The 461,373-nt window shown below is 43.1% G+C and carries 385 protein-coding genes, 3 tRNA genes, 10 pseudogenes, 2 riboswitches and 1 other annotated feature (2 of these 401 running past the window's edge); of the genes and pseudogenes, 141 read left to right on the forward strand and 257 right to left on the reverse strand.

Annotated elements, in window-relative coordinates; genetic code table 11:
* The 6 genes from sapA to VTAP4600_RS04150 all read left to right on the forward strand — a co-directional run.
* On the forward strand, positions 1 to 894 hold the 3' portion of the coding sequence (sapA, locus tag VTAP4600_RS04125; protein WP_102523896.1) for an ABC transporter substrate-binding protein SapA. The gene continues 726 nt to the left of window position 1, outside the view; the window shows 894 of its 1,620 coding nt (coding positions 727–1,620); the start codon falls outside the window, past its left edge; its stop codon occupies positions 892 to 894.
* On the forward strand, positions 894 to 1,856 hold the full coding sequence (locus tag VTAP4600_RS04130) for an ABC transporter permease (protein ID WP_102521633.1): 963 nt from the start codon (positions 894 to 896) through the stop codon (positions 1,854 to 1,856). The genes sapA and VTAP4600_RS04130 overlap by 1 nt, the downstream gene beginning before the upstream one ends.
* The gene (locus tag VTAP4600_RS04135) at positions 1,843 to 2,730 is read left to right on the forward strand and encodes an ABC transporter permease subunit (RefSeq protein ID WP_102521634.1); all 888 of its coding nucleotides are present in this window, start codon (positions 1,843 to 1,845) and stop codon (positions 2,728 to 2,730) included. Before VTAP4600_RS04130 ends, VTAP4600_RS04135 begins: the two co-directional genes overlap by 14 nt.
* On the forward strand, positions 2,730 to 3,725 hold the full coding sequence (locus VTAP4600_RS04140; protein WP_102521635.1) for a peptide ABC transporter ATP-binding protein: 996 nt from the start codon (positions 2,730 to 2,732) through the stop codon (positions 3,723 to 3,725). Before VTAP4600_RS04135 ends, VTAP4600_RS04140 begins: the two co-directional genes overlap by 1 nt.
* Complete coding sequence (locus tag VTAP4600_RS04145) at positions 3,722 to 4,504, forward strand: peptide ABC transporter ATP-binding protein (protein ID WP_102521636.1); 783 nt, start codon at positions 3,722 to 3,724, stop codon at positions 4,502 to 4,504. The genes VTAP4600_RS04140 and VTAP4600_RS04145 overlap by 4 nt, the downstream gene beginning before the upstream one ends.
* Before the next feature lie 70 nt (positions 4,505 to 4,574).
* On the forward strand, positions 4,575 to 5,357 hold the full coding sequence (locus VTAP4600_RS04150; protein ID WP_197708655.1) for a DUF2927 domain-containing protein: 783 nt from the start codon (positions 4,575 to 4,577) through the stop codon (positions 5,355 to 5,357).
* Positions 5,358 to 5,435: 78 nt separating this feature from the next.
* On the opposite strand, the gene VTAP4600_RS04155 is transcribed toward VTAP4600_RS04150, so the two are convergent.
* The 7 genes and pseudogenes from VTAP4600_RS04155 to VTAP4600_RS04185 all read right to left on the reverse strand — a co-directional run bounded on the left by VTAP4600_RS04155 (position 5,436) and on the right by VTAP4600_RS04185 (position 16,067).
* A complete protein-coding gene (locus VTAP4600_RS04155; RefSeq protein ID WP_102521637.1) occupies positions 5,436 to 7,727 on the reverse strand; it encodes an acyl-CoA dehydrogenase in 2,292 nt (763 codons plus the stop codon).
* A 66-nt stretch (positions 7,728 to 7,793) separates the two neighbouring features.
* Positions 7,794 to 8,429, reverse strand: coding sequence for a TetR family transcriptional repressor PsrA (psrA, locus tag VTAP4600_RS04160; protein ID WP_102521638.1), 636 nt, complete (start codon positions 8,427 to 8,429; stop codon positions 7,794 to 7,796).
* A 508-nt stretch (positions 8,430 to 8,937) separates the two neighbouring features.
* Positions 8,938 to 10,098 carry a Na+/H+ antiporter NhaA gene (gene nhaA, locus VTAP4600_RS04165; RefSeq protein ID WP_102521639.1) on the reverse strand — a complete coding sequence of 387 codons (1,161 nt, stop codon included), beginning with the start codon at positions 10,096 to 10,098 and terminating at the stop codon, positions 8,938 to 8,940.
* Positions 10,099 to 10,364: 266 nt separating this feature from the next.
* A complete protein-coding gene (locus VTAP4600_RS04170) occupies positions 10,365 to 11,483 on the reverse strand; it encodes a lipocalin-like domain-containing protein (RefSeq protein ID WP_102521640.1) in 1,119 nt (372 codons plus the stop codon).
* On the reverse strand, positions 11,484 to 13,937 hold the full coding sequence (locus VTAP4600_RS04175; protein ID WP_102521641.1) for an ABC transporter permease: 2,454 nt from the start codon (positions 13,935 to 13,937) through the stop codon (positions 11,484 to 11,486).
* A complete protein-coding gene (locus VTAP4600_RS04180) occupies positions 13,918 to 14,589 on the reverse strand; it encodes an ABC transporter ATP-binding protein (RefSeq protein WP_102521642.1) in 672 nt (223 codons plus the stop codon). The genes VTAP4600_RS04175 and VTAP4600_RS04180 overlap by 20 nt, the downstream gene beginning before the upstream one ends.
* Before the next feature lie 129 nt (positions 14,590 to 14,718).
* Positions 14,719 to 16,067 (reverse strand): annotated as a pseudogene (locus tag VTAP4600_RS04185) (MATE family efflux transporter).
* 150 nt (positions 16,068 to 16,217) lie between these two features.
* Here VTAP4600_RS04185 and VTAP4600_RS04190 point away from each other — a divergent pair.
* Positions 16,218 to 17,648 carry a DUF2867 domain-containing protein gene (locus VTAP4600_RS04190; protein ID WP_172443148.1) on the forward strand — a complete coding sequence of 477 codons (1,431 nt, stop codon included), beginning with the start codon at positions 16,218 to 16,220 and terminating at the stop codon, positions 17,646 to 17,648.
* A 126-nt stretch (positions 17,649 to 17,774) separates the two neighbouring features.
* On the opposite strand, the gene VTAP4600_RS04195 is transcribed toward VTAP4600_RS04190, so the two are convergent.
* Genes VTAP4600_RS04195 through rsuA form a run of 3 tightly spaced genes read right to left on the reverse strand, consistent with a single transcriptional unit; the run spans position 17,775 to position 20,388 of the window.
* Entirely contained in the window at positions 17,775 to 18,443 is a 669-nt protein-coding gene (locus VTAP4600_RS04195) for a DUF2913 family protein (protein WP_102521644.1), read from the reverse strand.
* Positions 18,443 to 19,633: a Bcr/CflA family multidrug efflux MFS transporter gene (locus VTAP4600_RS04200; RefSeq protein WP_102521645.1), complete on the reverse strand. Its 1,191-nt coding sequence runs from the start codon at positions 19,631 to 19,633 to the stop codon at positions 18,443 to 18,445. Before VTAP4600_RS04200 ends, VTAP4600_RS04195 begins: the two co-directional genes overlap by 1 nt.
* A gap of 56 nt (positions 19,634 to 19,689) precedes the next feature.
* Entirely contained in the window at positions 19,690 to 20,388 is a 699-nt protein-coding gene (gene rsuA / locus VTAP4600_RS04205; protein ID WP_102521646.1) for a 16S rRNA pseudouridine(516) synthase RsuA, read from the reverse strand.
* 72 nt (positions 20,389 to 20,460) lie between these two features.
* Between rsuA and VTAP4600_RS04210 the strand changes: the two genes are divergently transcribed.
* The 5 genes from VTAP4600_RS04210 to rplY all read left to right on the forward strand — a co-directional run bounded on the left by VTAP4600_RS04210 (position 20,461) and on the right by rplY (position 25,233).
* A complete protein-coding gene (locus VTAP4600_RS04210; RefSeq protein WP_102521647.1) occupies positions 20,461 to 22,194 on the forward strand; it encodes a DNA repair helicase RadD in 1,734 nt (577 codons plus the stop codon).
* A gap of 71 nt (positions 22,195 to 22,265) precedes the next feature.
* Positions 22,266 to 22,655, forward strand: a complete 390-nt coding sequence (locus tag VTAP4600_RS04215) for a PepSY domain-containing protein (protein ID WP_172443064.1) — start codon at positions 22,266 to 22,268, stop codon at positions 22,653 to 22,655.
* Between the two features lie 12 nt (positions 22,656 to 22,667).
* Positions 22,668 to 23,327 (forward strand): response regulator transcription factor, encoded by a 660-nt coding sequence (locus tag VTAP4600_RS04220; RefSeq protein WP_102521648.1) that lies wholly within the window; start codon positions 22,668 to 22,670, stop codon positions 23,325 to 23,327.
* A complete protein-coding gene (locus tag VTAP4600_RS04225; protein ID WP_102521649.1) occupies positions 23,317 to 24,651 on the forward strand; it encodes an ATP-binding protein in 1,335 nt (444 codons plus the stop codon). Before VTAP4600_RS04220 ends, VTAP4600_RS04225 begins: the two co-directional genes overlap by 11 nt.
* A 303-nt stretch (positions 24,652 to 24,954) precedes the next feature.
* The gene (rplY, locus tag VTAP4600_RS04230; RefSeq protein WP_102523899.1) at positions 24,955 to 25,233 is read left to right on the forward strand and encodes a 50S ribosomal protein L25; all 279 of its coding nucleotides are present in this window, start codon (positions 24,955 to 24,957) and stop codon (positions 25,231 to 25,233) included.
* 241 nt (positions 25,234 to 25,474) lie between these two features.
* Here rplY and VTAP4600_RS04235 read toward each other — a convergent pair whose 3' ends face one another.
* Both VTAP4600_RS04235 and VTAP4600_RS04240 read right to left on the reverse strand, forming a co-directional pair.
* On the reverse strand, positions 25,475 to 28,126 hold the full coding sequence (locus VTAP4600_RS04235; RefSeq protein ID WP_231897862.1) for a glycoside hydrolase family 31 protein: 2,652 nt from the start codon (positions 28,124 to 28,126) through the stop codon (positions 25,475 to 25,477).
* Positions 28,127 to 28,258: 132 nt separating this feature from the next.
* Positions 28,259 to 29,611, reverse strand: a complete 1,353-nt coding sequence (locus tag VTAP4600_RS04240; RefSeq protein ID WP_102521651.1) for an MFS transporter — start codon at positions 29,609 to 29,611, stop codon at positions 28,259 to 28,261.
* Positions 29,612 to 30,096: 485 nt separating this feature from the next.
* On the opposite strand from VTAP4600_RS04240, the gene nosR reads away from it, so the two are divergent.
* The 6 genes from nosR to VTAP4600_RS04270 all read left to right on the forward strand — a co-directional run bounded on the left by nosR (position 30,097) and on the right by VTAP4600_RS04270 (position 37,836).
* Positions 30,097 to 32,244, forward strand: a complete 2,148-nt coding sequence (gene nosR / locus VTAP4600_RS04245) for a transcriptional regulator NosR (RefSeq protein ID WP_231897863.1) — start codon at positions 30,097 to 30,099, stop codon at positions 32,242 to 32,244.
* Between the two features lie 83 nt (positions 32,245 to 32,327).
* Positions 32,328 to 34,220 carry a TAT-dependent nitrous-oxide reductase gene (nosZ, locus tag VTAP4600_RS04250; RefSeq protein WP_102521652.1) on the forward strand — a complete coding sequence of 631 codons (1,893 nt, stop codon included), beginning with the start codon at positions 32,328 to 32,330 and terminating at the stop codon, positions 34,218 to 34,220.
* A gap of 71 nt (positions 34,221 to 34,291) precedes the next feature.
* Positions 34,292 to 35,596, forward strand: a complete 1,305-nt coding sequence (locus VTAP4600_RS04255; protein ID WP_231897864.1) for a nitrous oxide reductase family maturation protein NosD — start codon at positions 34,292 to 34,294, stop codon at positions 35,594 to 35,596.
* Positions 35,593 to 36,516, forward strand: a complete 924-nt coding sequence (locus tag VTAP4600_RS04260; protein ID WP_102521653.1) for an ABC transporter ATP-binding protein — start codon at positions 35,593 to 35,595, stop codon at positions 36,514 to 36,516. Before VTAP4600_RS04255 ends, VTAP4600_RS04260 begins: the two co-directional genes overlap by 4 nt.
* On the forward strand, positions 36,513 to 37,331 hold the full coding sequence (locus VTAP4600_RS04265; RefSeq protein ID WP_102521654.1) for an ABC transporter permease: 819 nt from the start codon (positions 36,513 to 36,515) through the stop codon (positions 37,329 to 37,331). Before VTAP4600_RS04260 ends, VTAP4600_RS04265 begins: the two co-directional genes overlap by 4 nt.
* Positions 37,332 to 37,341: 10 nt before the next feature.
* A complete protein-coding gene (locus VTAP4600_RS04270) occupies positions 37,342 to 37,836 on the forward strand; it encodes a nitrous oxide reductase accessory protein NosL (protein WP_102521655.1) in 495 nt (164 codons plus the stop codon).
* 90 nt (positions 37,837 to 37,926) lie between these two features.
* Here the strand turns inward: VTAP4600_RS04270 and VTAP4600_RS26075 are convergent, their stop codons facing one another.
* Positions 37,927 to 38,094 carry an entericidin EcnAB gene (locus tag VTAP4600_RS26075; RefSeq protein ID WP_102521656.1) on the reverse strand — a complete coding sequence of 56 codons (168 nt, stop codon included), beginning with the start codon at positions 38,092 to 38,094 and terminating at the stop codon, positions 37,927 to 37,929.
* A 162-nt stretch (positions 38,095 to 38,256) separates the two neighbouring features.
* Between VTAP4600_RS26075 and VTAP4600_RS04280 the strand changes: the two genes are divergently transcribed.
* Positions 38,257 to 40,443 carry an ATP-binding protein gene (locus VTAP4600_RS04280; protein WP_231897865.1) on the forward strand — a complete coding sequence of 729 codons (2,187 nt, stop codon included), beginning with the start codon at positions 38,257 to 38,259 and terminating at the stop codon, positions 40,441 to 40,443.
* A 141-nt stretch (positions 40,444 to 40,584) separates the two neighbouring features.
* On the forward strand, positions 40,585 to 41,544 hold the full coding sequence (locus VTAP4600_RS04285) for a transposase (RefSeq protein WP_172443065.1): 960 nt from the start codon (positions 40,585 to 40,587) through the stop codon (positions 41,542 to 41,544).
* 261 nt (positions 41,545 to 41,805) lie between these two features.
* Here VTAP4600_RS04285 and VTAP4600_RS04290 read toward each other — a convergent pair whose 3' ends face one another.
* Positions 41,806 to 42,678: a LysR family transcriptional regulator gene (locus tag VTAP4600_RS04290; protein WP_102523904.1), complete on the reverse strand. Its 873-nt coding sequence runs from the start codon at positions 42,676 to 42,678 to the stop codon at positions 41,806 to 41,808.
* Positions 42,679 to 42,819: 141 nt separating this feature from the next.
* Between VTAP4600_RS04290 and VTAP4600_RS04295 the strand changes: the two genes are divergently transcribed.
* A complete protein-coding gene (locus VTAP4600_RS04295) occupies positions 42,820 to 44,079 on the forward strand; it encodes an adenylosuccinate synthase (RefSeq protein WP_102521657.1) in 1,260 nt (419 codons plus the stop codon).
* Positions 44,080 to 44,266: 187 nt separating this feature from the next.
* On the opposite strand, the gene VTAP4600_RS04300 is transcribed toward VTAP4600_RS04295, so the two are convergent.
* Positions 44,267 to 44,629 (reverse strand): PilZ domain-containing protein, encoded by a 363-nt coding sequence (locus VTAP4600_RS04300; RefSeq protein ID WP_102521658.1) that lies wholly within the window; start codon positions 44,627 to 44,629, stop codon positions 44,267 to 44,269.
* Positions 44,630 to 44,736: 107 nt separating this feature from the next.
* On the reverse strand, positions 44,737 to 44,985 hold the full coding sequence (locus VTAP4600_RS04305; RefSeq protein WP_102521659.1) for a DUF1289 domain-containing protein: 249 nt from the start codon (positions 44,983 to 44,985) through the stop codon (positions 44,737 to 44,739).
* A gap of 174 nt (positions 44,986 to 45,159) precedes the next feature.
* On the opposite strand from VTAP4600_RS04305, the gene VTAP4600_RS04310 reads away from it, so the two are divergent.
* Entirely contained in the window at positions 45,160 to 45,591 is a 432-nt protein-coding gene (locus VTAP4600_RS04310; protein ID WP_102521660.1) for an META domain-containing protein, read from the forward strand.
* Positions 45,592 to 45,683: 92 nt separating this feature from the next.
* Here VTAP4600_RS04310 and metE read toward each other — a convergent pair whose 3' ends face one another.
* Positions 45,684 to 47,966, reverse strand: a complete 2,283-nt coding sequence (gene metE / locus VTAP4600_RS04315) for a 5-methyltetrahydropteroyltriglutamate--homocysteine S-methyltransferase (protein WP_102521661.1) — start codon at positions 47,964 to 47,966, stop codon at positions 45,684 to 45,686.
* A 212-nt stretch (positions 47,967 to 48,178) separates the two neighbouring features.
* Here metE and VTAP4600_RS04320 point away from each other — a divergent pair, with 212 nt between their 5' ends.
* Positions 48,179 to 49,090: a LysR substrate-binding domain-containing protein gene (locus VTAP4600_RS04320; protein ID WP_102521662.1), complete on the forward strand. Its 912-nt coding sequence runs from the start codon at positions 48,179 to 48,181 to the stop codon at positions 49,088 to 49,090.
* Positions 49,091 to 49,129: 39 nt separating this feature from the next.
* Here VTAP4600_RS04320 and VTAP4600_RS04325 read toward each other — a convergent pair whose 3' ends face one another.
* The gene (locus VTAP4600_RS04325; RefSeq protein ID WP_102521663.1) at positions 49,130 to 49,330 is read right to left on the reverse strand and encodes a DUF4250 domain-containing protein; all 201 of its coding nucleotides are present in this window, start codon (positions 49,328 to 49,330) and stop codon (positions 49,130 to 49,132) included.
* Between the two features lie 95 nt (positions 49,331 to 49,425).
* Entirely contained in the window at positions 49,426 to 50,100 is a 675-nt protein-coding gene (locus tag VTAP4600_RS04330) for an HI_1241 family integral membrane domain (RefSeq protein WP_145958551.1), read from the reverse strand.
* Positions 50,101 to 50,496: 396 nt separating this feature from the next.
* Here VTAP4600_RS04330 and dcuC point away from each other — a divergent pair, with 396 nt between their 5' ends.
* Positions 50,497 to 51,864 (forward strand): anaerobic C4-dicarboxylate transporter DcuC, encoded by a 1,368-nt coding sequence (gene dcuC / locus VTAP4600_RS04335; protein WP_102521665.1) that lies wholly within the window; start codon positions 50,497 to 50,499, stop codon positions 51,862 to 51,864.
* 113 nt (positions 51,865 to 51,977) lie between these two features.
* Here the strand turns inward: dcuC and VTAP4600_RS04340 are convergent, their stop codons facing one another.
* Entirely contained in the window at positions 51,978 to 54,452 is a 2,475-nt protein-coding gene (locus VTAP4600_RS04340; protein WP_172443066.1) for an EAL domain-containing protein, read from the reverse strand.
* Between the two features lie 373 nt (positions 54,453 to 54,825).
* Here VTAP4600_RS04340 and VTAP4600_RS04345 point away from each other — a divergent pair, with 373 nt between their 5' ends.
* Positions 54,826 to 57,210 (forward strand): YgiQ family radical SAM protein, encoded by a 2,385-nt coding sequence (locus tag VTAP4600_RS04345; protein ID WP_102521667.1) that lies wholly within the window; start codon positions 54,826 to 54,828, stop codon positions 57,208 to 57,210.
* A gap of 88 nt (positions 57,211 to 57,298) precedes the next feature.
* Here VTAP4600_RS04345 and VTAP4600_RS04350 read toward each other — a convergent pair whose 3' ends face one another.
* The 3 genes from VTAP4600_RS04350 to VTAP4600_RS04360 form a co-directional block, all read right to left on the reverse strand.
* On the reverse strand, positions 57,299 to 57,745 hold the full coding sequence (locus tag VTAP4600_RS04350; RefSeq protein ID WP_102521668.1) for a GtrA family protein: 447 nt from the start codon (positions 57,743 to 57,745) through the stop codon (positions 57,299 to 57,301).
* A gap of 5 nt (positions 57,746 to 57,750) precedes the next feature.
* Positions 57,751 to 59,142: an ArnT family glycosyltransferase gene (locus VTAP4600_RS04355; protein WP_231897866.1), complete on the reverse strand. Its 1,392-nt coding sequence runs from the start codon at positions 59,140 to 59,142 to the stop codon at positions 57,751 to 57,753.
* A gap of 440 nt (positions 59,143 to 59,582) precedes the next feature.
* On the reverse strand, positions 59,583 to 62,054 hold the full coding sequence (locus VTAP4600_RS04360; protein WP_102521669.1) for a bifunctional diguanylate cyclase/phosphodiesterase: 2,472 nt from the start codon (positions 62,052 to 62,054) through the stop codon (positions 59,583 to 59,585).
* Positions 62,055 to 62,266: 212 nt separating this feature from the next.
* Here VTAP4600_RS04360 and VTAP4600_RS04365 point away from each other — a divergent pair, with 212 nt between their 5' ends.
* Entirely contained in the window at positions 62,267 to 63,181 is a 915-nt protein-coding gene (locus VTAP4600_RS04365) for a 1-aminocyclopropane-1-carboxylate deaminase/D-cysteine desulfhydrase (RefSeq protein ID WP_102523906.1), read from the forward strand.
* A 48-nt stretch (positions 63,182 to 63,229) separates the two neighbouring features.
* Here VTAP4600_RS04365 and VTAP4600_RS04370 read toward each other — a convergent pair whose 3' ends face one another.
* Both VTAP4600_RS04370 and VTAP4600_RS04375 read right to left on the reverse strand, forming a co-directional pair.
* Positions 63,230 to 63,511, reverse strand: a complete 282-nt coding sequence (locus tag VTAP4600_RS04370) for a hypothetical protein (RefSeq protein WP_102521670.1) — start codon at positions 63,509 to 63,511, stop codon at positions 63,230 to 63,232.
* A gap of 114 nt (positions 63,512 to 63,625) precedes the next feature.
* Positions 63,626 to 64,255: a LysE family translocator gene (locus tag VTAP4600_RS04375; RefSeq protein ID WP_102521671.1), complete on the reverse strand. Its 630-nt coding sequence runs from the start codon at positions 64,253 to 64,255 to the stop codon at positions 63,626 to 63,628.
* A 220-nt stretch (positions 64,256 to 64,475) separates the two neighbouring features.
* Here VTAP4600_RS04375 and VTAP4600_RS04380 point away from each other — a divergent pair, with 220 nt between their 5' ends.
* Positions 64,476 to 65,213, forward strand: coding sequence for an RNA methyltransferase (locus tag VTAP4600_RS04380; protein ID WP_102521672.1), 738 nt, complete (start codon positions 64,476 to 64,478; stop codon positions 65,211 to 65,213).
* 103 nt (positions 65,214 to 65,316) lie between these two features.
* Here the strand turns inward: VTAP4600_RS04380 and fdxA are convergent, their stop codons facing one another.
* Positions 65,317 to 65,640 carry a ferredoxin FdxA gene (gene fdxA, locus VTAP4600_RS04385; RefSeq protein WP_102521673.1) on the reverse strand — a complete coding sequence of 108 codons (324 nt, stop codon included), beginning with the start codon at positions 65,638 to 65,640 and terminating at the stop codon, positions 65,317 to 65,319.
* Positions 65,641 to 65,857: 217 nt separating this feature from the next.
* Between fdxA and VTAP4600_RS04390 the strand changes: the two genes are divergently transcribed.
* Entirely contained in the window at positions 65,858 to 67,465 is a 1,608-nt protein-coding gene (locus VTAP4600_RS04390) for an NAD(P)/FAD-dependent oxidoreductase (RefSeq protein ID WP_102521674.1), read from the forward strand.
* A 126-nt stretch (positions 67,466 to 67,591) separates the two neighbouring features.
* Here VTAP4600_RS04390 and VTAP4600_RS04395 read toward each other — a convergent pair whose 3' ends face one another.
* Together VTAP4600_RS04395 and VTAP4600_RS04400 are read right to left on the reverse strand one after the other, a co-directional pair.
* A complete protein-coding gene (locus VTAP4600_RS04395) occupies positions 67,592 to 68,119 on the reverse strand; it encodes an NADPH-dependent FMN reductase (protein ID WP_102521675.1) in 528 nt (175 codons plus the stop codon).
* Between the two features lie 67 nt (positions 68,120 to 68,186).
* Positions 68,187 to 69,065, reverse strand: a complete 879-nt coding sequence (locus tag VTAP4600_RS04400; protein WP_102521676.1) for a pirin family protein — start codon at positions 69,063 to 69,065, stop codon at positions 68,187 to 68,189.
* 109 nt (positions 69,066 to 69,174) lie between these two features.
* Between VTAP4600_RS04400 and VTAP4600_RS04405 the strand changes: the two genes are divergently transcribed.
* Together VTAP4600_RS04405 and VTAP4600_RS04410 are read left to right on the forward strand one after the other, a co-directional pair.
* On the forward strand, positions 69,175 to 70,080 hold the full coding sequence (locus tag VTAP4600_RS04405) for a LysR substrate-binding domain-containing protein (RefSeq protein ID WP_102521677.1): 906 nt from the start codon (positions 69,175 to 69,177) through the stop codon (positions 70,078 to 70,080).
* Between the two features lie 100 nt (positions 70,081 to 70,180).
* A complete protein-coding gene (locus VTAP4600_RS04410) occupies positions 70,181 to 70,636 on the forward strand; it encodes a plastocyanin/azurin family copper-binding protein (RefSeq protein ID WP_102521678.1) in 456 nt (151 codons plus the stop codon).
* 74 nt (positions 70,637 to 70,710) lie between these two features.
* On the opposite strand, the gene VTAP4600_RS04415 is transcribed toward VTAP4600_RS04410, so the two are convergent.
* The 5 genes from VTAP4600_RS04415 to VTAP4600_RS04435 form a co-directional block, all read right to left on the reverse strand.
* The gene (locus VTAP4600_RS04415; protein ID WP_102521679.1) at positions 70,711 to 71,313 is read right to left on the reverse strand and encodes a class I SAM-dependent methyltransferase; all 603 of its coding nucleotides are present in this window, start codon (positions 71,311 to 71,313) and stop codon (positions 70,711 to 70,713) included.
* Between the two features lie 65 nt (positions 71,314 to 71,378).
* On the reverse strand, positions 71,379 to 74,060 hold the full coding sequence (locus VTAP4600_RS04420; RefSeq protein WP_102521680.1) for an arsenate reductase (azurin) large subunit: 2,682 nt from the start codon (positions 74,058 to 74,060) through the stop codon (positions 71,379 to 71,381).
* Positions 74,061 to 74,642 carry an arsenate reductase (azurin) small subunit gene (locus VTAP4600_RS04425; RefSeq protein WP_415239676.1) on the reverse strand — a complete coding sequence of 194 codons (582 nt, stop codon included), beginning with the start codon at positions 74,640 to 74,642 and terminating at the stop codon, positions 74,061 to 74,063.
* Entirely contained in the window at positions 74,642 to 75,787 is a 1,146-nt protein-coding gene (locus tag VTAP4600_RS04430; protein ID WP_102521682.1) for a cytochrome-c peroxidase, read from the reverse strand. The genes VTAP4600_RS04425 and VTAP4600_RS04430 overlap by 1 nt, the downstream gene beginning before the upstream one ends.
* Positions 75,774 to 76,847 (reverse strand): cytochrome-c peroxidase, encoded by a 1,074-nt coding sequence (locus VTAP4600_RS04435; RefSeq protein WP_197708656.1) that lies wholly within the window; start codon positions 76,845 to 76,847, stop codon positions 75,774 to 75,776. The genes VTAP4600_RS04430 and VTAP4600_RS04435 overlap by 14 nt, the downstream gene beginning before the upstream one ends.
* Before the next feature lie 171 nt (positions 76,848 to 77,018).
* Here VTAP4600_RS04435 and VTAP4600_RS04440 point away from each other — a divergent pair, with 171 nt between their 5' ends.
* On the forward strand, positions 77,019 to 77,471 hold the full coding sequence (locus VTAP4600_RS04440; RefSeq protein ID WP_102521683.1) for a hypothetical protein: 453 nt from the start codon (positions 77,019 to 77,021) through the stop codon (positions 77,469 to 77,471).
* Complete coding sequence (locus VTAP4600_RS04445) at positions 77,416 to 79,050, forward strand: hypothetical protein (RefSeq protein ID WP_145958552.1); 1,635 nt, start codon at positions 77,416 to 77,418, stop codon at positions 79,048 to 79,050. The genes VTAP4600_RS04440 and VTAP4600_RS04445 overlap by 56 nt, the downstream gene beginning before the upstream one ends.
* A gap of 134 nt (positions 79,051 to 79,184) precedes the next feature.
* On the opposite strand, the gene VTAP4600_RS04450 is transcribed toward VTAP4600_RS04445, so the two are convergent.
* The 10 genes and pseudogenes from VTAP4600_RS04450 to VTAP4600_RS04495 form a co-directional block, all read right to left on the reverse strand.
* Positions 79,185 to 79,634: a PTS sugar transporter subunit IIA gene (locus tag VTAP4600_RS04450; RefSeq protein WP_172443067.1), complete on the reverse strand. Its 450-nt coding sequence runs from the start codon at positions 79,632 to 79,634 to the stop codon at positions 79,185 to 79,187.
* Positions 79,631 to 80,887 carry a PTS ascorbate transporter subunit IIC gene (locus VTAP4600_RS04455; protein ID WP_102521686.1) on the reverse strand — a complete coding sequence of 419 codons (1,257 nt, stop codon included), beginning with the start codon at positions 80,885 to 80,887 and terminating at the stop codon, positions 79,631 to 79,633. The genes VTAP4600_RS04450 and VTAP4600_RS04455 overlap by 4 nt, the downstream gene beginning before the upstream one ends.
* 10 nt (positions 80,888 to 80,897) lie before the next feature.
* Entirely contained in the window at positions 80,898 to 81,167 is a 270-nt protein-coding gene (locus VTAP4600_RS04460; RefSeq protein WP_102521687.1) for a PTS sugar transporter subunit IIB, read from the reverse strand.
* A gap of 287 nt (positions 81,168 to 81,454) precedes the next feature.
* A complete protein-coding gene (locus VTAP4600_RS04465; protein ID WP_102521688.1) occupies positions 81,455 to 81,925 on the reverse strand; it encodes a hypothetical protein in 471 nt (156 codons plus the stop codon).
* Between the two features lie 178 nt (positions 81,926 to 82,103).
* Positions 82,104 to 82,276, reverse strand: a pseudogene (locus VTAP4600_RS04470) (YgjV family protein); the annotation flags it as partial.
* Between the two features lie 63 nt (positions 82,277 to 82,339).
* Positions 82,340 to 83,533, reverse strand: a pseudogene (locus VTAP4600_RS04475) (hypothetical protein).
* A gap of 151 nt (positions 83,534 to 83,684) precedes the next feature.
* Positions 83,685 to 83,873, reverse strand: a complete 189-nt coding sequence (locus tag VTAP4600_RS04480; RefSeq protein ID WP_102521690.1) for a DUF1289 domain-containing protein — start codon at positions 83,871 to 83,873, stop codon at positions 83,685 to 83,687.
* 73 nt (positions 83,874 to 83,946) lie between these two features.
* Positions 83,947 to 84,894, reverse strand: a complete 948-nt coding sequence (locus tag VTAP4600_RS04485) for a FecCD family ABC transporter permease (protein ID WP_102523908.1) — start codon at positions 84,892 to 84,894, stop codon at positions 83,947 to 83,949.
* 71 nt (positions 84,895 to 84,965) lie between these two features.
* Positions 84,966 to 85,946 carry an ABC transporter substrate-binding protein gene (locus VTAP4600_RS04490; RefSeq protein ID WP_102521691.1) on the reverse strand — a complete coding sequence of 327 codons (981 nt, stop codon included), beginning with the start codon at positions 85,944 to 85,946 and terminating at the stop codon, positions 84,966 to 84,968.
* Entirely contained in the window at positions 85,946 to 86,761 is an 816-nt protein-coding gene (locus VTAP4600_RS04495; RefSeq protein WP_172443068.1) for an ABC transporter ATP-binding protein, read from the reverse strand. The genes VTAP4600_RS04490 and VTAP4600_RS04495 overlap by 1 nt, the downstream gene beginning before the upstream one ends.
* 349 nt (positions 86,762 to 87,110) lie before the next feature.
* Here VTAP4600_RS04495 and VTAP4600_RS04500 point away from each other — a divergent pair, with 349 nt between their 5' ends.
* Positions 87,111 to 88,073, forward strand: a complete 963-nt coding sequence (locus VTAP4600_RS04500) for a DUF2860 domain-containing protein (RefSeq protein WP_102521692.1) — start codon at positions 87,111 to 87,113, stop codon at positions 88,071 to 88,073.
* A 40-nt stretch (positions 88,074 to 88,113) separates the two neighbouring features.
* On the opposite strand, the gene VTAP4600_RS26140 is transcribed toward VTAP4600_RS04500, so the two are convergent.
* The 6 genes from VTAP4600_RS26140 to VTAP4600_RS04525 form a co-directional block, all read right to left on the reverse strand.
* The gene (locus tag VTAP4600_RS26140; protein ID WP_231897868.1) at positions 88,114 to 88,839 is read right to left on the reverse strand and encodes a sensor histidine kinase; all 726 of its coding nucleotides are present in this window, start codon (positions 88,837 to 88,839) and stop codon (positions 88,114 to 88,116) included.
* Entirely contained in the window at positions 88,764 to 89,420 is a 657-nt protein-coding gene (locus VTAP4600_RS26145) for a hypothetical protein (protein WP_231897869.1), read from the reverse strand. Before VTAP4600_RS26145 ends, VTAP4600_RS26140 begins: the two co-directional genes overlap by 76 nt.
* Positions 89,417 to 90,103, reverse strand: coding sequence for a response regulator transcription factor (locus VTAP4600_RS04510; protein ID WP_102521693.1), 687 nt, complete (start codon positions 90,101 to 90,103; stop codon positions 89,417 to 89,419). Before VTAP4600_RS04510 ends, VTAP4600_RS26145 begins: the two co-directional genes overlap by 4 nt.
* Positions 90,104 to 90,215: 112 nt before the next feature.
* Positions 90,216 to 93,284, reverse strand: coding sequence for an efflux RND transporter permease subunit (locus VTAP4600_RS04515; protein WP_102521694.1), 3,069 nt, complete (start codon positions 93,282 to 93,284; stop codon positions 90,216 to 90,218).
* Positions 93,274 to 94,434, reverse strand: coding sequence for an efflux RND transporter periplasmic adaptor subunit (locus VTAP4600_RS04520; protein ID WP_102521695.1), 1,161 nt, complete (start codon positions 94,432 to 94,434; stop codon positions 93,274 to 93,276). Before VTAP4600_RS04520 ends, VTAP4600_RS04515 begins: the two co-directional genes overlap by 11 nt.
* Before the next feature lie 2 nt (positions 94,435 to 94,436).
* Positions 94,437 to 95,804, reverse strand: coding sequence for a TolC family protein (locus VTAP4600_RS04525; protein ID WP_102521696.1), 1,368 nt, complete (start codon positions 95,802 to 95,804; stop codon positions 94,437 to 94,439).
* Positions 95,805 to 96,184: 380 nt separating this feature from the next.
* On the opposite strand from VTAP4600_RS04525, the gene VTAP4600_RS04530 reads away from it, so the two are divergent.
* Positions 96,185 to 96,823, forward strand: a complete 639-nt coding sequence (locus VTAP4600_RS04530) for a transposase (RefSeq protein ID WP_102521697.1) — start codon at positions 96,185 to 96,187, stop codon at positions 96,821 to 96,823.
* Here the strand turns inward: VTAP4600_RS04530 and VTAP4600_RS04535 are convergent.
* The 11 genes from VTAP4600_RS04535 to VTAP4600_RS04585 all read right to left on the reverse strand — a co-directional run bounded on the left by VTAP4600_RS04535 (position 96,704) and on the right by VTAP4600_RS04585 (position 110,586).
* The gene (locus VTAP4600_RS04535; RefSeq protein ID WP_102521698.1) at positions 96,704 to 97,837 is read right to left on the reverse strand and encodes a siderophore-interacting protein; all 1,134 of its coding nucleotides are present in this window, start codon (positions 97,835 to 97,837) and stop codon (positions 96,704 to 96,706) included. The two genes, VTAP4600_RS04530 and VTAP4600_RS04535, sit on opposite strands and share 120 nt — an antisense overlap.
* An 87-nt stretch (positions 97,838 to 97,924) precedes the next feature.
* Entirely contained in the window at positions 97,925 to 99,964 is a 2,040-nt protein-coding gene (locus tag VTAP4600_RS04540) for a TonB-dependent receptor (RefSeq protein ID WP_102521699.1), read from the reverse strand.
* Positions 99,965 to 100,102: 138 nt separating this feature from the next.
* Complete coding sequence (locus VTAP4600_RS04545; protein ID WP_197708657.1) at positions 100,103 to 101,311, reverse strand: MFS transporter; 1,209 nt, start codon at positions 101,309 to 101,311, stop codon at positions 100,103 to 100,105.
* A gap of 191 nt (positions 101,312 to 101,502) precedes the next feature.
* A complete protein-coding gene (locus tag VTAP4600_RS04550; protein WP_102521701.1) occupies positions 101,503 to 102,384 on the reverse strand; it encodes a helix-turn-helix transcriptional regulator in 882 nt (293 codons plus the stop codon).
* Positions 102,385 to 102,752: 368 nt separating this feature from the next.
* Positions 102,753 to 105,569, reverse strand: coding sequence for a M16 family metallopeptidase (locus VTAP4600_RS04555; RefSeq protein ID WP_102521702.1), 2,817 nt, complete (start codon positions 105,567 to 105,569; stop codon positions 102,753 to 102,755).
* A gap of 192 nt (positions 105,570 to 105,761) precedes the next feature.
* Positions 105,762 to 106,964: a tetratricopeptide repeat protein gene (locus VTAP4600_RS04560; RefSeq protein ID WP_102521703.1), complete on the reverse strand. Its 1,203-nt coding sequence runs from the start codon at positions 106,962 to 106,964 to the stop codon at positions 105,762 to 105,764.
* A 3-nt stretch (positions 106,965 to 106,967) separates the two neighbouring features.
* Complete coding sequence (locus VTAP4600_RS04565; protein ID WP_102521704.1) at positions 106,968 to 107,627, reverse strand: energy transducer TonB; 660 nt, start codon at positions 107,625 to 107,627, stop codon at positions 106,968 to 106,970.
* Complete coding sequence (locus VTAP4600_RS04570; RefSeq protein WP_102521705.1) at positions 107,599 to 108,003, reverse strand: ExbD/TolR family protein; 405 nt, start codon at positions 108,001 to 108,003, stop codon at positions 107,599 to 107,601. The genes VTAP4600_RS04565 and VTAP4600_RS04570 overlap by 29 nt, the downstream gene beginning before the upstream one ends.
* Entirely contained in the window at positions 107,993 to 108,502 is a 510-nt protein-coding gene (locus VTAP4600_RS04575; protein WP_102521706.1) for a MotA/TolQ/ExbB proton channel family protein, read from the reverse strand. Before VTAP4600_RS04575 ends, VTAP4600_RS04570 begins: the two co-directional genes overlap by 11 nt.
* Complete coding sequence (locus VTAP4600_RS04580) at positions 108,490 to 109,629, reverse strand: MotA/TolQ/ExbB proton channel family protein (RefSeq protein WP_145958553.1); 1,140 nt, start codon at positions 109,627 to 109,629, stop codon at positions 108,490 to 108,492. The genes VTAP4600_RS04575 and VTAP4600_RS04580 overlap by 13 nt, the downstream gene beginning before the upstream one ends.
* A gap of 177 nt (positions 109,630 to 109,806) precedes the next feature.
* On the reverse strand, positions 109,807 to 110,586 hold the full coding sequence (locus VTAP4600_RS04585) for a DUF3450 domain-containing protein (protein ID WP_102521708.1): 780 nt from the start codon (positions 110,584 to 110,586) through the stop codon (positions 109,807 to 109,809).
* Positions 110,587 to 111,081: 495 nt separating this feature from the next.
* On the opposite strand from VTAP4600_RS04585, the gene VTAP4600_RS04590 reads away from it, so the two are divergent.
* The 4 genes from VTAP4600_RS04590 to VTAP4600_RS26155 all read left to right on the forward strand — a co-directional run bounded on the left by VTAP4600_RS04590 (position 111,082) and on the right by VTAP4600_RS26155 (position 118,050).
* Positions 111,082 to 113,433, forward strand: coding sequence for a TonB-dependent receptor plug domain-containing protein (locus VTAP4600_RS04590; protein WP_102521709.1), 2,352 nt, complete (start codon positions 111,082 to 111,084; stop codon positions 113,431 to 113,433).
* Positions 113,434 to 113,519: 86 nt separating this feature from the next.
* Positions 113,520 to 115,226 carry an ABC transporter ATP-binding protein/permease gene (locus tag VTAP4600_RS04595; RefSeq protein WP_102521710.1) on the forward strand — a complete coding sequence of 569 codons (1,707 nt, stop codon included), beginning with the start codon at positions 113,520 to 113,522 and terminating at the stop codon, positions 115,224 to 115,226.
* Complete coding sequence (locus VTAP4600_RS26150; protein ID WP_231897870.1) at positions 115,223 to 116,785, forward strand: M16 family metallopeptidase; 1,563 nt, start codon at positions 115,223 to 115,225, stop codon at positions 116,783 to 116,785. The genes VTAP4600_RS04595 and VTAP4600_RS26150 overlap by 4 nt, the downstream gene beginning before the upstream one ends.
* Positions 116,704 to 118,050, forward strand: a complete 1,347-nt coding sequence (locus VTAP4600_RS26155; protein WP_231897871.1) for a M16 family metallopeptidase — start codon at positions 116,704 to 116,706, stop codon at positions 118,048 to 118,050. Before VTAP4600_RS26150 ends, VTAP4600_RS26155 begins: the two co-directional genes overlap by 82 nt.
* A gap of 388 nt (positions 118,051 to 118,438) precedes the next feature.
* Here VTAP4600_RS26155 and VTAP4600_RS04605 read toward each other — a convergent pair whose 3' ends face one another.
* The 4 genes from VTAP4600_RS04605 to VTAP4600_RS04625 form a co-directional block, all read right to left on the reverse strand.
* Positions 118,439 to 119,134, reverse strand: a complete 696-nt coding sequence (locus VTAP4600_RS04605) for a DUF6710 family protein (RefSeq protein ID WP_102521711.1) — start codon at positions 119,132 to 119,134, stop codon at positions 118,439 to 118,441.
* 309 nt (positions 119,135 to 119,443) lie between these two features.
* Positions 119,444 to 119,671, reverse strand: a complete 228-nt coding sequence (locus VTAP4600_RS04615) for a hypothetical protein (RefSeq protein WP_102521713.1) — start codon at positions 119,669 to 119,671, stop codon at positions 119,444 to 119,446.
* A gap of 1,858 nt (positions 119,672 to 121,529) precedes the next feature.
* Entirely contained in the window at positions 121,530 to 121,916 is a 387-nt protein-coding gene (locus VTAP4600_RS04620; protein WP_102521714.1) for a hypothetical protein, read from the reverse strand.
* Positions 121,909 to 122,784: a hypothetical protein gene (locus tag VTAP4600_RS04625; RefSeq protein ID WP_102521715.1), complete on the reverse strand. Its 876-nt coding sequence runs from the start codon at positions 122,782 to 122,784 to the stop codon at positions 121,909 to 121,911. The genes VTAP4600_RS04620 and VTAP4600_RS04625 overlap by 8 nt, the downstream gene beginning before the upstream one ends.
* 194 nt (positions 122,785 to 122,978) lie before the next feature.
* Between VTAP4600_RS04625 and VTAP4600_RS04630 the strand changes: the two genes are divergently transcribed.
* On the forward strand, positions 122,979 to 124,478 hold the full coding sequence (locus VTAP4600_RS04630) for an SIR2 family protein (RefSeq protein WP_102521716.1): 1,500 nt from the start codon (positions 122,979 to 122,981) through the stop codon (positions 124,476 to 124,478).
* Between the two features lie 293 nt (positions 124,479 to 124,771).
* Here VTAP4600_RS04630 and VTAP4600_RS04635 read toward each other — a convergent pair whose 3' ends face one another.
* From VTAP4600_RS04635 to VTAP4600_RS26160, 6 genes are all read right to left on the reverse strand, one after another.
* A complete protein-coding gene (locus VTAP4600_RS04635) occupies positions 124,772 to 125,146 on the reverse strand; it encodes a glycoside hydrolase family protein (RefSeq protein WP_331813008.1) in 375 nt (124 codons plus the stop codon).
* 436 nt (positions 125,147 to 125,582) lie between these two features.
* Entirely contained in the window at positions 125,583 to 126,554 is a 972-nt protein-coding gene (locus tag VTAP4600_RS04645) for a hypothetical protein (RefSeq protein WP_145958554.1), read from the reverse strand.
* Between the two features lie 138 nt (positions 126,555 to 126,692).
* On the reverse strand, positions 126,693 to 129,647 hold the full coding sequence (locus tag VTAP4600_RS04650; RefSeq protein ID WP_102521718.1) for an AAA family ATPase: 2,955 nt from the start codon (positions 129,645 to 129,647) through the stop codon (positions 126,693 to 126,695).
* Between the two features lie 683 nt (positions 129,648 to 130,330).
* Entirely contained in the window at positions 130,331 to 131,092 is a 762-nt protein-coding gene (locus VTAP4600_RS04655) for a virulence-associated E family protein (protein WP_231897873.1), read from the reverse strand.
* Positions 131,093 to 131,269: 177 nt separating this feature from the next.
* Positions 131,270 to 132,616, reverse strand: a complete 1,347-nt coding sequence (locus VTAP4600_RS04660) for a coiled-coil domain-containing protein (RefSeq protein WP_231897874.1) — start codon at positions 132,614 to 132,616, stop codon at positions 131,270 to 131,272.
* On the reverse strand, positions 132,613 to 132,882 hold the full coding sequence (locus tag VTAP4600_RS26160; RefSeq protein ID WP_231897875.1) for a competence protein CoiA family protein: 270 nt from the start codon (positions 132,880 to 132,882) through the stop codon (positions 132,613 to 132,615). The genes VTAP4600_RS04660 and VTAP4600_RS26160 overlap by 4 nt, the downstream gene beginning before the upstream one ends.
* A 115-nt stretch (positions 132,883 to 132,997) precedes the next feature.
* On the opposite strand from VTAP4600_RS26160, the gene VTAP4600_RS04665 reads away from it, so the two are divergent.
* Positions 132,998 to 133,858: a helix-turn-helix transcriptional regulator gene (locus VTAP4600_RS04665; protein WP_102521720.1), complete on the forward strand. Its 861-nt coding sequence runs from the start codon at positions 132,998 to 133,000 to the stop codon at positions 133,856 to 133,858.
* 80 nt (positions 133,859 to 133,938) lie between these two features.
* Here the strand turns inward: VTAP4600_RS04665 and VTAP4600_RS04670 are convergent, their stop codons facing one another.
* The 5 genes from VTAP4600_RS04670 to VTAP4600_RS04690 form a co-directional block, all read right to left on the reverse strand.
* The gene (locus VTAP4600_RS04670) at positions 133,939 to 137,298 is read right to left on the reverse strand and encodes a DEAD/DEAH box helicase (RefSeq protein WP_102521721.1); all 3,360 of its coding nucleotides are present in this window, start codon (positions 137,296 to 137,298) and stop codon (positions 133,939 to 133,941) included.
* Between the two features lie 132 nt (positions 137,299 to 137,430).
* Entirely contained in the window at positions 137,431 to 137,607 is a 177-nt protein-coding gene (locus VTAP4600_RS04675; RefSeq protein WP_102521722.1) for an AlpA family phage regulatory protein, read from the reverse strand.
* A gap of 418 nt (positions 137,608 to 138,025) precedes the next feature.
* A tRNA-Ser gene (locus tag VTAP4600_RS04680) sits at positions 138,026 to 138,113 on the reverse strand.
* A gap of 155 nt (positions 138,114 to 138,268) precedes the next feature.
* A complete protein-coding gene (locus VTAP4600_RS04685) occupies positions 138,269 to 138,718 on the reverse strand; it encodes an L-alanine exporter AlaE (protein WP_102521723.1) in 450 nt (149 codons plus the stop codon).
* A 269-nt stretch (positions 138,719 to 138,987) separates the two neighbouring features.
* Positions 138,988 to 141,411 (reverse strand): hybrid sensor histidine kinase/response regulator, encoded by a 2,424-nt coding sequence (locus VTAP4600_RS04690; protein ID WP_102521724.1) that lies wholly within the window; start codon positions 141,409 to 141,411, stop codon positions 138,988 to 138,990.
* A gap of 119 nt (positions 141,412 to 141,530) precedes the next feature.
* Between VTAP4600_RS04690 and VTAP4600_RS04695 the strand changes: the two genes are divergently transcribed.
* Positions 141,531 to 142,100, forward strand: a complete 570-nt coding sequence (locus VTAP4600_RS04695; protein WP_172443070.1) for a UPF0149 family protein — start codon at positions 141,531 to 141,533, stop codon at positions 142,098 to 142,100.
* Between the two features lie 164 nt (positions 142,101 to 142,264).
* On the opposite strand, the gene nadA is transcribed toward VTAP4600_RS04695, so the two are convergent.
* The 16 genes from nadA to aspS all read right to left on the reverse strand — a co-directional run bounded on the left by nadA (position 142,265) and on the right by aspS (position 157,205).
* Positions 142,265 to 143,326: a quinolinate synthase NadA gene (gene nadA / locus VTAP4600_RS04700; protein ID WP_102521725.1), complete on the reverse strand. Its 1,062-nt coding sequence runs from the start codon at positions 143,324 to 143,326 to the stop codon at positions 142,265 to 142,267.
* A 181-nt stretch (positions 143,327 to 143,507) separates the two neighbouring features.
* Entirely contained in the window at positions 143,508 to 144,281 is a 774-nt protein-coding gene (gene ybgF / locus VTAP4600_RS04705; RefSeq protein ID WP_102521726.1) for a tol-pal system protein YbgF, read from the reverse strand.
* Positions 144,282 to 144,294: 13 nt separating this feature from the next.
* Positions 144,295 to 144,828, reverse strand: a complete 534-nt coding sequence (pal, locus tag VTAP4600_RS04710; protein ID WP_102521727.1) for a peptidoglycan-associated lipoprotein Pal — start codon at positions 144,826 to 144,828, stop codon at positions 144,295 to 144,297.
* Positions 144,829 to 144,882: 54 nt separating this feature from the next.
* Positions 144,883 to 146,235 carry a Tol-Pal system beta propeller repeat protein TolB gene (gene tolB, locus VTAP4600_RS04715; protein ID WP_102521728.1) on the reverse strand — a complete coding sequence of 451 codons (1,353 nt, stop codon included), beginning with the start codon at positions 146,233 to 146,235 and terminating at the stop codon, positions 144,883 to 144,885.
* Positions 146,236 to 146,248: 13 nt separating this feature from the next.
* Positions 146,249 to 147,304, reverse strand: a complete 1,056-nt coding sequence (gene tolA, locus VTAP4600_RS04720; protein WP_231897876.1) for a cell envelope integrity protein TolA — start codon at positions 147,302 to 147,304, stop codon at positions 146,249 to 146,251.
* Positions 147,305 to 147,324: 20 nt separating this feature from the next.
* Positions 147,325 to 147,765 carry a protein TolR gene (gene tolR, locus VTAP4600_RS04725; protein ID WP_102521730.1) on the reverse strand — a complete coding sequence of 147 codons (441 nt, stop codon included), beginning with the start codon at positions 147,763 to 147,765 and terminating at the stop codon, positions 147,325 to 147,327.
* Between the two features lie 2 nt (positions 147,766 to 147,767).
* Complete coding sequence (gene tolQ / locus VTAP4600_RS04730) at positions 147,768 to 148,451, reverse strand: protein TolQ (RefSeq protein ID WP_102521731.1); 684 nt, start codon at positions 148,449 to 148,451, stop codon at positions 147,768 to 147,770.
* On the reverse strand, positions 148,441 to 148,863 hold the full coding sequence (gene ybgC, locus VTAP4600_RS04735; protein ID WP_102521732.1) for a tol-pal system-associated acyl-CoA thioesterase: 423 nt from the start codon (positions 148,861 to 148,863) through the stop codon (positions 148,441 to 148,443). Before ybgC ends, tolQ begins: the two co-directional genes overlap by 11 nt.
* Positions 148,864 to 149,037: 174 nt before the next feature.
* Positions 149,038 to 149,340, reverse strand: a complete 303-nt coding sequence (ybgE, locus tag VTAP4600_RS04740) for a cyd operon protein YbgE (RefSeq protein ID WP_102521733.1) — start codon at positions 149,338 to 149,340, stop codon at positions 149,038 to 149,040.
* Positions 149,341 to 149,453: 113 nt separating this feature from the next.
* Positions 149,454 to 149,561: a cytochrome bd-I oxidase subunit CydX gene (gene cydX, locus VTAP4600_RS04745; protein ID WP_000270284.1), complete on the reverse strand. Its 108-nt coding sequence runs from the start codon at positions 149,559 to 149,561 to the stop codon at positions 149,454 to 149,456.
* Positions 149,562 to 149,573: 12 nt separating this feature from the next.
* Positions 149,574 to 150,710, reverse strand: coding sequence for a cytochrome d ubiquinol oxidase subunit II (cydB, locus tag VTAP4600_RS04750; RefSeq protein WP_102521734.1), 1,137 nt, complete (start codon positions 150,708 to 150,710; stop codon positions 149,574 to 149,576).
* A 16-nt stretch (positions 150,711 to 150,726) separates the two neighbouring features.
* Positions 150,727 to 152,313 carry a cytochrome ubiquinol oxidase subunit I gene (cydA, locus tag VTAP4600_RS04755; protein ID WP_102521735.1) on the reverse strand — a complete coding sequence of 529 codons (1,587 nt, stop codon included), beginning with the start codon at positions 152,311 to 152,313 and terminating at the stop codon, positions 150,727 to 150,729.
* 516 nt (positions 152,314 to 152,829) lie between these two features.
* A complete protein-coding gene (gene ruvB / locus VTAP4600_RS04760) occupies positions 152,830 to 153,840 on the reverse strand; it encodes a Holliday junction branch migration DNA helicase RuvB (protein ID WP_102521736.1) in 1,011 nt (336 codons plus the stop codon).
* Between the two features lie 119 nt (positions 153,841 to 153,959).
* Positions 153,960 to 154,577: a Holliday junction branch migration protein RuvA gene (gene ruvA / locus VTAP4600_RS04765; RefSeq protein ID WP_102521737.1), complete on the reverse strand. Its 618-nt coding sequence runs from the start codon at positions 154,575 to 154,577 to the stop codon at positions 153,960 to 153,962.
* A gap of 185 nt (positions 154,578 to 154,762) precedes the next feature.
* Complete coding sequence (gene ruvC, locus VTAP4600_RS04770; protein ID WP_102521738.1) at positions 154,763 to 155,284, reverse strand: crossover junction endodeoxyribonuclease RuvC; 522 nt, start codon at positions 155,282 to 155,284, stop codon at positions 154,763 to 154,765.
* Between the two features lie 142 nt (positions 155,285 to 155,426).
* Positions 155,427 to 157,205: an aspartate--tRNA ligase gene (gene aspS / locus VTAP4600_RS04775; RefSeq protein ID WP_102521739.1), complete on the reverse strand. Its 1,779-nt coding sequence runs from the start codon at positions 157,203 to 157,205 to the stop codon at positions 155,427 to 155,429.
* Positions 157,206 to 157,626: 421 nt separating this feature from the next.
* Between aspS and cmoA the strand changes: the two genes are divergently transcribed.
* From cmoA to VTAP4600_RS04805, 5 genes are all read left to right on the forward strand, one after another.
* A complete protein-coding gene (cmoA, locus tag VTAP4600_RS04785) occupies positions 157,627 to 158,355 on the forward strand; it encodes a carboxy-S-adenosyl-L-methionine synthase CmoA (protein ID WP_102521741.1) in 729 nt (242 codons plus the stop codon).
* 161 nt (positions 158,356 to 158,516) lie between these two features.
* Positions 158,517 to 159,488, forward strand: a complete 972-nt coding sequence (gene cmoB, locus VTAP4600_RS04790; protein WP_102521742.1) for a tRNA 5-methoxyuridine(34)/uridine 5-oxyacetic acid(34) synthase CmoB — start codon at positions 158,517 to 158,519, stop codon at positions 159,486 to 159,488.
* Between the two features lie 107 nt (positions 159,489 to 159,595).
* On the forward strand, positions 159,596 to 160,333 hold the full coding sequence (locus tag VTAP4600_RS04795) for an ATP-dependent zinc protease family protein (RefSeq protein ID WP_102521743.1): 738 nt from the start codon (positions 159,596 to 159,598) through the stop codon (positions 160,331 to 160,333).
* Between the two features lie 22 nt (positions 160,334 to 160,355).
* Positions 160,356 to 161,864, forward strand: coding sequence for an inactive transglutaminase family protein (locus VTAP4600_RS04800; protein WP_102521744.1), 1,509 nt, complete (start codon positions 160,356 to 160,358; stop codon positions 161,862 to 161,864).
* Positions 161,865 to 161,867: 3 nt separating this feature from the next.
* Positions 161,868 to 162,839, forward strand: a complete 972-nt coding sequence (locus tag VTAP4600_RS04805) for an alpha-L-glutamate ligase-like protein (protein WP_102521745.1) — start codon at positions 161,868 to 161,870, stop codon at positions 162,837 to 162,839.
* Between the two features lie 79 nt (positions 162,840 to 162,918).
* On the opposite strand, the gene VTAP4600_RS04810 is transcribed toward VTAP4600_RS04805, so the two are convergent.
* Positions 162,919 to 163,497 carry a thymidine kinase gene (locus VTAP4600_RS04810; protein WP_102521746.1) on the reverse strand — a complete coding sequence of 193 codons (579 nt, stop codon included), beginning with the start codon at positions 163,495 to 163,497 and terminating at the stop codon, positions 162,919 to 162,921.
* A 93-nt stretch (positions 163,498 to 163,590) separates the two neighbouring features.
* On the reverse strand, positions 163,591 to 164,982 hold the full coding sequence (cysS, locus tag VTAP4600_RS04815) for a cysteine--tRNA ligase (RefSeq protein ID WP_102521747.1): 1,392 nt from the start codon (positions 164,980 to 164,982) through the stop codon (positions 163,591 to 163,593).
* Between the two features lie 215 nt (positions 164,983 to 165,197).
* Between cysS and VTAP4600_RS04820 the strand changes: the two genes are divergently transcribed.
* The 4 genes from VTAP4600_RS04820 to VTAP4600_RS04835 all read left to right on the forward strand — a co-directional run bounded on the left by VTAP4600_RS04820 (position 165,198) and on the right by VTAP4600_RS04835 (position 168,380).
* A complete protein-coding gene (locus tag VTAP4600_RS04820; protein ID WP_102521748.1) occupies positions 165,198 to 165,692 on the forward strand; it encodes a peptidylprolyl isomerase in 495 nt (164 codons plus the stop codon).
* 39 nt (positions 165,693 to 165,731) lie between these two features.
* Positions 165,732 to 166,463 (forward strand): UDP-2,3-diacylglucosamine diphosphatase, encoded by a 732-nt coding sequence (lpxH, locus tag VTAP4600_RS04825; RefSeq protein WP_102521749.1) that lies wholly within the window; start codon positions 165,732 to 165,734, stop codon positions 166,461 to 166,463.
* Positions 166,464 to 166,580: 117 nt separating this feature from the next.
* Positions 166,581 to 167,789, forward strand: a complete 1,209-nt coding sequence (locus VTAP4600_RS04830) for an EAL and HDOD domain-containing protein (protein WP_102521750.1) — start codon at positions 166,581 to 166,583, stop codon at positions 167,787 to 167,789.
* 66 nt (positions 167,790 to 167,855) lie between these two features.
* A complete protein-coding gene (locus VTAP4600_RS04835; RefSeq protein ID WP_102521751.1) occupies positions 167,856 to 168,380 on the forward strand; it encodes a YchJ family protein in 525 nt (174 codons plus the stop codon).
* 151 nt (positions 168,381 to 168,531) lie between these two features.
* On the opposite strand, the gene hisIE is transcribed toward VTAP4600_RS04835, so the two are convergent.
* Together hisIE and hisF are read right to left on the reverse strand one after the other, a co-directional pair.
* Entirely contained in the window at positions 168,532 to 169,167 is a 636-nt protein-coding gene (hisIE, locus tag VTAP4600_RS04840; protein ID WP_102521752.1) for a bifunctional phosphoribosyl-AMP cyclohydrolase/phosphoribosyl-ATP diphosphatase HisIE, read from the reverse strand.
* Complete coding sequence (gene hisF, locus VTAP4600_RS04845) at positions 169,164 to 169,937, reverse strand: imidazole glycerol phosphate synthase subunit HisF (protein WP_102521753.1); 774 nt, start codon at positions 169,935 to 169,937, stop codon at positions 169,164 to 169,166. Before hisF ends, hisIE begins: the two co-directional genes overlap by 4 nt.
* A 749-nt stretch (positions 169,938 to 170,686) precedes the next feature.
* Here hisF and VTAP4600_RS04850 point away from each other — a divergent pair.
* Positions 170,687 to 171,097, forward strand: a complete 411-nt coding sequence (locus tag VTAP4600_RS04850; RefSeq protein WP_102521754.1) for a LexA family protein — start codon at positions 170,687 to 170,689, stop codon at positions 171,095 to 171,097.
* Positions 171,097 to 172,353 carry a Y-family DNA polymerase gene (locus VTAP4600_RS04855; RefSeq protein WP_102521755.1) on the forward strand — a complete coding sequence of 419 codons (1,257 nt, stop codon included), beginning with the start codon at positions 171,097 to 171,099 and terminating at the stop codon, positions 172,351 to 172,353. The genes VTAP4600_RS04850 and VTAP4600_RS04855 overlap by 1 nt, the downstream gene beginning before the upstream one ends.
* A gap of 235 nt (positions 172,354 to 172,588) precedes the next feature.
* Here the strand turns inward: VTAP4600_RS04855 and VTAP4600_RS26520 are convergent, their stop codons facing one another.
* The 5 genes from VTAP4600_RS26520 to VTAP4600_RS04875 form a co-directional block, all read right to left on the reverse strand.
* Positions 172,589 to 172,720, reverse strand: coding sequence for a hypothetical protein (locus VTAP4600_RS26520; RefSeq protein ID WP_269459946.1), 132 nt, complete (start codon positions 172,718 to 172,720; stop codon positions 172,589 to 172,591).
* A 345-nt stretch (positions 172,721 to 173,065) separates the two neighbouring features.
* Positions 173,066 to 175,372 carry a hypothetical protein gene (locus tag VTAP4600_RS04860; protein ID WP_197708658.1) on the reverse strand — a complete coding sequence of 769 codons (2,307 nt, stop codon included), beginning with the start codon at positions 175,370 to 175,372 and terminating at the stop codon, positions 173,066 to 173,068.
* A gap of 766 nt (positions 175,373 to 176,138) precedes the next feature.
* Complete coding sequence (locus tag VTAP4600_RS04865; protein WP_102521756.1) at positions 176,139 to 176,603, reverse strand: hypothetical protein; 465 nt, start codon at positions 176,601 to 176,603, stop codon at positions 176,139 to 176,141.
* A 57-nt stretch (positions 176,604 to 176,660) separates the two neighbouring features.
* The gene (locus VTAP4600_RS04870) at positions 176,661 to 176,876 is read right to left on the reverse strand and encodes an MbcA/ParS/Xre antitoxin family protein (RefSeq protein ID WP_102521757.1); all 216 of its coding nucleotides are present in this window, start codon (positions 176,874 to 176,876) and stop codon (positions 176,661 to 176,663) included.
* A 44-nt stretch (positions 176,877 to 176,920) separates the two neighbouring features.
* On the reverse strand, positions 176,921 to 177,514 hold the full coding sequence (locus VTAP4600_RS04875; protein WP_102521758.1) for a recombinase family protein: 594 nt from the start codon (positions 177,512 to 177,514) through the stop codon (positions 176,921 to 176,923).
* 666 nt (positions 177,515 to 178,180) lie between these two features.
* On the opposite strand from VTAP4600_RS04875, the gene VTAP4600_RS04880 reads away from it, so the two are divergent.
* The 3 genes from VTAP4600_RS04880 to VTAP4600_RS04890 are packed head-to-tail and all read left to right on the forward strand — an operon-like array spanning position 178,181 to position 181,002.
* Complete coding sequence (locus VTAP4600_RS04880) at positions 178,181 to 178,933, forward strand: hypothetical protein (protein WP_102521759.1); 753 nt, start codon at positions 178,181 to 178,183, stop codon at positions 178,931 to 178,933.
* A 31-nt stretch (positions 178,934 to 178,964) separates the two neighbouring features.
* Positions 178,965 to 180,236: a relaxase/mobilization nuclease domain-containing protein gene (locus tag VTAP4600_RS04885; protein WP_172443071.1), complete on the forward strand. Its 1,272-nt coding sequence runs from the start codon at positions 178,965 to 178,967 to the stop codon at positions 180,234 to 180,236.
* Positions 180,229 to 181,002 carry a hypothetical protein gene (locus VTAP4600_RS04890; RefSeq protein ID WP_102521761.1) on the forward strand — a complete coding sequence of 258 codons (774 nt, stop codon included), beginning with the start codon at positions 180,229 to 180,231 and terminating at the stop codon, positions 181,000 to 181,002. Before VTAP4600_RS04885 ends, VTAP4600_RS04890 begins: the two co-directional genes overlap by 8 nt.
* A 14-nt stretch (positions 181,003 to 181,016) precedes the next feature.
* Here the strand turns inward: VTAP4600_RS04890 and VTAP4600_RS04895 are convergent, their stop codons facing one another.
* From VTAP4600_RS04895 to VTAP4600_RS04905, 3 genes are all read right to left on the reverse strand, one after another.
* Positions 181,017 to 183,329, reverse strand: a complete 2,313-nt coding sequence (locus tag VTAP4600_RS04895; protein WP_231897901.1) for a DEAD/DEAH box helicase family protein — start codon at positions 183,327 to 183,329, stop codon at positions 181,017 to 181,019.
* A gap of 179 nt (positions 183,330 to 183,508) precedes the next feature.
* Positions 183,509 to 186,517, reverse strand: coding sequence for a UvrD-helicase domain-containing protein (locus VTAP4600_RS04900; protein ID WP_102521763.1), 3,009 nt, complete (start codon positions 186,515 to 186,517; stop codon positions 183,509 to 183,511).
* A 569-nt stretch (positions 186,518 to 187,086) separates the two neighbouring features.
* On the reverse strand, positions 187,087 to 187,605 hold the full coding sequence (locus VTAP4600_RS04905) for a hypothetical protein (RefSeq protein ID WP_102521764.1): 519 nt from the start codon (positions 187,603 to 187,605) through the stop codon (positions 187,087 to 187,089).
* A gap of 1,018 nt (positions 187,606 to 188,623) precedes the next feature.
* On the opposite strand from VTAP4600_RS04905, the gene VTAP4600_RS04920 reads away from it, so the two are divergent.
* Complete coding sequence (locus VTAP4600_RS04920; protein WP_102521767.1) at positions 188,624 to 191,500, forward strand: UvrD-helicase domain-containing protein; 2,877 nt, start codon at positions 188,624 to 188,626, stop codon at positions 191,498 to 191,500.
* A gap of 234 nt (positions 191,501 to 191,734) precedes the next feature.
* Here VTAP4600_RS04920 and VTAP4600_RS04925 read toward each other — a convergent pair whose 3' ends face one another.
* Positions 191,735 to 192,613: a hypothetical protein gene (locus VTAP4600_RS04925; protein ID WP_102521768.1), complete on the reverse strand. Its 879-nt coding sequence runs from the start codon at positions 192,611 to 192,613 to the stop codon at positions 191,735 to 191,737.
* A gap of 364 nt (positions 192,614 to 192,977) precedes the next feature.
* Here VTAP4600_RS04925 and VTAP4600_RS04930 point away from each other — a divergent pair, with 364 nt between their 5' ends.
* A complete protein-coding gene (locus tag VTAP4600_RS04930; protein ID WP_197708659.1) occupies positions 192,978 to 195,467 on the forward strand; it encodes a hypothetical protein in 2,490 nt (829 codons plus the stop codon).
* Positions 195,464 to 196,471, forward strand: a complete 1,008-nt coding sequence (locus VTAP4600_RS04935; RefSeq protein WP_102521769.1) for a hypothetical protein — start codon at positions 195,464 to 195,466, stop codon at positions 196,469 to 196,471. The genes VTAP4600_RS04930 and VTAP4600_RS04935 overlap by 4 nt, the downstream gene beginning before the upstream one ends.
* A gap of 146 nt (positions 196,472 to 196,617) precedes the next feature.
* Here the strand turns inward: VTAP4600_RS04935 and istB are convergent, their stop codons facing one another.
* The 15 genes from istB to VTAP4600_RS05010 form a co-directional block, all read right to left on the reverse strand.
* Positions 196,618 to 197,358 carry an IS21-like element helper ATPase IstB gene (gene istB / locus VTAP4600_RS04940; protein ID WP_012397030.1) on the reverse strand — a complete coding sequence of 247 codons (741 nt, stop codon included), beginning with the start codon at positions 197,356 to 197,358 and terminating at the stop codon, positions 196,618 to 196,620.
* 9 nt (positions 197,359 to 197,367) lie between these two features.
* Positions 197,368 to 198,900 (reverse strand): IS21 family transposase, encoded by a 1,533-nt coding sequence (istA, locus tag VTAP4600_RS04945; protein WP_102521770.1) that lies wholly within the window; start codon positions 198,898 to 198,900, stop codon positions 197,368 to 197,370.
* Positions 198,901 to 199,322: 422 nt separating this feature from the next.
* On the reverse strand, positions 199,323 to 200,216 hold the full coding sequence (locus tag VTAP4600_RS04950; protein ID WP_102521771.1) for a CBS domain-containing protein: 894 nt from the start codon (positions 200,214 to 200,216) through the stop codon (positions 199,323 to 199,325).
* 120 nt (positions 200,217 to 200,336) lie between these two features.
* Entirely contained in the window at positions 200,337 to 200,789 is a 453-nt protein-coding gene (locus VTAP4600_RS04955) for a hypothetical protein (protein WP_102521772.1), read from the reverse strand.
* Between the two features lie 922 nt (positions 200,790 to 201,711).
* Positions 201,712 to 201,927 (reverse strand): exodeoxyribonuclease VII small subunit, encoded by a 216-nt coding sequence (xseB, locus tag VTAP4600_RS04960; RefSeq protein ID WP_102521773.1) that lies wholly within the window; start codon positions 201,925 to 201,927, stop codon positions 201,712 to 201,714.
* Positions 201,911 to 203,584, reverse strand: a complete 1,674-nt coding sequence (locus VTAP4600_RS04965) for an exodeoxyribonuclease VII large subunit (protein ID WP_172443073.1) — start codon at positions 203,582 to 203,584, stop codon at positions 201,911 to 201,913. The genes xseB and VTAP4600_RS04965 overlap by 17 nt, the downstream gene beginning before the upstream one ends.
* A 77-nt stretch (positions 203,585 to 203,661) precedes the next feature.
* The gene (locus VTAP4600_RS04970; RefSeq protein WP_102521775.1) at positions 203,662 to 204,456 is read right to left on the reverse strand and encodes a hypothetical protein; all 795 of its coding nucleotides are present in this window, start codon (positions 204,454 to 204,456) and stop codon (positions 203,662 to 203,664) included.
* A 788-nt stretch (positions 204,457 to 205,244) separates the two neighbouring features.
* Positions 205,245 to 207,455: an Arm DNA-binding domain-containing protein gene (locus tag VTAP4600_RS04975; protein WP_102521776.1), complete on the reverse strand. Its 2,211-nt coding sequence runs from the start codon at positions 207,453 to 207,455 to the stop codon at positions 205,245 to 205,247.
* A gap of 236 nt (positions 207,456 to 207,691) precedes the next feature.
* On the reverse strand, positions 207,692 to 208,429 hold the full coding sequence (gene hisA / locus VTAP4600_RS04980; RefSeq protein ID WP_102521777.1) for a 1-(5-phosphoribosyl)-5-[(5-phosphoribosylamino)methylideneamino]imidazole-4-carboxamide isomerase: 738 nt from the start codon (positions 208,427 to 208,429) through the stop codon (positions 207,692 to 207,694).
* A gap of 128 nt (positions 208,430 to 208,557) precedes the next feature.
* The gene (gene hisH, locus VTAP4600_RS04985; RefSeq protein ID WP_102523912.1) at positions 208,558 to 209,172 is read right to left on the reverse strand and encodes an imidazole glycerol phosphate synthase subunit HisH; all 615 of its coding nucleotides are present in this window, start codon (positions 209,170 to 209,172) and stop codon (positions 208,558 to 208,560) included.
* Between the two features lie 5 nt (positions 209,173 to 209,177).
* Positions 209,178 to 210,251, reverse strand: a complete 1,074-nt coding sequence (gene hisB, locus VTAP4600_RS04990; RefSeq protein WP_102521778.1) for a bifunctional histidinol-phosphatase/imidazoleglycerol-phosphate dehydratase HisB — start codon at positions 210,249 to 210,251, stop codon at positions 209,178 to 209,180.
* 14 nt (positions 210,252 to 210,265) lie between these two features.
* On the reverse strand, positions 210,266 to 211,318 hold the full coding sequence (hisC, locus tag VTAP4600_RS04995) for a histidinol-phosphate transaminase (protein WP_102521779.1): 1,053 nt from the start codon (positions 211,316 to 211,318) through the stop codon (positions 210,266 to 210,268).
* A 14-nt stretch (positions 211,319 to 211,332) separates the two neighbouring features.
* Positions 211,333 to 212,631 (reverse strand): histidinol dehydrogenase, encoded by a 1,299-nt coding sequence (hisD, locus tag VTAP4600_RS05000; RefSeq protein ID WP_102521780.1) that lies wholly within the window; start codon positions 212,629 to 212,631, stop codon positions 211,333 to 211,335.
* A gap of 4 nt (positions 212,632 to 212,635) precedes the next feature.
* Positions 212,636 to 213,532, reverse strand: a complete 897-nt coding sequence (gene hisG / locus VTAP4600_RS05005) for an ATP phosphoribosyltransferase (protein WP_102521781.1) — start codon at positions 213,530 to 213,532, stop codon at positions 212,636 to 212,638.
* A 42-nt stretch (positions 213,533 to 213,574) separates the two neighbouring features.
* Positions 213,575 to 213,713 (reverse strand) — a sequence feature (His leader region).
* Positions 213,714 to 213,894: 181 nt separating this feature from the next.
* The gene (locus VTAP4600_RS05010; RefSeq protein ID WP_102521782.1) at positions 213,895 to 215,490 is read right to left on the reverse strand and encodes a Na+/H+ antiporter NhaC family protein; all 1,596 of its coding nucleotides are present in this window, start codon (positions 215,488 to 215,490) and stop codon (positions 213,895 to 213,897) included.
* Positions 215,491 to 215,590: 100 nt separating this feature from the next.
* A riboswitch (Lysine riboswitch) is annotated at positions 215,591 to 215,776 on the reverse strand.
* A 314-nt stretch (positions 215,777 to 216,090) separates the two neighbouring features.
* On the opposite strand from VTAP4600_RS05010, the gene VTAP4600_RS05015 reads away from it, so the two are divergent.
* A complete protein-coding gene (locus VTAP4600_RS05015; RefSeq protein WP_102521783.1) occupies positions 216,091 to 216,498 on the forward strand; it encodes an H-NS family histone-like protein in 408 nt (135 codons plus the stop codon).
* 104 nt (positions 216,499 to 216,602) lie between these two features.
* Here VTAP4600_RS05015 and VTAP4600_RS05020 read toward each other — a convergent pair whose 3' ends face one another.
* The 3 genes from VTAP4600_RS05020 to VTAP4600_RS05030 all read right to left on the reverse strand — a co-directional run bounded on the left by VTAP4600_RS05020 (position 216,603) and on the right by VTAP4600_RS05030 (position 219,944).
* A complete protein-coding gene (locus tag VTAP4600_RS05020; RefSeq protein ID WP_102521784.1) occupies positions 216,603 to 217,907 on the reverse strand; it encodes an inosine/guanosine kinase in 1,305 nt (434 codons plus the stop codon).
* A 265-nt stretch (positions 217,908 to 218,172) separates the two neighbouring features.
* On the reverse strand, positions 218,173 to 218,844 hold the full coding sequence (locus tag VTAP4600_RS05025) for a YccT family protein (protein ID WP_102521785.1): 672 nt from the start codon (positions 218,842 to 218,844) through the stop codon (positions 218,173 to 218,175).
* A 137-nt stretch (positions 218,845 to 218,981) separates the two neighbouring features.
* Positions 218,982 to 219,944 (reverse strand): porin, encoded by a 963-nt coding sequence (locus VTAP4600_RS05030; protein WP_102521786.1) that lies wholly within the window; start codon positions 219,942 to 219,944, stop codon positions 218,982 to 218,984.
* 510 nt (positions 219,945 to 220,454) lie between these two features.
* Here VTAP4600_RS05030 and dinG point away from each other — a divergent pair.
* Genes dinG through rsmS form a run of 4 tightly spaced genes read left to right on the forward strand, consistent with a single transcriptional unit; the run spans position 220,455 to position 224,055 of the window.
* A complete protein-coding gene (dinG, locus tag VTAP4600_RS05035) occupies positions 220,455 to 222,533 on the forward strand; it encodes an ATP-dependent DNA helicase DinG (protein WP_102521787.1) in 2,079 nt (692 codons plus the stop codon).
* Positions 222,534 to 222,544: 11 nt separating this feature from the next.
* Complete coding sequence (locus VTAP4600_RS05040; RefSeq protein WP_102521788.1) at positions 222,545 to 223,354, forward strand: sulfite exporter TauE/SafE family protein; 810 nt, start codon at positions 222,545 to 222,547, stop codon at positions 223,352 to 223,354.
* Positions 223,351 to 223,887, forward strand: coding sequence for a primosomal replication protein (locus VTAP4600_RS05045; RefSeq protein ID WP_102521789.1), 537 nt, complete (start codon positions 223,351 to 223,353; stop codon positions 223,885 to 223,887). The genes VTAP4600_RS05040 and VTAP4600_RS05045 overlap by 4 nt, the downstream gene beginning before the upstream one ends.
* A complete protein-coding gene (gene rsmS, locus VTAP4600_RS05050; protein WP_102521790.1) occupies positions 223,888 to 224,055 on the forward strand; it encodes a pleiotropic regulatory protein RsmS in 168 nt (55 codons plus the stop codon).
* Positions 224,056 to 224,064: 9 nt separating this feature from the next.
* Here rsmS and VTAP4600_RS05055 read toward each other — a convergent pair whose 3' ends face one another.
* Together VTAP4600_RS05055 and htpX are read right to left on the reverse strand one after the other, a co-directional pair.
* On the reverse strand, positions 224,065 to 224,607 hold the full coding sequence (locus tag VTAP4600_RS05055) for a chalcone isomerase family protein (protein WP_102521791.1): 543 nt from the start codon (positions 224,605 to 224,607) through the stop codon (positions 224,065 to 224,067).
* 152 nt (positions 224,608 to 224,759) lie between these two features.
* Positions 224,760 to 225,626, reverse strand: coding sequence for a protease HtpX (gene htpX, locus VTAP4600_RS05060; RefSeq protein WP_102521792.1), 867 nt, complete (start codon positions 225,624 to 225,626; stop codon positions 224,760 to 224,762).
* A gap of 321 nt (positions 225,627 to 225,947) precedes the next feature.
* On the opposite strand from htpX, the gene VTAP4600_RS25900 reads away from it, so the two are divergent.
* Complete coding sequence (locus VTAP4600_RS25900; protein WP_172443075.1) at positions 225,948 to 226,115, forward strand: hypothetical protein; 168 nt, start codon at positions 225,948 to 225,950, stop codon at positions 226,113 to 226,115.
* Positions 226,116 to 226,202: 87 nt separating this feature from the next.
* On the opposite strand, the gene bioD is transcribed toward VTAP4600_RS25900, so the two are convergent.
* From bioD to bioB, 4 genes are read right to left on the reverse strand one after another with little or no spacing between them, the layout of a single operon-like run.
* Positions 226,203 to 226,889 (reverse strand): dethiobiotin synthase, encoded by a 687-nt coding sequence (gene bioD, locus VTAP4600_RS05065; RefSeq protein WP_172443076.1) that lies wholly within the window; start codon positions 226,887 to 226,889, stop codon positions 226,203 to 226,205.
* A complete protein-coding gene (bioC, locus tag VTAP4600_RS05070; RefSeq protein WP_102521794.1) occupies positions 226,886 to 227,689 on the reverse strand; it encodes a malonyl-ACP O-methyltransferase BioC in 804 nt (267 codons plus the stop codon). The genes bioD and bioC overlap by 4 nt, the downstream gene beginning before the upstream one ends.
* A gap of 1 nt (position 227,690) precedes the next feature.
* Complete coding sequence (bioF, locus tag VTAP4600_RS05075; RefSeq protein ID WP_102521795.1) at positions 227,691 to 228,839, reverse strand: 8-amino-7-oxononanoate synthase; 1,149 nt, start codon at positions 228,837 to 228,839, stop codon at positions 227,691 to 227,693.
* Positions 228,826 to 229,878: a biotin synthase BioB gene (gene bioB, locus VTAP4600_RS05080; protein WP_102521796.1), complete on the reverse strand. Its 1,053-nt coding sequence runs from the start codon at positions 229,876 to 229,878 to the stop codon at positions 228,826 to 228,828. Before bioB ends, bioF begins: the two co-directional genes overlap by 14 nt.
* Positions 229,879 to 230,016: 138 nt before the next feature.
* Between bioB and bioA the strand changes: the two genes are divergently transcribed.
* Positions 230,017 to 231,297 (forward strand): adenosylmethionine--8-amino-7-oxononanoate transaminase, encoded by a 1,281-nt coding sequence (bioA, locus tag VTAP4600_RS05085; protein ID WP_102521797.1) that lies wholly within the window; start codon positions 230,017 to 230,019, stop codon positions 231,295 to 231,297.
* A 146-nt stretch (positions 231,298 to 231,443) separates the two neighbouring features.
* Here bioA and serS read toward each other — a convergent pair whose 3' ends face one another.
* The 5 genes from serS to lrp form a co-directional block, all read right to left on the reverse strand.
* Positions 231,444 to 232,751: a serine--tRNA ligase gene (gene serS, locus VTAP4600_RS05090; RefSeq protein WP_102523913.1), complete on the reverse strand. Its 1,308-nt coding sequence runs from the start codon at positions 232,749 to 232,751 to the stop codon at positions 231,444 to 231,446.
* Positions 232,752 to 232,841: 90 nt separating this feature from the next.
* On the reverse strand, positions 232,842 to 234,191 hold the full coding sequence (locus VTAP4600_RS05095; protein WP_102521798.1) for a replication-associated recombination protein A: 1,350 nt from the start codon (positions 234,189 to 234,191) through the stop codon (positions 232,842 to 232,844).
* A gap of 9 nt (positions 234,192 to 234,200) precedes the next feature.
* On the reverse strand, positions 234,201 to 234,800 hold the full coding sequence (gene lolA / locus VTAP4600_RS05100; protein ID WP_102521799.1) for an outer membrane lipoprotein periplasmic chaperone LolA: 600 nt from the start codon (positions 234,798 to 234,800) through the stop codon (positions 234,201 to 234,203).
* 69 nt (positions 234,801 to 234,869) lie between these two features.
* On the reverse strand, positions 234,870 to 237,827 hold the full coding sequence (locus tag VTAP4600_RS05105) for a DNA translocase FtsK (RefSeq protein WP_102521800.1): 2,958 nt from the start codon (positions 237,825 to 237,827) through the stop codon (positions 234,870 to 234,872).
* A 155-nt stretch (positions 237,828 to 237,982) separates the two neighbouring features.
* The gene (gene lrp / locus VTAP4600_RS05110) at positions 237,983 to 238,477 is read right to left on the reverse strand and encodes a leucine-responsive transcriptional regulator Lrp (protein ID WP_102521801.1); all 495 of its coding nucleotides are present in this window, start codon (positions 238,475 to 238,477) and stop codon (positions 237,983 to 237,985) included.
* 153 nt (positions 238,478 to 238,630) lie between these two features.
* On the opposite strand from lrp, the gene ald reads away from it, so the two are divergent.
* A complete protein-coding gene (ald, locus tag VTAP4600_RS05115; protein WP_102521802.1) occupies positions 238,631 to 239,755 on the forward strand; it encodes an alanine dehydrogenase in 1,125 nt (374 codons plus the stop codon).
* A 101-nt stretch (positions 239,756 to 239,856) separates the two neighbouring features.
* On the opposite strand, the gene VTAP4600_RS05120 is transcribed toward ald, so the two are convergent.
* Together VTAP4600_RS05120 and cysB are read right to left on the reverse strand one after the other, a co-directional pair.
* Positions 239,857 to 241,050 carry a methyltransferase gene (locus tag VTAP4600_RS05120; protein WP_102521803.1) on the reverse strand — a complete coding sequence of 398 codons (1,194 nt, stop codon included), beginning with the start codon at positions 241,048 to 241,050 and terminating at the stop codon, positions 239,857 to 239,859.
* A gap of 56 nt (positions 241,051 to 241,106) precedes the next feature.
* Positions 241,107 to 242,081, reverse strand: a complete 975-nt coding sequence (cysB, locus tag VTAP4600_RS05125; RefSeq protein ID WP_102521804.1) for an HTH-type transcriptional regulator CysB — start codon at positions 242,079 to 242,081, stop codon at positions 241,107 to 241,109.
* 347 nt (positions 242,082 to 242,428) lie between these two features.
* Between cysB and VTAP4600_RS05130 the strand changes: the two genes are divergently transcribed.
* Both VTAP4600_RS05130 and miaE read left to right on the forward strand, forming a co-directional pair.
* On the forward strand, positions 242,429 to 243,193 hold the full coding sequence (locus VTAP4600_RS05130; protein ID WP_102521805.1) for a DNA repair protein: 765 nt from the start codon (positions 242,429 to 242,431) through the stop codon (positions 243,191 to 243,193).
* Between the two features lie 84 nt (positions 243,194 to 243,277).
* Positions 243,278 to 244,048: a tRNA isopentenyl-2-thiomethyl-A-37 hydroxylase MiaE gene (miaE, locus tag VTAP4600_RS05135; protein ID WP_102521806.1), complete on the forward strand. Its 771-nt coding sequence runs from the start codon at positions 243,278 to 243,280 to the stop codon at positions 244,046 to 244,048.
* A 79-nt stretch (positions 244,049 to 244,127) separates the two neighbouring features.
* Here the strand turns inward: miaE and VTAP4600_RS05140 are convergent, their stop codons facing one another.
* From VTAP4600_RS05140 to sohB, 9 genes are all read right to left on the reverse strand, one after another.
* Complete coding sequence (locus VTAP4600_RS05140; RefSeq protein WP_102521807.1) at positions 244,128 to 247,793, reverse strand: zinc-dependent metalloprotease; 3,666 nt, start codon at positions 247,791 to 247,793, stop codon at positions 244,128 to 244,130.
* 30 nt (positions 247,794 to 247,823) lie between these two features.
* A complete protein-coding gene (locus VTAP4600_RS05145; protein WP_102521808.1) occupies positions 247,824 to 248,684 on the reverse strand; it encodes a hypothetical protein in 861 nt (286 codons plus the stop codon).
* Positions 248,685 to 249,231: 547 nt separating this feature from the next.
* A complete protein-coding gene (gene pyrF, locus VTAP4600_RS05150; protein ID WP_102521809.1) occupies positions 249,232 to 249,927 on the reverse strand; it encodes an orotidine-5'-phosphate decarboxylase in 696 nt (231 codons plus the stop codon).
* An 88-nt stretch (positions 249,928 to 250,015) separates the two neighbouring features.
* Positions 250,016 to 251,185 (reverse strand): lipopolysaccharide assembly protein LapB, encoded by a 1,170-nt coding sequence (gene lapB / locus VTAP4600_RS05155; RefSeq protein ID WP_102521810.1) that lies wholly within the window; start codon positions 251,183 to 251,185, stop codon positions 250,016 to 250,018.
* Between the two features lie 11 nt (positions 251,186 to 251,196).
* The gene (locus VTAP4600_RS05160; protein WP_102521811.1) at positions 251,197 to 251,472 is read right to left on the reverse strand and encodes a LapA family protein; all 276 of its coding nucleotides are present in this window, start codon (positions 251,470 to 251,472) and stop codon (positions 251,197 to 251,199) included.
* A 163-nt stretch (positions 251,473 to 251,635) separates the two neighbouring features.
* Positions 251,636 to 251,920 (reverse strand): integration host factor subunit beta, encoded by a 285-nt coding sequence (gene ihfB, locus VTAP4600_RS05165; protein ID WP_102521812.1) that lies wholly within the window; start codon positions 251,918 to 251,920, stop codon positions 251,636 to 251,638.
* Between the two features lie 79 nt (positions 251,921 to 251,999).
* A complete protein-coding gene (rpsA, locus tag VTAP4600_RS05170) occupies positions 252,000 to 253,670 on the reverse strand; it encodes a 30S ribosomal protein S1 (protein WP_102521813.1) in 1,671 nt (556 codons plus the stop codon).
* A 145-nt stretch (positions 253,671 to 253,815) separates the two neighbouring features.
* Positions 253,816 to 254,499, reverse strand: coding sequence for a (d)CMP kinase (cmk, locus tag VTAP4600_RS05175; protein WP_102521814.1), 684 nt, complete (start codon positions 254,497 to 254,499; stop codon positions 253,816 to 253,818).
* Positions 254,500 to 254,649: 150 nt separating this feature from the next.
* Entirely contained in the window at positions 254,650 to 255,711 is a 1,062-nt protein-coding gene (sohB, locus tag VTAP4600_RS05180) for a protease SohB (protein WP_102523914.1), read from the reverse strand.
* A 139-nt stretch (positions 255,712 to 255,850) separates the two neighbouring features.
* On the opposite strand from sohB, the gene VTAP4600_RS05185 reads away from it, so the two are divergent.
* Entirely contained in the window at positions 255,851 to 256,591 is a 741-nt protein-coding gene (locus VTAP4600_RS05185; RefSeq protein WP_102523915.1) for a YciK family oxidoreductase, read from the forward strand.
* Positions 256,592 to 256,855: 264 nt separating this feature from the next.
* On the opposite strand, the gene VTAP4600_RS05190 is transcribed toward VTAP4600_RS05185, so the two are convergent.
* Together VTAP4600_RS05190 and mlc are read right to left on the reverse strand one after the other, a co-directional pair.
* Positions 256,856 to 257,794: a chemotaxis protein CheV gene (locus VTAP4600_RS05190; protein ID WP_102521815.1), complete on the reverse strand. Its 939-nt coding sequence runs from the start codon at positions 257,792 to 257,794 to the stop codon at positions 256,856 to 256,858.
* 102 nt (positions 257,795 to 257,896) lie between these two features.
* Positions 257,897 to 259,111 carry a sugar metabolism global transcriptional regulator Mlc gene (gene mlc / locus VTAP4600_RS05195; protein WP_102521816.1) on the reverse strand — a complete coding sequence of 405 codons (1,215 nt, stop codon included), beginning with the start codon at positions 259,109 to 259,111 and terminating at the stop codon, positions 257,897 to 257,899.
* Positions 259,112 to 259,407: 296 nt separating this feature from the next.
* On the opposite strand from mlc, the gene pyk reads away from it, so the two are divergent.
* A complete protein-coding gene (pyk, locus tag VTAP4600_RS05200) occupies positions 259,408 to 260,853 on the forward strand; it encodes a pyruvate kinase (RefSeq protein ID WP_102521817.1) in 1,446 nt (481 codons plus the stop codon).
* Between the two features lie 65 nt (positions 260,854 to 260,918).
* Here the strand turns inward: pyk and VTAP4600_RS05205 are convergent, their stop codons facing one another.
* Entirely contained in the window at positions 260,919 to 262,082 is a 1,164-nt protein-coding gene (locus VTAP4600_RS05205) for a patatin-like phospholipase family protein (RefSeq protein ID WP_102523916.1), read from the reverse strand.
* A 17-nt stretch (positions 262,083 to 262,099) separates the two neighbouring features.
* The gene (gene cydH / locus VTAP4600_RS26665) at positions 262,100 to 262,192 is read right to left on the reverse strand and encodes a cytochrome bd-I oxidase subunit CydH (RefSeq protein WP_102521818.1); all 93 of its coding nucleotides are present in this window, start codon (positions 262,190 to 262,192) and stop codon (positions 262,100 to 262,102) included.
* Between the two features lie 620 nt (positions 262,193 to 262,812).
* On the opposite strand from cydH, the gene VTAP4600_RS05215 reads away from it, so the two are divergent.
* Together VTAP4600_RS05215 and VTAP4600_RS25765 are read left to right on the forward strand one after the other, a co-directional pair.
* Positions 262,813 to 264,276, forward strand: coding sequence for a sodium-dependent transporter (locus VTAP4600_RS05215; protein WP_102521819.1), 1,464 nt, complete (start codon positions 262,813 to 262,815; stop codon positions 264,274 to 264,276).
* 2 nt (positions 264,277 to 264,278) lie between these two features.
* Complete coding sequence (locus VTAP4600_RS25765) at positions 264,279 to 264,374, forward strand: methionine/alanine import family NSS transporter small subunit (protein ID WP_145958556.1); 96 nt, start codon at positions 264,279 to 264,281, stop codon at positions 264,372 to 264,374.
* A 106-nt stretch (positions 264,375 to 264,480) separates the two neighbouring features.
* On the opposite strand, the gene VTAP4600_RS05220 is transcribed toward VTAP4600_RS25765, so the two are convergent.
* The 4 genes and pseudogenes from VTAP4600_RS05220 to VTAP4600_RS05235 all read right to left on the reverse strand — a co-directional run.
* Positions 264,481 to 264,900, reverse strand: coding sequence for a hypothetical protein (locus VTAP4600_RS05220; protein WP_231897877.1), 420 nt, complete (start codon positions 264,898 to 264,900; stop codon positions 264,481 to 264,483).
* 278 nt (positions 264,901 to 265,178) lie between these two features.
* Positions 265,179 to 266,462: pseudogene (ltrA, locus tag VTAP4600_RS26590) on the reverse strand (group II intron reverse transcriptase/maturase).
* 783 nt (positions 266,463 to 267,245) lie between these two features.
* Positions 267,246 to 268,679 carry a PTS glucose transporter subunit IIBC gene (gene ptsG / locus VTAP4600_RS05230; RefSeq protein WP_102521821.1) on the reverse strand — a complete coding sequence of 478 codons (1,434 nt, stop codon included), beginning with the start codon at positions 268,677 to 268,679 and terminating at the stop codon, positions 267,246 to 267,248.
* A 479-nt stretch (positions 268,680 to 269,158) separates the two neighbouring features.
* Positions 269,159 to 269,611: pseudogene (locus VTAP4600_RS05235) on the reverse strand (TatD family hydrolase); the annotation flags it as partial.
* Positions 269,612 to 269,672: 61 nt separating this feature from the next.
* On the opposite strand from VTAP4600_RS05235, the gene VTAP4600_RS05240 reads away from it, so the two are divergent.
* A complete protein-coding gene (locus VTAP4600_RS05240; protein ID WP_102521342.1) occupies positions 269,673 to 271,202 on the forward strand; it encodes a transposase in 1,530 nt (509 codons plus the stop codon).
* Between the two features lie 174 nt (positions 271,203 to 271,376).
* Here the strand turns inward: VTAP4600_RS05240 and VTAP4600_RS05245 are convergent.
* From VTAP4600_RS05245 to yceD, 13 genes and pseudogenes are all read right to left on the reverse strand, one after another.
* Positions 271,377 to 271,754 (reverse strand): annotated as a pseudogene (locus VTAP4600_RS05245) (TatD family hydrolase); the annotation flags it as partial.
* A complete protein-coding gene (gene holB / locus VTAP4600_RS05250) occupies positions 271,744 to 272,703 on the reverse strand; it encodes a DNA polymerase III subunit delta' (RefSeq protein WP_102521823.1) in 960 nt (319 codons plus the stop codon). The gene holB and the pseudogene VTAP4600_RS05245, both read right to left, overlap by 11 nt.
* Positions 272,704 to 272,706: 3 nt before the next feature.
* Positions 272,707 to 273,342 (reverse strand): dTMP kinase, encoded by a 636-nt coding sequence (gene tmk, locus VTAP4600_RS05255; protein WP_102521824.1) that lies wholly within the window; start codon positions 273,340 to 273,342, stop codon positions 272,707 to 272,709.
* Positions 273,339 to 274,355, reverse strand: coding sequence for an endolytic transglycosylase MltG (gene mltG / locus VTAP4600_RS05260; RefSeq protein ID WP_102521825.1), 1,017 nt, complete (start codon positions 274,353 to 274,355; stop codon positions 273,339 to 273,341). The genes tmk and mltG overlap by 4 nt, the downstream gene beginning before the upstream one ends.
* A complete protein-coding gene (pabC, locus tag VTAP4600_RS05265; RefSeq protein ID WP_102521826.1) occupies positions 274,352 to 275,167 on the reverse strand; it encodes an aminodeoxychorismate lyase in 816 nt (271 codons plus the stop codon). Before pabC ends, mltG begins: the two co-directional genes overlap by 4 nt.
* 110 nt (positions 275,168 to 275,277) lie before the next feature.
* Positions 275,278 to 276,525 (reverse strand): beta-ketoacyl-ACP synthase II, encoded by a 1,248-nt coding sequence (gene fabF, locus VTAP4600_RS05270; protein WP_102521827.1) that lies wholly within the window; start codon positions 276,523 to 276,525, stop codon positions 275,278 to 275,280.
* Between the two features lie 96 nt (positions 276,526 to 276,621).
* Positions 276,622 to 276,855 carry an acyl carrier protein gene (gene acpP, locus VTAP4600_RS05275; protein WP_004737381.1) on the reverse strand — a complete coding sequence of 78 codons (234 nt, stop codon included), beginning with the start codon at positions 276,853 to 276,855 and terminating at the stop codon, positions 276,622 to 276,624.
* Between the two features lie 167 nt (positions 276,856 to 277,022).
* A complete protein-coding gene (gene fabG, locus VTAP4600_RS05280; protein ID WP_102521828.1) occupies positions 277,023 to 277,757 on the reverse strand; it encodes a 3-oxoacyl-ACP reductase FabG in 735 nt (244 codons plus the stop codon).
* A gap of 30 nt (positions 277,758 to 277,787) precedes the next feature.
* Entirely contained in the window at positions 277,788 to 278,711 is a 924-nt protein-coding gene (fabD, locus tag VTAP4600_RS05285; protein WP_102521829.1) for an ACP S-malonyltransferase, read from the reverse strand.
* A gap of 132 nt (positions 278,712 to 278,843) precedes the next feature.
* Positions 278,844 to 279,797 (reverse strand): beta-ketoacyl-ACP synthase III, encoded by a 954-nt coding sequence (locus VTAP4600_RS05290; protein ID WP_102521830.1) that lies wholly within the window; start codon positions 279,795 to 279,797, stop codon positions 278,844 to 278,846.
* Positions 279,798 to 279,802: 5 nt separating this feature from the next.
* Positions 279,803 to 280,828, reverse strand: a complete 1,026-nt coding sequence (gene plsX, locus VTAP4600_RS05295; RefSeq protein WP_102521831.1) for a phosphate acyltransferase PlsX — start codon at positions 280,826 to 280,828, stop codon at positions 279,803 to 279,805.
* A gap of 10 nt (positions 280,829 to 280,838) precedes the next feature.
* On the reverse strand, positions 280,839 to 281,009 hold the full coding sequence (gene rpmF / locus VTAP4600_RS05300; protein ID WP_102521832.1) for a 50S ribosomal protein L32: 171 nt from the start codon (positions 281,007 to 281,009) through the stop codon (positions 280,839 to 280,841).
* A gap of 37 nt (positions 281,010 to 281,046) precedes the next feature.
* On the reverse strand, positions 281,047 to 281,571 hold the full coding sequence (yceD, locus tag VTAP4600_RS05305; protein ID WP_102521833.1) for a 23S rRNA accumulation protein YceD: 525 nt from the start codon (positions 281,569 to 281,571) through the stop codon (positions 281,047 to 281,049).
* Between the two features lie 137 nt (positions 281,572 to 281,708).
* Here yceD and VTAP4600_RS05310 point away from each other — a divergent pair, with 137 nt between their 5' ends.
* The gene (locus VTAP4600_RS05310; protein ID WP_102521834.1) at positions 281,709 to 282,290 is read left to right on the forward strand and encodes a Maf family protein; all 582 of its coding nucleotides are present in this window, start codon (positions 281,709 to 281,711) and stop codon (positions 282,288 to 282,290) included.
* Between the two features lie 124 nt (positions 282,291 to 282,414).
* Here VTAP4600_RS05310 and rluC read toward each other — a convergent pair whose 3' ends face one another.
* A complete protein-coding gene (rluC, locus tag VTAP4600_RS05315) occupies positions 282,415 to 283,368 on the reverse strand; it encodes a 23S rRNA pseudouridine(955/2504/2580) synthase RluC (protein ID WP_102521835.1) in 954 nt (317 codons plus the stop codon).
* Positions 283,369 to 284,001: 633 nt separating this feature from the next.
* On the opposite strand from rluC, the gene rne reads away from it, so the two are divergent.
* The 3 genes from rne (at position 284,002) to cobO (ending at position 289,559) form a co-directional block, all read left to right on the forward strand.
* A complete protein-coding gene (gene rne, locus VTAP4600_RS05320) occupies positions 284,002 to 286,959 on the forward strand; it encodes a ribonuclease E (protein ID WP_102521836.1) in 2,958 nt (985 codons plus the stop codon).
* A 302-nt stretch (positions 286,960 to 287,261) separates the two neighbouring features.
* Positions 287,262 to 288,818, forward strand: coding sequence for a SulP family inorganic anion transporter (locus tag VTAP4600_RS05325; protein ID WP_102521837.1), 1,557 nt, complete (start codon positions 287,262 to 287,264; stop codon positions 288,816 to 288,818).
* A 135-nt stretch (positions 288,819 to 288,953) separates the two neighbouring features.
* The gene (cobO, locus tag VTAP4600_RS05330) at positions 288,954 to 289,559 is read left to right on the forward strand and encodes a cob(I)yrinic acid a,c-diamide adenosyltransferase (RefSeq protein WP_102521838.1); all 606 of its coding nucleotides are present in this window, start codon (positions 288,954 to 288,956) and stop codon (positions 289,557 to 289,559) included.
* Positions 289,560 to 289,563: 4 nt separating this feature from the next.
* Here cobO and VTAP4600_RS05335 read toward each other — a convergent pair whose 3' ends face one another.
* The 3 genes from VTAP4600_RS05335 to VTAP4600_RS05345 all read right to left on the reverse strand — a co-directional run bounded on the left by VTAP4600_RS05335 (position 289,564) and on the right by VTAP4600_RS05345 (position 292,169).
* Positions 289,564 to 290,517, reverse strand: a complete 954-nt coding sequence (locus tag VTAP4600_RS05335) for an endonuclease/exonuclease/phosphatase family protein (protein ID WP_102521839.1) — start codon at positions 290,515 to 290,517, stop codon at positions 289,564 to 289,566.
* Between the two features lie 106 nt (positions 290,518 to 290,623).
* Complete coding sequence (locus VTAP4600_RS05340; RefSeq protein ID WP_102521840.1) at positions 290,624 to 291,271, reverse strand: HAD family hydrolase; 648 nt, start codon at positions 291,269 to 291,271, stop codon at positions 290,624 to 290,626.
* Positions 291,272 to 291,377: 106 nt separating this feature from the next.
* Positions 291,378 to 292,169 (reverse strand): hypothetical protein, encoded by a 792-nt coding sequence (locus tag VTAP4600_RS05345; RefSeq protein WP_102521841.1) that lies wholly within the window; start codon positions 292,167 to 292,169, stop codon positions 291,378 to 291,380.
* A gap of 269 nt (positions 292,170 to 292,438) precedes the next feature.
* Between VTAP4600_RS05345 and VTAP4600_RS05350 the strand changes: the two genes are divergently transcribed.
* The 4 genes from VTAP4600_RS05350 (at position 292,439) to VTAP4600_RS05365 (ending at position 298,172) form a co-directional block, all read left to right on the forward strand.
* Positions 292,439 to 293,977: an AMP-binding protein gene (locus VTAP4600_RS05350; RefSeq protein ID WP_102521842.1), complete on the forward strand. Its 1,539-nt coding sequence runs from the start codon at positions 292,439 to 292,441 to the stop codon at positions 293,975 to 293,977.
* Positions 293,958 to 294,182 (forward strand): hypothetical protein, encoded by a 225-nt coding sequence (locus tag VTAP4600_RS05355; RefSeq protein ID WP_102521843.1) that lies wholly within the window; start codon positions 293,958 to 293,960, stop codon positions 294,180 to 294,182. Before VTAP4600_RS05350 ends, VTAP4600_RS05355 begins: the two co-directional genes overlap by 20 nt.
* Positions 294,179 to 294,970: an LpxL/LpxP family acyltransferase gene (locus VTAP4600_RS05360; protein ID WP_172443078.1), complete on the forward strand. Its 792-nt coding sequence runs from the start codon at positions 294,179 to 294,181 to the stop codon at positions 294,968 to 294,970. The genes VTAP4600_RS05355 and VTAP4600_RS05360 overlap by 4 nt, the downstream gene beginning before the upstream one ends.
* Before the next feature lie 235 nt (positions 294,971 to 295,205).
* On the forward strand, positions 295,206 to 298,172 hold the full coding sequence (locus VTAP4600_RS05365; RefSeq protein ID WP_102521845.1) for a S41 family peptidase: 2,967 nt from the start codon (positions 295,206 to 295,208) through the stop codon (positions 298,170 to 298,172).
* Between the two features lie 7 nt (positions 298,173 to 298,179).
* On the opposite strand, the pseudogene VTAP4600_RS05370 reads toward VTAP4600_RS05365, so the two are convergent.
* From VTAP4600_RS05370 to apbC, 4 genes and pseudogenes are all read right to left on the reverse strand, one after another.
* Positions 298,180 to 299,390: pseudogene (locus VTAP4600_RS05370) on the reverse strand (IS256 family transposase).
* A 92-nt stretch (positions 299,391 to 299,482) separates the two neighbouring features.
* Positions 299,483 to 301,594 carry an AsmA family protein gene (locus VTAP4600_RS05375; protein WP_102523917.1) on the reverse strand — a complete coding sequence of 704 codons (2,112 nt, stop codon included), beginning with the start codon at positions 301,592 to 301,594 and terminating at the stop codon, positions 299,483 to 299,485.
* A 155-nt stretch (positions 301,595 to 301,749) separates the two neighbouring features.
* Positions 301,750 to 302,391, reverse strand: coding sequence for a uridine kinase (gene udk / locus VTAP4600_RS05380; RefSeq protein WP_102521846.1), 642 nt, complete (start codon positions 302,389 to 302,391; stop codon positions 301,750 to 301,752).
* A gap of 179 nt (positions 302,392 to 302,570) precedes the next feature.
* On the reverse strand, positions 302,571 to 303,647 hold the full coding sequence (apbC, locus tag VTAP4600_RS05385) for an iron-sulfur cluster carrier protein ApbC (protein ID WP_102521847.1): 1,077 nt from the start codon (positions 303,645 to 303,647) through the stop codon (positions 302,571 to 302,573).
* A 165-nt stretch (positions 303,648 to 303,812) separates the two neighbouring features.
* On the opposite strand from apbC, the gene metG reads away from it, so the two are divergent.
* Positions 303,813 to 305,873: a methionine--tRNA ligase gene (gene metG / locus VTAP4600_RS05390; protein WP_102521848.1), complete on the forward strand. Its 2,061-nt coding sequence runs from the start codon at positions 303,813 to 303,815 to the stop codon at positions 305,871 to 305,873.
* 165 nt (positions 305,874 to 306,038) lie between these two features.
* Here the strand turns inward: metG and fadR are convergent, their stop codons facing one another.
* Positions 306,039 to 306,878, reverse strand: coding sequence for a fatty acid metabolism transcriptional regulator FadR (fadR, locus tag VTAP4600_RS05395; RefSeq protein ID WP_102521849.1), 840 nt, complete (start codon positions 306,876 to 306,878; stop codon positions 306,039 to 306,041).
* A 637-nt stretch (positions 306,879 to 307,515) separates the two neighbouring features.
* On the opposite strand from fadR, the gene nhaB reads away from it, so the two are divergent.
* Positions 307,516 to 309,105 carry a Na(+)/H(+) antiporter NhaB gene (gene nhaB / locus VTAP4600_RS05400; protein WP_102521850.1) on the forward strand — a complete coding sequence of 530 codons (1,590 nt, stop codon included), beginning with the start codon at positions 307,516 to 307,518 and terminating at the stop codon, positions 309,103 to 309,105.
* A 79-nt stretch (positions 309,106 to 309,184) separates the two neighbouring features.
* Positions 309,185 to 309,715, forward strand: coding sequence for a disulfide bond formation protein DsbB (dsbB, locus tag VTAP4600_RS05405; RefSeq protein ID WP_102521851.1), 531 nt, complete (start codon positions 309,185 to 309,187; stop codon positions 309,713 to 309,715).
* 84 nt (positions 309,716 to 309,799) lie between these two features.
* On the opposite strand, the gene VTAP4600_RS05410 is transcribed toward dsbB, so the two are convergent.
* Positions 309,800 to 310,411 carry an SEC-C metal-binding domain-containing protein gene (locus VTAP4600_RS05410; protein WP_102521852.1) on the reverse strand — a complete coding sequence of 204 codons (612 nt, stop codon included), beginning with the start codon at positions 310,409 to 310,411 and terminating at the stop codon, positions 309,800 to 309,802.
* Between the two features lie 135 nt (positions 310,412 to 310,546).
* On the opposite strand from VTAP4600_RS05410, the gene VTAP4600_RS05415 reads away from it, so the two are divergent.
* Both VTAP4600_RS05415 and dusC read left to right on the forward strand, forming a co-directional pair.
* Positions 310,547 to 311,092 carry a type II secretion system protein gene (locus VTAP4600_RS05415; RefSeq protein ID WP_102521853.1) on the forward strand — a complete coding sequence of 182 codons (546 nt, stop codon included), beginning with the start codon at positions 310,547 to 310,549 and terminating at the stop codon, positions 311,090 to 311,092.
* 57 nt (positions 311,093 to 311,149) lie between these two features.
* Positions 311,150 to 312,136 (forward strand): tRNA dihydrouridine(16) synthase DusC, encoded by a 987-nt coding sequence (gene dusC / locus VTAP4600_RS05420; RefSeq protein ID WP_102521854.1) that lies wholly within the window; start codon positions 311,150 to 311,152, stop codon positions 312,134 to 312,136.
* 101 nt (positions 312,137 to 312,237) lie between these two features.
* Here the strand turns inward: dusC and malZ are convergent, their stop codons facing one another.
* The 6 genes from malZ to yfbV all read right to left on the reverse strand — a co-directional run bounded on the left by malZ (position 312,238) and on the right by yfbV (position 319,727).
* Complete coding sequence (gene malZ, locus VTAP4600_RS05425) at positions 312,238 to 314,079, reverse strand: maltodextrin glucosidase (RefSeq protein ID WP_102521855.1); 1,842 nt, start codon at positions 314,077 to 314,079, stop codon at positions 312,238 to 312,240.
* A 154-nt stretch (positions 314,080 to 314,233) separates the two neighbouring features.
* On the reverse strand, positions 314,234 to 315,724 hold the full coding sequence (locus VTAP4600_RS05430) for a sensor domain-containing diguanylate cyclase (protein ID WP_102521856.1): 1,491 nt from the start codon (positions 315,722 to 315,724) through the stop codon (positions 314,234 to 314,236).
* 211 nt (positions 315,725 to 315,935) lie between these two features.
* The gene (locus VTAP4600_RS05435; protein WP_102521857.1) at positions 315,936 to 316,730 is read right to left on the reverse strand and encodes an ABC transporter ATP-binding protein; all 795 of its coding nucleotides are present in this window, start codon (positions 316,728 to 316,730) and stop codon (positions 315,936 to 315,938) included.
* A gap of 1 nt (position 316,731) precedes the next feature.
* Complete coding sequence (locus VTAP4600_RS05440; RefSeq protein WP_102521858.1) at positions 316,732 to 317,688, reverse strand: ABC transporter permease; 957 nt, start codon at positions 317,686 to 317,688, stop codon at positions 316,732 to 316,734.
* A gap of 74 nt (positions 317,689 to 317,762) precedes the next feature.
* On the reverse strand, positions 317,763 to 318,728 hold the full coding sequence (locus VTAP4600_RS05445) for an ABC transporter substrate-binding protein (protein WP_102521859.1): 966 nt from the start codon (positions 318,726 to 318,728) through the stop codon (positions 317,763 to 317,765).
* A 546-nt stretch (positions 318,729 to 319,274) separates the two neighbouring features.
* Complete coding sequence (yfbV, locus tag VTAP4600_RS05450; RefSeq protein WP_102521860.1) at positions 319,275 to 319,727, reverse strand: terminus macrodomain insulation protein YfbV; 453 nt, start codon at positions 319,725 to 319,727, stop codon at positions 319,275 to 319,277.
* Between the two features lie 342 nt (positions 319,728 to 320,069).
* Here yfbV and VTAP4600_RS05455 point away from each other — a divergent pair, with 342 nt between their 5' ends.
* Positions 320,070 to 321,266, forward strand: coding sequence for an acetate kinase (locus VTAP4600_RS05455; RefSeq protein WP_102521861.1), 1,197 nt, complete (start codon positions 320,070 to 320,072; stop codon positions 321,264 to 321,266).
* A gap of 105 nt (positions 321,267 to 321,371) precedes the next feature.
* Positions 321,372 to 323,522 carry a phosphate acetyltransferase gene (gene pta / locus VTAP4600_RS05460; RefSeq protein ID WP_102521862.1) on the forward strand — a complete coding sequence of 717 codons (2,151 nt, stop codon included), beginning with the start codon at positions 321,372 to 321,374 and terminating at the stop codon, positions 323,520 to 323,522.
* 41 nt (positions 323,523 to 323,563) lie between these two features.
* Here the strand turns inward: pta and VTAP4600_RS05465 are convergent, their stop codons facing one another.
* The 7 genes from VTAP4600_RS05465 to VTAP4600_RS05495 all read right to left on the reverse strand — a co-directional run bounded on the left by VTAP4600_RS05465 (position 323,564) and on the right by VTAP4600_RS05495 (position 330,768).
* A complete protein-coding gene (locus VTAP4600_RS05465; RefSeq protein WP_102521863.1) occupies positions 323,564 to 324,580 on the reverse strand; it encodes a substrate-binding domain-containing protein in 1,017 nt (338 codons plus the stop codon).
* 9 nt (positions 324,581 to 324,589) lie between these two features.
* Positions 324,590 to 325,510 carry a ribokinase gene (gene rbsK, locus VTAP4600_RS05470; RefSeq protein WP_102521864.1) on the reverse strand — a complete coding sequence of 307 codons (921 nt, stop codon included), beginning with the start codon at positions 325,508 to 325,510 and terminating at the stop codon, positions 324,590 to 324,592.
* 111 nt (positions 325,511 to 325,621) lie between these two features.
* A complete protein-coding gene (rbsB, locus tag VTAP4600_RS05475; protein ID WP_102521865.1) occupies positions 325,622 to 326,500 on the reverse strand; it encodes a ribose ABC transporter substrate-binding protein RbsB in 879 nt (292 codons plus the stop codon).
* 83 nt (positions 326,501 to 326,583) lie between these two features.
* Positions 326,584 to 327,582, reverse strand: a complete 999-nt coding sequence (rbsC, locus tag VTAP4600_RS05480; protein ID WP_102521866.1) for a ribose ABC transporter permease — start codon at positions 327,580 to 327,582, stop codon at positions 326,584 to 326,586.
* Positions 327,579 to 329,084 carry a ribose ABC transporter ATP-binding protein RbsA gene (gene rbsA / locus VTAP4600_RS05485; RefSeq protein ID WP_102521867.1) on the reverse strand — a complete coding sequence of 502 codons (1,506 nt, stop codon included), beginning with the start codon at positions 329,082 to 329,084 and terminating at the stop codon, positions 327,579 to 327,581. The genes rbsC and rbsA overlap by 4 nt, the downstream gene beginning before the upstream one ends.
* Positions 329,085 to 329,136: 52 nt before the next feature.
* Positions 329,137 to 329,556, reverse strand: a complete 420-nt coding sequence (gene rbsD, locus VTAP4600_RS05490; protein WP_102521868.1) for a D-ribose pyranase — start codon at positions 329,554 to 329,556, stop codon at positions 329,137 to 329,139.
* A gap of 336 nt (positions 329,557 to 329,892) precedes the next feature.
* Positions 329,893 to 330,768 carry a Tim44 domain-containing protein gene (locus tag VTAP4600_RS05495; RefSeq protein WP_102521869.1) on the reverse strand — a complete coding sequence of 292 codons (876 nt, stop codon included), beginning with the start codon at positions 330,766 to 330,768 and terminating at the stop codon, positions 329,893 to 329,895.
* A 185-nt stretch (positions 330,769 to 330,953) separates the two neighbouring features.
* On the opposite strand from VTAP4600_RS05495, the gene VTAP4600_RS05500 reads away from it, so the two are divergent.
* Together VTAP4600_RS05500 and VTAP4600_RS05505 are read left to right on the forward strand one after the other, a co-directional pair.
* Positions 330,954 to 331,550 (forward strand): TetR/AcrR family transcriptional regulator, encoded by a 597-nt coding sequence (locus tag VTAP4600_RS05500; protein WP_102521870.1) that lies wholly within the window; start codon positions 330,954 to 330,956, stop codon positions 331,548 to 331,550.
* A 9-nt stretch (positions 331,551 to 331,559) separates the two neighbouring features.
* Complete coding sequence (locus VTAP4600_RS05505; protein ID WP_102521871.1) at positions 331,560 to 333,440, forward strand: MFS transporter; 1,881 nt, start codon at positions 331,560 to 331,562, stop codon at positions 333,438 to 333,440.
* Between the two features lie 102 nt (positions 333,441 to 333,542).
* Here the strand turns inward: VTAP4600_RS05505 and VTAP4600_RS05510 are convergent, their stop codons facing one another.
* From VTAP4600_RS05510 to VTAP4600_RS05525, 4 genes are all read right to left on the reverse strand, one after another.
* Positions 333,543 to 334,241, reverse strand: coding sequence for a class I SAM-dependent DNA methyltransferase (locus tag VTAP4600_RS05510; RefSeq protein ID WP_102521872.1), 699 nt, complete (start codon positions 334,239 to 334,241; stop codon positions 333,543 to 333,545).
* 102 nt (positions 334,242 to 334,343) lie between these two features.
* Complete coding sequence (locus VTAP4600_RS05515) at positions 334,344 to 336,131, reverse strand: ABC-F family ATP-binding cassette domain-containing protein (protein WP_102521873.1); 1,788 nt, start codon at positions 336,129 to 336,131, stop codon at positions 334,344 to 334,346.
* A 295-nt stretch (positions 336,132 to 336,426) separates the two neighbouring features.
* Positions 336,427 to 337,176 (reverse strand): SDR family oxidoreductase, encoded by a 750-nt coding sequence (locus tag VTAP4600_RS05520; RefSeq protein WP_102521874.1) that lies wholly within the window; start codon positions 337,174 to 337,176, stop codon positions 336,427 to 336,429.
* Positions 337,177 to 337,209: 33 nt separating this feature from the next.
* Positions 337,210 to 337,548 (reverse strand): zinc ribbon domain-containing protein YjdM, encoded by a 339-nt coding sequence (locus VTAP4600_RS05525; protein WP_102521875.1) that lies wholly within the window; start codon positions 337,546 to 337,548, stop codon positions 337,210 to 337,212.
* A 221-nt stretch (positions 337,549 to 337,769) separates the two neighbouring features.
* On the opposite strand from VTAP4600_RS05525, the gene VTAP4600_RS25905 reads away from it, so the two are divergent.
* The gene (locus tag VTAP4600_RS25905; RefSeq protein ID WP_172443079.1) at positions 337,770 to 337,943 is read left to right on the forward strand and encodes a hypothetical protein; all 174 of its coding nucleotides are present in this window, start codon (positions 337,770 to 337,772) and stop codon (positions 337,941 to 337,943) included.
* 101 nt (positions 337,944 to 338,044) lie between these two features.
* Here VTAP4600_RS25905 and VTAP4600_RS05530 read toward each other — a convergent pair whose 3' ends face one another.
* The gene (locus VTAP4600_RS05530) at positions 338,045 to 338,581 is read right to left on the reverse strand and encodes a P-loop NTPase family protein (protein ID WP_102521876.1); all 537 of its coding nucleotides are present in this window, start codon (positions 338,579 to 338,581) and stop codon (positions 338,045 to 338,047) included.
* 331 nt (positions 338,582 to 338,912) lie between these two features.
* Between VTAP4600_RS05530 and VTAP4600_RS05535 the strand changes: the two genes are divergently transcribed.
* Positions 338,913 to 339,188, forward strand: coding sequence for a nitrogenase-stabilizing/protective protein NifW (locus tag VTAP4600_RS05535; protein ID WP_102521877.1), 276 nt, complete (start codon positions 338,913 to 338,915; stop codon positions 339,186 to 339,188).
* Between the two features lie 8 nt (positions 339,189 to 339,196).
* Here the strand turns inward: VTAP4600_RS05535 and VTAP4600_RS05540 are convergent.
* A pseudogene (locus VTAP4600_RS05540) lies at positions 339,197 to 340,083 on the reverse strand (LysR family transcriptional regulator).
* Positions 340,084 to 340,189: 106 nt separating this feature from the next.
* On the opposite strand from VTAP4600_RS05540, the pseudogene VTAP4600_RS05545 reads away from it, so the two are divergent.
* Positions 340,190 to 340,806, forward strand: a pseudogene (locus tag VTAP4600_RS05545) (LysE family translocator).
* Between the two features lie 112 nt (positions 340,807 to 340,918).
* Here VTAP4600_RS05545 and VTAP4600_RS05550 read toward each other — a convergent pair.
* Positions 340,919 to 341,404 carry a GNAT family N-acetyltransferase gene (locus VTAP4600_RS05550; protein WP_102521878.1) on the reverse strand — a complete coding sequence of 162 codons (486 nt, stop codon included), beginning with the start codon at positions 341,402 to 341,404 and terminating at the stop codon, positions 340,919 to 340,921.
* A 152-nt stretch (positions 341,405 to 341,556) separates the two neighbouring features.
* On the reverse strand, positions 341,557 to 341,967 hold the full coding sequence (locus VTAP4600_RS05555) for a hypothetical protein (RefSeq protein WP_102521879.1): 411 nt from the start codon (positions 341,965 to 341,967) through the stop codon (positions 341,557 to 341,559).
* Between the two features lie 367 nt (positions 341,968 to 342,334).
* On the opposite strand from VTAP4600_RS05555, the gene VTAP4600_RS05560 reads away from it, so the two are divergent.
* A complete protein-coding gene (locus VTAP4600_RS05560; RefSeq protein ID WP_102523918.1) occupies positions 342,335 to 343,276 on the forward strand; it encodes a YeiH family protein in 942 nt (313 codons plus the stop codon).
* 34 nt (positions 343,277 to 343,310) lie between these two features.
* On the opposite strand, the gene VTAP4600_RS05565 is transcribed toward VTAP4600_RS05560, so the two are convergent.
* The 5 genes from VTAP4600_RS05565 to VTAP4600_RS05585 form a co-directional block, all read right to left on the reverse strand.
* Positions 343,311 to 343,490: a hypothetical protein gene (locus tag VTAP4600_RS05565; RefSeq protein WP_102521880.1), complete on the reverse strand. Its 180-nt coding sequence runs from the start codon at positions 343,488 to 343,490 to the stop codon at positions 343,311 to 343,313.
* A 75-nt stretch (positions 343,491 to 343,565) separates the two neighbouring features.
* Entirely contained in the window at positions 343,566 to 344,225 is a 660-nt protein-coding gene (locus VTAP4600_RS05570) for a pilus assembly protein N-terminal domain-containing protein (protein ID WP_102521881.1), read from the reverse strand.
* 127 nt (positions 344,226 to 344,352) lie between these two features.
* Positions 344,353 to 345,147 carry a Flp pilus assembly protein CpaB gene (gene cpaB / locus VTAP4600_RS05575; RefSeq protein WP_102521882.1) on the reverse strand — a complete coding sequence of 265 codons (795 nt, stop codon included), beginning with the start codon at positions 345,145 to 345,147 and terminating at the stop codon, positions 344,353 to 344,355.
* Between the two features lie 81 nt (positions 345,148 to 345,228).
* Positions 345,229 to 345,651 carry an A24 family peptidase gene (locus tag VTAP4600_RS05580; protein WP_172443080.1) on the reverse strand — a complete coding sequence of 141 codons (423 nt, stop codon included), beginning with the start codon at positions 345,649 to 345,651 and terminating at the stop codon, positions 345,229 to 345,231.
* 1 nt (position 345,652) lies between these two features.
* Positions 345,653 to 345,790: a hypothetical protein gene (locus tag VTAP4600_RS05585; protein ID WP_231897878.1), complete on the reverse strand. Its 138-nt coding sequence runs from the start codon at positions 345,788 to 345,790 to the stop codon at positions 345,653 to 345,655.
* 303 nt (positions 345,791 to 346,093) lie between these two features.
* On the opposite strand from VTAP4600_RS05585, the gene VTAP4600_RS05590 reads away from it, so the two are divergent.
* The 3 genes from VTAP4600_RS05590 (at position 346,094) to VTAP4600_RS05600 (ending at position 351,743) form a co-directional block, all read left to right on the forward strand.
* The gene (locus VTAP4600_RS05590; RefSeq protein ID WP_102521885.1) at positions 346,094 to 349,546 is read left to right on the forward strand and encodes an RCC1 domain-containing protein; all 3,453 of its coding nucleotides are present in this window, start codon (positions 346,094 to 346,096) and stop codon (positions 349,544 to 349,546) included.
* A gap of 254 nt (positions 349,547 to 349,800) precedes the next feature.
* Positions 349,801 to 350,679, forward strand: a complete 879-nt coding sequence (locus VTAP4600_RS05595) for a LysR family transcriptional regulator (protein WP_102521886.1) — start codon at positions 349,801 to 349,803, stop codon at positions 350,677 to 350,679.
* Positions 350,680 to 350,849: 170 nt separating this feature from the next.
* Positions 350,850 to 351,743, forward strand: a complete 894-nt coding sequence (locus VTAP4600_RS05600) for a cation diffusion facilitator family transporter (protein WP_102521887.1) — start codon at positions 350,850 to 350,852, stop codon at positions 351,741 to 351,743.
* Positions 351,744 to 351,823: 80 nt separating this feature from the next.
* On the opposite strand, the gene VTAP4600_RS05605 is transcribed toward VTAP4600_RS05600, so the two are convergent.
* From VTAP4600_RS05605 to VTAP4600_RS05615, 3 genes are read right to left on the reverse strand one after another with little or no spacing between them, the layout of a single operon-like run.
* A complete protein-coding gene (locus VTAP4600_RS05605; RefSeq protein ID WP_102521888.1) occupies positions 351,824 to 352,141 on the reverse strand; it encodes a DUF1244 domain-containing protein in 318 nt (105 codons plus the stop codon).
* Positions 352,134 to 355,283: a vibriobactin export RND transporter permease subunit VexH gene (gene vexH / locus VTAP4600_RS05610; RefSeq protein ID WP_102521889.1), complete on the reverse strand. Its 3,150-nt coding sequence runs from the start codon at positions 355,281 to 355,283 to the stop codon at positions 352,134 to 352,136. Before vexH ends, VTAP4600_RS05605 begins: the two co-directional genes overlap by 8 nt.
* Before the next feature lie 5 nt (positions 355,284 to 355,288).
* Complete coding sequence (locus VTAP4600_RS05615) at positions 355,289 to 356,380, reverse strand: efflux RND transporter periplasmic adaptor subunit (RefSeq protein WP_102521890.1); 1,092 nt, start codon at positions 356,378 to 356,380, stop codon at positions 355,289 to 355,291.
* Between the two features lie 295 nt (positions 356,381 to 356,675).
* On the opposite strand from VTAP4600_RS05615, the gene VTAP4600_RS05625 reads away from it, so the two are divergent.
* Positions 356,676 to 356,760, forward strand: a tRNA-Tyr gene (locus VTAP4600_RS05625).
* A gap of 205 nt (positions 356,761 to 356,965) precedes the next feature.
* On the opposite strand, the gene VTAP4600_RS05630 is transcribed toward VTAP4600_RS05625, so the two are convergent.
* The 10 genes from VTAP4600_RS05630 to VTAP4600_RS05675 form a co-directional block, all read right to left on the reverse strand.
* Positions 356,966 to 357,901, reverse strand: a complete 936-nt coding sequence (locus tag VTAP4600_RS05630) for a glutathione S-transferase family protein (RefSeq protein WP_102521892.1) — start codon at positions 357,899 to 357,901, stop codon at positions 356,966 to 356,968.
* Positions 357,902 to 358,064: 163 nt separating this feature from the next.
* Positions 358,065 to 358,937, reverse strand: a complete 873-nt coding sequence (locus VTAP4600_RS05635; protein WP_102521893.1) for a GGDEF domain-containing response regulator — start codon at positions 358,935 to 358,937, stop codon at positions 358,065 to 358,067.
* 2 nt (positions 358,938 to 358,939) lie between these two features.
* The gene (locus VTAP4600_RS05640; RefSeq protein ID WP_102521894.1) at positions 358,940 to 360,979 is read right to left on the reverse strand and encodes a response regulator; all 2,040 of its coding nucleotides are present in this window, start codon (positions 360,977 to 360,979) and stop codon (positions 358,940 to 358,942) included.
* A 1-nt stretch (position 360,980) separates the two neighbouring features.
* Positions 360,981 to 361,637, reverse strand: a complete 657-nt coding sequence (locus VTAP4600_RS05645) for a PAS domain-containing protein (protein ID WP_172443081.1) — start codon at positions 361,635 to 361,637, stop codon at positions 360,981 to 360,983.
* Positions 361,638 to 361,641: 4 nt separating this feature from the next.
* Positions 361,642 to 363,660: a pepsin-like aspartic protease gene (locus VTAP4600_RS05650; RefSeq protein WP_102521896.1), complete on the reverse strand. Its 2,019-nt coding sequence runs from the start codon at positions 363,658 to 363,660 to the stop codon at positions 361,642 to 361,644.
* A gap of 328 nt (positions 363,661 to 363,988) precedes the next feature.
* The gene (gene oppF / locus VTAP4600_RS05655; RefSeq protein WP_269459947.1) at positions 363,989 to 364,978 is read right to left on the reverse strand and encodes a murein tripeptide/oligopeptide ABC transporter ATP binding protein OppF; all 990 of its coding nucleotides are present in this window, start codon (positions 364,976 to 364,978) and stop codon (positions 363,989 to 363,991) included.
* A complete protein-coding gene (gene oppD / locus VTAP4600_RS05660; protein ID WP_231897879.1) occupies positions 364,975 to 365,946 on the reverse strand; it encodes an ABC transporter ATP-binding protein in 972 nt (323 codons plus the stop codon). Before oppD ends, oppF begins: the two co-directional genes overlap by 4 nt.
* 22 nt (positions 365,947 to 365,968) lie before the next feature.
* On the reverse strand, positions 365,969 to 366,871 hold the full coding sequence (gene oppC, locus VTAP4600_RS05665) for an oligopeptide ABC transporter permease OppC (protein WP_102521899.1): 903 nt from the start codon (positions 366,869 to 366,871) through the stop codon (positions 365,969 to 365,971).
* A 12-nt stretch (positions 366,872 to 366,883) separates the two neighbouring features.
* Positions 366,884 to 367,804: an oligopeptide ABC transporter permease OppB gene (gene oppB / locus VTAP4600_RS05670; protein WP_102521900.1), complete on the reverse strand. Its 921-nt coding sequence runs from the start codon at positions 367,802 to 367,804 to the stop codon at positions 366,884 to 366,886.
* A 106-nt stretch (positions 367,805 to 367,910) separates the two neighbouring features.
* Positions 367,911 to 369,566 carry an ABC transporter substrate-binding protein gene (locus tag VTAP4600_RS05675; protein ID WP_102521901.1) on the reverse strand — a complete coding sequence of 552 codons (1,656 nt, stop codon included), beginning with the start codon at positions 369,564 to 369,566 and terminating at the stop codon, positions 367,911 to 367,913.
* 689 nt (positions 369,567 to 370,255) lie between these two features.
* On the opposite strand from VTAP4600_RS05675, the gene VTAP4600_RS05680 reads away from it, so the two are divergent.
* A complete protein-coding gene (locus VTAP4600_RS05680) occupies positions 370,256 to 372,793 on the forward strand; it encodes a glycosyl hydrolase family 18 protein (protein ID WP_102521902.1) in 2,538 nt (845 codons plus the stop codon).
* Positions 372,794 to 372,919: 126 nt separating this feature from the next.
* On the opposite strand, the gene moaE is transcribed toward VTAP4600_RS05680, so the two are convergent.
* From moaE to moaA, 5 genes are all read right to left on the reverse strand, one after another.
* Positions 372,920 to 373,372 (reverse strand): molybdopterin synthase catalytic subunit MoaE, encoded by a 453-nt coding sequence (gene moaE, locus VTAP4600_RS05685; protein ID WP_102521903.1) that lies wholly within the window; start codon positions 373,370 to 373,372, stop codon positions 372,920 to 372,922.
* Between the two features lies 1 nt (position 373,373).
* Positions 373,374 to 373,619 carry a molybdopterin synthase sulfur carrier subunit gene (gene moaD / locus VTAP4600_RS05690; RefSeq protein ID WP_102521904.1) on the reverse strand — a complete coding sequence of 82 codons (246 nt, stop codon included), beginning with the start codon at positions 373,617 to 373,619 and terminating at the stop codon, positions 373,374 to 373,376.
* A complete protein-coding gene (gene moaC, locus VTAP4600_RS05695) occupies positions 373,616 to 374,095 on the reverse strand; it encodes a cyclic pyranopterin monophosphate synthase MoaC (RefSeq protein ID WP_102521905.1) in 480 nt (159 codons plus the stop codon). The genes moaD and moaC overlap by 4 nt, the downstream gene beginning before the upstream one ends.
* A gap of 11 nt (positions 374,096 to 374,106) precedes the next feature.
* On the reverse strand, positions 374,107 to 374,619 hold the full coding sequence (gene moaB, locus VTAP4600_RS05700) for a molybdenum cofactor biosynthesis protein B (RefSeq protein WP_102521906.1): 513 nt from the start codon (positions 374,617 to 374,619) through the stop codon (positions 374,107 to 374,109).
* 60 nt (positions 374,620 to 374,679) lie between these two features.
* On the reverse strand, positions 374,680 to 375,669 hold the full coding sequence (moaA, locus tag VTAP4600_RS05705; RefSeq protein WP_102521907.1) for a GTP 3',8-cyclase MoaA: 990 nt from the start codon (positions 375,667 to 375,669) through the stop codon (positions 374,680 to 374,682).
* Positions 375,658 to 375,792, reverse strand: a riboswitch (molybdenum cofactor riboswitch). It overlaps the preceding gene by 12 nt.
* 200 nt (positions 375,793 to 375,992) lie before the next feature.
* Between moaA and VTAP4600_RS05710 the strand changes: the two genes are divergently transcribed.
* Complete coding sequence (locus tag VTAP4600_RS05710; RefSeq protein ID WP_102521908.1) at positions 375,993 to 376,880, forward strand: YvcK family protein; 888 nt, start codon at positions 375,993 to 375,995, stop codon at positions 376,878 to 376,880.
* A 142-nt stretch (positions 376,881 to 377,022) separates the two neighbouring features.
* Here VTAP4600_RS05710 and VTAP4600_RS05715 read toward each other — a convergent pair whose 3' ends face one another.
* From VTAP4600_RS05715 to uvrB, 3 genes are all read right to left on the reverse strand, one after another.
* Positions 377,023 to 377,373: an Hpt domain-containing protein gene (locus VTAP4600_RS05715; RefSeq protein WP_102521909.1), complete on the reverse strand. Its 351-nt coding sequence runs from the start codon at positions 377,371 to 377,373 to the stop codon at positions 377,023 to 377,025.
* Positions 377,374 to 377,377: 4 nt separating this feature from the next.
* Positions 377,378 to 378,778 (reverse strand): quorum-sensing sigma-54 dependent transcriptional regulator LuxO, encoded by a 1,401-nt coding sequence (luxO, locus tag VTAP4600_RS05720; RefSeq protein ID WP_102521910.1) that lies wholly within the window; start codon positions 378,776 to 378,778, stop codon positions 377,378 to 377,380.
* A 323-nt stretch (positions 378,779 to 379,101) separates the two neighbouring features.
* Positions 379,102 to 381,132: an excinuclease ABC subunit UvrB gene (gene uvrB / locus VTAP4600_RS05725; protein WP_102521911.1), complete on the reverse strand. Its 2,031-nt coding sequence runs from the start codon at positions 381,130 to 381,132 to the stop codon at positions 379,102 to 379,104.
* Positions 381,133 to 381,652: 520 nt separating this feature from the next.
* On the opposite strand from uvrB, the gene VTAP4600_RS05730 reads away from it, so the two are divergent.
* The 11 genes from VTAP4600_RS05730 to VTAP4600_RS05780 all read left to right on the forward strand — a co-directional run bounded on the left by VTAP4600_RS05730 (position 381,653) and on the right by VTAP4600_RS05780 (position 391,222).
* Positions 381,653 to 381,728 (forward strand) — tRNA-Asn (locus VTAP4600_RS05730).
* Positions 381,729 to 382,020: 292 nt separating this feature from the next.
* On the forward strand, positions 382,021 to 382,602 hold the full coding sequence (rsxA, locus tag VTAP4600_RS05735; RefSeq protein WP_102521912.1) for an electron transport complex subunit RsxA: 582 nt from the start codon (positions 382,021 to 382,023) through the stop codon (positions 382,600 to 382,602).
* Entirely contained in the window at positions 382,602 to 383,183 is a 582-nt protein-coding gene (gene rsxB / locus VTAP4600_RS05740; RefSeq protein WP_102521913.1) for an electron transport complex subunit RsxB, read from the forward strand. Before rsxA ends, rsxB begins: the two co-directional genes overlap by 1 nt.
* A 9-nt stretch (positions 383,184 to 383,192) precedes the next feature.
* Positions 383,193 to 385,883, forward strand: a complete 2,691-nt coding sequence (gene rsxC, locus VTAP4600_RS05745; RefSeq protein WP_102521914.1) for an electron transport complex subunit RsxC — start codon at positions 383,193 to 383,195, stop codon at positions 385,881 to 385,883.
* The gene (gene rsxD / locus VTAP4600_RS05750; RefSeq protein WP_102521915.1) at positions 385,883 to 386,932 is read left to right on the forward strand and encodes an electron transport complex subunit RsxD; all 1,050 of its coding nucleotides are present in this window, start codon (positions 385,883 to 385,885) and stop codon (positions 386,930 to 386,932) included. Before rsxC ends, rsxD begins: the two co-directional genes overlap by 1 nt.
* Positions 386,933 to 386,941: 9 nt before the next feature.
* Positions 386,942 to 387,619 (forward strand): electron transport complex subunit RsxG, encoded by a 678-nt coding sequence (gene rsxG, locus VTAP4600_RS05755; RefSeq protein ID WP_102521916.1) that lies wholly within the window; start codon positions 386,942 to 386,944, stop codon positions 387,617 to 387,619.
* Positions 387,612 to 388,301, forward strand: coding sequence for an electron transport complex subunit E (locus tag VTAP4600_RS05760; RefSeq protein ID WP_102521917.1), 690 nt, complete (start codon positions 387,612 to 387,614; stop codon positions 388,299 to 388,301). Before rsxG ends, VTAP4600_RS05760 begins: the two co-directional genes overlap by 8 nt.
* 67 nt (positions 388,302 to 388,368) lie before the next feature.
* On the forward strand, positions 388,369 to 389,010 hold the full coding sequence (nth, locus tag VTAP4600_RS05765; protein ID WP_102521918.1) for an endonuclease III: 642 nt from the start codon (positions 388,369 to 388,371) through the stop codon (positions 389,008 to 389,010).
* 9 nt (positions 389,011 to 389,019) lie between these two features.
* Entirely contained in the window at positions 389,020 to 389,436 is a 417-nt protein-coding gene (gene gloA, locus VTAP4600_RS05770) for a lactoylglutathione lyase (RefSeq protein ID WP_102521919.1), read from the forward strand.
* A 134-nt stretch (positions 389,437 to 389,570) separates the two neighbouring features.
* Positions 389,571 to 390,008 (forward strand): DUF2753 family protein, encoded by a 438-nt coding sequence (locus VTAP4600_RS05775; protein WP_102521920.1) that lies wholly within the window; start codon positions 389,571 to 389,573, stop codon positions 390,006 to 390,008.
* Between the two features lie 335 nt (positions 390,009 to 390,343).
* Positions 390,344 to 391,222, forward strand: coding sequence for a transglutaminase-like domain-containing protein (locus VTAP4600_RS05780; RefSeq protein WP_102521921.1), 879 nt, complete (start codon positions 390,344 to 390,346; stop codon positions 391,220 to 391,222).
* A gap of 150 nt (positions 391,223 to 391,372) precedes the next feature.
* Here the strand turns inward: VTAP4600_RS05780 and motY are convergent, their stop codons facing one another.
* Entirely contained in the window at positions 391,373 to 392,254 is an 882-nt protein-coding gene (gene motY / locus VTAP4600_RS05785; protein WP_102521922.1) for a flagellar protein MotY, read from the reverse strand.
* A gap of 217 nt (positions 392,255 to 392,471) precedes the next feature.
* Between motY and rnt the strand changes: the two genes are divergently transcribed.
* Both rnt and VTAP4600_RS05795 read left to right on the forward strand, forming a co-directional pair.
* The gene (rnt, locus tag VTAP4600_RS05790) at positions 392,472 to 393,125 is read left to right on the forward strand and encodes a ribonuclease T (protein ID WP_102521923.1); all 654 of its coding nucleotides are present in this window, start codon (positions 392,472 to 392,474) and stop codon (positions 393,123 to 393,125) included.
* Between the two features lie 37 nt (positions 393,126 to 393,162).
* Complete coding sequence (locus VTAP4600_RS05795) at positions 393,163 to 394,482, forward strand: Na+/H+ antiporter family protein (RefSeq protein WP_102521924.1); 1,320 nt, start codon at positions 393,163 to 393,165, stop codon at positions 394,480 to 394,482.
* A 184-nt stretch (positions 394,483 to 394,666) separates the two neighbouring features.
* Here the strand turns inward: VTAP4600_RS05795 and VTAP4600_RS05800 are convergent, their stop codons facing one another.
* Positions 394,667 to 395,002 (reverse strand): Grx4 family monothiol glutaredoxin, encoded by a 336-nt coding sequence (locus VTAP4600_RS05800; protein WP_102521925.1) that lies wholly within the window; start codon positions 395,000 to 395,002, stop codon positions 394,667 to 394,669.
* Positions 395,003 to 395,372: 370 nt separating this feature from the next.
* Between VTAP4600_RS05800 and sodB the strand changes: the two genes are divergently transcribed.
* From sodB to VTAP4600_RS05815, 3 genes are all read left to right on the forward strand, one after another.
* Positions 395,373 to 395,957: a superoxide dismutase [Fe] gene (sodB, locus tag VTAP4600_RS05805; RefSeq protein WP_102521926.1), complete on the forward strand. Its 585-nt coding sequence runs from the start codon at positions 395,373 to 395,375 to the stop codon at positions 395,955 to 395,957.
* Positions 395,958 to 396,166: 209 nt separating this feature from the next.
* The gene (locus tag VTAP4600_RS05810; protein ID WP_102521927.1) at positions 396,167 to 396,670 is read left to right on the forward strand and encodes a VC2046/SO_2500 family protein; all 504 of its coding nucleotides are present in this window, start codon (positions 396,167 to 396,169) and stop codon (positions 396,668 to 396,670) included.
* A 229-nt stretch (positions 396,671 to 396,899) separates the two neighbouring features.
* Entirely contained in the window at positions 396,900 to 397,583 is a 684-nt protein-coding gene (locus tag VTAP4600_RS05815; protein WP_102521928.1) for an SDR family oxidoreductase, read from the forward strand.
* 77 nt (positions 397,584 to 397,660) lie between these two features.
* On the opposite strand, the gene VTAP4600_RS05820 is transcribed toward VTAP4600_RS05815, so the two are convergent.
* Together VTAP4600_RS05820 and VTAP4600_RS05825 are read right to left on the reverse strand one after the other, a co-directional pair.
* On the reverse strand, positions 397,661 to 398,872 hold the full coding sequence (locus tag VTAP4600_RS05820; protein WP_102521929.1) for an IS256 family transposase: 1,212 nt from the start codon (positions 398,870 to 398,872) through the stop codon (positions 397,661 to 397,663).
* A 105-nt stretch (positions 398,873 to 398,977) separates the two neighbouring features.
* Positions 398,978 to 399,181, reverse strand: a complete 204-nt coding sequence (locus VTAP4600_RS05825; RefSeq protein WP_102521930.1) for a hypothetical protein — start codon at positions 399,179 to 399,181, stop codon at positions 398,978 to 398,980.
* 224 nt (positions 399,182 to 399,405) lie between these two features.
* Between VTAP4600_RS05825 and purU the strand changes: the two genes are divergently transcribed.
* Entirely contained in the window at positions 399,406 to 400,239 is an 834-nt protein-coding gene (gene purU, locus VTAP4600_RS05830; RefSeq protein ID WP_102521931.1) for a formyltetrahydrofolate deformylase, read from the forward strand.
* Positions 400,240 to 400,387: 148 nt separating this feature from the next.
* On the opposite strand, the gene VTAP4600_RS05835 is transcribed toward purU, so the two are convergent.
* The gene (locus VTAP4600_RS05835; protein ID WP_102521932.1) at positions 400,388 to 400,978 is read right to left on the reverse strand and encodes a VOC family protein; all 591 of its coding nucleotides are present in this window, start codon (positions 400,976 to 400,978) and stop codon (positions 400,388 to 400,390) included.
* 277 nt (positions 400,979 to 401,255) lie between these two features.
* Between VTAP4600_RS05835 and argS the strand changes: the two genes are divergently transcribed.
* A complete protein-coding gene (gene argS, locus VTAP4600_RS05840; RefSeq protein WP_102521933.1) occupies positions 401,256 to 402,989 on the forward strand; it encodes an arginine--tRNA ligase in 1,734 nt (577 codons plus the stop codon).
* Between the two features lie 87 nt (positions 402,990 to 403,076).
* Here argS and lpxM read toward each other — a convergent pair whose 3' ends face one another.
* Positions 403,077 to 404,018 (reverse strand): lauroyl-Kdo(2)-lipid IV(A) myristoyltransferase, encoded by a 942-nt coding sequence (gene lpxM, locus VTAP4600_RS05845; protein WP_102521934.1) that lies wholly within the window; start codon positions 404,016 to 404,018, stop codon positions 403,077 to 403,079.
* Positions 404,019 to 404,093: 75 nt separating this feature from the next.
* On the opposite strand from lpxM, the gene VTAP4600_RS05850 reads away from it, so the two are divergent.
* On the forward strand, positions 404,094 to 404,531 hold the full coding sequence (locus VTAP4600_RS05850) for an HIT domain-containing protein (RefSeq protein ID WP_102521935.1): 438 nt from the start codon (positions 404,094 to 404,096) through the stop codon (positions 404,529 to 404,531).
* 86 nt (positions 404,532 to 404,617) lie between these two features.
* Here the strand turns inward: VTAP4600_RS05850 and VTAP4600_RS05855 are convergent, their stop codons facing one another.
* The 6 genes from VTAP4600_RS05855 to znuA all read right to left on the reverse strand — a co-directional run bounded on the left by VTAP4600_RS05855 (position 404,618) and on the right by znuA (position 414,240).
* Complete coding sequence (locus VTAP4600_RS05855) at positions 404,618 to 404,836, reverse strand: FeoC-like transcriptional regulator (protein WP_102521936.1); 219 nt, start codon at positions 404,834 to 404,836, stop codon at positions 404,618 to 404,620.
* A complete protein-coding gene (gene feoB, locus VTAP4600_RS05860; RefSeq protein ID WP_102521937.1) occupies positions 404,833 to 407,103 on the reverse strand; it encodes a Fe(2+) transporter permease subunit FeoB in 2,271 nt (756 codons plus the stop codon). Before feoB ends, VTAP4600_RS05855 begins: the two co-directional genes overlap by 4 nt.
* A gap of 7 nt (positions 407,104 to 407,110) precedes the next feature.
* Positions 407,111 to 407,332: a FeoA family protein gene (locus tag VTAP4600_RS05865; protein WP_102521938.1), complete on the reverse strand. Its 222-nt coding sequence runs from the start codon at positions 407,330 to 407,332 to the stop codon at positions 407,111 to 407,113.
* Between the two features lie 873 nt (positions 407,333 to 408,205).
* Entirely contained in the window at positions 408,206 to 411,643 is a 3,438-nt protein-coding gene (locus tag VTAP4600_RS05870; protein ID WP_102521939.1) for an AraC family transcriptional regulator, read from the reverse strand.
* 129 nt (positions 411,644 to 411,772) lie between these two features.
* Positions 411,773 to 413,104: a murein DD-endopeptidase MepM gene (gene mepM, locus VTAP4600_RS05875; RefSeq protein ID WP_102521940.1), complete on the reverse strand. Its 1,332-nt coding sequence runs from the start codon at positions 413,102 to 413,104 to the stop codon at positions 411,773 to 411,775.
* Complete coding sequence (gene znuA, locus VTAP4600_RS05880) at positions 413,101 to 414,240, reverse strand: zinc ABC transporter substrate-binding protein ZnuA (RefSeq protein WP_102521941.1); 1,140 nt, start codon at positions 414,238 to 414,240, stop codon at positions 413,101 to 413,103. The genes mepM and znuA overlap by 4 nt, the downstream gene beginning before the upstream one ends.
* An 84-nt stretch (positions 414,241 to 414,324) precedes the next feature.
* Here znuA and znuC point away from each other — a divergent pair, with 84 nt between their 5' ends.
* Together znuC and znuB are read left to right on the forward strand one after the other, a co-directional pair.
* The gene (gene znuC, locus VTAP4600_RS05885) at positions 414,325 to 415,110 is read left to right on the forward strand and encodes a zinc ABC transporter ATP-binding protein ZnuC (RefSeq protein WP_102521942.1); all 786 of its coding nucleotides are present in this window, start codon (positions 414,325 to 414,327) and stop codon (positions 415,108 to 415,110) included.
* Complete coding sequence (gene znuB, locus VTAP4600_RS05890) at positions 415,103 to 415,888, forward strand: zinc ABC transporter permease subunit ZnuB (protein WP_102521943.1); 786 nt, start codon at positions 415,103 to 415,105, stop codon at positions 415,886 to 415,888. The genes znuC and znuB overlap by 8 nt, the downstream gene beginning before the upstream one ends.
* Before the next feature lie 76 nt (positions 415,889 to 415,964).
* Here the strand turns inward: znuB and sucD are convergent, their stop codons facing one another.
* The 8 genes from sucD to sdhC form a co-directional block, all read right to left on the reverse strand.
* Positions 415,965 to 416,837, reverse strand: coding sequence for a succinate--CoA ligase subunit alpha (sucD, locus tag VTAP4600_RS05895; protein WP_102521944.1), 873 nt, complete (start codon positions 416,835 to 416,837; stop codon positions 415,965 to 415,967).
* Positions 416,837 to 418,003 (reverse strand): ADP-forming succinate--CoA ligase subunit beta, encoded by a 1,167-nt coding sequence (gene sucC / locus VTAP4600_RS05900; RefSeq protein WP_102521945.1) that lies wholly within the window; start codon positions 418,001 to 418,003, stop codon positions 416,837 to 416,839. Before sucC ends, sucD begins: the two co-directional genes overlap by 1 nt.
* A 183-nt stretch (positions 418,004 to 418,186) precedes the next feature.
* The gene (gene odhB / locus VTAP4600_RS05905; protein ID WP_102521946.1) at positions 418,187 to 419,398 is read right to left on the reverse strand and encodes a 2-oxoglutarate dehydrogenase complex dihydrolipoyllysine-residue succinyltransferase; all 1,212 of its coding nucleotides are present in this window, start codon (positions 419,396 to 419,398) and stop codon (positions 418,187 to 418,189) included.
* A gap of 28 nt (positions 419,399 to 419,426) precedes the next feature.
* The gene (gene sucA / locus VTAP4600_RS05910; RefSeq protein WP_102521947.1) at positions 419,427 to 422,237 is read right to left on the reverse strand and encodes a 2-oxoglutarate dehydrogenase E1 component; all 2,811 of its coding nucleotides are present in this window, start codon (positions 422,235 to 422,237) and stop codon (positions 419,427 to 419,429) included.
* Positions 422,238 to 422,340: 103 nt separating this feature from the next.
* The gene (locus VTAP4600_RS05915; protein ID WP_102521948.1) at positions 422,341 to 423,054 is read right to left on the reverse strand and encodes a succinate dehydrogenase iron-sulfur subunit; all 714 of its coding nucleotides are present in this window, start codon (positions 423,052 to 423,054) and stop codon (positions 422,341 to 422,343) included.
* A gap of 12 nt (positions 423,055 to 423,066) precedes the next feature.
* Positions 423,067 to 424,833: a succinate dehydrogenase flavoprotein subunit gene (gene sdhA, locus VTAP4600_RS05920; protein ID WP_102521949.1), complete on the reverse strand. Its 1,767-nt coding sequence runs from the start codon at positions 424,831 to 424,833 to the stop codon at positions 423,067 to 423,069.
* Positions 424,834 to 425,178, reverse strand: coding sequence for a succinate dehydrogenase, hydrophobic membrane anchor protein (gene sdhD, locus VTAP4600_RS05925; protein ID WP_102521950.1), 345 nt, complete (start codon positions 425,176 to 425,178; stop codon positions 424,834 to 424,836).
* Positions 425,172 to 425,564 (reverse strand): succinate dehydrogenase cytochrome b556 subunit, encoded by a 393-nt coding sequence (gene sdhC / locus VTAP4600_RS05930; RefSeq protein WP_102521951.1) that lies wholly within the window; start codon positions 425,562 to 425,564, stop codon positions 425,172 to 425,174. Before sdhC ends, sdhD begins: the two co-directional genes overlap by 7 nt.
* 394 nt (positions 425,565 to 425,958) lie before the next feature.
* Between sdhC and VTAP4600_RS05935 the strand changes: the two genes are divergently transcribed.
* A complete protein-coding gene (locus tag VTAP4600_RS05935; protein ID WP_102521952.1) occupies positions 425,959 to 427,248 on the forward strand; it encodes a citrate synthase in 1,290 nt (429 codons plus the stop codon).
* Between the two features lie 136 nt (positions 427,249 to 427,384).
* On the opposite strand, the gene VTAP4600_RS05940 is transcribed toward VTAP4600_RS05935, so the two are convergent.
* Entirely contained in the window at positions 427,385 to 428,143 is a 759-nt protein-coding gene (locus VTAP4600_RS05940; protein ID WP_102521953.1) for a Nif3-like dinuclear metal center hexameric protein, read from the reverse strand.
* 79 nt (positions 428,144 to 428,222) lie between these two features.
* Between VTAP4600_RS05940 and VTAP4600_RS05945 the strand changes: the two genes are divergently transcribed.
* Complete coding sequence (locus VTAP4600_RS05945) at positions 428,223 to 428,984, forward strand: DUF1853 family protein (RefSeq protein WP_102521954.1); 762 nt, start codon at positions 428,223 to 428,225, stop codon at positions 428,982 to 428,984.
* Between the two features lie 78 nt (positions 428,985 to 429,062).
* On the opposite strand, the gene pgm is transcribed toward VTAP4600_RS05945, so the two are convergent.
* Both pgm and seqA read right to left on the reverse strand, forming a co-directional pair.
* On the reverse strand, positions 429,063 to 430,709 hold the full coding sequence (gene pgm / locus VTAP4600_RS05950) for a phosphoglucomutase (alpha-D-glucose-1,6-bisphosphate-dependent) (RefSeq protein WP_102521955.1): 1,647 nt from the start codon (positions 430,707 to 430,709) through the stop codon (positions 429,063 to 429,065).
* A 136-nt stretch (positions 430,710 to 430,845) separates the two neighbouring features.
* The gene (gene seqA / locus VTAP4600_RS05955) at positions 430,846 to 431,388 is read right to left on the reverse strand and encodes a replication initiation negative regulator SeqA (protein WP_102521956.1); all 543 of its coding nucleotides are present in this window, start codon (positions 431,386 to 431,388) and stop codon (positions 430,846 to 430,848) included.
* A 191-nt stretch (positions 431,389 to 431,579) separates the two neighbouring features.
* Here seqA and VTAP4600_RS05960 point away from each other — a divergent pair.
* From VTAP4600_RS05960 to fldA, 3 genes and pseudogenes are all read left to right on the forward strand, one after another.
* A pseudogene (locus VTAP4600_RS05960) lies at positions 431,580 to 432,348 on the forward strand (alpha/beta fold hydrolase).
* A gap of 128 nt (positions 432,349 to 432,476) precedes the next feature.
* On the forward strand, positions 432,477 to 432,698 hold the full coding sequence (locus VTAP4600_RS05965) for a DUF2788 domain-containing protein (protein ID WP_102521957.1): 222 nt from the start codon (positions 432,477 to 432,479) through the stop codon (positions 432,696 to 432,698).
* A gap of 90 nt (positions 432,699 to 432,788) precedes the next feature.
* Entirely contained in the window at positions 432,789 to 433,322 is a 534-nt protein-coding gene (gene fldA / locus VTAP4600_RS05970) for a flavodoxin FldA (RefSeq protein WP_102521958.1), read from the forward strand.
* Positions 433,323 to 433,448: 126 nt separating this feature from the next.
* Here fldA and VTAP4600_RS05975 read toward each other — a convergent pair whose 3' ends face one another.
* Complete coding sequence (locus tag VTAP4600_RS05975) at positions 433,449 to 433,931, reverse strand: DUF4442 domain-containing protein (RefSeq protein WP_102523919.1); 483 nt, start codon at positions 433,929 to 433,931, stop codon at positions 433,449 to 433,451.
* A gap of 177 nt (positions 433,932 to 434,108) precedes the next feature.
* On the opposite strand from VTAP4600_RS05975, the gene fcrX reads away from it, so the two are divergent.
* Complete coding sequence (gene fcrX / locus VTAP4600_RS05980; RefSeq protein ID WP_102521959.1) at positions 434,109 to 434,558, forward strand: ferric iron uptake transcriptional regulator FcrX; 450 nt, start codon at positions 434,109 to 434,111, stop codon at positions 434,556 to 434,558.
* A 93-nt stretch (positions 434,559 to 434,651) separates the two neighbouring features.
* On the opposite strand, the gene glnS is transcribed toward fcrX, so the two are convergent.
* Both glnS and nagE read right to left on the reverse strand, forming a co-directional pair.
* The gene (gene glnS / locus VTAP4600_RS05985) at positions 434,652 to 436,322 is read right to left on the reverse strand and encodes a glutamine--tRNA ligase (RefSeq protein ID WP_102521960.1); all 1,671 of its coding nucleotides are present in this window, start codon (positions 436,320 to 436,322) and stop codon (positions 434,652 to 434,654) included.
* A 172-nt stretch (positions 436,323 to 436,494) separates the two neighbouring features.
* Complete coding sequence (gene nagE / locus VTAP4600_RS05990) at positions 436,495 to 438,051, reverse strand: N-acetylglucosamine-specific PTS transporter subunit IIBC (protein ID WP_102521961.1); 1,557 nt, start codon at positions 438,049 to 438,051, stop codon at positions 436,495 to 436,497.
* Positions 438,052 to 438,807: 756 nt separating this feature from the next.
* Here nagE and nagA point away from each other — a divergent pair.
* The 4 genes from nagA (at position 438,808) to asnB (ending at position 444,774) form a co-directional block, all read left to right on the forward strand.
* Complete coding sequence (gene nagA, locus VTAP4600_RS05995) at positions 438,808 to 439,944, forward strand: N-acetylglucosamine-6-phosphate deacetylase (protein WP_102521962.1); 1,137 nt, start codon at positions 438,808 to 438,810, stop codon at positions 439,942 to 439,944.
* A 2-nt stretch (positions 439,945 to 439,946) separates the two neighbouring features.
* A complete protein-coding gene (gene nagC, locus VTAP4600_RS06000; protein ID WP_102521963.1) occupies positions 439,947 to 441,161 on the forward strand; it encodes a DNA-binding transcriptional regulator NagC in 1,215 nt (404 codons plus the stop codon).
* A gap of 78 nt (positions 441,162 to 441,239) precedes the next feature.
* The gene (locus tag VTAP4600_RS06005) at positions 441,240 to 442,823 is read left to right on the forward strand and encodes a cation:proton antiporter family protein (RefSeq protein WP_102521964.1); all 1,584 of its coding nucleotides are present in this window, start codon (positions 441,240 to 441,242) and stop codon (positions 442,821 to 442,823) included.
* Between the two features lie 286 nt (positions 442,824 to 443,109).
* A complete protein-coding gene (asnB, locus tag VTAP4600_RS06010; RefSeq protein ID WP_102521965.1) occupies positions 443,110 to 444,774 on the forward strand; it encodes an asparagine synthase B in 1,665 nt (554 codons plus the stop codon).
* A gap of 97 nt (positions 444,775 to 444,871) precedes the next feature.
* Here the strand turns inward: asnB and rfaH are convergent, their stop codons facing one another.
* Positions 444,872 to 445,393 carry a transcription/translation regulatory transformer protein RfaH gene (rfaH, locus tag VTAP4600_RS06015; protein WP_102521966.1) on the reverse strand — a complete coding sequence of 174 codons (522 nt, stop codon included), beginning with the start codon at positions 445,391 to 445,393 and terminating at the stop codon, positions 444,872 to 444,874.
* Between the two features lie 309 nt (positions 445,394 to 445,702).
* Here rfaH and VTAP4600_RS06020 point away from each other — a divergent pair, with 309 nt between their 5' ends.
* On the forward strand, positions 445,703 to 447,091 hold the full coding sequence (locus tag VTAP4600_RS06020; protein ID WP_102521967.1) for a peptide MFS transporter: 1,389 nt from the start codon (positions 445,703 to 445,705) through the stop codon (positions 447,089 to 447,091).
* A gap of 96 nt (positions 447,092 to 447,187) precedes the next feature.
* Here the strand turns inward: VTAP4600_RS06020 and hemH are convergent, their stop codons facing one another.
* The 3 genes from hemH to htpG form a co-directional block, all read right to left on the reverse strand.
* A complete protein-coding gene (hemH, locus tag VTAP4600_RS06025) occupies positions 447,188 to 448,156 on the reverse strand; it encodes a ferrochelatase (protein ID WP_102521968.1) in 969 nt (322 codons plus the stop codon).
* A 97-nt stretch (positions 448,157 to 448,253) separates the two neighbouring features.
* A complete protein-coding gene (gene adk, locus VTAP4600_RS06030; protein ID WP_102521969.1) occupies positions 448,254 to 448,898 on the reverse strand; it encodes an adenylate kinase in 645 nt (214 codons plus the stop codon).
* A 217-nt stretch (positions 448,899 to 449,115) separates the two neighbouring features.
* Entirely contained in the window at positions 449,116 to 451,029 is a 1,914-nt protein-coding gene (gene htpG, locus VTAP4600_RS06035) for a molecular chaperone HtpG (protein WP_102521970.1), read from the reverse strand.
* Between the two features lie 278 nt (positions 451,030 to 451,307).
* Here htpG and VTAP4600_RS06045 point away from each other — a divergent pair, with 278 nt between their 5' ends.
* From VTAP4600_RS06045 to VTAP4600_RS06060, 4 genes are read left to right on the forward strand one after another with little or no spacing between them, the layout of a single operon-like run.
* The gene (locus tag VTAP4600_RS06045) at positions 451,308 to 452,180 is read left to right on the forward strand and encodes a transcriptional regulator (protein WP_102521972.1); all 873 of its coding nucleotides are present in this window, start codon (positions 451,308 to 451,310) and stop codon (positions 452,178 to 452,180) included.
* Between the two features lie 11 nt (positions 452,181 to 452,191).
* Positions 452,192 to 452,737, forward strand: a complete 546-nt coding sequence (locus VTAP4600_RS06050) for a regulatory protein ToxS (protein ID WP_102521973.1) — start codon at positions 452,192 to 452,194, stop codon at positions 452,735 to 452,737.
* Positions 452,738 to 452,773: 36 nt separating this feature from the next.
* On the forward strand, positions 452,774 to 453,538 hold the full coding sequence (locus VTAP4600_RS06055; RefSeq protein ID WP_102521974.1) for a sulfite exporter TauE/SafE family protein: 765 nt from the start codon (positions 452,774 to 452,776) through the stop codon (positions 453,536 to 453,538).
* A 1-nt stretch (position 453,539) separates the two neighbouring features.
* Positions 453,540 to 453,815 (forward strand): Rdx family protein, encoded by a 276-nt coding sequence (locus VTAP4600_RS06060; RefSeq protein WP_102521975.1) that lies wholly within the window; start codon positions 453,540 to 453,542, stop codon positions 453,813 to 453,815.
* 120 nt (positions 453,816 to 453,935) lie between these two features.
* Here VTAP4600_RS06060 and yfcE read toward each other — a convergent pair whose 3' ends face one another.
* From yfcE to VTAP4600_RS06085, 5 genes are all read right to left on the reverse strand, one after another.
* Complete coding sequence (yfcE, locus tag VTAP4600_RS06065; RefSeq protein WP_102521976.1) at positions 453,936 to 454,484, reverse strand: phosphodiesterase; 549 nt, start codon at positions 454,482 to 454,484, stop codon at positions 453,936 to 453,938.
* Between the two features lie 83 nt (positions 454,485 to 454,567).
* Entirely contained in the window at positions 454,568 to 454,972 is a 405-nt protein-coding gene (locus tag VTAP4600_RS06070; protein ID WP_102521977.1) for a CBS domain-containing protein, read from the reverse strand.
* Positions 454,969 to 455,319 carry a P-II family nitrogen regulator gene (locus VTAP4600_RS06075; RefSeq protein ID WP_102521978.1) on the reverse strand — a complete coding sequence of 117 codons (351 nt, stop codon included), beginning with the start codon at positions 455,317 to 455,319 and terminating at the stop codon, positions 454,969 to 454,971. Before VTAP4600_RS06075 ends, VTAP4600_RS06070 begins: the two co-directional genes overlap by 4 nt.
* Positions 455,309 to 456,103 (reverse strand): DUF1538 domain-containing protein, encoded by a 795-nt coding sequence (locus tag VTAP4600_RS06080; protein WP_102521979.1) that lies wholly within the window; start codon positions 456,101 to 456,103, stop codon positions 455,309 to 455,311. The genes VTAP4600_RS06075 and VTAP4600_RS06080 overlap by 11 nt, the downstream gene beginning before the upstream one ends.
* Complete coding sequence (locus VTAP4600_RS06085; protein WP_102521980.1) at positions 456,100 to 456,834, reverse strand: DUF1538 domain-containing protein; 735 nt, start codon at positions 456,832 to 456,834, stop codon at positions 456,100 to 456,102. Before VTAP4600_RS06085 ends, VTAP4600_RS06080 begins: the two co-directional genes overlap by 4 nt.
* 175 nt (positions 456,835 to 457,009) lie before the next feature.
* On the opposite strand from VTAP4600_RS06085, the gene VTAP4600_RS06090 reads away from it, so the two are divergent.
* The 5 genes from VTAP4600_RS06090 to VTAP4600_RS06115 all read left to right on the forward strand — a co-directional run.
* A complete protein-coding gene (locus VTAP4600_RS06090; RefSeq protein ID WP_102521981.1) occupies positions 457,010 to 457,921 on the forward strand; it encodes a TIGR01777 family oxidoreductase in 912 nt (303 codons plus the stop codon).
* Between the two features lie 51 nt (positions 457,922 to 457,972).
* Complete coding sequence (locus tag VTAP4600_RS06095; protein WP_102521982.1) at positions 457,973 to 458,800, forward strand: SDR family oxidoreductase; 828 nt, start codon at positions 457,973 to 457,975, stop codon at positions 458,798 to 458,800.
* A 312-nt stretch (positions 458,801 to 459,112) separates the two neighbouring features.
* Entirely contained in the window at positions 459,113 to 459,967 is an 855-nt protein-coding gene (locus tag VTAP4600_RS06105) for a co-chaperone YbbN (protein WP_102521983.1), read from the forward strand.
* 202 nt (positions 459,968 to 460,169) lie between these two features.
* A complete protein-coding gene (locus VTAP4600_RS06110) occupies positions 460,170 to 461,087 on the forward strand; it encodes an SPFH domain-containing protein (protein ID WP_102521984.1) in 918 nt (305 codons plus the stop codon).
* Between the two features lie 3 nt (positions 461,088 to 461,090).
* Positions 461,091 to 461,373: the 5' portion of an NfeD family protein gene (locus VTAP4600_RS06115; protein ID WP_102521985.1), read on the forward strand. The gene runs 170 nt beyond the window's last position; the window shows 283 of its 453 coding nt (coding positions 1–283); its start codon is at positions 461,091 to 461,093; the stop codon falls past the right edge of the window.

Genomic DNA, 461,373 nt, shown 5'->3' on the forward strand with positions numbered 1-461,373 from the left:
GAACAAGTTGTCTTTGATATCTCCACCAGAGGCACTGGTACACTAGCCAAGTTATTACGCAACGAATGCGACGTTTTGTCTTCCCCTGTTTCGAGCCAGTTGCCGATCATTTTGGAAACACCGGAATTGGTTCTTAATGCTAAACCAGCAATGAACGTAGCATTTATTGCTTTGAACACCTCTCACCCTGCGCTCAATGATCAACGAGTGAGAAAAGCGCTCAACTTGGCTATCAATCGTCAGGTAATCTTAGATTCCGTCTATTATGGTACCGGTTCAATTGCCTATACTCTCTTGCCACCAACATCTTGGGCGTATCAAAAAGACAGCATTCAAATTCGCTATGATAAAAACTACGCATTGGCCTTGCTACGTGAAGCTGGGCTTACAGACGGGCTCGAACTCTCTATGTGGGTGCCATTAGAGCCACAAGCGTACAACCCTAGCCCTCGAAAAACAGCCGAACTCATACAATCTAGTTTTGCAGACATAGGCGTGAAGCTCAATCTGTTCACCGATGATAGATTTGCTCGTTCGGATCTGAGCACACTAGGTAATGTTGATATGGTTTTAACTGGTTGGAACGCTAATACCGGCGATCCAGATAACTTTTTACGCCCCTTACTTTCTTGCAGTGCAGAACGCGCCGGATTGAACGTTTCTATGTGGTGTAATTCTGACTTTGATTTCTTGCTCGATCTCTCGCGCGAGACCAATCAACCAAGGTATCGAAGCAATTTATACCGCCAAGCACAGAATCTCTTAAACGAAGAAATGCCTGTGATCCCGCTCGCTCATGGGGTGCAGTATCAAGCGAATCACAAATCGTTAATTGGATTTAATATGAATCCTTTTAACACCAGCTCATTTCACAATGTAGAAAGGGTGAAGTAATGCTCGTTTACATAATTCGACGACTCAATCTGTTCATCATTACTTTGCTTTTTCTGTCACTCATTGGATACAGCATTCTAAGGCTCGACCCAACATCGCCAGCAGCGCTAAGCGACTTTGGTCAAGGTTGGTTCTATTACCTAAGCGACATTAGCCAACTTAATTTTGGCTTAAACCAATATGGCGAACCGATTTGGGAAGACATCAAAGTTGTGTTCCCAGCGACTCTGGAATTGTGCTTTTTCGCTTTTCTCATCGCATTATTAATTGGCCTCCCACTCGGTACGCTTGCAGGAACAAGACAAGGCAAATGGGTTGATACGGTTATCTCCTTTATTTCAATGTCTGGCTATTCCGCGCCTCTTTTCTGGGTAGCCTTAATGTTAATCATGTTCTTTTCACTCGATCTTGGCTGGTTTCCCGTAGCGGGACGGTATGATTTACTCTATCAGATCGAACACGTAACAGGTTTTGCAATCATTGACGCGCTTATCTCGACAAAGCCTCTTAAGGCAGAAGCATTACAAAGTGTGTTAGAGCATTTAATTTTGCCGTGTATCGTTCTCGCACTAGCCCCGACCACGCAAATTATCGTACTGATGAGGGCTTCCGTTGCCGAAGTCATGCAACAAAACTACATTCGTGCCGCGAAAATTAATGGACTATCAAAGTATGAGATCATCATTGAGCACGCGATCAGAAACGCCTTGCCACCTATTATTCCTAAGTTCGGCGTTCAGCTCTCTAGCATGATTACTTTTGCGGTAATAACCGAATCCATTTTTAATTGGCCCGGCATAGGAAGATGGCTGCTAGATGCGCTGTCCAACCAGGACTATGTCGCCATTCAAGCGGGAGTCATGGTCGTTGCTGTATTTGTTTTGATGGCTAACATTTTGTCAGATCTGATAGGCGCTATCGCTAACCCGTTGATTAGGAAGGAATGGTATGCTGTCCGATAATATTTACCAAGAAGAACACATACCGACACAGTTCGAGCGATTTTGGCGTAGCTATCGTAATAATACGCTCGCAATGTTTGGGCTTTGGTGTTTGATTCTGCTATTGGTGATTACAATACTGTCACCGTGGTTAACGCCTCATGACCCGCAGCTGCAAACCAGTTTTCTATTGGTGCCTCCTTCATGGAACGTGAATGGCACCGTTGAGTACTTTTTAGGTACTGATGATCTCGGTAGAGATATTTTGTCTCGCCTTATCGAAGGTTCTCGCCTCACTTTAGGCGCTTCGATCATTATCACCATCATTGCGACTCTCGTTGGTGGTTTCATCGGTATTCTTGCGGGCATGACTCGAGGGTTAATCTCCAGCACGTTAAATCACCTGCTTGATACCGTGATGTCCATTCCGTCGCTTTTGCTCGCTATCATTTTTGTGGCGTTTTTGGGGTTTGGGGAGTTCAACGTTCTATTGGCGATCTGCCTTGCGTTGGTTCCTCGATTCATTCGTTCAATTTATGTGGCGGTTCACCATGAGATAGAACAAGACTACATCATTGCAGCAAGGCTTGATGGTGCGAATCGTTTTTACCTACTTTGGAACTCGATCTTTCCCAATATTCTACCCATATTTGCCGCCGAATTTACCATGGCACTGACCATTGCCATCTTAGACATTACGGCTCTTGGATTTTTAGGTCTTGGTGCACAAGCTCCAAGCACTGAATGGGGCGCTATTTTGGGCGATTCTGTTGAACTCATTTATCTCGCTCCTTGGACTGTTACGTTACCCGGCCTCGTTATTATGTTCACAATTGTTGTTATTAACCTTGTTGGTGAAGGTACTCGACAATCTCTTAACGCAGGGATTGAATAATGCCGCTACTAGATATTAGACACCTGACCATTGAAATCGATACTCCACAAGGTATGGTGAAAGCCGTAGACCGCATGAGCTTAACACTCAATGAGGGTGAAATTCGTGGTTTAGTTGGAGAGTCAGGCTCAGGTAAAAGCCTTGTCGCTAAGGCAATTGTCGGCATTACCAAAGACAATATGCGAGTCACCGCAGACAGGCTTCGCCTTGGCTCTATTGACCTTCTACAGCTAACGCCAAAGGAACGCCGTCGTGTTATCGCGCGCGATATCGCAATGATTTTCCAAGAGCCTTCCTCGTGTCTCGACCCATCCGAGTGGGTCGGACATCAGTTAGCAGAGTCTATTCCCGCAACGACCTTCAAGGGGTTCTGGTGGCAACGATGGAAATGGCGTAAAAAGCAAGCTATTGCCCTGCTTCACAAGGTTGGTATCAAAGATCATCGCCGCGTAATGCGCGCTTACCCGTACGAATTGACCGACGGCGAGTGCCAGAAAATCATGATCGCAATGGCCATCGCGACAAAACCCAAGGTACTGATCGCTGACGAGCCGACCAACGATTTAGATCCCATAACGCAATCTCAAATTCTACGTCTTCTTAGCCGTATGAATCAGCTTAACAACACGACTATTTTGCTCATTGGCCATGACCTTACGACCATTACCCAATGGGCAACTCGTATTACGGTTATGTATTGCGGCCAATCTGTTGAGTCTGGGGCGACAAAGCAGATCTTAGAAAAACCCAAACACCCATATACCGTCGCACTTCTGCATGCAATGCCCGACTTTAGTGAATGGATTCCACATAAATCAAAATTGGCATCACTGCCAGGCTCTATTCCTCCACTACAACATTTACCTATAGGATGCCGCTTGGGGCCAAGATGTCCGCACGCTCAAAGGCAATGTGTTGAAACACCCAATACCAGAAAAATAAAAAGTCATAAGTTTAGCTGCCACTTCCCGCTAAATATGGAGAAGAAATCATGAGTTCCTTGCTTGAAATTAATAATCTAAGCAAAGACTTTGTCAGCCGCTCAGGTTTGTTTCGTAAAACCGTTCAGCAAGCGGTAAAGCCGCTGAGCTTTACCCTTGAAGCCGGGCAAACCATTGGGTTTATCGGCCAAAATGGCTCAGGTAAATCGACCTTAGCGAAAATGTTGGCTGGGGTTGTTGAACCGACCTCCGGTGAGATCCGTGTCAACGGCGATTTACTTGAACACAAAGATTACTCAACACGCTGTAAAGTCATTAGAATGATCTTCCAAGATCCAAACACCTCTTTGAATCCGCGCATTCAAATCGGGCGTATTCTAGAAGGGCCACTAAAGCGAAATACGAATATGTCGCCAGAAGCACGACGTGCTCGAGTCAAAGCGACGCTTCAGCGAGTCGGCCTATTACCTGAACACGCTTACTTTTATCCACAAATGCTCGCTACCGGGCAGAAGCAACGTGTTTGTTTAGCAAGAGCCTTAATCCTTCAACCTTCCATTATTGTGGCAGATGAAGCGCTGAACGGCTTAGATATGGCCATGCGATCTCAAATTATTAATTTGTTCTTGGAACTGCAAGAAGAAATGGGGCTTTCTTTTGTCTATGTGTCTCAACATATTGGGATTATCAAACACATTACGGACAAAATCATTGTGATGCATGAAGGCTGTGTTGTTGAGGCTGGTGATACCCAAGAAGTCATTAATAATCCAAAACATCAAATCACCAAACGTTTAGTCGAAAGCCATTTTAATAAAGCACCGACGCACTAATGAACAACGATATCAGGACGTATCAAGGATGATAGACAAACCGACTCGTATAACGAAAGTAACAAGCATAATGAAAAAAGCAACATGGGCATTGTGCTTGGGGCTTTCGAGTCACTTGGTCAGCGCGATGGAGCCGCGCTGGAAAGATCCCGAAATCGTTGAACAAGTGTTTTATTTGGTTGCTCTCCATAACGAATATAGCCAAGAGCAACAAAAAATTAGGAAATGGACTCAACCTATTCATATTTTTCTTGATCACCAAGTACCCGACCAAGAACTTCACACCGACCTCGCGAGAATGCAGATCGAACACCTTTCAAAGCTAACCAACCATCCAATTGACTTTGTCGAGACGCCTGAGCAAGCAAACGTTATATGGCAATATACTCGTCAATCAAAGTGGGAAGAGTCAGTTAGAAGCATGATGGGGGAAAAGTCGGTACAGCACGTAAAAAGTGCATTGTGTATGGCAAACTTTGCGACAAATTCAAGAGATGAACTGGTTCGAGCCAATATTATCATCCCGGTAGATCAAGCCAGAGACCACGGGAAATTGCTCGCTTGCGTCGTCGAAGAAGTAACCCAAATAATGGGGCTTCCGAATGATAGCGATCAAGCCTACCCTTCTATTTTCAACGACCACTCACCCGAAGACTTATTGTCACCGCTTGACGGTTTGCTCCTAAAGTTACTTTATCACCCAAGTGTAAAAGCAGGAATGACACGAGAAGAAGTCGAGCCTGTTATCCAAGAACTGCTAATGCAGTTTGTGTTTGATGGCACTTTTGATCAGGTCATCGCCGAAGTAAACCAAGGCGAACTGCATAAAATGATGGGGTATGGATTCCACTAGTTACGGATTGGCTTATTGGCTTAGAATGAAAAAAGCGCTGCTTACGCAACGCTTTTTCTATTTTTGACAGTAACTCAGTTACGCCACGTTATTAAGCTTTGGCTTTCTGACTTCATTGGTCAGTGTTTGGCTCATGTCGTGGCTAAAGTGATCAACCTGAATCGCTTTGTAGCGCAATGCATCGGCTTCAAGTATTTGGTCGACTTCTTCTTGGTTAAGAACATTCTGTTCTAGTGCTTGTGATAGTTTGTCGATAAGCAACGCTTTCTTATCAATTTTGCCTTCCTTAATGGCTGCAAAGATTTTTCCTTCTAAGCCACGAACGCTGTACATTGCCAAAAATGCTTCTTCGATCAAACCGACAGGATCTTTATCAGCCTTACCGACATAACATAGGCTTGTTAATCGATCACGTTGAGCACCAGGAACCATCAAGCTTTTCGAAATATTAAGCGCTAGGTTATCAGAAGGCTTTTTGTAGTTATTGCCAAATGGGAACACCAACACTTTAAGTAATGTTCCAGCCGCTTTACTTGGGAAGTTTGTAAAAGTGTCTTGCAGCGCTTTCGCTGTATGATACAAACAATGTTGCATTGCATAGTGAACGTAGTCTAGGTCACTTTGCTGACGGCCATCATCTTCATATTTCTTCAATACCGCTGAGCCTAGGTACAAGTGGCTAAGTGCATCCCCCAAACGAGCTGAGATCATCTCTTTACGTTTCAATTCACCACCAAGCGTTGCCATCGCAATATCTGAACTCGTTGCCAACGCACGGCTCATCCGAGTTAGATCTTGATAATAGCCTTTAGTTGGGCCGCTCATAAACGAAGAAACCGATTTAGACCCTGTTAAAGCAGCACCAAAAGCACCGAAGGCATTCTTTGTCGCATAGCCTATGTGCTTAAACAGCAAGCTATCGAACTCTTTAGCACCTTGCTCTTGATCTGGGTTCGCAGCGGCTTCCATTTCTTTTAGAACATAAGGATGACAACGTGTCGCACCCTGACCAAAAATCATCAAATTACGAGTAAGAATATTCGCACCTTCAACCGTAATCGCCACTGGAATACCCGCATATGCATTCGCTAGGTAGTTCATTGGGCCCGTTTGAATGGCTCGGCCTGCATGAATATCCATGGAATCATTGAGTATCGTACGGCCGATTTCGGTCATGTGGTATTTTGCGATTGCGGTTACGATACCCGGCTTTTCTTTCAGATCTAGCGATGTCGTTGTTAAAGTACGTGCCGCTTCTAGAAGATAAGTCATCCCGCCAATACGGCCCATGCATTCAGCAACACCCTCAAACTTACCAATCGACATACCAAACTGCTTACGAACATACGCATAAGCGCCTGTGGTACGTGCCGTTAAGTGCCCAATAGAAGCTCCTAGTGCAGGTAGAGAAATACCACGTCCTGCAGACAGGCACTCTACCAACATACGCCAACCTTTACCTGCGAAATCTGGCCCACCAATAATCCAATCAATTGGAATAAAGACATCGTCACCGCGAGTTGGACCATTCATGAACGCCAGACCTAACGGATCGTGACGGTCTCCTAGATCAACCCCTTCATGATCAGAAGGAACGAGTGCACATGTAATACCAAGGTCTTCTGTATCACCGAGTAAACCTTCTGGATCTTTTAACTTGAATGCGAGGCCCAGTACCGTCGCTACTGGTGCTAGCGTAATATAACGCTTATTCCAGCTCAGACGAATACCAAGGACTTCTTCACCATTGTATTCCCCTTTACATACTGTTCCCATATCAGGGATACCACCCGCGTCAGAACCCGCCTCAGGGCCAGTCAATGCGAAACAGGGAACGTCTGTGCCATCAGCGAGTCTTGGCAACCAGTAATCTTTTTGCTCTTGAGTACCGTAGTGAGATAATAGCTCCCCAGGACCAAGCGAGTTTGGCACCATTACCGACACGGCAGCACTGACACTTTTGGTCGCAATACGAGATACAATGGTAGAGTTCGCTAACGATGAAAACGCGCGTCCACCATACTCTTTAGAAATGATTAGCGATAAAAAGCGCTCTTTACGTAAGAAGTTCCATACTTCAGGACTCAGATCTCGGTCTTCACGAACGATATGATCGTCATCTAGCATTTCCAGCAGCGTTTCTAGCTGGTTGTCCATGAAAGCTTGTTCTTCTTCCGTCAACTCTGGTTTTGGGTAGCTGTGCAATTTCTTCCAGTCTGGAGAGCCTGCAAATAATTCTCCGTCCCACCAAACACTTCCCGCTTCCATTGCTTCTTTTTCGGTATTTGATAGCGGCGGCAAAACTTTTTTAAACATCTTAAACGCCGGATCGCTTAGCAACTTCCTTCTTAAACCAGTTTGAGAGCTCATAGGTACAGTCCTTTTGTTCATTAATCGCGTTATTGTTATTAGTAAGTTGTAGGGTTTACTTTTCAACTATTTGGCCGCAACTCCTGCCGCCAAATAAGGTATGAGTTGATTGATGATGGCTTCAGAGTCCACCTTTTGATCAAAGTCGTTATAAGCTATGTCCGCTAAGGCTCGGCTTGATGCCGTCGTAAATACGCACGTGCCTAAAGTGAAGTGCAACCGCCAAAATAAAGTTTGCGGTGTGAGTTCAGGGTTTGCTTTGCTGACGGACTCAGTAAATAGCGTTAATACATCTGAGTAGCGAGTTGTGATAAACCAGCGTAAGTGCCCTTGTACGTCTGTGTAACCTCTTCCGAGCAGCGACATGAATCGACTTGCGCCTTCAGGTCTTACGCCGTTTAAATCAAGTAGCGGTTGTTTTAACGTTGTGAACACTTGCTCCATGCAATACGTGTCTTTTTCATTGAGTCGATTCAATTCATCTAACAATGCAGGCATAAACGCTTCTAGATAACGATCAATCACCGCACGTATCAAAGTCTTCTTATCACCAAAATGGTAATTAACCGACGCAAGGTTAACATTCGCTTTGCTTGTTATTGCTCGTAGTGAAGTATCGTTGAAGCCATGCTCAGCAAATAAACCTTCCGCAACATCGAGAATCTTGTCTTTCGTTCTCATTCGACTTGTCATTTGAATCATCCGTATTAAACAACTGTTTGAAATATACATCGACAACATATTATTAACAAGCAACTAACATCACAGTTTTTAACTTACGCTTGTATGCTCATTAAATTCAAAAGAAAAAATCTGAAATAAATTTGAAATTAATTGAACTGTATCGAATAGCCCGTGTCATAAAGTATGTAACAAGCAGAGAATTTAGAGTCTCACGGCCGTCAGACTGTATTCGTACTGGTTTGTTACACCACTGCTAATTCATATTTAACTCCTATATTTGTATCCGCCCAAACCTGATTAGTTTGGGCTTTTTTTTGTCCAAATTTTGGTTAGGCGCCGTTTCGTAATCGAGTGATTTTGTTTAATAACTACAGAAGGCGGAAGGCGGAAGGCGGAAGGCGGAAGGCGGAAGGCGGAAGGCGGAAGGCGGAAGGCGAAAATACAGAACACACTATGGTTGGCAAGAGCGTTGGGCATAAAAAAACCCGCCTAACTTAGGCGGGTTCATGATTTCTAAAACGAGAGATTACGATTCAATTTTCGCAGGCTCTTTTGGCAAGGATACATGAAGTAAGAAGTAACCTAACACCGCAGCGGTCGTCGACCCCATCAAAATACCTAGACGAGCTAGTGTATCAAACTCAGCGCTGGTTCCTGTAAAGGCCAATGAAGAGATGAAGATAGACATGGTAAACCCAATGCCACACAAAACAGAAACAGCAAATATGTGCTTGAAGTTCACCCCTTGCGGCAGTTTCGCAACGCCAAACTTAACGGGTAACCAACTGAAGCTGAAAATACCAAGCGGCTTACCAACTAACAACCCTAAAGCAATACCTAATGGCAACATGCTCGTCAGACTAGACATTGAAATGCCTTCTAAAGAGATGCCTGCATTGGCAAACGCAAAGATAGGTAAAATCAAGAATGCAACGTATGGATGAAGTGCATGCTCCATATGTTTCAACGGGGAGCGTTCACCCGCATTCCCCTTCAGTGGGATAGCAAAGCCGATAACAACACCTGCAAGTGTCGCATGTACTCCAGATTTAAGTACGCTGAACCACAAAATTGCACCAATGATCATAAACCAACGCAGTTTCGTTACGTGCTTCATGTTACAGAAGAACAGTGCCGCCGTTGCAACGAAGCCAGCCAGTAATGCCGTTGTTGAAAGATCACCGCTGTAAAACAGAGCAATAATAACCACAACGCCTAGATCATCGATAATTGCAAGTGCAAGTAAGAACACTTTCAGGCTAACTGGAACACGTTTACCAAGCAACGCCATGATACCAAGCGCAAAAGCGATGTCGGTTGCAGCAGGGATCGCCCAACCTTGCATAGCCTGTGGATCACCACTATTAAACGCGACGTAAACCAATGCAGGCGCTAACATACCGCCAACCGCTGCGATTGCAGGGAAAATTGCCGTTTCTTTTGACTTTAGCGCACCTTCAAGTAGTTCACGCTTAACTTCCAAACCAATCAGTAAGAAAAACACAGCCATAAGGCCATCGTTAATCCAGTGTGAGATAGACATACCTGCTACGTAAGTATGTAAAACCGACGTGTACAGTTCATTTAGCGGAGAGTTAGCTACCATCATTGCAATTGCTGCTGCAATAACTAACAGAATGCCACCCGCGGATTCTAATTTAAAAAAGTCTTTAATGACATCACTCATGATATCGCCCTTATATCTACCAATTCGGTATTGTTAATAAAATGCTAACAACTAATAGAGAAAAGTTTACACCTACTTCTCGGTAAGGAAAAATCGCTTGTTTGGAGTTAATACATCGGGATTTCCGAAGTAAATTAAATTTTGACGGAAAAATACCTTATAAATAAACGTTATCAATGATTGTAGTTGTCACTATTACGTTTATCACCACAAAAAAAACCAGATACGGCTCTGTATCTGGGTTTTTTTTGATTATTCGACCTTGATCAATATCCGGTCAATTGCATCAAGCCTTTAGCCTCGTGAGAACCGGAAGCATAAATTGGCCCTTCCCAATATGGAATCGCAAACGAAAGCCACTGCTCTTTTCTCATCACGGTAGTTTCAAGTGAAATACCGAACTTAGGCACATTTATTGTCCATTGCAATGGCACTTTACGATTGTTGCTAAGCCTTTTCGTTGCCTTAGGTAGCATTTGGATATCTTCTTCTTTAAGAATAAATACGTCGCCCTTTTTATTTGCGAGCGTTCCAAACGTATAAGCAGGCTGGCTAACATGACGATATTGATTGACCATTAGCGTTGAGCCATCTTCAAGGCGCAGTGAAAATAAGTCCCAGCCTTGCTGTCCTTCTGCAAGTAGGCCACTGCCCCACTCTTTACTTAACCACGCATTACCTTCTACCCGAAGTGACTTACCGTCGACTTCAAGCTGACCTTTAACTCGAACAAATGGCGCCCCTACACTGAACGAAGCGACAGGTAGTAAATCGTGCTTAGCTTGATAACCACGATCACCGTTTAACACATAAGGCCCTGCGGCATAGTTAGCTAACTGCACAGAGAATTCATCGGTTTCCACATCTAACCGCCCAGGAAAAGGGGTTCGTCCCAAAGATTGCCAGTGCCAGTTATCGATCCATATTTTGAACGGCTTTTGCAACATACCCGCTTGGCCAATTCCACCACGGGCAATTCTCTGCTGTTTCCAGATATTGTCCTTGGATGTAATCACAAGGTGAGCGATGTAAATTTGAGGACTTTGCCAACCATTTGTTTCACGCTCATCACTCGCGACTCGAAAAAAGCTCCATTGAATCCCGTACTCTTCGCCTTCATCTGAAACTACGTTGGCGAAATAGTGCCACCATTCGTGCTGATACTCTGGATGAAGCCTAAAGTCCTGCGGCAACATCACCGAGGTATTGGGCAGCACAGGTTCAAACACCGCATTATTTGTCCCTAGCAGTACGGCATTCACTTCATTGCGTTCTTCTACTTCTATTTCGCCAAAAAAGGATTCATAAAAGACGGTTGCTATGCCGAGCATGATCATGCCAACAACCAGAATTTGGACTATTTTTGAATTAATCAATGACGACATCTAAAGTGCATCCCTTAACGACTTCATTGGCGTTCTTCGCAACATGTTGAAGACAGGCCAAGCTCCCGCAATCATCAAGGCGCAAAACGACCACGCAAAGGTAGACGCATATTCCCACGGAATCACTTCCAATTGCATCGTCCAACCAAATGACTGTTTAAGCACAACATCGATCATTAAATCCGCGAGGAGCAGCCCTAGAGGAATCGCAATAAGTGCAGAACAAATGCCTAATACCAACAGTTGCAACCCGCCGGTGAATACCAACTCTTTGCCAGAAACACCAAAGCACCTCAATAAGGCAATATGCCGTTGCCTTGATAGCTCACCTGCCAATGTTGAGAAAAACAGCCCAATAACGGCAATCACTAACGTAATGTTTCCAAGTGTTCCCGCAATACTGAAGGTGCGATCAAATACCCGCATTGCTTGCTGATGGATATTATTGTTGTCATATATTCGTTCAGGTGACAGCTTAAATGCATGCTGGAAGCGACGAAGTAAACCACTTGAACTTGTATCATCATGCAAAATAACACCTAGCCCAACGTCCCCTCGACCTGAGAAACTATAAAGCCAGTTACGATGAGACAACATCACTTGGTTGTATGGATTACCATAATCGTAATATATCCCAACAACTTGCCAGTTGCCGGTAGCCGGCTCTGGAAGCGAAATATAATCACCCGCTCGTATGTTCAATTTCAACGCCATCGACTCACTGACCATCACGCCTTTAGAGTGATGCAAATGGAACCAATAGTCTGGAATCGCAACTTTAACCGTCAGCGCTCGTTGTTCTCCATCAGAGTCGCCGGTACTGACCAATTGCAGCGCCCCGACTTCGCTTGGTAATTCTTTCTCCCAGCGCCACCAAACATCTTTAACTTCTGGCTGTTCCATTAACCAGGTTCCGATCCGAGAGGATAAGTTATTTGGTGGGGTAACATAGACATCGGCAGCCAATCTTTGAGTTAACCATTTATCGGTTGTTTCTCTAAAACTGCCTACCATGGTTTCGACACCGATATTGGTTGCCAGAGCCAGCATGAACGCCATTGACGCCACGCCTCTGTAACTCATACTTGCCGCGCTATCAGAAAAGAACCAACGAGCTTTTACCCAAGGCAGTGAGAATGAGAGACCATTAAAAAGCTTCCAAATCAAGTATGGCATTAACAAACCAGCACTGACCAAAATTAAAGCAATAAGAACGAAGCCTGATTCTTGGCTTTGCTCCGTCTGCATCACGGCAACAGCCGCAACACAAAATACGCACGCCGCCATGGCTTGCCAAGTAAACTCTCGGCCAGCAAAACGCATAACTGATAACCTCGAGCTCAATCGGATAGGTTGAGTTCTGAGCAGCCTAATGAGAGGAAAACTACACGCAAGTAAAGTACCTAAAATTGCCACCAATAGGCTCTGCTTACTCCATTCCCAGTCCCAGGCTAAAGAAAGGCCAACATTCGCATTATATAAGTCTTCTAAGCTTGCAGACACCGCGGGCAAGAGTTGGTTTGCAAGAAAGTACCCTAATACGTTGCCACAGATCCAGGAGACAAATATCCAAATAACCAGCTCTAGCAATAAAGCCGCTGTCAATTGATACACCGACACACCCGTTTGACGCAAAATGCCAACCAATGGTTGTCTTTGGATGAATGACAATGACATCGCCTGATAGAAAATAAACAAACCGACAAAAAATGCCAGCATCCCCATAGCCGTTAAGTTGGTATGAAATGCCAACGTCAAAGAATCGAGCTCTGCGTGCGTATTTTGAGATAGCTTCATCCCTTTAGGCAGAAGAGATTTTAACCTCTCCAGTTTCTCTTCAGGCATCTCGCCACAGGCAATGACTTCAAACCCTGGCCTCTTATTGAGCATTCTCAACAAGCCAATATCCGCGATGACTCGAGTACCTCTCAATAACTGGTCGTTATCAACCAATAGTGGCCCAAATAATGAACCATCCTTTAAGTGGACGTAGTCGCCATTCTTCCAATTAAGGTACTCAGCTAAATCGGCGCTAATCATGATTGGATATGGCGGTTCTTTTAAGCTCAGCGTTTTAATGTCTTTGAGCGTCGATCCCGGTTGAATCGCCAGCATGGCAATTGGGTCGACACCTGTAATGGTGAGCTCAACGTCAGAGGCGGTTTCAATTCGATAACTATCAAATGGCATACACTGCTGAAAGCCTTCTCGGCGTAGTTGCACATAAAAACCTTGTGGGATCTTACTGGTGTTTTGAACCGGCCTAATTCGATAAGGGAGAGGATTGGTAAAAAGTTTTTCGCCGGCACTGTAACTTTGCTTGGCATGGTGATTAATGGCTAGAACACCAACAAGCAACGACACACCCAGCGTCAGACCAAGCCATACAAGCACGATCTGAACAGGGTGACGACGATAGTGGCCTAGTAGCGCTTTAACTACGGGCCATAACATGCAATTGCCCTCCTTGGAGTCGAATAGACCCTTGCATGTGTTCAGCCACTTTTTGGCTGTGTGTTACTAGCAACAATGTGCATTCTAATTGGCGAGAAAGGGTGGTGAGTAAGCGCATTACTGCTTCAGCGTTTCGCTCGTCCAAGCTGCCTGTCGGCTCGTCGGCCAATAATATTTTAGGTTCCATATACAATGCACGAGCAATAGCCGCTCTTTGTTGCTGCCCACCGGAGATTTCTTCCGGATAACGGCCTAGAAGAGGCATTAAATCGAGTGCCGACAAAATTTGACGCCACAACCCTCTGTCTTCTTGTAAGCCTTTCAATTGACGACAAAAACGAATATTGTCCGCAACGTTAAGCGTGGAAAGCAAGTTAAACTGTTGAAAAATATGACCAATATTATTACGTCGATATGCGGTACGTTTGGTTTCTGAGGCTTCGTTCATCGAAAAGTTGGAATACATGATTTGACCAGAATCGACCTGATCGATACCAGCAATCAAATTGAGCAACGTACTTTTCCCCGAGCCACTTTCACCCATTAACGCGAGTTGCTGACCTTGTTCTAATGTCAATTCAGCGCCCTGCAAGACGGGATGGAATTCTCCACCATCAACATAACCTTTACAGAGTTCTGACAGGCGTAACATGCATTTACTCACACTTACTTGATAATAATTTGATATGGGAATCTACACTAAAACCCTGTTACTAGGAAGTGATTTGGCATCTAGATCACATTATATGCACAAGGTTTCACCACCCCAATCGATCAACATCTAATTTTCGATAAGATTACGCATCCACTTCTTGCTTTTTGTACGGGAAATTGAGCCAAACCATTTGATGACTTCCTCTAGTAAAAATAAAACGTAAATAGTCTCTGGAGCGAAGTCCAAATAGATGGCCGCTATTGCCGCCAAAGGAATGCCAATAATCCATTGCGCGAAGACATCTTGATACAAACAGAACTTTACGTCACCACCCGCTCGCAACACACCGACAATGAGCGCCATCGGTAATGAACGAATCACCACACCAATGCACAGTATCAAAATAAATTTATTAGAGAGCTCACGAGTTTCTTCTGTTAGCGCAGAAAACGCATTAAGCACATAAGATTGGCTAAAATATAATAACAGCGCAACACAGATGCTTATCATGAAATTGATCGCGACTAACCCAATGGCTCGGTAATACACGGAGTCGTACTCTTTTGCACCGAGTTGATTACCAACCAACACAGCAGAAGCATTGGATAGCCCAATAAGCAAACTCAACGAAATGGACTCAACCAGTGTCATAACTGCTAATGCCGCTAACCCTTGCGTACCTGTTTGCCCCATGATGGCGTGATACGCAAATAGCCCTCCAGCCCACGCTAGAAAGTTAAGCGTCGTCGGTAGAGAAATTTTTATAAAGCGAATCACTTTAGTCCAATCGCCATTAAGTGATTTTTGTAATATAAATAGCCAAACAGACAGCCGACTTCAATTAACCCACTGGCTACCGTTGCAATTGCTGCACCTTTGATGCCCATGGCAGGTATGCCAAACTGCCCGAATATCAGTACCCAGTTTAAAAAAATGTTAGATAAGATCCCTATCCCACTAAAAAAAGTACTCAGGCCTGGCTGGTGCATGGCACGTAACCCTACAGCCATACTCGCAATGCAGGCTACGTTAAACATACCAACAGCAGTAATAACAATATATTCACTGCCCAGCTGGTTAATCACATCTGATTCGGTCGTAAGCCCCATAATTTGACTTGGAAATAGCAGAAAACCAATGACCGTAACCGCAGCTGCTAACATGGCTATCAGCCAAGTTAATGCCGTGCTTTCTCGTACTCCGTCTCGATCTCCTGCCCCCCAGTATTGCGCCGTCAATAATGACCCAGCAGTGGTGATCCCGACGAGCATAATGGTCGTCACAAACATAGCTCTGCTCGCTACGCCTACCGCCGAGATTTCCGCCTCACCTAGCTGACCAAGCATTAAGACATCTACCAAGCCTCGGCTTGAGAACATGATGCTTTGCAATGTAATCGGCAGCGCTATTGCAAAGAGGCGTTTAACGAAGTCACCTTTGGTATGATGAAAGACTTGTCGAATTACAGATGTCATATGAACTCCTTTCCATCCGTGGTGCTAACTTGATGCTCTGTAAACAAGTCTTACCGCAAATATCAAATGTAACTAGCATCATATCAATCAATGGATTAAGGTTCTATAAAGGCAGAAGAAATACTCGGCGAGAGGTAAGATAAAATGACAATAAAACGCGTACTGATTGTTGGAGCTTCAGGGTACGTTGGATCGCAGTTAATTCCACTGTTATTAGAACAAGGATTTCACGTTACCGCAGCCGCACGTCATATTGATTATCTTCACTTACGTACTTCGCCACATCCAAATTTAACTCTTAGGCACCTAGATCTCACTGATCCCGTTGAAACCGATCTGTGTGTGCAAAACATGGACTGTGCTTTCTTTTTAGTGCACGGGATGGCAAAGGGGCATGATTTTGTCGACTACGAATTATCTTTAGCCAAAAACTTTCGTGACGCCGTAACTAAAAGTAAAATCCAGCATCTTATTTACCTTAGCGCTATTCAGCCCACAGGTGAAAGCTCCGAACACATACAAGCACGAAAAATGACAGGAAAAGTCTTGAGGGAATCTCCAGTACCCGTCACGGAACTGCGAGCAGGCATAATTATTGGGCCAGGCTCCGCTGCTTTTGAAATCATGCGGGACTTTGTCTACAACTTGCCAATAATCATTGGCCCAAAGTCTATTGAATCGACAGCAAACCCTATCGCTTTAGAAAACTTAAATGCGTACCTGCTCTTGCTAGTCAGCGAAATACCGGTCGATGATCGAATTTTTGAAGTTGGTGGCCCCGACACCCTAACCTACCGCCAACAATTTGAGATTATTTGCCAAGCAACGGGACGGAACAAAAAAATTCTATCCACCTCTTTACTGACTCCTTACTGGGCATCCCAATGGTTGGGGATGATCACATCGGTTCCATCAAACATAGGACGAGCGCTACTTTCAGGCTTAGATCATGATTACGTCGCCGACATAAGCCCTATATCGATGCGCTACCCTCAAACCTTGATCTCCTATAAACAAGTCGTTGAACACACAGTCGCACACGATGGTGAATATATAAGAAGTAATGTATGGGGCTTCGATCCCGCCGCGCTCACTCGATGGCAGCCCGGTTTTGGTTATTACCCAAAACAGACCGGAGCTTCTATTGAAACGACGTTAACTAAAGAACAGCTATGGGCCGTGATTTCTCAGCTTGGCAGTAAAAAAGAAGGCTACTTTTTCGCGAATGGCTTATGGCGAACCAGAGAGTGGTTAGACATTTTCTTTGGCGGCGGTAAACCAATAAGACGCAGACCTGAAGCTTCGGAGCTGAAAACTGGCGATTTTATCGACTCATGGAAAGTCATCCATTGCCAAAAGCATAGGTTTATTTCACTTCTATTTGGCATGAAAGGCCCAGGATTAGGCCGATTAGAATTCACCATTACCGATCATGGTTCAACTCGAGAACTCAACGTAACCGCATGGTGGCATCCAAAAGGGTTTTCAGGGTTACTGTACTGGTTTGCAATGATGCCAGCGCACTTGTTTATCTTTAAGGGAATGGTCAAGGCTATCGTTAACAAAGCGACTAAGTGCTAAGTGCTAAGTGCTCAAACCTTGGTGGAATGCTTTGAAATGGCAATTCAACAGTGACTCAACCGAATAAAAAAAAGCTCGCGAGGTGCGAGCTTTTATGGAATTTACTGTATAACGAAAATCGTAAATCTACGCTTTTTTAGAGAAACCGATTGGAATTTCAGCTAATTGGTTCGCATGGTTATTTGGAAAAACAAGATACTCACCATGATATTTCACGATGGATTTGTAGTCTGTCACCTTGTGTACCAAATAGCCTTGCTCTACCGCTAAACGGACAAACTCAGCGTGATTACCACGGACATACCAACTCATTGGCTTAACGAGTTCTTCCCCACCATCAAAGCAGCTATCGCATTGCTCGGCGCAGAGTACTAAAGAGCTGTCTCCTTCAGTTAAGATCTGCACTTTGCCTTTACCGGTTAGCTCGTATTCTGTAGAAACAGACCAGTTTTGCTCATCCATAAAATCTAAGAAAGCATCAATTTCTTTATCGATAACCGGTTTCACTGGCTGATCAAGTGGTACTAACTGATGGTACAAAGCAGAAATATTTTCAAACGTAGTTTGCAGGCCAACTTGTGTGCCTTTGCTGCGTCCTGACTTCTGCCAACGCGTCAAATCAGGCACGACACAACGGTCAAAACGATGACTCTTAAGAGACTTAGTCACCCAGCGAACCAAAAAGTGCGTATTACTAGCCGCAGCATTAATCAAGCGGCCTTTTTCGTGCTCCGCTGCCATTTCTTCTAAGGCAGAGTTAACCACTTTCTGGATTTCAACGTAGTATGTCGACATTATGCTTTTCTTCCTAACAACCAATAAAACAGCGCTGATAGAAGCGCACATAAACTCATAACAAAAATCATCGGAGCTGCACTATCACTTGGCATTACCGCCACTACTGCTCCTATTATTGAACCGGTACCAAAACGCAACGTACCCGCTAACGACAATGCGGTACCGGCCATGGTCGGATAACCACTTAACAACAGTGCCATGCTGTTACTACCAATTGTAGAAATAGTCCCCACAAAAAGCATAACAAATGGAACAATGCCCCATAGCCCTAAATCAAGTATCCAACCGACGACTAACCCGACACCCGCGAGAAGTTGTAACAACAATCCGAAGCGCAGCATCCAGTGCGAGCCCATTTTTTTGACTATTCGCCCATTTAAACTGGTCATGCCAATTAAACAAACCACATTAAGACCAAACAAGTAACCAAACTCGTCAGGGCTTACGCCATACAAACCGATGTAGACAAACGCGCCAGCAGTCAAAAAGGCAAACATGCCAGCAAACGAGAACGAACTCGACAGTATCAAGCCCATCGCAACCGGGTTAGATAACAACTTAAAATAGTTTGAAAAGGTAGAGCGCACCCTAAGCGGTTGTCGGTTTTCTTCCGCTAAGGTCTCCGGAATTTTCCACATAACAGCCGCAATCACAACCGCCGAGAAAATAGCCAGAACCCAAAAGATTGAACGCCAACCAAACCAAATGGCTAAATGGCCACCGATCATCGGTACCACTAGCGGTGCAACCGTCATAACTAACGTCACGAACGACATAGCCCGGGCAAAATCTTCACGATCGAACATGTCTCTAACAACAGCTTGAATGACCACTGCCGCTGCAGCCCCTGCAAAACCTTGCGCAGCGCGGATCCAGGTTAATGAATCGATGCCTGTCGTCGTGGCGCTCACCATTGAGGCTATCGCAAATAACACCACGCCAATAATAAGTACAGGCCGACGTCCATAACTGTCTGCCAGTGGGCCATGTAATAACTGCCCAATGGCAAAACCTGCCGTATAAGCCGTTAAGGTTATTTGCACTTCACCAGCTGTCACACCTAGATCTTTTGCGATCGAGGGCATAGCTGGAAGGTACATGTCGATAGCGAGTGGCGTTAGGGCACCAATGGCACCCAATACAAAGAACAGTACCCAGCCTAACTGAGGGGATTGTCGAGTCGGCATAACACTCCTAACAAAAATGAGATGAAAAAAGTGCAGGGTTCAACAAAACAGGTCGGCTATTTTTTCCAAACCGAATCGATTTCTTCTTGAGTAAGGTATCGGTATTCGCCCGGTTCCAATGACTCATCAAGTTCAATGGCGCCTATGCGTTCACGATGAAGTTCTTCTACTTTGTTGCCAAGTGCAGCAAACATGCGTTTAACTTGATGGTACTTACCCTCATGGATGGTAAGTAAAACTTGGTGGTCGTCGATTACTTCGAGATGAGCAGGAAGTGTTGGTTCTTTTTCACTTCGCAGTTCAATACCCTGCAGGAACTGATCAACATACTCCGGTTTCACTGGATCAGCAAGCCAAACGCGATACGTTTTTTCGCACTTATGCTTAGGCGACGTAATGCGGTGAGACCACTTACCGTCATCTGTAATGAGTACCAAACCTGTCGTATCCACATCTAGACGACCTGCAAAATGTAAGTTCTCCATCTTCACTTCGTCTAATAACGTAAATGCCGTTGGGTTTGAACCGTCTTCATGAGAACAAACAAAGCCGTCAGGCTTAAATAACATGATGAATTTCGGGCCTTGCTTGGCAATAACACGATCTTGCCACTGCACTTCGCAATCATCAGTCACTTTAAATGAACCGGATTTTGTCTTGTCGCCATTTACTGTTACATCACCACTTTTGATGATTCGAGTTGCTTCTCGGCGTGTTGCTCCAAGGGAGTCACATAAAAATTTATCTAAACGCATGAATACCTCACAATGCTAAGTGCGCTATTATAGAGGGCTTCACCACATTAGTTGAGCCTTTTCACACTTTTTATGTTTACTCTTCGTCCGTACCAAGCCGATTCCGTAAAAGCGGTGATTCATTACTTCCGAAAAAACAGCACACCCGCCGTGATCGTTTTGCCTACGGGAGCGGGAAAAAGCCTTGTTATTGCAGAGCTTGCACGCCTAGCTAAAGGCCGTGTACTGGTCATGGCACACGTAAAGGAACTGGTAGAGCAAAACCATGCAAAATACGAAAGTTATGACTTGAAAGGGTCTGTTTTTTCAGCTGGGCTCGGGCGAAAAGAAACCGATCAGCAAGTGGTATTTGCATCCGTACAGTCTGTAGTACGAAATTTAGACTCTTTTGCCAATCAGTTTTCTTTGCTGGTTATCGATGAATGCCACCGAGTGCCGGACGATGAAAAAAGCAGTTATCGCAAAGTCATTAGCCATTTACAGTCCATCAATTCAGGCATCAAGGTACTGGGGTTAACAGCCACCCCCTACCGATTAGGGATGGGCTGGATCTATCAGTATCACACAAGAGGAATGGTCCGTAGCGAAGAAAAGCGCTTCTTCCGAGATTGTATTTTCGAACTGCCTATTCATTATCTTCTCGATGAAGGCTTTCTAACGCCAGCTAAGCTAATTGATGCTCCCGTACTGAGCTACGATTTCTCACAAATCAAACCAACCAACACCGGGCGCTATAAAGAGTCCGAAATGGACATGGTAATTGAACAGTCTAAAAGAGCGACACCACAAATTGTCGAGCAAATCCTCAATTACGCCAAAGCGTGCAAAGGCATTATGATCTTTGCCGCTACCGTTCGGCACGCTCAAGAAATATTAGGCTTACTACCAGAAAGTGAATCAGCGTTAGTGATTGGCGACACACATACTCTAGAGCGTGACCGCATCATCAATGCGTTTAAAAACCGCGAGATCAAATACCTGGTCAACGTTTCCGTATTAACCACGGGGTTTGACGCTCCACACGTCGATTTGATTGCCATTTTGCGCCCGACAGAGTCCGTTAGCTTATACCAACAGATAGTCGGCCGTGGCTTACGACTTTCAGACGGTAAGAAAGAGTGTTTAGTTCTGGATTACGCGGGTAACAGCTACGATCTATACCAACCTGAAGTGGGCAACCCAAAACCAGATAGTGACAGTGAAATCATCACCATCCCTTGCCCTGCGTGTGGCTACAATAATAACTTCTGGGGGAAACTCGACAGCAATGGTTTCCTAATCGAGCACTTTGGGCGTAAGTGCCAAGGCTATTTTGAAGATGAAGACGGCGTACGTGAACATTGTGATTACAGATTCAGGGCCAAATACTGTAATGAATGCGGCGCAGACAACGACATTGCCGCGCGAATATGCCACGAATGCGACGCAACCTTGGTAGACCCTGACAAAAAACTCAAAGAAGCCCTGAACCTAAAAGATGCCTTAGTCTTCGAATGCACTGATATGGTGTTGAGTGTCTATAAAGACGATAAAGGTAAATCCCAATTAAAAGTGACCTATAAAGGTGACAACGACGCACAAGTGCATCAGTTTTGGTCTTTAACCACTAAGAAGCAAAAACAGAACTTCTTAGATCAATTTGTTCGCCCTCACCTTGCAGACAAACACCGACCATTTGATGCTACTAGCCCAACTAAAGTCGTCAACAATCAACATCGATTTCGTCTGCCTCAATTCGTTATCGCCAGGAAAGTCGGCCGATTTTGGAAAATGCGCGACAAAATTTTTGACGATGAGCTAAATTAACCGCTGATTCACTTTATATTCATACAACCTTGATTATAATTTTTAAAATATTAGGCCTTGTAGGTAACCGTATGTTTCGCAAATTAATTATTACAGCACTATCAATGAGTGCTTTAGGGCTGGGGCTCGCTGGCCCGGTTTTAGCTCAATCTGATGCTGAGAAACTTGTGGTCGACGTCCCTGCTAATGGAACTCGCATTGAAATAGATGAAGATCAAGACGAAGTTTACGACGCAGTGCGAGAAGGGAAAATACAACCTTTTTCCGCACTGTATGCCGCGATTGGCGCACAACTCAATGGTCGAGTCATAAAAGTCGAACTCGAAGAAGACGACGATGAGTGGATTTACGAACTGAAACTCATGCATGAAAACAGCGTTATACGCGCAGAATACAACGCAGCCACATTAGAATTAATGGAATTGCGCGGTCGTAATCTAAATAGTGTCATTAAAAAATAACGGTAGATCCCAATGAAAGTACTGATCGTAGAAGACGACCAACGTCTAGGACAACAAATCATGGACACCCTTGAGCAAGCCGGCTGGGTGCCTGAACTTTCACAAGATGGTATTGATGCATTATACCGAGCCACGTCAGAAGTATGGGATGTCATTGTCTTGGATCTTGGTTTACCAAAAATCGATGGTTTGACCGTACTCAAGGGGATCCGCGATGAAAACATTAACACGCCAGTCATTATTTTAAGCGCGCGCGACACCTTATCCCAACGCGTAGAAGGCCTCAATGCAGGCGCAGATGACTACTTAACCAAGCCGTTTGAAACGGTTGAGCTAATAGCGCGTATTCGTGCCCAATTGAGACGAGCTTCAGGTAATGCTTCCCCGGTAATGCAGGTTGGCGATTTAAGCCTTGATACCCGTACCTCCAAAGTACTTTGGCAAGGACAAGCTGTAAGCCTAACCGCCTTAGAATATAAAGTGGTCGCCTACTTTATGCATAACGCAGATAAAGTCATCTCTAGAACAGAGTTGGTTGAGCACATTTATAAGCAAGATTTTGACCGTGATTCAAATACCATTGAAGTATTCATTGGCCGTATCCGTAAAAAAATTGCCCCTAAGATCATTGCCACCGTTCGTGGACTAGGATACCGACTCAATGCCGACTAGGCCCAAGTTTGCCAAGCACCTAAGCCTCCGTAATCGACTTCTGGCTGCCGCCGCTTTATGGCTAGGCGTCATGATTTTGATTGCGGGCTTACTCATTCCGAATTTAATCAAAACCTACTTAGAAGACGATATAAAAAGCCAGTTAAGCCTCTCGATGGATGAACTTACCGCTAACCTCGATGTTTCCGATACGGGGCAATTGGTGATGCCTTATAGACTGTCTGACCCGCGTTTTTCTCAGCCGTACAGTGGCCTCTATTGGATGGCAAGCTCTGAGCATCAAGTGTTACGCTCTCGCTCACTCTGGGATCAAGTCATCAAATTCAAACGTTTTCATAGTGCAATTGGTGCGAACGGTGAAAAGCTCATTTCTATCCAGCGCGATATTTACTTACCCGACTTTTCAAAGCCAATTACCATCACGATCGGCACAAACGATGACGCGCTAGAGCACACATTAGATGCACTAACAGGTCAACTCTGGCTAATACTCAGTCTATTATTTGCCGGTGTGCTTATTTTGATTGGGTTCCAAGTCACTTGGTCTTTAAGACCGCTTGGTAAAATGCAAAAAGAACTCAACTTGCTAAAAGACGGCAAACAAAATCAATTAGATGGTGATTATCCAAAAGAAATTCAGCCTCTTTTAACCGACCTTAATGCGCTGTTGTTTCATTACCAAGAACTCCTAGCCCGAGCAAGAAATCACGCTGGTAATCTTTCTCACGCCCTGAAAACACCAATCTCAGTACTAAAAAACGAAGTTGCTCAACTGCCACCAGAACAGCAGAGAAAAATGTGCCCTCCTCTGATGGAGTTACAACAACATATAGATTACCACTTAGGACGTGCTCGTATGGCAGGTTCTATGAACATTCTATCGGTAAGCAGTTTACCTAGTGAGCGAGTCGATGCCATCTCTCTGGCGTTCGATAAAGTTTATGCACAACGCGACATCATCCTGATTAATGAAATCGATACTGAACTGCAAGTCGCCGTCGAACAAGCCGACTTAGACGAAATGCTCGGTAACCTATTAGAAAATGGCTATAAGTGGGCACAAAGTCAGATAAGAGTTCACTCAAAAGAGAGCGACGGCAAGCAAGTTCAACTGATCATTGAAGATGATGGACCTGGCATTGATAAATCGAGTTACCAAGAAGTATTAAAACGTGGTGTTCGCTTAGATGAAAGTACACCAGGTACGGGACTGGGGCTTAATATCGTCTGTGAAATGGCACACAGTTACCGTGGATCATTAAACTTAGACTCTAGTGAGCGTGGAGGCTTGAAAACCATACTGACACTTCAAATTCATAAGTGAACAGCGTAATTTTTCTTGTTTCCCGCACAAAGATTGCTCTAACACCTTACAATCCTTAAACCCGAATAACTGTCTGGAATCTAACCACTTTACGCGTTCATTCAAACATATTGAGCAAGGGAATCGAAAAAAGCTAAATTTAGTCTGGATTAAGCCTGAAACTCTTGCTCTGGTTAGGATTGAGTGATAGTATCCGCGCTCGTTCCAATCATCACTACCAATGAAGATTGTGAACCACGCATTGCTAACTGGGTCGCTACGTTAGCAATGAAGTTTAATTTTACTATTTTGAGAGTAAATACAATGAAATTTGAAGCAGTAGTACGTACTGAACTAGGTAAGGGTGCGAGCCGCCGCCTACGTCACGCTGGCCAATTCCCAGCAGTTGTTTACGGTGGTGAAGCAGCACCTGTATCTATCGCGTTAACTCACTCTGAAGTTATCACGCAAATGGATAAGCCTGAGTTCTACGAAACAATCACTCTTGTGATTGATGGCGCAGAAGTTAAGGTTAAGCCACAAGACGTTCAACGTCACGCGTTCAAGCCAAAAGTTGAGCACATGGATTTCATCCGCGTATAATTCTTTTACCCAAAAGAATTTACAAAGATAGAAACCCTATCTTTTGCATATAAGACTATCGGCCTTACCATCCGAGAATCTAGAAAATTCGAAAGCCCGATGCTACCAACATCGGGCTTTCACCGTTTTTGAGCCCTCAAAAACAGCGTAACGGTCCCCTGAACACATTCAGACACAGAGCATAGAAAAAACGCCAACCATTGGTTAGCGCTTTTACAACTTAATATCTAATCCTACTCTGTCATTCAAATTCAACGATAATAGAATATGCGCTGCGAACATCGAGCGGATCAATCTCTACAAGTAAACGGCCATTATCTTGCGTCCACCCCTTAATCAATTTGCCATCTAATGATATTCGATGAACTTGTTGGCCAGAAAGATACCATTCAATTAGGAGTGGACGTTTCGTTGGCGCATTTAAGTACGACCCAGTTGTTACAAATGAAAGCTCTGCATTATTAGCGGTCGAATTAACTTGAATCTCAGTTTTCCTAAGTTCGCCATTCAAATAGTTCGTCGTTTCTCCGTCATCTTCATACAAGGTAAAATCGCTGTGAGTGGGCAAACCAAACACTTTAAGCGCAATGGTATTTGGTACTTCACTGGTTAATTCAGAGTTAGGGTTGAATGGTACAATTGCCCCTTCTTTCGCGAACAACGGCAATTGATAACGAGTCGCCCCTTCTTTACTCGTATAGAGAGATTGGTGTTTAAGCTCTGTGCCAGCTTTAGACTGATAACCTTGCCCAGTGCGGTAATCGAACCATTTGCCTGCGGGAAGATACACATTAGTTTCTCGTTGTCCTAGCTTAGCGACACCAACACTCAATAATGATTCTCCTAGCATCTTGTGATTATGCAGTGCTTGAGCATTCACATCATTTGGATACTGATAAGCAAGACTAGGAAAGACCGGCTTACCGTGTATATGAGCCTGATGCGCATTTGAATACAAGTATGGAATTAACTGATAACGAAGTTCTATATTTGCCTTGTTACTCGCCTTATCACCAATTCTATCTGGCGCGGTTTCTTTGCAGTTACAAAGATTTTCAGTATGAGGACGCACCGGGACATCAAACAATGAACTATAAGCAAACCGTTGCGTATATGTTTCTTTAAGGACGGCAGGCTTTTCTTGCTTACTCACACCTAAGCCCTTTCGGTGAAAACCGCCAATATCCGAGCCATAATAGTCGATACCAGACAGCATCATGTTATTTTGCATAGCAATGTGTACCGCAAGACTCGTCAAGTTCGAACCAATATCCCCTGACCACATCGACGCACCAAAGCGTTGAATACCCGGAGCTCCAGAACGAGACATCATAAATGGTCTTTGTTCAGTTCCATGACGTTGATAACCCGCATATATACTCTCTATCCATTTATAATTGAACCAGTTATGAATATCTGCATGAGCTTTCCCGTTAGCATATACGCCATTACTATTATAGATTTCTGGTTCACCTAAATCAGTCCAGTGACCCATAATACCCATATCGATCAATGGCGCACGCTTCCAGTCGTGCCATTTAGTTGCACCTTCAAGGTTAGTCCAATCGATCATCCCGCCTTTACCCCACCAGCTGCCACCACCATCTGATCGAGCATTGATGGCTTTACCGGTCGTTGGATCTTGCGCAAGGTATCCTGATTGCTCCATTATCTTATGTTCATCGAGACCACTGCTGACATATGACTCTTCAATCAACATCATGCCAACACCCTGCTTTTTGAGGGCTTTGATTTTTTCTTCTGGTTGCGGGAAATGTTTCCGATCCCAAGTTAGAGTGCCCATTTGGCTCATAGGATCATTGCCTTCGACATTACCGAACCATTGCAGATCCATTACCACACCATCAATAGGGAAGTCGCCATTCTTTAGTGTCGCGAGCTTATCATCAAGTTCTTGCCAGTTATCAAACCCATATTCAGATAACCACATACCGAACATCTTTCTTGGTGGAACTAGCGGCTTACCCACCATCGTCATATAAGTATCACGTAGCTGAGCTTGATTTTCAGACAAGCTGACCAACATATTAACGTCTCCTTGCGAAGACCTTACCTGCCAAGGTGTGCGAGTAAAGTCCCACTGAGTCGAATACATATTATCTAAGTAAATGCTAAAGTCAGTTAGCTCTGGACTGGTTGCATAGAGTATCGGGAACAAAGTATTCCCCGTAGCCCCACCATTAAAGCCTTCCATCTGGTTTCCTGAGTGGCGAACTTTTCCATTCCAATCGCCATTTATTATTCCCGGATGTTGAAATTCCTGTCCAAGGCCTGATAACCGATACTCATCGCTCGCTTGAACAGTAAATGCGCTGGCAGCATCAGGACATATCTGATTTAGCGTCTGTTGTTTATCCTCTACAGAGACACACAAGCTCATTGGATCGACATTTACGGTCATTTTGTTGGTCGTAAAGCCATTCACTTTAGTTGCTAGGGTTTTCACTGGAGGGAGTCTAGTTAAATCGAGCAGCTCAGAGTGACTAAGAGGCTCCGTCGCATCATTACGATAGCTCAACTGAAAAGTGTTATCGGTTAACACAGAAAGATTCAGATATAGGGGAGGCAACGTTGCGAGAGGCTTAAGGTCTTGATAAACCTTGTTAACATTCTCGTCACCAAGTTGCTTGATCAATGCCTGTTTGAATTGCGCTTCACTATAATACAACGTTGAGAAGATCGGTCTTAGTGCTTTGGTAAGAGCAAGATCTGGATAATTTTTTCTGAGTCGAAATACATCAGCAGCTGATATCTTGTAGTTACTTTGGCTGCTATATTGAAATGATTGAACTTGGTTGGCATTAGCCGTCGTACTCACACAGCCCAAAAGAGCCAATGAAACAGCATTAAATATTAGTTTGTTTTTTAGCAAGAGTTCACCTAATTGTTGTTTATCAATAGTGAAACATCACAACTTCTATTACGTAACTACGTTGCATTGCCACTGCTGACCTCAAAAAATAAGCCAAACTTCGATCGTCTGGCTTAGTATTAGTTTCTGTTATTACGCTCGCGCAGTTTGTGACTTAGCAGCAATTACTTTATTTGGTTCATCCTGATCTTTCACCAAGACGACCATAAAGCCTGCGAATATCATCGACAGTCCGCCCAAAACCAACGACATCATAGTATCTCCATCAAATGCCCAACGGGTAAAGAAGCCTAAAATGCCCGCCGCGGTAATCTGTGGTAGCACGATAAAGAAGTTAAAAACGCCCATATAAAAGCCCATTTTTCTTGAAGGTAGTGCGCCCGCCAAAATGGCATAAGGCATACATAAAATACTGGCCCACGCGATACCAATACCAACCATGTTCAGCATCAACATATTGGGATCGGTGATTAGCGAAATCGACGCAAGACTAATCCCACCGATCACTAAAGACAGACCATGGACAAACTTTCGGCTGGTACGGTCAGCAAGCCAAGGCAGCGCAAAAGCCGCTAACGCCGAAATACCGTTGTATGCCGCAAAACATAGCCCTACCCAATCCGCTCCTTCGTTATATAAAGCCGAACTCGAATCTGTTGCGCCAAATACATGGTTAGTTACCGCAGACGTGGTGTAAATCCACATGGCAAATAGCGCGAACCAGGAGAAGAATTGCACTAGGGCTAATTGCATCATGGTTTTAGGCATGGCTTTAAGATCTGCGACAATCTCTTTGAACGTTGCTTTCTCTTCTTGTTGCTTATCTTGTTCTAGACTTTCACCTTCAAAAGATGCCATCTCAGTCGGAGAGTACTCTTTAGTGCGCATTACCGTCCAAATAATGGAAGCCAAAAACACCACGGCACCACAAATGAAAGAGATTTTAACTGAATCAGGAATTTCACCAGCCGGTGCCGTATTCGCAACACCAAACACATTTGTCACCACGTATGGCATTGCAGAGGCAATGACCGAACCTACACCAATAAAAAAGGTTTGGACGGCAAAACCTTTGGTTCGCTGCTCCGATGGTAGATTATCTGCAACTAAGGCTCGAAATGGTTCCATTGAGATATTAATCGATGCATCCAAGATCCAAAGCATACCCGCTGCGACCCAAAGATACGGAGAGTAAGGCATGATGATAAGAGCAAAAGAAGACGCGATAGCACCCGCTAAGAAGAATGGACGACGGCGCCCAAGGCGCGTCCACGTACGGTCACTAAAATAGCCAATAATTGGCTGAACCAACAGCCCGGTTAATGGCGCCGCGATCCACAAAATAGGGATCTGATCGATACTTGCACCGAGAGTTTCAAAAATACGACTAACATTGGCATTTTGTAACCCAAAACCAAATTGAATCCCCAAGAAGCCGAAGCTCATATTCCAAATTTGCCAAAACGATAGACGAGGTTTGTTCATTTTATAATTATCCCTATTTACGGATTTGTTTTTATATTCCTAGCCACTTTATTAAGCCTTGCGCATGTGACGGGCGTTGCAATTTATTGCGCATTGGGATGCTAATAAAACCCACACCCTACATACAGTGACCTACATCGCATTAAACTAATACTTTAGAGGTAAGTGGATTGATCGGTGACTTTATCACCATACAAGTTGTGACAAAGATCAAATAGTTAGGGAGTAGAAAATAGACAGCGTCGTTTTTAAACAACTATGATTACATCGGATAACAGCACCGCCACTTACCACCGCTATGGCAAATAAAGCCAGACACCATCACCATTACCGCATCACTCTTTAGGGTAATATTTACCAACACCCTACCGTCATCACATTTATGAAACATGCCATTATCAATAAATTGACACAAATCAATTCGAGATAAATTCAAAGCTCTAGGCTGGGTACTTGTATTTGAAGTGCGTCGCGCGGAGCTGGAAATGGACCGAAAAAGTGGAATGCTGAGCTTCACAATAAAAAGCACAAATCGACTTATGTCGTTAATTCCTCTGTGCGCATTATTGTTAGTATCGTTTTCTAGCCACGCACTGTTTGTTAGTCCTCCTAAAGACCCTATTCCGCTCATTCATGATGCTTTTCCAGAACTTACGACGATTTCAGAGAAACAAGGTGACCCTCTTCTTCGAATCATAAAAAAAGACGACACCGTACTTGGCTACGCATTTGAAACGGATGACATCGCTAGAATCCCCGCGTATTCTGGCGAACCGGTCAATATGCTGGTTGCCATCAACCCGGAAGGGGAATACGTAACATCAAAAGTGCTTGAGCATCATGAGCCCATCATATTGGCGGGAATACCAGAACAAAAGCTATGGGATTTCGGTGACCAATATGTCGGCCTGTCAGTCAAAGATAGAATCAAAGTTGGCGGAAAACCTAACCAAGGTTACGTCCCTATTGATGGATTATCTGGCGCGACAGTCACCGTGATGGTCATGAATGTCGCGATAACAAAAGCCGCAAACAAGGCGGCAGAATCGCTTGGCATCATTAAACGACAAAGCAATATCATTCAGCCGATATCTACGATCAAAAAAGACGTCTTTGCGCCCAAAAGCTGGTTAGACCTGACGGGCGATGGCTCAATTAGAAAACTGTATCTAACCAATGAAACCGTACAAAAAGCATTTGACGGAACGGACGGAGAAAACGTAGATACTGTTCCTGCTTCAGAAAAAAACGACATGTTTGCTGAAATTTACTACGCACTGGCTGACATCCCAACAATAGGAAAAAACCTGTTTGGTGATGCTGAATACGAATGGCAAATGAAGCAACTTAAAACTGGCGAGCATCTTATTGCGGTATTTGGTAATGGCTATTCTTATAAAGGGTCTGGCTATGTGCGTGGCGGAATCTTTGATCGTATTCAGATCCACCAAAACGATAACGAAACCTCCTTTCGAGATCTAGACCACAATAGAATTTCAGACTTGTTCGTCAATGACGCGCCGAGATTCAAAGAAATGTCGGTCTTCAAAGTCCAAGCCCATCATGAATTTGATCCCGGAGCGAGCTGGCAGCTTGAACTGTTAGTTCGCAGACAAACTGGCCCAATAGACAGTGTATTTACCAGTTTCAAAGGCAGTTACGACACACTGGAACATTACGTCAACACGCCAGAACCCATTGTACTGCCACCTGAATTAAGCCTAACCGAGCAGGTATGGGATGAAAACCTTATCAAAGTAAACATCTTGCTAGCTTTGATCGGCGTATTACTCTTCATTCTCTTTTTCCAAGACGTATTAGTAAAACACCCTACCTTTATGCACCGATTACGGCACGGATTTCTCGTCGTCACGGTTGTTTTTATCGGCTGGGTTTGGGGAGGTCAACTTTCTGTTGTTAATGTCTTCACCTTCTTACAATCCATGGTTAAAGGCTTTTCGTGGGATTTATTCTTACTCGACCCTGTCATCTTTATATTATGGTGCGCCGCGGCCGTGACCATGTTGTTATGGGGACGTGCCGTATACTGCGGCTGGCTATGCCCGTTTGGTGCACTACAAGAACTCATTAACCAATTCGCCCGCTACATTAAGATCCCGCAATTTGAACTACCTTGGGCTGTTCACGAGAGATTATGGGCCATTAAATACCTCATCTTACTGGCTTTGTTTGGAGTTTCATTAGATTCCCTTGCCTTGGCCGAACAGTTTGCTGAAATCGAACCATTTAAAACCACCTTCTTACTTAAATTTGACCGCGAATGGCCGTTCATTCTTTGGGCCGCATTCTTATTGGTCATCAATTTGTTTAATCGTAAGACATTCTGTCGTTATCTTTGCCCACTTGGGGCTGCGCTCTCTGTGTCCAATAGCGTGCGCTTATTCGACTGGCTGAAACGTCGCCCAGAATGTGGTTCTCCTTGCAAAACCTGCGCGAAAGAATGCGAGATCCAAGCGATACAGCCTAATGGCGTGATAAACATGCGTGAATGTCACTATTGCTTGGATTGCCAAATCACCTATTACAACGATGGCAAGTGCCCACCATTGAAAAAAATGGCACGTAAAAAACGTAAACAAGAGAGCACTGAGATCCCCGTGACCGAAATATGAAATGGCTGAAGTAACTAGCCCATTGAATAACACATTTGTTAGCTAAACCATCAGTGTACAAAATCGTAAAATGGAGATTTACCATGAGTGATGACAAGAACAAACTTGAAGACGAGAACACACCGGTAAACACAGAAAGACGTAAGTTTTTCGGCAAAAGCGCCGCTGTTGGTTTAGGCGTAGCCGCAGCCCCAATGACGGCGGCTATGTTCGCTTCCATGGCAAAAGCGCAAGCATCTGAAATCAAAAACAGCCCGTTCATTCATCCTGGCGAACAAGATGAATATTACGGGTTTTGGAGTGGTGGTCACTCAGGTGAAGTTCGTATCCTTGGTGTCCCTTCTATGCGCGAATTAATGCGTATTCCCGTTTTTAACACCGACAGCGCAACTGGCTGGGGTCTCACAAACGAAAGTAAGCGTGTTAAAGGCGACAGCGCTCATATTCTGTGTGGTGACTCTCATCACCCTCACATGAGTATGACGGATGGCCACTACAACGGTAAGTACGTTTTCATCAACGATAAAGCGAACAGCCGTGTGGCTCGTATTCGCTGTAATGTAATGAAAACAGACAAAATGCTGACCATTCCTAACGTACAAGCCATTCATGGTTTACGAGTTCAAAAAGTGCCATACACCAAGTACGTTATGTGTAATAGTGAATTCGAAATTCCGATGAATAATGATGGTAAAGCCAGCCTAGAAGACGTTGGAAGTTACCGCTCCCTATATAATGTCATTGATGCTGAAAGCATGGAAATGGCTTTCCAAGTCATGGTAGATGGGAACCTTGACAACACAGATGCGGACTACGACGGTAAATACTTTGCCTCGACTTGTTACAACTCAGAAATGGGCATGAACTTGGGTGAAATGATTACCGCGGAGCGTGACCATGTGGTTATATTTAATCTAGCTCGTTGTGAAGCTGCGTTAAAAGCTGGCAAGTTCAAAACATATAACGGAAACGATGTTCCTGTATTGGACGGACGCAAAGGTTCTGACCTAACTCGCTACATCCCTGTGCCTAAGTCTCCACACGGTATGAACACGTCTTCTGACGGTAAGTACTTTGTCGCTAATGGTAAATTGTCTCCAACGGTATCAGTGATTGCTATCAATAAACTGGATGACTTGTTCGCAGATAAGATCAAACCTCGTGACACCATCGTTGCGGAACCAGAGCTGGGCTTAGGTCCACTGCATACTGCATTTGATAACAAAGGCAACGCTTACACCACCCTTTTTCTAGACAGCCAAATTGCCAAATGGAACGTTGAAGACGCAATCAAAGCGCACAACGGCGAGAAAGTGAACTACATTCGCCAAAAATTGGATGTTCACTACCAACCAGGGCACAACCATACGTCACAAGGGGAAACACGCGATGCGGATGGTAAATGGTTAGTCTCTCTTTGTAAGTTCTCTAAAGACCGATTCCTACCAGTAGGACCACTTCGCCCTGAAAACGATCAGCTTATCGATATCTCCGGCGACGAAATGAAACTGGTTCATGATGGACCAACGTTCGCAGAACCGCACGACTGTATGATTGTGCACCGCAGTAAAGTTAAACCAGACAAAATATGGACTCGTGATGACTCCATGTTTGCCGAAACCATTGCAATGGCAGAAAAAGACGGTGTCAACGTAATGACTGAAAACAAGGTCATTCGTGAGGGCAACAAAGTTCGTGTTTACATGACCTCAATTGCACCAACGTTCGGCATGAATGAGTTTAAAGTCAAGCTTGGTGACGAGGTCACAATCGTAGTAACCAACCTTGATATGATTGAAGATGTGACACATGGGTTCTGCGTAACGAATCACGGTGTGCAAATGGAGATTGGCCCACAAGCAACCGCTTCTATCACCTTCATCGCCGATAAACCTGGCGTTCAGTGGTATTACTGTAACTGGTTCTGTCATGCACTACACATGGAAATGCGTGGTCGGATGCTGGTTGAAGCATAAATAATCAAGAGCTTATTGGGCACGGTAACGTGCCCTATTTATTCGGTACATTCCAATACAAGGAGCCGCATTTGAAGCAACGAAATTGGCTATGGTTATCGCTTCTCTCATTGATTCAATCAAGCGTATTAGCGGCAGTCATCACAGTAACACCTCAAGATAACCTGCAAAACATGCTCGACTTAAGCCAACCTGGCGATACCGTCGTCATTGATGGTGGGGAATACTTGGGGAATTTTGTCGTCAACCAAAGCATCACGTTGCAAGGTAAGCAAGGCGCGACCATTAATGCCAACGGTAAAGGTAACGCGATTACTGTCTTTGCGTCCGACACCGTTATTGAAAACCTCAAGATCATCAACTGGGGTGACGATTTAACCGAGCAAAACGCAGGCATTTACAACGAAAAATCACTCAAGAATCTCACCTACAGAGGCAATACATTCAAAGGCGATGCCTTTGGGATATGGGCGCAGCGTGTCGACAAAATACGGGTTGAAAACAATACCATTGAAGGTAATCCAACACTACGCTCGGCAGACCGAGGCAATGGCATCCAACTCTCAAGCGTTAAAAACGCTTTAGTAATTGGTAACACCGTAAGCAAAACGCGTGATGGTCTCTATATTATTTCTAGCCAAGACAGTGAATTACGTGGCAACACGATGCACGACCTTCGCTACGGTATTCACTACATGTATTCACACCATAATCGTGTTATCGATAATTTCGCCTACAACACACGTGCCGGTTACGCATTAATGAGCTCTCGCCAACTGACCGTCCATGGCAATCGCAGTTTAGATAGCGAAGACTACGGCATGTTGATGAACTTCATCACTCAATCAGACATCAGCTATAACCAAATAAAGAACGTTTGGACCAAGCCTGAAAATAAGGTGATCGGGCGAGACGGTAAAGGACTATTTGTTTACAACTCTGGTTATAACACCATCAGTCATAACATCATCGATACAGCAGAAATCGGGATTCATCTGACTGCGGGATCTGAAAACGGCAAGATATTTGGCAACAGCTTTTTAAACAATCCAATCCAAGTCAAATACGTATCTAACCAGAAACAAGAATGGAGCCAAAATGGCGTTGGTAACTTTTGGAGCAATTATCTTGGCTGGGATTTGGACAATAACAATATTGGCGACACACCATTTGAACCCAATGACGGCATAGACAAAGTGGTATGGAAGTACCCTGAGTCGAAAGTACTGTTAGACAGCCCGTCAGTATTAATGCTGCGTTGGATACAAAAACAGTTCCCTGTATTAAAACCACCCGGCATAAAAGACTCACACCCGCTCATGATGCAACCAAGTATCAAGCCTTCTCAAGCGGACACGACAGGAACGCGCTCATGAATCAATTAGTATCGCTTAAAGGCGTGACCAAACAGTACAAACAATTGCGTGCACTAGATAACGTAGACCTCAATTTAAGCAGTGGCGAGGTGCTTGGTTTGTTTGGCCATAATGGCGCAGGTAAAACAACGTTAATGAAACTCATACTGGGCGTGATTTCAGCCACCAGCGGTGAGGTAAAAGTATTCGAACGGGATCCAAGTAGTAAGCAAGCTTGGCATGGTCGAAAGGCCATCGGTTACCTACCCGAGAACGTCAGCTTTTATGACCAACTCACTGGCTTAGAAGTACTCACCTATTTTGCTAGGCTCAAGTCTGTACCCAAATCTCAGGCTATTTCCTTACTCTCGGATGTGGGCCTATCGGATGCGCTTCATCGCCAAGTAAAGCACTACTCGAAAGGCATGCGTCAGCGGTTAGGTTTAGCGCAAGCTTTCTTGGGGGAGCCTAAATTATTGTTGCTTGATGAACCTACCGTCGGGCTTGACCCCATTGCGACACAAGAGTTTTATACCAGCGTCGATCGCCTAAAAAACCAAGGCGCCAGTGTTCTGCTCTGTTCCCATGTTCTTCCTGGTGTCGAACAGCACATCGACCGAGCGATGATCTTGTCCCATGGAAGAACCGTTGCCGCTGGTACGCTTAATGAATTGCGCCAACAAGCCAGCCTACCCGTTATCATAAAAACTCATGGTATCAACGGTGCACTTGCAGCCAATAATAAGCTAGCAGGATTTATGGTGACAGCCGATCAATTACATATTCCTGAAACAGAGAAAATGAGCATCATAAAAGAGCTAATGAATTACGACTCTATCAGCGATATTCAGGTTTCTCCGGCCAATCTCGAGCAAATATATCAGCACTTTTTGAATAGCGGCTCTTCCCAATCAATGGTCGAAAAGGAGAAGTCTCAATGAACCCAATCATCGCAGTAGGACTCAAAGAGTTTCAAGACGGGTTACGAAACCGCTGGTTAGTTTCTATCACCTTCATTTTCTCGTTACTCTCTATTGGCCTTAGCTACTATGGCAGTGTGGCATCGGGGCAACTGAGTTCGCCTTCTCTTTCCACCACCATTGCGAGTCTTTCAAGTTTATCGGTCTTTATCATCCCCCTTATCGCACTGCTACTTTGTTACGACAGCTTTGTGGGTGAGCAGGAGTCAGGCACGTTGTTGCTACTCATGACTTACCCTATAAGCCATGCGCAATTGTTACTGGGTAAATTCGTTGGTCAGGCGAGCATCATCACCCTTGCTACCGTTATTGGATTTGGTAGCGCGGGCGTACTGCTTAGTGTCACAACGGACATAGAATCCATCGTTCCTGCATTCAGCCTATTTATCATCACGTCTACTTTATTGGGCCTTTGCTTTATTAGCTTGGCTTACCTAATCAGCTTAATCGTCAACGAAAAATCGAAAGCGGCGGGGATTGCCCTCATGGTTTGGCTGTTCTTTGTGCTGATATTTGATCTTGCTTTGCTCGCACTCTTAATCAGTGGCAACGAGGGCTTAACTCAACATGGCTTAGTACAAGTCATGATGTTTAACCCTGCCGATTTGTTTCGGCTCATTAACCTATCAACACTAAACACCGGTGATGTCAGTGGCGTGCTCGCCGTCGCGATTAACAGCAGCTTTTCTACCGCGGCGTTACTTGCTGCCATGCTGGCTTGGGTTGTCGCACCACTGGGATTAGCATTGATTATTTTCCGTAAAAAGACACTATAACGAGGCACACATGAAACCGTTCAGTTTTAAAAAATGGTCACTATTAATAGTACTGTTCACCGCCTTAATCGGGTGCAGTGAAGAGCCTCAAGAAAAAATGGCACGTCAAGCCGCTGCAATTGAAAGCGGAGACGAATGTCACCTTTGCGGTATGATCATCAGTAATTTCCCTGGCCCTAAAGGCGAATCTTACCAAGGTGCCAATGACAATGTAATGAAGTTTTGCTCCACGCGTGACTTATTTGCATTTTTACTCCAGCCAGAAAATGCTCGCCAAGCACGAGAAATATTTGTCCACGACATGAGCAAAACACCTTGGTTAAAGCCAGAAGATCAGTATTTTATTGATGCGAGAACCGCATGGTATGTGATTGGGTCTAGCGAAACCGGCGCAATGGGCCCGACTCTTGCCAGCTTTAGCACCAAAGAAGACGCGGAGTCATTTAAAAATACATTCGGTGGTGAAGTTCACACCTTTGCGGATATCACGATTGATATTTTATAACGGTACTCTATGTATATTAAGGGCTGATGATCCCAGCAGCCCTTTACACTCAGCGTCGTCAGTTAACCACTGACTCGCCGTTGTCTTGCTTTACTCTGTTGCCTCGTGAATCACTTCTTTCGTGTCTTTCACAACCTTATTGGTGGTCTTTTTAGTTTCATCCCAGATCGTTGAAGAGTCGCTTTGAACGCCTTTCCATGTATCCGCACAGCCACTAAGAAACAGCACAATAGCGACGGTTGTTAATGCGATTTTCATTCCTTTTACCTCAACTAATAAAGCGCCCTATTCGGCACTTTTCATACAATAAGTGACTAATAAGCCCCATATTAACATCTATATCAACAAGTAACAGCTCGTACTCATCAAGCAAAACTGGCCAGAACTTCTATACTGAAGAAGCTTGCAGAGGAACAAATAATGAAAAGCGATGCAGATAAGACGGGTAACGTTACACAATCGCCAGAGCGACTAAACACCAAAGCCTTTATTCGCCGTTATCAAATTATGGTCTATGGTGGCCTGTTGCTGATCATTTTGCTAACCGCTGTTAACGCATTTTACCTAAGCAAACAGATAAAGTCTCAGCTACTAAACGAAGAAAGGCACCGTGGCCTAGAAACCCTACTCACGCTGAGTAAAACCGTTTCTATTACACTTAATCATGTTGATGAAATGCGCTATTCACTCGAAAGTGCTCGTGAGTACCCTGAATTGATCCCCAACATGACGAGTTTCAAATTTCTCGCGGATCAATCTCTCCACTCTCCACCTGGCGCACTCTGGGATAACCTACCCGAAGACGTAAGAGAGAAAGTCGGGCAAATTTACCTCCAGTCGAATCACCGAGACATTTCATTTGATGTACTCACACTGTTAAGCATGATGCCTGAAGTCGTCGCCACCCACCGCCAACATGCGGACTTTCAGTGGAGCTACTATTACGACGCCGACAAAGTACTCACTCAGATTTATCCTTGGATCGGCCATCAAGACATGCTCACCGCCACCGGTACTGAGAATATGGATGATGCCTTGCGAGTCATCTACGAAGCCGGGGGAACTTACCCTCTCCAATTAGTGAATCCAACGGGTAACCCAGCTCGAGGCAAAGTTTGGACAACACCTTATATGGATGCTGGTGGTAAGGGAATGATGATTTCACTGCTTGCCCCCGTCTACCAAGAAGATAACTTTATCGGCGCCGTCGGAACGGACATCACACTGAAAGTGCTCGATAGCATACTCACAAAAAAACGAAATAAGATAGGTCGCCTCGTCTTAGTTGATAAAAATGGCATTGTAGTGGCAGACAGTGGGGGTACCCTCACTAATACCGAGGAAAACATCTCGCACCCAGATGTATTATCACTGCTGGATGTTGGTGAAGCCCATAACGTTACTTCAGGAGAGTTACAACACGCGAAACTAGGGTACTGGGTTGCTTATCAACTCGATGGCACACCGTGGAACTTAGTGCTAGAGATCACCAATAGTGAAATTCAAACCTTCACGACCGATGCCATATTACCCAACCTTGTCATGGCGGCCATCTTCGCTGTCTTATTAGTCATTTTGGTTCTATATCAGCATAGACACTACAGCCAACCCGCTCTGCAACTTGCCAAATTTACAGAAGAACTGCCAGAAACTAACGATATTGCTATTCCTCACACCCCCACTAAATGGCGCCATTGGTTTGAAAGTGCCGCCAGAACCGAGCAAGAACGACGTGAGCATTTAAACACGATCGAGCAACAAACACTGCAGCTCGAACATCGGGTTAAAGAACGAACTCAAGAGTTGCAGCAAGCGCTTGAAACCTTAAAAACGACCCAGAATGAATTAGTGCAATCAGAAAAACTGGCTGGGTTGGGTTCATTAGTTGCGGGGATTGCCCACGAACTGAACACCCCTATCGGTAATGCTCTGATGCTCGCAAGCTCACAAAAAGAGATGAACGACAAACTCAATCAAGCCGTTGAGAATGGGTTACGTCGCTCAGATTTAGATGACCATTTAGAAAAAACCTTACTGTCTTCTGCCAGTATCGAAAACAACCTACATCGCGCTGCCGAATTAATTACAAGCTTCAAGCAAGTCGCTGTTGATCAATCAAGCTACCAACGCAGGGAGTTTGACCTCCCCGAAATACTCCATGAACTCAAAATTACCATGATGCCAAGCTTGTCACGGGACAACGTCATTTTAGAGGAAGATTTTGAACCAGATATAAAGATGAACAGTTACCCGGGCCCATTAACACAGGTGTTAATGAACTTGCTTTCTAACGCCGTCACTCACGCTTTTTCAGATCAGGACGATAAACGCATTATCATTCGATGCACGCTAGTTGATGAACATCATGCGTCAATTACCGTGACAGACAATGGCCGCGGTATTCAGCCAGAATACCTATCAAAAGTATTCGACCCATTTTTCACCACACGCTTGGGCCACGGCAGTTCAGGTTTAGGCTTAAACATCTCCTATAACTTAGTAATGGGCCTGCTTTGTGGTGAAATAACCGTTGCTAGCGAAGTAGATAACGGCACCTGTTTTACCATTAATCTGCCACTAGTATTACCAGAAACAAACACTGAATAGCTCCCCCCCCCCTCACCGGACACACACCACATAGTATGATAAAGAGACTGAGTTTACGTCGGCACTACTCCAATTCTAAACACTAAACTTTCCCTACCTATCTCAATTGCTATCTTGGTAAAAAACTCAATGGAACCGTTCATGGCAACCGCTAGAAAACAACTCATATCCGTCGATGCAACACCCTATTATCACTGTGTTTCGAGATGCGTAAGACAAAGCTATTTATGTGGTGAAGATACCGTCACAAATACGAGTTATGAGCATCGTAGAGAGTGGGTTGAGCACAAAATTCAATCTCTCACCCACACCTATTGTATCGATGTCTGCGCGTATGCCGTAATGAGCAATCACTACCACGTGGTGCTGCACATCAATCGCGACAAAGCCCTTGGATTATCACTTGATGGTGTGGTTGAGCGCTGGAGTTCTGAACATAAACTACCCGTTTTAATTCAGCGTTGGTTAAAGAAAGAACTAAAGACCCAAACTGAAGAAGATAAGTGTTTAGAAATCATCGAGGTATGGCGAGAAAGACTATGGTCGTTAAGCTGGTTTATGAAAGAACTGAACTACGATCTTGCCTGTAAGGCCAACCAAGAAGATCAGTGTTCTGGCCACTTTTGGGAAAGCCGCTTCAAAAGCCAAGCTCTTCTTGATGACAAAGCCTTAGCTGCGGCCATGGCGTACGTAGACCTAAACCCCGTTCGTGCTGGTATTGCTAAATCCCCTGAACAATCTAACTTTACCTCAATAAAAGCAAGATTAAAGGCGCTAACCGACAACCAAGAAAGCGCGCCTTGTTTGCACCCATTCATTGGTAATTCCAATAAAAAACTAATTGACGGAATACCTTTTCAGTTACTAGATTACATAGAATTAGTGGACTGGACCGCAAGGCAATTTCGAGAAGATAAAGCACCGATGGCTGAGCATCTTCCACCGATTATTGAAAGGTTAAACTTCAATCAAAATACTTGGTTAGAAGTCTGCACTTCACTCGAAAGAAAACGTTCCACAGCAATAGGCTCACCTTGTTACCTTGAGCATGCAAAAGCCGCTTTAGATAAATCCAGAATTCACTATTACCCGCTAGAATAGACAGCTAACCCACTTTATGCTTCAAAACACTACGCCAGCATTGAGTTGGCTAACCGCGTTTATTTACAATTCAAAGTGATGTTAATAATTGCTTAAACCCGCCACGTTGTGCGCTTTTATGGGGCAGTAATACTATAAACTTAGCAATACACGACTCGCATCTAACCGTTTTTTTACGAACTTTATTTCGTGTGTGTCTACTTTGCTCTATTTTGTTCTATGTCTAGCACCACCCGTTAGGTGATTTTTTTAAGTGTGTGTCTACTTTGCTCTTTGTAGTAGAGAAATGCCATCATCAACCCAATGAAGAAGCTGCTTGGTGGCTTTAGATAGGATCTGATTTTGCCTCACAATGTAACCCAAATCGGTCGTGGGGAAATCAGGCAAAGGCGTAACCATCGATGTGAGTTGACGCTGAGTCGATAAGGCGAACTCAGGAACGATGGCTACCCCAAATCCCGCTTCTGCCCAATCAATTTGCGCATCAACGCTGCCCACTTCCATAATTCTATAGTTAGAAAGATTGAGCTTAGGCAGTGCACCATCAATCAGATCTCTTGTGCGTGTATCATGACCTAACAAAATCAGGGTCAGCTCATTACCTTGTTCCGTATTTCGTTCAAATCCATTACCGAATGCGACCCACTTAACTTGCTGTAATTCAACAAAGTGTAGCGGTTGTGTCTGCTTCTGGGAGATAACAAACCCAAGATCAGCCTCTGCCTTTCTCACCAGTTCAGAAGCCTGCGATGACGTCGTGTTTAATAGCGCAATATCGATGCCTGGGTACCGTTCTTTAAACAGCTTAAACGCCTCAATAAGTAATATCCGAGAGATAATATCGCTGGCTGCGATGGTAATGGTGCCTCTGTCGAGATCGTTTAGAGCGTTTAAATCCGCTTGGCAAACCTGTAATTCTTGAAGCGTTCTCTGACTACTTTCGAGTAACCGATCGCCCGCTTGAGTTAAGTGAAATGGGCTTCGATCAATAAGTTTAACGCCTGTGGCTTGCTCTAATTGTTTAAGATGCAAACTGACATTCGGCTGAGTCATATGCAACGCAATTGCCGCTTTACCAAAATGTTTGTATTGCGCCAGCGTGACAAACGTTTTAAGCCAATGGATATCAAGCATTGTTCCACCTTTCATGTCAGGTAACTTAATCGGCATCGATTATGGTTATATGGAATTCTTATCAAGTTAATCACTATAATTAATTTCTCTTATTTTATCGACACGTCTAAGATGATTTCTTAATCAATTCGGAGAAATATTATGTCGTCTATTGTCGTTGTGGGTGCCAATTGGGGTGATGAAGGTAAAGGCCGTATCGTTGACTTTTTAGCATCAGATGCTTCTGCTAGCATTCGCTTTCAAGGTGGCAACAATGCCGGTCATACCGTTGTTAATGACTTTGGTACGTTTAAACTGCACCAACTGCCAAGCGGTATTTTCAATCCGAATTGTATCGCTGTTCTGGGGCCAGGAATGGTAATAAGCCCAGCCGCTCTTACGGAAGAAATTGAAGAAGTTAAAGCAACTGGGGTGGCGGTAAATTTGCGCATCTCTGATCGCGCTACTTTGTGCCTTCCTCTCCATGCACTTGAAGATACGCTAGAAGAACAACGTCTTGGCGATGCTGCCTACGGTTCCACTCGTCAGGGCATCGCACCCGCTTACGGCGACCGTGTCATGAAAAAAGGCATATTAGTCGGTTGGTTAAATCAGCCAGACGTACTAGAACAACGAATTCAATTTATGCTCGATTGGAAAATGCCTCAATTAAAAGCGTTATACCCAGATTGCGATTACACACAGAGTGCCGCCGAACTTACTGCATGGTTACTCGACGTGACGAAATCTTGGCGTCCCTTTATTTGCAACGTCACCGAACCTCTTAAAGCACTGCAAGCCGACGATGCAAACCTATTATTTGAAGCACAACTGGGCGCAGGCCGAGACCTCGTTTATGGAGAATACCCGTGGACAACATCATCAAATGTGACTGCGGCGTATGCTGGGATTGGTAGTGGCTTACCTGCATTAAGACCAGAACGTATTATTGCTGTCGCGAAATCATTCAGTTCATCGGTGGGAACAGGAACCTTAGTCACCGCAATGGAAGAGCAAGACAACTTCCGCGAAAGCTCGAACGAGTATGGTGCCGTTACTGGACGCCCACGTGATATGGGTTATTTTGATGCTGTCGCCACTCGAAATGGCGTTGAACTGCAAGCCGCAACCGAGATTGCACTGACCAAGATAGATTGCCTAACGGGAATGAAAGACCTTAGAATTTGTGTTGCCTACGATGGCGAACACAGTGAGAATCCGATCTGGCCTCAAACTGCAGAGCTTAAACCTGTTTATGAAAAAATGCAGGGATGGGACGAAGATCTCACTGGTTGCCGTACCTTTGAAAATCTTCCTCAAAGCGCGCAAGACTACGTAAATCGCATTGAAGAACTGATGGGTGTACCGGTTGTCATGGTATCGGTTGGGCCAGAGCGTGAACAAATGATCATTCGCAAATAACGCAAGATTTATACGAACTGACGAGATTTGTGAGCCTGCTCGCTTTGTGAAGCCGCTAGCTTTCTGAACAAATAGGCTATGTGCAGCCGTTCACGTTTAGTGGCTCCACCGTTCTCTTTTGAAAGAATAAAATAAAAAGCCCGATTAAATTCGGGCTTTTAGGTAAGAATGAACGGTTCTATCGCTATTACGCAGCTTGAGTGCGCATGCGCGAAAAATAAGTCGGGTACTTATTACGGATAAAACGCTGCTCTTGAACCATATCTTTAAAGCTTGGCCCTTTTGAAAGCTGCAAAATCACTTCTGAGTTTTCCATTCTCAGCACAGCGCCTTCAATCTTAATACTATGATCGCCATGAAGTTTGACACTCCCTGCTAGGCTTAAACCATGATACAAACTGGATATGCGGTTCATGATAATACGAATGCCTTTTTCCGACACTTCACTGACATGAAACTGCTCACCTTGAATCCTCATCACTGGCATCGCTCGCTTTGGGTATTTTAGGCGATAATATTTGCGCTTCTGCTCTGCTGATTCTTCGTTCATAGTTCTATTACTCCAGCTCAATAACTCCATTTCTTGATAGATATTACTTCGGCTGATGAACCAAGAACTTTAGAAATAAAATAGTTATGTTACGTTACATGCTCTCGCTAGAATAAATTCTGTTGTGGAGAGTCATCGGGCTCGTCGACTGGCTTGCCAATTTTGCCTTTGGCCATTTTCCGTTTGTAACGCTGTTTGCATAGCTTAATCACGTGACGTTGCTGATCTGGAGTGAATTGCAACCAGTTAAATCGCTCTTCTCTTTTTCTCATGCAGCCTTGGCAATAACCTCTTGAATCAGTTGTACATACTCCAACACACGGGCTTGGAACCGAAAAAAACTCTAACTGCTCCATTTCTCCGCTCCTTAATTAATATGCTCGGTCTAGGTGTACCTATAAATAACGTACTCATTTAACAATACGTTATTAACTAAAAAATGAGAGATATTTTATGACTTTTTGCTGACACGATAACAAATTAGTTGTCTATAATGCAGGAGTAAACTATCTATTCCATCGGAGCTTAAAATGAAAAAGCATTTGGCTGTACTTGCCCTTCCTATCCTTTTAGCGGCATGTTCAAACAGTGACAACGCAGCAGAAATCACACCAACAGATCTGCAACATCACCATTGGATATTAGCCAAAGTTGACGGTAAAGCCATTTCTCTACCGGCAGAAGCAAAAGCGCCAAGCATTGAAGTGGGCGAAAAAATGTCGGCCAATGGCTTCGCTGGCTGTAATACCTACTTTGGTCAAGCTGAATTAAAAGACGGTAAATTTCGAGTAGACGGCATGGGTATGACAATGATGATGTGTTCAGATACCGCAATGCAAACCGAGCAAGTGGTTGCGGGTACATTGTCTGAGTGGAGCGATATTACGCTAACCAAAGAATCACTAATTCTTAAAGGCGAAGAGCATGAGCTCACGTTTACTCTGCGTGATTGGGTATACTAAACCCAATCTGCATTGTATCTACGTCTAGATATCAAAAGCTATATATCAAAAGCCCTACACCACACGTGTAGGGCTTTTTTACACAGGCCGTATTACTTAAGTTTCTTACGTAACGTTTTCGCAGCGGAAACCATGTTAGTTAATGCCGCTTCCGTTTCCTCCCAATTCCTTGTTTTAAGACCACAATCGGGGTTTACCCATAAACGTTCAACCGGAATTTGTGCTGCTGCCTTTTCAATTAATTCAACGATCCATTCTTGGTTAGGAATATTGGGTGAGTGAATATCATACACACCAGGGCCAATTTCATTTGGGTAGTTAAACTCTTCAAATGCATTCAGTAACTCCATATTCGAACGCGACGTTTCGATGGTAATGACGTCTGCATCAAGTGCAGCCACTGAATCGATAATTTCGTTAAATTCGCTGTAACACATATGGGTATGAATTTGCGTCTCTGGATTCGCACTCGCCGCCGAAATTTTAAATGCCTCTACCGCCCAATCCAAATAATTCTGATGCTCTCGCTTTTTAAGTGGCAGACCTTCACGAATAGCTGGTTCATCAATTTGAATAATATTGATCCCTGCTTGTTGCAAATCTTCGACTTCGTCTCGCAATGCCAACGCGATTTGCTGGGCGATTTCTTTACGAGTAATGTCTTCACGAGGAAACGTCCAACACAATATCGTTACTGGCCCTGTCAGCATTCCTTTCATTTTTTTACGAGTAAGAGACTGCGCGTAAGTCGACCATTTTACCGTTATTGGCTGTTCACGCTCAACATCGGCAACCACGATGGCCGGCTTAACGCAGCGAGAGCCGTAGCTTTGTACCCATCCGAACTGAGTAGTTTGGAAGCCTGACAAGTTTTCAGCAAAGTACTCAACCATGTCGTTACGTTCAGCTTCTCCATGCACCAATACATCTAAATCGAGCGCTTCTTGTCGTTTTACCGCATCTTCAATGTGCCCTTTCATGACTTGTTCGTATTCAGCTTCTGCTAACTTGCCGTGACGATAAGCATTGCGCTGAGTGCGTATTTCACTGGTTTGAGGAAATGAGCCTATCGTCGTGGTTGGTAGCAACGGTAAGTTCAATACCTCCAATTGATGATGCGCACGCTCGGCGTATGGGGCACTTCGCTCGGCTAAGCGTTCTGTAATGGCGTTAACACGGGTTTTAACGCTTGGTTTATTTACGTGAGTCGCCGTCAGACGGTCCACAATAGGTTGACTATAAGCTTGGCACTGTTTAATGGCTTCTTGATTATGGTTAAGTGCGAGCGCGAGTAGATTAACTTCCGCCAGTTTTTGTTTTGCAAATGCAAACCAACTTCTCACCTCCCCTGTTAAGTTGGTTTCTAAGTCCAGATCAATGGGGCTATGGAGCAGTGAGCAGGAACTTGCTACCCAAAGTCTCTCGCCTATTTTCTCTTTTACGGCTGTAAGCTTTTCAAGCCAATGATTCACATCTGTACGCCATACATTTCTGCCGTTAATAACCCCCGCAGAGAGCACCCAATCGTCGGGTAACTTGTTCACCACGGCGTCAAGTTGCTTAGGCGCGGCTGAAAAATCCGCATGCAAACCGTCAACAGGTAGCGACGTTATAATGTCTAAGTTATCCTCTATCGTGGCAAAGTAAGTCGTGAACAGGAGCTTAACGTCACTTTGTATCACTTGGTACGCGAGCTTAAAGCTATCCAGCCAAGCTTTATCGAGATCTAACCCCAGAATCGGTTCATCTATTTGTACCCATTCCACCCCGAGCTTCTCCAATTTAGCAAGAATACCTTGATAGGCTGACAGTAATCTCGGCAGTAGAGTTAAGCGGTCAAACCCATCTTCAACTTCCTTACCTAAAAATAAGTAGCTTACCGGCCCAAGCAGCACTGGCTTCACATTATGTCCGGCTTGAATGGCTTCATTTACTTCATCAAAAAGTTGCGGCCAACTTACTTCGAACGTGTCATCTTTACTGAATTCAGGAACAATATAGTGGTAGTTAGTATTAAACCACTTAGTCATATCAGACGCCGCGGCGCCACAACCGCAGCTCGACTGAGATTGACCACGGCCTACTCGGAACAAGGTATCCAGATCAGGAAAGCCTTGATTATGTCTGGCAGGAACATGGCCAAGTAGAAGACTGGTGGTTAATACATGGTCATACCATGCAAAGTCACCAGCGGTAACGTAGCTAAGGCCATTATCAGCTTGATCTTGCCAATGGCGCAGTCTGAGATCACGGCCAACTGTTTTTAGTTGCTCGGCATTGATTTCACCGCGCCAATATTTTTCTTGTGCAAATTTTAGTTCGCGTTTTTCACCAATGCGTGGATAACCAAGAATGTGGGTCTGAGTTGTTGTCATAATAATAGTCCTTTAATAAGCGAGATTAAGATGTCTAGATGGCTAAAATATCACCCAAACTCGTATTATGCGCAAACGGCAATTATTCAATTTGAATATGAAGAACTTTCATCATTAGAAGATTATAGACATCTAGACGTTTACAATAATTCCGTTTAGACGTATCTTAATTAAAATTGTTAATAGATTTAATGACGAATTGAAGGGATTTCATGATTGAACTAAAGCACTTAAGAACTTTGGCTTCTCTGAGGGAAACAGGATCTCTGACCGCTACGGCTACATCGCTCCATCTAACTCAGTCAGCTCTGTCTCATCAACTCAAAGAGCTAGAGTCACGCATCGGCGGTCAGCTATTCTTGCGAAAAACTCGTCCTGTTAAATTCACCGCTGAAGGAAACATCTTGCTGAAGGTTGCTGATGACGTGCTCCCTAAGTTAGCCAAAGCGGAAAGTGATTTAGCCGGACTAAAAGAAGACGTCAATGGCCGACTTCATATGGCGATCGAGTGCCACTCTTGTTTTCAGTGGTTAATGCCGGCTATCAAAGAATATCAGTTGGGTTGGCCAAATGTGACACTGGATTTTTCTGCAGGTTTTGGTTTCGAGCCCTTACCTGCATTACTCGCGGGGGAACTAGACTTAGTGATTACCTCGGATATTCAACCTAGAGCCGAAGTTCACTACGAGCCTTTGTTTGATTTCGAAATGCGTTTAGTCACTGCGACCCACCACCCTTTAGCATCGAAGACTCGTATCGAACCTGAAGATTTAATGGATCAAACGATGATCTCTTACCCGGTACAAAAACAGCGTTTAGACGTCGTTAAACACTTTCTTCACCCCGCAGGCGTTGAGCCTGCTAAGTGGAAGCAGTCCGACAATACACTCATGCTGGTTCAGATGGTATCGGCAGGATTAGGTGTAGCCGCTCTGCCAAATTGGGCTGTGAGTGAGTTTTCTAGGCAAGGCTTAGTCAAAAGCCTACCTTTAGGTGACGGCTTATGGCGCAGGCTATTTGCAGCCACACGTAATAGCGAAGGCCAAAAGCACTACCTACAAGCATTCTTCGGCACTGCACGCCAACAGTGTCATAGCCACCTTGATGGAATAAAGATGGCTTAGCCGCAGACAGCCCGCCGGTGATTCTAGAATCACCGAGCGCTATCTGTCGTAGTTTTTAAATTGGTTGGTCAGCGGATCGTATTGGTATCCGATCGTACTTAGCTTGCCAACCAAACTCTCCACATCGACTTCATATACGGTAATTAACTCTTCAAAGCTATTACACTCGATACGCAGCTTTTCATTGACGATACCAAGCAAAATATTGCTATCAAGGTTCGCCATATTACTCATGTCCATTCTAGTACTCCGCTTAACCTGTACTTTTAGTAAAGCCTAGCGCTCTGAATGAAAAAATACGTGATCCAACGCTAAGATTGAACATGATATATCCACTAATAGATAGTATTAAGACTACTCACTGCAGAGATTGACAGACATACAGCCGCTCCCAGAACCCACTTATTGGCGGGTTTGTGGTTCACTAAATGCCAGCACCACACAACAATAGAAACGACAATCAAAGCTAACCCGCCCACAAGGTAACCAGTTAATGCAACCACCGCTTGCTCTTCCATATTAATGCTTTTAAGCAGTAAACAAACCACCATAAGCATCGCCATAGCAATGCCGCTAACGGGCAGGATTTTGTGAAATGCTTGCAAACGAGAACGTGCAACCACCATCAATAAGTGAGCAAATACAGCACCGGCATACCCCATGATACTCAAATCAAAAAATGCTTGAGAAAAATTGGCCGTAGATAGTGGTGCAAAAAATAACACGAACAAAGCAAGTAGATTACTGATATGCAAAATCCAAATGGGTCCCTGATCCCGTGTTTTTTTAGTTTGCACTTGAGAGTAGAAATACATAAGCCCGCCTGCGACAGCTAACCATTCAATGGTCACCAACGATGACGAAAGCCACAACGCGACGAGTGCGGGTAACAGCTTATGAATGCGACCTCGTTGGCCAGGGCAAATCTCACCTTTGATCAATAACACAGTAAGAATAAGTTGAGATCCAAGCAGCATGGGAGGCAACACCGCTAAAACATGACTTAACATATACATTTCCAGTTCAATTAATTGGAGCGAATCATAGCAAAGTCCGTTGAGGTTATCTTTGTTGTTTTACTCCATTAGTACACAAAACAACCACTAAAAAACAAAACATTAGGTTCCATGAGATACCATACCTGAATCAATGCGCGTTAACACTTGATTTACAATGCACACATAAAAGCTATCAAAATTACAATATATGGTAATATTAACTACCTTAATGCAATAAATATGACATATATAACTATATATGACATTTATTAAGCATATTAAACCAGTCCATTTATTTGAAATAAATTATTATTTTAGATCATATATGGAGTGAGTTGATATCGTGCTAGAAACAATTATTCCGTATATTAGCGGAAACAATTTGAAATAACTTATGCAGGGAAATTTATGTTAGAGCTATTGATCGGATTAGTAGTCACCATTTTGGTGGGTTACTTCATTGTAAAAGGGTATCGTGCCGCAGGGGTACTGCTAACGGCAGGTATCGCATTACTTCTTTTAACTGGTGTACTTGGCCACACGATTCTTCCCGCGAAAGTAACAGCAACGGGTAACATGGTTTCGGACTCGCTGGAGTACGTGAAATACATGCTGCAATATCGTGGCGGCGGCTTAGGCATGCAAATCATGTTACTTTGTGGCTTCGCCTCGTACATGACGCACATGGGCGCAAACAACGTTGTAGTTAAACAGTTTTCACGACCACTTTCTTTTATTAAATCCCCATATGCATTATTAGTTGCGGCATACATTGTTGCCTGTTTAATGTCTTTGGCCGTTAGTTCTGCAACCGGTCTTGGCGTGCTACTGATGGCAACCTTATTCCCAATGATGACCGCGATGGGGATTTCTCGCCCTGCTGCTGTTGCTGTTTGTGCCTCTCCTGCTGCGATTATCCTTTCCCCTACTTCAGGCGATGTGGTTATTGCTGCTGAAAAATCGGGGATGTCTTTGGATGTCTTTGCCGTTCAAACCGTACTGCCAGTTTCAATCTGTGCGATCATCGTGATGGCAGGCGCTGCTTTCTTCTGGAACAAATATCTAGATAAGAAAGAAAATACGCCAATGGAAAAAATTGATGTATCAGAAATCGAAGCTAATGCTCCTGCTTTTTACGCCGTGCTTCCGTTCCTACCTATTATCGGTGTTTTCTTATTCAATGGCACCACGATCGAAGGCTTATACTTAGACATCTACACAATTGTGGTTGGTTCTATTTTCATCGCTGCGTTAATCGACTTCATTGTAAAACGCTTCGATGGTAAGAAAACACTGGAAGATCTTGATTCTTGTTACCAAGGTATGGCTGACGCCTTCAAAGGCGTAGTAATGCTATTAGTTGCGGCTGGTGTATTTGCGCAAGGCTTAATGTCTATTGGTGCTATCGACAACTTAATCGGCTTAGCAGAGCAAGCTGGCGCAGGGGGTATCGCTTTGATGCTTCTACTTACTGGTTTGACCGTTGCAGCAGCAATTGCAACAGGTTCTGGTAACGCGCCTTTCTACGCATTCGTAGAGCTAGCTCCTAGCCTAGCTGCAAAAATGGGTCTGAGCCCTGCATTCCTAATCATTCCAATGCTTCAAGCTTCTAACCTAGGTCGTACTATCTCTCCTGTTTCAGGCGTAATCGTTGCGACTTCCGGCATGGCGAAAATCAGCCCATTTGAAGTCGTAAAACGTACGTCAGTACCGGTTATTGCGGGCCTAATCACTGTTATTATCGGCACTATGGTGCTTGTTCCTATGCATCCTTAATGTTTCAATTAAAACAACAAAGGGCGCTTAATTAGCGCCCTTTTTTTATGGTGGGTATGGAAAAAATGACGAGCATCGCAAGCGAGCAAGTACCCATCTTAAACAGGAAAGCATCAACGTATAAAAAACTCTAATATTCGCTGTGAAGAAACAACGCCTAGGCAAGTCCCCATTTCATCCGCAATCACCCACGGTAGTGGTGTTTTTTTCTCTAACAGCCTCGCCACATCGTTAATCGTCGTTTCATCACTCAACGTAGTAAACGTGGTTTTCATCACCTGGTTGATTTTACGCTTTAGAATCACACTGTCTTTTTGGGTCTCTATCTTGGTACCCAAGGTTGGCGACAGATGTAAGTTATAGACTTCTCGATCAACCAAACCTACGCAACGCTCATTATCCACCACCATGAGTGCATCAAACTTTGCATGGCTAAATATTCGGTGAACGTCAGCAAGCGGTGCACTCGGTTCTAACATTGGCGTAGTAAAATCGCACAAACTTAAAATTCCAGCCCCTTGCTCTGCTACTCTTAGTGGCTCTAGCAACTTCATATTCTTAGTGTAATGGCGAGCTTGTTCGATCTGGGCGATCGGAACGGGTTTCGAAAAGAAATACCCTTGAATAAAATCAACGCCCAAACTAGTGAGAACTTTGATTTCTTGAATCGTTTCCGCACCTTCCGCTATGACTTTAACCCCAAGGGTATGTGAGAGGTTAATCAGTGTTTTCACGATAAAGTAGTTCTGGGTACCGACTTTGATGTCCATGACGAACTCTCGGTCGATCTTCATAAAATCAAAATGACCATGGCTAAGATAAGAAAACGATGAGTACCCCGTTCCAAAATCATCTATTGCGACTTTAACACCAATATTTCTTAATGCTTTTAATGCCTCAATTTGATCACCTTCACTGGCAAAATACGCACTTTCCGTTAATTCAATTGTTACGTTTTCAGGTTCGATACCTGAATCTTGAATCATCGTCATGGCATTATTCAACACCTGCTGAGCACTCATTTTTGTATTTAGTGAGCGATTAATGGTAATGCCAATATCAGAGCCATAATGCTTGCGGATTGTTTTAAGCATTTGCAGCGATTGTCGACCGACACATCTATCAATGTTAGTAATAAGGTTAAGTTCCTCCGCCAAATTAACCAACTCTTGTGGGGAGTAGTGCTCTCCATCAATGTCATTAAAGCGACACAGCGCCTCAAACTTCACGACTCTCCAAGTGGAGGTCGACACGATAGGTTGAAAATGAACGTCAATATCTTCATTTTTAATCGCGACGGTCAGTGCATCTTCAAGTTTTTTACGCCGTTTAGCTTCTTTGTGAATGGAGGTATCAAAAAAGTTAATGTTGTACCCTTTGCTTGAATGCTGCTCCAACATCGCTTGAGTTGCATGCGTAACAAGCAATTTGGGATTGGCTGTGTCAAACCCAAGAACCGACACACCCACTTTACCTTTAATGATGAGTGGATACAGTGCATCACCAACATGACGCTTTATCTCATGGAAAAAACGACGTATTTCTGCATGAATACTTTCAATGTTACGTTCGCTTTTGGGGCATTGCAGAGCCGCCACAAACAAATTAGCTTTCAGATAACCACACAAGAAACGATTGTCCAACTTAGCAATCGCATTAGAAATTGCGACACGATGCTCGATGACACTTTCAGCATCAAGATTAGGCAAAAAGGTCATGACGATAATATTATTGTCGGCCTTTTTTTCTTCCACCAATGGCAACAACTTAGCGCTGAACTCGATTTCATTTGGAAGCTGTGTTAATAGCTCAATGCCACCATGCTCGGTATCGGCAACGCGATAAAGGTGATCAGACAAATCAACCGTATATCCAACGTAGTACACTTTTTTATTCGATAACTCGATTTTCTGTAACGTCAGATCCTGAGGTTCTATTACGTTATTTTTGCGCTTAGACAAAATCGTTCCGGTCCAGAAGCCTTTTCGATGCACCTGCTCCCATGTATCTTTAAAGAAACTCTTACTGTGCTTACCCGCATTGAACATGCGCGTTTTTTTACCTAACAGCTTCCTAATTGAATATCCGGACTTTTCTGCAAAAAGTGGATTACAAGCCAATATGTGAGTGTTTTCGTCTGTAACCACAACACCATGATGCTGATTATCAAAAATCGATGTGAATATATCGGCCATGCCACCAAGCGATGGCAACACAACGATGGGCAGCACCGTACCACCGAGCGTGTTTTCAGACTTTTTCTCGATTATCCATTCACTAAAGATTAACGTATTACTGATTGGGGTCGACAATGTGCAGAAAACCGATTGTGTCGTTGCGCATTCTGCAGCATGTTGAAATGCTCGAACCAACTTACGACGCTCTTTATCTGAGAAAAGCGCTAACAAATCACGACTTGTTTGGATTTCTTGCTCTTGCATAAGAGCGGATAAATCGGCATTGAGAAAATCAAATTGATCGATATCGAGATTCCATGACCACTCTACAGCCGGATACCACGCAGTATCTTTGTGCCGATTTCCCTCCGACATGGATTCTAAGATGGTAGTAATAGTCGTGGTATTCATCCATTGCCCTTCATCGTCATAACATGAAATCCCCAGTAAAAACATCTAGATTAGATTCAATTAGTTACACTAATCATAGACATTTTTTAGCAGGTAAACCCCTTATGAGCTCACACTCTTATATATCAATCACAGAGCGGCTATTGATTGTTAACAAACCGCACAGATTGCCGTCTCCATCCCCTCAACTATAAATATAGTGGTAAAAATGCAATTAAGCGTATAAAGGTAAAACAACACATTGGCTAAATGACCGTCATTATTGACCTATTACACCGCTATTGATGGATTTGTTTTATTTGATGCAGATCACTGCTAGCCTACATCGTCGGTTGCCGCTATAATTCCCGCCTTGCAAAATTGAGGCTAAAATATGCGCAACGAAGTCACACCAATCGATCAATATCCTAAGTACTGGGCCGAATGCTACGGTACTGCTCCTTTCCTGCCGACGAGTAAGAAAGAGATGGCAAAATTGGGTTGGGATAGCTGCGATATTATCATCGTTACTGGCGATGCGTACGTGGATCACCCGAGCTTTGGTATGGCCATTATCGGGCGCCTATTAGAGTCTCAAGGATTCCGCGTTGGCATTATCTCTCAGCCTGAGTGGCAAGACAAAAATGCCTTCATGAAGTTAGGCAAACCAAATCTTTTCTTTGGTATTACTGCCGGTAACATGGACTCCATGATCAACCGCTATACATCAGACCGAAAACTTCGTCATGACGATGCATATACGCCTAACAATGAAGGCGGAAAACGTCCTGACCGAGCCACACTGGTTTATTCTCAACGTTGTCGTGAAGCCTACAAAGAAACCCCTATTGTACTTGGTGGTATTGAGGCCAGCCTTCGACGTATTGCGCACTATGATTACTGGTCAGACAAAGTCCGCCGTTCAATCATATTCGATGCAAAAGCCGATATTTTGCTGTTTGGTAACGCAGAACGTGCACTGGTTGAAGTAGCCCACCGCCTAGCGAATGGCGAAGATATTGCACAACTTACGGGTATTCGTGGTACTGCATTGAACATTGCAGAGCCACCTGAACAGTTCAAGATCATCGATTCATCTCGAATTGAGAAACCGGGTAAAGCCTTTGTGCCTGTTAACCCGTACGTAGTTGAAACCGATTGTGGCCCTAAAACGCAAGAGCCTGCAAAAGCCGAACCCATCGTTATTCGCCCGTCACGACACGACTCGAAAACAACAGCAGTAAGACTGCCTCCGTTTGAAAAACTGAATAACGACCGTATATTATATGCGCACGCGACTCGTGTCATGCACTTGGAAACCAACCCACACTCTGGACGCGCCCTTATTCAGAAGCATGCTAATCGTGAATTGTGGGTCAACCAACCGCCTATCCCTCTAACCACTGAAGAGATGGATTTTGTGTTTGGTCTTCCTTATGCGCGTGTACCGCACCCTATGTATGGTAAAGCAAAGATCCCAGCTTACGACATGATCAAGACTTCAGTTAACATCATGCGTGGTTGTTTCGGCGGCTGCTCATTCTGTTCGATCACCGAACATGAAGGCCGTATTATTCAAAACCGTTCACAAGAATCCATTTTGAACGAGTTAGAAGAAATTAGAGACAAAGTCCCGGGCTTTACTGGCACGATTTCAGATCTTGGTGGCCCTACGGCGAATATGTATCGTTTGGGGTGTAATGACCCTAAAGCTGAGGCGAATTGTCGTCGCCCTGCGTGTGTGTTCCCTAGCATCTGTAACAAACTAGATACCGATCATAAGCACACGATCGATCTCTATCGCGCAGCTCGTAATGTAAAAGGCATCAAGAAAGTCATGATCGCTTCTGGCGTTCGTTATGATTTAGCCATCGAATCACCAGAATATGTGAAAGAACTGGTAACACACCACGTTGGTGGCTACCTCAAGATTGCACCTGAGCATACTGAAAAAGGCCCATTAGATAAAATGATGAAGCCGGGCATGGGTGCATATGATCAATTCAAAAACATGTTTGAAAAATACAGCAAAGAAGCTGGCAAAAAGCAGTATCTTATCCCGTACTTCATTTCCGCTCACCCGGGAACCGAAGACGAAGACATGCTTAACCTTGCTATGTGGTTGAAGACTAACGAATACGAATGTGATCAAGTACAAAACTTCTACCCATCGCCGATGTGTAACGCAACGTCGATGTACTATTCGGAAACTAACCCGCTCAAGCGTGTGAAGTATAAGCAACGTGAAGATGTGCCAGTGCCAAAAGGTGAACGCCATCGCAGGCTACACAAAGCCCTGCTACGCTATCATGATCCTGCTAACTGGCCTTTGATTCGAGAAGCACTGATTGATATGGGTAAAAAGTACCTGATTGGTGATAAACCTGGCTGCTTAGTACCAGAGGAAGACACCGATACGCTCACACCAGCTCAACGCCGTAAATCTGGTAGACATGGTGCGAACCGCTTTGCAACTAAGCATACTCAGGCGCAGTTTGATCAGCGTAAGCCATCCCACCGTTGTGACTCTTCGCAGAACGGAGCAAAGCAAAACGGCTCTAAACCAAATAGCTCTAGACCGACAAGCAATAAGCAAGGTGGCAATGGTCAATCACAAGCGACAAATGGAAATCAGCCAAAACGCGGTGGTGGTAAACCTCAGCGTCCTGGAGCAAAACCCCAAAGTGCAGGCAACACTGGCAACCGAAACAACCATGCCGGTAAAAAGCCAGCTGGAAATGGTAAGCCAGCTCGTAGTGGTTCTGGTAAGAGAAAATAGACTGAAGTAAAAACAAAAAATGCGACCGATTGGTCGCATTTTTTATATCTATTAAAACCGATATTTATACCGCACTTTTCGGTAGCAATTAGCTTTCGCTTTTGTCAGCAAATACCCACTTGGAACTCAAAAAGTAGTTACTGACCATTCCGACCAAAATACCCGCCACCAAAGCCACATAGGCCATGATACCTTGCTCTCCTAGGTATGTAATACATAACTTAAAGACCAACAGGTTAGGAACAGCGGAACAACAAGCCGCAACCAATGACTTCTGCCATTGCGTTCTTCGGCTCACTTTCTTTCTGTCACTGAAAGTCAGCATGCGGTTGCCAAGCCATGTAGCACTAGCGGCACAGACAAAAGCAATCACTCGAGTAGGAAAAATCTCGAGCTTAACAACATAGAGAAAGAAACTAAAGATAGAAACATCAACAACAAAGCCAATGCCCCCAACGATCGCAAACTTTACCACACGGTGCTTAAGCAGTTGTTGCAGCAGTGGATGCTGCAACAATTTATTAATGACTGACATAGTAACTACTGACAGAAATACAAGTAGCGGTTTGCGTTTTCAGACTGACGTTCACAGCTTTCCGTCAAACCCTTGCTATCAATAAAGCTTGGCAGGCTGTCTTTACGGCCGACAACATAGAAGCCGTTGTCATGCCCTTTAAAGTCATCATCACCCTGAAAGTACACAGCTTTACCAAAGCTATAGTATTGGCCTGAGAACGGACGACTGCCAACGTAGTACACTGGAAGACTAGAGTCTGCATTGGTGTAAAGTTCTTTTTCACTTCGCTCGGTTCCTGTTTTAAAGGTGATCACACCAACAGCAATGATTAACAGAACAGGCACAATTAATGCGACTTTACTAAACCATTTCTCATCGCCTTTGATTAAACAAGCGAAAATCAAACCAATGGCAGGAATACCAGGAAGTACGTAAGCAGGTAAAATATTACCGGCGAACGAGAACAAGATCATCGGAGCAATCATCCAGCAGAATAAGAAACTCAGCAAACCAGGATTCGCGGCGTTAAATGCTTTAATTTGAACTCGACGAGTCCAAGCCATGATCATCAAAGCGATAGACCAAGGCGCTGCAGATTGAACCCAGAACCACCAAATAATACCACGAGGCTCATCATGAGCGTTGCCGTACAAGTCACCGTCCCAACCGGGAACCATAAAGCGCTTGTAGTGCTCACCAACGATAAAGTAATCAAGGAAGCCTGGCGTTGCCCTTTCTGCCATAATGAACCAAGGCAAAGCAACGATACACATTAAGATCAGGCCCTTAACAATAGGAAAACGTTGCCATAGTTCTTTAAAGGCACCGATAAACCCGTGCTGGATTACCATGAATGGGAACACACCCAAACCAAAAATAACAATAGTTACCGGGCCTTTAGAAAGCAGCGCAAAACCTAAACCAATGAAACCGATATAGCCCCATTTTTGGTCGCCTTGCCAACAAAAGTAAAAACCAACCATCGCGACAGCAAGAGACAAGGTCATCGCCATGTCTGTCATTACCGCACCGGCTGAGATAGAAAAAATAGCGGTAGATGCTAGAACAGCAGCAGAAACGAGCGGGTTAATGCCCACTCTTTTAGCAAAATAAGCGCAAACACCAATGGTTGCTAGACCCGCTAACCAGTGAGGAAAGCGAACCCCAAACTCAGAAAGACCTAGGACTTCAATACCCACGGCACTAAGCCAAGTAAACATAGGAGGTTTACCCCAAAATGGCACGTTATAGTCTGTCATTGGTGTCAACCAGTTACCGGTCTCGACCATGATTCGAGCCATTTCACCATAACGAGCTTCGGTAGTATCCATTAATGGGTATAGTGCTAACGTGACTAAACGCAGCAAAATTGCGATACCAAATAAGCCCCACAAGTGTTTTGAAGTTAACTTCACTTCCGTCCCCTAAATCATTCAAAAAATAAAAACAGCGAAATCTATTCGCTGTTCAAAATGTACGTAATTAGTGCCTAGATTGTACCTAAAGCACTGAGCCGATGCACCAAAATAGAAACTCGGCTCGCTTTTCTTCTGCTTTATGACCACAGAAACGCCCAATGGTGCAATCTGAATATCATGTCGAGTAAAAATTCTGCCGCCATTGATGCTATGTGCATTATATTACTCATAGATAAATAATCGACACTTAAGTCACAATTTTTGATGATAATTCGATTTTTGGACCACCTTTAGGCTATGTGGCTTTGAATGTCTTCAATATAGTCATTCATTTTAAGAGGTTTGCTAAAAAAGTACCTTACGTTAGCGCATTCCTATTTCTTGAAAATCACTAGAAAAATGATGATTCTCGCCCAAGCGAAGGCAGTTTAAGTTATCTAAGGATACCGAGTGATCAACTGCGGCAACGGCAATGGCTTATCGATAAGGTAACCTTGTAATATGTCACAGTGGTAACTCTCTAAGGTCTCTTTTTGAGCTTGTGTTTCAACCCCTTCAGCAACGATCGTCATGTCCGACGAATGGCCAATCGCGATGATGGCCTTCACCAATGAATCACTTTGTTTAGAGCTCATCATTTTGTCTACAAAAGTCCGGTCAATTTTGATCTCGTTGATTGGTAAATTACTGAGATAACTCAAGGATGAATACCCGGTACCAAAGTCATCCAAAGAAATGGTAATCCCCAACGTTCTGAGCTCTTCAATAACGGGAGACACTTTAACGAGATCGTTAATTAACACGTTTTCTGTTATCTCTAACGTGATGCGTTCATAACTGATTTGATGAGCGTCGATTGCCGCACAAAGTTGCGTGACAAATTGACTACTCATTAACTGAATCGGAGAGATATTAATAGACAACGCAATGTTCGACTCATTCTCTGGAAACGCTTCGGCTATGTCTTGGCAAGCCTGATTAATAACAAACATACCAATGGTATTAATCAAACCGATGTCTTCGGCAACCGCGATGAACTCGACCGGAGATACATGGCCCAGTTGCGCATTATGCCAACGTGATAATGCCTCTACACCGCAGATCATGCCCGTTTTAACATCTATCTGAGGCTGGTAGAGAACCGAAATTTCCTTACGATATAAGGCATCTCGAAGCTCTCGTTCCAGTAAGAAATCATATTGTACTTGGCGATTAATGGCATTATCAAAAAACAGCACATCGCCTTTTTGCCGCGCTTTAGATTTGTACAATACGATATCAGCTTTTGAAATCAGATCTTCGGGTTCATCTCCATCAGATGGGTACATTGAGACCCCAATGGTGCAAGAGATAAAGACGACTCGCCCTTGAATAACAAATTGACGCTCGAACACACTTTTAATGAGGTCTACTTTTTGTTCAGCCTCACCTAAACTTTCTAAACAAGGAAAGCAGAACACGAACTCATCGCCACCAAACCTAGAAATACTCTCACCAGGCAGCATTAACTCTTCGAACTTTTTGCCGATCTCGCCCAGTAATAAATCCCCGGCGGAATGACCATAAACGTCATTTACTTTTTTAAAGTCATCTAAGTCTACAAACATCACGGCAAGTTGCTGATAACTTGCTTGAGAACGCTCTATACCCTGTTCAATATGTTCGTGGAGCAATACCCTATTTGGGAGCCCCGTTAGAGAGTCATGCAGAGCCATGTGTTCTAGTTGATTTTTTGTATCTTCTAAATTACCAAAATCGTTTTCAATTTTAGCTTGGAATTTATTAAAACGAACAGATATCAACCGACTAAGCCCAAACGACAACAGAGCCAGAATCAGAGCCGAAGCCGCCCCCATAAGAGCAACATTCGTTAAGTCACTCCGATTCGCGTCTTCAAAATAAGCCTTGCGCTCGTTCAGATAATTCTCCAGGACATCTACATATACCCCACTGCCGACGCTCCAGTTCCAATCCTTAAACTGCATGACGTAACTGATTTTATCTGCACTCTTCACACCTTCTGGAATATACGCACTCTTATAATGCACAAATTTCTGATGATTGATCACCAGTTTTTCCATCGCATCTTTATCTCTGTCATTACTCAAGTTATAAATATTCTCACCCACAAACTCTGGCTCTCTGTGTGCCAATATTCCCCCTTTGTCATCCAAGATAAAGACATAACCGTACAAACCAAAACGGATACCATTAACCCACTGCAAAACTTGTTTCTTGATGTCATTTTCTACATCAACGACATAATCTCCGGTTCCTATAAACCAATCATAAGGCTCAAAATATTGACCAAAACCAATTTTTTCAAACTCTTGGTTTTTATTTTGCGGTTTGACGAACCACCAGCGATAAAACGCTTCTCCCTTCTCTTTAACTTGCTCGCCCATCTCTCGGACAATGTAACTGCCACGCACGTCTTTAAAGTCCCAAAGCGACTTTCCTTCGACATGAGGAAGTAACGGATGCATCACGTTTATTCCATTGGTTTTATAAATGAAAAAGTAGCCACGACCGTCATTAAAACGAATGTCACGAAGTGCTTGAGTAATCAGCGCAGTGACTTCAGCTTCGGATTTATCTTGGTTGTTTTCGTAAAGGTTAGTCGCAATTTTATGCGCTTCATGAATGCGTTGTTTAATGGTGGTTTCAAGGGTGGTTTGAGTTTGGTCTTTGGCGTATTGGATCTGCTGCTCTACGTACTCAACTTGATTCTTGAGCAGTTCCTTTTGGCGCAATACAAACTCTTGGTGAAGGGTGTCGATTTCTTTGGCACTACTTCGAATATCATCTTCAATAACAATCGCGAGCAATACGATAGTAAACAGAATAACAATGCTGGCTGGCGCAAATTTTATGAGCCTAAAAAGCTTTTTGTCATTGAGTTCAGCCATTATTCGTCACCTATTTATCATTCACTTTAGTAAACATAGCTAATCTCATAATGAACCGCGAGGCAATTTTCTATAAATGATTTATAAATCAATAAAACAACGTCTTATACGGCGATTTTACAACCAGAAGATGCTTCAGTTCACACTCCTTTACTGGTAGCCTACTCGCGGGAATATGCACTCTACGAGCAGCGAATATGCAACCTAATCAAATGAAACTGTGTCATACCGAAACCTCTCTTCACCAATTCGAACAGTACTCTTTTTGGCTCAAGCGCGATGATTTATTACACCCACAATTTAGTGGTAATAAAGCGAGAAAGCTGGCTTCATTATTAGAGGTAGACGCCTCTCAATATGATACGTTAATTGGCTATGGCTCTGTTCAAGCAAACTCGCTCTATTCGCTTGCGGCATTAGCGCAATTAACATCTTGGCAGTTAGAATTTTACGTAGACCGAATTCCCACGTGGCTTAAGCAATCCCCCATAGGTAATTATCGAGCAGCACTTGAACTCGGAGCCAACATCATTGATTTATCACAATGTGGCGATAGATCCGACCGACACCCAAGCGATTATATCAGCCAAGTTCGCTTACCCGACTCGCGCGCCTTGTTTGTTCCTGAAGGGGGTAGAAGCCCAATTGCTGAAGCGGGAATAAAAGTGCTTGCCGAAGAGATCATCGCCTGGCGAGATGAGAATAACATCAATGATTTAGTCGTCGCTCTACCCTCTGGCACGGGCACCACATCACTGTATTTGCACAAACACCTTAACGACAACGCGATTGAGGTCATCACTTGTGCGTGCGTCGGTGGAAACGACTATTTAGAAAAACAGTGGCTGGAATTGGGTGAAAGCAGCGTGCCCAATATCATTAACAGTGGCAAGCCTCATCACTTTGGCAAGCTTTACCGTGAAGACTACGAAACTTGGCTTGACCTAAAAGACCAAACTGGGGTCGAATTTGAGCTGCTATACGATCCACTAATGTGGCAGGCACTGCGCCATTGGTTGCCTGAAAATGCTCATCGAAGCTTACTTTATATACATCAAGGTGGGTTGCTCGGAAATGAAACCATGTTACCGAGATATCGCCGAAAGTACCCTCAAGAGCCCATTTAGATAGCCACAAAAGTCCGATTGAGAGATCGGACCTTGAAAGTTCGATTGCTAGCGAATCGCGTTTTTATCTACGTAAATGCTGTCACCAAATTTCGGCTCAATTTCTACATAACCATTACCACGGCTTTTCACTTCACCTGAACGTTTGTTCTTAATTTTTCGGCAGTCCGACGGTAGGTCAATGTTTTTATTCGACCCACTTTTGCGTTTTAGATACAGTTTAATCGCCGATTCGCTCTGACATACCACACGATTTTTCTCTATCGTTACGTCTGCAGAGGCGGTAAACGACACGAATAAGCATAAACCTACCAATACTGTTTTTTTCATTTTTTTGTTCCTATTCAAAGTCTATATAAACAAACCAAGTACATTATACATACTAAGTACGAATAATAAATATCACTCTATTAAAACGAGAGACTTTGGATTTTATATTTTGGTCTAGCGATGAATAGCTAAGTAAGTACCCGCAGCGATCATAATGCTGCCCGCCCCACGATTGAGTCTTTGATGCGCTTTCGGGGTTTTTAACATTCGAGCCATTTTACTTGCCCCAACCGCAATGAGCATTAAACCCGCCATCAAGGCTACCGACGACAACACTGAAACCAACGCAATGTCTTGCGCTTGTAACGCAGTCAAATCTACAAAGGTAGGTAAAAAGGAGATATAGAATAGAATCACTTTTGGGTTAGATGCAGAGATCAAAAACCCTTGTGTAAAGCTCGCTAGCGCTTCCGTTTTTTGCGGTTGTTGTGCTTCATTGTTTATGGAGTCCTTCACCTGCGGTAAAGCCTTAAACATCTTATAACCGAGGTAGATCAAGTAAGCAGCGCCGACATATCGAATAACAACAAATACTTCAGACCAATTATCCGCGACGGTGGCCAAACCAAAACACGCCAATATCAAATAGATAAGATCGCTTCCGATCATGCCTAAAGCCAGCATTACGCATTTCTTTGGCCCAGAAACCATTGCTCGGGCTAAAATAGCAAACACGCCAGGTCCGGGTGTAATACCAAACACAAATATGGCAATAAAGAAGGTAATAGCGCTTTCTATGGTCATGTTTTTACCCACTAGATGTTTTCGTCGAGTGTAGCACACTAAATCTTTACATCAGGACAAAACATACTCATAGAACCTGCTGAGTTTTCTCTCTCGCATCTCAGCAAGGGTTAGGGTTATAATGCGGCGGCTTTTCTTTGGCGCATCATCTACTGTTCATTGACATCAATCGTTCATCAACATCAATAGTTCACCAGACACTGTGAGTTCACTAAATACCATGATTTCAAAAAACCAACTAAAACTGCTTCGTGCTCTCAATCAAAAAAAACAACGCAAAGCCCTTGGCTTATTTTTGGTTGAAGGCGAAAAAAACGTACTGGAATTAGTGAATGCTTCTCTGGTGGTAAAACACGTTTTCGCAACTACAGAATTCTTAGAGCAAAATGAAGCTCAGATGAGCCGTTTCGAATGCATTGAAGCGTCATTAGATGAGTTAACCAAAGCGAGTTCTTTGGTGAGTAATAACGCGGCAGTGGCCGTTGTTGAAATACCAAGTATTGAACCACCAAAAGCAGAGGGTTTGATGATCGCCCTAGACGGCGTTTCTGACCCCGGTAATCTTGGCACCATCATTCGTGTTGCAGACTGGTACGGCATCAAGCACATCATTGCGAGCACAGACTGCGCCGATCCATACAACCCGAAAACAATCAGAGCCACGATGGGCAGCTTCGGACGCGTTCAAGTTAGCCAACTTGCCCTGCCAGAATACTTATCTGCGTCTGATTTACCTGTCTACGGTGCATTCTTGGAAGGCGAAAGCGTCCATAGCACAGACTTTCTAGCGGAAGGCATCTTGTTGATGGGCAGCGAATCTCATGGGGTACGCGAAGAAGCCGCCAAGCAGGTTACCCATAAAATCACCATTCCTTCTTTTGGTGGCGCAGAGTCTTTAAATGTTGCGATGGCAACTGGCATCATTTTGGATAATTTCCGTCGCCAGCACAGCGAATAAGCGGATAGTTCGCTCTTCGTTAACACCGCTTCTTGTTAATATAAAAAACGTCACGGTTAACTTAACCATGACGTTTTTTAAGTTCTTTAGGTACTCGCGCGAGCTATTTCTCTAGCATCGACAACTTATTTGGCACGCCATCCCATTTCGCCGCATCTTCAAGAGCGGGTTTCACTTCCGTAATGTTTGGCCATATTTCGGCAAGTTCTTCGTTTAACTCGATGAACACTTGTTGATCTTCTGGTAATTCATCTTCTTGAAAAATAGCTTGAGCATCACATTCCGGCACGCACAACCCACAGTCAATGCAATCAATTGGGCTTATAACCATAAAGTTCGGGCCTTCATAAAAGGCATCAGCAGGACATACCGCGACACAGTCAGTGTATTTACATTGTATACAGTTATCCGTTACGACAAATGCCATGATTCGAAACTCTTCGTTAGCCAAAATTGTGGATTGGCGATGATACTGATCCAGAGACAAAATTCAATATATGCTCGGTTTATATTTTCGATAACCTATCTTAACGAATTAAGTATGACAGACGAATCAACATCACGTAAAATGCGCGCCATTGTGAGCTATCGTTCAAGCCAATTGAATGATTAAGCTAAGACACCTACTAAAACGAGACATCAGCATGATACGTTTAAATGAAATCAAGCTTCCTTTAGATCACGAGGAAGACGCACTCCTTGCCGCGATAACCAAAAAGCTGGGCGTTACCGCCGAACAAGTTATCTCATTCAATATGTTTAAACGTGGCTACGATGCTCGTAAAAAATCTAAAATCCTTCTTATCTACACACTAGACGTCGAAGTTGAAAACGAAGCGCAACTGCTCGAACAATTCGAGAATGACCCGCATGTTAAAACCACGCCAGATATGGCCTACAAATTTGTCGCTCAAGCGCCAGAAAACCTAACCGAGCGCCCTGTCGTTATTGGCTTTGGCCCTTGTGGTTTGTTTTCAGCTTTAGTTCTCGCGCAGATGGGCTTTAACCCAATCGTAGTTGAGCGCGGTAAAGAAGTACGTGAACGTACTAAAGACACCTTTGGTTTTTGGCGTAAACGTAACTTGAACCCAGAATCAAACGTTCAGTTTGGTGAAGGCGGCGCAGGCACGTTTTCTGACGGCAAATTGTATAGCCAAGTAAAAGACCCAAAACATTATGGCCGTAAGGTTATCGAAGAGTTTGTCGCCTCTGGCGCACCAGAAGAAATTCGTTACGTGAGCAAGCCGCACATTGGTACGTTCAAACTGGTTACCATGATCGAAAAAATGCGTGCGAAGATCATCGAACTGGGCGGTGAAATCCGATTCAGTACTCGTGTTGATGACCTACACATGGAAGATGGCCAAATCACTGGCCTAACACTGTCTAACGGTGAAGAAATTAAGTCTCGCCACGTTATTTTAGCGGTAGGCCACAGTGCACGTGACACATTTGAAATGCTGCACTCTCGCGGTGTTTACATGGAAGCAAAACCGTTTTCTGTTGGTTTCCGTATCGAGCACAAGCAATCTGTTATCGATGAAGCTCGTTTTGGTAAAAATGCGGGTAACCCTATTTTAGGTGCCGCTGACTATAAACTGGTTCATCACTGCAAAAATGGCCGTACGGTTTACAGCTTCTGTATGTGCCCAGGTGGTACGGTTGTTGCAGCAACCTCTGAAGAAGGTCGCGTAGTAACCAACGGCATGAGCCAATACTCTCGTGCAGAGCGTAACGCTAACAGCGCCATTGTTGTCGGTATTTCACCAGAGCAAGACTACCCAGGCGACCCACTAGCAGGCATTCGTTTCCAACGTGAACTTGAAAGTGCCGCTTACCGCTTAGGTGGCGAAAACTACGATGCACCAGCACAAAAAATTGGGGACTTCCTAAAAGGCCGCGATCCAAGCGCAATTGGCGAAGTTGAACCTTCGTTCACTCCGGGCATTAAACTGACGGATCTTGCTCAAGCGTTACCTGACTTCGCGATTGAAGCAATCCGTGAAGCCATTCCAGCATTTGATAAGAAGATTAAAGGCTTCGCGGGTGCAGACGGCCTACTAACAGGTGTAGAAACTCGTACATCATCGCCACTGTGCATCAAACGTGGTAAAGATTACCAAAGCGTTAACTTGAAAGGTTTCTACCCTGCTGGTGAAGGTGCCGGTTACGCAGGGGGGATTTTGTCTGCAGGTATCGACGGAATTAAAGCCGCCGAAGCATTAGCACTCGCGATGGTTGAAGAAGCATAAGTTAGCCGACAAAACCACAGACAGCGATAAAGCCCTAAATACGAAGTGCAATGAGTTTGACTCATTGCACTTTTTTTTGCTTAATTGATTTTGTTCATGATGGCGGCTGATCATTCGCAGGCTCGATTACGCAGTTAACGCTAATACCGTTGCTCTGAATTTTTCTTTCAACTTTTCATCCTTAATTTCACCTGTATCCACATCGAAGTTTTCATAGAAACTTGGCAATGACATCGAAGCAACCACATTGCCTTCAAAATACTTGGCCGAATTCACCGCCGTCGCAAGAACATTTCCTGCTCCACCACCCCCCGGCGATGTAGAAAGCATAACCGTTGGCGTTCCTTGATACACCCCCATATTTACGCGACTGGCCCAATCAAACAAATTTTTATAAGCCACGGTATAACCACCATTGTGCTCTGCAAATGAAATAAGTAATCCATCGGCTTTCGCTATTTTGTCTCTGAAAGCATGCACCGCATCAGGGATACCGAATTGGGTTTCTAAATCAATGCTGTATATCGGTAGCTCAAAATCGTTGATGTTTATGATTTCAACATCATGGGATCCCAACTGCTTTGAAGCCAATATGACCAATTGTTTGTTGATGGATTGAATGCTATTGCTTGCGGCGAACGCGAGAATCTTCATTAGTGTTTCCTTTTCCGATAATTAAGAGTGTTGAGTCATTGTTTGAATAGCGTCCTGCGAGTACCGCTTAAACACGGCCCAACAAGCCCTCTTCGTAAGACTTCATAACAAGCTCAATCTCTTGCTCAGAATTCATCGCAAATGGGCCTCTTTGCACAAAATGCTCTTGGGTTGCTTTACCAGACAACACAACAAAATGACTGTCTCCGTTACTTTTACCGGTGATCTGCAATGTTTGATGCCCCTCAGCATTCACCGCAATGGATTCACCTTTTTCAAGCACAATACTGACACTGGCGGTTCGTAATTCAACACTCCCTGACACCGCGTATATCCAAGCGCTATGATCCGACTGCACATCATGTTTAAAGCGCTTTGCGTGTTCGACTCTTCCATCCAAGATAGTGAACGGCAGCACTGGAGAGCTTGCTCCGCTTAGCCCATTCGATTCACCAAGCACAAGACGTACTCTGCTCCCCTCAGACTCAATAATCGGCATGTGCTCACTTTTTACATGCAGGGACGACGGCGACTCTTTCTTCTGCAAAGACGGTAAGTTCACGAATAGCTGTAACCCATGAATGCTTGCACCCTCTCTTGGCGCTTCGTCATGTACCGCTCCTTTTCCTGCATTTAACCAGTAAAGGTCACCCGCATGTATATCAAAATCATTCCCTAGTGAATCTCGATTGTTAAATGCGCCTTCAGTGTCTTCAAAAAGTACCGACACAGCGGATAGCCCAGCATGGGGATGAGCACCGAATGTTGGTTCTGTCATTCGATAATGATCCACCATAATAAGAGGGTCCATCACGCCGTTAAAGTCAGTATATCGAAAGCCTCTACCTGTAAAGCCAGTGCCTACTTTCAATGAGTTACCCGCTACTACTGAAGAAGTACCCACGCCGCTAATTTGCTCTTGTTTGATATGTTTTGTTGAATTCATTATTCTCTACCGTTCCATGTTTGATTTGAAATTAGAATAGCAATCAAAATACGACCATAAAATAGACAGAAATCAGACTCATCGTTCTATATTTGGAACAAGGAAAGCCATGATAGATTTAAACGACTACTTTTATTTTGTTCACGTTGTAGAGAAAAAAGGATTTTCTGCCGCAGCCCGCACGCTTGGTGTTCCCAAGTCGAGGTTAAGCCGCCACGTAAGCCAACTGGAAGAACGGCTAAATATCCGGCTCATTCAACGCACGTCTCGCAGTATTTCTGTAACCGACGCAGGCGACAAGTTTTACCAACATGCTCGGCTAGTGCTAGATAACATGGAACGGGCTGAAGCATCGGTTCAGCCTATGATGAACTCGCTTTCAGGAAAGGTTCGAATTAGTTGTTCAGTCGGTGTCGCTCAATTTGCACTCAAAGAGATAGTCACCGACTTTGCTATTGAGCACCCGCAAGTTCAACTCGAACAGCATGTCTCTAACGATACGATTGACCTAGTGTCAGAAGGGATAGATTTGGTGATACGTGGTCATATGGCGACGCTGCCAGATTCAACCCTGATTCAAAAAAAGCTCGCGACGGTAGAATGGCATTTATTTGTCGGAACACCTTTTATTGAACGCCACGGTCTACCCGACTCACCGTATGCGCTCAATGATCTCCCATTTCTAAAAGTCGGATGGCGAAACCGCAATGACATATTACATTTGGAACATTGCGACGGAATTAAAACTCAAATTCAGTTGAACACAAGATTTCGCTCCGATGATATGGAAACATTGTCGCTCGCGGCCAGTAAGGGGCTGGGGATTGTTGCGCTGCCCGCCTATGTTTGCCATTCACGAGTTCAAACAGGAAGCTTAACGAGAATACTGCCTGATTGGATCGCAGGCGCAGCACAATTGAGCTTGCTGATGCCTTCAAGAACGGGAGTGCCAGCACAGGTCAATGCTTTCTCTGAGTATCTTCGTGCCAATTTCGTTAAAGCGGTAACCCCCTGATCTCACGTTCAATTAATGAGAATAAATCTCAACTAAATCTTTAGATATACGATTAAATCTATTAGCATGGTGAATACATCATTCAGTAAAGAGTTGTTCAATGAGAATCCTATTAATATTTCTGTGTCTTTTAGCCGCCCCCAGTTTTGCAGAAACCAAAGTCATTAAACAAGTGATGGACATGAACTCTGAGAACATAGATAAAATGTATCAGTTCATTCCCGATTACGTTGAAATTCAACCCGGAGATAAGGTTCTATTTAAGGGCACCGTCGGCTCTCACACAGCGCACAGTATCCAAGGTATGCTGCCAGAAGGCGCAAAGCCAATTATGATCTCGGGCTCTAATGCGAAAGAAGTCACCTTCGATAAACCGGGTGTCTATGGCATAAAGTGCAAAGTTCACCACCGACACGGTATGGTCGCTTTGGTGGTTGTGGGCGATCCTAGCGTTAATATCGTTGAAGCTCGGGCGGCGGCTAAAAAACGCGTAAGTCGTCGTTCTCAAGCTAAAATGCAGGGCTTGCTAGACAAAGCCGAAGAAACGCTGAACTAGTTTTACAGCGCATCTCACTCAAGAAAAACAGCGCTTATCGCGCTGTTTTTTCACTCTAGTGACTAAACCGAGTGTTAAGCGACCTTTTCGACGACCATAAAGGTATGGAATTCAGGATATTGGTCAAACTCTACATGTCTTATTTGACAGCCAAGCTCTATGAACAAACTTAAAAATCCGTTCGTTCCTAAAGATGAATAGTACACCTGAGGACCCATGAATGAGTCGGTATGTTCGCCAGATTCAGCAGTGCCACCAAACGAAAATATAAACACCCCGCCCTGATTCAACGCATTAACTATTTTCGTGAGCACCTTGGTTTGCTGCGCTAACGGTATATGCCAAATGCTGTCCCAAGCTGTGATGAAGTCATATTGCTGAACCAACTCATACTCGCATACATCGGCTTCGATAAATTCAACATCAGGATGCCGCTGTTTGGCAATCGCCAACTTCTTACTCGATATGTCCAGCCCGCTTGGCGTAAAACCTTGCTCTGTCAGTAAATCGATAAAACGCCCTGTGCACCCGCATCCGATATCCAACGCCTTGCCGTAATGCTTTACAAACTGGAATGCCGTTTTATGTGCATCAACCCCATTGGTGATATCGAAACTTTCATTGGTCCACAAATGCGTGATCTGATCGTAGGCTTTACCGATATCCGCTGGTTTCATTCTAAAATCCTTTGTTCATTTTGTTATGCTTAGTTTTCGTCGATTTACTTATTTTTATCCAGCGCCTAAACGATGTTCCTCGGAGCAAATGAAAAGCCCGTAAATTGGTGCTTGTATTCCGACTCACCGATTTTCTTAATATTCGCGATACCCATTTTGTAATTATAGTTACCGCTGATTTGATCAACCATTCGGGTGGTGAGCGCATTGGCTGGATTTTTCATGTCCATAAAATTACAAAAGAGTACGCCTTTTTTGGTTGCGATCGCCACTGCTTTGATTTCGGCGTAATCCAATTGAATGTGACCGTTTTTCATCAGAGAAGAGAACTGAAACGCATCGTCATCCACTCCTAGAATGGTATCTTTGAAGTTTGCGACCCTGTCTGAATACAGCAATACTTCATCACCGGCTTCAATACCCCGTTTTTTTGCGTCTTCTGGGTGAATTTCTACCCAGTTATACGGCCAGCGATGCTTTATGTAATCTCTGCGTTCTACATCATCAAAACCTGACTGCCAGATCTCATTAATTCTCCCATTAGAGAACCACAATTCGTCCTTTTTAGGCGTTAACCATGCATGAAAATCACTGAACAGATCCCACGGGTGTTTTTGCAGGTTAACTTTACCGGTTTGGCTATTAAACCGAGTCAGCTGTTTGGTCATGATATTGGCACCTTGCGGGCCGTCTTGTAACCCTTTTTCACCCAGTTCTTGCCAGGTCATTTCGGTATCGTGTAGGCGCTTGGTTCCAACCAACTGTTTGGTTTCATAGTTATAAAACACAGGGCCCTGAATCCCTTCGGTGCCATATTCGGCCAATTTCTGATGCAGTGTTTTGCCTTCTTCATGAGCGGCTACTTTGATCATATTAAAATCTTTTCGGCTACCTCGGCTAAAACGAGACGACTCTTCGGCCACTTCGTTGCTGTTTTGCCAATCAAAGCCATCAAAGCCCATGCGCGTCGCCAATTGTGCAACAATCCACCAGTCTGGCTTTGACTCCCCTGGGGCATCGGAAAATTTCTGATATAAACGCAACCTTCGCTCGCCATTCGCGCGCATGAAATTTTCTTCCCCCCACGTTGCTGCCGGGAAAATGATGTCGGCAAATTGCTTACCGATTGGGTCGCGCAAATAGATATCCTGATTGACCACCACCAGACCACCTGAGTCTGCCCTGCGTTTCAACGTTTCAATGATGTGTTGCTTGTCTTTATGAGTCACTTGATGTGGATTACCGCTAGTCAGCTCGACGAACTTATCTTTTAATCCGTAACTGCCACACATCGATTGTATCCAAGTGGTGCCAATAACGTGCGCCATTCGGGTGTGACCAGAATACAAGTAACGGTCGGTGTCGATCGCCCTGCGTCTTCGGCCCGGCACTTTTTCGGGTGATTTATTTCTTGGTAACTTACCACCAGCAACCCCACCTCGCTGATGACCACCGAATCGGCCAATGACTCTCCCCTCTCGCCCGCCAGTGCCGATGACTGTCGCCAAAGAAGCAATGGCATTGGTATTGCCGGTGTTATTAGACCAATAGAAGCCTTTTTCTATACCGATAGAAGATTTAACCCTTTTACCATGCACCGGCTTTGCAAGCATTTCGGCCGCTTTAACGATTTTGCTTTCCTCTATACCTGCAATGCTCGCGGCATAAGTTGGATCGTATTCTTGTTGCTCAAGTAACCATTTTTTGTAATCTTCAAACCCATCTGTTTGGAATTTTCCCCACGTGGTTCGCCATTGCCATGGCGTATTTCGTGTGCCTTGACCAAAACCGGAATTCGACTCCCATTGACTGTTTACCCAGTTTTCAATCCACTCATTGTCTTGCCAGTTATTTTCTAAGATCACACGAATGATCGCGCCTAGAACGAGATTATCGGTTCCTGGATTAATATCTAAATGGAGCCCGCCTTGCTGCTTTAACCACGCTATACCTGCGGTTTCACGTGGATTAAGAATGACGGTTTTCATGCCATTTTGTACGGCAGGCATGATGTACTGAGTGAAAATAATGGTTTTGGTTTCGTACGGGTCGGTACCGCAAATCATTAGGGTGTCAGCGGCCCCCCAGTCTTCATAGGAAGGAGCAAAGTTGTCAAATCCTGCGTCACGAAAGCCCGGCGTTGCCGTTACATCGGATGGCGTATCATGAAATGAGAAATTGGCGGTGTTCACATGACGCAACGCGTACTTAGTAATCGCGTAGGTATTTTCTATGTACTGATAAGAATAGGTTTTAACGCAATAACTGTTTGCACCATGAGTATCAATCACGTGCCGCCCGACTTGAGCCGCAATATCGAGTGCAAAACCCCAATCGACAGGCTGCAATTCGCCATTAATTCTCACTAGAGGCTGTTTAAGTCGATCTTTGGTTGGCGTTTCTGGGTTATAGACTTTCTTCGCCAATAAGCCACCACGAACAGAGGCGTCTCCCCCTTTGTTGACCACTTTGCTCTCTCTGTCGGCAATGATAACAACGTGGTGAGGCTTACCCTTATGCTGCACGATATTATGTTGCTCTAGTGATACCCAGGCTTGCAAAACGTGGCTAGGGAAATCGATTCCAAATGCATTGTCACTCGCTTTTGGCCCACCGGAAGGCATGCCGACTGGCCAGCGATACACTTTATAGCCACAGGCGACTACGCAATAGTCGCAAGCGGTGGTGATCACTTCGGCATTTTTGGGTGGCACTAATGTGGATTCGGGCATTTTGTTGATGGTCATTTATGCCTCCTGAACGTCAATTAGGTTATCAAGCCGGCCAAATAACAAGCCCATAACCCCGACTGCGTATACGTCATCGCCTTCTACTTCCAGTAACACTTGTGGCAAACTCTCGAATGCCTGCCCGGAAACGATGATGCCGTGTCGGCGTAAATCAAAGGTCGATAAATGGAATGGGCATTGACCCACAACTCGATGCTCATCTACCGCTTTATATGCGCCCGCTAACGGCCCACCTTGATGCGTGCAGGTCATCGAGAACGCCACGATGTCTCTTTGCGCTCCGATACCGCCCCCGCAAGCGACGTCCGTTTTTACCAACATAGCAACAGAATTCGCGCCTTCGTCTGGGTAATGAAAATACTTGGCTTCATGATTAGTCAGTTCACTCAGTTTGGCAATTTTTTGTCTTGGATAACCGACAACTCGCGCTTGTGTACTGGTTTCTTGCTCAGTCCCAGCAAATAAGGTGATCGGCACCATTGAAACCGCAGTAGCCGCAGTGGAATACAACAAAAAATCTCGGCGCGAGATCATGCATCGGTTATGGCCCTTGGCTGAGCTCTTATGCGTTCTAGACATTATTTCTCTGCCTCTATTAATTCTGCTTTACTAAATTTTGGTTGATATTCGGGGAGTTCTGGTTCGTCAATGATGATTTGTTCACCGGAAAACGACTCCACAAAGCTCAACAGGTCTGCTTTTTCTTGTTCGGTTAACCCCAAAGGAAAAATGAGAGCGGACTTGGTTTGTGGGAAACCAGTTGTTCGGCCATCCGATGCCACACCGCCTTGATTGTAAAACTCAATCACCGCTTCCAATGTTGGCAGCGTGCCATTGTGCATATAAGGCGCCGTGTATTTTGTGTAACGTAGGCTTGGCGTTCGGAATTTTCCCAGCATCTCTTTTCGCTTGGCTCGGAAATACGCGCCCGGATCGGCTTTGGTGTTTCTGTACATGGTTTGCGTTACGCCTTTCGCATATAACTCGAAACGGAAAGTGATTTGCGCCAATGCGTCTTCATACCACCAGGGGCTTGGAGGCACGCCAACGTTATGAAACTTCTGATCCGAGGCAAGAGCTCCGTTATGACAAGCGATACAATTGGCTTTACCTTCGAATAAAGTCTTACCTCGCAACTGCGACTCTGAAAGCGCTTGGCTCTCTCCGCGAAGGTAGTTATCTAAAGGGGTATCTTGTTGCACCAAGGTTCGTTCAAACGCTGAAATAGCGCGCCACGCATTGTGAATTTTTGGCGTATCGTCGCCGAAGACTTGCTTGAATCGGGTGACGTATTCAGGCACAAGGGCTAAACGAGCTTCCATGATATCGTCTTCACCATTGCCAGCAACCGCCCCCTTTGCGGCATCTTTTGCCTGCGCTTCTAATGACATCGCACTGCCTGCCCAAAACAATTTATCGTAATAAGCGGCATTAATGATGGTTTGGCTATTACGCCAATGTACGGTGCCCGGGTAGCCCATGGAAAGATCGTCCGGAAATCCCCAGCCTTGGGTTTGTATATGACAACCTGCGCAAGGGCTTGTTGTGTCGCCACTTAAGCGGCCATCAAAAAACAACATTTTTCCTAATTCGATTTTTTCCGGCGTCTGCTTATTGTCTGGCGGAATAGGTACATCACCGAGCGGCGCAAGCTTGGGGGAAGCGATAACCACAAATGAGAGCCAAAATGACACCAAGATTGCGCCTAATTTAATTTTTAGCATCTTGCCAGCCCTCAATGTATTCATAACCAAAATCGTATTTCGTCCATTGATACTGATCGTCTGTTAATGGGTCTCCCGACAGCGATTCTAAAAAGGCGACTAAGTCTGCTTTTTCTTGTTTACTCAACTCTAGGGGCTTTATCTTGGGGTCTTTGTTCGAATCTTTTCCGCCACCTTGATTATAAAACTCAACCACATCATTCAAGGTTGCTAGCATACCGTTATGCATATAAGGCGCGGTGTATTTCAGCTCTCGCAAGGTTGGGGTTATAAAACGCCCTCTATCACTGCCATCGGCTTTATGTGTTTGGACGTGGGCCCCTACGTCTCTTTTCAGCGTGAGATAATCTTGCACCCCCATGAACATGTTAAAGGCCAAAAACGTTTGGTGCCTCATTGGATCTAAGAAGATATCAAGGTTCTCTGGAACGCCCATATTGTGCGCTTGCTCATCGGTAAACAACTCACCGGTATGGCAACGTGAGCATTGCGCTTTACCATTAAATAGACGCTGACCTTGCTTTGCACTGCTGGTCATTTTGTTCAAGTCATAGGCCGTATTCTTAGAGGTAAGTGTTTTCAAATATTCGGGAATAGCTTTACGAACGCCACCATTAGACGGCTCACCAAGCCCCGCTTTTTCAAACATCGCGACATAGATAGGATCTTGCTTTAAGCGCTCTTGCATCAAACGCATGTCCATGTTCATCAGCCAGTCTTCAGTGATGTTCTCTCTGACTACGTCATTTAAGTTTGTGCCGATTCGGCCATCATGGAACCAAATGCTTTTATAAACCGTATTGATAAGGGTTGGCGCATTGCGAAAACCTTCACTGCCGGTATAGGCAGGGCTTAAAGGCTCTGGATAGGCAAAACCATGTTCAGCCATATGGCAGCTAGAGCAAGAAATGGAATCATCGCCTGACAAACGTGTATCGTAAAACAACCTTTTACCTAATTCGGCTTTGGCTGGATTTATTTCAAGTTCGGGGAGCTTTGCCATCACATTGGCAGACATGAACGCCAATATCGCGGTAATGAGGGAAAATCTCAGTGTCATCCACATTTTCCTTTCCGTGGGATTGAATCTTTTCGCGGCGCTACGGGCCACTATTGTTAATATTGTACGTAAATCTAATGGCAAGACTGCGATCATACAAATATAAATGTAAAAAACTATCATTTCTATTTATAATACTGCATTAATGCTCGTTTAGATCAAAGTATCGCTATGTTGCCCAGCTCTCTTTACCGCTATATCACTCCGTTGTTAACCTCTGATGATCCGCAGATCCAATGCCTCGCGATCCAATCGTTGCGATTTTTCAATGACCAAGCGGATGAGGCTGTCGATTTGCTATTGGTCGATAACCTAAACAATGCCAGCGTCGAGGTCGTGCTAAACAGTTTGGAAGCGTTAAAACACCGGCCTGAAACGGGCTTAACGGCTGCCTTAAGTCTGCTCAATCACGATAACGACCTTGATAGTGAAATCAAAATCGCCGCTCTGAAAGTGATAGGCACGCATAGTCAGCACATACCTGAACACTTAACAGCGTTAGACCTCTTGGTTAAGCATGTTTGTGATGAAGATGAAAATTGGGATAGTGACTGGGATGATAGCGTTGATGTGGCTTTGGCTGCAGCAAACATTCTGGATGCGACTTTCAACAGGGCAACGTGAGCGCCTCTGGGCTCGGTTTGACCATGATCCAGAGCCCGATCTTCAAACCCAGTTAATTCGAATTTTGATTGCTACATCCAGTAAAAGAGTCGAAGCACTTGTTTTTGATAACTCGTTAGCACTCAAGCCAAACCGGTTAACCCGAAAGATCCTAAAAAGTAGCCACAACAAAGTACTGCTCTATCAGGTATTAAAATCATCGGCACTCGATCTTCATGAAATAGCACTCACCCGATTAGCCGATTTGAATGCAAAAGAATATTTGCAAGACTTCCTCAGTTTGATCTCTTCTAGCAACGTCCAATTACAAGGTATTGCAGCCGCAACTTTGGTTCGCTGGCAATACCCGGTATCGGCTACGTACATTATTCCTTTATTCACCGCTTCAGGTACCTGTGCCTCGATATCGGGCTTACAAAGCTTGTCGGCTATTGTGAAACCTGACACATTAGACTGGTTAGTCAAACAATGGCAACAGGGCTCATTAAACCACGCTCACATCGGAACATTATTTCATTGTGCCGTACGCTTTAGCTACGACCTAAACAGCTTACTTCCGCAATATTATCAAACGTTTATTGAGTTAAATGCGACACAGAAAATTGATACCTTGGCTGTATTGACCAAACGGAGAGAAATCACCATTAGCGCGGCGTTTATTCGCCAAACGATTGAAAGTAAGCAATGCGACAACGCCGTTAAGTTATTACTGATCCCATACCTTTGGCAACAAAGCACCGATGAACATATCGCTTACGCTAAGCAACTGATGTTTACCAGCACGCCAAAGTTAATTCAGCACTCAAACAAGCTTGTCGACTCAGGTAAAACAACCGCTTTACCGATAACAGCCCCCCAAACCGCGACGCCAATGTCCACTTTAATGTCTTTAAGCGCTCCGTTAATGGAATCTCCCGCTTCAAGTTCTATTACCAACAAGAAGCAACCAGCAAAACGAGCCCGTAAAGTCGCTCGAATTGACCCACTCTCTAACCAAGAGCTCGCCGTTCGATATTGTAATGAGGCGAGTCTGGTGAAAGCATTCCTTCATCAGTATCTCAGTGAGGATTGCACTACCCCATCGACCCTCATCGAAATTGGTCGCGCATGCGTCAATGCGGGTATTGCTTATCAAACGGTAAAGACAGATGAGTTACACCAGCAGATCATCGGCCTCATTTTGTCACCAGAGAACGCGACTTCGCCATATTTAATTCAATGGTTGGGCTGGAGAGAGTTGCAACTTAACCTCGACCACATTGCTATCAATAGCAACAGGCTGACACTGGTTAAGATCGCAGAGATTAGCCATGACATACCTTTACTTACTTCTTGGCTTACTCATCAATACATTGGCGTAAAAAAGGCCGCAGCTAAACGCTTACTGCAAATTAGCGAGCCCTTATCTACGCCGTATCGAACGACCATCACCGCTGCACTTGACGATCCTGAATTGACCTCGCTGTTGCGTAATAGCCACCTTAAAGAAGTGACTAAGGTTTTGATACCGCTGTTTACACACAACCCAAAGAAAGCGCTCCTGTCCTTAAGCTATATCAATGGTGATAGCGCATCATAATTAGTGATAGGTCGCCGTATAACTTAACTATGACTATAGCTGCAAGCGAGTTGTCTTATCGGTTTGCTTCATAAAACCAAAAGGCGATAGATTAAACTATCGCCTCATTCAAGAAAGTTCTAAAGTACGGCTAATCAATATTTCTTTAAAATATCAATGATTTGCTCCGTACTGTTTGCCGTGATAATCGCATCAATATCGTCATCATTTTGGAACAATTCAGATAACGCCATAATTGTATTGATGTGACTATCTGAGTCCATCGCTGCGAGCGTAATTGAAAGGTAAACATCACCATTATCCTGAGACTCTAAATCAACGCCTTCTTTAAATACCGTCACTTGTAGAGCAGCTTCATTAACACCATCTTCAGGTCGAGCATGAGGCATAGCGATCTTGGGAGCCAAAACATAATATGCACCAATTTCATTATGTTTTGCCTTAATCGCTTCGACATAACTAGATTTAATCTTATTGTTAGCTAGCAGTCTTGCGCATGTCACATCTAATGCTGCATCAACGGTCAAATTCTTTTCAGTGTTGATTACGATGCCGTCGTTGCCAATTAAATCAAATAAACTCATGAAACAATCCACCCTAGAACTAACCCTACAACGCCGAAATCAAAGTCTGCGAAAGTAGTAGCTTCAAGCCCTAAGCCACCTAGTACAGGAAGTAGCAGCATTGGCAAAAATGAAATGCATAGACCTTGCGTAAATGAGCCTAAAACTGCACCACGTAAACCACCTGTTGCGTTACCATAAACACCAGCGGCACCGCCAACGAAGAAATGAGGCACAACGCCCGCAACTATAATTGTCCAACCAAGGGCACCTTGCACCGCCATTGCTAGAAGACCTGCTGAAAATGAGCATAAGAAACCAATTAATACCGCATTTGGAGCGACAGGGAACACCATAGGACAATCAAGTGCAGGTTTTGCACCTGGTACCAATTTATCGGAAATCCCTTTAAAAGCAGGAACAATTTCAGCAATCAACATTTTTACACCCTGCAGTACGATGTAAACACCACCAGCAAAGATAAGTGACTGCATAAATGTAAATACGACCCAGTTTTGACCACTTGAGATGGTTTCTACAAACTCGCCTCCAGCAATAACCGACGCAAGCATGAAGAAAACCGACATCGTTGTTGCAACTGCAACTGGAGTATCTCGCAAGAACATCAAACTCTTAGGAACTTGAATATCTTCCGTTGTTTTCGAAGTATCGCCGAATTTACTACCAATGAATCCGGAGACAATGTAAGAAAGTGTTGAAAAGTGACCAATGGCAAGTTGGTCTGTACCCATAACCTTCTCGGTATATTTTTGACCAAGAGCTGGCATTACAACCATTAATGTACCAACAATGATTGAACCAATGGCAACAAGAACAGTACCAGTGATGCCCGCTGTCGATAAAATTACCGCGACAAGCATTGACATAAACATGGTGTGGTGGCCCGTCAAGAAAATGTACTTTAAAGGTGTTAATCGAGCCCAGATAATATTCACGATGAAGGCAAAAAACATGATTAATGCCATTTCATAACCAAAAGCTTCTTGAGCTAATGCTACGATCGCTTCATTATTTGGAATAACGCCACTTACACCAAAGGCTTCAGAAAAGACCACAGAGAAGTTATTTAGAGCACCGACTAACGCACCTGCTCCAAATCCCAGAATTAAAAAACCCATTACGGTTTTAATTGTGCCTTTCAGTATTGTAGATATATCTGCTTTTTGAGCAATGAGCCCAACAAAAGCAATTAAACCAACCATAATTGCAGGTTCTTTTAATAAACCAAGCATAAATTCGAAAAAGTCTTTCATAATTACACCTCTACTTGAATGAATTTAACTGTTCTTCAATCGATGCCTTATCAAATATATTCTTAAGGCTAATTACATTCTCTTTTCCTGACTCTTTTAGTTGATTAGCTATATCTGTTGCTGCGACCCAAATATCAGCATTACTCGATGCCGCTGACGATAGATCTTCATGATCAATCTCAGCTTCAAAACCAATTTTTTTAGCTACTTCTTTTACTGCCATTTCCATCATCAGGGAAGTGCCAAGACCATTACCGCAAACTACAAGAATCTTTTTCATAATATTTGTCTCGATTGGATTTAATATTGGAGAATTTCTATTCTCTTAATGTGTTTGAGCATAGTAATGGAAACGCCTTCCCTCAAAAACGATCTGAATCACAAACTCAAAATGAGATTGCGATCGTGATCACATTAAATTGCAGTTTAATCTCGAAATGAGAGATCGATCAAATCTAGTTTCTTGTATGAATATGCAACATTTTCACTAGAAGACGTAATAGATAGTTGAAATTTTAATTCTTAATATTGGAGGTAATCAGAATCGCTAATAAAAGAAGGTAATTACTATTTTCCATAGTCAGTAAGCATTTTTTTAAGCATGCTATTAACATCTTTAGTTTTTTTATTTCGCTTAGTTAACTGACTTAGAGAGGTGGGTAATACAGAGTCTGTTGACTCACTATCGTCATCATCGATTTTGTCTTTCATTTTTTGAACTGCTGGCAGTAACATGCGGATTTCTACATTTTCGCTATTAACAAGTACTACAATATTTTCAGACTCCACTTGAGTAATAGTTAACAAACCATGCTTTACCGATTCAACCTGCTCACCAACCATAATAGAATCTGGTGCAACGGTGCGATCTGTTAGTTGCCCTACACGCAATTTTGAAGCACTGATTGCACGTATATTTCCAGTATTCTCAAAGGCAACAATGACGGTATGTGTATTGTAATACTCAACTACAGTCACATAGCCATGCCTATTTGTTTTGAATTGAGCTCCTATTTTCATATCATGCGGAGCGTCCATTTTCTTCACTTACTTCCTCTCTTGCTTTCAATAGATGTTGTACCAGATTAGTTTAAATACTATTTAATCTGTTAGACCTATCCAAATTATATACCCATCCTCTCATAAGGTGAATCCTAGAAGTGTAATGAAGTGATTAAAAGCAAATGCAATGAAAGAAACAGGCAGCTCAAGAAAGGGAAGGAGAACCCACGAGATCGTTATGCAAAAGCCAGAAGCTAGTACCTATAATCATGGGTTCTCTTAAGCGTCGATCATCCTTGTTGAATGATCCTATTGCGAGAAAAACTGAACCACTCAACTGAAAATGCTCGTGCACCCAGTTGATGCAGCGGCTCTATCCATCACGGAAGCAATACGGTGGCAATTAAAGAGGCAACAATTGAAGGACAGGCACCTCTATCCAGACTCCCTTTAGAATGACAAGTTCATAGTCTTATCGGTAAACTGAATCATCTCAATGTTAGACAAGGTATTTTGGCCGTCTCGTTAGCTGACCATGTCCGTAAGCATCGTAGTATTGTTATCCAACGTTTTGATTTGATACTCAGCTTCCTTACCGTGAACAATCACGGTGTTAACACCTGCGTTGCCTGTCACAATATTATCGAAACCATTAAGCTCAACATTACTGTTATTAGAACCAGAAAGGGTTACCTGAGCCAAATACTGAGCATGGTGGCTGTAGGACGTTTTAGGGTCGAACGTTAACTTGAACGTCCCTTCAAATGTATCGGCGATATACGCATTATAAGTCAGCACCGGAGAAAAGCTTTGTTCAACAAGCTGCTGCGCATCCGCATCATATGTAACAAAATCAGCACGATTTTTAACCTGGTACAACCCCCACATGCCATTGCCATCAAAAGCGCCCCAAAGCCCATAATAACTGTCGATGACCGTAGCAAAGTACTCTTGGTCGACACTGATTTCCTGCTGCCACTCTTGCAGTATTTCCGCAGGTGGCATGTAGGCACGACCAAGCGCTTGTTGCTGGATCGTATTCAATTCTTGTTGGAACTTCGGCAATGCCGTTTCACCCGCGTTAGGCGCATTAAGTACCCCGATACCGTAGTCGTGTACTAAGTGTAGGATTTCTTCATACGACGCATCCCGATGATTTTCATAATCTTGCTTAACATACCAAGCCCCACCCTCAACTTGGATCTCTTGTTCAAACAAAGGTTGGCCGTCAAGATCGTCGTTGTACTTCGGAGCATCGTAATAGTTCATGAGCTTTAAGATCGCCCCGTTATTCGCCATTGCATTCGCAACCTGACGCTTTTGCTCGGCCGTGCCATATTTGGCCCCTGCTACTGGCGTTAAGTAGTGATTCAGCACATTCACCGCTTTTACAATTTGAAAGTCTGATAGCCTGTCCATGATCAAAATATGAATCGCTTTGCCATTTGGAGCCTTCACCGCCACATAACGGTTGTATCCCGCTTTGGCATAGGCCGAGAACTGTGCTGGAACCGCATCTATTTGAATCCCATGGACGACCGATGGCAACACCAAAGAAGCGTCTGTTGATGCATTTTCAGTTGTGCTATTACAGCCCGAGATAAGAACACTTGATAGTAATAAAGATAACGGCAATTTTTGCATGATTTACTCTCTCATTTTCGTCGTGCCACCAACTTACCTTAGCAGCGACGAAAACAAGTGGAGCAAAGTGGTAATTGGACATTTTGGTACATGTGCTTACAGAGAAAGACAGATCGTAGACAGGGCTAAGTTTTGACATACTCACGAGTGACTAATTGTTCATTTCGGTTTTAATTTTTAGCATTCTCTTTCTGAGCTCATTCTTAAGAATATTGGCGGAATAAGGCGTCATGGCCTTCCATTGTTGACACTCCTTTCTGGTTCTTCCGCAGCCCAAACACCAACCCTTAGCGTTTGAGAAATCACATAAATCGATACAAGGGCTTTTATTCTTTTTCATTGTTAGCGTCTCACCTTAACGTGCTCGTTGCCGAACGAGCACGTAGTAAAAGATTTAGTCATACTCGTTCACGCTACTTGCGCCAAACAAGATAGAGAACAAACAAACCACCGAGCGCCGCCGTAACGATACCGACAGGTAATTCTTGTGGGGCCAAAATCGTTCGGCTTACCAGATCACCCAGCAACAAAGTAACCGCGCCCCACAGTGCGATTAACGGAAGCGCGCGCTTATGGATAACACCTGAAAAAGGACGAACGAGGTGTGGCACCATGAGCCCAATAAAGCCGACAACACCGGTGAGTGACACAATGGCCGCAGTACAAAAAGCACAGCAGAGAAAAATCTCACTTTGCAACCGATGAACATTAATCCCCAATGAACGTGTGGTTTGCTCACTGACTAATAACGTATCGAGTTCACGATAACGCTTGGCGATCAATACAACAAGGCAAAGCACACCCGCTGCTGCAAATATCAAGTTGTCCCAGCGAGCGAGCCCTAAGCCTCCCATCGTCCAGAACAAGATAGAACTTGCCGCACGCTGATCTCCTGAATAAATGAGAAAACTGGTAATAGCACCAAACAAAAACGAGATGGCTAAACCACATAATATAAGGTTGTTGTTGCCTTGCTTTTTTTGTATTGAAAAAAGAACCAGTACTGCGGTGGCTGACACGATTCCGCCCGTAAATGCCGCAATTGGAAGTGACCATACGCCGAGGGCATCCCCGAGTTGAGTGATGATCAACACCGCACCAGCGGAAGCTCCGGAGGACAAGCCAAACAGAAATGGATCGGCCAAGTCATTTCTGGTCGAGGTTTGCAGTAGCGCCCCAACCATAGCAAGCCCTGAACCTGCAATAACGGCCAGCAGTGCTCTGGGCAACCTAAAATCAATCAGTATTCGGCTGGTCATGCTCACCTCATCATCATTGAAAGAACGTAACCCTGTTAACACCTCTTTCAAAGACAAAGGGACAGACCCGAATTGTAAACTCAGAATAAATGCGAGCAGCATGGCAGCAATTCCAACTAACCAGGCCACTCGATATTTGTTAAGTATCATTAAACGCTCAACTATCTTGTTTCTTATTGAGCTACGAACGCATTTGCGAGCTTCTCGATAGCTCCTATATTGGCCGGCCCTGGCGTTAGTTGCTCATAGCGTAGCTTGACATAACGACCAGTTCTTACCGCATTGGTATGCTTCATTAAAGGGTGCTGCTCAAGAAAACGTTGTAATGAATCTGCACCACTGGCTGTTTGATAGTCGAGTAGGATAATGACGTCTGGGTTTTCACGTGCGACGTTTTCCCATGATGTCCTGCCCCAACTGGTTTCCATATTGCTGGTGATACTGCGCCCACCCGCGGCTTCTATCATGGCATTTGGCATCGCATATTTTCCGGCTGTAAAGGGTTTGTCTTCTCCTGAATCAAACAGAAAAACTTTTGGCGTGGTATTCGTACTGCCTGCTTTATTTTGTCGCTCTGTTACTTTTTTCAGCCTCGCTTTCCAAGCTTTTACTAAGGTTTCGGCTTCTGACTGTTTATCAAAGATAACCCCTAGTTTTTTCATGTCATCGTAAAGCAATGCCATGCTCGCACCATTACTCGTTTTTTGAGCATGAATGCAACTTTCTGACAGCACTAACGTATTGATGCCGTATGGCTTGAGTGTTTGTGGCGTAACGTCACCGCCGACTTTCATTCCATAGTTCCAGCCAGCGAAAAAGAAGTCTGCCTCTGCTGCAATGAGCCTTTCCAACGATGGGTATTTTGGTGCCAGCTCGGGGATCTCCCCTAACCTGTCATTAAATGATGATGACATTTTATACCAGCCCGTAATACCGGTGACGCCGACCATGCTTTCTTGAAGGCCAAGCGCAAACGCCATCTCACTCATATTAATGTCGTGCACCACGGCCCGTTCAGGACGTTTTTCGATGGTCAATGGGGTACCACAGTTATCAACGGTTACTGGGTATTGGGTGTGAGTTTCGCTCGCGTTAGCAACTGAAACTGAAATGGGTAAAACAAACAACAGAGTGGGAATTAAAGACCACTTCATTAGGCGGCTCCTATTAAAGATAAATGGTGATGAGGTGATGCAGCTTCAAAATGATGAATCGTGCTATGCATGTGTGGGTGGCTAAAGGGAATAACCCGAAGCCCAAAAACAGGGGTAATGAAATCGTCTCGCATAAGCGTATCTGGCGGGGCAAAGGCCACCATCTTTTGCTCCGACATTAAGAGAATATTGTCTGCGAAAGGCGTGACTAGCGGTAAATCATGCAGCACAACAACAGAGGCAATCCCTCGATGTTTGATGAGCTTGAGCAGATCGAGGCGAGCAAGCGGGTCGAGATGATTGGTTGGCTCATCTAACAGAAGAAGCCTGGGCTCTTGAGCAAAGGCACGCGCAATACTCGCACGTTGCTGCTCTCCGCCAGAGAGCTCACCAAAGTGTCGATGACGTTTGTGCGAAAGACCGACATCTTCAATGGCTTGTTTAACTGCCCTATCGTGCTCTTTCTTGCTGCAGCAAAACGTGTGTGGAACTCGGCCTAGATAAACATACTCGCTAACACTCAAACGCGGATCGACGTGTTCATGCTGTGCAACAACCGCGACTCTTTTCGCCATTTCCTGCCTTGGCAGATGCTCTACTCGGCTACCAAACATCTTAAGCTCGCCAGATACCACGCGATACTCGCCCGTGATCACTTTTAGCAAACTCGATTTTCCGCTGCCATTAGGGCCGATAATGGCAACACATTCGCCTTCACAGACATCAAACGTCACGTCTGACACAGCCCGCCAATGAGCAGGGCCATCAGCACATAGACTTTGAACGGACAATATAGGCTTATTTAACTTTTCCATAAGAGAGCCAAAACATGATTTATCAATTGATATGTTATAACATAACAATTAATAATGTTTATTGTCAATTATAGAACTGGATAACGTAAGACGATGTGATTGGTGGCTAAGCGCTAACTAAGCGATCCCTGTGAACCCACACCAAGTTAGTCACCGGCAAGATAGTCGCTAACTCATTCTTAACTTAGCTCACTAACAACGAATCTCGATGGTCACGAAAGTGCGTCATTAACAGCGCAAATACCCGCCCCGGCATTACATTTTTCCAACTCCTTACTTACGTTTATTTCACTCTAAATTTACCTGAGGCCAGCCACAATACTTGTGACATTCACAAGGAGAACTGGAAATGAAGATCCACGTATTATTGCCACTGAGCATGCTATTAAGCTCAAATGCTTTTGCCGAATTAGATAAAGAAGGATTGGGCGGTGAGATTAGTTTATTAGCAGGATTTAGTAATGAAACAAGTAATTCTGATGATACAAAAACAGGCAACTTAAATAGTGGCGGTGAGACAAAATCGAGCGCCATGTTCGTGCCAATTGGACAGCTACGTTATACCTTTGGTCAAGATAATGACAAACAAGTTTTCTTGGGGAGCTCCAGAGGAGACATTATTGAGGGACTTTTTGCTTTGGAGTTAGGCTACTCGTTTGAGTACGGCAATGATTCAATCATGTCTTTGTCTTATCTTCCGACCATTGCTGCCGGAGATGTATGGGAAGATCCATTTATTTCAAACACCAAAAGGAAGAAAACAAAGATCTCGGGTGATACCTTTAGGGTACAGGTCGACAACTTCTTAGATATTGGGCTGTCTGGTGATTTTGCTTTTTACAAGCAGAAGATTGAAAACGAACAATCGGGGAAACACCTAAGTGCTAACCCCTCAGTATTACAGCGAGATGCAAAAGGCTATTACGCAAGTTTTTCAATGGGATTACCCATTAGTGATACCTCCTTTCTAGAGCCTTCTTTCTCATATCAAAGACACCTTGCCGATGGAAATGCCGTCTCTTTTTCTAAATATAGCGCTTCTTTAACCTACCTAATGATGGTCGATGACCATGCATTTTCACTCAACGGAGACTACAGTTACAGCTCCTATGATGCAAAAAATCCGGTGTTTAATACTATTCGAGTGGACCACGGATACAGTTTGAACTTAGGGTATGAATATCAAGATTTTATGGGATGGGATGATTGGGGGTTAAATGCGCTAGCGGGTTACTCTAATTCTAATTCAAACATCGCTTTCTATGAGACCAAAGGTTACTTCCTTGGTGTCGGTATGAGCTACCATTTTTAAAAACCAAAAGGGTTGGTCGAATTGACCAACCCTTTATCAACTAGGGCTTTAAAGCCGTTAAGCTATTCTCTGGCAAATGCAGCTTAGCAATAAACCCGTCATCTATTTCCATGATTTCTAGATTCCAATTGAGCTTCTTACATATTTTCTCGGTTAGATCATGACCAAGCCCGAAACTGTCCTTAAACTGTGCATCCAATTCTTGAGTATTCACATTCTTTATCTCAATAACGCTAAACTCAAAGTTAATCGTTATTTGCCCACTATGAGTATATTGAAATGCATTACGAATGAGATTTCCAACAACGATTCTAAATGGTGTTTCAGGCAACTGTAATGTTGGTGCGTGAGAGTAATTGATTGATACACTCACGTCTTCACCTTGAATAAGATATTGTAATTCATCAATTATATTATCAAGCATCACGACCAAAGAGACTTTACATTGATTAGGCGGCGTTTCACTTTTTCTTACTAGCCATAACATGGTTTCAGTAATTTGTTGCATGTTAGTGCTTGCTCGGTCAATTCTCCCCATAGGTCCGAGAGAATTTTCTGGTAGAGTAATACGCTCTAAAATCTCCATGTTCGCTCGAATAATCGCTATGGGTGTTCTTAATTCATGACTGGCATGAGAAAGAAAGCGCTGTTCTCTTTCAATTAGTTTTGCATTTTTCTTCAACGCATTTTCTAAGCAAAGAGCAATGTAATTGTATTCGTCAAATTTAAAATCAGGAGCAGGGCTTGATACGACATCCTCAGACACTTGCTCACTCCACAATGCAAGTAACTTCGTTTTTTTCCAACTCTATAGCTGTAATACCAAAGCGCAGCAAATACGAAAAATATGTAAATGCCAGCAATATGTAGCATCAACTTGAAGCGGTCATGAAACCATACGTCGACTTTGTCACTGAGCGACCCAAGATCATATTTTATTGAACCGTAGACACTCTTCCCGTCTTTCTGGCGAAAGTGATAGACGCCGATAACAGCTTCGTGTTCTAAGTCACTTGTCACCGTTTCGTCAACAAATACCGTTCGGAATTCTCCCTCAGCAATGCCTATTCCTTCGAGAACATTCTGGCCATCGATAAGGACTTCGGCAGGCTCGTCATATCGGAAAGACATAATATAAGAACTAGGGAGTTCGGTTTGTGGGTTTAATTTCAACTCTTCTTGATAGCCTTGCCATTCCGCAAGTAAGTGCATTTTTACTGAGTCTTCTAAACCGTATTCAAAGTATCTCTGTAGTAATTCACCAAATAGTACAATGGTGATGAGCGATATACCCATAAAGAAGGAGGTGAGGTGGTTTTTTAGCGGAGAACTATTTTTAGTCTTCATATTTCACCTTTAATTCTTACGCCTCGTCCAACAACTGTTTCAATCAATTTAATATCGCAGTCCTTATCAATCTTTTGTCGTAATTGATACAACTGCACCTTCAGGTTATTACTTTCAGGTAAATCATTAGGCCACAAGCATTCTTCAATTTCTTGTCGATTGACTACTTCCGGGCTGCGACGCATAAGTAGCTCCAACAGCTTCATGTTTAAGCGATTTAAGTCCAGAACTTGACCCGCTCGCGTTACCTGCTGAAGCTGCAGGTCATAAACTAGATTACCCACCTCTAACTTCCTATGTTGGCTTCTTCGTCGCTTAGAAAGGGCTTTAATACGCAGTGCCAGTTCTTTCATCGCAAAAGGTTTAACCAGATAATCATCTGTGCCAGCATTAAACCCTGCCTCTTTATCGTTGAGTGTATCTTTGGCGGTCAACATCAATATTGGTGTGTCAGAACCGTCAGCCCTAAGTCTCTCACATACGGTAAAGCCATCTATTTTTGGGAGCATTAAGTCTAATAAAATGACATCGTATTTATTTTGGCTTGCGAGGGTAAAGCCACTTAAGCCGTTATAGGCATGATCACATTGAATATCTTCAAATCTAAGGTATTCAGCAACCGATGCCGCGAGATCTTTGTCGTCCTCGACCAGTAAAACGCTAACAGACAAATTTGAGATCATGACTCATTACCCTCTTTATTGACGACTTAATCTACCAATGTCGTTGATTGACGCGTTGCCGTTGATGAATGGTTAGACAACCGACGAACAAGCAGCGCGACATCTTCAAAAATCATGACAAAGCAGGGACTAAAACTAACGTTATAATTGTTGCAAACAATATCCCATAGCCCATTGACGTTGCTGCTGGTATCAAAAACTGCGCTTGTGGCGATGTTTCAGAAAGCAACGGAACCAACCCTAAATAGGTGGTTGCAGAGGTTAATAGAATGGCTCTTAATCGCCCTGTCCCAGATTCTATAAGTGCATCTTCGACACTTAGACCTTGTGACCTTCTCGTATTGTAGCGAGAGATCAGCAATAGGCTATCATTGACGACCACACCGGTTAAAGCCAACATGCCAAAAAGAGACAAAATACTCATTGGTATGCCTTGTATTAAGTGCCCCATCAACGCCCCCACAATTCCGAATGGAATAGTGCACATAATCAAAAGCGGCTGAAAGTACGAATTCAACGGAATCGCTAATAAAGCGTAAATGGCAATAAGAGCAATCAAAAATACGCTGTACAACGAATTAGAGATTTTTTGTTTTTCCTGTTCTTGGCCAGATATAACAATGCTCACATCGCGATAAGCCACACCAAGATCGTTAAACAGATCGTTTTTCAATAGAGCCATAACCTGTTCTGGAGAGGTGACGCTTTTGTCCACATCAGCAGATACTGTGTTAACTCTATTGCGATCAATACGTTCAATGCTTTTTGCCACATAACGAGTAGAGATGTCCGCTACGCTGGATAACGGGACTGACTGCCCATCATTCAATCTGACTCTAGCATATTTCAAGTTGTCTAAAGTCTTTCTTTTATCTTCAGGATATTGGATTTTAACCGCCACTTCATGCTCCCCTTTTTGGTAGCGCTGAATCTCATAACCCTGATAAGAAAAATTGAGCTGTTGCAACAAACTCGCGGTTGTCATGCCCATGGATAAACCAACCTGGTTCACCTTGATGTCAATTTGAGCTTGAGCTCGTGTCAAACTGCTTTTAATACCAAACACACCATTAACCTGGGCTAAATAGGCTTCCAATTCTTTACCCGCTGCCGAGATCGTCTTTTCATTTTTACTTCTCAGCTCAATACTGATCGCTTTATCTTTAATCATATCGGCCGCGAAATTAGCGCTTCGTATTCCCTCTAACGGTTTCATCATAGATTGCCAGTATTTCGCTATAAAAGCCGCAGAAAAAGGTCTTTGACTGTTGTCAGATAAGCTCACTACAATTTGAGCGCTTTGATTGGTGGTATCCGATAACACATTTTGTATTGGAGACACCGTCAATTGGTACTCTTCAAGTAATTTGTGATTAACCACGTCAGCCATGCGTTCAACTTTTTCAGTTTGACTCTGCACTAGGCCATAGCCTGCATCTTCCTGAAAGGCCAAATCAATCGTAATAAAGTCGGTTGATATTTCAGGGAAAAAGACAGACCTGACTTTTCCTGAAATCAACGTCCCACTAATAAGAAAGACAACCGAGATAGAAACACACATAACGGCATATCGGTAGGCTATCACTTGCTTTAAACACGGTTTATACACGTGTGATGTGAAATATTTCAGCCCGTTTAACACGCGCTGTTGAAGTTTATTCCAAAGGATTGCAATTCTTGCGGTTGAACGAGATTTCATGCGCACATGCGCTAGATGTGCAGGCAGGATAAGCTTGGACTCAATAAGGGAAAAGAATAAACAAAATGCAGCTGCGAGCGCAAACTGAGAGAATATTTTACCCATTTCACCCTCAATTAAGCTTAATGACATAAAGGCCACCATGGTGGTGAGCACACCAAAGGTGGTCGGGGTCGCAACTTTCTGTGCACCAGTGATTGTAGATTCTAAGGTTGCTCCATACTTCTCTCTTTGTTCATAGATACTCTCTCCAATGACGACGGCATCATCAACCACGATACCCAGTGCCATAATGAACCCAAACGTCGTCAGTTCATTAAGAGTCAGCCCCCATAAAGAATCCCCCATCAGTACCATCGCGCCGGCAAAAACAACCGGAATACCAAGTCCTACCCAAAATGCGACACGAATATTGAGAAACAATGCGAGCAACAGAACCACAAAGAAAATACCCTGCATTCCATTTTTCAGCAGTAAATTAAGGCGATGCTTAATTGGTTCACTTTGATCGTTCCACATGGCGACATTTACGCCCTTTGGAAGGGTGCTCTTAAAAGCCTCAACGATCGATCTTGCGCTTTTTGCTACATCATTGATGTTGGATTTTCCATACATCTTCACCGTCAAGCCAACAGATGGGTGACCGTTGTAACGCGTTAAATAACCATTTGGCTCAAATTGTTCATTTACATTTGCTACATCTGAAAGGACCAGCGTTTGCCCATTTAACAGGTTTTTTATTGGCAACGCTGCAAATTCACTTGCCTCTCGACTTTGTTGCTCAGACTTTAAAATTAATGTTCCCTTGGCGCCTTTAAGTTCCCCCGCGGTTTGATTCAACGACTCGGCTTTGATCTGGTTAACAATAGACTCAATTGTTAAGTTTTGAGCAAGCAACTTTCTTTCATCTACTTCAATGATGATTTGTTCTGGTTTTCGGCCGATGTAGTTCACTTTTTGAATATACGCAGATTCAAGCAACTTAGACCTGAGCTCTTCCATGTAGCTATGTAGCGCGCTTGAATCGACCTCACCATATAGGTTGATTGAAATAACATCTTCTACGTCTTCTTGCCTCGTGATTACAGGCTGCTTCGCGTCGGTTGGTAGATCACTGACACCATCTACTTTCGTTTTGATCTCTTGATACAAACGATCAAGAACGTAGCCACTGGATTTAGTCGCGGTGACGGTTACTCCATCGCCATCCGATACGCTGGATAAACTCTTAATTCCTTCCACCCCTTGTAAGGCGTTTTCAATTTTTGAGGCAATTCCTTCTTCTGCAGAACTGGCGGAGCCACTGTCATATTTGACAAAAATACTAATGCTGCTCGGCGGAATACTAGGGAAACTTTCTACTCTAGAGCGCATAACTGACAATGCCCCAGCGACCAGTATGATGATCATCAGTAAGTTGGCCGCAACTGGGTTAGTCGTAAACCAAGCAATGATGCCGGTAGGATGTTTATCAGTGTTCATCGTTCACCTCACGCGTAGACTCAACGGTAACCACATCCATTCCTGCGATATAGTGCGAAAGTGGCTTAACGACAAGAGAGATCGACTCTCCAAGTTCCTTTCTTCCAATGCCGATATGATCAACACTATGAAACAACACATTGGGCTTATGACGTTCCAATACTTCGTTTCGAACAATCCAGAGGAACCCATCCGCGGTAAGAGAAGACGAAGCGATGATGTAGCTGTCTGGGTAGGCTTTCCCTTGAATATCAACCTCAACAAAGCTGCCAAATAATAGGGCTTGTTTCTGTTTAAGGGGGTCAGGAATTTCGAGCGTAAGGTTCCTCATCCTGGTCTTTTTATCGACCAATAAAGATAATGATGTCGCTTTTGCGTACCAAGTCTCCTCAGGGCTACTTTTTGAGCTGATCGTAATATTGAGGTCTGACAAATCGCGAGGGAGCTGTCGCCAGTCATTTTCTGGAAGCGCTAATAAAACCTCCGCAACATCAATTGATTTGATTTTCCCAAGCTTACTGCCCGACGCAATGTAGCCTCCCATTGTTACCGACTGCTCGCTTACGATACCGTCAAAGGGCGCGTAGATTTTCGTATCCAACAAGTTTTTCTTTGCGTCATTTAGTGTTTGTTTCGCAGCGAGATAACTCGTTTTTGCGATGTTTAGTTGTGGTTGTCGTAAGGCAAGTGGGCTCGGCTTTTCACTGATACCAGAAGATTGCCATTCTTTTCCGGCCCTTAGATGCTTTCTTTCTTCTTGAAGCAGCGCTAAATGTGCCTCGGCCAAGGCTTTTTCTGCATTGGCTACCAGCACTTTGTAAGATGAATCATCAATTTTCAGCAAGAGTTCTCCCGCTTTTACTCGATGCCCTACCTTAAGCGCTTTTGATGTCCAAATCGCCTTACCTGACACTTGGCTAATTAACGACAGTGTTTCTACTGGCATCACTTCGCCATACCCTTTTATGGATGAATGATGTTCACCGGCCTTTAAGCTTTGTGTGGTAACGCTAGTCACAGGAACGAGTGACTGATCCCCTATGACTTCGGGTTGTTCAATAGGTGCACTTAACACGTAATAAGCGGTCAATGGAATACCCAATATGCTTAACAAGGTTAAAACGCCCTTTTTAATATCCAGTTTTTTCATTTCTATATTCCCATCCCAAGTGCAAGTCCCAATGAGATTCGATTTGAAAATCGCGCTTGCTGAGTTTGTATTAATTGTATTTTTGATTGATAGATTGACCGTTGTGCAATGAGTAATGCCAACACATCGCTCGCACCATCTTGATATAAGTTTTGGTAGTTTTTCATACTAGAAATGGAATAGATGTGAGCATCTTGATAATGCTGCTCTTGCTGATTAAGGTAGTACTCTTGGTCTAGGGCAATCCCGACTTCGGTCATGGCATTAAGGAGTTTCTTCTGATAATTGATGAAGGCAACGTTTGCTTTAAGCTCCGCTATTTTTGCCTGAGTCTCTAGGTTGCCTTGATTAAAAATGGGGGCCGTAATACCGCCAACGAGGCTCCAAAGTGAGGGATTGTCAATGAGCTGATTCGATGAACTTCCCGCTTTATAAACCGAGGACGTCAAGGTCAATTTAGGCAGCAGGTCCTTATACGCAATAGAGGTATCTTTATCCGCTGCAATCACCGTTTGATACGCAGCTAATAGATCAGGGCGTGAAGCTAACATGTCTCCAGGTAGCGTTAGCGGTGGCGCTTCAATTTCAGGGGTATCAATAGTCGAGAAATCAAGATGTTGCCCCACTTTCCCACGTAGTACATTTAGACGACGAATCGCCGCAAGTTGTTGCTGTTCGCGCGATGCGAGCGCTGCTCTGATTCTATAAGTTTCTGCGCGAGCAGTATCAAGATCGGCTTGTTCTTTAAGCCCGTCGAGTACTTGCTCGGCCACGATTCCCTCAGTTTTAGACAAGCTCGCTATCCAGCGGTTTTCTACGTCAATTATTTTGGCCCGATAAACGACGTCTAGCCACGCTTGGATCACACGGGCGACTAAAGAGTTTTTTGCGTAGATATAATCGAGTTCACTTGCCTTTGCTTTAGCGGAGGCAGAATCTGAGGTATCGGATAATCTTCCCCAAACATCGAGCTCCCAACTCAAATCTAAAGATATTCTTTGGTTATTAGTAATCGACCCAGTTTTATTTCTTGAGACTTGGTACGAACTGGTAAGCGTAGGTTCTTGATAACGGCCGCTTTGCGCATCCAAGAGACTAGCTTGCTCTAAGCGCAACGCTGTACTTTTGAGATCATGGTTGTTTTCGATGGTGTCTATAACGAGTGCAGAAAGCTCTTTGCTATTGACAAGATCAAGCAGTTGCTGTGATAAGGCCGTATTCACATACTCTTGTGCGTTTTCCCAATTCTGTGGGACGGCGATCGTATTATCGCGGTCAAGCTTCTCTGAATGATTAAGAGAGGTGCACCCCGCCAACGCCGTAAAAATACAGATAACCAACAGTACTTTAGAGTTTGATATGGACGTCATTGTGTCTAGCTCCAATGGATTTGAAGCTATTTATACGCAATGCTTAGTAAAAATGAGGTGAAATGTACCGAGTGATCTCCGAATTTATTGTCATGAAAACCTTTCCTCTACAATCAGGGGTGGATATAAGCCAACACTTAGTGCGATTAACCAAGACCGACGTTGATAATTGAATGTACTTAGCATCAATCATTAAATGATGAGCTGACTTTGCAGCGCTATTTCATGTGATTCCATCGCTTTCCAACAAGTGTCGTCCCACCATTTCTCTATTAAAAAGGGCCATGAAGTCTAATTTTCACTTTCACATTCTCCCCCTGCGTCAGGCTAGTTGTCACTGTTAAAAAATAACCAATTAGAGGGGCGGTGACAGAGGAAATATGTCTCGTTACTCACAAGAAAGAAAAGAAGCTGTATTGAAAAAGTTGTTACCCCCACACTCTCGCTCTGTGGCTGAAGTAGCAAAAGAAGAAGGCATCAGCGATGCGACACTGTATTATTGGCGAAAACGACTTCGAGAATCAGGAGCCGTTGTGCCAAACAGTCATGCCCCTTCAGAGCATTGGTCCGCGCAAACTAAGTTAGCCATTGTCGCTGCGACGTTTTCTATGACAGAAAATGAATTAAGCCAGTACTGCCGTGAAAACGGGTTGTACCCCGAAGAAATCCAGCAGTGGCGTAGCGAATGTATGCAGGGGTTCATATCATCAAAGGAGCGTGAAGCCGAGGCAAAGAAACAAGCTAAAGCCGATAAGCATGAAATCAAAGAATTAGAAAAAGAGATTCGCTTTAAAGAGAAAGCATTAGCGGAAACGGCAGAGTACAACCAACGAAAAGAAGACTTAATGCGCCTTCTTTTTTTCAATTACTTTCTCACCGAAAGTTTACTACTAGCACCTTTAGTCACTTGGCTTTCTAGGCTTAAGATTCCAGTATGCTTTGGTATGATTGTTCTTTCCGCTGACGTTACGTTCGTTGCGAAGGTAATGGCGAATTGCTTTCGCCGCGGAGGATTCTAAGGCTGCCCAAACAACATCAATTTGCTCTAGTGCTTTTAATATCGTAAGCACTTTCTCACCCTGTTCGTTTTCAGCACAAACGACTCTGTGTACACTCGAATTTTCCGGAAAAGCATCTCCCGAAAAATAGCTCTGATCCGTTGCTTTAGCACTGACCAAAATGACAATTGGTGGTGCCTGTCCCTTCCAGTTTTCAAGAATACCCGCTAATGCTGGGTACGCCGTTTCATCTGCAATCATCAAAGCTTGGCCATTTACAAGATGAGGGTGCTTATCCGCCGTTTCTGAGCGGCTCATGATGACATCACCGATAGATAACTGTTCTGCCCATTGACTTCCCGTCGTCTCACCATGTGTATAAATATCAATCTCGCCTCTGTCATAAAATGAGACGGTATCGCTACTTTTCCATGACCTCCTCAATGTATAGAGCCGAACATTTTTGTTGGTTTTGTAGAGCATTTTTTCTCGATTCTTCTTCGAGAGATTTTTCATCAACCAAATAAAAAGATGATCCGATATGCTCTTAATCCAGTGCTTTTTATCGTTTTTATGAGTGCTTTCAATAGCCTTCTTTTTCATACCTTTTAAGACAAAAGCATAGGCATAACCAGGGTAATATTCTGGTAATGCCATATTGCTCCCCACCGTTAAGCGAATGATGTTTTCAGTAATATTTTGCTTACCAAGCACCTCAAAAAACTGCTTACCTGAACCTGAAAAATCTTGCCCCTGCTTTACGATGCCGGCATAAGCTAAGTAAAGAATTTTGTCTTCCAAACTCCCTTCTATCTCAAACGGAACAAACATCATCTGTTTTTTAGGATCCATTTTAAAATCCACTTCAATTCGCACCCCTTCTTCAAAGATATCTTCAACTTTAGCGGATTTGATTTCTAGATTAGAGGCATGGGTTTTGGCGATGGCTAATAGTTCTTCTTGGTGATCTTGATTGACGTGATCGATGATATCAATCTTATGATCAACATTGCTGATCTGAGTATGGCTGTTCATAATGCTTTAAGGCTTCTGCTAAATAAAAGTAAAAACAGAGACTCAGATGAGCCTCTGCTAACATGTAAGGATCTGGTTGAAAAAGCCTTACATTCGGTACATTGCACTAAGGCCGATAGTCCGAGACTGCCCAACGGAAGCAAGAGAACCGGCACGGTAATAAACTGCGTCTTCGTCGGCTAGATTCTTAACATAAGCATTGATAGTAAGTTCACCAACGTTATAACTAACGCGAACATCAAGCAGCGTATAGTTACCGGCTTTAGAGTCTTTAGTGTTCTCAAGATCTGAGTAGTACTCTCCGACGTGCATTGCATCTGCACCAACAGTCCAGCGCTCACCTAGGTATTGTGTGACACCAAAAGCGATATTTGCATTAGGTGCATTGGTAAGTTCATTACCCTCATACGCACCACCTTCGTCAATCTTACTTTCAAGCAGACCAATCGAGCCTCTTAGTTCCACGCTGTCACTAACCCAAGTTATGCCTTCAACTTCTAGTCCATAAGTATGCGATTTATCCACATTTTCGATAGTGAAACTGCTCGTTCCTGCCTGATAACCGCGGTAGTCGTTGTAAAAAATGTTAGCATTCAATGATGTACCACCAGAAAATAGACTCCTACTGCTCAGCTCAAACGCCGAAACAGTCTCGCTGTCATAACTATATTCGTCGCCAAAAAAGCTAATACCGGCACCTGATGGGCTATAACCTTTGCGTGCGGTTGCGGCAACAGTGGTTGATTCCAAGATGTCGTGCACTAAGCTCAACTTCGGCAGGTAATAAGTACCCCTATTATTCTGTTTGCTGCTCCCACCGGAGAAACGTGTAGAACTGGTTTTATCCGAATTTTCATTCTCGATACGCAGACCGGTAACCACTCTCGATGTCTTCGACAGTTCGTAAGTACTTTCCCCATAAATAGCACTGGTTACTGTTTGATATTTCGTTGCGATATTAAAATTTGACGTAGAAAGTGACGCATCTTTATTCGAAACATACAACCCGATGACACCCGTTAAATCAGAATCACTACCGTTAAACAACAGTCGGTTTTCTAGTGCGTAGGTTTCATTATTGACATCGTATGTATGGCCTGTTGAATAAGCATCATCATGGATATCAGAGCTTGAACGGCTAATATGCAATGAATTCGTGACACTTGGGGCAATCTGATAGTCAACTTCCACAGCAATAGAATCAGCGTTAGAATCTTGTAGGCGAACTTCATTTCTGCCTCCTAACGTAAATTTTTGAGAATCGATGCCTTCGTCAGTATTACTCGCAAAATTGGCATGTTCTCCCTTATTTTTACTGTAATTAAGCGTCAGTTTAGCCTTTAATTCAGGAATATTTGTTGGCTCCCATAACAGTTTTCCTCGAGCGTTTAGGCTGTCGGACTCACTTAAATTAGGCGTATCAAAGCCATTCGTATCGTAATTAAGCCACCCTTCTCCAGTGCTGCCATTAATCACCACTCGGTAAGCTAATTCATCCTCCACCAGAGCGCCTGAAGACATCAGCCCTATGTTATATTTCATGTTGCCGTTCTTATAGTTCTCAAACCCACTTCGAACCGCCGCTTCATTAAAATACGTTGGATCTTTGGTATTAATCACAAGCGCTCCACCGATAGCACTCGATCCCTGAGCTGTCGATTGTGGACCTCTCAGTATTTCCAACTGCTCAACATCCCAAAGCGTTACTGGGTTAAAGTTATAGCCAGAATAGTCTTGGGTGACGCCATCGACCACTGTCACCACACGAGCACGAGCTCCGGTTAAATAGGCAAGCCCACCGGTTGCAGCCCCTCCGCCCGAAATGCCTCGTATCGAAATATTGCTAAACGAACTACCAATAACATTTGGCGCAAGAACGGCTGTTTCTTTGGCTTTATTGTACTCACCCGACTCTAACTTGTCTTGAGATATAACGGTGACACTGGTTGTTACGTCTTTAATACTCTTATCTATCTTATCACCAGTTATAACATAAGTTTCCACGCCATCATTCTGTGTATTTGCCGTTGAATAAAATGGAATACTACTGATGCTAACTAGCCCTAATGCGATTAAACGGTTACGATTTAATGTAGTGATACTAATATCACTGTGTGAGCGATTCATGAGTTGAGGCTCCCTTTCAAAATAGACTTAAACATAAATAAAAGATTACATAATTTAATCTTGACGATATTAATTACAATTACTAAAAATAATTTTCCTTTGGGTATCTCACAAATTGAACCTGACTAAAAAATTCAATTATTCATAATCATACTGTTTTAATGTTAGCGTTCCATTGTCGCTTATTATCGAGAGTAATCGCCAAACTAAAATAAGAATGAAGAGAGCAATTACAGAACCAATTATGGTTGCCAAGCTATACCCGACGTGTTTCGCTACTGCCATACTTGCCCATGAATAAACAAAACCAATAAAGGAAGCGACACTGATCTGTAAAGTGAAGAATGTCGCTTTGTGATATGTAAGCGAGGCCTTGTCCATAAAGATGGTAGCGGAAATAACGAGTAAAGCAGGAAAACTAATAAAATGTGCTGCAATGACTAAATGTACCGTCCCTTTATCTGTAAAGCCAAGCGCAGGAAAGATCATCAAAGATAATGCAAAGACTTGAAAACAGAGCACTACCATTAGTGCATTGTTTCGCCCTACTTTAGCGATCAAATACGCCGCTAACATCGCCGAAACAAAACCCACAATAGAACCAAAAATTTTGATCGAGAATCCTACATCTGGTAACGACCAACCACTATCAATAAGGATAGGACTGAGTAACGCAAACCCCCAAGTTGATGATAACGGGTAGATGAGCAAGATACAGAACCAATATTTATGCTGAACTAAAAATCCCTTTATATCTTTAAATAAACTAAAATAACTTTGTGACGTATTACACTCTTCACTTTCTGGTTCTTTATACATACATACTTGGAATAATGCGAAAGATGTCAGTAAAGATAGAATCAAGAATGAACCTTGCCATTGTAGCCAAGGATAAAATATAAGTAGTACCCCACCACCGATAATATTACCCAAAAGATTACCTGAAAATTGCACGCTACTTGAGAACTTCCGCTCTTCTGGTTGAAATAACTTACAGGACAAACCATCAACCGAAACATCTTGTAAGCTCATAAACAAAACATATAGGCAGATAACTGCCAACATACTAGAGAATTGATCCACAATATCCATCGAGCCAACGATAAGAAGAAGAGAAACCATACCTATATTAGAAAATATTAACCAGCTTCGATATTTCCCTTGAAATACTAAGCGATACTTATCGATAACTGGTGCATAAAAAATTTTACCAATCAGAGGCAAGGCAACGAGGTTTAGTAACGCTAATTTATCTAAAGGTACGCCCTGTTGCCGTAAAATGGCCAAAGCAGCGGAAAGTATGAATGCAATGCCAATGTATTGAGTAGTATAGATACTGGCTAACATTATCCATGGGTGTTTAGTGCTATTCATCGGTCTTAAACTAACGTCCTTTTACTACATTCAGAATCAAATGCCTTAGCACTTAATGAGAATGAGTTGCATAAGCAATACTATTTGTGTTGATTGGCAATTATAATGCGTAAATTGCCGAGCGCTTTCGAATGAGGTCGTATTCCTTTCGAAAACCGTCAATTCTAGGCCGTTTTGTTAAGCTGCAATGAATGCCGATATTCGCTAGGAGTCATACCGATTTCATTTTTGAACAGTGTGGCGAAATGGGCTTGGCTCTTGTAACCAATGTCACTCGCAATCTGACTAATAGCGACGTCGCTCCCCAATAGGTCAGCAGCAGCACTAAGCCTTTTTTTACTCAACCATTTTCGAAAGCTCAAACCGAACAGATCTTTAACGTCTTGCTTTATATAAGTTTGGTTACTTCTGGCTAGGCGTGCCACCGTGGACAACGTCCAATCCTGATCTAGATTGCTCTCTATATGAACAAGTGCATCGTTTAAATAAGATAATCGTGACGACGGCTGATTCTGGCTCGATTCACGTCGCTTATGAAGAAATAGCGCTAACACCTCTAACGCCTTTGCTTTTATGAATAGCTTCCTTTCAAGCCCTTTGAATTCGCACTGCCAAATGGACTCGCAGCAACGCAATATATCTCCTGATATCGCCCCCAATTCTGAAAGCCTAGCTTCAGGCCGAAAATGCGTGGCTATGTCGTCGAGTGCATCTACCCCATATAAATGAAGTTGAGCTAACGGAATCATGATTGAAAAGTTCTGCCAAGTGGCGTTAACAGGAAAAAGAACACGGCTCGAGCATGGCTCGTCTGCTAACGCTACCGTGTAGTGATAGTTGTAATTACCCTGTTCTTCTGCATTACCACTTAATGAGCTATATTGGCATTGACCAAGAACCGTTATATAAAGCCCTGGTGTGAATAAATTTTCGACTACGGTATCTTCAGAAAAACAGTGATTCACAAAACGCACCCAACTGTGACTTTCAGCGTCCAGCTCAAGATGTTCGAAGGTAGTGAGGTTTTGAATTGAAATACTTTCCACGTGGCGCCCTTCCTAGAGAATCGTCGATACCGTTGCTTCGTAACTGAGCTGACAATATACATTCCGAATGATAATCATTATCATATACGTAATTGATAGAAATGTAACTCCATACGATCCGAAATGCTCCCTGACCGCAGAAAATACCTAACACTTCGCAAGGCTCAAAACTTTGATGATTCAAATACTATTTTGTTAGCTTTAGAAACGAAGAAAGCCCTGACTTTTTTCAGTCAAGGCTTTCACAGTGAGGACTCACGACTAAGTTCCTCACTCACTGCACAAATGCAATATTTCCTAAGTCGGCGAAAGAAGCAGGACAAACGACATCACTTTTAGCCGACGCTAAGCTTACTCTTTCGTTCCGCTTACTTCTGAGGAAGAACCTTTACTTCCAATACCGTATCGATATCGATGAGCCTAGCTGCAGCCAAAATATCCTCTTTAGTCACGGCAGCCAGTTTTTCTCCTGTCATTCCATCCGCTTCGATCATGTCTGGATATGTTTGAGCGGTTGAAACCAGAGCAAACCAATAACCATTACTCTCGACTTGCTGCGCGACTGCGTCGACTAAAGGCGTCACAGCTCGAGTGAGTTCATCATCGGTGATAGGTGTCGTTTGCAGTGAACGCAGCACATTTTTATACGCTTCAAATACACTATCGACTTGATCCAATGTCGTGTTGCTGTTCATCACTAAATAACCGAAATCTTTGAAGTTATACGATTGTTGACGTCCTACCCAGGGACTATAAGCTGCGCCCATTGCTTCCCTGATTTGTTTGGTTACACGCTGCTGAATGACATGCTCTAACAACAAGAAATCCAATGCTTGTTCGGTATTTCGAGCATCAGGTAAGTTCCAATAACTACTGGCTAAAGCCGTTGTTTTATCACCTTCATGATACCAAGTGACGTTCTCTTTTTTGATTTGGGGAAAGGCTATTTGGTAACGATCTAAGGTGTCATTAAGCTTAATATCTAAAGCGCCGAAAGTTTGCGCTACGTAATCTATCGCTTGCTGATTAGAGATATCGCCAACAACGCCAATCTCGATTGGCCCTTTGGCCACCGCACTCTCCACAATCGGTTTTAGATCCGACATGCTCACTTTATTAAGAGCATCTACCGTCGGCGGCGCCCATCGGAGGTCTCCGCCTCGCAGCTTTTGGCCAATGTGAAAATCTCTCACTTGCTCTGGGCTTTCTTGGTAAGTCTCTAAGTACTGTTTTACCGATTGTAAAGAGAAAGACTTCCCCTCTTCACGATAGCCCCCCTCTGTCATCAAAGCCGTAAAAACTCTCAGTTGATTAAGCACGTCTTCTTGAACTACTGCTTGTTGGGTTACAAATGCATTAGTGGTTACATGTGATTGCAAACCCATCGTGGTGCCCGAGAAAATACGCCCAAGCTCATTGATATCGTGCGCTTTAAGGCCGCCCGTTGCCATACCAACATTGTACAACTCAATAAGTGGCGCTTGAGCCGATGTAAGCGCCATTTTGCCTTTCCCCACCCTAACAGACAGGTAAACGACACCGCTTTCGAAATCGGTTTGTTTTACATTCAGCATCACACCATTTTCAAAACGGTAACTCGCTATGTTGCCATAATCCGATGTTCCAAGAAGTTTGGCTTTACCTGGTTGACCAAAATTCTGATAAGCGAACTCTGTGGTAACTTGCTCTTTGTACGGTTTGACTTGCTCGGCTTCACTTCTGACGTAAGCTTCAAGAACTTTTCTATGAATAATATCGATATCACGTCGCTTGGTTAAATAGATACGAGGGGGATGAGAAGCCCAACGCTTATTGAACGCTTCATTAACTGCTTGGCGTGTAAGCTGCCCTTTTAGCTCTTCAAACAAGGCAAGATCAGATTGTGCCGAAAGCATAATGTAACCGCTGTCGACCGCATTCATCGCGTGATTAGCTAATGCCGAACTGGATGCATCACCTGCGGTTTCTGCATTAAGCTTTAAGTCTTTTTCTAAGGCCATTAGTTGTCTCGATATCTCGCCGGGTGTAAAACCAAACTCGGCCGCCTGACGCAGAGTTCGCTCAAGAATCCTTACCCCATATGTTCCTTCGTTGTCAGCAGTAGTTAAGCCAATTTTACTGACGCGAGCAAAGCCGTAATCCAGCGACGAGTACATTGTTGAAGACAATATGTCACCGTTGCTTTCATACAAAATAGTGTCTAAACGTTTAGACAAAGCCCTGCGCCCTATCAAGTGCGTCCAATAATCCAGTACGGTTTCTTTTGAGCGAGCTTTTGGCTGCTCTTTCTCTATAAAGTTGAATTCAATTTGTGTTTCAATATTCGGGTCGACAAACACGTGCACTTCTTTATGAGTAGGCAGCACTAAATCAAACTTCGGATCCATTGCAGGTTGATATTCACTGTTCGTCCAGTTCGAAAAGTAATGCTTAACTCTCTCTAACATCACTTTACGTGGTAAATCTCCAGCCAAAATCAATGTCGTGTTCTTAGGAGCATAAAAAGTTTGGTAAAACTGACGTAAGTCGCGTTGCGTCACTTGCTCCATGCCCTTAATGGTTCCTAAGCCAATCTTTTGCGTTAAATCAGTACCTTTATAAAGGTAGTTCCCTTGATCAATGAATCGCTCTAACCAAACCGACTGCCGCTCTCTAACTTCTGAGAGGATCACCTTACGTTCACGTTCGATGGCATCTTTATCTAAGCTCAATTCAGAGGCGGTTTCGCGTAGCAAAAACAAGGCCGTGTTAACGCTCTCTGTATCCGCTTTAGGTAAGTCCAAGCGATAATTGGTGTTAGTCATGTCGGTCGTGGCATTCGTGTCGGCACCAAAAGCCAAACCGTGCCTTTCAAGCATGGCTACCATTTCTCCCTCAGGTACGTTGGTTGACCCATTGAAAGCCATATGCTCTAGAAAATGAGCAAGGCCCGGTTCGTCTCCTGTTTCTTGAAACGATCCTGCATCCACCAGCATTCGTATCGAAAGACCTTTCTTAGGCGTATCATTTTCAACGGTAATGACACGTAAGCCATTATCGAGTAACACCGACTGATAACGGGCATCAAGTGTCACATCCGATTGCGAAAACCAATTCGCTGATTCATTGGGTGCGGAAGTCGCCGTAAGTGGAAGACACGCCAAAGAGAGCAGTAATAGTTTGGTAGGAATTTTGGAATTAAACATAAAACACACAGACAACAAGTGATAATTAAGCTCAATCCTGTAGACCAGATAAATGCTTGTCAAGCAGTTAATAGCTACCCTAAATTAGATTGTATATTAGTAATATAGGCGAGATTCGATGCAAGTTCACATCGCCGATATTCACCACAATTGTTTCAATCGGCGTCACGTCTCCCCCCCCATCAGAGACCGTCATCCTGCTCTGTTATCGATGGGCAAACTTAAATAATGAACTTGATGCAGCCATTGCGATGCGATGGTTTGGTACTCCCCCTTACTAAGCTTCTTAAAGTCGGCGGCTGCACTATCGTATTGTTGCAATTCAAAATAACTGATCCCTCTAAGTAGCCTCCAATAGTCATTTTGAGGTTCCGTCGAGATCTGCCGTGTGAGCAACGGAAGCGCTTTTGCCCATTCGCCTTGGCTATAAGCTAACTGCGTTTGTGTCGCTAACAATGGCTCATTGGGGTGTTGTTCTAAATAACTCAACGCTTTTTTCTGTTGACGCGACAACAGCAATGACTTCAGCATTAAGCCTTGAAAGGTCATGTCATTCTTCAATTGAGATTGATGCTTTGACAATACTTGCGCCGCACCTAGCGGAGCATTTTCAGTGAGCATCAATTGGGCCAACAAAAGTATATTCTTACTCTCAAGTAAATGGCGGTCATCTAACCCAGACAATACTGCGATGGCTTGTTTTTGTTGATTTTGTAACAAGTAATTATAAGCCAACCCTAGCCAGTATTTCTTTTGTTGAGGGTATAATTTCGTCAGTTTTTTCAGCAACCGATTTGCTTTGTTTGGCGATTTCGATTGCTGATAAACGGCCAGTAGAAATTGATACCTTTCTTGTGTTGGCCGCTTATCGATCGCAGAAACGATCGAATGCTCAGCATCATTCCACATCTTCAGATGATAAGCACTATAAGCGCTGATGCTATCGACTTCCGCTTGAATTTGCGCTGTTGGAAACGCTTGCTTATCTGCTTTCCATAAGTTCGAGGTAAGATGCTCTTGCCACTGCTGTGTGAACACCAATGCCTCTGAGTATTGCTCAGTCTGATACGATAATTGAATCGCCAAATTGAGTAACTGACTCTGCTCTTGGATTGTAGGATCGTAGCTCAGTAATTCAACCGCTAGATCACGGCCACATATGTACTTCTGAAACTGCAAACACGCTTGTAAATATAAGCCAGCTGCGACGCGTTTATTTGCCGTTCCCTGCCCTTTTTGTTGCTTATAAAATCGTGCTATAGGGGCAATATCTGCACTTGGATCCTCAGTTAACCAACGATGTAATACTTGATAGCGTTCTATCACGTCGATATTCACTTGCGCGGCCACGACAGGGCTAAATAAGCAAAACAGAAAACAAAACCGTACAAGCATCGCTTACTTCTCCAATTGATAATTCACAACAACGCGTTGCCATTCTTGCCCCTTCTCCGGTGCAACAAATCGCCAACGCATCACGGCACGCAATGCCGATTGCAAAAAAACACCTTCAGGCGATTCATTCACCACTCGATGTTGTAAAGGCGCCCCTTTCTCGTCAATCAACAAATCAAGGGCTATATTGCCCTCAATACCCTTACGCTTTGCACTTTGCGGGTACTGAGGTGGCACTTGAAATGTGGGCTTAGCCATCGCAATACTCGCTTGAATCTGACTGCCTTCTGCCCAATTTTTTGACGACATATTGAATTGATAGGTTCTCGACATTTCCAACGACAGCTTAGGCTCAAAAGTGACTTTAGGTAGCACGACGTTCGTGACCGACTCCGCTAACACAAAATCCACGATACTAGGCCGTGCAGGTGCCGGGTTAGGAGCTGTCGCTACCTCGACGGGCAGCGGCCCTTCGGGCTCAATACGCGTTTCAGGTTGCTGAGAATACATACTGTAAATGGGATACGACAAAGGCTCATCTCGCTCGGCATTGGGTGCGATCAAACTGCTCACCAATAAGGCCAACAGGACATTAACCGCCAATGCTGCAATGGCAATAAGTAAGTAATGGGCGCTACTTCTCTTGGGTAGCAACAGCAACATTGCCGACTCCTACAAGACGTAAACTGTCGATCACTTCAATCAATTTTCCTGTCGGTACCCGTTTGTCTGCCTTGATTACCGCATTGCTCATAGGTTGCACTTGTACCTGTATACTCGCTAATGTTTTTAGTTTAGAGAGTGAGACTCGAGCCTCTTCGAACCACAACTGACCACTCTCGTCGATTGTAACATTCAATGAACGATTCTCACTTTGAGTCGAACTGCTTGAGCTTGGCCGGTCGATTGGGATACTCGAGTCTTTTTGAAAGGTCGCAGAGAGAATAAAGAAAATGAGCAATATAAACACAACGTCGATCAATGGCGTTAAATCAACCTGTGCGGAATCCTCCGCAGTTACATACGATTTAATTTTCATAACATTCTAATTTTTGTTTGAGCGTTAACAGTAAATGTTGGTTTCGTCTTTGTAGATGGTAAGCAAAGTACATCCCAGACAACGCTGCGACTAAACCTGCCAACGTAGTCAGCATCGCTTGACTGATCCCATCGGAAACGGCTTGCAATACATCGTCACTATTTAGGCGAGAAAAACAGCGCATCATGCCATCAACGGTTCCAAGTAAGCCAAGCATAGGTAACACTCGAACAAACAACCGAATTTCAGCCAAACCTTTTTGTAGATGCAAACGGACTTGGCTTAACCACCCCTGAATCAACAGCACCTGATCAGGTTTTGCCATGCAAGAGTAGCAGGACAAGGTTGCCTTCAAAGTCTGTGCATATTCTTGGTTGGAAAACTGAGATAAGCTCCAATAGCACCGCAGGATCAGCCCCCACATGATGAGAGAAATCAAAACGATCCCCCCCATCACACCACTCACATTCTCGGTCGATAATCCTATCAAGCTAAGCATTGCTGCCTCGAACGATGTCGTTTATCCACCACTAGGCTAGCGACTTGATGCTCGACGATTTCAGCTAGGCTTAAAGCCCGTGATTTCACGACACAATGCAATAGCAATAGAGGAATCGCCGTTAACAAGCCCATCTTTGTGGTCAGTAAAGCTTCGGCTATTCCACCAGAAAGCAGCTCACTGTTCGAAACACCTTGAGAAGTCAAAATAGAAAATGTTTCGATCATGCCGCCAACTGTCCCCAAAAGCCCCATAAGAGGAGCAATAGCAGCAAGTACTGCAAGAGTACCAATACCCTTATTTAACCAAGGCATCTCTTTACTTACGCTTGCATCAACCACATCTTCAATGTGCTCCGCTTCTTGGCAAGACTGCAATTTAAGCAACACGCGGCCCAATAAATTACTCGATTCAGGTGTATCGAGTTGTAATAGTTGCTTGTTAACTTCTCTTTGCTCTTTAGTTAGAACGACAAAGCGGAAAAGACCAATGGCGAAACCAAACGCCGCAACACAGCCAATCAGTGCACCCACCACGCCAGCTGAGCGATACGTGTCAAACCAACCAGATTGATATTTTGCGTTTGCCAACATAACACCAAATGTCGGATCTATGAGCCACTGCGAAACAGGAATTTCTAGCTGAGGCTGAGGTTCCAGCTGTTGCCATAACTGGCGTTCAGGAAGGTATTTAAGCCACCCATATTGTTCTGAATACTGGCTAAACGGACCAATATGTTGAATAAGAGACTTAACGACTTGACCGTTTGTCAAGACCACCTCTCCTCCTTTTAACCCCACCTTCGCGGTCGCGACCAATTGACCTGATAGCTCAATCCAAAATTGACGAATGTCTTCAATATCTACGTTGCGCTTGGATAGGTCTTGATGGTCTTCACTGAGTTTCCAGCTACTAAACTGACGGGCGTTATTGGAGAAACTCACATATTGAACCTGAGTGGTTTCTATCACATCATTAAGAGTTTCTCGACTCTGATTAAGTTGTTTTCTCTTCGTTTCCAACGCTTGCTGAAGCTCAATAATGCGTATTTCTAAATCTCGGTTATCTTGGTTAATCTGCGCTAAACGCTGTTTGGTATCTGTTACATCCGCCACCAAAACAGACAAATCTTGCTGCTTATTAGCACGAAAGCCCTCCACTTGAGCGTGTTGTATTTTATTAGTTTGTTTAAGTTGTTGCAGGATTTCTTCTAACCCTTGAGCTTGTAAAAAAAGGGAAGCAACAGCAAAATCACAGGCACAAAACGAAAGCTGATCATATTATTTAGATGAGTCATAAAACACCTATAAAGAAGCGTTATTTGCAAGTGCAGGAATGCGTAACAACGAGGGCGAATAACTGACATTTACGGCATCAATCGATCGCTTGAGCAGAGCCGATTGCTGATCGTCTAATGTTTGCCAGCCTGAACCGCTCTTCCACTGTGCACCTGTCTTTGCGTCTAAACTCAGGTAGTAATAACCAACACGCCCAACACGTAGAAAATTCACTTCTTGGGTAGGTGATAATCTCCCTTGCCAAGTTTCGACACTGTGTCCGTACCCAATTTCAACCTGATAGGCCTCAATAAGCTTGTTTAGTTTTTGTGCTGACGTAGCCGTCGGGTCCGCCAACTTTTCCTTTAACAACGACAAACGCAGTGACCGCTCTTGCATCAAGAAAGGCAAATCTTGCTCTACCAGAGCCTCTAAACCTTGATGCATTTCCGTTAACAACGGCAGCAAACGGATTTTTGTCTTTCGCATGTTATCCATCTCGTCGTCTAGCTCAACAAGCGCAGACTCTAACTGCTTTACTTGAAATGCGAGTTGCTGTCGGTATTTGGATTGCAGCCTCAATTCATAGCCTAATTGGCGACGATCTTCAGTGTACTGCTGAACCTGCCTGTCTAGAGACTCCACCTGTCGTTGTGACGCGACAGTCACAGACAAGCTCTGTAATTCCTCTTTAATGACGTCATCTGTCTTGACCTCCGCCCTGACTTGAGTAGAACACAAAAGGAAAGTGTAAATAACTGATATTATCAATTTATCAGAATTAAAGTTTGTTTGAAAAGAAAGCATATTTATAGGGGAAGCGAATGATATGTGAGTAACTATTATATGCCAATGATAATTATTTTCACTTAAAAGATAAACAACTATTTTAAAATTACACTGATGAACTTGATAAACACATTAAAAACAACAAGTTAAATTAACAAACAACATTATTACAACTTGATTTTATTAAGGTACGACCGGCTTCCGAAAGAAAGTTCAAAATTATTTTATTTTTTTCCACATCACTTGTTAACAAATTGAAAACAGATCACACACCCATTTGGTATATTATTCTAAATGAAATTAATTCTTACAAAGTGAGGTACACACTATTTCATTAGAATTAACTCACTTACATTACCGCGCATAATTCCCCTCTAAAATTAACAATATTTGAACATTTAAAATCAGAAATCAAAGAAAAATCAGCCATATGAATCGAGTTTAGCTCATTTACTAAGTGAATATTTTGCTGATAACATAATTGAGAACTATTCTCACTTACAAAAATAAACTATGACACATCTCAACAAAACTTCGCTTGCTGTATTCATCAGCGCCGCGCTTTTTGCCGGCTCTAGCGCTTACGCCGCTAGCACTGCTCAACCAAACCCAGAAGATCAACTAACCGTAACGGTCACCGATAAACAAGATGATGATCTCTCGTCGAAACAAACCATCGATCAAGAGGCCATAAAAAATACCCCTTCGGGAAATGGCAACCTAAGCGACTATTTAAAGTCCAACCCAAACGTACGTTACGCCGAAAGCGATCAAAGTGGTTTTACCAATGGAGAAATTAAACCGGCGTCAATCTCTATTAACGGTGCAGACCCAAGCCAAACGGCCTATATGTTAGACGGTATTAATATCAACAATGACATCGACCCTACTGGAGGCCTGTTTGAAGGTCATATAGGTGTAATACCAAGTCAAAGTTCTGAACAAGCCTATTTCTTTGACGCTAATATGTTAGCGGGCGTGACTGTTTACGACAGTAATGTGCCTGCAAATTTGGGTGGCTTTACAGGCGGCGCGGTGGTTGCTGAAACACGCCAATACAGCGGTAAAAGTCACACCCAGTTGAAATACCGTGGCACGCGTTCTAGCTGGGCTTCAATGAAGGTCGACGACAACATTAAAAACGACCTCGACGCAGCAATCCCACTGAGTAACGGTGCCATTTATCAACCAATTTATAAGAAAGAATTTTTTAGCCTCGTTACCGAACAAGGCATTACCGATAACATAGGTATGGTGCTTGGCTTTAGTCGCCGAGACTCAAACATTCGACAATCTCGTCAAATCAATCCAGCAGGTGACCGTGACAACCAAGATCACACTCGCCGCTCTGACAACATTTTGGCCAACTTCAATTGGACGCCAGACGTTAATCGCAGTTTGGAGCTGGGCTTACGCTATTCTGATTATAAGGAAGGCAAATATTTTGCTGATAATATCGACGGTAATGTCACAGACACCCACCAAGCCTATGGCACAACCTTAAGATGGAAACAATATTTAGCCAAAGGAACGCTAACGGCGACCGCAGCCTACGATAAGTTCGCTGACCAGCGTGAATCTAATAGCTCGCACGCCATACAAACCTTTGATATTGGTAACGACCGAAACTACGAAAGTGGCGGCTACGGCGACAGTCAAATCGCCCAACAAAACACCAACTTCATGCTCGATTATGCGCTTGACCCACTAACTTGGGGAAAAACAACGCATGCTATCAAATTAGGGGCTAGCCATCAGATCACCAACTATGATTTTAATCGAGATCAAAACGTAATCGTTGACCAACGAACCCTCTTTGCTGGCATGGAGTTTGGCGATACAAAAACGGTCTCGCAAGGTAACGTCAGTACTAAGTATCAGAATTCGACCGCTTATGCACAAGACATCATAAAGTGGAACAATCTTACTCTGCGCCCAGGGGTGCGAATTGAAAAAGACGATTACCTCGGTAATACCAATATTGCCCCACGGTTCTCAGCGAACTGGCAAGCACTGGCTAACACACGCCTTAATTTAGGCTTGAACCGCTACTACGGGCGTTCATTTGCTTCCATGAAGCTAGCCGGAGAGATTTTAAAACTAGATGAAAACCATTCTAGACGCTACGAATCTATTGACGGATTAAATACCCCTTACGCCGATGAGCTCAGTCTAGGCATCAACCAAAACGTCGGCAACTTTGCGCTAACTGCTCGCTATGTTCTGCGTAAGAACAAACAGCGATTAGTACCGGACGAAAAAGGCTCTGGTAACAACATAGTTGAAGAATACCGTAACGGCAGTGACTTCAACGTTAACATCTACACTTTGCAAGTGAGTAACGTAACCCCTTGGGTCGTTGGTCCTACTCATTGGAATACAACATTGGGTGCAGACTGGATTGACACTGATCGCAGTGACCTTCAAAAAAATATTAACCCAGATGAGTTAATTTTCCTTGATGGAAAAATGATGACCCGTCGACAGGCAGAACAAACCGTCAATAGCAGTGAGGAAGAATGGATGGTTCGCCTCGGCTTAGATATGCAACTGCCTAAGTATAATATCACCTGGGCGAACAAGGTGTATGTTAAAGCACCAATCACCGGTTACGAATACGATACTGATACCTCAATAGGTATCAGTAAATTCAATAGCTTTGACTTTGGCACCCACACCCAATGGGATACCCGAGTCCGCTGGCAGCCGCACCTCATTGCTACTCACAACATGTATGTGCAAGTCGATGTGCTTAACGTGCTTAACCAAGTTCGTCAGAAAACGGCTAGAGCAAGCCGCCAAGGCGATTACGGCGAATACACACCAGGCCGCGAATTTTGGCTTGAGCTAGGTTACGAATTCTAACCCCCTCTTAATTAAACACAAATAAGTGTTCCTAATTCAGCTCTGCTATTGGCAGAGCTGAACGCGTTATTGTCTAACGGTGATGTATGTTTCATAAAACAGAATTAGTATTAAAGAATAAGCGCTTTCTCGCGCAAGTCTGGGCGCTATCGGCTCCCTATTGGCGAAGTAATGAAAAAGGCATCGCCTGGTTATTGCTAACGATCGTCGTCGGCCTCAATTATCTGATCGTCGAAGTTGCTGTGCTTTATAGCAACTGGAACCGTGATTTTTTCAACCTAATGCAAAATGCTGAATGGGAGAACTTCTGGTCTATGCTTGGGACGTTCGTCTTGATTATGGGCGTCTATACGGTCGTGGATTTGGTCGAAGAGTATTTACGCCGTGGATTACGCATCCGCTGGCGTCGCTGGTTAACTCACACCTTTTTACAAAAATGGTTAGGCAAAAAACGGCTTTATCGCCATCAATTGCAATTCTCGAACAGCGATAACCCCGATCAACGCATCACTCAAGATGTAAAAGAATTTTGTGATCAGACGTTAAAAATGGGTTTGGAACTACTTCGTACCATTACTAGCCTGTTTTCATTTACGATCATTTTGTGGAATTTGTCTGGTAGCCTTAACTTCACCTTCGCAGGAAGTGAATGGGTGATCCCAGGTTACATGGTTTGGGTCGCTATCGTGTATTCTGTGATTGGTACATGGCTAACACATAAAATCGCTAAAAAGCTTATCCCACTGAACTTTGAGCAAGAAAAAAGCGAAGCCGACTTTCGTTTTCATTTAATGCGCGTTCGTGAGCACGCCGAGTCTATCGCACTACAAAGAGGCGAGCATGCCGAACTTTCGCGCACTCAAGGCTTGTTTGGAAAAGTATGGGACAACTGGCAACAGCTCACCGGAATGAAGCTCAAATACAGCGCCTTTACTAGTGGTTACAACGAAGTTGCTCGCATATTCCCCTACCTTGTCGCTTCTCCGCGTTTAATGAGTGGCGCGTTGCAACTGGGTGACATGATGCAAACAGCAACGGGCTTTTACCGAGTACAAGAGGCCTTCAGTTGGTTTGTGGACTCTTACGATTCCATTGCAGATTGGCGCGCTGTGACGGGGCGATTAATCACTTTCCACTCTCAACTGGAAAACTTACCTGATCAACTTCCAATGAAGGTTTCGGATAAACCAAGCTGGAAAAACCTCTACTTATTCTCGCCAGAAAAATCGCCACTGGTGCTTGAGCAATCTGGCTACATTGATCAAAATCTGACGATTCAAGGTCCTTCTGGATGCGGTAAAACCACCTTCATGCGAACACTTGCCGGACTTTGGCCCTATCACGAGGGCGAATTGGCGATGCCAGAGGATAAAGATTGCCTGTTCATTCCTCAAAAACCGTACCTCCCGCATGCTTCATTGCGAGACATCTTGCTATATCCACACCAAGATATTGACTGCTCGGATGCCACGTTAATTGAGTCACTTGAACGCGCTGGCCTTGTTAATTTAGGGACAGAGTTGAACGTAACAGCAAACTGGCAACAACGTTTGTCCGGTGGAGAGCTGCAAAAAATCATGCTTGCAAGAAGCTTAGTACAAAAGCCTCAATGGTTATTTTTAGACGAATCGCTTTCAGCACTCGACCCTAAGAGCTATCAAACGTTAAAGCTTGCCATCAAACAGCACTTACCGCATAGCAGGGTGGTTGAAATCTCACACCGAGAAAACAACGATGCCGACAACGCGCTATTAACTTTTTGTCCCCAAACCCAATCATTGAGATTTTCATGAACGTTAGCAAACTGTTAGCCGTTGGCACCCTACTTCTATTAAGCGGGTGCCAAACCATTTCACAAGCCTTTGAGCCAAGTGCGTCACTTTCTACTGCTAAAGAGCCAAGCCAATTACGATTTGATCCTTTGGTGACTACGGGCGAGTTAAGCAACGGATTTCGTTACTACTTAGTAGAGAACACTAAGCCCGAATCACGCGTGTATATTCGATTTGTTGTGAACGCAGGCTCGATGAACGAAGACGACGATCAACGAGGTGTTGCGCATATAGTCGAACACATGGCATTTAACGGAACTAAGCACTTTCCAGAAAACCAGCTCATTACCCAATTAGAGCAAGCTGGAATGAAATTTGGGGTCGATATCAATGCGTTTACTGACTTTGAAAATACGGTTTATACCTTAAACCTACCATCCAATGACCGTGATACTTTGGATCTTGCCTTGAATATTGTGTCCGACTGGGCCAGTAACGTGACTATGCTTAAAGGTGACTTAGATGCAGAGCGAGGTATCGTTTTAGAAGAATGGCGAGCACGCTTGGGGCCAATGCTTCGCTTAGGAGATAAAAAAAGTGCTATTGAAATGGCCGGTTCTCGCTATGTAGAACGCGACCCTATTGGCGATGTAGAAACCATTAATACCGCATCAAAATACCGTGTTGCTGATTTCTACCATAAATGGTACCGCCCAGACAATATGTCTATTGTGGTTGTCGGCGATATCAATAGTCAGCACGTAAAAAAACAACTTGAAACAAAACTTGGTTCACAAGCAACCCCTGCACACCCGTTAGAAACCGTCGACTATGACATCCCTCTACCCCAAGGATGGCGTAGCGCTTCCGTGCATGAGTATGGTATCACTACGCCAGCGGTAGAGCTGAGCTTCTTCTCTGATTTTCAAAGTGAAAACAGCACCTTGCGATATCAACAAGATCTCGCGGCGCAAGTAGCTACACGGCTGTTAAACGTGCGCTTACAAGCGTGGGAACAAAAGGCTAATAATTCGGTAAACTCCGCTACATTTTACTCGTCGAATCTAGGCAGAAATACAACTCAAGCGGTATTTTCTCTGCAGCTTGGCCAAGCCGACTATGACCAAGCAAGCAAAGAGATATTTCGCTTTCTAGCTCAACTCAAACAACACGGCTTTAGCCAAGCCGAGGTTGAAGGAGAGATCACGAGACTGAAATCTCTCAACGATCGTAACCGTGACAAGCCAATCTATAGTGTGGATTTGGCCGGAGATCTTATGGTTAGCGCTGCCAGCGGCCAGTTGTTACTCAGTAATGAAGATAAGCACCTGCTTAACCAACGCTTTTTGAATGAACTTAATCTTGAGCAAGTTAACACGGCTTTTCACGACATCATTGCTCCTCATTCACGTTTGCTGTTAACCACCCAACCCAACCCAACAAAGCACTCACCAAAACCTTCACAGCAAGCCAGCTCGATTCACTGTGGAATAAAACAATGGCTTCCGCACAACCTCAATGGAAACATGACAGCGTACACGCCAGCCTTCCTTCAGTTGAACTCACAACTGGCACTGTAAAGCTTGAAAAAGTTTGGGCGAAGCACAAGCTGACTGAATATCGATTAAGTAATGGCAGCAAGCTCATTTACCGATACAGCAACAGCAACCCTGGGCAAGTACACTTTAAAGCGCTGACATCCGGAGGGTTACGCTCGGTGGAGCGTTCCGACTACCACGCTCTACGCATCGCCAGTAATTTGGTGGATGAAACAGGCGTAGGCATAGTACCTCAAAGTGACATTCAAACTATTTTTAGAGGTAACCCTGTGGTTATGTCGACCATCATGGACGACTACCAGCAAGGCTTTTCCGGCTGGGCCAAAACCGACAGCTTAGAAAAAATGTTTCAGTTATTTCACCTCAAGCTGGCTGACAGTCCGGTTTCTGAAAAAGTGCTGAGCAAATATCAAACTGAAATGGATCAAAGGTACAGTGACGCAGGCCTAGATGGTGAAGATCAGTTTGTACGCCACGTGTCGTCTCTTCGTTACCCCAACTATGAAACGATTTACAGCGTAGACGGCCAAGACATCCACCGCCTAACGACTCAACAGCTTGCGAGTACTTACCAAAAGTACATCGCGAATAAAACCGATTATACCTATTTTATTGTCGGCGATATCTCACAGCGCAAAGTTGAACAACTGGTGGCACAATATTTGGCTTCTGTAACTGTTCACAACCAACCTCGTGTTCCATATTACGTTAATGCTCACTCACCTAAAATGCGAGTGAGTGTTAAGAATTCGAATGAACCTCGCGCCGAAGTGGAGCTTTACTTGACCAAAACCCATTCATGGCGCCCAGACGAAGCCTATTACTTAGAGCTAACTGGAGAATTAGTTCAAGAAGAGTTAAGGCTAAAACTGCGCGAGCAAGCTTCAGGAGTTTACAGCGTAACCAGCTGGTTCTGGCAAAACGCTAAATCAGCGCAAGCCGAGGGGCGGATCCAATTTTCATGTGCGCCAGACAGAGTCGATGAGTTGTTAAAGCTAACCCATCAAGTTCTGGACGACATAGCAAAAGATGGCGTAAACGAATCTGTTTTGCTCAATAAGCGAGCTCAAAGAGCCGACCAAATTGATCGCTTCTTACGCTCTGATCTTGGTATTTTGGCCGCAATGGAGCAAAGTTACATGCTCACGGAGAAACCTGTTCTCATCGAAGCGAACAAAAGAGCCAACAAAGCCGTCACTAAACGCCAAGTTGATAACCTTGCCTTTCCTTTCCTAAACCAAGCACAGCGATTTGAAGCCGTGTTGTTACCTAAAGAACAGGAATAAACTAGCTGAGAAACAAGTAGCTTTTTACGTTTATCCCGTCCCCTATACTTTGTAACTGTTCAAGTTTAGGGGACAATCATTAGCGTTCATGTCTGGATATTCCCCCAGTCAGAACTTCATATTACTTATTTATACGTTGTGAAACGGCTGCGTTTGGACGGACACGCGAATAGACTGAACACAGTGAAGACCCGAATGATGTTTTCTTAGCTTTAGAAACGAAGAAAGCTCTGAATTTTCAGTCAGGGCTTTCTAATTTGGCGAGAGTGAGGACTCACGACTGGCATTATAACCCATTGTAATTAATCAACTTACGTCAAGTCGACAATAAAAAGCATTACAATACGCATTACTTTTGGCTGGCGGTAGGGCCTTTCTACCATGTTTTTCAGCTACGCATCAATATGTGTTTTTTATATGCTTCGGGATACTTCAACAACAACCGGCCTATCTCCCAAGACCAACCTATTTCAACAATTTTTGCCGATGAGGAGATCTCGTCGCCTGTTTCAATATCAACCCAATTAAGCCCCGTAAACCTAATTCGGTTAATCAATGAGGATAGATCGACTAGAGCCTCGGGCTTTACTGAGCCTTCACCTCGAATAATAGCCTGGGCCATCGAGTGATTGCCGCCAGTAACAAGACCAACACACAGTGGCCAACAGTACTCAACACTATGATTTGTTGTTTGTTTGAAAGGACCATTCCTTAAATCTGTCCCTATAGAACCTAGGTTCCTGATAATGCGATTAGGATGCCAAGGGTTTGGTATAACAATATCACTTGAAAAGTTGAGCACTAGTGCCTCATTTTCATACTCATAATCACAGTACTCCCAATAATGGCCGTAGCGAGAGCTTGGGTAAAACAGCAATTGACCATGCTCAAAGCCCATCCCAACGTCATGATCATCACTAATATATGGCTTAAGCATCAACTCTGATTGCAGCCTTCTCCAAACTGTTTTTTGTAAATCAATTAAGCCTTCAAAATTACCTAATTCGTCCAACTCCGTAGCGCGCCTGATTAGGTTTTGAAAGTCTAGAGGAACTTCATCTTTTCTAGTTCGTTTGCTAAACACCAAAAACCTCCGTGGGTTAACTATACTGATCCATCAAGTAAACGGCCTTAAGCCTTAATTGAAGCGTGATATTCTTCGGTTGTAATATCCAATTGATGCACTACTTAAAGAGAAAAAGCCCACCAGAAATACAACGAACCATCTGTAACGTAGGTATCTATCGATTGCCGAATAGACGTCGACTGGTATCGGGCTATTCCATGCCAAACCAAAGCTAATAATACTGCAGAAAAATAACAAACAAGATAAAACGATTCCTAACTTTACCTTCCAATCACAAAGCTCAAAATACATAACCAACCCCCGTTATCAATCCTTGTCATACAGCTGAAAACACCAAGCCCACTCAGCTTGAATCTTATCCTTGAGCCCTGCTATTTCTTGTTCAATGTTGGACTTTGACTCACCGTCTAACGTGCTTGCCAACTCGGCTTCTAGTTCTTTAATTTCAGTGTGTAATGGCTCACAAGCTTTTTCTGCTCTAAATTCTTCTTTTTCTATAACACCCTGTCTTCTTACATCTTGGGCCTGACTCATTTGTATTCCTCACTTCCGCTTCGAATCTTAACTTTGTTAAGCTGATATAAAATCAGCACCATATAAGCACAGTTCAATATGACAAACCAAGACTCGATACGCAAAGTATATCTTCTGAGTATTTTCAGTAACTTATTTTGTGAGTTTCAAGCGACACTGGTACGAAGCATTTAACGGATTTCAACTTTGCGTTACGCATAACGTTAAGCTGCAAGAAGTTCACCTTAAACACTATTGTTATTCACCCTGGTGGTGGTGCCCTAGGGAGCCGAAAAATTTTTATAACCCGAGCTGTTGCCGCGTTTGCAGAAACAAGGCTTCCAGAGGGACCCGTGGACTTTTATAGCAGGTACTCACCCATCTACCGCGCCTGACAGTTACAGATAAATTAGCAGTCCTGGTCATGAGTACTTTTAGCCGGTGATTGTTACTACTTACCCTACCCGCTTGGCAGTTGAAATAATTAACGCGAGTGGTAGTGACATCGTGACATCACCTAGGCCAACTTCTACCCGATTGAAATGAACACTCATTCTATGAATCTTTGCCCTGGTCTTATAAATTCAATACCCATTGAACGATCTCATTATCCTTAACGATCAAGAATACGAGTTTGGTGGTGACATTGTGACACTACCTCGGGCAAATACTGCCCCCACCATTTTCATGACTTAGTAAACGAAGGGTGACTAGTTCCAGCGAACCGGCACTAAGTTAGTCACTAGCAACATGATGTGGCCAACTTGCACTTGGAACTAAATTCTCTGGCGGCCAATTCAGCAAGTTTGGAAAGTTCATCATTAAAAATTAGCCGGTTCTCTCCTACTCTTCATCTTGGCCACTGGCGAACAGATCGGCGCGAAACGCTCCACTCATAAAATCCGCCCATATTTGGCCATGATATGAAGTCTCGCCATTTACCATCATCACAAGTTACAGCCCAACGTTACTTGATGCTTTGTCTGCCCCCGATCAATCTAAGACGAGGCTAAGCCCTAAATCGACTCATTAAGCGTTTTAGTGGGGTTTCTAGCCCCAAAAATACCCCTACCTAGGCCTGTCCTGCGCAATTAATCGTTAGAGCACATTAATTATCTGATTGCATAGCGGATTTGGTCATTCTGCTTTTTTTGAAAATCAGGCTATTTACAGCTTCACCAGTGATTTTTAGCGGATTATGGGTAAAGAATGGACGTTGAACACAGAAAATCTCTCGGATATTTGGGACAAATTTAAGGATCAAATTGCACCCAAAAATACGGTCAAAAATCAGGGCTTAAAAGTGGTGATTTGTATCTTTCTTTCAGAAAACGGCGTTTTTTCAATATAGTCCTACGCAACACATATCAAAAAGTGTTCTAAGAATTTGAATCAAATAAAATTTCAGTGCATTTGTATATGGGGTAAAAGTAGCCAATGCGTAGGTTCATCAGCGATTTTTTTAATACCTCAAAAATAACCTAACAAGCTGATTAATATAAATATTTATTAAAACATAAAAACTGCCGGGTTTTGAGTGTTTAAAAATAGGAAATTCTGAAAGTTTTCTAGGTTGTCAAGAGACAAGAGAAATCAGCCTTACTTAACTACTCACATTGAGTGAGCCGACAGACCAACTCGATCTTGGACAGAAACGAGCTAGCTCGTTGGAATGCCTTCCCCTACTTCAGATAACCTGAGTTTAGTTAAAACTAAGCTGGCGACTTTACTAAATGCGATTTTAGTGTGTGTGTTTTTTATTCGAGTGAGTATGAGACGCTACAGAAGGCAATGGTTTGGATTAACTCGGAATTGATTCCGAGTTTTTTGGTCTTTAGAAAGCCCGAAGTCGTTCGGGCTTTCTGGTATCACTAATGTGTTACTCTTTCGACAAGTCACTCATGAGTGTTGATAACGGGATATAAAACACTATCCCAGCTAAGAAAGTAACTATCTGGGCTATGTAAAAGTTGAAGTTAATATCAGGTATCAACTGGAATCCGATATACATTGCCATAGACAAAATAGACACAACAAAGATGTATACCTGATAAGTGCTGAACCTATCTCTTTTCTTGTTTTTATCAGGTACATCAAGTGTCTTAGCTAGTAACTGTCCGTACATGATAGAAGTCGCTAGAGAGAAGTCAGACAGCTTTAAGAATGACATCAGCTCATTGTTAAGCATCTTTATCAAGAACAACACCAGAAGCGGCAACACTATGAATACCGCTTCTTTCTTCGCTGTGTCAAAACTTCTAGTCATTCTCTAAGTCCAGTGTGAATTGCTCTATCTCGCTTTGCGGGACAACTCGAATCACTTTTAAAATTTCGGTTTCGTATGATGCTTTTTTCTTGAGCTTGTTCGTTCTTCGCTTCGTTCTTACTTGAACATGTAAAGCATCACCTGGCCATATTTGTTCTTCATCATTCGACCATTTTTTAAACCATTTCGCGTCTAACATTTTCGCGCTAAAATTCTTAGGTTTACGTATATTACACTCAAAGTCCCATTGCAGGTTCTCAACATAAGACGGACGACGAACAATGAACACCTCTTTAGACAGAAAAGGCTGAACAGTGTCTTCAAAAATTTGGTCTCCCGTTCGAGGGCAAGAGAAATCTTTATTAATGTCATCAAAGTCTAGTTCACGACCGAATTGAACCAAATCGGATGGGGAAAGCATACCCTTGGCTTTGTAGATTTTGTTCAATGCGTCTGCCACATCTATTAAGTGAGCATCCCCCTCACAAGTGAATTGCTCAAAAGATGATTCATTTGCCGATGCTGTTGTATAAACGTTATCCACGAACGTTCGTACATCACTTTCTGAATCAATCTTATTAGCCGTGGCGATTTCTTTTCTTACACCATTATAGATACCGTCAAAGATGTTATTCAGCTTTGCATTGCGAATTTTGTCTTTAAGCTTTGTACCAATGTCAGCGATACAAGAGCCTTCGCGAGTACTGTTTAATGAAGAAATAAACTCTATGTCTTTGCCGTAGCCTTTGATAAAAGCTTCTTGAAGCTCGTTGAACCCCTCGATGTATACAGCCATTGCGTGAAAGACTCTCTCTGGTCTTCCCTCTGTTTTGTCGAAGTCGATTCGGATTGAGTAGCCAACAGACATATAATTCTCCATTATTCAGTCTGTTAGATTCTCACTTGTAATTGGCAATGACACAAGTAGTTTGTCGTTGCAGATTAACGCAAGTTCATCAAAAGCAATAACAGGAATGAGATACCCATATACAAATTAATGCTATGCGACCAAGCATAGACGTATTACCCTAATATTAAATTTTAGAGATTTCAGAGGGTAACGTGGACATACGCGGATTTATTGAACAGTATCGAAATCACCCAGTACTTTTTGTTGGTGATGGCGTCAGTCTTCGATACTTGAACAACTCATACACATGGGACGGTTTGCTCAAGAACATTGCTATCGAGCTAACAGGAAACGGTGAGTTCTATCTTGATATAAAGTCACAGTGCCAAGTAGATGGTAAGTACGACTTCACTATGGTTGCTTCTAAGCTTGAAGAAGCATTCAACCAAGCATTGAGTGAAGACCGTCACGGAAAATTCAAAACGGTGAATGACATCTTTTACGAGGAGATGGAAAAAGAGAATAACTTGAGCCGCTTCAAAGTCTATATCTCGCAGCTACTAGGTGAGCTAGATTATCGTGAAGAAATGGCAGACGAGATTGCTGAGTTAAAGAAAATCCGTAAGAACATCGGTTCTGTTATCACGACAAACTATGACCGTTTAGTTGAAGACGTGTTCGGTTTTCAGTCACTAGTAGGTAATCACATCTTGTTAAGTAACCCGTACGGATCTGTATACAAGATTCACGGCTGTCATACTGATCCGTCTAAAGTGATTATCACCGAAGACGATTACAGTAAGTTCAACGATAAGTACGAGCTTATCCGCGCTCAACTACTTTCCATCTTTATTCATAACCCAATCATTTTTATGGGCTACGGTATCGGTGACGAGAACATCAAGAGCTTGTTAAAGACCATCTTCACTTATGTAGAGCCAAACTCAGAAGACGCGGAACGCATCCGCAATAACTTCTTGCTAGTAGAGTACGAACGCGGTTCAGCTTCACATGAAATTTGTGAACATGATATTGACCTTGAGGGCTTCTCAACGATTCGAATCAACAAGGTCAAGACCGATGATTTCGTGGAAATCTACAAAGCACTTTCTGACTTAAATCTGCCTGTTTCTGCAATGGACATCCGAAAGGTGCAAGGCATTGTAAAAGAGATTTACTCAGGCGGTAGCATCAAAGTAAACATCACTGAAGACTTAGACTCGCTTGATAATAACGCTAAGATTCTTGCTATTGGTTCAAGTAAGACGATTACCTACACTCATCAAGACGCTTCGGGAATGATGAGTAATTATTTTGATATCATCGACGAAGCTAACGCTCAGCTATTAACGTTGATTAATGAAATCAATATCACTAGCACTCAGTGGTTCCCTATTTTCGGATTCCATCAAGTTTGTCCTGATATCGCTAAAGCTGAGACGCTAAAAGCACAACAAGTGGCTAAGCTTAAAACTTATCTAGGGACTTTGACTTCTAATGTTCAAAACACTCTGAGAAGCATTGATGACATTATAGCTGAAGAGTGCATAACCAGAGCTAACAAAGTTAACGCTATTCTCTGGTCTGTATGGCACGAAAACTTAGATTTGGTCCAAGTCGAAGGGTTCTTACTAGCAATGACAGATAAAAAAGACACTCACTATCGTCGTTTGCTTTGTGCGTATGACTTTAAGAAGTACGGAGAAGATTAAAAAATAAGCAAAAGGGATTCAATCGAATCCCTTTTTTAATATCAGATAGTTACACCCGCACTTTAAAGATGCTGTCGGTGGACAACAGAGAGCAGTGTCATTTTATCTTTCTAGGCCGCATTCTGTCGTTTACATAAGCCTTAGTGCAGGCATTAAAGTTTAAAACTCATTTTTGGACAGAAATGTGCCAGCGCTCATGCTAAATTAGCAAACTATCAATAACCATTACTAATAGAAAGTAGCTAAACCAAATATCCAATATTGATGGTCCAGTTCCCCCGTGTTGATCCACTTTAGCCTACCACCCCAGAACATTGGCTATCAGGGGAACGACAATCTTTTCCGTTAACATAGGTCCAACGTTGCAGCTCTAAGCTCGCTTTTTGTGATTGGTTCTTGTTAAACAGCTTAAGTATGGTTGAACGCTTGAAGTTACCAGCACCGAGGTTGAAGACGAAGCTAACGAGCACATCGAATTGAGATTGAGTGACATCAACAACAAGAGGTTGATTTACTACTCTTTCAGCAGCTTTAACGTCAGCGATAAAGTTACGAGCAATTTGTTCTTTGGTAACGACATCCCTTAACTTAACGTCTTTTATGTGGCCAAGACCGTTCGTCCATACATCAGCACTGCATTGGTCGGCTTCGGTTCGACACCTTCCAATGTATGCTAATCCTTGTTAGCTACTTTGCATGTTAGGCGCAATGCTAGACGCAATGGCGAGAACAGCAGCTACTGAACAAATTGTTTACTGACTAATGTTTTCATATAGTTCTTCCGACACTAGTCGCCTGCGAATCTCATCAAACATCTTCAATTTGATTATGCGATTAATTGCGTAAGTGATAAACACCATGATCACACCAATGATTACTGGCCAATCTTGTATAGAGAACATGCCAGTGAGCGCAAGTAAGCAACTGTTGAGGTAGGTAAGAAATGAAGAAATCTTCTCTTACATATAGCACCCACAAAAAAGCGCCGCTTTCACAATAGAAAGTGGCGCTTCAATTTATGAACAGAAACAACAAAGTCCTATCAATTAAATGATGGCTTTGCAATGTGGTAACGGTTCACCTTTTAAGATTAAAAGTCAATGTCTACTTAACACCTTTAACACCTTTAACACCAATATGTCTTGCAATATCTCTTTTAAACTTAGTTAGACTCTTATCCTCAAGATTTCCTTCAAATAACTCTTTTCCAAAAATATCTTTCCTAACATCCGTTGATGTTATATTTAGTGACTTGGCAATTTCATTTAATCTAGATTCACTATAACGCTTCTTATTATCTAAAAGACTAATAATTTCTCTCTTATGAAAACTATACCTACCTATAATTTTAAATATATCAAGGTAGTTCTTTATATTTTCACAATCAGTCTCATAACCAATAATAAAATCACTTGGCTTCTTAATGTTTAAAATATTCTTTCCATTATAGAATAGAACTTTGAATCTAGATGAGTAGTCTATATCAAATAAGTTTGAAGTTGGACTTAATGACGATAGTGATGTTCCATTCAAGATATCTTCATTTTTCTTAAACTTACAATTGCAAGAATAGCAAGAAGGTACGAAGTTATATAATGATAACGAGAACAATGGATATTTCTTCTTATCAAGAACATGATCCAAAGTAAAATGGCTATGGGATTTTTTCAAAGCAACTTTATCTAAGTTGTCTTTAACATTTTCAGGTATATTAAGATCGCTAATATTAGTAATAGTAGGTCGTTGTTCAATTATTTTTCTGGCACGTATTTCCGTTACTCCTTCAATTTTTAACAAATCAACTATAGATGCCCGTTTAACAAAATCTAAGCTGTGATGATAGTCTTGTGTATCCTTAAATGCATTGACATAATCAATATTACAGAAGTAACATGTATTAAGATTCAAATCATATCTTTTGTTAATAAAGAAATTTGATATTTTCCTTTGATAAGCTACGCTTCCCTTTTTATCATAATTGAACGTTTTATTTATCCAATTTTTGTCACCCTGGGATAGCAATGGAAGTAAAGATTCATTTAACGTAATCAAGTAGTCAAAATCACCAGTTAACACACCAGAAAGATTTATATTTAAACCCGATTTAGTGAACTTTTTTTTGAAAAAAACCTAACTACTTTCCTCTTAAAACTCTCGGTAAATTGAAAGTTATCTATATAATCCTGATTGAATTTAGAAAGATTGCGAGGATAGTTAATTGGAATCATGATGAAGTCCTTTCAATACATCAATTCTTCTTTGAAGTTCGTTTATTTTTGCAACTTTATTATCTTCACTTATTAAAAGCCTCTCTTTTATCTCATCCAAATGATCCTGCAATACACCCTTAATATAATCTTCTCCAATGTTAGACACTATATATTCATATATTTGTTCGTTAGATGAAAATTCTGACCTCAATTGTTCAATACTAATCCCAGTATCTGACACAACTTTTCTATGAAAATCTACGATATCGCAAATTTTTTGATGCGAAAACTCCCCTATAGAATTCTTCATAAAGAATCCTGAGATAAGAAGATCATGTATATTTGCACCAAGAGTTTTTATCTTTTTACATGATTCAACTTTCAATGAACTTCCAGTCTCATTTCTATCTAAGAATAGTATCTTACTTTCCTGAATATCAGAGATTATAAATGGAGAGTGCGTTACAAAGATTACATTAATAGAATTTACATATTTCAACTCTAAGCCCCGAAGACCAGTTAAAAAATCAGTAATAAATAAGCGTTGAAGCTCCGGGTGATAATATAGCTCCACTTCATCCAAAACGATATTAACATGTGAATACTTGACCATATCATCACTTACTGATGATATATTATTTAAGTGATAATATATCGAGTTTAGAGTGTATATTTTTTGTTTTTCTCCTGAACTTAAAGTTTTGTACTCCACTCCTTTATCTGAAATAAAGTCAACATCAAAAAATGATGGCGGTACAAAGTTTATATTTTTTGATTTTCCAACGCCTATTCGTTCAGATATATAACCCGAGTACTCTTCCAGAGAAATTACGCTTTCTTTATCAGGTTCTTTATGATAAAAACTTTCATATGAATGGGATATAAAATTGGCAGCTTGATTCAACTTATACGTAATATGACTATCATCATCTTTTAACACATTAAGGAAATCTTTCAAAGATTCATGTTTAAATTTATTATTTTCAGTACAAAAGTATTTTTTATACCCAGAGTAAGTTAAGCAAATATTTACTAATTTTTTGAAAATATAGATCTCAGCATAATCAATTAATGTTTTACAAGTATCCAAGCTTGTTTTTGGTTCAGAACTAATTCCTATAGAAAATACACGTCTGAATAATAAAATAGTTTCTACTATTTCATCTTCATATTCCTCCACCATTACTCCATTAGATATAACATTAATTTTATTTATATTCAATTTAAGCTTGACTCTATCAGCTTTATAAAACTCACTGATATTTCTATGGCTAAATATCTTACTATCGCCAGAATCAATTTCCAATAGATTATTTAGAAGTCTTCGCTTCACTAGTACTTCTTGCCTGTTTATATCAATATTTCCTTTATCCCGAAATGGCTCTATCACAAGTGGAGTCTGGTATGCATCATTCTTATGAAATAATTTATTTAACCAAGCATTGTCATTACTGCAATTCATCGCATGCTGAGAATAATTTACAGAAATAGTATAGAAAAACCTAGATAATTCTAAGTGTTTCTCATTGGTTATTATAGGGTTTAAATATCCATCTTCACCTTCATTATATTTTACAATCTCTATTTCTTCATTTTTTATTGAAAGCTTATAAATACCGTCTAATTTGAAATACAACTCTGAGTAAACACCATTGACATACCTAATATCAATATTATTACCTTCGCTTTTGTAATAAAAATTATTTATCATTACATGCAGTAACTCTATTAACGAACTTTTACCTGTACCATTCCTTCCAACAATAGCTGAAATATTTACATTCACATCATCTTGGTTATAAATACTGACATTTTCTTTACCAGAATTACTAATTAAATCATCATTGAAAGAAAACGAATCATCAAGTATGTAATATTCATCCTCAGTTAGAGTTGATAAAAACTCAGAACTGCACCCCTTCATTGGTCTAATTGCAATCACACTAATTGATAAATCAGATTTGTATGGCTTTTTATCTTCTTCACAAGCACTAGCCTTACCATTTATATAATCGTCAAAAAGGATTGTCTTATTGCTTTTAGAATCACTTTTTTCTCTCGAATCCCATACATAATCTTTGTATCTGTTTGTATTTTTATCATGACAAAATAATAGGTATTCCGCAGTTTTTTTACCTACCTCATCATCATAAATAACATCAAGATAGCTTAACGTTATTTTATCCAATGATACATAATCACGACTCCCCAACCAAAAAAGTAATTGTGATATAGCCTTCAGGTCAAGCGTTGAGCTGTCTATGATGCTTTCAATGAGTTCAGATTCGACCTCAAGAGAATTCACCACCTTATATAGAAGATCCCATGTTGACTCCTGCACTAAATCAGTACGTTCAGATCTATTTTTGGCAAAATACATTACAGGTCTACAGGTGAAATCTACTACATTTTTAAATACGAGTTCATCACCAGTAAAAAATTCAAATAATACATTTAGTCTATCAATTCTATCTACATACTCTAAATCACGAGCACTTACGCTTAGAAATATATCAAAAGGATCAATGGTTAATTTATTTTTTGCCCAATCATTAACCTCAAAAAACCTACTTCTTTCTTTAAGCTCACACATTAAACTTAACGAAACTTCTTTTTTATCCAAGGCTGAAGAGTAATAATCAGATAGTAAACCAGCAAGATACTCGTATACGTCATACCATTTGTATTCCATCCGATTTTCATCCAAAAAAGAATCAGATGAATACATGAATCTTAATTCTTTATCTGATTTATATTTAATGACTAAAAAAAACCTTCCTACTTTAACCTGATAATAATTTAGTGATATATGCTTGATAACTTGTGTATCTATAAGATCTTGAAGAATATATTGATATTTTACTTTATCGATAAATTCAACAATAATTTCCTGTTCATTATTTGTAAGTTCATTTAAGTAGTCTCTAAACTCTAGAGTAAGCTCTATTTGATAATTCAATTCAATTTCCTATGATACCTTTCTCATACAGACATTTAGTATATCTCAATTAGAGTAACCCAAAAGCGAAAAGTTAATGTAATCAAATGAATAACCTAAAATAGTAGTCTATACATAAAGCGAAAGCTAAGAAGGTTTGGGGAAAAACGCGCTAGCAATGTTCTATTCTCCCCGTCACCATAAGCATAACCAGTCACTTTTTAGCCTTTTCTGTGATGCGCTATCACCATCGATTTTCGCAACAAAACAAAAAGGTATAAAAGTTTCGGGAGTTTAACCCACCTAATCCACCACACTCCTTTATTTTCCATTATTTTCCATTATTTTCATAAGCTTAACATGGTGGATTAACACGTATGATTTAACCCACCCTATCCCACCATTCAACCCACCCCACCACTTTGGGGTGGGTTAGGTGAATCAGGGTGGATTGATAAAAACTTAATCCACCACTACTTAACCAACTGATATTAAATACATAAATACTACAGTGGTGGATTAACTTTCTTAAAGTTTAGATTTTTTGCAGTTCAGTTTATCAAAGTCGCCGCATTTAGAATGACTAGTTCGTCACCCATAATGAATAGATGGCGCGCATCCAGAAACAGCTAAAAATAGGAAATGATTGGAGTTAACTTAGGAGTAAAAGAAAGCTGCCATTTCTAGCAGCCTTTTAGGTGGGATCAGTTTGAATGGTTAATAGTAGGGATAAGATAACGCTGGGTACCTCTTAGCAGTTTCACTTCAATATGGCCTTCTTTGGCCAATAAGGTAAGCGCCTTACCCACTTGTCGAACGTTACGAGTTGGTAAACCTAAGTATTGGCATACTTGTGTAGATGTTTGCCATTCGCCTGTTCGCGCCTCAGAACCCTGATAAGCCGTCACATGCTCAAAGATGGCCACATACCAGCACCCTTTATCAACATGCTTATCTGCGGCCAGTTTAGAGAGCTGTTGCTCTCGTTTCGTTAGCATCCAAGCGAAACCGCCAAGGTAGAGATGCTTTAACTCAAGCCAGAATTGCTTTAGCTGCTCTGCATCTACCTGGCGAATGCCGCCAGTTCCGTTGAAGTGCCAACCAAGCAACTTGTTTAGCTTATCCATATCAACTGCATCAGATAGTTCGATCACAGCATATCGGCTATTACCGGTTTCATCTTTCAAGAAATCAGTACCATTTACCGTTGCAATGAAATGAGTTTGCCTAGGCTTCTTAATATCGGCTCGGGCATACGGTGGCCGCACTGTATCAACCTCTCGCGTAATGAACGCTTTTAAGCCCCCTTGGCTATTTTTGGTCGAACGCTCTAGCTCTCCTAGTTCAACAATCCAAGAACGAATGCATGAAAGCACACTATCTTTGTTATCAGGGTTGAGCTCTGCACCTTCCAAGAACGCCTCTGGTACCACTTTAGCAATGCGCTCTATGAATGCGGTTTTCATAAAGGACTGATCGCCATGTAGCACCGTCACCAACTTACTTTTAAAACATAGTTTTGTCGAAAATCCTAATAATGAGAAAATTGGGGAATCTGCAATGATCTCCATGCCATTAGACGATCTAACGCTTTATTAATAACCACTTTGAGCACAGTTCGCAATCCAACATTTTCGATGCCACTAAACTTCCATCCGCTCAAGGTCATCGAGCTCTTCTTGAGCATTTCTTGATAGCATAAGGGAGTGCTTGTTTATTCGCTTAACTAAGGCTTCCGGTAATTCACTTAAAAGATCCTTCTTTTGTAGCAAATCGAAGGTAGTCTTAAATGCTTTAACGAATTCATTTGAGATTTTGACCATTACATCTAATCGTTCGAATTTCTGTTCATAATTAAGCGCTAGCTCCCTAGATTGACGCTCTATTGACTTAAGCTCATTCATTCGTTTATTGATCGTTTGTCGGTAGTCAGTACGAGCTAGACAGAAGTCTCTTACCTCAATAAGGTTGTTAGCATAAGTGTCGACAAGATCAGCTTCTATCAATTTTTCTTTTACCTGCTTTGTCAATTCGGTAACTTCGTCGGTCAAAATATTTCTTTGCTCAATAAGTGGAGCAAATGATTCTCGCAACTCATGCCTTTGTTGCTCCAAAACAGCTTTCTTACGTAGACCTAAAGACTCAATTTCATCACACAGAAGGAATTTTTCGCGCTGTAAAACCTTGAACTCTTGAGCTAGTTTTTCATGTGCTCGTTGTCTTTCTTCCATCACCACGATTTCACGTTGAAATCGTCTATTAAACTCATCAGCTAGCTCTTTTTCTAACTCCACATGTCGACTTTCTAGCTCCTGCTTCCACTCAGTTTCTGATTTTTCTCTTAACTGCGCAATGACTAACTGGTTTTCTTCATCAAGCTGCTTAAGCCTCGATTCAACCTTACCCACTATCTCCGATTCAATTTGAGCATGTCTCGATTTAGCTGAATCTAAAAGGGTTTTATGGGACTCAATTGCTTTTTCCAACTCGGCCAGAATTTCATCTTGAGAGCTTTCACGAACCTTCATTTTCTCTAGGCGATCTTCATACTTTTTCTGATGCTCTTCTATGCGCTCTTCTAACGTTTTCTTCGCATTCTCTTGCTTACTCTCTTTTTCTTCTAGCAGTTTTTGAGAGCGCATCAATGCTTCAAATTGCTTCCTAACCGTCTCATGCTTCTTTGTAGTATGGCTTGCAATATCATCGAGGTAATCATTACAAACATTGAGCGACTGCGTACGCACTAAACAGTGTTTCAAAGAATTAAACTTATCTAAATGGCCACACTCTGACACGTCTATTTCAATGACATTTTTATTATTACTTCGACAATGCCAAATTTTATCACCATCACATTTGTGCTTATTGGCTATCTCTACCCAATACTGTTCACTCCCAACCGTTGCTACTAAATCTGGTCGTCGCCCATCCATATAGACTTCAATTTTCACATCAGATACTTTTAGTTCAGCGCAAGCATCTGGAGTCACCCAGCCTCTAATGAAATAGGTATTTTGCCAACACCGGCAAAGTATTCTTTCGCCGTTAAGTGCAGTTGAGTCTCGTACGCCAAGGCACATGCTTCATCAAAATAATGAGAAAAGTGCCAAGCTTTCTTTTGACCCTTATTCGCAATCAATTTAGCGCCACAACAAGCACATACAACATTGGCTTGGAGACCACTATCAACGTCTTCAATTGATACCGACTCTTTTGTATCTTGATATACCGCTCTTGTGATGTGAATTTCACTCATGGTTTTCTCCCAAACAGCCCTTGACGTAATACTGACCAAAAAATAATATGACGCTATTAACTACAGGTAAATACTGATTACATATACATGTAGCATAAATGAGCAGGAGTAAGTTATGAGTAAATGGCCAATAAGATGGGATCTTTTACTTCGATACAGAATGATAGAAGTCATTGCGCTGTGGGAAGGTAGGCTAACGACTAACCATTTGATTAAAAGCTTTGGTATTGGTAGGCAGCAAGCGTCCAAAGATATCAACACTTACCTGGCAGAAATTGCTCCTTGCAACCTTGTCTACGATAAGCAGTTAAAAGGCTACAAACCCAGTGATAGCTTTATTCCAAAGTTAACGAGCGGTCATGCCGATGAGTATTTACACATCCTCTCTCGAAGTGAAGATATGACTGTGACTTTCGATGAGCTTGATATGGGCTTTGAAAATACTACGATGGTTCGCCCAGTAACACGCAACATTACACCTGAAATATTACGACCATTAGTTCAAGGTATCAGAGAGAAGAAACGTGTCGATTTAAGCTACACATCATTGAAAAATGGTGAGGAAGTAGAACGAATCATCTCTCCACATACACTCGTTTGTACACCATTGCGCTGGCACGTCCGTGCTTATTGCGAGCACTCAGAAGATTATCGAGATTTCGTGCTGAGCCGAATTCGAGGTGTTCCAACTCTTGAGACAAAAAAAATAAAAGAGAAAGAACAAGATAAGCTTTGGAACACTCATCTCTCTATTAAGTTAATCCCCGACTCAAGATTGACCGAAGCCCAGGCCAAAGTTATTTCACACGACTACGGTATGGAAAAAGGCACACTGGCAATACCGACGAACGCAGCATTGGTTCGCTATGTTCTTGATGCTTATAGGATCGATATTAATGTGTTGAATTCGAACCCCAAGGGGCAACAGATCATCTTGGGGAACTTTGAAGAGCTCAGACCGTATTTAGTTTTCTAAGTGCGAGTAGTATGCTTCCGGAAGTATACTACTCACTATTCGTGTGGTGTATAAGTATACACTCTAGAGCTCATAGCAACCTAAATGGCTAATGCCTCATTACGGCTCGTTGCGCTATTGCCCTGTGAATAGTCATCTTTATTAACATGGCTCAACTTCATGTATGTTTTGTCAAAATAACGCTTGTCGGACCAAACCTTGGTGTCACCGATAACAAACAAGTGTTTTTTAGCTCGAGTAACAGCAACGTTCAACAAGTTTGGTTTTGAAGAAGCCCAAGAAGCCCCACCACTATTTTTTTCATCACAACCGAGTACCAAAATGACGGTATCATTCTCCTTACCTTGGAAAGTATGCACAGTCCCCACGTTGTGTTTCAAAAAGTTGTTAAACTCCTTGCCATTCCAAATCGAATTATTAAGCAGCTCTGACTTGCTACGCCTCAAATCTTCTTTCAGCTCTTTTTTAACCGCTTTAAATGGCGTTATTAGATAGATGCTGCTTAAGTCGCCATTGCGCTCTGCTAATTCGAGTAGAAGGGCTTTGACATCTTCACCCAACTCCCTTTTGTACTGTTTCAGTACACAGTCTCCTTTAGAGTCATTCCAGCAACTATGCCCCAAAGCCTTATGAGTTCTTGGCTCAACGTCTTTAGCATTATCTGAGCCATGTATCATTCGATTGTTGTAAGCTATCTCGTTAGAAATGCTAAACATTGGCTCTATACACCGGCGATGAACCCATAATGGGATTCCTATCCATTGGTCTTCTCCGTCCATATCTATCATACAGCCATACGGATTTACGCGATCGGCTAACGTCTGAACTGACCACATACATGGGTCCCATTTCTTCGATTCCTCTTGCAACTTAGATCTCATTAAATAGTCAATAAGCTCTGGAGGGGAAGTAAACACTGGCTCGATTTGTAGGGGGTCCCCGACAACCACGGCTCGCTTAGCGCGAAGCAAGCCTCCAACAGCTGCTTGTGGTATTGCTTGCCCTGCCTCGTCAATCATTAGCCAACCTAGAGACTCTGAGGGCAACTTAGAAAACATGTTTCCCAATGAAGCAAAAGTCGTCGAAACTACGGGGACAAACATAAATAGTATCTGCCAAATCGCTAGTGCATTCTCGCTACTCTTCCCTAAAACAACATCACTAACTTTATGTATCTGCGATCGAAAACTATTCAGATTGCTAGCCTCGATCAACCAAGCCTCATGAAGTAGTAACGCTGCAGCGTATACATCAGACCTCAGTGCATTAATCTTCTCCTGCTGCCAGCACGCGTGTCTCTGTCTGTCATGCCCCTCAATATCATCAGTAGTTTCTGGTAAGTGATACCCATTAAACTCCTCTCCATAGGCATCTAACTTATCTAGAAGCGTCCTCTTCTCTAGCTCTTTAGATGCGATATCAACCTGCTGCTGTGAAATTTTCTTAGCACATCCTTTTACTTCGATCTCTTTGGCTTCAACATCCCCAGTTATCAGCCGAATAGCTTTTTTCACATTTTCGTAGTCACCTAGCTTTTGAGATAATGAGACCTTGTATTGTCTATTTTTCTTGGTGTTAAAAAACCGACTGAACCAACCAGGCTTGTTCACCTTCAACAGCTCTATGGAAACTGCGATTTCTTCTTCCCTTTTGACTTTCGCGTTTCTTGTTAAATTAAGGGCATCTAACTCCACAAAAAGCGAACTAGCATAGTTTTCTAGCTCATCTAGAGCATCATTCATTCGTTGTAAATCAACATCGAAATTGTGATCATCGAAAGTATTCTGTAAGCATTCAAAATCGGCTAGCTTGTTATTGAGTTCATGGAAACGAGATAACTTCTCGTTAAAGGTTTTTTTGGCCGAGTTAAAAGAAGGACCTGCATAAGTTGAGCGGTACTGCCAAAAGTTCAAGAAGTCTACAGAAGGATCTCTAACTTCTGGCTCCTTGCCTTTTTCATAGTAGTAATTAAAGAAAAAGCGGTCGAGAAACTTTCGCCTCTTTTTGTAAGCTCCCATAGCAGCAGAAATATTCCCCCAGGTCTGCTTTTTATCGTCCAAAGGTTGCAAACGACCTTTCTTCTCATCAGCACTTACTTGATTGGCAACAGAGCGAAAAAAACCAGTTTCAGCATATCTGCCAGCTACTGATTTTGCTTGAGGAAGTTCTTTTGAGATATTTTCAACCGCTGCATTGTTCGAGGACGCAACGACCATTTCAAAGTCAGTGAGGTCTTCAATAAGAAACCCTTCAGGGCTTAACCCGTCGCGAGCTTTTGAAAAGGACGCTAACACTTTCGCTCTCTCAACGGTATTTTGTGCAATTATATCTCGCAATAACGTCGTTTTTCCTGTTCCAGGAGGACCGTTAACTGAGACAAGACCGCCCGTATCTAGCTCCTTGAACACTGTATTGATAGCAAACTGCTGCATTAAAGACATGTTGTGCGCCGGGTCTGTCAGCCATCTTCCTTCTGGCGTACCTCTAGGGCTGAGATGGTTATGAATCAATGGTATCGAATCGTTTGTATACAGATCGACATGCTTAGGACCGGACTGTCCCAGATAGGTTTGTAGGGGTTTACTAGCCCTGCCAGTAGAAATAGCATTAATGGCGCGCTCTATATCTCGAATATAAAAGCTGTTCAGAATCGGTAACTGAGATTCTTCATCGTTAGATTCATCTTCATTATCGTCTTCAGCTTTTTCTGAGCTCCTTTTATTCTCCAACAGATAGTCTGACTTCGCCTCATATTCATAAAAGGCCATCTGAAATGGATAAATCTTCGAGTTCACTGAAGGCAGTAGGTCCCGATTAGAAATACCTGCCCATTGATAAAGTCCCTCGACCAAACTCATTATAGTTTTTACACAAAGAGTATCTCGTCCTTCTGAGTTGGGGTGACTTGGCAAGGTTCTTGTCCAGCGTTCCACAAACTCGTTAAGATCGTCACACCGACTATCAAATCGTTCCTGAGATATCATCGCAGCCCTGCCCCCGAGTAGCTCAGCTAAAGCCCAAGGTAGCGTGCTTACCGAAAAGGTATCAAGTCGGGGAGTACCAAACTCATCCAACATCAACTTGGCAAAGCAAGACGTCCCCTCGTTGTCTCTTCTTTGCTCTATCTCTTCAGAGAAGCAACCTTCATGGCGGTTGGTAGAAAAGTACTCTGCAACTTTTTTGTCTATCGCCGATTTATCAAACAACCCCAGGTATAGGGTATAAACACACTTTTTACCTAGAGTAAGACCGAGCTTTTCACGAGCTGCAGGATCTAACCACGGAAGTAGATGATTAGCATGCGACTGTAATTCGTGCTCTGATACGTTTACTGGTGCAATTTTACTGTCGTCTTTGTCTGGTACTGAGTAGGCTTGAAAAAACTCCACTAGATGCCAGGATTTCAATATTTTTATCGAGTCTTCATTTCTACTATCCACTAGTCAAAACCTATCAATACCATCAAATATCATTAAGTTACGATAATATACAGCCTAGTTGCATAAGGCGATAAAGAATGTAAGAAGAATGATAGAGTGTGACGGCTCTCCTAAAAACAGACCACCATTGAATCATCTCAAAATCAAACATTCCTCCATCCACAACGCCACCTCACCTTCCACCCAAGCCACTGCCCTATCCCCTAAACTGATGGACTTTTGAAACTCATCATCGTTCATTTTTCTGTAAATTTCAGAGCGGTTCAGAGCGGTCTTTTCCATTACTTCTTTTAGTTTTAAAAGTCTTATTGGTGGCCTCCTTGTTATTCGTCATAACAGGAGTCCGCCATTAAATTTTTACTCAGAAGGTCAAACCAAACTCCAACGACTTCCACTCTGTCTCTACCGTAAGTGCTAATCCCTCATTCAAAAACCTTTCAGATATATGTCATCAAAGCGAATCGGTACCACTGTTCACTTTCAGGAGACACGTCATGTAATCTACTCACTATCCACCCCACCAGCCATCACGCTTAAATGAGTTGCTTAAAACGGCAGCAGAAGCCCTGGCACAGAAGTACAAAACTGAAATTGAACGGACAGGCACCACAAAAATGAACGCTTACTGGTACTCACGCAATTGCGCTCGCGACAAGTCAGGTATACACCACAACCCGAAGGACTGAAACGAAGAAAGCCCTGACTTTTCAGTCAGGGCTTTCGAATTTGGCGGTGAGTGAGAGATTCGAACTCTCGATACGTTGCCGTATACACGCTTTCCAGGCGTGCTCCTTCAGCCACTCGGACAACTCACCGTATTTTGTTTGTTGGACTGTGCGTCTCAACGAGGCGCTAATTTAATGATTCTAAGGGCTGGGGTCAAGTCTATTTCTGAAAAAAAATGTCTTTTACCAACTGTTTGGCTACAAAATAACTAAAACAGCGAATAATCCAGCAATTAGTACAAGTATTAAGCGCTTTGGTAGTAACCCGGAACTTTAAACCACTTGCGGCAATGATCTAAGAAATAGCCATACAGCACACCAAGAACGCAAGAAACTACGGCGTTACTCGTTACTGCTGTTACGATTTGCTCCGGAGAAGCGCCTACCGCAACGAGAATCATCGCATAAACGGGAGACTGAAAGGCAACATAGGCAATCAGGTCGCACAGCTTTTTCATCAAACTCCCTTGCTGCAATCTAAGCCCTTGTCGCATCACCCAATCACGGAATACGCCGTAAGGCCACGCAATTGCGATATTCACAGGAATAGATAATACGCGAGACGCCAAAGACTGTTCAAATGTCATGCCCGAGATAAAAATCTCGATTCCCATACCAGCAATAAAGCTAAAAACAACCATAGCGAAGGTGTCTGCCGCGGCGTTGCGGAGACAAAAAGGCCCACGAGTTTTCATTGTTACCCTCAAACAGAACTTAAAACTTACCAAAAGCGCTAGCGCCAAAATTATCAGCCAGTCAATAACTCACTAACTAGACTATGTCGCTATTAAATCACACATTAAGTAGTTAAAAGTTTCATAATTGAATAAATGTAGTAAATTTACCTCTATTTTCTACAGGATAACTGGGATCATTCGCTACCTTTCCGCCTTCCGGTCAAAAAGTAACCATTTAGTGCGTTTGTGGTGTTAATTTATAACGGATTCATACTTTTATAACGGACTTAATCTGGGGTATTCATGGTTAAGTAGTCTAAGTCTTCACTTGTTGGCATGCCTTCTTGGGCAAGCGATGCTTCTATCCGCTTAATCACTTCAAATATATGGCCATCTTTTGTTGCATCATAACAATGCCTCATTTTATCTAATGCCTGAATGGCGTCCTTAAACGACTGGTTGTCTAAAGCTATATACAGCTCAACCAAGAGCTCTTCGGCTGTTTGTGTTGCAGGGCTATGGCTAGAGTGTGTTTCCTCTTGTCTGCCGGATTGCAAACGATGCGCATGCTTCATTAAGGTATCGTCCAGTTCCGTCTCATCAATTGGCTTTGCAATGATGTCGTCAACTCCGCTATTGAGCATTTTTTCACGAGTCTCTTTGAATACATCTGCGGTACACCCTAGAATCAGCGTACTGGCATTTTTGTTGGTTAGTTTACGTATCCTCTTGGTTGCTTCAACGCCGTCCATCACCGGCATATGGTTATCCATCAAAATCATGTCAAACTCAGTATGCTCCAATACGTTTAGAGCTTGAACGCCATCCGTTACACTGGTGGTTTCAAACCCTTTCCCACGCATAAAGGCATCCATTATCATGGTGTTGGTACGGTTATCTTCCACGATGAGTACAGTGAGGCCCGAGCAATCAACGGTGCGTTCTGGCATACGTGTTTTAATAAAGGCCGAGCTGATTTCGACTTCGACATTAACGGTAAAGCTTGAACCGATCCCTTCTTCACTCTGCACTGTGATATCACCATTCATGCCATTGGCGATGCGCTTAACAATAGCAAGCCCTAGCCCTGTTCCGCCAAATTTGCGTGTGGTGGTGGATTCTGCCTGTTCAAACGGTTTAAATATGCGTTGTTGTGCTTCTTCAGCGATGCCTACCCCTGTATCTCTCACGGTAATAGACAGGTAGTCTTTGCCCTCTATTTGAACTTCTTTGAGGTAAATTTCCACAAAACCATGGGAGGTGAATTTGATGGCATTGTTGAGCAAGTTAAATAGGATTTGGCGTATCCGAGCTTTATCTGCGTTATACCAGCGATCCGCAGGGAGCGTAGAATGAATTTTGAAATTGAGGCCTTTTTCTGTTGCGATTGTGTGGTAAACACTCTCTATACTGCCGATGATGGTCCGTATCGCAAATGGGTGGCTGACTAAATCTAATTGCCCTTGTTCAATCTTTGAAAAGTCCAAGATCTCGTTAAGCAACACCATCATGTGCTCACCTGAGTCGTATAAGCTGTTCAGTAGCTTGGACTGCTGGTCGTTTAATTCTGTTTTCAGTAAGATTTGTGCACTGCCCAAAACACCATTCATCGGTGTTCTGATTTCGTGGGATAAGGTCGCCAAAAAAGCGGTTTTAGCCTTGGTCGAGGCTTGTGCCCTAACTTTTTCTTCTTCTAAATATTGAGTTTTCTGGTTAAAACAATCGATAAGGTGCCTGATCTCATCTTGGCTTCGGTAGTTAAACTCGATGACTTCACCAGAATCAGAACGAGATACTTTGTCTGCGATAATAACAATGGGGCGAATTAGGTATCGGTTAATCAGGTAATACCCAACCATCACGCACAGCAGCAGCAGTGGCGCGAGAACCAGCTCTAAGTTTTTTACAAAGTTGAACGCTTCTTCCGCTACACGTCGATGCGCATTTACAACGTCTATGCGCCATTGATACGGACCAAAGGTACTACTGGAAATGTAGATATCTTCATTCAGCTGAAAATTGTGTTCATGAATCGCAAGGCCATCGGCATCTTTTAGCAGCAAGCCAAGATCGTAGGTGTTGGCGTGCTCTTGCACCATGTCTATCAACTGAGCCAGTGAAATATCGAGCGTTGCCACCCCGGCAAACTCACCCTTAAGAAAATAGGGAGCAGAGGCGGTGATCATTTTTACGTGGGTATAAGGGTCAATATAAACGCCAGACCAATGCACGGTCATTCGCGGTTGCTCGACCGCTCCTTGATACCAGCCTTCGGTATCATAACCAGGCGATTCCGGGTTGTTCCATAGATCAATACGGTCAATACCGCCGTTCGGGGTTTTATTGTAAAACAGGCTAGATAATCGCACATTAGGATCAACCGAGTACGGGATCGGCCAAATTCCCCCACTGACAATCACATTATCGCTATTGAGTATGACTTGAGGCAGCAAACGTTTTAGATCATCGGTAGATTCGGTGACCTCAGTAATTGCAGTAATACTGTGTAGTAGCCCTAAGGAGCTTTCTAAGGTGGCTTCAACATTACTGGCGAGTAAGTCTGTTCGAAGGTCGAGATTATCCTCTAGCTTGCTTCTGGTGGGCTGTTCTACTGTGATATAGGTGATACTGCCAATCACTGTAATGAAAAAACAGAGATAAACCCCTAATGCGATAATGCTCTTCTTTTTTAGAGAAGATTGGATATTCATAAGCTTAACCTTCGAAGTACATAGTAAAAACTTATATGCTCACTCGTTATTCATCAAGTCTTTTTAGCTCGGCCAATGCTTGGTACACTGTAGCAGACATCAACATGAAGGTACCTATTTTGACTTTACAAGAACTACTATCCCTACCCGAGCTAGAAGGAAAACTCCTTACAGAGCCTCAGATCATTGGCTTTGTTACCGCAATGGCGGCCGCGCCTAATGTACTCGATCCTTCTGATTGGATCGCATACCTTTGGGGTGGTGAAGAAGTCGCACCTTTTGTTGATGGCGAGCAGTTTGAGCAGTTTGCAGAACTGGTTGTTGCTATCTGGAATCAAACACGACCTGCGCTGCTCAATGGCGAGTGGCAATGGCCTGAAGGTTGTACGTTAGATGAAGCAGAAATTGTTTCAGCAAGAACCCGCGATTTCACAGACGGCCTACTGCAAGGTTGGGGCTTGGTTCGTGACGATTGGGAAACGTTAATGCCTGAAGACAATGAAAACAGCGCTCTGTTAGGTGGCGTTATTCTTGCCATTAGCATGCTTTATGATCCAGAAACGGCGTTAACCACTTTGTCTGAACAAGGCATGACTGGGCTTGACCAATTTGAAGAGATCTTCAATGCGATACCAACCATGCTATGCGGTTTGACTCAACGTGGCGTCGCGTTGGCTGAAGATCAATAACAGCAATTTAATTGGGTTCGTTGACTTTCGTTAACGTTAATACCAAAAAATGCCGCATTGTATATGCGGCATTTTTATATCGGTGGAAAAGCTTAATTGACGCTAACGCGACTCACGCCGAATCAATTTTGCTATTCACAACAACTTGAGTGAATCAAAAGAAATCAAGCATTGCCTTTGACTTGCATGTTAAGTTGCTCAGCAAAATCTAACATGCGATTTAAAGGGATCAGTGATTTCACTCGAATCTCTTCATCGACAAAGATTTCGTGTTGCTCACCGCCTTCAGTTAACGCATTTTCAATGGCCTCCAGACCATTCATCGCCATCCACGGGCAATGAGCACAACTACGGCATGTGGCACCTGCACCTGCGGTTGGCGCTTCTACCAACTCTTTTTCAGGTACTAATTGCTGCATTTTGAAGAAAATGCCTTTGTCTGTCGCCACGATCAGCTTTTGATGAGGCAACTCTTTAGCCGATTTAATCAGCTGGCTGGTTGAACCTACGGCGTCAGCCAATTCGACAACACTTGCAGGAGACTCTGGGTGAACTAAAACTGCCGCATCCGGATACAGTGCTTTCATATCCTTTAATGCCGCTGCAGAGAACTCGTCATGCACAATACATTCGCCCTGCCATAACAGCATGTCTGCGCCTGTTTTGTTTTCAATATAAGAACCTAGATGACGGTCTGGCCCCCAAATCATCGGCTTATCTTCAGCGTCTAAGTGTTCAACTATTTCGAGAGCAATGCTAGACGTTACCACCCAATCTGCTCGTGCTTTTACTGCAGCGGATGTATTGGCATAGACGACAACCGTATGATCTGGGTGAGCGTCGCAAAACTCTGTAAATTTGTCTGCCGGACAGCCTAAATCTAATGAACACTCGGCTTCAAGTGTTGGCATTAAAATGGTTTTTTCAGGGGTCAGAATCTTAGCGGATTCACCCATAAAACGCACACCCGCGATAATCAGTGTTTTAGCGCTATGACGATTACCGAACTTAGCCATTTCTAATGAATCACCAACAAATCCGCCCGTCTCTTCTGCAAGAGATTGGATTTCAGGATCGGTATAGTAATGGGCAATCAAAACAGCATCTTTTTCTTTTAATAGCAGTTTGATATTTGCTACATGTTGCTGTTTTTCGTGCTCAGACAAAGGGAGTGGTTTTGGGGGAAATGGATAAACGGTATTGATTGTATCTAATATGTGCGCCATTGCTCTAGCTCTACGCTACTTCCAAGTAATTCGAGTATTGTACACCTGAATACGCCTAGATTTCTAGCTATGTAGCGGGAAAAGCAAAGAAGCCGCCATTGGGCGACTTCATATTTTAAGCGATTTACCTATTTTGGCCTGTTTCAGCGATGTCGCTTTGAGGCTAAAACTGGAGTTCAAGTTAAAGCTGTTTTCGTGCTAAGTCTGCTGAAGAGCTTTTTGGGTACTCGCTCACTACTTGAGTGTAGTATTTCTTCGCTGCATCAGGTTTGTTGTTGCGTTTCGCAATTTCACCTAATTTTAGCAATGCGTCTGCACGCTTATTTGAGTCTTTGTATGACACAACCGCTGCAAAGCTTTTGGTCGCATCAACATCTTGCTTTTGTGCAAAATAGAGTTGGCCTAGCCAATAATGTGTATTGGACGAGAACTTGGACTCTGGAAAATCTTTTTGAAACTGTGTAAATGCCACAATAGCACCAGCGTAATCACGCTGCTTTAAGATCAAATCCACCGCGTCTTTGTAAGCGGTTTCTTCATCTTTGTTACTAGTAAATGTGCCAGTGCCGTCTTTGCCTTCTTCAGTTGAAGCTGCAACAACAGGGCCGGAAGTTTTCATTTGTTGACGCATACGATCAAGCTCGATAAAAAGCTCTCGTTGACGCTCGAGCATTTTTTTCATCTCGTAGCTATTGCGCTCAACATTGCCACGAAGCTCACCAACTTCAGCGCTTAGATCGTCGATCTGCTTCTGCATTTGGATCTGTAATGTGGCTCGATTTTGCAATAAACGCTCTAGGCGTTGGATATCGTTTTCTGGCGCGCCACGAGTTGCGGTTACGGCCTTAGACGCATCATCACTTAAATCTGATACTGGAGCTGGTGCAGCGAACGCGAAGTTCGCTGCACTTGCCAGCAACGTAAGCGTAAGTATGCGCTTAGTGTTACTGAACATAGAGCGTGCCCTATTAGTAAACTAGTACAGCGCGACGGTTTTTAGCGTAAACCTCAGCACTTTGGCCTAGTAGAAGTGGACGCTCTTCACCAAAGCTCATGATCTGAATTTGGTCAGCTTGTACACCAAGAGCTTGTAGGTAGTTAGCTACAGCTTGTGCACGACGCTCACCAAGAGCGATGTTGTACTCAGGAGTACCGCGCTCATCTGCGTGGCCTTCGATTTTAACTTTCAAGCTAGAGTCTTTGCTGATGAAAGCAGCGTGAGCAGCTAGCATATCTTCGTAATCAGAAGAGATAGTTGAGTTATCGAACGCGAAGTAAACAGTTTGAGTTTCACGAAGTTGTTGTTCTTTAACTTCTTGCTCTGTTAACTGAGAATCAGAAGCAAGTGGTGTTGCTACTGCTGTATCAGTTGTTTGCACTTGCTCGTTATTCGTTTTCTGTGATGCAGATGCATCAGCAGCTTCGTTGCTTGAGCTACATGCTGTAACCGCTAATACAGGTAGCGCAATTAGAAGCCCTTTAAGAACTTTATTCAGTTGCATCTTATTCTTCCTTATTTGTTCAAAATTTTTTGTGACCAAAAATTGGTTACTTTGCTACAAAAATGGTGACCAAGCTGGTGCTCTAACGCGCCCATTTGTTGCAGGCAATATTGCTTTAAAACGTCCGTCTATAGAAACCATAGAAAGTACATTTTTCTTATTGTACATGGAGCTATAGATAACCATACCACCATTTGGTGCAATGCTTGGAGACTCGTCCAGTTGTGTTTTCGTTAACACCTGTACGGCCCCAGTTTCCAAATCTTGTTTAGCCAAATTGAACCCGGAGTCATTTCGATTAACCATAATCAAAAATTTTCCATCTGGTGTAATTTGCCCGCCCAAGTTTTGGCTGCCTTGCCAAGTTAAACGGTCTGTTGCCCCATCTAACAAATTTACTCGATAAATCTGCGGTTTACCACCCCGATCCGAGGTAAATATTAACGATTGCGCATCAGGATACCAATAAGGTTCCGTATTATTTGCTCTACCTCTCGTTATTTGTGTCAGCTTACGAGTTTCGAGATCCAATACGTAAACATGCAGGCTGCCCGTTTTAGATAATACCAAGGCAAGCTTTTTGCCATCAGGTGAGAACCTCGGTGCACCGTTATGGCGAGGGAAAGACGTTAATTTTTCTCTCTTTCCTGAGTAGATGTCCATCAAGAACACCTCTGCTTGGCCGTTTTCAAAGCTCACGTAAGCAAGCTGTCTGCCGTCTGGAGACCATGCTGGAGACATCAAAGGTTGCATAGAACGCAGAACTAAACGCTCATTATAACCGTCATAATCTGCGATTCTGAGCTGATATGGGTATTTGTCTTTATCGTTAACGACCACATACGCAATACGAGTCAAGAATGCGCCCTTGTCCCCCGTTAGCTGCTCGTATACCAAATCTGAGATACGGTGAGCGTATTCACGCATGCGTTCACCAGGTACCGTCGCACGTTTATTAAATAGGACGTGATCTTTAGAAAGAACCAGCTCACCTGTTTCGCTAAGCGCTCGGCTTTGGCCATCCGTAAGTTGGCCTCTCACTGTATCGATCAGTTCATAGCGAATCAGGAAGTTGCCTTGCGCGTTTTCGGTGATCGTACCGGTTAACAGTGCATCCACCCCCATTGCCGTCCACGACTGAAAATCAACTTCTTCATCGTTATAAGGCGTTTGCGGCATTTTATTGGCCGCAACTGGGCTAAATTTACCACTGCGCTGAAGATCAGAGGCAATAATTGCACTGATATCATGAGGCAGTTTTTTCTCGCCTTCCCATTTAAATGGCACTATGGCTATCGGCCTTGCGGAGTCTATGCCGTCGGTAATCACTAATTCTAACGCTGCGTTTGCAACGTTTGTCATGCTGGTACATAACACGAACAATCCCAGTAAAAGGCGTTTTATCACGTCTTATTTCCCTTTAGTCTAACTCTACCAATAAATTGATATCTTTTAATTTTTCAGCAACATCTCTATCTTTTGGAACAGGAAATGAGCCCACTTGAGCAATCGCGCTTTTGGTCGCAGCACATACCCGTTTATCACCTTCCAAAACCTTTACACTGTTCACTAGAGCATCGCTACCCGTATGAAGCATTCGCATATTGATCTTGCAAGACTTTCCCAAAAAAGAGTCATCCTTTAAAAGACGGCTTTGAATTAATTGTGTGTAAATTGCACCGTAACGTTGAACTTCATCCGTCACGAACTGTTGTTTTGCAGAGCTATTCGCAGACACTTCGTCTTCTAGCCCTGAGAAGATGTTATCTAACGCTTCTTCTTGCTCTTTACGTTCTTTTTCTAAACGCTTAAGACGCTCTTTTTCTTGTTTGGCTTTTTGAGCGGCTTCTTTTGCAGCCTTTTGCTGTGCAATTCGTTCTTGCTCGGCTTTGGCTGCCGCTGCTTTTTCTTTACGTGCCTTTTCTTTAGCCGCTGCCGCTTCTTTTTCTCGCTGTAGCCTTTCTTTTTCAGCCTTAGCAATGGCCGCTTGTTTAGCTACACGTTCGGCTTCTGCTTTCTTGACCGCCGCCTCTTTGGCTATGCGTTCTTTTTCGATTTTAGCCGCCCTAACCTTTTCTTTCTCGGCTTTTTCAGCAGACGCTTTACGCTCTTGCTCTTTCTTAACGCGTGCTTTTTCAGCATTGCGCGCTTCTTTATCTGCCTGAGCTTTTTGTTCTTTCAGCTTTCGTATTTTTGCTTCTTCTGCCTTACGGTTTTTCTCTAGCTGTTCGCTTTGTTTACGGAGCTTATCAATACGTTCTTGTTCCGCTCGTTTCGCTGATTCGCGTTGTTGTCTTATTTCTCTGGCTTGCTTTTGAACCGCTTTCGGATCAATCACCACCGCTTGCACCATGTTGCCAGACGCTTGTGGTTTCGACATCGTGAAGTCGGCCCCCCATAATAGAGCGACCGCTAACACGACGTGCATCGCTACTGAGACAACAATAGCTGAGGTATAACTGCTCTTTTTTTTCATCGATTGACCGACAGCCATCCCTATCTAAGATCCGTCAACAAACCCACTTTGGGAATACCTGCTTGACCGAGTTCATCCAATACCAGTACGACTTCTGAATAAGGTGTGTTTGCATCCCCCCCCACTGCAACCGGTGAGTCTGGCGCAATTGAGATTTCAGCTTTAACTCTTACAATGACGTCTTCTAAACTCATACCACGAACAACATCTTCGTTATTCACGCTAAGCCCAAGCTGCCCGTCTTTATCAATTTCAACGATGATAAAGCTCGCATTGCTATCGCCGGCTAACTCAGACGTCGATTTTGCCGTTGAGGTCTTTGGAAGCTCGACATCCACACCTTGAGTTACGAACGGTGAAGTCACCATAAAGATGATAAGTAACACCAACATGACATCAATGTAAGGCACAACATTTATTTCAGCTGTGAGCTTACGGCGTTTTCGTTGATACCCGGCCATGATTAATCCTTATTCGTCATCGCTTGGCGATGAAGAATACTGTGGAACTCTTCAGAAAATGTTGCGTAGCTATGCTCGACTTTAGCCACTTGGTTACTCAAGCGGTTGTAAGCCATAACAGCGGGTATGGCCGCAAAAAGCCCCATTGCGGTCGCGATTAACGCTTCTGCAATGCCCGGAGCAACCATCGCAAGCGTCGCCTGCTTAACTTCACCTAATGCGATGAATGCGTGCATGATGCCCCATACCGTTCCGAACAACCCGATGTAAGGGCTGATTGAACCAACGGTCGCTAAAAATGGTAAGTTGGTTTCTAGTTCATCTACTTCACGTGAAACCGAAACGCGCATTGCACGGCCTGTTCCTTCCATCACGTAATCTGGCGATGCACCCGAAGTTCGACGAAGTTTCGCAAACTCAGTAAATCCTTGATAAAAGATTTGCTGTGTACCCGCTAGGCTATCTTTACGAGCTTTGACTTCTTGGTAAAGGTGAGAAAGATCCACGCCTGACCAAAACTTGTCTTCAAATTTTTCTGCTTCTTTTATGGCATGGTTCAGCACTTTGCTGCGCTTGATGATCATGGCCCATGACACTACAGACATCCCGAGTAGGGTTAACATAACCAGTTGTACTAATAAGCTGGCTTCTAAAACGAGATCTAAAATGGAAATATCAGCATTCACTGTCTAACAACTCCGATGTAATTGAGTTTGGTATCGCTTGGGGTTTCATGAGTTTAGAGTCTATGCATGCTACCTTAACTAAGGCTTTACACAATATCTTACCTTCAGGATTGACTAATTCCTGACAAAACGTAATTGAGGCACGTTTTAACTGCGTGATTGTCGTCAAAACTGTTAATTGTTGGTCAAGTTTAGCGCCTTGGATAAAATCTATGTCCATGTGGCGAACAACAAACCCTGTGTTCTTTTCTAAAAGTACCTGTTGAGAGACGCCAACCGAACGTAAAAGTTCCGTCCTTGCTCGCTCGAAAAACTTTAAGTAATTAGAATGATACACAACGCCACCAGCATCAGTATCTTCATAATAGATGGTGATTGGCCATTCAAATACAGGCTGTTTCTTTTCGTGCACAACGCTACCAACACAATAAAAATGAAAGGTTACTATACCTTATGTTGCCAATTAGGCTCGAAAAAGAACATGTTTTTTTGAGACAGGAATTAAAAATGCGAGCAGTTGATTAAAAACCACTCGCATTTAATGATGTCTGGAAAGATTTCACTGATGAGTCAGGTCTAAATTATGCTAGAGCCAGTACAAGAATGAAACATACCCTAGCACCGCGATTGAAAGATAAGGGCTGAAGATGATTTGCCATAACCAAAATATTGGCTTGAACCCGACGCCATATACCATGCTGGCGCAGATAGCCCAAACAAACAAAATACCTAGCATGGGGCTAAAACTGCCAATATTGTCGGCAAAAGTTTGCGGCTCCCACATGAACAATATCACCTGAACAAACGCCATTATAATGACCGCAGCTCGAAGTAACGTTTTATCAAGCGGAGCATGCAGTTGCTCTACTCGTTGATTCAATTCACTCATGACTACCTCTCATTAGGTTTAACCTAAAGATCTTATCTAAAGTTGTTCCAAAAAAATAAGCCCCACAATTATTTTTGTAGGGCTTACTCTATACCGCTTAAGCCTTAACGGGCTTACTCGCTGTCTTTATCCATCATTTCTGAATGCTCTAACCATAGTGCATTGATGATGCCAAATGCACAGGCTAGCAATACACCTAAAATCCAGGCGAAATACCACATAATCAATACTCCTTAGTAGAGGGAATTCTTGTTTTCTTCAATGTATTTATCATCTAAACGACCAAACATTTTGTAGTAGGTCCACGACGTATAAGCAAGGATGATAGGTACCATAACCATTGCAACACCTGTCATTAGGTTTAGCGTTAGTTCACTTGAAGTTGAATCCCACATGGTCAAACTATGGTCCGGATTAAAGCTTGAAGGCATAATGAACGGGAACATAGCAAAACCAGCTGTCAAGATAACACCTGCATTCGCAAGGCTTGAGCTGATGAACGAGATTGCGCATTTTTCAAAGCGAGAAGCAAGAACAACAACCAAAGGCATAACAACACCTAAAATTGGCGCCGCCCACATTGCTGGGTACGTTTTGAAGTTATTCATCCATGCGCCCGCAACCATTTCCACTTCTTTACTCAGTGGGTTAGATTGCGCGGCAATGTCGATGTTACTAACGACAACATAACCTTCAATACTTTGAATCCATACACCTGCACCGACAAAAGTAACAATCACTAATGCAGCCATCACTTGCGCAACCACTCGTGCACGAGCGTGTACGTCACCGGTTGTCTTCATTTGAAGCCATGTAGCACCTTGCATGACAATCATAGACAAGCTAACTAGACCACAAAGCAGAGCAAATGGGTGAAGCAATTTAAAGAATGAACCATGGTATGTCGCCATCATGAACTCATTTAGCTCAAATGGAACACCCAATAACAGGTTACCAAACGCCACACCAAAGATCAGTGGAGGAACAACGCCACTGAAGCAGATGCCTGCATCCCATGCGTTACGCCATTTGGTATCTTCTAGCTTTGAACGGTAGTCCAGAGCAATAGGTCTTACCCAAAGCGCCGCTAGCGTGACATACATTGCTAGGTAAAAAGCAGAGAACGACGTTGCATAAATTAACGGCCATGCCGCGAACAATGCGCCACCGGCTGTAATCAACCAAACTTGGTTGCCGTCCCAGTGTGGAGCGATTGAGTTAATCATCACTCGACGTTGGCTATCCGTTTTACCGATAACAGGTACAAGCGCACCTACGCCCATGTCAAAGCCATCTGTTACTGCGAAACCAATACACAGTACGCCAATGAGCACCCACCATATGAATCGCAAGATTTCGTAATCAAACATAATCTAATCTCCCTGCTTATGCTTCTACTTGACGGTTAACTTTGTCTTCAACAGAGTTAGCTTCTTGTTCAAAGTGATAGCGGCCAGTTTTCAGGCTGCTTGGACCTAGACGAGAGAATTTCACCATTAGGTATACTTCAGCAATCAAGAACGCGGTGTAGAGGGCAATAATCACACCCAACGATATCCAAAGTTCCGACATTGTCAGTGATGACGCAGCCTGATGAACAGGAAGAATCTCACCGACTGCCCATGGCTGACGACCAAACTCGGCAACAAACCAACCGGCTTCTATCGCAATCCATGGTAGTGGAATACTGAACAATGCCGCTTTAAGAACCCAAGGTTTCTGTTCGATTTTTTGACGACATGTTTGTACAAACGCTGCGCCAAATACAAATAGCATAACGAACCCACAACCTACCATCAGACGGAACGCCCAGAATAGAGGCCATACTGTTGGGATTGAGTCATCCGCTGCGGCTTGAATTTGATCTTCTGTCGCATCGACAACGTCGTCGGTATAACGCTTCAGTAGTAAGCCGTAACCTAGGTCACCTTTTACTTCATCAAATGCGGCAACGTTATGGTCTGATTTGTCACCACCACGAAGCTTGGTTAAAAGCTCGTAGGCATACATACCATTGCGGATACGATCAACGTGATCGTCACGCAGTTCACGTAAGCCTGTTACTTCTGTATCGATTGAACGAGTGGCAATGATGCCCATCAAGAATGGAATTTTAACGGCGTAATCCGTCTCCATGGTTTCTTGATTAGGGATACCGAACAACGTAAATGCGGCAGGAGCTGGCTCTGTATGCCATTCCGCTTCAATCGCAGCTAGCTTCACTTTTTGCACTTCACCTAGCTCGTAGCCAGACTCATCACCCAGTACGATTACAGACAAGATCGCTGCCATACCAAATGACGCTGCAATAGCAAATGAACGGCGAGCAAACGCGATGTCGCGGCCTTTAAGCAAGTAGAAACCACTGATACCAAGAACGAACATTGCGCCCGTGGTATAGCCAGAAGCGACGGTATGAACAAATTTAACTTGTGCAACTGGGTTTAACACCACTTCAGCAAAGCTCACCATTTCCATACGCATGGTTTCGAAGTTAAATTCTGCCCCAATCGGGTTTTGCATCCAACCGTTTGCAACCAAAATCCAAAGTGCAGAGAAGTTTGAACCAAGTGCAACAAGCCAAGTTACTGCCAAGTGCTGACGTTTGGATAAACGATCCCAACCGAAGAAGAAAAGACCAACAAAAGTGGATTCTAGGAAGAAGGCTACCAGCGCTTCAATGGCGAGAGGAGCACCAAATATATCGCCTACGTAATGAGAGTAATAAGACCAGTTAGTACCAAATTGGAACTCCATGGTAAGGCCTGTTGCCACACCTAGAGCGAAGTTGATGCCAAAAAGCTTACCCCAGAACTTGGTCATGTCCTTGTAGATTTGCTTATCGGTCATTACGTATAAAGACTCCATGATGGCAAGTAAGAATGCCATACCCAAAGTCAATGGAACGAATAGGAAGTGATACATCGCTGTCAATGCAAATTGGAACCGCGACAGATCAACTATGTCAATCATGATAACTCCTTTTGTGCCGGCTGAATGACACAATACATTTTAATTTATGCTTCAGTTAAACCCACTTATTTTGAGCAAAAAGCAGGGCTAACAACGTGAATGTTGCTAACTTCAAATCATTGTTATAAATATGTATTTTTTTGGTTGATTAATTGTTAAGTAAGAGCTAATATAGCTCGGGCTAATACTACTGATAAAAGAACAATGTTTCAAAAGGTTTATGGCATTTTCCCGCATTGATCTAGATCATGACACAACTCGTAGTAGCGAACAAAAAACAACCAAAATGATAGAGATCAATAAAATAACGAGAAAATCCGCACCATCATGTGCTTTAGATCACTATTTTCACTTCCTATTTGTAATTAGCCCAGCTTTTTTTATGCGTATTTATTCTTATAGAAATCAAAAATAGCAGCACGAAACGCTAATATCTTGCCGTTAAAACACAATAAAAAAGGCCAACCATCAGGTTGACCTACATTAGCTAAGACGAATATTTTGTAAATGTGCCCGTTATTTATCTAAACCAAAATGCAAATAGGCGCGATCTGTCGCTATTCGACCTCTTGGTGTTCTTTGTAAATAACCCTGCTGAATGAGATAAGGCTCAATCACATCCTCGATGGTGTCTTTCTCTTCACCGATAGCTGCTGCTAAGTTATCTAACCCTACTGGTCCACCGCTGAATTTTTCCATAATAGCGAGTAGCAATTTTCTATCCATGTAGTCTAGCCCTTGGCTATCGACATCAAGCATATTCAGAGCTTTATCTGCAATGTCGTTGCAGATATGACCATTACCTTTTACTTCTGCATAATCTCGCACGCGTCTTAGTAATCGGTTAGCAATACGAGGGGTACCTCTAGAGCGACGAGCAACTTCAAGGGCTCCGTCAGATTCCATAGATAAACCCAGGCAGTCGGCGCTTCTTTTCACTATGTGCTGCAAATCTTCTACGTTGTAGTATTCAAGGCGCTGAACTATACCAAAGCGGTCACGAAGCGGAGAAGTCAATGAACCAGCACGCGTTGTTGCGCCAATCAAGGTAAACGGAGGCAAATCTATTTTAATAGAACGTGCCGCAGGCCCTTCACCTATCATAATGTCCAACTGATAATCTTCCATTGCTGGGTATAAGACTTCTTCAACAACTGGACTTAATCGATGTATCTCATCAATAAACAAGACGTCGTTTTCTTCAAGGTTGGTCAGTAATGCCGCTAGATCCCCTGCTTTCTCCAACACAGGACCAGAAGTGGTGCGAATATTCACTTCCATTTCATTGGCTACAATATTAGCGAGCGTGGTTTTACCCAAACCTGGAGGGCCGAAAATCAGAAGGTGATCTAAAGCTTCACTTCGAAGTTGTGCGGCTTTGATAAAGATTTCCATTTGCCCACGAACATGATCTTGTCCTCGATAGTCTTCCAACTTTTTAGGACGAATAGCACGATCTATTACGTCTATGTCTTCTTCTTTAAATACCGGGTTGTCCGGCGCTATCAATCGATCTGCTTCGATCATAAAAAATAGGTTCCTGTTTGTAGGAGCTAAGTACTAAGAGCTAAGTACTAAGCTTTAAGCTTTAAGCTTTAATACTTAGCATTTCGCACTTAGTATTTCGCACTTAGCATTTCGCACTTCTACACCATCGACTTCAGGGCGTCTCGGATCAATGCTTCGCTTGTCATGTCTGGTTTAGCCACTTGTGACACGACTTTAGTTGCTTGTACGGGTTTATAACCTAAGGCAACCAATGCGCTTACTGCTTCGTCTTCTGCATTCGAGCTTACTCCGCCTAAGCCGCTGTCCATTGGAGCTGCGTCGGTTGCAGGAGTAAATAAATCCCCGGCTCCCCAGCCTTTCAGGCGATCTTTCATCTCGACAACAAGACGCTCGGCGGTTTTCTTGCCAACACCGGGTAATTTAACCAATGTCGACACATCTTCTCGCTCAACGCAAGATACAAACTGTTGTGCATTCATTCCAGAAAGAATCGCAAGCCCTAGTTTCGGCCCTACACCATTAGCCTTAATCACTTCGCGAAAAAGGGCACGTTCTTTTACGGTATTAAACCCATAGAGTAACTGGGCATCTTCTCTTACGATAAAGTGAGTATACACAACCGCTTCTGTCCCCACTTCTGGCAATTCATAAAAGCAGCTCATTGGCATTTGGACTTCATAGCCAATGCCGCCTACTTCAATTAATAATTCTGGTGGTTGCTTTTCTAACAATATGCCACGAAGACGTCCAATCACTTGGGTTTCCTTTGATTTTGGAATTTAAAACTTGAATTCGATAATAATAGATAACTGGATGGATAGCCAGTAAAGAAAGGGCGCGAAGAGATAGGGCTAAAGTAGAAGCGACCTTGCACCTGATAAGAAGTTTTCCCCTTCGCTCTTCTAACTTAGCTTTTAGTACTTCGCTCTTAGCACTTAAATCACCTATATCGCCCTTTTTTAGCTCCAGTTGCTTTACCGGCTAGCGCAACAAGTGTTTTATTGGTATTGGCATGACAGATAGCCACACCAAGCGCATCGGCGGCGTCGGCTTGTGGTTTCCCAGGAAGCTTCAACATGTTCATTACCATGTGCTGCACTTGGCTTTTATCTGCTCCGCCCGTACCTGTTACCGCTTGCTTGATAAGCCTTGCTGCATACTCATGAACAGGAAGATCAGCATTAACCGCAGCAACGATCGCTGCACCACGGGCCTGCCCCAACTTTAAAGCTGAATCGGCATTTTTTGACATAAACACCTGCTCAATCGCAAATACGTCTGGCTGAAACTGAGTAATGATTTCAGAGACACCGGCAAATATTTGTTTCAAACGGCTAGGTAAATCGTCGTGAGAAGTACGAATACAACCACTGCCTAAGTAGTGTAAGTGACGGCCTTGTTGACGAATAACGCCATAACCTGTGATACGTGAACCTGGGTCAATACCGAGGATTATCGACATGCGTATGTGTTCCGAACTGAGCCCTAATACAGATAAGAGCTATTTTGAATAGAAAGATACTAGCAAAAAAGAAAGCGCTAATAGAATAAACCTATTAGCGCTTCGCATTTTATTTATTTGAAATCAGACAAATATCCGAAAACTAAGCGTCTGCTTCTTTTTCTTTAGCAACAACCGCTACCGCTAGCTCTTCTAAAGAGGCAGGGTTGGCAACACTTGGTGCATTGGTTAGCAAGCAAGATGCTGCCGTTGTTTTAGGGAATGCGATAACGTCACGGATGTTATCAGTACCACAAAGTAGCATAGCCAAACGGTCTAGACCGAAAGCAAGGCCGGCGTGCGGTGGTGTTCCGTATTTAAGTGCATCCAATAAGAAGCCGAACTTCTCTTGCTGCTCTTTTTCTTCAATGCCCAGAATATTGAACACGGTGCTTTGCATCTCAGCATTGTGGATACGAACAGAGCCGCCACCCACTTCGTAGCCGTTGATCACCATATCGTAAGCATTCGAGTTAGCTGCTGCTGGGTTTGCTGCCAATTCAGCCGCATTAACACCTAGTGGTGAAGTAAATGGGTGGTGCATTGCGTGCAGGTTACCTTCGCCATCTTCTTCGAACATTGGGAAGTCAACAACCCAAAGTGGGGCCCATGCTTCTTTGTTGGTTAGCTCTAAATCTTCGCCAAGTTTCAGACGAAGTGCACCCAGAGCTTCGGATACGATGTTTGCTTTATCAGCACCAAACAAAATGATGTCGCCACTTTCTGCTTGAGTACGATCAAGAATACCGTTGATTACGTCTTCACTTAGGAATTTAGCAACTGGAGATTGAATGCCTTCCATGCCAGCAGCACGGTCGTTTACTTTCATCCATGCCAACCCTTTCGCGCCGTAAATGCCAACAAATGCGCCGTAGCCATCGATTTGCTTACGCGTCAGTTTAGCGCCACCCGGTACACGAATAACCGCTACGCGGCCTTTTTCATCGTTAGCTGGGCCTGCAAATACTTTAAACTCAACGTCTTTAACAAGATCCGCTACGTCAACCAACTCTAATGGGTTACGTAGATCCGGCTTATCGCTGCCGAAACGACGAATCGCTTCAGAGAAAGGCATGATTGGGAATTCACCCAAATCAACGCTAAGCAGCTCTTGCCACATTTCGCGGATCATTTTTTCTGTCACGCCACGAACTTGTTCAGCTGACATGAAAGAAGTTTCGATATCGATTTGAGTAAATTCAGGCTGACGGTCAGCACGTAAATCTTCATCACGGAAACATTTAACGATTTGGTAGTAGCGGTCAAAACCAGACATCATCAGCAGTTGCTTGAACAACTGAGGTGATTGAGGCAAAGCGTAGAAGCTGCCTTTATGTACGCGGCTTGGTACTAGGTAATCACGAGCGCCTTCTGGTGTTGCTTTGGTCAGTACTGGCGTTTCGATGTCTAGGAAATCGTTGCCATCTAGAAAACGACGGACAAAGCTTGATGCTTTCGCGCGAAGCTTAATACGATCGCTCATTTCAGGGCGGCGTAAGTCAATGTAACGGTACTTAAGACGCTGCTCTTCACTGTTTGTTTGGTTGAAATCTAACGGCAGTGCTTCAGAGCGGTTAATGATTTCAAGACCCGTTGCGATCAGCTCAACTTCGCCTGTTGCCATATCTTTATTGATTTGGCTTTCTGGACGAAGGCGTACTTCACCCGTTAGCTTGATGCAAAATTCATTACGTAACTGGTTCGCTTCCGCAAATACATCTTTCATATCTGGGTCGACGACAACCTGAACGATGCCTTCACGATCTCGCATATCAATGAAGATAAGACCGCCTAAATCACGGCGACGGTTAACCCAGCCGCACAATTCTACAGTTTGTCCTGCAAGGGACTTGTTCAGGTGACCACAATAATGGGTACGCATAATGAATTTCCCAATCTCTAATAAGTTATCAATTTCTAAGCTGCTCGCGTGATTGAGTGCCAGCAGTGCAAACGTCCATTTATACGCTGAAAGTCACTAAAAATCGACCATCAGGCATAGAATTTGTTGTGTTTTATCTAGCCTTGGTGCTTTTTAGTACAACAAGCGACCAATTTATCGGCAAAGACAAAAACGAAGCAACGATTATAGCCTCATTTTCATTTTATGAGCAAAGCAGAATCACAGTGTTTTAACTCAATTTATGCCAAATCAGAGTGATTTAGCCATCCTTTCCTCAGTTAATTTATAAGTACCTTGCTCTACTAATGACAATTGCAGCAATTTTGCATAAAATACGCCCCCTTAAATAGGCATGCCTACAAATTAGACCGCATGTTAACGGCCCAAGCGAGAGAGCATTATGAGCAATAAAGACACTATCTTTTCAGCTCCCATCAATAAAATCGGTGATTTCACATTCGATGAGCGCGTAGCGGAAGTTTTTCCCGATATGATTCAACGATCGGTACCCGGTTACAGCAACATCATCTCGGCTATCGGCATGTTGGCAGAACGTTTTGCAAAACCGCATTCAAAAGTGTATGACCTAGGCTGTTCATTAGGCGCTGCAACACTTTCTATGCGCCGCCATATTGAGCAAGAAGGCTGCGAGATCATTGCAGTCGACAATTCAGCGGCCATGGTCGAACGTTGTAAACTTCATATTAATGCCTATCGTTCAGAAACTCCGGTCACCGTGGTTGAAGCCGATATTAGAAATATTGAAATAGAAGATGCCTCCGTTGTGGTGTTAAATTTCACTTTGCAGTTTTTGTCTCCTGAAGATCGCGTCACGCTACTTAAAAAAATTCATGCGGGTTTGCGTACCGGCGGCATTTTGATTTTATCTGAGAAATACGTATTCGAAGATGAAACAGCGAATGAGCTCTTGATCGACCTGCACCATGACTTTAAGCGTGCTAATGGCTACAGCGAGCTAGAAATAAGCCAAAAACGCAGTGCGATTGAAAACGTCATGCGTCCGGATTCTATTCAGTCTCACAAAGCGCGCTTTGAAGAGATTGGCTTTTCCAGTAATGAAGTCTGGTTCCAATGCTTTAACTTCGGCTCTATGTTCGCCATAAAATAGGATTATGGGTAAAAGATTACAGGGAACAGGACGGGCAAACCCTACAGAATATTGGACTGCCCCCTCAGCTATAACCTGTTACCTATAACCTGTAACCTGTAACCTGTAACCTGTAACCCATTATCTTCACCCCTTTAACTTAACTAATAACGAAACCTCATATGTTCAATTTTGCTAATTTTTATCAATTGATTTCCCAAGACGACCAACTTCAACCTTGGCTGAATACGCTTCCACAACAGCTAACGGATTGGCAAAACGCAGAACATGGTGATTTCGATCGCTGGTTAAGAGCGCTTAAGAAAATTCCTGAAGGCAGCCCAGATAACATCGAATTGAAGGACTCGGTAACACTCTCGAATCACACTCCAATTCATTCTGGCGAACAAAAAAAGTTAGAAAACTTATTAAAAACGTTCCACCCTTGGCGTAAAGGCCCTTATCACTTACACGACATCCACATAGACACTGAGTGGCGCTCGGACTGGAAATGGGATCGAGTGCTTCCACACATCTCACCACTGAAGAACCGTTCAGTTTTGGATGTTGGCTGCGGTAATGGCTATCACATGTGGCGTATGCTTGGTGAAGAAGCACGCCTATGTGTTGGCATCGATCCTTCGCATCTATTCCTGATTCAGTTTGAAGCGGTCCGTAAATTAATGGGCAACGACCAACGTGCGCACTTATTGCCATTAGGCATTGAGCAACTGCCTGAACTAAAAGCCTTTGATACTGTCTTTAGTATGGGTGTGCTATACCATCGCCGTTCGCCGCTGGATCATCTCATTCAGCTTAAAAATCAATTGGTTTCTGGTGGTGAATTGGTGCTTGAAACTTTGGTTATTGAAGGGGATGAAAATACGGTTTTAGTTCCAATGGATCGCTATGCGCAAATGCGTAATGTCTATTTCTTTCCTTCGGCTAAAGCTCTGAAGGTGTGGTTAGAAACTTGTGGCTTCGTTGATGTGAACATTGTCGATGAAAATGTAACCACCATAGGTGAACAACGCACCACAGAATGGATGACCCACAACTCGCTGCCAAACTACTTAGATCCTAACGATCCAAGTAAAACCGTTGAAGGTCACCCTGCCCCAAGAAGAGCTATTTTGGTTGCAAAAAAACCGTAAAGGCGAACCTGACCAGAGATTAACATTAGGATGCTTCACGCATCCTTTTTTATCATATACACTTTGTAAAATACTTCTGTTAACTATCTGTCTGCTATAGGTAAACAATGCTCAAAAAATTCACTGCAATTGCCATTATTGCTGCCCTATCAGGGTGTACACTGATCGACGGCGAAAAATACAGCCAAACGACACTCGAAGCAATTAATCAATCAGAGCAAAACATACAAACGAAACTGGATAGCTTTCCCGTTGAAATAGATCAGCAGAACAATAAAATTGATGCGCTAAATGAAGAACTAGTGAAATTACACGGTGAGGTAGTTCATTTGCGTAAAACGCAAGCTAAGCATTTCACACTCATCACTCCAGAAAAACCAAAAGTTTCCCCGGCCGTTACCAGCGCCCCTCCCTCTCAGCCAGTTGTACTCGGCGCAATTGAAAAAGTAAAAATTGATACGATTAAGCAACAGTTTGACGCGAGAGTTGATACCGGCGCCACAACTTCTTCAATTAATGCCATTGATATTCAAGAATTTGAGCGAAATGGAAAAACTTGGGTTAAATTTCATATAAAAGATGATTCTACGGCAGCAGATGAAATGCACTGGATTGAATCGCCTGTCGTGCGCTACGTGAAAATTCGTCAAGCGACTAACACTGATGGCGAACGTAGAATTGTGGTAGAGCTCTGGGTACAACTTGGTGATGTACACGAGAAAGCTCAGTTCACTTTGGCCGACCGCTCACAAATGAGCCATCCTATTTTGCTAGGTAGAGAGTTCATACAAGATATCGCGTTAGTTGATGTAAGCAAACAATACCTACAAACTAAAACTAAATAATTGTATTTAAGGATAAATCTTTATGACGTCTAAAGTTCCATTTTACTTCTTAGTTGCCTTTCTGCTTATTGCAGGCAGTGCACTAAGTCTATTACGCCACACGGATTATGGCGTACCTTTAACCCCAGGTGAAACACGTCAAATTTGGGATATTGAAGCTCGTGTCGAATTCAATGCACTCGATAAGCCAGTTAAAGCGTCTCTTGCCGCGCCTGGCACACAAACCGGTTACACCCTAATTAATGAAAGTGCATCTTCTCCAGGTTATGGTATCGCTTATACAGCAACCGATGCCGGCCGACGTGCTGAGTGGACAATTCGTCATGCTAGTGGCCCTCAAACTATTTACTATAAAACTCAGTTTTTAGTTGATGACCAAGCCAAAGTTGACTCCATTCCACCAAGCGATGATCCCATTGAAAAACCTATTTTTGATGGCCCACAAGACGCTGCTGCTCAATCTGTTTTGGCTCAGGCGACTCAACGCAGTGCCGACAACGCCACTTTGGCTCGTGAGCTGATTAAACAACTCAACGACAAAGATAGCCAAAACGCTTCGCTATTATTGAATAATAACGACAAAGTACTGATCACCTCTAAGCTTCTAAGCTATGCAGCCATTCCGAACAAACTGGTGGGTGTCGTTCAACTAGAAGATGGACGCCGTCGCCAAAATATCATGCCAATGATCGAAGTGTGGGATGGTAAAGAATGGGAATTATTCGATGTAAATCAAAGTGAACAAGTTAAACAAAACAACTTGCTCGTCTGGGATGAATCTAACGTTTCTCTACTCGATGTTGTTGGCGGAAAAAATAGCCAAGTCCATTTTTCCATGATCTTACAAGATGTGACCCCACAGCAAGCAACGGCTCAAAAAGTCGAAGCCGATAGCTTATTGAACTTTTCAATTCATAGTTTGCCTCTTGCCGAACAATCCATGTTCAAAACCATCATGCTCATCCCTATTGGTGCACTTATCGTTGTGTTCTTACGGGTAATCATCGGTTTGAAAACATCAGGCACATTCATGCCAGTCTTGATTGCCGTTGCATTTGTTCAAACTACATTGCTCACAGGTATCGTTGGCTTCCTTCTCATTGTTGGTACCGGTCTCATTATTCGTGGGTATTTATCTAAGCTAAACCTCTTGTTGGTTGCACGGATATCCGCCGTAATCATAACGGTAATTATGATTATCGCGGTCTTCACCATTGTTTCATTCAATATTGGATTAAATGAAGGACTTACCATTACTTTCTTCCCAATGATCATCTTGTCTTGGACGGTAGAACGTATGTCTATTCTATGGGAAGAAGAAGGCGGTAAAGAAGTATTCCTGCAAGGTGGTGGTTCATTGCTAACCGCTATACTGGTATATCTTGCAATGACTAACCCGTATGTTCAGCACCTAACGTTTAACTTTATCGGCCTACAGCTAATTATTCTTGCGGTTATCATGCTGCTTGGTACTTACACGGGATATCGTCTAACGGAACTTCGTCGTTTTAAACCATTATCTGAGGATTAGACTATGTTTGGGTCATTTACTTCCCCATCTAAGCTAAAGACCAAAGGCATAATGGGGATGAATCAACGAAACCACAGTTACATTGGGCGATACAACGATCGCTCAAAGTACCCTTTGGTCGATGATAAGCTAAAAACGAAAATCATCGCAGAAAAAGCAGGCGCGACGGTTCCTGCCCTGATTGGCGTTATCAGCCATCAAGCTGCCGTAAGAACCATTCATAAGATGGTTGAGAACTGGCCAGGATTTGTGATAAAGCCTGCACAAGGTAGTGGTGGTAAGGGTATTTTGGTTATTGTTTCGCATAAAAATGGCGAATATACCAAGCCCTCTGGTGCTGTCATCAATAAAGAAGACGTAGAACGCCATATTAGTAACGCTCTCGCTGGCCTGTTTTCTCTTGGCGGTAAAAACGACGTCGCCGTTGTAGAAAACCTGATTAAGTTTGACGACTGTTTTGAAGGTTTCAGTTACGAAGGGGTGCCAGATGTACGAATTATCGTATTTAAGGGCTACCCTGTCATGGCGATGATGCGCCTTTCAACGTCTGCCTCTGATGGTAAAGCGAATCTACACCAAGGCGCAGTAGGCGTAGGAATTGACATGGCGACGGGCAAAGCGGTACGTGCCGTTCAGTTTGATCAGCCCATCACACACCACCCAGATACCGACAAAGAGCTCGCACTTTTGCAAGTTCCTCACTGGGAGCGACTACTCGTGCTTGCATCCAGCGCATGGGAAATGACTGGTTTGGGTTATATGGGCACGGATATGGTGCTTGATAAAGAAGAAGGCCCAATGGTACTTGAGCTTAATGCTCGCCCAGGCTTGGCTATTCAGATAGCTAACGGTGCAGGTTTACTGCCTCGCCTTCGTCATATCGAGAACCTAGGCGAAATGGCAGAGTACCCAAGGCCCGCTGAACGAGTGGCCTATGCCGCGAAACAGTTTGGTCACGCAGATGATAAAGGCTAAAGGCTAAAGGCTAAAGGCTAAAGAGCCTATAAAAAAAGAGCGGATATCCGCTCTTTTTTATTGTGTGTTAGATAACAGTTTATTTGCCTAGCGCTTCTTTGTAGTGCTGACGGCATACTGATACATATTGGTCATTACCACCAATAGCCACTTGGTCACCTTCTGCAATCGGGTTACCTTCTTCATCAGTACGGATCACCATGTTGGCTTTACGACCACAATGACAAATCGTTTTGAGCTCAACTAATTTATCCGCCCAAGATAGCAAGTATTTACTGCCTTCAAAAAGCTCACCGAGAAAATCGGTACGTAAACCATAACAAAGAACAGGAATATGGAGCTTATCAACAACCTCTGTCAGTTGATAAACTTGTTCTTTAGATAAGAACTGACATTCATCAATCAAAATACAATGACGCTTTTCTTGTTCATTAATCGCTTTGATTTCATCAAACAGATTTGATTCTTTTCTAAATAACTGCGCCTCAGATTGTAGGCCAATTCGTGAACTTACTTTACCAATACCATAACGATCATCGAGTGCTGCAGTAAAGATCACCGGATTCATTCCGCGCTCTTTATAGTTAAACGAAGACTGCAGTAAGGTCGTCGACTTACCCGCGTTCATCGCTGAGTAATAAAAATACATCTGTGCCAAAATAGTTGCCTTTCATAAAGTGATAAAAAAGGCACATCATCAATATAACACTCGCAAGTTACGGGGTTATATTCACTTTGTGCCTTTTAAAAATTACTTACGACGCCAAGTAGTACCTTGCGCTCCGTCTTCTAAAACGATGCCCATTTCCGTTAACTTGTTACGCGCCATGTCGGCATTTGCCCAGTCTTTTGATGCACGAGAATCATTACGCAACTTAATAAGTGCTTCAATCTCTGCGACTTCATCGTCATTACCTTCGCCTGACGCACCACCTTTAAGGAAGGCTTCAGGTTCTTGATGCAAAATACCGATAACGTCTGCAAGTTCACGCATCAATGCGCCAAGTGCTGAAGCTTTATCTAGGTTTTCACCTTTCAAGCGGTTCACTTCACGAGCCATATCAAATAACACTGAATAGGCTTCTGGTGTATTGAAGTCGTCGTTCATCGCGTCGCTGTAACGCGTCACATACTCTTCACCACCAGCAGGAGACGCCGATAAATCCAAGCCACGTAAAGAGGTGTATAGGCGCTCTAAGGCTGAACGAGCTTGGTTTAGGTTGTCTTCGCTGTAGTTCAATTGGCTGCGGTAATGTCCCGACATCAAGAAATAACGAACCGTTTCTGAATCGTAGTGTTGCAGTACATCACGGATAGTGAAGAAGTTATTGAGTGATTTAGACATTTTTTCTTTGTCGATCATCACCATTCCACTGTGCATCCAAGTATTTACATACTGGGTACCATGGGCACAGCATGACTGAGCAATTTCATTTTCATGGTGTGGGAACTGCAAATCGGAACCGCCACCGTGAATATCAAAGTGATCGCCTAAAATTGAAGAGTTCATTGCTGAACACTCAATGTGCCACCCTGGACGACCTGGGCCCCAAGGAGATTCCCAAGTGGGTTCACCCGGCTTAGACATTTTCCATAAAACGAAATCTAACGGGCTGCGTTTAGTCACTTCAATGCTTACGCGAGATCCGGCTTGAAGCTGCTCTAGGTCTTGACCCGATAGCTTGCCGTATTCATCATATTTCTTCACCTCAAACATCACGTCGCCGTTATCAGCAACGTAGGCAAAGCCACGTTCAATTAAGCGCTGAACTAAAGCAATGATTTCTTGAATATACTCAGTGGCACGAGGCTCTATATCTGGGCGCTTCATATTTAACGCATCAAAATCAGAGTACATCTCGCCAATCAGGCGCTCAGTTAGCTCATCGCAGCTCTCGCCATTCTCAGCAGCACGCTTGATGATTTTGTCGTCGATGTCGGTAATGTTACGCACGAACGTAAGGTCATAACCTAAGTAACGAAGGTAACGAGAGACCACATCGAATGAAACGAATGTACGACCGTGACCAATATGACAGAGATCGTAAATGGTTACTCCACAAACATACATGCCGACTTTGCCAGCTGTAATGGGTTTGAATTCCTCTTTCTGTCGTGTGAGTGTGTTATATATCTTTAACATGATCTCTATCTAGTCAATTATGAAACAAATAAGGCGTCAGTATAACAAGTCCCGCTACGATAGGTAATAGCTTGCAAGGACAAAATTCGCAGTGATCGCATGTAGGTCAGGACATTTCGCCCGTTTTCTTGACCACTTTTCACCCATCTATTGATTGTCTGTAGAATTGAGCTAGAATTCCCGTTTCAAGTCGAAAATAATTTAAGGAATACATAATGATCATCCTTCACACTAACTTTGGTGATATCAAAATTCAGCTGAACACAACTGATGCACCAGCAACCAGTGCTAACTTCCTTCAGTACTGCCGTGATGGTTTTTATGACAACACACTTTTCCACCGTGTAATCGATGGTTTCATGGTTCAAGGCGGCGGCATGACTTCTGGCCTTAAAGAAAAAGAAACTCGCGCGACAATCAAGAACGAAGCAAACAACGGCCTAAGCAATAAAGTAGGTACGTTGGCAATGGCTCGTACGATGGAACCGCATTCAGCTAGCTCTCAGTTTTTCATTAACGTTAGCAACAACACTTTCCTAGACTTTAAATCAGAAAGCCTAGATGGTTGGGGTTACTGTGTTTTTGCTGAAGTCGTTGAAGGCATGGACATTGTTAACAAAATCAAAGATGTTGCAACAGGTTCTATGGGTATGCACCAAGATGTACCACTAGAAGAAGTGCTTATCACTGGCACGACTATCGAAGAGTAATTCGGTTAAGGGGAGCTTCGGCTCCTCTTCTTTTATATTATGACGACATTATTTATTTCAGATCTTCACTTATCCCCTACTCGCCCTGATATTACCCAGAGCTTCTTTCAATTTCTCGACCAAAAAGCGCGGTTTGCCAACAAGCTCTATGTATTAGGCGACCTGTTTGATTTTTGGTTAGGAGACGACGACAACTCTGACTTTGCATCCAGCATCAGACAAGCCTTTAAACAACTCACAGATTCTGGCGTACAGTGCTATTTTCAACACGGTAATCGAGACTTTCTGGTCGGCAAGCGATTTGCTCGTGAGACGGGCGTCCAACTTTTACCTGAAGAGTGCAAAATTGATCTCTACGGCTCCTCTGCTATCCTTCTACATGGAGATACTCTATGTACAGATGATATCAAATATCAAGAGTTTCGCACTAAGGTTCATCAACCGTGGTTACAGCGAACATTTAAATGCATCCCCCTGTTTTTTAGAAAGAAAATAGTAAGCAATATTCAAGGACAAACTCGCACCGATAAAAACACAAAGTCTCTCGACATTATGGATGTGAACAAGACTGAAGTGGTTCGAGTGATGGAAAAACATGACACTAACCTAATGATCCATGGCCACACACACCGTGAGGCAACACATCAGGTACTGCTTACTGATAACACGCAAGGGACGCGAATTGTTCTTGGTGATTGGGACAACTGCGCCTTCGTCCTTATCGTTGATCAGTCTGGGTTTAAAATTGAAAAGTTACCTTTTAAACAATAATGACTTGATGTGATAACATTGTCACTAATATTACAAAATTTCAATTAGTTATTTTTGAACAAGTTACTGTAGAATAGCGCTCGTTAATTTCGTGATTATTGATGAAGAATTAAAACATTGAAATATTCATACGTTGCTCGTCAACCTATATTTGATTCAGAACGTAATGCTGTCGCTTACGAGCTGTTGTTTCGTGATGGCCCAAAGAACACGTTTCCGGATATCGAAGCGGAGCAAGCCACTAGCCGTCTCTTGTCTGATCAATTTTTGAGTGTTCACTACCAAAGCCTTGGGAAAAAGCGCGGCTATGTTAACTTTCCTTATCAAAGCCTGATCAATCAAATTCCTGAGTTGTTCCCAAGTAACAGCATTGTTGTTGAAATACTGGAAGATTGTGAGCCCACTGACGATCTCTTGGTGGCGATTAAAGAGCTTTATAAGAAAGGCTACACTTTAGCATTAGACGACTTTATTCCAAGTTCAGAGTGGCTAAGGTTTTTACCTTTCATTTCGATCATCAAATTTGATATTCGAGCGCTTCCGATAGGAAAAGCCGCCTTTTTCATCGCCAAACTAAAGAAAAGTAAAATTCAATTCTTGGCCGAAAAAGTAGAAACTCATGAAGAGTTCAAGCAAGCAAAAGAAGTTGGATTCACGCTTTTTCAAGGCTACTTTTTTGCTAAGCCCGAAATGGTACAACAAAGAGCCATTGAGCCATCTCTCATCACTGTCATTCAGCTGTGCAAAGAAATTGCCAATGCCGAAATAAACTACAGTGAAATTGAACGATTAATCAGTACTGATGTGTCCTTGTCTTATAAGCTACTAAGATATGTTAACTCATCGTCGCTAATATCGTCGGAGATTAAATCGTTCAAACAGGCTCTAATCTATTTAGGCGAAGACCGATTGAAAAAGTTCGTCTCTTTGGTCGCGGTTTCAAGTACTAACGAGCACAAACCAAATTCTTTGTATACACTTTCGATCTCGAGAGCGAGGCAGTGTGAACTATTAGCACGTCAATCCAAAGGAAAGATAGACGCAAGTCTGGCTTTTTTAACCGGCCTCTTTTCTTTGCTTGATTCATTGCTCGACCAAACTATCGAAACAATACTGGAATCGATCCCAGTAGATCAATCCATAAAACATGCATTGCTTGATGGCGACGGTGATCTAGGCAAATTGATCCACCTTGTTAGAGCCTTTGAACGCGCAAAGTGGGATGATGTCGTTGAAGCCCGCCGCTCTCTAGACATACATGAAGATCAAGTTGCCGATTGCTACCACCAATCCCAAGCTTGGGCACAAGATTTGGTTGATATCTAACGTTAACCATCAAAATTCAGAGCCATCAAGCGATTGTTTGGTGGCTTTGTTGTTTAAGGAATCACTATGAGCCAATGTCCTTGTAAAAGTAATAGACCCTACGCCCAGTGCTGCGAACCGATCCATGCCGATCAATCACGAGCAAAAACCCCTGAGCAGATGATGCGTGCAAGATACTGCGCCCATACATTGAACCTTGTCGATTTTGTCGTGGACACTTATCACCCGAGTTGCGATGCCGAGCACGAACGAGAAGGTATCGCAGAATCCATAGACAGCGATTGGTGTAACCTAGAAGTATTAGAAACATCAATCAACACAGACAATACCGAAGGTTTCGTCACATTTAACGCCTATTTCAATGAAAATGGTGAGCAATACTGCCTCGCTGAGAAATCTCGTTTTGTTTTGGAAAGTGGCCTTTGGTACTACATTGATGGTGAGTTTCCTGAAGGCGCACCAGCAGAAGATGAACCTGTAGTCGCTGCTGTCGATCCACGATTAAACCAAGCGGTAAGCGAGCTAAAAGTAGGCCGAAACGACCCATGTATTTGTGGTAGTGGTAAGAAATTTAAGAAGTGTTGTGGGTAAGTTATAGGTTATAGGTTATAGGTTACAGGTTACAGGTTACAGGTTACAGGTCATTGTGAGTAAATGGCGTCTTGTCAACTTCGTCGCCATCACTTGCTTTTCTATTCCTGTAACCTGTAGGGCATAGCCCGCCCTTCTACCTTTAACCGCTCTATTTGTGCCTTTCTTTCAGCTTATTAATCACATCATTCATTGATAAGCCTTGGTCTTGCAGCAGTACCATTAAGTGATAGATAAGATCTGCTGATTCACAGACTAACTCCGCCTTATCGCCCGACGTCGCCGCAAGCGCGACTTCAACGCCTTCTTCGCCCACTTTTTGCGAAATACGCTTGGTGCCACGGGCATATAGACTAGCGGTATAGGAAGAGTCCGGATCGGCACTCTTGCGGGCAGCCAATAGTTGCTCAAGTTGATGAAGCCACACCATCTGAGACTCTTCTTGTTTGTCTGCATCAAAGCATGTTGTGGTTCCAGTATGACATGTTGGACCAATAGGATCGGCTTTGACCAATAGCGTGTCATTATCGCAGTCCAAGGCGATGTTTTTAAGCTGTAGGACGTTTCCGGACGTCTCTCCTTTTGTCCAAAGGCGCTCTTTAGTTCTGGAGAAAAACGTGACGTTACCTGAATCCGCGGTTTTACTTAACGCATCTGAATTCATGTAGCCCATCATTAATACTTGGCTTGATTGGTAATCCTGTACAATCGCCGGTATTAAGCCGTCAACTTTATTCCAATCGATACGCTTTGCTAGTGCATCTATTTGTTCTACTTGAAAACTCATAATCGTATCTCCACACCCTGTGTTTTAAGGTACTGCTTCAGTTCACCGATATTGATCACTTGCTTGTGAAATACGGATGCAGCTAATGCACCATCTACATTTGTTTTTTTGTATGCTTCTGCAAAGTGCTCCATAGCACCTGCGCCACCTGAGGCGATCAACGGAACGTTACACACAGCGCGAACCATATTAAGCTGCTCAAGATCGTAACCATTACGCACACCATCTTGATTCATCATGTTTAACACGATTTCTCCTGCGCCGCGCTTTTGAACCTCTTGAACCCAGTCGCTGGTTTCCCAGTTAGTCGCTTTTGTTCTCGCCTCATCACCCGTAAATTGGTAAACCTGATACTTACCCGTTTCTTTGTCGAAGTAAGAATCAATTCCCACAACGATGCATTGCACGCCAAATTTGTCGGCGAGCTGGGTTATCAGTTCTGGGTTTGCTAATGCCGGTGAATTAATTGATACTTTATCTGCACCGAACTCCAAAATTCTTGATGCGTCTTCCGCCGTTTTAATGCCACCCGCGACACAAAAAGGGATGTCGATAACTTCCGCGACGCGTGCAACCCAGCTTTTATCGACCACACGCCCATCACTTGATGCTGTGATATCGTAAAATACCAGTTCGTCGGCACCTTCTTCCGCGTAACGTTTTGCAAGCGGTACAATGTCGCCAATAATTTCGTGGTTTCTAAACTGAACCCCTTTAACCACTTGACCGTCACGAACATCTAAACAAGGAATTATTCTCTTAGCTAGCATCTAAAACACCAACCTTAAATCTTTGAAATAACACAATAAACTCCATTTATTATTTTCAAACCCTTTTAAAAATCAGCAAAAAATCAGCATGAGAAATATGACTAAATCTGGCGCTTATGTATTACCACTAAGAGCACTGAATATTTTTGAATTTTTATGCACGGGAAATTTGTAAATTCATAAAGACAATGTACACATTTTTGATTTACATAAAAAGACAAAAATACAGTTTATATCAATCGCCCGTTCAAGCGGGAATGCACGCACACCAACTTGTCCACTTCTTCTTTCACAGACATAAAGTTCCCAAGCTACCTTCACAGCCTCTAGGAGCGATGTATGCAGTTTAGGTCATGGCAGCAATACATAAGACGGTTGATGTCGATTCTATAATTCTAATCGGTGACATCACCCAAATTGAAGTGTTCTGCTTGCAGAACTTGCTACGCAAGTAGAACCAAGTTAGTTCCAAACAGCGACTGAGTCGAATAAAACATCTATCAACAGCACATCGAATTCAGACAAATCATTCATCAAAAAAGTGAAGCACTCTTCCATGGCCAAGAGTACATCTTAGACCTGCCGCAATTCAAATTAACTGCTCTCGAAAAGGACACTACTCATCAAATTTGGTAATCGTTGGTAACTTTGCCTAAAGGCTAATTAATCCGCACTTAGTTTTACAAACATTGACGAATCACAAATCAAAACTGTATATTTATACAGTACTAATTATAAGGTCGTCAAACATGAACATCCTACCGCTTTCTCCATCCAGTATTTCTTGCTCACTCACTTCATGGGAATCGCCTGCTGCGGAGTATGTTGAGCTTGGAGTGTCATTAGATTCTATCTTAGTCAATAACCCTAATGCGACGTATCTGGCTTATGCCAACGGAGATTCAATGGAAAAAATTGGTATATTCAACGGCGACTTATTGGTCATCGACAGAAAGCCGCAAGCACAGCACTTAGATACCGTAATTGTCAGCTTAAATGGTGCATTCATGTGTAAAATTCTTGATGTACACAACAGACTTTTGCTGTCAGCAAATCCTAACCACCAACCTATTGATATTCATCCTGAGGATGCCTTTGCGATTGAGGGCGTTGTGATACGTTCCATTCGTTTACATAAACCCTTACCTGATTTTATATAATGTTCGCTCTCATAGATTGCAATGCCATGTATGTCGCTTGTGAACAAGTCTTTCGACCAGATTTACGTCTCCTACCATGCATAGTGCTCTCAAACAATGATGGTGCAGTGGTGGCAGCCAATCGACTAGCAAAAGAAGCTGGTATTAAGAAATTTGAGCCATATTTCAAGCAAAAACGGCTCATCGAACAGCGTGGTATAAATGTCTTCTCATCAAATTACGCTTTATACGCAGATCTATCAGCAAAAATGATGGCAACAATTACTGCTTTCGCACCAAGAAGCCATATTTACTCAATAGATGAATGCTTTTTAGATATCAGTCGTTTATCCCATCTTGAACCAGACTTAACCTCATTCGGTCAACGAATTCGACAAACCGTTTGGAAAGAATGTCGGCTTCCTGTTTGCTTTGGCGCAGGTGATACATTAACTCTCTCAAAAATTGCAAACAGAGTCGCGAAAGTTGATAAACGCCTCAATGGCGTTTGTATCATTGACTCTGAAGAACAACGTCAACAATACCTAGCATCCCAGCCTGTATCAGAAGTTTGGGGCGTTGGAAGGCGATTGACACAACGTATGAAGTTGATGGGTATTGAAACAGCTCTGGATTTAGCGAATTTAAGCCCTGAAAAAGCAAGATGCTCTTTCAATGTAGAAATTGAGCGGACAGTTCGTGAGTTGAATGGTCAGCCCTGTAAAGTTTGGGACGAATGCAGAGCGGATAAACAACAAATATTTAGCACCCGCAGTGTCGGTAACCGAATAACGGAACTCGAAGAACTAAAACAAGCTCTAGCTTTTCACGCCGCCACCGTTGCAAGAAAAGCACGCAGCCAAAAAAGTTCATCTTCAGTGCTCATGGCTTTTGCTAACAGCTCCCCTTTCGATGATGTTCCACAAAGCTTTAAAGAGACTTGTTCATTCGAATACCCAACCAACGACACCGCTAAACTAACTAAGGCCGTTACATTGATGGCAAAGAGGTTGTACAAACCTGGGGTCAATTATTACAAAATTGGCGTAGGAGCACTGAACTTAGTATCTGATAGACAGCGTCAACATGACTTATTCTCTGAGCCTGAAAACCCTGTACTGATGCAGGCTTTGGATAAGCTGAATCATAAATTGGGAAGAGATGTCATATTTCTTGCGGCTCAAGGAACTACGCATGACTGGGCAATGAAACGTAATTTTTTATCGCCTCAATACACTACGAGATTAAAAGACCTACCCCGAGTGCTTTGTGAATAAACACTCCATAGCATCCAAACCTACCTTTGGATCACATTCGAGCATTTACGAACCACATTTTTGAGAAGAATATGCAAGGTTTAGAGCTGATATCGAAAGCAAGCTAGTCTGCTAGCTAAATCAGCTAAACTGAAGCTCAGTTTTTTGAAGATTAGTTGAACAAAATCGGCCTACTAGCATCAAGCAGAAATGTGTAGGCATTGAGTACTGAGAAAGACTTTTAGCTATAGAAAAGCTAAATTTTTCGCTCTCTCTTATTCGACATCGCTTTTTTTGTTACGTATATCAACGTACCAATAATCCCTGTGAACATCCCTAACCCAACTCCAGTTAAGAGTGCAAAGTTACTGTTGATAAAGTCAATCATGAGTCATTCCTTGAGAAACGGTTCGTCGTCTAAAGCATACATCAATTGAATCCGAATTCAATATGTCGCACTACCTCCGTTGAAGAAGCAGTATGAAAGAGGAGACCTAGCAAGAATTAAGATACTACAGAATCCCTTGGTGATCACAACATTGCCATGATATCGCTGACACACTTCTGGACAGAAGTGTGTCAGCGGTTTTGCTAATTTAGTCTGTTACGGATAATTTTTAGTAGTCTATATAGTCTTATCACGACAGCGGTCGCCTTGAGAAACTCATAGAGGCATCGGGCTTGTTCAACAATCGGATTAAGTGCTGACTTCGCAGCGCTTAATCCTTATTTGTTAGTTGCTGATGAGCCTATCATTCCCAAACAGGTGCATTGCAGTAGATGCCCCTGGACTTATATAAATAGATTCAACATACAAATTAGCTTTGTTGACTGAATAAGAAATATTGTAACCATTTTCCATATTTCTAATAAACTCTTTCAGCCAGATCCCAGGAATAGATACATTTAAACTCCAACTCGGAGAAATGACAGCCTCATACCCTTCCTGTAACAGTTTTTTAACTAAGGTGTGTGTGCTATTCGAATAGTAGTTCTCAACAATACTTCCAGCGTGGCAAACAAACATAATAGCGACTTTTCCAGAACCAAAAATGTTATCTATGTTATATGCTTTCCCATCTGATGGGTATAAACCACGAAATCCTGAATTACCATCACGCCCCCCATGTGATATAAAAACATTAATATCTGAACTAGGGTTAGGAATTAAACCTTCTTCATATATAACATTAGTATCGCCTAAATTTTCTTTGATTTTTGAAAAAGCAATAGAAATAGCAGTATCACCTTCAACTATAGGTGCCCAAACATTTATTTTCTGTAGATCAATTTTATTATTTGCATACGTTAAGTAATTATCAAATGATAATGGCGATGATATTGATTGTTTTAACCCTAAAATATCTCCATCAACTTTTATTAAATTATGAGGAAAGGAAGAAAATCCCACGTCACTAAAAACAACTATATTACTAGAGGAAATTGGAATATTAAAATTAGGTAATCTTTTAACTATAGAATCTTTTTCTTTTAGCCAGATGTCTTCTCTAGTTACAAAAGGGCTACCAGTTATAGGCGAATCATTAAAAGCCAACTCTTGTTGGTAATTTTTAACCCACTCATTAATTTCCTTTTTATTTGTAGATTCAATGTAATCACAAAACGTGAATCCACCATTCTCAAAAACAACAGCGTACACTCGATCATTATTAAACCCAAGCCATAAAAATTGAGAATTAATTACTGACAATCTATCAGAAATGTAAGTTAAAAATTTTCTAAACCTTAATGAATTTTTACTTTCTAGATTAAAAGTTTGATGGATTGTTCCACTAACAGAATCTATAGGATTACCGACAAAACCAACACCTGCATCTGAATTTAATTGATGTCCCAATAAAACGCCTTCAATGTCAGATTTATTAAATGCACTTTCAATCACTCGATTAGCCGTAACGATTAACTGATTTACTTCATGGACATAGTCTGCCTTATTCCTTGTGCGAGATAGGTTAACAAGCCCTTCAATCAAGGCAGCTTTCCCTTCTGAGTTCCCCTTTAAAATCTTCGCTCTAAGGCCTTGAATTTCTTGGCTTGTAAGTTTAGATTCAACTATAGATTCAAATTCTATAATATTTTTTGTTGTTTTATACTCTTGATTGAAGAGTGTATTCATATTACAAATTAGTGCGTACCATGGTATCAAGGAGGACTTGCCAAATTCTAATATTTTATCTTTATTTTCACCAAGATATCGTTCAGTGTCTTTAACAACGCTTGAATTATTTTCCATTATTTGCATGTAAAAATTAGCAAGATCTAGCTTTTGTTTATTATATTCATCGAGATTTAGATCTGATATATATCTTTTGTATATACTTCTTGCCAATTCGAAAAACTGAAAAGTTCTTAAGGCTAAAAATATTGTAATATAAGCCTTTTCCATAAATTCTGCACAAATAGATTCTTCATTGCACAGTGACGTAAAAAGTAGACAACCATTTAATAGTGAATCTATAACATTAGTCTGGCTAGTATAAATAGAAAATCTAGCGTAATGACCATAATACAAAACGTCATCAGCATGAGAGCAAATCAATGCCTCATCTGCATAATCACGGGCTTCTTGGTATAAGCCATCTCTATTCATTCGTTCCAAAATAGAACTAAACTGTATAAAAAACTCGTGTTGACAATCATATTTTTTTGATAGGACTTTAGATATCCCTAGGCAAATAGCTCTTGGAGGCATCTCTGCATTTAGTTCACTAACATCTATTGGTTCACTAACATACTTATCCAGCATAGATCTTGTGCAACAATATATATTTAATTTCTCACTTTCATCTAAATATGGTAGTTTAAAATTTAGTATTCTTATACCTTTTTTTTCACACGTTCCAAAACACCTTTTAAAAAAGCTTATGAATAGTTCCATATCAATTTCATGTGATACATTGCTTCCTTTATAATTAGGTTTATAGCTAACAGCTTCGACCTTATTAAGAAGCAACATCAGTAAATAAGGGACAGAGTTAGAACCTATCTCATGAAGTTCATGTGATAAGTTAGCAGACATTTGTCTTAAATCATCAACTTCTGATCCATTAATTAAATATAATATTTCATCTATTTTTTTAGTATATCTTCATCAACGTCGTTACCTAACGACACCTTCTCAAGAAATAATTTTTTTAACTCTATAATTTTTTGATTCATTCTACTACCTATCTTTATTTTTATTAAATTCTAACCAACCATTAAGAACAGAAAACATGATGACTAATATTGAAACCTTAGCAACTAACGATTTATCTGCGGATCAATTCCGTATATTAAACTATGGAATCGAATGCGTATCAACCCAAAGTAAAGTTTATACAGAACTATAGAGCATCATCGTTATTGGAGATGCTTACTATTAGGTTTAGTAATGTCTTCTTTAGTGGTCGAAACAAACTTTGGGGCAATTCCGTGTTGAACGAAGCTGTTCTGTGGTAGAAAAAACATGAAGCGCCAGCTAGAATTTTACTGAATAAATTTCATGTGCAGTTCTCCCTATTATTATATATCCCTAACTAAGCTGCACATGGACTTGATATGCTCTGCTTGCAGAGCCTAAGGGCTTGCACAGCAAGCAATTTCAAAGTGTAGGTTTTCAGTGATACCGATCGCTCCAGGAAAGACTGCAAAAACGCTCCTAAATAATTTAATTGAAGATGTGTAGTTAACAATCGAACTTACTCATAATATGAACATCAATTACGGCCTAGATTGATAGGGCAAAATTTTACGGATGATCAACTTTAGATAACTTCTCAGCCCTCACTTAAAGACATCCTATTTCAAGTTTTTAAAGCTATAGTCGACTTGTAGAATGGTGCTGAATAGGTAAGGAAAATTTCGTTGTATTGATCTTGACTATCGAGCACAAAAGTGGCTCGAACATGGTCAACGTTGTATGTGGTAAGAACAGACCGTAACCAACCCGCGAGCGAATTATCTAAAAGTATCTGACAATTTACAAACCAAACCCAAGTGGGTTGGTTACCGCGAATAATATCAATTATCTGAGATTCATCTCTATAATTTTCACCAAGTAAGCAAAGATCAACGTAGATAGTTTTAGCACCCAATTCATGATTTATGTGATTGTATACCTCTCGAACCTCTTCGTCGCATTCGTCAGAAAATGCATGAAATCGCATCATTCCTAACTGCCAAACCCCGTGAATGAATCGCTCAGGAGTACCAATCGATTTACTAACAAAATCAGGGTTAAATGGCCGCGGGGTTGCATTATGTTTCATCCGTTACTTCTCTCACGGTTAACCAAAATACAGGTAACTCTGCACTACGCAGAATCATTAAGAGAAGTCACCTCTTTCAATACGTTCAAGCATTTCCAAGACCAGTTCAGGTTCAGTAGTTAAACAATCACGAGGTGTTCGGCCAGATAGTGGGACTTTTGGGTTATTAATCCACTCTAGGGCTAGCTCTGGTGAGTCGAATAACCTGTCTAACGCTGCTCTAATGACTTCATGCTCTTCTAGTAACTTTTCTAGTTCATGTTTATCCGTCATAGCTTCTCCATATGCTACATGTGATACTTTTACAGTAACCCATTCTAACTGTTTTGTATTACTCTCTTATTCCAATGTCGTTTAACTGTCGGTAGTGAAAGATTGGTTGCTGTGGCGACTTTTGACTGACTAAGCCCTTGAGATTTCAGAGCTTGAACTCGCCTCGTAGTAGCTGTCGCTTCAGGCCGCCCTACTCGCTTACCTTCAGCCCTAGCACGAGCTTGACCTTCGATGGTACGTTCACGAATTCTATTTCGCTCAAATTCCGCAAATGCTGAGAACATTTGCAGCATTAGCCTCCCTTCTGAAGAACCAAGATCCTGTATAGGCAAATCTAGAGAAATGGGAGTTACACCTTTCTCGATCAACATACTAATCGTACGTTGAACATCAATATTATCTCTACCCAGCCGATCCAGCTTTAAAACAATCAGGCTATCGCCAGTTTCTAACTTATGGTCGATTAAGGTTTTGAAAGCCTTCCTTTCGATAGCTGGGACAGAGCCAGATACCGTTTCACTAATTATTCGATTCTGCTGGATTTCATATCCAGCACTTCGAATAGCAAGCACTTGGTTGTCAGTAGTCTGTTCACTTGTTGAAACACGGCAATAAGCAAATATACGCCCAGTACTCATTGTAGATCTCAATATTGGTATCATAACTAGTATCAACAATAACAAAGGTATCATAAATAAACAATACCCACTAAATGACACCATGTCAGGTATATAATTAGTAGTATCAACAAACGAGTATTTGTTGATACCACACTATACTTTTTTAACAAATATACTCTGCAAAGCAAGTATTACACCTAAAATAAACCATAAAAGATCAGCGATATTAAGCTAATTCCAAACCAAATGAGAATCACATTGAACTGAAGATGTATGTAAAGAGACCTAGAGGATGAGTGTAATAGTGCGTATTAAAGAAAATAGACATCATTATTCAAACTAAACACACCTTCTTCGTATATTTACAAACTAAATAAATACAATACATAGAGATACAAACAGACGAAAGTTAATTTTGTATTACTACATACCATGAGATGATGAGTAATAAAATTAAAAACATAACATAAAATAAATGTTTACTTTATTTAAAAATGAAAATAATATAATTTTATAATCAAGAATAAATAGTTTCAGATAACGATAAATATAAAGTAACAAGCTGGTATCAAAAATTACTATTCGTCCCGAATAATTTTTAAAATGCTTCACTATGTTCAGTTACGCTAACCGACTTCGTCGTTATCGTTATTAGTAACAACACATAATAATAAGAACAATAAAATGAATAAACAAAAATCAGAAGAAGTGAAAAAATCACTCATAGCATACTCGTTACTAAATAGAAGTAAGCAAAAGACATTTATTAATTTAGTCAATGGAAAAGAAAGTTCTAAAGATGACATTGGCATAATAGTAACTCAATTAACGCCTCCTTACTCTGAATGTAAAAAATTATATTCAGAATTGACTATCGAAAACTACAAGGCAATGATAAACCTTGCAACCATCTCAATACACACTATCAATACAGCTGGCAGAAACAGAGAACAATGCCAAAAATTAGTAAGAAAAATCATGTCTTATTTCAAAGCGACAAGAAAAGATAGTAACCAATTATGCGTAAAAACCGTAAAGACACTTCTGACAGAGTCTGAATACGACAGTTTCATTAGTGCAATGAAAAGTTATAATTATAAAAACAAAAGCGCATTTTTGAGAGATCACGTCACTGATAACATAGAGGTAAAACCGAACAATGATCAAGAATCATATGAATATTTCAGAGTGACACAAAACCTTGCATCACAACTAACAAACCTAATCAGTAACATAAAAAGCACTGATGACTTGAATGATGTAGATAATCTTTTTATGAAAGCAATTAATGAACTAGTACAAAACATATTATTAACTCGAAATCTAGCGGTTAATAACCACAATCAGAAAACATCAAAATATCTCGCACTACATCATTTATCATCGGTTCAATTAAGAGCTTTATACCTTGAGAAGCTAGAGCAAGAAAATGAATAGCCTAATAATTAAAACAACAAATGGTCTATATATGATTTTTGAAGAATTAAAATGTAAAAACAGCAAGCAGACTATATTAGATGCTAATCACCTAGTCCTATATGTATCAAGATCGAGTGATGATGTAACTCGTATGGTTAATTATACGGCTGGAAAAAGAAAAAGTGAACCTGATGCATCCCATTTCATTGTAAGCAATGAGTTAGATGCTGAGGATAACAATCTAGAGAGTATCATTCTACAACTACAAGATGCGTATAAACTGAACAAAAATACACAGCAATCATATAGACACTTCATTGTATCTTTAAGCGAAAATGAATCTCTGAATGATAATGGGTGGCGTAAGGTAATTAAAGAACTGATGACCGCCTTGGGTTATGACAACGCCAAATACATTGCTTATAAGCACAGTGATACCGAAAACGAGCACGTACATATTGTTACTTCAACTGTTGACCTCATGTCTAGGAAAGTGATCAGCAATTGGCAGTCGCATACGAATGCACAAGTTGTAATGAGAAAGATGGAGAAAGAGTTTGGCTTAAAAAAAGTAAATAGCTCAGATAACAACCAATTTAAAACTTCTAACATAAACAAACAGTTTAAGTTTAAACGAATGATTGGTCGAAAAATTGATGTTGCTATCAACAACCTTAACCAAAACTCAAAATTGTTCGACTTTGAGCTTGAGCTACTAAAGGAAGGTATCACAATAGCGCTATCAGAAAGTAGTGATGAAAAATTTAAGGGTCTAACTTACTCTTTTAATGATATCCATTTTTCTGCATCGCAACTCAAATCAGGGAATAAATATACGCTGGGTGGCCTTATAAAAAGAGGAGTACTATGTGAAGGATCAAACGTTATAAGTAACTATATTCCAATCCCAAAGTCCACATTAATAGCTTTCAGTTTAACGCGTAAACAAGCAATACATTATGTAAACAAGCTCAAAGAACAAACTGACAACTTCAATCAATCTATATTTAACAATCAAATGTCAATCTCTACATCAAAAGCAAAAAAAGAAAAATTTAGAAATCATAGGTATTGGCGTGAATATGCAAAAAGAATAAGGGCAAGCAGAACAACAGATCGCATGGTTGAACAGGCAATATTTAAAATTGAAAAGGATATAAATAATAACGGAATCGCAATGAACTCTTTATTGTACAATCTTTTCATTATGTTATTTGAAGATTTAAAGCGAAGCTTTAATCATTTCAACATAGATACTAACTTAAGAAATAGTCAAATCAAAAATAAAACCCAACTAAACTTAGAGAGAAATTATGAATAAGAAAGTGACCTTTAAAACGATCAGTAATAATGTTAATACATTATCTACATCGAAAATAAATAAAACCATTTCAAAATCTATAACTAAACACAAAAATGGAAAACGTATTTACCTGAGAGTTTTCGATAAAAACGTTATGAACACAAAAGGTAAACCTGGGAAACAGATCACTCTAGCTTCACTTCCACTTGATCTTGTCTATATCCCTTCTCTTAATGTATTTCAAAATAAATATGTCACTGAAGAAGGAAAAGCTGGGCTTTACAAAGTTGACGATGATGACTATCGAAGGATGATCAACATTTTAAAGCCTTATGTCATCTATATAAAAAAACACAGAGCGGAAAAACTACACGAGACTGAAAGTGTCGTAATTAATAATAAGCCATACCAGGTTTCAAGCTTAGCCGCTAAGTTACATCACGTAGTTGAACTTATTGACGAACTCGAACACTGTGATAAACAAGGTGTCTCAGTCACTGAGGCACAAGAACTATTTCAGGCTATGTATCGCATTAAACAACGACTCGAAGCGTGTAAACTACCTGATTATTTATATAATGAGTATCTACATAAACCAGGCGATGCTGTAGCCATTGATAGAATAAGAAAAAAACACACACATAAAGTTGAAGACAAAGCGAACCTTAAGAGGCTTGTAGAGTGTTACGACCAACTAACACCGCTAGATATAGTCGACGCAGAAAAGAAGTCTAAACACAGTATTAAACTAAGAAACAGAATAGCATCGATGCGAACTAAATAGAAAAACTAACTAACCTAAGTATTTGTAGAGTGGGTAATATCATATAGTTTCCCACTATTGCTCTTTTTAACATTAAAACCAAGTAATTTAAGTATTTCATTAATTTTTCTCGTAGTGTTAATAGGTTTATTATCACCTATTGTTACCATTCGATTATTTACCAAAACATCATTTAATAACGTTCTTTTTTCATACAATTCTTCATATGCTGCTACGTATGTTGTATCACAACTCCAACGCTTGAATTCTTTGTCACTTATCGCGGCAGTGCCAAGTCTTATGCTATTGGTTCCATCGATCTTCAATGCATCACGAATAATATTAATAGCGTTATATTTCCTTTTTCCTTCAACATCATTTAAACTTGGTTTATCCATACCATTCAATAAAGTATTAACAAATTCTGTATTAGCTTCTTTAGCTTTTCTATTCAAACTAGATTTTCTAACAATAGAGAAACTCTTCGTATCATACTCTCCACCACTAACTATGGTGTATTTCTGTGCTTTCAAAGTCTCCAGTAATGAAAAGTGAAAATTATCTAATATGATTTTATGTCGCCGTGCTAGATCTGCCTCTATTTTTTCATCATCAGAATTAGTGTGAAGATGAAAATTTATAGATGCTCTTTTATTATATGAATTTAATCCAAAAGCAATTTTTTTTGCTTTCCTAACTCGTCGAGAAAACTGCAACATTTTTTTAGGTGTTAACATACCTGTTGATATCGCAAATACTTCATCACAAAATTCTTTCGTAATACTAAAACCTTCGCTCAGAACAGGGCTTGCGATAACTGCACGATATTTTGAAATTTGCTCATCAGGGTCTGACAAAAATTCTTTATGCCATTCTCTATTTGCACTTTTTGGATCCGCTGTTAGCACAAGAACACCAGCCATTCTCGCTTTTTCATAACAAGCAGTAGTTTCATCTCCACCTTTCAACTTAGCCTCAAAACCCAAATCGATTAACCAGTTTTCGATGGTTTTCTTACCATCACAAACAACAAACAATTTCGATATCCCATCATTTAATTTACTCAGTAACGTCTGTTCTACTGCCCGAAACTTGTTTAAACTTACAGAAATTTTTGAGTTATTGTTTTTTTCACATATTGGCAAAACTTCAGCCGTTACAATTTTTTTTGTCTTATTTGATCGCTCTGATGCTTTCATTAAGTTGAGGGTAATATCACGGGTAATTGAATCTGAAATATCTGCATCTAACCACAGGGATTTCGTATTCTCTGAATTTATGACTTCATATAAAGTACGACGGACCAACTTTTTTTCAAAATTTATAACATAGTTGTTTTTTTGACTATATAAGGCTTCATACACCTTTTCGCATTCATCTACAATCACTAAATCTGCATTTAAAACAAAACTTGATATTGCATTTTTCCATAATGACTTAAGTGTTGTAGCCAAGTGAGATGCAGACTCAATTTCAGATAAACTGTCAGAAGAAGTCACAACTTTTACATCTTTCATACTGCTAAATTTGTGAGGGTTGCACTTTTCAGTCCTCGACTTAAAGTCTTCTACGACTGCGGATAAATTAGTGATAAATGCAACTTTTTGATCATTTACATGACATCGTCGTAAAGCATCAATTGCAAGTTCCGTTTTGCCAAAACCAATGGGGGCTTTTAGAATAGTCACATTGGGTAAACGATTCCAAGGGCCTCTAACTAGCGGCTGATGGATTGCAAAACCGATATCATTATTAGTTGCCCCATACGACAAATAGTGCATATCGACTTTATCACTTTTTGTTAAACCAACAGAGTCCTTAACAATTTGCTCGATATAGTCTTTCTTTGCCATTCGAAGAGTTTCTTGAGCTTCATATATGCTGCAACCTAAGATATTGACGACATCATTTAGGAAATCTTCAGAAACGGCATTTAAAACTTCATTTTTGGCATTTGTATTTGCATAAAGAAGCCAACAAAGTTCATTCGTTAATCTGTAGATGGATAACAAGTAAATACATTGACGTTTGGACTCTTTAACTTTTATTAAATCAATGAGTACTTTTCCATTGTTATCAACTAACTGAGCGCTATGCTTCGCCATGGAGAAAATCGTGTCTTCGCTCAACTTATTTAGATATTTACGATCTTCAATACAAACGTTAATAAGCCACTTTTTCATATTGTCTTTCCCATAAAACTCAGAATGGTAATCAACGGTGGCTTTATAATCTGCCTCAGCGATAAGTACTGTTCGCACGCCAAGATTGACAACCCAATCAGGTATCTCAGTGCCAATGACTATGATTAATTGAGTTGATTCTGCATTCAGGAGCTTATGGAACATCTTATTCAACGCTGAAACCTTCTTTGGTGCTTTACAGTGATACATTACGACAGCTGATACTTAGAGAGAAAACCTTAATGGCAACTAGCTCGCAGAACGCGCTTGTACGAAACTAACACCTATAACTATGATTTTAAAGAAATTTGATAATGATAGACCAATAGCAACTCATTTAGAGCTTAACGTTGTACTACGTCAACATGTCTTCTTGCCCGATTCATCCTTTCTTCATAAGCCCCAATCTTAATGTTTTCCCCGCATGAGTCATCAGCCCCTCTCCTAAAGCGATTACAGCCATAAAACGTCTCTCGATTAGGATCATTCTCACAGCGTGCAACCATCGTACCTATGCCACAACGTAAGCACCCTATCTCCATTTCACCACAACCTCGACAACGTCTAAACCCTTCGGCATGAGTTTCCAAAGGAGAGTTGCAATGCTTGCAACTATTGACCAACGTATCACAGGCTGGTGAGTGTGAGCATTTATACAAAGTTTTATTGTACCTGGTAGTTAACGGGCGAAGTTCGCCCGTCTTACACTGACTACAGTTCCACTTGGCGAGTTGTGGTGCTAATTTATTATCTACAAACTGCAAGCCAAACTTTGCCATTTCGGACAAAAATGGGCTGCTTTTATCGCCATCGAATAATACATAGACAAAGTGCTTCGCTCGAGTTAACGCTACGTAAAAAAGTCGCCTCTCCTCACCATGGATAAAGCTCTCTTTGTTGGGTAAAACTAGATCGATCAGCTCGTCATTTTCCCTCGTCGAAGGAAACACACCAGTATCAACGCCGAATAAAATCACATAGTCAGCCTCTAGCCCCTTACTCGCATGGGCCGTAACAAAGTTAATGTCCAAATTTGTATACAAAAATTTCTCTAAATTAATGCCTTTCAACTGCGAAGTATTCTCTTGGCGAAAATGTCCAATTATGAGAACAGAAGCGACTTCGCCCTTTCTATCAGCGGAGCGATTTAACGTAGCTAAAGCACGTTGTAAAGAAACCACATATGCTCGGTTTTTTCTTTCCTTCACACTGCTAATCGACTTAAGATTTTCCATATCTTTCTTTACATCGACCAACCTAACAGCAGGTGCATCTAATATAGCGTGAGTGGAAATCTCTTTTTGGATTTGAGCTGGGTTTGTCATTACAAAACGACTACTTACTTCATGAATTTTGTCATTAAAACGAAACGTCTTGTCCAAAGTAACGGCTGTGGCAGGATGAAACACGGCGGAAAATTCAGTAAATAACGCTAAATCGGCACCGTTGAAACGGTAAATGGATTGCCAGTCATCACCTACAGCGAATAAACGAATGTTTGGCTTTGAAGCCAATAGCGCTTTGAGTAACTTATAACGGCCACCAGAGATATCTTGAAACTCATCAACCAAAACATGAGTATACGAATGATGAAAACGACCTTTCTCTATAATATCAGTCGCTTCAGAAATCATGTCACTAAAGTCAATACACTCTGTATTAGCTAAGTGCTCCTGGTACACCGTTAAAATAGGCTCAAAAATCCGCAAGAAAGCTTCCGTTCTCTCAATGTCATAGCCACCACCACGGTATTCATTACGCACTGTATTTGAATCAAACTGCCCTTCTTTATACAAGCCCAAGAAACGTTGTAGTAGGTCAATAAATCCTTGCCATTGACTTTCGTTTTGTTCCTTAAGCTGCTTGAACAATGCATCGACTTCTACAGGCTGGGTGAGCACTTCATACTCGTTTAATGCAGCTTCTAAAGATGATTGCAATTGACCTTTTTGGAGTTGATATGTGTACAATTCAAGCATACGAGTGCCTTTCGACTCATGTAGCTCGCGTTTCCATTCTAAGCTTGCTAAGTACTCATCTCTATCGATATAGGCCGCTGTATTGTTATTCTCATCCAACCCAAGGTATTCAATGTAGAGATCGACATCAGGCAGATAGAAATCAGGTTGATATTGGCGTCGATCGACGCTTCTGGTGTTAAATTTGTAATCGGCTTCGTACTCGTACTCGTACTCGTACTTGATGCCACTCAATGCCAAATAGTTAGCAACCCTCAGCTCCCCTACACTTTTTACCCATTCATTGTTCAACGTAATCAAACGGCAACTTGACAGAAATTCGTTGTATTCCTCAATAGAATCAAAATCTAGATCGGATTTCCCTGGTGTGCTCAGGATTGAAAAATAATTGACCAAAGCAGATTTAAATAGCGGGTCTTGCTCAGCCAAATCACTGAGTGTCTCGTCAATAAACTTCGTGAACTGATGTGGTTGCTCCGTAAAAGATGTAATCGAACGTTTAAATCCATGGTGTCTTGCTAGGATGTCATTACCTAGAGCGTGAAATGTACTCGCCCTTAGGTGATCTGCATTAGCTGGAATACGATCTTTTATACGTTCGTTCATCTCAGCCGCTGCTTTGTTACCAAAGGCCAACATTAGTATGTTCTCAGCCTTAGCTATTTTCGCTTGAATGAGATAGCCAGCTTTACCCACTAACGTTGCCGTCTTTCCCGTTCCAGCGCCCGCAATTACAAGGTTGTGATCATCATTAGTTACACAAGCAATTCTTTGCTTGTCTGTTAATGGTTTTTTCTCTACCTCATCAAAGAAGCGTTTATATTTTGAGACTAATAACGGCGTAACTTGTTCATTGTGCAGATTTCTTCCTAATTCAGTTACACTTTCCGAAGAAAGTGATTGAGCCTCTTCATAGACACTTCTGTGCAAAGGATTGGTTAATTGATCTGGCGATATGCCCAAATTCTGCAACTTACACACGAGTTGATAAACTAGTGCTATCGGTATCCATTCATAAGAAGACAAATAACAACTTCTGGCGTAAAGCTTTGCTAAGGAGTCTTGATATACTAGCCATCGATCACTACTCGCAATGAGAAGCAACAAAGAATCAATCGTCTTTTGAGTAAAGTCCATTAGATCTGATTGACGATAACCTTTCAAAACAACAACACTGTTGTCTTCAGTTTCAACGACCAAACGATAAAAAAACAAACCCTTTTCAATGGAAATATTTACTAGAGAATCTAGCGGAAGTTCTAAAGTTTGAGAGGAATTTTCTAGCCTTATGCTAATTGGGGATAGAACGGCAGACTGGTTCTTTTTCCATAGCTTATTCCACAAGTTTACCGCTGGATGTGTACTTAAATGCATCAGACTACTTCAATAATTGGATTACCAGTTCTGCATCGCCGCTAGTAAGCCAGAACATATGATTGTTTATATTCTAGCCAACAGCACAGAACAAATCAGTAAGTGTTCATTTAAAATCAGAATATTAAGGAGATTGAGATGTTTTTTTGCAGGAACTAAGTGCTTGCATAGCAAGCAATATCAAATGCAATAAAGTATCAAGTTAGTACTTTTGCTCAATATATATCGACAAGAAGTACATAGAATTCAAACTGTTCTGCTCTCAGAGCGTTTAGCTTTAAAAATCTTGTACTGTTTTCATTTACAATATGAGGATGGGTCGGCTAAGCACCAAGCTAAAATGTCTTGAAAGCTGCACGTATCAATGCTCTAGAAAAGTAGTACATAGTAAAAATGCCATACACGCGCATTTCGAGTTTCATGTTCTGTCAGCACACCTCTGGACAAAACCTTGCCAGAGCTTTTGCTAAATTAGAAAATCATCTATAACTACAGGTATGGCAAATTTCTTGTGAAGAGCTAGTGCAATGAGTAGCATCGCACTAGCGAAAGTATTGGTTTAAGTGCCGTTATGGTAAATCGGCTAAGGCACAACTCGATACAGTGGTTTTTACTACAACCCCTGGATTTGAGAAAGAAGCTTCAATGTAACTAGCATCCAGTTCCGCAAGGTTTCTATAGCACTCTTCAAAGTGTTTATCTTCAATCAGTCTTTGTTTCGTATCTTCGGGTAAGGTAAACGTATAGCCTTCTTTTTTAACAAGCTCTAGACTTACCATTTTTTTTCCCATCTCAAATACATTAGATGGCATTCTATCTTCTTTCTCTGGTACTCCAAAAGGGATTACTTCGTCGAAGAATATCCGTAAGAATTCTTTGCCTTCGTCTTTTAGATCACAAGAAAATCTAGTCAATGTCTTTTCACGCTTTCCTTCTAGATAATTCATCAGAGATTCCCGAGCTGCGGGGGACAATTCGTATACACTTTCAGAAGCATTTTTATGTCCTATTTCTCTAATTAAACCTACTTTTTCGAGGTGGTCAGCAGGTTTTTTTTTCCTTTTTAAAGACACGGTTTCAGTTAGCATTTTTGTTAATAACGAAAGTTCTACATTATCTAAATGAGGGATCGAAGATTTGATTTTTCTTTTTTAATTTCAATGCTTTACACCACAAATTCACTTTACCCACTAGCCAAATCGACCCATTTACGATCAAAGAATAAAAGGCATAAAAGAATAAAAGGTATAACAAAAAATTCTCTACATTTGGTATTTCGAATGAACTCCATTCAGCATCTATGTCCCCCAAAAGCGAATAAGAAGAGAAAAAAGAAAGCACCATGATAAATGCATTCTTAATCGATGATACCCATTTTATATAAGGCATAAAATTACCAATCACTTTTTACTCCATTAAGGTTTTTAAAATCGTGGGTTCTATCATTTATTTTAATTCAAATGCGTGACTCCGTAACGCAGTACCTAAGCTCCCCGCGGGTCAGCCAGTTTTGTTAAGTCTAGGTTCGCAAAAATATCGCTTAAAAATGAGGTTAAACATTTCAAAATGTGGTGTTCATTATTCCTATTATGGAAAATAGCAAAGTTTACTATCAGAAATAAGCCTCAGAAGCCCTCAAATGCTCTTAGCGAAGGTTTTAGACACTTGATTAAGGCAATATACTTCCATACCGCCTTGAAAGTTTATGACGATCTCAAAGTGATTTACATGGCAAAAATCAGTGAGTTCATTTGAGCTAAGAATGGCGCTATGACAGCCATTTCTCGTACTTTGTGAGTTTCGGATATCAGATTAATTATATTTGGTCAAAACCCACCCGACCGAGAGCGTAGGCTTTTTGGCGAAACAAACATTGGGGCAATGTCGCGTTACGAATCGAAACAACACTAAACCCATTTGCATGAGAATATGGCCAAACCCTATCTCATTAGCCAATTTTTATGAACCACTACAGTTCTATGCTGTTGTCTTTGTGTTCTGAATCGATTAACTGTAAAAATTGATGACACTCAAGTACTAGTACTCTGCCGATAAGTTAGACTATGCCTCTTTACGAGGCAACCACACTTTAGGCGGTAGCGTATAATGACGCAGTGGACACTTACCACAAACTTTTTCGGTCGAATTTTCAAGAATCAGCTTGTCGTTGAGATCAGTGATGCAGGTATACAAGCTGATTCAGACGGAGAGGTGAGTTTCTTCAAATGGGAGGATTTGGATAGCGCCCCAAGTTTGAAAGCTACAATCGCTGGCGGTTGCTTAAGCTTTAGTGTTGGCGGTAAGCAACACAGCTTCTCTATGTTAAGCTATCTACTCCCTTTTAAATACCCACACAATTTTTTTCCTCACTGGGCTAATCAAAATGCAAAGCATTTGGTTAGGTTCTTAGATTCAGTGGAGAATCAATGCCAATCCAGATTTCTTCGCGACTCATCCATACAGAACATACAGAGCTTTGCCAAAACAGAACACAAGCGGTGGCGAGGTTGGAACAAAGCTTCGGGTCTATCCGACTCCGCAAAAAATACAGCAGCCCAGGTAAGTCGCATTGCTAATTGGAAAACGGCGGATGTTGAGCGTATTAGAAGTGAGTATGTGGAGCGCGAGCTTAACGCTTTTGATTCATTTTTTAACAGCGTGGAATCTAACCCGCTCACCACTAAGCAAAGAGTTGCTTGCATCACCGACAATGATAATAACCTTCTTTTAGCTGGAGCTGGTACAGGTAAAACTAGTGTAATGGTTGGTAAAACTGGCTACCTAGTGAAAAGCGGGCAAGCGCAACCAAACGACATTTTGATGCTGGCGTATGGTCGAATAGCTGCGGAAGAGATGGATGAGCGCATCAGGGAAAAACTAGGATTTGAAGATGTAAAAGCGAGTACCTTTCATAGTCTGGGCGTGAAGATAATTTCACAAGTTGAAGGCAAGGCGCCAAGTTTATCGCCCTTGGAGAGTGACGTACGCGCAAAAGTGAAGTGGATGAATGAGGCTATTGCCTCTCTGATGCAAAATGTTAGCTATAAGAAAGCGTTACTAGATTATTTCAGTGCGTATTATTTCGTAGATAAAGATCCATTTGAGTTCAAAACCCAAGGCGAACACTTAAAGTATCTCAATGATAACGATATCCGCACGCTGAAAGGCGAGAAGGTTAAAAGCTTTGGTGAAATGGTGATTGCCAACTGGCTTTATAGAAAAGGCATCAATTATCAATACGAAGCTAAGTATCGAATCGATGTAGCTACGGAGCAATACCGACAGTACGAACCCGACTTCTATCTTCCAGATTATGATATTTATATTGAGTATTACGGTACGGATGAAAACGGAAACCCTCCACCATATATCGATAAAGAGAGATACCAACAAGGCATTAAGTGGAAGAGAGAAACGCATTCCAAGTATGGAACAGGGTATGTTGAACTGTATTACCATCAACACCGAAATCGCTCGATGTTAGAAATTTTGGAGCGAGAGCTAATCACTCGCCAAGTGAATACAAATCCACTGCCCGATAATGAGTTGTTCGAAAGTTTAGAGAAAACAGGCCTAGTCACAGAACTGGCTCGCCTTTTAGGTTCGTTAGTTGATCTGTATAAAGCTGCTTGTCTTGATGAAATTGGTATTCAAAAAATAATAAAAAACTCTCTAGACCCCAAGCAAACAGCTAAGGCTTTGGAATTGTTGATGCCATTGTACCAGCGCTACCAAGATTACCTTTCAGAAGAGAACGTGATTGATTTTAACGATATGATTTCAAAAGCCTTGTCGTATGTCGAAACAGGTCAATTCGAGTCGCCTTGGAGTTACATACTCGTTGACGAGTTTCAAGATATCTCAGAGCCTAGGGCAAGGCTTGTAAAGGCACTTCGAGACAATAAAGAAAACTCTTCGTTATTCTGTGTGGGTGATGATTGGCAGGCAATCTATCGCTTTAGTGGTGCTGATGTTCGCTTAACGACAGACTTTGAAAAGTACTTCGGTGCAGCGTCTAAAACGACGCTTGATATGACCTTCAGGTTTAATAGCGCTATCGGAGATGTGGCAACGCGTTTTGTTACTCAAAACCCCGTTCAGCTTAAAAAAGAGATTAAGTCTTTAGTTCAGGTTAGCAAACCAGCGGTAAGCGTCATTCGACAGGGAACCGAGGAACAAGGGATAACGGCATTAGATAAAGCGTTAACATCGATTGCAAACCACGTACACCAATCCAACTCGCCACATAAAAACAAAGTCTATTTACTAGCAAGGTTTTGGTACCAAATGCCAGATGCTAATTACCTACAGTGGTTAAGACAGCGTTACCATATGTTAGACATTGAGAACCAGTCGTTCCACGCTTCTAAAGGTAAAGAAGCGGACTATGTTGTGGTTATGGGACTGACAACAGGCAAACATGGTTTCCCCTCGGAGAAACAAACCCCTACGCTTATTAATGCGTTATTACCGCAAGGAGATACGTTTGAACACGCAGAAGAGCGGCGATTATTCTATGTGGCGCTAACCCGTGCGAAACACAGAGCATACTTAATCGCGGACATGACCGATGCAAGTGACTTTGTTACAGAGCTGATTAAAGGAAACTATCCAGTAGAGACTAATGAGTTTGATACTTCCTTAACGCAACTGAATGCGGACAAAATGGTTTGTCACTCTTGTAAAGTTGGCGTTCTCAAGCCACGAGTTGGCCAATATGGTAAGTTTATGTCTTGTACACTTTACCCACGTTGTAAGCACAAGGAAACGCCTTGTGATAAGTGCGGTAGTGCCATGAGTCGTGAAACTAAAGATGATTATCAAGTTTGCATTAACTCCAGTTGTGAACATGAGCGCCCAATGTGTTTGAATTGTGGTAATGAGATGAAATTGAGGCGTGGTAAGTATGGTGAGTTTTGGGGGTGTTCTACTTATCGTAGAAACGTTGAGAATAATTGTTCGAACAAAATTAACGTCGATTAGATAGCGAAACCCAGAAACAACAAAGGGCTATCAGCCACTAGCTTTCTAGCCGTTTTAATATGACGCTCCCAACAGGATTCGAACCTGTGACCTGCCTCTTATGAGGGGCAAGTCAACCGCTCGATGGTCATCGTTTTGGGCCAAACGGTGTGTTCGAAAAAACGTAAGAGAACACAAGTAAAAGGTTGTTGAATTTGACCATCTATCTAATTGTTGAAACACACAATGGGGCAATTATGTGTTCATAAAAATCACGATTACTACTACCAGTATGAGAAGCAATATTGGTAGCTTTGAGGCGGCATTGTTTTTCTTGGACTCCTTAGGTGGCGTCCCCACAACATTTAAAGTGGATGCGATGTTTGTAGTACTTGAAGGGGTTCCTTTTTGTTCTAAGCTAACTCTTATCTCATCATCTTCTTTGAGTTCATCTTTGTAACGGTTAATCACCGTATCTAATGACACATTCAACAATGTACAATAGGTATTTGCTGTATTGGTGCCTTTAACCAATTCATAAACTTCGCTTGGCTCAGTAGTTAGCTGGTCAATCAACATGTATTGCGGTCTGCCGATTCTATGCTCCAATAAGTAACCGTTAATAGATCGCTCACGCCCATAGCCAGTGACCAAAAGCCCAGCTACCAACTCTTCCAAAGGTGTTTTATCTTGGCTTTTTTCTCTTTGTACTTGCCTCAGCATAGACTCATAGGCCGAATAGACTAGATCCCAATCTTGCTTTTCGGTCGCTTCAGCTAGGTTAGTATGAGACTCTCTCCATCTAGCATCTGCAATTGACACATTGACTTCATCAACATTCCATTCTTGTGCTAAATTTTTACGTGCATTTAATACGCCCTTATTAGCTTCATACCAGTCATGCCACCATCCATCTGCTAGCGCTTTCAGTTCTTCCAACAGAAACAAATCGCCCTCACGATAGAGGCGTTGATCACCAGACAATGGCTCTTTTCTTGGGTAAATGGGCTTCTTACAAGATTTACACTTTGCTTTACGTTTAGGTACTTTCTCTAGCTCGTTGTTACAGTAAGGGCATTGTGACGTAGTACCGCAATTAGCTGCTAGCACTTTTAACTGTTCTTTCCTTTTCATAAAACGCTACCCAAGAATCTAAATAAAACCAATAATATATCACCACCTTACATTAGAAAATATTGGTCAATATGATCGTGCTTGTTTAGTGAAGAGCAACAACTCTAAGTAGGAAAGGGGCAAAGGTGTGCTTGACGTGATCGGCTTCAGCACACCTCTGGACAAAAGTTTCTTAGAATAGTTACTCAAATTAGTAAAAGTCGGATTACTTGGAGTATGGGGAATTATCAGATTTACCACATCTTGTAAGTAAAGCAACGTTAAGTTTGAATTGAAGTATGTCTTTTATGAATAATTGATACACAGAAGTTTCAGGTGTTATGATACACGACTAGCGTCGTAAGTCTTTGATAAGGTGTGTATCGTGGTTGAGTTGATAAAAATCTGGCTGACTTCAAAATCGTGGTTTTGGAAATCTAAAGCTAAGCATGCAAGGATGGACTTTCTTCTAGAACGTACTTTATACAATCAACGAACATCTTTTACTAAAGCGAAGAGCAGCACTCAAATCTTAGGCTCTATAACGACTGTTGGTTTAAAGAGCCTAAGCGGAGTGATTCTCACTTTGGCTTTTCTAGTCTTGATCGAGAGTTATATTCGAACAAACACAACTTTTCTGGAACCACTTAGTAAAGATCAAATAAAATTTAATATCGACCAGCTCAGACTGTATGCACAACTGTTAACCACTATATTTTCAATATACTTTGCATCGATAGGTATTATATTAAGCACGGGCTACACCAAACTTCGGCGTGACATTATACAGCTTCTCACAACAGAGCAAGTTGGTAATGTGTACTCACGCGTTTTAGTCTTCTCAGCCATTTTTTGTCTTACCGCCACTACACTAGAATCCTACAGCATTGCTCTCGGAGTTTCAGTCTATACCGTAGGAACATTTTTAACAGCTATAAGCTCACTTGCTCTATTCCCATTAGGTCAACGTTTATTCAACTTCTTCAATCTCAATCAGTTGGCTAGCAGTGAAGTACTACCTAGAGTCGCTCACCATATAGAGAATGCGGCCAAATCTAATAATTCAGTTTCTCTTTCTAATCATCACTCGAAAGAAGCTCGTTTAGCATTTAAACAGTTATGCTATATCGACGACCAGATGAAAGGTGAAACAAAAAGGCTCAATGATAACTTGCCTGCGCTTAGCTATGATTATTCAGTGCTATTACAACACTACCTATATAACAAACATCGAATCGCTCATCAAAGCTATTGGTTCCCAAGACGAAAAAAGCATAAACAATGGTTCTTTGCTGGAGATAGTGTCACCCACACAGCTTTACACACAAGTAGTCAATTAGCAGCAGAAGATGAAGCAGATTATCAATGGTTAGAGAATGAGATTATTGACAGATTAGCTAAGCATGTAGAACTAGCATTTGAGACTGAGGATTTTAAGTTAGGGCTGAACCTCCTGAGTCAAATGTCATCTCGAATATCAACGTATTCAGAGCAATTTCAGTTCACAATAGGTATGCAAGAGATTCAAAGAATGCAGGCGGTTATAGAGGCTGCTTTTGCTTCCTCAGAAAAAGTTGAGAAAGAACATGATGAACTAGTTCTATTGATCGGGATAGCTGATGCATGGGCTGCGTTTGGAAGCAACCTTTGTCTTGAAACAATGAGACGTATGATTACATTTGAAGAAGAACTAAAGCACTTCTTTGATGCTGATATATGGACGAGTAAATCTCTTAAATCTCTTCCTTCGTTTCTGCAAGTAGAATTAGACGTTGTGGTGAAACGTATTAACTTTGAACGAAGTATTGAAGGACAGCGATTGTCAAAGCCTAGATATGTCCAACAACTAGCCATTCAAAAGCTGTTAAATCATTATGCCAAGGTGCTTCAAGACGTCAGCGATTATTACGCATTTACGATCCCTAACTTTGTAAAAAAACTAACAGAAATGCAGATGAAGGAAGCTGCTACTCAAGTTATTTTGGCAAATCTTCACAATTATTGGAAATTACCTAGATGGTTTGATGAAATATCTCAGCTAGTTAACAGGTACAAGGAATTTGAACATTACTCAGAAAAACAGTATTTATTTCCAGACATTAATTTTACTGATATGAGAAGGCAACATGCCACTTCAAGAGATGAAGCAATAGCGATGCTTGGTGAAGCTAGCATTGTAGGGCATATCTTTAGACAAGAACAGAATGATGAACTGCCAGATCATTTCGGGCACATATACTTTGAACTTGCTGAGGCTTGTATTGACGCACTTGGTCAGAATGATGAAGAGAAGCTAAGTAAATCTATTCCAATGTTCATGTTACTAGCATTTCAGGCTTCAGATTCTAAATTCTTAGATCCCGAACTCGATATAAATGATGAGTTTCGATTACATCTCATTTCAACTGTATTGAACGATATAATGTCAGTATTGGGGTTTGCTATTTTATATGGAGCTTACTACGACAACTCTAGATTGTCTGAAATGGCACTTGATGAGTTCGATACATGGGTTAGTAGAGTTCCAACAAAGAAACCGTATTTGGAGAGGATGGTACGCCTTTCAAACCCACGTTCGTTTAGTTTCAGTCCATCACCAAGAGATATGATTCGGTTCAACTGGAAATCAGCTTTTGAGCATCGTACAAGGCAGGACGGATATGGGGATCAAATGGGTATGGGTAGAGGAAAACCCCACAAAAATAAAGTCATCAGAGCGTTTCTTCGCAACTCATTTTCGGATGCTTCTCATTTATTTATCGCCCTACATATCCTTCCACAACTTGGCTCTGTTGACTTCGAGATAGGCCATGATATTTCCTCACTTAAACGTTCTTTAGAAGCTACTGAAGACAGTGAAGAGGGGTACTTATGAAGTTCGTAAAAGGACAACCTGTATACCATTATCACTTAGATACAGAGAATATGGGGTTCTTAGAAAGAATTTTCATTCGCCCTACAAGAGAACGAGAAGGCTTCTATCAAAGAATGTTTAATGAAGATTTTTCTAATATTTTCAGGTCGTTCAATCGAAGGAATGAGACTCTTTTCAGTCTGGATTCTAATGACGAAGCACTAGCTGAAAAATTGCTTGGGAATGTAAAAGGGAGGCACAGGCGTCATTGTTTAGATGACAATATACGCGATTGGGTGGAAGAAATAGCTCAAACTTTAGTGGGTTTGAAAACCGCATACTATTTTCTTCACGAAGATACAGAGAAAGAAGAGCTACATATAGTGCCTTTAAGTTCAGGTAATCTATTCCAACTCCTGAATATATGTATCCAGCTTGTGCCAAAACGACAAAAGGAGCGCTGGGCTAGCGATGCAGAATTATTACCAACAGAGCTGCGAATTTTAGAGACAAGTAAACTTATTCGACTTGATCTTGCCCGTACCACTAAGCAACTTTTGTTAGAACAAAATAGGGTATTGACTGCTCTAGACAAACACAAACATGACAACACAGCATTTTACCCCAAAGCCACATATGAGAACCCTTTACCACAAAGTGACTTTGACTTTCGCTACTGGGTAGATACGCAAGACAAGGCACTGTATCGAGCTACAAGAAATACAGGTTGGACTGGCAGAAAACAAGATTATTCAAAGTGCTCAGATTTTTTCGATTGCTATCGCCTGCTCCGATTTAAACGAAACCAATTGATACTGCGCGACAACATACTTTTTCAATTAGGAAAAGAGCTTACAAGAATTGGGCAACAGTATAATACGGAGTTTGAGATTGTAATTTCCCCTACTAATGTTTTGCCTAATGTCGGTGAACTGGACAAATTGAAAGAGCAGTTTTCACAAGAAAAAGTTAGCTTCACCGACATCATTGACTTTTGTTACGAACGTGAAAGGACTGCTAAATGAAACGTTTATAAATTGAGTAGTCTGGATGTATCGCAAGGTATGTGAAATGTAGATACAGCCAGATTAGTGCGTATTTCGGCGATTCCGATCGGGCGTTTCGGTTTAATCCGATCACCTGACCCTGCCGTTTTTCTCTACCTCTAGTTTTACTCTAACTGATCGGATTGCGCCAGTTTTCTCATTGATTCCCCTCCTAGTTCTAATCGGTGGCTGTTATGGATTAATCGGTCTAAAACAGCATCAGCAACCGTGGCGTTACCTATCATGTTGTACCATTCTTTTACAGGAAGTTGGCTTATCATCATCGTGCTGCTGACCTGATATCTGTCTTCAAGTAACTCCAGTAAATGACCTGCATGATCCTGAGTGAGCTTTTCCATTCCCCAGTCATCTAGGACGAGTAAGCCTTTTTTCGATAGTGCCAGTAGCTGTTTTTGATATGTGCCGTCAAGACGGCCTGAACTTAGATCATCCAGTAAGCGACTCAAACGGTAATATCGAACGCTATGTTGCTGCTCGCAAGCCTGAGCCGATAAAGCGCAAGCGATATAGGTTTTTCCTGCTCCTGTAGGGCCAGTGATCAAGATATTTTGATGTTTGTGCAGATAGATTCCTGTCAGAAGTTCACTCATCTGACTCCGCATTAGACCTCGCCCTTCTTTGTAAATAATTTGGCTTGCCTGCGCATCTACTCTGAGCTTGGCTTGTCGCTTGAGCCTTTGGATCTTAGTTTGGTTTCGGTTAAGCAACTCACTCTCTAGAAGTAAGCTTAACCTTTCTTCGAACGCTAGCTCTGCGTAAGTGGATAGCTGCTCACGTTGCTGCTCTAAAGCTTGTGCTGCATGACCAAGGCGAAGTGCTTTTAGTTGTTCATTTATCTGGTTCATTACGTACTCCTAGTGGTAAAAGTCAGGGCCACGAACATTGCTGTGCTCTATGTTGGGTGTGGTTTGAGTTTCTGATGAGAGTTGGCCTTCCCGATGGTTTACTAACAAGTTTTTGACGAACTTAAGATAGGGTTTATTGATTAGAAGCGCATCCTTACAGGCTTGCTCTAGACGAACATCACCGTATTTTTTACTCAGGTTCAATAAGCCAAGACAGCTACGATAAGCTTGTTCAGGGTGTGCCTTTTTCATCAATTGAACATTCACCATTTCACGAGTTGCAGCGCCAATATGTTCTCCCCAGCGCAATAATCGTTCAGGAGACCATTTCTGATACCGATGGTTGCTGGGCATGTGTTCGGGGTAAGTGCTTATCCCTCGTTCTTTTGGGCTACATGGATGTTGTGAGACTAGGTTTCCTTGATAATAAATGCGTATCAAGCGGGAAGTGGCTTCAAGTTCAACATGTTGTCCCACTAACTGGTGAGGCACAGAGTAGTAATGTTTTCTGTACTCTATGTGGTAGTCAGGCCCAACTTTCGCCCGCTTAGTTTCGGTATAGATGTAGCGTTGGATTGGAAGTGGTCTCAATGCTGGTTTATCTAACTGCTCGAACAGTGCCTGACGGCTGGCTCCTAGCTGTTTCATTTCCCTTTGGTTCAAATCATTCATTAGCTCACGGATGGCTAGGTTTAACTCTTTGAACGTGTGGAAGGTATTGTGTCGTAGTCGCATCATTATCCAACGCTCAACAATGAGCACTGCATTTTCAGCTTTTGCTTTGTCTTTAGGTTTGTATGGTCGAGCAGGCATGACAGCCGTCTGGTAATGGTTAGATAGTTTCTGGTAACTATCGTTGAGCTGAGGTTCATAGCGGTCATGTTTAGTGACAGCCGAACGCAGGTTATCAGGGACTAACAACCTTGGAACCCCGCCGAAGTGTTCGAAGGCATTGGCATGGGCTTCCAGCCAGTGTTCTAGTTTTTGACTCTCACTTGCTTCCACGTAGGTATAATTGGATGCACCAAGAGTGGCAACAAAAACCTGGGCATGACGGATCTCTCCCGTGTCAGGGTTAACGACTGGGATCGTTGGGCCACAGTAATCAATGAACAGCTTGTCACCTGCGATGTGGGTCTGTCGCATGCTACGCTTCTGCTTCTTTAACCAACGCATGTAATGTTCACAGAACTGAGTATAAGCGTAGGCTCGCTCCTGATATTGCTCGTAATATTCTTCCCACAACAGCAGTTTCGTCATGCCTTTTCTTTTTAGTTCCGTACAACAGTTAGCGAAGTTTGGCATCGCTTTGGCTTTATTCGCTCCTTTTGGGTGATAAAGCGCATTGGTTAACTCTGTATCTGAACAACTATCAGGGAGCGGCCAACCTATTTGGCTTTGATTAAAACGACTGATGATTTCAGATACGGTCGCACAACCAATTTTCAGACAGGAAGCGATATTTCTGTGTGACAATCCGCACTCGAATTTAAGGCGTAAAACCTCTTTGATTTTTGTCATTGGTGTTCTCTTTTTTGGCATCATCACTTCCTAGTTGTATACGACTACTAACAAGGATAGCGACTGGTTGATTTAAAAGAGAAAAAGGGAGGGTTTCGGAGTATCCGATCAGTGATTTCGCTATTCCGATCGCCCATTTCGGAGTTTGGGCTAAAGTGATCGGATTATTGCGGAATGAGCGATCGGTTTAAACCGAAACAGGTGATCGGATAATGCCGAAATAGGTGATCGCAATGCTCCGAAATACGCAATTAGAAAAAATCTAAGGTATTACTGCCCTAGAGTACCTGACGTTACTACCAAAGGTAAAACGAAAAGGGGCAGATCTGCGTCACGATAATCTACCCCCGTCAGAAAGGAGTTGGACAAAAAACGCGTTAGAGCATGGATCTTAACGTGCTAATCTTGGGTTAGAAAAAGTAACTTGAAACCTTAAATGCTTTTTATACAACAGTTACAGGAGCCAAAACTGTCGAATCAAAGTCTTTAGCTTTCTCTTTGCCTTCAGCCTCAATTACGTCATCCGAATGACCAACGAACTCTTCAGCCTTTGAGACAGTGTGAGTAATATGTTCCCAACTTAATCGACCGATTATGGATGATTGACTATGTGCTATTTCGTTACGAACAACTTCAAGTTTTTCCAAAAAAGTTTTAAAGTTTGTTTTACTAAAACCAAACCTAGCTAAGAACTCGGGAGTGTTTCTAAGAATTTCTTTCTTATCACAAAGCTGAGCACATTCAACCACAGCAAGGTAATCACTACTCCCTCGACGAAGTTTAATAATTTCTTGTACTTTAGTTTGCCTATCTTCTTTTAAAACTTGAAGCCAGGTGTCATGGGGATAGTAGTAATTAATCCAAAAATTTATATGTAACTCAACTAAAGAAACCACCCCAAATAGATATGTCCTTGGAATTGGTTTATTCAGATCTGAACGTGTAACAATACCCACTATTTGATCATCTCGAGTTACATACTTAAATTCAGTTGTCTCCAAAATCTGGAGTAGACGAACTAAGGAGGTATTTTCATCTATTTTTTGCTCTTCTGCTACTTCCTTTACATATTCAGCGACTAAGCCTTGATTTAGAGCTTTTCTTTCTATTTGCCCAACAATAATACCTTCATCATTAACGACACATGTCACGTCAAAATCTCTCGTTTCGAGCGCATATTTTGCGTTGAGTGCACTATCAGTATCTTTGCAACAAAGGACTGGTTCGAGCAATGAAAGTAGCTTTGCATTTTCAAGGAAAATGCAATGTAAGGACTCAAACCTAGTCCCCTGACGTCGATAACCAGTTTCTGGAGACATCCAAAGTTGGTAACCCATGTGATAAATCCTAATTGTTGTATAACGCACCAATAAGAGGCTTATAATAGCTTGCTAAAATGTGTAGCGAAGCGGAACTGAGCAAGCTGTTAGCAGTCCTACTTTATTGGCTTATTAGCTTTACATTCCACCTGAACGGATTTCTCTTAGCGCTTTTATTTTCTCTGATACCTGCTCATCCTTTAACTTATAGTCATCACCAACCTTTATGATAAAATCACTTTCCCATTTAACGAGCTTGGCATTTAATTCTTCACTATGAGCATAAAGTTGAATAAGAAGGTATTTTAAGTCTCTTGGTATTTGCTGTGTTGCATCATCTCGCGAGGAGTACTCAACTTCATTGCTGTCGTGATAGTTGATGCTTTCTCCTGCGCCACCAGTTTTACACCAGATATCATAAATACTTAACTTTTCCAACGCTTTGCCCAACAATTCAAGTTCGCGATGATTTAATACACTATTTTTGTGAAAGTTTTTGACAGTTTCTGCAATGTCATTGGCTTTGAACACCGCAAATGCAGAAGCTAGAGCAGCAATCGCACTAATAAAAGGGGAAATTGAATCTAACATTGATATATTCTCGCAAATAATTTTCAAGCTATCTATCTGATTGTGATTAAGTAAAAAGCATTGCTAACGCTAACTGCACGGCTAACAGCCACCTTTAACTCTCACATAATGCCGTCTTTCACTTACTGACTCAATCACAAATCAATACCTTGCCAACAAGGCAAGGGAGTTAGCTTGCTAAGAGGAGCATAACTCCTAGGTAAGCTAAATTCGCATAACTTGTTGTTGTGAAAATTAACATTAACAAGATATGAATGAGTATTTAATCTGAATGATTTTGGGGCAAATCCGTGTTATGCGTCTCACTTAACTGAGGTTCAAAACAACTGGTGCGGAACACAATATCCAAGTGGAGATCGTTGGACACCTGTTTTCTTACTAAACTCATGTGCAGTTCCCTATAGTATTTATATACCTTAGTAAAGTGCACATGGACTTGGATTGCTCTGCTTGCAGAGCCTGAGTGCTTGCTCTGCAAGCAAAATCAAGGTGAACTACGTTAAGCACCAGCTATTCTCATTGAACAAATCTCATGTGCAGTTCCCTATAGTATTATATATACCTTAGTAAAGTGCACATGGACTTGGATTGCTCTGCTTGCAGAGCCTGAGTGCTTGCTCTGCAAGCAAAATCAAGGTGAACTACGTTAAGCACCAGCTATTCTCATTGAACAAATCTCATGTGCAGTTCCCTATAGTATTATATATACCTTAGTAAAGTGCACATGAACTTGGATTGCTCTGCTTGCAGAGCCTGAGTGCTTGCTCTGCAAGCAAAATCAAGGTGAACTACGTTAAGCACCAGCTATTCTCATTGAACAAATCTCATGTGCAGTTCCCTATAGTATTATATATACCTTAGTAAAGTGCACATGGACTTGAGCTGCTCTGCTTGCAGAGCCTACTATTAATTAGTCATTGAACTATGTCCTGTTAACAAGATGCTTGCTCTCTATCGACTTAAGCATTTTCTCTACCTGTAAAATTCGACTCATGCAATGTTCATACGCCTGTGTTCCTTGTTCTACCAACGGAATAATTTGGTCAACATCTACCTCTTCTGAGTTTTGCTGTAACTTCTTTGCTGCATCTTTAAGCTGTTTATAACTTTCTAGGTATTTTTTAGTTTGCTTGTTCATAGCATTCTCCAGTTAAATTTTTAGCTATAAAAGAAACTTCGCCATCGAAGAATCTGATTTTTACACTTTGTGAGTTTTCGGAAACAGAATTAGATCTCTTAACAACATGCCCTTTTTCATCAAAAACGAGTGCATAGCCCCGTTCAAGCACTCTTCTATGATCGTAAGCAGACAAAATATTCGCTCTCATCTGAACGGCTTCAGATTGTGATTTTGCCGCTTCATTAGCTGTGTTAAAAATGGAAGTTCTAGCGGTGAGCAATGCTCCTTTGACTTCTTTACTTATTGCTTTAGCACTCAAAAAGACTGTAGGTAACATTGAAGAAATGTCATTTCGACTTCTATGCACATCTCTAGAAACAGAGTCGACAATTCTTGATAAATCATTGCGCGTTCTTTCTTTTGAGAGAGATAAGCAATTTCGTCCATCATTATGCAACTGAGCATAATGATGAAATAGATCTGTCAAATTAGCACTGACCTGTCGGGAGCATGTGGACATAACAGAACGATATGTTGCATCCATTTTTTCTTTCGAGAATTCAACTAATATTTTGGCAAAACGATAGCTCTCAAAATGGGTAGCCTCTACGTTGGATTTTGCATTCTGATATTTTATCTTGGCATCTCTGAGTACATCATAATGGCGGTTCTCTACCGTTCGTTTTGCTATATCTAAAGCGGCCCTTTTATTGTCATGTAAAAATTCACGATGATGTTCAATCTCAATTTTTTTTCTAGAACAATAGGTATTACAGCTATTTTGGAGGCTTGATACTAACTTTCTAACACTCTGTGCATGCAAGATAATTTCCTGTTCAATATGGGAAATCACCATAGATGGCGTCGAAAATTGACGATTCGCTAGCTCATCGAGTATCAAACGATCTGTTTGATGCCCAAGTCCCGTAAAAACTGCAAATGGACTTCGACACACACATCTGGACACTCTCATATCGTTAAGAATGTTAAGACTCGCAGACTCACCACCGCCTCGTATCAGACATATCACATCGTAGTCATTCCCACTTTTTACAACATGATGAAATGCCTCGACAAGCGAATTGGTTTGACTAAAATTTGCATAGAAGTAATCAAAGAAGCAAATATTGTGACTGGTGAGCTGATCTGCTTTTGAAGTGAAGTCCGCGAGGCCAGAAGAGTTTTTAGGGCCAATCACAGCGACACGGCAAAACTCACGAGGGGATGGTAGATCGACATTTAAACGTATCTCGTTAAGTGCTGTTAATCGTTTTTTAATTTCGCGAAGTTTTAGTTCATGTTCGCCAATCTGGTACTTAGCACTAATATTATGAATAATTAACATCAACCCATGACTTTTATGATAATTGACGTTAACTTGCATCATTACCTTCAATTTATCGGTAAGCTTCACCTCAGTCAGCTGCTCAAATTCGTCAATTTTATACAATTGATTCTTATACATAATGGCCGTTGCTTTTGAGAGTGATTGATTTTTTTCTGACTGGGTTTCAGAATCAACTAACTCTAAATACAAATGTCCATTTGCACTCTTTTTAACTCGTGATATTTCCGCCGTGATCCACTGTAATTCACTGAAGTGCCCTTTTATAACGCCCTCAACATGACTGAGCAACTGGCTCAATGAAATATGTTCAGTTTTGCATCCTGACATAATCTTCTCCATAAGTGAGAAAGTGAGCAAATCAACACGTGGCCCCTATCATAATAATAGTGACCACGTTTCTGCACCTATAGAGCGAGTAAATCCGTAAACCTAATGACATTGCTCGCATGCAATGCCTCGCTACAAACCTCGTAATTTCTGTCATCTTGTATACAAACGATATCCAAGTTTTTGTCATTTCTAACAATATTCGACGCGCGAGTCGTGAACACAATCTCGACATCTTCACCCGCTTCAACATTGAAAAAGGTTGCAAGCTTTGTGTTCTCGCTAGCATCCAGGACGAAATCAGTCGCACTGAAACATCCATTCCAGTTCAACTTGGAACTGTTGAGAATTGCATACTGAGTCATTAATTGAGTTACATTATATGGCAATGTTGCTCTTGATTGATTGAGAGGATATGAGTAAGTAACTTGCCCCGTCTGAAGCTCAACACCAATGACCGCAGAGCCTAAGCGACAGATAGTCTTATCTTGATCAGGTCGACAACGTTGATGAATTTTCGAACCAAATTCTAGGTACATCTCGATACTAATATGGATCGTATGTCCGTTTTCGAATTGACGTAATAATTGGTCCAAAGCGTTGATTTCCCGAAAATCTGCACACGTTATAAAAAAATCCACATCCAAAAAATTTGATAAAAATGGGAATTTTTTATTCAACTCTCTTCGACGAAGTTCAGGTGTCACCCTCATGGCAACAACCGCCCCCATGAGAATATCGAGATTGCTTTCATCCATTGAAAGCTTGTTAGAGATTCTCATCCTATGATCCAAATACTCATTTGAATCAAGATTTTTTAGTTCACTGACTGTCAGCAGTACCTGTGCTTGACTGGTTTTATGTTCACTCATGAGATTAGTCCTTTAATTTACGGTAGAAAAGATCGGAACATTGCAGCTCAACACGAATGTGAGCAAGCAATGTAGAGTAGATTTTGGAGATGTGAGAAGCTTGAAATTTTGATTGATCAGCGCTGTATAAAGTCGAGCTATAATCAGTTTTAAGCTGTGGGAATTTATTATCTGTTCAGACGGAAATAGACCTTGCACGAGGTGCAATGTGGTCCGATGTGATGATGATGATGATGATGATGAAAAAAATAATGGCATAACAAACACTCCTATCCAAAACAAAAAAACACACTACTGGTGTGGTAAACCAGATTCCCAACGATTATCAAGTTGGGTATTACTAAATTGTATTTTGTTTTTATTTTGAATATTTTGTGCTTGTCTACGCTAGAGTGCCGACGCAACCTAGCTAGATGAGCTGAATCGAATTGGGCAAAGCAAAAGAATTTTGCTTTGATTCCGCTGATTCAACTTCAGTATTAACAACTAATAAGCACAAGTCAAGCAAGATTTATATCTTTTTTATTCGTTATGTAAGATGAAAAATCTAGTCAACTAGAAATATGAGTAAATATAAGGCGTAGAGGGCGGGTTGTGTCTCGATTAAATGATTGATAACTCTAAAGCGCGAAATACCACGCCGAAAGTAACACTGGCTCCACGATTTCACACCTACGACACGTTTGTTCAATTACGATTAACCCAAAGGCTCAGCGAATGCTAAGCCCTACCGTGCTCCATTTATTGATTATGCAAAACACCCTCGCCCTCACCGAGGTTAAGGGGCATTAATTCACCTTATAATGGCGGTGCTTGTAAAGATTCAGGCGTTCCAGCTCTGATTTTACTGCGGGGTTTTGCATCAATTGTAAGAAGTCGTCGAGCATCATCTGCGCATTCTCCTCAACCGTCCTTTTTTCAGCCTGCGCAAACGCTTCGTACTGTTCATCGTTCATTAATTCAATAACTTCGCTCTTGTTGTGGGTTTCAAGATCTAAAGCATTTTTTATGCGCTTCGCCATCGACGAATCCAGTAGCATAAAAGTTTCCTGCTCAAATTCTGAGCGACATAACGCAGAGATTTTATTCGCAACTCTCTGACTAATGCGTTTCAAAAAACTCGCTGAGGTCATGTTATACCCCGCCTGAACATCAGACTTATTGACCTGCATCTTGTGAAAAACGAGGCGTTTTATCTCATAGTCTTTAAGACCAACCTCGGCCGCTTTTTGTTGAAACATCGCTCGAAAACTGGCTGCCGTGATCCGCAGATCGGTCAACCCCTCTAAGCGATCAATAAACAAGGTAGGGTTGGGTTTCATCTTGTTATTTAAGTAAGCGTTGCAAAACAGGTATCGTTCACATGCCAAACGGGCAATGTCTTCATCACGTTCATCTTGAAGCGTTTTAATTTTGTTAAGATCCACCGCTTTCTCTGCTTTTATCTTCTCGACCTGGCGCTCAAATGGCTCTGCAATTTCATCTCGATAGCTTTGGTAGAGCGTATCCAACGCTTTGATCACTTGAAAGCTTTGCTGATTCAAATACAACACAAAGTGCTCGTCATTGATCCCTGCCCCATTTTTGATGTTTTGACGCTGGCTTGCTTTCCAAGTGATCGAGCCTTCTTTCATGCTAATTTGTGACCACTCTATCCTTACCGCATCTTCTGGGCGAAAACCTGTATAGAGCAAAAATTCGTAAAACAGTGAATTGAGCTTATAGCTGCGGACATCTTTGTGAACGTTGCGCGTATTCCCTGAAGTATTGTCTAGACGATAGCTGCGAAGCTCTTGCAGTCCTCGCCACAACGTGGGGTAACATTGATCAGGCAGCGTTTTGTCTTTTCGAACCGAATTCCCACCAGGGTTACACCAAATTTTTTCTTTTGAGAAGAGCGTGATCGGATTTCTCATGCTCCACTCGGGATCGCGCTCTTGCATGAGCAGGTTCCCTTTATCAATCAAGGTTCGCACATAGGTAAACACTTTATCGGCCTGACGGCCCGTTGACGTCTTACCTACGGCTTGGTTATTCAGATCAATGGCGGTTTTCAAATCCGCGTGCAACTGCTTGGCCTCGGTGTAATTCAGACTATCAAAATCACGGTCAAGAATCCCCAGCCCCACAAACGTCCCCTTTGTCGAACGTGGTGCTCGATGATGATGATCCTGTCGCTCTTTTTGATATTGGTTGTAGTCGCGTTGCTTGCCTAAGTAATTAAACGCGACCGCGTCATAATCCGCGACGGTACCAGGCTTTAACTTTGAGCCTCGCTCACTTCGAACGTGCAACTCATGCAATTGACGAAACGTTCGAACGGCTTTGTTTTCACGAGTGTGCGTTTTGGGGGGGACTTTATTTTTCTCAATGAATTTGGCTTTAAGGTAGTGGGCTTCTTCTCGCGCTTGCAACAATGAGACCGTACGTGCATTACCCACCACTTTCGCGCTCTCATTCGACCATTTTCCTTGGTCGTCTTTTAATCGATAGGTGATGTAGTATGACGCGCTGCCAGAAGCACGCACCTCCAATTTTATCCCCTCTGAGTTCGATGACGTATCTTTGTACTTCAGCACGGTTTTCTCATACCCTTCGATGCTCGCCAGAGCAAACACCTTTTTAAGCTGCGTTTGAACCGCCGTGTCACTGAAATCGAGCGAGCATATCGGCTGCACGATCTTGAGTACCTCTTTGGGCGGAAGCCAGTTGCGCTCAAGCGAATACTCTAATCTGACCGACAGCAGCTCAACCCGTGCCATTTCTTTTAATAGCGCATCGTGATCTTGCATGCGAGGCATCACACCAAGCACATAGTGCCACTGCACATTCAGCGGAAACGCCTTCGGCCGCCCAATCCAAAGCAGCTCTACATTCGCCTTTTTAACGTTGATAACGACAGGACTGTCTGAGGCACAATAACGACCAACAAGTAATGTGTCCGAACTCAATTGCGCCAATAATTCAGCCACATTTCCGTTAAAAGTCTGTACGTGCATAACTATTCCTTTGCATAATCATTCGAGGGTGAACATCGACTCACTCTACGACAAAATCAGCAAAGAATCAGCATAAAGATTTAGACTATTCAATTGACTCAAAAACAAACACAGATATAAAACAACAAAAAAGCCAGTTAACCCACTGGTTTAACTGGCTTTTATATGTATAACAGGCGAAATAGTCAACCGATTAGTTTAAATGAATAATCAATAACTTAGCATAGGGCAGGGAATTATTCGCTTTGCCAACATGCGAAAGCCTCCTGTGCGTTAAATTTTCCATCAAGTAGTGCGCGGCCAACAATAACGCCTGCGACACCACTGCCTTTTAGTGCTTCGATATCATCTAAACTGCCAATACCGCCCGATGATTGAAATTGTACCTGTGGGTATTCACGGCAAAGATCAACATAGAGTTCGACATTTGAGCCCGTTAATGTTCCGTCACGGGATATATCGGTACACAGAACGTGTTTAAGACCAACCGTCAGATAATCATCCAGTAAAGCCTCAATAGTCACCCCTGAGTCTTCTTGCCAGCCAGAAACCGCAACATTACGAATGCCATTACTATCAATGTTTATGTCCAAAGCAAGAACGATTTTCTCTGCTCCGTACTTTTGCATCCAGCCCTTTACTAACTCTGGCTGTTTTACGGCGGTTGAGCCAATCACGACTCGCTGGGCTCCCGCTTCTAATAGGTCAATGACGTCTTGTTCACTGCGAACACCGCCGCCTATCTGAATATTGGCTGGCGTACTTGCAAGCAACTGGGTAATCAACGTTAACTGACGTGCCGATGTATCCTTTGCACCCGTTAAGTCGACTAAGTGCAGCCAATTCGCACCAGCTTGGTGGTAGAGGTTAAACTGCTCCGCTGGATCGACTTTATACTCTGTTACTTGCCCATAGTCGCCCTGAAATAGACGGACAACTTGGCCTTCAATTAAATCTAATGCTGGGATAATCATAAAAATCCTTTTATAAACAGGCGAAAGAAGGCGCTAGGGTGAAGGCATAAGGCATTAAAAATACGCCACGTTGTTTTATCACTTTGCCTTCGACCTCCCGAAAAGCGGGGCCTTAGTCCTGCTATTTTCTATAACTCTAAGAAGTTCTGTATTAGCTTAGAGCCAACCTTACTGGAACGCTCAGGGTGAAATTGAACCCCATAATAATTTCCGCTTTGTAACGCCGCAGTAAATGGGTTGCCATAGTCACATTGCGCAATGGTGTATTCACCAACTGGCATCGCAAAACTATGAACAAAATAGAAATACTCACCAAGCTCTATGCCCTTAAACAACGGATGATCGGGCAACGCTTTAACGGTGTTCCACCCCATATGAGGAAGCGGTAAATCTCCGGTTTCCAGTAAACGAACTTCACCATCACACAGCCCCAAGCACGCTACTTGCGAGTTTGCTGCTTGGCCTTTTTCTTGTGATAACTTGCCAAGTAATTGCATACCTAAGCAAATCCCAAGCAGCGGCTTTTCTACTTGCTTTACCAATTCAATAAGGTCACGTTCAGCAAGGTTTTTCATCGCTTCACTTGCCGTGCCTACTCCCGGCAGAAACAGTTTATCCGCCGCCAAGACCACATCTGGATCTTTGGAGATTTCAACACTGCAACCAAGACGCTCTATCGCAAACTTTACTGACGAAACATTGGCGCATCCGGTGTCGATAATGACAACTTTTTGGTTACCAATAGACATTACAGTACCCCTTTACTACTCGGTAGCTCGGTTCCTTCCACTTTAATCGCCTGACGAAGTGTACGCCCGAACGCTTTAAACAAGCTTTCTATGATGTGGTGGTCGTTGTCACCGAACGAAGATAAGTGCAAGGTACACGCTAACGTATCAGTCAATGAGCGGAAGAAGTGCTCTACCATTTCTGTAGACAAATCCCCTACTTGCTCACGGCTAAACTTGGCGTCAAATTTTAGGTAAGGGCGACCAGACAGATCCAGACCACATTGCGCTAGGCATTCGTCCATCGGCAAGCTAAAACCAAAGCGGCCAATCCCACGTTTGTTTCCTAGAGCTTCTTTTAGTGCCTGCCCTAAAGCCAGCGCTGTGTCTTCGATAGTGTGATGGTCATCGATGTGCAAGTCACCTTTTACCGTCGCTTTCATCTGAAAGCCACCGTGAGTCGCGATTTGATCTAACATATGGTCAAAGAAACCCATACCGGTACTAATTTCATTGCCACCCGATTCATCCAAATTGATCGCAACTCGAATATCCGTTTCTTTCGTTGTACGTACGACTTCTGCAGTACGTGCATTGACCGTTAAATCTTTAAGTATCGCTGGCCAGTTCATGGTTTCAGGGTGGTATTGGATACCACGAATAGCCATGTTTTCTGCCAGTTGAAGGTCGGTTATTCGATCGCCAATAACGACCGATGATTTGAAATCTACTTTCCCACCTTGCAGGTACTCTTTTACCATGCCCAATTTTGGTTTGCGGCAAGAACAGTTGTCTTCGTCGAAATGCGGGCAAATTAGCACGTCGTCAAACTTTACGCCTTGAGATTCAAAGATCTCCATCATCATGTCTTGTGGCGCATCAAAGTCAGCCTTCGGGTAGCTGTCTGTTCCGAGTCCGTCTTGGTTGGTTACCATAACTAAACGATACCCCGCATCCTGCAATGCAAGCAGGGTTGGAATAACCAATGGTTCAAATTTCAGCTTGTCCAAACGATCAACTTGAAAGTCGACTGGCGGTTCAACGATCAATGTGCCATCGCGGTCAATAAATAGAATTTTTTGTTGTGTGCTCACTATGACTTCCTTGCTTAAGCGACATTTTTTGATAATAGATTACGAATAAACGCAACTGTCTTTTCGCATTCGTCTCGGTTACCAACACTAATACGAACACAGTTTTCAATGGGTGAGTTACGAAGGATAATGCCTTGCTCCCACGCTGCTTTGAATACTTCATCACCATTGGTGAATTTGACTAACAAGTAGTTCCCCCAACCTTCAAACACCTCAACGCCTGCCAACAGGCTCAATCCAACTTGTAGATAAGCACGGTTGGCATTCAACTCGAGTGATTGGTACTTCATACGAGCAAGACCCGCTTCTGATAACGCTTGAATAGCAATATCGGCGACCGGAATAGGCACTGGATAAGGCGCAATGACTTTAAGCAGTATATCTATCAGTTCTTTATTTGCGAGCGTAAAGCCGCAACGTAGCCCTGCTAAAGCAAATGCTTTTGACATGGTTCGTAAAATGGCCAAGTTTGGATAACGTGCGAGTAAATCGACCGTCGAAACTTCAGGGCAAAAATCAATATACGCTTCGTCCATTACTACAATGGCTTTATCCGCCGTCATATCAAGCAAGGCTTCGATATCTTTACGGTTAACTACATTTCCTGTCGGATTATTTGGACTGCAGACAAAGACAAGTTTGGTGTTAGTTAGATTTTTTTCAATTTCAGATAAATTCAGTTGCCAATCCGCGGTAAGCGGTACGACTTTTTGCTCAACCCCTATGGTTTCTGCACTGATAGCATACATGCCGTAAGTAGGCGGACAGTACAAAATGGCGTCTTCATTTGGCTCACAAAAAGCTCTAATCAATAGCTCAATGCCTTCGTCAGCTCCACGAGAGGTCAGTACTTGTTCTTTATCTACTCCTGCGTAAGCAGCATAGGCACGAATTAATTCGTCTGGTTGGCACTCACTATAACGGTTTAGACGGTCATAACTTACTTTATAGTCGTTATCAAACGGAGACTCGTTGGCATTTAACCATACGTCACCACTGCCTCCGATGCGTCTTGCCGACAAATAAGGGGTCAATTTCTGAACTTGCTTTCTAGCCAGTTTTTCCATTACTGCAACTCCTATTATTCTTGGCTTTGAGTGAGCTTTTCTATACGAATAGTCACTGCGCGTTTGTGTGCATCTAGGCCTTCGGCCTCTGCCATGGTTACCACCGTCGGCGCCAAGTTTGTTAATCCCTCTTTAGAGAGCTCTTGTACGGTCATCCGCTTAGAAAAGTCCGCAAGGCCTAAACTAGAATACGTACGTGTATAGCCATACGTAGGTAAAACATGGTTCGTCCCAGATGCATAATCACCGGCCGATTCAGGAGACCAATCACCTAAGAAAATCGACCCTGCGTTATCAAGTAACGGCAACAACTCACGCGGGTTCTTGGTTTGAACAATTAGATGCTCTGGCCCATAGAAGTTTGAAATGGCGATCGATTGAGTTAAAGACTCTGCAATCACAATCAGGCTTGAGCCTAGAGCTTGTGCTGCAATATCTTTTCTCGATAATTGCGCTAACTGCTTTTGTACCGCATCTGTTACTTGATCAGCAAGCACCACCGATGGGGTAACAAGAACCACTTGAGAATCGGGTCCGTGCTCTGCTTGGCTTAGTAGATCGGCCGCAACGAAGTCAGCGTCTGCGGTTTCGTCCGCGATGACTAATACTTCAGAAGGGCCCGCAGGCATATCGATTGCTGCGCCTCTAAAATCGTTACTGACTTGGCGTTTTGCTTCAGTAACATAGGCATTACCCGGACCAAAAATTTTATCCACTTTGGTGACGGTTTCTGTACCGTAGGCCATAGCTGCGATCGCTTGACCGCCACCGACACTGAATATTTTGTCGATTTTGCACAGTTTTGCCACGTAAAGGATTTCGTCGGCTATTGGTGGTGGTGAACACAATACAACTTCGCGGCATCCCGCTATTTGCGCAGGCACACCGAGCATCAATACGGTAGAAGGCAAAGGCGCACTGCCACCTGGAATATAAAGACCAACTTTATTAATAGAGCGTGTCACTTGCTCACACACGACACCAGGTTGAGTCTCTACACGTAAAGGTTGAGGCTTTTGAGCATTGTGAAACTTAGCAATGTTTTGATATGCCTGTTGCAAGGCAGCCTTCATTTTCTCGGACAGACGCTCAGAAGCTTCATCAACTTGTTGACTGCTCACTTGAACGGATTCTAAGGTAACTGAATCAAATTTTTGAGTCAGCTCTATCAATGCTTGGTCGCCATTTTCCTGAACGTTTGCAATGACACTTGCAACCGCAGAAGTAATATTCGCGCCTTCGGTAATTGCTGGTCGCTCTAGTACAGAGTTCTGTTGCTCCTTACTTAACGACTGCCACACTAACGTTTTCATGGTGTTACTCCATCATCTTCTCAATTGGCAGTACCAAGATCGAACTTGCACCAAGCTCCTTTAACTGTTCCATCGTTTCCCAAAAGAGATTTTCGGTGCTAACAAGGTGAACAGCCACTCGGTTTTGCTCTGCAGATAACGGCAGTACTGTTGGATCTTCAGCGCCTGGTAGTAGATCTTTTACTTGCTGTAGTTTATCGGCTGGCGCGTGTAGCATGATGTATTTAGACTCTTTCGCCTGAATGACACCTTGCATACGAGTAAGTAGTTTTTCAATTAGCGCTTCTCTGTCTGCGTCAAATTCGCCGGCACGTTTGATCAGCGCCGCTTTTGAGCGAAAAATAACTTCAGCTTCTTTTAGTCCATTCGCTTCTAACGTAGCGCCTGTAGACACGAGGTCAGCAATGCCGTCAGCAAGGCCGGCGCGAGGGGCAACTTCTACAGAACCTGTCAGCATACAAGCGCTGAAGTCGACACCTTGAGAATCCATATAACGTTTAAGTAACTGAGGGTATGTCGTTGCAATACGTTTACCAGCGAGATCTTGTGGTCCGTTGTATTCTAAGTCTTTATCAATTGCGATAGATAGACGACAACCGCCAAAGTCCAAACGACGCAAAGAGGTAAACTCAGCTGGCTCCCCAAGAGATAAACGCTCTAGGCGAACTTCTTCTAATTCGTTCTCACCAATAAAGCCTAGATCAACAACCCCGTCCATAACTAAACCTGGGATATCGTCATCACGAACAAGCAATAAGTCGATTGGCATATTCTCTGAGTGAACAACCAGACGCTCACCCATGATGTTAAATTTGGCACCGCACTTTTTAAGCAGATCTTGACACTCTTTGCTTAGGCGTCCTTTCTTTTGAATTGCAATTCTTAGTCGTTGTGTTTGCATTGTATATTCCCTGTGCGAAATTCGGTAAATCGAATAAATAAAATTAAAAAACCCCCGAGAGATTCTGGTCTCTCGAGGGTCTAAATATTTTGTATTTGGACTTAACCACCGAGAGTTTTCCTTGTCTCTCGGTTACACGTAAACCTCCCGAAAGACTTAGTCAGGATGATGGCGATGATGAATGTTCATTGCTTGTTTACGCATAATTAGTATCTCCATGTGTTAACTTCACACTATCGAAGCCACTGCTATTTTGCAACCCTAAATTGGAAAAAACAAAAAAAAAAGGAAAATACCGGGTCTTCTCCTTTTCTCACTAACCTTGTGTTAGCCAACCAGTATTTCTAGCACGTAAGCTACTTTTAAATCGACGCTTCTTTGTTCGCTCTTGATTTAGCAAGAATTGACAAAATGAAACAGACAATGATAAAAGTGACACTCGCCGCTGAGAATGATAGAGAAACCGACGTCGTCATTCCCAATACGATAAAGCCAACACAAGAAACCAATGCAACCGAAATTGCATAAGGTAACTGAGTTGCGACGTGATCAATATGGTTACAACGAGCACCCGTTGAAGACAGAATTGTCGTATCTGAAATCGGCGAACAATGATCACCAAAAACAGAACCCGCTAGCACTGCGCCAAGCATAGGCAGCATTAATGCTAAGTCAGTCGCACCGGCCATATCACCCGCAATTGGTAGCATGATTCCGAACGTGCCCCAAGATGTACCCGTAGAGAACGCCATCAGACCAGCAAGCAGGAACAAAATAACGGGTAACCAATGTGGCCCGATATTACCTTGCACTTGCGACGATAAATAAGCCCCAGTCTTCATATCACCAATGACTGAACCAATGGTCCAGGCAAAAAATAGTATTAAGATGGCGCCGAACATAGATCGTGCACCTATCCACATGGTTCTTGTAATTTCAAGTGCCGGCAGTTTTTGACGAATGACCGTTACTAGAGCAAAAGCTAAACCAATTACACCACCATAACAAAGAGACTTACCGACATCGGTGTTTTCAAATGCACCTAATAAATTAAAGGCAATACCATCAGAAGCCAGAGCTTGTCCGCCGGTAAATATCATTGATGAAATAGTAGCAACAATTAATGCAACGATAGGCAGAACCAAATCTAGAACACGACCTTTATCGCTTTCTTCGATATCTAACTCTTCATTTAAGTCATGAGCTTCTTGGCTATCATTTTTACCACTAAAGCCGTGGCCTTGAGAAGCCTCTATTTCTTTTTTACGCATAGCGCCAACATCTAGTTGGAACCATGAAACCGCAAATACCATTAATAAAGCAAAGACTGCATAGAAGTTCATAGGTATTAGACGTAAATAGGCGCCTAACGCAGAATAGTCTGTCATACCATGAGTAATTAGGATGCCACCAATGATCGTCATAATATATGCACCCCAGCTAGAAGCCGGCATTAATACACACATTGGTGCTGCCGTTGAATCTAGAATATAGGCAAGCTTAGAACGAGAGACATAGAAACGGTCTGTTACTGGACGTGAGATTGCACCAACAGCAAGGCTGTTAAAATAATCATCAACAAATATAAAAACACCTAAAAATGCGGCTAATAGTTTTGCGCCACGTTTACTTTTTACTCTCTTTTGAGCCCACTCAGCAAATGCTCGAGTTCCTCCAGAAAGGGTAAGTAATGCCGTTGTCATACCGAGCAATAATAAAAATGCAACGATACTCATATTCCAACTATTAATACCTCCATCAGATATAACGAGGCCTGATACCGTGTCGGCTATATAGCCTGCGGTATTCGGAATAGACATATCATTAAGAAGGATGGAACCTAGGACTATGCCTACGCCAAGAGAAATTAGAACGCGTCTTGTAACAATCGCCAGACCCAACGCAACAAGCGGTGGTAATAATGACAATGAGGAGGATGTAAAATCGATTAAATTCATGATCTTCAAAAACCAATGTTTGGTTAGAGATCTACTGCAGATAGTCCAATAGTGGACATTAGTGTTGAACAAGCGAAAGGGAAGCCAAGCTTCACCTATGCCCTACAGTAGCGCTCCATAGTTTAACAACAATATAGACTATGGCAGTGTTATCCCTATTCGAAGATAACCCCAGCGGAGAGTCTTGATATTACTGACTCCACTTCGGCAACAACCCCTTTTTATGTTTCTCTCTGGTATCACCCTAAAAACATATACTGATGGTTCTTGCGCCTCTACCTTGAACGTTTTTGTTAACAGATAACAAAAAGCCCAAATCAGGTAAGCGAGATTCTACGGAATGCGACTAAATTTGCAACATAAAACTTCACTTTTCTACTCTCACACCAACTCATAAGCTAGAACCTATTACCACGTTAGCAGCTTAGTCCAGATACTTTAGACCCAGTTTAACCTTTGATTTAAATCTCATATTTATATTTATGCTTAATTACATTTTATTACTTTGCACTGAAAGACAATTACTACCATATATATTGAATTCTTTTTCTACGCTGTTATTATTAGATTGTTATCGTAATTATTCAAACAGGAATAACCATGTCAGATCTTGCTAAGACTCTACTTAATATCCGTAGCCTTCGTGCTTTTGCTCGTGAATTGCCACTTGAAAGCTTAGAAGAAGCACTAGAAAAACTAACTATTGTTGTTGATGAGCGTCGCAGCAGTGAAGAAGAAGAGCGTGCAGCGCAAGCTGAACGTAATGCTAAATTGGCTGAATACGCTGATATGATCAGCAAAGATGGCATCGCCATTGAAGACTTAATTGCCGCAATGTCTGGCAATGACAATAAAGTTAAAACGAAAAAGAAACGTGAACCACGTCCTGCTAAATACAAATACGAATTAAACGGCGAAGAGAAAACTTGGACGGGTCAAGGCCGTACTCCTTCTGCTATTCAAGAGCAATTAGATGCAGGTCGCTCTTTAGAAGATTTTCTTCTTTAAGAATTAACGTTTAGTTAAAAACATAAATAAAAAGAGCGCTTAATGCGCTCTTTTTTATTGGAACATTAAAGCGTTATATTATGAATAACGCCTCAATTATATATTTATCGATCCCAATACGCTTCTTCTAAGCTGTCTTCACGCTCTGGTAATCCACGCGAAAGTCGAGGTGAATGCTGAACCAACACTTCGTAACTCGCACGATTCGAGTACTTACATACTTGCGAAAATGACGAGTACGTCAAAAATGGAATTTGGTGTTTACTCGAGTTGGGAACATTATTTTTATGGTAACGATTAGCCGACATATCATGCAGCAATGCAGAGAGTGCAGCGTCACCAGCACCATTAGTGTTCTTTATTTTCTCAGGCCCACCCATATATGGAGCGATGTGTGAATATACTTTTACCGGATTTTCACTCGACGCTTTTTTTACAGGGCGACTAAACTCGTACTGATTAAATTCTGCAATAGCACCAGGTAACAAAGGAAGCGAAGTTTGGCGCTTCATGCTCTCTTCTGTATAACCAGCCATGTATAGACCAACGGGGCCTGCAGTACAAAGAACCAAATCAACCCACTCTAATGCTTTGTCTGATGCAAGCAATGGATCGCTTTCGCCAGTCAACGCTTCTGCTTCATCTTCATTCATTGCAACGACAGAAACATGGTCACGCAAAAATGCTTGCCAATACTCAGGGTCGTCTTGAATGACATACTTTGTACCCAACGTTAATACTACAGGTACGTCATATTGCTTTGCATACTCTATGGCTTTCATTGTAGCTTCTGGCATTGGATCACCAGGCTTACAACGCACCAAATACGCAGTTAAAACAAGAGCAGAAGCATTTTTAAATACAGATTCAGGAATACTTTCTGGTTGAAGTTGGTTCATTTGACCTTCGCTTATCGCAAAAGTACGTTCACCGTCTTCACTGATCAAGGCAAAGCAGCGTCCAATTGCGCCATCAACCCCTTGAAGATGATTAAGATCCATACGACTTGATGTGTTACATAGGTAACGGTAACCGTAGCTGCCTATTTGGATATCTTGGCTCATCACTCCAAGTAAAATAGATTTATCGTCGGCTAATACCGAATAGTTGTGCAATGTATTACCAATTGTGCCACCAGCGTATTCATTGGTCACTAATCCCTGAGATTTTAGTTCGCAATACAACTGCTCTGCGGTTTGGTCATCAATTACGAGCGAATGTCCCTTGCTCAAACCAAATTTCTCAATGAATTCATCCGTTACTTTAGCTTCGATATCCACCAAAGTCTGATCGATACCAACAACATGGATGCGCGACATTTTCTTACTGACTTGAGCTTGGCTTACCAGCGGATCACGAGCGTGAACTGGAAAATAATGTTTCGATTTACGTTGGCCAGGGAATTTCATATTTACACAGTCTTATATGAGGGACAATTCGGGTTCGAGATTGTAGCTTGCCAGTTTATTGGCATCAATAAGGATAACTATAGCAAACGATTGCGGATTGAAAATAAGCAATTTGACTAGATCAGTCGCAAGCTCCTTACGAGAAACTAGACCGCTTCGCTACTATAAAAAAAGCGAAATCCCAATATATCAGGCTTTCGCTCTTATAGTTTCTAGTTTCTAGTTTCTAGTTTCTAGTTTCTAGTTTCTAGAAAACATAATTGGATCAGTCTTGATCTACCATCCACTTTCGGAATTCTTTACGATCTTCTTTTGACGCTTTTAAATACCAAGCTTGCATCTGCTCTAAGGCTTGCGGATGAGCTACAGCTTGTGATGGTTTTTGTTGTTTAGGTGTCGCTTTAGCACTCTTAACAGCAGGCTCAACTTGACTCGCGGCAGCAACCGTTATGGCTGCAGGGCCAACATAAATGCCGTTTTGTTGGTTGTATTCTTTAACCAGTTCATCCATATCTGAGTATGGCATGAAGCCTTTTTTACCTTTCAATTCATTACTCTTGTAATCAATTGATTTCCCAGCTGAAGTTAGGCGCCATTTAGGCTCATTTTTAAATACTTGCTCAGCGTGCTGAATGCTGTGCACTTTAGGGTGGTTAATTTTTATATCATCCGAACCGGCTTCAAACGTAATGACAAAAGGGGCGGAAGTAAACTGGCCGTTCGAACTCCCCTTTCCGATATTTTTATCCATTTCAACTACGATTTGGTTTTGCCCCGACTTCAAAGCGCTTGGCTTCATTTTACTAACATCTTCTGAGCCATTAACCATCAACAGACTAACACCCTTCTCGGGAATAATATCAGCAGCTAGAACCGTTGAAGCCCACATCAAACTCAACGTGGTAATAGATTTAATAAACACTTTTTTGCTACACATAAACTCTCCAAACCGATGTCATAAAATATGTATTTGTTTGTCACTAACATGACGACTAGTCACCAAGATCTTTTAACTCCACATATGAAAAAGCCACCATAAAGGTGGCTTTAGAGTCTAACAGTTTCTAGCTAAACTTAGAAAGATGCTTTAATACCTACACCGTAACCAACTTCTTGCTTGTCACCATTGTTGCCACCGATTTCTACGTACGTTGTAGTAGAAGGAGCAATTGTGTAACCAGCATTCAAGAACCACTTGTTTAGCTTATCTTTAGAAGAATCATCATAGTTAGTTACACTAAAGCCTGTAGCAAATTTCCATGCGTTCATTGTATAGTCAGCTGCTAAAGCCATAGTGTTGTCTGTTTTGTCAGAACCAGTTTTAGGCGATGTTTTAGCCATGTAGTAACCAGCTTCTAGAGTTACATTTTCAACACCCTTATAAACACCTTCTAGAGCGCCTAAAGTTTCTTTAACACCAGCAATAGCGCCTTTTTCAAACTTAGCTTGACCCAAAAATGCGGTGAAATCAAAATCAGCTACACGGTAGCCTGCTTTCAAATCAAAATAACGGCCATCTTTACCCAGTAGTTTAGTCTCGTGCTTATCTTGAGTAAGAGCAAAAGATGCGTAGAAGTTACCTTTGTCTAGGTCATAACGAATTGCTTCATCAGAGTTGAAATCCATTTGTTTAACAAAAGAATTAACACCAAATAGGTAATCAGAGCCAACGCCTGCATCATCAAGAACTGTATCTAATTTACCAACTTTAAACGAACCAAATTGGTCATTATAAAAACCAACATAAACGTTTTTAACGCCAGCTTTAGAAGCAGCACGATCTTTTTCTACGCCAGTGAATTCCATGTAGAAGCCAACTTGAGTAGAATCGTCCATTGCGTAACGAGTATCGAAACCAAATTCTGCATCATCGATTTCTTGTTTTAGCTCATCACCATCGTTAGTGCCTTTTTTATAACGAACTTCGAAGTCACTTTTTACATTCACTGTAACACCGTCTTTGTTATAAAGTTCGATGCCTGCGTTTGCAGAACCAGCTGCAACCATAACTGCTAGAGCTACTAGAGTCTTTTTCATAATAATCCACTGCCTTTTCTTAGAATGGGAATTCCGTTTCGGTTCCCTTTTTGTTTTGTGTGGAGTCAATTCGACTAGAAAACCAATCAAACCGCTCCTAAAAATCTCGAGGTCTAGATTGCAAAATATTCTCCTCCCTGTCAAATGACTAAAAAAACAAAATAAAAAAACATCAACCATTAAAAATCAACAACTTACAATGATACAAATAAAATTTAGAGCAAAATCACATCAAAATCTCTAAAAAAAATAATACCTGTTATTTTTATTTTTTCAGGATAAAAATTTAATAATAACGATTGCGGAAGTTAATTTTAGAATTAACTTCCGCTCATATTATAATTTCAACATATAAAACCTGTTAATTAGTGACTACAAAACCCCCTCGGTAAGGTTCAGTTTTTTTTGTGATTGAGATCTAGATTTACCTAATAAATAAGGTAAATTCCCGTTTATCAGCGATTTTTTGGCAATGTGGTACAATAGCGGCGTCAAATATAGAGAACGAAAATGCTTAATCCAAACATTCAGAAATCCATCCGTGAAAGCTACCAGAACCTTCAACATCAACTTGAAAACTTTGTTCCTCGCCGAGCACAGAATTATCTTGTAGCAGAAATAGCTCGAACCTTAGCGGGTCAATATCACAAGACCAACCGCATTATGGTTGCGGAAGCCGGTACGGGTATTGGTAAGTCTATGGCTTATTTAATGAGCGCTATCCCTGTTGCTTTACATAGCAATAAAAAAGTAGTGATTTCTACTGCCACTGTTGCGCTGCAAGAACAGCTAATTAGTAAAGACCTTCCTCTCTATAGACGAATCTCGGACAAGCCATTTTCTTTTACTATTGCAAAAGGTAGGCAGCGCTATTGTTGCGCAGAGAAACTGGCAGCGGCTAGTGGTCAACAAGGTTCAGAGCAATTGGCCATGTTTGATAAAAAGCCAAGCACAAAAGACATCGAACTACTGGCACGCCTTTATAAGGCTTTTAATGAAAACAAGTGGGACGGGGAGCGAGATAGCTGGCCTTCAACCGTACCTGATTCCATTTGGCACTCCATCGTCAGCGACAAGCACAGTTGCAATAATAGCTTACCCACCCATCGTAACTGTCCGTTTCAAAAAGCGCGGACGCATCTCGATAAATCTGATGTGATCATTGCTAATCACAGTTTGGTGATGGCAGATGCGGATCTCGGTGGCGGTGTCATCTTGCCCGAGCCTGAACAAACCATCTTTATCTTTGATGAAGCCCATCACCTGCCAACCGTGGCTCGAGACCATTCGTCCGCGGCGGCAAGTCTAAAAGGGGCGGCAAGTTGGTTAGAAAAGCTCACTCAAGTATCGGCCAAGCTTGCAAGCCTTGCCGACGACAAACGTGTTTCTCGCTTTAGAAATGAGCTCCAAGAGTCGATTCAACTACTGATTCCATCGCTAAACCAATTGGCCAAACAAATCGATCCTGCAGCATTCAAGGAAAAAACACTGCGATTCGAGAATGGTGAACTGCCAGAATGGTTGGAGTTGGAGTCAAAAGAACTGAAAAAGATATCCGCCAAAGCATCACAGGCCATGGGTAAGATAGCCGATCTCATTAGCGAGCGCGTTAAAGATGGTGAACTCGCTACTAGGCTGGCAGAACCCGCACTAGCGGAAGCCGGTTTTTTCATCAATCGATTAGAAAATCTCGCGAAGGTTTGGCATTTAATGGCCGAGCCAATTCGCGAAAAAGGCGCCCCACTCGCTCGTTGGTTGTCCATCAGTGATGAACGCGAAGGCGATTTTGTGGTTTCGGTGTCCCCATTAGAAGTAGGTTGGAAGTTAGACCAAACAATATGGAGCCGATGCAACGGCGCAATTTTAGCGTCTGCAACAATCCGCGCATTGAATTCGTTTAGCTATTTTTGTCGTCAAGCAGGCATAAGCGATAAAGCAGAAGACGGTACTCAGTTTTTAGCGTTGGCGTCACCTTTCGACTATCAAAATCAAGCTGAGCTTTATATTCCTCGAATTAAGTGCGAGCCGTCGTCTCCGGAATACAGCGACGTGTTGGCAGAAAAGATGCCAGAGATTATTGTTGAAAATAAAGCGAACCTAGTTCTATTCGCTTCCTACTGGCAGATGAGGCAAGTCGCCGCTACGCTTGAAAAAACAAACACATCTAAAAACTGGAATCTGCAGATGCAAGGTGAAGCTTCCAGAACAGAAATTTTAGGCAAACACGCAAAACTGTGCGAAAAGCAAAAAACGAGTGTGCTATTTGGTACCAGCAGCTTTTCTGAAGGGCTTGACCTTCCGGGTGAGTTATTGGAGAACTTAATCATTACCAAAATCCCCTTCGCCGTGCCAACCTCACCAGTAGAAGAAGCCCACGCAGAATACATTGAAAGCAGAGGCGGTAACGCTTTTTTGCAAATATCAGTGCCAGACGCCAGTAAGAAACTGATTCAATCTGTAGGTCGATTGCTGCGTAAAGAAAGAGATTCTGGTAGAGTCGTGCTATTAGATAGGCGTATTGTCACTAAACGCTACGGAAAGTCCTTATTAGACTCGCTTCCTCCTTTCAAACGTAATATCGAATACTAAGAACAATAAATATGGAATTACTTGAACCAACAACCTTGGCATTACTCGCGCTGGTTGCCTTTCTTGCTGGATTTATTGATGCCGTTGCCGGAGGTGGCGGTATGCTAACCGTTCCAGCTCTACTTTCATTAGGCCTTCCTCCGCATGTCGCTTTAGGAACCAACAAGCTAGCCGCAACTTTTGCTTCATCGACTGCGGCATTTACGTATTACCGTAAACGCTTATTTCAACCTAAGTTCTGGTACAAGGCTTTCGTCGCTACGTTTATAGGCGCGACTATTGGCACATTAGCGGTTGATGCCATCAGTACCGATTGGCTCGAAAAAGCCCTACCACTGATCATTCTTTTAGCCGCGCTTTATACCATTTGGCATAAATCCCCTCCCAACGCAGGCAATGTCTTACCGACAGCGTGCCCGAAGCTGGATCGCAAGCAAACGATCCAGGGATTTAGCTTGGGTTTTTATGATGGTGTTGCCGGACCCGGTACCGGCGCATTTTGGACAGTAAGTAGCATGGCACTGTACAAAATCAATATTTTACTGGCCTCCGGTTTATCGAAAGCAATGAACTTTACCAGTAATTTAACCTCATTGGTGACCTTTGCTTTTCTTGGGCACATCAACTGGGTGCTTGGTTTAACGATGGGCGTTTGTCTCATGGCCGGTGCTTATGTTGGTGCTCACTCTGCGATAAAATTCGGTGCTACCTTTATTCGCCCAGTATTTGTCACTGTCGTGGTCATATTGGCGGGTAAGCTCGCGTTTGATGCCTGGTTTGTCGATGTATGGTTTCCTGACGAATGGTTTACCACCTTATGAGCCGTTTATCTTCTTTTGAACAACATTTAAATGATTTAGATCTTCAAGCAAAAAAACTTGATGCGCAACGCGGCGAACACCACAAGCCACTGTTTGATGAGCAACTATTTCATGGCGGTTCAACATTGCTTAGCCCGTGTATTGACGAAGCACGAGCCACTTTTGAAGCACTGAATAAAGAGAACTTAACGAAAACTCGAGCAAGCTTCCTAGCCGAGCACATGGTCGCACAAATTGCAGCCATTACTCGTGAGCTATCAACCGTTTCTATCCGTAGTAACGAAATAAAACACAGCAGCTACTACCGAAAACCAATTAACCAGCTGTATCAAGAATTATCTCAACACAATGAGTGGGAACGAAGGCTCAAACTGCAAGTCCATAACAAGCAAGCCGAGATGGAACAAGCCCCTGCCTACTTACAGCGACAAATTCAGAATGTCTTAATGACCGCAGAACAGCGCCTTGCTCGTTGCCAGCAGGCTAAAGTAAGCTTAGAAAATCGAATCCACTACAGAGAGCGAAATCAATAAATGAGTAAAAACACCACAAACAGCTTAGAACATGCACCAGACGATATTAAATTAGCCGTCGATCTGATCTACTTATTTGAAAATAATGAAGTCGACCCTCAAACCGCACTAAGTGCATTAAAAATCGTAGAGCAAGACCTACAAAGAAAACTGTCTATTTCAGAGTAACTCTGCGTTCTAACGCTTTTTCCCTAACAATTGGTTTCTGTGTTTTAGGTATTGAGTATTTGGTGACAACCAAATCGAAAGAAATGCATCATTAAGCTGTTCGTCCTTAATCACACCTAACGACGTGGCATTGTTTTGCCTGTCATACATGATGAACTCACCTGAGCTGCCATCCGTAATATAGACGAGGCGATCACCTTCGTTAATGTCTTGGTAAATTCTATCTAGCTTCACCAACCAACCTGATGTGAGTTCATCTGCGTACCCTAGCTTAGTCCACTGTTTCGTAGTCGCTTTCAACAGCTCATCTTTGGGAACATCACGTAAATAGCTGATCAATAACGCAAGAGCATGCGGTGTTACATCGCTACTTTCCTCATATACGCCAGTCGGTGTTTTTAACTCTGAATCAAAAAGATCAAAAAACAACCAAGACAAACTCGAAGTGCCAACCGTAGGCCAACCATTCCAGTCTTCATTATCTTGCGAATTGGGAGTGGAAGCTAAGCAGGCTCCACTGTAGAGCGTTATTACGATTAAAAGCCACTTCATAAACACCTCTTGCCGCTATTAAGACCCAGACTTAATAGAGCAAGAACTATTCCATGGTCATTTATTAACCAAAACTTGGCTTTAGGTTGCTGGTATAAAAAAGCCAGAAGCAAACGCTTCTGGCTCTATCAATTCTTTAAAATAAGAAAAACTTAGCTTGCTCGCAATGCATCAATTCGTTTGTCTAATGGCGGGTGACTCATGAGCAATTCTGTCATGGTTTGTTTACCGTTGATGCCAAATGCCATCATTGAGCCTTCTAATTGCGGTTCATGACTCACTTTAAGACGTTCTAACGCCGCTATCATTTTGTGTTTACCGACCAATTGTGCCGCACCTGCATCTGCATGGTACTCACGTTTACGGCTATACCACATAGTAATAAAGCTCGCTAGGAAGCCAAACACCAACTCCAGAACCATAGAAACACCGAAGTAAACCATCATATTGCTGCCTTGCCCTTCTTCGTCATCACCATTAGAAGCAACAATATTAGCAATAAAGCGGGAAAGGAATATAACAAACGTATTCACAACCCCTTGCATTAAGGTCATGGTTACCATGTCGCCATTCGCAATGTGACTGACTTCATGAGCCAATACCGCTTCTGCTTCATCGCGGGTCATGTTGTGTAACAAGCCAGTAGAAACGGCAACTAATGAGTCATTTCGTTTTGCACCTGTTGCAAATGCGTTAATATCAGGAGCATCATAGATTGCAACGGTCGGCATACCAATACCAACTTGTTGAGCTTGACGGCTCACTGTTTCCATCAACCAATGTTCTGTTTCGTTACGCGGGCTTTCAATGACTTGAGCACCGACAGAACGAAGCGCCATGCCTTTGGACATCATTAACGAAATGAGAGCGCCGCCAAAACCAAACACACCAGCTAGAACAATAAGCCCACTTAGGCTACCTGATTGAATCCCCGTTGTAGCATAAACAATATTAAGTACCACACTTAGCACTAACATTACGGCTAAGTTAGTAACTAAAAATAACATGACTCGCTTCATTTACTTTCTCCAAATCTAAGAAGCATTAACGCACCAGTCTTTTGCTGGGCTTTTACTACATATAGTGTCTATTTTTTTTAATACAAGGTTAAGTGTTAAATTGAAACATTTTGTTTTCAATTTACGTCTCAATTTCACTCTCATTGTATAAAGCTATTGATTGGTAGAGACTCATTTATTCAATCAACCTATCTACGACTATAGTCGTATTGCTCTTGTTATGGCACACGTTTACAGTGCAACTTATAGATAGAAGTTTAGTGTCTGAAGAAGCACAAAGTATTGAGCTTCTTCATAACATTTTTCCACGGAGATTGGACAATGACAGAGAACGGAAGTTTTCAAATGGCTATCGACATGTTGCGTTGCCACTTGGGGTTATCAGAAGATGAAGCCCGAGAAGAGCTAGGAATTCACAGTCAAGACAAAACGGAACAGCATATTATTGAAACTCAGTCTGCCGTTCTTGGTTTATTGCAAGAAAAGTAGAATTGACCAAAATTTAAAAGGGCTGCACTTTATGTGCAGCCCTTTTTGCATTTGACCATTGATCAAGACGGTTTACGTATGCCTTAGTTATTCAGCATTTTCTAAAGGAGAGAGATCAATATATTTACCAATGTCTTTTTTCTTTACATTCGGTACGTATGGGATCATACCGAGCTTAGGTGCTGGAATATTTTGTTCCAATGCTTCGATAATATCCGCGTAATGCTCAGTGCCAGGATTAATGCGATTGGCAACCCAACCCACTAAATTCAGCCCATCATTTTTAATGGCTTGAGCCGTTAAAAACGCATGACTTAAACAGCCTAGCTTGATACCAACAACTAACACAACTGGGAGCTGTTCTTTTTTAACCCACGTCGACAATTGATCAGTGTCTGACACTGGCACATACCAACCACCGGCCCCTTCCGTTAGAACAACATCGGCATTTTGCTTATGTTGAGCAAGTTTTTCACTTAGCACATCGTAATCGATAACCACACCATCGTGCTTGGCCGCAATATGAGGTGAGGTTGGTAAGGACAAGGCGTATGGATTGACATCATCGTAGTCAATATCTAACGTTGCCGCTTGTTGCAAATGCAGCGCATCTGAATTTCGTAGACCGTGCTCGGTTTTTTCACTTCCTGCCGCAATGGGTTTATACCCAATTGTCGACTTCCCCTTAGCGGCAATGGCTTGCAAAATTGCCTTTGAAGCAACAGTTTTTCCAACTTCGGTGTCCGTACCGGCAATAAAAAATGCATCAATCATGATGTAATCACTCCAAAACATACTTGATAGGTTGCAGGTAATAGACCCAGATGGTTTCTGAATTTTTGATATTCTTCTTCTACGCCACGTATTGAATGGCGAGTCGTTAACCCGTTCGTTCTTGCAGTTACATGTGTCGCACCAATGCCTTTTAAGTCCTTCATTAACTCAAAAGAAGATTGGTACCAAACCGTAACAGGAGTCGATTCTAGGTCATGGATCACATTTTCGGATTGCGCTAACGCAAGTTTTACCTGCTTTTCATGGAGAAACTCATTTACATGTTGATGAGAATCAATTTTACTCCATGCTTTTTTCAGCTCATTAAGTGAACCATCCAGTAACGAAGAAAAAACGATCGTTGCATTCAATTTAGCCACGCGTTTCATTTCAGCCAAAGGTACAGACAGATCCTCACACCATTGCAACGCCAAACTCGAGAACACAACATCAAATTCTTGCGTATCAAACGGTAAGTGTTCTGCGTCTGCTTCTACTGTGATCACATCCATTCCAACGCAACGCTTTCTGCATTGCTCTAACATCTGACCAGAAATGTCTACCGCAATGACTTTTGCCCCGCGTAAAGCGAGTTGATGAGAAAAATAGCCAGTACCACAGCCAACATCGAGAACACGATAGTTTGATAAATCTTGCGGTAATTTATCGAGTAAACGGTGACCGACCTTACGCTGAAATTCCGCATGTTGATCGTACTTAGATGCAGCACGCCCAAACGCTTCAATGATGGCTTGTTTGCGTTGCGTATTTTTAAATGCGTTGTCTTGTTGAGCTAACATCTTAATCCTCTACAAGCGGTTTTAGTGCGTTTGCTAATCGTCGAATATCCTCAACACTATGATTGGCAGTTAGCGTTATTCTTAATCGAGCCTCACCTGTGGGTACCGTCGGCGGGCGAATAGCCGTCGTCCAAAAGCCGGCTTGCTTTAGCTGCTGAGAATACTGCACCGCTTTGGATGCATCCCCCACCAAAAATGGTTTAATCGGTGTGTTTGTTTCGACATAACCCGGCAGTTGACCAAATGCGTTTTCATAAGCTTGCTGTAACGAACCAAGTTTGTCTCGTCGCCACTGCTCGGTTCTGATTTTCTTTACGCAATGAGCCAATGCATGAGCCTGTGACGGAGGCATTGCCGTTGAATAGACATGATGTCTTGCGAACTGAGTAAGATACGCTCCCATCTCATGACTACACATCACCGCTGCGCCAGACAAACCAAATGCTTTACCAAACGTGACGACCAATATATCCGGCATCACGTTAACATAATGACAACTACCTCGACCTTCTGAACCAAGGACACCAATACCGTGCGCATCGTCGACCATGAAAAGACTTTCGGTTGCTTTGCACAGTTGATTCATGTCTTGTAACGGTGCTAAGTCGCCATCCATGCTAAACACCCCTTCGGTGACAACCATAGGGGATGCGTGGCCGATAAGTTGTTTTTTAAGGTGGCTCACATCGTTATGGCGAAATCGTTTCATCTGAGCAGGAGACAGTATGCCCGCTTCCATTAATGAAGCATGGTTGAGTCGGTCTTGAAATAAGCTATCACCTTTCTCCAACAAGCTGAATAGAACGGATTGATTGGCACTAAAACCCGAACCAAACAAAATGGCTCTTGAATAACCCAACCAGTCACACAGCACATCTTCGAGTCTTTGGTGAGCGGACGAAAATCCAGTAACCAATGGTGAAGCCGCGCTACCGGCACCATACTTATCAAGGCCATCTTGCCACGCTTTTACTAAGTCACGATCATTGGCTAATCCCAAATAATCGTTACTGGAAAAATTCAGCTTTTCGCAGCCTTGGTCAGTTAATGACGACGTATTGCCACCTTCTAAACAAAGTAATGAGCGAGTTAACCCTTTGGTTTCACGCTCACTTAGCTTAGCTTGTATTCTTTTATTAAACGCTCGCATCGTAAAACAAATCGTTTTTGCTCGGTCTTGCCGCAACACGTTCTACAACACGATCAAGCAGTTCGTTTTCTTCTATTTCATCAGGTTTTTGACTCACCTGCTGGCTATTGATCCCCAGCTTTTTGAACAACTTCATATCAGAGTCTTCATCTGGGTTCGGCGTTGTAAGCAATTTACAGCCGTAGAATACGGAGTTTGCTCCAGCCATAAAGCACAGTGCTTGCATTTGTTCGTTCATATCTTCGCGGCCAGCAGACAGTCGAACGGCAGAATTTGGCATCATGATTCGTGCCACCGCTATCAGCTTTACGAAATCAAATGGGTCGACATCTTCAGCATCTTCCATTGGCGTGCCTTTTACTTTCACCAACATATTGATTGGCACGCTTTCTGGGTGAGTTGGCAAGTTCGCTAATTCGACAAATAGCCCAGCACGATCGGATGTGCTTTCACCCATACCAATGATGCCGCCAGAACAGATCTTCATTCCCGCGTCACGCACATGTGACAGGGTGTCCAGACGATCTTGATAGGTACGCGTGGTAATAATGCTGCCATAAAATTCAGGAGAGGTATCGAGGTTGTGATTGTAGTAATCCAACCCCGCATCGGATAACTCAACCGCTTGGTCTGGGGTTAGCATGCCTAATGTCATGCAAGTTTCTAGCCCCATATCTTTCACGCCTTTGATCATATCTAATAGATAAGGCATATCACGCTCTTTGGGGTTCTTCCATGCAGCGCCCATACAAAAACGCGTAGAGCCCGAGTTTCTCGCCTTAGTTGCGGCATCCAGTACGCGATCAACTTCCATCAAGCGCTCTTTGTCTACGTCGGTACGATAGTGCGCGCTTTGAGGGCAGTATTTGCAGTCTTCAGGGCAAGCACCGGTTTTTATTGATAGTAACGTACTCACTTGCACATAGTTGGTCTGTTGATGCTGACGGTGCACTTGTTGAGCTTCAAATACCAAATCCATAAATGGCATGTCTAACAGTGCTTTTACTTCTGGCACGGTCCAGTTGTGACGAGCTTCCACGTGATGTTCCTTATTATTCTGAATATTTTATGTTTCTGCTTGGCTAGTCTACCTAGCCATAATAAACTGTCAACCAATCACGATGCGAGTAGATTTACATTTGTATAAAATTTAAACGATTTTAATTGGACACATTTTATGGATTTAGCTTTCGACCGCCAGCACATCTGGCATCCCTACACTTCTACCCTTAGTCCTCTTACCTGTTACCCGGTTGTATCAGCCAAAGGGGTTTACTTGGAACTCGAAGATGGCAGCCAACTTATTGATGGCATGTCTTCGTGGTGGTCGACGATTCATGGTTATAACCATCCCGCCCTTACCAGCGCGGCAAAAAGCCAACTCGATAAAATGTCTCATGTCATGTTCGGCGGTATCACCCACCAGCCAGCGATTGATTGCTGTAAAAAGTTACTCGAAGTTGTGCCAGACAACCTTGAGCACGTCTTTCTCGCGGATTCAGGTTCGGTGGCTGTGGAAGTGAGTTTGAAAATGGCGCTGCAATATTGGCATGCTAAAGGTGAACAACGGCCAAAGTTTCTCACGTTAAGAAATGGCTATCACGGCGATACCTTTGCTGCCATGTCGGTCACCGACCCAGACAATTCTATGCACAGCCTCTACAAAGGCTTTCTACCAGAGCACATCTTCGCAGATGGGCCAAAAACCGGTTATTTCGATGACTGGGATGAAAGTGACATTGCTGACTTTGAAAATCAGCTACAACAACACCTTCAGAGCATCGCCGCCGTCATTCTAGAACCCATCGTTCAAGGCGCTGGTGGTATGCATATTTACCATCCGCAGTTCTTAGTTGAAGTACGTCGTTTATGTGATGAGTATGGGGTTCTTTTGATCTTGGATGAAATCGCAACAGGATTCGGTCGTACTGGAAAGCTGTTCGCCTGTGAGCACGCTAACGTTCAGCCAGACATCATGTGCGTAGGCAAAGCGCTCACTGGTGGGTATATGACACTTTCTGCCACACTTACCTCAAAACACGTTGCAGATACGGTATGTGGCGGTGAAGCAGGTTGCTTTATGCATGGCCCAACATTTATGGGGAACCCGTTAGCCTGTGCGGTCGCTTCAGCAAACTTAGACCTCATTCAAACCTGCGATTGGCAAAACCAAACTCAACGCATTGAACAAATCTTTGCAAAGAAACTCCCCGTGCTCGCAACGCATGACCGAGTTAAAAGCGTAAGATGGCTAGGCGCGATTGGTGTGGTAGAAACTCACCAGAACGTCAATATGGAAGAAATTCAACGGCAGTTCGTCGCGAATGGCGTTTGGATTCGCCCATTTATGAACCGAATTTATATGATGCCTCCGTTTGTATCCGAGGCGAAGCATGTAGAAACTCTCATTCGTGCCATAGAACTATCTCTCGATAATAATGAGTGTTTTACGAAATAAAGAATTTCCCATATCTGTATTCGCTTTATTTCTGTATCCGCTCTTTTCTATCCTTACAAAAAAACCTGACGCTAAAACGTCAGGTTTTTTTATTTGTACTTAGTTCTTTTAGGCTCTTAGCTTTTAGAACTTAGCCTTTAGAACTTCTAACCAATGTGCGTTACGCCGCCCATGTAGGGTTGAAGTACTGCTGGAATAGCGATACGACCGTCTGCTTCTTGGTTATTTTCTAAGATAGCAACCATAGTACGACCAACCGCAAGACCAGAACCGTTTAGTGTGTGCACTAGCTCTGGTTTCTTCTCGCCTTTACGACGGAAACGCGCTTGCATACGACGAGCTTGGAAATCCCACATGTTTGAACAAGAAGAGATTTCACGATAGGTTTCTTGAGCCGGAACCCATACTTCTAAGTCGTAAGTTTTGCTTGCGCCGAAGCCCATGTCACCAGTACATAGAACCACTTTACGGTAAGGAAGTTCTAGCAACTGCAGTACTTTCTCAGCGTGGCCAGTTAGCTCTTCTAGCGCATCCATTGAATCTTCAGGCTTAGTAATTTGAACCAATTCAACTTTATCGAACTGGTGCATACGAATAAGACCACGAGTATCACGACCGTAAGAACCGGCTTCAGAACGGAAACACGGTGTGTGTGCCGTCATTTTAAGCGGCAGATCCGCTTCGTCTGAAATCGTATCGCGAACCATATTAGTTACTGGTACTTCAGCCGTAGGAATCAGTGACAACTTCTTAAGCGGAACATCACTTACTTGTTCAGTCAGTGGGCTTGTGTGGAATAGGTCTTCACCAAATTTTGGAAGTTGACCTGTGCCGTATAAGCTGTCTGAGTTGACTAGGTACGGTACGTACATTTCGGTGTAGCCGTGCTCATCGGTATGAAGATCAAGCATGAACTGCGCAATAGCACGGTGCAGGCGAGCAAACTTACCTTTCATTACAATGAAGCGAGAGCCAGAAATCTTAACCGCACTTGCAAAGTCAAGACCACCAGACATTTCACCAAGATCAACGTGATCTTTTACTTCGAAGTCGTAAGCTTTTGGCTCACCCCAACGAGAGATCTCAACGTTTTCATCTTCATCTTTACCGTTTGGTACAGAATCGTGTGGTAAGTTAGGTACAGCCATTGTCACAGCTTCTAGCTTAGATTGCAGTTCTGCAAGATCCACTTTCTTTGCTTCAAGCTCACTGCCAAGGTTACCAATTTGCTTCTTGATCTCTTCAGCGCCTTCTTTATCACCAGCCGCCATTTTTTGGCCGATTTGCTTAGAGATGGAGTTGCGCGAGGATTGTAAATTTTCAACTTCTACTTGAATGGACTTACGTTGTTCTTCAAGTTGACGAATTGTCTCTACATCGAGGTTGTAACCGCGACGTGCTAATTTTGCAGCTGTTTCATCCAGCTCAGTTCGAAGTAATTTAGAATCCAGCATTGCTAATCCTAGGCCTTTTAGTTGGTATTGAGATAGCGACGACATCTGCGCCGCTTAGAAGAATTTCCTGACTAAGATATCCAAAAAGCACTACTTTTCATAGCGCTTTTGTGGGCTTTTTGCATCCAAACTGGCGAGATAATCTAACTTTTCACCAATTTTCGTCTCTAAGCCTCGATTTGTTGGAAAATAGTAGCGAGTTTGTGCCATTTCAACGGGGAAATATTGTTCACCTGCAGCATACGCACCCGGCTCGTCATGAGCATAACGATACTCATCGCCGTAGCCTAAATCTTTCATTAGGCTGGTTGGCGCATTGCGCAAATGATGAGGTACTTCATATTCGGGTTGGTTACTCACATCTCTAAGTGCTTGCTTCCAAGCTGTGTAAACCGCATTACTTTTTGGTGCACACGCTAAATAAACAACCGCCTGAGCGAGTGCTCGCTCACCCTCCGCAGGACCGATGCGTGTAAAGCAATCCCATGCGGAAATCGCAACTTGCATGGCTCTTGGATCTGCGTTGCCAATATCTTCAGAGGCAATGGCAAGTAATCGTCTGGCTATATAGAGCGGATCACAACCTGCGCTTATCATCCGCGCGGCCCAATAAAGAGCCGCATCTGGGTCTGAGCCTCGAACCGACTTATGTAATGCTGAAATGAGGTCGTACCAAATGTCGCCTTTGTTATCAAACCTGGCGACTTTCTCACCAGCAACTTCCGCCAACAATTCCAAGCTTATTCGCTTAGTACCCGACTTATCCTCTTCTGCCATGTCAAACAGCAGTTCAAGGTAATTGAGTGACATTCGGGCATCACCGTTGACCAATTCAGCAAGCCTATCTTGGACATCATCGTCAAATTTCGCCTCTATTTCGCCTAAGCCACGCTGCTTGTCTTCAATGGCTTGGGTGATCACCAGCCCGATGTCTTCTACGTTGAGCGAGGTTAACTTGTAAACCCGTGCACGTGATAACAATGCGTTATTGAGTTCAAAAGAAGGGTTTTCAGTCGTGGCACCAATAAAGGTGATCGTGCCATCTTCGATGTGTGGCAGAAAAGCATCTTGTTGGCTTTTATTGAAACGATGGACTTCGTCTACAAACAAAATGGTACGCAAGCCCGCCAACTTATTTTCACGAGCTTTTTCTATCGCAGCACGAATGTCTTTCACGCCAGACGTAACAGCAGAGACTCGTTCTACTTCTGCGTTCGCGTAATTTGCCGCAACTTCAGCTAAGGTGGTTTTCCCTGTGCCCGGTGGCCCCCACAAAATCATCGAGTGAATATGGCCAGCTTCTAGGGCTCGGCGCAATGGTTTGTTTGGCCCAAGAATATGCTGTTGACCAATATATTGCTCAACAGTTTGAGGCCGCATACGCGCAGCCAGTGGACGAAAATCATCACCTGATGAAAAATCTAAGCTGAAGTTACTCAATGGAAAACCTTAGTTACGCTCATCATTAACTTCGATTCCAACCGGTGGAACAAAAGTAAATCGAGAATTATCTGGTACCGTCAGATCCATGTTTTTAAAACTGAATTCACTTTTTTGGCCGTCTTGTTCAACGACTGCAAAACCTAGCACAACACCTTTATCGGTAATATCGACCAAAAATTGGCCTTGATTAGAATCCGCTTGAGTCGACTCAAGCACAAAGCTATTGCCGATTTGGCTAACCGAGTAGTTATCCCAATCACTGGCTTGGTTGCGAGTCAGTAATACAAATGGTGTTTGGCTGGTCGCCGCTTCTTGGTTATATATACTCACTTGCTCTAAGAATGGGTCGTAATACCAAAGCGATTTTCCGTCAGAGACTAATAGGTTCTCGTCAGGAACAACGGATGTCCAACGGAATAAACTCGGACGAGAAATCTCCACCTTACCTTGAGCTTCTTGAATAACAACACCTTCAGGCGTTGATACTTTTTGTTCAAAATCAGCACTAAAACCGCGATTCAATGATAGACGATCATTTAACTCTTCTTTCGGGCCAGCAAACGCTGTCGCACTCACTAACGCTAATACCGCAATCCAAATTTTCATTTATCTTATCTCTTAATATGTTTACTGCTCATTGGACAACACTTGATTCCAAAGTTCGTCAGCAGAGCGTTATTCTTTTATTGGCGGTGGTGCTAATACTTCACGATTACCATTATGGCCTGGTGCACTCACAATACCATGCGCTTCTAGCTGCTCTACAATTCTGGCCGCTCGGTTATACCCAATTTTAAATCGACGCTGAACACCGGAAACCGAGCCACGACGAGACTGAACAACGTGTTCCACCACTTGATCGAATAATGGATCATGCTCTTCTTCCCCTTCCATCTTCTCGCCGGGAAGGAGTGTATCTGCTGACTGCTCACCTTTTACTATATCTTCTATATATTGCGGCTTGCCACGTGCTTTCCAATCATTCACCACACTGTGCACATCGTCATCGGATGCAAATGCGCCGTGAACGCGAATGGTATGGCTTGAACCCGGAGGCAAATACAGCATATCACCCATGCCTAATAATGACTCTGCCCCGCCCTGATCCAAGATGGTTCTGGAATCCGTTTTAGTCGATACGGTAAAGGCGACACGAGTCGGTATGTTGGCCTTAATCAAGCCAGTAATGACATCTACCGAAGGTCGTTGAGTTGCCAATATGAGGTGAATACCCGCAGCTCGAGCTTTTTGAGCCAAGCGAGCGATCAGTTCTTCTACTTTTTTGCCCACCACCATCATCATGTCGGCAAATTCATCGACCACGACAACGATATAGGGCAGTTTTTCTAACAATGGAGGCATTTCATCCATGCTGTCGCCAGGTTGCCACAGTGGATCATGGATCGGGTGCCCAGCATCAGCGGCCATTTTCAATTTTTCATTAAAGCCTTTAATGTTACGAACACCCAGCGCAGACATGAGCTTGTAACGACGTTCCATTTCACCAACACACCAACGCAAAGCGTTCGATGCGTCTTTCATGTCAGTCACCACTTCGCTCAATAGGTGTGGGATCCCTTCATAGATCGAAAGCTCCAACATTTTTGGATCGATCATAATAAAGCGTACTTCATCAGGCGTAGCCTTATAAAGCATGCTTAGGATCATGACGTTCACACCCACAGATTTACCCGAACCGGTTGTACCCGCCACCAGCACATGGGGCATTTTGGATAGATCTGCAATAACAGCTTCACCAGCAATATCCTGACCAAGTACGATCGTGGTTGGCGATGTTGCTTCTTCAAACTGAGGGCTGTTGATTACGTCAGATAAAAACACCGTTTGGCGGCTCATGTTCGGCAGTTCTAGCCCAACGTATGGTTTACCCGGAATCACTTCAACAACACGTACGGCCATTGCAGATAATGAGCGAGCCAAGTCCATCGATAAACTGGAAATACGGCTAACCTTTACACCTGGAGCGAGATCAAGTTCAAAACGAGTGATCACCGGGCCTGGGAAAATATCAACTACTCGAGCTTTAATTTTGTAATCTGCTAGCTTGGACTCAACCAGACGAGCTATATCTTCTAGAGCCTGACGATCAATATGATTTTCTCGTTTCTCTGGATGATAAAGCAATTCTAATGTCGGCATCGGGCTGGTGGGTACCGGCAGGTTGGGTTCCGCTTGTACTAAGAATGGATTCTGAGTGCCCGCCATGTTTTTTTGAGCTTCCGAGACCATATTCTGGAAGGCCAGCGCGTCAGGATCATCCGACACCACGTCTTCCGCAACGGCCTCTTCAACAGCGGTCTCCTCAACAGCAGCCTCGTCAACAAACACTTCTTCTGCGACCAAATCGTCATTGGTGACTTCAACGTTAGGTTCTTGAATCGGCACTTCAGTTGGCGCTATTGGGGGCGATGTTGAAACATTGTCGGCTACTAACTCTGCACCCTGGGCATAATCATCCGCCTCTTCTGCAGCTTGGGTAAGCTCTTCTATTGTCGCGCCCAGTTGCCTAGTGCGATCGCTGTCAGGTTCATCTTCTTGATAACTATCAATCGGTGGTAACTCACTACTCTCAGTAGGCAAGTCATTAGTAGACGAGTACAAATCAACGTACGGTTGTTCCGAATCATGAGATTCAAGGGGTTGGTATTCAGAAGCAGTCTCGTCAAAATTGGACTGTTCGGTAACACTTTCAGCAATAGATGAGTGTTCTGTATGCCCGGTAAATAGCGGTTCTTCAACGGTATTAAAGTCGTCGATAGAATTAGAAGGCATATGAATGTTAAAACGACGCTCATCGTCTAATTGAACATCATCAACATCGGGTACTGAGGTAAATTCAGGAGCGATCAATTGAGAAGAGTTGTCATCAGGCAAATTCTGCTCAGGAATCTCTTCCTCTCGTTCGTTAAAACTTGGCGAGTCTGAAGACAGGTGAGAAAGCTCTGGTTCAAGTACCTCTTTCTCAGTACCTCGGAAACGGTTCAATATCCAGCTAACCATACCTATGGCTGAATTGCCTAACCATTCAACGATAGACAGCCATGAAATACCCGTGAGTAATGTAAAGCCCGCGCCCCACAAAAATAAAAATACGAGAGTTGTGCCTAATGTATTAAACGTCGGGATCGCTAAACTTGTCAGTACATCACCAATCGCGCCACCAGAAGAGAAATACCAGATGTCGTCAAAGTTGATATCAGCGAGGCCACAACTTGTGAGAAGAACAACAACAAAGCCCAGTAAGCGTGTGCCCCATAGCATAAAGTCGACGTCTTCTTGCTCACCGCGTTTACGGAATAAAACCCAAGTCATAACTGAGATAGCCACAGGCAGAGGATAAGCGATAGAACCAAAAACAAACAAAAGGCTATCTGCAACCCAAGCGCCAAAATAACCGCCAAGATTTTTAACTTCGCCACCCCACGATGTTTGAGACCAAGAGGGATCGGCGGGGTTAAATGATAATAATGCTATCGAAACCAGAATGGCAATCAAACACCCAACGATAAAACAGCAATCTCGCAGACGTTGTACGCCATCTAAACGGGAATTGTTGGCTGATTCTTGGGACTTGATGAAGGTTTCAACCTTTTCTTTGTTCTCTTTGAACATACTTAAACTTATGACCTAAATGGGATGGCTCTAATCAAATACACCGAGAGGCACAGGCCGCTCGGTGTATTAATTTAACCATATCAGGAGGTAAAACCCAATAAATATAGCCAATGTAACGTCTTATCGAACGTGACTGGCTAAATTTATGTCAATTATCGGGTTTTAATCACTAAGTGATTGGTTTGTTTGACTTCTTCCATAACAACATAAGTACGCGTATCGTTTACACCCGGCAAACGCAGAAGCGTATCACCAAGTAGCTTACGATAAGCACTCATGTCCGATACGCGAGTTTTCAACAAATAATCGAAATCTCCTGAAACGAGGTGACATTCTTGGATGTCATCAAGCTTCTGTACCGCATGGTTAAATTGTTCGAATACATCAGGAGCACCACGATTCAATGTAATTTCGACAAACACGAGAAGTGATGCGTCTAAATATTGAGGGTTTAAAAGTGCTGTGTACCCATTAATGTAGCCTTGTCTTTCCAAACGACGCACACGCTCTAAACATGGCGTTGGTGACAATCCCACTCTTTTTGACAATTCGACATTCGAAATACGACCATCTTTTTGAAGTTCGTTAAGAATGTTTCTATCAATTCGATCCAGTTCCTTGGACGGTTTTTTATAATTATCCACCATTTCTTCCTACCTTGTTACTTCCTTGCAATAAAATATACTACATTTTCTTAATATTCAGTATCAAATTCTTCAAAAAGAACCCTATACTAGTTGTTAATTCGACAGAATTACCCTACACATAGATAATATAACTAAAAAACACGAGGATTCAGGATGATTATTGGCGTACCTAAGGAAATCAAAAACCACGAATATCGCGTGGGTATGATCCCATCTAGTGTGCGAGAGCTTATCTCTCACGGTCACCAGGTCATAGTTGAAACACAAGCCGGTAGCGGCATTGGGTTTACTGACGAGGACTATATTGCCGTAGGCGCATCCATTCTTCCTACTGCTGCGGATGTTTTCGCTACCGCAGATATGATTGTTAAGGTTAAAGAGCCTCAAACTATCGAGCGAGCTATGCTTCGCGAAGGGCAAATATTGTTCACCTATTTGCACCTTGCACCAGATTTTCCACAAACAGAAGAGCTGATTAAGAGCAAAGCTGTCTGCATAGCTTATGAGACTGTAACAGATAATATGGGTCGTCTGCCACTATTAGCGCCAATGTCTGAGGTTGCTGGTCGCATGTCTATCCAAGCTGGTGCACAAACTTTAGAAAAATCTCACGGTGGACGTGGCCTTCTATTGGGTGGCGTACCGGGCGTTGAGCCTGCAAAAGTCGTGGTTGTTGGCGGCGGCGTAGTGGGCTCAAACGCAGCGAGAATGGCCGTGGGCCTTCGTGCTGACGTAACCATACTTGATCGTAACATCGATACATTACGTGCATTGGATGAAGAATTCCAAGGCCGAGCGAAAGTTGTTTACTCGACTGTTGACGCGCTAGAGCGCCACGTTCTAGAAGCAGACCTAGTCATCGGTGCGGTATTGATTCCAGGAGCTGCGGCTCCTAAGTTGATCACCAAAGAACACATTAAGAACATGAAGCCTGGCGCGGCGGTTGTTGATGTTGCGATTGACCAAGGCGGTTGTTTCGAAACGTCTCACGCAACTACGCACGCTGATCCAACTTATGTTGTTGATGATGTTGTTCACTACTGTGTTGCTAACATGCCTGGCGCAGTTGCACGTACATCAACGTTCGCGCTAAATAACGCAACGCTACCGTACATCATCAAGCTAGCAGATAAAGGTTACCAACAAGCCCTGCTTTCTGATGACGGCCTACTCGAAGGCCTGAACGTTATTCACGGTAAAGTAACGTGTAAAGAAGTTGCTGAAGCATTCGACTTAGAATACGTTGAAGCAAAAGCAGCGATAGCGATGTTTAACTAAAATCTGGCCATTACGCCACTTTTAGTCGGGCTTACGCCCTGAGGAATTTAAAGCTCGCTTCGGCGAGCTTTTTTGTTAACCGAAACTCACCTTTAGTTGTCTCATTTTCTATTTGCTTGAATCAGGATATTGCGAGGAGTATCACTACTATTGCAAAATTCTGAAAGCATCGTCTTATAACCATTTTGTTCCAGATACAGTGCTCTATCCAAAACAAGCCACATTTCAAGCGGTCGCTGAAAAACTTGCTGAATCAAGCTCATTCTCTCCATTTCAATAAACCTTTCCTTCCCGCTAACAAGCCAGTGTTCAAAGTTCATTCCGTCTATATCAATACTTCTCTTTTTCGCTGCCCACCTGCAAAAATGTTCAAACCCAAGAGCTAATTCGGATTTCTTGATGCTAGGTAACGGTGTATAGCGTTCGTGCTTTTTTTCGCACCGAAGAAAATTATCTAACCCGAGCCTATAAGTCATTTCCAAGTAACGATGTCTTTTAACTCGCTCTCCCCCAGTGACCGTCGCTTGCAACGGGATACGTAATTCAGACTGAGTAAGGTTAAGTTCGCTATTTCGAGCCAAATCAGACAGCGCTTGATATTGGTCACCTTGAATTAAGTGATAGCAACAAGGGGCAATGGTGAGTGCTGGTAATCCGATATTGCAGCCATGCCGTATCAAATTGACGTGTAAATCTCCGCAAGCATGCAGGGCAACAGCGTGCTGTCGATTATTCATGATGAGCGATGCGTCGTCAGCGAGCGCATCTCCCTGAACAAATGTCATCGGCAATGCTTGCTTATTCGCTTCCATCTGTCCCGAATCACACAAAGACTGTTGCCATTCGAAGCTCGTTACAGGCTGGGTTGTACTCAAGGCAAGTATTCGTCCTAGATAGCCCTTACCTGAACACCATTCCAACCACTCAGAACCTTGATGCTCGTCCAAGGACGCCTGACTCATAGCCACTATCTGATTAAGCTTTCTTCCAGGAACGCCTACCTCTGCACCGCGAGGTAGTGGTAAGGGCTGAGTATTAGTTGTAGGTAACTGAGACAAAGAGTCTAGCGTTAACACTTCGGGAATGTAACGACCAACTTCAGGGACAAGTGATGCATTATTTTGTTTATAAAACTCTATATCATCGTTCGTTAATGACATTAACCAACGGTGTAATTCGGGGGCTTGACGTAGCTGAACTGATGCCGACGTTTCAGTACTGTGAAATGGTTCAAAACGCCAGTAACGCTGGTTCGCTGTTAAAATGGCATCAATTTGAGTAAAAATAGAAAACATGAGATCCCCCTATCGCTGGCGCATTGTAGGGGGAATCTGATCGAGACGGAAGAAATTTAACGAATGGGTAGTTCAATATCCCTAAACATTTCTTCTATCTCGGCGTTGCTTTTTAAAGAGATAGCTTGTTCCACAACCGGTCTTGTTAAATGTGGTGCAAAGCGCTCAACAAAATCGTACATATAAGAGCGCAAGAAAGTTCCCTTCCTAAAGCCTATCGAAGTCGTACTCGCTCCGAAAATATGGCTTGCATCAATGGCAACCAAATCAGAATCTTGTTCTTTATCGACCGCCATACTGGCGATAACCCCTACGCCAATTCCCATTCTTACATAAGTCTTGATAACGTCGGCGTCTGTTGCCGTGAAGACGATTTTCGGCGTTAGGCCTGCGCGATTAAACGCAGTATCAAGCTCAGAGCGACCAGTAAAACCAAAAACATAGGTAACAAGCGAATACGTTGCTAAATCCTCGATGGTGATATTGCTTTTTTGTGCCAGAGGGTGATCTTTCGGCACCACAATCGAACGGTTCCAATGATAGCAAGGCAGCATTATCGCATCGTGGTATAAGTGCAAGGCCTCAGTCGCGATCGCAAAATTCGCCGTCCCTTTCGCAACCGCTTCAGACATTTGCGTAGGCGTTCCCTGGTGCATGTTTAACGCAACTTTAGGATACCGCTTGGTGAACCCTTTAATCACATCTGGTAATGCGTAACGAGCTTGGGTATGGGTTGTCGAAATATTCAGAGTTCCCATTTCTGGGTGAGTGTGTTCTCCGGCAACGGCTTTAATGCTCTCGACACGAGCCAAAATTTCTCGAGAAATACGAACAATATCTTCACCGGCCCCAGTAACTTGAGTTAAATGCTTACCGCTACGCTCAAAGATCTGAATGCCCAGTTCATCTTCAAGTAATCGCACTTGCTTACTGATCCCCGGCTGGGAGGTAAACAGGCTTTCTGCCGTGGCTGATACATTAAGGTTATGATTGACCACTTCCACAATATACTTTAGTTGCTGTAATTTCATTGTGAGCCTCGTACTCCATTACTTTGTCTGTTACGCAGTAAAACCAAATCAATCATGGCCTACCATATGTAATTATTTACTCTCATATAAGTATTAGTTATAACGCGATAACCTTGCAATTAACAGTAAAAATCGGACATTTAGCTCACGGATATATCACCATCAACTATAGTAATAAAAGAGTTTTGCAAGCAGCCCCGCATTATTGGTGGCTAAAATACGGTTTTTCATTAAGTTTCTTGATAGTTAAGATAATAATGTAATTTGTTACTTTCTTAGATGCTGTTATACGAAAGTTCGTGTATCCTCTAAAGTTAGCTTTTTGTACGGAATGCAGACTTAAGTTTATGAATATCGGTTTAATTATTGCGCTAGTAGCCATTTTATTTGTGTTAGTCATTGGCTATAACATAATGCTTCAATATCGCATGAAAGTTGAAACAACCAAAAGGCAGGAGTCGACTCGACATCTTGCGGTTATCGACGCGACTGAAGATCTGATCGGCAATGCTCACCATATGCCTTATAGTAAAGAGCTGCTCGTCTGCTTGAACCAACGAATTATGGACGCACTGCAGGCGATGTTTGAGCTTGATCCTAAAAACAAGCAATTGAAATCTCGTATTGCCAACATGCAAACGCAAATAGATCAGGTAAAATCAAACTACGAAGGCGGAGATGCCAATAGTTTTAAAGTGCCAAGTAGCGATAAGCAAGCGATTATCATGCTTAAACTGGTTAAGAGACTGCGTGAAACCATTCGTAGCGAGCACAATAAAGGCCGCTTTGATACCCAAGGTTATGTTGCGGAAAATGCTCGTCTAGAACAAATACAAGTCCGAATTAACATCGAAAACGTCATCAAACGCGCCAACGACTCTGTGTTACGAGGCCAAGTAGGAACCGCGAAGCAGCTACTGAAAAAAGGCATCGATGCACTTGCGTCAAAAAATGACAGTTATTCTTCGCAAGCTAAAGAAAAACTACAAGGCATGTTGGATGATTTAGAACAAAAACGCCAAAGCAAAGATGCTCAGGACATGATGCAGCGTGAAGAAAAAGAACGCAATAACGACATGGACGCGTTATTTGGTGAGAAGAAAAAATGGTAAGTTAACCACTTCTATTGCTATGAAGGTCGCTGTAGGCGGCCTTTTTTATGTCTTTCAAACATCACTCTTTAAATTAAAACTATCATGATATCACTCGATAAATACCAAGAATTGCTCGCTCCCATCCATAATTTTTTACAATGCGAAACCCCAGATGAATGGATAGAGGAAGCTAAAAAGCCAGAACAGCTAAAAACCATCTTAATCGATCATTTGATTTGTGAACTTAAAGCCGGTCAATCCGCTATGTATCTCATTCGAAAATATGCGGTGGACAAAGCCAGTTCCCAGACCTTGTTAGAGTGGTTCAAGCCCTATGAAGAGTTTGCGTACAAAAAGGTAGGTAACTTAGAAAGCTTAAAAGGTAAAAGTAATATCTCTAAAGCTATTATGGCCAAATCCGACTCTCCTTACAGCCAAGATCTAATCGATAAAATGGTCATGCTGATCAAAGAAGAGCTGCACCACTTTTATCAAGTGTTAGAAATAATGGAAGGCCGTGGTATTGCTTATGAAACCATTTCTGCGAGTCGCTATGCGAAAGGAATGCTATCTAATATCATTACTCATGAACCGCATACGTTAGTCGATAAGCTGATTATCGGTGCTTATATTGAAGCTCGTTCTTGTGAACGTTTTGCAAAGCTTGCTCCTCATTTAGATGAAGATATTGCAAGATTCTACATCTCGTTATTACGCTCGGAAGCGAGGCACTATCAAGACTACTTAGAGCTAGCGGAACAAATTGCAGGTCATGACATCAGTGAGCGAGTTGCTTTTTTTGGACATGTTGAGGCTGAGCTGATCCGTTCCCCAGATACGGACTTTAAGTTTCATAGCGGTAAGCCGACTTAACTAATTGGATCGTTTTTGTCACGTAAACGAAAAAGGCTCCCATTTAAGTATAAATGGGAGCCTTACTGTATTGATGTGACTAGTGAGTCGTTAGATCTAAGTCTAGATCTCTCACTAAGTTATATACTGGCAGGTTCTCTAATGAACTGAGTTGATAATTATATAATTTAGTCAATTTCAGTTTTTTATCGGCATCTTGATAATCAGCTAGTGCTATGGAATTTAACGGAATTGTAGTCAAGTCTATACTGTTTGCTTCCGCACTCTGCAGAGCTTCAAACTCGTTAGTGAATTCTATCATACCCCAAGCATATTGATTTTCTTCCGCTGCATAGTAGGTGCGTCCGTTTTTACGTTTGTAACTACGGACGCCTGACGCTGAAGGATAATCGCTGCGTATTGTAATCATACGAGAGAAAGTTTCGTCACGCTGATCGACCATATTGCCAGCACTGTGAGTCACCATGGCGACTAAAATCGCTTTTGTTAAAGGTACTTGCTGGAATCGAGGTATATTGAAATGATTGCGTATGGAATAACTTCCATAATAAGGCATGATCTCAATCTTGTCTTCCCAGGTTATCCCGTTGAAATCACCTTTTGCTGCTTGATAGTTTCCTGCCGAATCTTTAAACATTTTACTATAATCTTCAGTGCCCAAGATTAGAGTATCAAGCAAGTATTTTTTAACATCAATCACTCTACCACCTGAAGAAGTGATCGATACATCAGGTAAGTCAAGCAACGCTACCGTAGAGCGACTTGTCGTGTTTCTATGACCCACTCGGTCGACCAACGCAACTGCAGCTGCAAGTTTATCCGCCCAATGTCCGACGTAATCGATATAGTTTGAATAGTTGTTTACTGGTGCCGGACGAGGAGCACTACCACTATTCAAATATCTACCTATTTCACCTTTGACGGTTAAACCAACCGTGTTTAACGCTTCTACGACAGTCGCGTCAAAACATGACTGGGGCACATGGTTGATAGGGAAGAAATTGCGATAATTCCACTCATCAATAACCGTAGCCAGCTTCTGATAGCTATAATTATTACTACTATCTACTAGCTCACAGTGATGATCAGGGGTGATCAAAATATCTACCAATTTATCTCTTGCACTTTCAACTGCTTTTGGAGAGCCACAGTATAATTCGTAGGTAATTTCAGTTTTGTTTGCTTCATTACTGCAATAAGGATCAATCTTCGAAACAAAGATACGGTAACCATCATCTTGGAAGGAGCTCGGCATAAACTCTTTCCAACGTTGGAAATCATGGATGCTGTTTCTCCAATCCATAAAATCATTGATGCGGCGGTTTGCGTACGATGAAATCGTGCTTTCAGAAAAATTCTCTTTCATACCTCGCATTGAGCGCTTGTAGTAAAGATCATCGTAAGTTTCTAACTTGAATGCCATGATTTCATCACGGTTACGACCTTCGTCGTGACGGTTACAATCTTCGTTGAGTGAAACATTCCCATCAGTACAGTACGAAAAGACGCGTAGGTTGGATTCGGTATCAACCGAGCTATCTTTTCGGTCTTTCTCAAATATACTCTCTAAAGCATTAACAACACCGTCATAAACAAGGTCTGATGGACGCGTATACCCATCGAGCACCTCTGCGCAAATCGTATCATCATATTGCTTTACACTAGTAAATTCATGGCTAGGCAGATCACTGCTCGCTTTGAACTTATGCGTCGTTTCTACTTCACGTTTGTAGCCAAATCGTAACGCAGCCAAGTCGTATGGCCCGAATACTGGAAGTGCATTTAGTAAAGATGGGTTATAGTCCATAATAGAAGAATAACCTGGAACCGTTTTTAGGCCATGTTCAGCCAGTTCACTGTCTTTAAAGTAGTTGGTTGAATCGTTGCTGCCTTTGAAGTTGTGTCGTAGACCTAAGTTGTGCCCAAGTTCATGTACAAGTGTTTTTGCGTAAAAAACACCAACAATAAGTAAGCTCAGTTCTTCCTGTTTTTTTTCGGTAAGTTCAGACCAACTCTTAAGTTTTCCTCCAACAACCTCATCTTTCCAAAGCTCAGGGGCTTGCATGTCTAACTGCCGGCCACCAATCGTCGTCGGCAACGATTTAATCGTCGTACCACCACGCATAGCACTTACCGGATACATATTATTTTCAGCCCACATACGTTTTTCCAACTCGGTAATTGCAGACATCTTCTCAATAGTTACGTCTTCATCCGTATACCGCATTTGTTCATTGAATGCTTCAATGACATGCTGCAATGTCTCATTTGCAACTGGCAGATTGTTTAGTCTTTCGGCATTGACACCACTATCATCAATTTGACTTGCGTTTGGATCTAATTCGATCGTTCCCCCTGACGTGGATGTATTTGTTGCTGGAATGTTGGTGGTAACCAAAGATTCAACCGGTGTTACACGGCCTTTATTGTAGTCAAGTGCAATTCTATCCCACAGCCAGTCTGATATAGAACGGAGGACGCCTGAGTACTGGTTAACATGCGCATGGACAATCTCTCCCGTTATCGGGTTAACGGCTGAAGGGCCATAGCCTGCTAAACCGTTATCAAGAGGCTCATCTATGAGGTTTATTACGTTATAACGTAGGTCCCCAGATTGCTTACCAGACGGTTCTTCCAGAATAATGGTAGGAACACCTACTTTTGCCAATTGAGGATTTAGTTTTTCTACGACGTCTTTTGTCACCTGTTTGAAGAAGCGCGTTTCTTCATTAAGATCAAAACTGTCTGATAAATGATATACGATTGAATCCAAATTTGGATTGAATCTATGTAAGTAATCAAAGTTCTGGTCAAATTGACCATCGACATAAGATGGGTCTGGTCGCCCCCTAGTATTGGAGAAAAAACCAAAGGTATCTTCATCGCCACGCATATAAACAATCGGCTCGTATGCTCCTTCTACCCTTGGTTGACCCGTTTTGGCCGGAGAAGGTGAACGGACTAAATCCAATGGCACTAACGAGTAAAATTGAGAAACGGTAAAAGTCAGTGTCGACATGTCGAAATTAGACTGAGACAACGCATTTATCATACAGTCCCAACTATTTGTTACTTGGTAATCTTGCTCAATTTCAAAGTTGATCACGCCGTCAACGTTGACTTCGTAGCCTTTCCAATTACTGTTTTGGTCTGTTGCTAAACGAGCCCCACCAGAAGTCTTGATACAACCGTCTGCATGAGTGAACAAATCGTTCCAGCTTCGTTCATGTACCTGTACATCTGCGAAATCAGGTAAGAAGAACTTCCGTGCTTGCCATGAAACCTCGTTCTCGTCGACTTTCTCTTCGACATTCGTACAATCTCCGTAGCTATCTTCTTTACACTGATAGTCTACGAACAAACCAGGAATCGTTAATACCGGTCTTGCACTGTCTTGATCTTCAATCCAACGCCCAAGCTTACCTTGGTCAATTTCGTCTTGACTGATGATATCGGGGCTAATCATCGTGACTTTTAATCCGCCCTTATCATCACTTGTCAGCCCACCTTCAAATGAAAGCGTGACCAGTTTTTCCTGCCCTTGCATAAACGGCGCCATAGAAACCGCATATTTAGGCGCTCGAGCCATTGAAGGCATATATAAATAGACTTGATCTGTTTTGAACTGAGATTTTGAAACTAAATTCGCAGGTTTAGTTGCCATATCGTATGCTTGGTCATCGGCGCCACAACCCGAGAGTATTCCACCTATAACCGAAGCTAAGGCAATTTTATTGTATTTCATATCTGTGTCCCTTTGTTACTCGTTCTTTCCCTAAAATGAATAAGATATTTCAACATTATAACTTGCACTGTTTGGGTCAAATAAATCTATGTTACCAAGCGTCCCTCGCTCAGCGTCTGTATAAAAACCGGAAGTTGAAGCAGATATGGATATTCCAATATTATTCGTCACTTGATATGATCCATATATTGAGCCTGCATAAGTTATATCGGTACGGCGAGTTCCTTGATAAGAGCGACTATTTCCACCCAACATTGACATCCCCAAAGACAAATCATCCCATGAATAACCGGCTGCCAAGGATAATGAATATATCCATTCTGTCAGTGACTTTTCTCCGGCAGTTTTATATTCGTGAAAGCTTTTAGAGATCCTTGGGGTCACAGAGAAGTTTATGCCCCATTGTTTAGTGCTAACAGGGACTGCCACGCGAAATGCTGTGTTTAAAGAGTCCTTACGTGATGTTTCTGAAGTCGGTATTGTAAACTGACCAGATACCCCTACTTTGCCAGACTCTCCGAAACCAAATAATTGAGTTCGGCTCATACCGATTACACTGTCAGTAACATAGTCACCTGTTTTGTCTTCGAGAGCGCGATACCCCCCCGTTTTAAAGTACGCCTTGTAGTCGCTTGAGAATGTGTAATCTAAGGACAGGCGCCATGACAAGCTTCTGATTGAACGATGATCATTCCGATTATAGATGTTAGTATCGTAGCCGCCTGAAATCATGCCACCTAGTTTACAGTCTAAGCACTTCGTGTTTTCTTTTATTTTATTTGAAGCTGTATTCTCATCAACGTTCTGCTCCTCTGCATATAAACAGGAGTTGACTAACAATAATATTACCAGTGCTGCTGATCTGTGCATCCACTTTTCTTTGTTCTGCATAATAAATCGTCCATGAATGTAAGTTAGCTATAATGCTAACTCCTCCTCGCGTTATTTTAAATATAGGAATTCTTCACCGTTTCAAAATATTAAAACGGCTAATCCCTTAAACTCTGAATTTAATAACGAATGCTAATTAATTTTCTATTATAAAAAACCTCAATACTAGTCAACTGATACACCTCATAAATACTACGTTATGCTGTCGTCTATTTATAGTAATGTAACGGGAATCAAACATAGCTGCGAAGCACTTCACGTTAGCAACACATTTCTAAGGTCTAATTAATAACTAAACATTAATTTTATGTTTATATAAACATAATCCTAAACTTAATATTATTTTCTATTTATTTAATTAGAGTATCGAATTAAAAATTCAGCATGCCATAGTGATAAATTATAACAATGAGTGTGATGAGCTTAGACTCATACCACTAATATTACGTTCTTCATCTTATTAGTTTTTATATATGAAAAACTTCACCGTCCGCAAAAAAAAACGCTCTCCCAAAGGAAGAGCGCTCTTCTATAACACATACTATCGTTATGCGAGTGTCTTATTTATCTCTACCAAGACAGCCGCAGGATCCGCAGCTTGTGTAATCGGCCTACCGATCACTAAGTAGTCAGAGCCCGCTTCAATTGCTTGTGGGGGTGTCATGATACGCTTCTGGTCGCCAACAGCCGCGCCAACCGGACGAATTCCAGGCGTTACAAGCTGAAATGACTTACCAAGCTCAGATTTAAGCATAGAGGCTTCTTGAGCAGAGCATACCACCCCGTCTAAGCCAGAATTCTTAGTCAAGTTCGCAAGTCGCATCACTTGTTGTTGTGGAGTGATGTCTAGACCAATACTGGCTAAGTCTGCTTGTTCCATGCTCGTCAAGACTGTTACACCAATAAGTAAAGGGCGGTCTTTACCATACGGTTCCAATATTTCACGAGAAGCCGTCATCATGCGCTCTCCGCCACTCGCATGAACATTCACCATCCATACGCCCATTTCTGCAGCTGCACGAACCGCTTTCGAACAGGTATTTGGGATATCGTGAAATTTAAGGTCTAAGAAAACACTGAAGCCGCGTTGATGAAGTTCGCGTACAAATTCAGGACCAAATAAAGTAAACATCTCTTTGCCTACTTTTAAGCGGCAACTTGCTGGGTCGATTCTGTCTACAAAGGCCAATGCGTCTGCTTGGTTATCATAGTCTAATGCCACGATGACTTTTTGGTCGTTCATTTTCTCTCCTAACTAACTTTGAAAATCTAAAAAAGCAGCGGGATCGCCGCTGCCATTTTAATTTTGGGTGTTACCCCAATGGTGTAAATTACTCTCCATCAAGGCCTCGTATGGGCTTGATCGTTCCCCACCCCTTACATGATGGACAATGCCAATAAAGGGAATGAGTCGAAAAGCCACATTTACGGCATCGATGATGAGGTTTTAATTTAAGTTGCTCGCCAACCATGGATTGAAGAGTCGTTAAGCTGTCTTTTGCCCTACCCTCCTCAGCCTCAGAAAGGTGGTAGTCCATTAGGCGATAGAACCCTTTCATAGTTGGGTTCTTTATTAGTTGTCTTGTAAGCAAGGTTTGTGCGGCAGCCGGCCCTTCATGTTGTGCGACTAATTGAGCAAGCATCAATTCAGCTGATACCCCTGCTTTTTTTGCGATACATTGTTGAAGGAACGTGAGCAGTTCATTTTCACGTCCTAAATGATGGTAGCAGTCTGCCAATATTGGTAATACTTCCCCGACAAAGTCGATGTCTTGATCCAAGACCATTTCCATATAAGACGCGGTTTGAGCATAATCTTCGTTAATTAAATAGACTTTGCCCAACTGGATACTGGCTCGAACACACTTAGGATCCTCAAGTAACGCTTTTTTCAATAAGCCAATAACACGCTTTTGGTTACCTTCACCCTGTTCCAGCATCGCAAGTTCACAATAGTAATGTGCGATGTCTTTTTTGAATTTTTTCTTACCGGTTTTAACCAAGGCTAATGAATAATCAATGGCTTTTTGCCATTCACGAGTTTGTTGATAGATAGCGACCAATTGTCCAAGAGCTGCCGTCCGGTGATCGGGTTCATCCAATAACTGCATGAAAATACGCTCAGCGCGATCGAGCAAACCAGAGACCATGAAGTCCTTCGCTAGCTGCTGCAAAGCTATATTTTTTTGCTCAATGGTTAAACCAGAACGAGATATTAGATTTTGGTGTATGCGAATTGCACGATCAACTTCACCTCGGGAACGGAACAGGTTACCGAGTGCGAGATGGGTATCGATGGTCTCGTCATCTACTTGCAAAAGCTCAATGAAGTGATCGACTGCTTTGTCTGACTGATCAGACAGGAGCAAGTTTAACCCCATCACATATTGACGAGAGATTTGATTAGATTGTTTCTGCTTGTCGAACCTAGCGCTGCGGTTGCCCATGTACCAGCCATAAGCCGCCGCGACGGGAAGTAACAAGAAGAGTAATTCCAGCATTCAGTTGCCCTTTAGGCCTTGCTCTCTTTCGCATCAACCTTTGGTTGATACTTTTTTAACTGTTTATTTAAGCGGCGAATCGTCAATTTGTACTTAAACTGTACGCTACCGAAGGCCAATGCAGACAAAGCAACCCCAGTGGCAAATACGATGCCGAGCAGTATTGATAAGTGAAAATCACCTTTTGCAAGAAGGTAGTTAAACGTCACGACTTCTTGGTTTTGGGCTCCTAACGCTAAAGCAATTAGGACAAGGGCGATAACCACAATTATTTTTATAATTTTCATAACTCAGCACTCCTGATATTGGATTCACAGCCCTAGATTATGCAGTAAATTATGCTTTCAAGCCATGCTGATAGCCAAGAAACAGCTAATTAACTATTTTAAGGTTATAAAAAAGCGGCATACTATCAGCATGCCGCTTTTGTATAACACCAATACATGATGATTAACTATGAATGTTTACACGTTCACGTAATTCTTTACCAGGTTTGAAATGAGGAACGTATTTACCTTCCAGTTCAACCTTGTCACCAGTTTTAGGGTTACGGCCCATTCTAGGATCTCGATAGTGCAGTGAGAAACTACCGAAACCACGGATTTCAATACGATCACCGTTTTCTAGGGTAGATGCCATATGTTCAAGGATATCCTTAACAGCGTCTTCCACTTCTTTTGCAGAAAGGTGTGTTTGTTGCGCGCAGAGTCTTTCAATTAATTCAGACTTAGTCATAGTTTCCCTCATTACTGTTGAAATCAGTAAGGCACATATCGAAAAAAAGGGAGCCTTACGGCTCCCTCTTAGCGATTAATTATTCGCCTTTAGCAGCCTTGAATGCGTCAGCCATAGCGTTACCGAAACCACCTTCTTCAGGTTTGTTCAGTGTAGCCATTGCTTCTTGCTCTTCAGCTTCATCTTTAGCTTTGATAGATAGGTTGATTACGCGGTTTTTACGGTCTACACCAGTAAATTTCGCTTCAACGCTGTCACCAACGCTTAGGATTAGAGACGCATCTTCGATACGGTCACGTGATACTTCAGAAGCACGGATGTAACCTTCAACGCCGTCTACTAGTTCAATTGTAGCACCTTTTGCATCAACTGCAGTAACAGTACCGTTAACTAGCGTACCTTTTTTGTTGTCAGCTACGTATGCATTGAACGGGTCGTTTTCCATTTGCTTAACGCCAAGAGAAATACGCTCACGCTCAGCGTCTACTGCTAGAACAACTGCAGAGATTTCATCGCCTTTCTTGTAGTCACGAACTGCGTCTTCACCAGCAACATTCCAAGAAATGTCAGATAGGTGAACAAGACCGTCGATGCCACCGTCAAGACCGATGAAGATACCAAAGTCAGTGATAGACTTGATCTTACCAGTTACTTGATCGCCTTTAGCTTGCGCTTCAGCGAATGACTGCCATGGGTTAGCTTTACATTGCTTAAGACCTAGAGAGATACGACGACGTTCTTCGTCGATCTCAAGAACCATAACCTCAACTTCGTCGCCAACATTAACAACTTTAGAAGGGTGGATGTTCTTGTTAGTCCAATCCATTTCAGAAACGTGTACTAGACCTTCAACGCCTTCTTCGATTTCAACGAAGCAACCGTAGTCAGTTAGGTTAGTAACACGGCCAGAAAGTTTGTGACCTTCTGGGTAACGCTTAGCAATTGCTACCCATGGATCTTCGCCAAGTTGCTTAAGACCTAGAGAAACACGAGTGCGCTCACGGTCAAACTTAAGAACTTTAACTAGGATTTCGTCACCAACATTTACGATCTCAGATGGGTGCTTAACACGCTTCCAAGCCATATCTGTGATGTGAAGAAGGCCATCTACACCGCCAAGGTCAACGAATGCGCCGTAGTCAGTAAGGTTCTTAACGATACCTTTAACTTCAGTGCCTTCTTGAAGAGTTTCAAGAAGTTCGTCACGCTCAACACTGTTTTCAGATTCGATAACAGCACGACGAGAAACAACAACGTTGTTACGCTTCTGGTCTAGCTTGATTACTTTGAACTCTAGCTCTTTGTTTTCTAGGTGAGCAGTGTCACGGATTGGACGTACGTCTACTAGAGAACCAGGAAGGAAAGCACGGATACCGTTTAGTTCAACAGTGAAACCGCCTTTAACTTTACCGTTGATGATACCAACAACAGTTTCAGCTTCTTCGTAAGCTTTCTCAAGTACGATCCAAGCTTCATGACGCTTCGCTTTCTCACGAGAAAGTTGAGTCTCACCGAAACCATCTTCAACAGCGTCAAGCGCTACGTCTACTTCAGAACCAACTTCAACTTCAAGTTCGCCAGCAGCGTTCTTGAATTGTTCAGCAGGGATAGCAGATTCAGACTTAAGGCCAGCATCTACAAGAACGAAACCGTTCTCGATAGCTACTACAGTACCTTTAACAATAGTACCTTGTTGGAATTCAGTTTCAGATAGAAACTCTTCAAAGAGTTGAGCAAAAGATTCAGTCATTAATTTGATCTTCAATAATTAAACGTCCACGGGCATCCTACCGCGTGGGGTTGATAAAATTGCCAGTCATCATCCTTGCGACCGACATTCCTATTGCCTAAGTTTCAGCTAGAAGCTATTTCAGCAAAAACTGTTTCGCTAAAAGCTAAACCTCAGACAATTTAGATTCTATAAATACAAGTGCTTGCTGCACCACTTCTTCAATCGAAAGTGATGTTGAGTCAAGCACTAGTGCGTCTTCAGCAGGACGCAAAGGAGCAACCGCTCGATTTCTATCGCGGAAGTCTCTGTCCTGTATCTCGCACAAAAGGTCATCAAATTTAACACTATGGCCTTTATCTTGCAACTGCTTATAACGGCGATTAGCGCGTTCTTCAGCACTTGCGTCTAGAAATATTTTAGCAACTGCGCTGGTAAATACAACCGTGCCTAAATCTCGACCATCCCCGACTAAGCCTGGGGAAGATGCAAATGAACGCTGACGCCTTAGTAAAGCTTCACGTACTCTGGGCAATGCCGCGATCTTTGAAGCCGCTTCACCGGTGGTTTCTTTGCGCAGCTCTTTAGAAACGTCTTCGCCTTCTAAAATCACTTTAACCAACTCACCTTCTGCGATGAATTGTACGTCTAGATGCGTCGCCAGCGGTACCAAAACGTCTTCTGATTCGGTATCTAAACCATGATGAATTGCTGCTAATGCCAACACTCTGTATATCGCACCAGAATCTAGCAAGTGAAAGCCCAGTTTTTCTGCCAACAGCATGCACAACGTTCCTTTGCCTGCACCGCTTGGCCCATCAACAGTAATGACTGGTGGTTGAGTGGACATCAGATTCTCCATTTTAGTTAGTAGCTATGAGCAGCATTTAGCTGCCTGCTTTTATCGGCGGTGTATTATACAGAAACTGACGCAGTTCCATAAGGAAAAATTAATAAAGTCTGCCATTTAGACAGACTTTATATTGGTTTGACTTAATCCCTATAAGATAGGTCGCTGGCCTCGATTGATCCACTTCATTAGCACGTGGTCTGCAGCTTCTCCTGCTACGCCTGCCAGTTTATCTGTCAGCTTTTTCTTTTGTACATAAGAGAGAGACAGAACGGTCTTGTCTTTACAGGCCTGAATCACTAAATCATCGGATGTAGAGATCTCATCAACTAGACCAAGCTCGTGAGCTTGTGTTCCAAACCAGTGCTCTCCGGTTGCTACTTTATCTAGATCAAGTTCAGGGCGACGAGCGTGTATAAAATCTTTAAACAACCCATGCGTCTCTTCGAGTTCTTCTTTGAATTTTTCTCGCGCTTTGTCTGTGTTTTCACCAAACATCGTTAGCGTACGTTTGTATTCACCAGCCGTTAATTGCTCATATTCGATATCGTGTTTTTTAAGCAGTTTACTGAAATTTGGTAATTGAGCGATAACGCCGATTGAGCCAACAATCGCAAACGGTGCCGATACAATTTTATCAGCAACACATGCCATCATATAACCGCCACTGGCCGCTACTTTATCGACTGAAATGGTTAACGGTATTTTAGCGGCTTTAATTCGGTCTAGTTGTGAAGCGGCTAGTCCGTAACCGTGCACCATACCGCCACCAGACTCAAGTCTTACCAAGACTTCATCACCTTCTTGGGCAACTGATATTAATGCAGAGACTTCTTCGCGCAACGACGTCACTTCTTTTGCATCAATACTGCCATTAAAGTCCAGTACAAACAGATGAGGCTTACGGCTCGAGGCAAGTTTACCGTCTTTTACTGACTGTTTAACTTCTTTTTCACGTTGCTTGTGTTCTTCTTTCTCTTGTTTCTTTTCTGCTTTATGACGAGCCTTAAGATAGGCATCATCATGAATATGGTCTTCTAAATACTCGAGATTATCTTGATGCTTATCAGTCAAGTTGATGATCTCCAACTCTCCTTTCGCAGAACCATGCTTACTACCAACCAATTTTATGATGATTAATAAAGCAGCAACCGCAGCAAGTAGTGTGACGATCTTAGCTAAAAACAAACCATAATCTAATAAAAATTCCAATGTCATATCCCCTATGAAACGAATTCGTGTATTGTAACTGTCTTATCACAATTACCAACTAATAATGCTAATTTCTGCCAGAAATATCTGCCTTAAGGTCGGATGGCGAAATTGCCGAACAAACAAAGGGATGAGTGCTGTGGATTATTCGGTCTCAACAGATAATTTAAAAGATAAAGTGATTTTAGTAACAGGTGCGGGAGACGGCATAGGTAAACAAGCGGCTATTAGTTATGCAAAGCAAGGCGCAACCGTCATTTTACTTGGCAGGACAGTAAAAAAGCTTGAACAAACCTATGATGAAATTGAGGCGCTTGGTTACCCTCAGCCAGCCATCATTCCACTTGATATGAAAGGCGCAACAGAGAAACACTATCAAGATATGGCTGAAACCATAGAAGGGCAATTTGGTCGTTTGGATGGCTTATTGAACAATGCAGGAATTCTCGGAATCATCAGCCCATTTGAACAAATCGGCGAAGATTCTTACGATGATGTCATGCAAGTTAACGTCAAAGCTCAGTTTTTAATAACCAAAGCATTGCTGCCAATATTAAAGAAATCTGATGACGCTCGCATCCTATTCACCTCTTCAACAGTTGGTCATCAAGGCAGAGCATTCTGGGGTGTGTATGCTATGTCTAAATTCGCGACAGAAGGCATGATGCAAGTATTAACTGATGAGTTGGAAAATACTCCGGTTCGAGTAAACGCGATTAATCCGGGAGGCACTCGCACAAGCATGCGTGCTAAAGCTTTCCCTGCAGAAGATAGCAATGGCTTAAAGACGGCGCAAGATATTATGCCGCTCTACGTTTACCTCATGTCTCCTGAAGGACAATCAGTACATGGTCAATGCATCGATGCACAGCCTAAATAAAAATTAAGAACAATGGATGAGAGCTTAACCGCTCTCACTATTCGTTATCAACGTGATGCTGAGCTTCTACCTTGTGCTCTGTTTTCCAGTACTTCCTGTACGCTATCACGGCTAAAGTAAACAACCATTTACTTACAACCCAAGTCATTACTGCTCCTGTTAAGAAAGCGATTCCTGATAGAAAAACTACTCAAGATACAAAAACACCCAGTCAGGGTACCAACTGGGTGCGGAATGTATCATTAGCCTGGTGAATACTCAAGACTATAGTATTTCTCTCAATCTCTCTTGTGTAACAGAAACCAGCAAGTCAGGCTGGAACTTAGAGATGAACTTGTTACATCCGACTTTTTCAACCATAGCTTCGTTAAAACTGCCGCTCAAAGAGGTGTTCAAAGTAACATACAAGGTACTCATTCTAGCATCGCTACGAACTTCTTGAGTTAACTTGTAGCCATCCATTTCTGGCATTTCTGCATCGGTAATCATCATGAGTAACTCACGCGTGACATCTTTGCCTTCATCGCACCAAGACTTCAGTAAATTGAGCGCCTCTAAGCCATCGTTACATTCAATAAACTCAATCCCGAGCTGAGACAAAGTACCAATAATTTGATTTCGAGCGGTTGCCGAATCATCAACGACCAAGATTTTGCGACCAACCATTTCTCCGGCCAATTGCTCATCTAACACACCTTCGCTGATTGACGTGTCGTAATCGACAATTTCTGCCAACACTTTTTCGACATCGATAATTTCAACGATTCTGGTAAGTTCATTTTCAGTGATCTGAGTAATAGCCGTTAAATAGTTTGCGCGACCTGCAGTTTTTGGCGGTGGTTGGATTTCAGTCCACGCAGTATTCACGATATTTCTAACCTGCCCCACCAAGAACCCTTGAATGGTGCGGTTATATTCGGTAATGATTAAGTTCTGTTCTTCAGCATCCTGGCCGGGTCTAAAACCAATTGCCGCACGAAGATCGATGACTGGCACAGATTCACCTCTAAGAGAAGCGACACCAATAATATGATGATGAGAGCCGGGCAATTTCGTAACGGGTGGTACTTTAAGTACTTCTCTTACCTTAAAAACATTGACGGCAAAGATTTGCGGACTATTTAGTTGAAATAGTAATAACTCAAGTCGGTTTTCACCTACTAAGTTAGTTCTCTGGTCAACGCTGCTTAATACTCCAGACATATAGGCTACTCATATTTTTTCTTTAATAACAGCGTACAGCATATGACAGCTATTCGCCATATTGTCTGTGATTAATAGGGTGATCGTACACCCTATTTCGAATTAACCCTCAACAACTTTCATCAAGAGTTGGCCGTCATACATCGCTTGTTTAACTAACGCCGCACCCGGCATTGTCGCTTCACGATAGAAACGACTCTCTTCTAACTGTAGGTCTTGATGATAGAGAGGCAATGTTTTCGATTCAATATTCGCTTTTATTACAGGATATAAAATCGATTTAGCGTGATTGATCACCCCACCGATCAGTACTTTTTCCGGATTAAACAAATTAATTACAATCGCAACGGCAGTACCTAGGTGTTCCCCAAGCTTTTCAATTTCCTCGATAGCCAACGCGTCACCAGCAAGAGCTGCATCACTGATCGATTCAATCGTTATATCATCTGCTTGTAATGACGTAGCGTCACCTTTATCAATTCGCTTCTTAATGATGTCTCGTAGCGCCATAGAACTGGCGACCGTTTCCAGACAACCTTTATTTCCACAATGACACTTCTTGCCGTTAGGATCGATTTGAATGTGCCCTAACTCACCAATGTTACCGTGTCGGCCTTCTAATACTCGGCCGTCTAATATCACACCGGCACCTAAGCCATGGTGGATAGACACCAACAGGGAGTTATCGACACCTTGAGAGTTGCCGAATAAATTTTCAGCCAACGCCCAAGCCCGCGTATCGTTGGCCACAAAAACAGGTAATCCTGTTGCTTTGTGGATTTCAGGACCCAATTCCAAGTTATTAACATTGAAATGCGGCATTTGAAGTACGACACCACGATTGGAATCTACCAAACCGGGAAGTGTCATCGCGATACTGGTAACACGGTCCAACTTGCTTGAGTAGGTTTGAAAAAACTCTTCGATTTCGTGCAGCAAACGACTTAATACTTCGTCTTGCTCGATTTCTTCAATTTCGATCATGGTTTCAAATAAAACCGAACCACCATGTTCGTGAAGGGCTATCATTAAATATCCACGGCCAAGCCTCATGGATAGAAATTGCCAACCTTCGTTATTCGTCTGCAACCCAACGGCTGGGCGGCCTCTACTGGTAGCTTCTTGCACAGTTGTTTCGTGGATCAGGTGAGCATCGATCAATTCGCGCGTAATTTTAGTAATACTGGCCGGTGCCAACTCGCTTTTTTTTGACAATTCAATACGAGAAATAGGACCGTTTAAGTCGATTAATTTGTATACGCGACCAGCATTTACTTGCTTAATATGATCGATATGGCCGGGTTGAGCCATGTACATAGGAAACTCCAAAGATGAGATACCTGTTAATTTTTTTACTTTGCGAACTAATTGTGAAGTCCCTTGAGTAAACCTCGTGACAAGTGTCACGATTATTCCCGTAAATTTTAATTGGTTTATTTATTTGCAAAAATTTCATCTCTGGAAAGGTGATCAATCTGACGTTTTTTTGCGAACAAAAAAATCATCAAATAACTACACTGGATAGGTAGTGAGTCTTTTTTCTAATTGCGCAGGCAATATACAAGACGAATAAGCATTCAAATCACACTTCAATCCAATTTATGGAGATTCAGATGTCGAAACAGCTCAGAAGAACAAAGATAGTCGCCACTCTTGGCCCTGCAACTGACAAAGATAATAATTTGGAAAAAATCATTCTTGCCGGCGCTAATGTCGTTCGTCTTAATTTTTCTCACGGTGAACCTCAAGATCACATTGACCGTGCTAACAGCGTACGTTCCATTGCAGCCAAACATGGTATTCATGTTGCTATTCTTGGTGATCTGCAAGGCCCAAAAATTCGCGTTTCAACGTTTAAAAACGACAAAGTCATGCTCATAGTTGGCGATAAATTCACGTTGGATGCTGAACTACCAAAAGGAGAAGGCGACCAACATTCCGTCGGGCTAGATTACCCAGATTTGCATAAAGACGTGTATTCCGGCGACACCTTATTGCTCGATGATGGCCGTATTCAACTGCTCATTGATCGAGTAGATGGACTAAAAGTACATACGACCGTTACCGTTGGTGGCGCCTTGTCTAACAACAAGGGGATCAATAAAAAAGGCGGTGGCTTATCTGCCGCAGCTCTGACAGAAAAAGACATCGAAGATATACAAACAGCCGCTAAAATCAGAGTTGATTACCTCGCGATTTCATTTCCTCGAAATGGCGAAGACATGAAGTACGCTCGACGACTCGCGACAGACGCAGGGTTAAGCGCTCATCTTGTAGCCAAAGTTGAACGAGCTGAGTCCGTTGTTGACGAAGAAAGCATGGACGATATTATTTCTGCTTCTGACGCTGTGATGGTCGCTCGTGGTGATCTAGGGGTAGAAATTGGTGATCCCGAGTTAGTTGGAGTGCAAAAACAGCTCATTAGGCGAGCTCGTGCACTTAACCGTACCGTCATTACCGCGACTCAAATGATGGAATCTATGATCATTAACCCTCTTCCAACCCGAGCCGAAGTAATGGACGTTGCTAACGCTGTTTTGGATGGAACTGATGCCGTGATGTTATCAGGTGAAACTGCCGTCGGTAATTTTCCCGTAGAAACCGTGCGATCTATGGCTGAAGTTTGTGTTGGTGCTGAAAAAATGCCTAGCTTAAACGTGTCCAACTATAGGATGGACAGTAAGTTCCAAACGCCGGAAGAAGCCATTTCAATGGCAACCATGTATTCGGCTAATCACCTAGAAGGCGTCAAAGCCATGGTGTCTTTAACCGAATCAGGCCGCACCGCACTAATGATGTCACGTCTGAGTTCAGGATTACCCATTTTCGCTTTATCCCGCAACGAAGCAACCTTAAACCGAAGTGCGTTATATCGCGGTGTGACTCCAGTGCATTTTGATTGCCACGCAGACTTAGGACTGCCTACTGCCCAAGATGCACTCTCGACACTAAAAGATGGTGGGTTACTTGATGAAGGCGACCTCGTCATCATCACACAAGGAGACATCATGGACGTGATCGGCTCAACCAATACGTTACGCATCAGCAAGGTTCAGTAAACTCATCAAAATAGTCCCGACACCAAAAGGCAGCTCACTGTGGGTTGTCTTTTGCTGTTTCAGCTTTAGCGATCACTCGCTCGCTTTACTTTAGTGTACGTTTCAATGAACCTCTGCCCCGCTCTTAAGCCTATCTGGTAGTCTGCTATCATGTCTTCTTCAGAGCTCATCAGTGCTGCAGATCTTAGTGGTTGATCGGGTGCTATCTGAACAATAAAGCAGTCCTCTGGTGGGTGTTTTAAAAAGTCCTGAGTGAGTGCATAAGTTTGGTAATGCACCATAAGTAGATCCGCCAAACCCGCATCAAACTGCTCACCTAACATATGGCTTAGTCGATAGACATCACCTGCCCCAAATAGCCAACGACCGCCGTTCAGCAATTTGAGCCTGCTCGCTTTATCTTGCTTAGACGTGGATTTATCAAATTGAGTTTTTAAAAATCCATCCCAATCATTTTTCCAATCTTGAACTCTCATGTCCCACTGCTGTTGTATGGCCCCCACAGACTCTTTTAACCATATTGGCATAGCGCTATCTGATGACTTGTGCATCGTGGGCGGAACAGTGTTAACGGTCACTAAATCCTCATCAACACTTTCTGTTCTTATGGCAACAATCAATCGTGCGTCATTTCGCCATGCTTCTTGAATTGGAATCGCCGCAGAAATCCCCCCGTCTACATAACCAATACCATTAATGGTCACCTCGCCATTATAAAGCCTTGGGATCGCACACGTTGCCGTTAGCACTTCAAACCACTGTTCACTTAAAAATGGCAAATAGTGATCTTTAAGGTGTTTAGTATCCGTGACTGAAGCGAACGCTTCACGCCCATTCAACACCCGTTGCGCCATATCTACATCCAGTCGATAAGGATACTGTCGAATTTTATTCAACGCCCAATTTAGCCCTAGCGGTTGCTTATGGCGTATATAGCCAAATAAACTGAAAAACTCGGGCTGGCTTGTTAAGTCGAGTAGAAAGGAACGTCCAAGTCCAGCTTGTCGGCTGAGAAAAGCACAGAGGTTCATGGCACCCGCAGAGGTGCCATAAAAAGAATGAAAAGGGTCGAAGTTGGCGTAAAGAAAAGAATCAATCACACCCGCAGTAAAGATGCTCCGTTGTCCACCGCCTTGTGCTACTAAAGCTGTTTTCCCGTTTATATAATTTAGTAGACGGATTTCATCAAGCGAGCTCGAATGCTCTGATACGCCCCCAGAATTAAGAATAATAGACAATGGGATGTCTACATCATTGTTACAGCTATCACGCTAAAAGTAGTGATGATGCTCAAAGCGCTCACCACAACCAACAAAGCAAATTTCAGGTCATTTTCCATATAACACCTCCTATGTTAACAAATAAATAACAGTTAGTTACAAATACTTCAAGGAGATAGGAAAGTTGAGTGACCAAAATGGTGCCGAAATCACAGTTGCATAAACCTTAAAATTTAATATTCGAATATCAAAGCCAGCTCTCAGAATCGCTAAAATCTCAACAACAACACTCTTTGTACGAGAATTATCGCGTTTACTGGATAGTTTTCAGTCATCCAAACCAAATCTCAATAACAACCATATCGTTCAAATATAGGCTTACACGCGATGATTAGTTTCAATTGATAAAGTTGATTCGGGATAATTCACCTAATAACCACAAATTAACAACTCATTATCTTTTATCAATCAACCTAGTAATGTTTACTATCTATTGATATAAGCCAAAATTATAGGTAGTCTCACAACATGCATAGTTGAACATTCCAATTTATGCGAACACACATCGTTTAAAACAGAGTTATAAACTGATAATTACCTTACTTACCAGAATAAAAAACCAAACAATGTATCCATTTCATCTTGCAGCCTCTGCAAATTTGGATTTATACAACTAATGGTATTCCATAAAGATAGGTAAGCTTCATACATCAGGAATTAAGTCGTAAAGGAGTTACATATGAAGCGCGAACAATGGGGATCCAGAGCTGGATTTATACTAGCTGCAGTCGGATCAGCAATTGGTTTAGGGAATATTTGGCGTTTCCCTTACATGGCATACGAGAACGGAGGTGGCGCATTTTTTATTCCTTACCTTTTCGCCATGCTAACTGCTGGTATTCCATTCATGATTTTGGAATTCAGTATGGGCCAGAAATACCGTGGCTCAGCACCCAAAACACTGTCAAAGATTCATCCTAAATTCGAATGGCTTGGTTGGTTCCAAGTGGGCATCGCAGCCGTTATTGCCGTTTATTATGTTGCGGTAATCGGATGGGCAATTTCTTACTTTGGTATGTCGTTTACACAAAGTTGGGGAACTGATACTAATGCTTTCTTCTTTAATGAATATCTTGCTTTAGGGGGTGATAACTCCCCAACTAGCCTAGGTAGCATTCAATGGAAAATAGCACTAGCCATGCTTTTGGCTTGGGGTATTACCTACGCAGCCATCGTAAGTGGTGTCAAAGCTGGTATCGAACGAGCATCAAAAGTTATGATGCCTGTTTTGTTCGTGATGGTAATATTGCTGATCGCTCGTATGGTGTTCCTGCCTGGCGCACTTAATGGCATCAACTACATGTTTGAACCCGACTTCAGCCGAATTTGGGACGTAAAAGTATGGGCAGCCGCTTACGGCCAAATATTCTTTACCCTTAGCATTGGTTTCGCCATCATGCTTGCGTATTCAAGCTACCTTCCGGAAAAGTCCGACATTACTAATAATGCGTTCATGACAGTTTTGATCAACTGTGGCTTCTCTATCTTAGCGGGCATCATGATTTTCTCTGTATTGGGTTACATGGCTCAAGAACAAGGCAAAGAACTGACTGACGTTGTATCTGCTGGTGTAGGTTTGGCTTTTGTTACACTACCAGCGGCGATTAATTTACTACCCGCTCCGTACATATTGGGTCCACTGTTCTTCTTCGCACTTGTCGTAGCAGGGTTAAGCTCTCACATTTCAATTATGGAAGCCGTTACTTCAGCGATCATAGACAAAATGAATTGGAGCCGTAAGAAAGCCGCTAATATCGTGATCGGTACGGGTGTTGTTGTTTCTATGGCGTTTGCTACCAATGGTGGTTTATTGCTGCTTGACCTTGTTGACCACTTCGCCAATAACGTTGGTATCATGGTGGGTGCCCTGATAGAAATCCTATTAATGGCGTGGCTACTTAACAAAGTCGCAGACGTTCGTGAATACGTAAACAGCTCGTCAGATTTCTCTATTGGCCAATGGTTTGATATCTGTATTCGCTTTATCACTCCAGTCATGCTTGCTGTGATTCTAGCAACGAAACTATACGCATTATTTACTGATGGTTACGGTGGATACGACTTAACATTAGGCTGGGCAGTCATTGCTGGTGTATTTGTTCTGGGTCTTATCGTTAACGCATCAAGCAAAAAGGAAGCTTAATTATGACTACAAGCGCAATCATCATGATGGTTTTAGGACTTGGCATTACTTGGGGCGGTGCAGCAATTTGCATTAAACGCGCCATGGATAAGCAGTAAGTGCTAAAAGCGAAGTGATTAGACACCCTTAGATATAGAAATGCCAGCAACTTATTGCTGGCATTTTTTTTGTTAAAAATTGAGGGCCTTAAGCTGTTCTGCCGTTCTAGAACGAATACCTCATGCCTAGTGCAGCATCAATATCAAGCTTGGCTCCGCCACGTAAGTTTAAGCCCGGAATAACTTGCGCAAAAGCGTCCCAGTTGGTTGTGAAATTCCAGTCTAGCCCTAACGGTACACGTAAGCCTCCGTTGTCTTTCCAGCCAATCCAAGCGCCGGCTCCTGCATACCATGTAAATGGTACGTCACTATTAAACGAACCTTTATTGAAAATATAGTCCGCAGCAACGCCATCGTTACCGATAGCAAAATTATACGTATCTTGGTACTGACCAACAATACTAAGCCCTTGATCAAGCCCTAGGCCTATTTTTAGGTCGCTATTATTTTTATCATTTGCGTAAGCACCCGCGCTTAACATCGTTAAACTTGCTGCAACCAAACCCAATGCGATTCGAGACATCATGAAACACCCTGTTATTCGTATCTGGCAAAGCATCAACAATACGAATTGTTCACAACTTGCCGCCAACTGAAAAATTTATGGGTGCTTTTTCGCAGATATCGAGTCAATAGTAAAGATTTGGGCTGTCAGAGTTTTGTTAATAACCCCACAGCCAGGTGATTTGGCTCACTCCGTCTCTTTATTTAGTGTTTCACTCGCCTATATTGATCATCGAGTAGGGTGAGGCGTCTCCGCCTCATCCCTCTCACAGAACCGTACGTACGGACCTCGTATACGGCTCATGCACATTTCCATTCAGCATAATGGCTGAACACATATCCTGTCCTAACGTGTTCAAGATTCACTAATCCAAGGTCGTTAAACCATTGATTTGGCATCGAGTAACTGGCTAATGGACTCGCAGCATTTCTCCAACTATCCATACAGATATACCTGAATGACCCTTCGTAACCTAGCTGTCTTAGCCTGCGGTGGAGTCGGGTCGGTTTTTTCCATAATCGTAATTGGACGCTGCGAAGTCTTCGCCTTAACCACGCGGCCAGTTTCTTAAACTCCCTGTTGGCATTCGCTATTCGAAAGTACTGGCTGAACCCTCTCAGAAGTGGATTCAGTTGTTTAATGACTTCTAACAATGGCTTACCGCCATTGCGTCTTGTCACTCGCTTCAACTTTCCTTTGAACGTCGACATTTTCTTTGGCTGAATACGGCTATAATGGCTACCGATTTCTATTCCAAGGAATTTCACACCTTCGCCGCTGTGCGCTATGTGTGATTTGGTTTCGTTCACCGTTAACTTGAGCTGTTTTTCCAGGACCTTCGTTGCCTGTACTTGCGCATTTTCTGCACCTTTACGGCTGCGACAGAAGATCAGTATGTCGTCGGCATAACGGACTATTCGATGTCCTCGCTTTCGCATCTCTTGATCAAACGCATCCAGATAGATGTTCGCTATCAGTGGGCTTATTACTCCACCTTGCGGACTACCTATCTCGGTATGCTGCCACTCTCCATCAACCATTACGCCACTTTTCAGGAACTGTTTGATGAGCTCCAGTACGCTACTGTCTGTGACTCGTTACTTAATGCTTTTTAGAATAAGCTCATGATCGAGCTTATCGAAGCACTTCGATAAGTCCATATCTACGACGTGTTGCATTCCGTATCGACGGATGAACATCGTCGCTTTGTTTATAGCATCGTGACAACTTCGATTCGGTCTATACCCAAAGCTGGATGGGTGAAACTGCTCTTCGAAGATTGGGGTTAATAGATCATTTAGAGCTTGTTGGACAACTCTATCCCGTACTGTTGGGATCCCAAGTAATCGCACCCCACCATCATCTTTCGGTATTTCTACCCGTCTGACGGGTTGAGGGGTGTATCGCTTGGTTTTGAGTTCCAGAAGAAGTTGATCTAGGTTATCACTCAGATTTTGGGCGTAGTCGCTTAGGCTCTGCCTATCTATTCCGGCCGCGCCTTTCGCTTTCCACACTTTTTTAAATCCTTTATAGAGTCGCTCTTTGTGGAGCAAGTGACCATATAAACTGTAGTAAACTCTCAACTTTTTCCTTTAGATTGTGTGCCGTGTGGGGACAAATGCTCTCTCACAGTGTTGGTGTATTTCACTCCACTCTCTAGCCTTCTAGCTCAATGGCAATTTACTAGAGTGAGTCAGAGTTACTCCCTTGTACGGTTTCTCGCTTCAGTGCTTTGCTTTCACAAAGACCGAGACGGAATACCTCGATACGCTAATCAACTTGTATACCACTGAAAAAAAAACATCTGCTCATCACAGACTTAAAATGTACTTCATCCCTTCGCAACACCAGATTGCTTTTGGCAAAATGTTGTCCCATCAGACGTGTTACTGATGGTCAGCTCAGTTTTATCCTCCACACCATTACTGGGCTTCACCGGCCGAGCTTTACTCACTACTACGGATTCATCTGCCACCTCGCACCAACATAGATCTTGGCTCTCGCCTTGAGTTTATGCTTCCGACGTTTGCTCGGATGTGGTGTCAGGCTTCCCGAGTTACTGCACTGGCTCCCTGTTAACAATGCCACCCTCAAGCACAATCTAGGTCTGATTGAGTATCGGGCTTCACGCTATTTTGCACGCTTACCCACCTAAATTGCCGAATCAGGTTCACTTTCGTTGTGTACTGTTAACTTCCTATCGCTTCCTTCAAACCCTGCCGTTGGCCAGCAACGCCCTTGCGATTCGGATTATCTTCCCCTCAATCAGGGTGATTTAGGCTTCTTTCAGCCTAATGGGTTTGCCAGCTTCGCTGGGCAAACAAAAAAAGGAGGCCCATGGCCTCCTTTCTTATCGATGATTTCGGTTACGCGTTATTGCGAATCCACTCATCCATGTCTGTTTTAAGGTTATCAGACTTAGTACCAAAGATTGCTTGTACGCCACCAGCTACGACAACAACACCCGCCGCACCTAATTGCTTAAGTTTATCTTGGTCAACAGCTTCTGTGTCAGCCACAGCCACACGTAAACGTGTGATACAAGCATCAAGACCAGTTATGTTTGCTTTGCCGCCAAATGCAGCGACAAGTTCACCCGCAAGCTCAGTGCCAGTAGCAACTGGTCCTGCATCTTCTGTTTCATCTTCACGGCCAGGAGTTTTCAGGTCCATAACACGGATAACAGTGCGGAATACAATGTAGTAGATTGCAGCGTAAGCTAGACCGAATGCAATGAATAGGAACAATTTCTGAGAGTTACCAGACAATACAACGAAGTCAATCAAACCGTGAGAGAACGAAGTACCGTGAACCATACCTAGAGTGTTAGTCAGTACGAAAGCAGAACCCGCTAGAACAGCGTGAATTGCGTAAAGAACTGGAGCAACGAATAGGAATGAGAACTCGATTGGTTCAGTAATACCGGTTAGGAATGAAGTCAATGCAGCAGACACCATGATGCCCATTACTTTTGCACGGTTCTCTGGTTTAGCAGAGTGAGCAATGGCAATGGCAGCAGCAGGAAGACCGAACATCTTAAACATGTATGCACCAGCAAGCTGACCGAAGCCATTACCAGCAGCACGAGAAGCTGCATCAGCCTCTAGGTAACAAGTTAGGATACCAGTACGCGCTTCGCCTGCAGCATTTACACAGCTACCCGCTTCGAAGAAGAAAGGTACGTTCCATACGTGGTGAAGACCAAATGGGATAAGAGAACGCTCAACGATACCGTAAATACCAAATGCAACCTGTGGGTTCTGATGTGCAGCCCAGTCAGAGAATGACGCAATGCCACCACCGATTGGTTGCCATACGAACGCCAGAACAACACCAAGACCAATAGTAACGAAACCAGTGATGATTGGCACAGCACGCTTACCAGCGAAGAAGCCAAGGTATTCAGGAAGTTGAATTTTGAAGAAGCGGTTAAATGCCCAAGCAGCAACACCACCGGCTAGGATACCACCTAGAACACCAGTATCGAGCTTATCAACACCTAGTACGCCAGCCATAACACCCAGTGTTGCAGCCATAATACCGTAACCAACGATTGCAGCTAGACCCGCTACACCATCGTTGTTTGTAAAACCAAGTGCAACACCTACTGCGAACAGTAAAGGCATCTGGCCAAATACAGAACCACCAGCTTGCGCCATTAGGTTTGAAACAATTTCCGGCAACCAACTAAAGTTAGCTGCACCAACACCAAGTAAAATACCTGCTACAGGTAAAACTGATACTGGCAGCATCAGCGCCTTACCTACTTTTTGTAGGCTAGCAAAAAGGTTCTTAAACATATTCATGCTCCTGAATGATTATAAGTTTTTTCGAAATTTAGCGGCACACCCCCGCAGCCTTGTTTCTCTACGCTAAACAAAATATATACATACTATTGAATAGAATAGTAAACGTGCCAAATTTCGACGGATTCAAATCCTAAGAAGATTATATTTTCCGCCTCAAAATATATCGTGATTCAACTCACCATTCCTATAGCGTCATGAAATTTAGTTTCAAAACAAAATCTAGATCACAGTCGTAAAAATGGGATGAAATGGTTTACAGAGGCATAAGTAACTGTAAACAAACAACTTAACCAAGTTTCAATCAATAAATTGTGATCTAAATTAAGGTGCTTGTTATTTTTAGTAACAAAATTACATTTGAGGTATTTGGCTATGTTTTAGTCAACATATTTGGTTAACATTGCATTTAATTCGATTAATGAATAAAAAAGGGAGCAATTGCTCCCTTTTTAGATATTCGTCACTTTTTACTACAAAAAAAGATTTTGGAAGTTTTTCGTCGTCTGTTCGGCAACTCGACCTAAAGACTCACCTTTTAGCTGTGCAACGTATTGCGCAACTTCAACAACATAGGCTGGTTGGTTCTCTTTTCCTCGATGAGGTACCGGAGCCAAGTAAGGTGAATCCGTTTCAATAAGCAAGCGATCTAGCGGAAGTGCTTTAACCACTTCTTTTAGTTCTACCGCCGCTTTAAACGTCACGATGCCTGAAATAGAAATGTAAAAACCTAAATCCATTGCGGCTTTAGCAAACGCGAGATCTTCCGTAAAACAATGAATAACCCCGCCACACTTTTCTGCCCCACCTTGCTTTAAGATATCAAGAGTATCTTGCCTTGCATTTCTAGTATGAATAATTAACGAGGCTGTAGAATTTCTCCTCGCCCGTCTCAATTCTGATCCTGCCGCCATTTCATCACGATATGAACTTGAACGCACTAACTCCTTGTGATCTAATCTAAATTATTCGCCACAAGACACGGTTATGCCCAACTTCAAAACCGATTACTCGAACCAAAACATGTTCGTCCCTATCATCATCGATGAACAACTCATCCCCGGAACTATTGAGTATGCGATTTCCCACATTGTCGATAACCACCTCGACCTCTCGCCCTTTGATGCGCACTACCACAACGACAAAAACGGGGCGGCGGCTTATCCACCCTCCATCATGCTTAAGGTTATTTTTTACGCCTATTCCCTCGGCATGTTAACTAGCCGACGCATAGAAAGAGCCTGCATCAACAATGTCACTTTCATGTGCTTATCGGGCGACGAGCGACCACACTTCACCACTATCGCGGCTTTCATCGCACAAATGAAGGACACCATCGAACCACTGTTCACTCAGGTTCTCATGATATGCGATGAACAAGGCCTAATAGGCCGTAACATGTTTGCTATTGATGGCTGTAAAATTTCATCCAATGCCAGTAAGGAATGGAGTGGCACACACGAAGAGCTTCGCCGTAAAAAAGAAAAACTACAGCGGGCGAGCCAGCGAATTATCGAGCGTCATCAAAGCCAAGATTCGCTCCCAAATGAAGTTATCGAACAAGACCTAAGACAAAAACAAAAGCTTGATAGCAGCGCCGATAAAATAGGTTCATTTCTGGCGAGCACTAAAGACAAATTGGGCAGCAGTAAAAAACCCGTAAAAAGCAACATCACGGACAATGACAGCGCTAAAATGACCACCTCAAAAGGTACGATTCAAGGTTATAACGGCATCGCCATCACGGATGACAAGCACCAAATTATTTTACACAGCCAAGTGTGGGGAAGCGTTGGTGAACAGCAAACATTAAAGCCTGCAGTGCTCGCTTTGAAAGAACAATTAGAGAAGCTACCCAACAGCTCAAAGCGCACCACCAAGTTCACCGCAGACAGCGGATTTCATAGTAAAACCAACCTCAAGTTCCTGTCTGAGACTCCTTATGATTGTTACATAGCAGACACTGGATTTCGCAGCCGTAATCCGCTGTTTCAAAACAGTGAAACCTATCAGACCGAGCAAGCGAAAAAACGAAAGAAACGCTCGAAAACAGGTAAAACCTGTTACTCCATTTCTATGTTCGAGTTCAACCAAGACGACATGACTTGCCGATGCCCTGCAGGAAATATGATGCGGCTGAGCAGCAAGAACGCCGTCATCCGTGGAGAGCGTGGTGCTCAGTTTTGTGGATACCTAAACGACTGCAGACAATGCGTTCATCAACCGCTGTGCATGAGAAAACCGCCTGGCAAGCAAGTCGGTCGACAAGTCTTCTTCATCTACAAAAACACCAAAGACTTTGACCACATGCAAGCCATGAAAGACAAGATTGATAGCCCAGAAGGAAGGCGGCAATACAGTAAACGGCTTGGGTGTGTTGAACCTGTTTTTGGCAACATCACCGTCAACAAACAGATGAATCGATTTACGCTAAGAGGACAAGAGAAAGTGAACGCCCAATGGGCGATGTTCAGCATGCTTCACAACATGGAAAAGCTACGGAATTGCATCATCTAGAGGGTAAAACCTCTAAAATCAGCGAAAAACCCAAATTAACTCTCATCCTGTCGCTCTATCTTTCCTTAAGGTGATAAAGGCCGCTACCATCGAGCAGTATTTACCCCAAAAGGGTAGGATTAATGACGATAAAAACATGGGAAATCGGTGAAAAATCGAGAAATTCTACAGCTTCAACGGCTTGTTAAGCTCCACAGCTAAAGACACATGCTGTTTAAACCGAGTGCGCTGTAATTCTGCAGTCTCTGGCTGATAATGATAGTCAAGCCCCGTCTCGCCAATCGCAACCACTTTAGAATGAGTCGCGTATTCTTTGAGTTTATCGAGTTCAAATGGGCTTTCTACGTCCAACGGATGCACACCACACGATGCATACACTTCATCGTAGCCAGAGATCATTTCAATCATGTTCGGAAAGCTATCTAACGTCACACCGACGGTTAATAGTTGTTTTACGTTTGCTCCGTGTGCTTTCGCAATGACGTCGCCCACACCTTGATGAAGCTCTTCATAATTTAATTTATCTAAGTGGCAATGTGAATCAACAAACATTTCTTTTCCCATGTAAATCTAACAACCAATCGGCCAACAAAAGCTCACTATTGAGCCCGGTAAAGTGAGTCAACTTTTCTATAAGTCTATTCAGCTCGCCCGCCTTCTTATAAGCGAGATCATAATGGATGAACCGAGCCAATTCGGGAACAGGTTCACTCACTGGTAAGCCAAAGTGATGTTTTTGTACTTCGACCAAGAGATAACTAATCCAGCCTAACCTAACTATTGGGGCATCTTTTATTGAAAGCCATATTGAAGCGAGCGACATTACCGGCTTTTTTAACTCACTAATAATCGCGGCAGACAGATCTTGATAAGCTTTATCATGCTTATCTTTATAAAACGCTAATGCCGTCAGAGGGGCTCCGTGACATAGGCGTAAAATGTCTTTACTCACCCCGATATCACTTTGCTTTGATAACCAATCCAAAGCATCCAATTCTGAGGGGTGCTCCACACTCCAAAGCTGGCATCGGCTGGTGATCGTTGGCAATAACTGATGTTTATTCGACGTTACCAATAAAAAAATGCAGCTTTCACTGGGTGATTCTAACGTTTTTAATAATGCATTTGATGAGGACTCATTCATCGCCTCAGCAGGTTCGATAATAATCAGGCGTTTTCCACCTAATTGCGATGACTCTTGAGCCCATAAGTTACACTGCCTGATCTGATCGACCGTAATCGCTTTACCCGCTTTTTCAGGCTGAATCCAATGGATATCAGGGTGATTTCCTGACAATGAAAGGTCACAGCTGTGGCAAAAACCACAGGCTTGCTCAACAGAGTTAGCACACACTACTGCTCGAGAGAACTCTGTTACGACCTCACTAGCCCCTAACCCTTGCGGCGCATTCAAAAGTAATGCGCCAGTTAACCTGTCTTGTTCAAGTAACGCTTGCCAGCTATGCCATACGGGCAATAACCATGGGTAATTAACGGCCATAACTTAACCTTGTTTAGTTAACCAGTGTTGGAGCGCCTTAATAATATCATTCGTCACCTGATCAATACCTTGCTCGGCATTAATGACAACGGTATTGCTATTTTCTGCTGCTAGCTCTAGGTAACGCTCACGTGTACGTTCAAAAAAACTGATGTCCATTTTCTCAATTCGGTCAAGTTCGCCACGACCTCGAGCACGTTCCAATCCAACCCTAGGATCTAAGTCCAAGTACAGAACCAGATCAGGAGTGAAACCTGCCAAGGCGAGATCTTTTAATGTGTCCATGGTGTTACGAGCTATTTGACGGCCGCCACCTTGGTAAGCTTGAGAGGAAAAGTCATGTCTATCACCGACAACCCATGTACCATTTGCTAATGCCGGCTTAATCACAGTTTCAACCAGTTGTACGCGCGCAGCATACAACAACATTAATTCTGAGATATCTTGAAGCTCTTCGCCTTCATGTTCTTCTTTCACCAAAGCACGCATTTTTTCAGCCAGTACGGTTCCGCCTGGCTCGCGGGTATTGATAACGTCTTGAACTCCAGACTGCTTTAATGTGTCCAATACGGCCGCTATCGCAGTACTTTTACCTGCGCCTTCAAGACCTTCGATGACGATAAATTTGGCTTGATTCATTTCTTACTTCTTAATACTTTTAAATAGGCACGCACTGCGCGGTTATGTTCCACAAGTGATTTAGAGAACACATGTCCGCCGTAACCACTTGCTACAAAATATAGATAATTGCTTTTTTCTGGGTTCAACGCGGCTTCAATAGAAGCTTTACCTGCCATGGCGATCGGTGTAGGCGGTAAACCATTAATTGTATAGGTATTGTATGGTGTTGGGGTTCTAAGATCTTTCTTACGAATATTCCCTTTGTATTTATCCCCCATGCCATAAATAACCGTAGGATCAGTTTGTAGCCTCATCGGTCGATTGAGTCGATTGATAAAAACAGACGAAACTCGCTCCCGCTCTTCATCAATTGCAGTCTCTTTTTCAATGATCGATGCCAAGATAAGTGCCTCATAAGGGGACTTTAATGGCAGTGGCTGCTTACGTGCCTCCCATGCTTTATCCAACACTTGGGTTAAACTCTTATTGGCCCATTTAAGCACATCAAGATCACGAGTTCCCGCGGGGTAATGGTATGTCTCGGCCAGAAATTGCCCTTCAAGCTTTTGGGTGTCGATTCCTAGTGCTTTAGCAATGTCTGCCTCAGTCATTGTACTTAGAGTCTGCTCCAAATAGTCGGCTTGGCTTAGTTGATCTAACCATTCTGAAAATCGACTTCCCTCAATGAAAGTAATCGTAAATTGATGCTCTTTGCCATCTGCCAACGCCTGAAGCGCTTGTGATAAGTTAAGGTTTGTGGGCAACTCAAAAGTGCCAGCTTTAACCTTTACCAGCTCTGGGTGTAGTTTAGGCACTAGGCGGGAATAACGGCTCGCTTTTACCCAGCCTGAGCTTTCTAACTGAGTCAACAGGCCACCAAAACTGGTACCGGGCTTAACGGTAACAAGCGTGGGCTGTTTAATATTCACTAGCTGATTAACGTATTGTTCTACTTGCTGGTGTACATAAAACGCACCACCTAACGCCATAATGGCAAGTATCAAGGCAAGTAATAAGATTTTCTTAATCACGAAATCATTTTCTCCTGAATCGTTCGTGTCATTTGACCAATAGGGTAGTTTTTCGTACCAATCGAAGTTACTGGCACTATCTGCAGTAGTGAGTTAGTAATAAATATTTCCTGTGCGGTCTCAAGAGCAGTCAATGGTGTGGGCTCTATGTTGCAGTTTAGGCTCAATGCCCCTAATTGCTTCAACACATGCCTTCTCATCACTCCTGCAACGCCAGATTTATCCAGTAAAGGGGTAGACCACTCGCCGTTTGCATTACGCCAGAATATATTTGCCATACTTGTTTCTATGACATTATCTGCAATATCTAACACCACGGCGTCTTGCCAACCACATTGCTCAATTTCAGCTTTGACCAACACTTGCTCTATGCGGTTATTATGCTTATGCCCCGCAAGCATCGGTAAATGCCCTAATGCCACAGAGCTAATACCAAGATTGACGCCATCGCGCTGCCAACTCTCGTAATACTCTGGATAACCAAATGTACTGATCGTAATACGAGCTTCCTGAGCACCTTGGATACCATAACCGCGCCCACCAGACCCTCGACTGATGTGTAGCTTAATTCCACATTTTTCTTGAGAGTCAAAGCCGTTAATTGCCTGTTCGACCCAATCCAAAACTTGCACCCAGTTCGGCTTGGGAATTTGAAGAACGTCCAAACAAGCATTCATTCGATCACAATGGCTTTCCCAAAATAGAGGAAAACCATCTTTAACTAACATCGTCGTAAAACAACCATCACCGTATTGAAAGCTACGGTCCGTCAATTCCACCGAATGGCTCTGTCTTCCATTGACCAAAAACATAGCGCTTCCACCTTGCTCTCAAAAAAATAAAAAAAGCGGCTCAATGCTAAGCATTGAGCCGCTCTAAAACAAGCTTTAGTCACTTAATAAAACGAATCTTTTTAATTCGATTAGATCTTCTTGAAGATCAGTGAGCCGTTGGTACCGCCAAAGCCGAATGAATTACACAATGCGTATTCCATGTTCTCAACTTTACTTGCGGTATTAGGTACAAGGTCAATGCCTTCTGTACCTTCATCTGGGTTGTCTAGGTTAATCGTTGGTGGAACCATTTGATCAACTAAACTCATTGCCGTAATGATTGCTTCAGCAGAACCCGCGGCACCAAGTAGGTGACCTGTCATAGATTTAGTAGAAGACACCAATACTTGCTTGCTTCCCGCTTCACCTAATGCTCGCTTAATGCCTTTTAGCTCAGCGATATCACCAGCCGGAGTCGACGTACCATGTGCATTCACATAACCGATTTGTTCACCCGTTACGCCAGCATCACGCATTGCCGCTTCCATCGCAAGCGCACCACCTGAACCATCTTCACTTGGAGAAGTCATGTGGTAAGCGTCACCGCTCATACCAAAACCAACTAACTCACAGTAAATTTTAGCGCCACGAGCTTTAGCGTGCTCGTACTCTTCCAGTACCATAACGCCAGCACCATCGCCTAATACGAAACCATCACGATCTTTATCCCAAGGGCGCGATGCCGCTTGAGGGTCGTCATTTCGAGTAGATAACGCTTTAGCAGCTGCGAAACCGCCCATACCGAGAGGTGTTGATGCTTTTTCAGCACCACCAGCCACCATTGCGTCTGCATCGCCGTAGGCAATCATACGTGCCGCGTGGCCAATATTATGTAAACCCGTCGTACATGCAGTAGAAATAGCGATATTAGGGCCACGTAGACCTTTCATGATAGAAAGGTGACCGGCAATCATATTAACAATGGTTGAGGGTACGAAAAACGGGCTGATTTTGCGTGGACCTTTATTGGTTAACGCAGTATGGCCATTTTCGATAAGGCCAATGCCACCAATACCAGAACCAACAGCAACACCAATGCGTGGGCCATTTTCGGTTGTAACCGTTAAGCCTGAATCATCAAGTGCTTGAATGCCTGCAGCGACGCCATATTGGATAAATAGATCCATTTTACGGCCATCTTTTTTGGACATGTACTCTTCGCAGTTGAAATCTTTTACAAGACCTGCAAAACGAGTAGTAAATTCTGTGGTGTCAAAATGATCGATATTCACGATGCCACTTTGACCAGCTAGCAGGGCTTTCCAAGATGATTCTACGTTGTTACCTACCGGTGACAACATACCCATGCCAGTGACAACTACACGACGCTTGGACATGATCTAGTTCTCCGGAATTGAATGATTATTAAAGTGAAAGGTTTGAGGGTAGACATTAAAACTCAGGCGGTCAAGAAGACCGCCTGGAAGTGCAAATTACTGAGCGCTGGTCACGTAGTCAATTGCAGCTTGAACAGTAGTGATTTTTTCAGCTTCTTCGTCAGGAATCTCAGTATCGAATTCTTCTTCCAAAGCCATTACTAGTTCAACAGTATCTAGAGAATCAGCACCTAGGTCATCTACGAAAGAAGCTTCGTTTTTAACTTCTGCTTCATCTACACCTAGCTGTTCAACAATGATTTTCTTTACGCGTTCTTCGAGGTTGCTCATTTTTCTTTTCCTTTACAGAGTTCGCTATATGCGATGTTTTCCGTAGTTTATTCAAACTTTTAAAAGTTGCAAGGGTGTCCTTGCTGGTCAAACCACAAATTGTGCGATTTTTACCGAAAATCGGCACGTTTTTGACCTAAATCATGCATATTTTACTAGTGCACAACTTAAACCATGTACATGCCGCCGTTTACATGCAGGGTTTCACCCGTAATGTAAGCCGCTTCTGGAGACGCAAGAAACGCTACAGCAGCAGCAATTTCGCGCGGATCACCAAGACGACCAGCAGGCACTTGCGATAGTGTAGCAGTACGTTGGTCATCATTCAGTGCTTTTGTCATATCAGTTTCAATAAAACCTGGCGCAACTGTGTTCACCGTCACACCACGAGAAGCAACTTCACGAGCCATCGACTTAGTAAAGCCAATTACACCAGCTTTTGCAGCTGCGTAGTTAGCTTGACCTGCATTACCCATAGTACCCACTACAGAACCAACGTTGATGATACGACCACAACGTTTTTTCATCATGCCGCGTAGGACAGCTTTTGATAAACGGAAAATAGATGTCAGGTTAGTATCCATGATATCCGACCACTCATCATCTTTCATACGCATCAGTAGATTATCACGAGTAATGCCTGCATTGTTAATCAAAATATCCAATGCGCCAAATTCTTCGTTAATTGCCTTCAAAACTGTCTCGATTGATGCAGGATCAGTCACATTTAGTGCTAAGCCTTTACCTTTCTCGCCTAAGTACTCACTGATAGCCGCTGCGCCATTCTCGCTTGTCGCAGTACCGATAACGAATGCGCCACGCTCTACTAGCGTTTCTGCGATAGCACGGCCAATACCACGGCTTGCGCCTGTCACTAAGGCGATTTTACCTTCAAGATTCATATTCTTTCTCGCAAATTAAATGGAAATAGCTTACTTAGCCGCTTCTAAACTCGTTGCGTCATTAACAGGCGCTGCGGTAAGTGTTTTTACAATTCGTTTTGTCAAACCCGTTAGAACTTTGCCTGGGCCAAGTTCAAATAGTTTTTCAATGCCTTGCTCGCTCATTTTCTCAACGCCTTCAGTCCATCGAACTGGGCTGTATAGTTGACGAACAAGCGCATCTTTAATTTTCGCTGGATCTGTTTCAGTTGCGACATCCGCATTGTTGATCACAGGCAAGCTTGGTGCAGTAAAGGTAATCGCCTCTAATGCAACGGCCAATTTTTCGGCTGCTGGTTTCATTAACGCACAATGAGAGGGAACGGATACTGGTAATGGTAGCGCGCGTTTAGCACCGGCTTCTTTACACAATACACCTGCACGTTCAACGGCGGCTTTGTTACCAGCAATAACGACTTGACCAGGAGAGTTGAAGTTAACAGGAGAGACAACTTCACCTTGCGCTGCTTCTTCACAAGCTTTTGCAATCGCGTCATCAGCCAAACCGATGATTGCGTACATAGCACCAATACCCGCAGGAACGGCTTCTTGCATCAGTTGGCCGCGAAGTTCCACTAGCTTGATGGCTTCTTTAAAGTCAATCACGCCAGCACACACAAGCGCTGAATACTCACCAAGGCTGTGGCCGGCGAGCAGTTCAGGCTGCGCTAATCCTTGTTCTTGCCATACACGCCACAGTGCAACAGACGCTGCCAAGAGTGCAGGTTGTGTACGGAATGTTTCATTCAGTTTTTCAGCAGGGCCATCTTGAATAAGAGCCCATAAGTCATAACCAAGCACTTCAGATGCTTCTGAAAAAGTAGACTTAACAACATCATGCTGCTCGCCTAGCTCAGCTAACATGCCAAGAGCTTGAGAGCCTTGACCCGGGAATACAATCGCAAATTTGCTCATCGTTTTTTCCTTAAAGCAATGCAATAAAAACAATACCAAATAGCCAAAACATGACCATTTTCATGGTTAAGAATCAATATCTCTTATATCGACATTTTATCGATAAGAAAGTTTCGCTATTCGGCCGATAACTTAGAATCGAACGAGTGCCGATCCCCACGTGAAACCACCACCAAATGCTTCTAACAAGCAGGTATGTCCACGTTGAATTCTGCCGTCACGTACGGCTTCATCTAGTGCCGTTGGCACGGTCGCTGCAGAGGTATTTCCATGACGATCGAGTGTAATCACCACTTGATCAAGCGACATTGACAACTTTTTAGCTGTCGCGCTGATAATACGCATGTTCGCTTGGTGAGGTACAAGCCAGTCTAATTCTGATTTGTCCATGTCGTTTGCCGCTAACGTATCTTTAACCAAACGTGCAAGCTGAGTCACTGCAACTTTGAATACTTCGTTGCCAGCCATGTGTAACCACTTATCCATTTCAGGATTCGTTCGGCTTGCAGCAGGTAGGCTAAGCAAATCACCAAATTGGCCGTCAGCATGAAGATGAGTAGAGATGATGCCAGGCTCTTCGCTTTGACTCACAACCACCGCCCCCGCACCATCACCAAATAAGATGATAGTAGAACGATCCGTTGGGTCACATGCTTTAGAAAGCGCATCAGCACCCACTACCAGTACGTTTTTACACATACCAGATTTAATATGTTGATCCGCAACAGACAGTGCATAAACGAAACCAGAACATGCCGCCGCAATATCGAAAGCTGGACAGCCTTTAATTTCAAGCATGCCTTGCACTTGGCAAGCTGCTGATGGGAATGTATGGCTGCTACTGGTTGTTGCAACGATGATAAGATCTATGTCGTGTTTATCGATACCGGCCATTTCAATCGCATTAACCGACGCATGGTATGCCATATCGGCAACCGTTTCGTCTTCTGCCGCTATGCGACGCTCTTTAATACCAGTACGAGTGACGATCCACTCATCAGTGGTCTCTACCATTTTTTCAAGGTCTGCGTTCGAACGCACCTGTGTTGGCAGGTAGCTGCCTGTTCCTAATATTTTGCTATACATGAAGACTAATAATGCCTCTCGAGTAAAACCGCTTCCAAACGATCGCTGATCCGGGTTGGAACTTGTCGTTTGATCTCGTGTACTGCCTCACCAATTGCATTAACAAGAGCAGGTACATCAGCACTTCCATGACTTTTTATGACAATGCCGCGCAATCCTAGCAAACTTGCTCCGTTATACTGGTCGGGGTTCAATGATTTCAGTTCATTTAGTAAGCCAGAAAACAATTTTTTTGCAATCCAAGCTTTTAATCCAGATGCCGCTAAATGACTTTTAAGTCGATTTAGAAACAGATTGGCCACGCCTTCTGTTGTTTTTAAACATACATTGCCAACGAAACCATCACAAACCACCACATCGGCAGCGTCATGCAATAACTGATCACCTTCTACGTAACCAACGTAATTCACTTCGTCCGAAGCGCTAAGTAACTCAGCACAACGTTTGACAAGGTCGTTGCCTTTAATGTCTTCTTCGCCAATATTGAGGACGCCCACGCGAGGTACTCTACCAAGGTGTTCTTGTGCTAACGCACTGCCCATCACGGCAAATTGGAATAATGTGTCTGCATCGCATGATACGTTAGCGCCAAGATCAAGCATCCAAGTTTTATTACCACTGACCGTCGGCAAAGCCGATACTAATGCTGGTCTTTCTATTCCTGGCAGTAATTTTAAGCGAAAGCGAGAAAGCGCCATTAACGCACCGGTATTTCCGCCGCTTACGCAAGCATCTGCCACTCCTTCAGCCACTGAGTCGATAGCCAGACGCATTGAGCTGCCACTACTATTACGCAGTGCTTTGGATGGTTTTTCAGAATTAGAAATTGTGCGATCACTGTGCTTAATAGTGAGTCGTGAATTCGGTATGTACCCAATTCGAGAAAGTTGAGATGTGATCGTATCGCGATCACCAATAATGATCACTTTGAGCTCTGGGAAATGCGACAATGCCTGCACGGCGGCAGGCACTGTTACGCGAGGACCGAAGTCCCCGCCCATTGCATCAAGTGCAACGGTAATATTTTGCAAAGGGTCAACCTTACTTGTTAACAACCTTTTTGCCACGGTAGAAACCGTCAGCTGTCACGTTGTGACGTAGGTGAGTTTCACCTGAAGTTGCGTCTACAGAAAGTGCTGCTGTAGTTAGCGCATCGTGTGAACGACGCATGCCACGCATTGAACGTGATTTCTTGCTCTTTTGTACGGCCATTGACCCTACTCCTATGTTATTACTTAACCGTTAAAAATTAACGTTTTAAGTTTTTTAAAACATCAAATGGGTTAGGTTTTTCATCCACAATATCTGCTGGAATCTCACCGAACACCAAATTGTCTGATTTAACGCTACAATCCGCATCATCGTGCATTGCTATTTGAGGCAAATTCAAAATGAACTCATCTTCAACTAGTTTAATTAAGTCGACTTCACCGTACTCGTTCAGATCTACCAAATCGTACTCTTCGGGTGCATCTTCTTCACTTTTCTCATTAAAATAAGGAGTACAAGTAAAGTTGACTTCACACTCATGTGTGAAAACTTCATTACAACGTTGACATTCTAAGTCGACTTGAGTGTTAGCTTTACCAGAGATAACTACAAGTCGCTGCTCATCGAGCCCAAATGACAATAACACTTCTGCGTCGCGTTTTACGCCAACGGTTGTCTCTGCTAAACGCTTAAGAAGACTGATTTGGATGCTGCCATCAAAATCTAATCGTTTTTGAGCTGTTTTCGCCGGATCTACCGTGCGTGGAATTTTTACCTTTTGCATAGGGCGCGAATATTATCTTTCTAATCACTTAGAGTCAAAGAAAAAGGCGAAAAAGTTAAGTTTTTTTCAATTACTAACGTCAAACAAGATAAACTTACTTTAAAGTAACCAAAACGAACCAAACTGCAGCCTTACTCATGACCAAACAAGCCCTTATTTTAGCCTCAACATCACCATTTCGACAACAGTTATTAGCTAAGTTAAATATCCCGTTTAGCGTTGCTTCACCAGACTGCGATGAAACTCCACTCAAGGGAGAAACGCCGATAGAACTGGTAAGACGCTTGGCTCAAGGAAAAGCTCAAGGGTGCCAGACTCATGAGCACGCCTTGGTCATAGGTTCTGATCAAGTCTGTGTCATCGACGGGTTGATAGTGGGCAAACCTCACAATCGTGTAAATGCCATCAAACAGTTAACCGCCCAAAGTGGTAAGAGCATCACTTTCTACACTGGTGTCGCTTTATATAACACCACAACCAAGCAATGTGATGTAGAACTTGATACCTTCATTGTGCACTTTCGTTCACTCAGCCAGTCCATGATTGAAAACTATGTCGATAAAGAGCAACCCTACTTCTGCGCCGGTAGCTTTAAAAGTGAAGGTTTAGGCATTGCCCTGTTTGATAAACTGGAAGGAAAAGATCCCAACGCACTGGTTGGATTACCACTTATAACCTTGATTAAGATGCTTGAGAAGCAAGGCGTTGAGGTGATCTAGGGGCAGAAGGCAGAAGGCAGAAGGCAGAAGAAAAAGCCTAGATGATAAAACAAAAAGAGCAAAAGAACCTTCCTCGATTCCTTTGCTCTTTGCTGTATCCGATCTTTTACTTCGCTATTAGAACTTAGCTTTTAGCCCTTAATCCAGCCAACGCTCTTTCAAGCCTATTTTCCATCGGTGCAGAGATATCCATCTTATCGCCACTGCCTGGGTGCTCAAACTTGATGTTCGCAGCATGTAGGAACAAGCGATCTAACCCTACCTTTCCGGTATAGGCATCAAAGCGTCGATCTCCGTATCGATCATCCCACGCGATTGGATGACCGGTATACTGAGCATGCACACGAATCTGATGCGTGCGCCCAGTTATCGGACTCGCCTGAATTAACGTGGCATCCTTGAAGTTTTCAAGCACTTTGAAACGTGTTTCTGACGCTTTGCCGTTAGGGTTAACACGAACAATGCTGTTCACTTCATTTTTAAGTAAAGGGGCATTCACCACTTTACAACTTGATTTCCAAGCGCCCATCACTAAAGCAAAATAATACTTCTGGACCGTCTTTTCTCGAAATTGAGCTTGCAAGTGGCGCAATGCTGAACGCTTCTTAGCGACCAGTAAAATACCAGACGTGTCTCTGTCGATTCGGTGCACCAGTTCTAAGAAACGTGCATCTGGACGCAAAGCACGTAAGGCTTCGATCGCACCAAATTTTAAACCACTGCCACCATGTACTGCGATGCCTGACGGTTTATTCAGAATCAGCATATGATCATCTTCATGAATAATATGTTGTTCTAATTCCGCGACTTTATTTAGCTTAGTACTCACAGGAGCCGCTGATGCTTCCGCCTCTTCGGTCGTTTTAACCGGAGGGATACGCACGATATCACCAGCCTGTAACTTGTACTCTGCTTTAATACGTTTCTTGTTTACTCGAACTTCGCCTTTACGCAAAATGCGGTAAACCATACTCTTAGGGATATTTTTAAGCTGATTACGCAAAAAGTTATCAATTCTTTGCCCAGCCATGTCATCGTCAATGTCGACGAATCTGACACTAGTTTTAATCTCATTCATGCGGCGCATTCTAACACTGAAAGGTAAGACTACCAATTGGAATAACATCGTTAAGTAAGAAAGAAAAGGCGAAATACAAGCAAGATAAAAACTTACAAAAATGGAGGATTAGATAAGCTGTGCATAAGTAGTGGGTTACTTTTCAACCAATCAAAAGAAAAATCGCTATAGCCCCCGTAAATTCTTAGCTTCCAGACAACATAACAGCACTCACCTCTCTTTTTTTGCGTACAAAATGATAAAGCGGATTGCCGTGTTTTCATTGCACTGCTATAGTTCTCAGCTGCAATGATGTGATTGGTTATATTTCACACTATTAAAACCAGTCTCATCGCAATGTACTAGCAATGAGAGTAGAAAACTTCTTAGTCTTTATGCAGCAATGGGCGTCAGACATATTACAAGAAGTATCAATTGTCGCTCTACTCACCTTACCAATGATGAGTTATTCCGCCTAAGTACGCGGGCCACATCAATTTTCATAAATCGATGTGGCAACTGAGTGTCCGCGAGCATCCCTTCCAGCCGAGAGGTTGCAACGAATATCCACGGGATCAGACACCATAGGTAAAGACGCTAGGCGACAAGCTGAATCAAAGAAAATAACGAAAAATATAACGAGATTTTTAAACAATGAAAAGAATGCTTATCAACGCAACTCAAAAAGAAGAGTTGCGTGTCGCTTTAGTCGACGGACAGCGCCTATTTGATCTAGATATCGAAAGCCCTGGCCACGAATCAAAAAAAGCGAACATATACAAAGGACGTATCACTCGAATTGAACCAAGCCTAGAAGCTGCATTTGTAGATTACGGCGCAGAGAGACACGGCTTCCTACCCCTTAAAGAAATCGCTAAAGATTACTTCCCTGCGGGTTACACTTACCAAGGCCGTCCAAGCATTAAAGAAGTGCTTAAAGAAGGCCAAGAAGTTATTGTTCAAGTAGAAAAAGAAGAACGTGGTAGCAAAGGTGCTGCTCTGACTACTTTTATCTCTCTTGCGGGTAGCTATCTTGTTCTTATGCCGAACAACCCTCGTGCCGGTGGTATTTCTCGCCGCATCGAAGGTGACGAGCGTACTCAACTTAAGGCAGCACTAAGTACATTAGAGCTACCTCAAGGTATGGGTCTTATCGTCCGTACGGCTGGTGTTGGTAAAAGCGCAGAAGAGCTAGAGTGGGATCTTAACGTTCTACTTAACCATTGGAATGCCATCAAAGATGCCTCTAATGACAACCCTGCTCCATTCCTAATTCACCAAGAAAGTAACGTAATTGTTCGCGCTATCCGTGACTATCTACGTCGCGATATTGGTGAAATATTGATTGATAGCAACACCATTTACGAACGTGCTAAACAGCACATTCAACTTATTCGCCCTGATTTCCTAAATCGCGTGAAGAAGTACGACGGTGAAGTGCCTCTATTTAGTCACTACCAAATTGAAAGCCAAATTGAATCTGCATTCCAACGTGAAGTTCGTTTGCCTTCAGGTGGCTCAATTGTTATCGACCCAACCGAAGCACTAACGTCTATCGATATTAACTCCTCTCGAGCAACGAAAGGCGGAGATATCGAAGAAACAGCACTAAACACTAACTTAGAAGCTGCAGATGAAATTGCTCGTCAATTGCGTCTACGAGATCTGGGTGGTTTGGTTGTTATCGACTTCATCGATATGACGCCAGTTCGTCACCAACGTGAAGTAGAAAGTCGTTTACGTGAAGCTGTTCGTATGGACCGCGCACGCGTTCAAATCGGCCGCATCTCACGCTTTGGTCTATTGGAAATGTCACGTCAACGTTTAAGCCCGTCACTGGCTGAAGCGAGTCACCATATTTGTCCTCGTTGTACGGGTACGGGTGTGGTTCGTGATAACGAATCTCTAGCACTGTCTGTTCTTCGTTTGATTGAAGAAGAAGCACTAAAAGACAACAGCATCCAAGTGCTTGCCGTTGTGCCTGTTGCTATCGCTTCATACCTGTTGAACGAAAAGCGTCGCTCTGTAAACCATATTGAAAAATCACAAAACGTGAAAATCACAATTGTGCCAAACTCTGATATGGAAACCCCACACTTCGAAGTAATTCGTATCCGTGATGGTGAAGAGCAAGACCTTCTTTCTTACTTAGTACCTAAGAAACTTGAAGCGCTAAAAGAAGCAGAAAGCAAAGAGCCATCTGAAGCAGAAATCAAGCCTAAGAAACTTGAAGAACCTGCACTTAAAGGTTTTGCCGCTCCTGCGCAATCAGCTCCGACTCCTGCTCCGATGCCTAAAGCGGATACCGCTACTACGCCAAAAGCAGCAGAAGAAAACGCTGAACCTGGCCTATTAAGCCGCATGTTTAAAGCTCTAGGTAGCTTCCTATTTGGTTCTTCTGAAGAAGCAAAACCTGAAGAAAAGAAAGAAGAAAAAACTGACAACCGTCGCGACAATCAACAACGTCGTGGCCGTAAAGATCAACGTGACAACCGTCGCCGTAACTCACGTGATGGCAACCGTCCACAGCGTAATAACAAGCGTCGTGACGAAGAGTCTACTCAAGATCGCAACAACGAGAATAAGCCTAAGGCCGACACTCGTAAACCTAGACAAGAACGTAAACCTAGACAGGAACGTAAGCCTAGAGACGAAGCTAAAACTAATGAACTTGCAGAGCAAGGTAAGCAGCTAGCAGCAGAAGCGCAAGCTGAAACACCGGTTGTTCAAAAAGAGAAGAAAGCGGAACAAGTTAAAGAACGCCGCCAACGTCGTAAAATGAACAAGCAAGTTCGAGTTAAAGCCCAACAAGAGCAAGCAGCCGAAGAAGCGAAAGCAACAGAAGCACTTGCAAACGCGGAACAAACTGAAGCGAAGCAAGAACCACAGGCAAAAGCTGAAGGTGAAGAGAAGCAACGTCGTAATCGTCGCTCTCCTCGTCACTTACGTGCAAGCGGCCAACGCCGCCGTCGTGGTCGCGATCGTCGTCCTAACCCATTCCGTCTACGCAAGGGTGGTGTAGCCTCTCCTGAAATGGCGATGGGTAAAGTGATGCCTAAGTACGACCTCTACAAGCCTAAGAAGCGCAACAAATCTGAAGAGAAACAAGTGGATGCTGTACTACCACTATCTCTTCCTGTTGGTGGTTTTGCTTGCCCTGAGATGTCGATGGGTAAAGTCATCATCATGCGTCCTGCTGTGGTTGAACAAGCGCCGGTTGAAGCTAAAGTTGAAACAGTTGAAGCGACTGCCTCTCCAGTTACAGAAGTAACCGTTGAGACCAAAGCGCCAGTTGTTGAAGCCAAAGTTGAAGAACAAACAGCCAAGGCTGAAGTTCCGAATGCTCCAGTAGTTGAAGCTCCAGAGCAAAAACCAGTTGTTGAGGCTGATCCGGTTGTTGAAACGAAAGTCGTTGTCGCTAAAGAATCTCGTGCTCCACATAAGTTGAAGTCACAAGTTTCTGCTCCAATGGCAAGTGCGCCAGGTAACCAAGAACTGAAAGAAATTGAAGTGATTGCTGCGCCATTCCGCACTGAGACGTTCCAGCCCAAAGGTGCCGGTAGTCAAGCTGCGTCAAGCCAAGCGTCTGCAACAATGTCTAAAACACTGTAAGTGTAAATAGACAATAAGTACCCTTTAAAAGACCGCACTCTTTAGTGCGGTCTTTTTGTATAAATAACTTTAGACTAAGGCTCTTGAAACAATCTGCTCCATTCACATCTGAAACAACTCAATCGTTAATATTAATCAATTGTTCATAGAACAATCACTCTATCAATATTGAACTTCATCACGCTTTTCGGTACGATGCGCGCACTTACATATCGAAACATTACGCTGTTCTTTTACATTGACACTATTTGACCCAGCCTATCTTCGATAACATTCACCTCTAGCTAATTGACTGAGCAAAAATGTTCGAATTTCCACAGTTTTCTAAACACTCTGTTAAAAACGATGTGCTTTCTGGTTTAACCGTAGCACTTGCCCTTGTCCCTGAAGCCGTAGCCTTTGCTTTTGTAGCCGGCGTTGACCCTATGGTCGGCCTATACGCCGCATTCATTGTTAGCTTGATCACGTCTATTTTAGGTGGTCGCCCAGGCATGATTTCTGGTGCTACTGGTGCGATGGCGGTTGTAATGACGAGCTTAGTACTTACACACGGTATTCAATACTTATTTGCCGCCGTTTTACTCGCCGGTATTTTGCAAATCACCGCGGGTATTTTCAAACTGGGCAAATTTATCCGAATGGTTCCACACCCGGTAATGATTGGCTTCGTTAATGGTTTGGCTATTGTTATCTTCTTAGCTCAGTTAGGTCAGTTTAAAGCACCAGATTTAACGGGCGCATTAACTTGGTTACCCCAAGACCAAATGATGTTAATGATGGGCTTGGTTCTTTTAACCATGGCGATCATTCACTTCTTACCAAAAGTTACGACAGCTGTCCCTTCTTCTTTGGTTGCTATTTTTACTGTGACCGCATTAGTTCAAGGCTTAGAACTTGATACTCGTACCGTTGTGGATTTCTTACGTAGTATGTCTGGTGATAGCGCTGCAACATTAGCAGGCTCATTACCAACCTTCTCTATTCCGAATGTGCCAGTTTCAATTGAGACGCTGCAAATCATCTTGCCATACGCAATCATCCTTGCTGCTATCGGTTTGATTGAATCACTGCTAACACTGACCGTTATCGATGAGATGACAAACACCCGCGGCCAAAGTAACCGTGAATGTGTTGGTCAAGGTGTGGCTAACGTTACCTGTTCAGTATTTGGTGCGATGGGCGGTTGTGCGATGATTGGTCAATCAATGATCAACGTTAATTCCGGCGGTCGTGGTCGACTTTCTGGTATTGTCGCAGCATTGAGTCTGTTGTTCTTCATCCTATTCGGCTCTGCGCTTATCGAAATGATCCCGCTGGCAGCACTTGTTGGTGTTATGTTCATGGTTGTGATTGGCACATTCGAATGGGCTACCTTTAAATTGGCACGTCGTGTACCAAAACAAGACTTCTTCGTTATCGTATTGGTTACGGTTGTTACCGTACTAACGGACCTAGCCGTCGCTGTGCTTGTCGGTGTTATCGCTTCTGCTCTTATGTTTGCATGGCAACACGCTAAGCACATCTACGCGTCAAGCCACTTGAATGCAGAAGGCTCAAAAGAATACCATATCAATGGACCAGTATTCTTCGGTTCAGCCGCAAACTTCCTAGAGTTGTTTGATGCACAAAACGACCCTGACGATGTTATTGTCGACTTTGCTAACTCACGTGTTACGGATCACTCAGCTATCGAAGCTATTGAGACCATTGCTGAGCGCTACAGTGCTCTTGGCAAAACGCTTCATCTTCGTCATTTAAGCCAAGATTGCCGCGCACTATTGCACAAAGCGGGAAGCTTAGTTGAGATCAACGTAAAAGAAGATCCTAGCTACAAAGTTGCTACTGACATTCTTGCTTAATCGTTAGTAACGCTAATAACTATTAAAACCAACGTATTTACGTTGGTTTTTTTTGCACTTAATTTTCCTAAGGTTTTTACCGAACGCAAGATAAGTTACTATATTGTAAAGCCAAATAGAGATCTAAGGGACAACATGCCTTCTCAACAAAGCAAAGACGAACGCTATCAAGCTCGTCAAAAAAAAGTAAAAGATAAAATTGATGAAAAGATTGCGGCGGCTCAAGAAGTAAAAGGACTGTTGCTCGTTATTACTGGTAATGGCAAAGGCAAATCTACTTCTGGTTTTGGAACCATATGCCGTGCAATTGGCCATGGCTTGAATTGTGGAGTCACTCAATTCATCAAAGGTACTTGGGATAACGGAGAAAAAAACCTCCTGGAAAAGCTGGGTGTCGAATTTCATGTCATGGGAACGGGTTTCACTTGGGAAACGCAAGATAAACAAAAAGACACCGAGGCCGCTCAAAAAGTTTGGCAGGAATGTAAGCGCATGCTGACCGATGAGTCCATTGACGTATTGCTATTTGACGAACTGACTTACATGGTTAACTACGGATACATCGAGTTGGAAGAGTTGACTGAAGCATTGAAAAACCGTCCTCCGATGCAATCCGTTATTATTACTGGCCGTGGCGCCCATAGAGAATTAACCGAATTAGCTGACACAGTGTCTGAAGTACGCAATGTTAAGCACGCATTCGAAAATGGGGTAAAAGCATTAAAAGGTGTCGATTGGTAATCGTTTAATTACCTAAAATAGTGCCTATTGAAGTCAATATAGGACTGTGATCAGAACCTTCAAACTCTAATAAAGTACGGCGACTGCAAATCACGTACTTTATTTTTGCTTCACTCTTTAACCACAAGTGGTCTATCGCTATCCTCGCCCGCGACGGAAACACAATCCCTGAAAATTTCGTAGGCCAACTTCCAATCGGCTGCTGCTCATAACCGACAAGCATTTCTTTATATCTCTGACTCTGTGACGATAAGTTAAAATCTCCCACGACCAATGTTGTATTTAAAGCAGAAGACGACACCAAAGCTTCCAGCGCACCAATAGTCGAGTTGCGAGCTAACCATAGAGATTCACTTCTAGGGGAAGGCGGGTGACCGACATAAAGCGCAATATCTGTGTTAAATTTCGGCTGCCAAATTCCTTGAATGAGTTTATGGCCGTAAGCCGAGTTGTGTACGTTCATTCCATACAATAAGCTTTTACTAAGTACCATTTGGCCACTTGGATAGCCTATCTTAGACTGCCCGCCATATTGATACGGGTAGACATTGTCTAACACCCGAAACTGTTCCCCATGCTCCGGAGACACTTCCTGCAAAACAACAAGGTCGATAGGTTGCGTTCGAACATACTCAATAAAGGAAGAAAGATCGGGATTTTCGTAACGAAGATTATATTGAACAATAGAAAGGGGGTTTACGCATGAACCTTCACGCTCATAGCTTGCCGGTGTAAGGTAAAAAAGCCAGATAAATGCCAGCGGAAGTGTACATACGACAAGTCGATAATGAGCAGACAATAAAAAAAACACGAATAAGATTGCGTAGTACCCAACGAGTATAGCGGGTATACCTGCTACGTTTTCCATCCACCAAATCGGACTAAATAGCCCCGCCGAGCCAAAAAGCAATGACGGGACGACAATCAATCCGATATACGAATAGTGCTTTTTTATCACCTATTAGCTTACCATTCATTCCTTAGTATTTATTAATCTAGCAGACAACCGCTATAATTTTAAGGGCAGTAACACACCTACCCGACTTACAACCTATGAAACGCTTCTATTTGAGTTCTGTTAAAACCAATTCAAGGGACGAACGAACCTGATGGCCAAGCGCTAATATCTCTTCACACGGTTCAACAAGATCGGGAATTTGATAGGTAGTCATATTCGCGGCAACGGCAGATCGAACCCCGTTATTTGAGTCTTCAAACGCTAGACAGTTCTCAGGGGCAACACCGAGGCGACTTGCCGCGAGCAAATAAATCTCAGGATCTGGTTTACCCTGTTTTACTTCACATCCTGTAGCCAGAACATCAAAATACTGACTAAGCCCCGCTAATCGTAATTTGGTTTCCGCGACTTCTTTTCGTGTCGAGGTAGCAACAGCCATAGGATAGTTATTTCTTTTCAACCACTCTAACAGTTCAACTACTCCTTCTTTAACCGGAATAGCTTGGTGCATAACAACGGCATCATAGCGTTTACGCCATTCAGCATTCAGGCTTGGATAATCCAAATCGGGTCCATATCCATCGCAAATAGCCTGCTCAATACCAGCCGCATTACGCCCAATAATCGTTAGGTACACATCTTGCAAAAATGGCACGTTACGTACTTCACATGCTTGCTGGAATATTTTCATGCATACACGCTCAGTATCGAGCAAGAGTCCGTCCATATCAAAAATTGCGGCTTGAAACATCATAGTTATCATCAAAAGAAGTCAATCGAAGCCCGTATTCTACACGAGCTCGCAACGTAACATAGTCAATATGCAGTAAATAACTCAAGCAACCCAGTCAGCAATACACTCATTTAATTAGTATGTTACTTTGATGAGCATAGTTCCCATCTGGCCATAAATGGACTGGGTATTGGTAATCAAACGATTCCATCATGTTGACTAATTCTGGCAATTTCTGCTTTAAAGAACGTCTGTTCTTGATCATCATTTCATCAGATTGTAGATCCGCCGACGAACCTAAGTACGCCGCAGTGGCCAGATAGAAAAACTCTACGGTTTTGCAGCTATCATCACAGGTAGGATCGTCATAAGAATAGCTGCCTTGTTGCTCTGCCTTTTGCCATTGTTTATATAGCAAGCTGCCTTGTGCTTTGGTATCACTAAAAACGGTCGGAGCAAGGTTTTGCCAACCCGCATTCACAATTAAATGATGAATTTCTTCTTGAGACGCATCTCGTCTATCAATGGGGGCTGTTTCCTCTCCCGAAAGGTCTTGCCCAATAGTATTCTCCAGATCAGGTTCAATCTTTTCAAACGCTTGCTCACTAAAGCCTCTAGCACTCATCAATAGCGTCGCTTTGTTTTGCTTTAATAGAGGTAACAAACGTGGTTCATCGACCTTCCCATCCTGATCATTATCCAACCATTGTGCAGTTACATTCGCGGCATGGACAAGTTTGGTTCGCTTTACCTCTTTGGTCGCACAAATAGTCACGCTATTAAAAACAATCGCACTCTGAGTAAAGAAGTCCGCAGGGCACACCTCTAATGCACTCGTTGAGCTCTGGAACTCATCGCTGGCAAACGTGCTAAACGGCAAAGCCAAAAACATGAAGCAGCAGACAGTATTCATTTTCATCACAGATAACCCTTACAACAAATCGTTAGACACATCTTAATGCTATTTTCGATACTCTTCTGTCACGAATTGTCACTCCATTCTCCTGCATAAATTGATGCCAAATCACCATCAGCCCTTACGCACCCAATATGATTACGTTAAGAGAGGCCGTAAACAAAGTGTGATATGTATTATGACAAACCATACATATCAATACAAAACTATGATATTTTCACTTCGCCTCATTTTGTACAGTGTTCATATAAGTAAGAACTTGAGAAACGACTGTGTCTTCTACTATCAAAAAAATTTGGCAAAACTTCAATCGATTAGGCGATCATTACGAAGCTTTGTGGGTAAACAACAAAAGCTACTCATATCGCGACTTGGCTACCCGCTCACAAAAAGTCAATTTGAACTTGAAAGCATGCAGTGCGCACCAAAAAACGGTTGCTGTTTTAGCAACACGTTCTGTCGATACTTATAGTGCACTTCTGGGGACTTTATTTAGCGGCAACATCTTTCTACCGTTAAGCCCTAAACAACCAGAGCAACGGCTTGTGGATATTTTACACGCGGCCCACTGCGATCTCATTATCGCGTCACCGTGTGATCGCGATTTGATCGATCGATTGCTACAAGCTTTACCTCTACTACAAATTATTTGGCAAACAGAACACCCAAATGACCAAGAAAACGGATCGGTCATGAAGATAAACGACGAAGCAGAGAACGTTGACATCGCGACAGGCGGTTACGCGTACCTGATGTTTACCTCAGGCACTACGGGAACGCCGAAAGGTATTGGCATTACGCATCAAAATTTAGATCAATATATCAACCATATGGATTCATGTTTCGAATTCAATTCTGACGATAAATTTTCTCAACACTCTGATTTAACGTTTGACCTTTCTGTACACGACTGGGCACTGTCGTGGAGCCATGGAGCCGCACTGTATGTTTTACCAGAGCTACTGAAAAGTTGTCCGGTAGACTTTATTCGATTTCATGGCATTACCAGCATGCTCGCTGTTCCCAATATCATCCCTTTGTCTGCCCAATTAAACAAACTTGAGAAAAACAGTATCCCATCTCTAAGGCACAGTTTTTTTTGTGGGCAAGCACTCAGTGTCGATCATGCCTCGCAGTGGGCGCAAGCGACGAATCGAAAGCTGGTCAACCTTTACGGACCGACAGAAGCAACAATTGCAATAAGTGCCCATGAGTTCAACCTCCAGAAAGACTATCAAGCACCCTACGTGCCTATTGGCAGTATGTTCAAGGGCCAAACATCAAGGTTAGTGCCTATTGCACACTCTGACTGTGCACGTTTGTATATCCAAGGGGAGCAAGTAATCAATCATTACTGGCACAACGCGATCGCCGACAAACTGGCTTTTCAGCAAGATTCACAGGGTGAAATTTGGTACGACACAGGTGACATCGTGACTGTGAACGAGAACGGGCTGAACTATAAAGGAAGACAGGATCACCAAGTCAAAGTTCAAGGGCACCGCATAGAACTGGGAGAAATAGAAAGTACCGTCCGACAATTAGGCTTCGAAAGCGCTGCTGTACCTTGGCCGATAAATGAACATGGCGAGGCTATAGGGTTAGTTTTATATGTCATCGAAACATCAAAAACGAACCGTCCAGCTATAGAAAAACACCTTCGTATGAAACTGCCCAATTATATGATCCCTAGCAGTATTCATTTTTGCCAGCGTTTACCTATTAACATTAATGGCAAAGTTGATCTTAAGGATCTTCAAACGCAACTAAACAAACTATCAGGAAAAACTCATGATCCAAGCATACATTAATGATTACTTGGCCAATTTTGGCCACCAATTATCAGACGAAAGTACCATTTTCACCGAAATAGACTCTATGCAGTTCATTGGTTTACTTTCCCATTTAACTCAGCATGGCATTAATGCAGACTTAAGTCAGTTTCATTTGCCGATGTCTGCGAGTTTACGAGACTTTATTCAATGGCTCGAACCCTTCTCAAAGGAAAACTCATGACTCCAGAGCGTGGCGTTTCACTCGTGGCAAAGATACCGACATGCCTTCATGCCGTTATCGCCAAATTTACTGCCACTTTAATCCATAAAACCCGATGTGATGTCGCTTATAAAGGGCTCGAAAAAGCGTTCCCAAGTATTCGTCATACGGATAAGCAGCGTTTATCTCGCACTTCTGCCTACAACCAATTAATGTCGCTATTTAGGTGGCTACATATTGATAAACAAAACATACAAGCTGAAGGAGTAAATGAAATAAAACACGCAGCCAGCGAGCGGCAAGGTGGCATTGTCCTGTCTTTGCATCTAGGTATTGCGGACGCGCCTACATGGGTACTTAACCAAAACGGAATTGAAACAAAAACCATCGTCGGAGCGGGTTCTGATGGTAACAATAAAGAGAGCCAATGGGTTGCCGCTCTGTTAGAACATCGTGACTGCCCTTATATTTCTAGATCGGATAACTTCATCGTTCAAGCCATTCAAAATATAAACCATGGCTGTTGGCTCATGTTCCACTGCGACATGAATGCGCCCGGAGAGAAACACACTTTTTTTACACACCCTACTCAAATCCCGGCCATCGGCATTCAATTAGCAATGCTCAGCAATACACCGATTTACTTTAGCTACGGTTGGCAAGACGGTGATATTTACCGTACCAAATTTACGAAATTTGAAACCAAAGAGAATTTCGAGCAATCCGTTTCACACCTTGTAGAACAAATGGAAACAACAATACGTTCTCACCCAGAACACTGGATTTGGCATTACAACCGCTGGAAGTAGCACAAGTTGATGCGTTACTGCTAAGAGAATCACCACGTTCATGACCGTTGCAATCAAAAGGATGATTAGCCTATGTTTTACTCTAGAGTACTTGTTACTATTTTACTCTTAACCCCACTTAATGCGGTTTTCGCGCAACATGCACCTTTGTGGCTAAAAGATTCCGCGATTTCACCAGACGGCACCCAACTTGCTTTTACTTACCAGAGTAAGATCTATCTAACCAGTAGTACTGGTGGCGCCGCTCAACCTCTTACTCTACCCACACTCTCTTGTCTGGTCTCCTGATAATCAAACGATAGCATTTGCAGCCGATATATATGGTAACGACGATGTTTTTAGCCTGGTTCTAAATTCTGGTGCGTTCACTCGACACACAACACATTCAGCACCTGACATTCCCACAAGCTTTAGTGCTGATGGCAGTAGTTTGTTGTTCTACACCCATCGTCTAACCACGGAAAAACAAGATTTTTATAGCATCGCCTCACACTCAATTGGCGAGCAAGGTAACCAGCTTTATCAACTGAACATCGAATCAGAAGTTGCTCAAAACATCTTGGCTGCTCCTGTAAGGTCAGCAAATTGGAATGGGACTAACACTTTATTGCTTTATAACACGCCACATAAAGATCAAATTTATCGAAAACACCAATCTTCATACGCTGTGCCCGTTATTTGGCAATACGACCATAAAACCAACATCCACACCCAAATCACGGAAGACAAGGTCGCGGCTGAAAACCCTATTTGGAATCAAGCTGGCACTGGTTTTTACTACCTCAGTGAGCGCAGTGGTAATTTTAACGTGTGGTTTCGGGATCTGAACTCTCAACAAGATACTCAGATGACTGAATACGCTAATCATCCTGTGCGTCACCTCTCTGCCAGCCAATCTGGCGATTTGTTTTTCTCTTACCAAGGAGAGCTGTTTCGTTTAGACAACACTCACTCAACCCCACAAAAACTATCCATCTCTATTCGCCACTTTACGCCTAAAACGACAACTCAATATGAGACAAGCTATGCTGACGGCATGGTGTTATTCCCTGAAAATACGGACGAAGGTCTTTTGACCAGCAATGGCGATATTTTTGCATTTGACGGAATGAAGCAAACGGCTAAAAACCTAACCAACAGCGCGACAGAAGAAAAAGACCCAACTTATACCGCAGACGGCTACGCTGTAATCTATTCTGCACTAAGAGACAACCAATGGGGTCTGTACTTAGGTCAATCACCATTAGAAGAAGAATTACTGTCTGAAGCACCTGTGGTTCAGGAACAGCCTTTCTTGCTAATTGAGGGACACGATGTGACTCAAGCGCAGTTTTCTCCTGATGGCGAACAGTTAGCGTTTATCGTTGACGGTCGCGCTTTACATAGTATTAATCTCGATGACTATGATATTGAGCAACCGCTGATTTCCAATATCGACACAAGTAATGCAACGACAAGTAATCAAAGCGCAGGTAAGAAACTACTTAACAAATTGCTTGATCGTAAAGTAGGACAAAACAGTATTGGTACCGCATTAATCGCCCCCGAAATGGTGAGCTATAAAGATAACGTCAATTACACTTGGTCTCCTGACTCAAAACAGATCGCCGTGACCATAACCCCTGATGCTTCTAGCACCGAAATTGTGGTATTAGATAGCAAAGGCGAAGAGCCTATGATCAGAGCATCGCAAAGCGGCTTTAATAAGTCTAGACCCGTTTGGAGCAGTGATAACCGAATACTCATGTGGTCGACAACTGAGTTTGGTTTAAAGACAGCCGACGGGCAAGATTGGGATGAGTCCATTGTCGGCGTCTTTACTAATCGTAAAGCAATGCGCGACCACAATGATGAAATTGAATTACCCGAGACACAAGAAAGCTTGCCGTTTTCTCGCAAGAGCCTTGAATATCGTCAGGCATTTCAACTCCCCGTATCAAGCCAACTGATTGACTACGCGCTCACGGGAGACTTCCTTACCGTCGTGGCGAACGTAATTGATCCTGCAGGGAACGATAGTACGCAAGTGTTTGAATACAATATTCGAACACAAGAATCTACGCCTCTGTTTTCTGACTTACCACCAGCCACTTCCAGCCGTATTGTTGCCGAGCAGTCGAGTGTCTATTTACTGGCAGAAGGCGAAATATATTGGCTAAATTTAGATAGCTTGGAGTCTGAATCTGTCGCAATTTCACTCCCCATTGAATATCAAAACGAGTCACGTAGGCTCGCCGCTTACCAACAGTTAGTTAAGCAAACGCAAGACAATTTTTATCGTAAAGACATGGGCGGTGTAGACTGGTCTTCATACCGTGACCACTACAAACAATTTTTACCTCACATCAATAACGATCGCGACTTTGCAGTCTTGATCAAAGAACTACTAGGCGAGCTCAATGCCTCACATACTGGAGCTTATGGTTCATCTAGTTACCCAATGACTTACGATGAAACGGCGGATCTCGGTATCATTTTCACGAATCAAGTCTCTGGTTATAACGACAACGGCCTGGTGGTGGAATCTATATTGCCAGGCGGTCCTTTCGATGATGACCAATTAAGCATTTCGATAGGTGACAGGATCATTGCCATCAATGAACACCCCGTCAATACGCTAAGTGAATTGGCAAGCATGCTCAATAATCAAGCAGGAAAAACCATCGAGGTGACTTTAGGCCGTGATGAACAGCATTGGTATGAGCGAGTTAAACCCATTGATGAATATCGAAGCAATGAACTGATGGCAAAGAGGTGGGAGATAAAGCGCCGAAATGACGTAAGTAGCACGACGGATGGGAAAGTTGGCTATGTGTATTTGCCTGATATGAGCAACGATAGTTACTTACACCTTCGCTCTGAAGCATTGGGCCGTTTTCGCAATGCTGATGCATTAATCATTGACGTTCGCTTCAACGGTGGAGGCTTCCTGGCCGATACCCTCATCGAGTTTTTAACCGCTAGAGCCGCAGCTAATGTCACACCGTTGTTAGGCAAACCCAGTTCTGATGCGGGCAGTCGAAGCTGGCTTAAACCATCATTGGTTTTGACTAACTCATATTCCTACTCAGAAGGTTCCGCTTTCGGGCAATATTATCAGGACTTAAAGGTAGGCCCTATCGTTGGGGAGCCCGTACCCGGAACAGGTACCGCAGTCATGGATCTAACCAGTTCCGTGGAGGCTGTAACAGATTCTGTGTAACTGCCATTTAGTTAACGTGTTTATCGAGACGTTCCTCGAACTCGATAATAAACCGACTCATAGCCTGACGCCAGTTTTGAATGGGCATCGTCCATTTCTTGCTGGCGTCTTTGATTGCTAAGTACACCATTTTGGTTGCGGCCTCATCGTTAGGGAAGATCTTCCGCTTTTTTAGTGCTTTACGGATCACGCTATTGAGAGACTCAATAGCATTGGTTGTGTAGATGGCTCTACGGATATCTTCTGGGTAGTTGAAGAGCGTGTTGAGGTTCTGCCAGTGATTGCGCCAGGACTTAGATATTTGCGGATATTGCCCATCCCAGACTTCGCCAAAGCGCTCCAGTTCGAGTAGAGCCTCATCTTCTGTAGTAGAGCGATACACTCGTTTCAGGTCGGCAGTCACCGCCTTATAGTCTTTCCAAGACACATACTTCAATGAGTTCCGCCCCATATGGACGATACAAAGCTGAATATGCGTTGGGGGAAGACAGTATTGATAGCGTCAGGAAAGCCCTTCAATCCATCTACACACGCAATAAGGATATCTTCAACACCACGTTGATTGAGTTCAGTTAGAACACTCAGCCAAAACTTAGCCCCCTCGTTTTCGGCTATCCACATGCCCATTAGCTCTTTCTGACCATCGGTGTTAATACCTAAAGCAAGGAAAATCGACTTATTGATGATACGCTTGTCTTGACGGATCTTGACCACAATACAATCGAGATAAACGATAGGATAAATGGCATCGAGTGGCCTTGATTGCCACTCCACTATTTCTTCTATCACCGCATTTGTGACGCGCGATACGAGGCTGGGTGATATCTCCGCACCGTACCACTCATCGAAAGCGTTTACGATGTCGCGCGTACTCATTCCTTGGGCGTAGAGCCACAAGATTTTGTCATCCATAGAGGTAAATCGTGATTGGTGTTTTTTGACTAGCTTGGGGTCAAACGAGCCAAGGCGATCCCGAGGTGTATCGAGTTCAAACTCGCCATCTTCGGTTTTTACGCGTTTGCTACTCTTTCCATTGCGGCTATTATTCGATCTAGAGGGTTGGTGTTTTTCATAGCCAAGATGCTCATCCATTTCCGCATTGAGTGCGGCCTCAACCGTAATTTTTTTCAGCATTTGGCTGAACTCAGTTAAGTCCTCAGGGGTTTTAATTCCTTTTGCTGCTTCCTTGGCGAAAGCTTCAAGCTCTTTCTTGTTCATATTGCCTATCCTTAGCCTTTAAGGCTTAGTTTAGGCAATTACACAGAAGATTGAGACAGTCTCTTTCATTTTATTTAATGACGTGCATTATGTTAGTTAAATAGACCCTTTAATAACTGGTCAGCCAACTTCTTAGTGTCGTCTTCACCCACTTTGTCTTTCAACAGTTTTTTCAAACCGCGTTCCGCTTCTTTCTTGGCTTTCTCTTTTAGCACATCATCAAATACAAGTTTGTATTGAGGCTGCGTCCAAGAACCTGAAACGTTAACAGGGATGGTTAAGTCACGTAGCTCTTCTATGTCTTTGCCACCTTGGCCTTCTAATGACCCAACAATAGACGCTCTGATCAACATGTCGACAGTTTCATTGACATAATCAGCTTGGCCACTGCCGGTCACTCGCAGCAATGGAGACTCCATGTGCATATCGGTGGTCTCCATCACCCCTTTATTTAGATTAAGGGTTGCCGTTAGCGCGCTAAAGTCTGTTTTCTTCTCTTGATCGCCACCTTCAACCTTTTGTCCTTTGAACTTAGCGTAGTTACTGCGGATCATATGAGGCAGATTCACTCCATAAACAGAACCATCTTCGAAGTTAATTTTAACCACTCCGGCAAGATTTTTCTTCAACTCAGAAGGCTTTAAGCTTTTCCCTTTCACATCAACGTTGATGTTGCCAGTCCCTTCAACTAAGTCAAACTGAGCGACATCCACCAGCAATGGATGCACTTTTACGCCTTTAATCTGCTTACTAACCACATAGCTTGCTGGCGATTTACGCGCGTCTAGTTGACCCGTAGCCTTAATGCTGCCTTGGTATAAATTCGCACTAAATGTTGTCAACTTAGCAACACCACGGTTAACACTAAATTTGGTGGTCACTTTTGCAAGCTTCGCGTTCGCTGCCTTAAACTTATCAATCACAATCGAGCCTTTTACATCTAGGCCTTTCAATGCTGATAGATCGGGTTCAACTTCAACTGCGGCCTTGCTCGCGGGTTGATCTGAGGATGCCGTTTCCCCCCCTGTACTTGCTGTTGCAGGTGAAGAACTTAAACCAAGAAATTCATCCAAATCAATATTTGGGCTATGTAAATTGAAACGAATCTTTGGAATATCAGCCAACGTCACATCAGCTTTACCATCAAATTGAAGCTTATTCGCGGTGAGCTTGTTTAATGCAAAAGCCAAATGCCCTTTAGCCACATCAAACGTAAGCCCTGAGTCCATTGTCACTTTCATCGGTGATTGAGGTAGAGCTTTGCCTTCTAAATTCGAATCCAATACCAACTTGTCGAGCGTTATTTGGCTAAACTCACTATCAATGATTAATTGTGTACTGGCTTTGGCGTCCAAGTCGAGATCAGCCGCACGGCCTTTCAAGGTAAATTCTAACGTATTCGGCACACCAAAATTCAAGCTAGCCAGCGCCACTTTTGCTTGCTCAATATTGGTTGTCGGATCATTAAACTGACCATCAAATTCTAAATTCTTAATTTCGTAACGGGTAAAACCCTGACCGAGTTTTACATCCACTTTCCCGGTAGCCGCAAATGACTGCTCGCCGTTTCGGCCTTTTCCGTCAAATGCAGCGTGCGTCCATTTATCAAGTGCAAATTCAGTCAAAGTAAAATTCAAATCAAACAGTTCAAGATTACTGGCTGTTTGTTGATTCTGCATTTGAAGTTGAGCGTTAGTCACTGAAATCCCAGCTAACTTAATTTGCCACTCGTCTACTGCTGAATTGGACGTCGACGAAGGTGTTTCGTTAGTCGCAGTTGGCTCGGTCGTTTGTTCAGCTTTAGCCGTACTTGATTGAGAAAGTGCATCTAGGTTACTTGCGCCACTTTTCAACGTTTCAATAGCAAAGTGTGCACCGTCTAAGTCGACGTTTCCAATCACAAGCTGCTTGTCTAACAGCGGCATCACTTCGATTGCCAAGCCGACCTTTTCAATGCTGAGCATATTAACCGCGCTAAATCCCGCTGGATTTTTGAGTTCGGTTTTTCCTAAACCAAAACCAAGAGAAGGGAAGAATTGCCAGCTGATGTCGCCATCAATCACAAGCTCTAAACCCGTTTGTTGCTTAGCTTGATCAACAATGAGAGGTTTAAATTGATTAGGGTTAATAAACAGGACTAAGGCAAGTACCGCTAAAACGATAACGGCAATAGGGATAGAGATAAATAAGAACAGTTTTTTCATTTTTTCTTCCTTTCCATTAAGAAGAACAACGCCAGTTGCTAGATTTTGTTTACCTAGGTTTACAATACAAAAGTGGCGCATAATGCGCCACTTAAAATCATTGTATTTACATCAGTTTTCGAGAATGAGACGAAAACTGAAGCATTGCTAAACCACTATGCTTTTAGCAATTTTGCAATATGTGCTTTTAACACGTCAATCGCGATACGGTTTTTACCACCACGAGGAACGATAATATCCGCATATTGCTTCGACGGTTCGATAAATTGCATGAACATCGGACGAACGGTTTCTTGATACTGTTTCAGCACAGACTCCATTGTACGACCACGCTCTTCTACATCACGTTTAACACGACGCAACAAACAAATATCTAAAGGAGTGTCCATAAAAATGGTCGCGTGCATCAGATCGCGAAGACGAGGATCAGTAAGAAGTAAGATACCTTCTAAGATGATCACTTTTTTCGGAGTTAATGTAGTTGATACGTCAGTGCGGGTATGTTCAGAATAGCTGTATTCTGGAACTTCTACCGCCTCCCCTTTCATTAAAGCTTCTAGATGCTCACACAATAAATTGTGATCGAGTGCGTTTGGATGATCGTAGTTAGTTTTAACACGCTCTTCCATGCTTAAGTGGCTTTGATCGTTGTAGTAACAATCTTCCGTGATCACACCGATGTGATCGTCCCCTACTTTGGCACGAAGCTCATTAAAAATGGTGCTTGCGATTAAGCTCTTTCCAGAAGCAGAAGCGCCAGCAATTCCTACGATGACGCATTGATTATTATTAGACATGTTAAGTGCACCTGATGCGAGTATGGTGTCAAGACAAAGATAAACCGCCCGATTATAAGGGCTTAAAACAGTTTATTCCAGCAATGAATCCTCTGTTTTCAATCGAGCGTATGTTTGTTGAACGCACACTATAAACGTAATCGTTTGCATGCCTATTGAGCCTAGACGCAAATTTAACGTTAATCTATTGCCATGATATTAATTGCTTGAGGTTTTGCTTTTCCTTGCCAATAAATTTGAGCGGCAACGCGACCCGCAAGCTGTTTATATTGACCACTGTGCTCACTGTCTGGCCTTGCTACTACGGTTGGCTTTCCGTTATCTATGTCTTCTCGTAATAATAAATGCAGCGGTATCTGCCCTAACAAGGATAACCCATATTCTTCGGCCATCTTTTGTGCGCCACCTTGGCCGAAAATCGCTTCATGATGCCCACATTGACTGCATATGTGGTAACTCATGTTCTCGACGATGCCCGCCACAGGTACTTCTACTTTATCTAGCATCGCAACACCTTTACGAGCATCCGCCAATGCTAGATCTTGAGGCGTTGTCACAATTACTGCCGCGGTCACAGGGATTTGCTGAGCTAACGTAAGTTGAACATCCCCCGTACCAGGAGGCATATCTATTACAAGATAATCTAAATCTGGCCATTGAGTTTCATTGAGAAGTTGAGCGAGTGCTTTTGATGCCATTGGTCCACGCCAAATCGCCGCTTCGTCTTGATCAACTAAATAACCAATAGAGTTACTGTATAAACCGTGCGCTTGGATCGGTTGCATCCATTTGTTGTCTCGAACTTCTGGCTTTGCTTGCTGAGTACTCAGCATCATTGGCACCGAAGGACCATAGATATCAGCGTCTAGAATTCCGACCTTAGCACCATTAGCCACTAATGCGAGTGCTAGGTTCACCGCCGTGGTCGATTTACCCACACCGCCTTTTGCCGAACTCACCGCTATAATGTTCTTCACACCAGAAACCGAACTTTTAACGGTTGTTTCTAAGGAGGCAACGTCCGTTACTATTTGGAATTCAAAGTTTGGCACTTTCGCCATATCTATCTGAGTCTCAATCCAATTTTCGAGGTTTTGAGCTAACTCGTTATTAGAAAATGGCAATGTGATTTTTACTTTGCCTGACGCAAGCACAACCACCCAACCGGCCGCATGGCTCCAGTCGGCCGTAAGTAAAGGGTGTTGAAATTGTTCTAACCATTCGCACAGCTCGAGTTTTGACTTAAATTGTTCCATCTAAACCTCCAAAGATTATGGGCTCATGCTAACACTGTGCTTAGTTTTACCAAACCCCAAAAAATATGAGGCGAACCTAGCCTGAGTCCCTTGGAGTCAGAGCCTGCATGAGGTAATATTGACCGCTAAGTTTTTAATACCTCTCTAGTAAAGCGAATTATAAGTATGGCGACTGATCCAAGAAAAATGTTGGTAACTTGTGCCCTTCCGTATGCAAACGGTTCTATCCACCTTGGCCATATGCTCGAGCATATTCAAGCGGATATTTGGGTTCGTTACCAGCGCCTACGCGGCAACACTGTTAATTTCATCTGTGCTGACGATGCTCACGGCACGCCAATTATGCTTAAAGCACAACAGATGGGTATTACACCTGAAGAGATGATCGCCGCAGTAAGCGAAGAACATCAAAAAGACTTCGCCGGTTTTGATATCAGCTTTGATAACTATCACAGCACCCACAGTGAAGAAAACCGCGAGCTGGCGTCTCATATTTATCTAGAGCTTAAGAAAAACGGCTTTATTTCTAGCCGCACCATTTCTCAGCTATTTGATCCTGAAAAAGAAATGTTCCTACCTGATCGTTTCGTTAAAGGCACTTGTCCGAAATGTAAGTCAGAAGACCAATACGGCGATAACTGTGATAACTGTGGCGAGACATACAGCCCAACAGATCTTATCGACCCTAAATCTGCCGTTTCTGGAGCAACACCAGTAATGAAAGATTCTGAGCACTTCTTCTTTGACTTGCCTCAATTTGAAAGCATGCTAAAGGAATGGACTCGTTCTGGTTCTTTGCAAAACGAAACCGCTAACAAAATGCAGGAATGGTTTGAGTCTGGCTTACAACAGTGGGATATCTCGCGCGATGCGCCTTACTTTGGTTTTGAGATCCCTGGCGAAAAGAACAAGTTCTTCTACGTTTGGCTAGATGCACCAATCGGCTACATGGGTTCATTTAAAAACCTTTGTGACAAACGCGACGATCTCGACTTTAACGAATACTGGAAAAAAGACAGCACAACTGAGCTTTACCATTTCATTGGCAAAGACATTGTTTATTTCCACAGCCTATTTTGGCCTGCAATGCTAGAAGGCAGTGGTTTCCGTAAGCCTAACAATGTGTTTGTACACGGTTATGTAACGGTAAATGGCGCGAAGATGTCTAAGTCTAAAGGAACGTTTGTAAAAGCAAGTACTTACCTAAACCACCTAGACCCTGAATGTTTACGCTACTACTACGCAGCTAAACTCAACAGCCGTATCGATGATCTTGATCTTAACCTTGAAGACTTCACTCAACGTGTTAACGCTGATGTGGTAAACAAGATTGTTAATCTCGCATCACGTAATGCTGGCTTCATCACTAAACGTTTTGAAGGTAAGTTGTCTGCAACTTTTGCAGAGCCTGAACTTTACAACGAGTTCGCGGCTGCCGCCGAGCGCATCGCTGAATGTTATGAAGCGCGTGAGTTTAGCCGTGCTATCCGTGAGATCACAGCCCTTGCTGACAAAGCGAACCAATACGTTGATGAAAAAGCACCGTGGGTAGTCGCTAAAGAAGAAGGCAAAGATCAGGAGTTGCAAGACATCTGTTCGGTAGGTATTAACCTATTCCGCGTACTAATGACTTACTTGAAACCTGTTATGCCTGAGCTTACCGCCCGCACTGAAGCTTTCTTAAATGAGACGCTAACATGGGAAGGCGTAGCTTCACCGCTAACTGACCACGAAATCACTAAGTTCAAAGCTCTATTTAATCGTATTGACCCTAAAAAAGTTGAAGCGATGATTGAAGCCTCTAAAGACGATGCCGCCGTAGAAATGGCAGCAAAAGAAAAAGCAGAAGCCGCTAAGAACAAAGCAAGTCAAACCGAGCTAGAAAAAGAACCGGTTGCCGAGGAAATCGAATTCGATGACTTTGCTAAAGTCGATATGCGTATTGCTCGTATCATTTCTTGTGAAGAAGTGCCAAAAGCGAACAAGCTACTTAAATTCCAATTGGATATCGGTGGTGAGACTCGCCAAGTATTCTCTGGTATTAAGTCTGCATACAAACCAGAAGAACTTGAAGGTAAGCTAACGGTCATGGTTGCTAACCTGAAACCACGTAAGATGAAGTTCGGTATGTCTGAAGGCATGATCCTAGCCGCAGGCCCTGGTGGCAGCGATCTTTGGATTCTAGAGCCGCACGAAGGCGCACAACCTGGCATGCGTGTGATGTAATTAAGGCTAAAGGCTAAAGGCTAAAGGCTAAAGGCTAAAGGCTAAAATTGTAAACCACTTACTGATTGGTAAGTGGTTTTTTTGTATCTATAACAAATGGGCATAAAAAAGCCCGCTAAGTTTAGCGAGCTATTTTAATTCAATTGCACATAACGACTAAATTAATTAGCTGTCATCTTCAGTGAAATCGTGAGGAAGATTTTCTTTCATTTCGTTCCAAATCTTGCCACTTTCGATACCATAATGGCGAATAAGAATAGGCAGAGCTTCGCGATTTTCTTGTTCGCACACTTCGTGCAATTGCTTGTAGAAGTCTAATGCAAGCTCGCGAGCTTCTGGGTTAGAAAAATAAAAACTACCCACACGATCGTATAATTTTTTAATCCCATTAAAGATCAAACCGTAGATTTGGTTACCTGAATGGAATGCTAAGCGTTGGAATAACATGTAATCGTAGAAGTTAAACGTACGTGCTACCAAAATACCTTGACGTTTTTGTTCGTCTTTCTCGTTGTCGTCTTTGATGCTCAGCTTAAGCTTGTCTTTATAAGGAGAAGCCTCGTAAAACTCATCCCAACTTGGTGACTGCATTAACTGTTCACATGATTCAATAACACTCGCAATTGTAACCAACGACTGATCTTTATTGCCTTTAAATGCATAACGCATAAAAATAGGGCTGATGCTGGTACGTGCTGCAAGAAGATCTTCAACAATACTTGTTGCATTGTCGGCATCTAATGTCATCAAGGTATCCAGAATATGCAGGCTCGATGTCTCCATAAACTGGTTTACTTTTGTTGGCTTACCATGCTGAATGGTTAACCAACCATCGCGAGCTAGACGTTGCAGTACTTCTCGAAGTGTTGTTCTAGTTACGCCAATCAACTCAGACAGCTCACGTTCAGCCGGCAATATTGAGCCTGGAGGAAAACGTCCTTTCCAAATGCTCTCGATAATGTACTTTTCAGCGAAACCTGCTGGGCTCTTTGCCTTAATAACCATGAAATCAACTATCCGGTGGGACTCAATACAAAAATTGGACTCATCATACCACTACTTTTATGGATCGCGAAAATTAGTCTCTATTTACGCAACACTTTAGCTCGCTGAAAAATGTTAAATTTGATGAGTTTGACCTGTTAAGAGCAATAACGTGAATTAAGTCGCATTTCTTATCATTTGCAACATTAGAGTAACGAATAACCTAGAAACATATCATTGCAATTAATAACATTTAGCATCATTAACTTAGTGCGAATTAATAGATGTACATCTGATAAGATCCTGATTTATATGTGGTTGCACTACGCACCCACTTGCACTTTAAATTTGTAAGGATATATTACATTTCATGGTATCCTTACTCGGGTACAAACGAATCAAAATTCAAATATCTCACTTTTTAATTTCAATAACATTTTTCTATTGACTAAAAAATAGGTAAGAGTAGAGTTTCGTTCGAAAATATGGAGTGTTTGTCTTATTCACGGAATGACATAGCTAAGCGCGCAGTTCTCAAGATTTTGCCGCCCAAGGTTGTTCCTTTTGGACAGATCAGTTTTCTGAGGAAACCCCATTTCCTTGGTTCAGGGATACAGACACATTCTTAGTGTGAATTTTACAACAAAAGAGCCTTATCATGCCGATGTCACTCGGAAACGCATTTATTAAGAATTTTCTAGGCAAAGCACCAGATTGGTACAAACTTGCCATTATTTCATTCTTGGTTATTAACCCAATTGTTTTTTTCTTCGTTGACCCGTTTGTAGCAGGTTGGTTATTGGTGGTTGAATTCATTTTTACGCTGGCAATGGCGCTAAAATGCTACCCACTTCAACCCGGTGGCTTATTGGCAATTGAAGCCGTCGCCATAGGAATGACGAGTGCTGAACAAGTAAAGCATGAACTGGTAGCGAATATAGAAGTCTTATTGCTCTTGATCTTCATGGTTGCTGGCATTTACTTCATGAAGCAGCTTTTGCTCTTTATCTTTACAAAAATCCTGCTTGGCATTCGCTCTAAGGCTTTACTATCGGTCGCATTTTGTTTCGCCGCAGCCTTTCTTTCTGCCTTCCTGGATGCGCTAACGGTAATCGCTGTTGTTATCAGTGTTGCTGTTGGTTTCTATGCTATCTACCATAAAGTCGCTTCAGGAAAGGGAAATAACACAGCCCATGACCACACAACAGATGATGGCCTCTGTGAAGTTAGCCGCGATGATCTAGAGGATTACCGTGCGTTCTTACGTTCATTGCTAATGCACGCAGGTGTAGGTACTGCACTGGGTGGTGTAATGACCATGGTTGGTGAACCACAAAACTTAATCATTGCCGATCAGGCTGGTTGGTTGTTTGGCGAATTCATAATGAGAATGCTGCCTGTAACCTTGCCGGTTCTGTTCTGCGGCCTAGCAACAAGTATGTTAGTTGAGAAATTTAAAATCTGTGGTTATGGGGCTGAATTGCCTGATAGCGTTCGTAAGATTTTGGAAGACAACGATATTGAAGAGCGTAAGCGTCGTACAAAACAAGATGTTGCACGTCTTTGGGTACAAGGCATCATCGCTGTTTGGCTAATCGTAGGATTGGCGCTTCACTTGGCGGCTGTAGGCCTTATTGGCTTATCTGTGATTATTCTTGCAACGGCATTTACCGGTGTTATTGAAGAGCACTCTTTAGGTAAAGCATTTGAAGAAGCCCTTCCGTTTACAGCTTTATTGGCAGTATTTTTCTCGATTGTTGCCGTAATTATCGACCAACATTTATTCAAGCCAGTTATTGATGCGGTGTTAAGCCTCGAAGGTGGTCAACAAATGGTGATGTTCTACATTGCCAATGGTGTTCTTTCCATGGTGTCTGACAACGTGTTCGTTGGCACGGTTTACATCAACGAAGTAAAAACAGCTTTGCTTGAAGGCGTGATTACACGTGACCAATTTGACTTGTTGGCGGTTGCTATCAATACCGGTACTAACCTACCATCGGTTGCAACACCGAATGGCCAAGCCGCTTTCTTGTTCTTACTTACGTCTGCCTTAGCACCATTAATTCGTTTATCTTACGGGCGTATGGTCATCATGGCGTTGCCTTACACCATCGTGTTAGCGTTGGTAGGCCTATTTGGTATCGCGTTCTTACTCGAACCGATGACGGCATGGTTCTATGATATGGGATGGATAATCCACCATTCAGATAAAGCCATTGGTGCCGCAGCCGCACTCGCTCACTAAAAAAAATTATTGAATAGCGAACTAATTCAAGTTAAAAAGCTCTGAGTAATCAGAGCTTTTTTATTGAGGACGAAATACTTTGAGCTTCTTATACCCTATTAAACAGTTTTCTGAGTCTCGAATTTCGTGGCTTCTTCTCCTGTTAAGCATTTTGGCCTTTGAATTAAGTGCCTTGTATTTTCAGCATGTCATGATGTTAGCACCATGCGTCATGTGTATTTATGAGCGCGTTGCCATGTTTGGTGTCAGTGGAGCGGCGCTCATTGGGCTACTTAATCCAAAAAACGCGATTGTGCGTTGGTTAGGCTTTGCCGCATGGGGAGCAAGTGGTTACAAAGGGCTTGAGCTTTCAATGCAGCACGTTGATTACCAGTTTAACCCTTCTCCGTTTGCAACTTGCGATATCTTTGTGAGCTTCCCTGACTGGGCGCCTCTTCATAAATGGTTCCCGAATATTTTCAACGCCTACGGCGATTGCAGCAAAGTAGTCTGGCAATTCCTTGGCCTTTCTATGCCTCAATGGCTAGTGATTATATTTGCAGGCATTTTGGTTGCACTGGCTATTGTCGTCATTGCTCAGTTATCTAAACCAAAATCTCAATTTCGTTAATCGAAGCTTTCTGATCTATTCAAACTAAAACAGCTCCCAATTGGGAGCTGTTTTTTTAACTGAGACAAATTCAATCAATCAGAACTACTTTCCGCAGCATTGTTTGTATTTTTTGCCACTGTCGCACGGGCAGGAATCGTTGCGACCGATATCTTTAAACGGGTTCACACGCTGAGCTTTACCCCCCACCATGGCTTCATCGGCCGCGAGCGCGACTTCCATGACCATCACATCAAACTGATCAACAAAGTCAGACAACAATGGCGCTGGAATAATACCCGCTTGCTCCATTTGTTTACGTGTTTGCGACTCATCGATTGCCAGCATCATGGTCGTCAGCAACGCTTGTAGCATACGTAAACTGCCGTCTCCCATTGCAGCTTCTTGCCATTGCGTTTCAATGACAGGCCATACGCTCATAAAGCCCTGAGAATACTCAGCAAGGTTTGAGTTAAGATCAGGCTCAGCCAGTAGCGTCAAAGGTGAGTATTCACTTCTTTTAAGCAGGTTGTACTGCTGGTTAATTTGACCAACAACAATAGGATTAATGACTGCAGCATCGTCACCCGCAATGTCATTCAACCATACTTCAGGTTGAAGAGGCTTGGTCGCGAGATTTGAAGCAAAAATGGCGCCTTCTAAAAATACAGCGCTTTCCCCTTGCCAGCTTTCTGGAAGATTTACAATTTGATACATTTGGTTACGTTTATTTATAAAGGTGTTATGCTCCGCATTATATCAACAATACATCCTGCGTTGCCAATCTCGATGCGCCATAAAACTATACGAGATGGTTGCTAACCTATTTATATTTGCTTGCGAGTCCCAGAAATGTACCGAAACACCAAAGGGTTTACCCTAATTGAATTGGTGGTCGTGATCGTGATCTTAGGCATTTTAGCCGTCACCGCTGCCCCCCGTTTTCTAAATGTAAGTCGAGACGCTCATCTCGCCCGTGCTAAAGGCGCATTTGCTGCCTTTATCAACTCTAGCCAGCTATATCATAGTAAGTGGCTCACTACTGGTGAACCTGATAGTTCATTACCGCTAGGTGGATACGGGGATGGTGACATCTACCCATCTTATACTGGTTATCCTCTGGCTGTAGGTCATATCCCCGTTTCTGGAGGCACAAAACTAGAAGGGCCTGATTGCTCTAAAATATGGACATCTCTAATGAATACCGACCTTACAATTAGAGACCATGGAAGTAGCGTATTCCCTTCAGATCAAGATATGGTTAGTTGGTTTACTGGCGATCAAAAATGTTACTACTATTACACCTCAGGGTTTGGACCGGGTGAAAGCCTCCAGCGACTTAATTACTCCCCCTTTACTGGTGAGGCAGAAGTTACCGAGAGTACCCCTAGTAGTTAATGACTTTTATTACTTAACATCCTACAATCGCGCCTCATATTTTTAAGGCGAAGTGGTATGCGAGTAATATTAGGTCCAATGGAAGGTGTGCTAGATCATCTGATGCGAGAGATCCTTACCGAGATCAACGACTATGATCTGTGCGTAACTGAATTTGTTCGTATCGTCGACCAACTCCTTCCAGATCATGTCTTCCATCGCCTATGCCCTGAACTAGAGCAGGGCTCGCAAACTAAGTCTGGTGTCCCGATCCACATCCAATTACTTGGTCAAGACCCGAATTGGATGGCAGAAAATGCAGTAAGAGCCGCTAACCTTGGTGCAAAAGGAATCGATATTAACTTTGGTTGCCCCGCGAAAATGGTCAACAAAAGTAATGGTGGAGCTGCATTATTAAAGCAGCCAGAACTCATTTACCAAGTAGTAAAAGCCTGCCGAGAAGCCGTCGATCCAAGTATTGCTGTAACGGCAAAAATTCGTTTAGGGTGGGAAGATCCTGAAGATTGCTTTGATATAGTTAATGCGATAGAACAAGCCGGAGCCAATGAGTTAACCGTGCATGCCCGAACTAAAAGTGGCGGCTATAAGGCCAGTGAAATTAAGTGGCATTATATTGATGAGATTCGAAAGAGAACCTCAGTACCACTGATTGCTAACGGCGAAATATGGAATTATCAAGACGGCCAAGACTGTATTAAAGTCACTGGTGTCGATTCTTTAATGGTATGTCGTGGCGCGTTCAACGTCCCAAACTTGGGTAATATGGTAAAACACAACCACCAAGCGATGCCCTGGCATGAAGTTGTCGACTTATTATTGCAGTATTCTCAATACGAGATGAAGGGCGATAAAGGGCTCTACTACCCAAACCGAGTTAAGCAATGGTTCTCGTACCTACGTCAGCAATACCCACAGGCTGCGGATCTGTTTAGGGAAATCCGAACGTTTAATAAAGCCGCTCCTATCATTGAGCACATTGAACGCTATCGATTAACACTCGATCAGTCGAGTAATCAGACAACACTGAATATCCTCCAGCGTTAACTAAAGCAATAACGTCTAACATTGCCCAAACCTAGTGATTTTTAGCGTAAAAAGTCACTAGGCTCTTTTCTATTGAGATCGCTAAGTTTATGTTCCAAGCGTTATAGACTAAACAGCATCACACTGTTTGGTTTCGCTTGGATACAGCCATTACCACCGGCGTACATTATAGAGTGTGGTTCGGTTAAACTATCGGCTTTACCGCCATTCAATCCCAATTGCCAAAGCGGTACCGTTAACGCCTGTTCAGACTCGCTAAGGTTGACCACGCAAAGGGTGATTTCGTTATCAAGCTGGCGTGCATAAACCCACGCTGTATTAGAACAGTGCAGCGTTTGAATTGACCCTTTTTGCAATGATGGACGCTCGTGTCTTAACGCAATCAACTTTTGATAAAATACAAACCAAGGAGACTTAAGGTTTTCAGCTCGCTCCCACGGAAATGTTCGACGGTTGTCAGGGTCGTGACTTCCTTCCATCCCCACTTCCGTTCCATAATAAAGGCAAGGCGTGCCTAGGTAAGTAAACAATAACGTCGCGGCCAATTTCATTTTTTGCTCATCACAAGAAAGTAACGTCAAAAACCTCGCCGTATCATGGCTATCTAGCTGATTAAGCTGCGTTAATTGATTCGAAAATGGAATTTTGGCTTTTGCCTCAATAAGCCAAGTCACAAAGTCTTGCACATTTATATCAATTGGGTCAAAAGCGATATCCTGCTTTGCTAATAGAGCCCTTACCGGGTGCGCAAACCCATAGTAATTCATGGCGCCATCTTCTTGATCGCCTTGAAGCCATTGGCTGGCTTCAAAAAAGTGTTCACCCAGCACAAATGTATCTGCGTTTTCCTCTTTCGCCGCTTGCCTGAACGCCTGAACGTAGTGTGCGTTGTTTGTTGCCCCTTCTCCCTCTCCCAACATATGAATAACATCAAAACGCCACCCGTCGATGTTATAGGGTTCCCTCAACCAGTGACGGATCACAGCACTGTCACTTTGGTAGATATAGTCACGCACTTCTTGGTGATTGAAGTTGAGCACAGGTAAATTCTGCACCCCTTTCCATGCAGAATAGTTTTTAGAGCCGTCTTCAAAGAAGTAATAATCTCGATATGGTGAATCTGTATTATGGTAAGCACCATTATCAGTAACGCCATTTCGGTCGAACCAAGGATGCTCTGACGAGGTATGATTAAACACAGCATCCAAGACCACTTTCATTCCTCGTCTATGAAGGTCAGCAGTCAATTCTGCAAACATCGCGTTGGTTCCAAAATGCGGATCGACATTCATATAATCCGTTGTGTCGTACTTATGATTACTTTTGGACTCGAAAATTGGATTAAGATAAAGGGTAGATATTCCCAGCTCTTGCAAATAATCCAACTTACTTTGCACACCATATAGATCCCCACCGTAAAACTCGCTGCCACCGGTTCCGGCTTCAGTATCGATTGCCTCTCCCCAATGTTTTGCCACGACACCTCTGGTGTTATTTTTGACTCTGTACTCATCAGTTTTTACACTTATTTCTGGCTTTCCATTACAGAACCGTTCAGGAAAGACTTGATAGAATACTTGCTCACTGACCCAAGTTGGCGGCTGATGTTCTGAATTAAATTTGAAGTGATACTCGCGGCTAGGCATGCGTTTATGAATACCTCGGTCATCCAACCAAAACTGTTGCTGATCAACAAGCACCTTGAACACATAGTGAGTCATTGCTTTATCTGGATTTATTGGAAATTTGACACGCCAGAGCTTTAGTCGCCCCTGTCGTTCTGTTTCAAGCATTTCAACCAGTTCTTCCTCGTTATCAGGTTCGTGTCTAAGATAAACTTTGTCGAAATTCAAACTGTCTGTTTTTAATGTAACGGTTAGGGATTGACCATCAAACTGAGCACCATCTGCAGTTTGAGAGTGAAATAGAAAGGGCAGAGTCATATGTGTTTCTCACATTTTTATTAATTTTAACTTTCAGTGTAAGAAATTCTAAGGCACAAAAAATCCCCCTTTCAGGACAAAAGGAGGACATTGTTGAGGTGGAGACCGAGGGCGTAGCTTAGCAAGAACCCTAGGCGGATTTAAACTCGACCAATTACATACTGTTGTTCGCTAATTTATCGCTAGAAATAAGCTTGTTTTTTCCCGTCGTTTTCGCTTGATAGAGCAGTCTATCGGCTTGTTTGAGCAAGTATGAAAATGAATAATTTTGGTTACTATCAACCAAAACAAGACCACCAGAAAGTGTGCAACCGCCATCAAGGGCTTCACATGAACCTTCTGAAATAGCCGAACGAAGACGCTCTATAACAGAAATAAGGGCATCTTTATCCTCTCCAGTGACACAAACAACGAACTCCTCACCACCAAACCTAGCAACCGCATCCTTACTACTAATATTGGCCATCATTTGATTTGCCACATAACAAATAGCATCATCGCCCACATCGTGACCAAATCTGTCATTAATGGTTTTAAAGTCATCGACATCTAACGTAGCTAACGCCAAATATTGTTTGAAATGCGAATCGTACCAGTAATTTTCCATGCCTCGACGGTTAAGTAATCCCGTCATAGGATCATGAGATGCCATTCGCTTATAATATGTGCGTTCAATACGCGAGTTAAAATAGAATAAAGAAACCACCACGAGTGAATATAAAAAAATACATATCGCTAATGCGTATTTTTCAGCAACCAAAAATGCCACCAATTCATCTTTGAAATGCCACTGATAAGCAAGCGCATGATTGTGCATCATTCCCTCTAACTTTAACTCTCGCTCAAAAGATACAGCCCTAAAATCAATCGCATTAAATTGCCCAATCAACTTTATGTCACCACTCACTTGCGAATGGCGATTCAATAAACGCTTAAGATCAAGGTCGACAGTGAGAACGCCTTCAAAGGATTTACCTGAATACACAGACGTCATAACACTAATGATTTCATCTGGGTTATCAAACGAAATATGTGGGCCAAAAACACTGATAACACGTCGATTCATCGTTGCTTTCTGCCAAGCAGGGCCACCAATCATATTGTCCAACTGATCAGAATTCAGGTGCTGACTAAAGGCGCGTGGAGAGGAAATAACAAAGCCCAACCGATCAACAAAACGCACGCCATCGATATTAAAGTCAATATCTTGAAAGAAAGACAACAACTTTGCTGACGTTATTTTATTTTGTAAAGACTGATATAAGGGGCTATTTAGCTTACAAGTCTCTGGACGACCTACAATCATATAATCGATTTCAACGGACGGGAGATCATCGTTCTTAATTTTTGAACGCAAAACCGCATCTTTAGGTAAAATACGACACAGCCCGTCTTTTATCATGCCATCATGGGTCATCAGAACTGGTTCATTATGACCAGGTATACTACCCAGGCTATAATCAATGGTCGTCGCTATTTTCCCTGCCCTTGTCAGTGAAGTTTCAATGTATTTATATTGATGTTCTACGGCCTGCTCTAGACGCTGTATGTAAATAAAAATGATGATAAGAATGGTCGATACTAAAATTGCTGCTGGAGCTAAAGCAATAAATCGCAAACTAAAATAGTGGTCTTTCTTTATCACAAGGATCTACCTTCAAAGAAGTGCAAGACATGGCATACAATGATGATCTCAGAATTATACCTTTTAACGCCAACATTGCAGGCTTTTTAGAAGATAGGGATAGAATTGGCCATCGTTTATCACGAAAATGATTAGCCTATGAAATAGTAAAGCCCCACTTCATTGAGTGAGGCTTTAAAAAAGAGACAGTGACATGAAGCCACGGTGAATGCTAGCTCAACAAAAGGCTATCGTCGGCTAATTCCTCACCACGCACTTTAGAGAACATCTCAAGTAAATCGGGCACTTGCATTGTTGACCTTTCATTACCGGCAACATCTAGAACAATTTTCCCCTGATGAAGCATCACGGTTCTGTCGCCACACGCCAATGCATCTTTCATTGAGTGAGTAACCATCATGACCGTTAAATTAAACTCTTTAACAACGGTTTTAGTGAGATCAATAATAAAAGCAGCCATACGGGGATCAAGCGCCGCTGTGTGCTCATCGAGCAGCAATAGCTTACTGTCAGATAATGTCGCCATAACTAAGCTCACAGCCTGTCGTTGACCACCGGAAAGCAAGCCTATGCTGTCTCCTAACCTATCTTCTAAACCAAGACCTAGAATGCTAATACGTTCTTTAAACAACGCTCTACGTTTGCTGCTTAAGGACATACTCCAACCACGAGATTTACCGCGCATATAAGCAAGCGCCATATTTTCCTCAATGGTTAAATCACCACATGTCCCTGCCAACGGGTCTTGAAATACGCGCGCACATTGTGCAGCACGCTTATCAACAGACCAACTTGTCATGTCAGTATCACCAATTACAACGCTGCCACCCGCCATGGGCGTTTCACCAGTCACGGCGCCAAGCAACGTTGATTTACCGGCCCCATTTGAACCGATTACCGTTAAAAATTGATGTTCAGGTACAATGAGGTCGACACCACGAAGTGCTTTGTTTTCTAAAATAGTTCCGGCATTAAAGGTAACTTCTATATCTTCCAAGAAAATCATGCTACCTCCTTCTTAGATAGTGTTTTTTTGCATTCGCCTTTTTTGCGTTAGCTTTTTTAACTTGAGCTTCTTTGGATTTCTTTTTAGCGTTCATGCTTTTTTTCAGCTTAGGAGCAACCAAAGCCAACGCAACGAGAACCGCTGTGACCAAGTTTAAATCTGACGCTTGTAAGCCGAACATACCCGAACTTAACGCAAATGCGACGGCCAATCGGTATAATACTGAGCCCACAATAACCGCAACAACCGCTACCCAAATGCGTTTACCAGGAATCAAAGTTTGCCCTAAGATTACCGCAGCCAAGCCTACGACAATGGTGCCCACACCAGAGGTGACATCTGCGAAACTATTAGTTTGTGCAAACAAGGCACCAGCAAAACCAACAAACCCATTCGAAATAGCCAAACAAAAATAGGTGTAAAACCCGGTGCTGGCTCCTTGCGCTGCGACCATTCTTGCGTTCACACCGGTTGCTCGCAACCCTAATCCAAAGTCACTATTAAGCAATCGAACAATAAAAATAGCTGACAACAGCACCAATACAGCCACCACAATTGGGCGTACATACATGGAATCGCCAAGCGCTTCAAATGGCGTCAAGATGGTGTCTTCGCCGATCAGAGCCATATTAGGTCGGCCCATTATACGAATATTGATAGAAAACGCGGCGATCATCGTCAGGATAGAGGCCAGTAAATGCAGAATGCCACAACGTACGGTTAAAAATGCAGTTACCCAACCGGTGGCAGCCCCGGCCAAAATAGCGAGGCCTGTCGCGACCCATGGGTTAATACCAGCAACGATTGCGGTTGCCGCTACAGCAGCCCCCATCGGAAAGCTGCCATCAACACTAAGATCGGGGAAGTCTAAAACACGAAAAGTTAGGTACACGCCAAGTGCAACTAACCCATAGATGAGCCCTATTTCCAGAGCCCCAAAAAATGCAAAAGCAGACATAACTACTCCTTTCTGCTTAAATTATTCGCTCGGTCATTTGCTGGCCGAGCGAAATATCCTGTGACTAGCTGCTTCTATTTAACAGTCGTCGCACGATCTAGTACTGATTTCGGAATAACAAAACCAAGCTTGTCTGCCGCTGTTTTGTTAAGCACCAAGTCAGAACCTTGTGCCACTTTTACATCCAAATCTCCAGGGTTAGCACCTTCAAGAATAGCTGCAACGTAGTCGGCAGTTTGTACGCCGATTTGGTAGTAATCAAAGCCTAAGCTTGCTACTGCTCCACGCTCAACATAAGAAGTTGCCGCACCGAATACAGGGGTTTTCGCTTGGTTAGCCGCAACAATCATACCTTCAATTGCGCTTGCTACTGTGTTGTCGATCAGCGCATAAAGCACATCAGATTTCGCAGAAATAGCTTGAGTCGCCGATTGAACGTCAGCACTTTTTAACGCTGTCGCTTCAACTAAGGTCAAACCGTGTTTAGCCGTGCTTTCTTTGAGTAGTTCCATGATAGAAACGGCATTAGCTTCACCTGGGTTATAAACAACACCAATCGTTTTCACTGTTGGCATCAGTTCTTTAATTAGCGCGACATGTTGATCCACAGGAGAAAGATCGGATAAACCTGTAACATTTTTCCCTGGCTTCTCCAGCGTTTTCACCAATTTTGCCCCTACAGGGTCAGTTACGGCAGTAAATACAATCGGGATATTACGAGTTGCAGAAACCAAAGCTTGTGCTGTTGGGGTTGCGATGCCAACTAAAACATCAGGTTCTTCACCGATAAATTGACGCGCAATTTGCACTGCAATTGCTGGGTTACCTTGTGCTGTTTTATAATCAAACTCTAAGTTTTTACCTTCTTCATAACCCTTCGCTTTCAATCCATCGAGTAAGCCTTTACGGGTAGCATCCAATGCTGGGTGCTCTACAATTTGCGACACAGCAACAGTAGCAGTTTTTGCAATAACACCTGTTGAAGACATAAGCGCAGCACCGGCTAGACACGCTGCAACTATAATACGACTTGCTTTCATCTTGACTCCTTGATTCGGCAAAGTAATTGATGTGTGTTTGCAACCAGTGAAATATGGGGCAACTTCGAGTGGATGCAAAATATTGTGTTTCATTTTGTACGCTTTTATTTACGCACTTGTACACTTTTTTACCAGCTAACAGGGCAAAATGGAAGCAACGATTAACACGAAAATAACAAATTCAGGGATAAGTGATAGATAGCACACAAAACCAGCCAATTTACCGTACGAGAGAACAAACGTCGGCCAGCATCTTCTGTGTGAATATCAATCAAACTCAGCATTGGTAATTTTTAAGAAGGGATTGACAAGCGCACCGTAAGGATGAAGTCCGTTTGCTAGGCTACAAAGAAAAGTACCAAAAAAAAAACAGCCAAAGCAAAATCACTTTTGCTTTGGCTGTTTCTGTATTCTCAACGCAAACCCGTCGCTGTAATCGCGTTTGGCTTTTAGCTTTTGGCACTCAGTACTTAGCTTTTAGCACTTCACTTCTAGTACTTAACTTTTAGTACTTCGCTTTTCGCACTTAACTTTTTAGCACTTTTCTCAAAACCAGCGTTCTAGCGCGCTCTTATCGAGCTGACGAAATGCTCGGTTCAGCATGGTAGCCAGTTCTTTATAACGTGGTTTTGATTTTATCGGTTCAAGTGCACCACCCGCCTCGATTATTTTACCGTGAATTTCACGATACCAGCCCGCCAACGCCGGTGGCAGTTGAGTATTAGAGCGATTCCCGAGCCACCACATACCCTGCAGGGGGAGACTGATAGCGAATAATGCCATTACAATGGCTTGTGGCATTGCTTGAGAGTTTTGAAATACCATTTGCATTAAGACACTAATAGCCGCGACCGCAGGCATGACCTTGATACCAAAACGTGTCGCCTTAATAATGCGTTGCTCTGGAAATAGAGGAGACAACTCTTTGCGTATAGGCCAAATATCCATGTATTTCTGGCCATCTTTTAAGCTATGGAACAATCCTATTTTCTCACTCATATCGACCTCTCACTAAAATAAATCTACAACCATTAAAAAAAAGCTGCAAAAAAAATTGATTCTAGTTAAAATGCATTCAAATTTTTTTGTTATATTGAGACATTATCGCTATCCTTAGCAAACCCTCAATCTCATTGTTGCTGTTATTTACAATTTAGGCAACTCTAAGAGTACTGTTTGCTAGGATTGCAAGCACGTCATTAAATCATCGATGTGTCTTTTTATACGGAAATTCAAGTTTTTTGAGCAAGAATAATGTAGGTTTTATAAATGCCTTATATTCTTGTTACTGATTTTCACCCTAACTGAATTTTTCAGACGAAATAACAGGTAATCATACACATGTCTAAGCTAGTTTTAGTTTTAAACTGCGGTAGTTCTTCTCTTAAGTTTGCGGTTGTCGATGCAGTATCTGGCGACGAGCACCTAACAGGTCTTGCAGAATGTCTACACCTTCCTGAAGCACGTATCAAGTGGAAGCTTGATGGTAAACACGAAGCTCAACTAGGTAACGGTGCTGCACACGAAGAAGCATTAGCGTTTATGGTAGAAACTATCATCGCGTCTAAGCCTGAACTAGCTGAAAACCTAGCAGCAATCGGTCACCGTGTTGTACACGGCGGCGAGCAGTTCACTCAATCTGCACTTATTACTGATGAAGTTCTTAAAGGTATCGAAGACTGTGCAACACTTGCGCCTCTTCACAACCCTGCACACATCATTGGTATCAAAGCAGCACAAACTGCATTCCCAGCACTTAAAAACGTTGCTGTGTTCGATACTGCTTTCCACCAAACTATGCCTGAAGAGTCTTACCTATACGCTCTTCCGTACAACCTTTACAAAGAGCACGGCATCCGTCGCTACGGCATGCACGGTACTTCTCACCTGTTCATCACTCGTGAGTGTGCAACTCTACTAGACAAGCCAGTTGAAGAAGTAAACATCATCAACTGTCACCTAGGTAACGGCGCATCTGTATGTGCTATCAAGAACGGTAAATCTGTAGACACATCTATGGGTCTTACTCCTCTTGAAGGTCTAGTAATGGGTACACGTTGTGGTGATATCGATCCTGCTATCATTTTCCACATGCACGACAACCTTGGTTACTCTGTTGAGAAAATCAACAACATGCTAACTAAAGAGTCTGGCCTACAAGGTCTAACTGAAGTGACTTCTGACTGTCGTTTCGTTGAAGACAACTACGGCGAAAAAGAAGAAGCAACTCGTGCAATGGACGTGTTCTGTCACCGTCTTGCTAAGTACGTTGCTGGTTACACTGCAACACTTGAAGGTCGTCTAGACGCTATCGTATTTACTGGCGGCATCGGCGAGAACTCTGGCCCAATCCGTGAGATGGTTCTTAACCGTCTTGGCATCTTCGGTATCGAAGTTGACAGCGAAGCAAACCTTAAAGCACGTTTCGGCGGCGAAGGCACAATCACTACGGCTAACAGCCGCATCCCAGCAATGGTTATCTCTACTAACGAAGAGCTAGTTATCGCTGAAGACACTGCTGAACTAGCAGGTCTTTAATTAAGAAAACTGGCTAACTTAGGTTAGCCAGTTTTTTATCAGCTGCTCAATTTACTCCATAATAATAAGTTGAGTTTCTTTTAGATAGTCATAGGTACTCCTCACATGTCCCGTACGATTATGCTTATCCCTACTAGCGCTGGTGTTGGTCTTACTAGTGTTAGCATGGGCGTTCTTCGCTCTATGGAGCGCAAAGGCGTTCAAGTTTCTTTCTTCAAACCAATCGCTCAACCTCGCAGCGGTGGTGATATTCCCGATCTAACGTCTACTATCGTTCGTGCGAACAGCGATATGAAGATTGCACAATCTATCCCAATGCCAGAAGCTGAAGCGCTTATTGGTAGTGAGAAAATGGATGTGCTACTAGAAACGGTTGTAGCGCGTTACAACACAGTAAACGATTCGGACGTAACCTTAATCGAAGGTTTGGTTCCAACTCGTAAGCACCCATTTGCTAACCAAGTGAACGCAGAGATTGCTAAAACACTAGGCGCAGAGATTGTTTTTGTTGCGACTCCGGGTACGAACAACCCAGCACAACTTAAAGAGCACATCGAAATTGCTTGTTCAAACTTCGGTGGCACTAAAAACAAAAACATCAAAGGCGTAATCATCAACAAGCTAAACGCTCCAGTTGATGAAGCAGGCCGTACTCGCCCTGACCTATCTGAAATCTTTGATGATGCAGACAGCGCACAACAAGCAAACGTTGAAGTCATGCAAATCTTCAACTCTAGCCCTATTCGTGTTCTTGGTTGCGTGCCTTGGAGCATCGACCTGATCGCAACTCGTGCAATCGACATGGCTAAGCACTTGAACGCTGAAATCATCAACGAAGGTGACATTGAGTCTCGTCGTATTAAGAGCATCACGTTCTGTGCACGTTCTCTTCCACACATGATTGAACACTTCAAACCAGGTTCACTGCTTGTCACTTCTGCTGATCGTCCTGACGTTATCGTTGCGGCGGCTCTAGCGGCTAAGAACGGCGTTGAAATTGGCGCTATTTTGCTAACGGGCGGTTACGATATCCCTACGCAAATCAGCGATCTTTGTAAGCCAGCGTTTGACACTGGTTTGCCGATCTTTAAAGCACAAGGTAATACTTGGCAGACGTCTTTAAACCTGCAAAGCTTTAGCCTAGAAGTTCCAGCTGACGATAAAGAGCGCATCGAGTTCATCAACGAACACGTTGCTAGCCATATCGACGGCCCATGGATTGACTCTCTAAGCGAAGGTACTCAAGGTATCCGTCGTCTAAGCCCACCAGCATTCCGTTACCAGTTAACTGAGTTTGCTCGTAAAGCTGGTAAGCGCATCGTCCTTCCTGAAGGTGATGAGCCACGTACCGTTAAAGCAGCAGCAATCTGTGCTGAGCGCGGTATCGCAACGTGTGTTCTTCTAGGTAACCCTGAAGAAATTCGTCGTGTTGCAGCTCAGCAAGGTGTTGAGCTTGGTGCTGGTGTTGAAATCATCGACTCTGAAGCTGTACGTGAAAACTACGTTGCTCGTTTGGTTGAGCTTCGTGGCGCGAAAGGCATGACGGAAGTTGTGGCTCGTGAGAAACTGCAAGATTCTGTATTCCTAGGCACAATGATGCTTGAGAATAACGAAGTTGACGGTCTGGTTTCTGGCGCGGTTCACACAACGGCGAACACTATCGTTCCTCCGTTCCAAATCATCAAGACTGCACCCGATGCTTCTATCGTATCTTCTGTATTCTTCATGCTTCTACCTGACCAAGTATTGGTTTACGGTGACTGTGCGATCAACCCAGATCCAAACGCAGAGCAACTTGCTGAAATCGCTATCCAGTCTGCAGATTCTGCAGCGGCATTCGGTATCGACCCTCGCGTTGCAATGATCTCTTACTCTACTGGTGAATCTGGTAAAGGTGCAGACGTTGATAAAGTACGTGAAGCAACCAAACTAGCTCAAGCTAAACGTCCTGACTTGATCATTGATGGTCCTCTTCAGTACGATGCAGCTATCATGGAAAACGTAGCGGCTTCTAAAGCGCCAAATTCTCCTGTAGCGGGTAAAGCAACCGTATTTGTATTCCCAGACCTAAACACGGGTAACACAACGTACAAAGCGGTACAGCGTTCAGCAGACCTAGTTTCAATCGGTCCAATGCTGCAAGGCATGCGCAAACCTGTTAATGACTTGTCTCGTGGCGCACTAGTAGACGACATCGTTTACACCGTTGCACTGACTGCGATCCAAGCTGAGCAAGCGAGTGAAGCAAACGCTTAATTCTGCTGCTTTTTTAACATCTAAATCTATTCTAAAGAAGGTTAGACCAACGACTTCACGCTGCTTCGCTCTACCAAGGTAGGCTCCAACTGCACGACTTGCGGCTGATCGGTTTTCTTCTCTAACTTATTTAATAACGTGTCGACCGCCGCTCGCCCAAGTCGATATTTAGGCTGGTGAATGGTCGTCAGTGACGGCGTCATAAATTTAGCGATGTGAATATCATCGTAACCAATTAGCGATATATCATCTGGAATACTCACACCGCTCTCAACAGCCGCATTGATCGCCCCCATGGCCATCATGTCATTAGAGACAAAGAGTGCGGTTGGTAATTCTTTATTACTGTTGCGCAATGTAAGTAAGGTTTTGAATGCTTGGTATCCCCCTTCGCATTCAAAGTCAGCTTCCAAGATCCAGTCTGCGTTAATCTCTAGCTTATTTTCATTCATCGCGCGTTTGTAACCTTCATAGCGCATAAGGGCTTGATGCCGATTCAATGGCCCTGTAATGCAACCAATTTCAGTATGGCCAGCTTCAATTAAGTGCTTTGCCGCAAGGTATCCTCCCAACAAAGAATTGTCTTGAATTTTATCACTCGCAAAGTGAATCGGGCCCCAATCCATAACAACTACAGGTAGATCAGCGTATCGATCGAAGACGTCAATTCGCTCCCCTTCTAACGTTGAGCACATCAAGATTAAGCCATCAACTCGCTTCTGTAACAGCGTGTCTATTGACGCTTTCATGCGTTCATTATCGCCTTCGGTATTACAGAGAATAAGGTTGTAGTTTTGCTGGTAGCAGCGTCGTTCTACGCCTTTGACCACTTCACCAAAAAAGGGATTCGTTGATGTTGTCACTAGCATACCAATGGTATTGGTTCTGTTGAGTTTTAAGCTACGAGCGAGGGCTGATGGCGCGTAGTTTAGCTCTTTCGCTGCATTATTAACGCGCTCTGAAATCTCTTCACTGACATAACGAGATTTGTTGATCACATGGCTAACGGTAGAAGTTGAAACACCTGCAAGTCTTGCAATATCTTTCATCGTAGCCATGTGTATTCCTTAATGATGGTCAACTAAAAAGTCTTCAACCTCTTGTCGTTTGGGAATAGAGGTTTGAGCGCCATAACGAGTCACAGAAATTGCTGCGGCTGCATGAGCAAATTTAATGGCTGATTCTAAAGGCATATCTTCTAATAAGCCAGTAACAAGTGCGCCGTTAAATGTGTCCCCTGCGGCAGTGGTATCGGTAACATCCACTTTAAAGCCTTGGATTGACTCACCTCGGCCGTTTTGACTTAACCACACACCCTTTGAGCCGAGCGTTATCATGACAATTTCAATCCCTTTTAGGTGCAAAGCATTTGCCGCCTCTTGGGCAGATATATCATCCGTTACTGTAATGCCTGTCAGCACTTCAGCTTCTGTTTCATTGGGGGTAATCACATCAACTCGGTTAAGCAGTTCATCAGAAAGCGGGCGAGCAGGCGCTGGGTTCAGAATAACCGTTGTACGGCTCTCTTTTGCTACTTTAGCCGCTTGTTCAATACCGTCAATCGGCGTTTCTAGTTGCATCAAAAGATACTCAGCTTCACGTATTTGGTCTAGATGCGGCTCTAATGATTGCGCGGTTAAACGGTCGTTCGCTTCGGCCGAGATACAGATGCTATTTTCACCACTATCAGAGACTTGAATCATGGCGATGCCCGTTGGGCAGTTTGGTTGTAGCTTAACTCCTTGGGTATTAATCCCATCGGCACGGAAACTTTCGCGAATATTAATGCCAAACGCATCGTCACCCACACACGCAATGAAGCCAACATCGGCATTTAATCTAGCAGCAGCCACCGCTTGATTGGCACCTTTTCCTCCGGGAATAACTTGATAGTTGCGGCCATGAAGCGTTTCCCCTGGGCGAGGAAAAGAAGGCACCTGAAGAACGTAGTCAGCATTTACGCTGCCTAAAACCACCAACTTATTCATATTAATGTCCTTGATTACATCGAAAAATACATAGGTTTGAAAACAAACCTATTTACTCTTTACTGAGAAAAGATGAGGAGAGCGCTGCCCTCCCCATGACTATGCTTGTGATTACTTAGTAATAATCTTCAGGGCTACCGGGATGTATGCATCCACTTTGTCACCTTTAAGAACTTTGTCGGCCGTAGCAACACCTAGCGCACCGATCATGTCTGGTTGTTGTGCTACTGTCGCAGCGAGCTTGCCTCTATTTACAGCAGCAATCCCGTCTTCAGTACCATCAAAACCAATGATCTTAATGTCTTTACCTGATGCTTGTACTGCACGTAACGCGCCCAGTGCCATTTCATCATTTTGTGCAAAAACAGCTTGTACATCAGGGTTAGCAGCCAGTAAGTTTTCCATCACGTTTAGACCTTTAGTACGGTCAAAATCAGCCGGCTGGCTTGCCACTAGTTCCAATTTGCTTGCTTTTACAGCGTTCATGAAACCTTCACCACGCTCACGTGCAGCTGAAGTCCCGGCAATACCTTCTAGTTGAATCACTTTCGCGTTGTCTGCTACCGTTTCCGCAATAAAGTGACCCGCCATTTCACCACCGATTACATTATCAGAAGCAATGTGGCTCACAACGTCACCTCGGCTTGCACCGCGATCTAAAGTAAGTACTGGCACCTTAGCGCGGTTTGCCATACGAATCGCGTTAGAAACCGCATCAGAGTCCGTTGGGTTGATCAAAATCGCTTTAACGCCTCGAACCGTCAGATCTTCAATATTTGATAGCTCTTTGCTTGGATCGTTTTGCGAATCCAACACTATCAATTTGTACCCAAGCTCTTCAGCTTTCGCTTCCGCACCATCTTTCATGGTAACGAAAAATGGATTATTGAGTGTAGACAGTACAATTGCAATTGTATCTTGCGCTTGTGCAGACACAGAAACAGAGGCAGAAAGTACAGCTGCAGAGATTAGGGTCGCTATCTTTTTCATTGTTATCATCCTTTGTATTATTGGAGCCAAACTGCATGTAAGGCTCGTCTATTTCACGTTATTGGAGGTTATGGTTTATCTATCTATTTATTTTTATTATCAATAAGCACTGCCAGCAAGATAACCACTGCTTTCGCAATCATCTGGTAGTACGAGGAAACATCAAGTAAATTCAATGCGTTATTCAGGAAGCCAATGATCAGTGCACCAATCAGAGTTCCCATAATTCGCCCACGTCCACCCGCTAGGCTTGTACCACCTAGTACCACGGCAGCAATGGCATCGAGTTCATAGCCCATACCAGCTGTTGGTTGAGCTGAAGAAAGTCGGGAAGTGACGATGAGACCGGCAAGTGCCGCAAGTAGACCACATATCGCGTAAACACCGATCTTCACACGGTCTACGTTGATTCCAGATAAGCGAGTTGCTGATTCATTACCACCGAGTGCGTAGATGTAACGGCCAAAGCGAGTATGGTTTAACAGGTACCAAACTGAAGCAAACACAATAACCATTAGCCATACCGGTACCGGAATTCCTAACGCATAACCTGTACCAAACCACGCAAATGCATCACCGGTATCGGTAAAACCGGTCGATATTGGACGACCTTCGGTGTAAACCATAGTGACACCGCGCAATAACGTCATGGTGACCAAGGTAGCGATAAACGCTTGTACCTTACCTTTTGCGATGATTATCCCGCTGATCGCCCCTAAGGCAGCACCAGCAAGTAACGCCGTAGGCACAGCAATTAACACCGGAACTTCCATGGCAATTAAGCTCGCCGCGAATGCTCCGCAAAGTGCCAGTACCGAACCTACACTCAAATCAATGCCCGCCGTTAAGATAACTAAGGTCATGCCGACGGCGATGATCGCGTTAACTGAGGTCTGGCGTAGAATATTAAGTATGTTGTCGACGGTAAAAAAGTTAGGGTTCAAAAATGACACGACAACAATCAAAAATATTAACGCTATCAATGATTTTTGCTCGATCAGCCACTCTTTACTAATTAGAGACTTTTTCTTTGGTTCGGTTTGACTCTTCATGGTTTGGTTACTCGTGGTGTTAGTACTCATGCTGCTTCCTCATTCAACGTTTTGCCCACGGCACACGCCATTAGTTTTTCTTGGTTTGCATCTTGCGCGTCGAACTCGCCACTGATGTGACCTTCGTGCATCACGATAATGCGGTCGCTCATGCCCAGAACTTCAGGCATTTCAGAAGAAACAAGAATGATGCTCATTCCTTCTGCTTTGAATTTATTAATCAATTGATAGATTTCTTTCTTCGCCCCGACATCAACGCCACGAGTCGGCTCATCCAATATCAATAATTTAGGGCGAGTCATGAGTCCTTTAGCAATCGCGACTTTCTGTTGATTACCTCCAGATAAATTACCAATGATCTGATCACGACTCGGCGTTTTAATATTGAAAAGTGTTATGAAATCTTCCACTGCCATAACTTCTGCAGCGTGTTGAATTCGTCCTCGGTGAGTTAACTGCTCTAATGCACACAAAGACATGTTTTCTTTGACTGACAACCCCAATACTAAGCCGTCGCCCTTTCGGTCTTCTGAAATATACGCAATGCCACTGGCCAACCCTTCTTGTGGAGAGCGAGGGTCAATACTTTGTCCTTGTAAAATCACTTCACCTGATTCACGACTCAGTGCACCATAAATCACTTTCATTAGTTCTGTTCGGCCTGCCCCCATTAACCCAGACACACCGAGTATCTCTCCGTGATCTAACTTAAAGCTCACATTTTCAACGCCCGAGCCTGTCAGATTTCGAACTTCTAAGCAGGTTGTACCGTGCTCGGCGTCGACACGTGGATACTGTTCATCCAGCTTTCGACCTACCATCATTTCTATCAATGTGTCTTCATCGGTGTCGACTACCGCACATTCACCAATAAAGCGCCCATCACGCAATACGGTAATATCATCACAAATTTCAAATATTTCTTTTAAGCGATGAGAAATATACACAACGCCACAGCCTTGCTCTCTCAATTCGTTAATCACGTCAAACAGTGACTCGGTTTCGGTGTCCGTTAACGCATCGGTTGGCTCATCCATAATGATGACTTTGGATTCAAACGACAGCGCTTTGGCAATTTCAACCATCTGCTGCTCGCCAAGACTTAACTCCCCGAGCAGAGTTTTCGAACTGTGTTTCACATTCAATCGAGCCAGCAATTTGTCGGCCGCTTGGTACATATCACTCCAAAGAATGCGCCCCATTGCACCTGTCATCTCTCTACCCAAAAAAATGTTCTCTGCGATCGTTAATTCAGGGATTAAGTTCAGCTCTTGGTGAATGATGCTAATACCAGCATGCTGCGAATCTCTTGGCCCTTGAAAGGAGCACGGCGCACCTTGGTACGTAATTGAACCAGCGTCTTTACTGTAAATACCAGTCAGCACTTTCATCAAAGTAGATTTACCCGCACCATTCTCACCCATCAAAGCCATCACTCGACCTGAGTAAACGTTAAGGCTCGCTTTATCCAGCGCCTTCACACCGGGAAACGCTTTTTCAATCTCATTCAGTTCTAAAATGGCTTGAGTCATGTTGAGTCCTTATTGATTAAATCTTGTGGTTGTTTGCCTGATGTTTACTGGACTAAAACACCACACCCGCTTGAAAAATCACGTTAGCGTATGGCGTAAACTCACCGGTTCTGACAATCGCTCGGCTGTTGGCCGTCTGCGTTTTAAACACATCATGAGAAACGTAATTGATTGCGATGGATTTACCACAACGCTGTTCTTCTAACTTCAATTCTTCGACTAATTCGCGGTGGTGCTCAGGACTAACGGTGGCAAACTCTTCAGCGATGATGACACCTTCAATTTGAAGTTCACTCAACATCACTTTCACGGTATCAATAAATCTAGGCACGCCTTCAGTCAGAGCCAAGTCGATACGTTTCACTTGGTCTGGAATAGGCAGGCCTGCGTCACAAATAGTGATCTCGTCAGTATGGCCTAGCGTGGCAGCTAAATAGGTCAAATCGGCATTTATTAGGGTACTTTTTTTCATTGTCTTACCTGTTTCTTGGCCATGTTAATCGAGTTTTATATTGAGAGAAAACACTCATCGAAACGTTTCGATGAATCCTAACGCTGCTATAAAAAAATGCACGAAGCAATAATTAAGGCTGTGATCACGATCAATATCTAGAAATAGGAAAGGAAACAAAAAGTGAGAGACATCACTGATAGAAATATCAATTCCATTTCAAATAAACGGAAAACTGACATAATTCGGATGTACAAAAAGAGACAAAGAAGAGTGAAAAACGACGCAACAAACTTAAAAAAAAACGGCAATACATTTTCATGTATTGCCGCTTAGATAATATGGTTTAGCTATGGATTAAGCCTGAATACCAACAATCAACCATGGCGCATTAGGTGCTGCTAGGTCGCGCTCCAAATGCCATACGTCGGTAATGTCTTCTTCGACACTTTCAGCATCATCACGGTAGCGGCCACTAAACTGAAGACTCAGTTGAGCCATTGAGGCATCGTATTCCGCACGCACAATTTCTGCATCAACGTACATCACGTTGGTGTGTTGATCGCCATCCAGTTTCTCGCGCTCCAACTTCAAGTCTGCGAACAGGCTTGGTGAAACGTATTCTTCAATGGTTTCTAGCTGATTGTGATTCCACGCGCCTTGAATTGTGCGGTAGTGCTCGCGAGAACCATTAATGAATGCCGCCTGATCAAAACCAGGAGGGAAGTTATGCGGAACATCGCTGCCAGTAGCTGAACCAAAACCGCCCGAAGTTGGCTGAGATTGTTCAAAGTTATGCACATTAGACTCAGGTTCAGACTTTGACTTGAACATATCTTGTGAACCGCCAGAATACGCAGGCTGCTGGCCTTGTCGCATCGTGCCTTGTTTAGCACCAAGCATTCCTTTTAGGAACTTAAACGCAACAAATGCAATTAAGCCCATGATCAAGATATCCATGAACTGGATGCCTTCAAACGCACCACCGAAGAAAGCAGCAAGTAAGCCACCAGCTAGGAGTCCGCCCATCAAACCACCCATCAAGCCTTTCTTGCTGTTGGTTGCTTTGTTTTGGTTAATAGTGCTCGTATTGGTCGCATTTTGCTTTGGTGCAGGCGCTGTTTTAAAGCTTTTACCAAACGACTTACCACCACCAAATTTTTTGGCTTCCGCTATTGGTGCCGCCGTCACTGATATCATCAGTAGGGCAACAATCGTAAAGAGACGTTTCATTCTTCCCCTCATTAAGAGATATTTTATTAATAAGACAACTTCATCATAGCCTGTCGCCGTCAACAAAGGAATACAGATGAAAAAAACTATGTTTCAGAATATTGCCATTTAAGCCCCAACTTCCCTTGACCGTTCTCTTAGCGATACATAAAATAATGAACATTGTTCATTTTATTAAACGACCCATGGCTAGACGTAACGATCACACAAGAGAAGAGTTGGTTGCAATTACACTCAATCAAGTAAAGCTGTTTTTAAACGAGCACCCTCATCACGAGCTTAGCCTACGAAAAATCGCCACTAAAATTGGGTATGTGCCGAGCACTCTGGTTAATGTGTTTGGTAGCTATAATCTGCTGTTACTTCAAGCGGTAGCACAAACCTTAGATGAACTTGCAGAGCTTGCCGAACTCGCGGTATCCGATTCTCAAGGCGCTACAGACGCATTGCATAAGTTAGCTTATTGCTACCACGACTTTGCTGTAGAACACCCGCATCGCTGGCAGCTTATTTTTCAGCACACGATGAATGGCGAAGAACTTCCTGAATGGCAATCAACGCGTATTGATAAAATGACGGGCATGCTAGAGGGTTTGGTCGCTATGCACACTAACAGCCACTCCCACGAGCAAGTATTAGAAGCCAGTCGTGTATTATGGGCCGGTGTACACGGCATTACGTTACTCAGCGTTGACGATAAATTTTTCTCTTCAACACCGATGGACGGACGACTGCTCATTGATAGCCTACTGTCTAACTATCTCTCTTCTTGGCAAGCGTAAAGGATTACCATGTCTAACCAGAGTTCTTCTTCGTTACTGAAGAAAAGGCGTTTTTTACCTTACTTTATTACCCAGTTTTTTGGCGCCTTCAACGATAATATTTTTAAGAACGTTTTACTGTTGTTTGTTGCCTTTGCTAGTGCGCAAGCACTGCCGGTTTCTAGTAATTTATTCATCAATCTTGCTGCTGGTCTATTTATCCTGCCCTTTTTCTTATTTTCAGCAACGGCGGGTGTCTTGGCAGACAAATATGAAAAGTCTTGGTTCATCCGTAAAGTAAAGTTGGCTGAAATTGGCATCATGCTTTTAGGTGCGATCGGCTTTATTACTCAAAGCTATCTTATTTTACTGCTATTACTGTTCTTAATGGGCACTCAGTCCGCCTTCTTTGGCCCCGTAAAATACGCATTGCTACCGCAACATTTGAAAAAAGAAGAATTGGTATCAGGTAATGCGTTGGTTGAAACCGGCACATTTTTAGCTATTTTACTTGGAACTCTGGGCGCTGGAATCATCGCTTCATCAGACAACGCAACTTATGTAGCAGCGGCTTGTGTCATCTTGTTTGCGGTATGTGGTTACATTGCCTGTCGCTTTATTCCGAAAGCCGATGCCACCGCACCAGATACGAAATTTAAATGGCGTCCGGTTTCTCAAACCAAGCACACCATCGCCATAGCCAAGCAAGATAAGGTAATCCACCAGGCCATTTTATCCATTAGCTGGTTCTGGTTTCTTGGTGCCAGCTATTTAACTCAATTCCCTAACTTCGCCAAATTGCACCTTAACGGCAGCGAAAGCGCGGTTTCTTTCTTACTCGCTCTGTTTTCAATTGGCATCGCTATTGGATCTTTCATCTGTGACAAACTCTCTAAAAATAAAGTGCAACTGGGTATTGTCCCTATTGGCAGCTTCGGAATCAGTGTCTTTGGAATGCTGTTAGCCGTCACCGTCCCTAGCACCATTCCAGAACTTAGCGGATTTATTGACTTTATTAGTTACCCTGAACTGTGGCCGGTATTTGGAAGCTTGTTAATGATCGGCGTATCCGGTGGTATATTCATCGTGCCGTTGTACACCGTAATGCAGACCAAAGCAAAAGAGACAGAACGGGCTCAAGTGATTGCGGCCAATAACATCTATAACGCCATTTTCATGGTCGGCAGTGCTATTCTCGGCATTGTTTGTTTATCCGTCATTGAATTGTCTATTCTGCAGCTATTCTTAATTCTATCTGCGCTCAACCTGTTTGTGGCTTACCATGTTTTCATGGAATCACCTATGTATGTATCTAGGTTAGCCATCAAGTTATTTACTCACACCATGTACCGTGTGACGCATAAAAATTTAGATTTTGTACCTAAAGATGGCGGTGCACTTATCGTGTGCAACCACGTTAGCTATATGGATGCTTTGGTCATGATCAGCGCGAATAAGCGTCACCTGACTTTTGTGATGGAAGAAGAATACGCTCATCTACGACTACTTAAGCGTTTGCTCAAAAATGGTGGCGTGATTCCGATTGATGGTACTAACGCTCGCTCAATTCGCAGTGCGTTTGTTCAAGTAGAAAAAGCGCTAAACCGAGGCGAAGTGGTCTGTATTTTCCCTGAAGGACGTTTAACCTCCGATGGCAGCATGAGACCATTCATGCGGGGAATAGACCTTATTTTACGTCGTTCTCCTGTCCCTGTCGTTCCAATGGCTTTGAAAGGTCTCTGGGGAAGTTTCTTTAGCCGCGCGAATGAACGAGGCCGGGCGTGCAGCCGCCGACCTACTCGATTCTGGACCAAGCTGGAAGTCGAAGCGGGCCAACCCGTTCCATCAAAAGAGGCAACCAGTGACGTGATGTTTGAGAAAGTCGCGCAATTACGAGGAGATTGGCTATAGCTTAGCCATAGCTCTAGTGATTGACTAAAAGAAGCTCATCATGTTTAGTTCCATCATGATGAGCTTTCTTATAAATAAGCTTTAAAATCGATCAGCTGATCACTATATTTTCTCGCATTTTATGAAGATAAAATTCGGGTTTTTCGACAAATACTCATATTTCTCTAACGATATATCTTTTACTTTTTCTGACACTTGCCCCTCAGACAATTGAGTCACAACAAGACCAGCGCGAGTGATCGCTTGCATGATTTCAGTCAGTGAACGACGATAAAAGCGAACTTCAACAGGCTCGCCTACCGTATCCCAAGTCTCTTCTACCAATTCACGCTCGAAATAATTTCCCGACGCTGAACATTCAAAATCGGCAAACGGGTGATGAGTAGAAAAACAAAAACTACCGCCAGGTTTAAGAACACGAGCAATATCATCAAAACATGGCTGAAGATCTTCGAAATAGTGGACAACTAAAGGGCAAATGACGAGATCAGCACTCTCACTTAATTCCGCGGTAACGCCTTGAGAGAGGTCTTCTACATACGCATGCACTTGAGACCCAAACTTGCTTTTAACAATATCCACCATCTCTTGGGAATAATCTATGCAGGTAACCTTTTCGGCTCCTTTTTCCAGCAAGTACTGCGCATATACTCCGCTGCCACAGCCCAAATCCAGCACTTCCTTTCCTTTAATTCCACCAAGCATGGCTTGCAGCGAGGGTCTTTCCAAGTGCGCGTTGTAAATATTGTCTTGCACAGCGTGATCGTATTGTTTTGCGAAGCTAGTATAGAGTTTTGACATCGGTTTTCTCGCACTGTTCGTTAGATAAGTTGATTCGACAAAGTTAACAATGAGTATTGGACGTAGTTCACGCCCAATATCCTTCCTAAAATGTTCGGTTTACTAGGTTAAGTCCAACAACCCGTTTATGTATTCAATTTCCTGTTTCCATTGAGATTGCATTAAAGGTTTCTGCCGTTTTAACTTGCGCCCTAAATCATCTTCAAGCAGAGCCTCAAGAACGCAAAGTCTTTCCAACAACGCTTCATCATGATGCTCAACGGTACTCACCGAGACCTCATCACATAACGTTGATGGTTCGAAAGACCCTACCGAAATTTGCGCAGATGCCTGCGCATCAAGACAATAGTGGTCGGTCATAGCTCGATGAATTTGCTCTACTCCATCCATTTCTTGTAGCTTGCTACCTTCGATGTACCAAAAACGATTACATGATTTTTCAATCAACTCGCGATCATGGCTCACTAAAATAAGTCCTCCAGCAAATGTCTTAATCGTTTCCGCCAATTCTTCTTTGCCGTCAATATCCAAGTGATTGGTTGGCTCATCTAACATCAAAAAGTGGTAGTTCGCTAAAGTCAGCCCTACAAATAACAATCGAGACCGTTCCCCGCCACTGAGTTCCGCCACTTTTTGCGCATGGCGTTCATAAGCAAAACCCGCACTGATCAAAGCCATTTTTCGTCGCTCTTGAGAGTCTGGGAAAAACGGATACAACGCATCAAGCAGGCAATCGTGGTCATGAAGTTGATTCAATCCCTGATCGTAGTACCCTAGCCTTGCCTGTGGGTGGAATACCCCCAACCTTTGACGTTGGCTATGTTTTTCGCTCGAGTGGTTGGCTTGCTGATAATTTTGCCACAACATACGTAATAACGATGATTTACCGCAGCCATTTTTACCCATGATAGCAACATGGTCGCCACTTTTTATCTGCTGGAACAATACCTGAAACAGGGTTTCTGCGCCTTCAGCCGGTACAACCGAGTACTCAGCTAATTCGAGAATCCGATTTGCGGGCATCGACTCGCCAACTAAACGAAGTTGCCACGGTTCTGCTTCGCCGAGTTGCGTCTGGCATGACTTTAAGCTCTGCACCCGTTTTTCCATACTCTTTGCTTTTTTGGCAAAACTCTCGTTATCAAAATCGCGCCCCCAGATGGCTAACCGGCTGGCACTTTTTTCAATTCTGTCTATTTCTTTTTGTTCTGACTCTCGACGAATGGCATCGGTTTGATCACGTTCTGCTAATGCTTGCCTCGCCTGGGTACAATTGAGAGCAAAATGATGCAGTGTTTTATCTCTCATGACCCACGTGCTGTTGGTTACTTTGTCTAATAGCCGACGATCGTGAGAAACAACCACAAAGGTGCCTTTCCATTTAAGTAAAAAGCCCTCTAGCCATAATAGCGTAGGCAAATCTAAGTGGTTACTTGGTTCATCTAATAGCAGTAAATCCGGCTCCAACATTAACGCTCGAGCAATCAGCAGTCTTGCATGCTGACCGCCGCTTAATGTACTGATTGATTTTTGCCAATACACTTCGTCAAAGTCCATGCTTGCTAGCAATACTTGAGCGCGCCATTCATCAGACAGACGAAGATCTTCGGGAAGGTTCTCAACCACAGCATCGAGCATGGTTTTATTGTGTAGGTGGTTAGGTAGCTGTTGCTCGACTCTCGCCATTTTACATTGGTGAGATACCGAAACATCACCGCCAAAATTGGATAACTCGTTGTTTAGTAATTTTAAAAGGGTACTTTTCCCACAACCATTGGTGCCTATCAGTCCGATTTTGTCACCTTTATTTAAGGTAAACGAAATCGCTTCAAATAACGGGCCCGAAGTAACGTCATAGGAAAGGTTTTGTGCTGTTAGTAATGTGCTCATTGTGCTTACTCAAGTTTTATGCGCGTCAAAACGCGGTCGTCATAGCTGCTGACAACAACCTAGTAAGCTAGAGTGAAGGGTCTCTAGAATTGAATTAAAACTTCGCTCAAGCTTAGGTTATCGCAACACGATAAGTTGAAAACTTGAGTCTTTGCCGTACCAAAAAATTGGCGCAAAGTTTAACTTGCACACATCCATGAATATTCCTCCTTTTTGTCTAAAATGATCACATAAAATATAGACTAATGACTTTTGGTTTTCTAATCAATATAGGCGGTCAAAAAAGTGATGTATGCTAACGGCCACCGGCAATATCAATAAAGCTTCCAGTGACATAGGAAGCTTCATCTGACAGCAACCAAGCAATGGACTCCGCCACTTCCTCAGGCGTGCCACCGCGCTGTAACGGCAATTGTGACGCTAGGCGATTAACCCTATCAGGCTCACCACCATCAGCATGCATCTCGGTATAAATACAACCGGGTCTTACGCCATTGACTCGAATTCCTGAAGCCGCCAGTTCAAGAGAAAGTCCTTTAGTTAATGAGTCCATTGCACCTTTTGATGCCGCGTAATCTACGTATTCAAACGGAGCACCCGTTCTTGACGCCGCCGACGATACATTCACAATCGCACCATAACCGCCCACTTGATGAATAAACGCTTTTGAGCATAAAAAACAACTCGACACGTTCGTCAGCATCACCTTATTGAAGCGCTCTAAATCCATATCGACCAATGTGGATTGGGTAAACAAAATGCCAGCATTATTGACCAAGTGTGTAACCCGACCATAGCGTTGTTGTACGGCAGAAAACAATTGTTGTACCTGTTCTTCCACCGAAACGTCAGCTTGAAAGCTAAATGCTTCGCCACCTAACTCGAGTATCGAACCCACAACCAAGTCAGCTTGCTCAGCGTTTACCCGATAGTTTACACAAACGGAATAACCTTTAGCGGCGAGTAGTTTAGACGTAGCGGCTCCGATCCCTCGACCGCCCCCAGTAACAATTGCCACTTTTCTTGTTCGTTCTAAATTTTGCACGACTCTTCCTTGATAAACTGTGGAAGGGCTAGGTTACGCCTTTTTGACGTATTTAGCCGTTACCATCATTTCGCCAATACCATCGATCTTACAATCTAACTGGTGGTCTTTTCCTTCAACAATACGTCTAATCACACCCTTAGCGCCAATTTTCAATACCTTAGAGCTGCCCTTTATTTTTAAGTCCTTAATAAAAATGACTTTATCTCCCTGCTCCAGTTTAGCACCGTTCACGTCTTTGATGGCGGCGGCTTCTGCACTTTCTTGCTCTTCAACAGGGTTCCACTCATAAGCACACTCGGGGCAGAGCAAGTTATTTTGATCTTGATACACGTATTCAGACTGGCAATTTGGACATGGAGGTAAAGACATACTTAGACTACTTATTAAGATGAAATTGAAGCCCATGTTAATGACTCACCCAGTATTTTGCGAGTAGATTTTTACTTAAGCACTCCAGAGTGAAATTAGATTTTCTCATCTAAATGGACAAAATTAATAGGTAATTTAATTACCAATTTTATTTGACCTTTGTCACATAACGAGTAAAATTCGCGCAGTATTTTGAAATGTAATTACATAAGGTAGATAAAATGAACTCAGCACTTCTATCAATATTGGATACTGACAAAGCAACTAAAGAAGTTGAAGAAATCAAGACATCTAAGTCTTCAACCTCATCGCTAGGCGAAATCGCGACCATCGTGGGCATGTACCTAGCAACTTCTGCGGTTATTGTGTTGCTTTCCCTAACATGGGTTGCATAACCAGTTTTTCACGGATTTGAAAATACACGATACTCATTGTCACTATCAATGAGTATCGTGTAATCGCTTTTCTTTAATCACCAACCGCTTTATTTCTATCTTCACTTTGATGCCTTCTTCTCATTCAATCCATGTTGTTTAATCAATCCATTGAGCTCAGAGATAGAGCGAATGATGTATATAGATTTATTGTTTGCAGAAGCTTCTAACCTTTGCATAAATTCTTGGTTCCAAAAACGCCGACTTAATCTCAACATTTTATAGCTTTGTAAACTGCCTGTAATAACCGAACTCCCATCTGGCCACCCTTCAGGCTTAACAAACGCCCCTTTTAACAGCCGCTTAGTCACTAGCCAGTAACTGACGAAATAGGGTAAATCTATATAGATCAGTGTATCAGCCACGTCCAGACGTTGATTAAATGCCCCCAATGGCCCTAATCCATCCATAATCCAACGTTCTGAATTAAGCACTTGCTCGTGCAGCTGGTTAAACACTGCTTTATCAACCAGCTGACCGTCTTTTTGATAAACCATCGAATCTAACGGATGTAATGGCAAGCCTGTTGCGCGAGCGAGTGCTTTACTTAACGTCGATTTACCGCTTCCGGGCTTACCAAATATTGCCACTCTTTTCATGTAACCTCCTTAGAGTGAGAACCATCCTCTAACGGTAGAAATGAAAAAACCCACCGTTAAGGGTGGGTTTGAGAGTTATTGAGCACGTCAAATCTCCACCATTCCTAAGGAATGATGATAATTCGTGATGGTTGACGTGCGAAATTCATTAACATGCAACCATCCTGATATAGAGCCTGTATGTTGTCAATTAATTATTGTTCAAAAAACAAACAACACGATCCATTCCGGCTAACAGTAGCGAGCCTATGATGTTTGTGTTAGTTTGCTTTTTTACCGCATGCTCTCAATGCTAAGAAGTCTTGAGATAAAGACAATCTTTGGCGACACCATGACAACACCTTACATCAATGACATCATCCGTAGCTTTACATCCATTGAGCAAGCGTTGGACTATTTTGACACTGGCTATGAACGTCAATTTATCGAACAATATCGCTTACCACTAATGAAGCGGTTTAATGGCTATTTATTACTAGAGCAACCCGATGATTGGTTCTCTGCCCGAAGAGCATTAAAAAACGCCTATTGCAAAGTACAGCGCTCACGTCTTTCCAAGCAAACCCGACAAGCATGCCGCGGATGCACGACCTGCCAACGGCGATAAGTGTGCCTTTATAATAATCCATTACGTTCTTCGGCGGTCGGCACAGATTGCCTTAAGTTATGTTGTAACCATTGAGTAAACTGATTGGCGAGTTCACCAGACACGCTCTGTTGACTTAGTAACATATAGCGATGACCAGATCGGACAAACCCAAATGGCGCGATTAGATTGCCGCGCTTTAAATCATCCACAATCAGCGGATAGGATCCTATCGCGGCGCCGAGCCCATCAACCGCCGCTTGAAAGCAAAAATAGAAATGAGCAAAGGTTTGATTAGCGGTCTCTAATGAAAAATCCACCGAAGCATTGGCACACCAATTATGCCACGCTTGCGGCCTAGTTTGGCTATGAAGTAACTTGATTTGGCCTAAATCGCTTTTTACCGATTGCCAATAGTCAAGTGAACACACTGGCCCGACCCACTCATCAACAAGCGACGTTTCGCTGTAGTCATGTAAGATTTCAAAATCATCTCGTCTAATCGCCATAGACAATCCGCTCACTCCGAGGTTTACAGGGCCTCCTGCTGTTGAGAGCCGAACATCGCCGCCAGAACTTAGATGAAAATCAGACAACCTCGGCATTAGCCAACGCATGGTTAACGTCGGTTCGCACGACACTTCTAAGCTCTGACTTTTCATTTGAACTAGCTTGTTCACGCCTGTATCTAGTGCCTGAAATGCTTGCTCGGTGAATCCTCTTAACAACTCGCCTTCTGCCGTTAAACGCACACTTCTTCCGTGCTTACAAACAATGGCTGCGCAAGAAAATGTTCCAATACCTTGATCTGTTTACTTACCGCTCCATGAGTAATATTCAACTTATTTGCCGCTTCACTATAACTGGATGACGCCGCCGCTACATGGAAAACGTGGAATGCTTTGAGATGTCTCACTTGTGAATTTATCTCACATTTAATCAGAAGTTATTTCGATTATAGACGTCTTAAATAACCCATACAATATTCCTACATAAGTCATAAAACATCAAATGGAGTACATATGGAACATTTTAGCCTTGCCTTACTCGGCCTTCTAATAGTTATTAGCCCAGGAGCCGATTTCGTTCTCGTGCTCAGAAATAGCATTAACCACGGCAGAACGGTAGGGTTATGGACAGCGGCAGGAGTGAGTACTGCGATTTGTATCCACATTAGCTATTCAATGTTGGGTATCAGTTACTTAATTTCACAGAATGACTTTCTTTTTAGTACCATCCGATACTCTGGAGCTGCATATTTGATCTATTTGGGGTGGAAAGGGATCTATACCGCCAGTGCCTCAATGCCCCCCTCAACGAACCGTAAAGAAAGGGCGAATTCATTGCAGTTTTTCGGGCAAGGATTTTTATGTAATGTCCTCAATCCAAAAACCATGCTTTTCTTCTTAAGTATTTTTAGCCAGGTCATTTCTGTCGAAGCTACAAACAATGACACAGCACTGGTGTACGGACTTTATATGGTAGCGCTGCATGGAATATGGTTTTGTATTGTATTGTTGCAATGCTATTTACGTCAAACACACTGAAAAAACACCTGCTTCTGGTCAAAAAACGATTGAATCAAGCGTGTGGAGTCGGTTTACTGGTATTTGGTGCCGCACTTGCTATTAAGTCGTGAGGCTAATGCTATTCAACTTCGATGGGCGCGGTTGAATAGTTTGTCAGGAGTTAATTCCCACAACACCCACAAAATGCACTGATTTTTTAGATGAACCGAACCTCTACTCATATTATGGTTGTAGCCACTTATACATAATATAACTATCTACCAAACCCAACCGTCCATGTTTATATGCCTTAGGAATCGTACCTATAATCGTATAACCCATTTTTTCCCAAAGCTTCACTGCAATGTCATTAGTAGAGACTACGCTATTAAATTGCATCGCTTCGAAACCCAACTCGATGGCCACTTGCTGTGAGTGCTCGCACATTCTACGCGCAACCCCTTTACCCCGAGCTTCACTTGATACCATATAGCCACAATTACAGATATGACGGCTCGGCCCCATCGCATTTGGCTTAATGTAATACGTACCAAGAACCTCGCCGTTTTCTATAAAAGCAAAAGATTTGAGTGGCGATTGACACCAAAGGACATAGGCCTGTTCTTGAGTCATGTCTGAGTCAAACGCATAAGTTTCTTGAGCCTGAATAACCGAAGAAAATGTTGACCAAAACGAATTGAATTCAGATTTTGTAATTTCCCTGAACATGAAACTCTCCTGCATTCACTCACTGATTTATCCTGTTTCCATTTTGTGTAATGGCGATGTTTATTCAGATTATCAACAAATGATATTCATGACGTTAACAAAGGATAATGTCAAAGGCACCAAGGTACTAAATATGGGTTGATTAAGTATTTTCAATCGATTGGTGGGATAGCCACACGGCTTGTACACTTGGCTAACAACCGCTCCCAATCACTCTGGTTTACCTGATGTTTCTCTACTCTCAATCTATGGTAACCCGTTTTTGTAAGTGAAGTGATCTGAATATATTGGCTCCCTAAAATCCATTTTTTTAATTCTAGATTCGCACGGATTCCGTGAAGCAAAACCTCTTCGCCCTCCCAAACCACATTGCTGTCTCTAGTCCCTCTTGAAAGCAACGTTACTAAAGTTACAACAATCAAATACGTCGCCGTTGACACTATTGAAATTTCCATATTAAAACCAAGATGAAATATCCAGATTACGGCAAAATAAATACAAACAATATGTAAAAGAACTTTCCAGAGCGGTCTATTATCAGCAATTTTTATATCAAGTTTCATTTGTCAGACAGGTTCCTACTTGGCAAATAATCTAGGGTAAGTTTTTTTAGACACGGATAAATCAACGGCGATCTATTATTCAATATAATGAACGATTGTTCTGCCATCACACTTTTTATCTATCGACTCTAGCGGGGTCATGATTGCGTTCATCGTCTAAATAATCGCTTCCTGCCAGTAAATCAATATGAACTCATATTAACATATAAAATTATTATCTTTTTACTATCAATACTTAATCAACAACAAAAACATGACACATACCTACGTTTAGGTTATCTGAACGATGGTTTCATTATTTCATGACTTACTAAACACAGTTTTAGAGGTATCATTGTCTTCTTATAAAAATTCTACTGTACATTACATGCGCATACTTAATACCGATTATTTAACGATCAAAAACATACCTTTTTTTATTGCTGCTGCATTTTGTTTTACTCCATGGGCATCCTCCCCGACCGCTTTAGTTCTTGGCTTCTTATTGGCTAATTTAGGCTTCGTTCCATCCAACGTTCCGTTAAGCCAAATCACGAAAAAACTGCTCGCCTACTCTATTGTTGGGCTTGGTTTTGGAATCCAGCTGGATCAAGCTATCGCGGTAACGAGTGACGGTATTGGAATTATCTTAACCACGATCATCGGGACATTACTGTTCGGCTGGTTTCTAACCAAGAAAATGGGGATAGAGCAAAAAACGGGATATTTGATTTCTGCAGGAACGTCAATTTGTGGGGGCAGCGCCATCGCCGCTGTTTCACCTGCAATAAAGGCAAATGACGAGCAAATGGGGTTGGCACTTGCCACTATATTCGTGCTGAATTCGGTTGCCTTGTTTATCTTTCCAGTCATTGGATTTGCTTTGGGCCTCGATCAGCACACATTTGGAACTTGGGCGGCCATCGCAATTCATGACACATCGTCAGTGGTTGGTGCGGCTTCGGCCTACGGTGAAGAAGCCTTAAAAACCGCGACGACGTTAAAGTTAGCTCGTGCTTTATGGATTGTACCTGTCGCCTTTGTGAGTTCGATTATCTTTAGCTCTGGTAGCAAGAAAATCACGATACCCTATTTCATTTTGTTCTATTGCGCAGCCATCTTATTCAGTGACGCACTGCCTCAATGTAGCGACATTTATAACGGTATATTCTCGGTATCAAAACAAGCATTAGTGCTGTGTTTATTCTTCATCGGCTGCAATATTTCGGTGAGTAAAGTCCGCTCTGCTGGACCAAAACCGTTAGTCTTCGGGGTGACATTGTGGGTGCTGATTTCATGCTTATCTTTAGGATGGTTAACTCTGGTTTAATCTAGCCAAAGCTAATCTTACTAACCTAGCAACCTTACAGTTTTACAGAATCAGTGCGCTTAAGTTGACTTTGCTTACGCGCACTTTTGATTTGATAGGCAGTCAGTACCAAAGCGACAAACGCGGCTAGCTCTGCAATTGACCGTAATAGCCCTTCTGTGTTTAGAGCTACCACCAGCATGATAACCGTTAACAGTATTCCGATCCCTTTCATAAAATGCCTCTAATTCCATTCCTAGAAAAAGATTATCTAGTAGTAAGGAGGAAACATAAATTCAGTTTGGCTCTATTAAAGTCTGAAAGGGAATATGGGGCGGAAGGTGGAGGCATGGGTCGTTTTATTCAAAACCAAACCTTGCTTATATCCGCCAATACCAGCGCCACGCCCTACCGAAGCCTTTTCAGCACCAGCACCATCACCGGTCGGCATTGGTGCCCCATCGCTACCAACTTGTTGAAGCGCTTGTTGAACAAATTCATTGGTGATCGCAAGCGCCTGAGCCGCTGTCGCTGCATCGGGTACGCTTCCAAATAACATGACACCACCGCCATAAGCTCGCACACCAATATTCGCTTGAGGGAATTCGCGCTTTAACGTAGGCCGCAAACCCGACAGATCATAGCCAACTCGAACATTCGCTGAATAAACCTGTTTACCCTTGTCATCCAACACAAATAAACTCGACGACCCCGGTTTTCGGCCAAATACGATCAGTGTTTTGTCGCTAGATGCCTGAAAGCTGGCGATGCTCGGATCGGCAATGAAAACGGTATTCGCTGCTTGCTGTAAGGTGATGATCTTTGCTGACCCTAAATATAAATTAAGGGTCTGTTTTGCTGACGATATGTGCGCGGCATGTGCTTGAAATACAGGTACTATGGCAAAAAATGACAAAGCAAACCCTGTTAGCCAACGCTTTAATGCTTGGCCAACGACATGTTGTTTCATTGTGTTTTCCCTAATGTTTAATCGGCTAGAACTTCAACACCGCTGTCAGCAATGCTTAAGTTTCGACGCTTTATGCCATGCATTAACACCATACTTGGTGATGCAATCGGAGATTTGAAGTGCTCGGTTACTTGGCTAGCCGTCGTTGTTGATTCCCCCCCTTGATATCGCTTTCCATATCAACAAATTCACTTCGTAGGCTTAACGAAAGCTCTCCCATTTTTCTGGCTACGGTCAATAACTCGGCTTGTTTTGCTGTGGTTTCAAGTGTCGCGGTGCCTGCTTTTGCGATATCAAATGCTTGCGTTTCGACTAAGTTTTCAACGTTTTGGTTGATCGCGAGTACTCGCACATTACTAAGAATGGTTTTGGCTATGATGCTGGATAACTCACGGCCCGACATACCCCCACCTTCTAAGTTGGTCGTGATGATCACGTCCACTGAATTTCCTGGCTTGATAAGACCTGAGCTACCAGAAATAACGTCAATCGGGATACTTACCGCTCGCATCCCAGGCTTGAGTACCGCCGACAAATAATTAAAGTCGCCCGGCCTGATAAAGCTCGCTTTGTTAACGAATTCACCTTGCTTTATTGCATGTCTTACAACAAAACCTGCTAGGGCTTGAGGTTTAGCAATCCCCTTCAAGTAATAGCGCTCTAAATCCGCTATGTCTTCATCTTCCCGCTTTTGTCGCCAAACCAAATCGGACGATTGAACCAAGCTGCCTTTAGCCAAGTTTCTGCTTGCTGTCAGAAAATACGCCCCCTGATACTTGGGTTTGGTTAAATCCTCATTAGTGCTTTTAGCTGTTTGCTCAGCGCTTACTGGGTCTTCTTTCAATAATTGTTGCCAATATATATAGCCACCTGCCGCTACTAAGCCGGCCAGTAAGATGTAAAGTAAAAAACGAATTTTCATAACTTTTGCTATTCCGTTAATCGGGAAATAAACTGAATGTTGTGCCCTTAACTGCCAATAATTAATTCCATTGCACAGCCTCTAAACACTTAATTGATATAGAGTTCCCATCGCTATCGCCACACCGTATGGCAAGTTATTGCTTACACCACTAAATCTTCGTATTAATAAGTACGTACCCGCTAAACCCCCACCTAACATTGCGATACTGAAGAGTGTCTCTGGCCATTCATCACCAACCCAAAGTAAACAGATCGCCAGTAACTTTCCGTCACCGGCTCCCCACACTTGAAGCGAATAAAGTAAAAACCCACCCATTAACGCGATAACGCCAATAAAAAGGTGATGGAAGATCTGTTCGACTTCAAAGTGGATGACTGAAAATAACAACCAAAACACCAGCAGTGCGCCACAGGCACAGTGACTGATGGTTCTATTTCTAATGTCGCCGAGTGAAATCCATAACAATGGGCCTAATACGAAAATAAATGGCTCATTTATCACATTAATTACCTTCAGATCCTCCAGCGGTCTGGCTTTCTATCGTGCCTGCTACGGTTTCAAATGCATTGGTCAACGCTTCGGTAAATACCCCATCGTCACCAAGCACTAGCGCGATAACACCTGCAAGCCCAGCCGCCAAAACCCCGTACTCTATAGAGGTGACCCCCTTTTTTTTCGTTACAAAATTTTACAACTTTACACATCTTAAAAAGCCCTTTTGTTGAGAGTATTTCTCATTTGCAGTTGATAATGATATTAATTATCACTAAGATGCGGGCATTATTTATAAAACGAATCTATTCGTCAACCACATTTATATAGTTAATACGTCTGGTAAAAGAAGTTTTTCTAGCATATCTGCTACGTAATTTGTGGTTATTCGTCATATGAAACATATTTATTTTTTGTTCATAGGGACGCTTTTAAAAAAAGGAGAAAACCAATGCGCTTATTGAAGACGAGCCTTTCACTGGCTATTGTCGCCGTACTTTCTGGCTGTGGTGGCGGGGGTAGCGATGGTGCTGCTTCGGACAATTCAGGCTCACCTTCGCAAACGAAAGTGGGAAGATTTACAGACAGCGCGGTTGGTGGAGTAACTTATAAAACGGCGACTCAAAGTGGACTAACCAATGCAAAAGGTGAATTTAACTTTATCCCAGGTGAAACAGTCACATTTTCTATTGGTAACATTGAGTTAGGCTCTACTCTAGCCGATGTAGATGTCACACCAATGGACTTACCCGCGCCTATTTTAATTAGCCAGTTACTGCAATCGTTAGATAGCGATGGTGACCCAGACACAGCAGGCATTACAATTTCATCTCATGCTCGTACTATTGCCGAGACGTTACCTGTTGATAAGGGACTAGATTGGAGTAGCGATACTTTTGAGGCCGAGTTAACCGATCTCATTGGGCAAGTTGACGCCGCGATTCCAGATAGCGACACAAAAGTGCCACTAAAACTGAAATCTCGCCAGCAAGTCATCGATCACCTCAACCGCAACCCGGTCATTACGAAATCCGGTAAAGATGTCTCTAAGGTTGCGCTCAAGAAAATCGCTAAGCTTACTCACTCACAAAAACCAGACAGTCAAAAGCTCTATCGCTTGTTGGATATCGCTCAATTTACCCATATCCAAAAGGGTTATTCGTATTTAAAAGCCATTTCTTTAGATAAGAACGGCGAATTAGACAAAGTAACCACTCAAAGTAACGTCAAGACTCTCTCTAATTTGGTGACCTGGTCTCAAACACCGTCGTTACTTGATGAAAAAACGAACCAAGACAAGTTCGTGGCTCAAATAGCCAGTTTGCTCAAGTTAGATCCTGCGATTTTAGAAGGGGCTGATTACCGTGAACTGTTTAGAACCAAGGCAAAGATGCTTGATGTAGACGCAACACTCACCGCTTTTGCCGCCCACGTAGATTTGCTTAAACACAACCGAGCTGAAATCAGCCTAACCCGTGCGCAAGTACGTGAAAAGCTGCAGCTGTTAATGCCAAATTCTGATTTGAAATTTGATATCGATTACAACACCGTACTCGTGTTTAAAGATAATCTGCTTTACGTGCCAACAGTAGAATCCAAGTTGAACCGTATTAATCTCTTCATTGATAAGCTGGTTGATCCTAAGTCGACACCACGCGTCATGGCTTATAGCCTGAAATATTTGGGCTTTACCGATATCAATATCAATCAAGACTACAATTTTAAACCTTATGTTTCGGCCACCAGCATCGACTTCGACAAGGTGCAATCTGTGGTATCGGCTACTGAGAAGTTAACCGCTTATGCTCGCAGTTACGTGATATGGCCCGCTCAAAGTCGTTTCAACAACACCGTTAATACAACTGAGCCATCGGCCACCGAGCTAAAAAAATGGTTACTTGCGGCGGGTTTCAGCCTGCCTGAAGAACAAGCCGCCACCGATAATCTATCGCACTTCAAAAATGCACTCGTGCTTCGCACACTCAACAACACACTGGATCTTGCTACGGTACAACGTGCTCTCTCTGCCCAAGCCACTCCAGGTATTGCATCGATTAAAGTGCATAGCAACAAACGGTTAAATCACAACTTTTATCCGGTTGCGATAAGGCATGACGGAGCGATTGTCGTCTGGAAAGCCAAATCAGTTGGAAAACAAAGTGCCGATTACATCAATGAACAAGGAAAAGTGAAAGTCTTTAACCTCGACGGCCCTGCAGCCGTTCGCGTATATAGCACTCAGTTCAATAATGCAGCAATACGCACTGACGGCTCAGTACTGTATTGGAGCAACCGAGATTTAGAAGCAGATCCTATTATATTGCCTGAGTTCGACGCTAAGAACCCTGCCGTTGACATTGCGGCGACCTTAAAAACCATGGCGGTGTTACGCAGTGACGGTTCCGTCGTTACGATTGGTGACGGTGATGCAAAAGACATCAGCACTATTAGCTCAGAGTTAGACGGTAAGAACCCAGTTGTTTCTCTCCACTCTACTGACGACACATTTACCGCGCTTCGCCAAGATGGCTCGGTGATTTTCTGGGGGAAAAAATCCGAAGCCGATCAAGATAAGCTAAAGCTTGAAGCTCCTGGGCAAGACCCATTCAACCCTGAAGGGACAAAACACTTAGCGATACAAAAAATATACAGTAACGAAGGCGCTTATGCCGGAATTAAGGGTGACGGCTCTGTTGTTACCTGGGGAGATGCTTCCAAAGGAGCAGATATATCCCGAGTAAAAGCGGACATCGATGGTTCCGTTTCCATTATCTCGATTGCCACAACTTCTACTGCATTTGCCGCCCTACGCCAAGATGGCAAGGTTGTTTCATGGGGTGACGTAAAAGCAGGGGGTGCATCTCAACCTAATGAGAAAGATTACCCAGATTGGTTATACAAAGATAAAAAGAACAAGATCTACGCGGATTGGTTATTCGATGGTTACGGTGACGGGAAAGGGAACATTGACTGGCCTCGGGTATTGAGTGAATTGATCTATGTCGGCTCTAGCATGCCAGACAATCATACGGAGTTAGAGTCAGGCGTCGCGAGTCTCCACGCTTCAGACAGCGGCTTTTTTGCTTACAAAGAAAATGGTCAATCTCAAGCTTGGGGATACGAAATGTGGCTCCCTCAAGACGTTAAAGATGCCATTGCTAGCCAAAAGATAGAGCAAGTCTACACAGGTACAGGCTCTAGAATCTTTGTTGCAAAACTCACCGATGGTTCATTGGTTCAGTGGGGGCAACAATTTGGTGAAACCAAATGGGGAACTAATGGCACGGCTGCTCCATCAGAGCAGCTAAATGGATCGGTATCGGTCAAAGATGTCTATATCAACACTAGTTCAGTTTATGCTTTGCTTGAAAATGGCGCGGTGGTGCCATGGGGTTATGGCTCATTTGATATTATTCGAAACTGGGGCTTTAACAACAATCCAATGAGAAGATTTAAGCAAGATCCCACTTTGTTTGATGGGAGCCGAGAAGACAAAAAAATCACGGCAATGTCAGTTAATGGCATGACTTACACAGCTCTTCACGCCGATAGCTCAATCACCACTTGGGGAAAGGCAAACGAAGGCGGTAACAGTCAATACGCACGCAATGAATTGGGGCCACGAAACGTAAAAGGTGAACTTAATCCAACGCGGGATATGGATAAAGACGGCTTAGATTTCTCGACCGAAAGCAAACTGGGTACGTCTGATTACTCTTGGGACTCTGACGGCGATGGCGTACTTGATATCATTGAAGTGAATCAAACCAACACCAGCCCAACTCAGATTCGCCCAGTGCAAGGTGATATCGACAATAAAGGCTTACCAAAGCGAGATGATGCCTTAGTCACACTTCCGGGGACCGCGCAACCTGCCAGTTGGACTCGTTCTATCACGAACTAACCAACGCTAACTAAACAAAGCTAACTAAACAACACCCAGTAAAAAGCGCCACTTCATTATGAAGCGGTGCTTTTTTTATTCCGTCGTGTCACTCGCGTCAAAAAATCCATCCCCCAAATATCAAACTACACGACAACTGATGCACATTTAATCATTTGAAATAGGAACAGATTTGTCGTAAATAATCACAAGATTTGCTATTTTCCAAGTGTCTATTCAACAATCTACTTATTATCCGAAGGATCGCGTTTTTTATGAATCTGTCTCAAGTAGAAGCTTTTTGCAGCGTCGCTGACCTTGGTTCGGTTTCCGAAGCCGCTCGACAATTAGAATGTAATCGAACCAAGCTCAGCATGGCGATTAAAGCATTAGAAAAAGATCTAAATACCGAGCTCTTCGTTCGGTCAGGCAACCATTTATCCCTTTCCGAAGCAGGCAAAGCCATCTATAAAGATTGCGAAAGCCTTCTAGTCACGCAAAAGCGGATTGTTCAAACGTGCCGACAAGTCTCGGGCGAGTTCAATGCAGAAGTCTGGATTGCTCGTGATGACTCACTGCCTGATGAGCTTTGGCAAAAACTGGCGCATCAAATAAACAAAAAGTTTCCTGCGACCTCCTTTAACATCGTTCTTGCATCAAGTGGAGATCTCGCAAACTTAGTCGAAACTCAACAAGTCGACTTCGCATTTGGTGTTGATTATGAACGCACCGATGATCCAAGAGTCACCTACCACCCTATCGGCAAAATACGGTTAATGTCAGTCTGTCGCAAAGGGCACCCACTGACTAAAATGCGACGAGTCTCGGATGAAGATTTACGAAATGCTATGCAAGCGTCGCTCGCTTACTTAAACGAAAAGGATAATCCAGAACTCCAACCTTTTTCCCTGCGTTATATTGGCTTTTCAAGCTTTGATTACATGTTAAATACTATTCTCAGCGAAGACGCTTGGGGCGTATTGCCGGAGCCTCTTATTCGCCCTCTTCTTCGACAAGAAAATATCGCGGTGATTAAACACACCTACGGGCTGACTCAAGAAGACTACTGCATGTTTACCGCTGCGGGCATGACTGAGGACTCCGCCATGGTTTGGTTAGTCGATAAATTGAGTGATTACCTATTCGATTTCTAACCCATCACTGACCGTCAATTATATTGATGCCAAATTAAAGCAGTAAGATTATGAATTATAACAACTATTTCAATACCACTTGAAATTACGAGCATTCAATGACCAGTTTTAGTTTGTAAAACATCCATCTAGCGCGAAGAATGAAACGGTATCCAACAACGAGATATTCTATGTGTGCTAGGACAAACAAGAACGAAAACAAAGTATTAACCTTTTCAGCCATCTTGGCTTCTGGCTTTGCGCTGGGTGGGCTCGTTCTTGGATTATGGGTCGGTTCATTGGTCATCGTTTTCGATGGCGTCTACTCATTAATCAGCCTACTGTTAACTTTATTGTCACTGGCCGCCGCATGGTACATTCAAAAGCCGTCCGATTCTCAATTCCCTTTTGGACGAGCAGTCATCGAGCCGATTGTTATCATCATTAAAGCGGCATCGATTCTCGGTGTCGTGATGTATGCCTTATATTCTGCCGTTGAAGCATTATTCGCGGGTGGACGCCAAGTCGATGCTTCTATCGCCACCTTGTTTGGTGTTGTCAATGTGGTCGGTTGCGGATATGCATGGTGGGTGATCGCCAATAAAAGCAAACAATACTCTTCCGGTTTAATCGAAGCTGAAGCCAAACAGTGGAAAATGGACACTTTGCTCAGCTTGGTGGTAACGGTCGGGTTTGTGGTGGCTTGGTTTATTTCCCTTTCGCCGCTTCGCGAATATGCCGTGTACGCCGACCCAGCCATGATGGTTTGCATGTCTTTCTATTTCATCAAAGTGCCATTCGACATGCTTAAAGATGCGCTTCGAGTACTACTGATGATGTCTCCAGATAAAGAGCTATGTCAGAAAGTTGATAATGATATCTCTGCAGTAGAACAAGAAATACCCCAAGATATTCAAGTGACGGGTGTCACCAAGATTGGACGCGAGCTTAGGGTAGACGTGAGTATTCTCACCAATAAAAAGTCCATTGAAATCGATGATATCGAACGTACAAGAAGCAAAATAACGCGTCGGCTTTCTAGCCTACCTTATGATTTACAGCTTAATCTTAACGTTTGTACCTGATGATGAATGTTTGTACCTAACAAACAAAAGTGCCGCTCATTAAAGAGCGGCACTGAGTTTATCAATCAACCTATCTGGTGTTATTTGTTCTGACGAGCTTCAAAGGCTGCCAATTGCTCAGGCGTTGCCGCTGGTTGATGGTTGTCTTTCCACTCTTGATACGTCATGCCATAAACACGTTCACGTGCGTCATCAATATCTAGGTCGTGACCTTGATTCTCGGCTTCTGCTTTGTACCATTTACTAAAACAGTTGCGACAAAAACCGCCCTCAATCATTAGATCAATGTTTTGTACGTCTTTGTTGTCGTCTAGGTGACGTAACAAACGACGAAACACTTCAGCATCAAGCTTATCTTGTTGCTCTTGGCTTAGGTTCTTGTATTTAAAATCAGCCATTTTTCTCTCCGTTATTGTTCATTCCAAATTCACCGTGGGTAGGTCGTGAAACCGTCTCTCTAGAGAGTGCTTCGTTAAGTTGAGCTTCAACAAAGCCAGGTGAATGTGTGCGCACACATATTAAGCGATACATGGCCGGAATGACAAATAATGTCACCAAAGTCGCAAAGCCCATACCAAAGAAGATCACCGTACCAACGGCGATTCGGCTTTCATAACCCGCGCCAGTCGACACGATCAATGGAATAGAGCCTGCTAGCGTTGTAAAAGCAGTCATGAGAATCGGGCGTAAACGTCTTGCCGCCGCATCGATAATAGCTTGTTCAAACACCACGCCTTTATCACGGAGTTGGTTGGCAAACTCGACAATCAATATGCCATTTTTGGTCACCATACCGATCAACATGATCATCCCAATTTGGCTATAGATGTTGAGCCCTTGATCCATGACAAACAGACCAATAAACCCACCCAATATGCCCATCGGTACGGTCAGCATCACCACTAACGGGTTAATAAAGCTTTCAAACTGAGCCGCTAAGACTAAGTAAGCCACCAGCAGAGCCAGAGCAAATACGACCAACACACTGGCTTGGTTTTCCTTGAACTCTTTAGATTCACCGCTGTAGGCGACAGAAATATCACTCGGAAGGTTTTCAATTGCGAGCCTATCAAGTTCATCCAACGCCTCACCTAAGGTGTAACCATCGTTCAAGTTTGCCGTAAGCGTAATGGATTTTTGCTTGTTGTTGTGTGACAAACGAATGGATGACGCCACTTCTTCGATACGAGTCACTGCATCTAACGTGACCAGTTGGCCGCTGTTGGTTCGCATGTAAATTTGGCTCAAATCCGCCGCATTATTAAAGTGATTTTCATCACCTCGCAAATACACGTCGTATTCTTCACCACGTTCAACAAAGGTGGTTTCTGTTTTGCCACCCAGCATGACTTCAAGCGTATTAGAAATATCGGTGACTTTAATGCCTAGCTCTGCCGCTCTGTTCTTATCAACCGTGACCACCAATTCCGGTGTTTTTTCTGAATAGTTTATTTCTGCACCATTCATTATCTCGCTTTCATTGGCTTTGGTTTTTAGAAGCTCAGACCATTTCTGCAATTCAGGGTAATCTGAACCACCGAGAACAAATTGCACCGGTTCACTCGACCCGCCTCTAAAGCCTGGCATCATTGAGAAAACTCGCGCATCGGGAATATCAACTAAGGCTTTACGGATCATACCCAGCGCTTCTTGCGCCGTCACCGTTCTGTCTTCCCAATCTTCTAGGATCATAATGACAAAACCCGTTTGATCCCCAGCATTACCACCAAATGCAGGCGATTGAACACTGAATGACTTCAATACCCCTTGCCCTAGCAGTGGTAACAGCCTTTCTTCAACAATATCAATGTTAGCGTTCATACGGTTGTAACTGGTGGCATCAGCACCACGGACAAAAGCAAACAACACGCCTCTATCTTCTTGTGGGGCCAGTTGTGAGGGTACTTTGTCCATCAGCACCACACTTCCGCCAATACAGCCAAGAATCACGACTGGCGCTAATATTCTGACCACCATTGCTTTGGTAAGCAGCCAGCGATAACCATTTCCCAGTCGGCCAAATAAACGATCGATGGCTTTATTAAAACGATTCGGCTTCACATTGGCTTTTAGGATTTTACTGCCTAATACTGGCGTCAATGTCAGTGCAATTAGCGACGAGAAGATGACGGACATCGCCAGCAATACGGAGAATTCAGTAAACAGTAAGCCCACCATGCCTTCCATAAAGGAAATAGGTAAGAACACCATAACCAAAACAAGCGTGGTGGCGACGACGGCAAAACCAACTTCTCTGGTGCCTTTATAAGCCGCGACAAGGGGCGATTCGCCTTTTTCAATGTGATGAAAAATATTTTCAACCACCACAATGGCATCATCCACAACCAAGCCGATCGACAAGATCAGGGCCATCAAGGTGATCAGGTTGATCGAGAAACCAAAGTAATACGCTGCAATAAAAGAAGAAATCAACGACACAGGCACGGTTACCGCAGGGATAAGCGTCGCACGAACCTGACCAATAAAGATGTACAGCACCAAAATCACCAGACCACCGGTAATAAATAGGGTGTTGTATACCTCACTGATAGAGCGGTCGATAAACACGGTCGAGTCGTAATCTATCGCAAGACGGGTGCCTTCTGGCAAAAACTTTTGAATATTATCCACTTCTTCACGCACAGATTTGGCGACTTGAAGTGGGTTTGCGTCCGACTGAGGAACAATGCCTAAACTGACATTGACCACGCCATCACTTTTAAAGGTCGAATTCTCGTTTTGTGCCCCTATATAAACGTCAGCGACGTCTTTGAGATAGATCGGCGTGCCATCGCTGGCTTGTTTAACCACCAGGTAGTCAAAGTCTGCTGCCGTGTTATAAAGACGCGCGGTACGAACGGACATAACAATCGCATCATTACGTACTTCACCACCGGGATTTTCGACGTTTTCGCTCTTAAGCGCACTGGTAATATCGGTAGTGGTCACCCCTCGGCCAGCCATTAGCTCTGGTTTTAGCTTGACGTACATGACCTTATATAAACCACCAGAAATTTGCACAGAGCTCACACCGGAGATCAAACTGAATCGGTCGTTCAAGACTCGGTCTGTGTAATCGGTGAGTTGAGTACGATCCATTACCGACGAACTCAAGTTAATATAGATCGAGGCTTCACCAGTACCATTGTCTTTATAAACAATAGGGTCGTCGGCTTCATCAGGCAGTCGTCTTTGCGCCCTTGCTACCGCATCACGAACATCACTGGCACCGGTATTTAAGTCATACCCCAGTTCAAACGTAATTTTAATGCGCGACGATCCATTCCGCGTTGTCGACGTGATCTCGTCAATGCCACTAATACCAGAAAGCTGATCTTCTAAGACTGAGGTAATTTGGCTCTCTATAATAGAAGCGGACGCACCGTCATACCTTGTCGATATGGACACCACTGGGCTTTCAATATCAGGCATTTCGCGTACGGCAAGTTTAGTAAACGAAACCGCGCCAAATACGCACAGCAATAAGCTCAATACAATCGCTACAATCGGTCTTTTTACAGAGACATCAGATAACCACATACTCGTTACCCCTTACTATCAAGGGATTTTGCAGGCTTGCCCTGAGTTTCCGCTTGCTCATTGGATGGCAAAATTCTAACTGCCGCACCATCACGCATGTTGACGATCCCTTGAGTAACAATGGTTTGACCGATATCTAACCCACTCTCTACGACAACTTCATTTTCTACTCGGGCACCCAAAGTGATTTCAGTGCGCTTGGCTTTGTTGTCTGCATCAATCACGTAGACGTAACGCTTAGTGCCTGAATATTCCAAAGCCTGAACAGGAATAATCGGTGCTTCAATGGCTGGGAAAGCAATATCCACCGCCATCAACATGCCCGGCTTAAGCATTTTATTTTCATTCATAAAATGAACCCGAACGCGTAAATTCAGGGTTTCTTTATTTACTCGTGAGTCGACACCAACGATTTCACCGGTAAATATCTGCTGCCAAGCTTGGCTTGTCGCAGTCACTTTCATGCCATTTGATAACATAGATAAGTAACGCTCAGGTACTTGAACGTCGAGTTCCATGAGATCCAAATTATCTAAGGTAAGCAATTCAGCGCCCACACTGACTAACTTACCGCGGCTGAAATCAACAAAGCCGACTGTGCCATTAAATGGCGCCTTGATATGTAGATCACTCAAATCGGCTTGTGCTGAATCCAAGCGCGCTTGCGCAATATCAACCGAAGACTTCTGGCCTTCGATTTCAGTCTGTGTGATGGCGCCACGTTTGAGCAGTTTTTGATATTCAACCAAAACACGTTTCTGATCATTCAAATACGCTTTTGCTTCAGACACGGCCGCTCTCGCTTTGTCGTCATTTAGCATGACCAGCAATTGATTCTGTTTAACATCTTGATTCGACTTAACCGATATTTTTTCAATTCGACCCGCCGCTTCTGGGGAAATAATCACGGACTCGCTGGCTTCTAATTTACCGATCAATGAAAGAGATTGAGAGATTTGGTGTTCGGCAACCGTTTGGGCAACAACAGCAATGCTTTGTGCACCTCGAGAGCCGCCTTGTCGGCCTTTTGCATAAGCACTGGCGCTCAAAGAGAGGCATGTTACTAAAGCAATGGTTGTTATTATTTTGTTTTTCATCTGCAATAACCAAGAAATACGATTGAGCGTTATTCTATCAGTCGATTTCGCTTTGAGCGTAAAGGAATGTAAAGGTTAGAAAATAATAGCTTTAAGCCTAATGAATATGCTCAACTTTAGAGCAAAACGTGCGTTTTTTATCGTTCTTGCCGAAAAAGTCAGCATTCAAACCAAATATCTAAGAAATCCCTTTACAGGTTTCCCGTGTTTGATATTATGCGCTCCGCACTTAGCAACCGTGTTGGGAAAACAACCGCTAAGCCTATTTGTTGTAAACGAGTAGGAAAATGCCCCTGGAGGGGTTCCCGAGTGGCCAAAGGGAGCAGACTGTAAATCTGCCGGCTCAGCCTTCGATGGTTCGAATCCGTCCCCCTCCACCATATTCTTGCATTAAGCATGAAGCAAAAAAACCAGCTCATTGAGCTGGTTTTTTTGTGCTTGTAGAAAAAGAAGAATTCGCTTTGCTCACTAGAATACAGAAAGAGTGGAGACTAGAGTGCTTCGCTTCTAGAAACTAGAACGCTTCGCTACTATAAAAGCAAAACCCTTCAGCTATTGCTCTTATAGCCTCTAGCCCAGATTCTCCTACCTACCATGCTCACTGTCTAAATCCAACCATGGCCCCTTCGGCACAACTTGAGTTGGGTTAATTCCTGCATGACTAAAATAATAGTGTCGCTTGATATGATCAAAATTGGTGGTTTGTTTAACCCCGGTAACTTGGTATAACTCTTTTAAGTAACCTTGGATATGTTCATAATCTGCAATGCGCTTTTTGTTGCATTTAAAGTGACCAACGTAAACCGCATCAAACCGGACAAGCGTGATAAACAGTCGCCAGTCAGCCTCTGTAATTTGCTCACCAGCTAAATATCGTGAATGCTTGAGATGTGCATCGACTCTATCTAACGCAGAAAACAGCTGCTCATAGGCTTCTTCGTATGCCTCTTGAGTGGTTGAAAAACCACAACGATAAACACCATTGTTTATGTTTGGATAAATAAAGTCATTCCAATGGTCGATGTCTTTGCGTAAGTGCTCAGGATAATAGTCATCACTATTACTCGTAAGGGAATTGAAAGCGCTGTTAAACATTCTGATGATTTCAGAAGATTCATTACTCACAATGGTATTGGTTTTTTTGTCCCAAAGAATAGGAACCGTCACCCGGCCTGTATAGTCAGCCTTTGCTTTGCTGTAAAGTTGATGAGCGCGGGTAAAGCCAAACAAAGGTTCGGGAGAGTCAAACTGCCAACCTTCGCTTAGCATGTCAGGGCTCACGATGGACACATCGATGTGCTCGGTTAAGCCTTTTAACTCACGGAAAATCAAGGTACGGTGAGCCCAAGGACAAGCCAGTGATACGTATAAGTGATATCGCCCTGATTCCGCCGGAAACTCAGCATTAAGATCCGGCGTTATCCAGCCACGAAAGCCCGCGTCTTCACGAACGAACTTTCCACCGCTTTCTTTTGTGTCATACCAGACGTCATGCCAAACACCTTCTACTAACTTTCCCATATCAAACTCCATCTAAAAACAGTTCTCGGCTATTTCATCACAAAATGCCTTATCTATTTCTATAGTATAATTTGATCGAAAATTACTACGGCTAGATTGGTTTGTTCAACTTCATCAAAATTTTCGAATGATTGAACAGTCATCGGCTTAAATACCCACGAGGTTAGTCAGCCCACACAACACAGTTTTTCCCCTGCGCCTTGGCACTGTAAAGTGCTTTATCCGCCAGATGAAATAACGTCGAATCACTTGAACGCGTATCCGGCACGCATGAAGCGCCACCAGCACTCATCGTCACTTCACTTCTTTCTACAACGGCAGTTAAGCAATCAATAATTTGTTCCAATGCGTCGGCTCTATTGACTCCCGGCATCAATACCACAAACTCTTCTCCACCAAACCGTGATACCAAATGGCCGGGTTCCGTAAAAAACTCCCTTAATACCTTAGAAACTTTCTTTAAAAGTTCGTCGCCTGCATCGTGACCATGAAGGTCATTGAATAATTTAAAATCATCAATATCAAATACTGCCAAAGAGATGAACTTACGTGCCTCTTGGCCTCGCTTCCATTCACTTTTCAATACTTCATCATAATGCCGACGATTAGGGAGCGAGGTCAGGTAGTCCCGACGTGCTAACTGCTGCAGTTTGTTCGTTTGCTCAACCAGTTGTAAGTGAGTCCGTACTCTGGCTTTTACTATTCCAAAGTGGAAAGGTTTAAAGATATAGTCTGCAGCACCATTTATTAACCCTTTTTCTTCATTATTATAATCAGCTAATGCTGAGATAAAAATCACGGGAATATGGCTAGTAAGCGGGTTCTGCCGCAATTCGCTTAAGGTTTCAAAACCATCGAGTCCCGGCATTTTCACATCAAGTAATATTAAATCTGGCTGATATTGCTGCGCCTTTCTAAGCGCTTGCTCTCCGCTTTTAGCTAAGGTTACATTGGCTTCTTCACTGACTAATTCACTCAGTATTTTTAGATTAATGACTTCATCATCTACAATCAAGACACGCTGAACTACTTCCATTGCTACCTTCCTCGCACTTGATTAAGCACTTGCTTCACGATCATATGAGCGCTTTCAAATTCAATTTCATCAAGGTATTGCTCGACAATTTCGAGTTGCTCTCGCACTTCTTCCTCTTGCATCTTTTGCGACAAGATCGTTCTAACAGTCTTTTCAGCAGCGAAGTCTGATTTTTCCAGCTGCATTAACAGTGTTGCTAATTCTTGTTCAAATATCGGATCTGATGCCTTACTCTCTAACGCCTTTATCGACTGCTGATATATCGGTGCCAGTTGCTGTATCACCTCATTGAGCATGCTAGACAAAGCATCAGCCTGTTTTTCATAATCATTTTGTTCGATATGGCGCTCTAAATCACTCGCCAACCTCGCAAGCCACGGAGCGCCTATATACGCTGCGTTAGACTTAAGACTATGCAGTTCATCCTTCAAGACGTTTACATCGAGCTCTTGAACAGCAAACATTAGCGGGTTATCACAGTATCGAAAGTAAAAGCTCTGAACCAAGGAAAGATAAAGCGGCTCTCTTTGGTTTAGGCGAGCCAATGCAGATTGCACATCGAGTACATCTGCTTGCTTTAACTCGTCTATCTGCTTTTTGGTATTACCGCCACTTTCTGCCACTCTATTTTGAGCAAAGTCGATATCAAGGTGAGTGAGGAGAGTCTGTTGAAGTTGGTACTCATCCAAAGGTTTACTCAAGTGACCGGACATTCCCACGTCAAGACACTCTTGTACCGTTGCTTCAGCGACGTGCGCCGTAAGCGCTATAATAGGTATTTTTGTACGATGACTGGCTCGTATTTGGCGAGTTGCTGACAGGCCATCTAACTTAGGCATTTGAATGTCCATCAAGACCAAATCATAATCTTGCAACCTAACTTTCTCTATTGCTTCTTCCCCATTCGCTGCGGTATCGACTCGCAATCCATAATCATCCAAATACCCTAAGGCAACTTGTAGATTTATCGGGTTGTCGTCGACCAGTAATACGCGATGCCCAGCCAGCAATTCTTTCATTGGCGGATGTATATCTAGCGAAGGTTGAAATAAGGTGACGCGGCCAAGTTGAGGGAAAATAGAGGCCGGTGTAATGGGTTTTTCAATGCAATTAAATAAGCCATCAAAGCCAAGTTCTGACACACTTTTTAGGCCATCGGCCATGACGATCAACTTATTTGATTTTTGATACTGTTTAAGCACTCTAAGCGTGGATTCAGCGTGTTCCCCACGGATGCATTCCCAATCAATCACGATACGGTCAAAGGGAAGTCCTAGGCTGAACGCCTCTCTTGCTCGGGCTAACCCTTGGCCAGAAAATTGGACGTGATCGACATCAAAACCTGCAGAAGTGAGCATTTTCATATTCAATGCTGCACTATAAACACTTGGATCTACTAATAAAATTCGACTATTTTTTTCAATCACTACTTCATTGATCAAGCTTTCTGCTTCTGCAATCTCCACAGGAATACGTACACAGAAACGGCTCCCCTTGTTAACTTCGCTGTCAACATTGATCGAGCCCCCCATTAGTTCGACCAATTTTTTACAAATGGATAAGCCTAACCCGCTGCCCCCGTAACGACGCGTAATAGAGCTGTCTGCCTGTGTAAAAGAGCTGAATAAATGAACCTGCTGTTCCTCGGATACGCCAATACCCGTATCGGTCACGCTGTATTCTAAGGTGCCCCTGCTCTTTCCTTTTGAGTGAAATCCGACGTTAAGCGTTACTGCGCCTTTATGGGTGAACTTCACCGCATTACTGAGTAAGTTAATCGCAATTTGCTGGATTCTAAGCGGATCGCCTTTCAGCTTTCTTGGCATCATCGGGTCAATAAAGCATGCCAATTCAAGCCGCTTTTCTGTGGCTTTAAATCCATTAAGATTTAACGCCTGCTTCATGATTATTTCCGGATTAAAATCAACAGACTCGGGCTCTAATTTGTCTGCATCCATTTTTGAAAAGTCTAGTATGTCGTTCACCAGCCCTATCAATATGTTCCCTGAATCCAATATTTTATTGATGTAGTCTTGCTGCACATCATCTAACTGAGATTTTTTTTAACAAATTACTCAGGCCCAACATGGCATTGATCGGCGTTCTGATCTCATGACTGATACGTGAAACAAAAGAAGATTTTGCTTCCAATGCCATTTCTAGATCGTGGGTAATGGCTTCTAGTTCCTGAGTACGAGCCTTTACTTTTTCATCCAATTCACTGTTAATGCCTTCTAGCGCTTGGGAGTACTCTTGCAGTTTAATATTGGCATCTAATGCCATCTGTTCTGCTTCTTTGATTCGGGATATATCACGCGCAACGCCACAGACAAAGATCGGCTCGTCATTCGCGTCAAAGATGGGCACAAATAGGGTATCGACGAAGACAGGTTTCTCGTCTTTTGTTGCAAACTGTTCAAAAGAAACCGGTTTTCGTGCCGCAATTGCCTGTCGATAAGTCTCGTACAAGCCTTCGACTATGTCATCGTCCCACGTTTCACGAATGTTGTAACGGTGAATGGGATCGTCTGGCTCAAACCCCATGATCGCCCGTGAAGCGGGGTTGTTGTCATACAAGGTAAACTCACCGTTAGGCTCAACCGCCATAATGAACATTAAGTCGACCGAGTGTTTCCATAATTTTGAAAAACACTCTCTCACGACATCGTCATGTTCATTTTGATCAAAACTTTGTCTCATGATATCAACTCCTTGATGTACACATTCGTGTAAAACACAACTGTTGTGCATTGGCCTGCATGTAGCTATCTTCGACACTGGTTCCGTGGGCTGTCCATAGGTTCACTATCAGTTTATCGGCCTCTCGGTCCAGATACCCACTCACTGAAATAGGTAGGCCACTGAGCCCTTTACCTGCAACACTTAAACTCCGACGCTCCACATCCGCCCCCAGTAAAGCAGGCAAAGTATCTGCAAAGCCTTTGAGTGTCGTTACCTTGTTATGCTGTTCAAATTGTACGTTGAGCAAACCTTGTCTTTCATCGACGACTGCACATTGAAGCGTTAACTCATGCTGCTCATCCCACCAAGTGCCATTAAACGGAGAACTCACTAATTCACTTTGATTGAATAAATTTGATAACAATTGATTGTCTTCTTGTTTCTCAACCGAGCTGCATTTATCAAACATCAATTTATCGATAAAATCTCCAACTTGTGCGCCCCCGTAATGGTTGGTCGCGACCAAAGAGTTAATCACAGATAATTGAGTATCATTCACCATTTGGCCACAGTACGTCGACATCCAACGCCAACTGTCGTTAGGTTCAGCGTCCGCATCATGCGCACGCCAAGTGATCGCCAGCGCGACTGCCTGCCCTTCCGCTTGAGTAGGGTTATGCTCTGAACTCCAGCCGTATACATAGTAACAACCGGATGCGCCAGTGGTCGATGAGTAGGTTCCCCATACTTCACCACTAGGCTGAGTTAATAAGTCCATTTGCGAGCCATAGCTATTTTCCCAGCGTCCCGTCAGTTTAAAATCGCTTGAAAAATCTTTTTGATAGATCGCAGGTGGCTTAGTTTGACGAGTTTTTATCACTTGGGGGCCTTCGGGCTTGTTAAACAGCCACATCCCGACAGGCTCAAGTTGACCAGCGTCATTCATTCGGTATTGATATACGGTGTAAAGGCTGTCCATCACGACCGAGCCGACCAATGTTAATGCATCCAACCCTTGCATAGGTTGAAATTGCGGCACCGTTTTTCCCTCTAGGTCACCATGCTCAATGGTTACATCATACAAATCCTTGGGTATCTCGATTTCACCGGCCAACGAGTTGGCATTCGCAGCGAAGCTCAGCGACAACGGTTTGCCATACAAACCCGCTTGCTGATAGGCAGAAAACATCGTGTCTGGATCGCCTTTAAACTGGGAAGAGCCTGAATCTAAACAGAACCATTGCTTGGTGCTCTCATCCGACTGACAAAGAACCTCATCGCCCATTTTCATCACGGCTAACGGCGTTGTCCAAATATAATAAAGAGACGCGACATCTGAATTCGCAGCATAGCGTTCCCACGGCAGAAACAAGTATTCACGGCTGTTTACGTAATCTGGGTTTAGCGCCCCAAACGTCACCTCTCCTTGCTTGGAAACAGGATCGGTTTCAAACCCTACGTAAGGGCTCTCGGCAGAAATAACATTGTTCTCAACCAAAGACTCAAGAAAGTGAAAACGAGCTTCACTATGGCATTGATGATGGCCTCTAAGCGCACTTTTGGCTCCGTTGTTATTGAGCGGAATATGAGAATAACTCGGTAACCCAATACCTCCGTCCCAATTAAGCTCGTCAAACTGACTGCCGTCATAATGGCTTGAGAGGTAAAGATCGGAGTTAAGTGTTATGTCATTTTGTACTGATAATGTCAGCAAATCCTCTCCGCTCGAAACCACCATCTCTCCCCAAGGGCCAAAGTCCACGGTGATCGGGGTACGGTTAACCCATTCGAAACTGGAAGATGTTTTATAGTTGAACTCATCGCCACCAAAGTGATGACAAGTGTCTGGCCCACATAATGTCGAGGTCACCCAGTTAAAATTGCTGGCGGTATCAAAAGAAAACTTTAATGCTTGTATCGGAGTCCCGACACCGACTTCTGCATACCAAGGCGAAGCGCCATTGTTCTGAAATGGGCCTTTTTTAAGTGGAAGTGACAATCCCTTATTGTGCTCTCCAATACCCAGTTTAACGTTATCCATTACGTCATCCTTTACACAATTAATATAATCCACACCTCCATACTATTGACATATCAAACAATATCCATAGTAAATAAGCACTATTTGAGCGCTAAATTAGTAATATCTAATGACCTTCACGTTTTTTTGTATTTGAGTCTCGCGATACCATAAAACTGCAATGCCCTACCTAGCCATAAAAAGTGACAATAAGTTGGTCAGAGTTACAAACCCAAAGTGGGATATTGAGAACAAGGATTGAATTGAAGCAGGTACTAACATGAAAAGGGAGTAACACAAAAAAAGCGCAGCCCTTACGGAACTGCGCTTGAGCCTGTCACAGGCTGAATTAATCGACCATCAAACAAGATACGGCGTGAACGTCGTCACCTTTAATTTGCGGTTTTTGTTGTGCACATAACTCCGTTGCTTGAGGACAACGAGTACGGAACACACAACCTGATGGTGGATTCATTGGTGAAGGTAAGTCACCTTCAAGCATTTCAATTTTTTTCTTACGCTCTAGCTCTGGATCAGGAATTGGAACTGCTGACATCAGTGCACGAGTGTATGGGTGTTTAGGATTATCAAACAGGGCTTTAGATTCGCCCAATTCAACAGCATTACCTAAGTACATAACCAGTACGCGGTCTGAAATGTGTTTCACCACTGACAGATCGTGAGCAATGAAAACCAAGCTTAGATTCATCTCTTTTTGTATCTCTTGCAGCAGGTTGACTACCTGAGCTTGAATAGACACATCCAGAGCCGATACTGGCTCATCACAAATGATCATCTTCGGCTTAAGGATAAGCGCACGCGCAATACCAATACGCTGACACTGACCACCAGAGAACTCATGTGGATAACGGTTGATAACGTTAGGCAGTAAGCCTACCTTCATCATCATCTCTTTCACACGATCTTTCACGTCTTGCTTGGAAACTTCAGGGTAGAAGGTTTCCAACGGTTCAGCGATGATGTCTCCGATTGTCATTCGCGGGTTAAGCGATGCCAGTGGATCTTGGAAAATCATCTGAATCTCTTTACGAGTTTCACGACGCTGCACTTCTTGCATTTTAGTCAGGTCTTGACCCATCCAAACGACATCGCCGTCTGTCGCGTCCACTAAACCAACAATTGCTCGTGCAAAGGTAGATTTACCACAGCCAGATTCACCCACAACACCTAATGTTTCGCCTTCGTAAAGGTGAACATTAACGCCATCAACCGCTTTCAACGCCGTTGGTTTAGCCCATGGCCAAGCCGACTTAGAGGCAATGTTGAAGTGAACTTTCAGGTTTTTTATATCAAGGATTAATTTCTTTGCTTCACTCATTTTGTCCAAGTCTCCCAGTCAGAAAAACAAGCGCGTTGACGTCCTTCGCCGAATGGCAATAGGATTGGCGCTTCAGTCTTACAACGATCCGTTACACGATGGCAGCGCTCTTGATAAGGGCAACCTGGTGGTAGGCGAAGTAAGTTTGGTGGGTTGCCTGGAATGGTAGGCAAAATATCCCCTTCCGTATCCAAACGCGGAATCGCTTTTAATAGCCCTTCTGCGTACGGATGCGTTGGTTCATAGAAAATCTCGTTTACTGTGCCATATTCCATTGTACGACCGGCGTACATCACAAGCACTTTGTCACATGAGCCCGCCACAACACCAAGGTCGTGAGTGATCATAATGATGGCTGTGTTGAACTCTTTTTTCAGGTCGTTCAGTAGATCCATGATCTGCGCTTGAACCGTTACATCTAGAGCCGTTGTTGGCTCATCGGCAATCAATAGCTTTGGTCGACATAGTAGCGCCATTGCAATCATTACACGTTGACGCATACCGCCAGAGAATTCATGCGGATACATGGTAATACGTTTACGCGCTTCTGGGATTTTAACCGCATCGAGCATACGTACTGATTCTTCAAATGCTTCTGCTCTTCCCATGCCTTTGTGCAGCATCAACACTTCCATAAGCTGATCACTTACTTTCATGTATGGGTTAAGTGACGTCATTGGATCTTGGAAGATCATGGCGATCTGTTCTGCTCGAACTTTATTCAGTTCTTTTTCTGGCAGATTCAGTATTTCATTGCCTTCAAACTTTGCACTACCTGAGATGATACCGTTCTTGGCAAGCAAGCCCATTAAGGCAAACACAGTTTGTGATTTACCAGAACCAGACTCACCAACGATACCTAAGGTTTCGCCTTGATTAAGAGAGAAGTTTAAATCGTTAACTGCGGTTACGATTCCGTCTTGCGTGGTAAATTCAACACGCAGATCTTTGACATCTAATAAGCTCATATTGCTTTCCTTCTTATTATAGTTATCTGTCTTTTGGATCGAGTGCGTCACGAAGACCATCACCGACATAGTTAAAGCAGAACAGGGTCACGACCATGAAAGCTGCAGGGAATGCCAGTTGCCAAATTGCAACTTCCATTGTTTGCGAACCTTCTTGAAGCAATGCGCCCCAGCTAGTCATTGGCTCTTGTACACCAAGACCAAGGAAAGAAAGGAATGACTCGGTCAGAATCATAGATGGAATCAGTAGAGTTGAGTAAACCGCAACAATACCTAATACGTTTGGTACGATATGACGAGTGATGATTTTCCACTTGCTCACACCACATACGTGTGCCGCTTCGATGAATTCTTTACTACGTAAGCTCAGAGTCTGACCACGTACGATACGCGCCATATCAAGCCATGCAATCGCACCGATAGCAACAAAGATAAGCACGATGTTACGACCAAAGAAGGTCACCAATACGATAACCAAGAACATGAATGGTACTGCGTATAGGATTTCTAGGATACGCATCATGATACGGTCGGTACGGCCACCAATGAAACCTGATGCCGCGCCGTAAAGCGTACCAATAACAACGGCAACCAATGCACCGAGTACACCTACCATCAATGAAATTCGGCCACCCACTAGAGTACGGACGTATAAGTCTCGACCTAAGCTGTCGGTACCAAACCAGTGATCAGCGTTCGGGCCTACGTGCATTGCATACCAATCGGTATTATCGTAAGTGTAAGGGGCAATCATTGGCAAAAATATTACTGCCAAAGTTAAAACCGCTAGGATCGCCAGGCTCACCATTGCCGCTTTATTACGCATAAAACGGATACGGGCGTCCTGCCATAAACTGCGACCTTCAATTTCTAAGTTCTCAGAGAACTTTTCGATCGCATCTAAATTTTCTTTTTTCGTCAGCATGAGAGTCCGTCCCTAGTAGCGAATTTTCGGGTCAATTACAGCCAGTAATATATCAACGATGGCGTTGAATACGATGAACAAGAAACCAATCAAAATGGTGACTGCCATTACTAGTGAATAATCACGGTTGAATGCCGCATTGACGAATAGCTTACCGATACCCGGTAGGCCAAAAATAGTTTCGATAACCACCGAACCTGTGATGATACCTACGAATGCAGGCCCCATGTAAGAAACAACAGGCAACAATGCAGGGCGAAGTGCATGCTTTAGGATGATATAACGGTAGCTAAGACCTTTTGCACGAGCAGTACGGATGAAGTTACTGTTTAACGTTTCGATCATCGAGCCACGAGTAATACGGGCGAACGTTGCAATGTACAGCATCGACATAGCGAGAACTGGTAATACCATGTATTGCCAGGATCCTCCGTACCAACCACCAGCGGGAAGCCAATCAAGCTTAATTGCAAAAATGTACATCAAGGTAGGTGCAATTACGAAAGAAGGCATGACTACACCGATCATGGCGGTGGCCATAACGCCATAGTCAACCCATGTGTTTTGCCGCAGAGCCGCAAAGGTACCGACTGACACACCAAGAATTACAGTGAAAATAAACGCGATGGCACCCACTTTAGCCGATACAGGCAAAGCAACCGCAATGAGTTCATTTACCGTGTAATCTAGGTATTTGAACGACGGACCAAAGTCGCCTTGCAAAATGTTGGTTAAGTACGTGGTGTATTGTTCAAATACAGGTTTATCAAGGCCGTATTTCGCCTCAATGTTTGCCATTACTTGTGGTGGTAAAGGACGTTCGCTCGAGAAAGGGTTACCCGGTGCGAAACGCATTAGAAAGAACGATACAGTGATAAGCACCAACATCGTTGGAATGGCTTCAAATATCCGTTTCATGATGAATTTAAACATAAACTCACTCTTCCAGTCTGTGACAATTAAAATCAGAAAGACGCTACATGTGCTAATAAAGCACATGCAGTGTCTGAGTTACTTATAGTTTTTTTAGCGTCAGTTTTTACTGAGCTTTGATGTATAGATCTTTGGAGTAAATCTTGTCTTCCGCATTGTTAACCGGGAAACCGCCAACTTGAGGAGAAACTAGACGAGATTTAACATATTGATAGATTGGAGCAATTGGCATGTCTTTAGCAAGTAGAGCTTCAGCTTCAAGATAAAGCTTAGTACGCTCTTCTTCAGACGTTGAGTTCAATGCTTTATCAATGATTGCATCGTACTCAGCACTGTCGTAGTGGATACCGCCAGTTGTGTTATTGCTTACCATTAGAGTAAGGAATGAAGACGCTTCGTTGTAGTCACCACACCAGCCGGCACGCGCTACTTCGAAATCACCTGTATCTTTAGACGCTAGGTATGTTTTCCACTCTTGGTTTTCTAGAGTTACTTCTAGGCCTAGAGTCTTCTTCCACATTGAACCCAATGCTACTGCAATCTTCTTGTAGTTTTCAGAAGTGTTGTAAAGTAGAGAGAATTTCAGTGGGTTATCAGTACCAAAACCAGCTTCTGTTAGTAGTTTCGCCGCTTCTGTATCACGTTCAGCTTGAGTCATCTTGCCGTAAGCAGGTGCTTCTGGGCTGAATCCAGCTGTGACTTCAGGAGTCAGGAAGTAAGCAGGTTTTTGGCCTTGACCTAAGATAGCATCAGATACGATGTTACGGTCGATTGCGTAAGAAATTGCTTTACGTACGCGAACATCATCAAACGGTTTTTTCTTCGTGTTGAAAATGTAGTAGTAAGTACACAAGTTACCTTGAATTGAAAGAGACTCTGGGTTTTCTTTCTTCAGACGCTTGAAGTGCTCAGTTGGCAGTTCGTTTGTGAAGTCAATTTCGCCAGACAAGAAACGGTTCATTTCCGTTACTTGGTTTTCAATTGGAAGGAACGTAACTTGGTTAAGAGTCGTGTTCGCGTTATCCCAGTATTGGTCATTACGCTTAACAACTAGGCGCTCGTTTACTACCCACTTGTCTACTACGTATGCACCGTTACCAACGAAGTTTTCAGGCTTCGTCCACTGGTCGCCAAATTTCTCAACTGTCGCTTTATGAACAGGCTTCACTGTTGTGTGACCCATCATCATAACGAAGTAAGGAACCGCAGCGTCTAGTTGAACTTCTAGTGTGTTAGCGTCAATCGCTTTAACACCTAGTGTGCTTTTGTCTTTCTTTCCAGCAATGATGTCTTTTGCATTCGTCATCTTGGTGTATTCCATGTACCAAGAATATGGAGAAGCAGTTGCTGGATCAACGGCACGTTGGAAGCTGTATACGAAATCTTCCGCAGTGACAGGATCGCCGTTAGACCATTTAGCATCTTTACGTAGGTGGAAAGTGAATGTTTTGTTGTCTGCGGTTTCCCAGCTTTCAGCAACACCTGGGATAGTATTACCTTCACCGTCTTGGTTTACTAGACCTTCAAGAAGATCACGAATAACGTGAGATTCTGGAACACCTTGAGATTTGTGCGGGTCAATGGTCGCTACTTCAGTACCATTACCACGAACCAATTCCTGTACTGCGGCCAGTTTTGATTCGCTAGATTCTACTTTTGCTGGTTGCGCTGCTTGTTCTTCTGGCTTATCGCCACAACCTACAAGAGCAAGAGAAAGGCCCGTACCTACTAATAGCGCACGAGTAATTTTATTTTTATACATGAAGAAACTCCAATTTTTATTTATTTGCATCCATGACGTCTTCATAAATACCTGAACGGCAGGTATTTTTAGAAAAAATCGCATGAAATTAGCATAAATTTCACACAACGCTTCTCAAAACACTATGAAGATTGGGCAACAATCTATCAATCATTGGGGTAATTTGCCATAAAAATGTATTAAAAAGTCGGATAATGTTGACAAGATCCGTATTTATTAGCGAATTATTCCAGAGTTAATCAAAATTGCAGTCATAACCTATCAACATTGACCATAAAGCCGTTTTTTATATTCCGTTTATTCCAATAACAAACCAATACTCGATAGATTATTCTAACCCTATACAAAAACGTAACATTTAATAAACCCCTAGTCGAACTAAACACTTCATTACTCCTGTTTAATTAACACTTTTTGTGAGCATTATCACTGCTCGCATTTGCATAGACTACTTTTCGTACACCTGCTTCACAATTATGTCAATTTTTATAAAAAATCGAGTGATTATGCTTTTATCTGCAACCTCATATTGCTTTACGCTGCTTTTCTTTTAGCTGGCCGCAAAAGTGATTCATCAACTTTGCCTAACGGCATTGAGTTAACAACACTGTCGAAGATGCCTACTCAAGGGCAGTACTGCACTATTTGAAGTTAAGGTGCAGTTCAATTCAAGGAACGAGAGAAACGTAATGAATCGTTTAAGCTTATGTGCAATCGGCGTTAGCCTTTCACTTACAGGAGCGGTCAATGCAGCACCTGCCGCCCCTTCCATAGATATGTACGGATCAAACAATTTAAAATTCTCCAAAGTAGAATTAGCGATGGAGACGACCTCTGGGTACAACCAAATGGTCACTTATCATGATCAAGCCCCTGTCGCAATAACCTTCAATCAGTGGAGTGGTACTACGGGGGATACATACAATGTCTACTTCAACAACGTCAAAGTAGCATCGGGGCCGATAACAGGCTCTCAAACTACGGCTTCGTTTGGTTACCCAAATGGGGGCTTATATCAAGTCGTCATTGAAGCATGTGATGCCACAGGATGTAGCCAAAGCTCCCCTGCCGAAATATCCATCGCCGATACCGATGGCGCTCACTTAAAGCCTTTGGTGATGAATGTCGACCCTAACAATAAATCCTTCGTTACCCCGGCCAATACGGTCGTAGGCACCTATTTTGTCGAGTGGGGAATTTACGGACGCGACTATACGGTAGACAATATTCCAGCGGAAAATCTCACTCATATCTTATATGGCTTTATTCCTATTTGTGGTCCAAATGAGTCCGTTAAATCAGTCGGTGGTAATAGCTATAATGCGTTGCAAACAGCGTGTCAGGGTGTTAACGACTTTGAAGTTGTTATCCATGACCCTTGGGCTGCGTTCCAAAAAAGCTTCCCGCAAGCCGGACATGAACACGGCTCAACGATCAAAGGCAACTACGCCATGCTCATGGCTCTCAAGAAAACCTACCCTGAGTTAAAAATCATCCCTTCTATTGGTGGCTGGACTCTATCAGACCCATTTTTCAGCTTTACGGATAAAGTAAATCGCGACACGTTTGTTGCTTCAGTAAAACGATTCCTCACGACATGGAAGTTCTATGACGGAGTTGATATTGATTGGGAATTCCCTGGCGGTGGTGGTGAAAATGCCAACCTTGGCGACCCACTCAAAGATGGGCCTGCTTATATCGCTCTAATGCAAGAACTAAGAGCCATGCTAGACCAACTGAGTGCCGAAACCGGCCGTACCTATGAGCTGACTTCTGCAATTGGTGTAGGTTATGACAAACTAGAAGATGTTGACTTCGCTCAAGCAGCCCAGCACATGGACTACATTTTTGCGATGTCTTACGACTTTTATGGTGGTTGGAATAATGTTCCTGGCCATCAGACCGCGCTCAATTGTGGTAACTTTATGGCTCCAGGTCAATGTGATGGCAGCGGCGTTGATGCCGACGGCGTTCCGTTTAAAGGGCCTGCTTATACAACCAGCAACGCAATTGACCTTTTACTTGCGCAAGGTGTCCCTGCGAATAAACTCGTCGTCGGTACTGCTATGTATGGCCGTGGTTGGGATGGCGTCATGCCTTCTAGCTTAACCGACCCTACCGATCCAATGACAGGCGTTGGTAATGGCAAACTTTCAGGCTCTAGCGCTGAAGGTATTTGGGAAGCTGGCGTTATCGACTATAAAGGCATTAAAGCCAATATGCTCGGTGCGAATAACCAAGGTATTAATGGTTATGAATACGGCTACGATGCAGCCGCCGAAGCCCCTTACGTTTGGAACCGCACCAATGGCAAGCTTATTTCCTTTGATGATGAGCGCTCTGTTAAAGCGAAGGGGGCATATGTACGTAGCCTTGGCCTAGCGGGTCTATTCTCATGGGAAATTGACGCAGATAATGGCGATATTCTTAATGCCATGCAAGAAGGGTTAGCCACGGGTACTCCAGCCAACAAAGCGCCTACATCGGCTGCCGGTGTAGACCAAGCCGTTACTGGCCCGGCAACGGTTACCCTTGATGGTTCAGCCTCTACTGACTCTGACGGCACCATTGCTACCTACCTGTGGGAGCAAACGGCAGGAACAGCCGTTGTGTTAACCAATGCGAATGCGGCAGTTGCTTCTTTTCAAGCAGCAGAAGTTACGCAAGTCGAAACGTACACCTTTAAGCTCACTGTTACTGATAACAAAGGTGCGGTAGCGGCTGACTTAGTACAAATTACAATAAACCCGACCAACGTTAACCCAGTCAATACGCCACCTGTCGCGCTAGTTTCCGCTCCGGCAACGGCCAATGCTGGCGATATCATTACTGTTGATGCTAGCGCGTCTAGCGATGCAGACAACGACACATTAACCTTCGACTGGGCCGTACCTGCTGGTGTAAACGCCAACATTCAAGGCGCTATTTTGTCTTTCACTGCAGCCGAATATACGCAGAATACTCCGTTGGTATTCTCTGTTACGGTAAGTGACGGCAAAGAAAGCAGTGTTGCGAGTGCGACTGTCACGGTAAGCAAAGTAGCAACCAACCCTGACTTATGTCTTAACCTTTGGGACTCTGCCGCAGTTTATAATACCGGCGACATAGTTTCATGGGCAGGTAAAGAATGGACAGCCCAATGGTGGACTAAGGGTCAAGACCCTAGCCAATCTGGCCAATGGGGAGCCTGGAAAGAAATGGGGGCTGCGAGTTGCTTGACTAATTAAAGGCGAAATACGAAGTACTAAAAGCTAAGTGCTAAAAGCTAAGTGCTAAGTGCTAAGTGCTAAGTGGTAAAACAAAAAAAGGATGCTGATTTGGCATCCTTTTCTTCTATTCGCTTTCTAGTTAAGCTATTTATTCCAACGAGACGCTGCTTTTGCATCAGAGTCTCGGGATTCAACCCAACGTTCGTTTTCTGTGGTGCGTTCTTTTTTCCAAAATGGGGCTTTGGTTTTAAGGTAGTCCATCACAAACTCGCACGCTTCAAACGCCGCTTGTCGGTGCGCACTTGAAACACCAACAAATACAATTTGATCGCCGATATCAAGATCGCCAACGCGGTGGATGACTCGCATTCGTCCGATTGGCCAACGATTTTCCGCTTCCACACATATCTCTTGTAATGCTTTTTCTGTCATTCCAGGATAGTGTTCTAACGACAAACCGATAACATCGTCACCCAAGTTCATGTCTCGTACTTTACCAATAAAAGTAACAACTGCGCCTGCTGAAGTGCCTTCCGACAAATACGCATATTCGTCAGCAACACTGAAATCATTAAATTGAACCGCTACTTGCTCCATCTTATCCCCCTGTTACCGGAGGAAAGAATGCCACTTCGTCGCCAGATTGTATTGCGCTGTCTAATGGCGATAGCGTTTGGTTAATCGCAACCAGTGTTTTGCCCGCTTCTAAAGCAAGCTCCCACTTATCACCCTTACCGGCTAGATGTGCTCGAAGTGCTTCAGCGGTTGTAAAACCAGCTTCAACGTCCAAACTGTCTGTATTAACTAATTCACGAGTTTGAGCAAAGAAAAGAACTTTAATCATGATTCAACCTTAAAGTGACCCGATTTACCGCCCGTCTTCTCAAGCAAACGAACCTGCTCTATTACGATGTCTTTTTGTACTGCTTTGCACATATCATAGATGGTTAAAGCTGCGACAGACGCTGCTGTTAGCGCTTCCATTTCCACGCCCGTTTTGCCCGCAAGCTTACAGACAGACTCGATACGCACTTTATTTTCTGCCGGTATTGCTTCAAGTTGAACTTCAACCTTAGTTAGCAACAAAGGATGACAAAGGGGAATCAAGTCCCATGTTTTCTTTGCCGCCTGAATACCAGCAATACGGGCCGTTGCAAAAACATCACCCTTATGGTGTGAACCAGATACGATAAGCTCTAAGGTTTCCGGTGCCATATGAACAAATGCTTCAGCTCTTGCTTCACGTACTGTTTCCGCTTTTGCCGAAACATCGACCATATTGGCTTCACCAGAAGCATTGATATGCGTAAATTGAGTCATCAATTCACTCCTTAAACAGAAAGGTGTGGCATGAAGTTACAAGGACGATGGCTTGCATCCATTTGCTGCTTGATGATCTTGGTCCACGCGGTACGGCACGCACCCGTTGAGCCTGGCATTGCAAAAATCACGGTATGATTCGCGAAACCGGCAATAGCACGAGATTGAATGGTTGAAGTACCAATTTCTTCATAAGAAACCGTGCGGAACAACTCACCAAAACCTTCTACTTGCTTATCAAAGAGAGGAACTAACGCTTCAGGTGTGCTATCACGAGAAGTAAAACCCGTACCGCCAGTAATCATCACAGCTTGAACGCTTTCATCAGCGATCCACTTTGATACAATGGCGCGGATTTGGTACATATCATCAATAACAATCGCTTTGTCTGCTAATTTATGACCTGCTTCTTGCAATTGCTCTGCAAGGTAACCGCCCGACGTATCATTTTCTTCAGTACGAGTATCCGAAACCGTTAATACTGCAATGTTAGCAGGTTCAAATTTGCTTTCTGCGTGACCCATGTCGTTACCTTTTTGTAATTTTGTCTTTTGAAATTATATAAATGAGATCAGGTGCTTGGCTTATCCGCCAATTGACGCCAAATGCGGTGTCATGCCCGTTACACCATCTTGTAAAAAATGGCTCACAGATTTCGTTTGCAGCTGCTCTGTAATGCGTTGAATTAATGCAGATTCTTGCTCATCACCTTGCAGTAAGTCTCGTAGTTCGACGCCTTGCTCACCAAACAAACATAAATGAAGTTTGCCCTTGGCGGAAATACGAAGTCGATTACAACTTTGGCAAAAGTCTTTTTCATAAGGCATGATTAGGCCAATCTCACCGCGATAATCGGGATGAATAAAGACTTGAGCTGGCCCATCGTTATTTGCTCGAGCTTTTAGCAGCCAGCCATTCGCGATGAGATGGTTTCTCAGACTCACACCAGATTGATGGTGTTTGTCAAAGAGAGAGTCCATCTCGCCAGTTTGCATTAATTCGATAAAGCGCAGCTGAATTGGACGATCTTTAATCCAATTGAGGAAACCAGGCATCTCCTGGCTGTTGAGATCTTTTAGCAGAACCACGTTAACTTTAATAAGTTCGTAGCCGACTTCGAAAGCTCGATCAATGCCACGCATGACATCATTAAACTTATTCTCACCGGTGATCTGATGAAACATACGCGGATCGAGGCTATCGACACTCACATTGATATCCGTTAACCCAGCGTCTCGCCATTCACCAACATGCTTAGCCATACGGTAGCCATTGGTTGTCGTCGCGACTTTGGAGATACCATTGGTATTAGAAACGGACTCTATGATCTCGGTAAAATCTTTACGCAGACTCGGTTCACCACCGGTTATGCGTACCTTACTGGTACCACAATCAGCGAACGCACGAACCACGCGTTTGATCTCAGGAACACTTAAAAAAGACGAGTTTTTTTGACCCGAAGGATGATATCCATCAGGTAAGCAATATGTACATTTAAAGTTACAGACGTCTGTAACCGACAAGCGCAAATAATAAAATTTGCGTTGGAATCTATCTTCGAATTGTTGCGCCACGGAACACCTTTCCAAACACGGGAGGCTTACTCATTTCCAAGTAAACCCTTGTGGTATATGCCACTGGCTCTAATTTCGTATCTTCTCAGACTTAGCAATCAGAGCTCGGAGTTATGGCAACTATCTATACAAATCCTCAATGAATGTGAGGTATAGAGAGTGCTTTTTTGTAAAAATACTCAATATTCCTAGATTACGCCACCTAATTTTTAAAAAAAGACGGTATTTGAGGCTCTTTTAAGCAGAACTTAGAGGTTTAACCTAGTATTCACGGTTTCTATTAGGCAAAGTACATTCAAGCTTCACTAATAAAAAAAACGAAAATGAACGTATATAAAAACAAAAAAATTGTCGCTGTTGGCGGCGGTCATGGCTTGGGCAGAATGCTGGCCGCACTAAAAGAATTTGGCTCAAACGCGACGGGGATTGTTGCAACCACAGATAACGGAGGCTCTACAGGGCGCATTCGCCACTGTCAGGGCGGCATTGCATGGGGCGACACTCGCAACTGTATTAATCAGCTCATCACAGAACCTTCCATCGGTTCAATGATGTTCGAATATCGTTTCAAAGGCGCAGGAGAACTTAATAATCATAATTTAGGCAATCTCATGCTTACCGCATTGGACAACTTATCTGTGCGACCAATGGATGCGATTAACCTCATACGGGACATGCTTAAGGTCGACGTTAATATTGTTCCTATGTCTGAGCATCCCGCCGATCTTAGCGCACTGTCTGTTGAAGGCTGCTGGGTTCGTGGCGAAACAAACGTAGACGAAATGGAACAAGATCTGCAACGGCTTTACGTTGAGCCTGAAGTGCCAGCAACCAGAGAAGGCATAGAAGCAATCGAACAAGCTGATGCCATCATACTTGGGCCAGGAAGCTTTTTAACCAGTATTATGCCCCCTATTCTCCTGCCTGAATTAGGCAAGGCTATTGCTGCCAACACCACCGCAAAGGTGATATTTGTTGAAAATCTATCTCCTGAATTTGGGCCTGCGGGAAGAATGTCACTTAAAGAAAAGTTGGAATGGTGCCAGCGAGCCTGCCAAGGTAGGCAAGTCGACTTACTGTTAACCAATATTCCACATCCTGAGTTAGAAAGCGCTTGCCGAGTTATCAATGTAGATCTGGCATCAGCGAATCATGATTGGCGTCATGACAGAGATAAGCTTCAACAAGCGATAGCTGATCTATTGCGATAGCTGATCTATTGCAATATCCCCCCTCTAAAAAGCACCTTTCTTTACACTAAAAACGCCGCACCATTTATCATTGGCTGCGGCGTTTGATTATTTTAACTCTTTGATATTTACTTCGTTCATAAGAAGCGAGAACAAGAAGAACTTATTGACGCGTGAGTTTCACGTATTCTTCTCGAGTTGTTCTTAGGTGGCCGATCATGATTTCACGATTTTCAGGTGTATTGATTCGTTCTCCAGTCTTATATTGTGCATCTAGGCTGGTTGCGAACGCACACAGCATTTCAGCACCAAAGCTTGCTGCACTGCTCTTGAGCGAATGGCTAATGGATTTCAGTTGATCTTCCGCTGCATCATTCTCAAATTTGCTCTCTGCCAATGCTTCTGCGTAATCAAGCAATTCACCAATAAAAATATGAAACAACATCGGTAAATTTTCTTCACCAATATCTCTGCTCAACTCGTCTATCTTATCTGTGTTTATAATTTTGGTCATTGGCTCACTCCTGCGTTTCCTTCCAGGTTTGGAGTTTTCGATATAATGTCGATGGGCTTACATCTAAGTAACTCGCTGCTCGAGGAATATTTCCTTCACATGCATCGATAGCCTGTTCTATCGCACCTTTTTCGGTCATCCATAATGGTCTGATTTGCTCTACTGAAAGTTTAGCTGAAATATCCTCAGTTGCATTTTTCCCTTGTAAATCATTTAAAAAAGACACATTCAATGGCGGCGGTAACATGTTTATTGTTATCTCATTGCCATGGTTAAGCACCACAACGTTACGCAGCACATTTTGCAATTGTCTTACGTTGCCCGGCCATTCAAATTCGACAAACCTGTCGACCACTTGCTGAGAAAAGCGCACAAAACCTTTGCCTTCTTCAGTCGACATATGACCGAGTAATGAATAGGCAATTTCGACCACGTCTTCGTTTCTATCGCGCAGTGGCGGGAGATGCAGTGGAATCACGTACAATCGATAATAAAGATCTTCCCTGAAACGCCCTTGCTGCACTTCGGTCCAAGGATCACGGTTAGTCGCGCAGACAAAGCGGACGTCAACACTCTTCATTTTCGAAGAACCCACTTTTTGGAACGTACCTGTTTGAATAAACCTTAGGAGCTTGGTTTGAAGTTCCAAGTCCATTTCACACAGTTCGTCCAAAAACAGTGTGCCGCCATCAGCCAGTTCAGCCGCTCCTTGACGATCAGTTGAAGCCCCTGTAAACGCCCCTTTCACGTGACCAAACAGCTCACTTTCGATCAGATCTTTAGGAATAGCGGCACAGTTGATTGCAATAAATGGTTTGTCGCCACGTTTACTGGCCGCATGGATGGCTTCTGCACACACTTCTTTACCAGTTCCACTTTCACCGGTAATGAATACCGAAGCTTTACTTGGTGCAGCGGAGTCAATGGTGCGATAAACGGCTTGCATCGTTTGGCTACTGCCAATGAAGCCCTGATAATTATTATTATCTGGCTCATCAGCAAGTGCTTTCAATTTACCCGCTTTGCGGATACCGTTGTTCACCGTAACACGCAGCCGGTCGGCTTCACATGGCTTAATCAGGAAGTCTTGTGCACCGCGACGCATGGCTTCTACTGCGGTATCAATAGAGCCATGAGCCGTCATGAAAATAACCGGCACATCTGGATATTTCTTTTTCACAGAAGAAAGAACATCCATGCCCGTCATATCAGGAAGGCGTAGATCGAGTAAAATGAGGTCTGGAGTTCGGTGTTCCAAACTTGTAATGGCGTCTTTACCCGTACCCACGATACTAATATCGAGACCTAACGGGGTCAGGTAGGAACGATACAGAGCCGCAACCGACGCCGTATCCTCAACCATTAATAGGTATTTTGTTTTAGGACTTGTGTGTTTGTCTTGCATATCCCAGCCGTTGCACTTTAATAATTATTTGCAATATGAGTTGCATTTTGCGATCAATAATAGCTTTAAACCACATTTTTGCAACGTTCTTTAGATAATACGGGCCATATTTATTGGCACAGTATCTGCATTTACCTATATGACTCGAAAGAGTCACCTAGCCAACTGACGTTGTTAGTGAACTTAGTTTTCACAAAATGAAGCCAGCAGGATTTATTCCTACTGGCTATTTTTTTGTCTAATTTTCGTTGCCACCGTAGCGACTCTAGGATCAACAGTCTAGATTCCGTCAAGATAAATCAAGATAGCCATTTTCAAAAAAATCAGCTGTTTGAAATAAACTGTGATCGAAGCTTCTCCAACTGATCTCGCTTGTCAGCCGCTTGTTCAAATTCTAAGTTTTGCGCATGACTATACATTTCATTCTCGAGCTTAGTCATGGCTTTTTCTAATTCTTGCGGCGACATCACTTCATAACTATTCGATGCTTCTGCCACTTTAGATAGAGGCACATGACTCGCCGTTTTTCTATTTTTAGTTTTGGCAATATCACCAATTTCCATGATGTCCTGCACGCAGGTTTTCAAAGCTTGAGGCACAATACCTTGTTGTTCGTTATGAGCTTGCTGCTTTTCACGCCTGCGATTGGTTTCATCCATGGCTTTTTTCATCGATTTTGTAATTTTATCGCCATACAAAATCGCTTTACCGCTTAAGTTTCGCGCCGCTCGACCTATGGTTTGGATCAATGAACGTTCTGAACGCAAGAACCCTTCTTTGTCGGCATCTAATATCGCAACTAAAGAAACCTCAGGCATGTCTAACCCTTCACGAAGTAGGTTGATACCGACTAACACGTCAAATTCACCCAAGCGTAAATCCCGAATGATTTCGACCCTTTCAACGGTATCAATATCGGAATGCAAGTAACGAACACGAACGCCATGTTCATCTAAGTACTCCGTCAAATCCTCTGCCATTCGCTTGGTTAAGGTGGTCACCAACACTCGTTCATTCACTTGGCTACGCTTGCGGATTTCTGACAATAAATCATCAACTTGCGTTGCTACTGGGCGAACCTCTAATTCAGGGTCAAGTAACCCTGTCGGCCGAACAACTTGTTCAGCAACTTCACCATCAGATTTTTCTATTTCATAATTACCCGGCGTTGCAGACACATAAATCGTTTGCGGGGCGATAGATTCAAACTCATCGAATTTAAGCGGTCTATTATCTAATGCCGATGGCAAACGAAAGCCAAACTCCACCAGCGTTTCTTTACGCGAACGGTCGCCCTTATACATAGCGCCAACTTGAGAGACCGTCACATGCGATTCATCAATAATGAGCAAACCATCACTGGGTAAGTAGTCAAATAAAGTCGGGGGTGCTTCTCCTTCACCACGTCCACTTAGGTAACGCGAGTAGTTTTCGACACCCGAGCAAAACCCCAGTTCGTTCATCATCTCTATATCAAATTGAGTTCGTTGAGAGATGCGCTGCTCTTCTAACAGCTTGTTGTTATCAAGCAGATGCTTCTTTCTACTTTCAAGCTCTACTTTGATTTTTTCAATCGCTTCTAACATGCGCTCGCGTGGCGTCACGTAGTGGGTTTTAGGATATATTGTGTAGCGCGGTAGATCCCGCTGTACGATCGCGCCAGTCAAGGGATCAAACAAACTAATGCATTCAACTTCATCATCAAATAGCTCAATACGAACCGCATTTTGGTCAGATTCCGCAGGGAAGATATCGATGACTTCACCGCGAACTCTAAATTGACCCCGTTCAAAGGTCACATCATTACGCGAATACTGCAGTTCTGCTAAGCGACGCAGTACATCTCGCTGATTAATTACGTCACCACGGCTCACATGCAGCATCATCTTCAGGTAAGAATCGGGATCACCTAAACCATAAATCGCTGAAACCGAAGCCACAATAATTGAGTCTTTACGCTCTAGTAGGGCCTTAGTTGCTGATAACCGCATCTGCTCGATATGCGCATTGACCGAAGAATCTTTCTCAATAAACGTGTCTGTCGTAGGCACATACGCTTCTGGTTGGTAGTAATCGTAATAGGAAACGAAATATTCAACTGAGTTGTTTGGGAAGAAAGCTTTCATTTCCCCGTACAATTGCGCCGCCAGCGTCTTATTAGGAGCGAGCAATATAGCCGGGCGTTGAGATTGCGCGATAACATTCGCTAAGGTAAATGTTTTTCCTGACCCAGTCACCCCGAGCAACGTCTGATGGGCAAGGCCTGATTCTAGTCCATCCAACAGCTGTGCTATCGCGGTTGGTTGATCTCCTGCTGGTTGATATTTAGACACCAACTCAAATTGTTTTGACATGATTTATCCCTAACGAACTAAGCGCACTTTATTGTCGCTGGTTAATCTATCTTAGATCAATAAGGACTGGCTACAAAAAACATACAGTCATTTGAAAAAGTAATGGCACATTAGATTTAACTTTGCTATTGTTCTCGTCCCTCATATGCACCAGCCTTAAAAAACACAACAAAACAATCCACGGGTTTTCCCCATTTTTTGGTGTTTTTGTCCTTTATTCGCAATTTTCTATTTTATGCCCGTTTTATCCTTCAAATAGCAAAAAACAACAACAACCAACAAAAACAACAACTTAAACAAGTTTCTTATTTATTGCCTTGCGCTTTTTTTTGGGCCCATAAAGTTACCACAAATCCATTAACACACTTATCCACAATTTTGGTGGATAACTGTGAGTAGCCTTTATCCGATAAGGGATAGGAGAAAGTAAAGATTATTTTGTTTCTTTTTTTTTGCATTCTTTTCTTTTTTTTATTGACACAAAAAAGGCCAATCGCTAGAATTCGCTTCGTTAAATAATTCCCCCTTAGTTCAGTTGGTAGAACGGCGGACTGTTAATCCGTATGTCGCAAGTTCAAGTCTTGCAGGGGGAGCCAAATTTAAAAAAGGCCGCAATTTTTATTGCGGCCTTTTTGCATTTGTCGCTATCAAGTGGCTAATTGCCCCACAAATTACTCATTACAGCATCTTGCTAAGCGCACTTTAAAACGTGCACTTCCCCATCTTATAACCTCACCCATGGAATGGTTACAATCTTGAGATCTTAGTTATCTCATCAATTGCTGAATAATTCGCTAATTTACCCAAAAACCTTTCCGCTCTTAGGTTGTTAAATCGCTTACAACAAAGGATAATAATGGGATCTGTTTTGAATATAATTGAGATGCTATGACAGAGTATCTGTTGCTGCTTGTTGGCACCGTATTGGTCAACAACTTCGTTCTTGTGAAATTTTTAGGCTTATGCCCATTTATGGGGGTTTCTAAGAAATTGGAAACCGCTATTGGCATGAGCTTAGCGACGACGTTCGTCTTAACATTAGCCTCGGTAAGTGCTTACTTAGTCGAGAGCTACGTACTTAAGCCACTCGGCATTGAATACCTTCGCACAATGAGCTTTATTTTGGTCATTGCCGTTGTGGTTCAGTTTACCGAAATGGTCGTCCATAAAACGAGCCCAACCCTGTATCGTTTGTTAGGTATATTCTTACCTTTGATTACCACAAACTGTGCCGTGTTAGGTGTCGCCCTACTGAACATCAATGAAAACCATAATTTCATTCAATCCATCGTCTATGGCTTTGGTGCGGCTGTCGGTTTTTCATTAGTCCTGATTTTATTTGCCTCCATGCGCGAGCGAATCGCGGCCGCGAATGTACCGGGGCCATTTAAGGGCGCATCGATTGCCATGATCACCGCAGGTCTCATGTCATTAGCCTTTATGGGCTTTACTGGGTTGGTGAAACTATAATGAGTGGAATTGTCATTGCTGTATTAGCGGTCGTTGCATTGGCCGCTATTTTTGGCGCTATTCTTGGTTTCGCCTCTATCAAATTTAAAGTTGAAGCCAACCCTATTGTCGAACAAATCGACGAAATTTTACCTCAAACTCAATGTGGCCAGTGTGGCTACCCAGGTTGCCGACCTTATGCAGAAGCAATAGCAAACGGCGATAGCATCAACAAGTGCCCACCAGGCGGACAAGCTACCATCGAAAAACTGGCTGACTTAATGGGTGTTGAAGCATCAGAGCCTGCTCACGATCCAGAAAAAAGCATCAAGAAAGTGGCCTTCATTCATGAAGACATGTGCATCGGCTGTACTAAGTGCATTCAAGCCTGCCCTGTTGACGCTATCGTCGGCGGCACAAAAGCCTTGCACACGGTTATTGAAGATGAATGCACAGGTTGCGATCTCTGCGTGGCACCTTGCCCAACAGATTGTATTGAAATGATTCCAGTGGCACCAACAACCGATACTTGGAAATGGCAGCTCAATGCGATTCCCGTCGTAAACGTAGCGGCTACTCAACCACAAAAAGAACAACAATAAGGATTGGGTATGTTGTCACTCATTGAAAAAATTCGTTCCGGTTACCTTTGGGATTTCCCCGGTGGTGTACACCCGCCAGAAAACAAAAAACAGTCTGCGAGCACCCGTCTTCAACATGCATCGCTCCCTACCGAATTGGTTATTCCAATTAAGCAACATATCGGTAAAGCAGGCGATTTATGTGTGAAAATCGGCGATTACGTTCTTAAAGGCCAACCTCTAACTGAGTGTTCTCTCAGCTTTATGCTGCCTATACATGCACCAACATCTGGCACTATTACGGCGATAGAACCACGGGTTTCCGCTCACCCATCCGGCTTACCGGTATTGAGTATCGTGATAACTCCTGACGGAGAAGATCGCTGGATCACCTTAAACAAGATTTCCGATTTACCATCCCAAAGCCCAGAAAGCCTGATTGAAATAATCAGACAGGCCGGTATTTCGGGTATGGGCGGTGCTGGCTTCCCTACTGCGAAGAAAATTCAATCCGGTGTAGCAAAAACCGACATATTGATCATCAACGCAGCGGAATGTGAACCTTACATTACTGCTGATGATGCGCTCATGCAGCACTATGCCGACGAGATCATTCAAGGGATTGAAGTCATTGAGCATATTTTAACGCCCAAACTCACCATCATTGGGATTGAAGACAACAAGCCTGAAGCCATTGCCGCAATACAAAAAGCCGCAACCTTTAAAGACTACGTTATTCGCGTTATTCCCACTAAATATCCATCCGGTGGTGAAAAACAGCTAATAAAAGTACTGACCAATATGGAAGTGCCAAAAGGCAGTATTCCTGCCGACATCGGTGTTTTGGTACAAAATGTGGGGTCCATTTTTGCTACAAAACGCGCAGTGTTTGATGGTGAGCCTCTGATTGAACGCTTAGTCACACTCACAGGTAAAGCGTTCTCGCAGCCACGTAATGTCTGGGCTCGAATTGGCACTCCCGTGCAACACCTACTCGAAGAATTCGATTACTCAGCAGACAAAAAGAGCCCACGTTTGATTCTGGGAGGCCCAATGATGGGGTTCACGCTACCAACATCATTAGCCCCAGTAACCAAAACGACCAACTGTATTTTGGCACCAACGCGCAAAGAGATCCCTGCAAATCGCTACGAAATGGAATGTATCCGTTGTAGTCAATGCGCAGAAGCTTGCCCAGTATCTTTATTGCCACAGCAACTACAATGGTATGCAAAAAGCCAAGAATACGACAAATGTGAGGAACTAAACCTGAGCGACTGCATTGAGTGTGGCGCTTGTGCTTATGTTTGCCCAAGTGAAATTCCACTGGTGCAATATTACCGTGAAGCCAAAGCAGAAATTCGCTCCCGTAAAGAAGAATCACTTGCGGCAGAAAGAGCTCGTCAACGCTTTGAAGAAAGAAACGCCAGACTGGAGCGAGACAAAGCCCAACGAGAAAATCGCTTCAAAAAAGCTGCAGAGCAACGCCGTAATGATATGAAAAAATCAGACGGAGATGACGCCGTCGTCGCTGCCATTGCTCGAGTCAAAGCACAACAAACCAAAGTTGAGCCCGCTTCCGGCGAAGTTAAACCAGCGGTTGCCGCCGCGATTGCTCGGGCAAAAGCAAAACAAGCCGCAGCGAAATCAAGTGGTGAAAACTTACCCGACAACAGCGAGATGGTTAAGCTAAGAGAAGAAAGAAAACAGCAGGCGCGAGCGCGTAAAGCGGAAAAAGAGCAACAAGCCGAAACTGAACTGCCCGCTGATGATAAAAAATCAGCGGTAGCTGCCGCTATTGCCCGCGCGAAAGCACGCAAGGAAAAACAAGCAAGTACACAGCCCGAGCCAACAGAAAGCAGCGATTCCGTATCTACTGCGAATAGCGACGCCGCTCAAGCTGCTGAAGATCCGAAAAAGACCGCTGTCGCGGCGGCCATTGCTCGCGCTAAAGCCCGCAAAGCAAAACAAGCCAACGCGCAAGATGCTCCAACAGAAAGCAACGACTCAGTAACCGCTGACGCTACCGACGCCGCTCAATCAGCTGAAGACCCGAAAAAGGCGGCCGTCGCAGCAGCTATTGCTCGCGCTAAAGCCCGCAAAGCAAAACAAGCCAGCGCGCAAGATGCCCCAACAGAAAGCAACGACTCAGTAACCGCTGACGATACCGACGCCATTCAATCGGCTGAAGACCCGAAAAAGGCGGCCGTCGCGGCAGCCATTGCTCGCGCTAAAGCACGCAAAGCAAAACAAGCCAACACGCAAGATGCCCCAACAGAAAGTAATGACTCAGTAACCGCTGACGATACCGACGCCGTTCAATCGGCTGAAGATCCGAAAAAGGCGGCCGTCGCAGCGGCCATTGCTCGCGCTAAAGCACGCAAGGCAAAACAAGCCAACGCGCAAGATGCCCCAACAGAAAGTAATGACTCAGTAACCGCTGACGATACCGACGCCGTTCAATCGGCTGAAGACCCGAAAAAGGCGGTCGTCGCAGCGGCCATTGCTCGCGCTAAAGCACGTAAGGCAAAACAAGCCAACGCGCAGCCTGCACCAACAGAAAGCGAAAACTCCACGCCTTCAGAGGAGACTGACTCCGTTCAACCAGCAGAAGATCCGAAAAAGGCCGCCGTTACTGCCGCCATCGCCCGCGCTAAAGCCAGAAAGGCAGCGCAAGCTGAACGAAAAACACAAATATCAAATAGTAAGGAGAACGAGTAGTGGCCTTTTTTATCGCTAGCTCACCACATGCTCATAGTAAAAAAAGTACTCCTGACTTAATGCGTTGGGTTGCACTAGGAGCAATCCCTGGCCTTGTGGCACAAAGCTACTTCTTTGGTTGGGGCACATTAATACAACTCGTGTTTGCCATGCTACTCGCGGTTTCTATGGAAGCCGCAGTCATGCTTTTGCGTAAACGTAACCCTATCGGGGCATTGAGAGATAACAGCGCATTCGTAACAGCATGGTTACTTGCCGTTGCCATTCCTCCCTTGTCTCCATGGTGGACAATGGTGATCGGCATCTTCTTTGCTATTGTGGTCGCCAAGCATCTGTACGGAGGCATTGGTCAAAACATCTTTAACCCCGCAATGGTGGCGTACGTTGTTCTTCTGATCTCTTTCCCGGTGCAAATGACGAGTTGGGCTGCTCCGTCTTCGATTGCTCCTTATCAAGCCGATTTCATCGACTCGTTTTCCCTCATATTCAGTGGATTTAACGCCGATGGCTTCTCTTTACAGCAATTCCGAACTGGCATTGATGGCATAACAACGGCGACGCCATTAGATACCATCAAAACAGGCCTGAGTTCAGGAAAGACTATCCCTGAGCTTAAAGCACTACCACAGTTTTCTGGCATTGCCGGATTAGGCTGGGAATGGGTGAACCTTGCCTACCTCGCAGGTGGACTACTCCTGATCAAAATGCGCGTTGTGCAATGGCATATCCCCGTAGCGTTTCTTGGCTCGTTGGTTTTATGTTCATTAATATCAGCTCTAATTTTCCCTGGCGAAACCGCGGGGCCATTGGTTCAGCTACTGTCTGGTGCCACCATGCTCGGTGCCTTTTTTATCGCGACAGATCCTGTCTCTGCCGCCACTACGACCAAAGGTCGGCTGGTATTTGGAGCCTTTATCGGCTGTATGGTCTTCATCATCCGTTCGTTTGGTGGATTCCCTGATGGTGTCGCCTTTGCGGTGTTACTTGCCAACATGTGCGTACCACTCATCGACTATTACACTCGCCCACGTACTTATGGCCACAAGTAGGAATTAGAGATGATAAAAGCAATTCAAAGAAATAGCGGTGTTCTGGCCATTTTTGCCTTACTCTCTACCGGAGTGGTCGCGATCACTCACACACTGACAGCCGATCGGATCTTAGAGCAACAACAGAAGAACCTGTTGAAAGTTCTCAATGAAGTGTTGCCCAAAGAAATACACGATAACAAGTTGGTTGAGCACTGTACTTTGTTTACCAGTAAGCAATATTTGGGGTCTGATAATCCGCAGCCAGCCTACATTGCAACCAAAAATGGCAAGGTCACTGGCATTGCTATTCAAGCCATTGCCCCAGACGGCTATAATGGTCAAATCAAACTGATCGTTGGCATAGACAAAGCGGGCACAATTATGGGCACACGGATCTTACAACATGCTGAGACTCCGGGGCTAGGTGACAAAATTGACCTGAAAGTGTCCTCTTGGATCGAAAGCTTTACTGGCAAACGCCTAGAACACCCAACGGCAAATTCAAGCTCAGATGCATCAACGCCGAGTTGGTCAATAAAACAATGGGCTGTACGTAAAGATGGTGGCGAGTTTGATCAATTCACAGGGGCGACCATTACCCCAAGAGCTGTTGTAAAAGCGGTGAAAAACGCATCACTCTTCTTTCAGGCGTCACAAGACAATTTAGACCAACTGCCTATCAATTGTGGAGGTTCAAATGGCTGAGAATAAGTTATTGATGAAGAACGGCTTATGGGATAACAACCCCGCTCTAGTCCAATTGCTCGGCCTTTGCCCGCTCTTGGCCGTTTCATCGACAGTCACAAATGCGATGGGGCTTGGTATTGCCACATTATTGGTTCTGGTTGGCTCCAACCTGATTGTGTCATTGGTCAGAGATTATGTGCCAAAAGAAGTGCGCATCCCGATTTTTGTTATGATCATTGCAGCCCTAGTAACCTGCGTTCAATTGCTAATGAATGCCTACGCTTACGGGTTGTATTTATCTCTTGGTATCTTCATTCCTCTTATCGTGACCAACTGCATCATTATTGGCCGTGCAGAAGCCTTTGCATCTAAAAACCAACCACTACCCGCGGTACTCGATGGCTTTTGGATGGGCACAGGCATGTTGTTAGTCTTGATGTTGCTCGGTGCATTAAGAGAAGTGCTGGGTAACGGTACGTTATTTGATGGCGCGGATCTGCTGCTTGGCGACTGGGCATCAGTGTTACGTATTGAAGTATTCCAAATCGATAATAGCTTCCTGTTAGCACTTCTACCTCCAGGCGCGTTTATTGGTGTTGGTTTCATCATTGCGATTAAAAACGTCATCGACAAGCAATTAAGCGCCAGACAACCAAAACAAGAAAAGCCGGTTATCGAACGAGCAAGGGTCAGCAACTAATCAACACATTATAAGGGGCGAGTAACTAAAATACGCCCCATCAATCACTCAAGGAAGCAGCCTCGGTATGAATAATACAAAAAGGCGGGAAATGTTAGAGAGATTGCGTCAAGACAATCCCAACCCGCAAACAGAACTCAACTGGAACTCCCCTTTTGAACTGCTGATCGCAGTTCTGCTTTCTGCGCAAGCCACTGACGTTAGCGTAAACAAAGCAACCGACAAACTTTACCCTGTAGCCAATACGCCTCAAGCTCTTTTCGATCTTGGCGTTGACGGTGTAAAGAGCTACATCAAAACCATTGGCTTATTTAATTCCAAAGCTGAAAACGTCATCAAAACATGCCGTATTTTACTCGATAAACATCAAGGTGTTGTACCTGAGAGCCTAGAAGCTCTGGTTGAACTTCCTGGTGTGGGACGAAAAACAGCCAATGTCGTGCTCAACACCGCCTTTGGCTGGCCAACTATTGCGGTTGATACCCATATTTATCGTGTCTCTAATCGCACTAAACTCGCAATGGGTAAAACCGTTGACGATGTAGAACAGAAATTACTCAAAGTCGTGCCTAAAGAGTTTAAATTAGATGTCCACCACTGGCTCATTTTGCACGGCCGCTATACCTGCATCGCACGAAAACCTCGTTGCGGCAGCTGTTTAATTGAAGATTTATGTGAGTTTAAAGATAAAATTTATCCAGAAGGTTAGGAGAATACAATGTCGAAGGGAAGAATACTGCACACCATGCTACGCGTAGGCGATCTAGATAAGTCGATTGCTTTTTATACCGACGTATTAGGCATGAAACTGCTGCGTAAAAACGAAAACACACAATATGAATACACGTTGGCATTTTTGGGCTACGGTGATGAATCGGAAGGTTCTGTCATTGAACTGACCTACAACTGGGGCACAACAGAGTACGATCTAGGCGCAGGCTATGGCCACATTGCTCTTGGGTTTGACGATATCTACCAAACATGTGACGTAATTAAAGCCGCTGGCGGCAACGTAACCCGTGAACCAGGCCCAGTGAAAGGCGGTTCAACCCATATTGCGTTCGTAAAAGACCCTGACGGTTACATGATTGAGCTTATCCAAAATAAATCGGCAGGAGCTGGCTTGGAAGGTTAGTCTCAAAAATAAGTAACAAAGCGAGCGATGGCTCGCTTTTTTTATGCTCGCGTCATAATTTATAAAGCCACAGCTTTACATGATAATGATTATCAATTAAATTACACCCTCAATAATGAATGGAGGGTGAGATAATGAACATGACGGAATGGGAGAAGCATACAATTCAAGCTGATACTGCATTGCAGGATAATGACTTACTGCGCAGTATTCTTCATTACCAGCAAGCTTTGGCCATTTCAGATCAGCTCTCTTTCTCTGACGATATCGACATTGACGACCTACTCACGATTAAGGTCATCTCATGCCATAACTTAGCCAATTTCTGGCGCTTATCTGGCGATGATGAATACGAATTAAAGTACCTACAGCTTGCTTCTGAACGCCTGTTAACTTTAGTACCTCAATGCCACAATAAAGAGTGTGATTCATTTGTCGACTCACTAGGCTGCTGCCAAAAGGCGCTCGTAGAGTTTATGAAACGCCACCCAAATCCTGAAGTGGCTAAGCTGGTTCAAAATATCAATACCGCATCGAGCTGCAACGTTATTGCTAAATTCAGATTAAACTAGTTCACAGCCCTACCGATTCAAAGACAACCAAACACCAAAAAGGCAGCGTATTAACCGCTGCCTTTTGCTATGCCATTCTTTGTTGCTATGCCGCCGCCATAATTATACGGAAACGTTTGGTCGTTCCTGTAGTTCAGGTTCTGGAAGATCCGCTGACGATGTCTTTGATTGAGCGTGCTCGCAATTCGCGTTAAGAGTCATTCGTAACGCTTGGACTTTTGGTTTAAATCAGCTTTAGTGTCTAGGCACAATGGTTGAGGTAGATGGTAGCGTTGTTCATCAACTTATTTGAGCTATGTGTTTTAGTGTGCATTCCACAAAGGTAGTATAAGTAAATGGTTGTTAACGACTACATAAAAAATACGGAGTTTACAGAACTCACTAAGGATCTATTAGACATCAGTGAAGTGCCTGATGACATTGCGGGTATATGCAAATTTGTTCAAGGGAATCTTATCCACTCGTATTGGCTTGAACACTATGGTATCGAGATTGATCCCTCGAACAAACTGACAGAAATGCAGACTCGGTATGCTAAAGATTTAGTCTCTTTAGCAATGTTTAAATCGGGCCAACCTTCTCATGTGTTCAAAAAAGCAAACCATAGGGTTGTAAGTATTTGTAGAGACTTTTCACTATTGGTTTGCTCGATCTTGCGGTCAAAAGGAGTACCAGCTCGACTAAGGAGTGGATTTGCGACTTATTTAGCTCAAAATCATTTCGAAGATCACTGGATTTGTGAGTATTGGGATAAAGAGAAAGGATGGTTAGCGGTCGATGCTCAGCTGGACGAAATTCATCATCAAATTTTGAAATTTGATTTTGACCCGTGTGATGTACCACCATCAAACTTTATAGTGGCAGGACAAGCTTGGAAGTTATGCCGTGAAAACGTGGAGTCTGCTGACAATTTTGGATTTCGGGATTTCAAAGGATTGGCGTTTATCAAGGGTAGCCTTATTCGAGACCTGTATGCATTATCAAAATTTGAAATGCATACGTGGGATACAGGTTGGGGCATATTACCCAAATTCATAAGTCCTATTTCTGGAGAGGATGAATTAACTCTGCTTGATGAACTTGCGGATGTTAGTTGTTTTTCAGATCACTCCAAAGCTCTTAAGTTAGTCGAGTCATGTAAGGAGATAAAGCTACCTAACGGTTGGGATTGCTCGAAGTTTCCGACATTAAAAGAGCTCTATGCTTCACTGTAGGCGCAGAATACACATCACAAATAAGTGTTCTGTTCTAGAAGGTGGCGCTGAAGGTTAGCATTGTTACCAAAAACCTAATTGATCGGACAAATAAAACTAACGAAGCCACGTATAAATACGCGGCCTCGTGGATGAGCTGTATGGCAGTGACTACACCTGATTTCGGCCTAAAGAAATCACTACCCTACGGTTTTTATCTTTACCCAGTGGTGAACTGTTATCTGCAATTGGCCTTCTTTCACCGTAGCCTTGAATCTCAATTCTATCCGCAGGTAAGCCAAGGGATTTAAAGTAATCTCGCAACACAACCGCCCGCCTTTCAGACAAGCTTTGGTTGCCCTTCTTGCCACCGGATGAATCGGTGTAGGTTGCTACCAACACCAAATCAATGTCTTTGTTATGTTTTACGTATTCGGCAATTTTAGCTAAGCGCTTTTGAGACGCTTTGTTGAGCTGATCGCTGTTGCGATCGTAGTGCAAAATAGTGAAAGAGATATCTTCAAAGCTGTATGGCAATAATTGGCTCACACACAAACTAAACGCATTATAGGGTTGTTGAAACAACACCGATGACAGCGCGACTTCTACGCGTTTATCGCGGCTTTGCCAATCCGCATAACTAAAGGTTGGATAGCGGCCTTTTTCTAGCTCGGCCAGAATACCCCATGCGGTTTGCCCGCCAATATAGCCGTTGAATTGCTTAAAAAATTGAATACTAGAAATTTGTTCCGCATTTTCACCCGGTCTCCAAGATGGAGGCATCGAAATCAAAGAAACGTTACGAGTGTCTCCCATTGGGCGACGCATTTTCAACTCAAAGTCTAAGTTGATTTTTTTACTGGCACGAGAAGTAAACTCAGCAACACCATAATTGAGAATAGGGTGTACTAAGCGGCATTCCAGCGGACTGTTAACAGCCATAGACCACATCGACTGCCCTGGAGTTGCTTCATAACGTGTTTGTGCAGCTCCATGTACCATGGATGAAGCTAACGCAACCGATGCAGCACTCAACGCCAACCAATTTTTCATAAATATTACTTCTCTGGTTCTTTGAACTAGCGGTAATAGTTTGCCGTTAGTTCGTCGTCTGAGTAGTCAAAGTAACGACTTTGACACTAATGCAGGTAGTAATGCAAAAACCCCGCCAACTATCACTGATTTTTCTCGTTAATTAATGAGCTCGCTGGTTTAGCTTGTAGTCATAATCTGCAATAATGCCCGACTTGTCACACGGACCAGAGCAAATATGACTGTAGAAAATGAAGCATTGACCCTTAAAAAGCGTTTTAGAGGGTACTTTCCCGTTGTAATCGATGTCGAAACTGCAGGATTTAATGCAAAAACCGATGCACTTTTAGAGATATGCGCAATTACATTGAAAATGGATGATGAAGGCAACTTAATGCCCGCTTCTACCATTCATTTTCATATCGAGCCGTTCGAAGGCGCGAATCTTGAAAAAGAGGCGTTAGAGTTTAACGGTATCCGTGACCCTTTCAGCCCACTTCGTGGTGCTATTTCAGAAGCAGAAGCACTGCGCGAGATATACAAATTAGTTCGAAAAGAGCAAAAGCAAGCCGATTGCAGCCGTGCGATCATGGTGGCGCATAATGCGACGTTTGATCTTAATTTTGTTATGGAAGCCAGCGCCAGATGTAAGCTGAAACGCCTACCCTTTCACCCTTTTGCCACTTTTGATACGGCAGCCTTAAGTGGGCTTGCTTACGGCCAAACGGTATTAGCAAAAGCGTGTCGTACCGCTGGGATGGAATTTGACAATAACGAAGCGCATTCGGCTCTTTATGATACGCAAAAAACAGCGGATTTGTTTTGCGGCATTGTAAACAAGTGGAAAGCGTTAGGTGGTTGGCCTTTGGCCGATAACACCGAACAAAAATAATTAAAACACAACTTTTAAAATATTTAATGAGAACAATATGAACCCAGTAGTAATTTCTGTTTGTATTATGCTCGTTCTTGCGCTTATGCGGGTTAATGTCGTGGTTGCACTTACTTTTAGTGCGATGATCGGCGGTCTTGTTGCAGGGATGAGTTTGACCGATGCGGTTTCCGCATTTGAAAGTGGCCTTGGTGGCGGTGCTACCATTGCATTAAGTTACGCCATGCTTGGCGCGTTTGCGGTTGCGATTTCTAAATCAGGATTAACTGATTTACTGGCCAACCGAGTAATCAAACACATCAACGGCCAGGAAAGTAATGCTAATTCAGCCGTATTAAAATACGTTGTGTTAGTTGCACTTATTCTAGTGACGGTTTCTTCCCAAAACGTCATTCCTGTTCACATTGCCTTTATTCCAATTTTGATCCCGCCTTTGCTTGGTGTTTTTGCGAAATTGAAGCTCGATCGCCGACTGATAGCTTGTGTGCTTACCTTTGGCTTAGTTACCCCATACATGATTCTTCCTGTTGGGTTTGGTGGCATCTTCCTTAATAATATTCTTCTTGCCAACTTAAACTCAAACGGCATGCAAGTGGTTGCTTCACAAGTTCCAACTGCGATGCTACTGCCTGCAGCGGGCATGCTATTCGGCTTGTTGACGGCGATTTTCTTTAGCTATCGTAATCCACGCGAATATCAAAAAACTGAGCACACGGAGATTCAGCAAGAGAAAGCCATCAATATGCGTCATATCTGGGTTGCTCTTGCGGGTATTGTTGCTGCACTTTCAGTACAGTTAACAACAGGCTCAATGATTATCGGTGCATTAGCTGGCTTTATGGTCTTTACCTTTGGTGGCGTCATTGCGTGGAAAGAAACGCAAGACGTAATCACGAAAGGTGTTCACATGATGGCAATGATTGGCTTTATCATGATTGCAGCAGCGGGTTTTGCTGCGGTAATGAAGCAAACGGGTGGCGTTGAGTCTCTAGTAGAAGCGTTATCAACCAGTATTGGTGACAACAAACCTCTCGCTGCATTATTGATGCTAATCGTCGGTTTATTGGTAACAATGGGCATTGGTTCTTCATTTTCTACCATTCCGATTATTGCCACCATTTATGTACCACTAGCGCTGGCGTTTGGTTTCTCACCAATGGCAACTATCGCTCTTGTGGGTACGGCTGCCGCTCTGGGCGACGCAGGTTCACCCGCTTCGGATTCAACACTTGGTCCTACGTCCGGTCTAAATGCCGACGGCCAACATGAGCACATTTGGGATACGGTAGTACCCACGTTTGTTCACTACAACCTACCACTGATTGTGTTTGGTTGGATTGCAGCGATGGTGTTGTAAGAGGCTTGAGTATTCGCTTCGCTCATAAGGCGTGAGGACGGGCTTCGCCCTGAAGGTAGACTTATGCCTTATGCCTTATGCCTTATGCCTTATGCCTTATGCCTTATGCCTTATGCCTCAACCTACAAAAAAGGCTTGGTTCTCACCAAGCCTTTTCTTTATTCTGCGTTTCTGATTCGGAAGATTACTCTTCGTCGCCTTCAACTGTTGCAGCCGCTTCTTTAATTATTTGTTGAAGTTCACCCTTCTGGAACATCTCAATAATAATATCGCAACCACCAACTAGCTCGCCACTCACCCAAAGTTGTGGGAATGTAGGCCATTGTGCGTACTTAGGAAGTTCAGCACGGATATCTGGGTTTTGCAGAATATCAACGTATGCGAATTTTTCACCACAACCCATTACCGCTTGAGCAGCTTGAGAAGAAAAGCCACAGCTTGGTAGCTTAGGTGAACCTTTCATGTATAGCAAAATGGTGTTTTCTGAAATCTGTTGTTTGATCTTATCGATAGTTTCCATTGCTTCCTCTTAATGGATGCTTCTTTAAAGTGCATTCATTTTACTTGTTTAGAGCCAAATAAAAAGCACATAATCTTTATGGTTTTAGGTAAACTGAGCGCTTATTCTCACCTTGAACAAGTTTTTCTAGCTAGAATGCTTAGTTAGCACAATTGGCCAAGCCTTTCTTAACAAGACTCAATGGCTAATTAATCCTTTTTTTATGGTTTTTCTTTTAATAAAGTAAAAACTTGCTAAACTACCCAGTAACAAATCACAGAGCTTAAAAACTCAGGTTTAGCGCTCAGTGAATAATAAGCAAAGTCAGAAAAAAAATAATTATTGGAAGCAACGGAAAGACAGCACTTTCCACCAAACGGAGATACGCGCAATGGCATTCGAACTACCAGCACTTCCTTACGCAAAAGATGCACTACTACCACACATCTCAGCTGAAACTTTAGACTTTCACCACGGCAAACACCACAACACTTACGTTGTTAAGCTAAATGGTCTAATTCCTGGTACTGAGTTTGAAGGCAAAACACTAGAAGAGATCATCAAAACTTCTACTGGCGGTGTATTCAATAACGCAGCTCAAATTTGGAACCACACGTTCTACTGGCACTGCCTAGCTCCAAAAGCAGGCGGCGAACCAACTGGCGCTGTTGCGGATGCTATCAACGCTGCATTTGGTTCTTTCGAAGAATTTAAAGCAAAATTCACTGATTCAGCAATCAACAACTTCGGTTCTTCATGGACTTGGCTTGTTAAGAACGCTGACGGTTCTCTAGAGATTGTTAACACGTCTAACGCTGCTACTCCACTAACAGACGAAGGTGTTACACCGCTTCTAACTGTGGATCTTTGGGAACATGCTTACTACATCGATTACCGTAACGTTCGTCCAGATTACATGAATGGCTTCTGGGCTCTAGTTAACTGGGAATTCGTAGCTGCGAACCTAGCTAAATAATCCCCTCCCTATAGGGTATTAGATTTAGTCTTTTTCAAACCCACGCCTATGCGTGGGTTTGTTTTTTCACTTCCTGCAATAAAAGTCAGACCTCTTCCAGCCTTTTCGCCTTCCGCCTTCCGCCTTCCGCCTTCCGCCAAAGTTTTTCCTTCTTTCCCCTAAAGTTCTTCCTTTTCTTGCCGTTAACTTTGTATCAGGCGAGGGAAATCATGAATATCCATACTTTAGACAAAGCAACAATCATTAACGAACTGAACGTTGGCGCAGGCATTAATACTGCTGTTAACCAAGGTCGTCGTGCTGATTTTGCTCTATTAGTTTCCATGTTTTCAAACGATGTTCGTGACAATACCCCCGTTGAAGAAATTGAACAGAAAGTCACGTCAGACGACATTCTGCGCGAACAGTTTGAGTTGGCAACGCCACAAGCTCTTCGTTCCAACCAAGACACTTATTCACGCTCTGCAAAACAAGCAGAACTGTTCCATGCGAGCAGCATCGTAAGTACGCGTTTGTCTCATGGCTTGAACCCCGACGCTCTGGCGTATCTTCCAGAACAAACCCATGATCTTCCAGAAGAGGTGTATCACAACCTTTCTGGTCACGAACGCCGCCGATTAGCTGAACCTAAATCCCAAGCAACGATCCCTCAGGATATTTACAAGCAAATGTCTGTAGCACGATTATCCCACCAAATGCAAATTAGCGCCTAAATTCTTATTATTGCGACAAGTTAAATCCGCCCCTCTCAGCAATGTGAAGAACTCCTAACTTTCAGACTTATCCTTAAGCAAGCTCTAAAACTATGATGCTTTTCACATCGGATTATTCCATTTATCCCATACTAAATGTTCGAAGGTTACACCTAAATAGTCCGCGGCTCATGAGGAACACATTGGGTTAGCTAAACACTTCCAAACTCATTTTAGAGTGAGATAAGCAATGGATATACGCAACTCAGTGATTCTGGTTACTTCTGCAGGAACGGCTTTAGGCTGTACTTTAGCCACGCACTTTCTTAAGCTAGGAGCAAAGGTGATCGTCGCCGATACCGATAGTGTTCTATTACTTGAAACTATCAAACGCTGCCGAAAGATTGTAAACGATGTCGACTACTATCATTTACCAGATAACACCCCCTCAAGTATTGAAGCATTATTTGATCATATAGATGATCACTTCACTGATGGTATTGATGTGTTGATAAACCATTGGCCAAGCCAACCTTTACCTAGCCTCATTGATGAAACGCACACTAATCGAGACTTCGCCGAGAGCCTAACCGGAGTGGTGTCATCGTTGTACGGTTATGGTCAGGTGACGGCACGTCGTATGCGTCAACACAATACGAAAGGCGTCATTGTTAACCTAACGTCTAACCAAACTCAAAATATGGATGACAGCATGAATAATATGTCTGCCATGCTGGCAGGTCTCACGCAAAGTTGGGCTAAAGAGTTAGATCAATTTAATATCCGAGTGGGCGCTGTTGTACCGTCACATCAGAGAATATCTAGATGCGAACATGGGAAATGGGCCCGAGTACAAGATGAGTTAATTCGAAACACTGAGTACATCGTGGCTAATGATTACTTTAACGGCCGAGTGATGGCCGCGGAGGCGTAGGGGTTACGGGTTACGGGTTACGAGATATTTTTACGTTTGATTCATGGAGGCTGTAACAGATTCTGTGTAACTGCCATTTAGTTAACGTGTTTATCGAGACGTTCCTCGAACTCGATAATAAACCGACTCATAGCCTGACGCCAGTTTTGAATGGGCATCGTCCATTTCTTGCTGGCGTCTTTGATTGCTAAGTACACCATTTTGGTTGCGGCCTCATCGTTAGGGAAGATCTTCCGCTTTTTTAGTGCTTTACGGATCACGCTATTGAGAGACTCAATAGCATTGGTTGTGTAGATGGCTCTACGGATATCTTCTGGGTAGTTGAAGAGCGTGTTGAGGTTCTGCCAGTGATTGCGCCAGGACTTAGATATTTGCGGATATTGCCCATCCCAGACTTCGCCAAAGCGCTCCAGTTCGAGTAGAGCCTCATCTTCTGTAGTAGAGCGATACACTCGTTTCAGGTCGGCAGTCACCGCCTTATAGTCTTTCCAAGACACATACTTCAATGAGTTCCGCACCATATGGACGATACAAAGCTGAATATGCGTTTGGGGGAAGACAGTATTGATAGCGTCAGGAAAGCCCTTCAATCCATCTACACACGCAATAAGGATATCTTCAACACCACGTTGATTGAGTTCAGTTAGAACACTCAGCCAAAACTTAGCCCCCTCGTTTTCGGCTATCCACATGCCCATTAGCTCTTTCTGACCATCGGTGTTAATACCTAAAGCAAGGAAAATCGACTTATTGATGATACGCTTGTCTTGACGGATCTTGACCACAATACAATCGAGATAAACGATAGGATAAATGGCATCGAGTGGCCTTGATTGCCACTCCACTATTTCTTCTATCACCGCATTTGTGACGCGCGATACGAGGCTGGGTGATATCTCCGCACCGTACCACTCATCGAAAGCGTTTACGATGTCGCGCGTACTCATTCCTTGGGCGTAGAGCCACAAGATTTTGTCATCCATAGAGGTAAATCGTGATTGGTGTTTTTTGACTAGCTTGGGGTCAAACGAGCCAAGGCGATCCCGAGGTGTATCGAGTTCAAACTCGCCATCTTCGGTTTTTACGCGTTTGCTACTCTTTCCATTGCGGCTATTATTCGATCTAGAGGGTTGGTGTTTTTCATAGCCAAGATGCTCATCCATTTCCGCATTGAGTGCGGCCTCAACCGTAATTTTTTTCAGCATTTGGCTGAACTCAGTTAAGTCCTCAGGGGTTTTAATTCCTTTTGCTGCTTCCTTGGCGAAAGCTTCAAGCTCTTTCTTGTTCATATTGCCTATCCTTAGCCTTTAAGGCTTAGTTTAGGCAATTACACAGAAATTGAGACAGTCTCTCAGTGACCAACGATACCGCCCCTCGCTATAACGACAAAATTACTATCTGTCTCTGTGCAAATAGCGCTGCAACCATGCAGGCCCCTCAAAAGTTTCATCTTCATGCATTAACGCTTTAGCAGCTTCAGCCGGTGTCGCTTTGTTTTGCCATAATTCGGCTAATTGCTCATCATCGATATTGCAGTCACCCATCAAAGAACTCACACGTTCTGCGTATATTCTTCTAGCCAGCAGTTCTTTATCCATTGCTTCACCTTTCACCAATTCGGTAGAGAAAACGCCAACAACCCCATCACAAGTGCTGATTTTGTTGAAACTAGAGCCATAATAGATTAATTATAGCTTATAGATTGCGCTCTAACGCTTGTTTCCCTTTTTATAAAACCCATCTGCGTCTCAAAGATTTATATTTACGCCACAAAAAAATTAAAGAACTTTAAGTTCAAAAAATTACAAGGAAGTACCAATACATGGAAAAGAAAACATTACTTACGCATTGCACCGACGCCCCGGGTCTTATCGCTAAAATCACCAACATTTGTTACAAACATCAACTGAATATTATTCATAACAATGAATATGTCGATAATGGCAGCGGTCATTTCTTTATGCGTACGGAATTGGAAGGCTACTTCAACGACGAGACATTTTTGCTCGATTTAGATCAAGCTCTTCCTGCAGGGACAAAACGTCGCTTAGTCGGCTCTGAGTGCAAGCGTGTGGTTGTATTAGTGACAAAAGAATCACACTGCTTAGGTGATATTCTCATGAAGAATTTTGATGGCAGCCTCAATGTTGAAATTGCGGCCGTTGTGGGTAACTATGACATTCTTCAGAGCCTAACTGAACGCTTTGATATCCCATACCACCACGTTTCACACGTCGACCTAAGCCGTGAAGAGCACGAAGCTGCGATGCTAAAAGTGATCGACAGTTATGACGCTGACTACTTAGTCTTGGCGAAATACATGCGAGTACTAACGCCCGGTTTTGTTGAAAAGTATCACCACAAAATCATCAATATTCATCACAGTTTCTTACCCGCATTCATCGGGGCGAAGCCCTATCAACAAGCCTATGACCGCGGCGTAAAAATCATTGGCGCAACGGCTCACTTTGTCACCAATGATTTAGACGAAGGCCCAATCATCAAGCAAGACGTGATTCCTGTGGATCACAACTTCAGCGCAGCAGACATGGCGCAAGCCGGACGTGATGTTGAAAAGAACGTTTTGAGCAAAGCACTAAACAAAGTCGTCAATGACCACGTATTTGTATATGGCAACAAAACCGTGATTCTTTAGAAAGCGAATACAGAACGGTCGCAAGTTCCCACCTAGAAACGAGGCCGCTTCGCTACTATAAGAGCAAATCATTCTTTTTTGCTCTTATAGTCTCTAGTCTCTAGTCTCTAGTAAGCATAGCGCATTCTGTAATCGCTCTACTCATGCTTTAACCTTGTTCCGACTCTACTATCGCCTTTAACGGGTGTGGGTGGAGTTTGATGCAGATCCCTTGATGTTTAAAGGCCACCGTTGGGTTATTCAAACGCTCCCCGTCACCTTTAGGGCTTGATAGCTTAACGTCAATTTCAGGATGACGCTCAAGCGCCTGACTGAGTGTAGGAAACTTCTGCTTAATATCGGCAAAATACGCTTCTGCAGTCTCCGCGTTAGATGGAATAACAAATTCGATGTGCTCCCAATCTTGATGAGGATAAATTTTACCCGGCGCTGGGTAAGGTAATTCCAGACACTCAACTGCCCATGTTGACGCAATTAACGGTTCGTTAAACTCTAATACGATGATAGAGCGGCCATTGATCTGAGCATCAGAAATGACCCTACCGTGCTCCTGCCAAACTTTGTGAGCGTTTTCAGCCAGTTCCTGTTCATTAATTCGCATGGCGAGGTGATCCGCCTGAACGCTTGTTAAATCGACGTCTAAGCGATCCAATAATTGAGTGACTTTAGCCATAAAAGTAGGTAGGCGTTCGATCATTTGTTTGGGTGCGAGCTCGGCACGTTCCAGTGAATTAAGCATCATTCGTTTCCAGTTTGTTATTTTCCTGCATGGTAGCAGAATTGCCCGCAGCATTAAGACTTGGTATTGCTAAATTTCTCGCTCAAGTGAACAAAATTGGCCAACTCGATCCATTTCCTCATTAAATCGTCAAAAAACACATTCCATTGACTACTAGAATCACAATTAAATTGGTATGATTACCGTCATTTTTGTGAACTCAAACAGACATCCTACACTCAGTCCGCAGCTGAGTGAATGAATAGCAGCCCTATTCTCGGAATTGAAGGAAACGCGTGTGAATATCCAAGCACTTATTAATGACAAAGTATCTCAGGCTCTCGAAGCCGCTGGCGCACCTGCAGGCAGCCCTGCTGCTGTACGACAATCTGCAAAGCCACAATTTGGTGACTACCAAGCAAACGGTGTGATGGGCGTTGCAAAACGACTAGGCACTAACCCACGAGAATTTGCTCAAAAAGTATTGGACGTTCTAAACCTAGACGGTATCGCTTCTAAAGTTGAAATCGCAGGTCCTGGTTTCCTTAATATCTTCCTTGACGAAGCTTTTCTAGCAGAGCAAGCCGACGCCGCTCTCGCGGATTCACGTCTAGGCGTTAGCGCTGAAGAATCCCAAACCATCGTTGCCGATTATTCAGCACCAAACGTAGCTAAAGAAATGCACGTTGGTCACCTACGTTCAACCATCATCGGCGACGCGGTTGTACGTACGCTTGAGTTTTTAGGCCACAACGTTATCCGCGCTAACCACATTGGTGACTGGGGTACTCAATTTGGCATGCTTATCGCAAACCTTGAGCGAGTACAAGCTGAGACGGGCGAAGTTTCTATGGAGCTTTCGGACCTTGAAGGCTTCTACCGTGAATCTAAAAAGCTTTACGATGAAGACGAAGAGTTTGCAGTAAAAGCACGTGGTTACGTAGTTAAGCTACAAAGCGGCGATGAGTTCTGCGCTCAAATGTGGAAAAAACTGGTTGATGTTACTATGGTTCAAAACCAACGTAACTACGATCGTTTAAGTGTTTCGCTAACTCGTGAAAACGTAATGGGCGAAAGCATGTACAACAGCATGCTAAAAGGCATTGTTGCCGATCTTCAAGCAAAAGAGCTAGCGGTAGAAAGTGACGGCGCTCAAGTTGTCTACCTAGACGAGTACAAAAACAAAGATGGCGACCCAATGGGCGTTATCGTACAAAAACGTGATGGCGGCTTCCTATACACAACAACGGATATTGCTTGTGCAAAATACCGTTACGAAACACTAGGTGCCGACCGTGTTCTTTACTTCATTGACTCACGCCAGCATCAACACCTTATGCAAGCATGGACTATTGTTCGTAAAGCGGGTTACATCCCTGAGTCTGTGTCACTTGAGCACCATGCATTCGGTATGATGCTAGGTAAAGACGGCAAACCATTTAAGACCCGTGCTGGTGGTACGGTTCGCCTTGCTGATCTTCTAGATGAAGCAGAAGAGCGTGCTGGTAAGCTGATTGAATCTAAAAATCCAGATCTAGCGGCAGACGAAAAAGCGAACATTGCGAATACTGTTGCGATGGCTGCAGTTAAGTACGCAGACCTTTCTAAGCACCGTACAACAGATTACGTGTTTGATTGGGACAATATGCTAGCATTTGAGGGTAACACTGCCCCTTACATGCAGTACGCTTATACTCGTGTTTCTTCTATCTTTGCTAAAGCTGGCGTTTCTATGGATGACGTTACTGGCGAAATCAAGATCACTGACGACAAAGAAAAGGCGCTAATTGCAAAACTACTTCAGTTTGAAGAAGCGGTACAAGCCGTTGCTCGTGAAGGTCAGCCACATATCATGTGTAGCTACCTGTTCGAACTTGCGGGTCAATTCTCTAGCTTCTACGAAGCATGCCCAATTCTGATTGCAGAAGACGAAGCTGTTAAACAAAGCCGCTTGAAACTTGCCGCTCTAACTGCAAAAACCATCAAGCAAGGTTTGTCGCTACTGGGTATTGATACGCTAGAGCGCATGTAATTTACTTATGTAGATATAGGTAACTAGATAGCAAAACGCCTCGCATATGCGAGGCGTTTTTTATTGCTAAATGAATATTCTGTAAACTTAATACAGCTCCGTTCCATCTGGCCTTGTTCGAAGCAAGTTCAAGATCCACATATATTGCTCGGGTCTATCTTTAAGTAATTCTTCAAGAGCCTGATTCATCATTCTCGCATCTTGCTCTTCATCGCCTGTTGGAAAGTTTTCTAGGGCAGGAAGAATGAATAGTTCGAATTTCCCTTTTTCTGCGTTATATGCAGGGATCATCGGTACCACTTTTGCTCGGCTCAGCTTGGCTAGCTTTCCAAAGCCTTTTAACGTCGCTTTTTCAGTACCAAAAAATGGAACAAATACCGAGTTTTGCGCACCATGATCTTCATCTGGTAAATAGTAAGCCATGTACCCATCTTTGATCGATCTTAAGTACGGTTTTATTCCTGAATCTCTTGGCACTATCCTTCCGCCATAACGCATCCGCTGTACGTTCATCAGCCAATCACCAATCGGGTTTTTCTGAGGTCGGATCATAATAACCACATCATGGCCGTAGGATGAAAAGTACATACCGGTATAGTCAATCGCCCAACAATGCGGAACCAACGCGATCACTTTTTCGCCTTGCTCTAACAACGGGAACAAGTGCTCTCTACCAAACACTTCACCTCTATTTTGATTGTACTTCTTACTTCTCACCGTCAGTTCAGCGTAACCTAAGAAAAACTGCGCCGCTGTCTCGTATGTTTTGGCTAGCAGTTCTTGTCGCTCTTCTGGGGTTTTTTCTGGATAACACAATTCAATGTTTTTCCGCGCTCGCCTTAGAGCCCCTGAATTTCGTTTAGAAAAATAGCCCGAAATCCAAGAAGCAAATCTATCACGCAACCGAAAGGGAACAAAAGCAAGCAAAATTGCGAAGCCTATTCCGAGCCACGTTGGCCAATATTTAGGATGTAGAAAGCTCCATTGAAACTTCGGGTCGTACAGCTGTTTTTGTATATTGTCGCTCATATGGGCATCATAATTTTCTGAGTCGTTGGCGGTTATGGTATAACAAAGCTAATTTAAAACAAACTGTTGCCCATTATGGAATTTACACTTCACCCTCAACTGCAAAAAGACACCGATGTCATCGGCGAATTCCCACTTTGTTTAGCGCTTTTAATCAAAGATAACGCTGTACCTTGGGTTATTTTGGTGCCTAAAAAAGCAGAACTTAAAGAGTTACATCACCTGCCAATGGCGGATCAGCATCAGTTTCTTATCGAATCTCAAATAGTCTCCCAGATGCTTGAACAGTGCTTTCAACCAGACAAACTCAATTTGGGTGCTTTGGGTAACATGGTGCCGCAACTTCATATTCACCACATTGCTCGATTTACAACTGATATAGCATGGCCAGGCCCAGTTTGGGGCAACACGAATGGGGAGTGGAGAAGCCAGGATGATCAACAAGCAATGCTTGCTACCATGCGATCCGCTTTTTCGACATGTTCTATTTTTCAATCTAAAGTGTCTGACTGACAGAGTTGAAACACAAAAAATGGCGCTGGATTCAGCGCCATTAATAGTTAATACCCGCGAGCACTTCCTCTAAGCATGAACTTAGCTTAAGCAATCACATTCAATTGTATTTCGTTACTCTGGACCCAGTGATAACTGACTTCATTTCGCTTTGCATCAACCAAGCGAGACACACGACCTTTTTTTATCCAGACCTCTAACATCGCATCAACGCCATCATCGCTTATCGCAAATTTTTTACACAGATCACGACGAGTCACCGTAGCGTGTTCTTTAAGGTAGTGCCCTAACTTAGTTAATATCATTGCAGCAGTGCCTCTTGATTCAAGGTTTTCTGGCCTTCTTTTTTCAATACTATGTAAGTCAGCACAAACATAGCGACAACCGCTACAATCCAAACACTGCTTGAAGCAGGGTTAGCTGAAAAGTGCGTCACTTGGTAATACAAGGCCGCAGCACCATACGCGAGCAGCATCGTCCAGCTACCAATAAACGCCGCAAACTTTTGCCCAAACTCACGTACATAGGCGCCCATCGCAGCAACACATGGCGTGTAGAGCAATATAAAAATTAAGTATGCGAAAGCAGCGTTACCTGATACAAACTGACTTTTTAAGTTACCAAATATCGAAACATCCACCTCTTGCTCATCAGCAACACTTGATGCATCAGTTAAATCGCCAACTTCGATGCCTAATGGGTCACTAAACGACAGACCTAATAGATTTTCCGGTATGCTCATTACCGCTTCTTCCATACTCGCTTTTAAGTCGTACTCCGCATCATCGGCTTCTGCTGAGGTATACAGGCTATTTAGCGTCCCTACTACTGCTTCTTTTGCAAAGATACCAGTAATGATACCGACGGTTGCTGGCCAGTTACTTTCAGCCACACCAATAGGTTCAAAAATCGGTGTCACAACTTGTGCCGCACGAGATAGTACTGACTTCTCGCTGTCTTCATTACCAAACGTCCCGTCGGTACCTAGTGAATTAAAGAAGCTTAAAATAGTCACAACAATAACGATGGTTTTACCCGCACCTAAAACAAATCGCTTCAGTTTTTGCCACGTTTTGATCATGACATTCTGCATGGTCGGTACTTCGTAGTTTGGCATTTCCATGATCAGGCTTTCACTGCTTCCAGGGTACAAAGTACGCTTCAGCATTAAACCGGTGCCAACTGCCGCGACGATACCTAATAGATAAAGTGCAAACACAACATTTTGACCGGAGCCCGGAAAAAATGCAGCAGCAAACAAAGCGTATACCGGTAAACGAGCACCACATGACATAAATGGTGCCATGGAAGCGGCTAATTTACGCTCGCGTTCTTGATCTAGAGTTCGAGTTGCCATAATCGAAGGCACGTTACAGCCAAAACCTAAGACTAGGGGAACAAAAGCTTTGCCAGGCAAGCCAATTTTCTGCATCACTTTATCAAGTACAAACGCGGCTCTCGCCATGTAACCAGAGCTTTCAAGTAATGTCAGGAATAGATATAAACAAGCGATAACAGGGATAAACGTCGCAACGGTTTGAATACCACCGCCAACACCATCAGCAATTAATGTCACAAGCCATACAGGCAGGTGATCATCTAACAGATAATGACCACCATCAACCAACAGTGCCCCAACACCTATATCGAAGAAATCGATGAATGCACTACCAATATTGATAGAGAACATAAACATTAAGTACATAACGAAAAAGAAGAAAGGAATACCAACCCACTTGTTTAAAACAAAGTTGTCTGCTTTTTCGGTAAAGCTTGCGCTCGACTTACCTTCACTACGCCTTACTTTTTTGCACAATTCATGCAAAAAAGTAAATTTTACATCAGCGACGTGTAAATCAACGTCGACATCAAGATTTGCCTTTTTAACGTTTAACGCATTTCGATGCTCAGCACTAAGGCCATTAATGACCAGTGCATCTGATTCCAACGCCCGAATCGCCATCGCTCGCTGACTGATCGTATCCTCTTGCCAGTAATTCCCGATATCAGATATTGCAGCTTCAAACTCGCGATTGTATTCCAGTTCAAATGGTTGAGTAGCCACCCCTTGAACTAACAATTTATGCAGTTTCTTTTTAAATTCGCTCATCTCATTCGCATCATTTGCTGACAATGAGAAAACAGGGCAACCCACGACTTTTTCAAGTGTTTTGATATCAATCACTTGGCGATCTTGTTTTAGTGCATCCATCTTATTAAGCACCAAAATCATTGGTCGACCTAATTCGCGTAATTGTAGCGTCGTATAAAGGCTTCGCTCTAAACTGGTTGAGTCAACGACGTTAACGATCAGATCAGCAGGGTAAGAAAGTGCAGCTCGTGATGCGATGGATTCATCAATACTGTTAGCATCATTACCGCTATCTAGAGAATAGATACCCGGTAGATCGGTCAATTCAAAACGGTCGCCAGCGTGTTCAAAATGGCCCGTCTTTTTTTCTACAGTAACACCAGCCCAGTTGCCCACCTGTTGTTTAGCGCCAGTGAGGCTATTGAAAAAAGTTGTTTTACCACTATTCGGATTACCAATAGTTAAAAGTTGGTAGTTCATAATGCCTCTACTTGACTTCGATTTTGCTAGCTACGTGGTTTCGGATTGCGATAGAGACACCGCGTACCATGACTTGTAATGGGTCTCCCATCGGTGCTCTGCGCACTACGGTAAGTTCAGTATTTGGCAGAACCCCCATCACCATTAGCTTTTTTCTTGTTTCTAAAGTCAGCGTAGAGAAGTTAGACACCAGCGCCTTCTCTCCATCTTTTAATTCAGACAATGTCATATTGCTTCCAAAATCGTATTCGTAATGATAAGAATTATTATTTACAAGCAACTTTACACTTAAACTTGTTACAAAGTATTGCTCCTGGTCAATTTTGACAGAATCTTTGCATTCGCAAGTACGTCAAAAACGTTAAATTGTGTTTTTCTCGCTTTAGACTCCACCGTTAAAAACGTTAAATTATGTCAAACTCTTAACCATCTTCACCCTTACTCAATTTACGACTGAAATATTAAAACTTTGGAAAATACAAACAAATCATTAAAAACAACAATTTAAAACAATAAAAGTGAATTTGTCGGATTTCTTATAGTTGATGTCGTTAATTCAATAAAGAAATTAAGTCATCAATAGTATAGTTATTCACATCGAGAGGGATTCCCTTCTCACACAAGAATTCCAGAGGTGATATAGCTCGCTATATCACTCCGGCAGCAAGCGAAGGTGCCCTTGGCACCCGTGGTATGGTCCCCCCGGCTATACCACGACTTTTTTTTCTTCTTTTATATCCCCTTCGTAAACCTTAATTCATGCTACTTTATTCGCGTTGCAACTCTCAGATCATTTTCATTCTAACCACATTACCTTCTGTCATTGATCACCAAAACCCCCAGCAATATTAAGACTGATAACCTACCGGCATGCACACGAGCTTCTGACACAGTCAAAATGACCAGTGAGGCGTTGGGTTTTGTTATGCGATATGACGTAGTGAATAAAACGGCTGAAAGTAGCAAACGGGAATAATGATATAAGAAGCCCTAACCTAAATTTATTCAAGTCTAAGAGCTTCTACTTGCTTCAAAGGGCTGTTAATTTCGAGGGCTATAGATTTAGAGCACTATAGGTTTAGAGGACTATCGATTTCGACCGCTATAAATTGCTAGATTCAATAAATTTGCTAGGCGAAATACCATAGTGATGCCTAAAACGCTGACTGAAATAGGAGGGATCGTTAAATCCAGAGTCAAACGCGACATCCGCAACTTTATGACCCGCAATGAGGAGTTGGCATGCGTGCTCTAAGCGTATTTCATTCAAATACTCTTTAAAGGTCTTTCCTGTGCATCCTTTAAATTTCCTTTGTAAGCTACGCTCAGATGTGAATAATAATTTCGCCATTTGTGCAGTGCCGAACTCTGCATCGTGATAGTTAACTTCAACAAGGTTTTGAACCTTGATTAACCATGGACTGTCCTTTGTCACAGAAAAAGCCCCGAATTCATCGTCTGGCTTGTGACGTCTCTCGTCTAAATCAGACCCAGCTTGAGGCTGTAATGGCTCAGCAAAGATTGTTCTAGCGTCATAGAGCGGCCATAAAACTTCGACTTCATTTTCTTGTTGAGCATTTTGAAATATCTTGCACTCACCATTCCCAAGCGCAACAAACTGCCTGATCGCAGCTAAACTGACGTCATTGAGAGCATAAGGCTGAGTGCCCAATTCCAATTTATCGATAGCACTAAATGTCGTGACCTCTTGCTTAGAAAAATATCGTCCATTATCGGTAATCACAAACCCTGCACCTTCTGTTCCAGTGGCTATACATAACCGAACCTTATCGCCCTTTTTACAGCGACGTAGTGCATTATACAAAATCCCATGTAGTACAAGATCTAAATTGAAACCACTGACTTCCAGCCCCTTGGCGTCGGAGGTCGTGACAAAACACAACTCAATGCCATGCAATCCAATATCTTCTTTCATCGCTAACAACACAGCATCGCAAACCGCGTTAAGTTCAAACACAGACTGACTCTTGCCCTTTTGCGGTGTCAATTGCATAATTTGCTGAAGCTTTTGTGAGGCCTGATTCAGGTTCTTTTTTTCCTTCGAATGAGGGGTAATACGAGTAACCTGAGAGAGCTTATTAAATGCTTCTAGAGCAAGTACATCTATAAAACTTTGTCGTGTCGCCAATTGCTTTTTAAGCTGCACATTACTATATAACAAGGCATCACTCTGATGCTTTAATTGGCTTGTTCGCAACTCGACTTTGTCTTTCAACTTTCTGTTTATTACCCAGACTTGACGAGACCGCCAATAAAAAAACAGTGCAATAGCAAAAAGTACAAAAAGACCACTCAGTAAAACAAACCAACCAGACATAAACCACGGCGTTGATACCGTAAACTTAAATGTTGATGGGTTATCTTGTAAACTCACTGCGCTATCTGTTCTGATTTCTAGCTCGTACTCTCCGGGCAAAAGGTAATCAATCGTCAATTGCGAGCCTTGAAATTTAGTCCACGTATTATTACTTGAACCCAACAACCGATATTCCAAACTCCAAATATCAAAATCGGGCAAGACTCCTATGACAAAAGACAATGTTTTACCGTGCGGGAATACATAGTGCTTTTTAGCATCAGGCGCATAGGCAACCGGTATTGTATCAAGTAAAACCTGACCCACCCGCACCTGACTTTCAGGCAAGTGGGCTGCAAGTAATGCCGTTTCTGAAGCATAAATAACCCCATGCTTGGAGCCAAAAATAAAATTTTCTTTCGATTCATCAACCGAACACGCATCAGGCAAGAACTCATTATTGACTAGACCAAATGGGGCGCCAAAATGACGTTGAAGTTCTCCTTCATAAGAATAAAAACTTAGCCCTTTCGACGTCGTAAGCCAGAGCCCCTTATCCGTTGAAAGCACACATAAAGGTTTTATGTCTGTTTCGTATAAAGCGATATCCGTCAAGGTTGCAGTGTCGAGACTTAAACGTGACAGCCCGTGGCTAGAGATATTCCAGATATAGCGACCTTCTGTCTCCAACATATCGATTGTTTGTCCAAACAACTGACTGGTTTTCTGAAGAGTGATCTTGCCGTTTTGGTAAAGATAGGAACCATGACCCGTGCCTATCCATATAGAGCCACTATGACCACTGTAAAGATGGGTAATACTACTTGGCCCAAGTTCACTCGTTACCCATTCGTAACCTAGGTTCTCAACAATTGACTGTTCAGGAAAGTAGCGCAATAATCCTGAATCTGTCGTCACCCACAGTACACCAGCATCATCAAAAACAAGATGATTGATCTTGCGGTTTTGTAACTGACTGGGAAAACGGTTCTTTTTAATAGCGTTAGAATTGGGGAAATACTGATAAAGACCATCATCCATCGCTAGCCACAGTTTTTCCCCCTGTCGAACCATGTCATTGATTGCAGCGGTAACAACACGCTCAGGCTCTTCCGATACTTTTGGCTGAAATTTGTATAACCCTCGGTCTGTTGCTATCCAATACAATCCTTCTCGGTCGCTAAATACTCGATTAATATGACCTAGCCCCGATGTGCTTTTTAGTTGGTTCGATTTGATACGTTCAAAAAGACGACTAAATAAAGAAAAATAGCTGATGCCTTTATTGGTCGCGACCCAAATCCCACCCTGGCCATCGTTTAATAGGTCATATATATAGCCGCCAGGTAACGAATAATCATCTTGAAAGTTTGCGTTTATTTGGGTGACTTCTTCATCTAAAAAACGAAAAGCCACAATCCCATTTTCAGTTCCAATCCAATACGCTGCATCTGTCTCTTCTATGGTAATTACTTTAGCGGAAGGCAGGATGAACGGAGCACTTTGTTGGTGGTCATCAATATTAACAATGCGTGCCCCTTGAAGGGTTCCAATTACCAATTGGCGACGCTTAGGAGAAAAGTAGATAGTTTCAACATGAGCTCTACCTGATGCTTTGATGTGACTAAAAGTATCACCATCACTGAGGTATGTTCCGGAGGTCGTCGCTAAGACCCACTTATTTTGAATAAATATCGCTTGATTGATGCTGACTTCACTACGCGCTGTGCGGTTGAAAACAAATGTGAGCGGGTACTCGGTAAATTGACCAGAATGAGTATCGTAAGTATAAAAGAATTCGCTTCCTGCTATCCAAAGAAAGCGTCCACTTGTCCCTATCTTCTCTATTGTCCGGTTAAGACCCAGACTAAGCATGAGTTCGGGCTCTTCTGAGGGGCTAAATCGATAAACTTGATTCTCTTGAACATACCAAAAATAATTATTGATATAAGCGACATCGTCCACTGGGAAATCAACGATACCGCCAGAGCGAGGTAAAATATGTCGGCCATCAAAAAATCGCAGCTGACCATAAACATCATGAATCCAAAGCCCACCAGCCGGGCCAGAAAACATTTGCTTGGCCACAATGAATTGCCCTTGATGCTGCAGTGGCAAAGGGTAAAAAATAGACGAGTTTTCAGACGCGGTGGCATTGTTTTGGACAAATGCAAAGCAGTGTAAAAAACAAAACAATACCCAACGACAAAACGATGAGTTCACAAAGTTACCTATGGCAGCAAAAGAACAAACAATGCGTTTGCTTGATTATTTTTTAATAAAAATTATCTTCAAAAAATATACGAAATGCAGCCAATAAAAAAGGCGTATTGAGATACGCCTTAAATTTATTTAGATTTGGTCACGTAAACTTGAAAGAACACTTTCTGCTGTAGCCACAAAGCGAGTACGCTGATTACTTGGAACTGGCGACGCCTGTGGGAGGGGAACTTTCATCGCGTTAACAGGGCGTGAGTTCTTAATCAACTCATAGTGAAGGTGTGGTCCCGTAGAGCGTCCGGTATTACCACTAAGTGCAATTTTTTGACCACGTGTAACGGTATCGCCCTTTTTAACTAGAATACGGTGTAGGTGTAAGAACCTCGTCATGTACTCTCGTCCATGCTTGATCACCACGTAATTGCCAGCTAAAGCATGTTTTTGAGCTTTAACGACCACGCCATCACCCGTCGCATAAATAGGTGTACCAATCGGGGTGGCGAAATCTGTACCATTATGGGGAGCAATACGACCTGTTACCGGGTGTTTACGGTTAGGGTTAAACGGAGAGCTGATGCGGTATCTTTTAGAGGTCGGCAAACGATCAAATGCTCTCGCTAGACTTTGGCCTTTCTCATCATAAAAATTACCATCTTGATATTGGATCGCCGCGTATTCTCGACTGCCACTTTGATAAAGCAATGCCTTAATCTCACCGCGCCCTACTGCTTTGCCGTCAATAAACTCACGCTCTAATTGAACGGCAAAACGATCACCCTTTTTCGCTTGTCGACCTAGATCAAACTTCCATTGCATCGCTTTCGCAATGGTAATGATCTGACCTTCCGATAAACCGGCAGATCGCGCTGCATTATAAAAACTATCTGTTATCCGCCCATGAAGCAAAACTGGCTGCATCTCGCCTTGGGTTTCAACTCTTTCGTAATGATAACGGCCGTCTTCCCACGTATAGAGATCAGCATCTTTTACATTACGTTCGAGCTTTAATTCGGTAATTTTTCCGCCTTCTCCAAGCGACCACTCTAATGTCATTCCAGGATTGATTCGCTCAATCGAACGATTGGCTGCTATCAGAGAGTACATGTCATTTTGAGTCAAACCGTACTGCTCAAAAATACTGCCTAGCAGCTCATTTTTGGCAATAACGTGTCGATGGGTTTGCTGCGCGGAACTAATTTCTTGCTCTAACTCATCTTTCGGTGCTGAAAACTCAGGTGAATTAGAGTCTATTTGCTCCCCTAAAGGCTCGCTATTTTGGTCGCCAAGTACCGAACGCTGCGTCGTTGACATGTCAACGGGCTTTCGCGAATCCGAAGCAATTTCAATACTCGAAGGTCGCCACAAAAGGGCGACCATCGTTAACGTCGCCAAGCTTAAGATAGATAGGCGATGTTTTTTAGGGAAGCGCTGCCATGAACTGGCAGCGTTCTGGATATTTTTCATTCAGATAAACATGTCTCGAATTGGGAACCAAGTGACTTCAAGAAGTCAAAGTATGCACCCGACTGAACAGTGATATCTATCGCTAGAGGATCTAACTCACCACGATTAACATCTGTACCACGAGTCACAGACTTCACCACTGCAGGGGTAAATTGTGGCTCTGAGAATACGCAATGTGCCGCATTAGATTCAAGCTTTTTACGAATTTTGTTCAAGGTTTTTGCGCCAGGCTTACGCTCAGGACTGACAGTAAAGTGACCTAAGTTATTTAAACCAAAATAGTTTTCGTAATATCCGTAAGCATCATGGAATACAAAATAACCTTTGTCTTTCACCGATTCAAAACTAGACTGCAACTCCGCAGTTGTTGCAGAAAGGTTTATTTTAAACTTCGCTAAGTTATCTTTGTAGACTGCAGCATTCTCAGGATCAATTTCAGACAACTTGCTAGCAATCACTGCTGCAATCTGTTCAGCTTGCTTTGGCCCTAACCAAACATGCGGATCACGAGAGCCTGCAGCGTGGCTATGATCGCCATGATCATGTCCTTCATGTCCTTCATGTGCATCATGCTCATCCGCTTTGTGAGAGTCATGGTCATGTCCTTCGTGAGAATCATGGTCATGCCCTTCGTGAGAGTCATGGTCATGCCCTTCGTGAGAGTCATGGTCATGCCCTTCGTGAGAGTCATGGTCATGCCCTTCGTGAGAGTCATGGTCATGTCCTTCATGAGAGTCATGGTCATGTCCTTCATGAGAGTCATGGTCATGTCCTTCATGAGAATCCTTGTGATTACCGCAACCACAGCCACCATATTTTCTAAAAGTTATGCTCTCATGTTCACTCAGATTTAGTGAACCTTTGTGTTCAACTAATACGCCTTGTAAAAAGGTTTCTAGATCCGGGCCAACCCAAATAACCAAATCAGCTGAACGAAGTTTTTTTACATCTGATGGTTTTAAGGCATAATCATGCGGCGAAGTATTGGTGGACATTAAAACATCAGACTGAGTCACGCCTTCTGTAATTTCATTCGCAATGAGTTGAATTGGCTTGACCGAACTCAATACGTTTGTCGCGTGAGAGACTGCTGGAACAGCACTCAAAGCGATAAGTAATAGTGATAAACGTGACATTTTTTCCTCTAGATCAAAGTTACTTGGTTAACTTAGGCATGAATGTTACTTTATAACATATCAACAATGCAACACAGGTTTACAATGAAACCGCTCGTCTCTTTAAAATCTATTAATGTTAAATTTGGTGGCAACACCGCTCTTTCCAACATTGACCTTGAACTCTATAAAGGCCAAATAACCACTTTGATTGGCCCAAATGGCGCGGGTAAGTCGACGTTAGTAAAGGTTATTCTCGGCCTAAATAAGCAGTTTACGGGCACACTGACTTTAGATGGTAAACCGAAGATAGGTTACGTCCCTCAAAAACTTCGCCTTAATGATACACTTCCTTTGAGTGTTGAAAGATTTTTAAAGCTAGCAGGAAAATACAGCCAACAAGAACGTTTAGACGCACTTCGCCTTGTCGGCGCTGGCCATTTAAATGAACATAATATGCACATGCTTTCCGGCGGAGAAACTCAACGGGTTCTGCTCGCTCGGGCATTATTGCATCGACCTGAACTACTTGTTTTAGACGAACCCGCTCAAGGTGTCGACGTGCAGGGGCAAATCGATCTTTATGAACTAATTGATCATCTACGTCATCGCTTTAACTGTGCCATATTAATGATTTCCCATGACTTGCACTTAGTCATGGCAAAAACCGATCACGTAGTATGTTTGCAGCACCATATTTGCTGTTCAGGGGCTCCTGAAATGGTCAGTAAGCACCCATCTTATATCGCGATGTTCGGCCAACGCTCCCACGAATCAATTGCGTTTTACGAGCATAGCCATGAACACCATCATGACTTAGCAGGCCAGCCCGTTTTAGGCGAGGCCCTCGACTGCCACAACCATAAACACGGACATTGCAAACATGATTGATTTTCTGCTCCCTTCCATACTTGCAGGGATTGCAATTGCTTTGATCACAGGCCCTTTGGGTTCGTTTGTTGTCTGGCGTAAAATGGCCTATTTTGGCGACACTTTAGCGCACGCTTCTTTACTGGGGTTATCGCTGGGTTTCTTACTTGATATCAACCTGTACTTCGCACTTGTCATCTGCTGCATAGGCTTGGCCGTCGTATTGGTGACTCTGCAAAGGCAACAACTCGTTGCAACTGATACGTTACTCGGGATCTTGGCACACAGTTCTTTGTCTATGGGCTTGGTTGCTATCAGCTTCTTTGACAATGTTCGAGTGGATCTGATGGGGTATTTGTTTGGTGATTTGCTAGCAGTTTCACCTGACGATTTATGGTTTATTTTCTTAGGTGGTGCGTTTGTATTAACGATGTTATTTATCTTTTGGCATCCGTTATTGTCGAGCAGCGTAAACGAGGAATTAGCGAGTATTGAAGGCATAAACACTGAGCTTATGCGCTTAGTACTCATGCTATTGGTAGGCGTTGTCATTGCCGTGGGTATGAAATTTGTAGGTGCGCTACTCATCACCTCATTGATGATAATACCAGCCGCTGCCGCGAGAAGATTCGCAAAAACACCAGAACAAATGGCATTACTCGCTTCCATGTTTGGTGTTGCGTCTGTTATTTCAGGCCTCTATTGTTCATGGCATTTTGATACTCCGGCGGGCCCTTCCGTTGTACTCAGTGCGGCATCGATATTCTTGCTAGCGCAGTTCAAAAAAGTAGCCAGCTAGATAGACTTCCGATGAATAAAAAAATACCGACGCTAATATCGTCGGTATTTTTGTTTGGACGTAAGTATGAGTTTACTTACCAGCCAGTGATTTCGCGTAACGCTTTACCAATGTCTGCTAAGCTTTTTACTGTTTTAACGCCAGCTTCTTCAAGTGCTGCGAATTTGTCTTCAGCAGTACCCTTACCACCTGAGATAATCGCACCAGCATGGCCCATACGCTTACCAGGAGGCGCTGTAACACCCGCAATGTAAGAGACGACAGGCTTAGTAACGTTTGCCTTAATATAAGCCGCTGCTTCTTCTTCAGCAGTACCACCAATTTCACCAATCATCACGATGGCTTCGGTTTCCGGATCTTCTTGGAATAGCTTCAAAATATCGATGAAGTTAGAACCAGGAATCGGGTCTCCGCCGATACCAACACAAGTAGACTGGCCGAAGCCTTCGTCTGTTGTTTGCTTAACGGCTTCGTACGTTAGCGTACCAGAACGAGATACGATACCAACTTTACCCTTCTTATGAATGTGACCAGGCATAATACCAATCTTACATTCATCAGGAGTAATGACACCCGGGCAGTTAGGACCAATCATAACTACGCCCGCTTCATCTAGACGTACTTTAACGTCAAGTAGATCAAGCGTTGGAATGCCTTCAGTAATGGTAACGATCAGCTTGATACCTGAATCGATGGCTTCAAGGATCGCATCTTTACAAAATGGTGCTGGTACGTAAATAACCGAAGCTGTTGCGCCGGTTGTTTCTACTGCGTCACGAACGGTGTTAAATACGGGTAGGCCCAAATGAACCTGTCCGCCTTTAGCCGGTGATACACCACCGACCATTTGCGTTCCGTAATCAATCGCTTGCTCTGAGTGGAATGTACCTTGTCCGCCAGTGAAACCTTGGCAGATTACTTTGGTATCTTTATTAATTAATACAGACATTATTTGCCCTCCGCAGCAGCAACTACTTTTTCCGCTGCTTCCGTTAGAGAGTTTGCAGCAATAATGTTAAGTCCACTTTCTGCAAGTTTTTGCGAACCAAGTGGAGCATTGTTGCCTTCTAGACGAACGACAACCGGTACTTTTACGCCAACTTCTTCCACTGCACCAATGATGCCGTCTGCAATCAAGTCACAACGAACAATGCCGCCGAAGATGTTCACTAGAACGGCTTTAACATTGTCATCAGAAAGAATGATTTTGAACGCTTCTGTTACACGCTCTTTCGTCGCGCCTCCGCCAACATCTAGGAAGTTTGCAGGTTGACCGCCATGTAGGTTCACGATATCCATCGTACCCATCGCAAGTCCAGCACCATTAACCATGCAACCAATGCTGCCGTCGAGTGCGACGTAGTTTAGTTCCCATTGTGCTGCATGTGCTTCACGCTCATCTTCTTGAGATGGATCGTGCATTTCACGAAGCTTAGGCTGACGGTACATCGCGTTTGAGTCGATGTTGATTTTTCCGTCTAAACACAGAAGGTTGCCTTCTTTGGTGATAACCAGAGGGTTAATCTCAAGTAGCGCAAGGTCGTACTGTGCAAACATGTCGCCAAGACCCATAAAGATCTTAACAAACTGCTTAATTTGATCACCCGCTAGGCCTAATTTGAATGCTAGCTCACGACCTTGATAAGTCTGAGGGCCAACAAGTGGATCAATCGCAGCTTGATGAATCAACTCAGGCGTTTCTTCAGCAATTTTTTCAATATCCACACCGCCTTCTGTTGACGCCATGAACACGATACGACGTGTTGCACGGTCAACTACCGCACCTAGGTACAGTTCGTTAGCAATGTTTGATGCTTCTTCAACCAAGATCTTAGTTACTGGTTGACCGTTCGCATCTGTTTGGTAAGTCACTAGGTTTTTGCCTAGCCACTTTTGCGCAAATTCTTTTACGCCGTCTTTAGTGTCATGAAGCTCTACGCCGCCCGCTTTACCGCGACCACCAGCGTGAACCTGACATTTAACAACTTTCTTTTCCGTGCTTATACGGCCAGCAGCTTCAAAAGCTTCTTGCGCAGTATCACACGCGTATCCTTCTGGTACGGGTAAACCGAATTCTGCAAACAGCTGTTTGGCTTGATATTCATGCAAATTCATTGAGCTATTCCATTTGTTTATCCCTTAAGGGATTTATTATTTCCATTAAGCCATTACTTGAGTACACATCAAGACCTAGGTCTTAGAAGGCACTTGTAATGTCTGTGCTTGTAGGGTTGTTGAGCTTAGTTGAGGCAAACCTCAAATTTAGGAGCTGATTCTCACCAGCTCCCAAGGGCTAAATTACACGTCTAGCAATAGGCGTGCTGGATCTTCTAGTAACTCTTTAATTGTTACTAGGAAACCCACTGACTCACGGCCATCGACAAGGCGGTGATCGTAAGACAGTGCTAGGTACATCATTGGTAAAATTTCAACTTTTCCATCAACCGCCATTGGACGATCTTGGATTTTATGCATCCCCAAGATTGCTGCTTGTGGTGGGTTAATGATAGGCGTTGACATCAGGGAGCCAAACACTCCGCCATTAGTAATGGTGAAGTTGCCACCTGTTAGTTCGTCAACCGTTAGCTTGCCATCGCGGCCTTTAACAGCCAGCTCTTTAATGCCTTTTTCAATGTCAGCAAATCCAAGCGTATCGCAGTCTTTTAGGACTGGAGTAACCAAGCCTCGCGGCGTTGATACAGCCATGCTGATGTCGAAGTAATTGTGGTATACAATTTCTTCACCATCAATTGATGCATTCACTTCAGGGTAACGTTTTAGTGCTTCTGTTACCGCTTTAACGTAAAAAGACATAAAGCCAAGACGCGCACCGTGACGCTCTTCAAATTGGTCTTTGTACTGTTTACGAAGTTCCATGATTGGCTTCATGTTCACTTCGTTAAACGTTGTTAGCATTGCCGTACTATTTTTTGCTTCTAGCAAGCGCTCAGCGACACGTTTACGCAAACGAGTCATTGGCACACGCTTTTGTGTACGAGCTGCTGAAGGCACATCAATTTCAGGTTCAGCTTTAGCGGTAGAAGCCGCCTTTTTAGCGTTAGCTAGGTGAGCTTCGATGTCTTCTCGAGTAATACGACCGCCAACACCAGTACCTTTAACCTGACTTGCTTCAAGGCCATGCTCGCCAAGGAGGCGACGAACGGCTGGGCTTAGCGCATCATTGGTTTCTTCGGTCAGTGCCGCTTTATGGCGCTTGTCCGGAGAGGCTTCGTTCTCTTCAGTTTTATCGACTGTTGGTTCACCAGCAACCGCACCCGGCTTTAGACGGCCAATAACTTGACGTCCTAATACCGTTGCGCCTTCGGCTTCAACGATCGCTTCCAATACGCCATCTTCAGAAGCCGGAACTTCCAAAACGACTTTATCTGTTTCGATATCAACGATCACTTCATCACGAGTTACCGCATCACCAGGCTGTTTGTGCCAAGTAGCAACCGTTGCGTCTGCGACAGATTCAGGTAAATCTGGAACCAGAATTTCAATTGTCATGTCTGTTTCGTCCTTATTCTTCTAGTTCTTAATCTAGAGTCAGCGCATCGTTAACCAGCGCTTTCTGTTGTTTCAAGTGTACTGACATATAGCCAACCGCAGGTGACGCTGAAGCCGGACGACCGGCGTATTTCAAGTCTGTTCCAGCAGGGATAGCTGCACGGAAGTTATGTTGACTTGAATACCAAGCACCTTGGTTTTGAGGCTCTTCTTGACACCACACGAAGTCTTGAACATTGCTGTATTGTGCAATCGCCGCTTCTACGTCATCTTTCGGGAAAGGATATAGTTGCTCGATACGAACAATAGCAACATCATCTTGTTCATTGTTGCGGCGTTGTTCTAGTAGGTCGTAATAAACTTTACCAGCACAGAACACAACGCGTTTCACTTTAGCTGCATCCAACTCATCCACTTCTGGAATAGCTGGTAGGAAGGTGCCCTGAGACAAATCTTCAAGCGTAGATGTACACAATGGATGACGTAACAATGATTTCGGCGACATTACAATCAGTGGGCGACGCATTGGACGCACAACTTGACGACGGAGCATGTGATAAACCTGAGCCGGTGTTGATGGAACAACAACCTGCATATTCTGTTCAGCACACAATTGTAAATAGCGCTCTAAACGTGCCGACGAGTGCTCTGGGCCTTGACCTTCATATCCATGAGGAAGCAGCATAGTAAGACCACATAAACGCGCCCACTTTTGCTCACCAGATGAAATAAACTGATCGATAACTACTTGGGCACCGTTGGCGAAATCACCAAACTGAGCTTCCCAAAGCGTTAAGCCTCCAGGCTCTGTCGTCGCGTAACCATATTCAAATGCCAGTACTGCCGCTTCTGATAACACTGAATCATAAACTTGGAATGGCCCTTGTTTATCATGAATGTTTGTCAGAGGAACATAGGTACTCGCATCCGATTGATTATGCAGAACAGCATGACGGTGGAAGAAAGTACCACGGCCTGAATCTTGGCCTGAAATACGAATGCGCTTACCGTCATCAACTAATGTTGCGTAAGCCAATGTTTCTGCCATACCCCAATCAACAGCCTTTTCACCGTTCATCATGGCCACACGATCGTTATACAGTTTTTGTACACGACTTTGCAGTTTATGGCTTTCTGGGTACTGACAAATACGCTGGCCGAGCTCTTTCAGACGGTCAATATCGTATTCATTTTCCCAAGCATCATCCCAGTCGTGATCTAAGTATGGAGACCAATCGACAGAGTGAAGACGCATAGGACGCCATTCTTTTACTACCACTTCACCGTGATCAAGCGCATCACGGTATTCATTAACCAATTGAGTAGCGGTTTCGATATCGAACTCGCCTCGGTCAATTAACACGTCCGCGTACAATTTGCGAGGCGTAGGGTGCTTCTTAATTTTCTGATACATAAGAGGCTGCGTTGCACTTGGCTCATCAGCTTCGTTGTGTCCATGGCGTCGGTAACAAACCAACTCGACCACCACATCACGTTTAAACGTATTACGGTAATCCAAAGCAATTCGAGCAACAAATGCTACCGCTTCTGGATCGTCAGCGTTAACGTGGAAAATTGGCGCCTGAACCATCTTAGCAATATCAGTACAGTACATGGTCGAGCGAGTATCACGCGGGTTGGAAGTAGTGAAACCAACCTGGTTGTTAATCACAATTCGAACAGTACCGCCAACTTGGAAACCTCGGGTTTGAGACATATTGAATGTCTCCTGTACCACGCCTTGGCCAGCGATGGCAGAGTCACCATGAATAGTAATAGGAAGAACGCTGTTGCCATCTTTATCGCCTAAACGATCTTGACGCGCACGAACTGAACCGATAACTACCGGGTTTACGATTTCCAAATGTGAAGGGTTAAACGCTAGTACCAGGTGAACATCATTACCTGGTGTCGCAAAATCTGCTGAGAAACCTTGGTGGTACTTAACGTCACCGGTTCCCCATGTATCATCGTGCTTGCCTGCAAACTCATCAAAGAGATCTTGCGGCTTTTTGCCCAACACGTTAACCAACATGTTTAAACGGCCACGGTGAGCCATGCCCACGACAACTTCACGCATGCCTTGGCTACCCGCATGACGAATCATTTCTTTCGTCATTGGAATCAGTGCATCACCACCTTCCAATGAGAAACGTTTCGCGCCCGGGAATTTCGCACCAAGATAACGCTCAAGGCCTTCAGCTGCCGTTAGCTCATCTAAGAAAGTTTGCTTTTCTTCTCGGTTGAATGATGGCTGTCCAGATACCGACTCCAAACGCTGTTGAATCCAACGCTTTTGTTCTGTATTGGTCATGTGCATGTATTCTGCACCGATAGAGCCACAATAAGTCTGTTGAAGTGCTTTATGCAGATCTTTTAGCACCATGGTCTCTTGACCAATAGCAAAAGAACCTACATTAAAGGTTTCTTCAAAGTCTTCTTCATTGAGATTATGAAAGGCAGGATCTAGGTCAGCGACAGGATCGCGTTTCCAAATTCCTAGGGGATCTAGATTAGCAGCTTGATGCCCGCGGAAGCGGTAAGCATTAATAAGCTGTAGAACTTTTACTTGTTTCGCATCGACATCAGGATCACTAACTTGGACATTGTAATGCTTTGTTTCTTTCGCTAATCGACGGAAGTAGTCACGGACACGAGAATGAGGCTGCTCCACTACATCTTCAGGATGCGTAGGTAAACCTTCAAATACTCGTTTCCACTCCTCACTTACCAGGTCGGGGTCACTAAGATACAGTTCGTAGAGGTCCTCTACGTACGTTGCATTGGCGCCAGCCAAGTGTGAAGACTCGAGCCATGCCTTCATCACGCCGTTGTGCATATTTTCCCTTAACCAGTAGTTTCACTTGTGCTCGGACATTATGCCGAGCATCTATCCTGCTGACCCGAAAGCCAGCAAACTTCTATTCCATTTTCGACTGATATCACACAGAACGATTAATCAACATCGTTTTAATATGACCTATCGCTTTCGTCGGATTTAATCCCTTAGGACAAACACTTACACAGTTCATGATGCCATGGCAACGAAAAACGCTAAATGCATCGTCAAGATCAGATAAACGTTCATCTGTTGCACTATCGCGGCTATCAATTAACCAGCGGTACGCAGCAAGTAAACCAGCTGGTCCGATGAATTTATCAGGGTTCCACCAGAATGAAGGGCACGACGTCGTACAACATGCACACATAATGCATTCATACAATCCATCTAAATGCGCTCTATCTTCTGGAAGCTGAAGGTTTTCACGCGATGGCGGTACGTTGCCATCGGAGACCAAATAAGGTTTCACTTTTTCGTAATTATCGTAAAACTGTGTCATGTCAACGATCAAATCTCGAACAACAGGCAGTCCAGGCAAAGGGCGAATAACAATCTTGTCTTTGCCAATTAGGTCAGACAAAGAAGTAATACACGCCAAGCCATTTTTACCATTCATGTTCAAGCCATCTGAACCACAGACACCTTCACGACAAGAACGACGGAATGCGATCGTTGGATCTTGCTCTTTCAACAAGATAAGCGCATCCAGTAGCATCATGTCTGATCCCTCTTCAACTTCAAGAGTGTAATCTTTCATGTAAGGCTTTTTATCCGCATCAGGGTTATAGCGGTAAAGAGAGAAAGTCAGTTTCATAATATTGCTCCCTTAGTAGACACGTGCTTTAGGCGGAAATGCATCACGATGGATTGGTTCCATGTTTACGTCACGCTTAGACATAGATTCTGTCTCTGGGTCGTAAACTGAATGACACAACCAAGTGCTGTCATCACGGTCTGGGAAATCGAAACGCGCGTGAGCACCACGGCTTTCGGTTCTAAAGTTAGCCGCTACTGCTGTCGCGTAAGCCGTCTCCATTAAGTTTTCTAGCTCTAAACACTCAATGCGTTGGGTATTAAACTCTGTCGACTTATCTGCAAGGTGCGCATTTTTCAGTCGCTCACGAATCACTTTAAGTTCTTCCAAGCCTTTTGCCATTGCATCGCCTTCACGGAACACCGAGAAGTTATTTTGCATGCACTGCTGTAGGTCTTTACGAATTTGCACAGGATCTTCACCACCCGTGCTGTCTTCCCAACGATTGTAACGAGCCAGTGAAGCTTGAATATCATCTTCAGTCGCTGGTTTAGCTTCCGTTTGAGCTTTTAGCGTTTCGCCAAGGTGTAAGCCTGTTGCACGGCCAAATACCACTAAATCCAACAGTGAATTACCACCTAGTCGGTTAGCCCCATGAACCGATACCGAAGCAATTTCACCACAAGCATACAAACCATGAACTTCTACGTCGTTACCTTGGCTGTCTTGTTTAATCGCTTGACCGGAGACTTGAGTTGGTACGCCCCCCATCATGTAGTGACAAGTAGGAATTACTGGAATCGGCTCTTTTACAGGATCCACATGCGCAAACGTACGAGATAGTTCACATACGCCAGGTAAGCGAGATTCAAGTACCTCTTTACCTAGATGATCGAGCTTAAGTTTGATGTGTGGGCCCCATGGTCCATCACAGCCACGTCCTTCACGAATCTCAATCATCATTGAACGCGCGACAACATCACGGCCTGCAAGATCTTTTGCGTTTGGTGCATAACGCTCCATAAAGCGTTCGCCGTCTTTGTTCAGCAGATAACCACCTTCACCACGACAACCTTCTGTTACCAGTACACCCGCACCAGCAATGCCTGTCGGGTGGAATTGCCACATTTCGATATCTTGCATTGGTACGCCAGCACGGATTGCCATGCCAACACCATCACCAGTATTGATGTGCGCATTCGTGGTAGAAGCGTAAATTCGACCAGCACCACCTGTCGCTAATATGGTGGCTTTCGATTTGAAATAACAAACCTCACCGGTTTCCATACATAGTGCTGTTGTACCAAGAATCGCCCCGTCTTCATTTTTTACTAAATCAAGCGCGTACCACTCTGAGAAAATGGTCGTTTTGTGTTTGATGTTCTGCTGATACAACGTATGAAGCAAGGCATGACCTGTACGGTCTGCCGCAGCTGCCGTACGCGCCGCTTGTTCACCACCAAAATTTTTAGATTGGCCACCGAATGGTCGTTGGTAGATCGTTCCGTTATCGAAACGAGAAAATGGCAGCCCCATCTTTTCAAGTTCGATTACCGATTCTGGACCATTTTTACACATGTACTCGATGGCATCTTGATCACCAATGTAATCAGAACCTTTCACCGTGTCGTACATGTGTTGTTCCCAATGATCTTCGTGCGCATTACCAAGAGCAACAGTAATGCCCCCTTGAGCGGACACAGTATGAGAACGGGTTGGAAATACTTTAGATAACAAGGCACAGCTAAGGCCTTGCTCAGAAATTTGAAGGGCAGCGCGCATACCCGCACCACCAGCGCCGATTACCACGGCATCGAATTCACGAACAGGAATAGTCACTTACGCACCCCACAATACAAATAGGCCAGAGAAAAAGTAGCCAAACAATACAACGACAATCGCCAACTGTAATCCACCGCGGAGAGCCGCAGGTTTAATGTAGTCAGTCAATACCTGCCATAGTCCAATCCATGCGTGAATTAGCACACACACAAGTGAAACCATGGTAAACACCTTGGTAAACGTGCCAGCAAAAAAAGCAGTCCAAGAGTGGTAGGTAATATCGTTAAAGGCACAGAAGCCCACAATATAAAAGGTATAAAGCGTAAGAACGATGGCACTCGCACGAATAAGTAAGAAATCGTGTACGCCATTACGTCCGAAGGATGAAATATTCTTTACCATACTAGTATCCCCGCAAGAAGAGACAGTACACCAGTAATGATAAACGAGACTTTCGCGCTCATCGCTCCTGATTCGAGTTCTTCAAAATAACCAAGGTCCATTGCGAGATGGCGTAGGCCACCAACAATGTGATATGCCAATGCAGTTAGAATGCCCCATAAAATAAAGGTGACAAAGAAACCATCGACTAAATCATAAGCTTGTTTAAAACCAAGGGGGGACGACAACGATACGGACAACAACCACAGCAAAATTCCTATTGCTACAAACGTGATCACACCTGCAACTCGATGCAGGATTGATGCAATAGCAGTAATAGGAAAGTGAACGGTCTGTAAATCTAAATTAACAGGTCTTGACTTTCTATCTTTCACGGGCTTGCTCACTCAGCTCCTTTGAAGCATTTATTGTTATAGGCCAAATTTGCTCTCAAACCGACAATTTTTAACATTTAATTAACGTTTATTCGCGATATCTGCCGAGTTTAATGTAAATGGAATGTTAAAATTCGTATTTAAGTTTTTCCTTATATTTCTTTTTAGCCTAGAATTTATAAGGATTTAAGCAAAATTTTCAATGTAACTATACGGGTGGTAACATATTAATACAAACGATGTAACAAATAATGCCACATAGAACAGATTTTTAACTTTTTTCCTATGAAAAATTCAAACAAGTGCACACAAAAGAGCAGAATAATTGACTTTAGTTGTGTTTCTGAGTACAAATTTGACACAGAAAATATCCTGGACGGATTAATAATAAACAAAGGAGAGTGTTATGACGGATAAGAAAGCGACCCTTCACATCGAAGGTTTAGCCCCAATCGAATTCCCAATAATGGACGGTACACTGGGTCCTGAAGTCATTGATGTTCGTAAATTGGGTTCCAACGGTTACTTTACATTTGACCCTGGTTTTCTTGCCACTGCATCTTGTGAGTCTCAAATCACTTATATTGATGGTGCAAAAGGCGTACTGCTTCACCGTGGCTACCCAATTGATCAGCTTGCCAACAATGCGGATTACTTAGAAGTTTGTTATATCCTATTGAATGGCGAAGCACCTGATCGTCAGCAATATCAAGAGTTTAAAGAAATCGTAACTCGTCACACTATGGTTCACGAACAAATTGCCAGCTTCTTCCATGGCTTCCGACGTGACGCCCACCCAATGGCAATCATGTGTGGTGTAGTAGGCGCTTTGGCTGCGTTCTATCACGACTCTTTAGATATCAACAACGACTCTCACCGAGAGATCGCTGCATATCGCTTGTTATCAAAAATGCCAACGCTGGCTGCGATGTGTTACAAATACTCTATTGGCCAACCGTTTATCTACCCACGTAACGAATTGAGCTACGCGGAAAACTTCCTATACATGATGTTTGCTAACCCATGTGAGGAATACACAGTAAATCCGGTTGTTGCTCGCGCAATGGATAAGATTTTCACCCTTCATGCTGATCACGAACAAAACGCTTCTACGTCTACTGTTCGTTTGGCTGGTTCATCTGGTGCTAACCCGTTTGCTTGTATCGCGGCTGGTATCGCCTCTCTTTGGGGGCCTGCTCACGGTGGTGCCAACGAAGCATGTTTACGTATGCTTGAAGAGATTGGTTCTGTTGACAACATTGAAGAATACGTAGCAAAAGCAAAAGACAAAGATGACCCGTTCCGCTTAATGGGCTTTGGTCACCGTGTCTACAAAAACTACGATCCACGTGCAACTGTAATGCGTGAAGCATGTCATGAAGTGCTCAAGGAATTAAGCATCCAAGATCCACTGCTCGACGTAGCTATGGAACTTGAACGTATTGCCCTGTCTGATGAGTACTTTGTTGAGAAGAAACTTTACCCTAACGTAGATTTCTATTCTGGCATTATCTTGAAGGCAATTGGTATTCCAGTATCAATGTTTACCGTGATCTTCGCGATGTCTCGTACTATCGGCTGGATTGCTCATTGGAACGAGATGCACTCAGATCCAGACAACCGTATCGGTCGTCCTCGCCAACTTTACAAAGGCGAAAAAATGCGTGACTTCCAACCTCTTCATGAGCGCGAATAGCACGTTAGAAGTTTAGATATTTAGAAAAACAAAACCGATGCCTAGTGCATCGGTTTTTTTATGATGAATAAGTTGTGATTACGGAGTCTGAACAATTTGACTCGACTATGCCCAAATTAAATCGAATCCTTATGCCTTAAACTGGATTATTGATGTCTACAAACGTTACATCTAACCCATGTTCGGCCGCTAACCATTCCCCTAACGCCTTAACGCCATCTCGTTCAGTCGCATGATGCCCTGCGGAAAAATAATGAATACCCTGCTCACGAGCCGAATAGGTTGTTCTTTCTGATATTTCACCTGAAATAAACGCATCCAAACCGTGTTTTGCTGCGAGGTCAATATAGTCTTGACCGCCTCCCGTACACCAACCGACCGTCCTTATTACTTCCTCTGAAGCATCAGGAGAGATATGCAACGGCTCTCTCCCATAGGCATCACATATACGTTTAGACAGGTCTAGTGCGCTTACAGGCGTATTAAATGAGCCAAATAGAGCAACGGATTGATCATGTCCTTCTAATCCACCCTCAACTTTAATACCCAGTTGTTTTGCTAACTGGGCATTGTTACCAAGTTCCGGATGAATATCGAGCGGTAGATGATAGCCATAGAGATTAATGTCATTTTTAATTAGGCTTCGAATACGACGTCCTTTCATACCGCGAATAGCTTCTGGTTCACCTTTCCAAAAATAGCCATGATGAACTAACAGCGCGTCCGCCTTCAATTCGATGGCTTTTTCAATCAAAGCTAAAGATGCCGTAACGCCAGTAACGATTCGCTTTACTTCACTACTGCCCTCGACTTGCAAGCCGTTTGGACAATAGTCTTTAATTGCATTAGGGGAGAGTTTTTGGTTTAACAAAGCTTCTAGTTGTAAGTTATTCATGGTTCAATCCAGTGAAATGATCTAATGGTTTGTTTATAACAATTCCATACTAAATTGTCGAAAGCTAAAGGAAATCACAATGGTTGGGGAAAGTTTAATGCAATGGGTGCAAAACCGCCCTTCAGTTCTAATGGAAAAGCCGCCCGTGGTAGGTTACTCACCATTTTCCTTACTCGATATCGAAGAACGGCCAATCTACCTAAATCACTCTCGCCTTGGCTTTGTCTATCAAGATGTATGCGCTCAGTTGTTTCGGTTATCGAAGACTTATCACATAGAAGCCGAAGAAATACAGCTATTCGATCAAAAACGAACCTTAGGCGCCATCGACTTTATTATTCGTAACCTTGAGAAATCCGAACTGGAGCACTGGGAGGTCGCGGTCAAATTCTATCTACTGCACGACAAAAAGTGGTTTGGGCCAAACGCTGCAGATCGCCTCGACATCAAGTTAAGCAGAATGCTGAACCATCAATTGGAGATGTCTAACACTCACTCATTTATCGATCGTCACCCTAATTGGACGAGTATAAAGCCAAAACTTTTGATGCAAGGACGATTGCATATTAACCCATTTTCTCCCGAACCCATTCCTACACATAGTTTAGGGTATGAGATACAGCCCGACTCGATTGACGGATTTTGGTGTTTTTACTCCCAGCGACATCTGATTACTTCGTCACTCTATTCCCTCACTAAAATCCAGTGGACAACAGGTACTCATTGCTTCTCAAATCCAATTGATAATCTCTCCGAGAGTCGTGTTACTTACGCTCAAACAGAAAACAACGAGTTTTGGTTTATTGTTCCTGACGATTGGCCTAATAATGTTCGCGACTAACGAATTAACCAGAAAACAAAAGAAAAAAAGGCGACCATTCTGGCCGCCTCTTTGTTGGTCTATCCAGCACTTATAGGATTATAATCCGGCTTGCTTAAAGACTTGATTTACAATTTCTTGAGCTTCTTTCTCAATCGCTTTTAGGTGCTCTTTACCTTTAAAGCTCTCACAATAAATTTTGTAAACATCTTCCGTACCCGATGGACGAGCAGCGAACCAGCCGTTCTCAGTGGTCACCTTAAGGCCACCAATTGCCGCACCATTACCAGGAGCGTGAGTCAAGCGAGCCGTGATTGGTTCACCCGCTAGCATTTCCGCTGACACCATATCTGGTGAAAGCTTTTTCAAGACGTTCTTTTGCGCAGTATTTGCCACAGCCTGAATACGGTTATATTCAGATTCACCGTGTTTTGCCGCCAATTCTTCGTAATATTGCTGAGGATTCTTACCCGTCACTGCGGTAATTTCTGCGGCTAATAGACATAAGATGATACCGTCTTTGTCTGTAGACCAAGGCGTCCCGTCTTTACGAAGGAAAGAAGCACCTGCGCTTTCTTCACCACCAAAACCAAATGTGCCTTCATATAAGCCGTCAACAAACCATTTAAAGCCAACGGGTACTTCGCATAGTTCACGACCTAAATCAGCAACAACGCGGTCAATGAGCGCACTTGATACCAGTGTTTTACCAACAGCCACATCTTTACCCCAACCTTCACGATGGCGGTACAAGTAATCGATACACACGGCTAAGAAGTGATTTGGGTTCATCAAACCCTTTGGTGTCACGATTCCGTGGCGATCGTAATCCGGATCATTACCAAACGCTAAGTCATAGTCGTCTTTAAGTGCTAACAAACCAGCCATCGCATACGGCGATGAGCAATCCATACGAATAGCACCATCTTTGTCTAGTGACATGAATTGGAAAGATGGATCAATGGCCTCACTAACAAGCGTTAAATCTAAGTTGTACGCTTGACCAATCTGGCGCCAGTAATCAATACCGCTGCCCCCTAATGGGTCTACGCCTAACTTAAGGCCTGCTTTCTGGATTGCCTCGATATCAACGACATTTGATAAGTCATCGATGTAAGGTTTCACCAAATCAGTTTCAAGCAAAAGCTCGGATTGCTTTGCCAGTGTAATCGGCGTACGTTTCACGCCTTGCAAACCTTCTGCAATCAGTACATTAGCACGGTCTTCAATTGCCTGAGTTAATTCAGCTTCTGCAGGACCACCGTGAGTTGGATTGTATTTAATCCCACCATCTTGAGGTGGGTTATGAGAAGGCGTGATCACAATGCCGTCCGCTTTTAGCTCATTACTCAAGTTGTGAGTCAAAATCGCGTGCGAAATACCAGGTGTCGGTGTAAAACCGTTATCTTGTTGGATAATGACTTGAACGCCATTAGCAATCAGTACTTCAATTGTGCTGGTGAATGCAGGTTCAGACAACGCATGGGTATCTTTACCTAAAAATAACGGGCCTTTGGTGCCCTTCTCTGCACGAACTTCCGCAACAGCTTGAGCAATGGCTAGAATATGATCTTCATTAAATGAGTACTTATCTGCTGTACCACGATGACCTGAAGTACCAAATTGGACTTTATGATCTGCATTATTGGCATCTGGTTTTAAAAGAAAGTAATTAGCAACTAGCGCTGGAATATTGTGTAAGTCTTCTTGCGACGCTTTTTGCCCCGCACGAGGATGAATAGCCATAAGTATTTCCTTATTTTATAGTTTTTTTGCAGACTGAATCCATATCGGCAATCGTTTGCTTCATTCTTACCGGTCTGAATACAAAAAAACCTCATACTGACTAACTTGTCATTATGAGGTTTTGTGTCTGCGAAGATTAAATCGAACTGCACACCTTTTCGATTAAGTCACTCTGGAATCCCATCCGCTCCATCAGCTGATCGACCATCTGCCGTTTTCGGTTGGTATTATTATTGGTAATAACCCAGAAAGGTGTCCGTGGAATTTGTCGAGGTTTAGTGGTTTTCCCACCCGCTAACAATGTTTCTTCATTGTCTGCAAAGTAAACGCGTGTTCTGCCTTTCACTTGAGTTGCTTCAGCAAAACTTGAGGTATTCAATCCGTACAGGGTAGACAACACAAGCAAGAAACGATCGATCGCTTTCTCTTTGCTTGCTAGCTCATCAGAAATAAGTAATGTCCTCATTTCTTTCACGCTGTCGAAGACTTGATCTTTTACCGCTTCCTTACTGACTACTATCCCGACATTCTTAGGGGACGCAGATTCAGTAACGGTAAGTGCTGCTTGTTGATCCACATTCAAAAGGCGGCGCAGTATGTCTGATGCACTTTCGCCAATATGTTGTGTTTGACCCGCAATATAAAGGTATAGATCCTCATCAACCTCAATTGTTTTCATTCGCTTCCACAATCTCAATATTTAAACTCACGGAGATTATACTCAAACCACCTAAAGATGCTAGCTCATAGAGGATTTATTAATTGAGTTTGAAACGACTTTAGAAGGACAATTTGTTCGTGCTACTCTATGCGATAACATAATGTCATCATTGACCAATTACTCAAAAGTACCTGTCGGGAACCTATTTCATGTCTGCATTACTGAACTATAAACTGCAAGGTGAAGGCACTACCATTGTCCTTATTCATGGCCTTTTTGGCAGCCTAGATAACCTTGGGCTATTGGCTCGCGAACTCAGCACTGATCATCAAGTATTAAGTGTCGATCTGCGAAACCATGGACTTTCGTTTAAGAGCAACGAGCACAACTATGAATTAATGGCTCAAGACGTGAAACACTTACTTACCGAACTCGATCTCAATAAAGTCACTCTTATTGGTCATTCTATGGGGGCAAAGTCGCCATGACATTAGCATCTCTCATTCCTAATCAAATTGACCAATTGGTCGTTCTCGACATGGCTCCGGTCCACTATAAAGAACGTCGCCATGATAACGTATTGGCCGGTTTAGAAGCCGTAATAGCTGAACAACCCAAGCCAAGTCACGTTCTGAGGCTATGTCAATATTAGCTCAACACATAGAGATGGAAGGCGTGCGTCAATTCCTTGGTAAATCGATGACACGGGCTAATGAGTATATTGTTTGGCGCTTCAACGTCGCTTCTTTAAAAGCCAACTACCTCAACATATTAGGATGGAATGAGATCATACCGATCAACACCCCAACCCTATTTATCAAGGGGGCGAACTCAGATTACTTAACCGAAGAGCACCAGCAAGCCGTCGCTCGTCAATTTAAGCAGGTAAAAGCTCATGTCATCGCGAACACGGGGCATTGGTTACATGCAGAAAAACCCAATGATGTATTACGTATAATCCGTCGATTTCTCAAATAATTGTTAAACACCCATTAAAGCATCGCCATTTTCTTTGTTTTATCTCTCGTCATGGGTCGAGAAAATTTTCGGATTCAACCTAATAATGATATAGTTCGGCCAGCTAAAAATTGACTAAAAGGAATGTCATGCTTTACGACTACATGAATATGCTTGAGTCCATAGGTCTCGACCTCTTATTTGCTTCGATCTTTTTTCTAATCGGTATGGCAATCAAAGATGTACTTAAGCAGGGCAATGTTCCCACGTTCGGTCGTCGCGTAGTGTGGGCAGTTCTTTTCTTAGGTTGTGCTGGATTCATTGCTAAAGGGCTTATCCAAATAAGTTGGGAAGGCACGGGGTTGGGTTAACTACACCGAATCTTTAGTGGATAGAAAGACTGCATAAACTGAAAGTCAGTATTAATCGTAAACCGTCACGAAAAAATAGGTGCTCATTCTATGGCAAGTGTAGGACTCTTCTTTGGCAGCGATACTGGTAACACCGAAGCTGTCGCTAAGATGATTCAAAAACAACTCGGCAAAAAACTTGTTCACGTGCAAGATATTGCAAAAAGTAGCAAAGAAGACATTGATAATTTCGATTTGCTGCTACTTGGTATTCCAACTTGGTACTACGGCGAAGCTCAGTGTGATTGGGATGATTTCTTTCCTGAACTAGAAGCTATCGACTTTTCAACCAAATTAGTAGCAATTTTCGGTTGTGGTGATCAAGAAGATTACGCCGAATACTTCTGTGATGCGATGGGTACTATTCGCGATATCGTTGAAGCTAAAGGTGGTACGATCATCGGTGCTACATCAACGGAAGGTTATGAGTTTGAAGCTTCTAAAGGTCTTGTTGAAGGCGACGAAAGCCAATTCGTCGGTCTATGTATCGATGAAGATCGTCAACCAGAATTAACTGACGAACGTGTGAAAACTTGGGTTAACTCTCTGTACGAAGACATGTGTCTAGCAGAGCTAGAAGACTAATCAAGACCACGCTGTCGAATCAAAAACCTCCTCCAACGGAGGTTTTTTTGTACTTGTCTCAAGTAACGCAATCTTTTAAAAACTAGTGTGACTGTGGTTAGTCACCATTTAGAGTGATGAACGAGCCTATTCGTCACGGTATTGCGGTTTCTTCCGGACATAGAGCTTACGGTGAACTTCAGACACCACATTCCCATCAGAGTCCTTTACGTGAATCACAAATTCAGGAAAGCACTTATCCCCTCTTGCCGTCACTTGAAAGATTTCATCCAGCTGACCTTGGCTAATTTGAAAATCTGCATACAAATCACTTTTACCCGGGGCAATAAAGTTAATACTCGCTTCTTTATCCCAGACGAAATATTCTTCGCCTAAAATCCCCATTAGCATCAATGAATAGACAGGGTCAGTCAGAGAAAAAATACTCCCCCCATACTGGGTACGGTTAGCATTCTTATTCCACCAGCGCAATTTCAGTTGCATATTCACTTCACGGAAATCTTTGCTAATGTTATTAATATGAATTCCTGCCCCCCAAAATGGCGGCCAGATATTCAGAGCAAAACGCACGACCCCGGGCTTGTATATTTTGGCTAGCTTCTTATCCATATCGTCCATGTTAATTATTTGTTACTGGTATGACCACAATATCCGTGATTTGACGCCAATTTACAAGCTTTGTTTATCAACCCTTTGAAGTTCGTGGTTTATTGTTACATTCTAGTAGCCTATAATGTTTGGCAATTACGACTTCTGTATTTGCTGCAGATCTAGACAGGAAACACTATGCCAGATAATAACAAAGCACTAAAAGAAGCTGGACTCAAAGTAACTCTACCTCGACTAAAGATCTTGGAAGTGCTTCAGCAGCCTGACTGCCAACATATCAGCGCAGAAGAGCTTTACAAGAAACTGATCGATTTAGGTGAAGAAATCGGTCTTGCTACGGTTTACCGAGTGCTAAACCAATTTGATGACGCAGGTATTGTCACTCGCCACCACTTTGAAGGCGGAAAATCCGTATTCGAACTGGCAAGTCAGCATCACCACGACCACTTGGTGTGCTTAGATTGCGGTGAAGTTATTGAGTTTTCAGATGATCTTATTGAAGAACGTCAAAAAGAAATCGCCGAAAGATTTAACGTTACATTAACGAACCACAGTTTGTACCTTTACGGCAAATGCAGTGATGGATCTTGCAAAGACAACCCGAACGCTCACAAGCCAAAAAAATAAACGTCTCGTATTGAATTTCTCGTTAAAAGTAAATTCAAGATAAAAAAAACGCTGGCCAGTGCCAGCGTTTTTTATTGCCGAAAGTAAATGCCGTTAGTTAGACTCTACTTTCGCCCACGTATCACGTAAACCGACAGTACGATTGAATACCAGTTTCTCTGAAGTCGAATCTTTTGAGTCAACACAGAAGTAACCCGTACGTTCAAACTGCAACCCATGTTCCGCTTCTGCCGTTAATAAGCTCGGCTCGACAACACCTTGGCAAATCGTCAAAGAATCAGGGTTAATAACCGCTTTAAAATCGTCTTCTGCCGCTGGATTAGGCACTGTGAACAAGCGATCGTAGAGACGAATTTCAGCGGGTACGCCTTTATCCGCAGACACCCAATGAATAACACCTTTAACCTTACGGCCATCAGCAGGGTTCTTACCTAACGTCTCATCATCGTAGCTACAGAAAATAGTCACGATATTGCCTTGCTCATCTTTTTCAATACGTTCCGCTTTAATAACGTAAGCGCCACGCAAACGCACTTCTTTACCAAGAACGAGGCGTTTGTATTTCTTATTTGCTTCTTCACGGAAGTCATCTTGTTCGATAAACACTTCACGAGTAAAAGGCACTTCACGACTGCCCATTTCAGGCTTATTCGGGTGATTCGCTACGTTTAACGTTTCAACCTGACCTTCAGGGAAGTTTTCAATCACGACGCGAATGGGATCAAGAACCGCCATCGCACGTGGTGCATTTTCATTGAGATCATCACGAATACAAGATTCAAGTGAACCAAACTCAATCATGTTTTCTTGTTTAGTAACACCAATACGCGTACAGAACTCGCGGATAGATTCTGACGTAAAGCCGCGACGACGAAGACCAGAAATTGTTGGCATACGAGGGTCATCCCAACCGTTAACCAAGTTTTCAGACACCAACTGATTTAGCTTACGCTTTGACATCACTGTGTATTCAAGGTTTAGGCGGCTAAACTCGTATTGACGTGGTTGAGTGTCAATTGTGATGTTATCCAAAACCCAATCATAGAGGCGACGGTTGTCTTGGAATTCTAACGTACAGATAGAATGCGTAATGCCTTCTAATGCATCAGAAATACAATGCGTGAAATCGTACATCGGGTAAATGCACCATTTATCACCGGTTTGATGGTGAGTCGCAAAACGAACACGATAGATCACAGGATCGCGCATCACCATGAACGGCGATGTCATATCAATTTTTGCTCGTAAACACGCTTGACCTTCTTTAAATCCACCATCACGCATTTTTTCAAACAGAGCTAAGTTTTCTTCAACGCTACGGTCGCGGTATGGGCTGTGCTGACCTGGCGCTTTCAATGTGCCGCGGTACTCACGAATTTGCTCAGGACTTAACTCATCAACGTATGCTAAGCCTTTATTAATTAACTCCACTGCATACTCGAACAGCTTGTCGAAGTAGTTTGATGAATAACAAATGTCACCACTCCACTCAAAGCCTAACCAGTTCACATCGTTTTTAATCGACTCTACGTATTCGATGTCTTCTTTTTCAGGGTTTGTATCGTCAAAACGAAGATTACATTGCCCTTGATAGTCTTGAGCAATACCAAAGTTCAGGCAGATAGATTTAGCGTGACCGATATGTAAGTAGCCATTGGGTTCTGGCGGGAATCGGGTATGCACACTGTTATGTTTGCCTTCAGCTAAATCACCATCAATGATTTGGCGAATAAAGTTTGATGGACGAGACTCAGCTTCACTCATCTAGACACCTCTAAGTTTTAGTATTGTCATAATTTATAGACGCTCATGATCCACAATTCTTGCCAATTACACAACTGAAATGGACAGGAAAATAGCAAAATAAGCCGCGATTGAACGAAAAATGCCTCCCATTAGGGAGGCATTCGATTAATAACTAGCGCTTAATGCGTGATTAAGGCAGTTTTACATCAGATAGGTCTTCACCAGGACCGATTGCTTTCATTTCGCCAGCAACGATTTCAGCAAGTGGACCAAGGATGACTTGTAGGTTATTTTCACCTAGTTTAACAACACCTTTAGCACCTAGTTTCTTAAGAACTTTCTCGTCAGCTAGAGAGCGATCTTTAAGAGTAAGACGTAGACGCGTAATACATGCATCGATAGTCGTTAGGTTTTCGTGACCGCCTAGCGCTTTAAGGTATTGACGTGCAACGTCACCCTTTGGAGCGTCAGCAGCTGGAGCCATATCTTCGTCATCATCTTCACGGCCAGGCGATTTCAAGTTGAATGCGCGGATAGCGAAAGAGAAAGTGAAGAAGTATAGAGCACCGAAGCCTAGACCAATTAGTAGAAGCGTAACTGGTTTAGTTGCTAGACCCCAGTTCAATACGAAGTCAATAAGACCTGCAGAGAAACCGAATCCGTGAAGCGTACCGAACATGTTAGCAACAACAAGCGCTAGACCAGTAAATACTGCGTGTAGTGCGTAAAGTGCAGGAGCTAGGAATACGAACATGAATTCTAGAGGCTCTGTAATACCCGTTAGGAATGAACAGAAAGCTACTGAGAATAGTGCGCCACCAACTTGGTTACGTTTTTCAGCTGGAGCTGCAAGGTACATTGCAAGTGCAGCACCTGGAAGACCAAACATCATAACTGGGAAGAAACCATTCATGAATACGCCAGCGCCTTTGTCGCCGCCGAAGTAACGGTGTAGGTCACCAGATTTAACTGTTTCAGTCACTTCTTTAACTACAGTTGTAATTTCAGGAGTTACTGAGTTAGCAAAAGTAAATGTGTGCTCTTGACCAACAACTAATGTTTTAGCTAGTGCTGGGTCAACACAAAGTTGAGTGATGCCTTCGAATGCGCCTTGACCTGCAACGATGATCTCTTGACAAGTACCCATACCAAACCAGAAGTAAGAGTTAAGTACGTGGTGAAGACCAACAGGGATAAGTGCACGGTTAAGCGTACCGTATACGAACTGACCGATTGCGCCAGAAGTAGATACAGCGTGTGCTAGTGCATCAAGACCGCCTTGGATTGAAGGCCATACAACGCCACCGATTGCACCAGCAACAAGAGCGAAAAGACCAGCCATGATAGGTACTAGACGCTTACCAGAGAAGAATGCAAGCCACTCAGGAAGACGAGTTGTGCTAAATGCATTGTAACAGTGGCCTGCGATGATACCTGCGAAGATACCGCCGAAGAATGACATGTTAACTGATTCGTCGATTGTTGTTGCTGTAGCAGTAAGAACAAAGTAAGAAACTGCACCGGCAAGACCAGCTGCACCGTTACCATCTTTCGCCAAACCAATTGCGATACCCAAACCAAATAGTAATGGTAGGTTACCGAAAATTGCACCACCAGCTTGCGCCATGAATGCGATGTCTAGTAGGTCACCTTGACCTAAACGTAGTAGCAACGCTGCGATTGGTAGCGTTGCAATAGGAAGCATTAGAGCTTTACCTAGTTTTTGCGCATATCCGAGAATATTCACCGTAAGTTCCCCCTATAGGATTTTTTTGGTATTAGACATGAGCCACTTAATTTGGCCGCTCAATTTAGTCCTGTTCAGTGTATTCCATTAATTTTGCCCCGCAAATTAAAACGTCATCATTTGTGATCATAGTCACCCGTTTGAGGTCTATGGGAGTGAATTTGCTAGCGAGATCATAAAACTTATTTTATCATTCGAAAGAATAGCCGATAGGCAATAAAGTCTTACGTAGAAATGAAGACGAACCAGAGAGCAATGTAGGACTTGTTTCTTAAGTATAAATATGATGACCAGCTCCAACTGATCGGGCCTATATTACAAATAGAATCAATGAGTTCAGCGAATGTATATATATTTACACTGAGATTTCGAGAGCCATTGAGCCATGTTTAGTCACTAACGTAAACGTTTACTGAGACTTCATAAATTTGGCAAAGAAAGCTTCTAGTCATGCACATTTCTATAATACGAAGATGCAGAGCCAGACTTTCTACCATCATGGCTAATGCTACATTTTCACCGATAGATTCAGCTTTAATAATGCTTTTATTCAATAAGATAACAGTGAGTGTTCAACTAAAGCGCAACCAAAGAAAGATCGGAAGATAAACACTCCATAGACGACGAATAACGGTATTTCAAATTTTCGCTTTTGACGCCCGATAAAACGCCCATAACTGATGAGTTAAAGGCAAAGAATTAGTAACTCCCGCATACGATGTGGGAAAGACAAAAACTTTAAGTAAGGACAAAACTATGTATGCACTAACGAACTGTAAGATTTATACAGGGAGTGATGTTTTAGACAATCACGCTGTTATTATTAACGACTCAAACATCGACAAAGTGTGTCCTGTCGCCGAACTGCCAAGCGATATAAAAACCGTTGATCTTGAAGGTGCTAACCTATGCCCTGGTTTCATTGATCTACAGCTGAATGGTTGTGGTGGTGTGATGCTTAACGACGAAATCACGGCTAAAACAATGCAAATCATGCATGAAGCAAACCTTAAATCCGGTTGTACTAGCTACTTACCAACCTTAATTACTTCTTCTAATGAAGACATGCGTGCATCGGTTGCTGCAGCTCGCGAATACCAAGCGAAATACCAAAATCAATCTTTAGGCCTCCACCTTGAAGGTCCATACCTAAACGTAATGAAGAAAGGCATTCATAGCGTTGACCACATCCGTCGTTCTGACGATGACATGATCGATTTCATCTGTGAAAACGCAGATGTTGTAACAAAAGTAACCCTAGCACCTGAACTGAATGCACCTGAGCACATCGAGAAGCTTAAAGCGGCTGGCATCATCGTAGCAATCGGCCACACTAATGCGACATATGCTGAAGCTCGTAAGGGGTTCCAAGCAGGTATTACATTCGCAACTCACTTATTTAATGCCATGACGCCAATGGCAGGCCGTGAGCCAGGAGTTGTTGGTGCTATATACGATACTCCTGAAGTATACGCTGGCGTTGTCGCTGATGGCTTCCATGTAGACTACGCAAACATTCGAATCGCACATAAAATCAAGGGTGAAAAGCTCGTATTAGTGACCGATGCCACAGCTCCTGCAGGCGCTGACATGGAATACTTTATTTTTGTTGGTAAGAAAGTATATTACCGTGATGGTAAGTGTGTTGATGAAAATGGCACACTAGGCGGCTCAGCTTTAACCATGATCGAAGCAGTTCAGAATACTGTTGAGCACGTTGGTATCGCTTTAGACGAAGCTTTGCGTATGGCTACCTTGTATGCTGCTCAAGCAATTGGAGTAGAAAACAAGTTAGGCCGAGTTAAAAAAGGTATGGTTGCTAACCTTGCTATTTTTGATCGTGACTTCAATGTCAAAGCGACAGTAGTTAACGGACAATACGAGCAAAATTAAGTATGAATGGCGGACAAATCGGTAACGTAGACTTAGTCAAACAACTCAACAGTGCAGCGGTATACCGCTTGATTGATCAGCAAGGCCCGATTTCTCGAATTCAGGTCGCTGATGTAAGTCAGCTTGCACCGGCAAGTGTTACAAAAATAACCCGCCAACTTCTAGAACGCGGCCTTATAAAAGAGGTCGCGCAGCAAGCGTCTACCGGTGGTAGGCGTGCGATATCTCTCACCACTGAAGTCGAACCATTTCATTCAATTGCGATTCGAATTGGTCGTGATTACTTGCATTTAGGCCTATATAATCTAGGTGGTAAAGAACTTCTTAAAGAGCATTTGGAATTTCGCTATAGCAATCAAGTTCAGTTAATTGAAAGCTTAGTTAAACATATCCAACGTTTCTTACAGACTCATGACACGAGCATCGAACAACTCATCGCGATCGGCGTTTCTCTTCCTGGTTTAGTTAATCCTGAAACCGGCGTTGTTGAGTACATGCCGAATACAGATATCGATAACCTAGCATTGGGCGACATCATAAGAGATACCTTCAACGTAGAGTGCTTTGTTGGCAACGATGTAAGAGGCATGGCCCTTGCCGAACACTATTTCGGTGCAAGCCGAGATTGCAAAGATTCAATACTGGTTAGCGTCCAAGGCGGTACAGGCTCAGGCATTATTGTTAATGGCCAAGTGTTTCTAGGCTCCAACCGAAATGTAGGCGAAGTGGGTCATATTCAAATCGACCCGTTAGGTGATAAATGTCAATGTGGAAACTTCGGTTGCTTAGAGACCGTAGCGGCAAATCCGGCTATCATCAATACCGTGCAAACTCGACTAGATCAAGGCTACCCTTCTTCTTTAGCAAGTGTACCTACGATAACCATGGATGCGATATGTCAGCACGCATTGCAAGGTGACGAACTCGCATCACAAAGCTTAATTCGCGTTGGTAATCAGTTAGGTAAAGCCATTGCTATTACCATTAACTTATTCAACCCACAGAAAATCGTGATTGCAGGTAACATTACCAAAGCAAAAGACATTATTTTCCCGGCAATTACTCGTAATGTGGAAACCCAATCTCTGACAACCTTCCATACAGGGCTTCCGATCGTACCATCTTTGTTGGACGATCAACCAGCAATGGGCGCCTTCGCCATGATTAAGCGAGCGATGTTAAATGGCGTTTTGTTACAGAAAATACTTGAAGAATAACAAGTTAAAGGCTTCAATCTACGGGTCGCATGTAATGCGGCCCGTTTTTTTATTTAATTCAGGATAAGTTGACTGATTATGGACATCGTTTTAATTTCCGTTGCATTTGCGGCCGGTTTCATTGCGCTCAAGTGCCAACTGCCTCCACTCGTCGGCTTCTTGATTGCTGGCTTTGGTCTCAATGCCGCTGGGTTCCAATCTAATGAGACGATCATGACCCTGTCTGATCTCGGTGTTACCTTGCTACTTTTCACCATCGGTTTAAAACTTGATGTGAAGACCCTGCTGGCGAAAGAAATATGGGCCGGAGCTTCTATCCATAATATTTTATCGACTTGCTTCTTTACGTGCGCCTTGCTTGGATTTAAGGTTCTAGGCGTAACAATGCTCGCTGATATGGCCGTTGAGCAAATCATCCTGCTCGGATTTGCTCTGTCCTTCTCCAGTACTGTTTTTGCCGTCAAAAGCCTACAAGAAAAAGGAGATATGAACGCTACATATGGCACATTGGCCATCGGTGTTTTGGTCATGCAAGATATCTTCGCGGTAATCTTTTTAACGGTATCAACAGGAAAAATTCCGGAATGGTATGCCGTTATTTTATTTGCCCTGCCTTTTGTTCGTCCGCTATTTTACAAAGTACTCGACTGGGTAGGCCATGGTGAGATGCTGGTCCTATCAGGAGTATTTTTCGCATTAATTGTCGGGGCTGGGCTATTTGACGCCGTTGGCATGAAGGCCGATTTAGGCGCCCTAATTCTGGGCATGTTACTGGCGGGGCATAAGAAAGCATCAGAACTGTCTAAGTCATTATTCAATCTAAAAGAACTATTTTTGGTCTGCTTTTTTCTCAATATTGGGCTGGCAGAACAACCAACGGTAGCCGGTTTCACTATGGCTGTTCTCTTCTTAGTCCTGTTACCGGTTAAAGGCCTACTCTACTTTTATATTATCCATCAATTTAAGTTCCGAGTTCGAACTTCGCTGTTAGCCTCTTTATCACTTTTTAATTACAGCGAATTCGGCCTTATTGTTGGGGGGCTAGCCTATAAAATGGGATGGATATCTGGTGATGTCTTGGTGTCTATCGCCATCGCCGTTTCCCTATCATTTATTATTGCCGCTCCACTAAATCGCTTTGGCCATGATATTTATCGCCGCAGCGCAAAATGGCTAAAAGAAGTCGCTGCGGAAAAGCTTCATGCCAAAGATCAGCTGATCAATCCCGGCCACGCTCAAGTCCTGATTTTAGGTATGGGCCGTATTGGCTCCGGTGCCTATGATGAAATAAGGCAGCGCTACGGAAAAATAAGCCTAGGTGTTGAAGTTAGGCCTGATGCCGCTCAGGCTCACCGTAACCATGGACGGAACGTTATCGAAGGTGATGCAACGGATCCCGATTTCTGGGAGCGAATCCTAGACACGGCAAATGTTAAATTGGTTCTTCTCGCGATGCCACACCACTTGGGTAACCAGACCGCGTTAGAACAACTACAAATACGCAACTTTCAAGGCCAAGTAGCTGCTATTGCTGAGTATTCAGACCAGCTTGAAGAATTAGAACAAGAAGGCGTCGATGCAGCTTTTAACATCTACAGCGAAGCAGGCAGTGGTTTTGCTCGTCACGTTTGTGAGCAATTAAAACCTGACTTCAAACTTTAACCTCAATTAGTTGGCGCTAAATTCCTTTTAGCGCCAATCTAAACGATCCGTTCGACCATGTTAAATCGACCACCTTAGTAAGTTAACTTTCCTTGCCCCACCTCTGTATCGTTCAAATAATGACCCCAATTAAATTTCATTCACCAAAACCGATATTCTATTAAATAATATTTAACACAAGCTGCTATTTGTCATGTTTATGATGGTTGTTTGTTGCTTTTTTTGTTGAAAGTGGCAAATTGAACTTAACGAAATCAAATGGATTTAGAATTTAGAGGTTAATGGTATGTGCTCAATTTTTGGCATCTTAGATATAAAAAGTGATCCTGCAGCGTTGCGCCCTGTCGCGCTAGAAATGTCTAAAAAACTTAGGCATCGTGGCCCTGACTGGTCTGGTATTTACGCGTCTGACAATGCCATCTTGGCTCACGAACGTTTGGCTATCGTTGGCCTTAACAGTGGTGCGCAACCACTTTACAGCCAAGATAAAAAGCACATCCTTGCAGTGAATGGCGAAATTTATAACCACAAAGAGCTTCGTGCTCGCTATGAAGATAAGTTCGAATTTCAAACTGATTCTGACTGTGAGGTCATTCTCGCTCTGTACCAAGAACTGGGTGCCGATCTGTTAGAAGAATTAAATGGTATTTTTGCCTTTGTATTGTATGACGAAGAAAAAGATCAGTACCTTGTAGGCCGTGATCACATTGGTATCATTCCTCTTTACCAAGGCTATGACGAACACGGAAACTACTACGTTGCTTCTGAGATGAAAGCGCTTGTATCTGTTTGTAAAACGATCAGTGAGTTCCCTCCTGGTAGCTTCTATCGCAGCGAAGACGCTGAGCCTGTGCGTTATTACAAGCGAGACTGGAATGAATACGCTGCAGTTCAAGGCAACAGCACAAGTAAAGAAGATTTAACCAAAGCACTAGAAGACGCAGTTAAACGCCAACTAATGACTGACGTTCCCTATGGTGTGCTTCTCTCTGGTGGTTTAGATTCATCAATTACGTCAGCGGTTGCTAAAAAATATGCCGCTATGCGCATCGAAGATGACGAAAAGTCTGCAGCATGGTGGCCTCAATTACACTCATTTGCTGTTGGCCTTGAAGGAGCACCCGATCTTATTGCCGCACGTGACGTTGCCGATCAAATCGGAACTGTTCACCATGAAATGACTTACACGATTCAAGAAGGCCTCGATGCTATTCGTGATGTTATTTATCATATTGAAACCTATGATGTGACAACAATTCGTGCATCAACGCCTATGTACTTACTCGCACGTAAAATCAAAGCGATGGGCATCAAAATGGTACTTTCTGGTGAAGGCGCTGATGAAATATTCGGCGGTTACTTGTACTTCCACAAAGCACCAAACGCACAAGAGTTCCACGAAGAAACCGTGCGTAAATTGCTTGCATTAAACATGTTTGATTGTGCTCGTGCGAATAAATCACTAGCCGCTTGGGGTGTTGAAGGACGCGTGCCATTCTTGGACAAAGAATTCATTGATGTTGCTATGCGCTTAAACCCAGAAGATAAAATGTGTGGCAACGGTAAAATGGAAAAACACATTCTTCGCGAATGTTTTGAACATTACTTACCTAAGCAAATTGCATGGCGCCAAAAAGAGCAATTCTCCGATGGTGTCGGTTACGAGTGGATTGATACGCTAAAAGCGGTTGCGGAAGAAAAAGTAACGGACAAGCAGCTTGAGACAGCCGCATTCCGATTCCCATACAATACGCCAACAACGAAAGAAGGCTACTCATACCGTGAAATCTTCGAAGAGCTATTCCCGCTAGAATCCGCAGCTGAATGTGTACCTGGTGGCCCTTCTGTCGCTTGTTCTTCAGCCAAAGCGATTGAATGGGACGAGTCATTCAAGAATTGCGTTGATCCATCAGGAAGAGCAGTACAGGCTGTTCACAACGATGCATACTAATACACCATCAATTTAGCAATAAATTGCAGAGACTAAAAAGGGCACATTTTGTGCCCTTTTTTAATGCCGAATACTAAACAAGCCTCTTTGCTGAGGACTACCACTCATCGGCCTCTTTATTCATATCGAGGTTTTCATTTTCTATGCTAACCGGTACAAGTTGATTGATCATATTAACTAGCATAAAAGAGCGCTTATCTCCGTCAGGCTCTTGGTAAATGGCCGTAATGCCCGCAAACTGCCCTTCTAAAATGCGTATTTCATCACCCGACATTGGCACTGCAAGGCGCTTAACGCCGGCTTCGGCTTCAAGCTGCTCTAAGTTTTTTAATTCTAAAATCAAATCACCTTCGACTTCTTGAGGAAGTGCGCCAAACCGAATGAAATCCGTAATGCCACGAGTAGAGCGAATGGTCGTAAAACTAGGGCCAACTTCGTAATCAAATCGGACGAATACATACCCAGGAAATAAGGGCTCTTTCACAACCTGTTTTTTCTTTCTTAGCATTTTTTCTATTTCAATTTGTGGATAAAAACACTCCACATTTTGATTTTCAAGATGCATTTTCGCACGTGCTTGTTCACCGCGCTTACAATAGACTAAATACCAACGTTTCATAAAGCCAACTACTTGTAATTTTTATGTCATCCTAGCATTTTCACACCTTGGTTGAAATGCAATAATGGAAACATAGATTGCATAGACACAGTCACCAACCCTCGGGGTATAGTGTCTTTGCAAACACCGCATGAACACTGCATTGTTTTCGTATCTATCGTCAAGGATTGCTACCGCTCGGTAAGTATAGATACAGAATGTTCGTTGTTGTCTAGCCGAAGACACCTTCACTTTGAACCGACATGATGTCGGCTCGTCTACGATTGTCACTCCATGCTTTATCTTTCCAACAAATAAAAATTATCTAATATGACAAACCAACAATCTGATTTTTTGGGACATCCGAAAGGACTGTTTCTGCTGTTTAGTACAGAGCTATGGGAACGTTTTTCCTACTACGCTATGCGCGCCATTTTGGTGCTATTTTTAACGGATACAACGCTTAATGGTGGTCTTGGTTGGACAACACAGCAAGCACTCCAACTTTATGGTATTTATACGGGTCTTGTTTATATCACGCCGCTTATTGGTGGCTGGATAGCCGACAACTTTTTAGGGCAACGTCGCTCTCTACTCATTGGCGGTGCCTTGATGGCCATCGGTCAATTTATCTTGGCAATGCCTGACAGCGCAATGCCACTAAGCAACGTCGCGACTTTATATTTGGGTTTAGCGTTCATTATTGCTGGCAACGGCATGTTCAAACCTAATATCTCCACTATGGTTGGCGATCTATACCCTGCCGGTGATAATCGTCGTGATGGCGCGTTTACCATTTTCTACATGGGCATCAATTTAGGCGCTCTACTTTCAGGCATCGTTTCAGGCTCCGTAACGACCGGCTACGGCTGGAAAGCAGGCTTTTTAGTGGCTGGTATCGGTATGGTTATTAGCTTGATCATGCAAATAACCATGGCAAACAAGCTACTTGGAAATATTGGCATTGAACCTTCTGCAGTAAGAGCGCAAAAAGGTAAAAAATCAAAACAACCTTTGACAGTCCAAGAAAAAGACCGTCTAAAGGTGATATTAGTGATGGGCTTATTCGTTGTTGTCTTCTGGGCAGGCTTCGAGCAAGCCGGTGGCTTGATGAACATTTACTCTCAGCAATACACTGATCGTATGCTTGGAAATTTTGAAGTGCCAGCTGCTTGGTTCCAGTCACTGAATCCATTTTTCATCATTACTATGGCTCCTATTTTGGCGGCTGTATGGATCAAACTTGGTAAGCATGAGCCTAATTCGCCAGTTAAATTTGCAATGGCTTTGTTCTTTTTGGCCATTGGTTTCTTATGTATGGTTGGTGCAGTATTGGAACAAGGTGGAGATACCAGCGTCAAAACGTCTATGTTCTGGCTGGTTGGTGCTTACTTCTTCCATACCATAGGTGAACTCTGCCTTTCTCCGATTGGCTTATCGATGATCACTAAACTCGCACCACTTCGTTTAGCATCATTAATGATGGGTGCGTGGTTTGGTTTCAATGCCATTGCGAATTACGTAGCGGGCTATATTGGCTCTCATGTAGGCGATTTTGGGGCGATGGCTATCTTTGGTGGCATCGCCATTACCGCAACCATTTCAGGTGTGCTACTTCTGCTGTGTTCTAACAAGCTGATTGATTGGATGCATGGGGCGGAAGATAAAGCCGACACCAATGAAGACGACGGCTCTGAACTCAAACTGCAAAACGCCTAGGCTGTAAGTTGTAAGTTGTAAGTTGTAAGTTAATAAGCCGAAACAAAAAGGGCCGCACTGTAAATACAGTAGCGGCCCTTATTATTAATTGCTTAATTACACGTTACTATGTTGCTCAACTAACTCAACCATCATTTGAATGTGCTCGTCGTCGTCATTAAGGCATGGGATATAACGATACTGTTCACCGCCCGCCTCCATAAATACTTCCTTATTTTGCTCAGCCATTTCCTCGAGTGTTTCTAAGCAATCAACAGAGAATGCGGGAGCCATTACGTCTATTTTCTTAAGACCTTTTTCTGGCATCTGCTCTAGCGTTTTATCAGTATAAGGTTTTAGCCACTCTTCTCTGCCAAAGCGCGATTGATACGCCATACCGATATCAGTATCTGTGAGATCCAACTCTTTCGCGAGTAATTCAGTTGTCACGTCGCAATGGCTCGGGTATACATCGCCATTATCAGCAAATCGCTGCGGAATTCCATGATAAGAACACAGTAAGTAGTCACTCTTGCCGTACTCTTGCCAATGACGTCGCACACTGCTAGCAAGTGCTTTAATATAAGTCGGATGATTATGGTAATCACGAATGAATGTATGGCTTGGCACAACAGGTAAAGAAGCAAAAATTTTAGCTAAACCATCCATCGCTGCCGCACTCGTCGTCGCCGAGTATTGGGGGTACAAGGGCAAAATAATAATATGTTCACAGCCTTGTTCTAGTAATTTCTTCACGCCATTATCTAAGCTTGGTGAGCCATAAGTCATGGCGAGTTCAACCGGTATACTTAGCTTATCGGCCAACTTACTTGCCTGACGTTTTGAGTAAACCATCAGTGGTGAGCCTTCATCCATCCAAACGCTTTGATATAACTTGGCCACTTTAGGAGAGCGAATAGGTAAAATCACACCATGTAAGATGGGGCACCAAAGCCAGCGAGTTGTATCAACTACTCGTTTATCGTGGAGGAACTGGCTCAAAAACTTTTTAACCGCGGGTGCAGTTGCAGCATCAGGCGTACCCAAGTTAATTAATAATACGCCCTGCTTTTTATTGGTTTCCATACTCTGCTAATTCACCTTTAAAAATTGATATTCAGACGAAAAAAAACGACCCGAAGGTCGTTTAATATAACAAACAATATGTTTACATGTCAGCCAATTAAGAAAGAGCTTTCTCGATATCTGCGCTAACTTCAGCAACTTGCTTAGTACCGTCAAATTTAAGGTACTGGGTGTTACCCGCTTCTGCTTCTTTACCGTAAAACTGAATAAGAGGTGCAGTTTGATCGTGGTAAACACCTAGGCGAGCTAAAACAGTTTCTGCTTTATCGTCTTCACGAATCACTAGTGCTTCGCCAGTTTCGTCATCTTTGCCTTCTTCTTTTGGTGGGTTGTATACCATGTGGTATGTACGACCAGAAGGAAGGTGAGCACGGCGACCAGCCATACGCTCAACGATAACGCTGTCTGCTACGTCAAATTCAATAACGTAATCAACCGCTACATCCATACCTTTCAAGCCTTCTGCTTGAGGGATGGTGCGAGGGAATCCGTCTAGAAGGAAACCTTTTTCACAGTCATCTTGAGCGATACGCTCTTTGATAAGACCAAGGATAATATCGTCAGAAACTAATTGACCTGCATCGATTACTGCTTTCGCTTGTTTACCAAGCTCTGTACCTGCTTTGATTGCCGCACGTAGCATGTCACCAGTAGAAATTTGTGGAATACCGTATTTTTCCATGATGAATTGAGCTTGTGTGCCTTTACCAGCACCAGGAGCACCTAGAAGTATGATGCGCATATTGGATCCTCTTAAAGATTTTTGATTTATACCGAAGCTCACTGTGAGAACGGAAAGTTTCGGTATAAAGGTTTAAGTTAGGGGCGGAGAATATACCACAATCCGCATGAAATTAACGGTCTTTGCCATTAAATTGCCCGTTAGAACAATTTATAAGCAATAAAGCCAGCCCACTATGGGACTGGCTTAATATGACACTAATAAAAAATGAACACTATTAGGCTTTAGTCAAAAGCTGGTTAATCGCACCTAGGAACTGTGTTGGATCTTCCATTGCTCCGCGCTCCGCTAGCATCGCTTGACCAAGCAGTAACTCTACCCAACGGCCAAACTCTTCTTCATCTGCTTCATCTGCTTCATCTGCCATGCGTTTTACTAATGCATGTTCAGGGTTGATTTCAAAAATGTACTTCACTTCAGGAACAGCTTGACCAGCCGCTTCCAGTAGTTTCGCCATTTGAGTGCCCATTTCAAAGTCATCCGTTACCACTACCGCAGGTGTAGTCGCTAATTTGAACGTTGTACGTACTTCTTTAACGCGGTCGCCAAGGTAAGTTTTCGTACGCTCTACGACTGACTTGAACTCTTCTTCCGTTTCTTTATGCTTTTCTTTTTCAGCTTCATCTTCGAAGTGACTAAGATCAAGGCCAGCTTTAGTGATCGATTGGAATTGCTTGCCATCGAACTCTGTTAGGTAGTTCATTAGCCATTCGTCAATGCGATCGTACATCAAAATAACTTCGATACCCTTCGCTTTAAATTGCTCTAAGTGAGGGCTATTTTTTGCTGCAGCGTAACTGTCTGCCGTTAGATAAAAGATCTTACCTTGACCTTCTTTCATTCTCTCGGCGTAAGAAGCTAGAGAGACCGTTTGCTCTGCGTTATCAACTTCAGAAGAAGCAAAACGCATCAAACCAGCAATTTTCTCTTTGTTTGAAAAGTCTTCAGCAGGACCTTCTTTAAGCACCATGCCAAATTCTTTCCAGAAAGAGAGATATTGCTCGTCATCTTTCTTAGCGATTTTCTCTAGCATGCTTAAAACACGCTTAGTACAAGCGCTGCGAAGTGTTTGGGTTACTTTATTGTCTTGTAGAATTTCACGTGACACGTTCAATGGCAGATCATTTGAGTCAATCAAGCCGCGAACAAAACGCAAGTAGCTAGGCATGAACTGCTCAGCATCATCCATAATAAACACACGTTGAACGTAGAGTTTTAAACCGCTTTTGTGATCACGATTCATCATATCCCAAGGGGCTTTCGCTGGGATGTATAACAAACTGGTGTAATCGTTTTTACCTTCAACGCGGTTATGGCTCCACGTCATTGGATCGGCAAAGTCATGGGATACATGCTTATAGAATTCTTGGTATTCTTCTTTGGTTACATCCGATTTGTTTCTAGTCCACAATGCTTGAGCTTTGTTGATCTGCTCCCAAGTTTTCTCTTCAGTTTCTTTACCTTCATCATCCTTGACAGGCGTTAGGATAGAAACCGGAATACCAATATGGTCAGAGTATTTGCCAATCACTTCACGTAGGCGGTGTTCAGACAAGAACTCCTTACCTTCATCACGCATGTGAAGAACAATATCAGTACCGCGACTTTCTTTACTGATGTTCTCAATCGTGTAATCACCTTCGCCGGCAGAGTGCCATTGAACAGCTTCATCTACCGCTAATCCAGCAGCACGAGTGCGTACTGTTACTGCATCAGCAACAATAAATGCCGAGTAGAAACCAACGCCAAATTGACCAATAAGCTGAGAGTCTTTGCTTTGGTCATCATTTAATTTTGAGAAAAAGTCAGCCGTACCTGACTTAGCAATCGTGCCAAGGTGCTCAATCACGTTATCACGGCTCATGCCGATACCGTTATCAGAGATAGTGAGCGTATTTGCCACTGCGTCAAATGAAAGCTTTACGCCAAGATCAGCATCACCTTGGTACAAATCACCATCAGAAAGCGCTTGAAAGCGCAGTTTATCTGCAGCATCTGAAGCATTTGAAATCAACTCACGTAAAAAGATTTCTTTATTTGAATACAGAGAGTGAATCATTAGATGTAGAAGCTGCTTAACTTCTGACTGAAAACCTCTTGTTTCTTTATTGTTTACTGCTGCTTCGCTCATATTTACTCCAGGGAAATATCATATAGATACACATCAAACGTTATGTCTTTTGAAAAAACTCAGTACACGTTTGTTCGGTATGATTATCAACTTAAGTAATGAAATGAGGCTGCCAATTGTAAATTCAAGGTCAAAAATGATAAAAATCCTGTTTTTTTGGTAATTTTTGATTATGCTATGTGCTTCAAAAATATCAAAGAAGCTAAAGTGAACTCGCATTCTGCATTTTTAGCTTACATTTGGCTCTTCCATCCTCAACATTACGTAGCGTCTCAATAATGAGTAATATTGGTACAAAGTTCATTCTCGCTCAAAGGTTTACCTTTGATCCGAACAATAATTCTCTGTTAGATCAGCAGAACGATAATGAAGTGATTCGTCTAGGAAGTAATGAAAGCCGCATTTTGCTCTTGCTCGCTGAGCACCACAACGAAGTGGTGACTAGGCAGCAACTGCATGAATTTGTGTGGCGAGACCAAGGATTTCAGGTCGATGATTCGAGTCTAACTCAAGCTATTTCAACGTTAAGAAAGCTTTTGAAAGACTCTACAAAATCACCTCAGTATGTCAAAACCGTGCCCAAGCGTGGCTACCAGCTAATTTCCAGTGTCGAACGCTCTGCGCCTTCAAGTGCAAGCAATGAAACACAAGAGATTACAGAGCCTAATCTTGCGACAGAATCTGCGGCTGCAGAGCCTGCGCCAGTGATGGCCTCTCAACCAACAGATAACACTAAAGCCGAACCGCTATCATCGATAGCAGAAAAAGCACCAACACCAGCAGCAAAGCCGTCAAATAAAGGACTGATTATTGCCCTTTTGATTGCGGTTGCGTTGCCATTAATCACATTTTTCACGACGTCACCCTCGCCGGCGACATTTACTACGGTTGGGACATTTTCTGATATACCCGTCAAGACCCCAGAAAATCACCCTGATATATCCAAGTGGATACCGAGTATTACGCAATGTGTGGAAGTGTATATTGCAAGACACCCAAACGAACTTGCTCCAGTGGAAGTCATTGCAACCGGTGGTCAAAATGGCCAAATTGCCCTGAATTATATCCATGCACCAGAGCACTCTAGTGAAAACGTGACTCTTAAGCTATTAGCGGTTCAGCCAGACTTCAACCAGGTATGCACTCAATGAATGAGCACTCAATGAACAATCACCTGAATTCTAAACTGCCTGTTTTCATCGTTATTCTTTCGATCATTTTCAGTGCGTGGCTGTACTGGGGAAGTGATGCGCAGGTAGAGCGTGTACTGACATCGCGTGAATGGCAGACTCGTATGGTCATGCGTATTTATGCGGACACTAGTACAGATGTCTTGGAACAAGATGGCGAGATTGGGCCTTTGAAAAAAGCGACCATCGAGTCAAATGTAAAGTATTTACCTAACGGTACCTACTTACGAGTTTCAAGAATTAATTTGTTTTCTGAAAGTGTTGAAGCCTCTTCAATCATTAACGTTTCTGAAAGTGGCAATTGGGAAATGAGCGATAATTATTTGCTAATCGAACCGATTGAATTCAAGGAAATTTCGTCGAACCAACGCCAAGACTTCACAGAGAAACAACTTGGTGTTATTACACAAATTTTCAAAATGGATTCTCAGCAAAGTCGTCGAGTGGAAATAATCAATACTAAAGCACTTTTGATGACCAGTTTGGATCACGGCTCGGCCGTTTTCTATTCACACTAATGAGACGATGGGAACCTACTGGGTTCCCTTTTTTCTATGGATTGGATAAACAGCTCACTGCTTTTCTTAGGTTCACTGACCGCTAGTACCCTCTCGTCTATCGCGGGCGGCGGTGCTGGCTTGCTTCAATTTCCTCTGCTCATATTTCTTGGCTTACCTTTTTCTGTTGCGCTTGCTACACATAAAATTGCAACCGTTGCCATGGGTCTTGGCGCAGCAGGAGCACACCTTAAATCTAAAACCCTCAGCTTTCCTTTGATGGCCTATTTAACTGGTGTTGGATCACTTGGTGTTGTGATCGGGGCAAATTTGGTTGTTAATATTAACCCTGAAATTGGCGAGCTGTTACTTGGTGCGTTAATTCTTGTTCTTGGTATTTATTCCAGAGTCAAACCGGCTCTTGGGCATAAAGAAGCCCCTAGCCATCGAGACAAAAATGGATGGATGATAGGCGGCTTCGTACTCGTGCTTCTTGGTATCTTTAATGGCTCATTAACGGCAGGTTCTGGATTAGTCGTTACACTGTTTTTGGTACGCTGGTTCGGATTTAGCTACAAACAAGCCGTAGCACTCACCTTAATATGTGTCGGACTGTTTTGGAATGGTATTGGCGCTATCGCTATTATCGAGGCAGGAGTGAGCCCGCATTGGCCTTGGGTCCCCGTACTGCTCGTCGCTTCTTTTTTTGGCGGTTGGCTTGGTGCTTACCTAACAACCAAGCTACCCAATTCCGTCATCAAGACGGCATTTGAGGTTCTCACTTTTGCCGTTGGCATTAAACTCATTCTTGGAGCAATTTAATATGATAAAAGGCGTCATCGAAATCCATTACTGCCGCCAATGTAATTGGATGCTACGTTCAACATGGCTAACTCAAGAACTGCTGCATACCTTTAGCGAAGAAATAGAAAGCGTATCTTTGCACCCTGATACCGGTGGTAGGTTTGAAATATTTTGTAATGGCGTAAGTGTTTGGGAGCGAAAAAAAGATGAAGGCTTCCCTGAGGCTAAAATCTTAAAACAGCGAGTTCGTGATCTGATTTTCCCTGAAAAAGATTTGGGTCATATCGACCGATAAGCGAAAGCTATCAGTCAATTTTCATTGTGCGTAAGAACCCAACTATTGCGAGTAATGGAGGCCAACGAACTGACTGACTGGTTGCCTGAATACAACGAGCAACCAGTGTGTTAACTCTCACTAATCTAGGACGTGCTCCACTATCGTATTGTACGAGAAATCGACAACAGACAATTTACCATTCTCATACAAACCAAAGCTCGGTTCAAAGCCATTTCTAGGAAAGGTAACTGAGCCCGGGTTAAATATCACTTGCTCTTCATCGCGTTGTGCAACCGGTATATGGGTATGCCCATGGGCAATAACTTCTCCCGTCTTAAGCTTCGGTCTTTTCTCTCTATTGTAAAGATGACCGTGAGTTAAAAACAACCGCTGGCCACGCTCTAACAACACCCATGCATAGTCCATCATCATCGGGAAGTCGAGCAGCATCTGGTCGACTTCGCTATCGCAATTGCCTCTTACCGCAATGATCTCATTAGCGTATTGATTCAAGGCATCTGCAACAGCTGGAGGGTTATATCCTTCTGGCACGGGGTTACGAGGCCCATGGTTTAAAACGTCCCCTAACAGCACTAAATACTCAGCATTAGACTTTTTATAGGCTTCTAAGACCTTCTCGGTTGCTGGTAAACAACCATGTAAATCGGATGCAAAAAACAGTTTCACGCCAACCTCTTAATAATATCGAATCTTGCGGGATTTTACCTGCTGTGACATAGATTACCAGCCTAATCCAGCATCAATAATCGCTAATACTGTTTCGCCATTCCGTTGATCACAATGTTATTGTAACTGACCATTCCGATCACTTTCCCATCATCAACAACAGGAGCTCTGCTTATTCCAAAGCGTTCAAATAGACGAGCACAATATTTTACATTCATACTTGGTTTAACCGACAACGCAGGTTTGGTCATTATTTCGTAAATGTTGGTGCGCTCTGGGGAGCGGTTTTGTGCTAAAACCCTTTTAGCGATATCGTTCATTAACACAATACCGTATTCATCGTCGTCATAACGTTTGTCTACCAACAGTGCTTTTACTTGATGCTCTTTCGCTAGATGAATGGCCTCTTGAACCGTGATTAAGCCATCCACAATAATGTACGTATTGGCCATGACATCTTTCACTTGAATGATCGCCTGCATACTCATAACTCGTCCTCAACTACACTGGTTAACGTCTCTACTTGATGTGCGACTCCCACCGCATCTTCAACATCGATTTGTACCGCAATACCTTGCCCAGACGCTTTATCAAATTCACCGACGTCGCTTATCCGTTCCAAAATATGCCGAGCAAGGTGCTCTTCTACTACAAACAACAACACATCTTTTTGAACTTCTAGTGTTAGGCCAAGAAAAGTTCTTTTCTGCCTTAACCCTTCACCTCGGGCATGATTTATTACTGTCGCACCGGTGGCTCCTGCCGAACGGGCAGCATCAAGCACTACTTCTGTTTTGCTATCTTCCACAAACGCTAAAATTAATTTAAACCGCATTTTCGTTCTCCTTATTTGCCGCTCTTTGATTCAACCAGTTTGTGATTTGTGCATACCCCATGACTGAAATGATTGGAAATAAGCTAGCGAATGCGATTAGCCCAAAACCATCAATAACAGGGTTTCTCCCTGGCACCGTTGAGGCCAGTCCGAGCCCGAGAGCCGTTACTAGAGGAACAGTAACCGTAGACGTTGTTACGCCACCCGAATCGTAAGCCAAAGGTACGATCATTTTGGGAGCAAAATAGGTTTGGATAACCACTAAGATGTACCCAGTGATGATGTAATACTGTATAGGGTCTCCAACCACGATTCGATAACTTCCCAATGAAATGCCAACGGCCACGCCAAGAGCCACAGCAAAACGCAGGCCATTCACTTTAATAGCACCACCGGATACTTGGTTCGCTTTGATCGCGACCGCAATAAGTGAAGGTTCTGCTACGGTTGTGCTAAACCCAATACAAAATGCGAACAGGTAGACCCAGTAATAATCGAGCCAACTTAATGTTAGCTGAGATGACATTTTAAACTCTTGCAGAAATTCAGGCTCAGTGAGCTGCATCGCCATGGTTTCTCCCAACGGAAACAAAGCTAGCTCTAGCCCCATGAGAAACAGTGATAGACCGAGAATAACGTAAACAAAACCGAGAATAACTTTACCGATATTGGCGACAGGTTTACGCAATACGGCAAACTGAAAACCAAAGATAATCGTAGCTATCGGAATGACGTCAAGAACAGTACCGAGTAAGGTATCAGTGAACAACGTTAGGCTAATCATGACACGACCATCCCGTACACCATAACGAACATCATGGGCAGTAATGACGCAAATGCGATAAGACCAAAGCCATCAATCATTGGATTTCGCCCTTTAATTGCTGAAGCCAACCCGACACCTAATGCGGTCACTAACGGGACAGTAATCGTTGATGTTGTCACGCCACCAGAATCATAAGCGATACCTATGATTGTATCGGGCGCGAATGCCGTTAAAACGACAATACCTAGGTAGCCACCTATGATCATAAAGTGAATTGGCCAACCTTTCAGTATTCGAATTACGCCAATTACGATGGCGATACCAACGGAAAAAGCGACGGTTAAGCGCAGGCCATCCGCATAGCTTTCCATTGCATCTTCATCGGAGGCGATCACCCCACCTTCTGAAGCGACCTCTGCGGCTTCTTGTGCAACAGCAGTTAATGCCGGTTCGGCTATGGTGGTTCCGAACCCCAAACAAAAAGCAAAGATAAGCAACCAAACAACGCTGCCTTTTCTCGCAAAAGACTGCGCCATGGCTTCACCAATAGGAAACAACCCCAGCTCCAACCCGAAAACAAAAAACGTCAGGCCAACAACAACGAAAAACAAGCCAATCAGGGTCGGAACAAGGTTGGGCAAAGGCTCTTGCAGTACCACCAGCTGAAAAAAACCAATGACACAGATAATAGGCAGTAGATCTCTCAAACTAGAGAGCATTGCACGTGACATTGCGAGTATTGTTTGCATTACACCTCCTTGTGTTAACACAAGCATGGCACACATTTTTGTAATAAAGTGTGACTAAACTAAAGCAATGCAACTCCAAGCACCTCAATTAACTCAGATAACGAGTTTCAAGGAGGGTTGTACCTAGTCGGCAATATCTGACTATAATGAGAGCTAACGCACAAGGAGGACACGCATGCACATATTGCTTACCGGTGGAACCGGATTTGTTGGGGCTGAGCTCATCAAGCACTTGGCAGGACACCACATTACTTTATTGACTCGAAATACGATCTCCGCAAAAAAAAAGCTCCATCACGCCGACTTTGGCAATATTGTGTACCTTTCTGATCTTAACGAGTTAAGCGAGCTCAACCATATTGATGCCGTAGTAAACCTAGCAGGCGAACCCATTGCCGACAAACGCTGGAGCTCCGAGCAAAAACACACCATTTGCCACAGCCGATGGGAAATCACCGAAAAGATTGTCTCCTTAATACATGCGAGCACCAACCCTCCTTCCGTATTTATCAGTGGCTCGGCCGTTGGTTACTATGGAGACCAACAACAGCACCCTTTTGATGAGTCACTGCACATTCATGATGAAGCGTTTCCTCATCATGTCTGCGCTAAATGGGAAGCCATTGCTAAGCGGGCGCAATCCAATCTAACCCGTGTTTGTGTACTACGAACAGGTGTTGTACTAGGAAAGGACGGAGGAGCCCTGCAAAAAATGCTGTTCCCTTATAAAATGGGGCTTGGAGGACCAATTGGCAGTGGAAAGCAATACATGCCGTGGATTCATATGCAAGATATGGTGAGAGGCATCAGTTATCTACTCAACACCGAACATGCCTTAGGTGACTTTAATTTTTGCGCGCCTCACCCGGTTCAGAACAAAGTATTTAGTCGAGCGCTTGCTCGGTCACTTAAGCGGCCTCATTTACTATTCACTCCTAAATGGGCTCTCTCCGTCCTGATGGGAGAATCTTCTTGCTTGTTGTTTGATAGCATTCGAGCCAAGCCAAAACACTTAACTGAGTTGGGCTTTAAGTTCACTTATTCACGAATCGAACCAGCCCTCAATAACTTGTTACAGCACTCATGATGATTTCGTATTAATATGACTCGCAACTTAATTGAATCAACGAGATAAATCATGACGAAATCTATCCTGATCACTGGGTGTTCTTCAGGTATTGGTTATACATGTGCTCACGCTTTACATGCTAAAGGCTATCACGTTATCGCTTCATGCCGCCGTCAAAGCGATGTCGAAAAATTACAAGGTCAAGGGCTCAAGTGTATTCAGCTTAATATGGATTCTGTTAATAGCATTGATCAGGCCGTAGCAGAGGTGCTCCTGCTGACCAACGGAAAGCTCGATGTGCTTTTCAATAATGCAGCCTATGGTCAAGCAGGTGCATTAGAAGACCTTCCAACTCAAGCGCTACGAGATCAATTCGAAACCAATTTTTTTGGCTGGCACCACTTAGTCAAGGGCATTTTACCGAGTATGAGAAACCACAACAGCGGACGAATTATCCAAAATAGTTCCGTATTAGGTTTTGCGGCCATGCGTTACCGAGGGGCTTACAACGCGTCAAAATTTGCTCTTGAGGGCTGGACTGATACTCTACGCCTAGAGTTAATGGATACCAATATTCATATATCTCTCATCCAACCAGGCCCAATAGAAACCCAGTTTCGAGCCAACGCTTTAGCAAAATTTCGCCAGTGGATAAACATAGAAACCAGTGCTCATCGCCAGCAATACCTGATCCAGGTTGAACGGTTAGCCAGTAAAGCATCAGGCAATGACTTTACGCTCCCATCGGAAGCCATTGTCGCTCCGTTATTACACGCTATCGAATCGGATAACCCAAAAATTCGTTATCCCATAACCACGCCAACCAAGGTATTTGCAATCCTCAAGCGAATTCTACCAACCAGACTACTTGATCAACTTTTGCTCAAAGCTGGTTAATAATTACTCTTTTTTTTGAGTGTCATCAAACTTTCATATTGATTGGTTAATCTAACCAGACTGAAACAAAGAATTTGTATTTGCGTTACGTTTGGGGACACTATGAGCCTAAACCAGTTAAACTGGCTGAGCGTAGGTGTAGCGCTAACAGTATTACTACTATTTTAGACACCTTTGCTTGCAACATGAAAAGAAACGCCACATCATTTGATGTGGCGTTTCTTTTTATATCCACTTGAAATTTATAGCCACTTGAAAACCGAGCATTCAGACACTATTTACTAACATAGAACTCAATTTTAAGGATCGGTCATGCAATCTGAATTCATTGTCGAGCTGACAGAACAAAACTTCCGTACGGTACTGGAAAGCTCAACACAATCCCCTGTTGTTATTCATTTCTGGGCGCCCATGAGCCAAGAAAGTGCGCAGATCATCCCAGATCTTCAAGCATTGGCGCAGCAATACCAAGGGGCATTCACTCTTGCATTACTTAATTGTGAAAAAGAACAAGCCATTGCCGCTCAATTTGGTGTTCAAGCTTTGCCTACCATCGCTGTTTTTTCTAATGGCCAACCTGTCGACGGCCTTGGTGGCCCTCAGACCATTGATTCAGTCAAAGCGATGCTAGAAAAGCATTTGCCCAGCCAAGATGATATGGCTCTTAAGCGCGCTCTTGAGCTCATGCAGTCTGAACAACATGAGCAAGCCCTTGCTCTGTTATTAGACCTGACAGATGAGTTAAAAGTGCGAGGAGACATCAAGCTCGCCATTGCAGACTGCTTTCTAGAAACTCGCCAATTCGATTCAGCTCAAGCGGTACTCAGCGCCATCCCTCTAGAATATCAAGACAATTACTACAAAGGCTTAATTGCAAAACTAGAGCTTCAGCAACAAGCGGCAGAAAGCCCCGAAATTCAGGCTCTCGAAACCAAACTTGCGAACGATGAAAGTAATCTCAGTCTTGCCCACGAGCTTGCTATTCAATATCATCAAGTCTCTAAAGACGAAGAAGCATTAGAGTTGATGTGGCGTTATTTGGTAAAAGACTTAAATGCACTCGATGGTGATATGAAAAAGACCTTCATGGATATTCTTGCAGCACTCGGACAAGGTAACCCGCACGCTGGTCAATATCGCCGTAAGCTTTACTCACTACTCTACTGATCATAGTTAAATCAGAATCAAACGGTGCGATGGCTCGAAAGCCATCGCATTTCTTGTACAAAATATAAGCTCTTCTGCAATTTTGCTACACATCTAGCCTCATATCCTCTATTCTGAATTTTTATAAATAAAAACGACCGTGCGTTCATATAACTTATTTATCAACACGTTATATGATTAACCACTAAATAAGGAAGGCTAGATGGACATTGATATCCTCATCACCGTAGGTGTGTTTCTTCTCGTAGCGATTATCTTTATATTTGCTGCCGTCAAAATGGTTACCCAAGGTAACAATTGGACCGTGGAACGTTTTGGGCGCTACACTAAAACACTAAAGCCGGGCTTAAATCTTATCGTGCCATTTATCGACAGTATTGGACATAAAGTTAACATGATGGAAAGGGTCATGGATATCCCCGCTCAAGAGGTGATATCAAAAGATAACGCTAACGTTACCATTGATGCAGTCTGTTTCGTTCAAGTGGTTGATGCCGCTAAAGCCGCCTACGAGGTCAACGATCTTGAACATGCGATCCGAAACCTAACACTAACAAACATCCGAACCGTTCTTGGTTCTTTAGAGCTCGACGAAATGTTAAGTCAGCGTGACATGATCAATACTCGCCTTCTCAGCATCGTAGACGAAGCGACTAACCCTTGGGGTGTGAAGGTCACTCGTATTGAAATTAAAGACGTTCAGCCACCAGCAGACCTCACGGCAGCAATGAACGCTCAAATGAAAGCTGAGCGTAATAAGCGTGCTGACGTATTGGAAGCCGAAGGTGTCAGACAGGCTGAAATTCTAAGAGCAGAAGGTCATAAACAAGCTGAGATTTTAAAAGCTGAAGGTGATAAGCAAGCGGCTATTTTGCAAGCAGAAGCTCGTGAGCGTGCGGCTGAAGCAGAAGCTCGAGCGACTGAAATGGTATCCACGGCCATCGCACAAGGTGACATGCAAGCCGTTAACTACTTTATCGCCCAGGGCTACACTGATGCACTCAAATCAATCGGACAAGCAGAAAATGGCAAAATTATCATGCTACCACTTGAAGCGACGGGATTGATGGGCTCTGTTGCTGGTATTGCTGAAATGTTCAAACATAACGAAGAGAAATAAACCATGATTGAGTTACTCGATCAAATGAATCACTGGCACTGGATTGCTCTAGGGCTAATTCTGTTGTGTGGCGAGTTGCTCGGCACCGCTGGCTACCTATTATGGATTGGTATATCCGCAATTCTTGTTGGATTACTTCGTTTAGTTTTACCTATTGGCTGGGAGATGCAGTGGGTAAGCTTCGCGAGTTTTGCATTAGTCACCACATGGCTTTGGTGGCGATACCAATACCGCCAAGATCAAGATGACGATCTCAACAGCCAACTCAATCAGAAAGAAAAGCAGT

It is taken from the genome of Vibrio tapetis subsp. tapetis, from assembly GCF_900233005.1.
Taxonomy (GTDB): Bacteria; Pseudomonadota; Gammaproteobacteria; order Enterobacterales; family Vibrionaceae; genus Vibrio; species Vibrio tapetis.

Coding starts and splice junctions, on each gene's coding strand:
- VTAP4600_RS04880 (WP_102521759.1), top strand. CDS start 178,181: ATGAATAAACAAAAATCAGAAGAAGTGAAAAAATCACTCATAGCATAC.
- VTAP4600_RS04455 (WP_102521686.1), bottom strand. CDS start 80,887: ATGAAAGACTTTTTCGAATTTATGCTTGGTTTATTAAAAGAACCTGCA.
- VTAP4600_RS05850 (WP_102521935.1), top strand. CDS start 404,094: ATGGAATTTACACTTCACCCTCAACTGCAAAAAGACACCGATGTCATC.
- fadR (WP_102521849.1), bottom strand. CDS start 306,878: ATGGTTATTAAGGCAAAGAGCCCAGCAGGTTTCGCTGAAAAGTACATT.
- VTAP4600_RS05525 (WP_102521875.1), bottom strand. CDS start 337,548: ATGTCTTTACCTCCATGTCCAAATTGCCAGTCTGAATACGTGTATCAA.
- acpP (WP_004737381.1), bottom strand. CDS start 276,855: ATGAGCAACCTCGAAGAACGCGTAAAGAAAATCATTGTTGAACAGCTA.
- bioF (WP_102521795.1), bottom strand. CDS start 228,839: ATGCGAGCGTTTAATAAAAGAATACAAGCTAAGCTAAGTGAGCGTGAA.
- VTAP4600_RS05515 (WP_102521873.1), bottom strand. CDS start 336,131: ATGAGCACATTACTAACAGCACAAAACCTTTCCTATGACGTTACTTCG.
- VTAP4600_RS05215 (WP_102521819.1), top strand. CDS start 262,813: ATGAAGCGCGAACAATGGGGATCCAGAGCTGGATTTATACTAGCTGCA.
- VTAP4600_RS05560 (WP_102523918.1), top strand. CDS start 342,335: ATGCGCATACTTAATACCGATTATTTAACGATCAAAAACATACCTTTT.
- VTAP4600_RS04200 (WP_102521645.1), bottom strand. CDS start 19,633: ATGCCGACTCGACAATCCCCTCAGTTAGGCTGGGTACTGTTCTTTGTA.
- VTAP4600_RS04835 (WP_102521751.1), top strand. CDS start 167,856: ATGAGCCAATGTCCTTGTAAAAGTAATAGACCCTACGCCCAGTGCTGC.
- VTAP4600_RS05435 (WP_102521857.1), bottom strand. CDS start 316,730: ATGATTTTCTTGGAAGATATAGAAGTTACCTTTAATGCCGGAACTATT.
- fabG (WP_102521828.1), bottom strand. CDS start 277,757: ATGAATCTTGAAGGTAAAATCGCCTTAGTGACAGGCGCAAGCCGTGGT.
- VTAP4600_RS05465 (WP_102521863.1), bottom strand. CDS start 324,580: ATGGCTACGATGAAAGATATTGCAAGACTTGCAGGTGTTTCAACTTCT.
- oppB (WP_102521900.1), bottom strand. CDS start 367,804: ATGTTTAAATTCATCATGAAACGGATATTTGAAGCCATTCCAACGATG.
- VTAP4600_RS05045 (WP_102521789.1), top strand. CDS start 223,351: ATGAGCCGTTTATCTTCTTTTGAACAACATTTAAATGATTTAGATCTT.
- VTAP4600_RS04375 (WP_102521671.1), bottom strand. CDS start 64,255: ATGACCATAGAAAGCGCTATTACCTTCTTTATTGCCATATTTGTGTTT.
- nosR (WP_231897863.1), top strand. CDS start 30,097: ATGGACCGAAAAAGTGGAATGCTGAGCTTCACAATAAAAAGCACAAAT.
- hisA (WP_102521777.1), bottom strand. CDS start 208,429: ATGATTATCCCAGCATTAGATTTAATTGAAGGCCAAGTTGTCCGTCTA.
- VTAP4600_RS05120 (WP_102521803.1), bottom strand. CDS start 241,050: ATGTTTTCTATTTTTACTCAAATTGATGCCATTTTAACAGCGAACCAG.
- ybgF (WP_102521726.1), bottom strand. CDS start 144,281: ATGTTCAGTAACACTAAGCGCATACTTACGCTTACGTTGCTGGCAAGT.
- cobO (WP_102521838.1), top strand. CDS start 288,954: ATGCCTTCTCAACAAAGCAAAGACGAACGCTATCAAGCTCGTCAAAAA.
- VTAP4600_RS05030 (WP_102521786.1), bottom strand. CDS start 219,944: ATGAAAAAGACTCTAGTAGCTCTAGCAGTTATGGTTGCAGCTGGTTCT.
- VTAP4600_RS04390 (WP_102521674.1), top strand. CDS start 65,858: ATGATACGTTTAAATGAAATCAAGCTTCCTTTAGATCACGAGGAAGAC.
- ruvB (WP_102521736.1), bottom strand. CDS start 153,840: ATGATCGAAGCAGATCGATTGATAGCGCCGGACAACCCGGTATTTAAA.
- VTAP4600_RS04145 (WP_102521636.1), top strand. CDS start 3,722: ATGAGTTCCTTGCTTGAAATTAATAATCTAAGCAAAGACTTTGTCAGC.
- VTAP4600_RS04975 (WP_102521776.1), bottom strand. CDS start 207,455: ATGCACGTACAGACTTTTAACGGAAATGTGGCTGAATTATTGGCGCAA.
- VTAP4600_RS04465 (WP_102521688.1), bottom strand. CDS start 81,925: ATGGACGCTCCGCATGATATGAAAATAGGAGCTCAATTCAAAACAAAT.
- VTAP4600_RS05940 (WP_102521953.1), bottom strand. CDS start 428,143: ATGAATAACTTACAACTAGAAGCTTTGTTAAACCAAAAACTCTCCCCT.
- VTAP4600_RS04565 (WP_102521704.1), bottom strand. CDS start 107,627: ATGTTGCTGTTGCTACCCAAGAGAAGTAGCGCCCATTACTTACTTATT.
- VTAP4600_RS04665 (WP_102521720.1), top strand. CDS start 132,998: ATGAGTAAATGGCCAATAAGATGGGATCTTTTACTTCGATACAGAATG.
- VTAP4600_RS04265 (WP_102521654.1), top strand. CDS start 36,513: ATGAACCCAATCATCGCAGTAGGACTCAAAGAGTTTCAAGACGGGTTA.
- VTAP4600_RS04330 (WP_145958551.1), bottom strand. CDS start 50,100: ATGTTAAGTCATGTTTTAGCGGTGTTGCCTCCCATGCTGCTTGGATCT.
- VTAP4600_RS05550 (WP_102521878.1), bottom strand. CDS start 341,404: ATGTTCAGGGAAATTACAAAATCTGAATTCAATTCGTTTTGGTCAACA.
- VTAP4600_RS05795 (WP_102521924.1), top strand. CDS start 393,163: ATGAACCCAGTAGTAATTTCTGTTTGTATTATGCTCGTTCTTGCGCTT.
- asnB (WP_102521965.1), top strand. CDS start 443,110: ATGTGCTCAATTTTTGGCATCTTAGATATAAAAAGTGATCCTGCAGCG.
- VTAP4600_RS04515 (WP_102521694.1), bottom strand. CDS start 93,284: ATGAACACTGATAAACATCCTACCGGCATCATTGCTTGGTTTACGACT.
- odhB (WP_102521946.1), bottom strand. CDS start 419,398: ATGACAATTGAAATTCTGGTTCCAGATTTACCTGAATCTGTCGCAGAC.
- moaB (WP_102521906.1), bottom strand. CDS start 374,619: ATGGGTCACGCAGAAAGCAAATTTGAACCTGCTAACATTGCAGTATTA.
- VTAP4600_RS26520 (WP_269459946.1), bottom strand. CDS start 172,720: ATGATTGACTTTATCAACAGTAACTTTGCACTCTTAACTGGAGTTGGG.
- VTAP4600_RS04905 (WP_102521764.1), bottom strand. CDS start 187,605: ATGCTAACTGAAACCGTGTCTTTAAAAAGGAAAAAAAAACCTGCTGAC.
- cmoB (WP_102521742.1), top strand. CDS start 158,517: ATGTTCAATTTTGCTAATTTTTATCAATTGATTTCCCAAGACGACCAA.
- VTAP4600_RS05595 (WP_102521886.1), top strand. CDS start 349,801: ATGAATCTGTCTCAAGTAGAAGCTTTTTGCAGCGTCGCTGACCTTGGT.
- VTAP4600_RS04620 (WP_102521714.1), bottom strand. CDS start 121,916: ATGACTAGAAGTTTTGACACAGCGAAGAAAGAAGCGGTATTCATAGTG.
- VTAP4600_RS05510 (WP_102521872.1), bottom strand. CDS start 334,241: ATGTCAAAACTCTATACTAGCTTCGCAAAACAATACGATCACGCTGTG.
- VTAP4600_RS06090 (WP_102521981.1), top strand. CDS start 457,010: ATGCACATATTGCTTACCGGTGGAACCGGATTTGTTGGGGCTGAGCTC.
- VTAP4600_RS04155 (WP_102521637.1), bottom strand. CDS start 7,727: ATGAGCTCTCAAACTGGTTTAAGAAGGAAGTTGCTAAGCGATCCGGCG.
- VTAP4600_RS04195 (WP_102521644.1), bottom strand. CDS start 18,443: ATGTCGACATACTACGTTGAAATCCAGAAAGTGGTTAACTCTGCCTTA.
- mlc (WP_102521816.1), bottom strand. CDS start 259,111: ATGTACATGGCTCAACCCGGCCATATCGATCATATTAAGCAAGTAAAT.
- hisF (WP_102521753.1), bottom strand. CDS start 169,937: ATGCTAGCTAAGAGAATAATTCCTTGTTTAGATGTTCGTGACGGTCAA.
- VTAP4600_RS05565 (WP_102521880.1), bottom strand. CDS start 343,490: ATGAAAGGGATCGGAATACTGTTAACGGTTATCATGCTGGTGGTAGCT.
- VTAP4600_RS05440 (WP_102521858.1), bottom strand. CDS start 317,688: ATGTCTGCTTTTGCATTTTTTGGGGCTCTGGAAATAGGGCTCATCTAT.
- VTAP4600_RS04585 (WP_102521708.1), bottom strand. CDS start 110,586: ATGCTTTCTTTTCAAACAAACTTTAATTCTGATAAATTGATAATATCA.
- rpsA (WP_102521813.1), bottom strand. CDS start 253,670: ATGACTGAATCTTTTGCTCAACTCTTTGAAGAGTTTCTATCTGAAACT.
- VTAP4600_RS25905 (WP_172443079.1), top strand. CDS start 337,770: ATGAACTCAGCACTTCTATCAATATTGGATACTGACAAAGCAACTAAA.
- pyk (WP_102521817.1), top strand. CDS start 259,408: ATGTCGAAACAGCTCAGAAGAACAAAGATAGTCGCCACTCTTGGCCCT.
- VTAP4600_RS04885 (WP_172443071.1), top strand. CDS start 178,965: ATGATTTTTGAAGAATTAAAATGTAAAAACAGCAAGCAGACTATATTA.
- VTAP4600_RS06070 (WP_102521977.1), bottom strand. CDS start 454,972: ATGAGTATGCAGGCGATCATTCAAGTGAAAGATGTCATGGCCAATACG.
- VTAP4600_RS05820 (WP_102521929.1), bottom strand. CDS start 398,872: ATGAACAAGAAAGAGCTTGAAGCTTTCGCCAAGGAAGCAGCAAAAGGA.
- VTAP4600_RS05535 (WP_102521877.1), top strand. CDS start 338,913: ATGACAACACCTTACATCAATGACATCATCCGTAGCTTTACATCCATT.
- rnt (WP_102521923.1), top strand. CDS start 392,472: ATGACTGTAGAAAATGAAGCATTGACCCTTAAAAAGCGTTTTAGAGGG.
- rluC (WP_102521835.1), bottom strand. CDS start 283,368: ATGAATGAGATTAAAACTAGTGTCAGATTCGTCGACATTGACGATGAC.
- cydA (WP_102521735.1), bottom strand. CDS start 152,313: ATGATTGACATAGTTGATCTGTCGCGGTTCCAATTTGCATTGACAGCG.
- oppF (WP_269459947.1), bottom strand. CDS start 364,978: ATGAGTGAAGCAAAGAAATTAATCCTTGATATAAAAAACCTGAAAGTT.
- VTAP4600_RS06075 (WP_102521978.1), bottom strand. CDS start 455,319: ATGCGGTTTAAATTAATTTTAGCGTTTGTGGAAGATAGCAAAACAGAA.
- VTAP4600_RS04135 (WP_102521634.1), top strand. CDS start 1,843: ATGCTGTCCGATAATATTTACCAAGAAGAACACATACCGACACAGTTC.
- VTAP4600_RS04970 (WP_102521775.1), bottom strand. CDS start 204,456: ATGAGTGAACATAAAACCAGTCAAGCACAGGTACTGCTGACAGTCAGT.
- VTAP4600_RS04445 (WP_145958552.1), top strand. CDS start 77,416: ATGTGGCTTTGGCTGCAGCAAACATTCTGGATGCGACTTTCAACAGGG.
- fldA (WP_102521958.1), top strand. CDS start 432,789: ATGGCAAGTGTAGGACTCTTCTTTGGCAGCGATACTGGTAACACCGAA.
- VTAP4600_RS05355 (WP_102521843.1), top strand. CDS start 293,958: ATGATCCAAGCATACATTAATGATTACTTGGCCAATTTTGGCCACCAA.
- VTAP4600_RS05140 (WP_102521807.1), bottom strand. CDS start 247,793: ATGAAATACAATAAAATTGCCTTAGCTTCGGTTATAGGTGGAATACTC.
- rfaH (WP_102521966.1), bottom strand. CDS start 445,393: ATGAAACGTTGGTATTTAGTCTATTGTAAGCGCGGTGAACAAGCACGT.
- VTAP4600_RS04800 (WP_102521744.1), top strand. CDS start 160,356: ATGACGTCTAAAGTTCCATTTTACTTCTTAGTTGCCTTTCTGCTTATT.
- psrA (WP_102521638.1), bottom strand. CDS start 8,429: ATGATTCAAATGACAAGTCGAATGAGAACGAAAGACAAGATTCTCGAT.
- VTAP4600_RS04540 (WP_102521699.1), bottom strand. CDS start 99,964: ATGAATCGCTCACACAGTGATATTAGTATCACTACATTAAATCGTAAC.
- VTAP4600_RS04950 (WP_102521771.1), bottom strand. CDS start 200,216: ATGGGTTACCAACTTTGGATGTCTCCAGAAACTGGTTATCGACGTCAG.
- istB (WP_012397030.1), bottom strand. CDS start 197,358: ATGAACCAGATAAATGAACAACTAAAAGCACTTCGCCTTGGTCATGCA.
- VTAP4600_RS05590 (WP_102521885.1), top strand. CDS start 346,094: ATGCGCTTATTGAAGACGAGCCTTTCACTGGCTATTGTCGCCGTACTT.
- VTAP4600_RS05325 (WP_102521837.1), top strand. CDS start 287,262: ATGTTCGAATTTCCACAGTTTTCTAAACACTCTGTTAAAAACGATGTG.
- VTAP4600_RS04490 (WP_102521691.1), bottom strand. CDS start 85,946: ATGAAGTGGTCTTTAATTCCCACTCTGTTGTTTGTTTTACCCATTTCA.
- VTAP4600_RS04920 (WP_102521767.1), top strand. CDS start 188,624: ATGACGCAGTGGACACTTACCACAAACTTTTTCGGTCGAATTTTCAAG.
- VTAP4600_RS04290 (WP_102523904.1), bottom strand. CDS start 42,678: ATGCTTGATATCCATTGGCTTAAAACGTTTGTCACGCTGGCGCAATAC.
- pyrF (WP_102521809.1), bottom strand. CDS start 249,927: ATGAACGACCAAAAAGTCATCGTGGCATTAGACTATGATAACCAAGCA.
- cysS (WP_102521747.1), bottom strand. CDS start 164,982: ATGTTAAAGATATATAACACACTCACACGACAGAAAGAGGAATTCAAA.
- bioD (WP_172443076.1), bottom strand. CDS start 226,889: ATGATTGATGCATTTTTTATTGCCGGTACGGACACCGAAGTTGGAAAA.
- VTAP4600_RS06005 (WP_102521964.1), top strand. CDS start 441,240: ATGGACATCGTTTTAATTTCCGTTGCATTTGCGGCCGGTTTCATTGCG.
- dusC (WP_102521854.1), top strand. CDS start 311,150: ATGCGAGTAATATTAGGTCCAATGGAAGGTGTGCTAGATCATCTGATG.
- VTAP4600_RS04425 (WP_415239676.1), bottom strand. CDS start 74,642: ATGTCTAGAACGCATAAGAGCTCAGCCAAGGGCCATAACCGATGCATG.
- VTAP4600_RS04240 (WP_102521651.1), bottom strand. CDS start 29,611: ATGAACAAACCTCGTCTATCGTTTTGGCAAATTTGGAATATGAGCTTC.
- VTAP4600_RS04430 (WP_102521682.1), bottom strand. CDS start 75,787: ATGCTAAAAATTAAATTAGGCGCAATCTTGGTGTCATTTTGGCTCTCA.
- VTAP4600_RS05445 (WP_102521859.1), bottom strand. CDS start 318,728: ATGAAAGCAAGTCGTATTATAGTTGCAGCGTGTCTAGCCGGTGCTGCG.
- VTAP4600_RS26155 (WP_231897871.1), top strand. CDS start 116,704: ATGGCTTCCGCACAACCTCAATGGAAACATGACAGCGTACACGCCAGC.
- VTAP4600_RS04545 (WP_197708657.1), bottom strand. CDS start 101,311: ATGTTAGCCAGTATCTATACTACTCAATACATTGGCATTGCATTCATA.
- VTAP4600_RS05675 (WP_102521901.1), bottom strand. CDS start 369,566: ATGTATAAAAATAAAATTACTCGTGCGCTATTAGTAGGTACGGGCCTT.
- VTAP4600_RS04295 (WP_102521657.1), top strand. CDS start 42,820: ATGTCGTCTATTGTCGTTGTGGGTGCCAATTGGGGTGATGAAGGTAAA.
- VTAP4600_RS05220 (WP_231897877.1), bottom strand. CDS start 264,900: ATGATGTCTCGAATCGCATTGGGTTTGGTTGCAGCAAGTTTAACGATG.
- VTAP4600_RS04935 (WP_102521769.1), top strand. CDS start 195,464: ATGAAGTTCGTAAAAGGACAACCTGTATACCATTATCACTTAGATACA.
- VTAP4600_RS05775 (WP_102521920.1), top strand. CDS start 389,571: ATGAACATGACGGAATGGGAGAAGCATACAATTCAAGCTGATACTGCA.
- ihfB (WP_102521812.1), bottom strand. CDS start 251,920: ATGACTAAGTCTGAATTAATTGAAAGACTCTGCGCGCAACAAACACAC.
- VTAP4600_RS04345 (WP_102521667.1), top strand. CDS start 54,826: ATGCGCAACGAAGTCACACCAATCGATCAATATCCTAAGTACTGGGCC.
- fcrX (WP_102521959.1), top strand. CDS start 434,109: ATGCCAGATAATAACAAAGCACTAAAAGAAGCTGGACTCAAAGTAACT.
- cydX (WP_000270284.1), bottom strand. CDS start 149,561: ATGTGGTATTTCGCCTGGATTTTAGGTGTATTGCTAGCCTGTGCATTT.
- sucA (WP_102521947.1), bottom strand. CDS start 422,237: ATGCACAACGGCGTGATGAAGGCATGGCTCGAGTCTTCACACTTGGCT.
- VTAP4600_RS06050 (WP_102521973.1), top strand. CDS start 452,192: ATGAACAATCACCTGAATTCTAAACTGCCTGTTTTCATCGTTATTCTT.
- fabD (WP_102521829.1), bottom strand. CDS start 278,711: ATGAGCAAATTTGCGATTGTATTCCCGGGTCAAGGCTCTCAAGCTCTT.
- VTAP4600_RS04415 (WP_102521679.1), bottom strand. CDS start 71,313: ATGAAACCAGCGGATATCGGTAAAGCCTACGATCAGATCACGCATTTG.
- VTAP4600_RS04500 (WP_102521692.1), top strand. CDS start 87,111: ATGAAGATCCACGTATTATTGCCACTGAGCATGCTATTAAGCTCAAAT.
- purU (WP_102521931.1), top strand. CDS start 399,406: ATGGAAAAGAAAACATTACTTACGCATTGCACCGACGCCCCGGGTCTT.
- rplY (WP_102523899.1), top strand. CDS start 24,955: ATGAAATTTGAAGCAGTAGTACGTACTGAACTAGGTAAGGGTGCGAGC.
- VTAP4600_RS05915 (WP_102521948.1), bottom strand. CDS start 423,054: ATGAAACTGACTTTCTCTCTTTACCGCTATAACCCTGATGCGGATAAA.
- htpG (WP_102521970.1), bottom strand. CDS start 451,029: ATGAGCGAAGCAGCAGTAAACAATAAAGAAACAAGAGGTTTTCAGTCA.
- VTAP4600_RS05855 (WP_102521936.1), bottom strand. CDS start 404,836: ATGATATTAACTAAGTTAGGGCACTACCTTAAAGAACACGCTACGGTG.
- rpmF (WP_102521832.1), bottom strand. CDS start 281,009: ATGGCCGTACAAAAGAGCAAGAAATCACGTTCAATGCGTGGCATGCGT.
- znuB (WP_102521943.1), top strand. CDS start 415,103: ATGATTGATTTTCTGCTCCCTTCCATACTTGCAGGGATTGCAATTGCT.
- VTAP4600_RS26150 (WP_231897870.1), top strand. CDS start 115,223: ATGAACGTTAGCAAACTGTTAGCCGTTGGCACCCTACTTCTATTAAGC.
- cmk (WP_102521814.1), bottom strand. CDS start 254,499: ATGTCCACTCAACCACCAGTCATTACTGTTGATGGGCCAAGCGGTGCA.
- VTAP4600_RS04180 (WP_102521642.1), bottom strand. CDS start 14,589: ATGTTACGCCTGTCAGAACTCTGTAAAGGTTATGTTGATGGTGGAGAA.
- VTAP4600_RS04365 (WP_102523906.1), top strand. CDS start 62,267: ATGAAACTGTGTCATACCGAAACCTCTCTTCACCAATTCGAACAGTAC.
- VTAP4600_RS04590 (WP_102521709.1), top strand. CDS start 111,082: ATGACACATCTCAACAAAACTTCGCTTGCTGTATTCATCAGCGCCGCG.
- VTAP4600_RS05015 (WP_102521783.1), top strand. CDS start 216,091: ATGTCAGATCTTGCTAAGACTCTACTTAATATCCGTAGCCTTCGTGCT.
- VTAP4600_RS04140 (WP_102521635.1), top strand. CDS start 2,730: ATGCCGCTACTAGATATTAGACACCTGACCATTGAAATCGATACTCCA.
- nhaB (WP_102521850.1), top strand. CDS start 307,516: ATGCCGATGTCACTCGGAAACGCATTTATTAAGAATTTTCTAGGCAAA.
- VTAP4600_RS05500 (WP_102521870.1), top strand. CDS start 330,954: ATGGCTAGACGTAACGATCACACAAGAGAAGAGTTGGTTGCAATTACA.
- xseB (WP_102521773.1), bottom strand. CDS start 201,927: ATGAACAAGCAAACTAAAAAATACCTAGAAAGTTATAAACAGCTTAAA.
- adk (WP_102521969.1), bottom strand. CDS start 448,898: ATGCGCATCATACTTCTAGGTGCTCCTGGTGCTGGTAAAGGCACACAA.
- VTAP4600_RS05600 (WP_102521887.1), top strand. CDS start 350,850: ATGTGTGCTAGGACAAACAAGAACGAAAACAAAGTATTAACCTTTTCA.
- VTAP4600_RS04220 (WP_102521648.1), top strand. CDS start 22,668: ATGAAAGTACTGATCGTAGAAGACGACCAACGTCTAGGACAACAAATC.
- pta (WP_102521862.1), top strand. CDS start 321,372: ATGTCCCGTACGATTATGCTTATCCCTACTAGCGCTGGTGTTGGTCTT.
- moaC (WP_102521905.1), bottom strand. CDS start 374,095: ATGACTCAATTTACGCATATCAATGCTTCTGGTGAAGCCAATATGGTC.
- VTAP4600_RS05105 (WP_102521800.1), bottom strand. CDS start 237,827: ATGTTCAAAGAGAACAAAGAAAAGGTTGAAACCTTCATCAAGTCCCAA.
- VTAP4600_RS04435 (WP_197708656.1), bottom strand. CDS start 76,847: ATGACACTGAGATTTTCCCTCATTACCGCGATATTGGCGTTCATGTCT.
- nth (WP_102521918.1), top strand. CDS start 388,369: ATGAATAATACAAAAAGGCGGGAAATGTTAGAGAGATTGCGTCAAGAC.
- VTAP4600_RS05680 (WP_102521902.1), top strand. CDS start 370,256: ATGAATCGTTTAAGCTTATGTGCAATCGGCGTTAGCCTTTCACTTACA.
- VTAP4600_RS05645 (WP_172443081.1), bottom strand. CDS start 361,637: ATGAGACAAAGTTTTGATCAAAATGAACATGACGATGTCGTGAGAGAG.
- VTAP4600_RS05130 (WP_102521805.1), top strand. CDS start 242,429: ATGAATATCGGTTTAATTATTGCGCTAGTAGCCATTTTATTTGTGTTA.
- cydB (WP_102521734.1), bottom strand. CDS start 150,710: ATGTTTGATTACGAAATCTTGCGATTCATATGGTGGGTGCTCATTGGC.
- cysB (WP_102521804.1), bottom strand. CDS start 242,081: ATGAAATTACAGCAACTAAAGTATATTGTGGAAGTGGTCAATCATAAC.
- VTAP4600_RS05710 (WP_102521908.1), top strand. CDS start 375,993: ATGAACGTATATAAAAACAAAAAAATTGTCGCTGTTGGCGGCGGTCAT.
- nagA (WP_102521962.1), top strand. CDS start 438,808: ATGTATGCACTAACGAACTGTAAGATTTATACAGGGAGTGATGTTTTA.
- VTAP4600_RS05190 (WP_102521815.1), bottom strand. CDS start 257,794: ATGTCTGGAGTATTAAGCAGCGTTGACCAGAGAACTAACTTAGTAGGT.
- nosZ (WP_102521652.1), top strand. CDS start 32,328: ATGAGTGATGACAAGAACAAACTTGAAGACGAGAACACACCGGTAAAC.
- VTAP4600_RS04280 (WP_231897865.1), top strand. CDS start 38,257: ATGAAAAGCGATGCAGATAAGACGGGTAACGTTACACAATCGCCAGAG.
- hisC (WP_102521779.1), bottom strand. CDS start 211,318: ATGGAAAAACTGGCTAGAAAGCAAGTTCAGAAATTGACCCCTTATTTG.
- VTAP4600_RS04410 (WP_102521678.1), top strand. CDS start 70,181: ATGAGAATCCTATTAATATTTCTGTGTCTTTTAGCCGCCCCCAGTTTT.
- uvrB (WP_102521911.1), bottom strand. CDS start 381,132: ATGTCAAAACAATTTGAGTTGGTGTCTAAATATCAACCAGCAGGAGAT.
- bioA (WP_102521797.1), top strand. CDS start 230,017: ATGGATTTAGCTTTCGACCGCCAGCACATCTGGCATCCCTACACTTCT.
- rsxB (WP_102521913.1), top strand. CDS start 382,602: ATGAGTGGAATTGTCATTGCTGTATTAGCGGTCGTTGCATTGGCCGCT.
- VTAP4600_RS05530 (WP_102521876.1), bottom strand. CDS start 338,581: ATGAAAAGAGTGGCAATATTTGGTAAGCCCGGAAGCGGTAAATCGACG.
- rbsD (WP_102521868.1), bottom strand. CDS start 329,556: ATGAAAAAAAGTACCCTAATAAATGCCGATTTGACCTATTTAGCTGCC.
- pal (WP_102521727.1), bottom strand. CDS start 144,828: ATGCAACTGAATAAAGTTCTTAAAGGGCTTCTAATTGCGCTACCTGTA.
- VTAP4600_RS06095 (WP_102521982.1), top strand. CDS start 457,973: ATGACGAAATCTATCCTGATCACTGGGTGTTCTTCAGGTATTGGTTAT.
- VTAP4600_RS05615 (WP_102521890.1), bottom strand. CDS start 356,380: ATGAAAAACAAAATAATAACAACCATTGCTTTAGTAACATGCCTCTCT.
- feoB (WP_102521937.1), bottom strand. CDS start 407,103: ATGAACTACCAACTTTTAACTATTGGTAATCCGAATAGTGGTAAAACA.
- ptsG (WP_102521821.1), bottom strand. CDS start 268,679: ATGTTTAAGAACCTTTTTGCTAGCCTACAAAAAGTAGGTAAGGCGCTG.
- VTAP4600_RS04690 (WP_102521724.1), bottom strand. CDS start 141,411: ATGAATATCCAATCTTCTCTAAAAAAGAAGAGCATTATCGCATTAGGG.
- fdxA (WP_102521673.1), bottom strand. CDS start 65,640: ATGGCATTTGTCGTAACGGATAACTGTATACAATGTAAATACACTGAC.
- rsxC (WP_102521914.1), top strand. CDS start 383,193: ATGTTGTCACTCATTGAAAAAATTCGTTCCGGTTACCTTTGGGATTTC.
- VTAP4600_RS05945 (WP_102521954.1), top strand. CDS start 428,223: ATGGTTGGGGAAAGTTTAATGCAATGGGTGCAAAACCGCCCTTCAGTT.
- fabF (WP_102521827.1), bottom strand. CDS start 276,525: ATGTCCAAGCGTCGTGTAGTTGTCACTGGCATGGGTATGTTGTCACCG.
- VTAP4600_RS05020 (WP_102521784.1), bottom strand. CDS start 217,907: ATGAAATTCCCTGGCCAACGTAAATCGAAACATTATTTTCCAGTTCAC.
- znuC (WP_102521942.1), top strand. CDS start 414,325: ATGAAACCGCTCGTCTCTTTAAAATCTATTAATGTTAAATTTGGTGGC.
- oppD (WP_231897879.1), bottom strand. CDS start 365,946: ATGAGCTTATTAGATGTCAAAGATCTGCGTGTTGAATTTACCACGCAA.
- metE (WP_102521661.1), bottom strand. CDS start 47,966: ATGACAACAACTCAGACCCACATTCTTGGTTATCCACGCATTGGTGAA.
- VTAP4600_RS04260 (WP_102521653.1), top strand. CDS start 35,593: ATGAATCAATTAGTATCGCTTAAAGGCGTGACCAAACAGTACAAACAA.
- VTAP4600_RS05865 (WP_102521938.1), bottom strand. CDS start 407,332: ATGACATTGTCTGAATTAAAAGATGGAGAGAAGGCGCTGGTGTCTAAC.
- VTAP4600_RS05605 (WP_102521888.1), bottom strand. CDS start 352,141: ATGGCTGATTTTAAATACAAGAACCTAAGCCAAGAGCAACAAGATAAG.
- sodB (WP_102521926.1), top strand. CDS start 395,373: ATGGCATTCGAACTACCAGCACTTCCTTACGCAAAAGATGCACTACTA.
- VTAP4600_RS04575 (WP_102521706.1), bottom strand. CDS start 108,502: ATGCTTAGCTTGATAGGATTATCGACCGAGAATGTGAGTGGTGTGATG.
- VTAP4600_RS04350 (WP_102521668.1), bottom strand. CDS start 57,745: ATGTCAGTCATTAATAAATTGTTGCAGCATCCACTGCTGCAACAACTG.
- VTAP4600_RS04535 (WP_102521698.1), bottom strand. CDS start 97,837: ATGAACAGCCATACTCAGATCAGCAATGTTGATCATAAGATTGATATC.
- moaE (WP_102521903.1), bottom strand. CDS start 373,372: ATGGAGCAAGTAGCGGTTCAATTTAATGATTTCAGTGTTGCTGACGAA.
- VTAP4600_RS04380 (WP_102521672.1), top strand. CDS start 64,476: ATGATTTCAAAAAACCAACTAAAACTGCTTCGTGCTCTCAATCAAAAA.
- sucD (WP_102521944.1), bottom strand. CDS start 416,837: ATGTCTGTATTAATTAATAAAGATACCAAAGTAATCTGCCAAGGTTTC.
- VTAP4600_RS06105 (WP_102521983.1), top strand. CDS start 459,113: ATGCAATCTGAATTCATTGTCGAGCTGACAGAACAAAACTTCCGTACG.
- VTAP4600_RS04510 (WP_102521693.1), bottom strand. CDS start 90,103: ATGATCTCAAATTTGTCTGTTAGCGTTTTACTGGTCGAGGACGACAAA.
- rbsC (WP_102521866.1), bottom strand. CDS start 327,582: ATGAGTACTAACACCACGAGTAACCAAACCATGAAGAGTCAAACCGAA.
- VTAP4600_RS04150 (WP_197708655.1), top strand. CDS start 4,575: ATGAAAAAAGCAACATGGGCATTGTGCTTGGGGCTTTCGAGTCACTTG.
- mepM (WP_102521940.1), bottom strand. CDS start 413,104: ATGAAAAATATCCAGAACGCTGCCAGTTCATGGCAGCGCTTCCCTAAA.
- VTAP4600_RS04890 (WP_102521761.1), top strand. CDS start 180,229: ATGAATAAGAAAGTGACCTTTAAAACGATCAGTAATAATGTTAATACA.
- rbsB (WP_102521865.1), bottom strand. CDS start 326,500: ATGAAAAAGATAGCGACCCTAATCTCTGCAGCTGTACTTTCTGCCTCT.
- VTAP4600_RS04270 (WP_102521655.1), top strand. CDS start 37,342: ATGAAACCGTTCAGTTTTAAAAAATGGTCACTATTAATAGTACTGTTC.
- VTAP4600_RS04875 (WP_102521758.1), bottom strand. CDS start 177,514: ATGAGTACTGGGCGTATATTTGCTTATTGCCGTGTTTCAACAAGTGAA.
- VTAP4600_RS25900 (WP_172443075.1), top strand. CDS start 225,948: ATGACAGAGAACGGAAGTTTTCAAATGGCTATCGACATGTTGCGTTGC.
- tmk (WP_102521824.1), bottom strand. CDS start 273,342: ATGAATCAAGCCAAATTTATCGTCATCGAAGGTCTTGAAGGCGCAGGT.
- VTAP4600_RS05010 (WP_102521782.1), bottom strand. CDS start 215,490: ATGAATTTAATCGATTTTACATCCTCCTCATTGTCATTATTACCACCG.
- VTAP4600_RS06020 (WP_102521967.1), top strand. CDS start 445,703: ATGACAAACCAACAATCTGATTTTTTGGGACATCCGAAAGGACTGTTT.
- VTAP4600_RS04325 (WP_102521663.1), bottom strand. CDS start 49,330: ATGGACATGAGTAATATGGCGAACCTTGATAGCAATATTTTGCTTGGT.
- VTAP4600_RS04310 (WP_102521660.1), top strand. CDS start 45,160: ATGAAAAAGCATTTGGCTGTACTTGCCCTTCCTATCCTTTTAGCGGCA.
- nagC (WP_102521963.1), top strand. CDS start 439,947: ATGAATGGCGGACAAATCGGTAACGTAGACTTAGTCAAACAACTCAAC.
- VTAP4600_RS04370 (WP_102521670.1), bottom strand. CDS start 63,511: ATGAAAAAAACAGTATTGGTAGGTTTATGCTTATTCGTGTCGTTTACC.
- VTAP4600_RS05965 (WP_102521957.1), top strand. CDS start 432,477: ATGCTTTACGACTACATGAATATGCTTGAGTCCATAGGTCTCGACCTC.
- VTAP4600_RS26145 (WP_231897869.1), bottom strand. CDS start 89,420: ATGAAGACTAAAAATAGTTCTCCGCTAAAAAACCACCTCACCTCCTTC.
- VTAP4600_RS06110 (WP_102521984.1), top strand. CDS start 460,170: ATGGACATTGATATCCTCATCACCGTAGGTGTGTTTCTTCTCGTAGCG.
- lrp (WP_102521801.1), bottom strand. CDS start 238,477: ATGGTGGATAATTATAAAAAACCGTCCAAGGAACTGGATCGAATTGAT.
- VTAP4600_RS04820 (WP_102521748.1), top strand. CDS start 165,198: ATGATCATCCTTCACACTAACTTTGGTGATATCAAAATTCAGCTGAAC.
- lolA (WP_102521799.1), bottom strand. CDS start 234,800: ATGAAAATTTGGATTGCGGTATTAGCGTTAGTGAGTGCGACAGCGTTT.
- rsxG (WP_102521916.1), top strand. CDS start 386,942: ATGATAAAAGCAATTCAAAGAAATAGCGGTGTTCTGGCCATTTTTGCC.
- VTAP4600_RS05975 (WP_102523919.1), bottom strand. CDS start 433,931: ATGGATAAGAAGCTAGCCAAAATATACAAGCCCGGGGTCGTGCGTTTT.
- lpxH (WP_102521749.1), top strand. CDS start 165,732: ATGACGACATTATTTATTTCAGATCTTCACTTATCCCCTACTCGCCCT.
- VTAP4600_RS04895 (WP_231897901.1), bottom strand. CDS start 183,329: ATGTTCCATAAGCTCCTGAATGCAGAATCAACTCAATTAATCATAGTC.
- VTAP4600_RS05800 (WP_102521925.1), bottom strand. CDS start 395,002: ATGGAAACTATCGATAAGATCAAACAACAGATTTCAGAAAACACCATT.
- VTAP4600_RS05375 (WP_102523917.1), bottom strand. CDS start 301,594: ATGAAAAAACTGTTCTTATTTATCTCTATCCCTATTGCCGTTATCGTT.
- hisIE (WP_102521752.1), bottom strand. CDS start 169,167: ATGAGTTTTCAAGTAGAACAAATAGATGCACTAGCAAAGCGTATCGAT.
- VTAP4600_RS04615 (WP_102521713.1), bottom strand. CDS start 119,671: ATGAGTCAGGCCCAAGATGTAAGAAGACAGGGTGTTATAGAAAAAGAA.
- hemH (WP_102521968.1), bottom strand. CDS start 448,156: ATGGAAACCAATAAAAAGCAGGGCGTATTATTAATTAACTTGGGTACG.
- dinG (WP_102521787.1), top strand. CDS start 220,455: ATGCTTAATCCAAACATTCAGAAATCCATCCGTGAAAGCTACCAGAAC.
- VTAP4600_RS06045 (WP_102521972.1), top strand. CDS start 451,308: ATGAGTAATATTGGTACAAAGTTCATTCTCGCTCAAAGGTTTACCTTT.
- VTAP4600_RS04520 (WP_102521695.1), bottom strand. CDS start 94,434: ATGAAAAAACTGGATATTAAAAAGGGCGTTTTAACCTTGTTAAGCATA.
- ald (WP_102521802.1), top strand. CDS start 238,631: ATGATTATTGGCGTACCTAAGGAAATCAAAAACCACGAATATCGCGTG.
- sucC (WP_102521945.1), bottom strand. CDS start 418,003: ATGAATTTGCATGAATATCAAGCCAAACAGCTGTTTGCAGAATTCGGT.
- VTAP4600_RS04225 (WP_102521649.1), top strand. CDS start 23,317: ATGCCGACTAGGCCCAAGTTTGCCAAGCACCTAAGCCTCCGTAATCGA.
- VTAP4600_RS05055 (WP_102521791.1), bottom strand. CDS start 224,607: ATGAAGTGGCTTTTAATCGTAATAACGCTCTACAGTGGAGCCTGCTTA.
- VTAP4600_RS05360 (WP_172443078.1), top strand. CDS start 294,179: ATGACTCCAGAGCGTGGCGTTTCACTCGTGGCAAAGATACCGACATGC.
- VTAP4600_RS04955 (WP_102521772.1), bottom strand. CDS start 200,789: ATGTTAGATTCAATTTCCCCTTTTATTAGTGCGATTGCTGCTCTAGCT.
- gloA (WP_102521919.1), top strand. CDS start 389,020: ATGTCGAAGGGAAGAATACTGCACACCATGCTACGCGTAGGCGATCTA.
- serS (WP_102523913.1), bottom strand. CDS start 232,751: ATGCTGGATTCTAAATTACTTCGAACTGAGCTGGATGAAACAGCTGCA.
- VTAP4600_RS04405 (WP_102521677.1), top strand. CDS start 69,175: ATGATAGATTTAAACGACTACTTTTATTTTGTTCACGTTGTAGAGAAA.
- rne (WP_102521836.1), top strand. CDS start 284,002: ATGAAAAGAATGCTTATCAACGCAACTCAAAAAGAAGAGTTGCGTGTC.
- VTAP4600_RS04560 (WP_102521703.1), bottom strand. CDS start 106,964: ATGCTTGTACGGTTTTGTTTTCTGTTTTGCTTATTTAGCCCTGTCGTG.
- VTAP4600_RS06060 (WP_102521975.1), top strand. CDS start 453,540: ATGATAAAAGGCGTCATCGAAATCCATTACTGCCGCCAATGTAATTGG.
- VTAP4600_RS04485 (WP_102523908.1), bottom strand. CDS start 84,894: ATGCTGCTCGCATTTATTCTGAGTTTACAATTCGGGTCTGTCCCTTTG.
- dcuC (WP_102521665.1), top strand. CDS start 50,497: ATGTTAGAGCTATTGATCGGATTAGTAGTCACCATTTTGGTGGGTTAC.
- VTAP4600_RS04495 (WP_172443068.1), bottom strand. CDS start 86,761: ATGGAAAAGTTAAATAAGCCTATATTGTCCGTTCAAAGTCTATGTGCT.
- VTAP4600_RS04855 (WP_102521755.1), top strand. CDS start 171,097: ATGTTCGCTCTCATAGATTGCAATGCCATGTATGTCGCTTGTGAACAA.
- glnS (WP_102521960.1), bottom strand. CDS start 436,322: ATGAGTGAAGCTGAGTCTCGTCCATCAAACTTTATTCGCCAAATCATT.
- VTAP4600_RS04555 (WP_102521702.1), bottom strand. CDS start 105,569: ATGTTTAATTCCAAAATTCCTACCAAACTATTACTGCTCTCTTTGGCG.
- VTAP4600_RS04795 (WP_102521743.1), top strand. CDS start 159,596: ATGCTCAAAAAATTCACTGCAATTGCCATTATTGCTGCCCTATCAGGG.
- ruvC (WP_102521738.1), bottom strand. CDS start 155,284: ATGTCGATAATCCTCGGTATTGACCCAGGTTCACGTATCACAGGTTAT.
- VTAP4600_RS04570 (WP_102521705.1), bottom strand. CDS start 108,003: ATGAAAATTAAATCGTATGTAACTGCGGAGGATTCCGCACAGGTTGAT.
- holB (WP_102521823.1), bottom strand. CDS start 272,703: ATGGCCGTTAATTACCCATGGTTATTGCCCGTATGGCATAGCTGGCAA.
- hisG (WP_102521781.1), bottom strand. CDS start 213,532: ATGCAAACACAACGACTAAGAATTGCAATTCAAAAGAAAGGACGCCTA.
- VTAP4600_RS05345 (WP_102521841.1), bottom strand. CDS start 292,169: ATGAAAATGAATACTGTCTGCTGCTTCATGTTTTTGGCTTTGCCGTTT.
- rbsA (WP_102521867.1), bottom strand. CDS start 329,084: ATGACTCAAGCCATTTTAGAACTGAATGAGATTGAAAAAGCGTTTCCC.
- VTAP4600_RS05760 (WP_102521917.1), top strand. CDS start 387,612: ATGGCTGAGAATAAGTTATTGATGAAGAACGGCTTATGGGATAACAAC.
- metG (WP_102521848.1), top strand. CDS start 303,813: ATGGCGACTGATCCAAGAAAAATGTTGGTAACTTGTGCCCTTCCGTAT.
- VTAP4600_RS04900 (WP_102521763.1), bottom strand. CDS start 186,517: ATGCATTTAAGTACACATCCAGCGGTAAACTTGTGGAATAAGCTATGG.
- VTAP4600_RS06085 (WP_102521980.1), bottom strand. CDS start 456,834: ATGCAAACAATACTCGCAATGTCACGTGCAATGCTCTCTAGTTTGAGA.
- rbsK (WP_102521864.1), bottom strand. CDS start 325,510: ATGAATAAGTTGGTGGTTTTAGGCAGCGTAAATGCTGACTACGTTCTT.
- VTAP4600_RS04210 (WP_102521647.1), top strand. CDS start 20,461: ATGTTTACTCTTCGTCCGTACCAAGCCGATTCCGTAAAAGCGGTGATT.
- VTAP4600_RS06055 (WP_102521974.1), top strand. CDS start 452,774: ATGGATTGGATAAACAGCTCACTGCTTTTCTTAGGTTCACTGACCGCT.
- VTAP4600_RS04395 (WP_102521675.1), bottom strand. CDS start 68,119: ATGAAGATTCTCGCGTTCGCCGCAAGCAATAGCATTCAATCCATCAAC.
- vexH (WP_102521889.1), bottom strand. CDS start 355,283: ATGTGGTTATCTGATGTCTCTGTAAAAAGACCGATTGTAGCGATTGTA.
- apbC (WP_102521847.1), bottom strand. CDS start 303,647: ATGGAACAATTTAAGTCAAAACTCGAGCTGTGCGAATGGTTAGAACAA.
- VTAP4600_RS05310 (WP_102521834.1), top strand. CDS start 281,709: ATGACCAAACAAGCCCTTATTTTAGCCTCAACATCACCATTTCGACAA.
- hisD (WP_102521780.1), bottom strand. CDS start 212,631: ATGAAAACGTTAGTGTGGCAGTCGTTAAGTAAGGAGCAACAGAACTCT.
- znuA (WP_102521941.1), bottom strand. CDS start 414,240: ATGTCACGTTTATCACTATTACTTATCGCTTTGAGTGCTGTTCCAGCA.
- tolR (WP_102521730.1), bottom strand. CDS start 147,765: ATGGCCGGGTATCAACGAAAACGCCGTAAGCTCACAGCTGAAATAAAT.
- udk (WP_102521846.1), bottom strand. CDS start 302,391: ATGTCTAATAATAATCAATGCGTCATCGTAGGAATTGCTGGCGCTTCT.
- VTAP4600_RS05810 (WP_102521927.1), top strand. CDS start 396,167: ATGAATATCCATACTTTAGACAAAGCAACAATCATTAACGAACTGAAC.
- VTAP4600_RS04400 (WP_102521676.1), bottom strand. CDS start 69,065: ATGAATTCAACAAAACATATCAAACAAGAGCAAATTAGCGGCGTGGGT.
- VTAP4600_RS04655 (WP_231897873.1), bottom strand. CDS start 131,092: ATGAAAACCGCATTCATAGAGCGCATTGCTAAAGTGGTACCAGAGGCG.
- istA (WP_102521770.1), bottom strand. CDS start 198,900: ATGCCAAAAAAGAGAACACCAATGACAAAAATCAAAGAGGTTTTACGC.
- VTAP4600_RS05455 (WP_102521861.1), top strand. CDS start 320,070: ATGTCTAAGCTAGTTTTAGTTTTAAACTGCGGTAGTTCTTCTCTTAAG.
- nadA (WP_102521725.1), bottom strand. CDS start 143,326: ATGGCGCACATATTAGATACAATCAATACCGTTTATCCATTTCCCCCA.
- cydH (WP_102521818.1), bottom strand. CDS start 262,192: ATGGAAAATGACCTGAAATTTGCTTTGTTGGTTGTGGTGAGCGCTTTG.
- VTAP4600_RS04965 (WP_172443073.1), bottom strand. CDS start 203,584: ATGTCAGGATGCAAAACTGAACATATTTCATTGAGCCAGTTGCTCAGT.
- VTAP4600_RS04215 (WP_172443064.1), top strand. CDS start 22,266: ATGTTTCGCAAATTAATTATTACAGCACTATCAATGAGTGCTTTAGGG.
- VTAP4600_RS04850 (WP_102521754.1), top strand. CDS start 170,687: ATGAACATCCTACCGCTTTCTCCATCCAGTATTTCTTGCTCACTCACT.
- VTAP4600_RS05715 (WP_102521909.1), bottom strand. CDS start 377,373: ATGACCAAAATTATAAACACAGATAAGATAGACGAGTTGAGCAGAGAT.
- luxO (WP_102521910.1), bottom strand. CDS start 378,778: ATGCAAGACAAACACACAAGTCCTAAAACAAAATACCTATTAATGGTT.
- pabC (WP_102521826.1), bottom strand. CDS start 275,167: ATGTTTTTGGTCAATGGAAGACAGAGCCATTCGGTGGAATTGACGGAC.
- VTAP4600_RS04440 (WP_102521683.1), top strand. CDS start 77,019: ATGTTGCCCAGCTCTCTTTACCGCTATATCACTCCGTTGTTAACCTCT.
- VTAP4600_RS05340 (WP_102521840.1), bottom strand. CDS start 291,271: ATGATGTTTCAAGCCGCAATTTTTGATATGGACGGACTCTTGCTCGAT.
- VTAP4600_RS04870 (WP_102521757.1), bottom strand. CDS start 176,876: ATGACGGATAAACATGAACTAGAAAAGTTACTAGAAGAGCATGAAGTC.
- VTAP4600_RS04340 (WP_172443066.1), bottom strand. CDS start 54,452: ATGAATACCACGACTATTACTACCATCTTAGAATCCATGTCGGAGGGA.
- miaE (WP_102521806.1), top strand. CDS start 243,278: ATGATATCACTCGATAAATACCAAGAATTGCTCGCTCCCATCCATAAT.
- VTAP4600_RS05160 (WP_102521811.1), bottom strand. CDS start 251,472: ATGAAAATTATAAAAATAATTGTGGTTATCGCCCTTGTCCTAATTGCT.
- VTAP4600_RS04360 (WP_102521669.1), bottom strand. CDS start 62,054: ATGGCTGAACTCAATGACAAAAAGCTTTTTAGGCTCATAAAATTTGCG.
- motY (WP_102521922.1), bottom strand. CDS start 392,254: ATGAAAAATTGGTTGGCGTTGAGTGCTGCATCGGTTGCGTTAGCTTCA.
- VTAP4600_RS05570 (WP_102521881.1), bottom strand. CDS start 344,225: ATGAAACAACATGTCGTTGGCCAAGCATTAAAGCGTTGGCTAACAGGG.
- VTAP4600_RS04525 (WP_102521696.1), bottom strand. CDS start 95,804: ATGACGTCCATATCAAACTCTAAAGTACTGTTGGTTATCTGTATTTTT.
- VTAP4600_RS04595 (WP_102521710.1), top strand. CDS start 113,520: ATGTTTCATAAAACAGAATTAGTATTAAAGAATAAGCGCTTTCTCGCG.
- tolA (WP_231897876.1), bottom strand. CDS start 147,304: ATGAAAAAAAAGAGCAGTTATACCTCAGCTATTGTTGTCTCAGTAGCG.
- VTAP4600_RS04860 (WP_197708658.1), bottom strand. CDS start 175,372: ATGTCTGCTAACTTATCACATGAACTTCATGAGATAGGTTCTAACTCT.
- nhaA (WP_102521639.1), bottom strand. CDS start 10,098: ATGAGTGATGTCATTAAAGACTTTTTTAAATTAGAATCCGCGGGTGGC.
- VTAP4600_RS05650 (WP_102521896.1), bottom strand. CDS start 363,660: ATGGATAACGTTAAACTGGGTATTGGAGAGCACAATAAGGGATTGTCA.
- VTAP4600_RS05495 (WP_102521869.1), bottom strand. CDS start 330,768: ATGAAACGTCTCTTTACGATTGTTGCCCTACTGATGATATCAGTGACG.
- VTAP4600_RS04685 (WP_102521723.1), bottom strand. CDS start 138,718: ATGAAAACTCGTGGGCCTTTTTGTCTCCGCAACGCCGCGGCAGACACC.
- VTAP4600_RS05780 (WP_102521921.1), top strand. CDS start 390,344: ATGGTTGTTAACGACTACATAAAAAATACGGAGTTTACAGAACTCACT.
- VTAP4600_RS05040 (WP_102521788.1), top strand. CDS start 222,545: ATGGAATTACTTGAACCAACAACCTTGGCATTACTCGCGCTGGTTGCC.
- lapB (WP_102521810.1), bottom strand. CDS start 251,185: ATGCTGGAATTACTCTTCTTGTTACTTCCCGTCGCGGCGGCTTATGGC.
- htpX (WP_102521792.1), bottom strand. CDS start 225,626: ATGAAGCGAGTCATGTTATTTTTAGTTACTAACTTAGCCGTAATGTTA.
- VTAP4600_RS05290 (WP_102521830.1), bottom strand. CDS start 279,797: ATGTATAGCAAAATATTAGGAACAGGCAGCTACCTGCCAACACAGGTG.
- VTAP4600_RS05505 (WP_102521871.1), top strand. CDS start 331,560: ATGTCTAACCAGAGTTCTTCTTCGTTACTGAAGAAAAGGCGTTTTTTA.
- VTAP4600_RS04530 (WP_102521697.1), top strand. CDS start 96,185: ATGTCTCGTTACTCACAAGAAAGAAAAGAAGCTGTATTGAAAAAGTTG.
- seqA (WP_102521956.1), bottom strand. CDS start 431,388: ATGAAAACAATTGAGGTTGATGAGGATCTATACCTTTATATTGCGGGT.
- VTAP4600_RS04175 (WP_102521641.1), bottom strand. CDS start 13,937: ATGTTATGGCCCGTAGTTAAAGCGCTACTAGGCCACTATCGTCGTCAC.
- VTAP4600_RS26160 (WP_231897875.1), bottom strand. CDS start 132,882: ATGAGTGAAATTCACATCACAAGAGCGGTATATCAAGATACAAAAGAG.
- VTAP4600_RS26075 (WP_102521656.1), bottom strand. CDS start 38,094: ATGAAAATCGCATTAACAACCGTCGCTATTGTGCTGTTTCTTAGTGGC.
- VTAP4600_RS04130 (WP_102521633.1), top strand. CDS start 894: ATGCTCGTTTACATAATTCGACGACTCAATCTGTTCATCATTACTTTG.
- VTAP4600_RS04625 (WP_102521715.1), bottom strand. CDS start 122,784: ATGTCTGTTGGCTACTCAATCCGAATCGACTTCGACAAAACAGAGGGA.
- VTAP4600_RS05835 (WP_102521932.1), bottom strand. CDS start 400,978: ATGCTTAATTCACTGGAACGTGCCGAGCTCGCACCCAAACAAATGATC.
- VTAP4600_RS05240 (WP_102521342.1), top strand. CDS start 269,673: ATGCCCAACTTCAAAACCGATTACTCGAACCAAAACATGTTCGTCCCT.
- VTAP4600_RS05415 (WP_102521853.1), top strand. CDS start 310,547: ATGTACCGAAACACCAAAGGGTTTACCCTAATTGAATTGGTGGTCGTG.
- VTAP4600_RS04865 (WP_102521756.1), bottom strand. CDS start 176,603: ATGAAACATAATGCAACCCCGCGGCCATTTAACCCTGATTTTGTTAGT.
- VTAP4600_RS04450 (WP_172443067.1), bottom strand. CDS start 79,634: ATGAGTTTATTTGATTTAATTGGCAACGACGGCATCGTAATCAACACT.
- oppC (WP_102521899.1), bottom strand. CDS start 366,871: ATGCTGACGAAAAAAGAAAATTTAGATGCGATCGAAAAGTTCTCTGAG.
- VTAP4600_RS04305 (WP_102521659.1), bottom strand. CDS start 44,985: ATGGAGCAGTTAGAGTTTTTTTCGGTTCCAAGCCCGTGTGTTGGAGTA.
- VTAP4600_RS05555 (WP_102521879.1), bottom strand. CDS start 341,967: ATGAAACTTGATATAAAAATTGCTGATAATAGACCGCTCTGGAAAGTT.
- VTAP4600_RS04420 (WP_102521680.1), bottom strand. CDS start 74,060: ATGACCATCAACAAAATGCCCGAATCCACATTAGTGCCACCCAAAAAT.
- VTAP4600_RS05630 (WP_102521892.1), bottom strand. CDS start 357,901: ATGGGAAAGTTAGTAGAAGGTGTTTGGCATGACGTCTGGTATGACACA.
- VTAP4600_RS04480 (WP_102521690.1), bottom strand. CDS start 83,873: ATGAAAAAGAATAAAAGCCCTTGTATCGATTTATGTGATTTCTCAAAC.
- rsmS (WP_102521790.1), top strand. CDS start 223,888: ATGAGTAAAAACACCACAAACAGCTTAGAACATGCACCAGACGATATT.
- rsxA (WP_102521912.1), top strand. CDS start 382,021: ATGACAGAGTATCTGTTGCTGCTTGTTGGCACCGTATTGGTCAACAAC.
- sdhD (WP_102521950.1), bottom strand. CDS start 425,178: ATGGTAAAGAATATTTCATCCTTCGGACGTAATGGCGTACACGATTTC.
- VTAP4600_RS05025 (WP_102521785.1), bottom strand. CDS start 218,844: ATGTGTAGCAAAAAAGTGTTTATTAAATCTATTACCACGTTGAGTTTG.
- aspS (WP_102521739.1), bottom strand. CDS start 157,205: ATGCGTACCCATTATTGTGGTCACCTGAACAAGTCCCTTGCAGGACAA.
- VTAP4600_RS04285 (WP_172443065.1), top strand. CDS start 40,585: ATGGCAACCGCTAGAAAACAACTCATATCCGTCGATGCAACACCCTAT.
- VTAP4600_RS05935 (WP_102521952.1), top strand. CDS start 425,959: ATGACGGATAAGAAAGCGACCCTTCACATCGAAGGTTTAGCCCCAATC.
- bioC (WP_102521794.1), bottom strand. CDS start 227,689: ATGTTAGCTCAACAAGACAACGCATTTAAAAATACGCAACGCAAACAA.
- ybgE (WP_102521733.1), bottom strand. CDS start 149,340: ATGAGTGAATTGAATCAACGAGTAGAGCAACTGCATGCTCCGCTTGAT.
- VTAP4600_RS04460 (WP_102521687.1), bottom strand. CDS start 81,167: ATGAAAAAGATTCTTGTAGTTTGCGGTAATGGTCTTGGCACTTCCCTG.
- VTAP4600_RS06080 (WP_102521979.1), bottom strand. CDS start 456,103: ATGATTAGCCTAACGTTGTTCACTGATACCTTACTCGGTACTGTTCTT.
- VTAP4600_RS04805 (WP_102521745.1), top strand. CDS start 161,868: ATGTTTGGGTCATTTACTTCCCCATCTAAGCTAAAGACCAAAGGCATA.
- VTAP4600_RS25765 (WP_145958556.1), top strand. CDS start 264,279: ATGACTACAAGCGCAATCATCATGATGGTTTTAGGACTTGGCATTACT.
- cmoA (WP_102521741.1), top strand. CDS start 157,627: ATGAGCAATAAAGACACTATCTTTTCAGCTCCCATCAATAAAATCGGT.
- VTAP4600_RS04925 (WP_102521768.1), bottom strand. CDS start 192,613: ATGAAAAGGAAAGAACAGTTAAAAGTGCTAGCAGCTAATTGCGGTACT.
- VTAP4600_RS05410 (WP_102521852.1), bottom strand. CDS start 310,411: ATGTATCAAATTGTAAATCTTCCAGAAAGCTGGCAAGGGGAAAGCGCT.
- yceD (WP_102521833.1), bottom strand. CDS start 281,571: ATGCAAAAGGTAAAAATTCCACGCACGGTAGATCCGGCGAAAACAGCT.
- VTAP4600_RS05815 (WP_102521928.1), top strand. CDS start 396,900: ATGGATATACGCAACTCAGTGATTCTGGTTACTTCTGCAGGAACGGCT.
- cpaB (WP_102521882.1), bottom strand. CDS start 345,147: ATGAAAATTCGTTTTTTACTTTACATCTTACTGGCCGGCTTAGTAGCG.
- VTAP4600_RS05635 (WP_102521893.1), bottom strand. CDS start 358,937: ATGGAAGTAGTTCAGCGTGTCTTGATTGTAGATGATGAAGTCATTAAT.
- rsuA (WP_102521646.1), bottom strand. CDS start 20,388: ATGCGTTTAGATAAATTTTTATGTGACTCCCTTGGAGCAACACGCCGA.
- VTAP4600_RS04170 (WP_102521640.1), bottom strand. CDS start 11,483: ATGTCGTCATTGATTAATTCAAAAATAGTCCAAATTCTGGTTGTTGGC.
- VTAP4600_RS05145 (WP_102521808.1), bottom strand. CDS start 248,684: ATGCAGAACAAAGAAAAGTGGATGCACAGATCAGCAGCACTGGTAATA.
- VTAP4600_RS04300 (WP_102521658.1), bottom strand. CDS start 44,629: ATGAACGAAGAATCAGCAGAGCAGAAGCGCAAATATTATCGCCTAAAA.
- VTAP4600_RS05825 (WP_102521930.1), bottom strand. CDS start 399,181: ATGGATAAAGAACTGCTGGCTAGAAGAATATACGCAGAACGTGTGAGT.
- pgm (WP_102521955.1), bottom strand. CDS start 430,709: ATGGCTATTCATCCTCGTGCGGGGCAAAAAGCGTCGCAAGAAGACTTA.
- malZ (WP_102521855.1), bottom strand. CDS start 314,079: ATGACTCTGCCCTTTCTATTTCACTCTCAAACTGCAGATGGTGCTCAG.
- yfbV (WP_102521860.1), bottom strand. CDS start 319,727: ATGAGTGAGAAAATAGGATTGTTCCATAGCTTAAAAGATGGCCAGAAA.
- VTAP4600_RS04320 (WP_102521662.1), top strand. CDS start 48,179: ATGATTGAACTAAAGCACTTAAGAACTTTGGCTTCTCTGAGGGAAACA.
- lpxM (WP_102521934.1), bottom strand. CDS start 404,018: ATGAGCGACAATATACAAAAACAGCTGTACGACCCGAAGTTTCAATGG.
- moaD (WP_102521904.1), bottom strand. CDS start 373,619: ATGATTAAAGTTCTTTTCTTTGCTCAAACTCGTGAATTAGTTAATACA.